373 protein-coding genes, 12 tRNA genes, 8 rRNA genes, 4 pseudogenes and 1 riboswitch (1 of these 398 only partly in view) are annotated in these 461,373 nt (G+C 56.7%); of the genes and pseudogenes, 177 read left to right on the top strand and 220 right to left on the bottom strand.

Annotation, left to right across the window (positions count from 1 at the left end):
• Both KUF54_RS01975 and KUF54_RS01970 read left to right on the top strand, forming a co-directional pair.
• On the top strand, positions 1 to 355 hold the final stretch of the coding sequence (locus KUF54_RS01975) for a YeeE/YedE family protein (RefSeq protein WP_219344768.1). Its footprint begins 863 nt before the window's first position; the window shows 355 of its 1,218 coding nt (coding positions 864-1,218); the start codon falls outside the window, past its left edge; it ends in the stop codon at positions 353 to 355.
• Entirely contained in the window at positions 356 to 589 is a 234-nt protein-coding gene (locus KUF54_RS01970) for a hypothetical protein (protein WP_219344766.1), read from the top strand.
• Positions 590 to 691: 102 nt separating this feature from the next.
• Here the strand turns inward: KUF54_RS01970 and pbpC are convergent, their stop codons facing one another.
• From pbpC to argH, 4 genes are all read right to left on the bottom strand, one after another.
• The gene (pbpC, locus tag KUF54_RS01965; protein ID WP_255576226.1) at positions 692 to 3,073 is read right to left on the bottom strand and encodes a penicillin-binding protein 1C; all 2,382 of its coding nucleotides are present in this window, start codon (positions 3,071 to 3,073) and stop codon (positions 692 to 694) included.
• A 380-nt stretch (positions 3,074 to 3,453) separates the two neighbouring features.
• Complete coding sequence (locus KUF54_RS01960; RefSeq protein ID WP_370627569.1) at positions 3,454 to 9,471, bottom strand: alpha-2-macroglobulin; 6,018 nt, start codon at positions 9,469 to 9,471, stop codon at positions 3,454 to 3,456.
• Positions 9,472 to 9,799: 328 nt separating this feature from the next.
• Complete coding sequence (locus tag KUF54_RS01955; RefSeq protein ID WP_219344760.1) at positions 9,800 to 10,789, bottom strand: Bug family tripartite tricarboxylate transporter substrate binding protein; 990 nt, start codon at positions 10,787 to 10,789, stop codon at positions 9,800 to 9,802.
• 99 nt (positions 10,790 to 10,888) lie between these two features.
• Positions 10,889 to 12,355 carry an argininosuccinate lyase gene (argH, locus tag KUF54_RS01950; RefSeq protein WP_219344758.1) on the bottom strand — a complete coding sequence of 489 codons (1,467 nt, stop codon included), beginning with the start codon at positions 12,353 to 12,355 and terminating at the stop codon, positions 10,889 to 10,891.
• A 339-nt stretch (positions 12,356 to 12,694) separates the two neighbouring features.
• On the opposite strand from argH, the gene KUF54_RS01945 reads away from it, so the two are divergent.
• Positions 12,695 to 13,735, top strand: a complete 1,041-nt coding sequence (locus KUF54_RS01945; RefSeq protein ID WP_219344757.1) for a sensor histidine kinase — start codon at positions 12,695 to 12,697, stop codon at positions 13,733 to 13,735.
• Between the two features lie 10 nt (positions 13,736 to 13,745).
• Positions 13,746 to 14,483, top strand: coding sequence for a LytTR family DNA-binding domain-containing protein (locus KUF54_RS01940; protein WP_219344755.1), 738 nt, complete (start codon positions 13,746 to 13,748; stop codon positions 14,481 to 14,483).
• A gap of 70 nt (positions 14,484 to 14,553) precedes the next feature.
• Here KUF54_RS01940 and KUF54_RS01935 read toward each other — a convergent pair whose 3' ends face one another.
• From KUF54_RS01935 to polA, 4 genes are all read right to left on the bottom strand, one after another.
• Positions 14,554 to 15,495: a ZIP family metal transporter gene (locus KUF54_RS01935; protein ID WP_219344753.1), complete on the bottom strand. Its 942-nt coding sequence runs from the start codon at positions 15,493 to 15,495 to the stop codon at positions 14,554 to 14,556.
• Between the two features lie 211 nt (positions 15,496 to 15,706).
• Positions 15,707 to 16,018, bottom strand: a complete 312-nt coding sequence (locus KUF54_RS01930; protein ID WP_219344751.1) for an AzlD domain-containing protein — start codon at positions 16,016 to 16,018, stop codon at positions 15,707 to 15,709.
• Positions 16,015 to 16,695 carry an AzlC family ABC transporter permease gene (locus KUF54_RS01925; protein ID WP_219344750.1) on the bottom strand — a complete coding sequence of 227 codons (681 nt, stop codon included), beginning with the start codon at positions 16,693 to 16,695 and terminating at the stop codon, positions 16,015 to 16,017. The genes KUF54_RS01930 and KUF54_RS01925 overlap by 4 nt, the downstream gene beginning before the upstream one ends.
• A gap of 134 nt (positions 16,696 to 16,829) precedes the next feature.
• Positions 16,830 to 19,661 (bottom strand): DNA polymerase I, encoded by a 2,832-nt coding sequence (gene polA, locus KUF54_RS01920; protein WP_219344749.1) that lies wholly within the window; start codon positions 19,659 to 19,661, stop codon positions 16,830 to 16,832.
• A gap of 101 nt (positions 19,662 to 19,762) precedes the next feature.
• Here polA and KUF54_RS01915 point away from each other — a divergent pair, with 101 nt between their 5' ends.
• From KUF54_RS01915 to KUF54_RS01900, 4 genes are all read left to right on the top strand, one after another.
• Complete coding sequence (locus KUF54_RS01915; protein WP_219344748.1) at positions 19,763 to 20,155, top strand: hypothetical protein; 393 nt, start codon at positions 19,763 to 19,765, stop codon at positions 20,153 to 20,155.
• A gap of 115 nt (positions 20,156 to 20,270) precedes the next feature.
• The gene (locus tag KUF54_RS01910; RefSeq protein WP_219344747.1) at positions 20,271 to 21,227 is read left to right on the top strand and encodes a homoserine kinase; all 957 of its coding nucleotides are present in this window, start codon (positions 20,271 to 20,273) and stop codon (positions 21,225 to 21,227) included.
• Between the two features lie 114 nt (positions 21,228 to 21,341).
• Positions 21,342 to 22,169 carry a BPSS1780 family membrane protein gene (locus KUF54_RS01905; protein WP_219344746.1) on the top strand — a complete coding sequence of 276 codons (828 nt, stop codon included), beginning with the start codon at positions 21,342 to 21,344 and terminating at the stop codon, positions 22,167 to 22,169.
• Between the two features lie 266 nt (positions 22,170 to 22,435).
• Positions 22,436 to 24,466: a PhoX family phosphatase gene (locus KUF54_RS01900; protein WP_219344744.1), complete on the top strand. Its 2,031-nt coding sequence runs from the start codon at positions 22,436 to 22,438 to the stop codon at positions 24,464 to 24,466.
• Positions 24,467 to 24,531: 65 nt separating this feature from the next.
• On the opposite strand, the gene KUF54_RS01895 is transcribed toward KUF54_RS01900, so the two are convergent.
• On the bottom strand, positions 24,532 to 27,027 hold the full coding sequence (locus tag KUF54_RS01895; RefSeq protein WP_219344742.1) for a UvrD-helicase domain-containing protein: 2,496 nt from the start codon (positions 27,025 to 27,027) through the stop codon (positions 24,532 to 24,534).
• 253 nt (positions 27,028 to 27,280) lie between these two features.
• Between KUF54_RS01895 and KUF54_RS01890 the strand changes: the two genes are divergently transcribed.
• The 7 genes from KUF54_RS01890 to KUF54_RS01860 all read left to right on the top strand — a co-directional run bounded on the left by KUF54_RS01890 (position 27,281) and on the right by KUF54_RS01860 (position 31,246).
• Positions 27,281 to 28,258: a GMP reductase gene (locus KUF54_RS01890; protein ID WP_219344740.1), complete on the top strand. Its 978-nt coding sequence runs from the start codon at positions 27,281 to 27,283 to the stop codon at positions 28,256 to 28,258.
• Between the two features lie 171 nt (positions 28,259 to 28,429).
• Entirely contained in the window at positions 28,430 to 29,308 is an 879-nt protein-coding gene (locus KUF54_RS01885; protein WP_219344738.1) for an NAD(P)-dependent oxidoreductase, read from the top strand.
• Positions 29,309 to 29,387: 79 nt separating this feature from the next.
• Positions 29,388 to 29,463: transfer RNA gene (locus KUF54_RS01880), tRNA-Lys, on the top strand.
• A 52-nt stretch (positions 29,464 to 29,515) separates the two neighbouring features.
• A tRNA-Lys gene (locus KUF54_RS01875) sits at positions 29,516 to 29,591 on the top strand.
• A gap of 51 nt (positions 29,592 to 29,642) precedes the next feature.
• A tRNA-Lys gene (locus tag KUF54_RS01870) sits at positions 29,643 to 29,718 on the top strand.
• A gap of 50 nt (positions 29,719 to 29,768) precedes the next feature.
• Positions 29,769 to 29,844: transfer RNA gene (locus KUF54_RS01865), tRNA-Lys, on the top strand.
• Positions 29,845 to 30,013: 169 nt separating this feature from the next.
• Complete coding sequence (locus tag KUF54_RS01860; RefSeq protein ID WP_219344736.1) at positions 30,014 to 31,246, top strand: multidrug effflux MFS transporter; 1,233 nt, start codon at positions 30,014 to 30,016, stop codon at positions 31,244 to 31,246.
• Positions 31,247 to 31,427: 181 nt separating this feature from the next.
• Here the strand turns inward: KUF54_RS01860 and KUF54_RS01855 are convergent, their stop codons facing one another.
• Positions 31,428 to 33,503: a DEAD/DEAH box helicase gene (locus tag KUF54_RS01855; protein ID WP_219344734.1), complete on the bottom strand. Its 2,076-nt coding sequence runs from the start codon at positions 33,501 to 33,503 to the stop codon at positions 31,428 to 31,430.
• Between the two features lie 306 nt (positions 33,504 to 33,809).
• A complete protein-coding gene (gene orn / locus KUF54_RS01850; RefSeq protein ID WP_370627598.1) occupies positions 33,810 to 34,412 on the bottom strand; it encodes an oligoribonuclease in 603 nt (200 codons plus the stop codon).
• Between the two features lie 48 nt (positions 34,413 to 34,460).
• On the opposite strand from orn, the gene KUF54_RS01845 reads away from it, so the two are divergent.
• From KUF54_RS01845 to rsgA, 3 genes are read left to right on the top strand one after another with little or no spacing between them, the layout of a single operon-like run.
• On the top strand, positions 34,461 to 35,762 hold the full coding sequence (locus KUF54_RS01845; protein WP_219344732.1) for a M48 family metallopeptidase: 1,302 nt from the start codon (positions 34,461 to 34,463) through the stop codon (positions 35,760 to 35,762).
• An 18-nt stretch (positions 35,763 to 35,780) separates the two neighbouring features.
• Positions 35,781 to 36,125, top strand: a complete 345-nt coding sequence (locus KUF54_RS01840; protein ID WP_219344730.1) for a 4a-hydroxytetrahydrobiopterin dehydratase — start codon at positions 35,781 to 35,783, stop codon at positions 36,123 to 36,125.
• Between the two features lie 5 nt (positions 36,126 to 36,130).
• Positions 36,131 to 37,114, top strand: coding sequence for a ribosome small subunit-dependent GTPase A (gene rsgA, locus KUF54_RS01835; protein WP_219344728.1), 984 nt, complete (start codon positions 36,131 to 36,133; stop codon positions 37,112 to 37,114).
• Between the two features lie 121 nt (positions 37,115 to 37,235).
• Here rsgA and KUF54_RS01830 read toward each other — a convergent pair whose 3' ends face one another.
• The 6 genes from KUF54_RS01830 to rpsP form a co-directional block, all read right to left on the bottom strand.
• The gene (locus tag KUF54_RS01830; RefSeq protein ID WP_219344726.1) at positions 37,236 to 38,222 is read right to left on the bottom strand and encodes a CobD/CbiB family protein; all 987 of its coding nucleotides are present in this window, start codon (positions 38,220 to 38,222) and stop codon (positions 37,236 to 37,238) included.
• 47 nt (positions 38,223 to 38,269) lie between these two features.
• Positions 38,270 to 38,968, bottom strand: coding sequence for a CoA pyrophosphatase (locus KUF54_RS01825; protein WP_219344724.1), 699 nt, complete (start codon positions 38,966 to 38,968; stop codon positions 38,270 to 38,272).
• Between the two features lie 125 nt (positions 38,969 to 39,093).
• Positions 39,094 to 39,480, bottom strand: a complete 387-nt coding sequence (gene rplS / locus KUF54_RS01820; protein ID WP_099738331.1) for a 50S ribosomal protein L19 — start codon at positions 39,478 to 39,480, stop codon at positions 39,094 to 39,096.
• 139 nt (positions 39,481 to 39,619) lie between these two features.
• Positions 39,620 to 40,399, bottom strand: coding sequence for a tRNA (guanosine(37)-N1)-methyltransferase TrmD (trmD, locus tag KUF54_RS01815; RefSeq protein WP_219344722.1), 780 nt, complete (start codon positions 40,397 to 40,399; stop codon positions 39,620 to 39,622).
• A 50-nt stretch (positions 40,400 to 40,449) separates the two neighbouring features.
• On the bottom strand, positions 40,450 to 41,019 hold the full coding sequence (gene rimM, locus KUF54_RS01810; protein WP_219344720.1) for a ribosome maturation factor RimM: 570 nt from the start codon (positions 41,017 to 41,019) through the stop codon (positions 40,450 to 40,452).
• A 107-nt stretch (positions 41,020 to 41,126) separates the two neighbouring features.
• Positions 41,127 to 41,381 carry a 30S ribosomal protein S16 gene (rpsP, locus tag KUF54_RS01805; RefSeq protein WP_219344718.1) on the bottom strand — a complete coding sequence of 85 codons (255 nt, stop codon included), beginning with the start codon at positions 41,379 to 41,381 and terminating at the stop codon, positions 41,127 to 41,129.
• Between the two features lie 274 nt (positions 41,382 to 41,655).
• On the opposite strand from rpsP, the gene KUF54_RS01800 reads away from it, so the two are divergent.
• Together KUF54_RS01800 and KUF54_RS01795 are read left to right on the top strand one after the other, a co-directional pair.
• A complete protein-coding gene (locus KUF54_RS01800) occupies positions 41,656 to 42,141 on the top strand; it encodes a TM2 domain-containing protein (RefSeq protein WP_219344716.1) in 486 nt (161 codons plus the stop codon).
• Positions 42,142 to 42,367: 226 nt separating this feature from the next.
• Positions 42,368 to 44,140, top strand: a complete 1,773-nt coding sequence (locus KUF54_RS01795) for a bifunctional diguanylate cyclase/phosphodiesterase (protein WP_219344714.1) — start codon at positions 42,368 to 42,370, stop codon at positions 44,138 to 44,140.
• A 109-nt stretch (positions 44,141 to 44,249) separates the two neighbouring features.
• Here KUF54_RS01795 and KUF54_RS01790 read toward each other — a convergent pair whose 3' ends face one another.
• The 7 genes from KUF54_RS01790 to KUF54_RS01760 all read right to left on the bottom strand — a co-directional run bounded on the left by KUF54_RS01790 (position 44,250) and on the right by KUF54_RS01760 (position 51,781).
• Positions 44,250 to 45,260: an inorganic phosphate transporter gene (locus KUF54_RS01790; RefSeq protein WP_219344712.1), complete on the bottom strand. Its 1,011-nt coding sequence runs from the start codon at positions 45,258 to 45,260 to the stop codon at positions 44,250 to 44,252.
• Between the two features lie 19 nt (positions 45,261 to 45,279).
• Entirely contained in the window at positions 45,280 to 45,927 is a 648-nt protein-coding gene (locus tag KUF54_RS01785; protein ID WP_219344710.1) for a DUF47 domain-containing protein, read from the bottom strand.
• Positions 45,928 to 46,454: 527 nt separating this feature from the next.
• Positions 46,455 to 47,213: an ABC transporter ATP-binding protein gene (locus tag KUF54_RS01780; RefSeq protein ID WP_219346225.1), complete on the bottom strand. Its 759-nt coding sequence runs from the start codon at positions 47,211 to 47,213 to the stop codon at positions 46,455 to 46,457.
• A 14-nt stretch (positions 47,214 to 47,227) separates the two neighbouring features.
• Positions 47,228 to 48,010 (bottom strand): ABC transporter ATP-binding protein, encoded by a 783-nt coding sequence (locus KUF54_RS01775; protein ID WP_219344708.1) that lies wholly within the window; start codon positions 48,008 to 48,010, stop codon positions 47,228 to 47,230.
• A gap of 30 nt (positions 48,011 to 48,040) precedes the next feature.
• Positions 48,041 to 49,120 (bottom strand): ABC transporter ATP-binding protein, encoded by a 1,080-nt coding sequence (locus KUF54_RS01770; RefSeq protein ID WP_219344706.1) that lies wholly within the window; start codon positions 49,118 to 49,120, stop codon positions 48,041 to 48,043.
• A gap of 9 nt (positions 49,121 to 49,129) precedes the next feature.
• Complete coding sequence (locus KUF54_RS01765) at positions 49,130 to 50,059, bottom strand: branched-chain amino acid ABC transporter permease (RefSeq protein WP_219344704.1); 930 nt, start codon at positions 50,057 to 50,059, stop codon at positions 49,130 to 49,132.
• A 387-nt stretch (positions 50,060 to 50,446) separates the two neighbouring features.
• On the bottom strand, positions 50,447 to 51,781 hold the full coding sequence (locus KUF54_RS01760; protein ID WP_219344702.1) for a replication-associated recombination protein A: 1,335 nt from the start codon (positions 51,779 to 51,781) through the stop codon (positions 50,447 to 50,449).
• Positions 51,782 to 52,182: 401 nt separating this feature from the next.
• Between KUF54_RS01760 and brnQ the strand changes: the two genes are divergently transcribed.
• Positions 52,183 to 53,514, top strand: a complete 1,332-nt coding sequence (gene brnQ, locus KUF54_RS01755) for a branched-chain amino acid transport system II carrier protein (protein ID WP_255576222.1) — start codon at positions 52,183 to 52,185, stop codon at positions 53,512 to 53,514.
• A gap of 116 nt (positions 53,515 to 53,630) precedes the next feature.
• On the opposite strand, the gene lolA is transcribed toward brnQ, so the two are convergent.
• Entirely contained in the window at positions 53,631 to 54,266 is a 636-nt protein-coding gene (gene lolA / locus KUF54_RS01750; protein WP_219344701.1) for an outer membrane lipoprotein chaperone LolA, read from the bottom strand.
• 126 nt (positions 54,267 to 54,392) lie between these two features.
• Positions 54,393 to 56,762 carry a DNA translocase FtsK gene (locus tag KUF54_RS01745; protein ID WP_219344699.1) on the bottom strand — a complete coding sequence of 790 codons (2,370 nt, stop codon included), beginning with the start codon at positions 56,760 to 56,762 and terminating at the stop codon, positions 54,393 to 54,395.
• 261 nt (positions 56,763 to 57,023) lie between these two features.
• On the opposite strand from KUF54_RS01745, the gene trxB reads away from it, so the two are divergent.
• From trxB to rpmG, 3 genes are all read left to right on the top strand, one after another.
• Positions 57,024 to 57,977: a thioredoxin-disulfide reductase gene (trxB, locus tag KUF54_RS01740; RefSeq protein ID WP_219344697.1), complete on the top strand. Its 954-nt coding sequence runs from the start codon at positions 57,024 to 57,026 to the stop codon at positions 57,975 to 57,977.
• A gap of 287 nt (positions 57,978 to 58,264) precedes the next feature.
• Positions 58,265 to 58,498, top strand: a complete 234-nt coding sequence (gene rpmB / locus KUF54_RS01735; protein WP_219344695.1) for a 50S ribosomal protein L28 — start codon at positions 58,265 to 58,267, stop codon at positions 58,496 to 58,498.
• A 21-nt stretch (positions 58,499 to 58,519) separates the two neighbouring features.
• Positions 58,520 to 58,690, top strand: coding sequence for a 50S ribosomal protein L33 (rpmG, locus tag KUF54_RS01730; RefSeq protein ID WP_054067538.1), 171 nt, complete (start codon positions 58,520 to 58,522; stop codon positions 58,688 to 58,690).
• A gap of 65 nt (positions 58,691 to 58,755) precedes the next feature.
• Here rpmG and KUF54_RS01725 read toward each other — a convergent pair whose 3' ends face one another.
• Positions 58,756 to 60,285, bottom strand: a complete 1,530-nt coding sequence (locus KUF54_RS01725; RefSeq protein WP_219344693.1) for a PLP-dependent aminotransferase family protein — start codon at positions 60,283 to 60,285, stop codon at positions 58,756 to 58,758.
• Between the two features lie 196 nt (positions 60,286 to 60,481).
• Here KUF54_RS01725 and KUF54_RS01720 point away from each other — a divergent pair, with 196 nt between their 5' ends.
• Positions 60,482 to 60,880 (top strand): hypothetical protein, encoded by a 399-nt coding sequence (locus tag KUF54_RS01720; RefSeq protein ID WP_219344691.1) that lies wholly within the window; start codon positions 60,482 to 60,484, stop codon positions 60,878 to 60,880.
• Here KUF54_RS01720 and KUF54_RS01715 read toward each other — a convergent pair.
• Positions 60,852 to 62,075, bottom strand: coding sequence for a fatty acid desaturase (locus KUF54_RS01715; protein WP_219344689.1), 1,224 nt, complete (start codon positions 62,073 to 62,075; stop codon positions 60,852 to 60,854). The genes KUF54_RS01720 and KUF54_RS01715 overlap by 29 nt on opposite strands.
• Positions 62,076 to 62,198: 123 nt before the next feature.
• Positions 62,199 to 63,530, bottom strand: coding sequence for an RsmB/NOP family class I SAM-dependent RNA methyltransferase (locus KUF54_RS01710; RefSeq protein WP_219344687.1), 1,332 nt, complete (start codon positions 63,528 to 63,530; stop codon positions 62,199 to 62,201).
• Positions 63,531 to 63,671: 141 nt separating this feature from the next.
• On the opposite strand from KUF54_RS01710, the gene KUF54_RS01705 reads away from it, so the two are divergent.
• Positions 63,672 to 63,911 (top strand): DUF1653 domain-containing protein, encoded by a 240-nt coding sequence (locus tag KUF54_RS01705; RefSeq protein ID WP_219344685.1) that lies wholly within the window; start codon positions 63,672 to 63,674, stop codon positions 63,909 to 63,911.
• An 81-nt stretch (positions 63,912 to 63,992) separates the two neighbouring features.
• Positions 63,993 to 64,550 carry a hypothetical protein gene (locus KUF54_RS01700; RefSeq protein ID WP_219344683.1) on the top strand — a complete coding sequence of 186 codons (558 nt, stop codon included), beginning with the start codon at positions 63,993 to 63,995 and terminating at the stop codon, positions 64,548 to 64,550.
• A 46-nt stretch (positions 64,551 to 64,596) separates the two neighbouring features.
• Here the strand turns inward: KUF54_RS01700 and purN are convergent, their stop codons facing one another.
• Entirely contained in the window at positions 64,597 to 65,175 is a 579-nt protein-coding gene (gene purN / locus KUF54_RS01695; RefSeq protein ID WP_219344681.1) for a phosphoribosylglycinamide formyltransferase, read from the bottom strand.
• Positions 65,176 to 65,264: 89 nt separating this feature from the next.
• Between purN and KUF54_RS01690 the strand changes: the two genes are divergently transcribed.
• From KUF54_RS01690 to KUF54_RS01670, 6 genes are all read left to right on the top strand, one after another.
• Positions 65,265 to 65,972 (top strand): YceH family protein, encoded by a 708-nt coding sequence (locus KUF54_RS01690; protein WP_219344680.1) that lies wholly within the window; start codon positions 65,265 to 65,267, stop codon positions 65,970 to 65,972.
• 264 nt (positions 65,973 to 66,236) lie between these two features.
• Entirely contained in the window at positions 66,237 to 67,418 is a 1,182-nt protein-coding gene (locus KUF54_RS01685) for an acyl-CoA dehydrogenase family protein (protein WP_219344678.1), read from the top strand.
• An 18-nt stretch (positions 67,419 to 67,436) separates the two neighbouring features.
• Positions 67,437 to 68,552 carry an acyl-CoA dehydrogenase family protein gene (locus tag KUF54_RS01680; protein WP_219344676.1) on the top strand — a complete coding sequence of 372 codons (1,116 nt, stop codon included), beginning with the start codon at positions 67,437 to 67,439 and terminating at the stop codon, positions 68,550 to 68,552.
• A 494-nt stretch (positions 68,553 to 69,046) separates the two neighbouring features.
• Positions 69,047 to 69,253 (top strand): hypothetical protein, encoded by a 207-nt coding sequence (locus tag KUF54_RS17515; RefSeq protein WP_370627568.1) that lies wholly within the window; start codon positions 69,047 to 69,049, stop codon positions 69,251 to 69,253.
• Between the two features lie 107 nt (positions 69,254 to 69,360).
• A complete protein-coding gene (locus KUF54_RS01675; RefSeq protein ID WP_219344674.1) occupies positions 69,361 to 69,708 on the top strand; it encodes an RNA-binding protein in 348 nt (115 codons plus the stop codon).
• A gap of 193 nt (positions 69,709 to 69,901) precedes the next feature.
• Positions 69,902 to 70,048, top strand: coding sequence for a hypothetical protein (locus KUF54_RS01670; RefSeq protein ID WP_219344672.1), 147 nt, complete (start codon positions 69,902 to 69,904; stop codon positions 70,046 to 70,048).
• Between the two features lie 115 nt (positions 70,049 to 70,163).
• Here KUF54_RS01670 and KUF54_RS01665 read toward each other — a convergent pair whose 3' ends face one another.
• Both KUF54_RS01665 and KUF54_RS01660 read right to left on the bottom strand, forming a co-directional pair.
• Entirely contained in the window at positions 70,164 to 71,111 is a 948-nt protein-coding gene (locus KUF54_RS01665) for a bestrophin family protein (protein ID WP_219344670.1), read from the bottom strand.
• A gap of 83 nt (positions 71,112 to 71,194) precedes the next feature.
• The gene (locus KUF54_RS01660; protein WP_219344668.1) at positions 71,195 to 71,752 is read right to left on the bottom strand and encodes an HNH endonuclease; all 558 of its coding nucleotides are present in this window, start codon (positions 71,750 to 71,752) and stop codon (positions 71,195 to 71,197) included.
• A gap of 170 nt (positions 71,753 to 71,922) precedes the next feature.
• On the opposite strand from KUF54_RS01660, the gene KUF54_RS01655 reads away from it, so the two are divergent.
• From KUF54_RS01655 to lspA, 3 genes are all read left to right on the top strand, one after another.
• The gene (locus KUF54_RS01655) at positions 71,923 to 72,984 is read left to right on the top strand and encodes a bifunctional riboflavin kinase/FAD synthetase (protein WP_219344666.1); all 1,062 of its coding nucleotides are present in this window, start codon (positions 71,923 to 71,925) and stop codon (positions 72,982 to 72,984) included.
• A gap of 105 nt (positions 72,985 to 73,089) precedes the next feature.
• Complete coding sequence (gene ileS / locus KUF54_RS01650) at positions 73,090 to 75,945, top strand: isoleucine--tRNA ligase (RefSeq protein ID WP_219344664.1); 2,856 nt, start codon at positions 73,090 to 73,092, stop codon at positions 75,943 to 75,945.
• Between the two features lie 127 nt (positions 75,946 to 76,072).
• Entirely contained in the window at positions 76,073 to 76,588 is a 516-nt protein-coding gene (gene lspA, locus KUF54_RS01645; RefSeq protein ID WP_219344662.1) for a signal peptidase II, read from the top strand.
• A 194-nt stretch (positions 76,589 to 76,782) separates the two neighbouring features.
• Here lspA and KUF54_RS01640 read toward each other — a convergent pair whose 3' ends face one another.
• The gene (locus tag KUF54_RS01640) at positions 76,783 to 77,502 is read right to left on the bottom strand and encodes a hypothetical protein (RefSeq protein WP_219344660.1); all 720 of its coding nucleotides are present in this window, start codon (positions 77,500 to 77,502) and stop codon (positions 76,783 to 76,785) included.
• Positions 77,503 to 77,619: 117 nt separating this feature from the next.
• Between KUF54_RS01640 and KUF54_RS01635 the strand changes: the two genes are divergently transcribed.
• Together KUF54_RS01635 and KUF54_RS01630 are read left to right on the top strand one after the other, a co-directional pair.
• Positions 77,620 to 79,284: a Na/Pi cotransporter family protein gene (locus KUF54_RS01635; RefSeq protein ID WP_219344658.1), complete on the top strand. Its 1,665-nt coding sequence runs from the start codon at positions 77,620 to 77,622 to the stop codon at positions 79,282 to 79,284.
• Between the two features lie 56 nt (positions 79,285 to 79,340).
• On the top strand, positions 79,341 to 79,970 hold the full coding sequence (locus KUF54_RS01630; RefSeq protein WP_219344656.1) for a class I SAM-dependent methyltransferase: 630 nt from the start codon (positions 79,341 to 79,343) through the stop codon (positions 79,968 to 79,970).
• Positions 79,971 to 80,003: 33 nt separating this feature from the next.
• On the opposite strand, the gene KUF54_RS01625 is transcribed toward KUF54_RS01630, so the two are convergent.
• Together KUF54_RS01625 and KUF54_RS01620 are read right to left on the bottom strand one after the other, a co-directional pair.
• On the bottom strand, positions 80,004 to 81,755 hold the full coding sequence (locus tag KUF54_RS01625) for a DUF5672 family protein (protein ID WP_219344654.1): 1,752 nt from the start codon (positions 81,753 to 81,755) through the stop codon (positions 80,004 to 80,006).
• A 109-nt stretch (positions 81,756 to 81,864) separates the two neighbouring features.
• Positions 81,865 to 82,668 (bottom strand): NUDIX domain-containing protein, encoded by an 804-nt coding sequence (locus tag KUF54_RS01620; protein WP_219344652.1) that lies wholly within the window; start codon positions 82,666 to 82,668, stop codon positions 81,865 to 81,867.
• 141 nt (positions 82,669 to 82,809) lie between these two features.
• On the opposite strand from KUF54_RS01620, the gene KUF54_RS01615 reads away from it, so the two are divergent.
• A complete protein-coding gene (locus KUF54_RS01615) occupies positions 82,810 to 83,709 on the top strand; it encodes a DMT family transporter (RefSeq protein ID WP_219344650.1) in 900 nt (299 codons plus the stop codon).
• 68 nt (positions 83,710 to 83,777) lie between these two features.
• Here KUF54_RS01615 and KUF54_RS01610 read toward each other — a convergent pair whose 3' ends face one another.
• From KUF54_RS01610 to KUF54_RS01565, 10 genes are all read right to left on the bottom strand, one after another.
• On the bottom strand, positions 83,778 to 84,575 hold the full coding sequence (locus KUF54_RS01610; protein ID WP_219344648.1) for an SDR family oxidoreductase: 798 nt from the start codon (positions 84,573 to 84,575) through the stop codon (positions 83,778 to 83,780).
• A gap of 97 nt (positions 84,576 to 84,672) precedes the next feature.
• Complete coding sequence (locus tag KUF54_RS01605) at positions 84,673 to 85,980, bottom strand: DUF3422 family protein (RefSeq protein ID WP_219344646.1); 1,308 nt, start codon at positions 85,978 to 85,980, stop codon at positions 84,673 to 84,675.
• Positions 85,981 to 86,104: 124 nt separating this feature from the next.
• Positions 86,105 to 87,616: a tripartite tricarboxylate transporter permease gene (locus tag KUF54_RS01600; protein WP_219344643.1), complete on the bottom strand. Its 1,512-nt coding sequence runs from the start codon at positions 87,614 to 87,616 to the stop codon at positions 86,105 to 86,107.
• A gap of 15 nt (positions 87,617 to 87,631) precedes the next feature.
• The gene (locus tag KUF54_RS01595; protein ID WP_219344641.1) at positions 87,632 to 88,120 is read right to left on the bottom strand and encodes a tripartite tricarboxylate transporter TctB family protein; all 489 of its coding nucleotides are present in this window, start codon (positions 88,118 to 88,120) and stop codon (positions 87,632 to 87,634) included.
• A 207-nt stretch (positions 88,121 to 88,327) separates the two neighbouring features.
• The gene (locus KUF54_RS01590; protein WP_219344639.1) at positions 88,328 to 90,130 is read right to left on the bottom strand and encodes a GspE/PulE family protein; all 1,803 of its coding nucleotides are present in this window, start codon (positions 90,128 to 90,130) and stop codon (positions 88,328 to 88,330) included.
• A 142-nt stretch (positions 90,131 to 90,272) separates the two neighbouring features.
• On the bottom strand, positions 90,273 to 91,136 hold the full coding sequence (locus KUF54_RS01585) for a spermidine synthase (RefSeq protein ID WP_219344637.1): 864 nt from the start codon (positions 91,134 to 91,136) through the stop codon (positions 90,273 to 90,275).
• 15 nt (positions 91,137 to 91,151) lie between these two features.
• The gene (locus KUF54_RS01580) at positions 91,152 to 91,682 is read right to left on the bottom strand and encodes a DNA-deoxyinosine glycosylase (protein ID WP_219344635.1); all 531 of its coding nucleotides are present in this window, start codon (positions 91,680 to 91,682) and stop codon (positions 91,152 to 91,154) included.
• A 100-nt stretch (positions 91,683 to 91,782) separates the two neighbouring features.
• Positions 91,783 to 92,613: a TatD family hydrolase gene (locus KUF54_RS01575; RefSeq protein WP_219344633.1), complete on the bottom strand. Its 831-nt coding sequence runs from the start codon at positions 92,611 to 92,613 to the stop codon at positions 91,783 to 91,785.
• Between the two features lie 113 nt (positions 92,614 to 92,726).
• The gene (gene lolD / locus KUF54_RS01570; RefSeq protein WP_219344631.1) at positions 92,727 to 93,416 is read right to left on the bottom strand and encodes a lipoprotein-releasing ABC transporter ATP-binding protein LolD; all 690 of its coding nucleotides are present in this window, start codon (positions 93,414 to 93,416) and stop codon (positions 92,727 to 92,729) included.
• On the bottom strand, positions 93,409 to 94,662 hold the full coding sequence (locus KUF54_RS01565; protein ID WP_219344629.1) for a lipoprotein-releasing ABC transporter permease subunit: 1,254 nt from the start codon (positions 94,660 to 94,662) through the stop codon (positions 93,409 to 93,411). Before KUF54_RS01565 ends, lolD begins: the two co-directional genes overlap by 8 nt.
• 112 nt (positions 94,663 to 94,774) lie before the next feature.
• Between KUF54_RS01565 and KUF54_RS01560 the strand changes: the two genes are divergently transcribed.
• A complete protein-coding gene (locus KUF54_RS01560) occupies positions 94,775 to 95,746 on the top strand; it encodes a phosphoglycerate mutase (protein ID WP_219344627.1) in 972 nt (323 codons plus the stop codon).
• Positions 95,743 to 97,482, top strand: a complete 1,740-nt coding sequence (gene recJ, locus KUF54_RS01555; protein ID WP_219344625.1) for a single-stranded-DNA-specific exonuclease RecJ — start codon at positions 95,743 to 95,745, stop codon at positions 97,480 to 97,482. Before KUF54_RS01560 ends, recJ begins: the two co-directional genes overlap by 4 nt.
• A 151-nt stretch (positions 97,483 to 97,633) precedes the next feature.
• On the opposite strand, the gene KUF54_RS01550 is transcribed toward recJ, so the two are convergent.
• Together KUF54_RS01550 and KUF54_RS01545 are read right to left on the bottom strand one after the other, a co-directional pair.
• Positions 97,634 to 99,388, bottom strand: coding sequence for a methyl-accepting chemotaxis protein (locus KUF54_RS01550; RefSeq protein ID WP_219344623.1), 1,755 nt, complete (start codon positions 99,386 to 99,388; stop codon positions 97,634 to 97,636).
• A 309-nt stretch (positions 99,389 to 99,697) separates the two neighbouring features.
• Positions 99,698 to 101,419 (bottom strand): methyl-accepting chemotaxis protein, encoded by a 1,722-nt coding sequence (locus KUF54_RS01545; protein ID WP_219344621.1) that lies wholly within the window; start codon positions 101,417 to 101,419, stop codon positions 99,698 to 99,700.
• Positions 101,420 to 101,603: 184 nt separating this feature from the next.
• Between KUF54_RS01545 and KUF54_RS01540 the strand changes: the two genes are divergently transcribed.
• From KUF54_RS01540 to KUF54_RS01530, 3 genes are read left to right on the top strand one after another with little or no spacing between them, the layout of a single operon-like run.
• Entirely contained in the window at positions 101,604 to 102,467 is an 864-nt protein-coding gene (locus KUF54_RS01540) for a 3',5'-nucleoside bisphosphate phosphatase (protein ID WP_219344619.1), read from the top strand.
• Between the two features lie 40 nt (positions 102,468 to 102,507).
• The gene (locus tag KUF54_RS01535; protein ID WP_219344617.1) at positions 102,508 to 103,152 is read left to right on the top strand and encodes an L-threonylcarbamoyladenylate synthase; all 645 of its coding nucleotides are present in this window, start codon (positions 102,508 to 102,510) and stop codon (positions 103,150 to 103,152) included.
• A gap of 7 nt (positions 103,153 to 103,159) precedes the next feature.
• Positions 103,160 to 103,477 (top strand): hypothetical protein, encoded by a 318-nt coding sequence (locus KUF54_RS01530; protein WP_219344615.1) that lies wholly within the window; start codon positions 103,160 to 103,162, stop codon positions 103,475 to 103,477.
• Here the strand turns inward: KUF54_RS01530 and KUF54_RS01525 are convergent.
• Positions 103,459 to 104,730: a methyl-accepting chemotaxis protein gene (locus tag KUF54_RS01525; RefSeq protein ID WP_219344613.1), complete on the bottom strand. Its 1,272-nt coding sequence runs from the start codon at positions 104,728 to 104,730 to the stop codon at positions 103,459 to 103,461. The genes KUF54_RS01530 and KUF54_RS01525 overlap by 19 nt on opposite strands.
• Positions 104,731 to 104,944: 214 nt before the next feature.
• Here KUF54_RS01525 and KUF54_RS01520 point away from each other — a divergent pair.
• From KUF54_RS01520 to KUF54_RS01500, 5 genes and pseudogenes are all read left to right on the top strand, one after another.
• Positions 104,945 to 105,612, top strand: a pseudogene (locus tag KUF54_RS01520) (site-2 protease family protein).
• Positions 105,613 to 105,654: 42 nt separating this feature from the next.
• A complete protein-coding gene (locus tag KUF54_RS01515) occupies positions 105,655 to 106,956 on the top strand; it encodes a tryptophan--tRNA ligase (protein ID WP_219344611.1) in 1,302 nt (433 codons plus the stop codon).
• 83 nt (positions 106,957 to 107,039) lie between these two features.
• Positions 107,040 to 107,753, top strand: coding sequence for a response regulator transcription factor (locus KUF54_RS01510; RefSeq protein ID WP_219344609.1), 714 nt, complete (start codon positions 107,040 to 107,042; stop codon positions 107,751 to 107,753).
• A 38-nt stretch (positions 107,754 to 107,791) separates the two neighbouring features.
• Entirely contained in the window at positions 107,792 to 109,555 is a 1,764-nt protein-coding gene (locus KUF54_RS01505; RefSeq protein WP_370627567.1) for a FecR domain-containing protein, read from the top strand.
• Positions 109,556 to 109,671: 116 nt separating this feature from the next.
• Positions 109,672 to 112,053, top strand: a complete 2,382-nt coding sequence (locus KUF54_RS01500; RefSeq protein WP_219344607.1) for a CHASE2 domain-containing protein — start codon at positions 109,672 to 109,674, stop codon at positions 112,051 to 112,053.
• 60 nt (positions 112,054 to 112,113) lie between these two features.
• Here the strand turns inward: KUF54_RS01500 and KUF54_RS01495 are convergent.
• The 6 genes and pseudogenes from KUF54_RS01495 to KUF54_RS17340 form a co-directional block, all read right to left on the bottom strand.
• Positions 112,114 to 112,190: transfer RNA gene (locus tag KUF54_RS01495), tRNA-Arg, on the bottom strand.
• A 160-nt stretch (positions 112,191 to 112,350) separates the two neighbouring features.
• Positions 112,351 to 113,501, bottom strand: a protein-coding gene (locus KUF54_RS01490) for an IS3 family transposase (protein WP_219342576.1) whose coding sequence is annotated in 2 segments (ribosomal slippage) — positions 112,351 to 113,252 and positions 113,252 to 113,501 — 1,152 coding nt in all. Because the reading frame shifts where the segments join, the coding sequence is not laid out codon by codon here.
• Positions 113,502 to 113,676: 175 nt separating this feature from the next.
• On the bottom strand, positions 113,677 to 114,975 hold the full coding sequence (locus KUF54_RS01485) for a Y-family DNA polymerase (RefSeq protein WP_219344605.1): 1,299 nt from the start codon (positions 114,973 to 114,975) through the stop codon (positions 113,677 to 113,679).
• Positions 114,976 to 114,981: 6 nt separating this feature from the next.
• A complete protein-coding gene (locus KUF54_RS01480; protein ID WP_219346222.1) occupies positions 114,982 to 115,395 on the bottom strand; it encodes a LexA family transcriptional regulator in 414 nt (137 codons plus the stop codon).
• Positions 115,396 to 115,583: 188 nt separating this feature from the next.
• Positions 115,584 to 119,231 (bottom strand): autotransporter outer membrane beta-barrel domain-containing protein, encoded by a 3,648-nt coding sequence (locus tag KUF54_RS01475; protein WP_219344603.1) that lies wholly within the window; start codon positions 119,229 to 119,231, stop codon positions 115,584 to 115,586.
• 233 nt (positions 119,232 to 119,464) lie between these two features.
• Positions 119,465 to 120,056: pseudogene (locus KUF54_RS17340) on the bottom strand (transposase); the annotation flags it as partial.
• Between the two features lie 359 nt (positions 120,057 to 120,415).
• On the opposite strand from KUF54_RS17340, the gene KUF54_RS01460 reads away from it, so the two are divergent.
• From KUF54_RS01460 to KUF54_RS01450, 3 genes are all read left to right on the top strand, one after another.
• Positions 120,416 to 121,762, top strand: coding sequence for an integrase family protein (locus KUF54_RS01460; RefSeq protein WP_219344597.1), 1,347 nt, complete (start codon positions 120,416 to 120,418; stop codon positions 121,760 to 121,762).
• Between the two features lie 602 nt (positions 121,763 to 122,364).
• Positions 122,365 to 122,721, top strand: coding sequence for a hypothetical protein (locus KUF54_RS01455; protein ID WP_219344595.1), 357 nt, complete (start codon positions 122,365 to 122,367; stop codon positions 122,719 to 122,721).
• A gap of 703 nt (positions 122,722 to 123,424) precedes the next feature.
• On the top strand, positions 123,425 to 125,041 hold the full coding sequence (locus KUF54_RS01450; RefSeq protein WP_219344592.1) for a primase-helicase family protein: 1,617 nt from the start codon (positions 123,425 to 123,427) through the stop codon (positions 125,039 to 125,041).
• 307 nt (positions 125,042 to 125,348) lie between these two features.
• On the opposite strand, the gene KUF54_RS01445 is transcribed toward KUF54_RS01450, so the two are convergent.
• The 3 genes from KUF54_RS01445 to hrcA all read right to left on the bottom strand — a co-directional run bounded on the left by KUF54_RS01445 (position 125,349) and on the right by hrcA (position 127,350).
• Entirely contained in the window at positions 125,349 to 125,861 is a 513-nt protein-coding gene (locus KUF54_RS01445) for a hypothetical protein (RefSeq protein ID WP_219344590.1), read from the bottom strand.
• A gap of 350 nt (positions 125,862 to 126,211) precedes the next feature.
• A tRNA-Ile gene (locus KUF54_RS01440) sits at positions 126,212 to 126,288 on the bottom strand.
• Positions 126,289 to 126,342: 54 nt separating this feature from the next.
• On the bottom strand, positions 126,343 to 127,350 hold the full coding sequence (gene hrcA / locus KUF54_RS01435; RefSeq protein ID WP_219344588.1) for a heat-inducible transcriptional repressor HrcA: 1,008 nt from the start codon (positions 127,348 to 127,350) through the stop codon (positions 126,343 to 126,345).
• A 29-nt stretch (positions 127,351 to 127,379) separates the two neighbouring features.
• On the opposite strand from hrcA, the gene KUF54_RS01430 reads away from it, so the two are divergent.
• The 7 genes from KUF54_RS01430 to KUF54_RS01400 all read left to right on the top strand — a co-directional run bounded on the left by KUF54_RS01430 (position 127,380) and on the right by KUF54_RS01400 (position 134,985).
• On the top strand, positions 127,380 to 128,279 hold the full coding sequence (locus KUF54_RS01430) for an NAD kinase (RefSeq protein ID WP_219344586.1): 900 nt from the start codon (positions 127,380 to 127,382) through the stop codon (positions 128,277 to 128,279).
• 2 nt (positions 128,280 to 128,281) lie between these two features.
• Positions 128,282 to 130,042 (top strand): DNA repair protein RecN, encoded by a 1,761-nt coding sequence (gene recN / locus KUF54_RS01425; RefSeq protein ID WP_219344584.1) that lies wholly within the window; start codon positions 128,282 to 128,284, stop codon positions 130,040 to 130,042.
• 4 nt (positions 130,043 to 130,046) lie between these two features.
• A complete protein-coding gene (rapZ, locus tag KUF54_RS01420; protein WP_219344582.1) occupies positions 130,047 to 130,970 on the top strand; it encodes an RNase adapter RapZ in 924 nt (307 codons plus the stop codon).
• A 9-nt stretch (positions 130,971 to 130,979) separates the two neighbouring features.
• A complete protein-coding gene (locus tag KUF54_RS01415) occupies positions 130,980 to 131,687 on the top strand; it encodes a winged helix-turn-helix domain-containing protein (protein ID WP_219344581.1) in 708 nt (235 codons plus the stop codon).
• A 5-nt stretch (positions 131,688 to 131,692) separates the two neighbouring features.
• Positions 131,693 to 133,165: a two-component system sensor histidine kinase CreC gene (gene creC, locus KUF54_RS01410; RefSeq protein ID WP_219344579.1), complete on the top strand. Its 1,473-nt coding sequence runs from the start codon at positions 131,693 to 131,695 to the stop codon at positions 133,163 to 133,165.
• A 117-nt stretch (positions 133,166 to 133,282) separates the two neighbouring features.
• Positions 133,283 to 134,716 (top strand): cell envelope integrity protein CreD, encoded by a 1,434-nt coding sequence (creD, locus tag KUF54_RS01405; protein ID WP_219344577.1) that lies wholly within the window; start codon positions 133,283 to 133,285, stop codon positions 134,714 to 134,716.
• Complete coding sequence (locus KUF54_RS01400; protein ID WP_219344575.1) at positions 134,713 to 134,985, top strand: hypothetical protein; 273 nt, start codon at positions 134,713 to 134,715, stop codon at positions 134,983 to 134,985. The genes creD and KUF54_RS01400 overlap by 4 nt, the downstream gene beginning before the upstream one ends.
• A gap of 89 nt (positions 134,986 to 135,074) precedes the next feature.
• On the opposite strand, the gene mutY is transcribed toward KUF54_RS01400, so the two are convergent.
• From mutY to mutM, 3 genes are all read right to left on the bottom strand, one after another.
• Positions 135,075 to 136,142, bottom strand: a complete 1,068-nt coding sequence (gene mutY / locus KUF54_RS01395; RefSeq protein WP_219344573.1) for an A/G-specific adenine glycosylase — start codon at positions 136,140 to 136,142, stop codon at positions 135,075 to 135,077.
• A 3-nt stretch (positions 136,143 to 136,145) separates the two neighbouring features.
• Positions 136,146 to 138,143 carry a dynamin family protein gene (locus KUF54_RS01390; RefSeq protein WP_219344571.1) on the bottom strand — a complete coding sequence of 666 codons (1,998 nt, stop codon included), beginning with the start codon at positions 138,141 to 138,143 and terminating at the stop codon, positions 136,146 to 136,148.
• A 247-nt stretch (positions 138,144 to 138,390) separates the two neighbouring features.
• On the bottom strand, positions 138,391 to 139,236 hold the full coding sequence (gene mutM / locus KUF54_RS01385) for a bifunctional DNA-formamidopyrimidine glycosylase/DNA-(apurinic or apyrimidinic site) lyase (protein ID WP_219344569.1): 846 nt from the start codon (positions 139,234 to 139,236) through the stop codon (positions 138,391 to 138,393).
• Positions 139,237 to 139,286: 50 nt separating this feature from the next.
• On the opposite strand from mutM, the gene KUF54_RS01380 reads away from it, so the two are divergent.
• The 7 genes from KUF54_RS01380 (at position 139,287) to pth (ending at position 145,190) form a co-directional block, all read left to right on the top strand.
• The gene (locus KUF54_RS01380) at positions 139,287 to 141,074 is read left to right on the top strand and encodes a tetratricopeptide repeat protein (RefSeq protein ID WP_219344567.1); all 1,788 of its coding nucleotides are present in this window, start codon (positions 139,287 to 139,289) and stop codon (positions 141,072 to 141,074) included.
• Complete coding sequence (locus KUF54_RS01375) at positions 141,071 to 141,610, top strand: lipoprotein insertase outer membrane protein LolB (protein ID WP_370627566.1); 540 nt, start codon at positions 141,071 to 141,073, stop codon at positions 141,608 to 141,610. The genes KUF54_RS01380 and KUF54_RS01375 overlap by 4 nt, the downstream gene beginning before the upstream one ends.
• 63 nt (positions 141,611 to 141,673) lie before the next feature.
• Positions 141,674 to 142,528 (top strand): 4-(cytidine 5'-diphospho)-2-C-methyl-D-erythritol kinase, encoded by an 855-nt coding sequence (gene ispE / locus KUF54_RS01370; RefSeq protein WP_219344565.1) that lies wholly within the window; start codon positions 141,674 to 141,676, stop codon positions 142,526 to 142,528.
• Positions 142,529 to 142,567: 39 nt separating this feature from the next.
• Positions 142,568 to 142,644 (top strand) — tRNA-Gln (locus KUF54_RS01365).
• A 44-nt stretch (positions 142,645 to 142,688) separates the two neighbouring features.
• Positions 142,689 to 143,648 carry a ribose-phosphate pyrophosphokinase gene (locus KUF54_RS01360; RefSeq protein ID WP_219344563.1) on the top strand — a complete coding sequence of 320 codons (960 nt, stop codon included), beginning with the start codon at positions 142,689 to 142,691 and terminating at the stop codon, positions 143,646 to 143,648.
• Positions 143,649 to 143,801: 153 nt separating this feature from the next.
• Positions 143,802 to 144,422, top strand: a complete 621-nt coding sequence (locus tag KUF54_RS01355) for a 50S ribosomal protein L25/general stress protein Ctc (RefSeq protein ID WP_219344561.1) — start codon at positions 143,802 to 143,804, stop codon at positions 144,420 to 144,422.
• Between the two features lie 129 nt (positions 144,423 to 144,551).
• Entirely contained in the window at positions 144,552 to 145,190 is a 639-nt protein-coding gene (gene pth, locus KUF54_RS01350) for an aminoacyl-tRNA hydrolase (RefSeq protein ID WP_219344559.1), read from the top strand.
• A gap of 89 nt (positions 145,191 to 145,279) precedes the next feature.
• Here the strand turns inward: pth and KUF54_RS01345 are convergent, their stop codons facing one another.
• Positions 145,280 to 145,540, bottom strand: a complete 261-nt coding sequence (locus KUF54_RS01345) for a YfhL family 4Fe-4S dicluster ferredoxin (protein ID WP_219344557.1) — start codon at positions 145,538 to 145,540, stop codon at positions 145,280 to 145,282.
• A gap of 173 nt (positions 145,541 to 145,713) precedes the next feature.
• Here KUF54_RS01345 and KUF54_RS01340 point away from each other — a divergent pair, with 173 nt between their 5' ends.
• The 5 genes from KUF54_RS01340 to KUF54_RS01320 all read left to right on the top strand — a co-directional run bounded on the left by KUF54_RS01340 (position 145,714) and on the right by KUF54_RS01320 (position 151,101).
• Positions 145,714 to 146,676, top strand: a complete 963-nt coding sequence (locus tag KUF54_RS01340; protein ID WP_219344556.1) for an ABC transporter permease — start codon at positions 145,714 to 145,716, stop codon at positions 146,674 to 146,676.
• Positions 146,673 to 147,560 (top strand): ABC transporter permease, encoded by an 888-nt coding sequence (locus KUF54_RS01335; protein ID WP_219344554.1) that lies wholly within the window; start codon positions 146,673 to 146,675, stop codon positions 147,558 to 147,560. Before KUF54_RS01340 ends, KUF54_RS01335 begins: the two co-directional genes overlap by 4 nt.
• Positions 147,561 to 147,578: 18 nt before the next feature.
• Entirely contained in the window at positions 147,579 to 148,604 is a 1,026-nt protein-coding gene (locus KUF54_RS01330; protein ID WP_219344552.1) for an ABC transporter ATP-binding protein, read from the top strand.
• Positions 148,601 to 149,425: an ATP-binding cassette domain-containing protein gene (locus tag KUF54_RS01325; RefSeq protein WP_219344550.1), complete on the top strand. Its 825-nt coding sequence runs from the start codon at positions 148,601 to 148,603 to the stop codon at positions 149,423 to 149,425. Before KUF54_RS01330 ends, KUF54_RS01325 begins: the two co-directional genes overlap by 4 nt.
• A 188-nt stretch (positions 149,426 to 149,613) precedes the next feature.
• On the top strand, positions 149,614 to 151,101 hold the full coding sequence (locus tag KUF54_RS01320; protein ID WP_219344548.1) for an ABC transporter substrate-binding protein: 1,488 nt from the start codon (positions 149,614 to 149,616) through the stop codon (positions 151,099 to 151,101).
• A gap of 120 nt (positions 151,102 to 151,221) precedes the next feature.
• On the opposite strand, the gene KUF54_RS01315 is transcribed toward KUF54_RS01320, so the two are convergent.
• From KUF54_RS01315 to KUF54_RS01240, 16 genes are all read right to left on the bottom strand, one after another.
• Positions 151,222 to 151,869 carry a LysE family translocator gene (locus KUF54_RS01315; RefSeq protein ID WP_219344546.1) on the bottom strand — a complete coding sequence of 216 codons (648 nt, stop codon included), beginning with the start codon at positions 151,867 to 151,869 and terminating at the stop codon, positions 151,222 to 151,224.
• 112 nt (positions 151,870 to 151,981) lie between these two features.
• Positions 151,982 to 152,872, bottom strand: coding sequence for an EamA family transporter (locus KUF54_RS01310; protein ID WP_219344544.1), 891 nt, complete (start codon positions 152,870 to 152,872; stop codon positions 151,982 to 151,984).
• Positions 152,873 to 152,964: 92 nt separating this feature from the next.
• The gene (folE, locus tag KUF54_RS01305; protein ID WP_219344542.1) at positions 152,965 to 153,687 is read right to left on the bottom strand and encodes a GTP cyclohydrolase I; all 723 of its coding nucleotides are present in this window, start codon (positions 153,685 to 153,687) and stop codon (positions 152,965 to 152,967) included.
• A gap of 98 nt (positions 153,688 to 153,785) precedes the next feature.
• Positions 153,786 to 154,550, bottom strand: a complete 765-nt coding sequence (locus KUF54_RS01300) for an endonuclease/exonuclease/phosphatase family protein (RefSeq protein WP_219344540.1) — start codon at positions 154,548 to 154,550, stop codon at positions 153,786 to 153,788.
• Positions 154,551 to 154,564: 14 nt separating this feature from the next.
• Positions 154,565 to 155,068: a dihydroneopterin triphosphate diphosphatase gene (gene nudB, locus KUF54_RS01295; RefSeq protein ID WP_219344538.1), complete on the bottom strand. Its 504-nt coding sequence runs from the start codon at positions 155,066 to 155,068 to the stop codon at positions 154,565 to 154,567.
• A gap of 257 nt (positions 155,069 to 155,325) precedes the next feature.
• Positions 155,326 to 157,131: an aspartate--tRNA ligase gene (gene aspS / locus KUF54_RS01290; protein ID WP_219344536.1), complete on the bottom strand. Its 1,806-nt coding sequence runs from the start codon at positions 157,129 to 157,131 to the stop codon at positions 155,326 to 155,328.
• Positions 157,132 to 157,149: 18 nt separating this feature from the next.
• Complete coding sequence (locus tag KUF54_RS01285) at positions 157,150 to 157,794, bottom strand: DUF502 domain-containing protein (protein ID WP_219344534.1); 645 nt, start codon at positions 157,792 to 157,794, stop codon at positions 157,150 to 157,152.
• Between the two features lie 14 nt (positions 157,795 to 157,808).
• Complete coding sequence (locus KUF54_RS01280; RefSeq protein WP_219344532.1) at positions 157,809 to 158,108, bottom strand: FmdB family zinc ribbon protein; 300 nt, start codon at positions 158,106 to 158,108, stop codon at positions 157,809 to 157,811.
• Positions 158,109 to 158,209: 101 nt separating this feature from the next.
• Entirely contained in the window at positions 158,210 to 159,661 is a 1,452-nt protein-coding gene (locus KUF54_RS01275) for a sodium:solute symporter family protein (protein ID WP_219344530.1), read from the bottom strand.
• Positions 159,662 to 159,696: 35 nt separating this feature from the next.
• Positions 159,697 to 161,265, bottom strand: coding sequence for a ubiquinone biosynthesis regulatory protein kinase UbiB (gene ubiB / locus KUF54_RS01270; protein WP_219344527.1), 1,569 nt, complete (start codon positions 161,263 to 161,265; stop codon positions 159,697 to 159,699).
• On the bottom strand, positions 161,262 to 161,873 hold the full coding sequence (locus KUF54_RS01265) for an SCP2 domain-containing protein (protein ID WP_219344525.1): 612 nt from the start codon (positions 161,871 to 161,873) through the stop codon (positions 161,262 to 161,264). Before KUF54_RS01265 ends, ubiB begins: the two co-directional genes overlap by 4 nt.
• A 134-nt stretch (positions 161,874 to 162,007) precedes the next feature.
• The gene (locus KUF54_RS01260) at positions 162,008 to 163,000 is read right to left on the bottom strand and encodes a Tim44 domain-containing protein (protein ID WP_219344523.1); all 993 of its coding nucleotides are present in this window, start codon (positions 162,998 to 163,000) and stop codon (positions 162,008 to 162,010) included.
• Positions 163,001 to 163,072: 72 nt separating this feature from the next.
• Complete coding sequence (gene ubiE / locus KUF54_RS01255; protein WP_219344521.1) at positions 163,073 to 163,804, bottom strand: bifunctional demethylmenaquinone methyltransferase/2-methoxy-6-polyprenyl-1,4-benzoquinol methylase UbiE; 732 nt, start codon at positions 163,802 to 163,804, stop codon at positions 163,073 to 163,075.
• Between the two features lie 243 nt (positions 163,805 to 164,047).
• The gene (locus KUF54_RS01250; protein WP_219344519.1) at positions 164,048 to 164,467 is read right to left on the bottom strand and encodes a gamma-butyrobetaine hydroxylase-like domain-containing protein; all 420 of its coding nucleotides are present in this window, start codon (positions 164,465 to 164,467) and stop codon (positions 164,048 to 164,050) included.
• 87 nt (positions 164,468 to 164,554) lie between these two features.
• Positions 164,555 to 164,995, bottom strand: a complete 441-nt coding sequence (locus KUF54_RS01245; RefSeq protein WP_219344518.1) for an HIT family protein — start codon at positions 164,993 to 164,995, stop codon at positions 164,555 to 164,557.
• A gap of 7 nt (positions 164,996 to 165,002) precedes the next feature.
• The gene (locus tag KUF54_RS01240) at positions 165,003 to 168,920 is read right to left on the bottom strand and encodes an FAD/FMN-binding oxidoreductase (protein ID WP_219344517.1); all 3,918 of its coding nucleotides are present in this window, start codon (positions 168,918 to 168,920) and stop codon (positions 165,003 to 165,005) included.
• Positions 168,921 to 169,451: 531 nt separating this feature from the next.
• Between KUF54_RS01240 and ugpB the strand changes: the two genes are divergently transcribed.
• The 5 genes from ugpB (at position 169,452) to ugpQ (ending at position 174,552) form a co-directional block, all read left to right on the top strand.
• The gene (gene ugpB, locus KUF54_RS01235) at positions 169,452 to 170,765 is read left to right on the top strand and encodes a sn-glycerol-3-phosphate ABC transporter substrate-binding protein UgpB (protein ID WP_219344515.1); all 1,314 of its coding nucleotides are present in this window, start codon (positions 169,452 to 169,454) and stop codon (positions 170,763 to 170,765) included.
• Positions 170,766 to 170,886: 121 nt separating this feature from the next.
• Positions 170,887 to 171,768: a sn-glycerol-3-phosphate ABC transporter permease UgpA gene (gene ugpA, locus KUF54_RS01230; RefSeq protein ID WP_219344513.1), complete on the top strand. Its 882-nt coding sequence runs from the start codon at positions 170,887 to 170,889 to the stop codon at positions 171,766 to 171,768.
• A 2-nt stretch (positions 171,769 to 171,770) separates the two neighbouring features.
• Positions 171,771 to 172,619: a sn-glycerol-3-phosphate ABC transporter permease UgpE gene (gene ugpE / locus KUF54_RS01225; protein ID WP_219344511.1), complete on the top strand. Its 849-nt coding sequence runs from the start codon at positions 171,771 to 171,773 to the stop codon at positions 172,617 to 172,619.
• A 65-nt stretch (positions 172,620 to 172,684) separates the two neighbouring features.
• The gene (locus KUF54_RS01220) at positions 172,685 to 173,692 is read left to right on the top strand and encodes a sn-glycerol-3-phosphate import ATP-binding protein UgpC (RefSeq protein ID WP_219344509.1); all 1,008 of its coding nucleotides are present in this window, start codon (positions 172,685 to 172,687) and stop codon (positions 173,690 to 173,692) included.
• Between the two features lie 101 nt (positions 173,693 to 173,793).
• Positions 173,794 to 174,552, top strand: coding sequence for a glycerophosphodiester phosphodiesterase (ugpQ, locus tag KUF54_RS01215; protein ID WP_219344507.1), 759 nt, complete (start codon positions 173,794 to 173,796; stop codon positions 174,550 to 174,552).
• A gap of 268 nt (positions 174,553 to 174,820) precedes the next feature.
• Here ugpQ and KUF54_RS01210 read toward each other — a convergent pair whose 3' ends face one another.
• Positions 174,821 to 176,455 (bottom strand): tetratricopeptide repeat protein, encoded by a 1,635-nt coding sequence (locus KUF54_RS01210; protein ID WP_219344505.1) that lies wholly within the window; start codon positions 176,453 to 176,455, stop codon positions 174,821 to 174,823.
• A 336-nt stretch (positions 176,456 to 176,791) separates the two neighbouring features.
• Positions 176,792 to 177,085: a hypothetical protein gene (locus tag KUF54_RS01205; RefSeq protein WP_255576216.1), complete on the bottom strand. Its 294-nt coding sequence runs from the start codon at positions 177,083 to 177,085 to the stop codon at positions 176,792 to 176,794.
• Positions 177,086 to 177,139: 54 nt separating this feature from the next.
• Here KUF54_RS01205 and hemA point away from each other — a divergent pair, with 54 nt between their 5' ends.
• The 6 genes from hemA to KUF54_RS01175 all read left to right on the top strand — a co-directional run bounded on the left by hemA (position 177,140) and on the right by KUF54_RS01175 (position 183,021).
• Positions 177,140 to 178,444 (top strand): glutamyl-tRNA reductase, encoded by a 1,305-nt coding sequence (gene hemA, locus KUF54_RS01200; protein ID WP_219344503.1) that lies wholly within the window; start codon positions 177,140 to 177,142, stop codon positions 178,442 to 178,444.
• 145 nt (positions 178,445 to 178,589) lie between these two features.
• Complete coding sequence (gene prfA, locus KUF54_RS01195; RefSeq protein ID WP_219344501.1) at positions 178,590 to 179,669, top strand: peptide chain release factor 1; 1,080 nt, start codon at positions 178,590 to 178,592, stop codon at positions 179,667 to 179,669.
• A gap of 10 nt (positions 179,670 to 179,679) precedes the next feature.
• Complete coding sequence (prmC, locus tag KUF54_RS01190; protein WP_219344499.1) at positions 179,680 to 180,585, top strand: peptide chain release factor N(5)-glutamine methyltransferase; 906 nt, start codon at positions 179,680 to 179,682, stop codon at positions 180,583 to 180,585.
• Positions 180,586 to 180,730: 145 nt separating this feature from the next.
• Positions 180,731 to 181,051 carry a Grx4 family monothiol glutaredoxin gene (gene grxD / locus KUF54_RS01185; protein ID WP_219344497.1) on the top strand — a complete coding sequence of 107 codons (321 nt, stop codon included), beginning with the start codon at positions 180,731 to 180,733 and terminating at the stop codon, positions 181,049 to 181,051.
• A 42-nt stretch (positions 181,052 to 181,093) separates the two neighbouring features.
• Positions 181,094 to 181,528, top strand: a complete 435-nt coding sequence (locus tag KUF54_RS01180) for a ribonuclease HI family protein (RefSeq protein WP_255576214.1) — start codon at positions 181,094 to 181,096, stop codon at positions 181,526 to 181,528.
• Between the two features lie 125 nt (positions 181,529 to 181,653).
• Complete coding sequence (locus KUF54_RS01175) at positions 181,654 to 183,021, top strand: hemolysin family protein (protein WP_219344493.1); 1,368 nt, start codon at positions 181,654 to 181,656, stop codon at positions 183,019 to 183,021.
• A 111-nt stretch (positions 183,022 to 183,132) separates the two neighbouring features.
• Here the strand turns inward: KUF54_RS01175 and KUF54_RS01170 are convergent, their stop codons facing one another.
• Together KUF54_RS01170 and KUF54_RS01165 are read right to left on the bottom strand one after the other, a co-directional pair.
• On the bottom strand, positions 183,133 to 183,786 hold the full coding sequence (locus tag KUF54_RS01170; protein WP_219344492.1) for a lytic transglycosylase domain-containing protein: 654 nt from the start codon (positions 183,784 to 183,786) through the stop codon (positions 183,133 to 183,135).
• 12 nt (positions 183,787 to 183,798) lie between these two features.
• Positions 183,799 to 185,541, bottom strand: coding sequence for a proline--tRNA ligase (locus tag KUF54_RS01165; protein WP_219344490.1), 1,743 nt, complete (start codon positions 185,539 to 185,541; stop codon positions 183,799 to 183,801).
• A 94-nt stretch (positions 185,542 to 185,635) separates the two neighbouring features.
• Between KUF54_RS01165 and KUF54_RS01160 the strand changes: the two genes are divergently transcribed.
• Entirely contained in the window at positions 185,636 to 186,334 is a 699-nt protein-coding gene (locus KUF54_RS01160) for an RNA pyrophosphohydrolase (RefSeq protein ID WP_219344488.1), read from the top strand.
• Between the two features lie 62 nt (positions 186,335 to 186,396).
• Here KUF54_RS01160 and proB read toward each other — a convergent pair whose 3' ends face one another.
• From proB to rplU, 4 genes are all read right to left on the bottom strand, one after another.
• A complete protein-coding gene (gene proB, locus KUF54_RS01155) occupies positions 186,397 to 187,536 on the bottom strand; it encodes a glutamate 5-kinase (protein ID WP_219344486.1) in 1,140 nt (379 codons plus the stop codon).
• 110 nt (positions 187,537 to 187,646) lie between these two features.
• A complete protein-coding gene (cgtA, locus tag KUF54_RS01150) occupies positions 187,647 to 188,762 on the bottom strand; it encodes an Obg family GTPase CgtA (RefSeq protein ID WP_219344484.1) in 1,116 nt (371 codons plus the stop codon).
• A 145-nt stretch (positions 188,763 to 188,907) separates the two neighbouring features.
• Positions 188,908 to 189,165, bottom strand: a complete 258-nt coding sequence (gene rpmA, locus KUF54_RS01145) for a 50S ribosomal protein L27 (protein ID WP_219344482.1) — start codon at positions 189,163 to 189,165, stop codon at positions 188,908 to 188,910.
• Between the two features lie 14 nt (positions 189,166 to 189,179).
• Complete coding sequence (gene rplU, locus KUF54_RS01140; protein ID WP_099738605.1) at positions 189,180 to 189,491, bottom strand: 50S ribosomal protein L21; 312 nt, start codon at positions 189,489 to 189,491, stop codon at positions 189,180 to 189,182.
• 232 nt (positions 189,492 to 189,723) lie between these two features.
• Between rplU and KUF54_RS01135 the strand changes: the two genes are divergently transcribed.
• The 7 genes from KUF54_RS01135 (at position 189,724) to KUF54_RS01105 (ending at position 196,518) form a co-directional block, all read left to right on the top strand.
• Entirely contained in the window at positions 189,724 to 190,653 is a 930-nt protein-coding gene (locus tag KUF54_RS01135; protein WP_219344480.1) for a polyprenyl synthetase family protein, read from the top strand.
• A gap of 200 nt (positions 190,654 to 190,853) precedes the next feature.
• The gene (gene pilB / locus KUF54_RS01130; RefSeq protein WP_219344478.1) at positions 190,854 to 192,593 is read left to right on the top strand and encodes a type IV-A pilus assembly ATPase PilB; all 1,740 of its coding nucleotides are present in this window, start codon (positions 190,854 to 190,856) and stop codon (positions 192,591 to 192,593) included.
• Between the two features lie 24 nt (positions 192,594 to 192,617).
• Positions 192,618 to 193,835 (top strand): type II secretion system F family protein, encoded by a 1,218-nt coding sequence (locus KUF54_RS01125; protein WP_219344476.1) that lies wholly within the window; start codon positions 192,618 to 192,620, stop codon positions 193,833 to 193,835.
• The gene (locus tag KUF54_RS01120; protein WP_219344474.1) at positions 193,835 to 194,704 is read left to right on the top strand and encodes an A24 family peptidase; all 870 of its coding nucleotides are present in this window, start codon (positions 193,835 to 193,837) and stop codon (positions 194,702 to 194,704) included. The genes KUF54_RS01125 and KUF54_RS01120 overlap by 1 nt, the downstream gene beginning before the upstream one ends.
• 5 nt (positions 194,705 to 194,709) lie before the next feature.
• Complete coding sequence (coaE, locus tag KUF54_RS01115) at positions 194,710 to 195,336, top strand: dephospho-CoA kinase (protein WP_219344473.1); 627 nt, start codon at positions 194,710 to 194,712, stop codon at positions 195,334 to 195,336.
• A 92-nt stretch (positions 195,337 to 195,428) separates the two neighbouring features.
• Positions 195,429 to 196,184, top strand: coding sequence for a cell division protein ZapD (zapD, locus tag KUF54_RS01110; protein WP_219344471.1), 756 nt, complete (start codon positions 195,429 to 195,431; stop codon positions 196,182 to 196,184).
• Between the two features lie 124 nt (positions 196,185 to 196,308).
• A complete protein-coding gene (locus KUF54_RS01105; RefSeq protein WP_219344469.1) occupies positions 196,309 to 196,518 on the top strand; it encodes a DNA gyrase inhibitor YacG in 210 nt (69 codons plus the stop codon).
• Positions 196,519 to 196,633: 115 nt separating this feature from the next.
• Here KUF54_RS01105 and KUF54_RS01100 read toward each other — a convergent pair whose 3' ends face one another.
• From KUF54_RS01100 to secA, 4 genes are all read right to left on the bottom strand, one after another.
• On the bottom strand, positions 196,634 to 197,098 hold the full coding sequence (locus KUF54_RS01100) for an NUDIX domain-containing protein (RefSeq protein WP_370627565.1): 465 nt from the start codon (positions 197,096 to 197,098) through the stop codon (positions 196,634 to 196,636).
• Between the two features lie 17 nt (positions 197,099 to 197,115).
• Positions 197,116 to 198,051, bottom strand: coding sequence for an ATP-binding protein (locus KUF54_RS01095; protein WP_219346218.1), 936 nt, complete (start codon positions 198,049 to 198,051; stop codon positions 197,116 to 197,118).
• Between the two features lie 192 nt (positions 198,052 to 198,243).
• Complete coding sequence (argJ, locus tag KUF54_RS01090) at positions 198,244 to 199,473, bottom strand: bifunctional glutamate N-acetyltransferase/amino-acid acetyltransferase ArgJ (RefSeq protein WP_219344467.1); 1,230 nt, start codon at positions 199,471 to 199,473, stop codon at positions 198,244 to 198,246.
• A gap of 359 nt (positions 199,474 to 199,832) precedes the next feature.
• Complete coding sequence (gene secA, locus KUF54_RS01085; RefSeq protein WP_219344465.1) at positions 199,833 to 202,580, bottom strand: preprotein translocase subunit SecA; 2,748 nt, start codon at positions 202,578 to 202,580, stop codon at positions 199,833 to 199,835.
• A 331-nt stretch (positions 202,581 to 202,911) separates the two neighbouring features.
• On the opposite strand from secA, the gene KUF54_RS01080 reads away from it, so the two are divergent.
• The 12 genes from KUF54_RS01080 to KUF54_RS01030 all read left to right on the top strand — a co-directional run bounded on the left by KUF54_RS01080 (position 202,912) and on the right by KUF54_RS01030 (position 210,429).
• Positions 202,912 to 203,217 (top strand): hypothetical protein, encoded by a 306-nt coding sequence (locus KUF54_RS01080; protein WP_219344463.1) that lies wholly within the window; start codon positions 202,912 to 202,914, stop codon positions 203,215 to 203,217.
• 104 nt (positions 203,218 to 203,321) lie between these two features.
• Entirely contained in the window at positions 203,322 to 203,597 is a 276-nt protein-coding gene (locus KUF54_RS17330; RefSeq protein ID WP_255576212.1) for a hypothetical protein, read from the top strand.
• A complete protein-coding gene (locus KUF54_RS17325) occupies positions 203,594 to 204,034 on the top strand; it encodes a PIN domain-containing protein (protein WP_255576211.1) in 441 nt (146 codons plus the stop codon). Before KUF54_RS17330 ends, KUF54_RS17325 begins: the two co-directional genes overlap by 4 nt.
• A 59-nt stretch (positions 204,035 to 204,093) precedes the next feature.
• On the top strand, positions 204,094 to 205,212 hold the full coding sequence (gene hisC, locus KUF54_RS01070) for a histidinol-phosphate transaminase (protein ID WP_219344461.1): 1,119 nt from the start codon (positions 204,094 to 204,096) through the stop codon (positions 205,210 to 205,212).
• A complete protein-coding gene (hisB, locus tag KUF54_RS01065) occupies positions 205,209 to 205,832 on the top strand; it encodes an imidazoleglycerol-phosphate dehydratase HisB (RefSeq protein ID WP_219344459.1) in 624 nt (207 codons plus the stop codon). The genes hisC and hisB overlap by 4 nt, the downstream gene beginning before the upstream one ends.
• A gap of 43 nt (positions 205,833 to 205,875) precedes the next feature.
• Positions 205,876 to 206,544 carry an imidazole glycerol phosphate synthase subunit HisH gene (gene hisH / locus KUF54_RS01060; RefSeq protein WP_219344457.1) on the top strand — a complete coding sequence of 223 codons (669 nt, stop codon included), beginning with the start codon at positions 205,876 to 205,878 and terminating at the stop codon, positions 206,542 to 206,544.
• A 110-nt stretch (positions 206,545 to 206,654) separates the two neighbouring features.
• The gene (gene hisA, locus KUF54_RS01055) at positions 206,655 to 207,398 is read left to right on the top strand and encodes a 1-(5-phosphoribosyl)-5-[(5-phosphoribosylamino)methylideneamino]imidazole-4-carboxamide isomerase (protein WP_219344455.1); all 744 of its coding nucleotides are present in this window, start codon (positions 206,655 to 206,657) and stop codon (positions 207,396 to 207,398) included.
• Positions 207,391 to 208,269: a D-hexose-6-phosphate mutarotase gene (locus KUF54_RS01050; protein WP_219346217.1), complete on the top strand. Its 879-nt coding sequence runs from the start codon at positions 207,391 to 207,393 to the stop codon at positions 208,267 to 208,269. The genes hisA and KUF54_RS01050 overlap by 8 nt, the downstream gene beginning before the upstream one ends.
• Positions 208,270 to 208,328: 59 nt before the next feature.
• Positions 208,329 to 209,129 carry an imidazole glycerol phosphate synthase subunit HisF gene (gene hisF / locus KUF54_RS01045; protein ID WP_219344453.1) on the top strand — a complete coding sequence of 267 codons (801 nt, stop codon included), beginning with the start codon at positions 208,329 to 208,331 and terminating at the stop codon, positions 209,127 to 209,129.
• A gap of 73 nt (positions 209,130 to 209,202) precedes the next feature.
• Positions 209,203 to 209,631: a phosphoribosyl-AMP cyclohydrolase gene (gene hisI, locus KUF54_RS01040; protein ID WP_255576409.1), complete on the top strand. Its 429-nt coding sequence runs from the start codon at positions 209,203 to 209,205 to the stop codon at positions 209,629 to 209,631.
• A gap of 4 nt (positions 209,632 to 209,635) precedes the next feature.
• A complete protein-coding gene (locus KUF54_RS01035; protein ID WP_219344449.1) occupies positions 209,636 to 210,031 on the top strand; it encodes a phosphoribosyl-ATP diphosphatase in 396 nt (131 codons plus the stop codon).
• On the top strand, positions 210,031 to 210,429 hold the full coding sequence (locus KUF54_RS01030) for a hypothetical protein (protein WP_219344448.1): 399 nt from the start codon (positions 210,031 to 210,033) through the stop codon (positions 210,427 to 210,429). The genes KUF54_RS01035 and KUF54_RS01030 overlap by 1 nt, the downstream gene beginning before the upstream one ends.
• Positions 210,430 to 210,503: 74 nt before the next feature.
• On the opposite strand, the gene hisD is transcribed toward KUF54_RS01030, so the two are convergent.
• The 19 genes from hisD to KUF54_RS00935 form a co-directional block, all read right to left on the bottom strand.
• On the bottom strand, positions 210,504 to 211,820 hold the full coding sequence (gene hisD / locus KUF54_RS01025) for a histidinol dehydrogenase (protein ID WP_219344447.1): 1,317 nt from the start codon (positions 211,818 to 211,820) through the stop codon (positions 210,504 to 210,506).
• A gap of 22 nt (positions 211,821 to 211,842) precedes the next feature.
• Positions 211,843 to 212,505 (bottom strand): ATP phosphoribosyltransferase, encoded by a 663-nt coding sequence (gene hisG / locus KUF54_RS01020; RefSeq protein WP_219344446.1) that lies wholly within the window; start codon positions 212,503 to 212,505, stop codon positions 211,843 to 211,845.
• Entirely contained in the window at positions 212,502 to 213,773 is a 1,272-nt protein-coding gene (murA, locus tag KUF54_RS01015; protein ID WP_219344445.1) for a UDP-N-acetylglucosamine 1-carboxyvinyltransferase, read from the bottom strand. Before murA ends, hisG begins: the two co-directional genes overlap by 4 nt.
• A 91-nt stretch (positions 213,774 to 213,864) precedes the next feature.
• Positions 213,865 to 214,110 carry a BolA family protein gene (locus KUF54_RS01010; protein WP_219344443.1) on the bottom strand — a complete coding sequence of 82 codons (246 nt, stop codon included), beginning with the start codon at positions 214,108 to 214,110 and terminating at the stop codon, positions 213,865 to 213,867.
• A 74-nt stretch (positions 214,111 to 214,184) separates the two neighbouring features.
• On the bottom strand, positions 214,185 to 214,940 hold the full coding sequence (locus KUF54_RS01005) for an ABC transporter permease (protein WP_219344441.1): 756 nt from the start codon (positions 214,938 to 214,940) through the stop codon (positions 214,185 to 214,187).
• Complete coding sequence (locus KUF54_RS01000; RefSeq protein WP_219344439.1) at positions 214,937 to 215,872, bottom strand: ABC transporter ATP-binding protein; 936 nt, start codon at positions 215,870 to 215,872, stop codon at positions 214,937 to 214,939. Before KUF54_RS01000 ends, KUF54_RS01005 begins: the two co-directional genes overlap by 4 nt.
• 106 nt (positions 215,873 to 215,978) lie before the next feature.
• On the bottom strand, positions 215,979 to 216,305 hold the full coding sequence (locus KUF54_RS00995; RefSeq protein WP_219344437.1) for a lipid asymmetry maintenance protein MlaB: 327 nt from the start codon (positions 216,303 to 216,305) through the stop codon (positions 215,979 to 215,981).
• 19 nt (positions 216,306 to 216,324) lie between these two features.
• Entirely contained in the window at positions 216,325 to 216,954 is a 630-nt protein-coding gene (locus tag KUF54_RS00990; protein ID WP_219344435.1) for a phospholipid-binding protein MlaC, read from the bottom strand.
• Positions 216,955 to 217,035: 81 nt separating this feature from the next.
• Complete coding sequence (locus KUF54_RS00985; RefSeq protein WP_219344433.1) at positions 217,036 to 217,833, bottom strand: VacJ family lipoprotein; 798 nt, start codon at positions 217,831 to 217,833, stop codon at positions 217,036 to 217,038.
• Positions 217,830 to 218,330 (bottom strand): outer membrane lipid asymmetry maintenance protein MlaD, encoded by a 501-nt coding sequence (mlaD, locus tag KUF54_RS00980; RefSeq protein ID WP_219344431.1) that lies wholly within the window; start codon positions 218,328 to 218,330, stop codon positions 217,830 to 217,832. The genes KUF54_RS00985 and mlaD overlap by 4 nt, the downstream gene beginning before the upstream one ends.
• Before the next feature lie 32 nt (positions 218,331 to 218,362).
• Entirely contained in the window at positions 218,363 to 219,139 is a 777-nt protein-coding gene (gene mlaE, locus KUF54_RS00975) for a lipid asymmetry maintenance ABC transporter permease subunit MlaE (protein WP_219344429.1), read from the bottom strand.
• Complete coding sequence (locus tag KUF54_RS00970) at positions 219,136 to 219,948, bottom strand: ABC transporter ATP-binding protein (RefSeq protein WP_219344427.1); 813 nt, start codon at positions 219,946 to 219,948, stop codon at positions 219,136 to 219,138. The genes mlaE and KUF54_RS00970 overlap by 4 nt, the downstream gene beginning before the upstream one ends.
• Positions 219,949 to 220,168: 220 nt before the next feature.
• Complete coding sequence (locus tag KUF54_RS00965; RefSeq protein WP_219346216.1) at positions 220,169 to 220,933, bottom strand: amino acid ABC transporter ATP-binding protein; 765 nt, start codon at positions 220,931 to 220,933, stop codon at positions 220,169 to 220,171.
• A 147-nt stretch (positions 220,934 to 221,080) separates the two neighbouring features.
• Positions 221,081 to 221,734: an amino acid ABC transporter permease gene (locus KUF54_RS00960; RefSeq protein ID WP_219344425.1), complete on the bottom strand. Its 654-nt coding sequence runs from the start codon at positions 221,732 to 221,734 to the stop codon at positions 221,081 to 221,083.
• 139 nt (positions 221,735 to 221,873) lie between these two features.
• Positions 221,874 to 222,686, bottom strand: coding sequence for an amino acid ABC transporter substrate-binding protein (locus KUF54_RS00955; RefSeq protein ID WP_219344423.1), 813 nt, complete (start codon positions 222,684 to 222,686; stop codon positions 221,874 to 221,876).
• Positions 222,687 to 223,010: 324 nt separating this feature from the next.
• Positions 223,011 to 224,486 carry a glutamate synthase subunit beta gene (locus KUF54_RS00950; protein ID WP_219344421.1) on the bottom strand — a complete coding sequence of 492 codons (1,476 nt, stop codon included), beginning with the start codon at positions 224,484 to 224,486 and terminating at the stop codon, positions 223,011 to 223,013.
• 74 nt (positions 224,487 to 224,560) lie between these two features.
• Positions 224,561 to 229,309, bottom strand: a complete 4,749-nt coding sequence (locus KUF54_RS00945) for a glutamate synthase-related protein (protein WP_219344419.1) — start codon at positions 229,307 to 229,309, stop codon at positions 224,561 to 224,563.
• A 177-nt stretch (positions 229,310 to 229,486) separates the two neighbouring features.
• Complete coding sequence (locus KUF54_RS00940) at positions 229,487 to 230,200, bottom strand: transposase (RefSeq protein ID WP_219344417.1); 714 nt, start codon at positions 230,198 to 230,200, stop codon at positions 229,487 to 229,489.
• Positions 230,201 to 230,253: 53 nt separating this feature from the next.
• A complete protein-coding gene (locus KUF54_RS00935) occupies positions 230,254 to 231,102 on the bottom strand; it encodes a MurR/RpiR family transcriptional regulator (RefSeq protein WP_219344414.1) in 849 nt (282 codons plus the stop codon).
• 245 nt (positions 231,103 to 231,347) lie between these two features.
• Between KUF54_RS00935 and tal the strand changes: the two genes are divergently transcribed.
• Together tal and pgi are read left to right on the top strand one after the other, a co-directional pair.
• On the top strand, positions 231,348 to 232,304 hold the full coding sequence (gene tal, locus KUF54_RS00930; RefSeq protein ID WP_219344412.1) for a transaldolase: 957 nt from the start codon (positions 231,348 to 231,350) through the stop codon (positions 232,302 to 232,304).
• Positions 232,305 to 232,320: 16 nt separating this feature from the next.
• Positions 232,321 to 233,928, top strand: coding sequence for a glucose-6-phosphate isomerase (pgi, locus tag KUF54_RS00925; RefSeq protein WP_219344410.1), 1,608 nt, complete (start codon positions 232,321 to 232,323; stop codon positions 233,926 to 233,928).
• Between the two features lie 29 nt (positions 233,929 to 233,957).
• On the opposite strand, the gene KUF54_RS00920 is transcribed toward pgi, so the two are convergent.
• The 10 genes from KUF54_RS00920 to KUF54_RS00875 all read right to left on the bottom strand — a co-directional run bounded on the left by KUF54_RS00920 (position 233,958) and on the right by KUF54_RS00875 (position 243,710).
• Entirely contained in the window at positions 233,958 to 234,866 is a 909-nt protein-coding gene (locus tag KUF54_RS00920) for an SAM-dependent methyltransferase (protein ID WP_219344408.1), read from the bottom strand.
• Positions 234,866 to 235,483 carry a DUF1415 domain-containing protein gene (locus tag KUF54_RS00915; protein WP_219344406.1) on the bottom strand — a complete coding sequence of 206 codons (618 nt, stop codon included), beginning with the start codon at positions 235,481 to 235,483 and terminating at the stop codon, positions 234,866 to 234,868. Before KUF54_RS00915 ends, KUF54_RS00920 begins: the two co-directional genes overlap by 1 nt.
• A 148-nt stretch (positions 235,484 to 235,631) precedes the next feature.
• Positions 235,632 to 236,807: a deoxyguanosinetriphosphate triphosphohydrolase gene (locus KUF54_RS00910; protein ID WP_219344404.1), complete on the bottom strand. Its 1,176-nt coding sequence runs from the start codon at positions 236,805 to 236,807 to the stop codon at positions 235,632 to 235,634.
• A gap of 52 nt (positions 236,808 to 236,859) precedes the next feature.
• The gene (gene aroB, locus KUF54_RS00905) at positions 236,860 to 237,951 is read right to left on the bottom strand and encodes a 3-dehydroquinate synthase (protein WP_219344402.1); all 1,092 of its coding nucleotides are present in this window, start codon (positions 237,949 to 237,951) and stop codon (positions 236,860 to 236,862) included.
• Between the two features lie 70 nt (positions 237,952 to 238,021).
• Complete coding sequence (locus KUF54_RS00900; RefSeq protein ID WP_219344400.1) at positions 238,022 to 238,558, bottom strand: shikimate kinase; 537 nt, start codon at positions 238,556 to 238,558, stop codon at positions 238,022 to 238,024.
• 122 nt (positions 238,559 to 238,680) lie between these two features.
• Positions 238,681 to 240,804, bottom strand: coding sequence for a type IV pilus secretin PilQ (gene pilQ, locus KUF54_RS00895; RefSeq protein ID WP_219344398.1), 2,124 nt, complete (start codon positions 240,802 to 240,804; stop codon positions 238,681 to 238,683).
• Positions 240,801 to 241,352 (bottom strand): pilus assembly protein PilP, encoded by a 552-nt coding sequence (locus KUF54_RS00890; RefSeq protein WP_219344396.1) that lies wholly within the window; start codon positions 241,350 to 241,352, stop codon positions 240,801 to 240,803. The genes pilQ and KUF54_RS00890 overlap by 4 nt, the downstream gene beginning before the upstream one ends.
• The gene (locus tag KUF54_RS00885; protein ID WP_219344395.1) at positions 241,349 to 242,023 is read right to left on the bottom strand and encodes a type 4a pilus biogenesis protein PilO; all 675 of its coding nucleotides are present in this window, start codon (positions 242,021 to 242,023) and stop codon (positions 241,349 to 241,351) included. The genes KUF54_RS00890 and KUF54_RS00885 overlap by 4 nt, the downstream gene beginning before the upstream one ends.
• A complete protein-coding gene (locus KUF54_RS00880) occupies positions 242,023 to 242,634 on the bottom strand; it encodes a PilN domain-containing protein (RefSeq protein WP_219344393.1) in 612 nt (203 codons plus the stop codon). Before KUF54_RS00880 ends, KUF54_RS00885 begins: the two co-directional genes overlap by 1 nt.
• Positions 242,631 to 243,710 (bottom strand): pilus assembly protein PilM, encoded by a 1,080-nt coding sequence (locus KUF54_RS00875; protein ID WP_219344391.1) that lies wholly within the window; start codon positions 243,708 to 243,710, stop codon positions 242,631 to 242,633. The genes KUF54_RS00880 and KUF54_RS00875 overlap by 4 nt, the downstream gene beginning before the upstream one ends.
• A 352-nt stretch (positions 243,711 to 244,062) precedes the next feature.
• On the opposite strand from KUF54_RS00875, the gene KUF54_RS00870 reads away from it, so the two are divergent.
• A complete protein-coding gene (locus tag KUF54_RS00870) occupies positions 244,063 to 246,393 on the top strand; it encodes a penicillin-binding protein 1A (protein WP_219344389.1) in 2,331 nt (776 codons plus the stop codon).
• A 56-nt stretch (positions 246,394 to 246,449) separates the two neighbouring features.
• On the opposite strand, the gene cyaY is transcribed toward KUF54_RS00870, so the two are convergent.
• Complete coding sequence (cyaY, locus tag KUF54_RS00865) at positions 246,450 to 246,791, bottom strand: iron donor protein CyaY (RefSeq protein ID WP_219344387.1); 342 nt, start codon at positions 246,789 to 246,791, stop codon at positions 246,450 to 246,452.
• A 12-nt stretch (positions 246,792 to 246,803) separates the two neighbouring features.
• Between cyaY and KUF54_RS00860 the strand changes: the two genes are divergently transcribed.
• On the top strand, positions 246,804 to 247,067 hold the full coding sequence (locus KUF54_RS00860; RefSeq protein ID WP_219344385.1) for a lipoprotein: 264 nt from the start codon (positions 246,804 to 246,806) through the stop codon (positions 247,065 to 247,067).
• 73 nt (positions 247,068 to 247,140) lie between these two features.
• Positions 247,141 to 247,965, top strand: a complete 825-nt coding sequence (locus tag KUF54_RS00855; protein ID WP_219344383.1) for an MBL fold metallo-hydrolase — start codon at positions 247,141 to 247,143, stop codon at positions 247,963 to 247,965.
• A 3-nt stretch (positions 247,966 to 247,968) separates the two neighbouring features.
• On the opposite strand, the gene KUF54_RS00850 is transcribed toward KUF54_RS00855, so the two are convergent.
• The 5 genes from KUF54_RS00850 to KUF54_RS00830 all read right to left on the bottom strand — a co-directional run bounded on the left by KUF54_RS00850 (position 247,969) and on the right by KUF54_RS00830 (position 254,033).
• Positions 247,969 to 248,565, bottom strand: coding sequence for a sulfite oxidase heme-binding subunit YedZ (locus tag KUF54_RS00850; RefSeq protein ID WP_219344381.1), 597 nt, complete (start codon positions 248,563 to 248,565; stop codon positions 247,969 to 247,971).
• Complete coding sequence (gene msrP, locus KUF54_RS00845) at positions 248,565 to 249,560, bottom strand: protein-methionine-sulfoxide reductase catalytic subunit MsrP (protein ID WP_219344378.1); 996 nt, start codon at positions 249,558 to 249,560, stop codon at positions 248,565 to 248,567. Before msrP ends, KUF54_RS00850 begins: the two co-directional genes overlap by 1 nt.
• 198 nt (positions 249,561 to 249,758) lie before the next feature.
• Positions 249,759 to 251,093, bottom strand: a complete 1,335-nt coding sequence (gene ccsB / locus KUF54_RS00840) for a c-type cytochrome biogenesis protein CcsB (protein WP_219344376.1) — start codon at positions 251,091 to 251,093, stop codon at positions 249,759 to 249,761.
• Positions 251,090 to 253,288: a cytochrome c biogenesis protein ResB gene (locus KUF54_RS00835; protein WP_219344374.1), complete on the bottom strand. Its 2,199-nt coding sequence runs from the start codon at positions 253,286 to 253,288 to the stop codon at positions 251,090 to 251,092. Before KUF54_RS00835 ends, ccsB begins: the two co-directional genes overlap by 4 nt.
• A gap of 121 nt (positions 253,289 to 253,409) precedes the next feature.
• Entirely contained in the window at positions 253,410 to 254,033 is a 624-nt protein-coding gene (locus KUF54_RS00830; RefSeq protein WP_219344372.1) for a cytochrome c, read from the bottom strand.
• Positions 254,034 to 254,110: 77 nt separating this feature from the next.
• Between KUF54_RS00830 and yihA the strand changes: the two genes are divergently transcribed.
• On the top strand, positions 254,111 to 254,854 hold the full coding sequence (yihA, locus tag KUF54_RS00825; RefSeq protein ID WP_255576207.1) for a ribosome biogenesis GTP-binding protein YihA/YsxC: 744 nt from the start codon (positions 254,111 to 254,113) through the stop codon (positions 254,852 to 254,854).
• Between the two features lie 44 nt (positions 254,855 to 254,898).
• Complete coding sequence (locus KUF54_RS00820) at positions 254,899 to 255,804, top strand: alpha/beta fold hydrolase (protein WP_219344370.1); 906 nt, start codon at positions 254,899 to 254,901, stop codon at positions 255,802 to 255,804.
• A 183-nt stretch (positions 255,805 to 255,987) separates the two neighbouring features.
• Here the strand turns inward: KUF54_RS00820 and KUF54_RS00815 are convergent, their stop codons facing one another.
• Together KUF54_RS00815 and KUF54_RS00810 are read right to left on the bottom strand one after the other, a co-directional pair.
• Entirely contained in the window at positions 255,988 to 256,869 is an 882-nt protein-coding gene (locus tag KUF54_RS00815; protein WP_219344368.1) for a lysophospholipid acyltransferase family protein, read from the bottom strand.
• A complete protein-coding gene (locus tag KUF54_RS00810; protein ID WP_219344366.1) occupies positions 256,866 to 257,738 on the bottom strand; it encodes a lysophospholipid acyltransferase family protein in 873 nt (290 codons plus the stop codon). The genes KUF54_RS00815 and KUF54_RS00810 overlap by 4 nt, the downstream gene beginning before the upstream one ends.
• A gap of 126 nt (positions 257,739 to 257,864) precedes the next feature.
• Between KUF54_RS00810 and metK the strand changes: the two genes are divergently transcribed.
• On the top strand, positions 257,865 to 259,052 hold the full coding sequence (gene metK / locus KUF54_RS00805) for a methionine adenosyltransferase (protein ID WP_219344364.1): 1,188 nt from the start codon (positions 257,865 to 257,867) through the stop codon (positions 259,050 to 259,052).
• Between the two features lie 60 nt (positions 259,053 to 259,112).
• Here the strand turns inward: metK and KUF54_RS00800 are convergent, their stop codons facing one another.
• Positions 259,113 to 259,796: an NUDIX domain-containing protein gene (locus KUF54_RS00800; protein WP_219344362.1), complete on the bottom strand. Its 684-nt coding sequence runs from the start codon at positions 259,794 to 259,796 to the stop codon at positions 259,113 to 259,115.
• Between the two features lie 123 nt (positions 259,797 to 259,919).
• On the opposite strand from KUF54_RS00800, the gene KUF54_RS00795 reads away from it, so the two are divergent.
• The 6 genes from KUF54_RS00795 (at position 259,920) to KUF54_RS00770 (ending at position 266,149) form a co-directional block, all read left to right on the top strand.
• Entirely contained in the window at positions 259,920 to 260,765 is an 846-nt protein-coding gene (locus KUF54_RS00795; protein WP_219344360.1) for a cysteine hydrolase, read from the top strand.
• An 81-nt stretch (positions 260,766 to 260,846) separates the two neighbouring features.
• On the top strand, positions 260,847 to 262,052 hold the full coding sequence (gene pncB / locus KUF54_RS00790) for a nicotinate phosphoribosyltransferase (RefSeq protein WP_219344358.1): 1,206 nt from the start codon (positions 260,847 to 260,849) through the stop codon (positions 262,050 to 262,052).
• A 25-nt stretch (positions 262,053 to 262,077) separates the two neighbouring features.
• The gene (locus KUF54_RS00785; RefSeq protein ID WP_219344356.1) at positions 262,078 to 263,781 is read left to right on the top strand and encodes an NAD+ synthase; all 1,704 of its coding nucleotides are present in this window, start codon (positions 262,078 to 262,080) and stop codon (positions 263,779 to 263,781) included.
• A gap of 105 nt (positions 263,782 to 263,886) precedes the next feature.
• Positions 263,887 to 265,050 (top strand): bifunctional nicotinamide-nucleotide adenylyltransferase/Nudix hydroxylase, encoded by a 1,164-nt coding sequence (locus tag KUF54_RS00780; RefSeq protein WP_219344354.1) that lies wholly within the window; start codon positions 263,887 to 263,889, stop codon positions 265,048 to 265,050.
• 78 nt (positions 265,051 to 265,128) lie between these two features.
• A complete protein-coding gene (locus tag KUF54_RS00775; RefSeq protein ID WP_219344352.1) occupies positions 265,129 to 265,635 on the top strand; it encodes a GNAT family N-acetyltransferase in 507 nt (168 codons plus the stop codon).
• A 172-nt stretch (positions 265,636 to 265,807) separates the two neighbouring features.
• On the top strand, positions 265,808 to 266,149 hold the full coding sequence (locus tag KUF54_RS00770) for an H-NS family nucleoid-associated regulatory protein (RefSeq protein ID WP_219344350.1): 342 nt from the start codon (positions 265,808 to 265,810) through the stop codon (positions 266,147 to 266,149).
• Here the strand turns inward: KUF54_RS00770 and KUF54_RS00765 are convergent.
• Positions 266,143 to 268,821, bottom strand: coding sequence for a chemotaxis protein CheW (locus tag KUF54_RS00765; protein ID WP_255576206.1), 2,679 nt, complete (start codon positions 268,819 to 268,821; stop codon positions 266,143 to 266,145). The two genes, KUF54_RS00770 and KUF54_RS00765, sit on opposite strands and share 7 nt — an antisense overlap.
• 241 nt (positions 268,822 to 269,062) lie before the next feature.
• Here KUF54_RS00765 and groES point away from each other — a divergent pair, with 241 nt between their 5' ends.
• Both groES and groL read left to right on the top strand, forming a co-directional pair.
• Entirely contained in the window at positions 269,063 to 269,353 is a 291-nt protein-coding gene (gene groES / locus KUF54_RS00760; protein ID WP_099738785.1) for a co-chaperone GroES, read from the top strand.
• A gap of 98 nt (positions 269,354 to 269,451) precedes the next feature.
• Positions 269,452 to 271,101, top strand: a complete 1,650-nt coding sequence (groL, locus tag KUF54_RS00755) for a chaperonin GroEL (RefSeq protein WP_219344348.1) — start codon at positions 269,452 to 269,454, stop codon at positions 271,099 to 271,101.
• A 157-nt stretch (positions 271,102 to 271,258) separates the two neighbouring features.
• Here groL and KUF54_RS00750 read toward each other — a convergent pair whose 3' ends face one another.
• Together KUF54_RS00750 and KUF54_RS00745 are read right to left on the bottom strand one after the other, a co-directional pair.
• On the bottom strand, positions 271,259 to 272,425 hold the full coding sequence (locus tag KUF54_RS00750) for a porin (RefSeq protein WP_219344346.1): 1,167 nt from the start codon (positions 272,423 to 272,425) through the stop codon (positions 271,259 to 271,261).
• Between the two features lie 220 nt (positions 272,426 to 272,645).
• A complete protein-coding gene (locus KUF54_RS00745; protein ID WP_219344344.1) occupies positions 272,646 to 273,716 on the bottom strand; it encodes a porin in 1,071 nt (356 codons plus the stop codon).
• Positions 273,717 to 274,041: 325 nt separating this feature from the next.
• Between KUF54_RS00745 and coq7 the strand changes: the two genes are divergently transcribed.
• Entirely contained in the window at positions 274,042 to 274,659 is a 618-nt protein-coding gene (coq7, locus tag KUF54_RS00740; protein ID WP_219344342.1) for a 2-polyprenyl-3-methyl-6-methoxy-1,4-benzoquinone monooxygenase, read from the top strand.
• Positions 274,660 to 274,732: 73 nt separating this feature from the next.
• On the opposite strand, the gene KUF54_RS00735 is transcribed toward coq7, so the two are convergent.
• On the bottom strand, positions 274,733 to 275,185 hold the full coding sequence (locus KUF54_RS00735; protein WP_219344340.1) for an OsmC family protein: 453 nt from the start codon (positions 275,183 to 275,185) through the stop codon (positions 274,733 to 274,735).
• A 381-nt stretch (positions 275,186 to 275,566) separates the two neighbouring features.
• Between KUF54_RS00735 and ilvA the strand changes: the two genes are divergently transcribed.
• The 3 genes from ilvA to KUF54_RS00720 are packed head-to-tail and all read left to right on the top strand — an operon-like array spanning position 275,567 to position 278,588.
• Complete coding sequence (gene ilvA, locus KUF54_RS00730) at positions 275,567 to 277,120, top strand: threonine ammonia-lyase, biosynthetic (protein ID WP_219344338.1); 1,554 nt, start codon at positions 275,567 to 275,569, stop codon at positions 277,118 to 277,120.
• A 54-nt stretch (positions 277,121 to 277,174) separates the two neighbouring features.
• A complete protein-coding gene (locus KUF54_RS00725; RefSeq protein WP_219344336.1) occupies positions 277,175 to 278,002 on the top strand; it encodes an adenosylcobinamide-GDP ribazoletransferase in 828 nt (275 codons plus the stop codon).
• 7 nt (positions 278,003 to 278,009) lie between these two features.
• Positions 278,010 to 278,588 (top strand): histidine phosphatase family protein, encoded by a 579-nt coding sequence (locus tag KUF54_RS00720; RefSeq protein WP_219346213.1) that lies wholly within the window; start codon positions 278,010 to 278,012, stop codon positions 278,586 to 278,588.
• Here the strand turns inward: KUF54_RS00720 and KUF54_RS00715 are convergent.
• Positions 278,581 to 279,051: a general secretion pathway protein C gene (locus KUF54_RS00715; protein ID WP_219344334.1), complete on the bottom strand. Its 471-nt coding sequence runs from the start codon at positions 279,049 to 279,051 to the stop codon at positions 278,581 to 278,583. The genes KUF54_RS00720 and KUF54_RS00715 overlap by 8 nt on opposite strands.
• A 46-nt stretch (positions 279,052 to 279,097) precedes the next feature.
• Between KUF54_RS00715 and gspG the strand changes: the two genes are divergently transcribed.
• The 15 genes from gspG (at position 279,098) to KUF54_RS00640 (ending at position 292,875) form a co-directional block, all read left to right on the top strand.
• Positions 279,098 to 279,550 (top strand): type II secretion system major pseudopilin GspG, encoded by a 453-nt coding sequence (gspG, locus tag KUF54_RS00710; RefSeq protein ID WP_219344332.1) that lies wholly within the window; start codon positions 279,098 to 279,100, stop codon positions 279,548 to 279,550.
• A gap of 99 nt (positions 279,551 to 279,649) precedes the next feature.
• Complete coding sequence (locus KUF54_RS00705) at positions 279,650 to 280,105, top strand: prepilin-type N-terminal cleavage/methylation domain-containing protein (protein ID WP_370627597.1); 456 nt, start codon at positions 279,650 to 279,652, stop codon at positions 280,103 to 280,105.
• Positions 280,102 to 280,455, top strand: a complete 354-nt coding sequence (gspI, locus tag KUF54_RS00700; protein ID WP_219344330.1) for a type II secretion system minor pseudopilin GspI — start codon at positions 280,102 to 280,104, stop codon at positions 280,453 to 280,455. The genes KUF54_RS00705 and gspI overlap by 4 nt, the downstream gene beginning before the upstream one ends.
• A 3-nt stretch (positions 280,456 to 280,458) precedes the next feature.
• Entirely contained in the window at positions 280,459 to 281,145 is a 687-nt protein-coding gene (locus KUF54_RS00695; protein ID WP_219344328.1) for a prepilin-type N-terminal cleavage/methylation domain-containing protein, read from the top strand.
• A complete protein-coding gene (gspK, locus tag KUF54_RS00690; protein ID WP_219344326.1) occupies positions 281,142 to 282,203 on the top strand; it encodes a type II secretion system minor pseudopilin GspK in 1,062 nt (353 codons plus the stop codon). Before KUF54_RS00695 ends, gspK begins: the two co-directional genes overlap by 4 nt.
• 42 nt (positions 282,204 to 282,245) lie before the next feature.
• On the top strand, positions 282,246 to 283,472 hold the full coding sequence (gspL, locus tag KUF54_RS00685; RefSeq protein WP_219344325.1) for a type II secretion system protein GspL: 1,227 nt from the start codon (positions 282,246 to 282,248) through the stop codon (positions 283,470 to 283,472).
• Entirely contained in the window at positions 283,469 to 284,008 is a 540-nt protein-coding gene (gene gspM / locus KUF54_RS00680; RefSeq protein WP_219344323.1) for a type II secretion system protein GspM, read from the top strand. The genes gspL and gspM overlap by 4 nt, the downstream gene beginning before the upstream one ends.
• Before the next feature lie 9 nt (positions 284,009 to 284,017).
• Entirely contained in the window at positions 284,018 to 284,857 is an 840-nt protein-coding gene (gspN, locus tag KUF54_RS00675) for a type II secretion system protein N (protein ID WP_219344321.1), read from the top strand.
• A gap of 3 nt (positions 284,858 to 284,860) precedes the next feature.
• Entirely contained in the window at positions 284,861 to 287,257 is a 2,397-nt protein-coding gene (gspD, locus tag KUF54_RS00670) for a type II secretion system secretin GspD (protein ID WP_219344319.1), read from the top strand.
• A 20-nt stretch (positions 287,258 to 287,277) separates the two neighbouring features.
• On the top strand, positions 287,278 to 288,639 hold the full coding sequence (locus KUF54_RS00665; RefSeq protein WP_219344316.1) for a GspE/PulE family protein: 1,362 nt from the start codon (positions 287,278 to 287,280) through the stop codon (positions 288,637 to 288,639).
• 82 nt (positions 288,640 to 288,721) lie between these two features.
• Complete coding sequence (locus tag KUF54_RS00660) at positions 288,722 to 289,006, top strand: hypothetical protein (RefSeq protein ID WP_219344314.1); 285 nt, start codon at positions 288,722 to 288,724, stop codon at positions 289,004 to 289,006.
• A 57-nt stretch (positions 289,007 to 289,063) separates the two neighbouring features.
• Positions 289,064 to 290,080, top strand: a complete 1,017-nt coding sequence (locus KUF54_RS00655; protein ID WP_219344312.1) for an LLM class flavin-dependent oxidoreductase — start codon at positions 289,064 to 289,066, stop codon at positions 290,078 to 290,080.
• Between the two features lie 24 nt (positions 290,081 to 290,104).
• On the top strand, positions 290,105 to 291,328 hold the full coding sequence (gene gspF / locus KUF54_RS00650) for a type II secretion system inner membrane protein GspF (protein WP_219344311.1): 1,224 nt from the start codon (positions 290,105 to 290,107) through the stop codon (positions 291,326 to 291,328).
• Positions 291,329 to 291,406: 78 nt separating this feature from the next.
• Positions 291,407 to 292,324 (top strand): 5'-nucleotidase, encoded by a 918-nt coding sequence (locus KUF54_RS00645; RefSeq protein ID WP_219344309.1) that lies wholly within the window; start codon positions 291,407 to 291,409, stop codon positions 292,322 to 292,324.
• Positions 292,325 to 292,395: 71 nt separating this feature from the next.
• Entirely contained in the window at positions 292,396 to 292,875 is a 480-nt protein-coding gene (locus KUF54_RS00640; RefSeq protein ID WP_219344307.1) for an EF-hand domain-containing protein, read from the top strand.
• A gap of 65 nt (positions 292,876 to 292,940) precedes the next feature.
• Here the strand turns inward: KUF54_RS00640 and KUF54_RS00635 are convergent, their stop codons facing one another.
• The 3 genes from KUF54_RS00635 to KUF54_RS00625 all read right to left on the bottom strand — a co-directional run bounded on the left by KUF54_RS00635 (position 292,941) and on the right by KUF54_RS00625 (position 296,417).
• Positions 292,941 to 293,378: a hypothetical protein gene (locus KUF54_RS00635; RefSeq protein ID WP_219344305.1), complete on the bottom strand. Its 438-nt coding sequence runs from the start codon at positions 293,376 to 293,378 to the stop codon at positions 292,941 to 292,943.
• 252 nt (positions 293,379 to 293,630) lie between these two features.
• A complete protein-coding gene (locus KUF54_RS00630) occupies positions 293,631 to 294,122 on the bottom strand; it encodes a DUF1854 domain-containing protein (RefSeq protein WP_219344300.1) in 492 nt (163 codons plus the stop codon).
• Positions 294,123 to 294,125: 3 nt separating this feature from the next.
• Positions 294,126 to 296,417 carry an ABC transporter ATP-binding protein gene (locus tag KUF54_RS00625; RefSeq protein ID WP_219344298.1) on the bottom strand — a complete coding sequence of 764 codons (2,292 nt, stop codon included), beginning with the start codon at positions 296,415 to 296,417 and terminating at the stop codon, positions 294,126 to 294,128.
• Between the two features lie 226 nt (positions 296,418 to 296,643).
• Here KUF54_RS00625 and cphA (KUF54_RS00620) point away from each other — a divergent pair, with 226 nt between their 5' ends.
• The 5 genes from cphA (KUF54_RS00620) to KUF54_RS00600 all read left to right on the top strand — a co-directional run bounded on the left by cphA (KUF54_RS00620) (position 296,644) and on the right by KUF54_RS00600 (position 305,652).
• Positions 296,644 to 298,824 (top strand): cyanophycin synthetase, encoded by a 2,181-nt coding sequence (gene cphA, locus KUF54_RS00620; RefSeq protein WP_219344296.1) that lies wholly within the window; start codon positions 296,644 to 296,646, stop codon positions 298,822 to 298,824.
• A gap of 95 nt (positions 298,825 to 298,919) precedes the next feature.
• Complete coding sequence (gene cphA, locus KUF54_RS00615) at positions 298,920 to 301,490, top strand: cyanophycin synthetase (RefSeq protein ID WP_219344294.1); 2,571 nt, start codon at positions 298,920 to 298,922, stop codon at positions 301,488 to 301,490.
• Positions 301,491 to 301,652: 162 nt separating this feature from the next.
• Positions 301,653 to 302,048, top strand: a complete 396-nt coding sequence (locus tag KUF54_RS00610; protein WP_219346211.1) for a DUF2946 family protein — start codon at positions 301,653 to 301,655, stop codon at positions 302,046 to 302,048.
• A gap of 84 nt (positions 302,049 to 302,132) precedes the next feature.
• Positions 302,133 to 304,460, top strand: a complete 2,328-nt coding sequence (locus tag KUF54_RS00605; RefSeq protein ID WP_219344292.1) for a TonB-dependent receptor — start codon at positions 302,133 to 302,135, stop codon at positions 304,458 to 304,460.
• A gap of 193 nt (positions 304,461 to 304,653) precedes the next feature.
• Positions 304,654 to 305,652, top strand: a complete 999-nt coding sequence (locus KUF54_RS00600; RefSeq protein ID WP_219344290.1) for a hypothetical protein — start codon at positions 304,654 to 304,656, stop codon at positions 305,650 to 305,652.
• Between the two features lie 20 nt (positions 305,653 to 305,672).
• On the opposite strand, the gene KUF54_RS00595 is transcribed toward KUF54_RS00600, so the two are convergent.
• The gene (locus KUF54_RS00595; protein WP_219346210.1) at positions 305,673 to 306,815 is read right to left on the bottom strand and encodes an MFS transporter; all 1,143 of its coding nucleotides are present in this window, start codon (positions 306,813 to 306,815) and stop codon (positions 305,673 to 305,675) included.
• A gap of 383 nt (positions 306,816 to 307,198) precedes the next feature.
• Between KUF54_RS00595 and KUF54_RS00590 the strand changes: the two genes are divergently transcribed.
• Together KUF54_RS00590 and KUF54_RS00585 are read left to right on the top strand one after the other, a co-directional pair.
• Positions 307,199 to 307,699, top strand: a complete 501-nt coding sequence (locus KUF54_RS00590) for a CreA family protein (RefSeq protein ID WP_219344288.1) — start codon at positions 307,199 to 307,201, stop codon at positions 307,697 to 307,699.
• A 67-nt stretch (positions 307,700 to 307,766) separates the two neighbouring features.
• A complete protein-coding gene (locus KUF54_RS00585; protein WP_255576203.1) occupies positions 307,767 to 309,419 on the top strand; it encodes a phosphoethanolamine transferase in 1,653 nt (550 codons plus the stop codon).
• 62 nt (positions 309,420 to 309,481) lie between these two features.
• Here the strand turns inward: KUF54_RS00585 and KUF54_RS00580 are convergent, their stop codons facing one another.
• Complete coding sequence (locus tag KUF54_RS00580) at positions 309,482 to 309,703, bottom strand: hypothetical protein (RefSeq protein WP_219344286.1); 222 nt, start codon at positions 309,701 to 309,703, stop codon at positions 309,482 to 309,484.
• A 240-nt stretch (positions 309,704 to 309,943) separates the two neighbouring features.
• On the bottom strand, positions 309,944 to 310,852 hold the full coding sequence (locus tag KUF54_RS00575) for a LysR family transcriptional regulator (protein ID WP_219344284.1): 909 nt from the start codon (positions 310,850 to 310,852) through the stop codon (positions 309,944 to 309,946).
• Positions 310,853 to 310,983: 131 nt separating this feature from the next.
• Here KUF54_RS00575 and KUF54_RS00570 point away from each other — a divergent pair, with 131 nt between their 5' ends.
• The 3 genes from KUF54_RS00570 to KUF54_RS00560 all read left to right on the top strand — a co-directional run bounded on the left by KUF54_RS00570 (position 310,984) and on the right by KUF54_RS00560 (position 314,674).
• Positions 310,984 to 312,072 (top strand): YeiH family protein, encoded by a 1,089-nt coding sequence (locus tag KUF54_RS00570; RefSeq protein WP_219344282.1) that lies wholly within the window; start codon positions 310,984 to 310,986, stop codon positions 312,070 to 312,072.
• 95 nt (positions 312,073 to 312,167) lie between these two features.
• A complete protein-coding gene (locus KUF54_RS00565) occupies positions 312,168 to 312,659 on the top strand; it encodes a MarR family winged helix-turn-helix transcriptional regulator (RefSeq protein WP_219344280.1) in 492 nt (163 codons plus the stop codon).
• Positions 312,656 to 314,674, top strand: a complete 2,019-nt coding sequence (locus tag KUF54_RS00560) for an FUSC family protein (RefSeq protein ID WP_219344278.1) — start codon at positions 312,656 to 312,658, stop codon at positions 314,672 to 314,674. The genes KUF54_RS00565 and KUF54_RS00560 overlap by 4 nt, the downstream gene beginning before the upstream one ends.
• A gap of 192 nt (positions 314,675 to 314,866) precedes the next feature.
• On the opposite strand, the gene KUF54_RS00555 is transcribed toward KUF54_RS00560, so the two are convergent.
• The 15 genes from KUF54_RS00555 to KUF54_RS00485 form a co-directional block, all read right to left on the bottom strand.
• Complete coding sequence (locus KUF54_RS00555) at positions 314,867 to 316,309, bottom strand: NAD-dependent succinate-semialdehyde dehydrogenase (protein WP_219344276.1); 1,443 nt, start codon at positions 316,307 to 316,309, stop codon at positions 314,867 to 314,869.
• Positions 316,310 to 316,486: 177 nt separating this feature from the next.
• Entirely contained in the window at positions 316,487 to 317,311 is an 825-nt protein-coding gene (cobA, locus tag KUF54_RS00550; protein WP_219344274.1) for a uroporphyrinogen-III C-methyltransferase, read from the bottom strand.
• 22 nt (positions 317,312 to 317,333) lie between these two features.
• Positions 317,334 to 320,180 (bottom strand): nitrate reductase, encoded by a 2,847-nt coding sequence (locus tag KUF54_RS00545; RefSeq protein WP_219344272.1) that lies wholly within the window; start codon positions 320,178 to 320,180, stop codon positions 317,334 to 317,336.
• Between the two features lie 78 nt (positions 320,181 to 320,258).
• A complete protein-coding gene (gene nirD, locus KUF54_RS00540) occupies positions 320,259 to 320,657 on the bottom strand; it encodes a nitrite reductase small subunit NirD (protein ID WP_219344270.1) in 399 nt (132 codons plus the stop codon).
• Positions 320,658 to 320,684: 27 nt separating this feature from the next.
• Entirely contained in the window at positions 320,685 to 323,147 is a 2,463-nt protein-coding gene (nirB, locus tag KUF54_RS00535; RefSeq protein WP_219344268.1) for a nitrite reductase large subunit NirB, read from the bottom strand.
• Positions 323,148 to 323,436: 289 nt separating this feature from the next.
• A complete protein-coding gene (locus tag KUF54_RS00530; protein ID WP_219344266.1) occupies positions 323,437 to 324,249 on the bottom strand; it encodes an ABC transporter ATP-binding protein in 813 nt (270 codons plus the stop codon).
• A complete protein-coding gene (ntrB, locus tag KUF54_RS00525; protein WP_219344265.1) occupies positions 324,246 to 325,238 on the bottom strand; it encodes a nitrate ABC transporter permease in 993 nt (330 codons plus the stop codon). The genes KUF54_RS00530 and ntrB overlap by 4 nt, the downstream gene beginning before the upstream one ends.
• A gap of 26 nt (positions 325,239 to 325,264) precedes the next feature.
• On the bottom strand, positions 325,265 to 326,524 hold the full coding sequence (locus KUF54_RS00520) for a CmpA/NrtA family ABC transporter substrate-binding protein (protein ID WP_219344263.1): 1,260 nt from the start codon (positions 326,522 to 326,524) through the stop codon (positions 325,265 to 325,267).
• 256 nt (positions 326,525 to 326,780) lie between these two features.
• A complete protein-coding gene (locus KUF54_RS00515; RefSeq protein ID WP_219344262.1) occupies positions 326,781 to 328,055 on the bottom strand; it encodes a nitrate regulatory protein in 1,275 nt (424 codons plus the stop codon).
• Between the two features lie 101 nt (positions 328,056 to 328,156).
• Positions 328,157 to 328,492 (bottom strand): hypothetical protein, encoded by a 336-nt coding sequence (locus KUF54_RS00510; protein WP_255576200.1) that lies wholly within the window; start codon positions 328,490 to 328,492, stop codon positions 328,157 to 328,159.
• 84 nt (positions 328,493 to 328,576) lie between these two features.
• Positions 328,577 to 329,086 (bottom strand): hypothetical protein, encoded by a 510-nt coding sequence (locus tag KUF54_RS00505; RefSeq protein WP_219344260.1) that lies wholly within the window; start codon positions 329,084 to 329,086, stop codon positions 328,577 to 328,579.
• A 4-nt stretch (positions 329,087 to 329,090) separates the two neighbouring features.
• Positions 329,091 to 329,417, bottom strand: a complete 327-nt coding sequence (locus KUF54_RS00500; RefSeq protein ID WP_219344258.1) for a hypothetical protein — start codon at positions 329,415 to 329,417, stop codon at positions 329,091 to 329,093.
• A gap of 99 nt (positions 329,418 to 329,516) precedes the next feature.
• A complete protein-coding gene (locus KUF54_RS00495; RefSeq protein WP_219344256.1) occupies positions 329,517 to 332,384 on the bottom strand; it encodes an Hsp70 family protein in 2,868 nt (955 codons plus the stop codon).
• Positions 332,385 to 332,653: 269 nt separating this feature from the next.
• Positions 332,654 to 334,633, bottom strand: coding sequence for an Hsp70 family protein (locus tag KUF54_RS00490; RefSeq protein WP_219344254.1), 1,980 nt, complete (start codon positions 334,631 to 334,633; stop codon positions 332,654 to 332,656).
• A 3-nt stretch (positions 334,634 to 334,636) separates the two neighbouring features.
• Complete coding sequence (locus tag KUF54_RS00485; RefSeq protein WP_219344252.1) at positions 334,637 to 335,314, bottom strand: DUF2760 domain-containing protein; 678 nt, start codon at positions 335,312 to 335,314, stop codon at positions 334,637 to 334,639.
• Between the two features lie 207 nt (positions 335,315 to 335,521).
• On the opposite strand from KUF54_RS00485, the gene KUF54_RS00480 reads away from it, so the two are divergent.
• From KUF54_RS00480 to KUF54_RS00470, 3 genes are all read left to right on the top strand, one after another.
• Positions 335,522 to 335,761, top strand: coding sequence for a hypothetical protein (locus tag KUF54_RS00480; RefSeq protein ID WP_255576199.1), 240 nt, complete (start codon positions 335,522 to 335,524; stop codon positions 335,759 to 335,761).
• Positions 335,762 to 335,917: 156 nt separating this feature from the next.
• Entirely contained in the window at positions 335,918 to 336,793 is an 876-nt protein-coding gene (locus KUF54_RS00475; protein ID WP_219344250.1) for a FapA family protein, read from the top strand.
• Positions 336,794 to 336,877: 84 nt separating this feature from the next.
• A complete protein-coding gene (locus KUF54_RS00470) occupies positions 336,878 to 337,582 on the top strand; it encodes a riboflavin synthase subunit alpha (protein ID WP_219344248.1) in 705 nt (234 codons plus the stop codon).
• A gap of 105 nt (positions 337,583 to 337,687) precedes the next feature.
• On the opposite strand, the gene KUF54_RS00465 is transcribed toward KUF54_RS00470, so the two are convergent.
• From KUF54_RS00465 to KUF54_RS00445, 5 genes are all read right to left on the bottom strand, one after another.
• Positions 337,688 to 339,511: a 7TM diverse intracellular signaling domain-containing protein gene (locus KUF54_RS00465; RefSeq protein ID WP_255576198.1), complete on the bottom strand. Its 1,824-nt coding sequence runs from the start codon at positions 339,509 to 339,511 to the stop codon at positions 337,688 to 337,690.
• A 216-nt stretch (positions 339,512 to 339,727) separates the two neighbouring features.
• Positions 339,728 to 342,211, bottom strand: a complete 2,484-nt coding sequence (locus KUF54_RS00460) for a heavy metal translocating P-type ATPase (protein ID WP_219344244.1) — start codon at positions 342,209 to 342,211, stop codon at positions 339,728 to 339,730.
• 103 nt (positions 342,212 to 342,314) lie between these two features.
• Positions 342,315 to 343,253 carry a 2-hydroxyacid dehydrogenase gene (locus KUF54_RS00455; RefSeq protein ID WP_219344242.1) on the bottom strand — a complete coding sequence of 313 codons (939 nt, stop codon included), beginning with the start codon at positions 343,251 to 343,253 and terminating at the stop codon, positions 342,315 to 342,317.
• Positions 343,254 to 343,325: 72 nt separating this feature from the next.
• Positions 343,326 to 344,096 (bottom strand): class II aldolase/adducin family protein, encoded by a 771-nt coding sequence (locus KUF54_RS00450; RefSeq protein WP_219344240.1) that lies wholly within the window; start codon positions 344,094 to 344,096, stop codon positions 343,326 to 343,328.
• Entirely contained in the window at positions 344,078 to 344,959 is an 882-nt protein-coding gene (locus KUF54_RS00445) for a TauD/TfdA family dioxygenase (protein WP_219344238.1), read from the bottom strand. The genes KUF54_RS00450 and KUF54_RS00445 overlap by 19 nt, the downstream gene beginning before the upstream one ends.
• A gap of 168 nt (positions 344,960 to 345,127) precedes the next feature.
• Here KUF54_RS00445 and KUF54_RS00440 point away from each other — a divergent pair, with 168 nt between their 5' ends.
• Entirely contained in the window at positions 345,128 to 345,787 is a 660-nt protein-coding gene (locus KUF54_RS00440; RefSeq protein ID WP_219344236.1) for a TetR/AcrR family transcriptional regulator, read from the top strand.
• A gap of 45 nt (positions 345,788 to 345,832) precedes the next feature.
• On the opposite strand, the gene KUF54_RS00435 is transcribed toward KUF54_RS00440, so the two are convergent.
• From KUF54_RS00435 to KUF54_RS00410, 6 genes are all read right to left on the bottom strand, one after another.
• Complete coding sequence (locus tag KUF54_RS00435; protein WP_219344234.1) at positions 345,833 to 347,554, bottom strand: biotin carboxylase N-terminal domain-containing protein; 1,722 nt, start codon at positions 347,552 to 347,554, stop codon at positions 345,833 to 345,835.
• Positions 347,555 to 347,693: 139 nt separating this feature from the next.
• Positions 347,694 to 349,337: an urea amidolyase family protein gene (locus tag KUF54_RS00430; RefSeq protein ID WP_219346207.1), complete on the bottom strand. Its 1,644-nt coding sequence runs from the start codon at positions 349,335 to 349,337 to the stop codon at positions 347,694 to 347,696.
• A gap of 5 nt (positions 349,338 to 349,342) precedes the next feature.
• Positions 349,343 to 350,101 carry a LamB/YcsF family protein gene (locus tag KUF54_RS00425; RefSeq protein WP_219344232.1) on the bottom strand — a complete coding sequence of 253 codons (759 nt, stop codon included), beginning with the start codon at positions 350,099 to 350,101 and terminating at the stop codon, positions 349,343 to 349,345.
• 19 nt (positions 350,102 to 350,120) lie between these two features.
• Complete coding sequence (pcp, locus tag KUF54_RS00420) at positions 350,121 to 350,783, bottom strand: pyroglutamyl-peptidase I (RefSeq protein ID WP_219344231.1); 663 nt, start codon at positions 350,781 to 350,783, stop codon at positions 350,121 to 350,123.
• A 12-nt stretch (positions 350,784 to 350,795) separates the two neighbouring features.
• Positions 350,796 to 351,749 (bottom strand): DUF979 domain-containing protein, encoded by a 954-nt coding sequence (locus KUF54_RS00415; protein WP_219344230.1) that lies wholly within the window; start codon positions 351,747 to 351,749, stop codon positions 350,796 to 350,798.
• Entirely contained in the window at positions 351,746 to 352,465 is a 720-nt protein-coding gene (locus KUF54_RS00410; protein WP_219344228.1) for a DUF969 domain-containing protein, read from the bottom strand. The genes KUF54_RS00415 and KUF54_RS00410 overlap by 4 nt, the downstream gene beginning before the upstream one ends.
• Before the next feature lie 299 nt (positions 352,466 to 352,764).
• Between KUF54_RS00410 and KUF54_RS00405 the strand changes: the two genes are divergently transcribed.
• A complete protein-coding gene (locus KUF54_RS00405; RefSeq protein WP_219344226.1) occupies positions 352,765 to 353,442 on the top strand; it encodes a GntR family transcriptional regulator in 678 nt (225 codons plus the stop codon).
• 76 nt (positions 353,443 to 353,518) lie between these two features.
• Here the strand turns inward: KUF54_RS00405 and glmS are convergent, their stop codons facing one another.
• Positions 353,519 to 355,435, bottom strand: a complete 1,917-nt coding sequence (glmS, locus tag KUF54_RS00400) for a glutamine--fructose-6-phosphate transaminase (isomerizing) (protein ID WP_219344224.1) — start codon at positions 355,433 to 355,435, stop codon at positions 353,519 to 353,521.
• A gap of 136 nt (positions 355,436 to 355,571) precedes the next feature.
• Here glmS and KUF54_RS00395 point away from each other — a divergent pair, with 136 nt between their 5' ends.
• Positions 355,572 to 356,072: an Lrp/AsnC family transcriptional regulator gene (locus KUF54_RS00395; RefSeq protein WP_219344222.1), complete on the top strand. Its 501-nt coding sequence runs from the start codon at positions 355,572 to 355,574 to the stop codon at positions 356,070 to 356,072.
• Between the two features lie 64 nt (positions 356,073 to 356,136).
• Positions 356,137 to 357,342 (top strand): sensor domain-containing diguanylate cyclase, encoded by a 1,206-nt coding sequence (locus tag KUF54_RS00390; protein WP_255576197.1) that lies wholly within the window; start codon positions 356,137 to 356,139, stop codon positions 357,340 to 357,342.
• 37 nt (positions 357,343 to 357,379) lie between these two features.
• On the opposite strand, the gene KUF54_RS00385 is transcribed toward KUF54_RS00390, so the two are convergent.
• Both KUF54_RS00385 and glmU read right to left on the bottom strand, forming a co-directional pair.
• Positions 357,380 to 358,171 carry an ATP-binding protein gene (locus KUF54_RS00385; protein ID WP_219344220.1) on the bottom strand — a complete coding sequence of 264 codons (792 nt, stop codon included), beginning with the start codon at positions 358,169 to 358,171 and terminating at the stop codon, positions 357,380 to 357,382.
• The gene (gene glmU / locus KUF54_RS00380) at positions 358,171 to 359,601 is read right to left on the bottom strand and encodes a bifunctional UDP-N-acetylglucosamine diphosphorylase/glucosamine-1-phosphate N-acetyltransferase GlmU (RefSeq protein WP_219344218.1); all 1,431 of its coding nucleotides are present in this window, start codon (positions 359,599 to 359,601) and stop codon (positions 358,171 to 358,173) included. The genes KUF54_RS00385 and glmU overlap by 1 nt, the downstream gene beginning before the upstream one ends.
• A 104-nt stretch (positions 359,602 to 359,705) precedes the next feature.
• Between glmU and KUF54_RS00375 the strand changes: the two genes are divergently transcribed.
• Positions 359,706 to 360,686 (top strand): LysR substrate-binding domain-containing protein, encoded by a 981-nt coding sequence (locus KUF54_RS00375; protein WP_219344216.1) that lies wholly within the window; start codon positions 359,706 to 359,708, stop codon positions 360,684 to 360,686.
• A gap of 185 nt (positions 360,687 to 360,871) precedes the next feature.
• Here KUF54_RS00375 and tyrS read toward each other — a convergent pair whose 3' ends face one another.
• Positions 360,872 to 362,104: a tyrosine--tRNA ligase gene (gene tyrS, locus KUF54_RS00370; protein ID WP_219344214.1), complete on the bottom strand. Its 1,233-nt coding sequence runs from the start codon at positions 362,102 to 362,104 to the stop codon at positions 360,872 to 360,874.
• A gap of 190 nt (positions 362,105 to 362,294) precedes the next feature.
• Between tyrS and KUF54_RS00365 the strand changes: the two genes are divergently transcribed.
• On the top strand, positions 362,295 to 363,653 hold the full coding sequence (locus KUF54_RS00365; protein WP_219346205.1) for a M23 family metallopeptidase: 1,359 nt from the start codon (positions 362,295 to 362,297) through the stop codon (positions 363,651 to 363,653).
• 148 nt (positions 363,654 to 363,801) lie between these two features.
• The gene (locus KUF54_RS00360) at positions 363,802 to 364,941 is read left to right on the top strand and encodes an anhydro-N-acetylmuramic acid kinase (RefSeq protein WP_219346204.1); all 1,140 of its coding nucleotides are present in this window, start codon (positions 363,802 to 363,804) and stop codon (positions 364,939 to 364,941) included.
• Between the two features lie 51 nt (positions 364,942 to 364,992).
• On the opposite strand, the gene KUF54_RS00355 is transcribed toward KUF54_RS00360, so the two are convergent.
• From KUF54_RS00355 to rplM, 7 genes are all read right to left on the bottom strand, one after another.
• Positions 364,993 to 366,294 carry an NCS2 family permease gene (locus KUF54_RS00355; protein ID WP_219344212.1) on the bottom strand — a complete coding sequence of 434 codons (1,302 nt, stop codon included), beginning with the start codon at positions 366,292 to 366,294 and terminating at the stop codon, positions 364,993 to 364,995.
• Between the two features lie 111 nt (positions 366,295 to 366,405).
• On the bottom strand, positions 366,406 to 368,832 hold the full coding sequence (xdhB, locus tag KUF54_RS00350; RefSeq protein WP_219344210.1) for a xanthine dehydrogenase molybdopterin binding subunit: 2,427 nt from the start codon (positions 368,830 to 368,832) through the stop codon (positions 366,406 to 366,408).
• Position 368,833: 1 nt separating this feature from the next.
• Positions 368,834 to 370,435, bottom strand: coding sequence for a xanthine dehydrogenase small subunit (gene xdhA / locus KUF54_RS00345; RefSeq protein WP_219344208.1), 1,602 nt, complete (start codon positions 370,433 to 370,435; stop codon positions 368,834 to 368,836).
• A 308-nt stretch (positions 370,436 to 370,743) separates the two neighbouring features.
• A complete protein-coding gene (gene mdtD / locus KUF54_RS00340) occupies positions 370,744 to 372,165 on the bottom strand; it encodes a multidrug transporter subunit MdtD (protein WP_219344206.1) in 1,422 nt (473 codons plus the stop codon).
• A gap of 109 nt (positions 372,166 to 372,274) precedes the next feature.
• Positions 372,275 to 372,640, bottom strand: coding sequence for an iron-sulfur cluster insertion protein ErpA (gene erpA, locus KUF54_RS00335; RefSeq protein ID WP_099738926.1), 366 nt, complete (start codon positions 372,638 to 372,640; stop codon positions 372,275 to 372,277).
• A gap of 234 nt (positions 372,641 to 372,874) precedes the next feature.
• The gene (gene rpsI / locus KUF54_RS00330; protein ID WP_219344204.1) at positions 372,875 to 373,267 is read right to left on the bottom strand and encodes a 30S ribosomal protein S9; all 393 of its coding nucleotides are present in this window, start codon (positions 373,265 to 373,267) and stop codon (positions 372,875 to 372,877) included.
• Between the two features lie 9 nt (positions 373,268 to 373,276).
• A complete protein-coding gene (gene rplM / locus KUF54_RS00325; protein WP_219344202.1) occupies positions 373,277 to 373,705 on the bottom strand; it encodes a 50S ribosomal protein L13 in 429 nt (142 codons plus the stop codon).
• A gap of 325 nt (positions 373,706 to 374,030) precedes the next feature.
• Between rplM and KUF54_RS00320 the strand changes: the two genes are divergently transcribed.
• Positions 374,031 to 374,900 (top strand): 23S rRNA (adenine(2030)-N(6))-methyltransferase RlmJ, encoded by an 870-nt coding sequence (locus KUF54_RS00320; protein WP_219344200.1) that lies wholly within the window; start codon positions 374,031 to 374,033, stop codon positions 374,898 to 374,900.
• 175 nt (positions 374,901 to 375,075) lie between these two features.
• On the opposite strand, the gene KUF54_RS00315 is transcribed toward KUF54_RS00320, so the two are convergent.
• The 4 genes from KUF54_RS00315 to ahcY form a co-directional block, all read right to left on the bottom strand.
• Positions 375,076 to 375,768: a septal ring lytic transglycosylase RlpA family protein gene (locus KUF54_RS00315; RefSeq protein WP_219346203.1), complete on the bottom strand. Its 693-nt coding sequence runs from the start codon at positions 375,766 to 375,768 to the stop codon at positions 375,076 to 375,078.
• A gap of 139 nt (positions 375,769 to 375,907) precedes the next feature.
• Entirely contained in the window at positions 375,908 to 376,735 is an 828-nt protein-coding gene (gene metF / locus KUF54_RS00310) for a methylenetetrahydrofolate reductase [NAD(P)H] (RefSeq protein WP_219344198.1), read from the bottom strand.
• Between the two features lie 207 nt (positions 376,736 to 376,942).
• On the bottom strand, positions 376,943 to 378,142 hold the full coding sequence (locus KUF54_RS00305) for a TlyA family RNA methyltransferase (RefSeq protein ID WP_219344196.1): 1,200 nt from the start codon (positions 378,140 to 378,142) through the stop codon (positions 376,943 to 376,945).
• A gap of 296 nt (positions 378,143 to 378,438) precedes the next feature.
• Positions 378,439 to 379,869, bottom strand: coding sequence for an adenosylhomocysteinase (gene ahcY, locus KUF54_RS00300; protein ID WP_219344194.1), 1,431 nt, complete (start codon positions 379,867 to 379,869; stop codon positions 378,439 to 378,441).
• 75 nt (positions 379,870 to 379,944) lie between these two features.
• Positions 379,945 to 380,041, bottom strand: a riboswitch (S-adenosyl-L-homocysteine riboswitch).
• Between the two features lie 252 nt (positions 380,042 to 380,293).
• Here ahcY and KUF54_RS00295 point away from each other — a divergent pair.
• The 7 genes from KUF54_RS00295 to KUF54_RS00265 all read left to right on the top strand — a co-directional run bounded on the left by KUF54_RS00295 (position 380,294) and on the right by KUF54_RS00265 (position 390,809).
• A complete protein-coding gene (locus KUF54_RS00295; RefSeq protein ID WP_219344192.1) occupies positions 380,294 to 381,922 on the top strand; it encodes a peptide chain release factor 3 in 1,629 nt (542 codons plus the stop codon).
• Between the two features lie 143 nt (positions 381,923 to 382,065).
• Positions 382,066 to 382,866 (top strand): HAD-IIB family hydrolase, encoded by an 801-nt coding sequence (locus KUF54_RS00290; protein ID WP_219344190.1) that lies wholly within the window; start codon positions 382,066 to 382,068, stop codon positions 382,864 to 382,866.
• Between the two features lie 389 nt (positions 382,867 to 383,255).
• Positions 383,256 to 386,807, top strand: a complete 3,552-nt coding sequence (locus tag KUF54_RS00285; RefSeq protein WP_219344188.1) for an autotransporter outer membrane beta-barrel domain-containing protein — start codon at positions 383,256 to 383,258, stop codon at positions 386,805 to 386,807.
• 186 nt (positions 386,808 to 386,993) lie between these two features.
• On the top strand, positions 386,994 to 387,980 hold the full coding sequence (locus tag KUF54_RS00280; RefSeq protein ID WP_219344186.1) for a TRAP transporter substrate-binding protein: 987 nt from the start codon (positions 386,994 to 386,996) through the stop codon (positions 387,978 to 387,980).
• Positions 387,981 to 388,196: 216 nt separating this feature from the next.
• Positions 388,197 to 388,712, top strand: coding sequence for a TRAP transporter small permease (locus KUF54_RS00275; protein ID WP_219344183.1), 516 nt, complete (start codon positions 388,197 to 388,199; stop codon positions 388,710 to 388,712).
• 161 nt (positions 388,713 to 388,873) lie between these two features.
• Positions 388,874 to 390,160 (top strand): TRAP transporter large permease, encoded by a 1,287-nt coding sequence (locus tag KUF54_RS00270; protein WP_219344181.1) that lies wholly within the window; start codon positions 388,874 to 388,876, stop codon positions 390,158 to 390,160.
• A 127-nt stretch (positions 390,161 to 390,287) separates the two neighbouring features.
• A complete protein-coding gene (locus KUF54_RS00265; RefSeq protein WP_219344179.1) occupies positions 390,288 to 390,809 on the top strand; it encodes a hypothetical protein in 522 nt (173 codons plus the stop codon).
• A gap of 38 nt (positions 390,810 to 390,847) precedes the next feature.
• Here KUF54_RS00265 and KUF54_RS00260 read toward each other — a convergent pair whose 3' ends face one another.
• The 6 genes from KUF54_RS00260 to KUF54_RS00235 form a co-directional block, all read right to left on the bottom strand.
• A complete protein-coding gene (locus KUF54_RS00260; protein ID WP_219344177.1) occupies positions 390,848 to 391,330 on the bottom strand; it encodes a 4'-phosphopantetheinyl transferase superfamily protein in 483 nt (160 codons plus the stop codon).
• Positions 391,331 to 391,469: 139 nt separating this feature from the next.
• Positions 391,470 to 395,555, bottom strand: a complete 4,086-nt coding sequence (locus tag KUF54_RS00255) for a Pls/PosA family non-ribosomal peptide synthetase (protein WP_219344175.1) — start codon at positions 395,553 to 395,555, stop codon at positions 391,470 to 391,472.
• Between the two features lie 133 nt (positions 395,556 to 395,688).
• A complete protein-coding gene (gene uvrA / locus KUF54_RS00250; RefSeq protein ID WP_219344173.1) occupies positions 395,689 to 401,649 on the bottom strand; it encodes an excinuclease ABC subunit UvrA in 5,961 nt (1,986 codons plus the stop codon).
• 161 nt (positions 401,650 to 401,810) lie between these two features.
• Positions 401,811 to 401,948: a hypothetical protein gene (locus KUF54_RS00245; protein ID WP_219344171.1), complete on the bottom strand. Its 138-nt coding sequence runs from the start codon at positions 401,946 to 401,948 to the stop codon at positions 401,811 to 401,813.
• A gap of 398 nt (positions 401,949 to 402,346) precedes the next feature.
• Positions 402,347 to 403,354: a porin gene (locus tag KUF54_RS00240; RefSeq protein WP_219344169.1), complete on the bottom strand. Its 1,008-nt coding sequence runs from the start codon at positions 403,352 to 403,354 to the stop codon at positions 402,347 to 402,349.
• Positions 403,355 to 403,610: 256 nt separating this feature from the next.
• Positions 403,611 to 405,293, bottom strand: coding sequence for an MFS transporter (locus KUF54_RS00235; RefSeq protein ID WP_219344167.1), 1,683 nt, complete (start codon positions 405,291 to 405,293; stop codon positions 403,611 to 403,613).
• A 455-nt stretch (positions 405,294 to 405,748) separates the two neighbouring features.
• On the opposite strand from KUF54_RS00235, the gene KUF54_RS00230 reads away from it, so the two are divergent.
• Positions 405,749 to 406,870: an NADH:flavin oxidoreductase/NADH oxidase gene (locus tag KUF54_RS00230; protein ID WP_219344165.1), complete on the top strand. Its 1,122-nt coding sequence runs from the start codon at positions 405,749 to 405,751 to the stop codon at positions 406,868 to 406,870.
• Positions 406,871 to 406,936: 66 nt separating this feature from the next.
• Here the strand turns inward: KUF54_RS00230 and KUF54_RS00225 are convergent, their stop codons facing one another.
• From KUF54_RS00225 to KUF54_RS00180, 10 genes are read right to left on the bottom strand one after another with little or no spacing between them, the layout of a single operon-like run.
• Entirely contained in the window at positions 406,937 to 407,572 is a 636-nt protein-coding gene (locus KUF54_RS00225; protein ID WP_219344163.1) for a 2-hydroxychromene-2-carboxylate isomerase, read from the bottom strand.
• A gap of 23 nt (positions 407,573 to 407,595) precedes the next feature.
• Entirely contained in the window at positions 407,596 to 407,886 is a 291-nt protein-coding gene (locus KUF54_RS00220; protein ID WP_219344161.1) for a DUF1289 domain-containing protein, read from the bottom strand.
• On the bottom strand, positions 407,883 to 408,380 hold the full coding sequence (locus KUF54_RS00215; RefSeq protein WP_219344159.1) for a YbaK/EbsC family protein: 498 nt from the start codon (positions 408,378 to 408,380) through the stop codon (positions 407,883 to 407,885). The genes KUF54_RS00220 and KUF54_RS00215 overlap by 4 nt, the downstream gene beginning before the upstream one ends.
• Before the next feature lie 49 nt (positions 408,381 to 408,429).
• Positions 408,430 to 408,990, bottom strand: coding sequence for a DUF2799 domain-containing protein (locus tag KUF54_RS00210; protein WP_219344157.1), 561 nt, complete (start codon positions 408,988 to 408,990; stop codon positions 408,430 to 408,432).
• Positions 408,991 to 409,008: 18 nt separating this feature from the next.
• Positions 409,009 to 409,917, bottom strand: coding sequence for a hydroxymethylglutaryl-CoA lyase (locus tag KUF54_RS00205; RefSeq protein WP_219344155.1), 909 nt, complete (start codon positions 409,915 to 409,917; stop codon positions 409,009 to 409,011).
• 14 nt (positions 409,918 to 409,931) lie between these two features.
• Positions 409,932 to 411,968, bottom strand: a complete 2,037-nt coding sequence (locus tag KUF54_RS00200) for an acetyl/propionyl/methylcrotonyl-CoA carboxylase subunit alpha (protein ID WP_219344152.1) — start codon at positions 411,966 to 411,968, stop codon at positions 409,932 to 409,934.
• Between the two features lie 60 nt (positions 411,969 to 412,028).
• Positions 412,029 to 412,781: a DUF4126 domain-containing protein gene (locus KUF54_RS00195; protein WP_219344150.1), complete on the bottom strand. Its 753-nt coding sequence runs from the start codon at positions 412,779 to 412,781 to the stop codon at positions 412,029 to 412,031.
• Between the two features lie 57 nt (positions 412,782 to 412,838).
• Positions 412,839 to 413,621, bottom strand: coding sequence for an enoyl-CoA hydratase/isomerase family protein (locus KUF54_RS00190; protein WP_219344148.1), 783 nt, complete (start codon positions 413,619 to 413,621; stop codon positions 412,839 to 412,841).
• The gene (locus KUF54_RS00185; RefSeq protein WP_219344146.1) at positions 413,618 to 414,544 is read right to left on the bottom strand and encodes a S9 family peptidase; all 927 of its coding nucleotides are present in this window, start codon (positions 414,542 to 414,544) and stop codon (positions 413,618 to 413,620) included. Before KUF54_RS00185 ends, KUF54_RS00190 begins: the two co-directional genes overlap by 4 nt.
• Before the next feature lie 20 nt (positions 414,545 to 414,564).
• The gene (locus KUF54_RS00180) at positions 414,565 to 416,172 is read right to left on the bottom strand and encodes a carboxyl transferase domain-containing protein (protein ID WP_219344144.1); all 1,608 of its coding nucleotides are present in this window, start codon (positions 416,170 to 416,172) and stop codon (positions 414,565 to 414,567) included.
• 92 nt (positions 416,173 to 416,264) lie between these two features.
• Between KUF54_RS00180 and KUF54_RS00175 the strand changes: the two genes are divergently transcribed.
• On the top strand, positions 416,265 to 417,998 hold the full coding sequence (locus tag KUF54_RS00175) for a Na+/H+ antiporter (protein ID WP_219344142.1): 1,734 nt from the start codon (positions 416,265 to 416,267) through the stop codon (positions 417,996 to 417,998).
• An 89-nt stretch (positions 417,999 to 418,087) separates the two neighbouring features.
• Here the strand turns inward: KUF54_RS00175 and KUF54_RS00170 are convergent, their stop codons facing one another.
• Positions 418,088 to 419,806: an AMP-binding protein gene (locus tag KUF54_RS00170; protein WP_219344140.1), complete on the bottom strand. Its 1,719-nt coding sequence runs from the start codon at positions 419,804 to 419,806 to the stop codon at positions 418,088 to 418,090.
• 85 nt (positions 419,807 to 419,891) lie between these two features.
• On the opposite strand from KUF54_RS00170, the gene KUF54_RS00165 reads away from it, so the two are divergent.
• Together KUF54_RS00165 and KUF54_RS00160 are read left to right on the top strand one after the other, a co-directional pair.
• Entirely contained in the window at positions 419,892 to 420,968 is a 1,077-nt protein-coding gene (locus KUF54_RS00165; protein ID WP_219344138.1) for an AraC family transcriptional regulator, read from the top strand.
• 15 nt (positions 420,969 to 420,983) lie between these two features.
• Positions 420,984 to 421,679: a DUF4336 domain-containing protein gene (locus KUF54_RS00160; RefSeq protein ID WP_219344136.1), complete on the top strand. Its 696-nt coding sequence runs from the start codon at positions 420,984 to 420,986 to the stop codon at positions 421,677 to 421,679.
• 13 nt (positions 421,680 to 421,692) lie between these two features.
• Here the strand turns inward: KUF54_RS00160 and KUF54_RS00155 are convergent, their stop codons facing one another.
• Together KUF54_RS00155 and KUF54_RS00150 are read right to left on the bottom strand one after the other, a co-directional pair.
• The gene (locus tag KUF54_RS00155) at positions 421,693 to 422,418 is read right to left on the bottom strand and encodes an HAD family phosphatase (protein WP_219344134.1); all 726 of its coding nucleotides are present in this window, start codon (positions 422,416 to 422,418) and stop codon (positions 421,693 to 421,695) included.
• Positions 422,419 to 422,575: 157 nt separating this feature from the next.
• Positions 422,576 to 422,989, bottom strand: coding sequence for a YchJ family protein (locus KUF54_RS00150; RefSeq protein ID WP_219344132.1), 414 nt, complete (start codon positions 422,987 to 422,989; stop codon positions 422,576 to 422,578).
• A gap of 133 nt (positions 422,990 to 423,122) precedes the next feature.
• Between KUF54_RS00150 and KUF54_RS00145 the strand changes: the two genes are divergently transcribed.
• On the top strand, positions 423,123 to 423,614 hold the full coding sequence (locus KUF54_RS00145) for a DUF421 domain-containing protein (protein ID WP_219344130.1): 492 nt from the start codon (positions 423,123 to 423,125) through the stop codon (positions 423,612 to 423,614).
• 19 nt (positions 423,615 to 423,633) lie between these two features.
• Here KUF54_RS00145 and KUF54_RS00140 read toward each other — a convergent pair whose 3' ends face one another.
• From KUF54_RS00140 to KUF54_RS00100, 9 genes are all read right to left on the bottom strand, one after another.
• A complete protein-coding gene (locus tag KUF54_RS00140; protein ID WP_219344128.1) occupies positions 423,634 to 424,425 on the bottom strand; it encodes an alpha/beta fold hydrolase in 792 nt (263 codons plus the stop codon).
• 200 nt (positions 424,426 to 424,625) lie between these two features.
• Positions 424,626 to 425,756 carry an acyl-CoA dehydrogenase family protein gene (locus KUF54_RS00135; RefSeq protein WP_219344126.1) on the bottom strand — a complete coding sequence of 377 codons (1,131 nt, stop codon included), beginning with the start codon at positions 425,754 to 425,756 and terminating at the stop codon, positions 424,626 to 424,628.
• A gap of 62 nt (positions 425,757 to 425,818) precedes the next feature.
• Positions 425,819 to 426,448: an MSMEG_1061 family FMN-dependent PPOX-type flavoprotein gene (locus tag KUF54_RS00130; protein ID WP_219344124.1), complete on the bottom strand. Its 630-nt coding sequence runs from the start codon at positions 426,446 to 426,448 to the stop codon at positions 425,819 to 425,821.
• Positions 426,445 to 427,590, bottom strand: coding sequence for a hypothetical protein (locus KUF54_RS00125; protein ID WP_219344122.1), 1,146 nt, complete (start codon positions 427,588 to 427,590; stop codon positions 426,445 to 426,447). Before KUF54_RS00125 ends, KUF54_RS00130 begins: the two co-directional genes overlap by 4 nt.
• Positions 427,591 to 427,721: 131 nt before the next feature.
• On the bottom strand, positions 427,722 to 428,906 hold the full coding sequence (locus KUF54_RS00120; RefSeq protein ID WP_219344120.1) for an acetyl-CoA C-acyltransferase: 1,185 nt from the start codon (positions 428,904 to 428,906) through the stop codon (positions 427,722 to 427,724).
• Between the two features lie 41 nt (positions 428,907 to 428,947).
• Positions 428,948 to 430,795, bottom strand: a complete 1,848-nt coding sequence (gene aceK / locus KUF54_RS00115) for a bifunctional isocitrate dehydrogenase kinase/phosphatase (RefSeq protein ID WP_219344118.1) — start codon at positions 430,793 to 430,795, stop codon at positions 428,948 to 428,950.
• A gap of 104 nt (positions 430,796 to 430,899) precedes the next feature.
• Positions 430,900 to 431,562: a carbonate dehydratase gene (gene can / locus KUF54_RS00110; RefSeq protein WP_219344117.1), complete on the bottom strand. Its 663-nt coding sequence runs from the start codon at positions 431,560 to 431,562 to the stop codon at positions 430,900 to 430,902.
• Between the two features lie 51 nt (positions 431,563 to 431,613).
• On the bottom strand, positions 431,614 to 432,801 hold the full coding sequence (locus KUF54_RS00105; protein WP_219344115.1) for an isovaleryl-CoA dehydrogenase: 1,188 nt from the start codon (positions 432,799 to 432,801) through the stop codon (positions 431,614 to 431,616).
• 187 nt (positions 432,802 to 432,988) lie between these two features.
• Positions 432,989 to 433,390 carry a MerR family DNA-binding transcriptional regulator gene (locus KUF54_RS00100; RefSeq protein WP_219344113.1) on the bottom strand — a complete coding sequence of 134 codons (402 nt, stop codon included), beginning with the start codon at positions 433,388 to 433,390 and terminating at the stop codon, positions 432,989 to 432,991.
• Between the two features lie 1,089 nt (positions 433,391 to 434,479).
• Between KUF54_RS00100 and KUF54_RS17510 the strand changes: the two are divergent.
• The 7 genes and pseudogenes from KUF54_RS17510 to KUF54_RS00070 all read left to right on the top strand — a co-directional run.
• A pseudogene (locus KUF54_RS17510) lies at positions 434,480 to 434,629 on the top strand (hypothetical protein); the annotation flags it as partial.
• A 90-nt stretch (positions 434,630 to 434,719) separates the two neighbouring features.
• Positions 434,720 to 439,099 carry an Ig-like domain-containing protein gene (locus tag KUF54_RS00095; protein ID WP_255576404.1) on the top strand — a complete coding sequence of 1,460 codons (4,380 nt, stop codon included), beginning with the start codon at positions 434,720 to 434,722 and terminating at the stop codon, positions 439,097 to 439,099.
• 255 nt (positions 439,100 to 439,354) lie between these two features.
• A complete protein-coding gene (locus KUF54_RS00090; RefSeq protein WP_219344109.1) occupies positions 439,355 to 440,593 on the top strand; it encodes a TolC family outer membrane protein in 1,239 nt (412 codons plus the stop codon).
• Between the two features lie 110 nt (positions 440,594 to 440,703).
• Positions 440,704 to 442,854: a type I secretion system permease/ATPase gene (locus KUF54_RS00085; protein ID WP_219346202.1), complete on the top strand. Its 2,151-nt coding sequence runs from the start codon at positions 440,704 to 440,706 to the stop codon at positions 442,852 to 442,854.
• Positions 442,851 to 444,086 (top strand): HlyD family efflux transporter periplasmic adaptor subunit, encoded by a 1,236-nt coding sequence (locus KUF54_RS00080; protein ID WP_219344107.1) that lies wholly within the window; start codon positions 442,851 to 442,853, stop codon positions 444,084 to 444,086. Before KUF54_RS00085 ends, KUF54_RS00080 begins: the two co-directional genes overlap by 4 nt.
• A gap of 58 nt (positions 444,087 to 444,144) precedes the next feature.
• Complete coding sequence (locus KUF54_RS00075) at positions 444,145 to 444,606, top strand: hypothetical protein (protein WP_219344105.1); 462 nt, start codon at positions 444,145 to 444,147, stop codon at positions 444,604 to 444,606.
• Between the two features lie 75 nt (positions 444,607 to 444,681).
• Positions 444,682 to 445,744, top strand: a pseudogene (locus KUF54_RS00070) (IS3 family transposase); the annotation flags it as partial.
• A gap of 204 nt (positions 445,745 to 445,948) precedes the next feature.
• Here KUF54_RS00070 and rrf (KUF54_RS00065) read toward each other — a convergent pair.
• The 13 genes from rrf (KUF54_RS00065) to KUF54_RS00005 all read right to left on the bottom strand — a co-directional run bounded on the left by rrf (KUF54_RS00065) (position 445,949) and on the right by KUF54_RS00005 (position 461,266).
• Positions 445,949 to 446,061, bottom strand: a 5S ribosomal RNA gene (rrf, locus tag KUF54_RS00065).
• Positions 446,062 to 446,243: 182 nt separating this feature from the next.
• A 23S ribosomal RNA gene (locus KUF54_RS00060) occupies positions 446,244 to 449,123 on the bottom strand.
• Between the two features lie 416 nt (positions 449,124 to 449,539).
• Positions 449,540 to 449,615 (bottom strand) — tRNA-Ala (locus tag KUF54_RS00055).
• 40 nt (positions 449,616 to 449,655) lie between these two features.
• Positions 449,656 to 449,732 (bottom strand) — tRNA-Ile (locus KUF54_RS00050).
• Positions 449,733 to 449,835: 103 nt separating this feature from the next.
• Positions 449,836 to 451,368: ribosomal RNA gene (locus KUF54_RS00045) — 16S ribosomal RNA — on the bottom strand.
• 352 nt (positions 451,369 to 451,720) lie between these two features.
• Positions 451,721 to 451,833 (bottom strand): 5S ribosomal RNA (gene rrf / locus KUF54_RS00040).
• 182 nt (positions 451,834 to 452,015) lie between these two features.
• A 23S ribosomal RNA gene (locus KUF54_RS00035) occupies positions 452,016 to 454,895 on the bottom strand.
• A gap of 416 nt (positions 454,896 to 455,311) precedes the next feature.
• A tRNA-Ala gene (locus KUF54_RS00030) sits at positions 455,312 to 455,387 on the bottom strand.
• A 40-nt stretch (positions 455,388 to 455,427) separates the two neighbouring features.
• A tRNA-Ile gene (locus tag KUF54_RS00025) sits at positions 455,428 to 455,504 on the bottom strand.
• 103 nt (positions 455,505 to 455,607) lie between these two features.
• A 16S ribosomal RNA gene (locus KUF54_RS00020) occupies positions 455,608 to 457,140 on the bottom strand.
• A 352-nt stretch (positions 457,141 to 457,492) separates the two neighbouring features.
• Positions 457,493 to 457,605 (bottom strand): 5S ribosomal RNA (gene rrf, locus KUF54_RS00015).
• Positions 457,606 to 457,787: 182 nt separating this feature from the next.
• Positions 457,788 to 460,660, bottom strand: a 23S ribosomal RNA gene (locus KUF54_RS00010).
• The 16S, 23S and 5S rRNA genes sit together here with 4 tRNA genes alongside, the layout of an rRNA operon.
• A 529-nt stretch (positions 460,661 to 461,189) precedes the next feature.
• Positions 461,190 to 461,266, bottom strand: a tRNA-Ile gene (locus KUF54_RS00005).
• Positions 461,267 to 461,373: the final 107 nt, after the last annotated feature.

Here is a 461,373-nt window from a genome sequence, read left to right as displayed (position 1 = left end):
GAGCAGCTGGGAATACTGGACATGGAGCATGCCCGCCCAAGCCCTGCAAGGGCCGGTGCTGGCCGAGTCCACATCCGTCACCAACTTTGGCTTAGTGCTGGGCGCTTTGCTCGCCGCCGGTTTGGCTGGGCGTTTTGCACCGGTCTCACGCATCCCTTTAGGCTCCGCATTAGCGGCGGCCGTAGGCGGCGTGCTGATGGGCTATGGCGCACGCTTGGCCTTTGGCTGCAACGTAGGCGCTCTGTTTAGCGGCTTGGCCTCGGGCAGCATGCACGGCTGGGTCTGGTTTGCGTTGGCTTTTATCGGCAGCTTGGCAGGCGTGCGCGCCCGCACTTGGTTTGGGCTGGAGAAATAAATGACAGCACCCCACTGCCTCCCCCCTGCACCCAAGTCTCCTGTTCGCTGGTTTCTACTGGCTGTATTGCTGGCCACTACTGTCGGCGTGGGTGTTGACCTGCGCAATTTTGCTGCAGGAGACAACCCCATTACCGCCCTGCGCACTCAACCCGCAGGTGCAGCCGAAGAAGCGGGCAGCGTGGACGCGTTTTGCGGTTTTGCCCCATGCGGCATGCCGCTGGAATGCAAATAAACGAGTCACTCTTTCACTCGGATTATTCAGCCCATTAAAGGCGGCCTTCTTTAGAAGTGCCGCCTTTTTACATGCTTCACGAATCGTCAAGCATCGCTACTGTTAGCGCCGCTTCTTTACCTCTTCAGGCCCTGCCACCAGCGCACCAGCGCCGCGCACTTCGATGGAGATGCTGTCGAGCAGCTTGCCGGAGGCATCTTGCAACTCCAGTTGATGCCGCCCCGGCCAAGGCAACCAGCCAATCTGGCTGCCGCGTCCCAGCTCTCGGCGCACTTCACGCATCACGGGCTTGGTGTTGGCAGGCGAGCCTGCAGGCGGAGCGGAATATTGCCGCGTCACCAGCAGCCAACGCAAGCCCGCGTCATGCCAAGCCAGCTCAGTCGCCATACCCGCTTGTCGCGCAACCAGTTGAACGCGTTGGCTGTCGGGCGGAATGTCCGGGTCTAACGCCAAAATCGTTCCATTCGTGGGGCGCGAAATTCTGGCGGCTTCTTTCGTTTGAATCGCACCGACTCCAGATTTCGAGCCTTTTTGGCCTCTAGTCATTGATTTATTTTGACTATCCGCTACCGATTCAATAGCAAAAAGAGACTGCTGAGTGCCCGGCAAAAACCATTCACTGCGCGCACTCTCAATCGCCATACTTCCTTGGCTTAAAGCGCCAAACTGCACGCTGTGCTGCACCAGCCCCGCTGGTGGCTTGGCAGGCCTGCTCGGCAAATTGCGGTGCAAAAACCCCATCACCTCCGCCCAGATGGGCGCCGCACCACTGGTGCCGCTAACAGAGTGCATGGCCTCGCCACCTGCATTGCCCACCCACACACCCACCGTAAAACGCTCAGACCAGCCCACAGCCCAGTTGTCACGCATGTCTTTGCTGGTGCCGGTTTTCACGGCCGACCAAAAGCGCGTGGCCAGAACACTGTCTGTTCCAAACGTGGGCGCGCGCGCCATGTTGTCCGAGAGAATGTCGCCTACGATAAAAGCCGCTTGAGCATCCAGCGCCTGCACGGGTTTGGAATCATCGGTGCGGCGGGCTGTTGAACTGTCCCACTTTACCGGTTGATAAACACCGCCATTACCCAGCGCACGGTAGGCGTTGGTCAGCTGCAGCAGCGGCACTTCGCTGCTACCCAGCGCCAGACTGAAGCCGTAATAACCACCGCTTTCGCGCAGCGGCAGACCCAGATTTTGGAGTTGGGTAAAAAAAGCATCGGGCGTGACCATGACCAGCGTGCGTACCGCTGGCACGTTCAGCGATGAGGCCAGCGCCGTACGGGCTGACACCCAGCCTTTAAAACGGCGGTCGTAGTTCTGCGGAATATAAAGGCCGTTTTGCGTATTGATTTGCGCGGAAGAATCCTCAATCAGCGATGCCGCTGTGATGCGCTTTTCGGCCATGGCCTGCGCATACAAAAACGGTTTGAGCGTAGAGCCGGGCTGGCGCATGGCAGTGACGCCATCGACTTCAGAGGCCTGACTCATTGAGCCCGATGAACCCACCCACGCCAGTATCTCGCCTGTGCGGTTATCCAGCACTACCAACGCGCCATCTTCTACATTGCGGCCCTGCAACTCACGCAGGTGCTGCTGCATGCTGCTTACCGCAAAGCGCTGCAAAGGTGCGCTCAAGGTAGACCGCACCTGCGCCTGCCCTTTGTTCTGTCCATTACTCTTCGTCAGTGCCAGCCAGCGGCGTGCAAAGTGTGGCGCGATGCCCTCGCTGGCCTGCCACTGGCGGCGCTGCAGCACGCTGGCCGTGTAGAGCTGCAAGGCAGAGCCTGTCTCAGTGCAATTGCGCGCCGACACATCATCAGGAATCATGATCTGCAGCACGCCGCAAGCACGCTGGGACACGCGCTCTACCGAGGCATTGGGCGCACGCACCAGAGCAGCAGCAATCGCTGACTCGCGGGCGTCAAGCCCATGCGCAGCCTTGCCATATAGGCTTTGCGACAGGGCATCAATACCCACAATTTCGCCTCTGAACGGCACCATGTTCAGGTAGGCCTCCAGAATTTGGTCTTTGCGCCAGCGCCTGTCCAGCACCTGCGCGGCCACAGCTTGCCCCACTTTTTGCACCACGCTGCGCCCGCCCGGGCCTTGGCGCCAGTCGCCACCGAGCAAACCGGCCAGTTGCATGGTGATGGTGCTTGCACCCCGGGTGCGCGTGTTCCACAAGTTACCCCAAGCGGCAGATGTGACAGCAGTCCAATCCACACCGCTGTGCTCATAAAAGCGCTTGTCTTCGCTGAGTACCAGCGCTGTGCGCAAAGCAGGGGACACATCGGCCAGCGCCACCCAGGGGCCACGTCGCACCGTGTTATCGGTGCGCTGGCGCTGCAGCACTTCACCTTCACGCGAGAGCAGCAGCGCCTCTGACGAGCGATGATCGCTGCGCACTTCTTCAAAATTAGGCACGGCATGACTTACGCCCACCAGTCCCAGCCATAGCAGGCAGCTCCACAGAATTTGCTTAGTCATCAAACCGGCCCGTCTGTTTTGCTGCATGTCTTGCTGCCTGTCTTTTCGCTTGTTCTTTGCATACACGTGATCTGCATGAAATCGCCTTTTGGTCCATTGTCACAAATGATGGAGCTTTCACATTCAGCGCAGCCTCTGCATCACAGGCCGATGATCGCTGGCGTTTTGATGCGGGCGTGACCCTGTCCATCGGCCAGTCACTTACCTCGTCATGCGCTGCATATTCCACATCGAAATAACCTGTAGTCCTTATCCATAAAGGACCTAAAGCTCTTATTTTTATAGCATCTAATTGAGGCCTACCGCTTATGGTTTGACTTGCATAAAAAAGCCCCGGCAAGCTGTCGCCAACCGGGGCCTGTACTGCGGACTTCCCGCTCTTACTTGGGCATCACCACCTTGAGCTTGGCATTAGGAATCTCACCAAACATCTCGGGCGCATACAACGCTTCAGCGCGTGTGGGCGGCAGGGCAAACTCACCCGCATTGTTCAGGCGCACGGTGTATTCGACCTTGGTCGAGCCTGCAGGCAGATACTGGTAGTAAGCGCGATAAGACTCGAAGCTACGCTCTTCATAGGCCAGCCAGCCTGCGCCTTCCTTTTCTTCGCCCTTGGTGGCAATTGCCGAGTCACGACCCAGACCGCCGCCCAAAATGGTGGCGCCCGTTGGCACAGGGTCGGTGATCGCAACCCAGGTCATATCGGTCTTGGCCTGCACTTCGAGTGTCACACGCAGCACATCGCCACGTGTGAACTGGCCACCACCAAATATGCCCTTATCAGCCTGCTCCACCGGCGTAATGGTCTTTTTGATGGTGTAGCCCGAGCTGAACGGCTCCTTGAGAGCCACGGCTGCCACGGACTGCACGGTCAGCCATGGTTTGCCTGTGCCTTGCTGCGTCACGCTGAGCTGGCCCTTACCTGCCTTAGCCCAGGGCATGAACATGCTGTTGTTCAGCAGGCCACCGGCGCGCACAGGCTCGCCAAACATGCTTGTCGCATGGGCTGCACCTTGCACATCCTCAGACGTTGCGCGCTTCACATCAGCCCAATTCACCTTGGCTTCATTGCCGTTCATGGTGGCAACCGTGGTGCCAGCCACCGCTTCAGACTCAAACTTCTGCGAGAAGCGGCGCAGCGCCAGTGCCCCCCAGAGGTTAGCCGTGGTCGTGCTCCAAGCACCGGCCTGCTGACGACCAATGAAGCCACTGACGAGGCGAGGCATATCCTCAGCCCATGCAGGATCGTTCATGGTCACCAGCATCAGGCGCGCCAAGTTCACATCGGGGCTTTGCATCAGCCACCACCAGCTATCGTCTTGCTCATTAGAAAAACCTGCGCGCGTGCCGTTGTAAGTCAGGCGGCTGCGCAGAATCTGCATGGCCTGTGCCAGACGCTCATCACGCTGCGGTGCATCGTTCATGCGCTGAAGCAGCATCACCAGGTCAATGACGGCATGGGTGGGCCACTGGTTGGGTGTGGCGTTGATGCTGTCGAGCATGCGCGGCGTGGCTTTGCCAGACTGCGCCAGCGCAGCAATGGCGGCCAGTTTGCGCATATCCAGATCCTTGCGTGGGCTCCAGAAGTTGCGCTGAATGCGGCCTTCTACAAAGGCGATCAGGCCATCTTCCATATGCGCACGCTCAGTGGCAGGCAGCACAAAGCGTTTGTCCACGCCCTGCGCCAAGGCAGACAGATTAATCAGATGCGCCGTCAGCGTATCGCTGCCGCGGTTGGCCCCGCCATCTTGCGGCGGGAAGTAGTTAGCCAAACCGTCGGTGTCCAGATAGTTTGGCAGCTGCGCCATGGTGCTGGCCCACAGCTCGGCGTTGTTCATGCCAACGGCCTTGCTGGTGGTTTGCTCCAAGCATGAGTAGGGGTAACGCGCCCACCAATCACGCACGCCGGGCAGACCTTCGGTCAGCTTTGGCACCAGCGACATTTGCAGGCCACCACGGCCGGGCAACGCATCGGCAGGCGGGTTCACGGGCACGGTGTAGGTGCCGTTGACCTGCACCAGCGTGGCTTGCTGCACCGTCAAAGGTACGGCAGGAACAATGCGCTGGCTGATTTTCAGGGCATCCTGCGCGGCATCGGCACCAGCATTAACACCACCGCTGATATCACGCGCAGCGATCTCCCAGATCAGCGCCTCAGCGCGCGTGCCGGAGAGCTGGGCCGGAGCCTTCACATCCCATGCCACTTCACGTGCTTCGCCTGCGGGGATTTCCACAGTCTGGGCTTTGAGTTCCAGCAGCGTGGCGCGTGGCGTCACTTCTACCTTCATAGCCTTGGCCGAGGTATTGCGCAGTGTGACCTGTGCGCGGAACTGATCGTCCTCACGCACCAGCGGCGGCAGGCCGCTGATGATTTGCAGGTCTTGCGTAGTGCGAATCGCCGTCTGCCCCCTGCCAAACAGGCTCGTTCCTGAATCAGCCACCGCCACTACCTGGAAGGTAGTCAGCGCATCGTTGAGCGGTACATCAATCACTGCCGAGCCATTGGCATCGAGAACCACATTGGGATTCCACAGCAGCAAGGTGTTGAGCAGCTCACGCGTTGGGCTGCGGCCACCGCCACCGCCCGCAGGTACGGCCTTTTTGCCGTAGTGGCGTCGGCCAATCACTTCCATCTGCGCCGTGGAGGTCTGCACGCCCCACTCGCGGCGCGTCAGCATGGCGTCCAGCAGGTTCCAGCTGGTGTTGGGCATCAGCTCCAGCAAGGCCTGATCAACCGCTGCCAGCGCCACCTGCGCACCGGACGCAGGCTTGCCATCAGGCAGCGTAGCCTTGATGGTGACCTTGGCCGTGCCGCGCACCTTGTAGCTGCTCTTGTCCGAAGTCACCTTCACATCAATTGTGTGGTTCTTCAGGCCCACGCGGATTTCAGACATGCCGAAACGGAAAGCAGGCTTGGAGAGATCAACCATCGATGTGGGCGCAATGAACTCCTTGCCATCGCTCCAAAAAGCTCGCCACCACTCCACCGGCGACTTGAAGCCCCAAGTAAAGAAGCTGTACCAAGGCACTTCCATCAAACGCCCGCGCAGCGCCAGCACGCTGACGTAAACGTTGGGGCCCCAGTTTTCTTCAATCTTCACGTCCACCGTCGGGTTGTCGCCCGTCAGCTCAACGACTTGCGTGTTCACAATGCCTTCGCGCTCTACTGCGACAAGCGCCATTGCGCGGCGGAAGGGCATGCGCACCTGAAAGCGTGCAGTCTCGCCGGGCTCATAGCTCTTGCGCTCAGCGAGTACATCCATGCGGTCATGGTCTTCGCCGCCGAACCAAATTTCACCTTGGCCCGTCACCCACACCGATGTGGCGGCTTGGCTGCTACGGCCATCCTTATCAGATGCCTTGACGATCAACTCCACCTCACCGGGCTGGGACAGTTGCGCCTCGCACTGCAGCAGGCCATGGCTATCGCTGGTGCCCGAGCAGATGGTGCCCAACGGCTTGAGCGTGGTCTGATTGTCATAGCTGTAAAAACCGCCCACCAGTCGCTTGCGGCTGGAGGTGGTGATGCGTGCAACGGCTTCAACCTTGACGGGCACACCGGCTTGCGCCTTGCCAGCCGTATCTAGCGTCAAGGCCTGAAAACGCAGCTTGCGGTCCACCGAAATCCAGTTTTCTGAACGTACGCCTGCCACTACAGCCGCTGGCCAAATGGTGCGTGTGCCGCTCAGGGTCTGCACTTCACCATTAGGGTCAGCGTAAGTGGCTTCCATCAACAAGTCACGCGGTTGGGTGGCCTTGGGCAAAGCGTCCACGTTGACTTTGCCCAGACCATTTTTGTCCAGCGTAATGGCTTTCTTGTCCAGCACTACCACGGTATCGCTGGCGGCAGTGCTTTCTTCATCGTCGCTATTGCCGACATCCTGAGCACTGCGCGGCGGGTTGAAGCTAAAGCCATCCCAGCCAGAAAAGTCTGGCGACTTGGAGCGCACCAGCGCCGAGACCTTGACGGGCAGGTTAGAAGCCGCACCGCCAGAGACATAGTTGATCTGCACTTCAGCCGGCACGCTGCTCACGCCATACAGAGGCTCTTTGCTAGCAGGGCCCACGCGGCCCTCCATCACCGGCAGGCGGAATTCTTCGACACGGAAGATACCCGTCGAAAAAGAGGTACGGCGGCCGTTGTTCGTGCCGCTGGCATAGCCCAGTTCCACCGAATACTCGCCCAGTTTGGCAGCCTTGGAGACAGCAAACTCGCTAACCGCACTGCCTTGGCCAGACCAGTTCAACGCCTGCGTAAAACGCTGGCCACTGCCCAAGTGAGTGATGGTCAAACGATCAGGTTTTTGTGCAGTTTGCTCAAAACCACTGGAGTTTTTACCCACGCCCGTCAGTGCGCGCAGGTAGTGCTTCATGGACACGGTTTCACCCGCGCGGAACAACATGCGGTCAAACACCGTGTGCGCCACCTCATCGCGCTTGCTGCTCAAACTGGTGGGTACGTTGAAACGCCAAGGCTCAATGCCCTTGTTCCAGTCGCTCCAGACAAAAGCCAGCTCATCGCCCGCACTGGTCTTAGCGCGCGCGCTCACAAAATAGCTAGCGCTGCGGTAATCGCCGTCATTGCGGCAGTCAGGCGCCGTGGGGTTCAGGCCGTTGAAAGTGACAACGCCCTGCTCATTACTCACGGCAGATGCAATCGCTTGACCGTTGCAACCCGACACCTGCACCGTGGCACCTGCCACAGGCTTGCCCTTGTCCAGCGTCGTCACCCAAGCCATGGAATTTTCACGGCCGAGTTTGAAGTGCACCGCCAGATTGGTGACCAGCACCGAGGTGCGCACATACATGGTGCGACCTGCGCCGTAGCCTTCATCGAGCAGCGACTGGCCCAGCATGGGCGAAGCGATTTCGACAACTTGAAAGCCGGGGTTCAAAGGAATGCCCACCACTTCAAACGGGCGCGGATCGTTCTTGGCGGCCTTGGGCAACTCCAGCGTCTGTGTCTGGCTCTGTCCATCGAGCAAAGACAACATGCGTGTTTGCACCCAATTCTTGTCATCGTTGATGACGGGGGGTAATACCTTCACATCGCCCGCAGCACGCGTGCGCTCGACGCTATAGCCGTCGTAGCGGTTGACTTTTTTCAGCCAAGCAATGATGTCCGCATCCGAGCCACCCTTTTTAGTACGCACCACGCTGGCATCCAAAGCCTTGCCAGTCAGATTCGGCTCCACATTGCGCAGCGTGACTGGCAGCAATGCCGGGCCGTTAGGGCCTTCGGCAAAGCGCTCGACGATACCGAAGGGCGAAGCCGCAAACTTCACCAGCGGAGGCATGCTGCCCGTGGCTGTGGCCAGCGGGAACATATTGGCATTCGTCAGCGAGCGGCCTGCCGCATCTTTGAACTGCGGGGGCAGCTCCACCACGTACTTGGTGCTAGCTGTCATGGTGGCGGGGAAGGTCACTCTGTCCACCAACGAGTCTTCGGCCAATTTGTCGCCGTTTTGCTCAATGATGGGAGCCACCGCCGAAGCACCACTCTTGAGGCGAATCGCCTCAATCAGCTTGCGCGGCACGGGTGCGCTAAACGACAGGCGCATGGGGCGAATGGGCAGGCAGGCGGCATTGGCGTTTTCACGCTCGCAGCTGAACTCTGCCGTGAACGGCTGACGCACACGGTATGAATAACGCTGCTCATCCTTGCTGGCCAGACCATTGGCCATAAGCACGCCCTTGCCGTACACCAGCGTCATCTTGCTGCCCGATGTCAGGCGGCGATTACAGGCCAGCACGGCATAGTTTTGCGGGCTCTTGGCGGCATCTTTATCCCAGTGCCGTTGTTTGAGCACGGCATCGCGCTCTTTGCCCTCAATCAACTGCACCGGAATGCGCTCGCCCACCCCTTCTGAGGTACACCAGACGCGCTGCTTAAGACTATCCACCGTAGCCGCGCCCGTCAGGCGCAGGGCAAAGTACTGCTGCTCGTCAACCTCTTCATAGGTGTCGGGCGTGATTTCGGAAACCTGCGGCCCACCCGTCTGAAATTGATAGCTGGCAGCACCCGTCAGTGCTTTACCATCGACGCTTTTGAACTGAGAATTAAGTGCAGCCGTGCAGCGCACGCCAGCAGGCAGATTCTGGGTAAAGTCAAACACCCATTCCTTTTCGCTGTTCCAACGGCCTTGCCCTTTGGCAGCTTGGGCATCGCTGCACTGCAAATTGACAGGTGCGGCGGCCTTGGGGTCACCAAAGCGCACTGCCGCTGCATCAAACTGCACGACGACTTGGCCGACCTGAGTGATATCACCTTGCGGGCTGAACTGGCGCACACCAGCTGCATGTGCAGTCACTGCGCTGACCGCAGCCACAGCGCCAAAGCTCCACAGCAAACTCGCATTCAGCAAAGTGCGCCAGCGCGGCGCAGTTTGCTCCCTCATTCCACCCGTCTTTGCGCACCGCTTGCTCATACAGTCATCCCCTTATAAGCAGGTACAAGGCCTGCTTGGCTGTTTTAATCTGGGGTTTTGCATCAGCCGCTATCGCAATGCAAGCACTAAGAGCTGCTAACACCACCCTTGATACGTCGTTTGCTTGACCTTGTCGTACTTTTGTACGACCTGCGGCTTCGCGCCTCGTCTCAAACGCAAACCTTCGGTTTGCTCGGTGGTGTTAATCGCTCTAGGAACGGCTCTGAAACAAAAAAGCCCTGCTTCACAAGTGAAGAAAGCTTTGAGCCTGTGCTGCACGCGCGAATGAAAATTTCAATTACTGCGGCTGGAACCCACTGCGTTGAATGATACCGGTCCAGACCTTGGTATAGGCAGCCTCGCGAGCGGCTAGTTGCGAGGGATTCATATAACCCACTGTAAGACCTAACGCCGTTAGCTGCGCATAGACGTCGCGCTGCTGCAGCACTTTGGCGATGGCCGCCGAGAAGCGATCCACAAAAGCCTGTGGCGTGCCCTTGGGGGCATAGATGCCGTAGTAAGGCAGGTCTTCAAAGCCCTTGATGCCTTGCTCCAGCATGGTGGGGACTTCAGGCATGGAGAGTTGGCGCTTTTCACCCAACACGCCAATCACGCGCAGCTTGCCTGCCTTGTGGTTTTCCATAAAGTCTTGCACCGAGCCAATGCCTGCTGGAATTTGGTTGCCCAACATATCCGCCAGCATGGGCGCACTGCCGCGGTACGGTGCTGCAACTAAATCCAACTTGGTTTGCTCAGCCAAAATTTTGACGAGGAACTCTGGCGTGGAAGCCGGGGCCGGAATGCCAATGGTGCCGCGCTTGGCGCCGCCCTTGAGCCACTGCACATACTCGGCCAGGTTCTTCGCTGGCGTTTGGCTTGAGACAGCCAAGGCATTCACAAAAGTGGCAAAACCAGCCACAGGCACAAAGTCCTGCTGCGGATCGAAACCGGGTTTTTTAACGACCTGCGGCAAGATCGAGATGGTGTGGTCATGCGTGAGGAACAGCGTGTGACCATCGGCAGGCGCAGCCTTAAGTTGCTGGGCCGCAATTTGCCCACCCGCGCCGGGACGGTTATCAACCAGCACGGTGACGCCGCCCAGCTCATCCTTGAGCTTTTCAGCCAACAGGCGCGCAATCGCATCCGAGCCGCCGCCGGGTGGAAAGCCCACCAAAATGCGAATGGGTTGGCCCGATGCCGCCCAAGCCACCGAACCTAGAGCCGATGCTGCTGCCACTGCCGCTGATGCCACACCTGCCTTGAGCAGTTGACGACGAGATTGCGCCATGAGATCTCTCCCTTTAATTTTTTGAGATTAAGCAAAACAAAAGCGCCCGGCAAGGGGCGCTTTGAAGGTGTGATGGTTAAGTCACAGCTGCGACTTTATTTAAGCCAGACGAGCGAGGTGCCTTGCCAGCTGGATACGCACCTGCGCAGGCGCTGTGCCGCCCAGCGTATTGCGGGCATTGAGCGAGCCTTCCAGGCTCAATGCTTCGAATACATCGGCTTCGATGTTGGGGTTGAAGGCTTGCAACTCAGCCAAAGGCAGCTCAGTCAAGTCAACACCCTTCATGGTGGCAAGCTTCACAGCATGGGCAACCGTCTCGTGTGCATCACGGAAGGGCAGGCCCTTCTTGACCAGATAGTCCGCCAGATCGGTGGCAGTGGCGTAGCCCTTCAAGGCCGCAGCACGCATATTGGCGGCGTTTACAGTGATGCCGCCTTCCTTAGCGCCCGTCGCAGGATTGAGCTGGCCGCCAATCATTTCAGCAAAGATACGCAGCGTGTCTTTGAGCGTGTCGACAGTGTCAAAAAGCGGCTCTTTGTCTTCTTGGTTGTCTTTGTTGTAGGCCAGAGGTTGTCCCTTCATCAAAGTGATCAAGCCCATCAGGTGACCGACCACACGACCGGTCTTGCCGCGTGCCAGCTCGGGCACATCGGGGTTCTTCTTCTGGGGCATGATCGACGAACCGGTGGTGAAGCGGTCGGCAATCTTGATGAAGCCAAAGTTTTGGCTCATCCAGATGATCAGCTCTTCCGACAGGCGCGAGATGTGAACCATGCACAGCGATGCGGCGGCGGTAAATTCGATGGCGAAGTCGCGGTCAGACACGCCGTCCAGCGAGTTTTGCGACACGCAGGCTTGGCCTTGCTCATCCACCATACCCAGGGTCTTGGCCACGCGTTCACGGTCCAGCGGGTAGGTGGTGCCAGCCAGTGCGGCAGAGCCCAGCGGCAGCACGTTCACGCGCTTGCGCACGTCCAGCATACGCTCGGCGTCACGCTTGAACATTTCCACATAGGCCAGCATGTGGTGGCCAAAGCTCACAGGCTGGGCCACTTGCAGGTGGGTGAAGCCGGGCAGGATCACTTCAACGTTCTTGGCAGCCACTTCCACCAGCGACAGTTGCAGCTCTTTGAGCAGGCCTTCAATCATGTCGATCTCGCCGCGCAGCCACAGGCGCACGTCGGTAGCCACTTGGTCATTGCGGCTGCGGCCGGTATGCAGGCGCTTGCCGGCATCACCCACCAGCGCTGTCAGGCGCGCTTCGATGTTCAGGTGCACGTCTTCCAGATCCAGCTTCCACTCGAAGCTGCCAGCTTCGATTTCGGAAGTGATCTGCGCCATGCCCTTTTGGATGGAGGCGAAGTCGTCAGCACCAATGATCTTCTGGGCCGAGAGCATTTCGGCGTGCGCCAAGCTGCCTTGAATGTCGGCTTGCCACATGCGCTTGTCAAAGAACACGCTGGAGGTGTAGCGCTTGACCAGGTCGCTCATGGGTTCGGAGAACAGGGCAGACCAGGCCTCGGCCTTGGTATCGAGCTGGTTATGCGAAGGAGCAGATGTAGACATGTAAGGACAGCAATCCCGTAAAACCACAGGCCGCCAATTCAGAGGATGAGCGTGGCGGCTGTGCGAAGCAGAAACAGGGATTTTATCGGCCTGACTCGCCCCAGAGCTTGAGAGCTGCCCAGAGCCATTGCCCGTGACTGCGGAAAAGCCGTCTGGTTTTAACGATTACTCATATTTCAATAGCTACAAGTCATTTAAATACAAGGGCTACAAGGCAGTTTCAATCAAAATCCGTAAACCTGAGGCTGATGCAACAAACCGACAGACTGAGGCGAGCACTGCATTGCCTGCGCTGCTATGGGCCAATAATCCCCCACATCACCCCGCTTGAATCAACCTGTGCCCAGCTCCCCAATCACTAACGCATCCTCCACTTCAGCCCCCAGCGCCTTGGTGTTTGATGCCTGCAATGCCGGCGTTGTGCTGCGCGCCGTATTGTTTGTGCAGCTGGTAGTGGCGACCGTGGCCATCTACGGTGCGGAGACGGTTTGGGATTGGTTTTCGACCACTGCCTTACTCACCGGCGCCTGCCTTCCCGGCACGCTGGTTTGGCTCATTACGGCCTGCAGCCTCAAGCACCAACTGCAACGCATAGGCAGACGCGGCCAGTATCTGGCCGGGGTATTTTTGGGCGCCTTGGCCGGCCTTTACGCCTGCGGCACATTGCAACTGGTGGGCATAGGCAAAGCGCCGTGGCTGGCCAGCGCCGTCAGCGGCGGGCTGCTGGCAGCCCTCTTGGTAACGGCCTTGGTGCTGCGCGCACGCGGCAATATGCCCGCACAGACTCAAGCCAGACTCACCGAGCTGCAGTCGCGCATACGCCCGCATTTTTTGTTCAACACCCTTAACAGCGCCATTGCGCTGGTGCGAGCCGAGCCCGCCAAGGCCGAGGCTTTGCTCGAAGACCTGAGCGACCTATTTCGCTACGCACTGACTGAGCACAATCTCACCACCACGCTGGCGCAAGAAATTGAGCTGGCCCAGCGCTACCTATCTATTGAGAAGGTTCGCTTTGGCGAGCGCCTGCAAATTCAGTGGCAGTTGGATGAAAGCGTACACGGCGCGCTGCTGCCGCCGCTGCTGCTGCAGCCACTGGTAGAAAACGCAATTCACCACGGCGTGGAGCCCAACGCGAGCGGCGGCAAGCTGCAAGTGCGCACTGAAAAGCGGGGCAGCGAGGCACTGATTCAAATCATCAACACCTTGCCAAGCACCCACTCAGGCCGCCCCAGCACAGGCAACGGCATTGCGCTAGATAACGTCAAGGCCAGACTGTCGCTTCTGCACGATTTGCAAGGCAGCTTCAACGCCCGCGAGCGCGATGGCTTGTATGTGGTTCGCATCAGCGTGCCTTTGCCCAAGCACCCATCAAACCCATGAAAATCTCGCCATGCACATTTTGATCGTTGATGACGAAATTCTGGCCCGGGCAAGGCTGCGCACGCTCTTGGGCGATTGCGCCCATGGCACGCCGCTGATTCAAGAAGCAGGCGATGTAGAGCAAGCCCTGCGCATTTTGCAAACGCCTCAAACCACACCTATCCAGCTGGTGCTGCTTGACATTCACATGCCCGGCCAAGACGGTCTGCAGCTCGCTCAAGCACTGGGCGGCATGGACAGCCCACCGGCAATTGTTTTTGTGACAGCCCACTCCAACCACGCTGTGCAAGCCTTTGAGCTTGATGCCGTGGACTACCTCACAAAACCAGTGCGGCTAGAGCGCCTGCAGCAGGCACTACAAAAAGTAGAGCGAACTTTCAGCTCCCGCAATGCAGTAGCAAGCGGTCCCGTATTACTTATTCAAGATCGCGGCGGCGCACTGCGGCTGCCGCTGTCTGAGGTTCGCTACCTCAAAGCCGAGCAGAAATACATCACCGTGCGCACCATGCAGCGCAACTACATTTTGGACGGTGCATTGGCCGACATCGAAGCACGCCACAGCGAGCAGTTGCTGCGCATTCACCGCAACGCACTGGTACTGCGCGCCGCCTTGCGCGGGCTGGAAAAATATGACGACCCGGAAGAAGGCGAAGGCTGGGGCCTGCGTCTGCAGGGCATTGCAGAGCTGCTACCCGTATCGCGCCGCCAGTTGGCTCTCGTCAAAGCTGAACTTAAAGACCCGACATAAGTCCACTCCACCACCTGCCAATAAAAAACCGGCCTATTGAAGCCGGTTTTTTATGGGAAATCACGCGCCATCAATGCTCGTGCTTTTTGTCTGCATCGTGTGAATGCTCTTGCTTGGCAGCAGGCGTGGATTGCTGCAAAGGCTCATGGTCATGCGCATGATCGTGTGCATGGTTGTGGGCCGCACCACTCATCACCGTTACGATCACAATGCCGGCTAGCAGCCAAAACACCTGAGCTACAGTCTCTTTCACACTCAAACGTTTTTGCAGTTGTGGAATCAAGTCAGCCAGCGCTACATAGATAAAGCTGCTCGATGCCACCACCAAAAAGTACGGCAAGAAATCATGCAGCTGAGCAATCAAGAAATAACCGGCTACACCGCCTAAGGTGGTGACTGCACCGGCCATAGACACCTTGATCAAGGCCACACGGCGGTTGCTGCTGGACTGGCGCAGCACCACGATGTCGCCCATGTGGTGAGGCACCTCGTGCGCCAGCACCGACAAAGCTGCGATCACACCCAGGCGCATATCAGCCATAAAGGCCGAGGCGATCAAGATGCCATCGCCAAAGCAATGCACGCTATCGCCGGTCAAAACAGCCCAGCCGCCTTTTCCGTGGCTATGCCCGTGCCCGTTCGATGGGTGCTCATCGTGGTGATGCTCACCATGCGCATGTGTATCTACATGAGCATGTGCATGCCCGTGGTCATGGCCATGAGAGTGTTCATGACCGTGGTGCCACAGCTCTGCCTTGGACAGCAGAAAGAAAAACACCAAGCCCACCAACAACACCACAAACAAATCGTGGGCCTTGCCGTGACTCTCAAACGCCTCAGGCAGCAAATGCATAAAGGCCGTGGCCAGCAAAGCACCTGCCGCAAGACTGAGCAAACGCTGGGGCATGACCCCGGCCGTGCGACCCCCTCCGAGGCTCATCAACAACGCGGCCACCCACACACTGCCGATACCAGCAGCCAGGGTGGCCAGAATAATTGCTACCAATGTCATAGCTTTATGTGGCTTAACCGCAGCCTTTACAGGCCGAACAAGGTGATTTTCGCAGAATATGACTGCCTGAGCAGCGCCATCTGACTATCTCCATAACTGTAGCCCCGGTTGCGCAGCTTGTCTTCAGCGCACACGGGGCTTCTTTCACCTTAGCAAAGCTGTCAAGCCCCCGCTCGCCAAACCAAGCCAGCACAGCCCAGCACAAGCCAGTTCAGGCCAGCCAACGCAGCAAGGCGCAAGCCGCCGCACCCAGCACGACCACCAACAAAAACGGCGCCTTCAGCCACAGCGCTACGGCCGCTACCAGCAAAGCGCCCAGTCGCGCATCCAGCACTAGCTGTGTGCCACTCGCCACCGTATTCATCACCACCAAGGCCGCTAGCAATGCTACCGTCAAGCTCGCAGCTATCTGCGCCATCTTGGGGCTGCGCATCCAGCGCTGCGGCAGGCTGTAGCCCAACAATTTGGTTAAAAACGACAGCGCGCAGGCCAGCAAAATCCATTGCCACAACGACAGGCTCATTGCACGGCCTCCGAAGGTCTGATCCAGCCCCAAAGCGCACCCACTGCGGCAGCCAGCAAGATTGGCACACCGGCCGCAACCATCGGTATGGCAATCGCAGTCACCAGCCCGCAAGCCAGCGCCAAAGCCACCGGCTCACGCGCATTCAGGCGCGGCCAAAGCAGGCCCAAAAAGGCAGCCACCGCCGCACCATCGAGCCCAAAGCGGCGTGTATCGCCCAGCGCATCACCCATCCAAGCGCCTAGCAAAGTGAACAGATTCCACAGCAAAAACACGCCAGCGCCCGCCACCCAAAAGCCGCGCCGCTGCTCAGTCGGCTCTTGCTGGCCCGATGCTGTGGCGGTGGACTCATCAATCGTCCAATGCGCAGCCAGCCAGCGCGGCAACCCCGTCACGCCGAGCAATCGGCTCATCTGCATGCCGTAGATGGCATTGCGCACACCCAGCAAAGTCGATGCACCCACCGCAGCCATACCGCTGCCGCCCCCTGCAATCACGCCGATAAAAGCGAACTGCGAGCCGCCGGTAAACATGAGCGCACTCAGCGCCATGGTCTGCCAAATCGTCAAACCTGCCGCCACCGACAGCGCGCCAAAAGAAATGCCGTACAGCCCTGTGGCCACCGAAATGGATAGCCCCATGCGCACGGCCGGTGTCACTACAACCCCTTTAAACACAACACACTCCCCATCAATTCAGTAGCTAATAGTCCATGAAAATAAAGCACTTCAGGCCCAGATTGACCGGAAGTGCTTTATTCATTGTGACTAGTAGCTATCTTTTTTATAGAACTGCTACAAAGATGAAAGGCTTAATGCGCCTTCTCCCAGTTCTCGCCAAAGCCAATTTCAGCCAGCAAGGGCACAGCCAAATCCGCCACGCCGGCCATGATGGCGGGAATCTCTGCCTTCACCCAATCTTTGGCAGACTCAGGTAGCTCAAACACCAGTTCATCGTGTACTTGCATGATGACTTTGACCTCGGGCATTTCAGCATCGAGCTTGGCCTGCACGGCCACCATGGCCTTTTTGATCAGGTCAGCAGCTGTGCCTTGCATGGGTGCATTAATCGCTGCACGCTCCGCGGCTTTTTTGCGCGGGCCGTTGCCGCCATTAATCTCAGGCAGCACCAAGCGGCGGCCAAACACGGTCTCGACATAGCCTTGCGCGTGGGCGAGCTCCACCGTCTGGTCCATATAGCGTTTCACGCCGGGATAGCGCTGAAAGTATTTGTCGATATAGGCCGCAGCCGCCTTGGTCTCAATGCCTAAGTTTTTGGCCAAACCAAAACTGCTCATGCCATAGATCAGGCCAAAGTTAATCACCTTGGCGTAGCGGCGCTGCTCGCTGGTGACTTCATCGACCGTCACGCCAAACACCTCGGCAGCGGTAGCACGGTGTACATCCAGACCGTTTTTAAAGGCGTTGAGCAAGGCCTCATCGCCACTCAAGTGCGCCATGATGCGCAGCTCGATTTGCGAGTAGTCAGCGCTGGCAATGAGCTTGCCCTCGGGCGCGACAAAGGCTTCGCGCACGCGGCGGCCTTCAGGGGTGCGCACGGGAATGTTCTGCAAGTTCGGGTCGTTGCTGGACAAGCGCCCGGTCACCGCCACGGCCTGTGCATAGTGCGTATGTACGCGGCCATCGGTCGGCAAGGCCATCTGCGCCAGCTTGTCGGTGTACGTGCCTTTGAGCTTGGAGAGGCTGCGGTGCTCCAGCAGTTTGGCGGGCAGCGGGTAATCTTCGGCCAACTTTTCCAGCACTTCTTCGTCGGTGCTGCGCGCGCCAGTGGCGGTCTTCTTCACAACGGGCATGCCCAGCTTGTCGAAGAAGATTTCACCCAGTTGCTTAGGTGAAGCCAGATTGAAGGGCTGACCCGCAATCTCATAAGCCTCTTCTTCGAGCTTCAAGATGCGCGCGCCCAAGTCGTTGCTCTGGCGCGCCAACTCACCGGCATCAATGCTCACACCATTGCGCTCAATGCGAAACAGCGCTTCGCTGGTCTGCATTTCTAGCTCATAAATATGCAGCAAACCGGCGTTGGCCTGAACCTGCGGCCACAGAACTTGGTGCACATTCAGCGTCTGGTCCGAGTCTTCGCAGCTATACGCTGCGGCCTTGTCGACAGGCACTTGCGCAAACGGGATCTGGCCCTTGCCCTTGCCGCACAGGTCTTCATACGTGATGCCGGTGCGGCCGGTGTGGCGCAGGGCAAGGCTTGTCAGGTTGTGCGGGCGATCCGCTTCGAGCACATAGCTTTGCAGCATGGTGTCGTGGGCATAGCCGCGCACAGTGATGCCGTGGTTGGCAAACACATGCTGGTCGTACTTGACGTTTTGGCCCAGCTTTTTCTTGGCTTCGTCCTCCAGCCAAGGCTTGAGCTTGGCCAGCACCATCGCCATATCCAGCTGCTCAGGCACTTCCATGCCTTCGTGGCGCAGCGGAATGTAAGCGGCTTCGCCAATGGCTACGCTAAAGCTGATGCCGACAATCTGGGCGCGCATTTCGTCCAGCGAATCGGTTTCAGTGTCGATGGCGGTCAGCTCTGCTGCATTGATCTTGGCCAGCCATTCGCCCAATTGCGCTTCCGTCAAGATGGTGGTGTAGACCACGTCGCGCTGCTGGGCGGCCACAGCCACTTCGGTGGTTTCGGCGTCATCCACATCAAACAGGCCGCCTTGGTTGGCGTCAACCTTCTTGGCCTTAGCGACTTTGGCGGCTTTGGTAGCTGGCACGGGGGCCGCTTCAGAAACCGTAGCACCCAGTGCACGCGCCAGCCCCTTGAAGCCGTATTTTTCATAAAAAGGCACCAGCGCTGCATTGTCTGGCTGGGCCAGCAGCACATCGTCCAGCTCTGGCAGGCCATTGATGTAGTCAGCCAAGTCGCAATCGGTCTTCATGGTCACCAACTGCCGGCTCAACGCCAGTTGGCCGCTGGCAATGGCATCACGCAGGTTTTGACCTGCAACGCCCTTGATACCTGCGGAGTTAGCTATCAAATTATCCAGCGTGCCATGCTCCTCTAGCCACTTGGCGGCGGTCTTGGGGCCGACCTTGGTGACGCCGGGTACGTTGTCCACCGTATCGCCCACCAGCGCCTGAAAGTCCACCATCAGCGATGGCGGTACGCCAAACTCACTGGTCACGCCAGCCACATCGCGCTTTTTGCCGTTCATGGTGTCGATGATGGTGACATGCTCGTTCACCAGCTGGCTCAAGTCCTTGTCGCCACTTGAGACGATGACGTAGATGCCCTGGCTTGCTGCCATTTGCGCCAGTGTGGCAATCACGTCGTCGGCTTCTACGTTGGGCACGGCCACAACTTTCCAGCCCAGCAGCTTCACCACCTCATGAATGGGCTCGATCTGGCTGCGCAAATCGTCAGGCATGGGTGAGCGCGTGGCTTTGTACTGGTCGTACATGGCATCACGGAAGGTGGGGCCAGAAGTATCAAACACGCACACCGCGTAGTCGCCCTGCACATCTTTGCGCAGCGCCTGCATCATGTTGACCATGCCGCGAATGGCTCCCGTGGCCGGACTGGCCGGGTCGCCGGGAATGGCCCGCAGGTCGGGCATGGCATGGTAGGCGCGGTAGAGGTAGCTGGAGCCGTCCACCAGCACCAATGTCTTGGAATTACTCATAGCCACCGATTGTGCACTTGTGCCCGCCCAAGCAGGGTGCGCCGCTAAAGTCGGGCAGAGCATAGTGGGAGAATTCGAAGTCGCCCTACAATCCAATCATCATGCGCGCTGCACCACTCCTCCTCGTTCTGAGCTTGGCTACCGGATCTGTTCTGGCCCAAACTCCCTCTTCTACACCTGCTGCAACTGTGGCGGCACCTGCTCCTGCTCCTGCTCCTGCGTCTGCACCCGCGCCTCAAGGCCAGCAGGACAACTCTGCTGCTGGTGGCAAGCACAACCAGCGGATTGAACAAATCCGCGTAGAAGACGGCGGCAGCCGTGTCGATGAGACCCGCGTAGGCGGTCAAACCCAAAGCATTACCGTGCAACCCAAGGTTGGCACCATGCCCGAGTACGAGGTGCAGTCCAATGACGGCGCCCGCGCTGCCCGCAACCGCGACACCAATAGCAGCGACACCACAGGCACCCGCGTCTGGAACTTCCTCAAATTCTGAAGCGCCGCGCGCTTTTTCGCTTCATGACAGGGCAGTGCTGCACAGCGCTGCCCTGTTGTATATAGAACCCATCACCCGTTAGTTCTGCCGACTGTCAAAGTCCGGCGTATTCACCATGGCTGTTTTCACCGAAGTTTCCGATAAAGATGCGCGCGAGCTGCTGCGCCGCCTGTCCCTTGGCTCATTCAAAGAGTTGCGCGGCATTCAAGGCGGTATTGAAAACACCAACTACTTTCTGACCACCGACCAAGGTGAGTACGTGTTGACGCTGTTCGAGCGCCTGAGCTTTGAACAGCTGCCGTTTTACCTGTACCTGATGAAGCATCTGGCGCAGGCCGGCATCCCCGTGCCAGACCCACAGGGCGAAACACGCAGCGGCGACATTTTGCTTAAGGTCTGCGGCAAGCCTGCAGCCATCGTCAATCGTTTGGCCGGAAAAAGCCAACTCAGCCCCCAGCCAGTGCACTGCGCCGCTGTGGGCGACATGCTGGCGCGCATGCACTTGGCCGGCCAGAACTACGAACGCAACCAGCCCAATCTGCGCGGCTTGGCTTGGTGGAATGAAACCACGCCCGTGGTCCTGCCTCACCTCGGTAAAGAAGCGGCTGCCATGCTGCGCGCTGAAATGGCTTACCAAAACCACATCGCCGCATCGCCCGCCTACGCCGCCCTGCCGCGCGGCCCGGTACATGCAGACCTGTTTCGCGACAACGTGATGTTTGAAGGCGACAAGCTGACCGGCTTTTTCGACTTTTACTTCGCCGGTGTGGACACTTGGCTTTTCGATCTGGCCGTGTGCCTGAACGACTGGTGTATCGATCACGCAACAGGTGCGCACAACGCCGACAAGGCCAAAGCCATGCTCGCGGCCTATCAAGCCGTGCGCCCTCTCACCAGCGCCGAGCGCGAATTGCTCAACGCACAGTTGCGCGCTGGCGCACTGCGCTTTTGGATCTCTCGCCTCTGGGACTTCTATTTGCCACGCGAAGCGGCCTTGCTGCAGCCGCATGACCCCACCCACTTCGAACGCGTACTCAGTCAGCGCATCGCTTACCCGCTAACGCTGGGCTAAGCGCCCAACTCATACCAAGGGCGGCGGGGCTATTGATAGCCCCGTATAGCCGTCTCAGGTACAGTTCAAGCAGCGACTTTTGCACTCTTTCGCAAAAGTATTCCTACCTTCTCCATGAAACTTCAAATCGTTCCCGCCCGCACTGGTCTTCAGTGGGTGCTACAAGGTCTGCGCACATTCAAAAGCCAGCCGCTGGCTTTGGCCGCCCTATTTTGTTTGGGCATGGCCAGCATGTCGCTGATCTCCGCGTTGCCAATCATCGGCCCCGTCATAGCGTTGGCCCTGCTGCCTTGCATCTCGCTGAGCATGATGGTTGCCGCCTCTGAAGCTGCCCACGGCCGCAAGCCCACACCAGCTTTGCTACTCGTTTCATTTCGCTCAGGCACGCAACATCTGCAATCCATGCTGATGCTGGGCGGCATGTATGCGGCTAGCTTTTTGCTCATCATCGGAGCTTCCAGCATCGTCGACGGCGGCAACTTCGCCAGCGTCTATCTGGGCCAAACCGAGATGACCCGCGAGTTGGCTGAGGAGCCTGAGTTCCAGTCCGCCATGTGGATGAGCATGCTGCTCTACATCCCTTTGTCGCTGGCTTTTTGGCATGCACCTGCATTGATTCATTGGCACGGCGTCAGCCCCATCAAAGCGCTTTTCTTCAGCTTTGTGGGCTGCATTCGCAATGTTGGCGCCTATCTTGTTTTTGGTATCAGCTGGGTAGGCGTGTTTATCGCCACCGGTATGGTGCTGGCCCTCGTCACCGGCCTTCTGGCCGCCATGATTGGCAGCATTGCTGGTGGGTTGATGGTGGCCTCGGCACTGGCTTTGGCTGCGGTCTTTTTCACATCCATCGTGTTTTCGTTTCGCGACAGCTTCAGCCCTCCTGATACTGAGCAGCCGCCCATCAGTGCAGAAGCGAACACCACTCCCCCAACAGACCTGTAAGTGACGGCTGCACGCAAGCGGCTACCTACAACAACAGCCCCGGCTACATGCCGGGGCTTTTTTATGGGCTCTATCTTTGCTTGCATCACCACATTGCCGCAGCACAAGCCATGCTGTCATCGATGTGTCATCGAGCTGCCATGCAGGCGTCATCTCCATTTTTTAGGATTCGCAGGACTGAGCCAAACATGCACCTTATGCCTTGGCATTCAGTCAATTGAGCGCGACGCAAAAGACTGCGCTTCACCCCACACTGCAAAACCCTCATGGCACACAACCTGCTCAGCCGTCGTAAAGCCCTGCAATTTTTTTCTGCAGCTCCTCTGCTCCCTCTGGGCTCTGTCGTTTCTGCCTCCAGCCTGCTGGCCGCATGTGGTGGTGGCGATGACAACTTAGCCGCTACGCCTGCTGCACCCCCTATTACACCGCCAGTCACACCGCCCATCACCAAAAACTACGTATCAGCGACCTTCTCCAGCATGGCCGCTCCAACGCTTAGCAGCCCTGACAGGATGGCCACCATGTATACGGCCTCGCAGCTCAAGGTGGCCTTTGACGACAAGAGCGAGCAGACATACGACCTCGGCTACCAGCCCTTTTTTGTGACCGGCGACATGGTGCCAGACGGTAAAGGCGGCACGATTCTCTCTGGCGGCTACTACGACATTGGCGACAACAAGATCATCGACAAAACGGTCGCCGGCAGCGAACGCCATTTCTTCTCGGACTCGCCCGATGGCACCTCTTTGCTCACCGTGCCCAATGCCAAGGTCGACGGCGTGAAAGGAATGCCTGTGTTTGCCGTGGTGCAGTTTGAATACACCACTTGGGCCCAAGACGGTAAAACCGACATGTACGGCAAGCTGCCATCGCCCATTGCTGTGCTGACACTGGACCAAGACCAAAGCACCGGCAAGCTGAGCTTGGTGAAGTACCACAACGTGGACACATCCAAAGTTCACGGCCTGTGGATCACTTGCGGTGCCAGCCTCTCGCCTTGGGGCACACACCTGTCCAGCGAAGAGTACGAGCCCGATGCTTTCAGCATCGCCAGCAACACCATGTTTCAGGCCTACAGCCAGAACCTCTATGGCAATGCGAGCAAGGCAAACCCCTACCACTATGGGCATATGCCGGAAGTGACTGTGAATGTCGATGGCACTGCCAGCATCCAAAAGCATTTCTGTATGGGCCGCATCTCGCACGAGCTTGTCCAAGTCATGCCCGACCAGCGCACCGCACTCATGGGTGATGACGCTACCAACAGCGCCTACTTCGTCTTTGTTGCCGACAAAGAAAAAGACTTGTCTGCGGGCACGCTGTACGCAGCCAAGGTCGGTGCGGGTTTCTCTATCGACCCCGCTGCCAAGAGCGCTGCTGCACTGACATGGATAAAGCTGGGCTCAGCCACCAGCGCCGAGATCGAGAACTTGGCCAACACCCTCAAGCCCGCAGACATCATGAGCGTGGTGAAAGCCGACCCCAGCGACGCTGCTTACACCAAGGTCGTGACCAACGGCAAGGCCGAGTGGATCAAGATCAACCCCGGCATGGAGAAAGCTGCAGCCTTCCTCGAAACCCACCGCTACGCCGCCTTCAAAGGCGCGAGCTTGGGCTTCACAAAAATGGAGGGAACCACCGTCAACGCCAAGGACAAGATTGCCTACTCTGCGCTGCAGAACATTCAAAGCTCCATGGTGGCAGGCAACGCTGCCAATGTGGCTGGTAACGGCATCTCTGTGCCCAAACAATTGGTCGCTGGGGCGGTGATGGCGCTGAACCTCAAAGGCGGCCAAAAGGACACGGATGGCACCACCATCAACAGCGAATGGATGCCTGTAGACACCGCTGCACTGCTGGCCGGCGAAGACTTGCTGGACACCGATGGCAAGACCCTCAAGGGCGATGCGCTGGGCAATACCGCCAACCCCAGCAAAATTGCCAACCCCGACAACCTCAAGTTCTCGGAAAAAATGCGCACCCTGTTCATCGGCGAAGACAGCGGCCAGCACGTCAACAATTTCCTGTGGGCCTACAACGTGGACACCCAGCAGCTGTCGCGTGTGCTGTCTGTGCCTGCCGGTGGCGAATCGACCGGTCTGCATGCGGTCGATGAGATCAACGGCTGGACTTACATCATGAGCAACTTCCAGCACGCTGGTGACTGGGGCGGCATTCACGCCAGCGTCAAAGCAACGCTGGATCCGCTCATCAAGGCCAACTACAAAGACAAGTTTGGCTCGGCCGTGGGTTACCTGACGGCATCGCCCGCACAGATGACGCTCAAGGCTCACTAAGCCACTTCATCAAAAACAAAGGCCGCCAGCGCAATGCAGGCGGCCTTTTTAAATGGCGTGCAGTCTTATTCGACGATCGTCAGCTTGGCAATCGACAGCGCAAGCCACTTGGTGCCGTGGCGGCCAAAGCTGACCTGCGCGCGGGCATCGTCGCCCGTGCCCTCTACCGCCAAAACTTTGCCCTCGCCAAACTTGTTGTGGAACACGGTGATACCAGCCTTCATGCCATGCGACGGCTCAGCTTTTTGCTTAGGCACGGGTGGGCTGGCAAAGACTTCCGTTTGCTTACTGCCCCAGCCGGAGTTAGAGCCAAATTGACCTCCACCCCTTGATCCATAAGCACTTCCAGCACCTGAATTAGGAGCAAAACTGCCAAAGCCACTTTGCTTGGGCGTAATCCACTTCAGCGCTTCCTCGGGCAGCTCGTCAAAGAAGCGGCTCTTGGTGTTGTAGCGCGTTTGGCCATGCAACATGCGGGTCTGCGAATGGCTCAGGTACAAGCGCTTGCGGGCGCGGGTGATGGCCACGTAAGCCAAGCGGCGCTCTTCTTCGATACCGCCGCGGTCCATCATGGCGTTCTCGTGCGGGAACAGGCCTTCTTCCACACCGCCGATGAACACGGCGTCAAACTCCAGCCCCTTGGATGCATGCACGGTCATCAACTGCACCGCATCTTGCCCAGCTTGGGCTTGGTTATCGCCAGCCTCTAGAGCGGCGTGAACTAGGAAGGCCTGCAGCGGCGAGAGCGTCTCGCCCGTGTCCATATTGACCATCGATGCCGCCGTGCCCGCAGGGCCCGTCAATGCTTCATCCAACAGCGGTGCATTCGGATCAAGCCCTTGGCTGACGGGTGATTGGGACAGCGCTTGAACTGCATTTCCATGCTCATCCACCGGCATCGCTACGGCATCGCGGCCAAAGCCTTCTTGGGTCACAAAACTCTCGGCAGCGGTCACCAACTCCTGCAAGTTTTCGATGCGGTCCGCGCCTTCTTTTTCATTGCGGTAATGCTCAATCAGGCCGCTTTGCTCTTGCACCGCTTCAATGATTTCGCGCAGCGTCTTGCCCTGCGTTTGCTCGCGCAGCACATCAATCTTGGCCACAAAGCCTTGCAGTTTGGTGCCGGCTGTGCCGCCCACCGCCGTCACCGCATCGCTCAAAGAGCAGCCGCTGCTGCGCGCCGTGTCTTGCAAAACCTCAATCGTGCGCGCACCAATGCCGCGTGCGGGAAAGTTCACCACGCGCAAGAAACTGGTTTCGTCGTGCGGGTTCTCCAGCAAGCGCAAATAAGCCAGTGCGTGCTTGATTTCAGCGCGCTCAAAAAAGCGCAAACCGCCGTACACGCGGTACGGAATTTTGGAGTTAAACAGCGCCGACTCAATTACCCGGCTTTGTGCATTGCTGCGGTACAAAACTGCAATTTCTTGGCGCGTAAAACCATCGTTTTTGACCAGCTGCTTGATCTCATCAACGATCCACGCAGCTTCTGCCAAATCCGATGGAGATTCATAAATGCGCACCGGCTCGCCCGGGCCTTGCGTGGTGCGCAGGTTCTTGCCCAAGCGGTTGCTGTTGTTGCTAATGAGGGCGTTAGCGCAGTCCAAAATATTGCTGAAAGAGCGGTAGTTTTGCTCCAGCTTGATCTGGTTTTTGACGTCAAACTCGCGAATGAAATCGGCCATATTGCCCACGCGCGCGCCGCGAAAGGCGTAGATGCTCTGGTCATCATCGCCCACGGCAATCACGCTCGACTGCGAGACATAACGCCCGCCATCGGCCTCACCCGCCAACTGCTTGAGCCACTGGTATTGCAGCTTGTTGGTGTCCTGAAACTCGTCCACCAAAATATGCCCAAAGCGGCGCTGGTAATGCTGGCGCAGGTGCACATCGTCACGCAGCAGCTCAAAGCTGCGCAGCATCAGCTCGCCAAAATCCACCACGCCTTCGCGCTGGCATTGCTCTTCGTAGAGTTGGTATAGCTCTACCTTTTTGCGCGTGTCGGGGTCCGTCGCCACCACATCGCCGGGGCGCTGGCCCTCTTCCTTGCAACCCGCAATGAAGTACATCAGTTGCTTGGGCGGAAAGCGCTCATCGTCCACATTGAACTGCTTGCACAGGCGCTTGACGGCCGATAGCTGATCTTGCATATCCAGAATCTGAAACGCCTGCGGCAGCTTGGCCGCCTGATAGTGGGCGCGCAGCAAACGGTTGCACAAACCATGAAACGTGCCAATCCACATACCACGCACGTTGTAGGGCAGCATGGTGGACAGGCGCGTCAGCATCTCTTTGGCCGCCTTGTTGGTAAAGGTCACAGCCAAGATAGAGCCCGGTGTGGCCTGCCCCGTTTGCAGCAGCCAGGCTATGCGTGTGGTCAGCACACGGGTCTTGCCCGAGCCAGCACCCGCCAAAATCAGCGCATGGCCTGCAGGCAAGGTCACGGCGGCCAGTTGCTCATCATTGAGCCCCGTGAGCAGCGGTGAGTGGAAGCCATGGTTGGCGGGGTTTACGCCAAAATTTTCATCTTTGGGCGCGGAGTCAAGCAGGTCAATCGGAAACATATCCCACCATTGTAGAAATGCTGGCGACTCCTTGCGGTTTGCTGCTGCATTGCAGCCCCCATATAACCATCAAAGTCATGGGGAAACCTCCGGCGCCCCTCTATGCCTATAGAATCAATCACCGGGCCCAAGTATCTTGTGGTCCGGTTTTTTTTGTCCGAAATTTCTTTTCTGACAAACAGCCGGCCTCCAAGCCAAGCGCCCCATCGCTGTGAAATTGTTTGCAGCGACCTCTTATGGAGCTTGGAATCAAATGGAAATTTTCGACTACGACAACATTCTTCTGCTGCCACGTATGTGCCGTGTGGAGAGTCGTTCGGAATGTGACACCAGCGTCGTGCTGGGCAACCGCAGCTTCAAGCTGCCCGTGGTGCCCGCCAACATGAAGACGGTGGTGGACGAAAATATCTGCGCCTATCTTGCGCAAAACGGTTTCTTCTACGTGATGCACCGTTTTGACATCGACAATGTGGACTTCACCAAGGACATGCAGTCCAAGGGTCTGTTCGCGTCGATCTCTCTGGGCGTCAAGCAACCCGACTACGACACCGTAGATCGCTTTGTTGCTGACGGCATCTGCCCTGAGTACATCACCATCGACATCGCCCACGGCCATGCCGAGAGCGTGAAGAACATGATCCAGTACATCAAGGCCAAGATCCCTGCGGCCTTTGTGATTGCGGGCAACGTGGCCACGCCCGAAGCTGTGATCGATCTGGAAAACTGGGGCGCTGATGCGACCAAGGTGGGCGTGGGCCCGGGCAAGGTGTGTATCACCAAGCTCAAAACGGGTTTTGGCACAGGCGGCTGGCAGTTGTCGGCGCTCAAGTGGTGCGCACGCGTGGCGACCAAGCCCATCATTGCTGACGGCGGTATTCGCAGCCACGGTGACATTGCCAAGAGCATCCGCTTTGGCGCCACGATGATCATGATTGGCTCGCTGTTTGCAGGCCATGAAGAGTCCCCCGGCAAGACCGTGGAAGTGGACGGCGAGCTGTTCAAGGAATACTACGGTTCGGCTTCTGACTTCAACAAGGGCGAGTACAAGCACGTCGAAGGCAAGCGCATTCTGGAGCCTGTTAAGGGCCCATTGATGAACACGCTGATCGAAATGCAGCAAGACGTTCAGTCCTCCATCAGCTACTCCGGCGGCACCAAGCTCATGGATGTGCGCAAGGTGAACTATGTCATCCTCGGCGGCGACAACGCTGGCGAACATCTGCTGATGTAAGCGCGCAAGCGCAGCTCACCAGCGCGAAGGTGAACCTCCAAAAAAAGCATCAAGGGCAGCTTAGCCTGCCTTTGTTGTTTCTGGGGATGTCGCTGACAAGCTTGCTGATGAACTTGCAGACAAGCTGACACGCTTTAGCATGGTGGTATTCAATCAATCCAAGCAAACAGCATGAGCACTTTGAAGATCGCCGTTTTAGGCACCGGAATGATGGGCCTGCCCATGGCCCGCCGCCTCGCTCAGGCCGGCCATGAAGTTCACGCATGGAATCGCACCCGCGCCAAGGCAGAGCCACTGTTAACGGACGGTGTCACCATCCACGACAACGCAGCTGACGCGGTGCGCGGCGTAGACTTTGCCATTAGCTTGCTGGAAAGCGGCGCAATCGTGGGCGAAGTACTCTTCAATCAGGGCGTGGCCCATGCCATGCCCAAGGGCACGCTCTTCATCGACATGGCCTCCATCCAGCCACGAGAAGCGCGCGAGCACGCAGACAAGCTCAAAGCCTTGGGCGTGCGGCACATTGATGCTCCCGTATCTGGCGGAACCTTGGGCGCACAAGCAGGCACACTCGCCATTATGGTTGGGGGTGATGCTATTGATTTTGATAGCGCTCTGCCCGTCTTTGCTGCACTGGGCCGCGCGACACATGTAGGGCCACACGGCGCAGGTCAGTTGGCAAAGTTAGCCAACCAGATGATTGTGGGCATCACCATAGGCGCCGTAGCCGAAGCCTTGCTGCTTGCCGAGCGCGGTGGAGCGGACCCTGCCAAAGTGCGTGAAGCCATCTCGGGCGGCTTTGCCGACAGCCGCATTTTGCAAGTGCATGGTGAGCGCATGGTCAAGCAAGACTTTGCAGCGCGTGGCCGTATGGCGGTTCAGCTCAAAGACATGCGCAACGCCACAGCAACGGCCGATGAACTTGGTTTTGACGCACCGATTACTGGCCTGCTAGAGCAGCTATATGCTGAGGGCGTGAAAAACGGCCTGGGTGATCTTGATCAGGCAGGCCTGTTCGTAGAATTTCAAAGGCGCAATTCGCTCGATTGAAAAAAACCGCGGGTTTTCCTGCAACCCCTGAAGAAATAGCGCATAATTGCGGTCTTGCTTGCAGCGCAGGCAATGTGTGGGGCTCTTAGCTCAGCTGGTAGAGCAGCGGACTCTTAATCCGTTGGTCGAGTGTTCGAATCACTCAGGGCCCACCAAAATTCTTCAGTCTGGTTTTTCATCAGATTGATCCTCCGGATTAACTCCGGCGGGCTCTTAGCTCAGTTGGTAGAGCAGCGGACTCTTAATCCGTTGGTCGAGTGTTCGAATCACTCAGGGCCCACCAAAAATTTAATCGATTTGCTTTTAGCAGATCAAACCTCCGGTTTATTCCGGCGGGCTCTTAGCTCAGTTGGTAGAGCAGCGGACTCTTAATCCGTTGGTCGAGTGTTCGAATCACTCAGGGCCCACCAAAATTTATCCGATCTGCTTTGAGCAGATCAAACCTCCGGTTCATTCCGGCGGGCTCTTAGCTCAGTTGGTAGAGCAGCGGACTCTTAATCCGTTGGTCGAGTGTTCGAATCACTCAGGGCCCACCAAATATTCAAAAGCCAAAGTTCTCACGAGCTTTGGCTTTTTTGTTTGCCCAACTCACATCACATCAGAGCGTGAGCGCTGTCAAAGCATTAGTGAACACCTCAGGCATCATGCAGGCATCGGCACTCCGCCCCATGCCACCAAGTACATGCACAGCCTTTAAGACTCACTATGCAAAACAACTTCTCTACCTTCTGGCGTGGGCCGCGCTGGGCGCTTGCCATGCTGCTTGCCATCCTCGGCATGCTGGGGCCGTTCGCAATAGACACTTATATTCCCGCATTCTCAGGAATCGCCAAGGCATTAGGCGCAACGCCTGTTGAGATGCAGCAAACCCTGTCAGCCTACCTCTTCGGCTTTGCCTTCATGAATTTATTTCATGGTGCATTGGCCGACAGCTTTGGCCGCCGCCCCGTCATTCTTTGGGGGCTTGTCATGTTTACGCTGGCCTCCGCAGGTTGCGCCATGTCTCAAAACATCACGCAACTGGTGCTGTTTCGCACACTGCAAGGCTTATCCACTGGCGCCGGCATTGTGGTGTCTCGCGCCATTGTCCGGGATATTTTTCCACCAAATCAGGCGCAAAGCTTGATGGCGCAAATCACCATCTTCTTTGGCATTGCTCCGGCGCTGGCACCCGTGATGGGTGGCTGGCTACTTATGCACCTGGGTTGGCAATCCATCTTTTGGTTTTTGACGCTGATTGGCGTTCTGCTTTGGGCCATTAACGTCAAGTTTTTGCCTGAGTCCCTGCCCATCGAAAAGCGCCAGCCTTTTCAATTCAAGCCGCTAATGCAAGGCTACCGCACGCTGTTGACTGACCCGCGCTTTGTACTGCTGGCACTGGCTAGCGGCATTCCATTCAACGGCATGTTTTTGTACCTGCTGTCCGCGCCCGCTTTTCTGGGCGACGTTCTGAAGCTGGAGCCCACGCAATTCTTCTGGTTTTTTATCGCCACCATTGGCGGCATCATGGCTGGCAGCTGGACCAGCGGAAAGCTGGCCGGGCGCATTGCACCCAAAAAACAGATTCGCCACGGTTTTGTGGTCATGTTCGCCACGTCCATCATCAACCTCGTCGCCAATCTAATTTGGCCCGCGCATGTGAGCTGGGCACTACTGCCCATCTGCCTGTTTGCTTACGGCTGGGCGCTGATGGTGCCCGTGGTCACACTGCTTGTATTAGATGTCCACCCCGAACGACGCGGCCTTGCCTCATCACTGCAAGCGGTCGTCGGCTCTGTCGCCAACGGCTTAGTTGCTGGAGTGATTGCACCGCTGGTCATGCATTCGGCTGTGTTGCTTGCCATTGGCTCTATTGTCATGATGCTGATTGGCTTGGCCGCCTGGATGTATTTGCATCGCCATTGGCCCGAAATTGGGCGCACCGCTTCAGAGCTTTGAAATAGCAAAAGGCAAAAAAAATGAGCTGTAAGTCCAATTGATACAAAGACTTCGAGCTAATTTATAGCTGAAGCCCATGTTAATTGAGGACAAGCAGCTCCTCTTTTTGATGAAGCAGATAACAAAAAGCCGGCTACAAGAGCCGGCTTTTTAGGATTCAAGCGAAAGCCTGAATCAGCGATTAACGCTCGTCACGACGAGGAGCGCGGGGCTTGCGGTCAAAGCCGCGATCGCCACGGTCACCGCTAGGCTGGTAAGGCTTACCAGCGCTTTGGCCAAAGGCTGGACGACGATCACCGCCACCACCGAAGCCACGCGATTCGCCACCGCGGAAGCCGCCTTCACGCGCGCCGCCACCTGCATGAGCGCCATCACGAGGACCGCCAAAGCTCTTGCGAGCTTCGCCGCCTTCGCTGCGACCCGCAAAACCACCACGATCACCACCGCGATCACCACCGCGATCGCCGCCGAAGCCGCCACGGTTAGGAGCGCGATCACCGCCGCCGAAGCCGCGCTGGTCATCACGAGGACGGTCACCACCAAAGTTAGGACGATCACCACCACGGTCAGCACCGCGATCGGCAAAACGGTCACCGCGAGGTGCGCCAAAGCCTGGACGATCGCCGCCACGGTCACCACCGCGGTCGTTGCCACGAGCACCGCCAGCGAAGCTGCCGAAGCCTGGCTTGCGGCCATAGCCGTCACCATCACGACGAGCGCCGCCGCCACCAAAGCTACGACCACCGCCACCGCCGCCACGACGGCCATCACGATCGCCGCCACCGCCAGCAGGAGCACGTTGCACTGGCTCCATACCTGGAATCACTTCAGCCTTGAATTGCTGACGTGTGTAAGCTTCGATGTCGAACACACGGCGACGATCACGGAATTCCGCAAACGTCACAGCAGTACCTTCACGACCCGCACGACCGGTACGACCGATACGGTGGGTGTAATCTTCAGCCTTCATGGGCAAGCCATAGTTGAAGACGTGAGTGATGGTGGGCACGTCGATACCACGTGCGGCCACATCGGTTGCCACCAAGATTTGCACTTGACCGTTACGCAAAGCCATCAGGCGGCGGTTACGCAGACCTTGACTCAGAGCACCGTGCAGAGCAACGGCGGAGAAGCCTTCTTGCTGCAGGTCGGTTGCCAGGCCGTCGCATTCCACTTGCGTAGAAGCAAACACAATGGCTTGGTTGATGGTGCTGTCACGCAACCAGTGGTCCAGCATCTTGCGCTTGTGCTGAGCGTTATCGGCCCAGAACAGCACTTGCTTGATGCTGGCGTGCTTTTCTTGAGGCGAATCAATCGTCAGCTTCTTCACGCCGGAGCCGTTGTCATGCATCACACGCATGGCCAGCTGTTGCACGCGAGGTGCGAACGTTGCGCTGAACATCATGGTTTGCTTGCGCTGGGCAGTCATCACGTTGACTTCGGCCAGATCGTCGGAGAAGCCCAGATCCAACATGCGGTCAGCTTCGTCAACCACCAAGAACTGAACCTTGTCCAGCTTGATTTGCATAGAGCGCTGCAGATCCAGCAGACGGCCAGGAGTGGCCACCACCAGGTCAGCGTTTTGCAGCTTGGCAATTTGCAGTTGGTAAGGAATACCACCCACCACGTTGGCAACACGAATGCCGCGGCAGTGCTTGACCAGCTCGATAGCGTCATGCGCAACTTGCTGAGCCAGCTCACGTGTGGGGCACAGAATCAAAGCGCCAGGAGTAGCAGCCTTGAAATTGCGGTTGTTGGTGGGATCCTTGCGCTTGGCACGCTTAGGAGCAGCTTCGCCATTGGCTTCAGCTTCAGCGCACATGCGCTCGAACTCAGCCTTGGCATCAACGTCAGCTTGAGCGCGTTGTTGGATCAAGGTGTGCAGCACGGGCAGCAGGAAGGCAGCAGTCTTGCCGGAGCCAGTCTGGCTGGACACCATCAGGTCGATGAAACCGTTGGCATCAGCGCCTTCACCCATGGCCAAAGGAATGGCCTTGATCTGCACTGCTGTAGGCTGGGTGTAGCCGAGGTCAGCCACAGCCTGAACCAGTTCAGGAGCCAGGCCCAGTTCTACGAAACCGTTAGGCTGAGCAGGAACTTCTTCAGCAGCAGCTTCTTCGGAGGTGATTTCTTCAGCACCAGTATCTTCTGCGTCCATGTCGGCCAGCATAGCGTCCAGACGGGAATCGATTTCAGGCGAAGACACGGCGATATCGGCAGCGGCCACTTGGCCCTGCTCTAGGGAGTTTTCTGTCATTAATAGCTTACGAAAAAACGACGCAGTCAGCGTGCTGCTCGCTTCTTTTGACGGTTGGTTATCAACATCCACCGTCAGACTTTGACTGGCCCGTTCGCAAAACGGGGCAGATGGGTGTTATGTCTTAGCGTGTCGGCTGTATGTAGGCCGTTGCACGAAAGTAAGTACCCGTGTGTGATGGAGATGCGCAAAAATTACCCATTGATCGGGTAAGAGGGATATTGTGGCACGCAACGGGTTTTCCCGCAAGTGATGAATTTGTATCCCCCTTCACAGGAATGTGCCTATCGAGAGCAAAACATGCTCTTAAGCACTCAGCAATTCTTTGCGGTAATGCTGCAGCTCGTCGATCGACTCATGCACATCGGCCATAGCGGTGTGGCGCTGCGCTTTCTTGAAAGAGGTATAGGCAGTGGGCTTCCAACGCTTGGCAAGCTCTTTCAATGTGCTCACATCGATATTTCGATAGTGAAAGAAGTCGTTGAGCTTGGGCATGTAGCGCTCCATAAAGCGCCTGTCCTGAGCAATGCTGTTGCCGCACAGCGGCACCTTGCCCTTAGGGACGTATTTTTTCAAAAAAGCAATCAACGCGGCTTCAGCTTCGGCTTCGGTAATGGCGGAGGCCTTTACCTTGTCGATCAGACCGCTTTTGCCATGCGTGCCCTTGTTCCAGGCATCCATACCGTTGAGTAGCTCATCGGATTGGTGAATCGCAAAAACAGGCCCTTCGACGCGCGTTTGCAGGTCGGAGCTGCTGACTACGACAGCAATTTCAATAATGCGGTCGTGATCGGGGTTCAAGCCCGTCATTTCGCAATCCAGCCACACCATATTGAGGTCGGATTTAAGCAGAACGACAGGAGCATCAACAGCAGACACAGCCACGGGTTCCGCGCTGGCGGAATTCATACAGGAAGCTTCAGACATGGCGCAAATTGTCGCCTACACTGCCAAGACATGGCTTCCAACCTAGATTTTTCTCTGACACTTTCACTGATTTTTGCAGCGGCAGTTGCGCTTCAATGGCTACTGCGCGCATGGCTAGTCTCGCGCCAAGTGCGCCATGTGGCCCAACACCGCAATGCAGTACCCGCAGCCTTTGCCCACCGCATCAGCCTAGCGGCACACCAAAAAGCTGCCGACTACACGCTGGCCAAGGCTAGGGCCTCACTCATCGACATCACCTTGTCGGCCGCCGTGCTGCTGTGCTGGACCTTGCTGGGCGGACTGGACTGGCTCAACCACTGGCTGCTTGAATTCATCAATCCCGGCCTGTGGCAACAACTGGCATTACTCGCCAGCTTTGTGGTGATCTCATCGCTCATTGAGCTACCGCTGTCGCTGTACCAAACCTTCAAGCTAGAGCAGCGCTTTGGCTTTAACCAAATGACACTGGGCCTATGGCTGGGCGACCTGCTCAAGTCCACCTTGGTCGGCGCCGTCATTGGCCTAACCTTGGCAGCACTGATTTTGTGGCTGATGGGCTCTACCGGCCCACTGTGGTGGCTGTGGGCCTGGGCAGCATGGACCGCATTCAATTTGCTGCTGATGTGGATCTTCCCCAGCTTCATTGCCCCGCTGTTCAACAAATTCGAGCCGCTGGCGGACGAAAACCTCAAATCCCGCGTTACCAGCCTGATGGAGCGCTGCGGCTTTGCCGCCAAGGGTTTGTTTGTGATGGATGGCAGCCGCCGCTCGGCCCATGCCAACGCCTATTTCACAGGTTTTGGCAATTCCAAGCGCGTGGTGTTTTTTGACACCCTGCTCAAGCAACTCAGCCCCAGCGAGGTTGAGGCCGTGTTGGCTCACGAGCTCGGCCACTTCAAGCATAAGCACATCACTAAGCGCATGGTGATGATGTTTGGTGTGTCTTTGCTTGGCTTTGCATTGCTGGGCTGGATCAGCCAGCAAGCGTGGTTTTACTCAGGGCTGGGCGTGTCGATTCTGGAGAGCAAGCACCTCGTCGTGCCTGCTGAAAACAATGCCATCGCCCTGCTGCTGTTCATGCTGGCCGTGCCTGTGTTCAGCTTCTTCATCACACCGCTGATGTCCGCCATGTCGCGCCGCGATGAGTTTGAAGCCGATGCCTATGCCATTGAACAGGCTGATGGTGCTCAACTAGCTTCAGCACTGCTCAAGCTTTACGAGGACAATGCCTCAACCCTCACGCCAGATCCTTGGTATGTGAGCTTTTACTACTCACACCCTCCCGCAGTGGATCGACTGGCGCGAATGCCAGCGCCCATCGGCAGTTTGTAACTCCACAAGAGTTTTCTCATGAGCACCTCAACCTTGCTACAAAAAGACTGGTCCCAGCTCAAGCGCAGCGCACTCAGCGCCGATCAGGCGCGTGCGCAACTGGCTGCTCTTGAAGGCTGGCAGCTAGCGGGCAACGACGCCAGCCCCGCCATCAGCAAGACTTACAGCTTTGCCAACTTTTACGAAACCATGGCCTTTGTGAACGCACTGGCCCTGATTGCCCACCAGCAAGACCACCACCCCGACCTAGAGGTGGGCTACAACCGCTGCAAAGTCAGCCTGAACACGCATGACGTGGGCGGAATCTCTGAAACCGATATCGACTGCGCGCGCCGCATCGAAGCACTATTGAAGCTAGCCTAATTTCTATGGCAAAACAAGGACAGCGCCCCCGCGGCCAAGCCATTTCAGGAACACAAGCAGGTCTGGTCGTTGCCAGTTATGGCCGTCACTGCGTCGTTGAGACGCCGGACGGCGAGCGCCGCATCTGTCACCCCCGCGGCAAAAAAAGTCAGGCCGTCGTGGGCGATCAGGTTCTGTGGCTGGCAGCGCCACCGGGTCAGGGCGATGAAGGCACGATTGAGAAAGTCGTCGAACGCCGCAATGTCTTCTACCGCCAAGATGACATTCGCACCAAAACGTTTGCCGCCAACCTCGACCAGCTTCTCATTTTGATAGCAGCCGAGCCAGTATTCAGCGAGGTGCAGCTAGTACGCGCCTTGATTGCCGCCGAGGCCGCGCACATCACGCCAATCATTGCGCTCAACAAGATGGATCTGGAAGAACCCTTCTTACGCGCTTGGGAGCGACTGGCACCCTACCGCACCATGCGCGACGCTGTGGATGACCCGCCGCATTACGTGGTGCTGCCGCTGTCGCTAGAAGATGCAGATGACGAGGACCGTGACGCCATCATTGGCCTGCTGCAAGGCAAAACGACGCTGGTTCTTGGTCCATCAGGCGTTGGTAAAAGCACCTTGATTAACCTGCTGCTGCCAGACGCCAAGGTTGCGACCAAAGAAATTTCGCAGGCGTTAAACACCGGCAAGCACACCACGACTAGCACCACTTTGTACTGGGTCGATGAGGCGCGCACCACGGCCATCATGGACTCGCCAGGCTTTCAAGAGTTTGGCCTCTATCACATCGCCCCTACGCAGTTGGCCGCTTGCATGCCTGACATTGGCGCCCACGCCAAAGCCTGCAAGTTCTACAACTGCACCCATTTGCATGAGCCAGGCTGCGGCGTGATTGATGCAGTCAAAAATGGCTCTGCTGAGCTACCCATCAGCGACAACCGCTATCGTATTTATAGAGAGCTGCACGAAGAGTTGGATGTTCATCATTTTTGATGGAGGGTAAGAAGGTGGATTCAACCGAATATCCAGCCTTCTTCACCGACCAAACAAGGACGAGGGGCTGTTTAGAAATCTCATTCGGCATGACTTCCAAACCGACCTAGCCCTGAGACCATCACCCCAGCAAACGGGCAAAGGTCAGCAAGGCCAGCAGCAGCAGCCAAACAGCCACCGAGCGCCAGACCAAGCCCACCACGCTGCGCAAATGTGCCATTTCTGGCTCACGCCCAGGGGTCGAATCGCTACCACCCTCCCACTGCGCATCCGCACCTTCTTCGCCATAACCAGCATCGCGGCGACGCAAAGCCTCTCCACCCAAGCGCACATTGATAGCGCCGGCAGTGGCGGCCAAGATTACGCCATCGTTGTCATTAGGGAAGCGCTGAGCATAAACACGCCAGTTATCAATCGCTTCTTCAAAACTGCCCACCATGGCAAAAGAAAGCGCCGTTAAGCGCGCTGGCAGCCAGTCAATCACATACCAAGCTTTGGCAGCAGCCTCTTGCAGTCGCTCGCTGACTGGCGCTTGCAAACCTTCCACGCCCTTGCGCGACCACGCCCGCGACAAATACTCAGCCATGCGATACAAAATGGCGCCCAGCGGGCCCAAGCCCAGCACCGAGAAAATCGAAAACCAGAACAGCACACCAAACACATGGCGGTGTGCAGCCAGTACGGAATATTCGATGACATGGCGCACTACTTCGCTGCGAGGCACCTCGCTGGCGTCAACCTGCTGCCAATCGGCCAATGCCTGACGAGCGGCGAATTCATCACCCGCATCCAAAGCATCACGAATATGCGTGAAGTGGTGGCTAAATTGACGAAACCCTAGCGTGACGTAGAGCACAGCCACGTTCCAGAGCATGGCTGCGGGCCAGCCAATCAGTTGCTGCAAGGCCCAGAAAATACCCAGTGCGATGGCGCAAGGCAGCAAAACCGCCATGACCCAAGCCAGCCAGCCATGGTGAGCTTTACCCGCGTCAAAGTTACGGCGTACGGTCACCGTCCAAGCGCGATAGCCCCCTTGCACCAGGTTAGACCGGGCCAACGGGCGCGCTTGCTCCAGCAACAAAGCGATCAAGATGGCGAAAAAACTCATGGCTTCATCATAGCGGCGCAGTTTGTCTGCTTGTTACAAGCGGCGCATCAAGCCGCCAAAAAACGATAAAGATTGCGCAACATGCCCGCTGTTGCACCCCAAATATAGCGCTGCTGCTCTCCGTCTTGATAGGGCATCGCAAACCATTCACGATCCACGCCTTGCCACTGCATGGCATGACGCTGGTGATGAGCAGGGTTGAGCAAAAAAGACAACGGCACCTCAAACAGATCGGCTACCTCGCCCGGATTGGGAAAGTAGCTTGGCTGCGGATGCACCAAGGCGACCACTGGGGTGATATGGAAAGCGGTTCCCGTCACATAGACAGGCAAACGCCCCAAAACCTCTACATTTTTTGGTGAAAGCCCCACCTCTTCATGAGCCTCGCGCAGAGCAGTCGCTTCAGCGGATACATCTTGTGGATCTCGTTTACCCCCAGGAAAAGCGACTTGCCCGGAGTGTGTAGATAGCTTGGCAGAGCGCACAGTCAGTAGCACCATGGGCTGCTCGCGCAGAACAATGGGAACAAGCACCGCCGCATCCATGGGTTGGCGGGCAGTGATGGGCTTTTCTAGCATCCGCTCAGGAGTCCACTCGGGTGGCTGCGCAAAACGCATGCGCAATGCCTGCGGCGTCTGAGCCCCCAATGGCACAGAGGGAAGCTGACTATCAATACCCAGCAATCGCGCCCAACTGGGGTCTACGATAGCGATAGAAGGAGTAGAAGATTGAGCAGATACAGACATGTACTCAGCCTAAACAAGTGTCCAAAGCAAGAAAAAAGCAAAAGCTACAAAAAAGACAGCGGCCATAAAAAAAGCCGCCACAGCGAACTGTAGCGGCTTTTATGGAATTACTTCCGACGCGCGTATTACTGAGCAGCAGCTGCAGTCTTAACGCGGCGCTGAGGCAGCTTTTCCTTGATACGAGCAGACTTGCCGCTACGTTCACGCAGGTAGTACAGCTTGGCGCGACGGACATCGCCGCGACGCTTGACTTCAATGCCAGCGATCAGAGGGGAGTAAGTTTGGAACGTACGTTCCACGCCTTCACCGCTGGAGATCTTACGCACTGTGAAGCCGCTGTTCAGGCCACGATTACGCTTAGCAATCACAACGCCTTCGTAAGCTTGAACGCGCTTACGAGCACCTTCAACCACGTTCACGCTCACGATGACGGTGTCACCAGGAGCGAATTCGGGGATAGTCTTGTTCAGGCGAGCAATTTCTTCTTGCTCAAGAGTCTGGATCAAATTCATGATGTAAGTCCACTTGGATCGTGTCCGCGCCAAAATTGGCAAGCACCGGGATTGGTGCTATGGCTGCATTACAAGAACTGCCCGAAAGCAGATCTGGTGTTCCTAGCAGCGGCCGGATATAGGATCAAAGAGCCTCAGATTATAGCTTGGGAGCTGTTTTTGCCAAAAACCCTTCGTCTTTGGCATTGAGCAGGCCCTGTTTTCGGGCTTGCTCGATCAGCTCCGGACGGTGCTGCGTCGTAATGCGCAGCCGCTGATCACGGCGCCAGCGTTCAATATTGGCGTGGTGACCAGACAACAGCTCAGGCGGAACGTCCTGGCCATTCCAGACTTCGGGGCGGGTGTAGTGCGGGCAGTCCAGCAAGCCATCAAGCGCAGGGTTGAAGCTATCTTGCTGAAAGCTGCCCTCGTCGTTGAGCACGCCAGGCTGCAGTCGCGCCAGAGAGTCCAGCAGCACCATGGCCGCCAGTTCGCCTCCCGAAAGCACAAAGTCACCCAAACTGAGCTGATGCGTGACATGGGCGTCAATAAAGCGCTGATCAATACCTTCGTAACGACCGCAAAGCAGCACCGCGCCACGGCTTTCGGCCCACTCGGCCACCACAGCATGTTTAAGCGTGGTGCCAATCGGGGAAAACAATACAACGGGAGCTGGCTCGGTTTGCTCTTGCGCATCTGCCTCGATACGGGCGGCGCGGATCGCATTCAGGCAAAGCTGCAAAGGCTCGGCCATCATCACCATGCCGGGGCCACCGCCAAAGGGGCGGTCATCAACCCGGCGATAGTTGCCTTCGGCCCAGTCACGCGGGTTCCACAGATGCACGGCCACTTGGCCGGAGCTGTAAGCGCGGCGGGTCACCCCGCTCTCCAAAAAAGGAGCAAACAGCTCAGGAAACAGGGTAATGATGTCGAAGCGCATGATCCACCAAGACAAGCAGCTATCGAATCAATAGTGCTTGCACATTAAATTCAATAATCAGGCTGCCAGTCGGCCACGATGGTCTTACTTGCAAGATCAACCGAGTCCACATAGGCATCCACAAAAGGAATCAGGCGCTCTTGCTCCTTGCCTTCCACTTCATAGCCCAGCACCAGAACGGTCTGCGGGCCAGTGGACATCAGATCTGTGACAACACCCAGAGCCACACCTTCGCGGTTGACTACGGACAAGCCCAGCAGGTCGACCCAGTAAAACTCGCCGTCATCGGTTTTGGGGAAATGTTCACGCGCTACAAAAATGCGAGCGCCGCGCAAAGCTTCAGCCGCATTGCGGTCTGCCACTTCGGGCGAAGTCGCAACGACGGTGTCTGAATGAAAGCGCGCTTGCTTGACAGGCAGGACTACGGCACCCGTAAAGTGCTTTGCACCTTTTTCGGAAGGCAGCAAAAACCAATCCTTGGCAGCAAAAAGCGCATCAGGAGCGCTGCTAAAGGCCTGGACCTTGAACCAGCCCTTGATTCCCCAGGCATCGGCAATGCGACCGACTTCAACGGCATCAGCAGGCAAGCTCGTAGCTTGAAGAAGAGGCATGTGGCTCATGGGGAATCAGCAAAGAGATTTCAAAAATTCAATAGAAAACGGGTTCCGTCAGGCAAACCAACGGAACCCGCTTTGATAACGCGCTTAAAAAGCGACCGCTTAATTAATTAAGCAGCAACCTTCTTGGCAGCGTTCTTGATCAGGCGTTCAGCCGTTTCAGAAGCTTGGGCACCAACGCTCTTCCAGTAAGCAACACGGTCCAGAGCCAAACGCAGGCCTTCTTCGGCGCCACGAGCGCTAGGGTTGTAGAAACCCAGGCGTTCGATGAACGAACCGTCACGACGCACGCGCTTGTCAGCGACAACGATGTTGTAGAAAGGACGAGCTTTAGAGCCGCCGCGGGAGAGACGAATAACAACCATGATATTTCCTTCGGGTGGTTACAGCCGGCGCTATTAAAAAATTGACCAGCTGCGCACGTTCTTACAGCGTTTGAGACACGCGACATGACCACCCGGCCAGCGACACGCTGTAAAGCCAGAAATTATATCGATTTCTGTTCAAGATGCCTACAGGCTAGCCAATGAATAGCAGCAATCCCAAGGTCTATCAACGAATAGACGGCAATTGCCCTGTGTCCGAAAAGCTGCATGACAGGAATAATCAACTGATCGCTTCTAGCATCTGCAGTCAATCATGAATCCCAGTGCAACTACCACTACAGCTCGCTCTCGCAGCAAAAATAAGACTCTGGCCGCTTGGCTGGCTTTTGTGGGTGGCCCACTTGGCTTACACCGTTTTTACCTGTACGGCATGGGTGACTGGCTTGGCTGGCTTTTGCCTATTCCCACAGCTTTGGGCATTTATGGCATTGAGCGCATCCAACAATTAGGTCAAGACGATCAATTGAGTTGGATTTTGATTCCTCTGTTTGGCTTCACCATCGCCGGCTGCGCACTGCGCGCCATTCTTTACGGGCTTATGGACAAGCCGGTCTGGAATGCACGTTTTAACCCCAGTGCCGCTGCTGATGCAACTGCAGGCCAGACCCAATGGACCACCATTTTCGCTATTGCACTGTCCCTGCTGTTTGGCGCTACCGTTTTAATGGCCAGCATTGCATACAGCTTTCAGCACTACTTTGAGTATCAGGTGCAAGAAGCACGAAAGATCTCTCAATAAACACAATTCAAGACCAAGAAACCTAGGGTTAAGCCTAGGTATTGGTTTATTCAGAATGAATCTTTTGTAAGCAAAAGTCTATTTAAAGACTTGAAACTGCCAAAATCAGCCTCTCATCGGCCTACAGAACCCACAATGCAAGTCTAAAGAACACATTGCAATGGATTTGCACTATGCAAATTTTGCGTCCTCCGGCGCTCTTGTTCCACCTGCCAGATGAGGTTTTATGTCTGTACCAGCCGACAAGTCAGTCAAGTCAGAAGCGCAGGGGCAAAGCCCCTTCCCTGCATCTACCAATTTAGTGGGCGTGTACGGCGAGCAGTTATTTCGCATCCTTGAGCAAAGCAGCAGCGGCTATGTGCTGCTGGATGCTCAAGACCGAGCTCAGCGCTGGAACGATGGTTATTTACGCCTCTTTCCTTGGCTTATACCGACACTTAAAGTCGGTGCATCTCTACGGACAGCTCTTGAGGCTGCGGTTGCGTCAGCACCGCCTTCAGCCTCAGCAGAGCTCCATAGCATTGCTGAAAAGCAATTGACATTGATAACGCGCCAGCAAGCGCATATTCAAATTCAGCAGCCCAGCGGACGCAAAATCAGCCTATCTGCGCATGCACTTTCGGCCAATTACACCGTGCTAACCTGCAAAGAACTGGTTGCTGACGAAGGGGATGGGGAAAGCCTCTCATTCTTTGATGCTCCGACCAACCTGCCTAATCGTCGCCTGCTACTGGATCGTTTATCACAATCCATGATTCAGTCAGAGCGAACCGGTTGGCGTGGCGCCTTGCTGACCATTGATATGGAGCCCGCCAAAGGCTTTAGCCACCTGGATACCGACGAGACTAATGCGCAATTAGCACCCGAGACTGCGCAGCGACTGCTCAGCTGTATGCGCGCCTGCGACACAGTGGCGCGCTTAGACTCCAAGCACTTTGTCATCATGGTTTCCGACCTGTCTCCAGATATTGAACTGGCAAACCTATTGGTCGAGCGGCTAGGAGAGAGACTTATTGAAAGCCTCAGCAGCAACTACCAGCTCAACACCCAAACCGTAAAGCTAGAAGCGAACATTGGCGCAACCCTGTTCGGCCCACACTCCCACTCTGCGACTGAATTGCTGCAGCAGGCGGAAACGGCCATGTATCGCCTTCGTGATGAAGAAGCCCCAGGCCTGCATTTTTTCAACCCCGAGCAGCACACCCAGCCCCTGCAACGCACCCACATGGAGCAAAGCCTGCGTGAAGCTCTGCGCTTAAGTCAGTTTGAGCTGCACTACCAGCCTCAATACTCTACCCGCGGCGACATTAGCGGGCTCGAAGCCTTGCTGCGCTGGCGCCACCCCTTGCGTGGCCTGGTACCGCCCAGCATTTTTCTGTCCGTTGCAGAAGAAACCGGCATCATTCTTCCCCTTGGTCTTTGGAGTATTCGAGCAGCCTGCGAGCAATTGGCGCAATGGAAAAGCGACCCTCAGCTGAACGCCCTGACCATCTGCGTCAACATCAGCGCCAAGCAACTGCAGCAGTCGAACTTAGCCGAGCAAATCGAACACATCATTGCGCAAACGGGAGTCAACCCCGCCCTGCTAGTGCTTGAGCTTGCAAGTAAAACACTCAACCCCATTGATGCTGACATCATTCGCGCGCTCAGCCGCCTAGGCGCTATAGGTGTGCGCTTATCTATGGATGGCTTTGGCAGCGGCTCCAACACATCAGAAATGCTGCGCCAACTGCCTCTTTGCCAACTCAAGCTCGCCCACTCACTGGTTCATCGTTTGGGGCCCAACAACGCCAGTGAGGCGGCCGTCCAATCAGCGATTGCACTCGCCAATCAACACCAAATTACCGTGGTCGGCGCAGGCATTGAGACCCTTGAGCAACGCGCTCTACTCGCTCAGCATGGCTGCAAACACTTCATGGGGCATTTATTTAGCGCCCCGGTGCCTGCCAGCAAAATCAAATCGCTGCTGCAAAACCCGGCCCTGCTCGGGCAAAAATAAACGCAGACTCAGTCCTGAGAGGGCATAAAAAAAGGCTTCGCAATGCGAAGCCTTTTTTGCCTCAAGTCATTATTTCATAAAGACTTCAAGCTATAGATAGAGTAGCGTTTTAGAACAACTGCAAGCTAATCCAGTAGGCAATCGAAGCAACAAAAGCGCTGGCAGGAATCGTCAAAACCCAAGCCCATACAATGCCGCCTGCTACGCCCCAGCGTACAGCACTGGCTCGCTGGGTTGAGCCCACACCGACAATCGCACCAGTAATAGTGTGAGTGGTCGAAACAGGAACGCCCAAGAAGGTTGCCAAGAACAACGTTAACGCGCCACCCGTTTCAGCACAGAAGCCGCCAACGGGCTTGAGCTTGGTGATCTTCTGACCCATGGTCTTCACGATACGCCAGCCGCCAAACATGGTGCCCAAGCCGATGGCTGCATAGCAGCTCACGATGACCCAAGTTGGAGGCGTGCTTTCGCCTGAACCCATATAACCCGTGGCAATCAACAGCAGCCAGATGATACCGATGGTCTTTTGAGCATCGTTACCGCCGTGACCCAAGCTGTAAGCACCTGCGGAAACCAGTTGCAAGCGACGGAACCACTTATCCACGCGATTCGGGCTTGCACGGCGGCATACCCAAGCCACCAGCACCATCATCAGCGAACCCAGCGTAAAGCCAAGCAGCGGTGAGACAAAGATAAAGGCCACGGTCTTCCAGATGCCAGAGGCAATCAGAGAACCTGCACCCGCCTTGGCAATCACAGCACCCACAATGCCGCCAATCAAGGCGTGCGAGGAGCTACTGGGAATGCCGTAGATCCAAGTGATGACGTTCCAGGTAATAGCGCCCACCAAGGCGCCGAACACGACATGCGTGTCCACAATACCGGGCTGAACAATACCCTTGCCCACGGTTGCTGCCACGCTCAGGTGGAAAACAAAGATCGCAATGACGTTGAAGAACGCTGCGAACATCACCGCGTGTGCGGGCTTTAGCACCCCCGTAGAGACTACGGTGGCGATGGAATTGGCAGCGTCGTGAAAACCGTTCATAAAGTCGAACAGCAACGCGAGCACTACCAGCATGATCACAACCCAAAGGGCTGCCTGTACCGGTTCCATGATTGGACTCCTGCGAGGATCAGGAATTCTCGAGGACGATGCCCTCGATCAGATTGGCCACGTCTTCGCAGCGATCTGTCACAGTTTCCAGCAGCTCATAGATAGCCTTGAGCTTGATGACTTCACGCACGTCCGGCTCTTCACGGAAGAGCTTGCTCATGGCGGCGCGCATCACGCGGTCCGCATCGCTTTCTAAGCGATCAATTTCATCGCAGGTCTTGCTGGTCGCCTCGACAACCGATGGATCCGACAGGCGGTCCAGCAGCTTGACTGCATCACGCACACGCTCGCAGCAACGCACGCACAGATCTGTCAGGCGTGTAATTTCGTCAGTCATGTGACGCACGTCGTACAAAGCCATGGTTTCGGCCGCGTCCTGAATCAGGTCAGCCACGTCATCCATGGTGTTGATCAGAGAGTGAATGTGCTCACGGTCCAAAGGCGTGATGAACGTCTTGTGCAGCATCTTGGACACATCGTGGGTGATGCGGTCAGCGGCGCGCTCGGCGTTATCTACGTCTGCGTTGTACTTTTCACGCAGATGCAAGTCGTTGTAATTGGCAACGAGTTGGGAGAAGGCGTGAGCTGCTTCAACAATGCGGTCCGCATGCTGATTGAACATCTCGAAAAAATTGCCTTCACGGGGCAATAGCTTGCTAAAAAGCATGAATGATCCTTACCGGGAAAAAGAAACCAGGCGACTCATTGCAAAAGAGCATGGTTCCCGGCTTAAACGGGGCGAAGTTTACTCTTGAGTTCTTGTGCGTTTGAGCGCGAACTCAAGACAGCCCTTCAAGCGCCACGAAAAATAAAACACACACTGTTCTTCTGTCGAAATCCTGCTACGGCAGCAGCTAAACATAGCGAGAAAGGGATTTGTTTAAATCTCAAGTACGCAAAGCAGCAAAAGCGGGGTCGTCATGCAAATAACGCGAACATGTTCCAACAATTTCTTTTTGTAATATACAAATTCCAAAAAACCCATAAATAGAATTTAAAAGAATCAAATCGAAAGAAAAAAACATTTCAAAGATCAAAAAAATGTCATTTATTTGTCATTTATTTGAAATCAAAGGGATTTGCGCAGGACGTTAGACCAGAAAACACGCACAAAACAAAGGTGCCACGAAGCGATTGCACCCATTCGTGCACCCTGATATTTGCTTAATTTCTCTGTGCCCTTATAGCCTCAGCCTACTCCCCCAGATAGGCAGCACGCACACGGGGATCATTAAGCAGCGTCTGCCCAGGCCCCGTCATGGTGATGATTCCAGACTCCATCACATAACCTCGGTCAGCCAGCGCCAGCGCTCGGCTAGCGTTTTGCTCTACCAGCATCATGGTCACGCCAAGAGCGTAAACATCGCCGACCACCTCAAAAATCTTATCTACCATGATGGGAGACAGACCCATAGATGGCTCATCGAGCAGCAGCACCTTAGGCTGACTCATCAAAGCCCGAGCCATGGCCAGCATTTGCTGCTCGCCACCGGACATGGTCCCGGCCAACTGATCTTTGCGCTCTTTCAAGCGCGGAAAGATGTTGAACATGCGCTCAATATCGGCCTGGATGCCGGCTTTGTCATTGCGCGTGTAAGCACCCATCAACAAATTTTCGGTAATAGTCATGCGGGCAAAGACACCGCGGCCTTCGGGCACCATGACTAGGCCTTCGGTCACCAAGTCCCAAGCGCCCTTGCCTTTAATGCTTTTGCCCAGATACAGAATATCGCCATCCGTTATCGGCAAACCGCAGGTGACGGCCTTCATGGTCGTGGTCTTGCCTGCGCCGTTAGAACCAATCAGGGAAACCAGCTCACCCTGATGCACCACAAAATCCACGCCTTTAACGGCTTGGATACCGCCATAACCCACCTTCAGGCCGCGCACTTCCAGCAGCACCGGCGCTGCGGACTTTGCCGCCTGAGCTTGTTCCAGCCCTTGTTTCAGCATTTGTTCCTGCATATTCAATGGCCTCCGGTGCCCAGATAGGCTTCAATCACTTTTTCGTTCTTTTGCACTTCGGCAGGCGTGCCTTCGGCAATGGGTTTGCCGTAGTCCAGCACCGTCACCCGGTCACACAGGCCCATGACCAGTTTGACATCGTGCTCGATCAGCAAGATGGTGCGGTTGTCGTTACGAATACGGTCAATCAGCTCGCGCAGCTGCACCTTTTCGGTGGCATTCATGCCCGCGGCGGGCTCGTCTAAGGCAATCAGTTGCGGATCGGTAGCCAGTGCGCGGGCAATCTCTAACCTGCGCTGATCGCCATACGACAAGGTGCGGGCTTTGAAATCGGCATATTTGCCAATACCCACATAGTCAAGCAACTCACGCGAACGTGCGCGAATCGCAGCTTCTTCCGCCTTGAAGCCCTTGGTGCGAAACACCGCCCCCAGCAAGCCAGAATGCGTGCGCACATGGCGGCCCACCATCACGTTCTCTAATGCCGTCATTTCGGCAAACAGGCGAATATTTTGAAAGGTGCGGGCGATACCTGCTCTAGCCACCTTGTGCACCGCTGTAGGCTCATAGGGCTTGCCCGCCAGCACAAACTTGCCGGTATCAGGCGTATACAAGCCGGTAATCACGTTGAAAAAAGTCGTCTTACCTGCGCCATTGGGGCCAATCAGGCCATAGACCTGCCCCCGCTCTATCTTCATATTGACGCCGGACAGCGCCTGCAAGCCGCCAAAGCGCTTGGAGATGTCCGAGACGTTGAGGACCGTGGAAGTCGTGCTCTCTGCCATATCAGTTCACATTCCTTGTCTGCTCTGTCATCAGGACGCATGGTCCAAGTTTTTGGCTCGATCTGGCGTGGGCCACAGACCACGCGGGCGCATCAGCATGATGATGATCATGGCCGACGCAATCAGCAACTGGCGCAGGATGGAAGCATCAAGCCGCCCGCCTGTCATTTCTTGCAGCGGGCCGGCCACATAGCGCAGCGCCTCGGGCAAGACCGACAGCAGCACGGCTCCCAAAATCACGCCGGGGATATGACCCAAGCCACCCAGCACGACCATGGCGACGATCATGACGGACTCCATCAAGCTAAACGACTCTGGCGAGACGAAGCCTTGAAAAGCGCCAAACATGGCCCCGGCCACACCGCCAAACGATGCGCCCATGCCAAAGGCTAGCAGCTTCATATTGCGCACATTGATGCCCATGGCCTTGGCGGCAATTTCGTCTTCACGAATGGCCATCCAAGCGCGGCCAATGCGCGAGTCTTGCAGGCGGTAGCAAATCAGCACCGTTAACAGCACCAGTACCAAAAACAGGTAGTAGTACATGGTGACGGAGGCCACATCAAAGCCAAAAAACTCGTGCCGCTTGGCGAGATCAAAACCAAAGACCTTGACCGAGTCAATCTGACCAATGCCTTTGGGTCCGTTGGTGATGTTGACGGGCTGGTCCAGGTTGTTCATCAAAATGCGGATGATTTCGCCAAAGCCCAGCGTCACGATGGCTAAATAGTCCCCTCGCAGCCGCAGCACAGGAAGCCCTAAAAGCACCCCCGCACAAGCTGCGATCAGCATCCCCAGCGGAATCACCAGCCAGATGGAGGTATGCAGCCCATCCGGGAACATGGCGGCAAAGCCCTCAAACGTCTCGGCCAAATGAGGCGACGCCATCAGCGCAAACATATAGGCGCCTACGGCATAGAAAGCCACATAGCCCAAGTCCAGCAGACCGGCGTAGCCCACCACGATGTTCAGACCCAGCGCCAGCATCACGTAAAGCAGGGCCAGATCCGCGATACGCACCCAAGCGTTGCCAAAATATTGCAGGATGAAAGGCAGCACCAGCAGGCCAATACCGCCCAGAACCCAGTGAAGAATTTTGTTGTTTTTCATGGGTAATCCTCAGGCTCTATCCGCCACACGCTCACCTAGCAGGCCCGAGGGGCGCAGCGTCAAGATGATGATGAGGACGATGAAGGCAAAGATGTCTGTGTACTGGCTACCCAGAACTCCGCCCGTCAGATCTCCGATGTAGCCCGAACCAATCGACTCGATCAAGCCCAGCAGCAAGCCGCCAACCACCGCGCCGGCCAAGTTACCAATGCCGCCAAACACCGCTGCAGTGAAGGCTTTCAAACCGGGCAAAAAGCCCATGGTGTGGTGTGCCGTGCCATAGTTCGATGCATACAAAATGCCCGCAATGGCCGCCAACACCGCACCGATGATGAAGGTTGCTGAGATCACCATGTCTGGCTTGACGCCCATCAGCGAAGCAACACGTGGGTTCTCGGCCGTGGCGCGCATGGCGCGGCCCAGCTTTGTGTAGTTGACCAAGTACATCAGGGTGGCCAGTGCCAAAGCCGTGACCACAAGCACCAAAATTTGCGTAGGCGTAATCACAGCCGAGCCAATTTCATAAGGTGTGGAAGGCATCAGTGTGGGATAAGCCTTGTAATTAGGCTTCCAGATGATCATGGCCAGCGTCTGCAGCAAGATCGAGACACCAATCGCCGTAATCAGCGGCGCAAGGCGCGGGCTGCTGCGCAGCGGCCGATAGGCGACTTTTTCGATCACAAAGTTCAGAGACGCAGCCACCACACAGGCAATGATGGCTGAGATTAAAAGCATGAGCCAGCCCGGCAGGTAGGGCATAGCCTCTTGCATCAAGCCTATACAGCTCCAACTCGTTAAAGCACCCACCATCAGCACTTCACCGTGGGCGAAGTTAATCAGCTGAATAATGCCGTACACCATGGTGTAGCCCAAGGCTATCAAGGCGTACATGCTGCCCAGAACCAGACCATTGATGATCTGCTGCAGCAAAATATCCATAAGCGCGCTCCCCTCTCTCGACCCAGACGGAGACATGCGTGTCTCTCATCCCAAACGACGGAGCCAGCGATGCCATGGTTCCTCTTTTACAGTCCGCCGCTTTGTGAGTGACTTGTCGCAAAAGAGTGCATGAATTCTAGGGAGCAGTTTTCATGCCAAAGGGTCGGGGTTTCCCGCGGCATCGCCTTTTTATGTTGCAGCGCAAAAAATTGATCGTTAAGTCAACTTCAATAAATACAAACACTTAGTCACTAAACCACGACAGAAATAGCGACAAACGCTAAAAATATCAGCAAGATCGCCGCATTCCACTAGTACCCATCTAGCAACACTAAGCAAATGTGCTGCGCACAGTGCTTGACTTAGTTACTGCCAAGGCATCGGTCCTTATTCCGGCTCCCGCGACTGCTTGGCGGCACGCGCCGCCTCATTGAGCTCGCGCAGCTGCTCCAGCTTTTGGCCGATCTTAATTTCCAATCCCCGCGCCACGGGCTGGTAAAAGCCGGGCTCTTCCATACCCTCTGGCAAATAACTCTCGCCCGCGGCAAAGCCGCCTTCTTCACTGTGCGCGTATCGGTAGTCTTTGCCATAGTCCAGCTGCTTCATCAGCTTGGTCGGTGCGTTGCGCAAATGCAGAGGCACAGCGCGCGTAGCGTCAGCCTTCACAAAGGCCTTGGCTTTGTTGTAAGCCATATAGCCCGCATTGCTCTTGGGGGCCACAGCCAAGTAAATAACGGCCTGCGCCAGCGCCAGCTCACCCTCGGGGCTGCCTAGCCGCTCATAGGTGGCGGCGGCATCGTTGCACATCTGCATGGCTCGGGGGTCGGCCAAACCAATGTCTTCCCAAGCCATGCGCACAATGCGGCGCGACAGATATTTGGGATCAGCACCACCATCGAGCATGCGAGTGAACCAATACAGTGCAGCATCCGGGTCAGAGCCGCGCACGGATTTATGCAGCGCGCTGATGGTGTCGTAGAACTGCTCGCCACCTTTGTCATAGCGGCGCATGCGCTCGCCCAACACTTTGAGCAGCCACTCATCGCTAATCATTGCCACCTTGGCCTGCTCAGCCGTAATGGCAAGGGTCTCCAGCGTGTTCAGCAAGCGGCGGGCATCGCCATCCGCGTAAGCAATCAATCGATCAATTGCTTCATTTTCGATAGCTGGTAGTGCTTGTATTGACTGGGCCTTGGCCACTATTTGCTTTAAATCTGCCTCAGTGAGCGACTGCAGCACATAGACGGCAGCGCGCGAGAGCAAGGCCGAATTGACCTCAAACGACGGGTTCTCCGTCGTCGCGCCGATGAAGGTGAACAGGCCGCTTTCCACATGGGGCAAAAACGCATCTTGCTGGCTTTTGTTGAAGCGGTGCACCTCGTCGACAAACACGATGGTGCGCTGCTGCATCAGCCCGTCGCGTGCGGATTGCGCCTGCTCCACCGCCTCGCGGATGTCTTTGACACCGCCCAACACGGCACTGATCGAGATGAACTGCGCATCAAACGAGTCGGCCATCAAACGGGCGATGGTAGTTTTACCCACGCCCGGCGGGCCCCACAGAATGCAGCTGTGCGGGCGACCCGACTCAAAAGCCAAGCGTAGCGGCATTCCCTCGCCCAGCACTTGCTGCTGGCCAACCACCTCGCCCAGCGTGCGCGGGCGCAAGCGCTCTGCCAAAGGCTGATGGGAAGCGGCTGAGGTGTGAGAGTTGTTGTGCATAACCCCTCAAGTATCCAACGCACAGGCCTAGCACGCAGCAAAAGGGGGCTGCTTGCTTGTTTACGTCAGCTCGTAGCCAGCACTTACCCACGTTAACCTTTATTTCTTATCAGACTTTACCTTAAGAGAAAATAGTGGTTTAACGGATTAATTTCTCTATTTAACGAGGCCACCCCTCGCACAAATGGAGGTACTGCCCCTGCTCTGCCTGCCAAAAGCCAGGCTCCTCAGATTCGGCAGCGCGTTTAGATTCATTGCCCGCCCCACCACCTTGGGAAGGCAATGCCTGAGACTGATACGGCTACCTGCCGCCAGCCAGCACTCAATCGACAGCATCCGCATCTTTCCTTGATTCAAACTGACTCTGGGCGCGCTGCTGTGAGCGGCGTGCACCGGTCCCTATGCGTATGACAAAACTCAAGACGTGGGATATTTTTGCCCTCGGCTTCATGACCTTTGCCCTGTTCCTGGGCGCAGGCAACATCATCTTCCCGCCCATGGTCGGCATGGCTGCAGGCGACAACTTGGTAGGCGCATCGGCTGGCTTTTTGCTCACTGGCGTGGGCTTGCCCTTGCTGGGCGTTATTGCCGTAGCCCGCGTGGGTGGCGGTCTGGACACCTTGACTAGCCCCATGGGCCGCATTGCCGGCTTGGTACTGGCAGTCGCCATCTACCTGACCATTGGCCCCCTGTTTGCTACACCCCGCACCGCCACCGTCTCGTTTGAGATGGGCTTGGCACCCTTTGTGGGTAACACCCCCGGCATGCTGCTGGCCTTCACCATTGCCTACTTTGTAGCCGTGGCACTGCTGTCACTATTTCCCGGCAAGCTGATGGACAACGTAGGCAAGATCATCACCCCCGTGCTGATCTTGGCTCTGACGGTGCTCGGCGGCTCTGCCGTGCTGGCCCCTGTGGGCGGCTACAGCGTCAGCACTGAGGCTTATGCCAGCAGCACTGCTGCATTTGCCGAAGGCTTTTTGCAGGGCTACCAGACTATGGACGCTCTGGCCTCGCTGATCTTTGGCATCGTCATCGTCAACGCCATCAAGGCCGCGGGCGTTACGGACAGCAAACTGCACACGCGCTACTGCATCTACGCCGGCATCATTGCCGCCATTTGCCTAGGCTTGGTCTATGCATCGCTGATGTATCTGGGCGCGACCCATAGCGACTTGGCAGCCAATGCCACCACCGGCGTGCAAATTTTGACCGCCTTTGTGCAAAAAACTTTTGGCCCCGCCGGTCTGTGGCTGCTGGCCATCGTCATCATGCTGGCCTGCCTGACCACTGGTATTGGCTTGATCACCGCCTGCAGCAGCTTCTTCAGCGACCTCACAGGCATCTCTTACCGCACCATGGTCATTGCCTTGTCGGTCTTCAGCACCGCCGTTGCCAACCAAGGCCTGGCCCAACTGATTGCTGTGGCCGTGCCGGTGCTGGTGGGTCTGTACCCGCTTGCCATCGCTTTGATTGCGCTGGGTCTGCTGTGCCGCTGGAACCAGCCTTCACGCGTTTACATCCCCGTCATGCTGGTGGCTCTGGTCTTTGGCCTGTTTGATGCAGCCAAGGCCGCCAACTTCAACTCCCTCGTCCCCGCATGGCTGGACCACTTGCCCGGCGCTGCCATGGGCATGGGCTGGGTTGTCCCAGTCGTCTGTGTGCTGGTGATTGCTGGTGTGCTGGACTTTATGTCTGGCAGCAAGCAAAGCGCTCACACTCAGCAGGCTTGATTGCTATAAAAGTAGAAGCTACGAGTCATTGATTTACAAGGACTTCAGTCCATTTAAGTCATAAAAAAGGCCTGCAAATATTATTCTGCAGGCCTTTTCTTATGGAGGGGCCAGGCTTACTGCTTGAGCACATCCGCGCCCTTGGGCGCGACGAACTGGAAGGTCGAAGTGGGCAAAGAAGCCTGCGCCTGCAAAGACTTGAACTTCATCAGCGAGTTTTGGCCAAAGCTGTCTTCAATGCTCAAAGCCGCCAATTGTCCTTCGGGCGTAAAGCCAATGCGCACGCTTTTGAGCTGACCGCCCTTTTGCTTAGGCGCCGCCGACACCCATTCCATGCCATCGTCATTGGGCTCGTTGCTCAGCTCAAAGTCTGCCTTCAGCGCCTTCAAGTCCGTCGCCGAAGTCAAAATTGCCGCTGGCGTGCTACCCAGAGCCTGCGCCTGTGCGCGCTCTGTGACTTGATTGAGATCGGCGTCATACAGCCACAGCGTCTTGCCATCGGCAACGATCAGCTGCTCGAACGGTTTCACGTAGTTAAAGCGAAACTTGCCGGGGCGCTGAAATTCAAAGCTGCCGCTAGACACCTTGGCGCGCACTTCCTGCCCCTGCTTGGGTGGAGAGGTCACAGTTTGCGTGAACTCGGCCTTGCCAGCACGGGTGTTTTTCATAAAAGATTCAAGGCTTTTCAAGCCGTCAGCCAAGGCAGCGCCTGCACTACCTGCTATCAAAATTGCAGTCAAAAGACGTTTCATCTTTTCTCCAAAAATTTCTGTCTATCAGCTATGCATCCCCATCAGAGGGGCACCAAGCAACAGCCGCCTCGCAGCGAAGGTATCGCCCCCAACTACGCCCCTGAGAAGGGGAAGCCGCAAAGCAGTTCAGGAGGCGTCCCGGTTCGGAACTAATACGTCACGCTGCCCGCTGGATGTTAGCGAGCTAACCAGCCCAGCTTGCTCCATCTGCTCGAGCAAATTGGCAGAGCGGTTGTAGCCAATGCGCAGTTTGCGCTGTACGTAAGAAATGCTGGCCTTGCGGTCTTTGAGCACAATTTCCACGGCTTGGTCATACAGCTCGTCTTTCTCGCCGCCACCGCCGCCGCCCTCACCGCTAGCATCCCCGTCGCCATCGACGGTTCCGCCTTCCAAAATGCCTTCGATATAGTCAGGCTCGCCCTGTTCTTTGAGGTAGTTCACCACGCGGTGTACTTCGTCGTCCGACACAAAAGCGCCGTGCACGCGAATAGGCTGGCCTGTGCCACTGGCCATGTAGAGCATGTCGCCCATGCCCAGCAAAGCTTCAGCACCCATCTGATCCAAAATCGTACGGCTGTCGATCTTGGAGCCCACGGAGAACGCAATACGCGTGGGAATGTTGGCCTTAATCAGGCCGGTGATCACATCCACGCTGGGGCGCTGGGTTGCCAAAATCAGGTGAATGCCAGCCGCACGCGCTTTTTGCGCCAAGCGAGCAATCAGCTCTTCAATTTTCTTGCCCACGACCATCATCAAGTCGGCCAGCTCGTCAATCACCACAACGATATGCGGCAGGCGCTGCAGCGGCTCGGGCTCCTCGGGCGTCAGGCTAAAGGGGTTGGGAATAGATTCCTCACGCGCCTTGGCATCATCAATTTTGGTGTTGTAGCCCGCCAGATTGCGCACGCCCATCTTGCTCATCAGCTTGTAGCGGCGCTCCATCTCGGCCACGCACCAGTTCAGGCCGTTAGCCGCCTGCTTCATATCCGTCACTACGGGGCACAGCAGGTGGGGAATGCCTTCGTAGACCGACATTTCCAGCATTTTGGGGTCGATCATCAGCAGGCGCACATCCCGTGCCTCAGCCTTGTAGAGCAGAGACAAAATCATGGCGTTGATACCGACCGACTTACCGGATCCAGTCGTACCCGCCACCAACACGTGAGGCATCTTGGCCAGATCGGCCACTACGGGGTTGCCCACAATGTCTTTGCCCAAGCCCATGGTCAGCATGCTCTTAGCATCGTGATAGACCTGCGAGCCCAGCACTTCAGACAGACGAATCGAGTGGCGCTTGGCGTTAGGCAACTCCAGCGCCATGAAGTTTTTGCCGGGAATTGTTTCGATCACGCGAATCGACACCAGGGACAGCGAACGCGCCAAATCCTTGGCCAGATTGACGATCTGCGAGCCCTTGACGCCCGTGGCAGGCTCAATTTCATACCGAGTGATGACTGGGCCGGGCATTGCTGCGACCACGCGCACATCCACACCAAAGTCTTTCAGGCGCTTTTCAATCAGGCGGCTGGTCATCTCCAGCGTTTCCGCAGAAACCGACTCCTGACGCTGCGGCGCTTCATCGAGCAAATCGACCTGCGGCAGCTTGCTGTCGGGGTGATCGGTGAACAGCGGCTTTTGGCGCTCCTTGACCACGCGGGCGCTGGGCTGGGCAGCTTCTTGCAGCACAGGCTCAATGATTTGCACCGGCTGATGCACAGGTATGCTGATTTCAGCGTCCATGCGGTCGAAGACGACTTCCTCGCGCTCACGGGCGGCTTTTTTACCGACCGAAACGTCCTTGGCAATCTCGCGGCGCTCGCGGCCAAACTGCACCAGTCCATCCAAACGAGAACCCAAAGCTTCGGCCAGCGAGCCCCATGAGAAGCCAAACACCATGGCCGCGCCCAGTACAAACAGGCAAATGCCAATCAGGCCCGAGCCTGCAAAGCCCAGCCATTTGAGGCTATTAAAGCCCACCATATAACCAAATACGCCGCCAGCCGGGCCGGGCAACATGTTCTCGAAGCGGTAAAGGCGCGTCCACTCCAAGGCGCAACTGGCCACCATCAAGATGGCCAAGCCGCCCCAGAACAAAAAGCGGCGACGCCACAGCGGCATCAGCGCCAAGGGCGAGCCATCTTTGTTCATACCGCCACGCATCCAGCGCACCAGCGATGTAATCCAAGTCTGTAAAGCCGCCAGCCCCAACCACCAGGTGGAGATACCAAAACCGAAATAGCAGGCATCAGCCAGCCAAGCGCCAACACGGCCCATCCAGTTTTCAACAAATGCTTTTTGCCCAGTTCCTGAAGTGGACCAGGCGGGATCCTGCGGCGAATAGGTCAGCATGGCAGTGAGCCAAAAAACCAAAGCCAGCAGGCCAATCAACAGCAAAACCTCCTGGCTAAAGCGAATCACGCCATAGCGCGGCGTACTCGCCCGGGATTTGGATTTACTGGAAGAAGACGCCTTCGAGGCGTTCAGTGTGTATGTCATACGCAGCCGTTAGCTTACCTTAGCACTCTATCTACGCAATTGATTCAGCTAAGGCGATTGAGTAGCCTAATGCAAGCACATGCAACAAAGCACTCTAATAGTGCACGCAAGCGGTTTTTAATTATCATTTTTAACAATTGCAGTGATTAAAAACCGCTGCACGCGCAGGCCTTGTGACGGAGCGATACTCCCACACATCCTATTAATTCTTCCATGACTGCGCGCCGGTTGTCGGCTTGCTTATTTTCAGAATCACGCTTCATGTCCATCACCAAACACGCTCAAGTTCTCATCCTAGGCTCCGGCCCTGCCGGCTACACAGCTGCCGTGTACGCGGCTCGCGCTAACCTCAACCCACTGCTGATCACCGGCATGGCCCAAGGTGGCCAGCTGATGACCACCACTGAAGTGGACAACTGGCCAGCCGATGTGATGGGCGTAGAAGGCCCAGCTTTGATGCAGCGTTTTCAAGAGCATGCAGAGCGCTTTAAGACTGAGATCGTGTTTGATCACATCAACAAGGTCGATTTCTCCAAGCGCCCCTTCACCTTGACAGGCGACAGCGGCACTTACACCTGCGACTCGCTGATCATCGCCACTGGCGCATCGGCCAAGTATCTGGGCCTGCCCTCTGAAGAAGCCTTCATGGGCCGCGGCGTCTCGGCCTGCGCCACTTGCGATGGTTTCTTCTACCGCGAGCAGCCCGTGTGCGTCATCGGCGGCGGCAACACCGCTGTAGAAGAGGCTCTGTACCTGTCCAACATCGCCAGCAAAGTCACCTTGGTGCACCGCCGCGACAAGTTCAAGGCCGAGCCCATCCTTGTGGACAAGCTGATGGCCAAGGTCAAAGAAGGCAAGATTGAACTCAAAACCTTCTTTACCCTTGATGAAGTTCTAGGCGATCAGTCTGGCGTGAATGGCATCCGCATCAAGAGCACCGAAGACGGCCATACAGAAGAGATTGCCCTGCAAGGCGCCTTTATCGCAATTGGCCACCACCCCAATACCGATATTTTCCAAGGTCAGTTGGAGCTGGAAAACGGCTACATCGTCACACAAGGCGGCCTCAAGGGCTTTGCCACGCAAACCAGTGTCCCCGGTGTATTTGCCGCTGGCGACTGTCAAGACCATGTGTACCGCCAAGCCATCACCAGTGCCGGCACAGGCTGCATGGCAGCACTGGATGCACAGCGCTTCTTGGAGCAAGAGTCCTAATTAGCAGCTAACGCTGCATTAGCAACTCTCGCAAAAGCCCTTGAGCTTGGCCTTCTTTGGCCAGCCTCAGGGGTTTTTTATTGAAAACGCTATAATCGAAGACTTTGCTGAATTCTCGGTAGTACAGATCAAGCGCTTCTTTGCGCTTTTTTATGTTTGTGCCATCAGGACTTCCGCAATCGGGCTACCGCCACCCATTACAAACTGGCGAGGTGAGGTTGTCGGCAACCTTCTGCGCAATGCAGAGTGGCAGCGCTGACAGCCGATTCAACTATCGGAGTGTCCAAATGGCACGCGTATGTGAAGTTACGGGCAAGAAGCCCATGGTGGGCAACAATGTTTCCCACGCAAACAACAAGACCAAGCGTCGTTTCCTGCCTAACCTGCAGCATCGTCGTTTCTGGGTCGAAACAGAAAACCGTTGGGTGCGCCTGCGCGTTTCCAGCGCTGCTCTGCGTTTGATCGACAAGAACGGCATCGACTCCGTGCTCGCAGATATGCGCGCCCGTGGCCAAGCTTAATTTCCACTAAGGAGAATCAACATGGCTTCCAAAGGCGGACGCGAAAAGATCAAGCTGGCTTCTACTGCTGGCACAGGTCACTTCTACACCACAACTAAGAACAAGAAGACGATGCCTGAAAAGATGTCGATCATCAAGTTCGACCCCAAGGCTCGCAAGCATGTCGAGTACAAGGAAACCAAGCTGAAGTAATTCAGCCGTTTCTTGAAAAAACCGCCTCACGCAAGTGCAGGCGGTTTTTTTATGCTCGGGCGCGTTCAAATGCGCGGGCTCTGCCCCAATTGCAGACAGGCCATGCGACCCAACCCCTGCATCGCCCGCTCCATCAAGGCGTCAACCTCATGCGTGCAAGCCAGCCGCATGCAATGTTCGTAACGCCCCGAGTTAGAGAACATGCTGCCCGGCGCAATTCGGATACCCTGCCTCAAAGCGGAAGTAAACAGGTCTGAAGTACGCATTTCGGCAGGAAACTCCAACCATAAACACAAGCCACCGGCAGGCAGACTCATGCGTGTGCCTATGGGAAAGTATCTGGCTACCAGTCTGGCCATAGCTTCACGCTGCCTTTTGAGTTGCTGCCTGAGCTTTTCCAGACTGCGCTGATGCGTCGGTGACCCCAGCACCTCAGCGACCACCAACTGCCCAAGGGTCTGGGTGTTGCGGCTTTGAGCGAATTTGAGCATCTGCACCCGGCCATGCCACTGACCGGCATTCATCCAGCCCTGACGCAGACCCGGGGCCAAGCTTTTGTTAAACGCCTGGCAATAAATCACATTACCCGAAGCGCTGTCCCAGGCCTTAAGCGGCCGCGGCAACTGACTGCCCTCCAGAAACAGCCCATAGGAGTCATCTTCAATCAGCGCCGCACCATGGGCTGCACACAGTGCAACCAATCTGGCTTTGTGTTCGTCGGGCATGCGTGCGCCCAGCGGCATCTGCAGCTCTGGCACCACCACTACAGCTTTGAGCCGCGGCTGGGTCTGAAAGGCCAGTTCCAGCGCCTCAATCGACATACCTGTTCGCGGGCTGCAGGGTATCTCCAGCGTTTTGAGCTGTAGCGACTCCACCACCTGCAGCAGCCCGTAATAGGTGGGCGACTCTACGGCCACCATGTCGCCAGGCGAAGCCACTGCCGCGAGCGCCAAACTCACCCCTTCAGAGTTACCCGTCGTCGCCAGCACATCAGCCGGCGCCACTCGAATGCCAGAGGCCAGAGCACGCCGAGCCATAGCCTGCTGAAACAAGGGGTGGTTGCCCTGATTGGCCAGCAAGGAGCGTCCTTGCGAGAGCAGAGTCGGATGCTCCCGCAGCAATTTGGTGACGGTCTTGTTCAGATAGTGGTGATCAAACAGGGCTGCAGGCGGCGTGCAGCCGCCTATATCCATATAGACCTCGGCCTGGCGTCCGCACTCCAGCAGCAGGGAAATATGCTCATTGATCCCCACGAAGTGCGCATGCGGATTGGGCGCCACAGGCTGGCTGAGATCTGGCTCGCTGGTCAAAGGAATGCGCGCAGCAGCAGACTCGCGCACAAAGTAGCCCACACGCGGCCTTGCCTCTAGGCAGCCCTGCGCTTCTAAAAATCGCAGCACCTGCAATGCAGTCGAAAGGCTGACGCCATGCAGCGCCATCAACTCGCGCACCGATGGCATGCGCTCGCCAGGGCATAAAGCCCCCATCTCTATGGCCGCGCTGTAGTGGGCTGCCAGCCGCTGATAAAGCGGCCCAGGCACCTCACTTGCTAGATCATCGACCGGTGGGGAATCAGGGTTGGAGGAAGTCAGCATGGGGCAAAAGCAAACGACTGGAAGGGAATCATGCCAGCAAGCCCTGTTCTGCAACAGATACAGACAATCGGAAAATATACCGAAACAGATGAACTGCAATCTGCACTGCTATGGCAATCCAACGCTTTGCTGTGTCTGTTCTGAAATACCGCTCTTATCTACGCTTGAAGGCCTGAATCACAGACCTCAAGCTACCATGCATCAACCCGACCTGACCCCAAAAATACACAGACTCTGCGGCGGACTAGCGCTGTCGCTGCAGCTTGAGCAAGGCTGCGAACTGTTCTGCCAACAGGGCCCGCTTCGCCTGGCCATTAGTCCGCTAGATTTCAGTGATCATCATTTCAGCCAGATCTTAGAGTTGCATACCGGGCAAAGTTGGCGCTGCCCTAGCAACACCTGGGTGCAACTAAGCGCAGTGGGCAAAACCGCTTCAGTTCAAAGCCTTCAAGTCCACAAAGAGCAAAGCCGCCTGCAAACCAACATGGATTCAGAACGGCTGCAAGGAACAAAAGCTGGTAGGCCAGCCGTGGCCAGAATCTGGCAACAGCTGTTCAAACTCCACCTCAGGCGTGGACAGCGCGAAGTTTCATAGAAAATTCTTTCAGCGCAGCAATACCACTGGCCTCGGCACGCTGACACCACGTCTGCAGCTGACTGGTTAACTGCTCACGACTGAGCGAAGTATTCAGCCACAGCTGACGTAACTCTTCACGCATGATCAGCATCTGGTCAATCACCGGATGAGCGGCACGCGCCTGCGCCAGCTGGCCCTGGGCACGCTCAGGCACCTTCTCTGCATCGCGATGCAGCCAGCGCTGAGCCCCCTTGAGCAAAGAGACTTCTGACTTTTGCGCCTGCTTTTGCTTGAGCAAGTCCAGTTCATGCTGAACCGCAGAGCGCACGCCACGCGCATAGCGAGCCATGACTTCGTAGCGGTTGGCAATGATGGCTTCCAGCGTCAACTCATCCGCCACCGGCTTGACCACCCCCATGCGCAGGCGCGGCGGTGTCTTCTTGACCTTGGCCCAGCCTAGCTTTTGCAGGATGCTGATATAGAGCCAGCCAATATCAAACTCATAGGGTTTGACAGAGAACTTGGCTGACGTTGGGTAGGTGTGGTGGTTGTTATGCAGCTCTTCGCCACCAATGATGATGCCCCAGGGCGACAGATTGGTGGAGGCATCGCTGGCCTCGTAATTGCGATAGCCCCAGAAGTGGCCAAGGCCATTGACCACGCCCGCCGCCCAAAACGGAATCCAGACCATTTGCACGGCCCAGATACTCAGGCCGATGACGCCAAACAGCGCCACGTTGAGAATCAGCATCAGCGTGGGGCCCCAAACTGAATGTTTGGAGTACAGATTGCGCTCCAGCCAGTCATCAGGAGTGCCGTGGCCAAACCTCTTGATGGTTTCTGCGTTACTAGCTTCGCTGCGGTACAGCTCGGCACCTTCGCGCATCACCTTGCCAAGGCCTCGCGTCTGGGGACTATGCGGATCATCGGTGGTCTCGCACTTGGCATGGTGCTTGCGGTGAATGGCAACCCATTCCTTGGTCACCATGCCCGTCCCCAGCCACAGCCAAAAACGAAAGAAGTGCGAAGGAACAGGCCCCAAGTCAAGCGAGCGGTGCGCCTGACTGCGGTGCAGAAAAATCGTGACGCCCGCAATCGTGAAGTGGGTGGTGATCAGCGCGTACAGCAGCAACTGCCACCAAGACAAATCCCACAGGCCATTGGCCATCCATTCCACGACAACTGACCAGAGCAAACCGATATCCAACGACATAAGTATCAAAGCCTTCGGCAAAAAACCATGCCCACATGGAAAGCACGGTCGTGCAATTTTAGGCGCGCAGCTTAGAAGCCTACTGCTGATACCCCGACAGCGGATACCGGATTTGCACTCAGCTTAGGCCTTCTTCACCCAGACGGCGGCAAAAAAGCCGTCTGTGTGGTGACGGTGTGGCCACAGGCGCAGGTAGCGCTTGCCGTCCTCACCACCGCTGCACAGTTTGTCGCCGTCAACCACCTTGATTTGCTCGAGCACATCAGCAGCATTGAGCAACTCAAACTCAGGGTGAGCAGCACTGAAGGCTTCGGCAATGGCTTCGTTTTCCTGCGGCAAGATGGAGCAAGTCGCGTAAATCAGGCGGCCGCCGGCCTTAACCAGACGAGCGCTGCTTTCCAAAATTGCGGCTTGCTTGACTGTCAGCTCTTCCACGGCCTTGGGGCTTTGACGCCACTTCAGATCGGGGTTGCGGCGCAAGGTGCCCAAGCCCGAGCAAGGCGCATCGACCAGCACGCGGTCAATCTTGCCAGCCAAGCGCTTGACGCGCTCATCGCGCTCATGAGCAATCGCTGCGGGATGCACATTAGACAGACCAGAGCGCGCCAGACGCGGCTTGAGCGCATCCAGACGGTGGCCCGACACGTCAAACGCGTAGAGGCGTCCGGTGTTGCGCATGGAAGCGCCAATGGCCAGCGTCTTGCCGCCAGCGCCGGCGCAAAAGTCCACCACCATCTCGCCGCGCTTGGCGTCCAGCATTAGCGCCAGCAGTTGCGAGCCTTCGTCTTGCACCTCAATGGCGCCTCGATTGAAGGCATCCACCTTGGCCAGCGCAGGCTTGCCATCGATACGCAGGCCCAAAGGCGAGAACGGTGTGGGTTTAGCCTTGATGCCGGCTTTTTCCAGTTCTTTGCGCACTTCAGCGGGCTTGTCGTTCAAAGCGTTGACGCGCAAGTCCAGCGGCGCCGCCTTTTCCATGCTCTCGGTCAAGGCCCAGAATTCGTCACCCACCTGCGCCTTAAGCGGCTCAACCATCCACTCTGGGAGGTTGTGGCGGTGCGACTCCATCAGCTCATCGGGCTTGATGTTGTCGCAGGCGTCCAGCCACTTGAGTTCTTGAGGCGTCAGCGCAGCCTTGATAAAGGTCTCACTGTCTAGGCCGTCCTTGTTCTTGACGTTGCCTTGCTTTTTGCCCTGCTCACGCAGCACAGCAGAAAATCCGAGAATGGCCAGACGGCGCTCACGCGGGCCGCTGCCGGAATGGGCCAAGCCTTCAAACAACAGCTTCTTGCGCAGAACGGTGTAAGTAGTTTCGGCCAAAGTGGCGCGTTCACGCGGACCGAGGTAACGGTTTTCGCGGAAAAAGTAAGACACCACGGAGTCAGCCGCGTGTTCAAAAGTCATGGCGCGCTTGACTAGTTCAGCGCAAGCGTCGAGAAGCTGTTTGGGATGCATAACCCCAATTGTCCCACTGTCCCCCTAGCCTTGGCTTGCGCTAGAAATCTATGACGCCCAAGCGGCAGCTCAGATTCATAGTAAAAACACGCTCTAGTCCTTTTGAGCAATGGACTTCTAGCTCATCTTTTTAAATCCATCATGTCCGATCACAATCTGCCGCCCCTCATCACCACACCGCCCGGCCTGTACGAGCATTACAAAGGTATGCCCTACGAGGTGATTGACACTGTGCGCCACAGCGAAACGTTAGAGCCTATGACGCTGTACCGCGCCCTGTATGGCGAGCGCGGCCTGTGGGTGCGCCCTGCCGCCATGTTCAATGAGACCGTGGTGATTGATGGCGTGGAGCGGCCGCGCTTTCGCCGCATTGTCGAATAAAGCACTGAGCTGAAGAACCAGGGTAGTGATTGCAAACTGCAATCACCTACAGTGGGCGCATGCACACTCAACAGGGATGCCATGTTTGAAATTTGGGAGCAAGGTATTGACTGGCTGCGCGGCAGCGCCCCGCTGCAGATGCAGGCCTACGCGCTGGTCGTGGGCACACTGTATTTCCTGAGCTTTTGGCTGATTGACCATTTAGGCTCCCACTTCATGGTGCGCTGGCTGCCCAACACCACGGCCTCTGCGCACTTTCGACCCAATATTCTGAGCCTGCTGCGACGCATGCTGCTGCTGTGCTCCACCATGGTGCTGATGGCGCTGGACTATGCGCCCATGTTGTTTCCCTACCTGCCCCCCGCTCTGCAGCAATTACCGCTGACGTTCTGGTCCGTGCCTATGGGGATGCTGGTGGTCGCCGTCTGGCTGGGGCTGGAGGTCTGGATTTTTGGTCGCTTGCTGCCCACCCACCTCTCGCCGTCCGTGGTTGATTTCGTGCGCATGTCGGCCCAGTCCAAGCAGACCTTGATCAGCACGCCTGCCTATGGCGCGCTCTCCGCCCGCGTCAACCATGTGCTCTATCTGCTGGCCTATGCGCACTTGATGATGTTGATTTATGGCTACCGCTCAGATTGAGCGCCAAAATAACTTCAAGTCACCGCCAAACAATGGCTTGCAGCTATCAGTTCTTGAGCAAATTCAGCACCGCACGGGGGTAAATGATGTGTTCCTGCACCAGCACCCGTGCCGCCAGCATGTCCGCCGTGTCACCAGGCAACACTGGCACCACGGCCTGATCGAGGATGGGGCCCACATCCAGCTCGGCCGTGACACGGTGCACCGTGACACCGGCAAACTTGCAGCCCGCATCAATAGCGCGCTGGTGCGTGTGCAGACCCGTGAAGGCCGGCAACAGCGAGGGGTGGATATTGATGAGACGGCTTTCGTAATGCGCCACAAAGCCGGGGGTGAGAATGCGCATAAAACCGGCCAGCACCACCAAATCTGGCGCATGGCGGTCAATCACCTGCATCAGCTCGGCATCAAAGGCATCCCGGCTGTCAAACTGCTTGTGATCCAGCACCTCGGTGGCGATGCCGTTGTCGCGTGCAAAACCTAAACCTTTGGCATCAGCCTTGTTGCTGACCACGGCTGCAACCCGGGCGTTGTACTGCTTTGCCCATTTTTGCTGCTGGGATGCACGCACAATGGCGGCCATATTCGAGCCGCCGCCCGAGATCAGGATCACGATGTTTTTCATGGGCGGCGATTGTCGCATTGACGGGCTTAGCCTTGGTAATTGCCCGCCGTACCCGTGCGCCGCTCTAAGACTTTGAAGGAGACAACCACATGGCTTTTGACCCACGCAATATCCCCCTCACCCCCATTGAAGCTCGCGTTTTAGCCACGCTGATGGAAAAAGCCCGCACCGTGCCGGACAGCTATCCGCTCACACTCAACAGCCTCATCACCGGCTGCAACCAAAAATCCAGCCGCGACCCGGTGATGGAAGTCAGCGAAGGCGAAGCCCAGGAAGCTCTAGACAGCCTGCGCCTGAAAACACTGAGTGTGCAGATCAGCGGCTCCCGCACCACCCGCTACGAGCACAACTTTCCCCGCGGCATCGGCGTGCCCGACCAATCTGCCGTGCTGCTGGCCTTGTTGACACTGCGCGGGCCACAGACTGCGGGCGAGCTGCGCATCAACTCCGAACGCTGGCACCGCTTTGCCGACATCTCCTCGGTCGAAGCGTTTCTGGATGAACTGCGCGAGCGCAGCGATGAAAAAGGCGGCCCGCTGGTCGTACAACTACCCCGTGCGCCCGGCGCTCGCGAGCAGCGCTGGGCTCATCTGCTCTGCGGCCCGGTCGATATCACAGCTCTGCAAAGCGCTCAAAGCACGGCTAGCGCCAGCACGGGCGGCAGCAACGCGTCCGCCCTGCAGCAACGCGTAGATACGCTGGAAGCCGAAGTGGCGCAGCTGCGCGCCACCGTGCAAATGCTGTGCGAATCGCTGGGCGTGGAGCCGCCAGCGACTCAGACAGTGCCAGCTGAATAAGCCGCAGAATTGAAATTGATAGCTGCTTGCGCTTACCAGATAAGCGCAATCGACCTGTTTCACTAAAAACGCTAGCCAGCAAGTGCTTAAAACTGGCGCGGTCATGAAAGAGACAGCCAGCAAGCGCCGCCTCGCAGCGAGGGCGTCGTCCCCCTTGGGGGAGGCGGCGCAGCCGCTCAGGGGGAACCCTTCCGTGTCACAGCCCGGACAGCCAGAAAAAGAACGTGCGTGCTACAAAACATCCAGAATTTCTGGAGACACCGCATGGACTTGGCATTCACCCCTGAAGAACAGGTATTTCGCGAGGAGGTCCGCACTTGGGTGCGAGCTAACTTGCCCGAAGACATTGCGCACAAGGTACGCAACGACCTAGAACTGACGCGTGACGACATGCAGCGCTGGGCCAAAATTCTGGGCAAAAAAGGCTGGCTGGGCTACGGCTGGCCCACCGAATTTGGCGGCCCCGGCTGGTCGGCCGTGCAAAAGCACTTGTTCGAGGAAGAATGCGCGATGGCCTGCACGCCGCGCATCGTGCCTTTTGGCCCGGTGATGGTGGCGCCCGTCATCATGGCCTATGGCTCGCCAGAGCAGCAAAAACGCTTTTTGCCCGGCATTGCCAGCGGCGAAGTCTGGTGGAGCCAAGGCTACTCTGAGCCAGGGTCTGGCTCGGACTTGGCCAGCGTCAAAACCCGTGCCGAGCGCGTGGGAGACCACTACATCGTCAACGGCCAAAAGACTTGGACGACGCTGGGCCAGTACGGCGAATGGATCTTTTGCTTGGTGCGCACCAGCAACGAAGGCAAACCGCAGACCGGCATCAGCTTCTTGCTGATCGACATGAAATCCCCCGGCGTGACCGTGCGCCCCATCAAGCTGCTGGACGGCTCTGTCGAAGTCAACGAAGTCTTCTTTGACAACGTGCAAGTGCCTGCCGACCAACTTATCGGTGAAGAAAACAAGGGCTGGACCTACGCCAAGCACCTGCTAAGCCACGAGCGCACCAATATTGCGGACGTCAACCGCGCCAAGCGCGAGCTGGAACGCGTCAAGCGTATTGCCAAGGCCGAGGGTGTGTGGGAAGAACCGAGATTTCGCGACCAGATCGCCCTGCTAGAGATTGATGTCATTGCGCTGGAGATGCTGGTGCTGCGCGTGCTCTCGGCCATGAAATCGGGCAAGAACCCACTCGATATTGCTGGTCTGCTCAAGATCAAGGGCAGCGAGATTCAGCAGCGCTATGCCGAGCTAATGATGCTGGCCGCCGGGCCCTACTCTCTGCCCTATGTGCAAGAGGCGATGGAGGCGGGCTATCAAGGCAACTTCCCCGGCGGCGCGCTCAGCAACGCTCCTCTGGCAGCGACTTATTTCAATATGCGTAAGACGACCATTTACGGCGGCTCGAACGAAGTTCAACGAAACATCGTCGCGCAGACAGTTCTTGGCTAAAGGCCGCAGGAGACAAATATGGACTTCGATTTTTCTGACGACCAGCAACAACTGCGTGACGCCGTGGCCCGCTGGGTCGACAAGGGCTACAGCTTCGAGCGCCGCCAGAGCATCGCCAAACAAGGCGGCTTCTCGCGCGAGGCCTGGAACGAATTGGCCGAGCTGGGCCTGACAGCTCTCACCGTGCCCGAGCAATACGGTGGTCTGGGTCAGGGTGCGGCTGATGTAATGGTGGTGATGGAAGAACTAGGCCGCGGCCTGGTGATGGAGCCACTGGCGCAGGCTTTTGTGGCATCCACCCTGCTTAGCCAATTTGGCAGCGAAGCCATCAAGCAACACTGGCTGCCCCAGATTGCTACGGGCGAGAAACTTGTCGTGCTCGCATCTCAGGAGCGCAAAGCGCGCTACCGTATTGATGTTTGCGATGCAAAAGCAAGCAAAACTGCCAGTGGTTACGCGGTAGATGCTACAAAAAACATAGTTCTTGCAGGTGACAAAGCCGATGCCTTCATCGTGCCAGCCCAGCTGGACGGCAAGATTGCACTCTTCCTCGTCGAAAACGGCGCAACTGGGGTCACTACCACCGGCTACGCCACGCAAGATGAGGCCCGCGCGGCCGATCTGGTCTGCAAGGCAGCGCCCGCCACACTGATCACCAGCAACGGCCTCGCCGCACTCACGCTGGCGCAGGACGTGGCCAATGCCGCCCTCTGCGCCGAAGGTGTGGGGGTGATGGAGCAGACACTCAAGCTCACCACCGAGTACATGAACCAGCGCAAGCAGTTCGGCGTGGCCATCTCCAGCTTTCAGGCCCTGCGCCACCGCGTGGCCGATATGAAAATGCAGCTGGAGATGGCCCGCTCCATGAGCTATTACAGCACCCTCAAGCTAAGCGCTCCGGCCGAAGAGCGCCATCTGGCCATTGCACGCGCCAAGGTTCAGCTGGGCCAGTCCATGCGCTACGTGGGTCAGCAGTCCGTGCAACTGCATGGAGGCATCGGCGTGACGGATGAATACATAGGTAGCCACTACTTCAAACGCCTCACGCAGATGGAGATGACGGGCGGCGACACCTTGCATCATCTGGGCACTGTTAGCACTCATATGCAAGAAAGCGCTGGAGTGTTCGCATAAACACCACCCAAAACTGCACAAGACGCTAGAAATAACGACTAAGCAACAGCGTAATTAAGCGATATTTATTTTTCGCCGCTTAAGAGCGAGGCCAAGAAAAAGCCCTGCGACCACGCTTCGCAGGGCTGGTTCGGCCTCAGCTTTGATGAAATGCTCAGGATTTACAATCCGCTAAATACAGACAACCGATCCATGGCAATTATTGAGGCTAAAACGGCAGCCCCTAAAAGCACAAAATAACAAATAAAAGAAAAGTAAAGCCAATAAAATTGGCACGATTTTCACAAAACACTTATAATGGTCGGCGTTGCAAAATAATTCCAACAAGTTTTACTGCAACGCCAGCTAGAAGATAAAAATCCTCCCGCTAAATTTTTCCGCGAAACCTATCGCGCCGTTGGCTGTCGAGCAGCAGCCAAACGAGTTATCGACAGCTCATGCAAGCTTTTCAAGCTGCGCTCTGATTGAATTAGATTCCACTCTCTCCTATTTCCATGGGCAAGTACTTCGTTACGCCCTCAGCACACAAGACACATTGCGGTCGCTTTCAAGCCTCCTTCGCACTTCAGCGCACACAGAAAAACAGCAGCTACTGCCGTGTTTTCCGCTTTGACAAAACATTTGCCACGACCGAAGCAGCAAAAATTTATGCTGTGACTCAAGGCTGGCTGCAGGCATCAATGCCGCCCTCAACATGTTGAGCCTCTAACAAGCGCTTAACTTCATCTGGTTGCTACGGACCACAATCCTCACAGCCAACTCCAAACGATGCGTCAATTTTTGACGCATCATTAAAAAGGCTTCTACCATGAGCACAAAAATCTACGTTGGCAACCTGCCTTATTCCGTGAACGACGCCATTCTGAAAAGCAATTTTTCTGAATTTGGAAGCGTTGCCTCCGCCAAGATCATGATGGATCGCGAGACCGGTCGCTCTAAAGGCTTTGCGTTTGTAGAAATGGGATCTGCAGAAGAGGCACAAGCTGCTATTACTGCATTGAACGGCATGTCCGTTGACGGACGCGCAATCGTCGTCAACCTTGCGAAACCTCGCGAAGAAGGCCGTAGCTCCGGCGGCGCTCGCGAATTCCGCTCCAGCTCGCGCTCCAATGTTGGCTATGGCAACGATGGCTATGGCGGCGGCTCCAGCTACTAATCTAGCGACGACCAATAGAGAAACGCCTCACAATGAGAGGCGTTTTTTTACGTCTAGAATTTTGCTCCAAAAAACAGGCTTTTCGTATGTTGGACGACTGCAATAGGTCAATCTTGAGCTGTATCCTCAAACAACATGAGAGCAGTACATCGGGTATGGTTAACGGTGTAAACCATAAAAAAGGAATTTAAAGATGCCAAAGCCAAATTACCAATTCGAAAAACGTCAACGCGAGTTAGAAAAAAAGAAAAAAAAGGCCGAGAAGGCAGAGCGAAAAATTACTGCTCCTGAAGGCGCTGCGCCAGAAGTAGCACCTGAAGCCCTGCAAGAAAATAAGTAACGCAGAGTAAGAGGTGATGCCGCCGTGGTGCAAGTAAACACGATGACAACGCGCTATAAAAAAATAAAGGCCTGAATTCATTATTCAGGCCTTTATTTTTTGCTTAAGAACCGTTTCAGGTCATCAAATAATCTGTTGGCTTGAGCGCTAGCGGCACCTGCGGGTCGCCCAGCGACTGGCTCACACTGATTTCGATGCCTCGGCACATGGCGTCCAGAGCCAAATCATTGCTCTCCATGCCAAAGGGCTCCTCGATTTCATCGCCCAAAGCATCCAGACCATAGAAGGTATAGGCCACGATGCCTACGACAAAGGGCGTCATAAAGCTTGTGAGATCCACCAAACCAAAAGGCAGCAAAAAACAGTACAGGTGAGCCGTGCGGTGCAGCAGCAAGGTATAGGAAAAAGGAATCGGCGTGTTATGTATACGCTCGCAAGAGGCAGCGGCAGATGTCATCCCGCTGAGAGTCTTATCCACCGCCACGACCAAACAAGGGTCAATCAACTTGTCCTTGAGACACTGGCCAAGGTCTTGACCTATGGCCAACACAATGGCTTCAGTGCGCTGACTCAAAGGCAATAGCTTGAGCTTCTGCCACTCTTCATCAGTCAGCCATTGCTGGGCGGCGGTATCGTCTTTCAGACCACGCAGCTGAGCGCGCAAAGCATGGGCAAAAGCGGCAGCGCGGTGCACCATTCGCACGCGCACATCGCTATCTCGCTGGCGTGGGTCAATGGGGGCATCGATTTGAATCAAGCTCTGGCATTGACGCGACAAGGTGCGCGCATAAATGACGACCTCGCCCCAGAGCTTGCGCCCTTCCCAGTAGCGGGAATAGGCAGTGTTATTACGAAAACCCAGAAAAATCGCCAAAGGCAGACCGATCAACGTAAACGGAATCGGCGTAATGGGGATTTTGGTGTGAAACAAGGTGCCATGGGCCACCGTCACGATGATGGCCAGCACAATGTTGACGGCCAACACACCCCGGATACGTTGTAAAACCGAGCCCCGGACAATCCAGAACAACCTGAAGCTCGATGGGCGATCTCTGACGATCATGAAAACCTAGACAGGTAGAAACCCCGATTCAATCACAAGCCGCCATCACTTTCAGCCTGCACTGCAAACTCCCACTATCTTGCTCAACTGCGCCAGCGCGATCCACGCGGTACATGCGCGACGAGAAACTCCATCTGGTCGGCCAGAATACGGCGGTTTCTCAGAATGAAGTCTTCCCACAACGTGGGGGTGTAAGGCGTGTAGAGCAACGGCATACGTGCTTGCTCTGGGGTTCTTGCACCTTTGCGGTGATTGCAAGAGCGGCAAGCGGTGACCAAATTCATCCACGTATTTTGGCCGCCAGCGCTGACGGGAAGAATATGCTCGCGCGTCAACTCACTTTCATGGAAGTGACGTCCGCAATAGGCGCAAACACAATGGTCACGTGAAAACAGCTTGCCATTGGTCAGCCCCGGCTGCAGAGCGTGCGGGTTGATGCTCGGCATGCCCTTGGTGCCGATGATGGAGTTGATGTGAATGACGGACTGCTTGCCGGTCACCGCATTGTGGCCACCGTGAAAACAGGCGATTTCGACACCGGCTTCCCAGCGCACATCTTCAGCTGCATAGTGCAGCGCCGCTTGCTCCAGCGTTACCCAGGACTGCGGCAGCCCCTGGGCTGTCAGCTTCAAGACTTTCACAACCAGCCTCCAGTCAGTCAACAAGACCACAGAAAACGGCAGAGCGTCTTGGCGCTCTTTTGCAGCCTTCTTGGCTGCATGTATGAAGGCAATATACTCTGAAACAATGTCAAATAGACGGCTTGCGCCGCATGCATAGGCGCTAGCTGCTACAAATAACAAAGCAGCCCATGAAGATTTTTCGCGGTTTCAATCATCCCGGCCTGGCCCCTGCCTGCGCCGTGACTATTGGCAATTTTGATGGCGTGCACCGGGGACATCAGGCCATGCTTGGTCTGCTCAAGGCAGAAGCGGCGCAGCGCGGTATACCTAGTTGCGCTATGACTTTTGAGCCGCACCCGCGCGACTATTTTGCGCAAAAGCTGGGCAAGCCCGAGCTGGCTCCAGCCCGCGTTGGCACGCTGCGCGACAAGCTCGACCAGCTTGAAGTCTGCGGCGTAGATCAAGTCATCATCTTGCCCTTCAACGCAAAGCTGGCCAACCAAAGCCCTGAAGACTTTATTCAAGATGTACTGATCTCCGGCCTAGGCGCCAAGTACGTGCTGGTGGGCGACGACTTTCGCTTTGGTGCCAAACGCGCTGGCGACTACACCATGCTGGACAACGCAGGCCAAGCGCTGGGCTTTGATGTAGCCCGCATGAATAGCTACGAAGTGCACGGCCTGCGCGTATCAAGCACTGCCGTGCGCGAAGCGCTGGCTGCTGGAGATATGCAGCAGGCCGCAAAGCTGCTGGGCCACCCCTACCGCATCTCAGGCCATGTGGTGCATGGCCGCAAGTTGGGCCGCAAGTTGGCAGAAACAAAAGACGGGGCCGATGACGGCTTTCGCACCCTGAACCTGCGCTTTGACCACTGGAAGCCCGCCGCCAGCGGCATCTTTGCCGTGCTGGTGCATGGCCTCAGTGACACACCGTTGCAAGGGGTGGCGAACCTGGGTGTGCGCCCCTCACTAGACCCTAATGACGTCAACGGCGGCCGGGTGCTGCTGGAGACCCACTGCTTCGATTGGCCTGCACAGCTAGGTGGAGAAGGTGCCTACGGTAAAATCATCCGCGTGGAACTTCTGCACAAACTGCACGACGAGTTGAAGTATGACAGTCTCGATGCCCTGACGGCCGGCATCGCCAAGGACTGCGATGACGCGCACGCGTTTTTTGCATCTGCCCACACGCCCTCTCATACTTCTGCACACACAGAAACTCGTCGCCAAACCACGCGCGACCGAATTTGACGCTCGCTGCTCGCCCGCCAAGGCGCAGCAGCGCATCTGGCGCTCACCTCATCATTCACGCCCAGGCAGCACTGCCCGGGCCCAGTATTGCTCTCAAGGTTTCCCATGTCTGATTCCAAGTCCAACAAGCCCGAAGCGTCCGTCTATCGCGCCACGCTGAACATGCCCGACACCCCCTTCCCCATGCGCGGCGACTTGCCCAAGCGCGAGCCGGCATGGGCCAAGGAATGGGACGAGCAAGGCACTTACCAAAAGCTGCGCGCAGCTCGCAAGGGCGCGCCCATGTTCATCTTGCATGACGGCCCTCCCTACGCCAACGGCAAGATCCACATCGGCCACGCTGTGAACAAGATCTTGAAAGACATGATCGTCAAAAGCCGCCAATTGGAAGGCTTTGACGCACGCTATGTGCCGGGCTGGGACTGCCACGGTCTGCCGATTGAGAACGCCATCGAAAAGCTGCACGGTCGCAACCTGCCGCGCGACGAGATGCAAGCCAAGAGCCGCGCCTTTGCCACCGAGCAAATCGCCCAGCAAATGGTGGACTTCAAGCGTCTGGGCGTGCTGGGCGACTGGGACAACCCCTACAAAACCATGAACTACGCCAACGAGGCCGCCGAGCTGCGCGCCTTGAAAAAGGTGATGGAGCGTGGTTTTGTGTACCGAGGTCTGAAGCCCGTGTACTGGTGCTTTGACTGTGCCTCGTCGCTGGCCGAGTTCGAGATCGAATACCAAGACAAGCAAAGCCAGACGCTGGACGTGATGTTCCCCGCTGCCGAGCCTGCCAAACTGGCCGCAGCCTTTGGCCTGCCCAAGCTAGATAAAGAAGCCTTTGTCGTCATCTGGACGACCACGGCTTGGACTATTCCCGCCAACCAAGCGCTCAACGTCAACCCCGATCTGGAATACAGCTTGGTGGACACCGAGCGCGGCCTGCTGATCGTCGCATCCGCTCTGGTTGAAAAATGCCTAGCTCGCTGGAAGCTGGAAGGTTCCGTGGTCGCTACCGCCCAAGGCAAGGCCCTCGACCACATGCCCTTCAAGCACCCGCTGGCCCATGTGGACAAGGGTTTCGATCGAATCTCGCCCGTGTACTTGGCCGAATACGCCACGGCCGATGACGGTACCGGTATCGTGCACTCGGCCCCCGCCTACGGCGTGGATGACTTCAACTCCTGCGTCAGCAATGGCATGGATTACAAGGACATCCTGAACCCCGTGCAGGGCAACGGCGTGTACGCGGCCGATCTGCCCATGTTCGGCGGCCAGTACATCTGGAAGGCCGTACCCGTCATTCTGGACGCGCTCAAAGTCGCCAACCGTTTGATGGACACCACCAACTTGGAGCACAGCTACCCCCATTGCTGGCGCCACAAGACGCCAGTCATCTACCGCGCAGCTGCGCAGTGGTTCATCCGCATGGATGAAGGTGAAGGCGTGTTCACCGACCCCGCCCAAAAGCCCGAGAAGACCCTGCGCCAGATCGCGCTGGAAGCCATCGAGCAAACCAGCTTCTACCCGCAAAACGGCCAAGATCGCCTGCGCTCCATGATTGCCGGGCGTCCCGACTGGTGCATCTCGCGCCAGCGTTCTTGGGGCGTGCCCATCCCGTTTTTCTTGCATGTGGACACGGGCGCACTGCACCCCCGCACCATGGAGATCATCGATCAAGCCGCAGCCATGATTGAGCAAGGCGGTATCGAGGCTTGGAGCCGCGTCACTACCGAAGACATCTTGGGCGCTGAAGAAGCCAAGAGCTACACCAAGAGCACCGACATTTTGGAAGTGTGGTTCGACTCAGGCTCGACCTTCTGGCACGTGATGCGCGGCACGCACGCCGATATGCACCACGACCAAGGCCCTGAAGCCGATCTGTACCTGGAAGGTCACGATCAGCACCGCGGCTGGTTCCACTCTTCGCTGCTGCTGGCATCCGCCATCTTTGGCCGCGCCCCGTACAAGGGTCTGCTGACCCACGGCTTCACCGTGGACGGTCAGGGCAAGAAGATGTCCAAGTCCGTGGGCAATACCGTGGCTCCGCAAGATGTGAGCGGCAAGATGGGCGCTGAAATCATCCGTCTGTGGGTGGCTGCAACCGATTACTCTGGCGATCTGGGTATCGACGACAAGATCTTGGCCCGCGTGGTGGACGGCTACCGCCGCATCCGCAACACGCTGCGCTTCTTGCTGGCCAACGTCAGCGACTTTGACGTGAGCACCGATGCCGTGGCCTATGGCGACATGCTGGAGATCGACCAGTACGCACTGGCCCGCGCTGCGCAACTGCAAAAAGAAATCATCGCCCACTATCAAGTCTATGAGTTCCACCCCGTGGTTGCCAAGATTCAGCTGTTCTGCTCGGAAGATCTGGGCGGCTTCTATCTGGACGTCTTAAAGGACCGCCTCTACACCAGCGCGCCCAAGAGTCTGGCCCGTCGCTCGGCCCAGACCGCGCTGCACCAGATCACCCACGCGCTGCTGCGCTGGATGGCACCATTCCTGTCCTTCACAGCCGAAGAAGCGTGGAAGATTTTTGGCAACGGCGACACCATCTTCTTGGAAAAGTTCACCGACTTGCCCGAAGGCGACAAGGCTCTGCTGGCTAAGTGGACGCGTCTGTGCGAGATCCGCAACGCGGTCAACAAGGACATCGAGAACGTGCGCGCCGACGGCAAGCTGGGCTCATCCCTGCAAGCCGAAATCACGTTGTCTGCACAGCCTGAAGACTTGGCACTGCTGCAGTCTCTGGCCGATGACCTGAAGTTTGTCTTCATCACTTCCGCTGCTAACGTAGTCGCTGGTGATGCCCTGCAAACCACGGTGAAGGTCAGCGAAAGCGCCAAGTGCGAGCGCTGCTGGCATTACCGCGACGACGTGGGCGTGAACCCCGAGCACCCCACTCTGTGCGGCCGTTGCGACAGCAATCTGCATGGTGCGGGTGAAGAGCGCAGCAAGGCTTAACGGTCAGCTAGCGCTTTAAAAAGTGAGCTATTAGTCCCGACTGATAGCTCACTTCAGCATTAAATACTGCTGAACCCTTTGTAAATCAGGCACTAGCTGCTATCAAAAAACCCAATAAAGAGCTGTCATGAGCAACACCCAGACTCCCTCCGCAGGCTTTGGCCGCATCTGGCCTTGGCTTTTGTGGGCGCTGGTCATCATCGGCATCGATCAGGTCACCAAACAGATCATTCTGGCCTACTACCAGTATGGGGACTGGACGCCCATCACGGGCTTCTTCAACATCGTGCGCGCGCACAACACGGGCGCAGCTTTCTCCTTTTTGGCCGATGGCGGTGGCTGGCAGCGCTGGTTTTTTGTAGGTATTGGTGTGGTTGCCACCGTGCTCATCGTTTGGCAGTTGCGCAAGAATCCCAACGAGAAAATGTTCTGCCTGTCACTTTCCAGCATTCTGGGCGGCGCCATTGGCAACGTGATTGACCGCCTGCAGCACGGCTACGTGGTGGACTTTTTGGACTTCTATTGGGGCACCAGCCACTTCCCCGCCTTTAACGTGGCGGATATGGCGATCTCGCTAGGTGCTGCGCTGTTGATTTTGGATGAGGTTTTGAGAGCTAAACGCGCTAAAGCCCAAGCGAAATAAACACTAACTGCTATCAAAATAGAAAACCGCTGACCTGATCTGGTAGCGGTTTTTTCTTTGAGGACCACCAACATGGCCCAGTCAATTGAAGACTTATCGAAGACTGACGGTTGAGATGAGACGCAAAGCCACAGGCACTACCGAGTGGATGACAAGGCAAAGCAAGGTCGCACCAAGGGTTGCGTTCACAAGTCTTAGTCCAGGCCGTAATCGGGTGGCTGCGCAAAGACCAGCTCGCTTGCCTTCCAATACCGCACCATGATGGCGCGCGCGTTAAAGCAGCTATCAAACTGCCAGTCAACCATACGCAGCGGCAGCGCTTCGTAGACCGAAAATGGAACCTCTTCTAGTAGCTTACGCTCTTTGAGAGCCTTGAACTGCACCGTATATCCGGCAGGGCAACTCTCTTGCGCGAAACGGTGTGGGCGGGCCAACTCCAGCAGCAACCAGTTGCCGTTGCTGCCCATGGCGTTAATGGACATATCGCCCAACGCAGTCGCCTGCATAAAGCGAATATCCGTCATGGTTTGCAAGTCCGATGCATCACCCTTGGCAGGCTTCAGCTTGTCAAGCAACTCACGCTGTACATGACTGCCAGCAGGCAACACAACGTCGCCCCAACTCACAGCCTGCGGCAGAGTGAAAAACTGCAGCCTATCCTGCTGCACCTGCTGGCGTTCGCGTAGATGGCCTCCAATCATCCACTCCACCCACATTAACGCAGTGAAGATGGGCAACACAGACATGAGTATGGCTGCAATCCACTGCCATACATGAAGCGGCGGGCGTGGCGTGCCCCTGCGCGCATTCCACAACCGCCATGCCCACCAAGCCAGCAATCCGACACCCAGCAAGATGGCCAGAAAAATCAACAGGACGCCTGCCGCGGCTGCGCCCCCTGCACCAGGAATCATGAATCACCTTTTTATCGCTGCCGCCCGTCGCGGTTGATATTTGTGAGCAAAGAGAGCGCTAGCTCCGCAGATGCTCCCCACTCAGGGGTATATTAGTCTGTAGATTCCTCCTCGTACATGACGCATTTACTCAATCTTTTAGCGGCCATCGCCCTGCTCATCTGGGGCTCGCAGTTGGTTCGCACCGGCGTTTTGCAAGTCTTTGGCGCAAACCTGCGCAACGTGCTGGCACGCAGCATGCGCAACCGTTTTTCGGCCGCGCTCTCAGGCATGGGCGTCACGGCCTTGGTTCAGTCCAGCACCGCCACGTCGCTGATGACCTCGTCCTTCGTGGGGCAGGGCCTGATTACCTTGCCCTCGGCACTGGCTGTGATGCGGGGCGCGGATGTGGGCACGGCCATGATGGCTGTTTTGTTCTCCACCGATTTGTCGTGGCTGTCGCCCCTGTTTATTTTTGCTGGCGTAGTGCTCTACACCTCACGCAAGGGCTCCAAGCCCGGCCGTATTGGCCACGTCATGATTGGCTTGGGCCTCATGCTGCTGGCCCTGCGTCTGGTGGTCGAGTCCACAGAGCCACTGCTGCAAGCGCCTGTTGTGCGTACCTTGCTGGCATCGGTCAGCAGCGATTTATTCATGGAGTTGCTGCTGGGCGCTGTGCTGGCTGTAGTGGCTTACTCCAGTCTGGCCGTGGTGCTGCTGATCGCCGCCATGGCAAGCTCGGGCGCTATCCCGCTGGACGTGGCTTTGGGCCTCACTTTGGGTGCCAATATAGGTAGCGGCTTGGTCGCGGTACTCACCACCGCCAAGTCTGCGGTGGAAGAGCGTCAAGTCACCATCGGCAACCTGCTGTTCAAAATCATGGGCGTTGCCATCGTTGCGCCCTTCATCGGTTTGTGGACGCAATACGTACAGGTCTACCTTCCCAACAGCGGCCAAAACGTGGTGATGTTTCACTTGGCTTTCAACATCTTCAACAGCCTGTGTTTTATTGGCTTGACACAAATCGTCGCCAGCTGGGTCACCACCATCCTGCCCAAGCCAGAAGACACAAGCACTTCCACGCTGCTACGACCCCGTCACCTTGATCCCTCAGCCATCTCTACGCCATCTCTGGCTATTTCTTGCGCTGTGCGTGAGTCGCTGCATCAGGCTGACGTCATCGAATCCATGCTGATCGGTCTGCAAAAAGTGGCCGAAACGGACGACCTCAAACTATCCAAAGAAGTGCGCAATCTTGAAAGCACGGTGGATAGTTTGTACTCCGCCATCAAGTACTACATGACCAAGATTTCCCGCTCCGAGCTCGATGAACGCGAAGGTCAGCGCTGGACGGAAATCATCAGTTTCACCATCAACATGGAGCAAATTGGCGACATCATTGAACGCGTTTTGCTTGAGTTAGAAGACAAAAAAATCAAGAAGGGTCTCAAGTTCTCTCAAGCTGGCATGCAGGAAATTCACGAGTTGACCCAGCACCTGCTGGACAACTTGAGCTTGGCCATGAGCGTCTTCCTCAACGGCAATGTGCGTGAAGCGCAAAAGCTGCTGGAAGAAAAAGCACGCTTTCGAGATCTGGAGCTGGCCTACTCCGCCACCCATTTGGAGCGCCTGTCGCAGCACACTGTCACTAGCATAGAGACCAGCTCGCTGCACATTGACATGATCAGCGACTTAAAGCGCATCAACTCCTTGCTGTGCTCGGTGGCTTATCCGATTCTCGAGCAGGCCGGGGCGCTGGCTCCGAACAGACTAAAACCTGTGGTGCAGGAAAATACGCGCTAACTACCCAAGCAGCGACAGATACGATATGCGCTCCTAATCAGATTTGAAGAATCCGCATGTCAGAGACGACTTATCAGTTCACCAACAACTGGTTTGACACCTATTCCAGACAAGTATGGCCTCCACTACTGGGACAGTTGCAGCCTCAAAAAGTATTGGAAATCGGCTCATATGAAGGCGCCGGCATCTGCTTCTTGATTGAAAACAGTAGTACGTTCTCCACCAGCGAAATTCACTGCGTAGATACTTGGGAAGGCGGTATTGAGCACCAAAGCGCAGGAATGGATATGGATATCGTTTACCAGCGATTTCAGAATAATGTTCGTAAGGCGATAGAGGTCACTAAAGCACGAACGCAGGTCTTCATACATAGAAATTTCTCAGACATGGCGCTTTCCGCCCTTCTCACGCATCATGGCAAGGGTTATTTCGATTTCATCTATGTCGATGGATCACACCAGGCACCAGACGTTCTCTGCGACGCAGTACTGGCATTTCGCTTGTTAAGGGTTGGCGGCGTTCTTGCCTTCGATGACTATCTTTGGGCAGAACAACTGGATGGAAAAAAGGACCTTTTGCACTGCCCCAAACCCGCCATCGATGCCTTCGTCAATCTGTACATCAACAAACTGGAGATTTTGCAAACCCCGATGTATCAGCTTTACGTGCAAAAAACCACTGATTAGCAACCTTGTGGCATACACCGCTTTCTTTAAGCGCTACGGCACAAAAAACAAACTGCTCAAAGCAGGAGACTCACTGAGTCGAGCCGGTGCCTCATCAGCGGCCACCAGAGCCCAGACATAGCCTTCCCGATCATATAAATCTTGTCCACTGGTCACCATGCTCTTCAAATCAATACGACTCAGAAACTCCGCATCGTTGTATTCCTGATGCGCGAAACCTGCAATTTTTTGACGTATCCGGGCTTCGCTCATGCCCAGATAGGACAAATGCCAGCCCGCGTCCTGCAAGCGCATCGCGGGCACCTGACCCGCGCGAACACCTAGCCGCAACTGATCAGGTGTTGCCTGCGTAAACCAATGCCGTGGTGCCGCCACACTCCACACCATGCGGGACTCTGCGCCTTCCACGTTTCGATAGTTGGCATAGAAGTAATAAAGCCACAGCAAAAGGCCAAACACCTGATTTTGGGGCTGCTGCAACATATAGCGCACAGCATCGGCACGCGGTATTTCGTCGGCATCAGAGATCAGAATCAGGTCATCGGGATGGGCATCACCAATGCCACGCATGATCTGATTACGCTGATATTTTTCTCTGCGCCAAAAACCGGTTTTGGGCGGGTCATTGAGCCAATCGCACTTAATGTCTTTAGCTTGAATACCCGGCGGATCATCCGGCATGTCATCCACCACCACATAACGAATACGGTCCGCTAACTCCGCCAGCTCCGGTGCAGCCAAGTCCAGCGTCAACAACTTTGCATCGCCCGCAAATGTGCGTGTGGCTTCCACAATCACAAAGACATCAACCACCTCGCGCAGTTCATGCAGCCGAATTTGCAATATCTCAAACTCGCCGTTATAGGTAAAACAGTCATACACACGTCGCCTTGCAGGGGAATCTGCATACTCGACGCGATAGCCGCGTTGCTCCAGCATTTGGGCCAACTCCGCTTCCCCAAAAATGCGCTGAGCCTCGACTCGCGAGATAGGGTAGCGTACGGTCAAAGGATGAAGCGCCGCGAGCTTGCGGGTTCTGCCGTGATGCCCAAAGATGGCCAAAGCGTTCATACCCCGGTGCTGAGGGCCCGCATATTCAATGGCAAAACGGCTGGCCACTTCCATGGGCGAAAACTGCAAGCCCAGAGCCTCCAGTTGCGAGCGTAAAACACCGGTGAGTTGCACATCCTCGTTCAGGATATCGCCGCTCCACCCGAAGTTCAGAGGACTCTCCACCACCTGATCGGGCGCGCAGACCATCACCTGTAATTGAGGATGGTCTGCAAAAACGCGCATCAGCCTGCGGCTTCGCAAACTGAAGCCGCCATTGAGCACTGGCACGGCTTGATGCCCTTCAGGCAAACCCTCCGCCCAGACAAAGCCGCGGCTCCAGTAATGCCCTTCAGGACTGCTGACCCGGGCCAGATGAACCGGCGCACCAATGTAGTCATAGCCCAAAAACGCGTCCTGCCACAAACTGCCATCCAGCACCCAGCCATCGTCTTGCACCAGCAGGGCGAACTCGGTATGCACCACGCGCCAAAGCATGAACAAGACAAACCAGCTGTAGCCCTGATAGTCCAGCGGCGCAATCTCCAAATGCTCCACGGAAGCCGTCAGGTCTGCAGGCCTGACAGGACTACACAACAATGCTCTGCAGCCGGGCATTTGCGCCTGACTCAGGGCCAGCGCCCAGCCAGCGGCTTTTGCATCGGGCAAGCCTGAAACAGAAACGAGCGTGATGCGACTGGCAGACGCTGAAGAGATATAAGTGGGCTCAGGCATCAAAACATTGTGCCGATTTATCCCTTCGGCGGAAATCACAAAACTTTGTTTGTGTCTGCTCCTGTGGCCGCTGCTATGGCTTCGGCGGTGGCTGCCGCTGCGGCTGAAACTACCAGCCCATATAGTCCGCCAGCACCAGCGCAGCCTCTGGCGTGAAACGCCCCTGCACCAGCCAGTCTTCAACAACGGCGGGTGCAAGTCGCTCAAAACGCTGCACTTCGCCATCTTGATTCACGGGCGTCAGTGCCTCGGGTACCAGTGCCGAGAACCAGTCGATGCGCTCCACCATATAGCCTTGGCCTTCGGCCTCATCGCTGGGCCTGGAAAATTCAACATAGCCGCCATGTGTGACCTGCGCTAACTCAGTCACATGCAGGCCCGCTTCTTCCCAAGTTTCACGCGCTAGCGCCTCGGGCAGGCTGTCTTGGGCTGAGACCATGCCGCCCATCAAGGTGTCCCACATGCCGGGGTTGTTGGCCTTGTCTTCTGAGCGCTGCTGCACCCAGATCGCGCCGTTATCGCACACTCCCACTAAGTGAACCGCCCGCGTCGCAATCCCCAGAGGCCGCACGGCGCCGCGCTCAATGGTCGCAACCTGCTTTGCAGCCGCATTGCAAACGAGTAGTTGCTCATCGCGCCAAGCACCAGAGAGCCCTTTGTTGCGCATGAGCTGAGCGAGTTGATTGAGTCTGAGTGTCAGATCAGCTGCTCCCCCTAACACCCAAGTACCACTGCGCCACTGTAGGCTCAAACCATGTTGATTGAGCGCTTCGATATTGAGTTGCTTGGCAAATGAATCCTCTATGCTGCCAATCAACTCGCCCTCTACATACAGGCCATGCCTTGGTCTCAGCGGCAGTTGATGAGCCTGCTTACGCTGCGCTTGCAGCCAGTTCGATGTTTCTTGCTTCATTGCCAACTCTCCATGCAAAGCATTGTCGTGAGCTTTCGCAAAGCGCTATGTCTTGCATCACTATTGATGACTGATATTTACGCACCGGCAAACCCGCTATCTGCGCCAATGCCCACGGCTGCAGCGTTACAGTGACACCCCATGAATGCTCCCCTTAAACCGTCCACTGCAGCCATGCTCAGCCTCGCTCCGGCGTTATGGGCCGGTAATGCGATTGTGGGCCGCCTGGCCCAAGACTTGATCTCGCCATTTGCGCTGAACTTCTTTCGCTGGGGCATCGCTTTTGTTTTATTGCTGCCGCTGGCTTGGCATGTGCTGCGCAAAGACAGCCCCATCTGGCCAATGTGGCGTCAGTTCATGTTGCTGGGTCTGCTGGGCATTGGCTGCTACAACGCCTTGCTGTACTTGGCACTCAAAACCTCTACGCCGCTTAACGTGACCTTGGTAGGTTCTAGCATGCCGGTGTGGATGCTGGCCATTGGCAGCCTATGCTGGGGAATTCCTGTCAACCGCAAGCAAATAGCCGGTGCTGTGCTATCTGTTTTGGGGGTGGTGGTCGTTCTGTCCCGTGGCGATTTGCAAACGCTGCTGAATCTTCACTTTGTCGCCGGCGACTTGTTCATGGTGCTGGCCACTATTGCTTGGGCTTTCTACACCTGGCTGCTGTCGCGCAGCACAGGGCCGCAAGAGGTGAAATCACACTGGGCCAGCTTTTTGATGGCACAAATGGTGTTTGGCCTGCTCTGGTCTGGACTGTTCATGGGTGGAGAGGCCGCGCTGGGCGGTTTTCGCTTTGTAATGGGCTGGCCGCTGCTCGCCACCTTGCTGTTTATTGCCATTGGCCCCGCCATTTTGGCCTACCGCTTTTGGGGCTTGGGCGTGCAGCGCTCCACCCCCGCTATTGCCGGCTTCTTTGGCAACCTCATCCCCATCTTTACTGCACTACTCTCCGTTGCCGTACTGGGCGAGTCGCCGCATATCTATCATGGCGTCGCCTTTGCGCTGATTGTGGCGGGCATCGTTGTCTCATCGCGCCGCTAACGCTGACAAGCAGCGTACCCACAAAAAAGCCTCGCAGTGCGAGGCTTTTTGACAAGATCCGTTAACGATCAGTAAGTACCGGGATACAGACCACCATCTGGCAAGATATTTTGGCCAGTCATATAGCCTGCTTGGCGGCTGCACAGGAAGGCGCAAATGGCACCAAACTCTTCAGGCGTTCCAAAACGCTTGGCAGGAATTTGCGCAGCCTGCGCCTGACGTACATCGTCCAAGGCCTTGCCCGTCTTTGCCGCCGCAGCTTGATGCGTCGCACCCAAGCGATCGGTATCAAACTTGCCGGGCAAGATGTTGTTAATGGTCACGCCCTTGGCGGCAATTTCCGAGCGGGCCAGACCTGCGACAAAGCCCGTCAGGCCGCTGCGTGCGCCGTTGGACAAGCCCAGAATGTCGATGGGCGCCTTCACCGCGCTAGAGGTGATGTTGACGATGCGACCAAAGCCGCGCGCAGCCATGCCATCCACCGTGGCCTTGATCAGCTCAATGGGGGTCAGCATATTGGCGTCCACCGCCTTAATCCACGCTTCGCGGTCCCAAGTGCGGAAGTCGCCTGTGGGCGGGCCGCCCGCATTGGTCACGACGATGTCGTAATTCGTACCCGGGCCACCCTCAGCGGCAAACACCGCAGCGCGACCTTCGGGTGTGGTGATATCCACCGCGACGCCAATCACCTTGATCTGCGGCGCAATGGCTTGGAGCTTTTGCACGGCGCTTTGCAATGCTTCAGGATTGCGGCCGTTGATGACCAGGTTCACACCCTCTTGCGCCAAAGCCTTGGCGCAGCCAAAACCCAAGCCCTTGCTAGCGCCGCAGACCAATGCCCAGCGGCCGGTAATTCCGAAATCCATACCCATCTCCTTCACAGTTATCACCCGAACGCGCAGCGTTGGGTTTATCAAAACTTATAGCTATCAGCGTATGTCTTTAAATGGCTTTAGCCACATTTCATGCATGACGTCCATGAAACAGCTTGTGGTGCAATCTGCGCAGCGACCACCAAACGCAAAAAGCCACGACAGGAATGGCGACAGCCGCTGTGGACTCTGGCGACCAAGGCCAGCCCAGCTTCTGCCCGCCCTTGGCAAGATAGCTCACCAAACCGGTGATGTAGTAGGTAATCGCGGCCACAGACAGGCCTTCCACCGTGGACTGCAGCTTGAGCTGCATGCCTTGGCGATCATTCATGGTGCCCAGCAGTTGCTGACTGCTTTGTTGCTGCTCAATTTCCACACGCGTGCGCAGCAAGCTGCTGACGCGAGAGACGCGCTCAGACAGCGCATTTTGACGGCGCGTAGCCCACTCGCACGTAGCGCGGGCAGGCGACAAGCGCCTGTCCATGAACTCGCGAATGGTTTGCATGCCTTCCAGCCGGGTTTCTTGAATTTCCTGAATGCGGCGATCCACCAGCTCAAAGTAAGCCGAGCTTGCCGAAAAGCGTGAGTGCGTGGCGGCATATTCGCTCTCGACCTGACCGGCCAAGCGGGTCAACCTGTCAAGCAATGCCGGCTCGGCATCGCGATCGGCGGCGCGAATGGCATGTGCCAGTTCAGCCAACTCACGCTCTGCTGTGGCCAGCACTGCTGCGGCCTTGCGCGCTGCAGGCAGGCCCAGCAGCGCAGCCATGCGATAGGTTTCAATCTCCAGCACGCGCTGCACCAGTCGCCCCAAACGGCGCGGCGTAAGACTGGCTCCCGCCAGCAGCAGCATGCGCGAGAAACCATCCGGGTGAATCGCAAAGTCGGTGTAGATCGAGCCTGCATCCCCCGACACGCGCGAGCCTACCAAGGTATCGGCATGCAGCATGTGGCGCAGCAAGTGCTCGGCATCCACATCCTTCTCATTCAAAGCCCATAGGTGCAAGCTGCTCAGACACTGGCCGGGCAAGGCGGCTACCCAGTCTTGCGGCACCGCATCAATGGCGGTTTCAGGCTCACGCACATCGGCCACTGCCGCTTGGGTCATGGCTGTGGTGAAAGTCCAAGCCACAAACTCGGTGTGCTGCTCCCAACGCAGGCGAAACGAGCCCAAATCAATCAGCACATGAGTGGTGGATGCATCGGGCAGCGGGCGGTGATGGTTGCGCAGCAAAGCCACCACATGCTCGCGGCTGGCCTCGCGCTGCGCGGCATCCGTCAACATCACGATGTGCGTGATGGCTAGCGGCGCCTGCATGATTTCAGCAGGGCGAGCGTGAATTTCGTTATGCAGCAAAACCCGCTCTGGGTGCTGCACGGGCAATAGGGACAGGGCCATTCAATCTTTCCAGTAGCTGCAACTATTTTGCAGCGCGAATCCGTATTTTCCCGAATAAACGTCACAAACTAAAAAAGCGGCCCTTTCGGGCCGCTTTACGCTTTAGTCAGCAATCCGGTAAGACTTAGTCTTCCACGAAAGCTTCTTCGCGCTTGTTCTTCACTGAAGGCATCAAAACGATGACCAGCAAAATCACAGCAGCAATCAGCAAGCAAGCTGAGATAGGACGTGTCACAAACACAGACCAGTCACCACGCGACAGCAGCAAAGCGCGGCGCAGATTTTCTTCCATCATTGGACCCAAGATGAAGCCCAGCAGCAAAGGAGCAGGTTCTGTACCCAGCTTGTGGAACACATAGCCCACGAAACCGAAGATACCAACCATCCACACATCCCATGCATTGTTGTTGGTACCGTACACGCCGATAGCGCAGAACAACACAATCGATGGGAACAACCAGCGGTAAGGCACAGTCAGCAGCTTGATCCAGACGCCAATCAGCGGCAGGTTCAAGATGATCAGCATCAGGTTACCAATCCACATGGAGGCGATCAGGCCCCAGAACAGTTCTGGGTTGCTGGTCATCACCTGAGGGCCGGGCTGGATGTTGTGAATCGTCATAGCACCCACCATCAGCGCCATCACAGCGTTAGGAGGGATACCCAGAGTCAGCAAAGGAATGAACGATGTCTGCGAACCGGCATTGTTAGCCGACTCAGGAGCGCACACACCGCGGATATTGCCTTGACCGAAAGGAACTTCGCCGGGTTGCAGCTTGGTCTTCTTTTCAATCGTGTAGGCAGCAAAAGCCGACAGCATGGCACCGCCACCAGGCAGGATGCCCAGAGCCGAACCCAGAGCCGTACCGCGCAGCATGGCTGGCAGCATGCGCTTGAAGTCTTCCTTCGTAGGCATCAGGCCTGTCACCTTAGCGGTGAACACTTCACGCTCGTCATCGGGCTTGGACAGGTTGGCAATAATTTCGCCATAACCGAAAACACCCATGGCGATCACGACAAAGTCGATGCCGTCGGTCAGTTCAGGAATGTCGAACGAGTAACGAGCCACGCCGGAGTTCACGTCTGTACCGACCATACCCAGCAGCAGACCCAGCACGATCATTGCGATCGCCTTGAGCAGCGAGCCAGAAGCCAGCACCACAGCGCCGATCAGACCCAGGGTCATCAGCGAGAAGTACTCTGCAGGGCCGAACTTGAAAGCCACTTCAGTCAAAGGAGGAGCAAAGGCAGCCAAGATGATGGTGCCCACGCAACCGGCGAAGAAGGAGCCGATACCGGCTGCTGCCAACGCAGGCCCCGCCCGGCCTTTTCGGGCCATCTGGTAACCGTCAATCACCGTCACCACAGACGAGGACTCACCGGGCAAGTTCACCAAAATCGCGGTGGTGGAGCCACCGTACTGTGCGCCGTAGTAAATACCGGCCAGCATGATCAGCGCCGCCACGGGTGGCAAAGCGTAGGTTGCAGGCAGCAACATGGCGATGGTCGCCACAGGGCCAATACCTGGCAGCACACCAATGAGGGTGCCGAGCAGACAGCCCACAAAGCAGTAGATCAGATTTTGGAACGTGAAAGCCACGCCAAAACCAATCGACAAGTTATTAATCAGATCCATGGACAAAGCTCCTAATTAACCAGCGATGAAGCTAGGCCACACGGGGAACTGCAAATTCAGTGCCCACACAAAAGCGAAATAGCTGCCTGCCGCCAAGATGGTTGCAAGGATCGCTGTTTCCTTGAGATTGAACTTCTGTCCCGCCAAGCTAGCGATAAAGACCAGCGCGTAAATCGCAATGATCAAACCGAACTGAGGGATACCCACAACAGGCACGCCCACCAACAAGATGCCAAAGGCAAAGTTGGCAGCCAGCACGAAGAACACAGGCTTCCAAGCCCACTTACCGATCTTGTCACCGTTGGCAGGGCCTTTGGTCAGGCCACTGATGCAGATGGCAGTGCCCAGAATGGACATCAACACACCCAGAATCAGCGGAAAGTAACCAGGCCCCATGCGAGCGCCGGTACCAATGGTGTAGTTGGTCGAGCCAATCGCAAAAGCGAGGCCAATGACCAAAAACATCAGACCGGAGAAAAAGTCTTTTTGGCTCTTAATATTCACAAAAATGTCCCCTTACGGAAATCACGACTTGGCGATTCTCGTTTCATAAAAATACAAAACTGATGTGGATTCCACCTACAGAGGGCATACCCTAGGACTGACACCTGACTCGAATAAGGTGCACGACCCATATTCAGGCGTCAAAAGCTGCGCTTGCTTTATCTGCGCTAGATAAACGCAGTCAACATGACAGGGGCCCTCAGCCCATCACATTTCACTCAGTAGCGGAGTGCAGGCCAGCACCTCGGGCAAGGTGGTAATGCCGTCCGCCACACGCAAAGCACCTGCCAGACGCAGCGGGCGCATTCCGTCTTGTACCGCTTGGCGGCGCAAAGCATCCATTGATGGCGCATCGTGAATCTGTTTTTTCAGCCCTTCACTCACAACCAATAATTCATACAAACCCATACGGCCACGAAAACCCGTCATGCGGCAGTCCTCGCAGCCCACTGGCTTGTAAGACTGGTAGCTTCCGGTCAACTTCCAGGGTTTGACGATTTCAGCCAACTCATCCGGAGCAGCTGCTTCGTCGCGTACCTTGCAGCTTGAGCACAGTGTGCGCACCAGCCGCTGAGCCAAAACACCCAGCAGCGTTGCATTGATCAAATAAGAAGGAACACCCAACTCCATCAAGCGGCTCACCGCGCTGGGTGCATCGTTGGTGTGCAGGGTGGAGAAGACTAAATGCCCTGTCAGGGCGGCCTGCACAGCCATCTCAGCCGTAGCGAGGTCTCGAATTTCGCCCACCATGATGATGTCCGGGTCCTGGCGCATCAGCGCACGCAGGCCTTCGGTAAAGGTGAAGTCGAGCTGGGGCTGAACCTGTGTCTGATTGAAGCTGGGCTCAATCATTTCGATGGGGTCTTCCACCGTGCTGACGTTGACCTCTTCCGTCGCCACGCGTTTGAGCGTGGAATACAGCGTGGTGGTCTTGCCCGAGCCCGTAGGCCCGGTCACCAAAATAATGCCGTGGGGTCGCTTGACCAAATCTTCCCAACGCTGCGCATCATGCGCACTAAAGCCCAGCGCATCGAGGTTTTTAACGGTGTTCTCAGGGTCAAAAATACGCATGACCATCTTTTCACCAAATGCCGTGGGCAGCGTGGAAAGACGCATCTCCACTTCTTCGCCCCGCGGGTTGCGGGTCTTGATACGGCCATCTAGCGGGCGGCGCTTTTCCACCACATCCATGCGGCCGAGCAACTTAATGCGAGCCACCATGGCGTTGAGCACGCCCATCGGCATTTGATAGACGGGGTGCAGCACCCCATCGATACGAAAGCGAATCACGCCCTGCTCGCGGCGCGGCTCCAAATGGATATCGCTGGCACGCTGGTCAAAAGCGTATTGCCACAGCCAATCGACCACTTTAACTACGCCTTGGTCATTCGCATCCAGCTGCTTGTTGACCTTGCCCAGCTCAACCAACTGCTCAAAGCTGGCGCCGCCACTCGCTCCGCCTGATTTTTCAGCGGCGCGCACAGACTTGGCCAGTGCAAAAAACTCGGCCGTATAGCGTTTGATCTCTAAAGGATTGGCCACCACGCAGCGCACGCTGCGACGGGCCTGACGCTCCACCTCGCCCACCCAGTCGGTAATAAAAGGCTCGGCCGTGGCAATCACCACCTCTTTGGCCGTCACCTGCACGGGTAGCACCTTGTGGCGCTCTGCATAGCTGGCGCTCATGGCCTCGCCCACGCGCCCCACATCGACCCGCAGTGGATCAATCCGCAAATAGGCCAAACCGCTGCGCTGGGCCAAGTACTGGGTCAGGGTTTCAAGGTCTAGGGGTTTGAGCGTTTTAGCGCTGACCACACCTACATTGGCCAGCCGCACCAGCGGCAGCTGTGCACTTTCAGCCGCAGAGCAGCGCGCAACCGTGCGCTCTGCCTCTTTAGCGGTGATGACGCCATCATCTTGCAGCCAGCGCACCAGCATGCGCCAGTCCAGCGGGCCTTCGTACTGGGCAGGCTTGATGGGCTGGGGAAAAATGGATTCAGTCAGTGACATGGCAGCAGCAGCAATAAAACTGCCTTCACTGTAACCGTCCTTAGTTGCCGCTTAAAACAACCCATGGATACATCGCGGCTTCGCTTTGTCGTACTTTTGTATTGCCTGCGGATTTGTACCTCGCCTTGGCTTGACTTGGCGACTACTCTGCCTTGGCTCGACTGATGCGGGTGGTCTTGGCCTTGGCCGTTTTAGTGCCGGCTTCGGCCTCGCGTGCGGGAACAAACATCTTGGCCCAGCGCGTGGTGTTTAAGTCCCAACGGGCCTGAACCTGATCGCAGGCAGCATCCAGCTCCTCGCCTTGCAGCACACGCGGTGTGCGCTGGGCCAGCACCACGGTATTGCCCTCGCGGGTGGGGCGAAAGGCCCAAAGCGCATCTTCACCAAAAGCCTGCGCCATTTGATCCAAGCTTTTATCAAAGCTAGATGAGCGGCCAAACAAGTTGACGGTCATGATACCGTCTTCAGTCAAGAGCTTACGGCAATCGGCATAGAACTCGGCGCTATCGAGCACGGGTGCAGCCGCTTCGTGATCGTATAAGTCCACCGCCAGCGCATCCACCGTGCCATGCCATTCGGTCTTTTGAATCTCAAGCGCCGCATCAGCCAGCACGACTTTGAGCGTGCTGCTATCGGGCGGCAGCTTGAACCAGCTGCGGCACACGGCCAGCACCTGCGGGTTCAACTCAACCGCCGTGGTCTTCATGCGCAGCTTTTTGTGGCAAAACTTGGTAATGGCCGCAGCACCAAGGCCAAGCTGCATGGCGTGCAGCTTGGGCACTTCAGCGGGCTGCGCAAACAGCAACCAACCCATCATGCGCTGCACATATTCCAGATCGATATCAAACGGATCGCGAATGCGCATAGAGCCCTGCACCCAAGGCGTTCCTAGGTGCAAATAGCGCACATCACCATCATCAGAGACGCTGACTTCAGGCAGCTCGGGCACGCTGGCAGCATTTTTATCTTGTGCGGGCTTGGCGCCGCCACGGGTTTTACGAATCACGTTTCTTACCAATCTTCAAAGAAGGCCGTGGGCCGCCAACGCGTCCCGCCAAGCCTGCAATTTTTTATCAAATGACCAGCTGGCGTGCGCCGGGCTGGTCGATGGCAGCTTGATTGCCGTCAGCCCCAACGCTTCGGTTTGGCGGGCGTGCTTGTAGCTCTCTGCGCCGTTGTGCAAAGCCAGTCGCAAATCAGGGCAGCGCTTGCGCAGCCCGGCAAAGTCGTTGACTTGAGCGGCGCGAATTGCGCTGTCTAAACTGCCTTCGCGCTCACAACTGGCGTACACGTCCCACAAGCCCAGCCCGCGTGCCAGCAGCCATTCACAGCGGCCCGCATAGTCATCACGCGGCGGCTGCGGGTGCTGCGGCCACAAGGCCTGCAGCAGCGGCCAAAGCTGATTTTGTGGGTGGGCGTAGTACTGCGTTTGCAGCAGCGATTTCACACCGGGAAAGCTTCCCAAAACCAAAGCACGCGTACGTGCATCAGCCACTGCAGCCAAGCCCTGCCAACGCGTGACGGTCTGGGGGGCAGATAAATCCTCAGTCATGGCTTATTGTCGCCCAGCTACGCATCAGCCTGCGCTGCACACAGCTATTCAAAATAAGGAGCTGCTAGTCCATTACTGATAAGGACTTGAGACTGTTTTACTAATTATTTAGAGTAAAGGCAGGTAGACCTCTGAGTGCTGCGCGTGCATTTTGCATAGTGGCCTGCGCCAGCTCGTCAAGGCTAATGCCGCGCAATTGCGCAACTTCTTGCGCAATGCGCGGCAGCTCGACAGAGCTGTTACGGCCCTGCGGCTGACCGGCTGCGCGTTGCTCTGCCGTGGTGTAGAGCCAATGCGGGGGGATGTCGGGCGCGTCGGTTTCCATCACCAAGGCGTCCAAGGGCAGGCTGGCAGCCATCTCGCGCAACTTGAGCGCTCTGTCATAAGTCACTGCACCGCCAAAACCTAGTTTGAAATCCAAGTCGATAAAAGCCTGCGCCTGCTGAGTGCTGCCATTAAAGGCATGAGCAATACCGCCCACTACCTTGTATTGACGCAATGTTTTGAGCAAACGGTCGCTGCTTTTGCGCACATGCAAGATGACGGGCAGCGCAAACTCGCGCGCCAGCTTGACTTGTTGCTCATAAAACCAGATTTGACGTTCCGCATCCAAACCCGGAACAAAAAAGTCCAAACCTATTTCACCCACGGCAACCAAGTGCGGGTCATCGCGCTGCTGCGCTAGCAACTCGCGAATCAGCGCAATATCTGACTCATCTGCGCCCGGTGTAAACAGCGGATGTATGCCCAACGCATAGCTGTCGCCATGGCGGTGCGCCAAATCAATGACGTCCTGCCAATGGCTGCGCTGCACTGCAGGAATGACTAGGTGGGTCACGCCCGCAGCAAAAGCGGCGGCGCGTACAGCATCACGGTCAAGCGCGAACTCCGCAGCATCTAGGTGGCAGTGGGTATCTATCCAAATAGGCATTGCCTCATCATGCCCCGACTCTGGCGCCTGCGTTGGATCTCAAACCTTAGTTTGAAACCTTTATTCATCAAAAAAGGCCCGAAAATTCGGGCCTTTTACTTATGCAACGGCCATTAGCCTAACTGACCAAGGCCCAGTCTCACCATGCGGTCGCAACGTGCAGCCAGCGCCTCGTCATGGGTCACCATCACAAAGGCCGTGCCGTTGCTGCGAGCTAACTCCAGCATCAGCGCAAACACGGTGTCTGCCGTGCCGCGGTCCAGATTGCCTGTGGGTTCATCGGCCAGCACACAAGCCGGGCGGGTCACCAGCGCACGCGCAATGGCAACGCGCTGGCGCTCACCGCCCGAGAGTTCTGCGGGGCGGTGCGTCAAACGGTCACCCAAGCCCACGGCGCGCAGCATCTCGGCGGCTCGCTGCATGCAGTCATCCTTGGCATCGCGTCGAATGCGCAGTGGCATGGCGACGTTTTCCTGCGCCGTAAATTCGGCCAGCAGATGGTGGAACTGGTAGATAAAGCCCAAATGCTTGTTACGCAGCGCGCCCTGCTTTTGCTGGCTCAGCTGGTGCAAAGGCTGATTCATCAGGCTGACGCTGCCCGTCGTCGGTGCATCCAGCCCTCCCAGCAAATGCAGCAAGGTGGATTTACCTGAACCTGAAGCGCCCACCACAGCCAGCGTCTCGCCCGCTTTGACTTCCAAATCCACACCCTGCAGCACGGTCACATCTAGCTTGCCTTCGGCAAAGCGCTTGATCAGCCCACGTGCTTGCAGCACGGTCTGGCCCATCACAACATTATTCATAGCGCAGTGCCTCCGCAGGGTTCACGCGGCTGGCGCGCCAGCTGGGGTAAATCGTTGCCACAAAAGAAAGAATCAAAGAGATCACAGCAATCGGCACGATGTCCGTGGACTGTGGCTCGCTAGGCATCTTGCTGATGAGGTAAATGTCCTTGGGCAAGAAGTTGGCGTGCAACGCTTGTTCAATGGCGGGCACGATTACGTCAATATTGAAGCCAATCGCCAAGCCCAGCGCCAGCCCCGCCAGCGTGCCAATCACACCCACCATGGCGCCTTGCACCATGAAAATGCCCATGATGGACGAGGGCGAAGCGCCCAGAGTGCGCAAAATGGCAATGTCAGCGCGCTTGTCCTGCACGCTCATTACCAGCGTAGACACCAGATTAAAAGCGGCCACAGCCACGATCAGTGTGAGGATGATGAACATCATTCGCTTTTCCAGCTGAACGGCGGCAAACCAGGTCTTGTTCTGCTGCGTCCAGTCACGAATAAACAAACGGTCGCTCAACGTATCGGCCAGCTCATGGGCCACACGCGGAGCTTCATGCAAATCCTTGAGCTTGAGGCGAATGCCGGTCGGGCCTTCAAGGCGGAAGATGCGCTGCGCATCTTCGTAATGCATCATCAACAGAGCCGAATCGTATTCGTAGTGGCCGGAGTCAAACGTGCCCGCAACCGTCATCTGTTTCATGCGCGGCACCACACCGGCAGGGGTGACTTGGCCACTGGGCGCAATCATGGTGATGACATCACCTTCTATGACCCCCAATGAACGCGCCAGTTCAATGCCCAGCACCACTTTGAACTCACCGGGGATTAAGCGTTTCAGCACCTCTGAGCTGGTCGCAGCCAGATCGGTTACTTCGCCTTCACGCGCCGGGTCGATCCCGCGCACCAAAGCACCCTTCATATCCTCGCCGCGCGCCAGCAATGCCTGAGCAGCTACAAAAGGTGCAGCACCCACCACATTCTGATTGGCACGTGCCTCGCGCATGGTGCGCTCCACATCGGGCAAGGGTGCGCCTTGCGGGGCGTAGATTTCCACGTGCGAGACAACGCTGAGCATGCGGTCGCGCACTTCCTTTTGGAAGCCGTTCATCACGCTCAGCACAATGATCAGCGCCGCCACACCCAGCGCAATGCCAAGCATGGAAACACCCGAGATAAAGGAGATAAAGCCATTGCGACGGGTCGCACGCCCTGCACGGGTATAGCGCCAGCCAACGGCCAGTTCGTAGGGAAATTGCATGTTGTCTGCATTGTGGCATTGCCAGCAATGACCTGTCTCTGTTCCAGTGTCACACGTCTGTTTCCTACCCTTGCCGGGGCAGGTGCAGCAGCCATGCACGACAATAGCCCACATGTCTTTGACCGCGCCTTTGCTACCTGCTGCCCACGCCTTGGGCGCAAGCTCCTCTGAAATCATTGTTGCCTACGCCAGCGGCCCCGCTGACATACCCAAAGCCTGGGATGGCCTTCAGCTCCCCCACCTTCAAGACCTGCTGGCAACGCTGACGCCCACTACCGTGGTGCAAGGCGATGAGATGGATTTCTCGCCCCCGCACGAGCTGGCGCTAGCCCGCGCCATGCAACTACCCGAGCAAGCGGGCCTGATTCCCTGGGCGGCTTTGGCTGCGGGCGATACCACCCAGCCTTGCGCCTTCATCACCCCCTGCCACTGGCATGTTGCGCCCGATCAAGTCCATCAAACAGACCCGGCCAGCGCCCCCATGAGCGAGGAAGAATCGCGCCAGTTGCTGGCGCTGGTTGCCCCTTGGTTTAGCGATGACGGCATTACGCTGGAATATCTGCGCCCAGACACTTGGCTGGCACGCGGCGCAGCCTTCAAAGACTTGGCAACCGCGTCGATGGACCGAGCCCTGGGCCGCGATGTGCGCCCGTGGATGCCCAACCCCATTCAAGGCGCCATCATTCAGCGCCTGCAGACCGAGCTGCAAATGCTGCTCTATACCAACAGCTTCAACGACCAGCGCGCCCAACGCCGCTTGCCACCCATTAACTCCTTTTGGGTACATGGCACGGGCAGCCTTGTCAAACTGCCGGCCCATCTCTCGCTAGCCGTTTGCGTTGACGATCTGCGCCAGCCCAGCTTGCACAGCGATGTGCAAAGCTGGCAAAAAGCCTGGCAAGCGCTAGACAACGGCCTGATTGCCCAGCTGCAGCAGCGCGCAGCCAGAGGCGAGCCCATCAAGCTCACGCTTTGCGGCGAGAGCAATGCTGTGCAGTGGCAAAGTCAGCCGCGCGGTTTTATGGACAAGATCATGAGTGTTTTTGGAGCGAAGCGCTTGCCGGATTTGCGAGAGATGCTATGAAAATTACGCCTCGCACCATTCCTAGCGACAGCGTATCCGCCCTGCTGCAAGCACAAGTTCACCCACTTCTAGCTCAGCTCTACGCCGCACGCGGCGTGTGCTCCGCAGCAGAGCTAGACGATGCACCCGCCCTGCTACTGGCACCTTCTGGCCTGCAAGGAATCGACAAGGCCGTGCAATTGCTGGCCGATGCGATTGAGCAGCAAAAGCGCATGTGCATCGTGGCGGACTATGACTGCGATGGCGCCACTGCCTGCGCCGTGGGCCTGCGCGGACTGCGCCTGCTGGGTGCGCAGCATGTGGAATATTTGGTGCCAGACCGCGTGATTGATGGCTACGGCCTCACCGCGCCCATCTCGCGCCGCGTCAAAGAAACCGGCGCCGACATGCTGATCACCGTGGACAACGGCATCGCCAGCGTGGAAGGCGTGGCCGTGGCCAAAGAGCTAGGTCTGTCCGTCGTCGTGACCGACCACCACCTGCCCGGCGACAGCCTTCCGCTGGCCGATGCCATCGTCAACCCCAACCAGCCCGGCTGCACGTTTGAGAGCAAGTCCATGGCAGGTGTGGGCGTCATGTTCTATGTGCTGCTGGCCCTGCGCACCGAGCTGCGCAGCCGTGGCCGCTTTGATCGCCACACCCAGCCGAGGCTGGAGCAACTGCTGCCGCTAGTCGCTCTTGGCACAGTAGCCGACGTGGTCAAGCTCGATGCCAACAACCGCCGACTGGTTGCGCTGGGTTTAAAGCAAATTCGCAGAGGGCAGATGCAGCCCGGCATTCGCGCCCTGTTTGAGGCGTCAGGCCGCCGTTTTGACACAGCCAGCACCATCGACTTTGGCTTTGCGCTAGGCCCGCGTATCAACGCTGCAGGCCGCTTGGCCGACATGACGATTGGCATTGAATGCCTGAGCACCGAAGACGCCAGCCGCGCTGACAATCTCGCCCGCATGCTCGACAGCATCAACCGCGAGCGCCGCGAGATTGAAGTGGGCATGCGCGAGCAGGCCCTGCTCATGGCAGAGAGCCTGTTCAAAGACGGCATGACGCCGCCGCCCGCCATCAGCGTGTTTGACCCCGACTTTCACGAAGGCGTGGTGGGCGTGGTGGCCTCACGCCTCAAAGACAAGCTGCACCGCCCCAGCTTTGTGTTCGCCGCCAGCGCAGCGCCCGGCAAAGAGCATGAACTCAAAGGCTCAGGCCGCTCCATCCCCGGCTTTCATCTGCGCGACGCGCTCGACTTGGTCAGCAAACGCCACCCCGGCATGGTCCTGCGCTTTGGCGGCCACGCCATGGCGGCTGGCTGCACGATTGACAGCACGCGCTTCAAAGATTTTGAGCAGGCGCTGGCGCAAGTCGCACAAGAATGGCTGGATGCCGCCACACTGATGCGCAAGCTGGAAACCGACGGCCCGCTCTCACCCCAGTGGCTGGACACCGCCCTCATCGAGCAAATGCAACTGGCCGTTTGGGGTCAGGGCTTTGCCGCCCCCACCTTCAGCGAAGAGCTGGAGATCACCTCCCAGCGCCTCGTTGGTGAAAAACACCTGAAGCTCGAGCTGCTGCACCACGGCTCCAAGGTCGATGCCATCTGGTTCAACCATACCACCCCACTGCCCGCCCGCACCATGCTGGCCTACCGACTGGACATCAACGAATGGCGCGGCGAACGCAAGGTGCAATTTCTCGTAGAAGCGGCGCAGGACTTTGAAGGCGGCGCAGGCAATATGGGGTTTTGAGAGCTCTCCCACACAAAAGCCGCTGCAAGGCGGCTGCTTTATTTCGACCTGCTGTATTGCGACCCGTGCGCAGCTACTTTTTCAGCGCTTAAAACTGCTCCCAGTCGTCTTCACTCGCTGTTGTGGCAAGCGACTGCGGCTTCTTCAGCGCTTAAAACTGCTCCCAGTCATCTTCACTAGCTGTCGTGGCAAGCGGCTGCGGCTTCTTCAGCGCAGGCACTAGCTTGGGCGCAGCGGCTGCCTGCAGGTTCGATGGTTGGGTCACCTTGGCTGCAGCCATGCGCGGCTCGGCGGTCCGTGCAGACATGCGGGCGGGAGCCAGCGCCGGTGCGCCAGCACCAGCACCAGCAGTTACCGCGCCCTTGCCTAGATTGAAAACAGAAACCACCTCAGCCAAACGCTGAGCCTGCGCCTGCATGGACATCGCAGCAGCACTGGACTCTTCTACCAGCGCCGCGTTCTGCTGCGTCATCTGATCGAGGTTGGTAACGGCCTGATTGACCTGATTGATACCATCACGCTGCTCGGTGGACGAGGCCGTGATCTCTCCAATCAGATCGCTAACGCGGCGCACGCTGGCCACGATCTCGTTCATGCTCTTGCCTGCCAGCTCCACCTGCTGGGAGCCCGACTGCACGTTGTCCACGCTGGTGGTGATGAGCTGCTTGATTTCCTTGGCCGCATCCGCACTGCGCTTGGCCAAGGCTCTCACTTCACTGGCCACTACGGCAAAGCCTCGGCCTTGCTCACCAGCGCGGGCCGCTTCAACAGCCGCGTTCAGCGCCAAGATATTGGTCTGAAAAGCGATAGAGTCAATCACACCAATGATGTCGGCAATCTTGCGGCTGCTGTCGGTGATCTGGCCCATGCTGTGCACCACTCGCTGCACCACTTGGCCGCCCTGCTCTGCTGCCTGCGCTGCTGTGGCAGCCAGTTGATTGGCTTGACGAGCGGTATCTGCAGACTGCGTAACCGTCGCGGTCAGCTCTTCCATGCTGGCTGCGGTTTCTTCCAGATTGGCGGCGGTTTGTTCGGTACGGGCTGACAAATCCTGGTTACCCGTGGCAATCTGGCCGGAGGCCGAAGACACGGATTCCACACCCGAGCGCACTTGCCCCACCACGGTACGCAAGCGCTCAGCCATGACGTTGAGCGAGCGGTGCAGATGACCCAATTCGTCATCGCGCTGATGATCGGTACTCACGCTCAAGTCAGCATCGGCAATGGCATCCGCCAGTTCAACCGCCTTCATCAACGGCTGGGTAATGGATCGCATGATGAGAACGCCGGTCACCAGCCCCAGCAGCATGATCAAACCGCAAGCTGCGGCAACGACCCAATAGGCTTTGGTGCGGCTGGCATCTCCATCCGCCAGCGCCTGCAAGCGATAGCGATCCTGCAGCTGCACATAGGCATCAAGGGCGGCGTAATATTTCTGACCAGCCGGGTTGAGCTGCTCTTCAATCAGTTTTTGAGAGCGCTCAAAATCACGCGCACGACGGGCTTGATCCACCTCTTTGTTTGCAGCAAACAAAGTTTCGCGGTGCTTGTTGACGTCAGCCATCAACTGCTTGGCTTCATCGGTATGTACCTGCGCTAGCACTTTTTCACGCAGCGCATTGATGCTGGCGATCAGGCCTCCCATCAGCTTGTACTGATGCTCCACCAGGTTTTCCTCAGTCGACATGGCTGCCGCCGTAAAGCGGTCCATGCTCATTTGCGTCAGGATGCGCCATTCTTTGGCCTGTTCAGCAGCAGTCTGTGCCTGCACTGCGGCCGAGAAAACGCTTTCATTGACACGGTTGGAATAGGCCAGACTTCCCGCCACCAGCAGCAACATGCTCGCCAAAAGACCGATCACCAGCACCCATAGCTTCTGAGCTACGGTGAATTGAAACAACTTCATGAACCAACCAATCCAGACAAGAAAATCCAAACACTGGTACGTCACGCATCGTGAACTCCGGGCTGGCTTATTCATGACTCTGGCGGTCAATTCCTGGCCCTTGACGTCCTCTCTCAAGCCAAGCGGAGTTAGCTCCTCGAGGCCACCCCGGAATATTAATAATTGTTACAACTGCTTTCCATCTTTGGCATAGCACTTGTTATTGGGACTTTCCCGCTTACCGCAACACGTCATTTCGTAGAGCAGGCATGAAAAAGCCCGCAGCTTCTTTTCAGACGCTGCGGGCTCTTAGGAAGCGGATGCTGCTACTTAAAAAGTTTCCCAGTCCCCGTCATCAGCCCTTGCAGCCAGTGCCGTGGGCGTAGCAGCAGTCTTGCTGGCGGGCTTATTCACCATCGCTGCAGCTCGTTGCTTGACGGGCGCCATGGATGGCACAGCACGATTTGCTGCGCGCTGGGGTGCAGCCACCTTGGCATAGCCGCCCTCATGGCCCAGCTTGAAGATGGAAACCACCTCGGCCAAACGCTCTGCCTGCTCTTGCATGGACAGCGCAGCCGCGCTCGACTCCTCCACCAGCGCCGCATTTTGCTGCGTCATCTGATCGAGGTTGGTAACGGCCTGATTTACCTGATTGATACCGTCACGCTGCTCGGTGGACGAGGCAGTGATCTCACCAATCAAGTCGCTGACACGGCGCACGCTGGCCACGATCTCGTTCATGCTCTTACCTGCCAGCTCCACCTGCTGGGAGCCCGACTGCACGTTGTCCACGCTGGTGGTGATGAGCTGCTTGATTTCCTTGGCCGCATCAGCACTGCGCTTGGCCAAAGCTCTCACCTCGCTGGCCACCACGGCAAAACCTCGACCTTGCTCACCAGCGCGGGCCGCTTCCACGGCCGCGTTCAGCGCCAAAATATTGGTCTGAAAAGCAATAGAGTCAATCACACCAATGATGTCGGCAATCTTGCGGCTGCTGTCCGTGATCTGGCCCATGCTCTGCACCACTTGCTGCACCACATGACCGCCCTGCTCAGCGGCTTGCGCTGCTGTGGCCGCCAGTTGATTGGCTTGACGGGCGGTATCAGCAGACTGCGTCACCGTCGCGGTCAACTCTTCCATGCTTGCGGCGGTCTCTTCCAAATTCGCAGCCGTCTGCTCAGTACGGGCGGAGAGGTCTTGATTACCCGTTGCGATTTGACCTGAGGCCGAAGACACGGACTCCACACCGACTCTGACCTGCCCCACCACGGAGCGCAAGCGCTCAGTCATGGTGTTCAAAGATTGAAGCAGGCGGCCCAACTCGTCGTGACGGTCATTACGAACCGAGGCGGTCAAATCCCCTGCAGCGATCGTATCGGCCAGACTCACTGCCTCATTCAAAGGCACCGTAATGGAACGAAGAATGAGTACAGCGGCCATGATGCTGAGCAACACAATCACAACGCTGGCCACTCCAATCATTACGTAGGCTCTGGACTGCTGCGCATGCGCCTGCTCCATCGCACTAAAGCGAAGACGGTCTTGCATCGCCACAAATTTCAGCTGCGATTCAATATAGTTTTTCGCATCAGGGCGCAGCTGCTTTTCAACAATCTCTAAAGCGCCCGCATAGTCGCTGTTATCCAAAGCAGCCTGAGCGGCTGCATTGCTACTCCTCGTCTTTTTTCGCTGCTCGCTCACAGCATCCAAAGCTTGCTGAGACGCCGCATCTTTAATGATGGCCTGAAGCTTTTCCTGAACTTGGGCAATCTGCACCTGAGTCTCGGCCAGCTGCTGACGCTGCTGCGTCATCAGCAACTGGTCCGTGGAAGAGGCGGCCACGATTGAATGATCCAAACTCTTTTGACTCAAATGCCGCCACTCGCTCGCCAATGTCACGGCATCTTGGGCTCGCGTTGCTTCAGTGGCAACGTTGACGTACACCCGATCTAGATACACAAGGCTTGCGCCCAACAGCAGCAGCAAGCCCGCCAGCAAACCTGCCACCAAAGCCCAAAGCTTTCCCGATACCGAAAACTGTTTCAATTTCATCCCCTGCCTCAAAAATAAAGCACTTACTCTGACGATAAGTACCACCAACGCTCAATGACTACTGCAAGCACTCGCTTTTCGGCAATCTAACTGGATAGTTTAGTTTTGTTACAAGACGCTTCTTTGCTTCAACCACGGGTCTGCCTCAAGCCCTTGCAAATAAACCCCCGCCTACAATCAAGCGGTGCCCAAAACCTATTTAAACGCCGACCTCCATTGCCACTCAGTGATCTCAGACGGCACGCTTACGCCTGAGCAATTAGCCCAGCGCGCCGCAGCGCGAGGGGTGGAACTATGGTCACTCACCGACCATGACGAGGTGGGCGGTCAGCACCGCGCAGCCGCTGCAGCCAAAGCTGCAGGCTTGGACTACCTCACGGGCACAGAAATTTCCGTCAGCTACGCGGGCAGTAGCGTGCATATCGTGGGTTTGGGCTTTGATGCCGACAACGCTGCCTTGACTCAAGGCCTGTACGACACCCGCAATGGCCGTGGCCCACGTGCCCGTGAAATGGGGCGACTACTTGAAGAGGCCGGTATTCCAGGTGCTTACGAGGGTGCTCTGCGCTACGCCGGCAACCCCGAGTTGATCTCGCGCACACACTTCGCACGATTTTTGGTGGAGGCCAAAGTTTGCAGCGATACCTATGACGTGTTTAGACGCTACCTGACCGAAGGCAAGCCCGGCTATGTCTCCCATGTCTGGGCCAATCTGGGCGATGCCGTCAATTGGATCATTGATGCTGGCGGCGTGGCTGTGATTGCCCACCCTGCACGTTATGACTTCAGCGCGATGGCGGAGTACGCGTTATTTTCCGAATTTAAAAAGCTGGGCGGCCAAGGTGTAGAAGTCATTACCGGCAGCCACCGCCCGCATGAATATGTGACCTATGCCGAGATCGCCAAAGAGTTCGGTCTGGCTGCATCGCGCGGCAGCGACTTTCACAGCCCACAAGAGTCTCAGATTGATCTGGGGCAACTGCCATATCTCCCCGGCCACCTTACCCCAGTGTGGGAGCTGCTGCAAGATCGCATTCAGCGTGCATGAACTTTCAAAAAGCTTTCAAAAATATTGAAGAAAGTCCGTAATGACCACCGTTTTTGAAGTCTATCCAGATAACCCGCAGCCGCGCATCATCAAGCAAGCTGCCGACATGCTGCGCAAAGGTGCCATCTTCGCCGTACCCACCGACTCCAGCTACGCACTGGTCTGCCACCTGGATGACAAAAATGCTGTGGACCGGCTGCGCCGCATTCGCCAGATCAACGACAAGCACCACCTCACGCTGCTGTGCCGGGATCTGTCCGAGCTGGCCAACTACGCGCGCGTGGATAACCGCCAGTACCGCCTACTGAAACTGGCCACACCCGGGCCGTACACGTTTATTCTCGAAGCCAGCAAAGAAGTGCCCAAACGCCTGAGCCACCCGTCCCGCAAGACGATTGGCCTGCGCGTGCCAGACCGCAAAGGGCTGCAACTGCTGCTGGAAGAACTAGGCGAGCCTTTACTGGCCACCACGCTGATCGCCCCCGGTGAGACTGAGCCACTGAACGATGCGGACGCCATTTTGGAGCGCTTCCCACACGAACTGGATGCGGTGGTGGACTCTGGCGCTTGCCCGCGTGAACCCACCACAGTGCTGGACCTGACCCCCATGTCCATGAACAACCCGCCCACCCTGGTGCGGCAAGGATTGGGCAGCTTGGAAAGCTTGGGGCTGCAGACAGCCTGACGCCTCCATGCCCTCAAAAGACAAAGACTTCATTCAGGCCCATTGGAAGCCTTTAGTGCTTGCATTCCTTATTGCACCAGCACTGATTGCTATGGTTTTTCTGCAGTCCTCGTATTTACTTCTGGTCTACGCCATTTCCAGCGTCTGGACTGCATGGAATATCCACGCCTATGCAGCCGGCAAACGATTCCATGTCTCAGCGGGGATATGGGCAGAGGACAGTGACGGCAGAAGCCGCCGCCGCAACATTCTGGCCATCTCCATCCTTGTCGAGCTGTTTTTTACAGGCTTCGTGATCTACAGCTTTTATCGCAGTGCATCGTGACTCAGTCGCTTACTGGCTAGCTTCTTATGTGCTGACAGCTGTGGCATCGCCGCAGGGCGCGGGGCCGCCATCACCGTAACAGGGGCCAAGGCTGGGGGCTCTGCGTCATCAAGCCTGAATGCTCCCACGGCATTCTGCAAATCCTGAGTACGCGCATTAAGCGCGGCAGCGGCCTGCGTGGCTTGCATGACCAGCGCAGCGTTTTCCTGATTGGTGCTATCCATGTGTGCCACAGCGGTGTTCACATGGGCAATCCCCTCGCTTTGCTCCTTGAGCGCGCCAGAGATTTCACCCAGCAAACCGGTAACTTGGCCGACCGACTGCATGATTTCTTGCATGGTGCTCCCGGCTTGCCCCACCAGACCGGCGCCGCTATTCACCTGCGTCACGCTCGCCGTAATTAGCTCCTTGATCTGCTTTGCAGCTTCCGCGCTGCGACCGGCTAAGGAGCGTACTTCGCTGGCAACAACCGCAAAACCCCGGCCTTGCTCGCCTGCGCGTGCCGCTTCCACGGCAGCGTTCAGCGCCAAAATATTGGTCTGAAAAGCGATGCCTTCAATCACCTGAATGATGTCCACAATCTTGCGTGAACTGCCGCTGATGGCATCCATGGTGTCCACCACCTGATTGACAACCTGACCGCCACGCCCAGCCGTGGCCGATGCGGTTACAGCCAGCGTACTTGCGGAATGCGCGCGCTCGGCATTTTGGCGCACCGTGATGGTGAGTTGTTCCATACTCGCAGCCGTCTCGGTCAGGGCGCTGACCTGCTGCTCAGTGCGGCTAGAGAGGTTGACGTTACCGGCATCAATTTCATAGGCTGATACAACCAGCGAATCAGTCGATTGCTGGATACGCCCCACCAGCTCAGTCAAGGTGTCTTCCATGGTGCTCAGCGCGGTTAGCAACCGGCCAAACTCTCCACTGGCATCAGACGAAAACTCTTGGCTCAAATCACCAGCGGCCACAGTTTCAGCAATCAAAATTGCCTTGCGCAAAGGCTCCACAATCCGGCGACGCAGAGTAAACAGCGACCATACGCAGGACACACATGCCAAAGCTCCCAGCGCCAGCAACCACCCACGCGAGTGCTGGACTTCAGCCACCAATTCTTGCGACTGCTTGGCAGTCAACGAGCCGGATTGCAGCACCGTCAACACATCCGTCATGACCACCCAAGAAATTCCCATTAGCGCCAGCACGAACACGCCGATGCTCAAAAACGCAACCACCAGTCGACTGCTTACCGTCATATTGCTCCCCTCGCTCAGCTGAGCCGAACTCTTTTTTATAGATTGATTTTTTTCCGCATACGGCCTGAGCTTTGGCATCACTCCAAATGCGGCGTAGCATTTTGCATGCATTCAAAACTTGCAGCCACGATGTGCAACCCGTATTTCATGTCCTAAAACTGATCTGTATCCGCACAAGACAACATCAATGCGCAGCGTCTGAGACAATCACACTGTGGAATTTACCCAACTCATACAAACCGTCCTGATCTACGCACTGCCCGTGCTGTTCGCCATCACCATCCATGAGGCGGCCCACGGCTATGCAGCGCGCCACTTTGGCGACAACACCGCTGCCATGATGGGACGCATCACGCTCAACCCCATCAAGCACATCGACCCCATCGGCACCATCTTGATGCCGCTAATGCTGTACTTCGCAACCTCAGGTGCTTTCCTGTTCGGCTACGCCAAGCCCGTTCCGGTGCGCTTTGACCAGCTGCGCAACCCCAAGCGCGACATGATTTGGGTGGCGCTGGCAGGCCCAGCCTCCAACTTTGTGCAGGCCGTTTTCTGGGGCTTCGTATTAATCGCACTGGTTGGCAGCGGCGTTCAAGAGCGCTTCTTTATAGAAATGTGCCGCGCCGGCATTTTGGTCAACTTGGTCATGTGGGCGTTTAACCTGTTCCCACTACCACCGCTGGATGGGGGCGCATTCTGGTCGGCCTGCTACCTTGGAAGCAGGCGCAATTCGTGGCCCGCATCGAGCCCTATGGCTTCTTCATCGTCCTGGCCCTTGTGCTTGCTGGCATCGTCGGCACTTACTGGCTGCGCCCTTTGATGAGCCTAGGCTACTCAGCCATCGACCTGATTCTTTACCCCTTTATGGCCCTGCTGCGCTGATTCCAGCGCCACAGCCTGCTATTGATTTTTGTTGTTGATCCTATGAGCACTACCCGTTTTCTGACCGGCATCACCCCCAGCGGCACCCCACACTTGGGCAACTACGCAGGCATGATGCGCCCAGCCATCGAAGCCAGCCGCGACAAAAAGGTAGAGAACTTCTACTTTCTGGCCGACTATCACGCCCTCATCAAGTGCCAGGACCCTGAGCGCGTGCAGCGCTCTACCATTGAGATCGCTGCCAGCTGGCTGGCGGCGGGTCTGGACCCTGAGCATGTCACTTTCTATCGCCAGTCGGACATCCCTGAAATTCCCGAACTGACATGGTTTCTGACCTGCGTGACTGGCAAGGGCATCTTGAACCGTGCCCATGCGTACAAGGCATCGGTAGACAAGAACCATGCCGCTGGCACCGAGCCAGATGACGGCGTGACCGCAGGTCTGTTCATGTACCCCGTGCTGATGGGCGCTGATATTTTGGTCTTCAACGCCAACAAAGTGCCCGTGGGCCGCGACCAAGTGCAGCACCTGGAGATGGCGCGCGATATGGCTTCGAGCTTTAACCACATCTACGGCGGCGAATACTTCGCCCTGCCCGAAGCGGTGGTGGAAGAAAGCGTTGCCACCCTGCCCGGGCTCGACGGCCGCAAGATGAGCAAAAGCTACAACAACACCATTCCGCTGTTCGCCACCCGCGAGCAGCTCAAGAAGCTCATCAACGGCATCACCACCGACTCGCGTGCTCCCGGCGAGCCCAAGGAAGTCGAAGGCTCGGCCCTGTTCCAGATCTATCAAGCCTTTGCCAGCGCCGAAGAAACCGAGGCCCTGCGCCAGCAGTACGCCGCAGGCATTGCCTGGGGCGATGCCAAGCAGGCCTTGTTCGATCGCATCGACCGCGAAATCGCCCCCATGCGCGAGCGTTATGAATACCTGATCGCCCACCCTGCTGAGCTGGAAGAAATTTTGCAAGCCGGCGCCATCAAGGCCCGCAAGCTGGCCACCCCTTTGTTGCAGCAACTGCGCAGCGCTGTGGGCATTCGCAACCTGGCGCAAACCAGCAAAGCCAAGATCAAGACCGCAAAGTCCGCCCTGCCCCAATTCAAGCAGTACCGCGAGGCCGATGGTCAGTTCTACTTCAAGCTAGTCGCGGCCGATGGCCAGTTGCTGCTGCAAAGCCAAGGCTTTAGTGCCCCCAAGGAAGCGGGCCAGAGCATTGCTCAGCTCCAGCGCGAAGGCGCAGCGGCACTGGCTGCGCTCAAACCGCGCCTGCAATCGCTGGACGGCATTAGTGACGAACAAGTGACTCAGGCACTGGAGCAGTTGCAAGAAGCCGCACAGCAGTAAACTGTTTTAAAGAGAGAGCTGCCCGGGCACATCACGAATGCTGGGCAGCAGAGATTTAATCCTTCGCACGAAAGGGATGAAAAATGCGTATTGCCGCCCTAGATGACGATCCTCTGCAACTTGAGCTGTTGCGCCAAGTGGCCACCGATGCAGGCCATAGCTGCCACACCTTTCTGAAAGGCTCAGCGCTTCAGCAAGAGCTGCGCCGCGAGAGCTTTGACCTGCTCATCGTTGACTGGGAACTACCCGACACCAGCGGCCCCGATGTGGTGCGCTGGGTGCGCGAGCAGGTCAGCAAAGAGATGCCCATCATCTTCATCACCCACCGCAGCGAAGAGGCCGACATTGTGGAAGGTCTGGCCAGCGGTGCAGATGACTTCATGATCAAGCCCGTGCGCGTGGGCGAGTTGCGCGCGCGCATCGCCTCCTTGCTGCGCCGTGCCTACCCTATGGCGGCGCAAAGCGTGCTGACTTTCGGCCCCTACCGCTTCATCACGGCCACCAATGGCATTGAGATGGACGGCAAGCCCCTGGAAGTCACGCACCGTGAATACACGCTGGCGCTGACACTGTTTCAAAACTGGGGCCGCCTGCTCTCGCGCGATCATTTGCGCGAAGTCGTCTGGGGGCATAACGCCGAGGTGCAATCGCGCTCGCTGGATACCCATGTCTCGCGCCTGCGCAACTTGCTCAATCTGCGCGCTGGCCAGCCTTATGCCATTTCCGCTATTTATGGCTATGGCTACCGCTTGGATGCACCAGAAACCGCTGAGGCGCAAGCGCCCAGCGCTGCTTAATTTTTAATAGCATTCCCTCCATACACTGCCTCGACAAAATGCCTATTTGCCCTCAGTCCCGCTTTGCCACCCTCGCTTCGCTGCATGGTCTTGGCTCAGGTGCGCTCTGGGTAACCTTGGCCGGGTTAGTGGCAGCGACTGCAAGCCACGCTCAAATCACACCCAAGCCGCGCGGCGGCGACGTTATTGCCCACCGCGTAGTGGCTGGCGATACGCTGGAAGTATTGGCCGCCCGCTATTTGGGTGACCGCACGCGCTGGACAGCGCTGCAAAGCCACAACCGCGTGGACAACCCTTTTCAGCTACGCCCCGGCTCAGTGCTTGAAATTCCCACCCGATTGCTGCGCGCAGCCACAGCATCGGTGGAGTTTGTGCAGGGTGATGTGCGCAGCTCACGCTCTTTGAGTCGCTTGGCTGATTCCGCCGATGCGGCAAGCGCCGCTTCACAGCCTGTACAAAAAGGCCAGCTGCTGCAAGAGGGGGACTCGCTCAAGGTTCCAGCCAACGCTTTTGTGTCGGTTCGCTTGGTAGATGGCTCGCTGGTACGCGTGCAATCTGAGTCCGATATTGAGCTGCGCCAAATGCGCCGCAAAGGCCGCGCAGGCAGTTTGCAATCCATCTTGGACCTGCACGAAGGTGCGATTGAAGCCTCCGTGCCCAAACAAACCAATGGCGAGCGCCGCTTTGAAGTGCGCACCTTGGCGGCATCCACCAGCGTGCGCGGCACCCAGTTTTTGGTGCTGACCGATAGCCAAGGCCAAACAGCATCGGCGGTTGATGAGGGCTCGGTCGCTGTTCAGGCAGGCCAACCCTCAGCATTACTCAAACATGGCCAAGGCCTTGCTGTATCGAGCAGCGGCCAGTTAAGCCAACCCACAGCCATGCTCGCTGCGCCAGATACGGCAGCGTGGCCCACGCTTGCCGAAGACGCTAACTGGGTGAGCCTGCCTTTGCCGGTAATGCCCGGTGCGGTGCGCTATCAGATTCAACTAGCCACAGATAAAGACCTCACCCAAACCGTGCGCGGTGGCGTGTTCACCCAATCCCCAGCTCGTCTGACCGGGGTGGATGACGGCAACTACATTGTCGCCATTCGCGCCATCGATGCCCATGGCATCCCCGGCGCACGCAAAGTACAAGCGCTACGCGTTAAAGCGCACCCCGTGCCGCCACTTTATGAATCTCCCGCGCCGGATGCCATCATCGGTTTGGGCCAGCATGGCTTGCGGTGTACACAAGTCACTGAAGCATCGGCCTACCGAATTCAGGTGACAGATGCTGCAGGCAACTTTGCCCAGCCTTTGCTGGATGCCGCTGACCTCAAAGACTGCAGCTTGCCCGCCAATGAACTGGCCAAGCTCCCCGTAGGCGATTACCAATGGCGAGTCGCCAGCATTCGCACGCTGAGCAATGGTCAGATCGATTTAGGCCCATTTGCTGCCCCTCAAAAAATGAAGCTGGCCAACGCGCCTAAGTCGCCCGATCTACAACTAGATGGAAGCGCAGGTGAAGGTAGCCGCAACATTCGCTGGGCTGGCGAAGAAGGCCAGCGCTTTCGCATCGTCGTGGCAAGCGAGCCCAGCTTCGAAAAACCAGCCATTGATACCTGGGTGACTCAGCCGCAATGGAGCACACAAGACTTGCCTGCTGGCTCTTACTACCTGCAAATGCAAGTGGAAGATAGCAACGGACTGCGCAGTAATTTCTCGGCTGCGCGTCAGTTTCAAACCGGTAATTCGGTGACCTCGGTCGAGGGGCAGACACTGACGTCCGGTGATGGATCACGTCTGATGCGCCAGTAAAAACAATAGCTACCAGTCCAATAATTCAATGGGACTTCATAGGTTTTATGCCTTAAACCGTGGAATTACAAAGACTACTAGCTATGGTTTTATAACTGCTTCAACGCACACTCTGCATGACTGAAGCATCGCTCAACCGTCCAAGTCGTCTGCAAAACCTGCGCCTGAGCTGGCTGCTGCTCAGCGCCTTTTTGCTGGGCCTGACCTATTGGTTCAGCGGCAGCAACCAATTGGTGCGCGTCAACGGTATCATTCAAGACACCTCAGCTTGGTTGCACCAGCGCCCCGCATCGGCCGATATCGTCATTGTCGCTATTGATGACGACAGCATTGACAGCATTGGCCGCTGGCCTTGGCGCCGCGCCTTGCACGCTGGCGCACTGGAGCGCATTCAACAAGGCCAGCCCCGTGCTATTGGTGTTGACATCGTCTTTAGCGAAGAGGACTTGGACTACCCCGGCGACGACTTGCTACTGCAACGCTCTTTGCAAAAAAGCGGCAACACCGTCTTACCCATCACCCGTGATGCTCAAGGCGATGCCACACCTTCTTTGCAAAGTTTTTCCAGTGTGGCTGCGGCCCTAGGTCACACACAAATGCCTGTGGATGCGGATGGCTTGGTGCGCCGCTTTTACACGCAAGAAGGCAAGCACAACCAGCTTTGGTGGCATATGGCGCTCAGCCTGCATTGCGTAGGCGAAACCGGCCAAGCCTGCAAGCCCAATCAATCGACCCTATCCCCTAATTACTCCACACCTATTGCGGGCTGGCAAAGCCTGCAACCCCAGTTAATCGCTTTTGCCAAAGCAGCGCAAGACAAGCAGCAAAGCCATTGGTCCCCTTTCACCACCTATTCCTATATTGACGTTCTGCGCGGCAGCATTCCACCCGCAGCATTTCGCGGCAAATACGTGTTGATTGGCACCACGGCCACCGGGTTGGGCGAAAAATTCACCGCCCCCATTGGCTTTGATGCGCGGCTGATCTCCAACGTGGAAATGCTGGGCCATGTGCTCAACGGCATCTTGCTCGATACGCATTTGCAAGCCGCGTCCACCACCCTCAACCGCGCGCTCAATCTGCTAGCCGTCTTGCTGGGCCTTCTGGCACTCGCCTGGTTTGGCCCCTCTGGTGGACTGATTGCAAGCGCATTGCTGGCGCTGCTCAGCCTCCTCATCGCTGGACTGGCCCCACGATGGGGGCATGTTCAAACGGCACCGGCTGCAGCCCTTCTCGGCCTTTCACTCGCATACCCCTTGTGGAGCTGGCTGCGCTTGCGCGCCGCCACACGCTTTCTAGTCCTTGAGTTGCAAGATCTTCAAGGCCAAGGCTTGCCAACGCTGAGCACCAACGCCCTCAAAGGCGATGCACTAGACCAGCGCATTGCAGCCGTGGAACAAGCCTCGCGCCAGTTGCGTGCTCTGCACCATTTTGTGAGCGAAAGCCTGCGCCAACTGCCATCGGCCACCTTTGTCTGCGACCGCGGCGGTCGCGTACTGTTAGCCAATACATCCGCCTATCGCTACGTCGAAAGTCTGGGAAGCAGCCTCAAGCAAGGCGATGACTTGATTGTTCTGCTTGCCGGCCTGCACAACGCCACCAGCCACGACTACCGTTCTGCCAGTGCGACTACCCTACCCTCAGGCAGCTCACCCTTACTCAGTCGCAATGCACTGCAGCAAGCCACGCTCCCCCGGCAAAGCGAAGGCCGTGATACGCAGGGGCGCTATCTCATGCTGCTCAGTCAAGCATTTGAAGCACCACCGACCTCAGGCTGGCTGCTGACCCTCATCGATATCAGCGACCTGCGCAGCGCGCAGGCCCAGCGAGATCAGGCCATGCAGTTCATCTCGCACGACATCCGCGCACCTGTCGGCTCCATCATTACGCTGCTAGAAATGCAGCGCACCCACAAGCGCATCGATTCTGAAGATGTCTTGTTTGCCCGCATTGAAAGCTATGCCCAGTCATCACTGAAGCTAGCCGATGACTTTGTGCATTTGGCAAGAGCTCAGGAACAAAACTACCGCAATGAACGGCTAGAGCTTGGTCTGCTTGCTGACCAAGCCATATCAGACTGCTGGACACAGGCCCAGCAGCAAAACGTACAGCTCATGTTTGAGCTGCCTGAGACTGAAGCCAACGTACTCGGCGACCCCGGCCTGCTGCACCGCGCCATCATCAATTTGCTAACCAATGCCATCAAATACGGCAAACCACAAGACAGCGCCCAAAGCGCTGCGGTCGAGTGCCGGATTGTGGAGGACGCTCAAAGCTGGGGGATTTCCGTGCGCGATCACGGCCCCGGCATGGATGAAGCATCACTGGCCAAGCTCAGCCAGCCATTCGAGCGTCTAAAGCAGCATGAAGGCATGGACGGCGTAGGGCTGGGCCTTGCCTTTACCCGCACCGTGGCGCAGCGCCATGGCGGCAGCCTGCAAATCAGCAGCCGCTTAGGTGATGGAAGTACTTTCACCCTGTACATCCCAAAAGCCTGAAGTAGAACTCTAGACACGAAAAAGCCTCAGAACTTTTCAGTTCTGAGGCTAAACGTTTTTTGGTGCGGCTGGCAGGAATTGAACCCACGACCCCTTGGTTCGTAGCCAAGTACTCTATCCAACTGAGCTACAGCCGCATCATGGATGAATTGTAGCAGCGGAAAAATGCCTCTCAGACCAAATCAGTAATTTTTTACCGATTCGGTAAAGAAAAAGGCTGCCACCGAAAAGATGACAGGCTTGATGCAGATTTGGCAGGGCATCACGGACTTGAACTGGTGAATCGACCAGCTTTTCTTAGATAGCTGCCAGCCTCACGGAATTACGTCTCTCAAACTCTATTGGAGACAGACCATCAGCAGACGAATGTCTGCGAATGGGGTTGTAGAACATTTCGATGTAGCTGAAGACATCGCTGTGCGCCTCTTGCCTCGTAGGATAGGTTTTTCTGCGGATGCGCTCCCGCTTAAGCAACTGAAAGAAGCTTTCAGCAACTGCGTTGTCGTGACAGTTTCCTCGCCTGCTCATACTCGATTGCAGGTTGTGGCTAGCAAGGAAGCGCTGCCATTCATGGCTTGTAAATTGGCAGCCTTGGTCAGAGTGCACGGTCACGGTATTGCATGGTCTTCTACGCCAGAGCGCCATATGCAATGCATCCAAGGGCAGCTGGGTATCAATGCGGCTACCTGTTGCCCAGCCAACAACTTGGCGTGAGAACAGGTCAATTACCGTTGCCAGGTACAGCCACCCCTCATGAGTGCTGATATAGGTTATATCAGTCACCCAGACTTTGTTCGGAGCATGCACGGTGAACTGCTGCGATAGTAAGTTGGGAGCCACGACTGCTGGAGCACCTCCTCGCACACGAGGGCGTCGTCCGTAGCCTCGCTGAGCCTTTAACCCCTCACAGCGCAGCTGTCTTGCTACCCGGTGCCTGCTGCAGGTCTCGCCTAAGTCACGCATGTCCAATGTCAACTTGCGATAGCCATATACGCCACCGCTTTCTAGCCATGCCTGCTTTAGAAGGCCCAATAGACGCTGGTCATCGGCCGCACGTTGACTGAGCGGCCGAACCCTCCAAGCGTAGTAACCACTGGGGTGCAATTGCAGCACCCGGCACATGCGCACAACGCTGTAAATCAACTGGTGCTTGGCAATGAAGGCGTACTTCAGTCGCACTGGCGAGCGAAGTACGCCGCCGCTTTTTTTAGGATGTCACGCTCCTCGGTGACCCTTTTGAGTTCTGATTTGATACGGCGTAATTCTTCGCTTTGACTGACTTGCTCCTGCCGCTGAGCTGCGGGGATTTGCTGCAGTCGAATCCACTTATACAGACTATGCGTGCTCACGCCTAAACGGCGTGAGACGTCGGCTGCGCTGTGGCCGTGTTCCAAGATTTGCTTGACGGCCTCAATCCTGAATTCTTCTGGGTAGCGTTGTGCGTTCATATGGACTCCTATTTGAACGGAAATAGGAGGCTGTGAACTATCTACAAAAAACTGGTCGATTCAGGTGTCGCAACGATCACCCGAATCTGCCAAGTCTGGGCATCTATGCTGATGTGCAGTTTGCGCCATTGGCGGCGGCACTAAGCGGCGATTTTTTGTTTAAAAGCAGCTCAACCTAAGCTCTAGCAATGGGGATCTCATCAATTTTGGTGGTGTAGCGCGGCGTCCTATGCTCCTGCTTCATGCGCCAGCCGCTTTCATCGTGCTCGGGCACACCTGTGCTGGCCACATGCACTGTGCCCTTGCCAAAGCGCTTATTTACGCGGTCCATCACTTCCATTAACTTGCTTTGATCTCGGCACGGTCCCTCAAAAAGCAATTCGCCTTGCTGCTCAGTCACGGGGCACAAGTCCAGCAGCATTACACCGGCCTTGGAGAGTTGGTAGCCCGGCTCATATATCTGTCGCAATCCGCGCACAGCTGCACTCACTAAAGCTTTGGTGTCGCAGGTGTGCGGATGTAGCTGAACTACTGCTGACTTGTTAAACCTGCGGCCAGCGCTGAAGGGTGACGTATGCGCGAAAACAAGTACACCACCTGTATGCATGCCGCTGGCGCGCAGTTTCTCAGTCGCTCTGGTTGCAAATTCGCTCACTGCCTCTGTGAGGTGAGGCAACGTGGTGATGGGACTGCCAAAGCTTCGAGTGCAAGCGATCTGTTTCTTGGGTGGAGGGGCAAGCTCCATCGGTATGCAGCTCAGGCCCTGCAGCTCGCGCACTGTGCGCTCCAGAACTATGCTCCAGCCTTCACGCGCGGCATGGGCCGGCATCCTGGCCAGATCCAGCGCGGTCAATATGCCTTGCTCAGCCAGTTGTATGGAAATACGCCGACCTACACCCCAGATCTCGCCAGCAGCAGTGCGACCGAGAATTTCTGTGCGCTGCTGGTCTGACAGATCGACCCAATTACAGACCCGCTGCAGCTCGGGCGGGTAACTGCCCGGTTTGCGCTCAGCGTCTTTGGCAACATGGTTGCAGAGCTTGGCCAAAGTTTTGGTGGGCGCTAGGCCCACACAGGCGGGAATCCCTGTCCAGTTCAAAATTCGTGATCGTATGGCAAAGGCGCGCCGGGTCAGATCGCGTACGCCATCCAGATCCCCGATAAATGATTCATCGATGCTGTAGATCTCCTGCATGGGCCCTAGGCCAGCAGCCAGCGACATCATGCGATCGCTGATGTCTCCGTAAAGCTCAAAATTCGCCGAGAGGCAGACTAGGCCCTTGTGCTCAACCAGATCGTGCAATTGAAAAAATGGCTGCCCCATCTTGACGCCCAAGGCCTTAGCCTCGTCGGAGCGTGAAATGGCGCACCCATCGTTATTGCTCAAAACGACAACAGGCATGCCCTGCAAGGAAGGCCTGAAAGCCCTTTCACAGCTGACGTAGAAGTTGTTTCCATCAATGAGCGCGAACATACAAACTCAAGCAAAGCGCTTGATGCAAGATTTGACTACGCCCCAAATTTGCAGCTCCTGATTTTCTTTGGGAACGATGTCAGGGTATGTGGGGTTGCCTGCCCTGAGCTTGAAAACACCATCGGCGTTGTGCAAAGCCTTTACCGTGAACTCACTATCGACAATAGCTACAACGATGCTGCCATGGCGAGCGCGTAATGCGCGATCGACAACAATCAGATCGCCATCATCAATACCGTACTCGCGCATTGATGGCCCGGCCACACGCAGCAGAAATGTGGCTTGTGGATGCTCAACAAGCAGCTCGCCTATATCCAGCCTCTTGCCTGAAAAATCCTCGGCGGGCGACGGGAACCCTGCACGCACGCTGCAATCTGCCAAAGCCAGCTCAAGAGGCAATGCACTAAGAGCGGCGGGCATGCCTGGAATCACAAAACAACTGTTCATCCATACAGTGTATGTGCAATCGATTTTCCGTACTATTTCTAGATGTGCGATGTCTACTGCCAAGCGGCTCTGTTGCAACGAAGTGGAGCCCGCATTAATGCCATTCAACCCAAGGTCACTCCACACAAATGAAGATCGCTCGCTTGACTGTCAGAGACCCATTACCAACTGAATTTGGCCCCCGCTTTCGCTGCCCACGCCCTAGCCTCACCGCCATTTATAGAGCGTTGATACATGGCATTGCCAAACAACGTCCAATGAACTGAGGGCCGTGCTTCCAAGCCTGCCGTCAAGGTCACATCACGGCCGCGCATACTGTTCTCAAACATCACACCATTGCGGCCGTTCAAACCCGCAGCTTCCATAGTGGTTCTACCCCGAAATTCTTGCCCCAGGTCCAACCGTATCCAACCAGACATACGCTCACCGTCATGACGCAATCTCACCCCCACACGGGAGCGCAGCGAATCATGCCTGTCGTAGGTAAATTGGCCTGCCAGATCGGTGGATCTGTCCAGCTTCCCGGTCATCCAGCGCAGCTGAACCTGCGGTTCAATCATCCAGCCGCGCTCCATCTCGAATGCATGTCCAGCCTCGACCGAGGCAGCCCAACTATTACCCTGCGTTTTAGCAGTCGGGACACGAGTAGATGTGGCTTTCACGCGGTCCTGCATGCCCTGCGCCACTACGTCAACGTAGCTGCCATTGTTGCTCTGCAGCGACCAATAGCCACCAAGCGCTAAAGATTGCACATTGACCGAGCCTGCGCGCCAGCCCTGCGCATGGACTACATCGCCTTCAGTGTTGGTACTTGTGACGTAAACACCGCCTTGTGTTTTTGAACCATCGGCAGACCACTGATCCATGAGATGGGCGCCGAGTTGCAACGCATAGCTCTGATAATCAACGTTCGGACCTCTGGAGCCATATATGCCTGCCGCACTGTAGCGATGGCCGTGACGGCCCAATACTCTCGCCCACATGCGCGATTGCGGCTTAAGGCCCGAGCTGCCTGTTCGCTCATGAAAGCTATCCATAGCTAAAGCGTGATGCTGAAGTAGTAAGGCTGGGACCGCTGCGTGTAGAGAAACTTCTTGCCGATAGTTTGGTGCCGGCTGAGGCTCCACTGGAACTGGACCCGGAGGTGGAGGTTGAGGTTGAGGTGGAGTTGGAGTTGGAGTTGGAGTTGGAGTTGGAGTTGGAGTTGGAGTTGGAGTTGGAGTTGGAGTTGGAGTTGGAGTTGGAGTTGGAGTTGGAGTTGGAGTTGGAGTTGGAGTTGGAGTTGGAGTTGGAGTTGGAGTTGGAGCAGGTAACCTTGACGTCAAGTACCAGCTTTCATTGCTATTACGAACCAAGCTGTAATCATAAGCACCAGCAAAAACAGGCCCTCCTAGCTGGAACGCGCTAGGCGCAGTGCTTGCCCCATTTTGTGCGTCGACCACCAAAATGCCTTTGCCCGTAGTAGCTGCGCCCGCACCTCCCGCATTCGTCACCATAATCGCATTGGTACCAGTGACTACTCCTTTATTTACCACCAACCGGTCGCTTGGGGAGCTGTCGTCATCCAGATGTGTGTTCATGGCCAGGCTGCCCCCCATCACTCCTGTGAAGCTATCCACCGTAATTTGCTTGAAGGCGTTAGCAGCCGGTGCCTCAAAAATCACGCGCCCTGCATTGCGCACATTACTGAGCAATGAGTCGCCGGTCACCAGCCACGTACCTGTATTGTTCAGATTCAGGGTTGCACCAGCATATGTATTTGCCCCCCCTTGCATATACCCGCTCAAGGTGTTGCTCACATCAGCCTGACCGGCCGTAGCTTGCAAAACAACAGGTGCCCGGAAGTCACCGGAATTTGTCATTTGCAAAACGCCAGGGCCCAGCTTATTCAGTCCGACAGACTGCGCAAGCAGCTTGCCATCATTGACCACATGCATCTGACTGGTGGCGGCTACTGCCCCAGCAATCCCGACACCATCGGACATTACCTGACCCAAGTTCTTCACATCGAAAGTGCCTGTGCCGCTGGCCTGCAGGTTCATGCCGGTGGTGTTAGCGGTGATGCTGCCAGTGTTTTCAACCTCGACAGCCCCGCTGCTTTGGCTTTCGACCTCAACCCCAACTGCCGCCTTCACACTGCCAGTGTTACTCAAATGCAAACCCTGAGTATTCGTTGCCACCAACGTGGTGACCATGCCACTTTGGGATGCAGTAATGAACCCTGCATTCTTCACTAATGATTGGAAGCCGTTGTTACCACTCAGTGCAAAGCGCATGCCATCTCCAGCTGCTGCATTCAACTGCCCTGTATGTTCCACATCCGCAGATGCCGCATTCAACAGCACACCATGGCTGCCAGCCCCGGTTACAGCTGTGTTGCCAGCTATCTTTAAATTCACCGCACCCGTTGGTGTGTTGACTTCCACACCCTGAGCATTCGTCCCTGTGGTGGCGATGGCACCGGCCAAATCCAGATTGACATTTCCTTTCTCGGCGGGGTCACTGCTTGTAGACAGATTGACATATACGCCCCGAGAACCGGTCCCTGTTGTCACTATTGAGCTGCCTGCCAGAGTGCTCCACTTGCTGACACTGCCACCCTCCAAGAACAGGCCATGGGAATTGGTGTTACTGGTGTTGATCGTGCTGCCAGCACGAATGACGACATCATTGGCCAGCTTTTCCTTTGCATGAATGCCTGCTGAACCCAACCCAGTGGTCGTCAAATTGACAGAACCATTCAGCTCCAAGGTGTTACTCAGTTTGGTGGTATTAGCGACATCGATGCCATTAGCGCCCGTACCTGAAGTGTTAACAACTACATTCGAGATTTTTAATGTATTGGCGAGATTGGCACCCGAAGTTCCATTGGCACGGACATCAACAGTGCGCACCAGCAAACCATGACTGCCTGTGCCCGTGGTTTTGACAGTGGTCTTTCCTTGAAGATCGACCAAAGTAGCAGCGGCTTGCACTTTGGAGCCAACTACAGCACCCAGATTCGGGCTATCAGAGACGACACCGTACGAATCTTGCCCACTGGTTGTAACAACAGTGTCCCGATTGACCGTCAAAATGCCACCTGAAGTTGCATACAGCCCCATGCCAGAATTACCGGTGGTTGTGATAATGGCACTGCCCACAGTTACGAACCCCTGCTCAACCTGTGAGTTACTGCCAGCCACAATGCCCAACCCAGTTGCGCCAGTTGTGTGCACTATGACTTCACCCGAAACAACAATCCTTCCCAAAGAACGCGTTTGCAACCCGTAGGAATTAGTTCCAATGGTAGTTGCGTTGACGGAATTCAAAACAATAGAGGCTCCGCGCTGCGCGAGGATGGCATTTCTATTAACATTATTTCTGATCACGACCACAGCATCTGTATTGCTGCCATCGATCCGGCTGCCTGCCCCCATTGCATAAAGAGCCAAGCCCGTACCGTTGCTCACCTTAACTGTCCCAGTGCGCATATTCAACGTGGCGCCTGCAGTCGCCTCCAGCATCCCGCCCCCAGCCTGCTCACCATTTAATAGTGGTGGCGGTATTGTTGCCTGAACGTCATAATTCCCGTTGTAGTCATTGAGAGTGGCTGTACATGTGGAACCGGCGTTTGCCCGCATGCCAGTCGTAGCATTCTCTGCTGAACACCCGGCCCATGCGACCGGTGAAAGGCACAACCATGACAACCCGGCCCATGACGCTGCGGCTGAAGCTACAGTTTTTTTGTGTGAACATTTGGCCGTCTCAGGCGCCGCCACCCAACATCCCACAGCAGCGTTCCAGACAGAGTGAAAAATCCGGTTCATAGTTATTGTCCTGATAACAAGTCAGCAAAAGCAGGTGCTCCAGCAAGTGCCTTACCCCTGAGTGACGACAGATAGCCAAAAATTTCAGCGCGGGTTGTTGATGAAAAAAAAGCGCCTTCGCAAAGCGAATGCGCATTCACCATCTCAGAGCTGATTGTTGACTAACGGTTTGTTACTTTCTGTAGGGTTAGACGCTCTTGTACAAATCCTGCTTAAGGTCAGCTACCTGAACCCTAGCCGTGGCTATGCCCGACTTCCGTCTGAGGACGGCCCAGTTCAGTGAATCGATTCAATATGGGTGGACGGATATGCAGCTCGTTGACTTGGCGCTCAACGGTTCGAGACATGGCGCGATCACCGAGTCGCTTGATGCAGTGCACCTTGGTTTGCACCAAACGTCCGCAGTGGTGCTGCTGCAGACTTTCCATATCGTTCGCCAAAATCGCCTGCATGCGGCTAAAGCCGCATTGCGAAACACAACGGCAGCACCTTAAAGCTAGGAATAACCGATACATCGCTCACATTGCGGGACGTCACAACCATCGCTCGAATCTGCAAGGTTTGGGCATTTATGCCGATGCGCAGTTAGCGCCATTGGCGGCGTTCAGATCCATATTTTTTGCACTTCCAGTCGTATTCGCCCAAGAAGTTGATGCCGGTAGAGTTCATCAGCAGATGCAGTCCTGCTTAACTGCATCTATAAGCGACTTGAACATCCAAACTCAACCGCCGCCTGTACAACGTGCTGAGGCTGAATACCGGCCAAGCATGCTCGTATAGTTCGAGCGCCGACTGAACAAGCCCAGTCATATTACGAAGCGCCAAACGCTAAATCATGAATCCGGCACTTCTATGAACGAGAAAGCGAGGCTACGCTCGGGTTAAATTGCAATTCAAAACTATGCACCACTGGATACGCAGTGGCTCCATGGAACAGAAACAGAAAAAGCCTGCTACGCAAAACATAGCAGGCTTTCCTTATGAATACTGGTAGGGCGTCACGGACTTGAACCGTGGACCAAAGGATTATGAGTCCCACCAATACAGCATTCAACACTATCGATATTTGTTGAATATCACTTAAAAATCAACAATCCACCATTTCAACTCAACGTTTCAATATTCATCTTTGTGCCGGAAAATGCCATAATTTAGTCTCCAAAAAGTCTCTAAATTCAAATCGAATGGCCCGCCCCGCACGACACTCATCTATCGACTACAGGGTAGCTCACAGCCTAACCAATGGCTTACTAGAGCGCGCAACTTGCCCGCCAGGCGAATCTGAGGTTTTGTTAAAAGATGCTGAAAAACCGGGGTTGCGCCTTCGGGTGACGCCAGTCGGAAAGCATTGGAGCTTCGAGTCCCGCATAAAAGGCAAACTTCTGAAACGCTCTTTAGGAGCATGGCCAGCCGTGTCATTAGGCGAGGCGCGCGAAGAAGCCCACCGACTGCGCGGCATGGCAGAACGCGGTATCGACCCACGCGATGCAGAGCGCGAACAAGCAGCAGCGAAAGCCTTGCAAGCTGCCGCCGCCGCCGTTCAATCCGCTACCGTGGGCGAGGTGTGGGCCGCTTACATTGCAGACCGTGCACCGCATTGGGGGGCTCTGCACACCAAAGACCATGAGCGCCTGACCCGAGCCGGTGGCAAGACTTCAAAGCGCGGCACCCGGGGCCGTGGCGTGACTATTGCCGGACCATTGCACCCGCTGCTGGGGCTGGCGCTTCGTGACCTGACTGCACCCGCTATCGAGGCATGGGCAGCACGTGAAGCACAGACCCGCCCTACCGCCGCCCGGTTGGCGTGGCGTCTGCTGAAAGCATTTTTAGGCTGGTGCGCAGAGAAGCCGCAATATGCGCTTGTGCTGCCCAGCACCAACCCAGCTAAAACAAGGAAGGCACGCGAGGCTCTGGGCAAAGCCAAAGCCAAGGACGACTCATTGCTAAAAGAGCAACTGTCCGTATGGTTTGCAGCCGTGCGCAACATCGGCAACCCAACCGTGGCCGCCTACCTGCAAACGCTGCTGCTGACTGGTGCAAGGCCGGGCGAAGTGCTGACAATGCGTTGGGATGACTTGAACACCCAATGGCGGGGCCTGACCATCCGGGACAAGGTAGAAGGCGAGCGCGTAATCCCCCTGACGCCTTACGTTCACCACCTGCTGGCCGCCCTGCCCCGCCGCAATGAATTTGTGTTTGCCAGTAGCCGCAATGAAAGCACGCCACTTACTGAGCCCAACCACGCACACGACAAGGCATGCAAGGTGGCCGCCATTGATCGCCTTACGCTGCATGGCCTGCGCCGGAGCTTTGGCACCTTGTCAGAGTGGCTGGAAGTACCCGCCGGGGTGGTGGCACAGATTCAAGGCCACAAGCCAAGCGCAACTGCTGAAAAGCATTACCGAGTGCGCCCGCTAGACCTGCTGCGCGTGCACCATGAGCGCATCGAAGCATGGATATTGGAGCAAGCTGGGATTGAATTTGACGCGAAGGCCGCGCCAGCTGCGCTGCGTGTGGCGCACGCCGCTTAAATCATCTTCACCCATAGCCATGCCCCGCACTGTCGGGGATTTCTTTTGTTTTTATGGCTATTTTTTGGAAATTTCTGCGGAATCGGGCCGCAGGCTTAGGCCATTTCTCATTGGGACGCCGCGCCCGGTCAAGAGTTTTTCACATCTGAGAAAACAGCAGAAACCTAGGCACCATGCGGGTTTGAGGGCTACTCATTTCAATGCGCAATTTACCCGCAGTGATCTTTCACCTGGTTCGGTACAGACTGGCACTGTTATCAACACAGAGCACTGCCCATGCACCCCACCGACCGTTTTCCACTCCTATCGAACACAAACCAACCCGCCGTTGGTACTGCGCAAGCTGCGTTCTACCTCGGACGCGAGCCACAGACTCTGCGCCACTGGGCTTCACGGGGTGAAGGCCCGATAAAGCCACTGAACGTTAACGGACGTCTGGCATGGCCAGTTGCTAAGTTACGCGAGGTGCTCGGCGTTTTCGAGTGAATTTCACGACGATGCCGCTGCCATCCAGGCACTTCAACGAGAGCAGGCCCCAGTGTAAACAACTGACCCGCAAAAAAAATACCCGCTTGCAGGCGGGCACCAAAGAAAGTTTACGCATGCATGATATTCCCAACTCTGCCATCCCGGCAAGCTTTGATGCTGCAGCGGAGTGTGCCGCAGCCATAACAAAACCGGCACTAGGCTTTCGCAGTGCTGCATACAACCACCATGCCGCCGTATTCGTGCGGTTCTCAACCGCACAGGCCGCGGGTGCACGCGCTCTAGGCATCATTGAATCAATTTCTCGCGCCAAGGACGGCACGTGGTTATATTCGGCCCGGTGCCCATATTGCCGCGGCACGCATCGCCACGGTGGAGGGAAGGCGGCTCAACCCAAGTTCGGCTCTCGTGTGGCAGATTGTCAAGATGGCGGCGAATACGCCTTAACGGCTGTGGCGGTGACCCATGGTTGATACTTTCTACACCATTGGGCGTATGCCATCGGCCCAAGCGCGAGGCGTCACAGAATCGCAGTCCCTGCATTGGTACCCTCTGGCTGAACTGCTGACATCGCACGAACCACGCGAGAAAAAAGACGGACCCGCTTGGTTGCCAGGCATCGTTGAGCCTGGCCCGCGCCGCACAGAACGCGCAGCGCCGTGGACATTACTCCCCCTGGACATTGAACAAAAAGGCGATGGCCCTCTACCCCCTTCGGTGCGGGAAGTGGCAGAGTCCGCTGCACTGTGGGGCCTGCGGTGTATAGCCGCAACTTCGCACAGTCACAAGCCCGAAACACCACGCTATCGGTTAGTGCTACCCCTCTCCCGCCCCGTGCAACCCAGTGAAGTAAAAATCCTAGCGCGCGAGGCTGCAGCGTTGCTGCGTTGCTCTGGGTGCCTTGATGAATCGGCTACAGACCCCGCGCGGATTTTCTATCTACCATCGTGCCCGCCTGATCGAATTTCGCAAGCGGAAAGCCGCATTATTGAAGGTGCGCCGCTTGATGTTGACGAATGCTTGCGAAATGCCAGCACCGCAGCACTGGGCGATAGTATCGACCCAAGAAAAAAGCAGAGCACGGAGTGCGAATGCACCGAGGCTGAACCTCTGAGCCTTACGCGGGACCTACTTATCGAGGCTGCGGGGCGCATAACGCTGGAGAGGTGTCGCACCGTGCTGGAACGCCTCGATGCAAGCGAGGGAGAGTGCTGGCGCGATTGCGTTCTTCTGCCACTTCGTAATACCGCTTTCTGGCACCCTAGCCGTGCAGAGGACCTACACGAGGCTTTCGAAATCGCCAGCGCGCAACTACCAGGAGACACGACCAACAACGCGGCGCAGTGGCAGGCCAGAACAAAACCCACGGGGCGTAACCCTCGAACCATCGGCACTTTCATAAATGCCTGCGGTGGCAAGGTATCAACAGCCGACGGCTTTGTGGATGCCCCCAACGTGCCGATTGATCGCAGCTCCTGCGATGCCTTTTTTTACTTCGCCCCTACCGGCCTATTTATCGACCGCACAACGCGGGACCAGTGGCCTGCAAAATCGGTTGACGCATCGGTGAAGTGGGCGACACGCAAGGTCCGCAGCGAGGACGGGACCGAAAAGGAAGCACGGACCCAGCCGTCCAAGTGGATCGAGAAACACCGCCCCGTGCATCAAATTTCCTGGTTACCCGGTGCCGGTGAAGTGGCTGATGGCGTGGTCATCATGGAGGCGGGGGAAGTACCCAGTCCCGGCAATCTGGTGTTCAACCTGTACCGCCCGCCCGCAGTCATTTATGGGAATGCAAGGCAGGCGAGCAAGTGGCTGGACCACCTGCACGCGATTTACCCCGATGATGCCGACCATCTGTGCAAATGGATGGCCTACCACGTCCAACAGCCTGCTGGTAAGTGCAATCATGCCCTGGTACTGATCGGATCGCCAGGCATTGGCAAGGACACGATGCTTGAGCCCCTGGTGCACGGTGTAGGTCCTTGGAATTTCGCAGACATCAAGCCTGGGCAGCTTGTCGCACGATTCAACGGCTACCGCCGCAACAAAGTGATTCGGGTTAACGAGGCGCACGACACTGGCGACGAAATCACCCGGCATGGCCTGTATGAGGCAGCAAAGGTTCTGATCGCCGCCCCACCCGAGGTGCTGATGGTCGATGAGAAACACCGTAAGGAGTACGCCATCCCAAATAAGTGCGGGGTCATCTTTACCAGCAATCACCCCACGGATGCCATATATCTACCTGCCGACGATAGGCGGCATTACGTGGCCGCCAGCAAAGCAAACAAAGAGATGTTCACTGGAGACTATTGGGCAGACCTGTGGGGCTGGTATGGGGCCGGGGGATTAGGTCACGCTGTGGCCTATCTCCAAGGGGTTGAACTTGCGACGTTCAACCCGAAAGCGCCGCCACCATTGACCCCGGCATTTTGGGCTCTGGTGTCTTCAGGCGAAGCGCCCGAGGACGGTGACTTACGCGACCTGATTGCCGCCGTGGGCTCCCCAATCGTCCTGACTCTTGACGACCTGATCGAAAAAGCAGATTGCAGGATGTTGGAAGAACTTCGCAGCCCCGCCAAGCGTCGGCAATGGCAGCACAGGCTAGGCCGGGCTGGTTATTTGCCGGTGCGAAACCCCGGCACCACGGATGGACGCTGGAAAATTGACGGGAAAAATCGCGCCGTGTACGGGCAACAGAGTGGCACCTACGCGCAGCACTGCGCGGCGATAGGAGCCATATCCGAAAAAGTCCGTGAAGTCCGCGATTCCCACCATCAAATTTTCTAAATACCTAGCCAGCAGTCCGTGTAGTCCTAGAAGTCCGAGATTTTCCACTCATCTCTTTTCACCTTTCTTTTTTCAATTGTTGGGTTTTCTTCCAATTGCTAAAAAATACTGAATTAGAGGGTAGGGGAGGTATGGAAGTAGAGAGAGAAAACCACGGACTTCTAGGACTTCACGAACTGCTGTCGCAACTCAATAACGCCAGCCACCACCGCAATGCCGATATCCAGCGCCAGCAGCATCGGACATGTTGACCCAGTAGCCTTGCAAGATAAAAAATTCCAAAAGATGCTTGGAGGAATTCAAGGCGCTACTCGTCTAATTTTCCTAGAGAAATCAGTTCGGCCTCGTCCACTGGCGCCGCCGGTTTTGGTTTAACGAAGAACATAGCAATGCCACAAAAGATGGCAAGCAATCCCACCACGCCGAAGAGCCCCCCACCCCAAAACCTAGTGCCTAGCAGGGTAAAGCCGACACCCAAAACCAATACCAAGGCGGCCAATCTCTTCGATGGCTTTTCGCCCGGGGTCGGCTGTGCTACAGCATTGCGCCCAATGGTGAAGGCGGGCATATGCTCTCCAATGATTTTTCGACCTGCGGCCGTTCGTGCAGCGACCAGATTTTTAGAACCGCAAGCGCCGCACAGCTGGACTTTATTTCGACGACGCCACGCTGAATAGATGATTCCCGGGACTAGGAAGCAAAGCCACAAGGCTAGTTCGATATAAGCATTCCCCGAGTCCTGTGTTCGCACGTCGCCAATTTCCTCACAGTTTCTGCATACCCCAACGTTACTCGGGATGGTGTTCTCACCTTGTTGCATGGTGCGTTCTCGCAGTTGTTACGACAGGTATCGTACATCCTGCCACTGCCACTGCCACTGCCACTGCCACTGCTGCTGGCGCTGCCTTGCTGGTGCAGCGCCTACCGCCAGCACACTCCACATTAAGCGGGGGCCCCTTAGCTAAATTTACGAACCACGGGGGGCTAAGACCCCGGGCTTCACCTAGCCTGATATTTTAGATTTTGGTATGTGAAATTTAACAAAATGCGCTACGCATCCCGTGCCGTCGCACTCCGCCCCTGGTTTGCCAAAGTCTCTAAAAAGTCTCCAAAGACCAAAAAAACAAAAAGCCTGCTACTTTTTAGATAGCAGGCTTTCTTTATGTGTATTGGTAGGGCGTCACGGACTTGAACCGTGGACCAAAGGATTATGAGTCCTCTGCTCTAACCAACTGAGCTAACGCCCCAACACACTGACAACAGCTGTAGCTGCCACCAGAAAAACTCTGCCATTGTAGGGCCTAACGCTTGTGACTCAGGGCATTACTCACCAATTTGGAAGTGATGTCGACAATCTGGATCATCTTGTCGTAATGCATGCGCGTGGGCCCGATCACCCCTAGGGTGCCTACGACCTTGCCGTCCAGTTCGTAGGGAGCGCTCACCACGGATAGATCCTCAAAGGGCACAGTCTGGCTTTCGCCACCGATATAAATTCGCACGCCATCGGCCTGATTGGAGAAATCTAGCAGCCTCAGGATTTGCGTTTTTTGCTCAAACAAATCAAACGCCCGGCGAAGGTTGCCCATATCGCCAGAGAAATCACTGACAGATAGTAAATTGCGCTCACCTGCAATCACCACGTCTTCGCGATCGTGGTGACTCATCACTTCAGAGCCCACATTCACCGCCGCTTGCATGAGACTCGCAACCTCGCCCTGCAATTGTTCGACTTCGGTTTGCAGCTTGGCTCTGACCTCTTCCATGGTCAAGCCCGCGTAATGGCGATTGAGAAAGTTCGAAGCTTCGATCAATTGCGAAGACTCGTAATCCACGTCGGTAAAGATCACGCGGTTCTGCACATCGCCTTCGGGCGAGACGATGATGACCAGAAAGCGGCGCTGCGACAGGCGTACAAATTCAATGTGTTTGAAGACGGAGCTGCGCCGCGGCACCATCACCACGCCCACAAACTGAGAGAGATTCGACAGCAGATTGGCTGCGTTCGCAATCACTTTTTGCGGCTGCTCATGGATCAGCCCCGGCGTGATGAGGTTGGAGCGGTCAACCGTCAGCATGGTGTCGACAAAGAGTCGGTACCCTCTGGCGGTTGGCACGCGACCTGCGGAGGTATGCGGGCTAATAATTAGCCCCATCTCCTCCAAATCGGACATTACATTGCGGATGGTGGCAGGCGACAATTCAAGCCCGGATGCACGCGAAAGAGTGCGCGAGCCAACTGGTTGACCATCAGCGATGTAACGCTCAATCAGCGCTTTCAGCAATAACTTGGCACGTTCGTCGAGCATGATTTCATTTTAATGATGTAATTTCCCAAATGACATCCACGTTCCGCCATATTGCCTTGATTGGCAAGTACCACACACCCAGCGCCGGCGCCCCATCCGACGCTGCTAGCGAGGCACTTTTGCGTATTGCGTCTTATGTGCGCAGCCTAGGCTGTGAGGTGATTCTGGATACGCAGTCTGCTATTTACGCAGGTCTGTCTGACTACCCAAGTATGGACGTAGACGGCCTAGGCAAGCATTGCGACCTTGGTTTAGTCGTGGGCGGCGACGGCACCATGCTCGGCGTTTGCCGACATCTAGCTCGCTACGGCACCCCGCTGGTGGGCATTAATCAGGGCCGCCTTGGCTTTGTGACCGATATCGCACTCGATGATTTTGAAGCCTCCATCACGCCCATTCTTCACGGCGAGTATGAGGAAGATGCGCGCCCCCTGATGCAGGCGCGCGTTATGCGCGATGGCCAATGTGTGTTTGAGGCACAGGCGATGAATGATGTGGTGGTCAACCGTGGCTCCACCTCTGGCATGGTTGAGTTGCGCGTTGAAGTGGGCGGGCATTTCGTCTCCAACCAGCGCGCCGATGGTCTGATTGTGGCCACGCCCACCGGCTCTACTGCTTATGCGCTGTCTGCCGGCGGCCCCATGCTGCATCCATCCATTCCTGCTTGGGTGATGGCTCCAATAGCACCACACAACCTCTCTAACCGTCCGATTGTTTTGTCCGATACACAAGAAGTCATGATCGAAGTGGTCGGCGGCCGAGGCGAGGTTAGCGCAAACTTTGACATGCAGTCGCTCGCATCTCTACAGCACGGCGACCGAATTTTGGTGAACCGCGCCGACCACAGCGTGCATTTTCTGCACCCCAAGGGCTGGAATTACTACTCCACCCTTCGCAAAAAACTGGGCTGGAACGAAGGGGGTTCCTGATCATGGCTTTGAAGCGCATTGCCCTGCAAGATTTTGTGATTGTTCAGTCTCTCGATTTGGACTGGCAAGCCGGGTTTACGGTACTTACCGGCGAAACAGGTGCCGGAAAATCCATCATGCTGGATGCCTTGCAACTGGTGTTAGGCGCCCGTGCTGACGCGCAAGTAGTGCGTGAAGGCTGCAACCAAGCCGATATTTGTGCTGAATTTGATTGCCCGCCCAGCCTACTGCCTTGGCTTGAAGAAGCGGGTTTTGCACAAGAGACTGATCTGCTGCTGCGCCGTGTGATCGACAGCCAAGGCCGCAGCCGCGCATGGATTAATGGCTCCCCGGCCACCGCTACACAGCTGCGCCACCTGGGCGATCAACTCATCGATATTCACGGCCAGCATGCTTGGCAAAGCCTGACCCGCCCCGACTCGGCCCGTGCCATGCTGGACACTTACGGCAGTATTGACACAGCCAAGCTCAAAATTCTGTGGCAAGACTGGCGCCAAACTAATCAGGCTTTGGAGCAAGCCCTGTCTGCGCAAGACAATTTGCAGCGCGAACGCGAACGCCTGCAATGGCAAATTTCAGAGATAGATAAGCTCTCGCCGCGCGCTGACGAGTGGGATGAACTCAACGCCCAGCACACCCGCTTGTCGCACGCCCAGACTTTGATGGACTGCGCCCAAACCAGCTTGCAACTGTTAGAGGATGATGATGCAGGTGCCGCCAGCCCTTTAAGCAAAGCCTACCACCTGCTACAAGATCAAGAGCAACTGGAGCCTGAGTTTCAGAACATTGCCGACGTGCTCGGCTCCTGCGTAGCCCAGTTGCACGATGCAAGGCACTCACTTCAAGTCTATCTACGTCGCGCTGATTTAGATCCGGAGCAATTGGCAAATTTGGACGAACGCCTTTCTCTATGGCTTCAATTGGCACGCCGCTACAAACGCACGCCCGAAGAGCTGCCCGCCTTGCTTGATGGCTGGAAGCAGGAGCTGCGCCAGCTCGATGCCGCTGTCGATGTCGATGGCCTACGCAGTGCCGAGCAAGCTGCGCATCACTTGTATCAAGCCGAGGCGCGCCAGGTCTCCCAGCAGCGCGCGTTGGCCGCACCGCGCCTGTCCCGCGCCATTACCCAGTCCATGCAAACGCTGGGCATGAAGGGCGGGCGCTTTGAGGTGCAACTAGAGCAAGCTCAATCAGCAGCGCCCGCAGGCACCGACAACGTCACCTTCCTCGTCGCCGGGCACACAGGCGCTACGCCCAAGCCTATTGCCAAGGTCGCATCAGGCGGTGAGTTGTCCCGTATATCGCTTGCGATTGCCGTAACTACCAGCGAGTTGGGCCAAGCCGGTACGCTGATTTTTGACGAGGTAGATTCAGGCGTGGGCGGCGCTGTCGCAGAGACGGTCGGCCGCCTCATGCGATCGCTCGGCCATTCGCGCCAAGTACTGGCCGTGACCCATTTACCGCAGGTGGCGGCATATGCCGATCAGCATTACCGCGTGACCAAATGGCCCAAATCCAACACCACTATTAGCAGCGTAGACCCGCTGAGTGGTGACGAGCGCGAGGTGGAAATGGCTCGCATGCTGGGAGGCGAACATTTGTCTGAAGCCACAATGGCCCATGCCCGCGAAATGCTAACCATGGCAAGATTGTCGGTAAGCGAGCTATTGGGCGACAAAAAATCGCCCGCATCAAACACCAAAAACACAACAAACAAGCCCGCCACCACGCGCAAGAACACCAGCAAAATCAGAGGAGAGTGAAATCATGTCTATGGAGATTGTTCTGATCAGTGGCATGTCCGGGTCGGGCAAATCTATTGCGCTACATGCATTGGAAGACGCAGGCTTTTACTGCGTAGACAATCTGCCGCCAGAGTTGCTCCAAGCCTTTGTGGAGCTCAAACTCGCACACAAAGATGAAAAAGTGGCCATCGCCATGGATGCGCGCAGCGCTCAAGGCCTGCCGCAATTGCCCGAGCAACTGGTGCGCCTTGAAAAGCAGGGCCTCATACCGCGCATGATTTTTCTGGATGCAGGCAACAGCACGCTGGTGCGCCGCTTTTCAGAAACGCGCAGGCGCCACCCACTCTCTCCTGGCTCCATCGCCACAGAACGCCAAGCACTAGAGCAGGACATCGAAAAAGAGCGCGAACTGCTGGACCCCCTGCGTGAGCGTTCCATCGTCATTGACACCAGCGACCTCAAATCGGCCCAGCTGCAAAGTTATATCAAGCAAGTCATTGAAGCGCCTGAGGGGCAGATGACTCTGATGTTTCAGTCCTTTGGCTTCAAGCACAACATGCCCGCAGACTCGGACTATGTTTTTGATGTGCGCATGTTACCCAACCCGCACTATGAAAAGGATTTGCGCCCCCTCACCGGAATGGATCAGCCTGTGGCGGACTACCTGCGCGACCTCCCCGAGGTTCAGCAGATGCAGCAAGATATTCAGCAGTTTTTGGAGCGTTGGTTGCCAATGATGGCCAAAGACCACCGCAGCTATGTCACCGTCGGGATTGGTTGCACGGGCGGTCAGCACCGTTCGGTCTTTTTGGTGGAAGCTCTGGCCAAGCATTTTGAGAAAACTTGGCCCACAGTGCGCCGCCACCGCTCACTAGATTTTCGCGGGAAATTTCTGCAAGTGTCGCAGCAGTTTTTGACCGCTGATTCTGCGCCCACGCCGCACTAATTGAGTCCTATGTTCAGCACCCAGCCTTCAAATCCTCGCGTGCTGCTTTTGGAAGATGACCCCGCCATTGCGCGCACCATCTGCTACTCGCTAGAGCGTGAAGGCATTGCCGTCACCCACTGCCTGCTGATTGCCGATGCGCGCCAGCAATGGGCATCCATCAATTTTGATGCCTTGCTCATGGATGTGGGCCTGCCCGATGGCAATGGTCTGGATTGGTGCCGAGAGCTGCGATCTGCAGGCGCCATCGCGCCCATACTGGTTCTCAGCGCCAGAGGCGAAGAGATGGATAAAGTGCTGGGGCTTGAGTTGGGCGCAGATGACTACCTGAGCAAGCCCTTTAGCCCGCGCGAGCTACTCGCTCGCACCCGCGCACTGCTGCGCCGATCAAGGCATTTTCAGCCGCAAGCCCATACAACATCTAGACAAGCACTTCAAATAGATGAGCAAGGCCAGCGAATTTTGATCAACGCACAAGCACTGGATTTAACGCGCCGAGAATATCAACTGCTGCAAAGTTTGCTGCAAAGCACGGGCCGCATCCTCAGTCGGGATGCACTGCTGGAGCAAATCTGGGGGTTAGGCAGCGAAAGCACCGACCGCACGGTAGACACCCACATTAAGACTCTGCGCGCCAAGCTGCGCGAGCGCCTGCCAGATCACGAAATCATCATCACCCATCGCGGCCAAGGCTATAGCCTGAACCAACCCGGATAAGCCAGATGCACCTAGGCCTGCGCCTGTTCTTTGCCTTCTTCCTCATCAACGGGCTAGCCGCATTTTTTGTGCTGCGCGTCTTTATGGTGGAGATCAAGCCCAGCGTGCGCAAGGTGACAGAAGACACGCTGGTTGAAACTGCCTATGCGCTGGCAGCGCTGGCCAGTGCTGATATGGCGAGCATGAGTAAAGGCCAATTTCAACCAGACAAGCCAGAACAAGCCGGCTTCTTCGCCACGCAATTAGCGAACTACACACAAAAGCCGATTCAAGCCTGGATATGGGACGCACGCAAAACCACACTAGACATGCGCATCACCGTGACCGACACCAAAGGCATGGTGCTTTTTGACTCTCAAGGCAAAGACCAAGGCGCAGACTACTCACGCTGGCGCGATGTCTATCTGACGCTGCGCGGCGAATACGGGGCGCGCACCACAAGGGCGGCCAAAGAAGACGAGTCCAGCAGCGTGATGTATGTCTCCGCACCCATCATCGTGGGCGGGAAAATTAGCGGTGTACTGACAGCGTCCAAACCCTCCAGCTCTGTACAGAAAATTGTGGATAGCGCCGAGCAAAAAATTCTGCGCGGCGGCCTGCTGTTTGTGCTGCTGTCTGCCGGCGTGGGCTGCGCCGTGACATGGTGGTTTGTGATGCATGTGCGCCGCCTGCGCAACTATGCGCAGCAAGTGCAGGCTCCCACCCTCAATGAATCGAGCCACCCAGCTCAGTTGCCCGAGCCTGTGGCCGTACCTAACATGCCTGGCGAACTGGGCGAACTGGCTCAAGCCATGGACACCATGCGCAAACGCCTTGAAGGGCGCGACTACATCGAAGGCTATGTGCGCGCCCTGACCCATGAACTCAAAAGCCCGGTCGCCGCCATACGCGGCGCGGGTGAGCTACTTCAAGAAGACTTGCCAGCGCAAGACCGCGCCATGTTTGCCAAGCAAGTCGTTGACCAAAGCCTGCGCCTGCAAAACCTGATTGACCAGCTGCTGCAACTGAGCCGCCTTGAGCAGCGCCAGCAACTCGACAAAACCCATAGCTGCAGCCTGATGGAATGCGCGCAGCAAGCCATCAATGCTTTGCACTACAGCGCTTTGCAACGCCGCATTCAATTGCAGCTCAAAGGCGCAGACAGCCGCGGCCCTTGGGAGGCGGGGCTGGTCACCCTCGCCATCAGCAACTTGCTGCAAAATGCGCTGGATTTTTCGCCGCAAGACCGGGTCATTGCGTTTGAGTTGGGCCCGCAGCGCATCACCATCAGCGATCAAGGCCCGGGCGTGCCCGACGCCATGCTTGGCCGCTTGGGCGAGCGCTTCTTCACTACCCCCAGACCCAATGGCGAGCGCAGCGGTACAGGGCTTGGCCTGTCCATCGTCGCCCGCATCATGCATTTGCACGGCGGCAGCATGTCGGTGCACAAGCTGCAGCCAGGGCTTGCTGTGACGCTGGACTTCGCTCCTAAAAGTTAAGCCCTCGCAAAATTCTCAAAATTAAAGCGAGGCTTCACACTCGCTTCACAGACTTCATTTCACCCACACAGTCGCCTAAGACACTGCCTCCTGAAACCTCATATATCAGGAGCAAGCATGAAGAACCGACTGCTGTTCAAAACAGTCTCACTGCTAATCGTTATGGCCCTGCTCATGCTGGGCTTGTCCATGATTCAAGACGTTGTGAAAGACCGCATTCGCAACCACGACTACGCCATGCAAAGCGTAGTGTCTAGCTTGGCTGGGTCGCAAACGCTGATCGGCCCAGCGCTGGTGCAAAGCTGCACAGAAACCACCAGCACCACCAACGGCAAAAAGGTGGAATACAACACCCGCGAATTTCAGCGTACTCTGCTACCCGACAGCGTGAACCATGATGCCAACGCCAAGATGCAAGAGCGATCACGCGGGCTGCACCACATCAACACCTATGTGCTGCATGACCAGATCAACGCCAGCTTCGCCAATGCCACGCACTATGCGCAGTTGCCCAAGCCTAGCGAGCCCAATGCCGTAGTGCGCTGCAAAAAGCTGTACATCGCCTTTGCCCTCAGCGACCCGCGCGGCATTCGCAGTGCCACGTTACAAGCCAATGGGCAAGAGCTTTCCGTCGAGTCCGGCACCTCGCTAGAGCGCTATAGCAAAGGCATTCAGGCTGAAGTTGATAGCAGCCTTCTCAACAAGCCTGATGGTTTAAACATCGCTCTCAAACTGCAATTGCTGGGCACCGAACAACTGGCCTTTACGCCCATTGCCACTGAAAACAAAGTCACGCTGACAGCTGACTGGCCTCACCCATCATTTGGCGGCAGCTTTCTGCCTAGCCGCCATGAAGTGACTGGCGACAGCGTTACTGCCCATTGGGAGATCTCTTCACTGGCCACATCCGCCAGCACCGCCTTTAACCGCCAGCAGGCGTTGTGCAATGCTGATTACGATGCGAGTGATTCGGCATATGTTGCCACTGCAACCGCTGCAGCCCGAGATCATGACAACAGCGGCCCTTGCCTTGAGACGATGAACACAGAGTTCGTGAACCCCGTCAACATTTACTCCTTGAGCGAGCGCTCTACCAAATACGGCATTCTTTTTGTCATCTTGACCTTTGTGGCCGTCGGTCTGTTTGAGGTCATGAAAAAGCTACGCGTTCACCCCGTGCAATACCTGCTGGTGGGCTCTGCGCTGTGCAGCTTCTTCCTGCTGCTGATCAGCCTGTCCGAGCATCTGGGCTTTGCCACCGCCTACGCCTTGGCAGCCAGCTCTTGCGTTGCATTACTGGCCTTTTATGCCAGTCATATTCTGGGAAGCATCAAGCGCGGCCTGCCGTTCGCCATCGCCATCTCCGCACTGTATGGCCTGCTCTATGTGCTGCTGCAACTGGAGCAAACCGCTCTAGTCGTTGGCTCCATTGCTTTGTTTGCGGTACTGGCCTTGGTCATGATCTGCACACGCCATGTGGACTGGTACGCCTTTGGCCGCAGCGACAGCGATGCACCCGCCACAGCAGCAGCCGAAAAGGAGCTGCCATGAGCACCGCCCAGTATTCGCCCGAGATTCAAGCCATGCTGGCCATCTCTGCACAGCACCTACTCAATGAAGGCAGGGTGCAGCAATACCAACAGCTGTGGATTGCAGCGCAAAGCAGCGGCAACCGTGCAGCGCAGCAGGCTGTGCGCCAGCATGTGGTGGCCGCTGGAAGGCAGTTGCAAGGGCAGCGCGCCAACCCACAAGCCAGAGCCCTGTGGCTGGCCTTAATGAGCCTGCGCTGCTCCATGCTGATGCCGCGTCTGCGTTTTTAAAGCGCTTTACTCATAATAGAAAAAGGTGACCTCATGTGTCACCTTTTTCTATTATGAGAAGTCGTGAGAAGTCCCGAAAAATCAGAAGATCACGCCAATTCAGAATCCAGCAGCTTGCGTATTGGCGCAGGAAAACCCAATTCAGCCCAGCCTGCAGCATCAACCCAGCAGGACGTATCTGCTTCTGAAACCATAGCTGCCTGTGCTTTATCCATACTGACCAGCACCGGATGAAGATGCAAATCCTTGTGCGTCAGCACATGCAAAAAGCCGGGCAACTCTTGCCAGCTGTGTTCAGCGCTATCTAGCCATCTTGTCTTTGCAAAGCTCTGCAAAGCCTCATAACTATCAAACACCGGCGGGCTGTAAAGCCCTGCCCAGATGCCGACTTGCGCTCGCTTTTGCAGCCATACGCGGCGCTGGCTATCCACGGCAATCAGCAGCCACCACGCTTCAGAGCTGCGCTTGACCTTGCGCGTGCGCACCGGGTAGGCCTCAGGGTTGCCCGCAAGTGCGGCGCGGCATTCCGCATGCAGCGGACAGACAAGGCAGCTGGGCTTGCGCGGGGTGCAGATGCTGGCACCTAAGTCCATCATGCCCTGCGTATAGCGCGGCATGGCTTCGTGCAAATTTTCTGTGGGGCACAGCGCCTGCGCATGCACCCACAGCTGCTTTTCATTTTTAGACTGAGCCAAGTCGCCATCAAAAGCCAGCACGCGTGTAAGCACCCGGCGCACATTGGCATCCAGAATCGGCACTTGCTCAGAAAAACAAAACGATGAGATTGCGCCAGCGGTTGAGCGACCAATGCCCGGCAGCGTCTGCAGCTCTGGGGCGGTTTGCGGAAAGGCCCCACCCCACTGCTCCATCACGGCTTGCGCGCATTTGTGCAGATTGCGGGCACGGCTGTAATAACCAAGCCCGCTCCACAGCGCCAGCACCGCATCTTGCGGGGCTGCAGCCAAACTGGCTACGTCAGGGAATGCATCTAAAAAACGCTGGTAATAGCCCAGAACAGTGGCGACCTGGGTCTGCTGCAGCATGATTTCAGACAGCCAGACGCGGTAAGGGTCACGGGTTTGCTGCCAAGGCAAATGATTGCGGCCATGGCTGGCCTGCCACTGCACGACGGCAGAGGCAATCGAAGGGAAAGTCAAAATTCAAACTACCAAGTTGATGTCTAGCGCAGCGCCAGCGCTCTTAGCTCGCTCAGCCTCGATGGGCGCCAGTAACTTGGCCGAGGCACTGGCCAGCTGGGTCTGCAACAAACCGAGCTGGTCCTGCGCGTTTTCCATGTCAGCAATGCGATCTTCAAGCTCCGTGGTGGCACCACTGATGCGATCTACCGCTTCCAAGCGGCGCGTGTAACTACGTTTACGTTCCCGCAATTGTGCATCGACAGGAGCCGTCAGTGATTTGCTCCACATCTCTACATCGCTAGATGCTGCTTCAAACACGGTGCGCAAACGCAGCGCCAGCGCCTTAATCAATCGCTGTGAAAAGTCTGCGTTGCTCAGTTTTAAGGTGCTGCTGAGGCCTATGTACTGGGTATAACTGCCCTCAATGCTGCGCAGGTCTTCGGTGAAGTCAGACAAAATCAAAGCCGGCGGCACTTGCAAAGAAAAGCTAAATTCAGCATTCAGCTCTTTAAACGTTGTGCTCATCAGCTTTTGCATTTCTTCAGCCTGCGCCAGTACGTTGACGGCCACGGCGTGCAGCCGCTCAAACGTCTGCTCATAAATCTTGCGCACACCCAGCTTTAGGCCGCGCTGATCGAGTGCCTGTTTGAGTTGGGCCAACTCACTTTTCAATGCCGCCGAGCTAAGGAGCTGAAAAATGTCTTTGAGCATGCGCATATGCTCGGCGCGCATGGCATTAATTTTGGCTGCGCTCAGATCAAACTCATTGCTCTCGCCCTCAATGCGCGAGCGCATGCCAGCAATCACATTCGTGTTTTTGCCGCGCAAGCCACACAGTTCAGCCAACTGATCATCAAGCTCGCTGCGACGCATATTGATGACACGCTCAACCTGCCACTGCAACTGCTGAACACTGGCATACACGGCAGCTTGCAGCACCTTCTGGCGCTGGCCCATGATGCCGTTGGCCAGCAAATCTTCAAATGCAGGCAAGCCGCTAGCCTGTAGCAAGGCTGCATTTCGGCTGACCTTGGCAACCAGTCCCTTTTGGGCCGAAACAGGCAGTACCTTATCCACCGATACGCCCAGCAAATTGGCCGAATCTTGCTGCTGCCTGCGCAGTTGCGCCTGCACCTGCGCGCCCGAGCTAAGGCTATCCCACAAGGTATCAACCTTATTAAGCACAACCAAGCGCGACGCGGCCTGCGCATCATTGGCGCCGGCCTTGCCAGTGCCTGCTGGCAAAACGTGATCACGCCAGATGGCGAGATCTGACTTAGTTACCCCCGTATCCGCCCCCAGCACAAAGACCACGGCATGGGCTTGAGGGATGAGATTAACGGTCAACTCAGGCTCAGCGCCCACAGCATTCAAGCCGGGAGTATCGAGAATCACCAAACCTTGCTTTAGTAGCGGATGCGGCATGTTGATGAGCGCATGGCGCCACATCGGCACCTCCACCCAGCCATCCGCGTCCACCATGGGGTTGTCTGCCTCCTCATCGTCATGCCAAAAGCCCAAGGCCCTTGCCTGATCGACAGAGACTTTACGCACTGCCGTTACCTTGGCTAGCGTGTCTACGATCTGCTGCGCATCGCCAATGTCTAAAGGGTACTGCGCCCAAGCATCGCTGCGCATGCGCCATTGACCCAGACTCTCATGCGACTCTCTCGTGTCAATGGGCAGCAGGCGCAGACTAGGTGCCAGCTGAGCCTCCCAACCTAGCTCTGCCGGGCACATCGTGGTGCGCCCTGCACTGGCGGGCATCAGGCGACGACCATAGTGGGCAAAGAAGATTGCGTTGATCAGCTCAGATTTACCGCGAGAGAACTCCGCGACAAAAGCGACCATCACTTTGTCACTGCGCATCTGATCTTCCAGTCGCTGCAAACGCTCCTGAACAGAGGCATCCAACAAATCTTGGGCCATCAGCCATTCGCGCAGCTCTTGCAGCTGCGAGGCAAAACCTCGTCGCCACGCGCCATATTGGCCAAACTGCTCATTGAATGATGCTGCCACGTCTACCCCTCTTTTATTTATGCATAACCAGCAAGCCTGCGAACACTGCCACCCTCATCAAAATATAGCATTGACGTCTCACAGGGCCAGTGTTCTATATAAAGAGCAGCAAGTATCCGGCCACACCAGTGCGTTTTAATTCAATTTCATACTCATCTGTGCTGCCCATCTGCTTCACATCAATCTAGGCCGGTGTTTTTAGAGCGAAAACAAGCTCAAGTCCTTACAGAAAAAGCAGCGGTCGCTATCAATTTAAAAGCCGCTTGCTCTCTTTTTGGCAGCGAGCGCAATAAAAGGTGCTGCGCTGGCCTTGCTTCATCAGCTTGATGGGCGCGCCGCAATGCGTACAAGGTAAGCCCGCTCGTCCATACACCTTGGCCTGCAGCTGAAAGTGCCCTTCCATGCCATTGGCTGCCGAAAAGTCACGCAGCGTAGTGCCGCCCTTTTCCACCGCCAGCGCCAATACGGATCGAACCGCCTCAAACAAAATCTTCACTTTGCGCGGCCCCACATCGCGTGCAGGTGTCGCCGGGTGAATACGCGAGAGAAACAGCACCTCAGAGGCATAGATATTGCCCACGCCCACCACCACACTGCCGCTTAGCAGCAACTGTTTGATAGGTGCGCGACTGGCAGCCAGGCCAGCCTTGAAGGCTTGCAGCGTAAAACTGCTGCCCAACGGCTCCATACCCAGATGGTCGAGCAGCTTGCGCGCCACAACGTCACTTTCGCTAGGCACATAAATCACCGCACCAAATCGGCGCGGGTCGTGCAAGCGCAAAAGGCCTCGAGAGGTTTGCAAATCAAAGTGATCGTGCGGCCCGGCTGCGCCTAGAGGCTCCTCATCAAGCCCCACAAAGCGCAGACTACCCGACATCCCTAAGTGCAGTAGCAGCAAGCCCTCGCTCAAGTCCACCAGCAAATATTTGCCGCGGCGTCGCACACCCAACACCTCGCGCCCCACAAGAGCCTGCGGCAGCAAGCCCAGTGGCCAGCGCAAGGGCTTACCCAAAGCTGCAGCCTCAACGTGCGAGCCAGCAATGCGATCCGCAAAAGAGCGACGTGTAACCTCAACTTCGGGCAACTCAGGCATGCAATCTCTTCTTTCCCAAGTGTTCAACAAGCTTGGATTATTATGGGCCGATGGTTCATCCTCTACGTATTCAAGGACTCGCCGTGGCCGCCGTTTTGGCCATGGGATCGGCAATCGCGTCCGCCCAACCTGCTGCTTCACCACCCCAAGTGAATGCGGCCAAGCAAGCGACTGATCTTGAGCAAAGCATGGATCGCGAAAGCGCTGAAGCAGCCCTCTCGGCCGAATTGTTCTATGAAATTTTGGTCGGTGAGCTAGCCGCCCAAGAGGGCGCTCTGAACGATGCTCAAGCCCTGATGATGGAAGCTGCACGCAGCAGCAACAACGAAAAACTCTATCGCCGCGCCACTGAACTGGCTGTTCAGTCCCGCTCTGCCGATCGCGCCTTGCGCAACGCCCGCGCATGGCTGGACGCCTATCCAGAATCACGCGATGCCAACCGCGCAGCGCTGCGCATCTTAGTGGCCATGAATCGAATATCCGACTCGGCCAGCTACCTGCGCCGCGAAGTGGAGTTGACGCCTGCGGCCAATCGCAGCGCCACATTTCTTGCCATTACCCAGCTGTATAGCAACGCATCAGACAAGTCTTTGGCCGGTGACGTGGTGGAGCAGGCCTTAGAAATCGACTTCAAAGACCCCAAAAACGGCCCTGTGGCTTGGGCTGCTGTCGGACATATGCGTTTGGTAGCCGGTCAAAAGCCTGCCGCACTTCAAGCCCTGCAAAACGGGGCCAAATTAAGCTCCGATTCTGGAGCTATTGCGCTGCTGGCCATGGAACTGCTTGAGTCAGGCACTACCGAGGTCGAGCCACTGGTAAAGAGCTACGTCGACAAAAATGCATCGCCACAGCTGCGCATGACCTATGCCCGCGTGCTGCTAGGCCAAAAGCGTAATGCTGATGCCAAAAGTCAATTGCAACTGATTACACGCGAAGCTCCTGAGTTCCCAGAGGCTTGGGCCATTTTGGCCAACATACAGCTGCAAGATAACGAACTAGATGCAGCCGAGACCTCGCTTGCGCAATTTGGCGCGCTGCTGCCCAAACTGCCCGATGGCGTGGGCCGCAATGCTGGACAAGCTCAGTTCTATCTGCTCAATGCCGATTTGGCCGAAAAGCGCAAACGCTATGACGAGGCCGACGGCTATCTGCAACGCATTCCTGATGCAGCCAATCTTCTGAGCGTACAAGCGCGCCGCGCCGATATACTGGCGCGTCAAGGCAAAGTCAAAGAAGCTCGCGCCCTCATTCAAGCCACGCCCACCACTGGCCCCAATCAAGCGCGCCTCAAGCAAGTTGCAGAAGTGCAATTGCTGCGCGACGCAGGTCTGAACCAAGAAGCCTACCAACTGCAAGCAGCGCTTTCAAGCCAAACCCCCGCTGATATGGAACTGGCCTATGACACTGCTTTGCTGGCTGAAAAAGTAGGCCAATTCGATGAAATGGAGCGCCTGCTACGCGATATCATTGAGCGCAAGCCCGACTTCAAGCACGCTTACAACGCTCTGGGCTACTCCTACGCAGATCGCAATATCAAGCTCGATGAAGCCCAAGCGCTCATCCAAAAAGCGCTGGACATGGAACCCGGAGACCCCTTTATTACCGACAGCTTGGCATGGGTGTACTTTCGCCGGGGCAACCTAGCGCAAGCCGAAAAGCTACTGGAGCAAGCCTATGCCACGCGCCAAGACGTAGAGATTGCAGCACATCTGGGCGAGGTTCTGTGGACTCAAGGCAAGCAAGACCGCGCCCTGCTCATCTGGCGCCAGGGCTTAAAGACAGACAGCAGCAATAGCACGCTGATTGAGACCATCAAGCGCCTGAACGTCAAGCCATGATGGAGAGCACTACAAGGCGTCGGACTTGGCGGGCAGTGCTCATCAGCTGCGCAATTGGCAGCACTTTGCTCACGGGCTGCGCCCTGCCACAGCGCCAGTTAAATACCGATACAAGCAGTGCAAGTACCCTCAACCAACACTGGTCTGGTCGTATGGCCTTGCAAGTTCAAGACTCGCAGCAGCAATCTTTCAGTGCCGGCTTTGAGCTGCAAGGCCAGCCTGAGCGTGGCACGCTGCTAGTCTTTAGCCCGCTAGGCTCCATCCTCGCCCGCCTGCAGTGGACGCCTTCAGGAGCCACTTTGCAGCAAGGCGAGAGCATCACCACCTCAGACTCGCTATCCGAACTCATCACCCGTCTCACCGGCAATGACATCCCGGTTGCTGCGCTCTTTGATTGGCTGCAAGGCAAAGACACCGCCGTCGCCGGCTGGTCAACCGACCTGTCGCGCATCAATGAAGGCCGCATGCGCGCTGACCGCAGCAGCCCAACGCCCGAGGCATCGCTGCGCATCGTGCTTGAGCAAGAATCGCGCTAAACCCAGTTTTCAATCTCTTTGCGGTGCTATCGTTGCGCCGTTTTTCTTCTATCACTATTCGCCATGCACTCGCTTTATGACGTGCCGGCCCCGGCCAAGCTCAACCTGTTTTTACACATCACAGGCCGCAGGCCGGACGGCTACCACCTGCTGGAATCCGTCTTCATGCTGATTGACTGGCACGATGTGCTGCACTTTGATCTCAGCAGCAGCAACCAAATCAGTCGCGAAGACCTCAACGGCGTGGCCTTGCCTGCAGATGATTTGATTACCCGCGCTGCCCGCGCACTTCAACAAGCCACAGGCTGCACGCAAGGCGTACATATCGGTATTCAGAAAAACCTGCCTGCCCAAGCCGGCATGGGCGGCGGCTCATCTGATGCAGCCAGTACCTTGCTTGCGCTCAATCGCTTGTGGAATCTGAACCTCTCGCGCCAAGAGCTGCAAAGCATTGGACTAAAGCTCGGTGCAGATGTGCCCTTTTTCCTCTGCGGTCACTCCGCCTGGGTCAGCGGAATTGGCGAAATCATTGATCCTCTGCTCGGCAAAAATGCTTTACCAGAGCAGCAGTTCATCATCGTCAAACCAGAGCAAGGGCTAGATACCGGTCAAATTTTTACCAGTGAATCACTAAAACGTGACACAAAGCCTGCTATAGTTGCGGACTTCGCTGCAGAGCACTACGGTTTTGGCCGAAACGACTTGCAGCCAGTCGCTGAAAGCTTACAGCCTGAAGTGATAAAAGTCAGAAATTGGCTTGAATCGCTGAAACTGCATGCTAGAATGACGGGCTCAGGAAGTGCAGTATTTGCACCGATAACGCAGACCATTGATTTGAATAATGCAGCAAGCACTTGGAAAATCAAAGTCTGTAAAAATCTCGAATCTCATCCACTTTTGAGTTGGGTTTCTGGATAAAAAGTTTTAGGCTTTTTGTTTTCGACAAAAAACCTGTGTAGGGGAGTCGCCAAGTTGGTTAAGGCACCGGATTTTGATTCCGGCATGCGAAGGTTCGAGTCCTTCTTCCCCTGCCAAATATCTTCTTGCGTCATAGCAACCCACAGCACTGGGACGCACAATGCACTCACATAATTCTGATTTCATGGTCTTCACAGGCAATGCCAATCCCGGCATGGCTGAAGAGATCGTTAAGCACCTTGGCACTACCCTTGGTGCTGCCGACGTTGGCAAATTCTCCGATGGAGAAGTTGCAGTCGAGATCAAGCAAAACGTTCGCGCTCGCGACGTGTTTGTGGTTCAGTCCACATGCGCCCCCACCAATGACAACCTGATGGAGTTGTTGGTGATGGTCGATGCCCTTAAGCGTGCATCTGCCGAGCGCATCTGCGCCGTGATCCCGTACTTCGGTTACGCCCGCCAAGACCGCCGCCCCCGCTCCAGCCGCGTGCCAATCACCGCCAAGGTGGTTGCCAACATGCTGCAAGCCGTTGGCGTTGAGCGCGTTTTGACCATGGATCTGCACTCAGACCAAATTCAAGGCTTCTTCGACATTCCCGTGGACAACATTTATGCAACTCCCGTGTTGCTCAATGACCTGCGCCAGAAGAACTACGAAGACTTGATCGTTGTGTCCCCTGACGTTGGCGGTGTGGTGCGTGCTCGCGCCCTGGCCAAGGAACTGGGTTGCGATCTGGCCATCATCGACAAGCGTCGCCCCAAGGCGAACGTGTCTGAAGTCATGCACGTGATCGGCGACATCGACGGCCGCAACTGCGTGATCATGGATGACATGATCGACACCGCAGGCACCCTGGTCAAGGCTGCCGAAGTGCTCAAGCAGCGCGGCGCCAAGAACGTGTACGCTTATTGCTCACACCCCATCTTCTCTGGCCCAGCCATTGAACGCATCGGCAATGGCTCGGCTCTGGATGAAGTGGTTGTCACCAACACTATTCCATTGAGCCCCGAAGCTCAGAAGTGCGGCAAGATTCGCCAACTGTCTGTAGCAGGCCTGTTTGCCGAGTCGATTCACCGGATATCTACCGGTGATTCGGTGAGCAGCTTGTTTAGCGCTTAAAATCTCTGGTTTTTCGGGCTTGAGCCAAACAAACCTCCTGCGGGAGGTTTGACTGTTTCGAGCCCACCGTAAGAATCCAAGGCTTTTTTAAAGCACAGGTTCTTTTATCAATAGGACGAGACTGGTCGCGGTCCGTCCATCTAGGAGTTAGTTATGCAATTCGTCGCAACTGAGCGCGCAAAGCAAGGTACGGGTGCGAGCCGCCGTCTGCGTCTGTCGGGTAAGACTCCCGGCATCGTTTACGGTGCTGGTGAAACCCAACTGATCGAAATCGATCACAACAACTTGTGGCACGCTGTGCACAAGGAAGCTTTCCACTCCAGCATTCTGGACATGGAAATCAACGGTCAAGTGACCAAGGTTGTTCTGCGCGACGTGCAGTTCCACCCCTTCAAGAAGCTGGTGCAACACATCGACTTCCAACGCGTTGATGCAAATACCAAGCTGCACACTAGCGTGCCTTTGCACTTTGAAGGTGCAGAAGAGTCCCCAGCTGTGAAGGCTGACAACTGCACTATCACTCACATCCTGACTGAAGTGCAAGTGATTTGCGAGCCAGCACTGCTGCCCGCATTCATCAAGGTTGACCTGAGCACTCTGACTTCCAAGTCCGCTCTGGGCGTGCAAGGTCTGAAGCTGCCTAAGGGCGTGACCGCTGTGGTGCGTGGCGCCAACAAGAACCCAGCCGTGATCTCCATCAAGCTGCCCGACGTGGCACCTGTGGAAGCCGCTGCTGCAGCTCCTGCCGCTCCTGCTAAGAAGGGCAAGAAGTAATTCTTGTGACTTCGGTACAGCGCTTGTCGCTGTACTCAAAGCAAAGGCCCACTTCGGTGGGCTTTTTCTTTGAGTGGCTGCACAAGCTCCTGCGCACATCAACCCTGCTAGCAAGAAGATAATCAAGTCATGATCAAACTGTTTGTTGGCCTCGGCAACCCCGGCCCTGAATACGAAAACACAAGACACAACGCCGGCTTCTGGTGGATTGATGCGCTGGCGCGCGAACTCAAGGTCACGCTGGTGCCTGAGCGCAGCTACTGGGGTTTGATGGCTCGCACCACGATCAACGGCCAGAATGTGTGGCTGCTAGAGCCGCAAACCTTCATGAACCTCTCCGGCAAATCTGTGGGCGCACTGGCGCGCTTTTTCAAGATTCAACCCGAAGAAGTGCTGGTCGTGCACGATGAGCTGGACTTTGAGCCCGGCACCGTCAAGCTCAAGCAAGGCGGCAGCCATGGCGGCCACAACGGCCTGCGCGATATTCACGCGCAACTAGGCTCGCACAACTACTGGCGATTGCGCGTGGGCATTGGCCACCCCGGCGACAAGAGTGAAGTCGCCAACTGGGTGCTCAAAAAGCCAGCCCCCGATCAGATGAAGTTGATCGAAGACTCCATCATTCACTCGCTTAAATCTTGGCCTGAGATCGTTGCCGGACAAATGGACAAGGCTACGCAGGCCATCCACACCAGCAAAGCGCCACGCCCCAAGCCACCGCGCAAGCCTGCACCCGATGCAGCGCCAACTACGCCAGAGAATGCTTGACGTAAAAATAGCTCCTAAAGTAGGAGCTATTGGTGCTTAACTATCAAGGACCAGAGGGATAAAACCCTCTTAAAAACGTCTTCGAAGACTTAATCCAGCTTCTTAGCCTCAATCAGCTGCTCGTACTTTTTGAACAGCACCTCGTGGCTTTCCACATACTCAGGGTTCACGGGAATACAGGCCACAGGGCAAATCTGCACGCATTGCGGCTCATCAAAGTGGCCCACACATTCTGTGCATTTGTGTGGGTGGATTTCGTAAAACTGCTCGCCCATGTAAATGGCGTCGTTCGGGCACTCAGGCTCGCACACATCGCAGTTGATGCATTCATCTGTAATCATCAATGCCATATGCCAGCTCCTGAGCAGTTCTTCGTATCGGTAGTTCGCATTATCCCCGGCTCATCAAGACATGGCAGCCGCTTGGGCAAAGTCAGCGGCATAACACCGGCACAATGCCGTTATGTCTCGCAGCTCCCCTCAGAACTCTGCGCTTTTTTCACAATGAAACTTCGCCCAAAGTCATGAGCATCTACTTGCTCAAACGCCTGCTCACGCTGATCGCCACTTTGCTGGGCGCATCCATCGTGGTGTTTGCCGTGCTTGAAATTTTGCCCGGCGATGCTGCGCAGATGCTCATGGGCCCCGATGCGGACCCAGAAGCCGTGCTAGCCATGGCGCAGCAACTCGGCCTTGATCAACCCGCCCTGACACGTTACTGGCAATGGATTAGTGGCCTGTTTCGTGGCGACATGGGCACCAGCTACGTCTATGGTTCGCCCGTGTCTGAGCTGGTGTGGGAGCGCCTTACAGTCACCGTGCCGCTGGCCATCATGGCCATGTGCATTACCGCCGTGCTGGCCATTGCTGCAGGTGTTTTTGCGGCTGCCAATCACAAGCGCTGGGGCGATGTGGGGGTGATGGGTCTGGCGCAAATCGGCATTGCCATCCCCAACTTCTGGTTTGCGATTCTTTTGATTCTGCTGTTTTCAATCAAGCTGCAATGGTTCTCGGCCGGTGGCTTTCCAGGCTGGAGTGAAGAAGCTGGCGGCGGCTTCTGGCTGGCTTTTCAAGCGCTGCTGCTGCCCGCTATCTCTCTGGCCGTGGTGCAGGCGGCCATTCTGGCGCGCATCACCCGCTCTGCCGTTTTAGAAGTGCTGCGCGAAGACTTTGTACGCACCGCCCGCGCCAAGGGTCTATCGCGCGGCGCGGCGCTCTGGGGGCATGTGCTGCGCAACGCCATGATTCCCGTCATCACTGTCATGGGCCTGCAGTTTGCCAACTTGCTGGCGGGCACCATCGTGGTGGAAAACGTGTTTTACCTGCCCGGCCTTGGTCGCCTGATCTTTCAGTCCATCTCTAACCGCGATGTGATTGTGGTGCGCAACTGCGTGCTGCTGCTGGCCGCCATGGTGGTAGTGGTGAATTTTGTGGTCGATGTGCTGTATGCCGCCATTGACCCACGCATCAAGGCCAGCGATATATGAGCGCGCCCTCCCCTGAATACCCCACCCGCGCCTTCACACGCACGCAGCCGCAAAGCTTTGCCCAACGTGCGCTGCAGCACCGCAGCTTTGTGCTGGGCGCGGCACTCACAGCCTTGCTGATTGCCGCGGCTCTGCTGTCTTTTGTCTGGACTCCCGGCTCAGCCTACGAGATGAACATGGAAGCCGCGCTGCAAACCAGCAGCAGCCAGCACTGGTTAGGCACCGATGCCTTTGGGCGCGATATTGCCTCGCAAGTTCTGGTCGGCGCACGCGCATCGATTGCCGTGGGGCTGATAGCCGTGGGCATCGGCTTAGCGATAGGCGTAGCGCTGGGGCTGATTGCTGCTGCTCGCCGGGGCTGGGTAGAAGAAATCATCATGCGGCTGGCGGACTTCACCTTTGCCTTCCCCGCCCTGCTCTCAGCCATCATGCTCACAGCCGTGTTTGGCGCGGGCATGGTCAACGCCATCATCGCCATCGGCATCTTCAACATCCCCACGTTTGCGCGTATTACCCGTGCATCGGCCAACGCCATCTGGGCGCGCGACTATGTGCTGGCTGCCCGCGCCTGCGGCAAAAGCCGCACTGCTATCACGCTGCAGCATGTGCTGCCCAATATTGCCTCGGTGCTTGTGGTGCAGGCCACCATTCAGTTTGCGCTGGCCATTCTGGCCGAGGCTGCACTGTCTTATCTAGGCCTTGGCACGCAGCCGCCACAGCCCTCATGGGGCCGAATGTTGAGCGACGCCCAGACCTTGATGTTCCAAGCGCCCCTGATGGCCGTGTGGCCCGGCGTCGCGATTGCTTTGTCCGTACTCGGCCTGAACCTGCTCGGTGATGGCCTGCGCGACCTTCTTGATCCCCGACTGACACGCGAGCGCTAATGCCCAGAGATACCAATCATGGCTTTGCTTGAAGTCTCCAACCTCTGCATCACCCTGCAAACCCATCGCGGGCGCGCTCAGGCCGTGCGCGATGTGAGCTTTACGCTGGAGCGCGGCGCCACGCTAGGCCTGATTGGCGAATCGGGCTGCGGAAAATCGCTCACCGCGCTGGCCCTGATGGGCCTGCTGCCTGACCATGCACAGGTCGAGGGCAGCATTCAACTGGGCGGCAAAGAATTGCTGGGCCTGAACGAGCGCCAGTTAAGCGTGCTGCGCGGCAACCGCATGGCCATGGTGTTTCAAGAACCCATGAGCGCCCTGAACCCCGTGCACAGCATTGGCCGCCAAGTGGCAGAGCCGCTGCGCATTCACCAAGGCCTCAGCCGCGCACAAGCGCGCGCCCGCGCTACCGAATTGCTAGAACGCGTAGGCATTGCACAAGCTGCCCAGCGGCTCGATGAGTACCCGCACCAGTTCTCTGGCGGGCAGCGCCAGCGCATCATGATTGCCATGGCGCTGGCCTGCGGCCCTGACTTATTGGTGGCCGATGAGCCCACTACAGCGCTGGATGTGACGGTGCAGCAGCGCATTCTGGATTTGCTCCAAGAGCTGGTGGCCGAGCATTCCATGGCCCTAGTCCTCATCAGCCACGACTTGGGCGTGATTGCCCAAAATGCGGAGCAGTTGCTGGTCATGTACGGCGGCACGGTGGCGGAGTCGGGAATGACAGAAACCGTCTTTGCCCAGCGCGCCCACCCTTACACACGCGGCCTGTTTGCGGCACGCCCCCAGCTTCAGGCCACAAGCCACAAAGAACACTTATCCACCATTGCCGGCGCGGTGCCAGAACTGGTGGATCTGCCAGCAGGCTGTCCGTTTGCAGGCCGCTGCAGCTACACCCAGAGCAACTGTTTTGTAGAGCACCCCCAGCCGCGCACGCTGCACCAGCCCATCGTTGCACCGGCATCACTCGCTTCTTGGCGCCAGCCCCATCTGGTGCGCTGCCTGCATGAGCAAGCGTTGTCTGCAGGGGTACAGGTATGAGTCACATCGCTATCAAAACAGAAGCTACAAGTCCAATACTATTAAGGATTATCGACTTAAAACACTCGTATTCACGCCCCCGCACATCCTTGTGGCGAGCCGCAGAACCTTTGCAGGCCCTGCGCGGTGTGAGCTTTGAATTGCACGCTGGGCAAAGCTTAGGTGTGGTGGGCGAATCGGGCTCTGGCAAGTCCACCCTCGCGCGTCTTGTCATGGCGCTCGATACGCCCACTGAAGGCTCGGTCGAGCTGCTGGGCCGCAACCTGCACCAACTTTCTGAAAAAGCCTTGCGCGCTGCAAGGCGTGATTTTCAGATGGTGTTTCAAGACCCCTACGGATCGCTGGACCCGCGCATGACGGTGCAGCGCATCATCAGCGAGCCACTGACCACGCTGACTGACAAACCCAGCCCCAGCGCACAGCGCCAGCAGGTGCTGGCCGTGCTCGAGCAAGTAGGCCTGCGCGCCCAAGATGCCGACAAATACCCGCATGAATTTTCGGGTGGCCAGCGCCAGCGCATTGCCATTGCCCGTGCGCTGATTACCCGGCCCCAACTCATCGTGGCCGATGAACCGGTCAGCGCGCTGGATGTATCAGTGCAAGCGCAGGTGCTCAACCTCATGCAGGATTTGCAGCGCGAGCTAGGCCTGTCCTACCTCTTCATCAGCCACGACTTGGCCGTGGTGCAGCATGTCTGCGATCAGGTCATCGTGCTTTATCAAGGCGAGATTGTGGAGCGCGGCACGCCGCAAAAACTGTTTTCTGCACCCGAGCACCCGTACACGCAAGCACTGGTCAAGGCTGCGCCACGCGTGATTTAACGCAGCAAAGCAATTGTTGCCCGTACTTGCAACAGTTATCTACAGTTATCTACAGTTCGATGGCTTAGCGAACTGCTTGCATAGTGTAAAAACGTACTTGAAACAAGTCTGCACTGTGCTTCATCACACCATGACTTGTAGCGTTTTTGCAGGCCCCTCGCGACTTGCCCCATTCGGAGATTTTGTAGATGTTCAATCGCCGCATCTTGCTGGCCAGCTCAGTTGCCAGCTTGCCTTTGTTGAGCGCCTGGCCGGCTTTGGCCCAGAACAAAAAAGACAGCCTCACGCTGGCCATGACGCTGGAGCCGCCGGGACTCGACCCCACAGCCGGTGCCGCTTCATCGATTGCCGAAGTCGTGCTCTACAACGTGTTTGAGACGCTCACCAAGATCAACTCCGACGGCAGCGTCTCACCCCTGCTGGCTGAAAGCTGGGATGTGTCTTCTGATCTGAAGACCTACACCTTTCGCCTGCGTAAAGATGTGAAGTTTCAAAACGGTGAGCCTTTCAACGCCCAAGCCGTAAAGTTCTCTTTTGACCGCGCCGCTGCTGACAAAAGCACCAACAAAGACAAACGCAGCTTCGCCAACCTCAGCACCAAGGTGGAGGATGCGCACACCGTCGTCATCACCAACAAAGACATTGACCCTGACTTTTTATTCATCATGGGTCAGGGTACATCCGTCATCGTTGAGCCCAAGAGCGCTGCCAGCAATGCCACCAAGCCCGTAGGTACTGGCCCATACAAGCTGACGGCATGGAGCAAGGGTGCATCCGTCACACTGAGCGCATGGCCGGGCTACCGCAGCGCGCAAAGTATTCGTATCAAACGCGCCGTGTTCCGCTTTATTCCAGACCCTGCTGCGCAGGTCGCATCTTTGCTGGCGGGTGATGTAGATGTATTCCCCCGCGTTACGCCGCGCAGCGTCCCCCAGTTCCAAGCCAACCCGCGCTTTCAGGTGGTGGTGAGCAACTCACGCGCCAAGACCATTTTGGCGATCAACAACGCACGCAAGCCCTTGAACGATGTTCGCGTGCGCCGTGCCATTTCTGCGGCCATTGACCGCAAAGCCGTCATCGCCGGTGCGGCCGATGGCTATGGCGTGCCCATTGGCAGCTATTACGTGCCCACGGCCTTTGGCTTTGTAGACACCACGGGCGTCAACCCTTTCGACTTGGATAAGGCCAAGGCGCTGATGGCGGAAGCGGGCATCAAGACCCCGCTGACGCTGACCATGACGCTGCCGCCAACACCCTACTCACGCCAAGGCGGCGAGCTGATTGCGGCCCAATTGGCCAAAATTGGCATCAAGGTCAAGCTGCAAAACGTGGAATGGGCGCAGTGGCTGTCTGGCACCTACACCAACAAGAACTACGACCTCTCCATCATTTCGCATGTGGAGCCGTTTGATCTGGGTAACTTTGCCAAGCCAGACTACTACTGGGGCTACCAGTCGCAAGAGTTCAATACGCTGTTTGACAAGATCAAGCACACGCCCCGCCCTGCCGACCGCGCCCGCCTTCTGGGCGATGCCCAGCGACTGCTAGCCAAGGATGCAGTGCATGGCTTTATCTACACCCCGCAATGGGTGAGTGTGGCCAACAAAAACCTTCGGGGGCTGTGGAAAGACATGCCGGTGTTTGTGAACGATCTTTCAGCGCTTTCCTGGGGATGACTTGAAGCTCCCCCTGAGCGGCTTTGCCGCTTCCCCCTCTCTCGCTTCGCGGGAGGGGGACGACACCCTCGGTACGCGGCGGCGCTTCCTCGGTGTCCCTTGATTGGGCCGCGCCAGTTTTTAGCGTTGCACCATGACTAGGCGCAGGGCTAGCGCACCAAACACGGTGGCGGCGATTCGGTTCAGCCAGCGCTGGGCGCGGGCAGATCGCTGCAGCAATTGCCCAAACAGCCCCGAAAAGCAAGCGATAGAGCCAAACACCAGCGAAGCCGAGATCATAAAAACGCAACCCAGCACCATGATTTGCACAGGCACACTGCCGCGCGCGGGGTCGGCAAACTGGGGCAAAAAGGCCAAAAAGAAGATCAACACCTTGGGATTGGTCAGGTTCATCACCACACCACGGCCCACCCAGCCCATGGCCGATCGCAGCGTCAATACATCGCGCTGCGCATGGGCTTGAGCGGTCTCGCTCACTTCTACCGGCGCGCGCCATGCACCCCACGCCATGTAGAGCAAATAGGCTGCGCCGCAAACCTTGAGTGCGGTAAACAGCATGGGCGATGCCGCCACGATGGCCGCCAGACCCAGCGCCACCGCTGCTGTGTGACCCACCACGCCAAGGCACAAGCCAAGAACCACACACAGGCCCACGCGCCAGCCGCGCTGTGCGGATTGAACGAGGACGAAAAGGTTGTCGGGGCCGGGGCTCAAGCCCAGCAACACAGATACACCAAAGAATGCAATCAGAACGTCCCAAGTCGGCATACAGATCCTTTTATTCTTAATTAACCAGATACCCCAGCAGACAGATAGCAAGTGATGCCGCAGCAAATGCTTCCTCTTTTGAGGGAAGACGCGAAGCGGCTCAGGGGGCCATTTAACCTAGACCCAAAGCAGTAACACCCAGCGCAATCATCACGGCACCGGCAATGCGAAGGCCACGATCGCCCTCACCCAGCAGCTTGCCACCAATTAACGCCGCAAACAGCATAGACACTTCACGCGCTGGCGCAACGTGTGAAATGGGGGCGCTTTGCACGGCATACAGCACCAGCACATAAGCAATGGGGCTAAAGAACGCCACGACAGCCGCATAGCGCCACTGCACACGCCACAGGCGTTTGGTTTCGGGCCAGTCCTTGAAGGCCAACGGCACCAAAATTACCAGTCGAATCAGATTACCCACATAGTCCACCAAAATCGGCGACATCAGCAGCACCTTCACGGCGTAGCTATCTACCACCGTATAGCTGGCGATGAACATTCCCGTCAGCAGGCCGTAGTACAAGCCAGCTAACACGCGCTGGCGCGCCTCGGCATCTTGCCCTTCGCGAATGGCTGCAATCATGCGCGGGCCGCCTGCAATCAAAAACACCCCCACCACCACCCCGGCAATGCCCGCAGCGCCCAACGAGGAAATGCTTTCACCCAGAAACAGCACGGCTACCAGTGATGACATCAGCGGCCCACTGCCCCGGGCCAGCGGGTAGACCACCGTCAAATCTGCCACGCGGTAACCACGCAGCAAAATCACAAAGTAAGCCACATGCAGCACGGCGCTCGCGGTGACGAAGGCCCACTCTACCCAGCCCCAGCCGGGAACCACGTCCTTGCCCAGCCACCACCCTAGCGGCGCCCAGATAAGGGCATTAAACACAGCGGTGTAGAGAGAGAAGCGGGCATCGCCGCCCGCCTTCTTGGCAACGATGTTCCAGCCCGCGTGAATTACACCGGCCAAGATAATTAAAGCGAAGGCTTGCAGAGTCATGAAAAACCAAAACGCCAAAAGCGTGGGAAGCGCCAAAAATGCAAAAGGCCACGCAATGCGCAGCCTTTCCAATGCGATGAATTAACGCACGCTTATTTGCGATGCATCAGCGCTAAAAATTCACGGCGCAGTTCAGGGTTGGTGAGGAAGGCTCCACGCATGACGGAGTTGAGCATCTTGGAGTCCATCTCGCGCACACCGCGCCAGGACATGCAAAAGTGCGAGGCTTCCATCACCACAGCCAGACCATCGGGACGGGTCTTATCCACAATCAGGTCGGCCAACTGAATAATGGCTTCTTCCTGAATTTGCGGGCGACCCATGATCCAGTCCACCAAACGGGCGTACTTGGACAGGCCAATCACATTGGTGTTCTTGTTGGGCAGCACGCCAATCCAGATCTTGCCAATCACGGGGCACAGATGATGGCTGCAAGCGCTTCGCACGGTGATGGGGCCGACGATCATCAGCTCGTTCAAGTGCTCAGCGTTGGGAAACTCGGTAATCGCGGGCTGCGTCACATAGCGGCCGCGGAACACCTCGTTCAAATACATCTTGGCCACGCGGCGGGCTGTGGCGCGAGTGTTGTGATCGTTGGTGGTGTCGATGACCATGGAGTCGAGCACGGTCTGCATCTTCTCCTCGACTTCATCCAGCATCCGCTCCAGCTCACCGGGCTCAATAAACTCGGCGATGTTGTCGTTGGCGTGAAAACGCTTGTTCGCCGCCTGCAGGCGCTCGCGGATCTTGACCGAAACGGGCGTACCCTCATCGGTCTGTTGGTCTTTATTCATGTCGGCGAGTTCTCTGAACATGGAAGAATGGTAACAGTGAATCAACGTCCCAAAGCCGCAAAGGATTTGCTATTGAGACCTAGGTTTATAGAGCACTAGAAGCTATGGTTTCAGTAGCATCAGAGCCTGAATTCAGCAATCAGTGGCAAATGATCGGACATCCGCCACCAAATTCTCCCCTTGGGCACTTGCAGGCCCAGCGGGGTCAGCCCACGTACATAGATATGGTCGAGCTGCGCAATCGGCAGCCGCGATGGGTAGGTGGAGATGCCTTTGGTTTCATCAAACTCAAACAAGCTAAAGCCTGCAAGCATGCGCTTAATCTGGTTACCCCAGTCATTGAAATCACCGGCCACGACCAGCGGTGCATTGGGCGGTACCTCTCGCTCAATAAAGCGCTGCAGCAACTCAATTTGGCGGATGCGGCTGCCGGGAATCAAACCCAGATGCACGACGATGGAATGCACGCGCTTGCCGTGAATGTCTAGCTCCACATGCAGCAGGCCGCGCTGCTCAAAGCGGTGGTCTGAGATGTCCTCGTGCTGGTAGCCAATTACCGGCCAGCGGCTGAGCAGTGCATTGCCGTGCTCTCCATCCTTGGTATAGGCATTGGTTTGATACACCGACTCATAACCGTCAGGTGCCAAATATTCAGCCTGCGGCACATTGGGCCAGTGCTTGAAGTACTGCTCTTCCTTGCGGTTCATCTTGCGCACTTCTTGCAAGCAGACGATGTCGGCATCGAGCTGCTCCACCGCAAGGCCCAGGTTATGAATCTCCAGCCGCCGCGCAGGACCTAAGCCCTGCACGCCTTTGTGAATGTTGTAGGTCGCCACACGCAAAATTTGCGGCTCAGCGGGCTGGGGCAACTCAATTTCAGACATAGGTACAAATATTCTCAAGGCTGCTGCTTGTGCAGGCTGGCCGCCAGCGCAGGCTCAAAGCGTGGCAGCAGCAAAATAGCTTCGGCATTGGATGAGGAAAAGCAGCGCTGGGCGGCGCCCCGCCAATCATGCCAAGCATGTGCGGTGTGCTCTCTCGGATTCAAGTGCACAGCCGTGTAGGACGGGACACGAAGCCCAAACACGCGCTCTTGGTTATGCCACACACCTGGAGCATAGCGGTGCTGCCATTGGGGGTAGATCGCGTAGATGTTCTCCAGCGCCCAGTCGATCAGCTCGCAGCCGGGCGCATCGACATCGATACCCGTTTCTTCTAGCACCTCGCGGGCTGCGGTTTCACGCCAGTCTTCCCCCTCGCTGTCTTTGCTACCGGTGACTGATTGCCAAAACGGCTCCCCATCCGGCGCGGCAATGGTGCGGCGCAGCAACAGAACCTGCCCATCTTCACGGTAGATCACCACCAGCGCAGACTGCGGAATCTTATAAGGCTTGACGTCCATCAGCCCATATTAGCGCGCTGGCAAGAGATGCAGTCAGAGTTGGCGTCAACATTGAGCACTATCAAGATTCATAGCTAACAGTCTCAACTCCACGTCGAAATGACTCATTAATCAAGCTAAACCTCTTTATTGATGAGGACTAGTCGCTCTCAAATAAAGAGCAATAAAAAAGCGCCAGTTGCACGCAAGCTCACGCTTTATGCAAACTGACGCTTTGTACAGGCTGCGGCAAGCGCAGTCTGTAAAAGGCTTAGAGATTAGGCCTCGGTGGTAGTCACCACGGTGTTGCGCAGCTTGATGTGCAGCTCGCGCAGTTGCTTCTCGTCCACGGGCGAAGGAGCCTGCGTCAGCAAGTCTTGAGCGCGCTGGGTCTTGGGGAAGGCAATCACGTCACGGATGGACTCGGAGCCGGTCATCAGCGTGATCAGACGGTCCAGACCAAAGGCCAGACCACCGTGAGGAGGCGCACCGTACTGCAGCGCATCCAGCAAGTAGCCGAACTTGGCGCGCTGGTCTTCTGGGGTGATGTTCAGGGCGGCAAACACCTTGGCCTGCACGTCTGCACGGTGGATACGCACAGAGCCACCACCCAGCTCCCAGCCGTTCAAGACCATATCGTAGGCCTTGGCGATGCACTTACCGGGGTCGGTCACCATCAACTCTTCATGGCCATCCTTTGGCGATGTGAAGGGGTGGTGCACAGCCGCCCAGCGGTTGTTTTCTTCGTCATGCTCGAACATGGGGAAGTCCACCACCCACAGCGGTGCCCACTTGTTCTCAAACAGGCCATTCTTCTTGCCAAACTCACTGTGACCAACCTTCAAACGCAGAGCGCCGATGGAGTCGTTGACGATCTTTTCCTTGTCAGCACCGAAGAACAACAAGTCGCCGTCTTGCGCGCCGGTACGCTTCAGGATTTCGGCAATCGCTTCATCGTGCAGGTTCTTGACGATAGGCGACTGCAGACCTTCGCGGCCCTTGGCCACTTCGTTGACCTTGATCCAGGCCAGACCCTTGGCGCCGTAGATCTTGACGAACTCGGTGTAGCCGTCGATTTCGCCACGCGAGATAGCTGCGCCGCCGGGCACGCGCAGGGCAACCACGCGGCCACCCTTGGTGGTAGCGGGGGTGGAGAAGACCTTGAAGTCCACATCGCCCATGCAATCGGTCAGCTCGGTGAACTCGAGCTTGACGCGCAAGTCAGGCTTGTCCGAACCGAAGCGGTGCGCCGCATCTTGGTAAGTCATCATGGCGAATTCACCCAGATCCACGCTCAGCTGCTGCTTGAACACTTCTGTGATCATTTGCTGGAAGATGGCGCGGATTTCTTCTTCGTTCAGGAACGAAGTTTCGCAGTCGATCTGCGTGAATTCTGGCTGGCGGTCAGCGCGCAAGTCTTCGTCGCGGAAGCACTTGGTGATTTGGTAATAGCGGTCGTAGCCGGCCACCATCAGCATTTGCTTGTACAGCTGGGGCGACTGGGGCAGAGCGAAGAATTCACCGTCATGCACGCGCGAGGGCACGAGATAGTCGCGTGCGCCTTCAGGTGTGGACTTGCCCAGCATGGGCGTTTCGATGTCGATAAAGCCCAGCTTGTCCAAGAAATTACGCACTTGGATGGAGGTCTTGTAACGCAGCATCATGTTGCGCTGCATCACGGGGCGGCGCAGGTCCATCACGCGGTTTGTCAGGCGCACGGTTTCCGACAGGTTCTCGTCGTCGAGCTGGAAGGGAGGCGTCACCGATGCGTTGAGCACGACCAATTCATGGCACAGCACTTCGATCTGGCCGCTCTTCATCTTGTCGTTGGTGGTGCCTGCGGGGCGTGCGCGCACGATGCCCTTGACCTGCACGCAGAACTCGTTGCGCACGTCTTCGGCCACCTTGAATGTCTCAGCGCGGTCAGGATCGCAGACCACCTGCACATAGCCTTCGCGGTCACGCAGGTCGATAAAGATCACACCACCGTGGTCACGGCGGCGATTCACCCAGCCGCACAGGGTCACGGTTTCGCCCATTTGGGCTTCGGTCACCAGACCGCAGTATTGAGTACGCATTGCCATGAAAATCTTCCTGCACCCTTAGGGGTGCGACAAGGTTGTTTGTTTGGGTTCTTCGATGGCAGTGAGATCCGGCGGAGTCACCACACCCATCGAAACAATATATTTGAGTGCAGCATCCACACTCATTTCCAGCTCAACGCATTCGCTTCTGCGCACCATCACAAAGTAACCGCCTGTGGGGTTAGGTGTGGTGGGCACGAACACGCTGACATACTCGTCGCGCAGCAAGGCAGCGACTTCACCGTTGGGCTGGCCTGTGACAAAGGCCACAGTCCAGACACCTTCACGCGGCCACTGCACCATGACGGCTGTGCGAAAGGCATTGCCGCTGTCTGAAAAAACGGTGTCAGAGACCTGCTTGACGCTGGAGTAGATGGAGCGCACCACAGGAATGCGGCGCACCAAGGCATCGCCCCAACCCATCAGCTTGCGGCCGATGAAGTTGCTAGTGATACCGCCAACCAGCAGCAAAATCAGCAAAGTCAAAATGACGCCAAAGCCGGGAATGTGCACGCCGAGCAGTTTGTCGGGCTGCCATGCCTCGGGAAGAATCGCCAAGGTCTGGTCTAACGTACCAATGATCCAATTGAGCACACCCAGCGTGATCACCAACGGGACGATGACCAACAAACCAGCAATCAGCCACTTGCGCAGTGCAAACATAGTCTCAAAGAGCCTTAGGAGTTGGAAGTGGCCGTGACCGCAGCCGCTGCAGGAGCAGATGCGGATTCTGCAGCAGCAGGTGCAGCAGCGTTATCACTGGCGGAAGACGTGCTTGCAGCCGGCTTGCTGCCGCTATTCTTGAAGTCCGTGGCATACCAGCCAGAACCCTTGAGCTGAAAGCCGGGTGCGGTGAGCTGCTTAGAAAAGGCCTCGGCCCCGCAAGCTGAGCATGCGCTCAGCGGCGCATCCGAGATTTTCTGCAGAACATCCTTGGCATGGCCACAAGAGCCACACTTGTATGCATAGATAGGCATAGCGCTTAAAAAGAGGGAAGTGCAAAAACCCTCAATTATAGGCGTCGGCCCTCGTTTTGCTGCACTGCACAGGCAAGACCCGGCAGCGCTTGATTGCACTCTCAAGCCTTGGCTTGGGTAAAGCTCTCAATTTCACGCTGATGGTTGCTAATCCACTGGGGCAACAAAGACCCAGCCAGCATCCCCACCACGGCAGCCAAGAGCCCCGCCAACTGCTGAGGGAAAGCTTCATGCAGCGCAGGCGTCACCATAAAAATCAGCCAAACGCCAATGCCCAGGGTCACTGCGCCAATAGCGCCTTGCGTTGTAGCGCGCTTCCAGAACATACCAAACACCAGCGGCACAAAAGCCCCCACCAACGGCACCTGATAGGCGCTAGCCACTAGCTCATAGATGGGCGTGCCTTGCATCGCGATGGAGTAGGCCAGCACACAGGCAGAAAACACCAGCACGCTGATGCGCATGGTTTTAAGGTTGTTCTTGTCTGTGGTGAACGGGCGGAACTGACGCCAGATGTTCTCAGTAAACGTCACACTAGGAGCCAGCAAAGTGGCCGAGGCGCAGGACTTGATCGCCGACAGCAACGCGCCAAAGAACAGCACTTGCATCACAAAAGGCATCTTGTCCATCACCAAGGTGGGCAGCACCTTTTGGGGGTCTTCAGCCAACAAAACCTTAGCCTCATTCGGCATGATGATGAGGGCACTGACCACGAGAAACATGGGCACAAAAGCAAAAATTACATAGCAAGCACCGCCAATGATGGTGCCGCGCACAGCCGATTTTTCACTGTCTGCCGACATCACACGCTGGAAGATGTCCTGCTGCGGAATCGAGCCAAGCATCATGGTCACAGCGGCACCGATGAAGAACACGATTTCATGAAACGAAGGCTCGGGGAAGAACTTGAAAAGGTCACGACTCGTGGCCAGATCAATCACCTTGCCAGCACCGCCCGCCATGTCACCGGCAAAAAATGCCAGCGTCAACAAGCCGCCCACCAAAATAATCATCTGCACAAAATCGGTCACCGCAATCGACCACATACCTCCGAACAGCGTGTAGATCAGCACAGAGAGCAGACCAATCGTCATACCCATAGGAATACTGATGGAGCCGCCCGATAGCAGGTTAAACACCAGCCCCAGCGCCGTGACCTGAGCCGAAACCCAACCCAAGTAACTGATCATGATGATGATGGAGCAGACCACCTCAATAAAGCGACCGTAACGCGCACGGTAGTAGTCGCTAATGGTCAGCAAATTCATACGGTACAGCTTGGCTGCAAAGAAGGCGCCCACCAGAATCAGGCACATTCCTGCGCCAAATGGGTCTTCCACCAACGCCTGCAGGCCGCCTTCAATGAACTTGGCCGGCACACCCAGCACCAACTCTGAACCGAACCAGGTCGCAAAGGTGGTGGTGATGATCATGTACAGGGGCAGGTGACGCCCGGCGATGGCGAAGTCCGCCGTGTTTTTGACACGCTTAGCTGCCCATAGGCCGATGCCGATGGTGAGCAATAAATAAACGATTACCAATGAGAGCAGCAAGCTCGCACTCCTCAGACTCAATAAAAAAGGAAAATTTAGAAGCGGATACGCAGCAAGATCTGCAGCACCACAAGCCCGATGACGAAACCAATGCCGCCGCTCAAGATGGCTTGCAGCAAGCGATTGGTAGTCTTTTGCTGCTGGAGCAACTCTTTGAGCAAGGCGTCGTTGTTATTGGCAGCGCCTTGCTTGGCCAGATACTGGTGCAGCACACGTGGAATATCCGGCAGGATCTTGGCGTAGCGCGGGGCTTGCGCCTGAATCTCGCTCCATAGACGCTGCGGGCCCATCTGGTCCAGCATCCATTTTTCAAGAAATGGTTTGGCCGTGCTCCAGAGGTCTAGATTGGGATCCAACTGGCGCCCCAGACCTTCGATGTTAAGCAGTGTCTTTTGCAGCAGCACCAGTTGCGGCTGAATTTCAACCTGAAAGCGGCGTGAGGTTTGAAACAGGCGCATCAGCACCATGCCCAAAGAAATCTCGGACAGCGGGCGGTCAAAATAAGGCTCGCACACGGCGCGAATAGCGGCTTCCAGCTCTTCAACCCGCGTGTTGGCAGGCACCCAGCCGCTTTCCACGTGCAAAGCGGCAACGCGCTTGTAGTCACGGCGGAAAAATGCCAAAAAGTTTTGAGCCAGATATTCTTTGTCGAACTCAGTGAGCGTGCCGACGATGCCAAAGTCCAGCGAGATATAGCGCCCAAAAGTATCGGGCTCTAGACTGACCATGATATTGCCCGGGTGCATATCAGCGTGGAAGAATCCATCGCGAAACACCTGGGTAAAGAAGATGGTCACGCCATCGCGTGCGAGCTTAGGGATATCAACGCCCGCTTCGCGCAGACGCTCCACCTGACTAATGGGCACGCCCTTCATGCGCTGCATCACCATCACATCGGTGTGGCAGTAATCCCAGTGAATCTCAGGGATTAGCACCAAATCCAGACCTTCCATATTGCGACGCAGCTGCGCGGCATTGGAGGCTTCACGAATCAGGTCCAGCTCATCGTGCAAGTAGTTATCGAACTCGGCAACCACCTCTTTAGGCTTTAGGCGCTTGCCGTCTTTAGATAGCCGCTCCATCAAGCCTGCCATCATGTGCATGAGCGCTAGATCTTTATCGATCACGGTCTTCATGCCGGGGCGCAGCACCTTGACAGCTACTTCGTGCTCAATGCCAGCTTTGTCGCGAATCACGGCAAAGTGAACCTGTGCAATCGAGGCGCTGGCAATTGGCTTGCGGTCAAAGCTCACAAAGATTTGATCGAGTGGCTTGCGAAACGAGCTCTCAATAGTGTCCACCGCGATTTGCGAATCGAACGGTGGTACGCGGTCTTGCAGCTTGGCCAATTCTTCCGCGACATCAGGCGGCATCAAGTCGCTGCGCGTAGACAGCACCTGACCGAACTTCACAAAAATGGGGCCCAACTCCTCAAGCGCCTCGCGCAGGCGTACGCCACGCGGCTTGTCTAGCTTGCGCCCAAAGGTAAGCACACTGCGCAGACTGCGCAAACCGGGATGAGGAATGCCGGAGAGCACCAGCTCATCCAGACCATAACGAAACACCACCCAAAGAATGGCCCAGCCGCGCAGGAACCGACTCATGGCTGTGTGTAATCGGAGCCGGGCATAGATGCCACAGGTGCGCTGCTTGCAGGAGTGACGACATCTGCATCAGCTGCTTTTTTGCCACCCATACGCGTACCCACAAACTGGCGCAGAGCTTGAGCCGCTGTGCGAGCGACCTTGCCGATCGTGTGAGCTGGTACATCGCCGATCAAGCGGGCAAGGTCTTCTTCCACATCCCACTTGACGTTATCGACCAGCCAATTGATCTCGGCGGCAAACTGCACATCGCCTTCGATACGGATGCTGGGCTTGCCGCCGCGCAATGCGGTCTGAGCCAGCGACAGAGGCGAAGTCTCAGTGACTTCCAGCATCAGGTCTGGCGCAGCATCTGCAGGCGCTACATCGAACAGACCTGCAGGCGTGACCAGCAGAGATACTGAGTACTGACGCCATTGCACGCGGGCAATACGGCCTCGCTGGCGCAGGAGGCGATCCATTGCCTCTTTTTCCTGCATGAGCACATGGTTGATGAAAAGCACCAGACGCTGGTGCATTTCACTCACCAACCATTCGGGAGCTTGAGGTCCAGCCATCACGCGTTCGACGAGACCGCTCAGAAAAGAAAAAGGGGACTGTGTTGCCATAGCCCCCGATTATTCATGAAATCAATCCCCCTGAGTCGCGATTCTCCTTCCCCGAGGGGAAGACATGTTCGCTACGGGAGCTGCTCTTGCTGGACGTCCCTGAGTTGGGACATGCCAGTTTAAGCTTTTGCTGCTTACTGCAGCGCTTGCACGCCGGCTACCAGCCAGCCGCTAGAGCCGCTCTTAGGCTTGGTCATGTTCCAGACTTCGCGGAAGGGGCTAGGACCTGCCGAAGCGTCTTCGCGGATCATGCCGGAGAACTCGACGCTGGCCATATAGCCATTGCCCAGATCTTCGACGCCCAGCAGCTGAGCTTCAATCATCATCACATCCGTGTGATTAGGCTCGCCCGGGCGCTGAGCTTCGCGCTCAGACAGCTGACTGCGGATTTCAGACAGCATTTCGTCCGTCATCATCGAGCGCAGAGAATTAATGTCGGAGCGATCCCATGCAGCTTGCAAAGTGACGAAATTACGCTTCGCAGCAGTCAAGAAGCCCGCTTGGTCAAAGCCTTCTGGCACGTCCCAGTTCTGCGAACCAGCCACAGCAGAACCAATCATGGATCCACCAGCAGCGGCTTGCGGCAAATGATCTTGCTCCCAAGGGCGGGCAGAGGCATCGTTGCCAATTTTTTCTGGGTTGTACTGACGCGCTTGAGGAGCATCAACATTGCCACCCAGATTACCGGCACCCTGAAAAGCGAAGGGGCTGTTGTTAACTTGCGCAGCAGGCGCGCCCTTGCGGCGGCGCATGATCATTCCGACCACTACCATGATGGCCATAGCCAACAAGCCAAACATCAGCATATTGCCAAAAGCCTCGCCCATGCCCAGCGAGTTCGCCAGCCATGCCAAGCCCAAACCTGCGGCCAAACCACCCAGCATTGCACCCCAAGGTTTTTTAGGCGCTGCAGCAGGAGTTGCAGGCGTAGCAGCACGGTTAGGCTGAGCAGCATTTTGCTGCTGAGCTTGCTGAGTATTCTGTGCGGGAGCACGAGAAGCTTCGCGTTGTGTGACGTTACCGGACTGCTTGCCCATAGACGAGCCACCGCCCATACGTTTGGCATCAGCCTCACCGTGAGCCACAACTAACATTGCCACCAAGGCAATTGACCAAAGTTTCTTCATTCCATCTCCCTTCTTATCGAAAGTCGCTACAAAACTGCACACTGGGCGCAAATAACACTTAGAACCTGACAATTAGCACTTAATCCCAACATGTAAGGCACAGATGCCTCCAGTCATGTTGTGATAGTCCACATGGCCAAAGCCGCATTGCTGCATCAAAGCCTTCAACTCTTTTTGGCCGGGGTGCATGCGGATGGACTCCGCCAGATAGCGGTAGCTTTCAGCGTCACCCGCAATCATCTGCCCCATAGCTGGCAAAATTTTGAACGAATAAAAGTCATAGGCTTTCTCAAGCGGCTTAGCCACCTTAGAGAACTCCAGCACCAGCAGCTTGCCGCCGGGGCGCAGAACGCGGTTCATTTCTTTGAGCGCTGCATCTTTGTGCGTCATATTGCGCAAGCCAAATGCAACACTGACCAAATCAAAGTGGCCATCTGGGAAAGGCAGCTTTTCTGCGTCACAAACCAGCGTGGGCAAAATTACGCCCTTATCCGTCAGGCGATCACGCCCCACTCGCAGCATGGCTTCATTGATGTCTGTGTGCACCACTTGGCCAGAAGTTCCCACCTTTTTCGAAAAAGCGAGAGCCAAGTCACCAGTGCCGCCTGCGATATCCAGCGCCTTATCGCCTTCTTTAAGGTTAGCCACCATCAAGGTGTAGGCCTTCCAAGCGCGATGCAAGCCGCCGGACATGACGTCATTCATCACGTCATATTTGGAGGCCACGGAGTCGAACACACCGCGTACACGCGATGCCTTTTCGCTTTCGTCAACCGTGTCGAATCCGAAATGTGTAGAACTCATAACAAAGAATGCTAAGCAAGCAGTGCTTGTGCGTACAGCGACAACCCCGTATGACTACAGGCTTTGAAGCACTATGGTTTTTAGAAAAATAGGCTTTAAGCGCTTATTTGATAAGCACTTAAAGCTATAGGAAATATAGCACCAGCACTAATAACCCTAAGCCTAGAGCTTGCCCAGTGTGGTGCGGGAAGAACGTTTGTACGGGCTTTTAGACCGATACAACACACCCCTCAAAGTCCAACCTCAATGCACGCTGCAGCCGTGACCGCCAGCGCCTTTTTCGGGCATCAGCGTGTCGCGGTTCAGGCCTGCATCTTCAAGGCGCTGCAGGTACTGCTTCCACAGCTCATCTTGCTGGCTCCCCAGTTGATAGAGGTATTCCCAGGTGTAGAGACCGCTTTCATGCCCATCACTAAAGAAAGGTTTGATGGCGTAGTTGCCCACCGGCTCAATGGTGTTGATGCTCACATCACGTTTGCCGGTTTGCAAAACTTCTTGCCCCGGGCCGTGGCCCTGCACTTCGGCCGAAGGCGAGTACACGCGCATCAACTCGAAGGGAATGCGAAAAGTTTTGCCATCCGTATAAGACACCTCCAGCACACGCGATGCGCCATGCACGGTTAATGCCTGAGGGGTGGGAGTGTTGGCTTGTAATCCGGCCATGGTTATCTCCTATTCAATGCGTCAAAGGGCAACCAGAAGCTGCCCTTTGACTTTCCGTTTTCAATCTCCAAATTGGAGATGCATATATCAGGCAGCCCAGAGGGTTAGGGCTTTTTGCAGTACGGCATCGACCGCTGGCAGTTGCTGCGTCACTGCCGCTTCACGGGCGTCATCGCGCTCACGCACAGCGCTTGCCCAGACCGATGCAGGGAAATGACTATCCCATTCATAGCGCGCAATCACGTGCCAATGCAGGTGCGCGACCATATTACCCAGCGCTGCCAAGTTAATCTTGATGGGCGAAAGCTGCTCGCGCAGCACGCGCTCCACCACGGCTACGGCATCCATGCACAAGGCGCGGTCTGCCGCATTCAGGTCCGAAAACTCGGCAGCATGATCCGTCCAGACCACACGATAGAAGGCTGGGAAGCCCTGTTCTACCGCGCGAATCACGCGCAACTTTTCGCCGCGCCAGATCAGCGCACCACCATCGGTAGTGCACAAAGGGCAGTCACTTTGCTTGCTCATCACGGGCTTAAACAAGGACACGTTCAATACCGCCAGCGTTGGCACGCTTGACGTACTCAGGCATCCAGTTCTCACCCAGAATGTCTTTTGCCATCTCGACCACGATGTAGTCGGCTTCCAGCAGGCCATTGTTCATGTCATTGCCGTAGCGCGACAGGCCTTGCAGGCAGCTTGGGCAGCTGGTCAGAATCTTGACGTTTTCCTTGGGTGCCAGAGCACCGCTTTCGCGCAGCTCGACTTCGCTCTTGCGCAACTCTTCCGTCTTGCGGAAACGAATCTGCGTAGAGATATCAGGACGCGTCACACCCAGAGTACCGGACTCACCACAGCAACGCTCGCTCTTGGTGACCTGGTCACCCATCAAGGCCTTGACGGTCTTCATAGGGTCTTGCAGCTTCATAGGCGTATGACAAGGGTCGTGGTACAGATAAGCGCCCTTGTTCTGCAGCGTTATGCCCTTTTCCAGCAGATATTCGTGGATGTCGATGATGCGGCAGCCGGGGAAAATCTTGTCGAACTGGTAACCCTGTAACTGGTCATAGCAAGTACCGCAGCTCACCACCACGGTCTTGATGTCCAGATAGTTCAGCGTAGTCGCCACGCGGTGGAAGAGCACACGGTTGTCCGTGATCATCTTCTCAGCCTTGTCGAACTGACCCGAGCCGCGCTGTGGGTAACCGCAGCACAGGTAGCCGGGCGGCAGCACGGTTTGAACACCGGCGTGCCACAGCATGGCCTGCGTAGCCAAGCCCACTTGACTGAACAGGCGCTCAGAACCACAACCGGGGAAGTAGAACACCGCTTCAGTGTCCGACTTGGTGGTCTTGGGGTCCCGAATAATCGGCACGTAATCCTTGTCTTCAATATCGAGCAAGGCGCGCGCCGTCTTGTTAGGCAAGCCACCGGGCAGCTTCTTATTGATGAAGTGAATCACCTGCTCTTTGATAGGTGCTGGGCCCACCGAAGCAGGCGGGCGAGCCGTCTGCTTCTTGGCAAAGCTTTGCAGCACATCAGCCGCCAGACGTTGAGCCTTAAAGCCCACGCCTACCATGGCCGAGCGCATGAACTTGATGGTGTCCGGGTTCGTGGCGTTGAGCATGGTCATAGCCAGCTTGTTGCCAGGGCGGAAGCTTTTTTTGTCCATCTTGCGCAGCAAATTGCGCATATTCATGCTGACATCGCCAAAGTCGATTTTGACCGGGCAAGGGTTCAAGCATTTATGGCACACAGTGCAGTGGTCGGCCACGTCTTCAAACTCTTGCCAATGCTTGAGCGACACACCGCGGCGGGTCTGTTCTTCATAGAGGAAGGCTTCAACCAGCAACGAAGTCGCCAAAATCTTGTTGCGGGGCGAATACAGCAAATTGGCGCGTGGCACGTGCGTCGCACACACGGGCTTGCACTTGCCGCAGCGCAGGCAATCTTTGACGGAGTTGGCAATAGCGCCAATGTCCGACTGCTGCATGATGATGGACTCATAGCCCATCAGACCAAATGACGGCGTGTAGGCGTTGGTCAGATCCGCAAACATCAGCGATTCGCGCGGCGAGCGGCCATCGTGACTTTGGTGCGCCGATGCGTCCCACTCTTCGTTGCGAATCAGCTTGCCCTTGTTGAAGCGGCCTTCAGGGTCCACGCGCTTTTTGTACGCGGCAAACGGCGCCAGCTCCTCATCGCTGAGGAATTCCAGCTTGGTAATGCCAATTCCGTGCTCACCCGAGATCACGCCATCCAGACTGCGCGCCAAGTCCATGATGCGGGCCACGGCGCCATGCGCGGTCTGCAGCATTTCATAGTCGTCAGAGTTGACGGGCAGATTGGTGTGCACATTGCCGTCACCGGCGTGCATGTGCAAAGCCACCCAAACGCGGCCCTTGAGCACCTTCTGGTGAACCTCGTTGACGGATTCACGCAGGGGCTGGAAGGCAGCACCGGCAAAAATCTGCGACAGCGGCTCTTTGATCTGGGCTCTCCAGCTAGCGCGCAGCGTGTGGTCTTGCAGCTGAGGGAACAGTACTTCCACGCCATCGAGCCAAGCTTGCCACTGGCCGCGCACATCAGCGACCAGCGCCAGCGCTTGCTGCACGCGGTCCTCCAGCAGCTCGGCGCTAGGAATTTCGCCGGCATCGTCGCTCTTGCCTAACGGCAGATCAGAGTTCTTGAAGAATTGGCTCAGTTCATCACAGAGCTTAAGCTTGTTGCGCAGGCTCAGTTCGATGTTGATGCGCTCGATACCGTCGGTGTATTCCGCCATGCGGGGCAGAGGAATCACCACGTCTTCATTGATCTTGAAGGCGTTGGTGTGGCGTGAAATAGCAGCTGTGCGTTTGCGGTCCAGCCAGAATTTCTTGCGCGCTTCGGCGCTGATGGCGATAAAGCCCTCGCCGTTGCGCGAGTTCGCAATACGCACCACTTCGCTAGTTACGCGCGCCACTTCATCGGCATCATCACCGGCAATATCGCCAATCAGCACCATCTTGGGCAGCTTGCCGTTACCCTTTTTGGACTTGGTCGCGTAACCCACTGCCTTGAGATAGCGGTCGTCCAGATGTTCGAGACCCGCCAGCAGCACGCCAGAGCGCTTTTGCTCGGCGAACATATAGTCCTTAATCTCGACGATGGACGGCACTGCATCCTTCGCATTGCCAAAGAACTCCATACACACCGTGCGGGTGTGTGCCGGCATACGGTGCACGACCCAGCGGGCGCTGGTGATCAAGCCGTCCGTACCTTCCTTCTGAATACCGGGCAGGCCAGAGAGGAACTTATCGGTCACGTCCTTGCCCAGACCTTCCTTGCGGAAAGTCTTGCCGGGAATGTCCAAACGTTCGGTGCGAATGTGGGTTTTGCCGTCTGCCTCGAAGTACTTCAGCTCGAAGCAGGCCATCTCGGCATCGTGAATTTTGCCCAGGTTGTGGTCCAGACGCGTGACTTCTAGCCACTGCGCATCGGGAGTCACCATCCGCCAGGACACCAGGTTGTCCAGCGCCGTACCCCACAGAACCGCCTTCTTGCCGCCTGCATTCATGGCCACGTTGCCGCCAATGCAAGACGCTTCGATGGAAGTGGGGTCCACCGCAAACACGAAGCCGCCGCGTTCAGCCGCATCGGCCACGCGCTGTGTCACCACACCGGCTTCAGAGTAAATCGTGGGTACTTCATGATCCACACCGGGGATCATGCGCATCTCAACTTCAGTCATGGCCTCCAGTTTTTCGGTGTTGATCACCACCGAACGCCATGTCAAAGGAATAGCACCACCTGTATAGCCTGTGCCGCCTCCACGCGGAATGATGGTCAGACCCAGCTCGATACAGCCCTTGACCAGACCGGCCATCTCGGCTTCGGTGTCGGGGGTCAAAACGACGAAGGGGTATTCCACACGCCAGTCGGTCGCGTCAGTCACGTGGGCCACACGCGAGAGGCCGTCAAACTTGATGTTGTCTTTAGCGGTATAGGGGCGCAGCGTCTTTTGCACGCGGCGGCGCAGTTGCTCGGCTTCTACAAAAGTGGCATTGAATTCATGCACAGCGCGGTGCGCTGCCTGCACTAACTGGCCGACCAATTGATCGCGCCCCGTGTCCACACTGGGCTCACGACGCTTGTCAATCTCAGACAAACGATGCGCCAACGCCTCAACCAGCGACTTGCGGCGGTCTGGGTTGTGAATCAAATCGTCCTGCAGATATGGATTGCGCTGAACAACCCAAATATCGCCCAGCACCTCGTAAAGCATGCGGGCAGATCGGCCTGTGCGGCGCTCTTGACGCAGCTGATTGAGCACATCCCACATGGATGAGCCCAATAGACGAATCACGATCTCACGGTCAGAGAACGATGTGTAGTTATAGGGAATCTCGCGCAGTCGTGCGGGCTCAGCAGCCTGTGCCTGCAAGGCAGCTGCCATCGCAATCGGTACATTCATGGGGTAGACCGTGTTGGGCGCCCGGTGGCGCCCCGAAGCCAGTGGGATGATGATTTTAAGCGAGCCGCGCCCAGTCTCGCTCAGTTATGGCTTCTGACTTGCCAGCGCTACTATCGCGAAAACAGCAAAGGCACCGATTCGAAGCATTTAACAACCTATGCAGAAATCCTATAGATTGCGCATGAGTAATAAGAAAAATTCGAGCTTTCTGTCACCATCTTTAGCACTGCAGCAAGAGAGCGCACACTACGAAGCTTCGCACTATGCGATTTACTCAAAAATCACACATTAGCGAATCAAAAACAAAGCAATACGAAAGACTACCAACAAAAAACGAAATGGCATTGACCTAGAATGGCGCAACTTCGCGCAACATTACAGGTCACATAAATTCGTCATAAGACGACCTGTGACTGCGGGTTCTGCCCATGGTGATGTGCAAAGTCCAAGCAAACAATGACATCGATATGTCATACGAATGACTTAGTGTGTACCTACACATTTTTCGTCAACGATCGTTAGAGGAGCCTCATGCAATTCAAGCAACTAGCCATGGCTGCAGCCGTCGCTGCAACCGCCTTCTCGGCACAAGCCACCACCGACATTCAATGGTGGCATTCGATGACTGCCGTGAATAACGAGTGGGTCAACGACTTGGCCAAGCAGTTCAACGAAAGCCAGAAGGAATACCGAATCGTCCCCACCTTCAAAGGTGTGTATGACGAATCGATGACGGCAGCCATTGCAGCGTTCCGCTCGGGCAATGCGCCTGACATTCTGCAAGTGTTTGAAGTGGGCACCGCAACCATGATGGCCTCCAAGGGTGCAACTGTGCCCGTGGGCAAGGTGATGCAAGACGCCGGCGTGTCTTTTGACCCCAAGGCTTATATCCCAGCCGTTGCCGGTTACTACACTGCCCCTAACGGTCAGATGCTGAGCTTCCCCTTCAATAGCTCGACAACGATCTTTTATTACAACAAGGACGCCTTCAAGAAGGCTGGCCTGAACGCTGACGTAGCCCCCAAGACTTGGCCCGAAGTATTTGACGCTGCCAAGAAGCTCAAGGCCAGCGGCCACAGCTGCCCTATGACACTGGCATGGCAGGGCTGGACTCAGCTTGAGTCCTTCTCCACATGGCATAACGTTGAGTTCGCGACCGAACAAAACGGCTTGAGCGCCAACGGCTACAAAGCCCGCCTGAAGACCAACTCGCCTTTGCACGTCAAGCACATCGATAACTTGGCTGCTGCTGCCAAGGCTGGTGAGTTTGTTTATAAGGGCCGCGCTTCTACAGCTCAAGCTGCGTTCACCTCGGGTGAGTGCGCCATGATCCAGACATCGTCTGGTTTCTACGGCGACGTGGCCAAGAACGCCAAGTTCAGCTATGCACTGGCTCCCCTGCCTTACTACCCCGATGCGAAGGGTGCTCCCCAGAACACCGTGATCGGTGGCGCATCGCTGTGGGTGATGGCTGGCAAATCGGCTGAGCGCTACAAGGGCGTAGCCAAGTTCTTCGAGTTCCTGTCACAGACCAAGGTTCAGGCCGCTTCTCACCAGCGCACCGGCTACCTGCCTGTGACGATGGCCGCCTATGAGCTGACTGAAAAGTCTGGCTTCTATGCCAAGAACCCTGGCACTGACACTGCTGTCACGCAGATGATCCGCAAGGTCACCAACAACTCACGCGGTATCCGCTTGGGTAACTATGTGCAGATCCGCACCATCGAGGACGAAGAACTCGAACAAGTCTGGTCTGGCAAGAAGACTGGCAAGCAAGCTCTCGACTCCATCGTGACCCGCGGCGATGAGCTGCTGGCACGCTTTGAAAAGTCGTACAAAAAGTAAACCCTCCAGCACCTACAAAGGTGCTGACAGGCCTGCTGTGCCTTCACACAAGGCACAGCACCCTTAAATACCCCGTTGACTGAAATTCAGGCACCGGCGGTTTTTTTATTTGTGACTCCTCATGGAAAAACGCGTACTTTTCCGATCCAGATGGCTTCCTTGGGCGCTTATTGCGCCTCAGCTGCTCATCATCGCCATCTTCTTTTTCTGGCCCGCTGGTCAGGCGGTGCTTCAGTCATTCCAGATGGAAGACGCGTTTGGCATGAACACCGAATGGGTAGGACTGGACAACTTCCGTCAGTTGTTCAGCGACTCCACCTATCTGAACTCTTTCAAACGCACAGCCCTCTTCTCCGTATTGGTGGCTGGCGTCGGTATTGCGGCATCGCTGGGGCTGGCTATTTTTGCCGACCGCATCGTGCGTTTTGCCATGCTCTACAAGACCTTGCTGATCGTGCCTTACGCCGTCGCGCCGGTGATTGCTGGCGTTTTATGGGTCTTTATGTTCTCGCCCTCGATTGGCGTAATCACCCATTACCTGGGTAAGCTGGGCTACGACTGGAACCATTTGATGAACGAAAACCAGGCCATGGCCCTGATCGTCATCACTTCGGTATGGAAGCAGATCTCCTACAATTTCTTGTTCTTCCTCGCAGGCTTGCAATCCATCCCCAAGGCGCTGATTGAAGCCGCCTCAATTGATGGTGCGGGCCCATGGCGCCGTTTCTGGAACATTCAGCTGCCCCTGCTGTCACCCACCACCTTTTTCTTGCTGGTGATCAACATCGTCTACGCCTTCTTTGATACCTTCGGCATCATTGACGCAGCGACGCAAGGCGGCCCCGGTCAATCGACGTCGATTCTGGTCTACAAGGTTTACCAAGACGGCTTCAAGGCATTGGATCTGGGCGGCTCTGCTGCACAGTCCGTCATCCTGATGCTGATCGTTGTCGTGCTGACCGTGATCCAGTTCCGCTATGTTGAAAAGAAAGTGCAGTACTGATCATGGTTGATCGCAATCCCTGGCTCACCTTCATCTCTCACGCCGTACTCGTCCTCGGCGTGGCCATTGTGGCCTTTCCGTTGTACCTGGCCTTAATCGCCTCGACGCACACGGCTGATGCCATCGTGCAATCCCCCATGCCGCTGCTTCCCGGCGCGCACATGTGGGAAAACTACAAAGAAGCGCTCGTTGGCTCCGGCAAGCTGGGCTCCAACACCAACGTCATTCAAATGATGTGGGTCAGCTTCGTGGTGGCCATGATCATCACCGTGGGCAAGATCGCCATCTCGCTGCTGTCAGCCTTTGCCATTGTCTACTTCCGCTTCCCCTTCAAGATGCTGTGCTTCTGGGCTATCTTCTTGACGCTGATGCTGCCCGTAGAAGTGCGCATTTTGCCCACCTACAAGGTTGTGGCGGAACTGGGCATGCTCAATAGCTACGCAGGCCTGACGCTGCCGCTGATCGCCTCCGCCACCGCCACCTTCTTGTTTCGCCAGTTCTTTTTGAGCGTGCCGGACGAGTTGGTCGAAGCCGCCCGCATTGACGGTGCCAGCGCCATGCGCTTTTTCAAGGACATCTTGGTGCCCTTGTCCAAGACATCCATCGCAGCCCTGTTCGTGATTCAGTTCATCTATGGCTGGAACCAGTACCTGTGGCCGCTGCTGATGACAACCTCGGAAGACATGTATCCCGTTGTGATTGGTATCAAGCGCATGCTCGCCGGTGGTGAAGCCGCTGTGGACTGGAACATTGTGATGGCGACCGCCATCTTGGCCATGCTGCCGCCTACGTCCGTGGTGATGCTGATGCAAAAGTGGTTTGTGAAAGGCTTGGTGGATACCGAGAAGTAATCCTCTCCACCACAAGCTCCAAACCCTTCTTTTGACCCAATAAACGAATACCTGGAAGACCTCTCATGGCATCCATCTCTTTAAAGAACATCGTCAAGCGTTACGGCACCGGCAAAGCTGCTGTACCCGTCATTCACGGCGTGAGCGCTGAAATCAAAGACGGCGAATTCGTCGTACTCGTTGGCCCCTCGGGCTGTGGCAAGTCCACCCTGCTGCGCATGATTGCCGGTCTGGAAGAAATCACCGGCGGCGACCTGATGATTGGCGACAAGGTCGTCAACGATCTGGAGCCTGCCAAGCGCGACATCGCTATGGTGTTCCAGAACTACGCGCTGTACCCGCACATGACGAACTACGAGAACATGGCCTATGGCCTGAAGATCGCCAAGGTTCCGGAAGCCGAAATCAAGCAGCGTGTGGACAAAGCCGCCAAAATTTTGGAGCTGACCCAACTGCTAGACCGCAAGCCCCGCCAGCTGTCTGGCGGCCAGCGCCAGCGCGTCGCCATGGGCCGTGCCATCGTTCGCCAGCCCAAGGTCTTCTTGTTTGACGAGCCCCTGTCCAATCTGGATGCCAAGCTGCGCGGCCAAACCCGCCTTGAAATCCAGAAGCTGCACGCTGAACTGGGCATTACCAGCCTGTTCGTAACCCACGATCAGGTTGAAGCCATGACGCTGGCTCAGCGCATGATCGTCATGAACGGCGGCTATGTTGAGCAGTTCGGCACCCCCGAAGAGGTCTACCACACCCCCGCCTCGGTGTTTGTGGCCGGCTTCATCGGTTCGCCCCCCATGAACCTGCTCAAGACCTCGTCCAACGGCAAACCCGGCATGATTTTGGGCATTCGTCCTGAGCATATCGACTTGGTCGATTCTGGCGGCGTCGAGTTCCAAGTGGAAACTGTAGAGCTGCTGGGTGCCGAGCGCCTGCTGTACGGCAAAGTGAACGGCGAAACCGTGACGGTGCGCATCGAAGAAGGCAAGTCCTTCCCCAAGTCCGGTGAAACCGCCCGCATTCAATTCCGCGAAGATCGTCTGCACTGGTTCAACGCCGAAACCGGCAAGCGTGCCTGACCCACGCTGAATCGATAGAGCATTTATCGATCTAACCCTTATCAAGAGCACCCCAGCCCTGAGCTTGTGGTGCTCTTGTCACATTTGCACTGACAACGACCATGACTACTGCTTTGAAACCTTGGCCCTACCCCCGCTGGGCCGCCCACCGCGGCGCTGGCAAGCTGGCCCCTGAAAACACCTTGAGCGCCTTTCGCCTTGGCGCACTGCACGGCTACCGCTTCTTTGAGTGCGATGCCAAGCTGAGCCAAGATGGCGTGCTGTTTTTGATGCACGACGCCACGCTAGAGCGTACCACCAACGGCCACGGCACGGGCAGCGAGCTGACTATGGGCGAGATTGCCCAGTTGGATGCTGGCAGCTGGCATTCTCGCGCCTACGCTGGCGAAGCTTTGCCTACGCTAGAGGCTCTAGCCCGCTGGTGCTTGGCCAACCACCTGCACCTGAACGTAGAAATCAAGCCCACGCCCGGCCAAGAAGAAGAAACCGGCCGTGCCTGTGGCGAGCTGATGAACCGTATTTGGCCCAAAGATGCCGTGCAGCCACTGTTCACCTCATTCAAAACAGAGTCGCTCAAAGCAGCGCTTGAGGTTGCACCCCATATTCCCCGCGGCCTGCTTGTGGACAAATTGGCCGACGGCACCGGTGATGCCGACTTAAAAACAGCACTCGATCTGGATTGCCACGCCTTGGTCCTCAACCACGCACTGTGGGATGAGGCTCTGGTCACCAAGGTGCATGGCGCAGGCCTGCGCTGCAGCAGCTACACCATCAACGACGAATGGGCCGCCAAGCGCCTAATGGATCTAGGTGTAGACGGCATCATCACAGACCGCGTGGATTTGTTTAGCCCGGCATAAAGCAACAATCACTTCTATATTGATAGCTGATAGTCCTTTAAACACATTGATTTCAGGTAATTAATGACCTGAAATCAATGGACTGCGACTGTGAGATGCATCAAGCAGAAAAGCGACTAGGCCGCCCTTTGTAGAAGAGCGGCTGAAGCAACCCAAGAAGCACACAGCGTCAAAAAGCTGAACATCCCAGTAAATCGCGAATCCCGAAAAACGTAAAAAACGCTTCTCGAAAGAAGCGTTTTTTACGTTCGGTCAAACCGCTAAACAGTCAAGATCCGCGCTTGGGCTGCCAAGTCAGTGCCTTGCTTTGCTGTTCGGCCACTTGGGCAATAGTCAGCTTGTTAGCAGTCTCATCGCGGCGTTTGGCGGCATCGCCACCCAGCTCCATCGCGGCCAAGTTGTACCAGAAGTAGGCCTTGGCATGGTCACGCGACACTCCCTGACCTTGTGCGTACACCATAGCCAGATTGAACTGAGCTGCAGCATCGCCTTGATCGGCGGCACGCTGGTACCACTGCACAGCCTTGCCGTAGTCGCGGGACATGCCCTGACCTTCGGCATACATCACACCCAAACGGTTTTGCGCGCCAGAGTGGCCTTGCTCAGCTGCTGCGGTGTACCACTTCAAAGCCATAGCGGGGCTGGCTGCGCCGCCTTGGCCATCGGCATACAAACGCGCCAAATTGAACTGAGCCGATGCATCCCCCTTGTCCGCTGCGCGGCGGAACCACTGCATGGCATTGGCATAGCTTTGCGGCACGCCACGACCTTCGGCATACAGCGTACCCACGTTATTTGTGGCGGCGGCATGACCTTGCTCAGCTGCCTTTTGATACCAAAGCAGGGCCGTTGCGTAGTTCTGGGGCGTACCCAGACCTTCGGCATACACAGTACCCAGGTTGTACTGAGCGTCTGCATGGTTCTGATCCGCAGCGCGCTGGAACCATTGAGCGGCATAGGCAGGGCTTTGTTCCACACCCAGACCATAGAGGTACAGACGGCCCAGATTGTTCTGGCCATCGGCATTCCACTGCTCAGCGCTCTTTTGGAACCACGATGCAGCCAGCTTGTAATCACGCTGCACACCCACGCCATCCATATACATGCGGCCTAAGCTGTTTTGCGCCCGGGCATCACCTTGCTCGGCAGCGCGTTGCAGCCACTGAGCGGCTTGCACCGGGTCTAGCTTCACGCCCATGCCGTCAGACAGCATAGAGCCCAGCTGGTTTTGCGCCTCGGCGTGACCTTGATCCGCCGCCTTTTTGAACCAATCGGCAGCCGTCATGTAGTTAACGGCCACGCCATTGCCCTTCAAAAAGCGCTGACCCAACTCAAACTGAGCCGTGACATGACCTTGAGCCGCAGACTTTTCCAGCCACTGCGCCGAAGTGCTAAAGCTTTGGGGCACACCCAAGCCATCTTGATAGAGGTGCGACAGGTTGTACTGCGCTACCGCATTGCCCTGCTGGGCTGCGCGGCCGTACCACTGTGCGGCCTCGCGGTAATTTTGGGGCACGCCTTGGCCATTGGCATACAGGGCGCCCAGACTGTTTTGCGCACCCGCATGATTTTGCGCTGCGGCCTTGCGAAACCACTGCGCAGCCATGGCTGCGTTCTGAGGCACGCCTTGGCCGTGCGCATACATCTCACCTAACTGGTTCTGCGCCTTGGCATCCCCGCGCTCGGCCGCTTGCAGCGGGCCAGCTGTAGAGGCAACGCGTGTGCCAGACACTGGCAGCGGGCCATATTGCAGGCGGCTGAACTCAAACTGCGGAGCAGAAGTAGCGGCTCGGGAATCGCGCAGAAAATTCATGCGGCCTTCCGCACCGGTTTGCGCGGTTGCGCTCTGGGCAAAAACCGCCAGACACGACATGACCAGCGCTGCGATGGGAGTGAACTTCATTCCGTTACGATTCCTAGATACGTGCCGTTACAGCAGATATACGATGACACCAACCTGCGAGCGTAACTGATTCTGATAGCAGCTTGGCTAAGGAATTCCTCAATCGCAGCATCCTCGCCACAGTTTTTTGACATTTAAAGCACGCATAAAAAAGCCCGGCAATACCGAGCTTGAGGTAAGTCGTTGGATGTCAGCTTTCACTCACTCACAACCAGCGAGTGTCTTTTTAAAGACTGAAAGGCTCGCAAAAGCTGGCGCGAATACAACAGCCAAATTGAGTCAGATCAAGTTTCACCGCAAAACCGCTTCGCTAAAAGCTGCAATTCGAGCCACAACTCAGCGCCAAGTACGTGAAAGAGCCCACTGACACAAGGCACTTGCGCCAATTAAAGCGGCGTAGCTGAGCATCTTTCCGTCGCGCGAAAACAGCCATAGGCCAGCCCATAAAACGACTGAACTCATTATGAAATTGATAGCTACCTGTGCAATAAAGGATTGGGCTCCAGCCTTGTTTAGCTGAAAAATCTGAGCACAAATCGCCAATCCAAGGGCTAGGGAAAAAGCAGGGGCCGCGAAGTTGGCTAAATGATTTACGCTAGCAACAAAATCCATGACAGCAATCGTTTCCAAGGCTTTGAGCTCAGGAGATGCCCGAGCCGGTACTAAATTTTATAATCGCACGTTATGGCAGTCTGGGCTTTAGGCATCAATCACCACACGGCTCCGCTCGATTTGCGGGGCCGGTTTGCGTTCGCGCTCGATCAGATCGAGCCGACACTGCAAGGCCTGCGCGCGTCCCTGGGCCAAGCAGGCAAAGCCCACAGCGCGGTGGAAACAGCCATTCTCTCTACCTGCAATCGCACCGAAATTTACTGCGCAGCCGATGCCCCAGCCATGGATCACACCATGCATTGGCTGGCCAACAGCGGCGGTGTGGCACCTGATTTGCTGCGCCAGCACTCTTACGTATTGCAAGATGGTTTGGTCGCACGTCACGCATTTCGCGTGGCTTCGGGCTTGGACTCCATGGTGCTGGGCGAGGCCCAAATCCTTGGTCAGATGAAAAACGCCGTGCGCGCTGCGGAAACGGCAGGCGCACTGGGCACCACGCTCAACCAATTGTTTCAGCGCAGCTTTGCGGTCGCCAAAGAAGTGCGCTCGTCTACCGAAATTGGCGCGCACAGCATCTCTATGGCAGCTGCCGCCGTGCGCTTAGCCGGTCAGTTGTTTGAAGACTTGGGCCAAATCAAGGTACTGTTTGTGGGCGCTGGCGAGATGATCGAGCTGGTCTCCACCCACTTTGCGGCCAAGAACCCTAAGCAAATCACCATCGCCAACCGCACGGTAGAGCGCGGCGAGAAGCTGGCAGCCCAGTTTGGCGCGAGCACTATGCGCTTGGCCGACCTTCCAGAGCATTTGCACGAGTACGACGCCATCATTAGCTGCACAGCCTCAACCCTGCCCATCATCGGCTTGGGTGCTGTGGAGTCTGCTCTCAAAAAGCGCAAACGCCGCCCCATGTTTATGGTGGACTTGGCGGTACCACGCGATATTGAAGCTCAGGTCAAAGACCTGAAAGACGTTTACCTCTACACCGTAGATGATCTGGCCACTGTGGTTCGCACAGGCCAAGCGCAGCGCCAGGCTGCGGTGCAGCAAGCCGAAGTCATCATCGACACGGGCGTGCAAAGCTTTATGCAGTGGATGGACCAGCGCAACCCCGTGGGCGGCGCAGTCTCGCTGATTCAGCAAGTCAACGCGCAGGCTGACGAATGGCGCGCCCTTGAAATTGCCCGCGCTAAAAAACTGATCGCCAAGGGCGAAGACATTGACACCGTGCTGGAAGCGCTTTCGCGCGGCCTGACACAAAAAATGCTGCACGGCACCATGGCCGAGCTCAACAAAGGCGATGCCGATGAGCGCGCTCAGACGGCAAACGCCGTCAGCCGCCTGTTTCTGCGCTCCACTCGCAACGCCAACAAGCTTTAGCGGCGCTCCCCCGCTTTCGCGCAGCGCCCCGGCTGCGTTAGGTCTCGGCTCGTACAAAGCCCACGGCCAAACTTACTCTCCTCCTGATACCCCACGGAATGCGCCCCTGCTGGGCGCCCCTCCGTATAAAGCCACGGCAAACACCATGCAAGACTTTTTGCGCAATCAGCTCGAACGCTATGCCCTACGTCTGCAAGAGCTGGACTTTCTGCTCTCGCGTGAAGACATCATGGGCGACATGAAGCAATACCGCAGCATCTCCCGCGAGCATGCTGACGTGACCGCCATTGCCAGCCGCTACACGCGCCACCAGCAAGCCAGCGCCGATATCGCGGCCGCACGCGAGATGCTCAGCGACCCTGATATGACTGAGATGGCGCAAGAAGAAATCACCAACGGCGAAGCTGAACTCATCAAGCTTGAAGACGATCTGCAGCGCATGCTGCTGCCCAAAGACCCCGACGACGCCCGCCCCGCCTTCATGGAAATTCGCGCCGGCACCGGTGGCGATGAGTCAGCCCTGTTTGCCGGCGATCTGGCTCGCATGTACACCCGCTACGCCACCACCGTGGGCTGGAAAGTCGAAGTCATGAGCGCCAATGAGGCGGAAATTGGCGGCTACAAAGAAGTAGTGCTGCGCATTGAAGGGGACAACGCCTATGGCGCGCTGCGCTTTGAGTCCGGTGGCCACCGCGTGCAGCGCGTGCCCGCCACCGAAACCCAGGGCCGCATCCACACCAGTGCCTGCACCGTGGCCGTGATGCCCGAGCCCGATGAAGCCGAGGCCATCACCCTCAACCCAGCCGACCTGCGCATTGACACCTACCGCGCCAGCGGCGCTGGTGGTCAGCACATCAACAAAACGGACTCTGCCGTGCGCGTGGTTCATTTGCCCACCGGTATCGTGGCCGAATGCCAAGACGGCCGCAGCCAGCACAGCAACAAGGCCAAGGCTTTGCAAGTGCTGCAAGCCCGCATTCAAGAAAAAGAACGCAGCGAACGCGCCGCCAAAGAGGCCGCCATGCGCAAGGGCTTGATTGGCTCGGGCGACCGCAGTGACCGCATCCGCACTTACAACTTCCCGCAGGGCCGAATGACGGACCACCGCATCAACCTCACGCTGTACAAGCTGCTGGCCATCATGGAGGGCGATATGGCCGATGTGATGCAAGCCCTACAGCACGCCCGCGAAGCCGAGTTGCTGGCCGAGCTGCAAGCCGACTAAGTGCTGCGACATGACTGCCTCTGCCTCTGCCTCTGCCTCTGCCTCTGCCTCTGCCCCGGCCCCGGCCCCTGCTGGCTCTTTAACCGTTGCCCAAGCCCTCATGCAAGCCGCCCAATTGGGCCTGCCGCGCGTAGATGCGCAAATGCTGTTGCTACATTTAATGCAGCAGCCAGCCCATGCCCGTGCTTGGCTCATCACGCATGACACCGATATTTTGAGCGCCCAACAGCAAGCGCACTGGAGCGATCTGTGCGCCCAGCGTTTGCAAGGCGCTCCGGTGGCTTACCTTACCGGGCACAAAGAGTTTTACGGGCTTGAGCTGGCTGTAGATGCCCGCGTGCTGGACCCTCGGCCCGATACCGAAACGCTGGTGGATTGGGCGCTGGAACTCATCCCGGCAGATGCACCCCACCGCGTGATTGACCTTGGCACCGGCAGCGGTGCTATTGCGTTGGCCCTGCAAAGCCAGCGCCCTTGCGCCCAAGTCATTGCCGTAGATGCCAGCGCCGATGCACTGACCGTGGCACAGGCCAATGCCAGGCGCCTGAACCTGCCGGTGCAATTTGCCCACGGCAGCTGGCTGGAACCCTTAACCGGCCAACCGCCAGCGGACCTGATTGTCAGCAACCCGCCCTATATTCGCGCCGATGATCCGCATTTAGCAGCGCTGACGCATGAGCCGCTTTCGGCTCTGGCCAGTGGCGCGGATGGTCTGGAAGATATTCACAGCATCATCGACCAAGCCCCTGCACAACTCAAAATAGGCGGCTGGCTGATCTTTGAACATGGCTGGGATCAGGCGCATGATGTGGCCCAGCTCTTGCAAGCCGCAGGCTTTGAGCAGGTGCAGCATCGAAGCGACCTCGCTGGTATTGCCCGCTGCACTGGCGGCAGTTGGCCTGCTAATGTCTCTTAATGCCTGATAAGGCTTGATTTTCAGAGCCACGACCCCAAGATATATACCTAACAAGATTTCCTCACAGCGCCCCATTCATTGCGGTCAGTGAAATAATTACAAACATCGCGGCTGTTACTGCCGTTTCTCGAATACGGAGCCCACTATGAGCAACCCACAACAACGCATCGACGACCTGGTTAAGAACAACGACATCCTGTTGTTCATGAAGGGCAACGCAAGCTTTCCTCAGTGCGGCTTCTCTGGCCGTGCCATCCAAATCCTGAAGGCCTGCGGTGTGGACGCCAAGTCCATCGCCACCGTGAACGTGCTGGAAGATCAAGAAATTCGCCAAGGCATCAAGGAATACAGCCAGTGGCCCACCATTCCGCAGCTCTACATCAAGGGCGAATTCGTGGGCGGCTCGGACATCATGATGGAGATGTACGAATCGGGCGAACTCAAGCAAATGCTGACTGGCGAATAAGCCTCAGCACACCATAAGCCACCCTTACCGGTGGCTTTTTTCATGCCAGCGCCAAAACCTGCCCCCTCCCACCACTGCTGTATCTACATTGACGGCAGCTCCCTACCCAACCCCGGCCCCATGAGTCTGGGTGTTGTGCTGCGCATGCCTGATGGTACGCAGCACACGCTATCCAAAGCACTGCACCAAAGTGGCTGCAACAACGAAGCGGAATTGCTAGCCCTAATGGCCGCGCTCAATTTGGCGCGTGAACTCAGTGCCACTTGCCTGACCATTCGCACCGACTCCAGCGTATTGCTTGAGCAACTAGGCCCGCCTACGGCCAAACCCGCCCGGCCCATCGCCAGACTGAGCTATTTGTTTGATGAGGCCCGCCAGCAAATGCAAGGCTTTGATGAGCTGGTGCTGCAATGGATACCCAGACACCGCAACACCGAAGCCGATGCGCTAGCCAGAGCTGCGCACACACAGCTTTGAGCATGCCCAAGCCCGGAGAAGCCCATAGGCCCAGGCCATTCCCGAGTCCATGTTTTATGTGGTCGAATGGAGCGTCTTTGATTTCAAGTTGCGAGCGCTTTTAAACAGCCGCAACTGCCTTGCCTATGAATTTGTCCGAAAGCCTTCTGGTGATAGCCCTGCTGATTTTGCTCAGCGCCTTCTTTTCCGTAGCGGAAATTTCTCTGGCCGCATCACGACGCTTGCGGCTGAGAAAAATGGCCGACGATGGAGATGAACGAGCAGAGCGTGCCTTGCGCGTGCAAGAGCACCCTGGTGAGTATTTCACCGTCGTGCAAGTGGGACAAAATGCAGTCGCCATCCTCGGCGGCATCGTGGGCGAAGGTGCATTCAGCCCTTCGATCACGCAGTTCTTCACCCTTTGGTTTTCAGCTGAGTCGTCTGCCACTCTAGGCTTTCTGCTCTCATTTTTGATTATTACTTCGGCCTTCATCTTACTGGCTGATTTGCTGCCGCGCCGCATCAGCATGAATGAGCCAGAGCGCTACATCGTGCGCGTGCTGGCCCCCATGCGCGGCTTTGTGGTGGTTTTCAAGCCCATCATCTGGTTTTACAACCTCGTTACCGACAGCTTGTTTCGCCTGCTCGGCCTGCCCAGCACGCGCGATGAGCGAATTACCAGCGACGATATTCTGGCCATGACCATGGCAGGCACCAAGACCGGTTTATTGGCGGTACGCGAGCAGCAAGTTATTGCCAATGTATTTGAGCTCGATTCGCGCATCGTGGCCTCCGCCATGACGCAGCGCGAGCGCATCGCTTTCTTCTTCAAAGATGACTCCGACGCCATCATTCGCGCCCGCATTGCCGAAGAGCCTTTCTCCACCTACCCTGTGTGCGATGGCGATATCGATCGCGTGATTGGCTATGTGGACGCCAAAGACCTGTTTCAGCGCGCCCTCAACAACCTCCCTATATCGCTACAAGACGAGTCGCTGGTTCACAAAGTACTCATCGTGCCCGACCGCCTGACACTTGCCGAAGTGCTGGAGCAATTTCGCCAAGTCCACGAAGACTTTGCGGTCATCGTCAACGAATACAGCCGCGTTGTGGGCGTCGTCACCCTCAACGATGTGATGAGCACCGTGATGGGCGATTTGGTCAGCCCCTCTGACGAAGAAGAGCAAATCATCCGCCGTGACGAAACCTCTTGGCTGATTGATGGCGTCACGCCTGTCGAAGACGTCATGCGCGCTCTGCACTTAGACGATATGCCGCATGACGATGAGTACGAGACGCTGGGCGGTTTCCTCATGGTCATGCTGCGCCGTGTGCCGCGACGCACGGATGCGGTGATCTGGGGTGGCTACAAATTTGAAGTACTGGATGTGGACAGTTACCGCATTGACCAAGTCATGGTCACTCAACTGCCCAAAAACACACCAGAGTCTGCGGCCGCATCTACCGACATTGCACAGAGCGCGGCACAGGCCACCAAACACAATAACTCCTAAATCAGGAGCTACTTGCGCCTTCCATAAAGCTGTATGCGTAGGTTTTTGGCTTGAAACCCATAAAAAAAGAGCGCCATGCGCTCTTTTTTTCATAGTCGAGCTCGAAGCTCATCAAGCAGACTTTGGCTGCTCAACCTGCCAACTGCGCTGCGCGCCATACACAGCATTCGGGTACTGGGGCTGACCGCGGCTGCCGTTGTAGCGGCCTAGCGCCATATAGGTATCGCCTTTTTCACGGTCTAGGTAATGGCGCAAGATCACGCAGCCAAAGCGCAGATTGGTCTGCATATGAAACAGCTTACCAATGTCGCCATCGCCAATTAATCGCATCCAAAACGGCATGATCTGCATATAACCACGCGCCCCGACGCTGGAGATGGCGAACTTGCGATAGCCGCTTTCCACCTGAATCAGCCCCATCACCATGGACACATCCAGCCCGGCGCGCTTGGATTCGTACCAGACGGTCTGCAAAAAATCGCGTCGCAACTGCGGATCAGCCTTGCGCTTGACCAGCTTGTCGCTACAAGCCACCAGCCAACGCAAATAGTCCATGCGCGCTTCGGTTGTGGTGAACTCTAGCTCCGGCGGTGCACCCGAGCCCCCCACCGCAGCCCTCAGCGCAGAGCGCACTGAATCGACCAACGGCTCTTCCAGCTGCCCACCTGCCCAAGCGGTTTGCGGCAGCAGCCAGCCTGCCCCTGGAAGGGCAAGCGAGGCGGCGGCAGTTAAGCAGGAGCGGCGGCTGAAAAAGCTCTCGGTCATAGATACAGTAGCTTACAAGCCCAAACGACTCTTGAGGTGAGTTAGTACCTCATCCGTCGCCAGCTTTGTCGCTTCTGTGTCACGGCGCTGCTGGTACTCAACCACGCCTTCCTTCAAACCACGATCACCCAGCACCACACGGTGGGGCACGCCAATCAGCTCCCAGTCGGCCAGCATGGCGCCCGGGCGCTCATCGCGGTCGTCCAAGATGACATCTACGCCCAGCGCCAGCAGCGCGTCGTACAGCTTGAAGGCCTCTTCCTTCACCGCTTCGCTGCGACCCATGCCGATGGGGCAAATCACCACGGTGAACGGCGCAATCGCATCCGGCCAGATAATGCCGCGCTCGTCATGGTTTTGCTCAATGGCGGCAGCCGGCAGGCGAGTTACGCCAATACCGTAGCAGCCCATTTCAAAGAACTGGGGCTTGCCGTTGTCGCCCAGGAAGGTCGCCTTCATGGCTTCGGAATACTTGGTGCCCAAATAGAACACGTGACCAATTTCAATGCCGCGCTCAATCGCCAGCTCGCCCGCACCGTCAGGCGACTTGTCGCCCGCCACCACGTTGCGCAAGTCGGCAATCACAGCTGGCTCGGGCAGGTCACGGCCAAAGTTCACGCCAGCGATGTGGAAGTCTTCTTCATTGGCACCGCACACCCAGTCGGCCATCACGGCCACATCGCGGTCCACCACGATATTCACGGGTTTCTTCAAGCCGATAGGGCCCAGATAGCCGGGCTTGCTGCCGAAGTGCTCTTCAATCTCGGGCACGGAGGCAAAGCGAAAGCCCGCCAAACCTTGGACCTTAGCGGCCTTGATCTCATTCATTTCATGGTCGCCACGCAACAGCAGCAACCAGACTTGGGTCTTAACGATCAAGCCCTTGTCGTCCAGCTCATCGGTAGCCAGCACCAGCGACTTGACGGTTTGGCTCAATGGCAGGCCCAGCTGAGCTGCCACAGCTTCACAGGTGCTGTTGCCGGGGGTAGCGACCTTTTCCATGGCCTTGCCAGCAGCAGGGCGGGCCTGCGTGGGCGCCAGAGACTCGGCTTTTTCGATGTTGGCGGCGTAATCGCTCTGTGGGCAATAGACGATGGCGTCTTCACCGGTAGAGGCGATCACTTGAAACTCTTCGCTCAGATCACCGCCAATGGCACCGGAGTCCGCACGCACAGCGCGGTACTGCAGACCAAAGCGATCAAAGATGCGCTTGTAGGCTTCGCGCATGGTCTGGTAGCTGATCTGGGCGGTATCGCGGTCTTTGTCGAAGGAGTAAGCGTCCTTCATGATGAATTCGCGGCCACGCATCAGGCCAAAGCGAGGACGGCGCTCGTCGCGGAACTTGGTCTGGATCTGGTACAGGTTCTTGGGCAGCTGTTTGTAGCTCTTGAACTCCTGGCGTGCGATATCGGTCACCACTTCTTCGGAAGTAGGCTGAATGATGAAATCGCGGCCGTGGCGGTCCTGGATACGCAGCAGCTCTGGGCCCATCTTCTCGAAGCGACCGGTTTCCTGCCACAGCTCAGCAGGCTGCACCACAGGCATCGTCGTTTCAATCGCACCGGCGCGGTTCATTTCTTCGCGCACGATGGCCTCGACCTTGCGAATCACGCGCAAGCCCATAGGCATGTAGTTGTAGATACCAGCACCCAGTTTTTTGATCATGCCAGCCCGCGTCATGAGCTTGTGGCTGACCACTTCGGCATCGGCCGGAGCTTCTTTCAGGGTGGAGATGAGAAATTGGGAGGCTTTCATGGGGCTGGCAATTCAGTGGAAATAGGCATGGCCCGCTTGTCGATCACAAGGGGCCATGCATAATGAACACAATTCAAAAATTTGGGGTTTGATTATGCTTGACCGGGACGGATTTCGCCCGAACGTCGGCATCATCCTGCTCAACCAAAGAAACCAGGTGTTCTGGGGAAAACGCATTCGCACCCACAGCTGGCAGTTTCCGCAAGGTGGCATTGATCGAGGGGAGACACCCGAGCAAGCCATGTTTCGTGAACTGCATGAGGAAGTGGGGCTGAGGCCCAATCACGTTCGCGTGGTTGCCCGCACTAGGGACTGGTTGCGCTACGAGGTGCCAGACAGGTATATCCGCCGAGACGCTCGCGGGCATTACAAGGGCCAAAAGCAAATATGGTTTTTGCTTCAATTGGTAGGGCATGACTGGGATTTAAACCTTCGTGCCACCGACCACCCTGAGTTTGATGCTTGGCGCTGGAACGACTACTGGGTTCCACTCGATGTAGTCGTAGAGTTCAAACGCGGTGTATATGAAATGGCTCTGACTGAGCTGGCCCGCTTTCTGCCGCGTAGCGAGCAGCAGCGCAACCGTTACCTACGCAGTGGCATGCGGCCACGCGAGCAGGACGCAAATCAGCCTGATGCTGAGCATCCTATGCACCATACGGCAGCGCTTTACCCGGCCAGAACGGGCAGTTTTCGGATCAATCCAGGCATAGAGCTACCGCCCGGTGCTAGTTTTGATCCAGACCCGCAGACAAGCCTCGATATGCTGCAAAGCAGCAAGCCTTTGCAATAAGAAAAGCCGTAATGCATCACCTGCATTACGGCTTTTTTCTTGATCCGGTCAGCGGTCAACGGTCAGTGACCAGACACCACCATATTGTCACGGTGCATCATCTCTGGGCCAGCCGAGTAGCCCAGCAAAGACTCAATCTCTGACGAGCTTTTGCGGCACAGCAAGCGAGCTTCGGCCGCGGCATAGCTGGCCAAGCCGCGTGCAATTTCAACGCCTTGCTCGTCGCGCACCGCAATCACCTCGCCACGCGAAAAGTCACCTTCAACAGCCATCATGCCAATCGGCAGCAGGCTCTTGCCTTCATCGCGCAGCTTGCTCACAGCGCCGGCATCCACGCTGACCGAGCCACGTAGCTTCAAATGGTCGGCAATCCACTGCTTGCGCGCTTGTGTCTTGTGGGTATTGGCCACCAACAAAGTGCCAATGGCTTCACCGCGCGTTAGGCGCAGCAGCACGTCTTTTTCACGCCCCCACGCAATCACTGTGGAGGCGCCCGAGCCTGCAGCACGCTTGGCCGCCAAAATTTTGGTAATCATGCCGCCCGTGCCAATGGACAGGCCCGCACCGCCGGCCATCGCCTCTAGCTCAGGGGCTCCGGCTTCGGCTACGTCGATGAACTTGGCATCAGGGTTCTTGCGCGGGTCAGCGCTGTAAAGGCCGCGTTGGTCGGTCAGAATCACTAGCGCATCGGCTTCGACCAGATTGGCCACCAGCGCGCCCAGCGTGTCGTTATCACCAAAGCGAATTTCATCGACCACCACAGTGTCGTTTTCATTGATGACGGGAACTACACCCAGTTGCAGCAGCGTGAGCAGCGTAGTTCGCGCATTCAAATATCGCTCACGATCAGCCAAATCGGCATGAGTCAGCAGCACCTGCGCGCTTGGCACGCCTTCTTCACGCAGCTTGGTTTCATACATCTGGGCCAAGCCCATTTGCCCCACAGCTGCCGCAGCCTGCAGCTCATGCACGACGGTTGGGCGCGTGGCCCAGCCCAAACGCTTCATGCCTTCAGCGATCGCACCGCTAGAGACCATGATGACTTCGCGTTTGATGCCATCTTTGCCCTGCACCAGAGCCGCCAGCTGACGACTCCACTCCTCAATGGCCGCCTCATCCAGTCCCCGACCTTCATTGGTCACCAGACTGGAGCCGACCTTGACCACGATGCGATGAGCATCACGCAACACATTGGAAGACATGAGGATTAACAGTGTTTTAGGCCTCTAGTCCGTATAAATAAAGGACTAGAAGCTATGAAATTAAAAGCAAAACAGCGCACCTTGTGCGCTGCTTGGGTACACCCTATAGCTTATTCCGGATCGTAAGAAGCGAAACGCGGATCGGTCATATCCAGCTCAGAATTCTCGCCTTCCACAAAACGAGGATCGACTTCCTTAGGAGCCTGCTCAGACAACTGCTGGTTGTGCACATGCTCGTAGATCTTACGAATCAGGGGCTCGCAGCCTTCACGGGTCAGAGCCGAAATCTCATAGACCGGGCCCTTCCACTTGAAGCGCTTAACAAAGTCCTTAACCTTGGCGGCGCGCTCTTCCACGGGAACCATGTCCAGTTTGTTGAGCACCACCCAGCGCGGCTTGTTGTAGAGGTCCATGTCGTACTTCTTCAACTCGCCCACAATGGCCTTGGCCTGCTCGACCGGGTCAACGCCCTCGTCAAACGGTGCAATGTCCACAACATGCAGCAGCAAACGCGTGCGCTGCAGATGGCGCAAGAACAGGTGACCCAGACCCGCGCCTTCAGAGGCGCCTTCGATCAGACCTGGAATATCGGCCACCACAAAGCTTTGCTCTGGCGCTACGCGTACCACACCCAGATTTGGGTGCAAAGTGGTGAAAGGGTAATCTGCAATTTTTGGGCGTGCGTTAGACACAGCCGTAATAAAAGTGGACTTGCCCGCGTTGGGCATACCCAGCAGACCCACATCGGCCAGCACCTTGAGTTCCAACTTCAGATTGCGACGCTCGCCCGGAAAGCCCGGCGTCTTTTGACGCGGGGCGCGGTTGATCGCGCTTTTGAAACGCAAGTTGCCAAAACCACCATCGCCACCCTTGGCAATCGTAATGATCTGACCGGCTTCCAGCAGCTCAAACAGTACTTCGCCTGTCTCAGCATCCGTAATGATAGTGCCCACAGGCATCTTCAGCGTGATGTCATCGCCCGCACAGCCAAACATGTCGGAGCCCATACCATGCTGACCACGCTTGGCATCATGGCGGCGCGAGTAGCGGTAATCCACCAAGGTATTGAGGTTTTCGTCCGCTAAGGCGTAAACATTACCGCCGCGGCCACCGTCGCCACCGTCAGGGCCGCCAAATTCTTTGTATTTTTCGTGTCGAAAAGACACGCAACCATTGCCGCCATCTCCAGCGGTAATGTCGATAAAAGCTTCGTCAACAAACTTCATGAGGCATCCAGTCTACAAAATTAGTGTGCACCAGAGGCCTCAGGTCACACTTTACGTAATCAATTCCGTGCCCCATCTGTCAATTGGAGCCTTTTCAAACAACAAAGCCCCGACAAGTCGGGGCTTTGTTGGAGTCAAATACGACTTATGCAGCCGAGATGTTGACTGTCTTCTTGGACAGAGCGCCCTTCACTGCGAACGACACGTGGCCATCAACGAGTGCAAACAGGGTGTGATCCTTGCCCACGCCAACGTTCTCACCGGGGTGGAACTTGGTGCCGCGCTGACGCACGATGATGGAACCAGCTGTCACCAGCTCGCCACCAAAGGCCTTCACGCCCAGCATTTTTGGCTTGGAATCACGTCCATTGCGCGTAGAGCCGCCGCCTTTTTTCTGTGCCATGACTCAGCTCCTATTTAAGCAGCAATTGCCACGATTTGCAGTTCAGTGAACTGCTGACGGTGGCCTTGACGTTTTTGATAGTGCTTACGACGGCGCATCTTGAAGATGTGCACTTTGTCGTGCTTACCGTGAGCAACAACAGTTGCCTTCACAGTTGCGCCGGACACCAGGGGAGCGCCGATCTTGATTTCAGAGCCGTTGCCGACTGCCAAAACTTGATCGATCACAATTTCCTGGCCTACGTCCGCAGCAATCTGTTCTACTTTAATTTTTTCGCCAGCAGCAACACGATATTGCTTGCCGCCGGTTTTTATGACCGCGTACATGTAAACCTCTTTACTTTGAGAGTTCTGTAGACGAATTTCCACAGAGCCTTCAATTCTAGCACCCATGTAAAATTCTTGCAGGTATACCCCTACGCAGTCTCTTAAATGGACTCTTTGCGCAACGCTTAAAACGTTGTTGCATCTTTCTATAATCCGCCCATCTACTTGGCGGTGCATTACCTTGACTACAGAATTCTCCACATCCAATCCGCTTGCCTTGATCGCTGATGACATGCGTGAAGTGGATCTTGTCATTGCACAGCGACTGACAACCAGCGTCCCACTCATTTCACAGATCTCTCAATACATCATCGCGGCAGGCGGTAAACGCCTGCGCCCTGCATTGCTGCTCTTGATCTGTGGTGCATTGGGCTACCAAGGCAAGAATAAGTACATTTTGGCAGGTGTAGTGGAGCTGATTCACACCGCCACACTGCTGCATGACGATGTTGTTGACGAGTCCACTTTGCGCCGTGGTCGCCCTACAGCCAATGAGACTTTTGGCAACCCCGCCAGCGTGTTGGTAGGCGATTTCCTGCATACCCGCTCCTTCCAAATGATGGTGGAAGTAGGCAGCATGCGAGTGTTGAAAATTCTGTCAGATGCCACAAATGTGATTGCTGAAGGCGAAGTTCAGCAACTTATCAACACCCATGACGCATCGCTGGATGAAGCAGGCTATCTGCACGTCATCCGCTCCAAGACTGCTCAGTTATTTGAAGCAAGCGCTCAACTGGCCGCAGTGCTGGCAGATGCACCTGCTGAAGTAGAACAAGCTTGTGCCACCTACGGTCAAGCCCTAGGCACCGCCTTCCAGATCATTGACGATGTGCTGGACTACACAGGCAACGCGCACGAAATGGGCAAGAACTTGGGCGACGATTTACGCGAAGGCAAATGCACCCTGCCCCTGATTGCCGCCATGCAGCGGGGCACTGCTGAGCAGGCTGCTATTGTTCGCAACGCGATTGAGCAAGGCTCAACCGAGCAGTTGGATGCCGTGATTGAAATCGTGCGCAACACAGGCGCTCTAGACATTGCCAAAGCCGCAGCTCACAGCGAAGCATTGCGCGCCATCAATGCTTTAGCAGCCTTACCAGACAATGCACACACTGCGAGCCTGCTCGATTTAGCTTCTCAACTCTTGGATCGCAGAACCTGATACAACCCAAAAGCGATTCACTTTGGTCATGAATCCGTCCATTGCTCTTTGACTTCAAGCGCGCAGAATTTTCTCACTGTTTTTTGAGGCACATACAAATGCATTACGTTGTCGCTTGTATGCGACTGCGCCTCGTATCTTGAGCAGTAACAAGAATGGTAGGATGAGTATCCTCTCCACCCCATCAGAATCTCGGATACATGGCTGCTGCTGATAATCTGCAAAAATCTTCTCCTGCGCCCATTGCCATCCCTGGCTTGGGCAGAGCTCTGATTTCAGCAGGAAAAGTTTCTCAGCAAGCAGCAGAAGCCGCTGTCAAGAAGGCTGCAACTAACCGCACGCCCTTCATCACTGAGCTCAGCCAGTCCGGCGAGATCAGCGCCTTAGAAATCGCGGAAACCATTTCCACCATGTTCAGCACACCGTTGCTGGATGTGAATGCGATCGATACTCTGAAACTCCCTCACGAGCTGCTGGACCCAAAGATCAGCAACACCTACCGTGTGCTGGCTCTGAGTAAGCGTGGAAACCGAATTACGGTCGCAACTGCAGACCCGACACAGCAAGAAGCTGCTGAGCAGATCAAGTTCAATACTCAGTTGCTGGTTGACTGGGTTGTCGTTGAGGCAGACAAGCTTCAAAAGCTGATCGATCAAACAAGCAAAAGCGTCAGCGAGTCACTAGACACCTACTCTAGCTCAGACGATTTCGACTTTGATGACGTCAAAATCGAAGATGCTCCCGAAGAAAAAGACAATATTGGTGCAGATGTTGAAGATGCCCCAGTCGTCAAGTTCTTGCACAAGATGCTGCTGGACGCCTTCAATATGCGAGCATCAGACTTGCACTTTGAGCCTTACGAGCACAACTACCGCGTGCGTTTTCGCGTAGACGGTGAGCTGCGCGAAATAGCATCCCCCCCTATCGCTATCAAAGACAAACTAGCTTCACGCATCAAGGTCATCTCGCGTCTGGATATTTCCGAAAAGCGCATTCCACAAGATGGCCGCATGAAACTCAAGGTCGGCCCCGATCGGGTGATCGACTTTCGTGTAAGCACACTGCCTACGCTGTTTGGCGAAAAGATAGTTATCCGTATTTTGGACCCTAGCTCCGCTCGAATGGGTATTGAGGCCTTGGGGTACGAACCCGAAGAAAAAGAGCGCTTACTCAAGGCCATTAAACGCCCTTACGGAATGATTTTGGTGACGGGCCCCACTGGCTCGGGCAAGACCGTATCGCTCTACACCTGCCTGAATCTATTGAATCAGCCCGGCGTAAACATTGCTACCGCTGAAGACCCTTCTGAAATTAACATGCCTGGCGTCAATCAGGTCAATGTGAACGAGAAGGCTGGGCTGACCTTTGCTGCAGCATTGAAGTCCTTTCTGCGCCAGGATCCTGACATCATCATGGTGGGTGAAATCCGTGACTTAGAAACAGCGGATATTTCCATCAAGGCCGCGCAAACCGGTCACTTGGTGCTATCAACCTTGCACACCAATGATGCGCCAACGACCCTGACTCGTATGCGCAACATGGGAATTGCGCCCTTCAATATTGCCTCCAGCGTTATTTTGATTACGGCACAGCGCTTAGCTCGTCGTCTTTGCCCTCAATGCAAAGAGCCGGCGGATATTCCCCACGAGACCTTGCTTGAAGCGGGCTTCGCAGAGAGTGAACTGGACGGCAGCTGGACCAGCTACAAACCCATTGGCTGCCCCGCCTGCAATAACGGCTACAAAGGCCGCGTCGGCATCTATCAAGTCATGCCCATCAGCGAAGAAATGCAACGCATTATTTTGCGCGATGGCAGCGCACTGGAAATTGCAGCCCAATCCAAAGCCGAAGGAGTGCGCTCCTTACGCGCCTCTGGCCTGCATAAAGTCAAATTAGGACAGACCTCACTCGAAGAAGTGCTGGCTGTTACCAACGAGTAAAACAAATACTAGTGAGGGAACGCCATGGCAATCGCAGCGTCCAAGGGAATTAAAGAGTTTCTTTTTGAGTGGGAAGGCAAGGACCGCAACGGGAAAATCGTTCGTGGCGAAACCCGTGCCGGTGGAGAAAACCAGATCCAGGCCATGCTCCGCCGTCAAGGTGTGACCGCAACCAAGATCAAAAAACGCCGAACCCGTGGCGGCAAAGCGATTAAGCCAAAGGATATTGCCCTGTTTACCCGACAGTTGGCGACCATGATGAAGGCTGGTGTTCCTCTGCTGCAGTCTTTTGACATTGTGGGCCGAGGCAATACCAACCCCAATGTTGCCAAACTGCTCAACGACATCCGCCTTGATGTAGAAACAGGCACTTCGCTGAGCACCGCGTTTCGCAAATTCCCGCTGTACTTCGACAACCTCTACTGCAATCTGGTTGAGGCAGGTGAAGCGGCCGGTATTTTGGAAGCCCTGCTGGACCGCCTTGCCGTTTACATGGAAAAGACGGAAGCCATCAAGTCGAAGATTAAATCGGCACTGATGTACCCCATTTCAGTGGTGATCGTGGCTTTTGTCGTGGTGGCCGTCATCATGATTTTCGTGATTCCCGCCTTCAAGGAGGTTTTCACCTCCTTTGGCGCCGATCTTCCAGCGCCAACACTGATCGTCATGGGTATCAGTGAATACTTTGTGTCGTACTGGTGGCTGATTTTTGGTGTGATCGGCGGCGGCGGTTACTTCTTCATGCAAGCGTGGAAGCGCAATGAGCGTGTTCAGCAGTTCATGGATAGAGCCACGCTCAAGCTCCCCATTTTCGGAGTTCTGATCGAGAAATCCTGCGTAGCTCGCTGGACCCGCACACTCTCCACCATGTTTGCCGCCGGCGTTCCGCTGGTCGAGGCACTGGACTCCGTGGGCGGCGCATCGGGCAACTACCTCTACCAAGTTGCCACGGACAAAATTCAGCAAGAAGTCTCCACCGGCACCAGCCTGACCGCAGCCATGGTCAATGCCAACATCTTCCCCTCTATGGTGCTGCAAATGTGCGCTATTGGCGAAGAATCTGGCTCTATTGATCACATGCTGGGCAAAGCCGCAGATTTTTATGAAGCTGAGGTCGATGAGATGGTTGCCGGTCTTTCCAGCCTGATGGAGCCCATCATCATCGTCTTCCTGGGTACGCTGATTGGCGGCATTGTGGTGTCCATGTATCTACCTATCTTCAAGCTGGGCCAAGTCGTCTAATGATTTCCGAAGTCGTATTAAATGCCGCAGCAGGCGGCGTCTTGGGTCTGCTGATTGGCAGCTTTTTAAACGTCGTGATTCACCGCATTCCCCGCATGATGGAGCAGGAGTGGCACGACGAATGCACGCAGTGGGCCCAAGAGCAAAAAGAAAAAGGCGCCAAAATTGAGCTGGCACCTGCTCAGCCCCCAATCTCGCTCAGCAAGCCGCGTTCACGCTGCCCGCATTGCGGTCATCAGATCGCTTGGTACGAGAACATTCCTGTCCTTAGCTACCTCTTCCTGCGTGGGCGCTGTGCGGAATGCAAAAAATCCATCAGCCTGCGCTACCCTGTCATTGAATTGGTTTGCGCCGCATTGTTTGCCTTTTGCCTCAGTCGTGACGGTTTAACCGCCACTGGCTTTGCTTGGTGTGGCTTCAGTGCGGTACTACTGGCTTTGGCAATGATTGACTGGGACACCACCTTTTTGCCAGACTCGATGACTCTGCCGCTACTCTGGGCAGGGTTGCTAGCATCTGCAATGCAATGGACATCAGTGCCGCTGCTTAACTCCTTTTGGGGAGCCGTTGCAGGTTATATGTCGCTATGGCTCATTTTCTGGGCCTTCAAGTTAGCTACAGGCAAAGAGGGTATGGGCTATGGGGACTTCAAGCTCTTTGCAGCCTTAGGCGCTTGGTTTGGCTGGCAGGCACTGATTCCTATTATCTTGATGGCTTCGGTCGTAGGCGCTGTTATCGGCATTGCCCTCAAGATCAACAGCAAGCTGCGTGAAGGAGGTTATGTGCCGTTTGGCCCCTTCCTCGCCGGCGGCGGCTTTTTCAGCCTGGTCTGGGGTCCTCAAGCCATTTTGAATTTTGTAGGCCTGTAATCCTCATGCCTGCGCTGCCCGCCACCTCTCCTTTTCGATTGGGCCTGACCGGCGGCATTGGTAGCGGAAAGAGCACAGTCGCCCTGCGATTGCAAGAGAGAGGCGCCACGCTGATTGATGCCGACCATATCTCGCGCAGCCTGACTGCCGTGGGTGGTACGGCTCTACCCAGCATCGCACAAGCCTTTGGCTCTGACATCATTGACACCCAAGGCGCACTCAACCGCGCCCGTATGCGTGAGTTGGTCTTTGCAGATCCACAAGCGCGCCAAAAGCTCGAAGGCATTATTCATCCGCTGATTGCCGAACAAACCCGCCTGCAGCATGAAGCAGCTATCACCGCTGGCAGCAAGCTGATTGTTCACGACATTCCACTGCTGGTTGAATCTAGCCATTGGCGCAGCAAGCTCGATGGAGTGCTCGTCGTAGACTGCCGCGAAAGCACACAAATAGAGCGCGTCATCGCCCGCAGCGGCCTGAGTGCAGATACCGTGCAAAACATCATTGCAGCGCAAGCCACGCGGGCGCAGCGACTGGCTGCGGCTGATTGGGTGCTCTACAACGATGAAGGCATCACAATCGATTCCCTCAGCGCATATACCGATCAAATCGCCACATGGTTCGGGCTATGATCAGCGCTATAGCTTGGCCTGTGCATGCGCTCCCCGCATTGACACGCCAGTCGCTCTGATACCTGTGCGCCCTGAAGAGCCGAGCAGCCAACGTGATCCTCTACGAATACCCTTTTAACGAGCGCCTGAGAACTTATTTGCGCCTTGAGCAGCTGTATCGCCGCCTTGGCGAATTGCTGACGCGCGCGCATTCTGTTGATCACCATTTCGCGCTGACCACCATCTTTGAGATCATGGATGTGGCATCGCGCAGCGATCTTCGTCTTGACGTTATCAAGGATCTAGAGCGTCAAAAGAACCTGCTTGACGTTCTGCGCGACAACCCAGACATCTCGCAGCACATGCTTCACCAAGTGACGCGCCAGGTCGAAAGTTGCGTCTCTGCGATCAATTCCCAGATTGGCAAGACCGGCCAAACCTTGGCGGAAAATGAATGGCTGATACCCATTCGTAGCCGCTTGGGCATTCCAGGCGGCACTTGCAGTTTTGACCTGCCGGCCTATCACGCTTGGCACAATCTAGACCCACGCTACCGTCAGCGTGATTTGGAAGACTGGGCCGCTGAGTTGACCCCTCTAGGCCAGTCACTTGATTTGATACTGCAGCTGCTACGCGAAACTGGTATCCCCCAGCGCGTTGTTGCTGAGCAAGGCCTTTTCCAGCAGGCCATGCCTGCTGGTCGCAACTTCCAATTGCTGCGCCTGCGCATCGATCGGCGCCTCAATCTAGCGCCTGAAATCAGCGGCAACCGCCTGATGCTGTCTGTACGCCTACTTCAACTGGCCAACGGCTGCAAACCCCAGCCCAGCAGTGAAGACGCTTCTTTTGAGTTGACGCTCTGCGCTTGAGCCACTTTGCGCTTTGTACTTTGAGCCGCTCATTGCGGCTCAATTAGTTTTGAATACTTTTTAGTACTTTCTGGCGTTATCTGGCAAACCAACCCATCTTTTCCAGCTGTGATACACATACGCCATGAGCACTGACAACCAATCCCCCACCATGGTGAAATGCCCCACCTGCGGCGGTCCCAGCGTTTTTATGCCGACCAACAAATTTCGCCCATTCTGTAGTGATCGCTGCCGCAACATCGATCTAGGCGCATGGGGTAATGAAGAATTCCGCGTACCTGCACAAACACCGCCTGAAGATGCGCCATTTGGCGATCCACGCACAGAGAACTAAACATCTGCTCCTAAAAAAAGCGCCTTGTCAGTGATAAACATCGTTTTCAGCCCTATTAGAGGCTGAAACAAAGATTTATCGCGGGCAAGGCGCTCTTATTTTAAAGAGATTGTCCTCAAGTCTTAGGCTGCTGGCTCTCGTAAAAAATCTGGTCAAAAAGCAAACCACGCTCCTCGCTCAGCCATTGCAGAACTGGGTAAGAGCCCGGCAAAACCGGCGCAACATCCAGCGGCAACTGTTGCCAAGCCATTTGCTGGCCTTCGCGCATTTCAAACTCGCCCGACCACTGCGTCACCTTGCACCAATGCAGTCGCACCAGCGCGTGGGGGTAGTCATGCTCGGTCACCTTCCAAGCGTGGGCTGTGCCAATGGTCACGCCCAGCTCTTCTATCAGCTCGCGGCGCAGGGCTTGCTCTACGGTTTCGCCCTCTTCAAGCTTACCGCCCGGAAACTCCCAAAACCCTGCATAGGGCTTGCCCGCCGGGCGACTGGTAATGAGCAGCGCACCATCAGAATCGCGCAGCAATACGCCCACTGCAACTTCGGTGTGCTTTCGCGGCACGATGTTTTCAACACTCACTTGAATCTTTCTTTCGCTTATTCCAGCTCGGCTTCATCCGGCAGTCCATCTACATCGGCGATGCGCTTAACAGCAGCCATGGGCCGCTCATTGCGCCCCGCATAGTCCCGCGCAAACTGGTGGGCTACCCGGCCGCTGCGCGAGCCGCGCTCCAGCGCCCATACCAAGGCTTCGGGCCGCGCAGCCTCGATCGTTGCCGCATCCATGCCCAGCGCCGACAGCCACTGCGCCACTACGCGCAGGTATTCGTCTTGACTGAAGGGATAGAAGCTGACCCACAGGCCAAAGCGCTCGGACAGGGAAATTTTCTCTTCCACCACTTCGCCCGGGTGAATTTCACCGTTGTCGCTTTTTTGCTGGCTCAGGTTATCCGTCATGTATTCAGGCAACAGATGGCGACGGTTGCTGGTGGCATAGACCAGCACATTGTCTGTAGCGGCGGAAACCGAACCGTCGAGCATCGACTTCATCGCCTTGTAGCCGGGCTCGCCTTCTTCAAAGCTCAGGTCATCGCAGTAGATGATGAACTTTTCGGGGCGGCTGGCCACCACGTCGACGATATCGGGTAGATCGGTCAGATCAGCCTTGTCCACTTCGATCAGACGCAGGCCTTGCTGTGCATAGCTGTGCAAGCAGGCACGAATCAGCGAAGACTTGCCTGTGCCGCGTGCGCCCGTCAGCAACACATTGTTAGCTGTGCGCCCTGCAACAAACTGCTCGGTATTGCGTGCAATCTTCTCTTTTTGCGCATCAATGTTCTGCAAATCAGACAGTTGCATGGCGCCCACATGGCGCACAGGCTCCAGCACACCGCAGCCGTTAGCCCGCTTGCGGTAGCGCCAGGCGATAGCATCGCTCCAGTCCGCAGGTGCTTGCAAGGGCTGGGGCAGCACGGATTCAATGCGCTGCATCAGCTGCTCAGCACGTTCAACCAAGCGCTCCAAAGGGTTCATCACATCTTGCACGACTGGATCTCCATCTATTTTTATAGCTGCTAGTGCCTAATACTTATTAATTTAGGACTCAAAAGCGATCCAAACCCAATAACTACAGGCGCAAGTAGCTTCTTAAATTGCAGCGAAGGTATCGTCCCCCTCCCGCAAAGCAAGAGAGGGGGAAGGCGCAAAGCGCCTCAGGAGGTGAAATCAAGACCGGTAGTCGGCGTTGATCGTCACATAGTCGTGGCTCAGATCGCAGGTCCACACGGTTTGCACCGCATCGCCGCGGCCCAGCGCGACTCGCACCACAATTTCTTGCTGCTTCATCACGCGCTGACCGTCCTCTTCTTTGTAAGAAGGGTTGCGGCCACCGTTGATGACCACATGCACATCGTCCAGATGCAGGTCAATTTGGGTTTGATCCAGATCGGCAATACCGGCGTAACCCACAGCGGCCAGAATGCGGCCCAAGTTAGGGTCAGAGGCAAAGAAAGCCGTCTTCACCAAGGGCGAGTGGGCAATGGAGTAAGCCACCAAACGGCACTCTTCTTCGCTCTTGCCGCCTTCCACCTTCACTGTAATGAATTTAGTAGCACCCTCTCCATCACGCACAATCGCTTGAGCCAGTTTTTGCGCTACATCCAGCAGTGCAGCTTTGAGCTGCTCGCCTTCAGCACTGGTCAGTGATGTGATCTGTGCATTACCCGCCTTGTGCGTAGCGATCAGCACAAACGAGTCGTTGGTAGAGGTATCGCCATCAATCGTCACGCGGTTGAAAGAGCCATCGGCCAACTGCTTGACCAAGGACTGCAGCAACTCGGGCGCAATGACCGCATCGGTCGCCAAAAAGCCCAGCATGGTGGCCATATTGGGGCGAATCATGCCTGCGCCCTTGCTGATACCGGTAATGGAGATGTTCTTGCCACCAATGCTCACACTGCGGCTATAGGCCTTGGGCAGCGTGTCTGTGGTCATGATGCCTTCAGCAGCCGTGCCCCAGTTATCCGCCTTGGCAGCAGCAATCGCCTTGGGCAGACCAGCAACGATGCGATCCACAGGCAACTCTTCCATGATGACGCCGGTGGAAAAAGGCAGGATTTGAGCCGTTTTCAGGTTCAGCTCCTTGGCCAGCGCATCACAAGTTGCGCGCGCATTGGCCAAGCCCGCAGCACCCGTGCCGGCATTGGCATTGCCAGTGTTAATCACCATGGCGCGAATCGCTGGGCCGCCAGCCAGATGCTCTTGGCAAATCTGCACGGGAGCCGCACAAAAGCGGTTTTGCGTGAACACACCAGCCACCGAAGCACCTTCGTCCAGCAGGAACACTGTCACGTCTTTGCGATTGGCTTTGCGCACACCGGCTTCGGTGATACCGATGCGAACACCATTGATCGCCAGCAGATCAGCAGCAACAGGGGCGGAGAGATTCACGGGCATTGCAATAGTCCTTGCGAGTGGAAAAGCCCCCTGCGCCGCAGCGCGGCCTCCCCCAAGGGGGACGACATCTTCGCCGCGAGGCGGCTCTTGCTCGATGTTTCACGACGGCAAAAGCACGCACCCTTCGTAACAGCTGAGAGGGCAAAAGTTAAAACGTTTGCCATTATCGGAACAATCTAGGCCATATCCGGCTTTATTGAGATTGCTTGTGCAAAAAGCCACTGCACAAATACAAACACGGGCCTGAGCCCGTGTTGTTTGATGAAGCATGCTCCAAGTCAGAGACGGCCAGCAAGAGCCGCCTCGCGGCTAAGGCCGTCGTTCCCCTTCAGGGGGAAGGCGCAAAGCGCCTCAGGGGGTCAAGACAACTTGCCGTGGCAGAGCTTGAACTTCTTGCCGCTACCGCAAGGGCAAGGGTCGTTACGGCCCACGTGCACGCCTTCTGGCAAGGTCAACGCCTCATCATCCTCAACGCCCATGCCTTCCGTCTCCGAAGGCGAGGCATAGCTCATATGCTCCAGGCTTTGTGCGCCGCGCTCGTTCATGGCCACAGCGGCTTCACCCAATTCTTCGGGGGAGCGCACCTGCACCGTCATCAACACACGGGTGACTTCGGTCTTGACCTGATCGATCAATTGACGGAACAACTCAAACGCTTCGCGCTTGTATTCCTGCTTAGGCTGCTTTTGGGCATAGCCGCGCAGGTGGATGCCTTGGCGCAGATAGTCCAGCGCAGCCAGGTGATCACGCCAGTTGGTGTCAAAGCTTTGCAGCAGCACTGCGCGCTGGAATTGCGTAAAGCTGTCTTGACCGATCAGTGCCACCTTGGCGTCGAACATATCGTGCGCAGCCTTGACGACCTTTTCCAGAATCTCTTCGTCGGTGATGGATTCAGAAGCGGCCACTTCTTGCTGCAGCGGCAAATGAATCTGCCACTCGCTGGCCAGCACTTGTTCAAGGCCAGGGATGTCCCACTGCTCTTCCATCGACTCAGCAGGGACATAGGTGTGTACCAGATCGGTAATGACGTCTTGGCGCATCGCAGCCACCATGCCCGTCAGATCGGTCGAGTCCAGAATGTCGTTGCGCTGCTGGTAGATCACCTTGCGCTGGTCGTTAGAGACATCGTCGTACTCCAGCAACTGCTTGCGCATATCGAAGTTACGCGCTTCCACCTTGCGCTGGGCCGACTCGATGGAGCGGGTCACAATGCCGGCCTCAATCGCTTCGCCTTCAGGCATCTTCAGGCGATCCATGATGGCCTTGACGCGGTCACCCGCGAAGATGCGCATCAACTGGTCATCCAAGCTCAGGTAAAAGCGCGAAGATCCGGGGTCACCTTGGCGGCCCGAACGGCCACGCAACTGGTTGTCGATACGGCGCGACTCATGGCGCTCGGTCGCAATAATGCGCAGACCGCCCAGAGCCACGACCTTGTCATGGGCAATGCGCCAGTCAGCGCGCAAGGCTTCGAGCTTGCTCTCTCGCTCAGACGCGCTCAGCGACTCGTCGTTTTCAATCTCCGCAACATCCTTGTCGATATTGCCGCCCAATACGATGTCCGTGCCTCGGCCCGCCATATTGGTCGCGATCGTGATCACGCTTTCGCTGCCGGCTTGGGCAATGATGTCCGCTTCGCGGTCATGCTGCTTGGCGTTGAGCACCTGATGAGGCAAGCCCTCGCGGGTCAGCATCTCGTCAATGATTTCCGAGTTCTCAATCGAGGTCGTACCCACCAGCACAGGCTGGCCGCGCTCGTAGCACTCGCGAATATCCATGATCGCAGCGGCGTACTTTTCCTTGGTAGTCTTGTACACGCGATCGAGCTGATCTTGGCGCTTGCTGATGCGGTTGGGCGGGATCACCATGGTCTCTAGACCATAGATTTCCTGGAACTCATAGGCTTCGGTATCGGCCGTACCGGTCATGCCCGACAGCTTTTTGTACAAGCGGAAGTAGTTCTGGAAGGTGATCGAGGCCATGGTCTGGTTCTCGGCCTGAATGACCACACCTTCCTTGGCTTCCACCGCTTGGTGCAGACCATCGCTCCAGCGACGACCCGCCATCAAGCGGCCCGTGAACTCATCCACAATCACGATTTCGTTGTTCTGCACCACATAGTGCTGATCACGGAAATACAGCTGATTGGCACGCAGCGCGGCGTACAGATGGTGCACCAAAGAGATGTTGGAAGGGTCGTACAGCGACGTGCCTTCGGCAATCATGCCTGCGTGGCTAAGCAGGCGCTCGGCTGCTTCGTAACCCTGATCGGTCAGGTGCACCTGATGCGACTTCTCGTCCACGGTGAAATCACCGGGCTTGGTCACGCCGTCGCCCGTACGGGGGTCGGCTTCGCCTTCTTGGCGCACCAAAGTCGGCACGATCTTGTTCATAGCCACATACATGGCTGTGTGATCTTCGGCTGGGCCGGAGATGATCAGCGGCGTACGCGCTTCGTCGATCAAAATCGAGTCCACCTCGTCAACAATCGCGTAGTTCAGCACACGCTGCACACGATCATTGGGCTCATAGACCATGTTGTCGCGCAAATAATCGAAGCCGTACTCGTTGTTCGTGCCGTAGGTGATGTCGGAGTTGTACGCCTGCTGCTTGTCATCACGCGACATATTGGGCAGGTTGATACCGACGGACAGACCCAAGAAGTTGTACAGACGCGCCATGCTTCGGGCATCGCGGCTGGCCAAGTAATCATTGACGGTCACCACGTGCACGCCTTCGCCAGACAAGGCGTTCAGGTACACCGACAGCGTGGCCGTCAGCGTCTTGCCTTCACCGGTGCGCATTTCGGCAACTTTGCCGTAATGCAAGGCCATGCCGCCCAGCATTTGCACGTCAAAGTGACGCATCTTCATGACGCGCTTGGAGCCCTCGCGCACCACGGCAAACGCCTCTGGCAGCAAATCATCCAGCGCTTCACCCTTGGCGACGCGGTCTTTGAACTCCTGCGTCTTGGCACGCAATGCCTCATCGCTGAGCTTTTCAAACTCAGGTTCCATCGCGTTGATGCGGGCGACTGTTTTACGGTATTGCTTGAGCAACCGGTCATTACGGCTGCCGAACAGTTTGGTGAGGAAATTGATGGCCATGCGTGCGTAGGCACATCACTATTTGCATTAACGCAATCAGCGATGTGTCCAGAATCCCTTGATTGTTGGTCTTCAGATGGGGCCGTCCCAGAGGCAGTCAAGGGCCACACTCAAAAGTGATGAAAAAACCGCTTGTCACGCCAAAAACAGGAACAGGACCAAAAAATGATTCTAACCGCGCAAACCTGCCTTGGTTTTTCGCTGTTTTAGTGTCTGTAATGGGATTGAGTCCAAACACTGAGATAGTCAGCCCAGCCGCATTCACCCAGAGCTGGGATAAGCTTGACTCCACCCGCCAGCCCAACCGTTAGCTTAAGAGCCAATCTTTCACATGTCTTTTGTCCGCCGCCATCACGCTGTTACAGCTATTAATGCCATGGAGTCTTCTCCCACACTGGCACGCTTGGCTGCGTTGACACAAGACTCCAGCAATAGGCTCAAGGCCGTACTGCCACTCATCCCCCCCATGCTGCGAGCGAGCTTGCAAGCCGGGCCTATCGATGGTGACTCTTGGTGCCTGATCGTAAAAAACAACGCTGCCGCCGCCAAAGTGCGCCAGTTGCTGCCGGCAATGTGCGCCCATTTGCGCACCAAGGGCTGGGATGTGAACATCATTCGTATCAAAGTCCAGTCCTAGCGCTTGTGTGAATGAGCCTAAAAAGGCTTTCGCAAGCCACTTAGAGATACTTCAGCGAATCACACGAATTTCGTGCAGCACGAATTTCGTGTAATACTCAAGCCATGAAGAACGTCACCATCACCGTCGAAGACAGCGTGCTTGACTGGGCCCGTATTGAAGCGGCGCGGCGCGGCAGCAGTGTCTCGCGCATGCTGGGTGACTTCATGGCCGAGATGATGCAGCGCGAAGACGCCTATGAGCGCGCCTATCTGGCGTGGCGCACGGATGAGCGCAGCTGGAAGCAAAGCGCTGCAGAATCCTCAAAAAACATAGCACGCAGCCCAATCAGCAAAAGGACTACAGCGCAAAAAAGCATTGAATCCGGGGTGACTGAATGAACCCCGTTTTTGTGGATACCTCCGTGCTGATCGCAGCAGAAGACGCTGCGGGCGGTGATTTGTACGCCGCCACACTGGACTGGCTGGACTTGCTGTGGCGCAGCCGAAGCGGCCGCACCAGCAATCAAGCGCTGGTGGAGTTTTATGACCAGACCACCACCGCTGCTGTGCCGCTGCCGCAAGGCGATGCGCGCGCCGCCATTCGCCGTTACCAAGCGTGGACGCCGTGGAGAACCGACGCCGCCACGCTGGAAACCGCTTGGGCCGTGCAAGCCCGCCATGCGCTTGACTTTGGCGACTGCCTGGCCGTGGCCTGTGCCCAGCACAGCGGCTGCAACTTAATGCTCAGCCTGCACCTGCCCCACGGCGCAGAGTTTGGCGGTGTGACTGTGGTGCACCCGCTGCAGCAAGCGGCCAACCCGAATCTTGAGGCTTGAGTGCCAGACCCTGCATGACTGCATTGGCCAACGCAAGCCCTGTGTGAAAGAGTGAAACCATGACTGCTCAAGACCTCTCATCCAAAGCCCTGCAACGCATTCGCGCTGATGTGCGCGCCATGCATGGCTACCACGTGCAAGCCTCGCAAGGCTTGCTGAAGATGGACACGATGGAGAACCCCTACCGCTTGCCTTCAGAGCTACAAAAGCTGCTGGGCGAGCGACTGGGCACGCTGGAGATCAACCGCTACCCCGGCGAGCGCCAAGAAGTGCTGAAAAACATGCTGGCCGATTACGCTGGCGCGCCCGAAGGCACATCGGTGCTGCTGGGCAATGGCTCTGACGAAATCATCACCTTGCTGGCATTGGCTACGGCCCAACCCACTGAGGGCGCTCGCGCCAAGATGCTCGCGCCCATGCCCGGCTTTGTGATGTATCCATTGAGCGCCAAGCTGCAAGGGCTGGATTTTGTGGGCGTGGATTTGAGCGCTGACTTTGATCTGGATGTGCCCGCCATGCAGGCCGCCATTGCCGAGCAGCAGCCCGCCATCACCTACATTGCCTACCCCAACAACCCCACGGCCACGCTGTGGGATGAGGACAAGGTGCAAGCCGTGATTGATGCCGTGGCTGACATTGGCGGCTTGGTGGTGATGGACGAGGCCTACCAGCCCTTCGCCAGCCGCAGCTGGATAAGCCGCATGAAGGCCGATCCTGCACGCAATCAGCATGTGTTGCTGATGCGTACGCTCAGCAAGTTCGGCTTGGCCGGTGCGCGCCTGGGTTATCTGATTGGCCCAACCGCCATCGTCAACGAGCTGGACAAGGTTCGCCCGCCTTACAACATCAGCGTGCTGAACTGCGAAACCGCTATTTTTGCGCTCGAGCATGAATCGCTGTACGCAAGCCAAGCCGCCGCCATCCGCGCTGAGCGCCAGCCGCTGGTCGATGCGCTGACCGCCCTGAATGGCGTGGAAAAAGTCTGGCCGTCTGAAGCCAATATGGTGCTGCTGCGTGTGCGTGATGCGGGCAAGGCACAGGCCGAGATGAAACAACGCGGCGTGCTGGTCAAAAACGTATCGGCCATGCACCCGCTGCTCAATAATTGCCTGCGCTTGACCGTAGGTACCCGCGAAGAAAACGCCCAGATGCTGGCGGCATTGAAGGAATCGTTATGAACAATTTGGTGACCACACCCGCAGCAGCGCTGCCCCGCACCGCTGAAGTGACCCGCAACACGGCAGAAACGCGTGTTGCAGTGCGCATCAACCTTGACGGCACGGGCAAGGCCAGCCTGAACTCGGGCATCGGTTTTCTCGATCACATGCTCGACCAGATTGCCCGCCACGGCTTGATTGATATGGACATCGAATGTGCGGGCGACCTGCATATCGACGGCCACCACACGGTGGAAGACATTGGCATCACGCTAGGCCAGGCCTTTGCCAAGGCCATTGGCGACAAAAAAGGCATTCGCCGCTACGGCCACGCCTATGTGCCACTGGATGAAGCGCTCTCTCGCGTGGTCATCGACTTCTCGGGCCGCCCCAGCTTGCACATGGATGTGAAGTTCACCTCCGGCAGCATTGGCCAGCTCGACACCCAACTGGTGTATGAGTTCTTCCAAGGCTTTGTGAACCACGCAGGCGTCACGCTGCACATCGACAACATCAAGGGCTTTAACGCCCATCACCAGTGCGAGACCATCTTCAAGGCCTTCGCCCGCGCTGTGCGTTTTGCGCTCGAGCATGACGAACGCATGGTTGGCGTGATTCCCTCGACCAAGGGCTCTTTGTAAGCCTTTTAGGCTTCAAGTCCTGTATCTATAAGCGGTAGCTGCTATGAGTTTGAAGAACAACACCGTGGCCGTGGTCGATTACGGCATGGGCAATCTGCGCTCGGTCTCGCAGGCCGTGCGCACGGCGGCGGCTGATACCGGCTGGGATGTAATCGTCACCGCCGACCCCGATGTGGTCTACGCCGCCAACCGCGTCGTGCTGCCCGGCCAAGGCGCCATGCCCGATTGCATGAGAGAGCTGCGTGAGTCTGGCTTGCAAGAAGCCGTGCTGGATGCCGCTGCCAACAAGCCGTTGTTTGGCGTGTGCGTGGGCATGCAAATGCTGCTGGACCATAGCGACGAGGGCGATGTGCCCGGTCTGGGTCTCATCCCCGGCAATGTGCGCAAGTTTGATCTGGCTGGCCGTATGCAAGCCGACGGCAGCCGCTTCAAAGTGCCGCAAATGGGCTGGAATCAAGTCCATCAAACGGCGCAAGGCGGCAAGCCCCATGCGCTGTGGGCCGGTATTGCAGACGGCAGCTTCTACTACTTTGTGCACAGCTTTTATGCGCAGGTGCAACAAGCCGAGCATTGCGCCGCCGAGGCTGATTACGGCGGCCGCTTTGCATGTGCCGTCGCACGCGATAATATTTTCGCAACCCAGTTCCACCCCGAGAAAAGCTCGGATCAGGGGCTGGCGCTGTTCCGCAACTTCCTGCGCTGGAAGCCCTAAGGGTCCCCACTGAACCAGTCTTTGCGCACATTGCAAGACTGATTCATTGGTAACCCGAGTTTTTTCAACTGGCCCCATCAGACGGCCACCTTTGCTAGCAGACCACCATCATGTTGCTCATCCCCGCTATCGACCTCAAAGACGGCCACTGCGTTCGCCTCATTCAGGGTGATATGGACCAGTCCACCACCTTCGGAGAAGACCCCGCTGCCATGGCCACCAAGTGGCTGCAAGCCGGCGCGCGTCGCCTGCATTTGGTGGACTTGAATGGCGCCTTTGCGGGCCAGCCCAAGAACTTGGGAGCCATCAAAAGCATCTTGAAGGCGGTGAACGGTCAGATCCCCGTGCAGCTGGGCGGCGGTATTCGCGATCTGGACACGATTGAGCGCTACATCGATCTGGGCATTGAATACCTCATCATCGGCACCGCCGCTGTGAAGAACCCCGGATTTTTGCAAGACGCTTGCGCCGCCTTCCCCGGCCACATCATCGTGGGTCTGGACGCCAAGGACGGCAAGGTCGCTATCGACGGCTGGAGCAAGCTCACGGGCCAAGATGTGATCGAAACCGCCAAGCGCTTTGAAGGCTGGGGCGTGGAATCCATCATCTACACCGACATTGGCCGCGACGGCATGCTGACTGGCATCAATGTGGACGCCACCGTCAAGCTGGCCCAGTCGCTGAAGATTCCGGTCATCGCTTCGGGCGGTCTGGCCGGCATGGCGGATATCGAAGCCCTGTGCGCTGTGGAGAGCGAAGGCGTTGAAGGCGTGATCTGCGGTCGTGCCATCTACACCGGCGATCTGGACTTTGCTGCAGGCCAAGCGCGTGCAGACGAGTTGGCGGGTGAATAACTCATCATTTCAGGTCCAAGCCATTGATTGGCAAGGACTTCCTGCTATTACTTTAAAGCTGGCGCAAGGTGATTCCATCTTGCTCAGCCTGCAAGGTGCGCAGGTGCTGTCATGGGTGAGCGGCGGCAAGGAGCGTTTGTTCCTCAGCCCCAAGGCCGCCCATGACGGAAAGAGCGCCATTCGCGGCGGCATTCCTGTCTGCTTTCCCCAGTTCAACCAGCGCGGGCCGCTGGTCAAACATGGTTTTGCACGACTCAGCCAATGGCTGGCCGATGCCGCCCAGCCTTTGGGCGAGGATGGCGCGCAAATCACTTTGCGACTGACGGACAGCGAAGATTCTCGCGCCGTCTGGCCGCATGCCTTTGACGCGCGACTGACGCTGCAGCTCAAGCCCGGCGCGCTGATCGTGCAGCTGGCAGTGCATAACCGGGGACAGCAAGATTTGCCGTTTACCGCAGCGCTGCACAGCTATCTGCGTGTGCCGCAGGTTGAGCAAGCCAGTTTGCATGGCCTTCAAGGCCTGACCTATTGGGATGCTGCAGCGGCCGTGCCCGATACCCACATTACGCAGCAAGGCGCTGTGCGCTTTGGCACCGAGACCGATCGCGTCTACCCGCGTGCGGCAGATGCCTTGCAACTACAAGTGCAAGGGAAAGACCAAGGCCAGCCTTGGCTGCAAATTGCGCAAGACGCACCGTGGAGCGAAACCGTGGTCTGGAACCCCGGCCCCGCCCTGTGCGCCACGCTCAACGACATGCAAGCTGATAGCTGGCAGCACATGCTGTGCGTGGAAGCTGCGGCCATTAATGCACCTGTGGTGGTCGCGCCCGGCCAGTGCTGGCAGGCGGCTCAGCATTTGACGGCGTTTTGATGCAAGCTCACCCGGCCCATCAAAACGCTGCCCTGTTTTAATCGTTCAGAGAGTTCATCATGCTTGCCAAACGCATCATTCCCTGCCTTGACGTGACCGGCGGCCGCGTGGTCAAAGGCGTCAACTTTATGGAGCTGCGCGATGCGGGCGACCCGGTAGAAATCGCCGCGCGCTACAACGCGCAAGGCGCGGACGAGCTGACGTTTTTGGACATCACCGCTACCAGCGACGGGCGCGATTTGATCTTGCCCATCATCGAAGCCGTGGCTTCGCAAGTCTTCATCCCGCTGACGGTGGGCGGCGGCGTGCGCACGGTGGACGATGTGCGCCGCCTGCTCAACGCAGGTGCCGACAAGACCAGCTTTAACTCCGCTGCAATTGCCAACCCAGACACCATCAACGCCTGCAGCGACAAGTACGGCGCGCAGTGCATTGTGGTGGCCATTGATGCCAAGCGCCGCAAGCCTGAAGACGAGCAGCGCATAGGCCCCGGCGGCACGCCCATGGGCCCCGGCTGGGATGTGTACAGCCACGGTGGCCGCAAGAATGTGGGCCTGGATGTGGTGCGCTGGGCCGCTGAAATGGCCCAACGCGGCGCGGGTGAGATTTTACTGACCAGCATGGACAAAGACGGCACCAAGAGCGGCTTTGACTTAAAGCTGACCCGCGCCGTGGCCGATGCGGTGGGCGTTCCGGTGATTGCATCAGGCGGTGTGGGTAACCTGGAAGACTTAGCTGATGGCGTAACCATTGGCGGCGCGGACGCGGTGCTCGCTGCCAGCATCTTCCATTACGGCGAGTACACGGTGCAGCAGGCCAAAGAATGCATGCGCGCACGCGGCATTCCTGTGCGCCTGTAATCGCTCGCATTTTGAGAGCAGCTTGTGCGGGTTCCTCGCTGGCTCTTGGGTATTTTTGGTTTGAAACGAACAGCTGGCCTGCACTGGCTGCTCACAAAAACAAAGGTCTGCAATGAGCTGGCTCGATCAAGTCAAATGGGATGCGCAAGGCCTTGTGCCCGTGATTGCGCAGGAACATGGCAGCGGCGATGTCGTCATGTTCGCGTGGATGAACCGCGAGGCGCTGGAAAAGACGGCTGAGCTCAACCGCGCTGTGTACTTCAGCCGCTCGCGCAACAAGCTGTGGTTCAAGGGTGAAGAGTCCGGCCATGTGCAGACCGTGCACGAGATTCGCATCGACTGCGACAACGACGTGGTGCTGCTCAAAATCACCCAAGAAGGCCACGAGCCCGGCATTGCCTGCCATACCGGGCGCCACTCTTGCTTTTACAGCGTTTTCAAGGACGGCCAGTGGATTTCTGTCGATCCGGTCTTGAAAGATCCTGCTTCCATCTACAAATAAAGCCATGTCCGAACAAAACACTGCCTCGCTTGAAGGCGCATTGGCCCGTCTGGCCGCCGTCATCGAAAGCCGCAAGGTTGCCAACGGGGGCGATCCCGAGAAAAGCTATGTCACGCGCCTGCTGCACAAAGGGCCCGATGCTTTTTTGAAGAAGATTGGCGAAGAAGCCACCGAAGTCGTCATGGCCGCCAAAGATGTGGATGCTGGCGCTGACAAGGCAAAAATCCTTTATGAAGTTGCGGACTTGTGGTTTCACTCCATGATCGCACTGTCGCACTATGGCTTGACGCCCGCCGACGTAGTGGCCGAGTTGGAGCGCCGTGAAGGCACCAGCGGCTTGGAAGAAAAAGCATTGCGCAAGGCGAAAGAACGCGCAGAGCAGGAAAAAGGAAATACCTAATGGCCGACGACCGCGACATCATTGACGTACACAGCAGCAACTCTGCCGAGATTCAAGGCCTTAAGGCTTGGGGTTGGGTCAGCTACTTGCTGCACTTGGTAGTAGCCGTAGCCGCTGTGTTGCCCGGCGCACAGGTGAGTGTGTTTTTGCTGATCGTGGCCGTCATCATTGATGTGGTCAAGCGCGGTGATGCGCGCGGGACTTGGCAAGAGAGCCATTTCTCTTGGCGCCTGCGCAGCGTAATTTGGGCCATCGTGCTCTACGCAGTGACGTTCCCATTCTTCTTGCTGGGCTTGTTCCTCTTCAATCCAGCTTGGGTGATTGTCTCCATCTGGTTCCTCTACCGCATTGTGACCGGCATGGTTGCGATGAACAAAAATCGCGCGATTCAGTCCTGATTTAGTCTGATTAATCCAAAATGAAAACGGGCTGGGTGCAAAGCATCCAGCCCGTTTTTTATTTCATTGCTGAATTACTTCAAGCGCATTTCAGCCGCACGGGCGTGGCCCTGCAAGCCTTCGCCATGCGCCAGCACCGAGGCGATTTGGCCGAGTACTTGGGCGCCCTGCTCGCTCACCTCAATGATGGAGCTGCGCTTTTGGAAGTCATACACGCCCAAAGGCGAGGAAAAGCGCGCTGTGCCGCTGGTGGGCAGCACGTGGTTGGGGCCTGCGCAGTAGTCGCCCAGTGATTCAGAGGTGTAAGCCCCCAAGAAGATGGCGCCGGCGTGCTTGAGCGAAGGCTCCCAGCGGTGCGGCTCGCTGCTGGAGACTTCCAGATGCTCCGGCGCAATGCGGTTGCTGATGGCGCAGGCTTCTTCCATGTCACGCGTCAAAATCAGCGCGCCGCGGTCGTTCAGGCTCTTAGCGATGATGGCTTTGCGCGGCATCTCGGGCAGCAGGCGATCGATAGACGCTTGCACTTTGTCGATGTAGTCCGCATCGGGGCACAGCAAGATGGACTGGGCCAGCTCGTCATGCTCGGCTTGGCTGAACAAATCCATCGCCACCCAGTCTGGGGGTGTGGTGCCGTCAGCCAGCACCAAAATTTCCGAAGGGCCGGCAATCATGTCGATGCCGACGATGCCGAACACGCGCTTTTTAGCGCTGGCTACGTAGGCATTGCCGGGGCCGGTGATCTTGTCCACCTTGGGGATGGTGGCCGTGCCGTAAGCCAAAGCCGCCACAGCCTGCGCGCCGCCCACGGTGAAGGCGCGGTGCACGCCAGCCACATAGGCAGCGGCCAGCACCAAAGCATTCTTCTCACCCTTGGGGGTGGGCACGACCATGATGATTTCTGGCACGCCGGCCACATGGGCAGGAATGGCGTTCATCAGCACGCTGCTTGGGTAAGCGGCCTTGCCGCCGGGCACATAGATGCCTACGCGATCCAGCGGGGTGACCTTCTGGCCCAGTAAAGTGCCGTCTTCGTCGCGGTAGCTCCAGCTTTCGCCGTTGGCCTTTTTCTGCGCCTCGTGATAGCTGCGCACGCGCTTAGCTGCTGATTCCAGTGCCTCGCGTTGCACGGAAGGCAGGCTGTCGAATGCGGCTTTCAGCTCGGCTTGCGTCAGCTCCAAAGAAGCCATGGAATCGGCTTGCAGGCTGTCAAAGCGGGCGGTGTACTCCAGCACGGCGGCATCGCCACGCTGCTGCACATCGGCCAAGATATCCGCCACGCGCTGCTCGATGGCTGCGTCCGTGTCAGCCGACCAATGCAGACGCTTTGCAAAATCATGCTCAAAAGTGGTGTCAGCGGTTGATAGACGGGCGGGAGCAGCTACGAATTCCATAGTATTTACCAGTGCGGAGAGATCAGTTGTTTTTGGCAGCTACAGCGGCTGCAAACGCATCAATGATGTGGCGCAGCGGTGCTTGCTTGAGCTTGAGCGAGGCTTGGTTAACCACCAGACGCGAGCTAATTTCCATGATGGGCTCGACCTCAACCAAGTCATTGGCCTTAAGGGTATTGCCGGTGGAGACCAAGTCGACGATGGCATCTGCCATGCCGGTCAGCGGGGCCAGCTCCATGGAGCCGTAGAGCTTTACCATGTCCACGTGCACGCCCTTCTTGGCAAAGAAGTTGCGGGCAATCTCGGGGTACTTGGTCGCAATACGCAGACGCGCACCTTGCTTGACTGCGTGCTGGTAGTCAAAACCATTGCGCACAGCGACGCTGACGCGGCACTTGGCGATTTGCAGGTCCAGCGGCTGGTACAGGCCTTGGCCGCCATGCTCGATCAAAGAGTCCAGACCCGACACACCCAAGTCGGCGCCGCCGTACTGCACGTACACCGGCACATCAGAGGCGCGCACCAGCACCACGCGCACGTCGGCTCGGTTGGTGTCAAAAATCAGCTTGCGCGACTTTTCCACGTCTTCCGTCACCTCGATGCCAGCAGCCGCCAGCAAAGGCACGGTTTCTTCAAAGATTCGGCCCTTGGAGAGGGCGATAGTCACCGAGCTTGCGATCGTCATTCTGAAACTCTCTCAATATCAGCGCCCAAGCCGCGCAGTTTCTCTTCCATGCGGTCGTAACCGCGGTCTAAGTGATAAATGCGGTCCACCAAGGTTTCGCCCTCAGCGACCAAACCGGCGATCACCAAGCTGGCAGAGGCACGCAGGTCTGTTGCCATGACAGTCGCACCCGACAAACGCTTGCCGCCTTCAATAGTGGCCACACGTCCGTCAGTGGCGATGCGTGCGCCTAAACGCACCATCTCGTTGACGTGCATGAAGCGGTTTTCAAAAATGGTCTCAGTCACCACGCTATTGCCTTCAGCCACCAAATTCAGGGCCATGAACTGGGCCTGCATATCGGTGGGAAAGCCAGGGTACTCGGTCGTGCGAAAGCTCTGCGCCTTCAACTTGCCGTCAGAGCTGACCTTCAGGCCGCCCTCTACAGATTCCACCTTCACGCCCGCTTCCGTCAGCTTGTCGATGACCGCGCCCAGATGGTCGGCACGCGCATGGCGCAGCAGCGCCTCGCCGCCTGTGGCCGCCACGGCGCACAAGAAAGTGCCCGCTTCAATGCGGTCAGCCACCACGGCATGCTCGCAGCCGTGCAGCTTGTCCACACCTTGAATCACGATACGGCTGGTGCCTTGACCGGTGATTTGGGCACCCATCTTGATCAGCATTTCGGCCAGATCGCTGATTTCGGGCTCCATGGCCGCGTTTTCCAGCACCGTCTCGCCATCGGCCAGCGCAGCCGCCATCAGAAAGTTCTCAGTACCGGTCACGGTCACCATGTCGGTGGTGATGCGTGCGCCTTTGAGCTTGGTCCAGCCTTCAGGCAAGCTGGCGTTCATGTAGCCGTTTTCCACCGTGATGATGGCACCCATGGACTGCAAACCCTTGATGTGCTGATCCACCGGGCGCGAACCAATCGCGCAGCCGCCGGGCAGCGACACCTTGGCGTGGCCAAAGCGAGCCAACAGCGGGCCCAGCGCCAGCACCGAGGCGCGCATGGTCTTGACCAGCTCGTAAGGGGCTTCAGGCGTCAGGCTGTCAGGGGCAACAAAGCTGATGCCGCCGCGCTCGCCATGGGTCTCAGTCGTCACACCCATGTTGTTAAGCAGCTTGCGCATGGTGGCCACGTCATGCAGGCGCGGCACGTTGAGCAGGTGAACGGGCTCGTTGGTGAGCAGTGCAGCGCACATCTCAGGCAGAGCGGCGTTTTTGGCGCCAGAAATCAGCACTTCGCCCTGAAGAGAGCGACCACCGTGGATCTTGAGTTTGTCCATGGCTACAGCCTTGATATGTGTATATATAAAAAGCGCTTCTAGTCCATATAAATAAAGGACTAGCAGCTATTAAATTTGCATTAACCCAGCCTTAGGCTTGAGCTGCAGCCCATTCAGCAGGCGTAAAAGTCTTCATCGAAAACGCATGGACTTCATTGGTGGCGATGCGGTTACCCAGCGTGCCATAGACCAAACGCTGACGACCCAGCAGACGCTGACCTTCAAACTTGGCAGAGACGATGGTTGCATACCAATGGGTGCCATCACCTTCCGGAATGTCAATGTGCTCGCAGGGCAGGCCGGCGGCAATCAGGTCTTTGAGTTGATCTGCAGTCATGAAAAAAACCTTTAAGCACAGGGCTGGCGAAACCATTCATTGTCTCGCAAGCAGCCATGCGTGAATTCTAAAAATCAGTTACGAATCTTGTAGCCAATGCGCAGCAGGTGCACCGCCAGCGCGCTCACGGCCAGCCAGACGCTGCCCACAATGGCCAAGCTCAGCCAAGGCGATGCATCGCTTTGACCGAAGAAGCCATAGCGAAAGCCGTCAATCATGTAGAAAAACGGGTTCAGATGGCTGACCGCCTGCCAAAAGCTTGGCAGCGAATGAACGGAATAGAACACGCCGGACAAAAAGGTCAGCGGCATGATCAAAAAGTTTTGAAACGCGGCCATCTGGTCAAATTTCTCAGACCACAGACCGGCGATAACGCCCAGCGTGCCCATGAGTGCGCAACCCAAGAAACCAAACACCAAGATCCACAGCGGTGCGGCAAAGTCTGGAATGGCAAAGAACAGAGTGACCACAAACACGCCCAAGCCCACCAACAGACCCCGCAAAATAGCGGCGCCCACATAGGCACTGAACCAAGCCCAGTGCGAAAGCGGCGTGAGCAGCACAAACACCAGCGAGCCCATGATCTTGCTCTGCACCAGACTGGAGGAGCTGTTGGCAAAGGAGTTTTGCAACATGCCCATCATCACCAAGCCAGGAATCAGAAACGCGGTGTAGGCAATGCCGTCATACACGGTGACACGGCCTTCGAGTACATGACCAAAGACCAGCAGGTACAGCACGGCCGTCAGCACAGGGGCGGCCACGGTTTGAAAGCTGACCTTCCAGAAGCGCAAAACTTCCTTCTTCAGCAGGGTTTGCCAACCGCTCATGCTGCATCTCCAGCAGTTGCTGCGCTCTTAGAGCCTTCATTCATGATGTGGATAAAGACATCTTCCAAATCAGCACGGCGGATTTCCACGTCTTCGGGCGTCACGCCACCTTGGCGCAAAGCAGCTAGCAACTGCTCCACATCGCCGGCATGCGCTGCGGGAATTTGCACAATTCGGCCTGTAATACGGGCGCGCTCAGCCAGCTCCTTGGGCAAGGTGCTATCTGTTTTGAACTGCAACACATTGCTAGATGCGGATTTGAGCAGCTCACTCATGGGCGAGAGCTTGATGATCTCGCCGCGCTTAAGCATGGCTACGCGGCTGCACAAGGCCTCGGCCTCTTCCAAATAATGGGTGGTCAGCAGCACCGTGTGGCCCTGCTTGTTGAGCTTGGCAATAAAGTGCCACAACGTCTGGCGCAGTTCCACATCCACGCCTGCCGTAGGTTCATCGAGCACGATGATGGGCGGCTTGTGTACCAGCGCCTGCGCGACCAACACTCGGCGCTTCATACCGCCTGAGAGTTGACGCATATTGCTGTGTGCCTTGTCCGTCAGACCCAGGCTTTCCAGCAGCTCATCAATCCAGTCATCATTGTTTTTTACGCCAAAGTAACCCGACTGGAACTTCAGCGCCTCGCGCACATTGAAGAAGGGGTCGAACACCAGCTCCTGCGGCACGATGCCCAGCTTGCGGCGCGCATCCGAGAAATTGGCCTGCACATCGCTGCCCTGAACCAGCACACGCCCGCTAGTGGCGCGCGCCAGTCCAGCCAGAATGCTGATCATGGTGGTCTTACCCGCGCCATTGGGGCCGAGCAGGCCGAAAAATTCGCCTTCCTCGATATCCAGGCTCACTGATTTGAGCGCCTGAAAATCCCCTTTAGGGGTTTGGAAGGTCTTGGAGACGGATTGGAATGAGACTGCAGGCATGGAGCCCATGATTCTAGAGCCTGAGTGCTGCTTGTGCCGCAGCGGGGCTTACAACGTCTAGCCCCTTCTGAGCGTTTTCTTGAAATCGCTTGCTTAGCAGCTGAAGCTAGCCTTGCTTGATAGCTGCATCAGCGCTGAGCATCAAAGGCGGTAGCAGCAAAACATCTACCCCGTATAGAGCAGCCATGGATTGCAAGCCCTTCGGCAGGCCTGTGACGATCAACTGCTTGCCCACTTCCTGGGCCGCACGGCGGCAGGCCAGCAATACGGCCAAAGCGGCAGAGTCAAACACCTTAACGGCACTGGCATCGACCACCACCTGAGCATCTGCATGGGCCGTGACCAAAGGGCGCAGGCGCAGCAGGCAATCACGCCCCTGACGGTAGGTCAGCTCTTTGGGCAATTGCAGAGGATGGGTCGCAGACTTGGCCATGGTGACTAAAGCTATACGCTTATTTGGAGACGTTGGCAGGCATGGAGCTGCGCGACGCCAGAGTCTTGATCAGGCCATCGATGCCGTTGGCATTGATTTCCTGAGAAAACTGGTTGCGATAGGTTTCAACCAGCCACACACCCAGCACATTCAGGTTGTAAATTTTCCAGCCGTCCGCTTGCTTTTCCAGACGGAAGTCCAATTGCACAGGCTCGCCGCGGCCGTTGACCTGCGTGCGCACCAAGACATCGATGTCGCCTGCAGCCATGCGCAGAGGTTTGACTGTAATAGTCTGGTCGCCAACTTGGGACAAAGCGCCCGAGTAAGTGCGGATCAGCAGCGCCTTGAATTCATCCTGCAGCTTTTGGCGCTGATCAGGCGTGGCTTGACGCCAAGTGGGGCCCACTGCCGCAGAAGTCATGCGGCGAAAGTCCACATAAGGCATGACTTTTTCATTGACCAGTGCGTTGACCTTGCCCGTGTTGCCAGTGCGCAGCGTGGCATCTTTCTTGATGGTCTCCAGCACATCAGAAGAGACGCGCTTGACCAAAGCATCAGGCGTTTCATCCGCGGCCTGCGCAGGCAGGGCCAGATTCAGAGCAAGCATGGCACCAGCGGCCATGCTCCAAACGCGACGAGTCATTTTCATTGCTTTTCCTTTTGAGCTTGCAAGTGTCACCGCACTTGCTGGGCCCATACATATTCTTTGTAACTAGCTGCTTGCAGCCGTTTATTGGCCTTCGGGGGGCAGTTTTCCAGCGTTGTCGTCATCATAATTTTCAAGACGACCATCTCCGCCAGACACCACGCCGCCAATGCGTGAGCGCAGATACACATCACGCATCAGGCTGTACTTGTCCAAAGCGACAGAATCGAGCACATCGCCCGCTTTAAGCAAGCCTGCGCGTGTATTGACAATGCGCAGGCCATACAGGCTGTTGCGCCAACCCACATCATGGGCCTGCTTCAATGGAGAGGCCATGGAATCAACCGCAAAGCCGCCGGTATCACGCACGGTGGATGGGCCTAAGAACGGCAGTACCAGATATGGTCCCGTAGGTACGCCCCAGCGGCCCAAAGTCTGACCGAAGTCCTGCTTTTTACGCTGAATACCCGCTTCGCTGGCAACGTCGAACAGACCGCCAATACCAAACACAGTATTGACGCTAAAGCGCACCATGGAGTTGTAAGCGCCCTCGCCTTGGCCTTGCAACACGTTGTTAACGAAGGACCAAGCATCCCCTAAGTTGCCGAAAAAGTTGGTCACGCCATCGCGGGCCACGCGAGGGGTTACCGCCTGATAAGCCGTAGCGACGGGCTTGAACACGGCGTCATCGAGTCCTTCGTTGAAGGAGTAAATGCTGCGATTCATAGACTCCAGCGGGTCCGCTGGATTCGCAGGGCCTTGCGTCGTAGCACAGCCTGTCAGCAGAGCTGCTACAGAAATGCTAGCTACCAGTCCAGTGCGCTTAAAGACTTGCGCCTTTTTTGACACAAAGTTAGTTTGTGGGCTTGTTGTAGTCATCATTCTTTCGCTTCCCCGTTAGTTGCAGATCCACCGGAGTCACCGCCTTGCTCAGCCTTGCCATAAAGGAACTGGCCAATCAAATTCTCCAACACCACAGCAGACTGGGTTGCTGTCACGCGATCACCTGCTTTCAAGTTCTCGTCGCTAGCGCCCGCCTCAATACCAATGTACTGATCACCCAGCAGGCCACTTGTCAGGATTTTCAGCGAGCTGTCTTTGGGAAAGACATAACGATTTTCCATGTTCATAGCCACATCGGCCTGAAAGGTCTGATCGTTGAAGGTAATGGATTCAATTCGCCCCACAACCACACCCGCGCTTTTGACTGCGGCCTTGGGCTTGAGCCCGCCAATGTTGTCAAAACGTGCGGTGATGGGATAGGTTTTTTCAAAATTCAGACTGAGCAGATTCGCCGACTGCAAACCGAGGAAGACCAGCGCCAGCGCGCCAATCAACACAAACAGACCCACCCAAATATCGCTTTTCTTTTGCTGCATGATTTTTATACCTTTGATTTGGCTGTGCAGCCTCAAATACTGAACATGGTTGCGGTGAGCAGGAAGTCCAAACCCAGCACGGCAAGCGAAGCGACGACCACGGTTCTGGTGGTCGCGCGTGAAACACCTTCAGGTGTGGGTTTGGCGGCATAACCTTGCAGCAGCGCCACAAAAGTCACCGCAATGCCGAAGATAAAGCTCTTGAGCACCCCGTTACCCAGGTCAACCCACCAGTCAACGCCTTGCTGCATCTGGCCCCAGAAAGCGCCGCTATCCACACCAATCATCACCACGCCAACCAGCCATCCGCCCAGCACGCCCACCGCACTAAACACGGCCGCCAGCAAAGGCATGGTGATAAGGCCCGCCCAAAAGCGCGGTGCCAAGATGCGTTTAACCGGGTCAACCGCCATCATTTCCATAGCAGACAGTTGTTCACCTGCCTTCATCAAGCCGATTTCAGCCGTTAACGCTGTGCCGGCACGACCGGCAAACAACAAAGCCGTCACCACAGGGCCAAGCTCGCGCAGCAAGCTCAGCGCCACCATCATGCCCAGCGCCTCGGCCGAGCCGTAGCGCTGCAAAATGTAGTAGCCCTGCAGACCCAACACAAAGCCCACGAACAAACCCGACACGCCAATGATGGCTAGCGAATAATTGCCCAAAAAGTGAATCTGGTCGCCAATCAAACGCGGGCGTTTGAGCGCCGGTCCCAGCAAGGTCAGCAGACGCCAAAACAGGCGCGCGCCTATGCCCATATTGATCAGCTGGCTGCGCACAGCCGCGCCAATGCGTGCGAGAAAGTTCATGCACGCCTCCGGCTGCCAAAGTCTTCATCGGCACTGACGCCGGGATAGTGAAACGGCACAGGCCCCACGGGTCTGGCGTTAATAAATTGCTGTACCAGCGGGTCAGTGCTGGCACGCACTTCAGCGGGCGTACCCTGAGCAGCCACACCGCCAGAGCCTAAGATCACCACATGATCGGCCACGCGGAAGGTTTCTTCCAAGTCGTGGGAGACCAGAATCGAAGTCAAGCCCATGGCATCGTTGAGCTGACGAATCAGCTGCGCCGAGGTGCCCAGAGAAATCGGGTCCAAGCCTGCAAAGGGCTCGTCATACATGATGAGTTCAGGGTCAAGTGCAATGGCGCGGGCCAGTGCAATGCGTCTGGCCATGCCGCCAGACACCTGCGAAGGCATCAAGTCCCGTGCTCCGCGCAGGCCCACGGCGTGTAACTTCATCAAAACAATGTCGCGAATCAGCTCTTCAGGCAGATCGGTGTGCTCACGCAGCGGAAAGGCCACGTTGTCAAACACGCTCATGTCGGTAAACAGCGCGCCGAACTGAAACAGCATGCCCATACGGCGGCGGGCTGCATAGAGCTGATCGGCATCCATGGTGGTCACGTCTTGACCATCCATCATCACCTGCCCTTGCTGGGCATGGTTTTGCCCGCCAATTAAGCGCAGCACTGTGGTCTTGCCACCGCCCGAGGCTCCCATCAGCGCCGTGACTTTGCCACGTGGCACTTGCAAGGAGAGATCGCGCAGGATGATGCGGTCACCATAGCCAAAGGTGACATTGCGCAATTCCACAAAGGGTGCGTTAGGTGACATGCGTGAGGAGCAACTAAATGAAAGCAATCGAGTATTGTGCCGCCTTGCCAAGCAAAACGCTCGGGTTAGCCCGTAGCAAACATTCATCAATGAATGTTCATACGGTCACTGGCATAGGAAACGGAGTGTTCACTCCTTTTTCAGGAGCTAAGAAACATTGATATAAAAGGGACAGCGGCCGATTTTGCGATATGAAATCAAATTGGCCGTTGCATCCTTTTTACAACATGTTGTACAAAAATGCCTTGGTGCGTTCGTGTTTTGGCGCAGCGAAAAAGGCTTCTGAAGGACCTTGCTCCACGATATGACCGCCATCCATGAAGATCACGCGGCCCGCCACTTCGCGGGCAAAACCCATTTCATGGGTCACCACCAGCATGGTCATATGCTCTTCGGCCAACTCGCGCATGGTGCGCAGCACTTCGCCGGTCAGCTCCGGGTCTAACGCGGATGTGGGCTCGTCAAACAGCAAAATGTCCGGTTCCATCGCCAGCGCACGGGCAATGGCCACGCGCTGCTTTTGACCGCCGGAGAGGTGATTGGGGTAAGCATCGCGCTTGGCAGCCAAGCCGACCTTGGCCAGCAAGGCTTCAGCCTTGGGGATGATCTCTGCGCGGGTCATACCCTTGACGATGACGGGCGCTTCAATGATGTTCTCCAGCACGGTGAGGTGAGGAAACAGATTGAAAGACTGAAACACCATGCCCATCTTGCGGCCAAGCTTGCGAATCTCGGCGTCGCTGACGTACTGAGCTTTGGTTTGGCTTTCACCGTCACCTTGAGACTGGGCCAGCACTTCACCTTCGATGGTGATGCTGCCGCGGTCAATGGTTTCAAGATGATTCAGGCAGCGCAAAAACGTACTCTTGCCCGAGCCGGAAGGGCCAATCACCGCGACAACCTCACCGCGTAGCAAATCCAGCGATACGCCGCGCAGCACTTCGTTGCTGCCAAAGGCCTTGTGAATGCCTTGCGCAGAAATCATTACGTCAGATGTAGACGTCATTACAAACTCTCCATAGCGCCCGGCGCTGAAAACTGAGCTCCCCCATGGGAAAGGCGCGGAGCAAGAGCCGCCTCGCGGCAAAGCATTCGCCCTGCTTCAGGGGAAGCAGCGTAGCCGCACTGGGGGCTATGCGTCATATTTTGAATACTTCTTCTCAAGGTGCTGGAAGCCCCATGTCAGGATCAGCGTCATGATGAGATAGAAGGCCGCCGCCACAATAAACGGGGTAAAGCTGAAATCACGCTGCACCACACCGCGCGCTACGCGCAGCAAATCGTTCAGCGCCAGCACGTAGATCAGCGATGTATCTTTGACCAGCGTAATGGTCTCGTTGCTGATGGGCGGCAAAATGCGGGCCCACATCTGGGGCAACACAATGCGGCGCATGGTCTGTGCATATGTCATGCCCAGCACCTTGGCACCTTCATACTGGCCGCGGTCCACGGACTTGATACCAGCGCGGAAGATTTCGGCAAAGTAGGCCGCGTAGTTCAGCGCAAAAGCCACCACAGCAGCCGTAAAGTCGGGCAGGCGCACGCCAATCACGGGCACAAAGGGCAACGCGAAATAAATAAACAGCAGCTGCAGCATCAGCGGCGTGCCACGCATCAGCCAGATATAAGCGCCCACGGCGCTGCTTAGCGGCTTGATGCTAGAGATACGCATCAGCGCCAGCGCCAAGCCCAAAGGAATGGACAGAGCTAGCGTGATGAAAAACAGCTTGAGAGTAACAAGGGCACCAGCCGACATGGGCCCCAAGAGCGAGATTACATATTCCATCGAATGGCCTTCAGTGTGGCACCACGGCTATCAAAAGCCTGCCACAGGCACGGGCGTGCATCAAAAATCTTTGCACGCATTGTCGTAGCAAAAAAAACCGGCAATGCCAAGCATTGCCGGTGCAGTACGCTAAAAAGGATTAGTGCTTGATAACGTCAGCGCCAAACCACTTTTGAGCGATTTCAGCGGCCTTGCCGTCCTTCTTCATTTCAGCGATCACGTCGTTGATCTTGTTGCGAGTCGCTTCGTCGTCCTTACGGAAACCAACGCCGTACTCTTCAGTACCAAAGTCATCGCTCAGCACGGAGTAGTTCTCAGGCTTCTTGTTCACCAAATAACGACCCACTACTTCGTCAACCACAACGACGTCCAGACGACCGGCTTCCAGGTCCATCAGGGCGGTGATGTTGTCACCGAACAGTTTGGTTTCCTTGAACTTGTCGGACAGTTCCTTGTCCTTGGTCATGGCAGTCACAGCGCTAGAGCCTTCTTGAGCGCCCACAACCTTACCGACCATGTCAGCCTTGCCCTTGATGTCCGAGCCAGCCTTCACAATGATGATTTGCTTGTTCATCATGTAGGCGTCAGAGAACAGAATCTTTTCCTTGCGCTCTTCCAGAATGGTCAGGCCATTCCACAGAGCGTCAACGCGCTTGCCCAGCAATTCAGCTTCCTTGGCGTTCCAGTCGATTGGCTTGAATTCCACTTCGATGTTGGCGCGCTTGGCGGCTTCACGGGCCATGTCGATGTCAAAACCAACCAACTCGTTCTTCTCGTCACGGAAGCCCATGGGCGGGAAGTTGTCGTCCAGACCCACGACTAGCTTGGTAGCAACCACGGCGGCAGGTCCGGCTGCGGGAGCTGCAGCATTGCTGGATGCGGGTTCGTTCTTGCCGCAGGCGGCCAAGATAGCAGTCAGGGCCACGGAGGCCAGCAGGGTACGTTTTTTCATGGCGTCGAAAAGAGTGAAGTGAAAAAAACCGGGGAGCATTGACTGCACCCACCCACCCCAACAACGCTGAAGCCGGACGGGCTGCCGCCAGCGCCGAATCCTCTATTGTCGCCGAGACGGAGCACCGCGTCACTCGCCGGTTGCAAAACCATGCGCCTGCTTCAAAAATTGCACACTATTTGACTCAATACCAGCATCTTTCGACGCTCACACCCTACTCAAAAGCGAGATAAAACGACAAAAATGCGATGCAATGATTGACTGGCGCTCCGGCTATGAAAAAAGGCATTCCGAAGAATGCCTTTTTGAGTGCAGCGCTACTGATTAACGGGGCAGCTCGCTTGCGCCCATCAAGAACTCATCGACCGAGCGTGCAGCCTGACGGCCTTCGCGAATGGCCCAGACCACCAGCGACTGACCGCGGCGAATGTCGCCCGCAGCAAACACCTTGCTGACATTGGTTGCGTAGCCACCGATGAAATCGGTGCTGGCCTTCACGTTCCCACGTGCGTCTTTTTCGAGGCCAAAGGCTTCGAGCACAGGCGACACAGGGTGAACAAAGCCCATGGCCAGCAGCACCAGATCAGCGGGCCAGACCTTTTCAGTGCCAGGCACTTCGCACAGCTTGCCGTCCTTGAATTCGACCTGCACCGTGGTCAGGCTCTTGACCTTGCCCTTGTCGCCTGTGAATTCCTTGGTGGAAATGGCGAACTCGCGCACCACACCTTCATCGTGGCTGGAGCTGGTGCGCAGCTTGATCGGCCAGTAAGGCCAGACCATAGGTTTGTTCTCCTGCTCGGGCGGCATTGGCATGACTTCAAACTGGGTCACGCTCTTGGCGCCGTGGCGGTTGGAGGTCCCCACGCAATCAGAGCCGGTGTCGCCACCGCCGATGACGATGACATGCTTGCCATCAGCGCGCAGCTGACCCTTGAGCTTGTCGCCACCGTTGACCTTGTTTTGCTGAGGCAGGAACTCCATGGCGTAGTGCACGCCATCGAGCTCACGGCCGGGCACGGGCAAGTCACGCGATTGCTCGGAGCCGCCAGTCAACAGCACGGCGTCAAATTCAGCCTTGAGTTGATCTGGGCTGATCGTTTCGTTGGCCCAGTTGGTGACCTTGGAGTCCTTACCCAAACCTTCAGGGCCAGCGATCAGCACGCCAGTGCGAATCTTAAGGCCTTCGGCTTGCATCTGTGCCACGCGGCGGTCGATCAAACCCTTGTCCAGCTTGAAGTCAGGGATGCCATAGCGCAGCAGGCCACCCACGTGATCGTTCTTTTCAAACAGCGTCACATCGTGACCCGCACGCACCAGTTGCTGGGCAGCAGCCATGCCAGCAGGGCCGGCGCCAACCACGGCAACCTTCTTGCCGGTTTGGTGCTTGGGCAGCAGGGGCTTGACCCAGCCTTCGTTCCAGGCGCGGTCAATGATGGAGTGCTCGATGGACTTGATGCCAATCGCGTCGCCATTGATGTTGGCCACGCAAGCCGCTTCACAAGGTGCGGGGCAGATCCGGCCCGTGAACTCAGGGAAGTTGTTGGTGCTGTGCAGCGTGGCGATGGCGTTCTTCCAGTCATCACGGTACACAAGGTCGTTGAAGTCCGGAATGATGTTGTTGACCGGGCAGCCGTTGTTGCAAAAAGGCGTGCCGCAATCCATGCAGCGCGCCGCTTGTACCTTGGCTTGGTCAGTCGTCAAACCAATGACGAATTCTTTGTAGTGCTTGAGGCGTTCCGCAACGGGGGCATAGCCCTCTTCGATGCGGTCGTATTCCATAAAGCCGGTGGTCTTTCCCATGATCTGTATTCCTTGAAATCTGTGTTCGCTTGCAGTGCGCGGTGGTAGCTCGGCCACCACCGCTTCAGGCCTTATTACTTGGCGGCTACTGCTTCTTTTTTAGTAGCTGTTAGCGCTTTCGCATCTTGCGATTTCGCTTGTTCAGCCTTCTGTTTGCGTTCAAAGATCTCGCCCAGAGCACGCTGGTACTCGGTCGGGAACACCTTGACGAACTTGGCACGTGCAACGGCCCAGTTGTCCAGCAGCTCACGGGCACGCTTGGAGCCCGTCCAACGGCTATGCGCTTCAAGCAAGTTGCGCAGTTGCTGGTCATCGCTTTGACCACGGTGCCAGATGGCAGGATCAATGCGCGAGACGAACTCGTCATGCGGCAGCACCTTCTCCAGCTTCACTGAAGCCGTGTTGCAACGCTGGTCAAACTTACCGTCTTCGTCGTAGACATAAGCCACACCGCCGCTCATACCGGCAGCGAAGTTGCGGCCAGTCTTACCCAGCACCACCACGGTACCGCCAGTCATGTATTCGCAGCCGTGATCACCCACGCCTTCGACCACAGCTGTAGCACCTGACAGACGCACCGCAAAACGCTCGCCAGCGACGCCACTGAAGAAGGCTTCACCGCTGGTCGCGCCAAACATCACGGTATTGCCCACGATGGTGTTGGTCACTGTGTTGCCACGGAATTCATGGCTGGGGTGCACCACCACACGACCGCCGGACAAGCCCTTGCCGGTGTAGTCATTGGCTTCACCAGACAGGTTCAGCGTAATGCCGTTGCACAAGAAGGCGCCAAACGATTGACCGCCTGTACCTTCAAAGTGGATACGGATGCTGTCGTCTGGCAAGCCTTCTGGGTGCAGCTTAGTGACTGCGCCAGAGAGCATGGCACCCACGGAGCGGTTGACGTTGCGCGCCACTTCCATGATGCGTACTTTTTCGCCGTTTTCGATGGCAGGCTTGCAGCGCTCGATGAGCTTGACGTCAAGCGCTTTGTCCAGCAAATGGTCTTGCGACTCCACATGAAAGCGCGGCACATCTGCAGGCACTTCAGGCTGATAGAACAGGCGGCTGAAATCCAGACCCTGAGCCTTCCAGTGCTCGATACCCTTGCGAGTGTCCAGCAGGTCAGAGCGGCCAATCAGGTCGTCAAATTTGGCAATACCCAGCTGGGCCATGATCTGGCGCACTTCTTCAGCGATGAAGAAGAAGTAGTTCACCACATGCTCAGGCTTGCCAGTGAACTTGGCGCGCAGCACGGGGTCTTGCGTGGCCACGCCCACAGGGCAGGTGTTCAGGTGGCACTTGCGCATCATGATGCAGCCTTCGACCACCAGAGGCGCGGTAGCAAAACCAAACTCGTCAGCACCCAGCAAAGCGCCAATGATCACATCGCGGCCGGTCTTCATCTGGCCATCAGCCTGCACGCGCACACGGCCACGCAGACGGTTGAGCACCAGAGTTTGCTGAGTTTCAGCCAGACCGATCTCCCAAGGGCCGCCCGCATGCTTGATGGAGGACCAAGGCGATGCGCCAGTGCCGCCGTCATGGCCGGCGATCACCAAGTGATCGCTCTTGCACTTGGTCACGCCTGCAGCAATCGTGCCCACACCCACTTCAGACACCAGCTTGGTGCTGATGCTGGCGTGCGGAGCCACGTTCTTCAGATCGTGAATCAGCTGAGCCAAATCTTCGATCGAGTAGATGTCGTGGTGAGGAGGAGGCGAAATCAGGCCCACACCCGGCACAGAGTGACGCAGTGCGCCGATGTACTCGGACACCTTGCCGCCGGGCAACTGACCACCTTCACCGGGCTTAGCGCCCTGAGCCATCTTGATCTGAATTTGATCGGAAGAAGACAGATATTCAGCAGTCACGCCAAAACGACCCGAAGCGACTTGCTTGATCCTGGATCGCAGGCTGTCACCGGCTTGCAACTCGATATCAGACTCAACCTTGTCCTTACCGATGATGGAGCCCAAAGTCTCGCCCTTGGTGATGGCGATGCCCTTCAACTCGTTGCGATAACGCTTGGGATCTTCACCACCTTCGCCAGTGTTGCTCTTGCCGCCAATGCGGTTCATAGCCACAGCCAGCGTTGCATGAGCTTCCGTGGAGATGGAGCCCAGCGACATAGCACCAGTTGCAAAGCGCTTGACGATTTCCTTGACAGACTCCACTTGGTCCACAGGAATGGCCTTGGCGGGATCGAACTTGAACTCGAACAGACCACGCAGCGTCATGTGGCGCTTGCTCTGATCGTTGATCAGCTGGGCGTATTCCTTGTAGGTGTTGAAGTTGTTGGAGCGGGTGGAGTGCTGCAGCTTGGCAATCACTTCAGGCGTCCACATATGCTCTTCACCACGGGCGCGCCAAGCGTACTCACCGCCTGCGTCCAGCGCGTCAGCCAACACCGGGTCGTCGCTGAAAGCGGCTTGGTGGTTGCGAATGGTTTCTTCAGCAATCTCAAAGATGCCGATACCTTCCACACGGCTAGCCGTGCCGGTGAAGTACTTGTCAACAGTCGCAGTATTGAGGCCCACAGCTTCAAAAAGCTGGGCACCGCAGTACGACATATAGGTAGACACGCCCATCTTGGACATGATCTTGGACAGACCCTTGCCGATGGCCTTCACATAATGATAGATGGCCTTGTCAGCAGTGATGGGCGCATCTTCACGACTGAAGATATCGACCAGCGTTTCCAGCGCCAGATAGGGGTGAACGGCTTCTGCGCCGTAACCGGCCAACACCGCAAAGTGGTGCACTTCACGGGCAGTACCGGTTTCCACCACCAGACCAGCTGTAGTGCGCAGGCCTTCTTTCACCAGATGCTGGTGGATGGCAGACAGCGCCAGCAGCGCAGGGATGGCCACTTGCGTAGCGCTCACATTGCGGTCGCTGATGATCAGAATATTAGCGCCGCCCTTGATTTCATCCACAGCATGGGCGCACAGCGATGCCAGCTTGGCTTCCACGCCTTCCTTGCCCCAGCTCAGAGGGTAAGTGATGTCGATGGTCGAGCTTTTGAACTTGCCGTTGGTGTGCTTTTCAATGTCACGCAGACGTGCCATGCCTTCGAAGTCGAGGACAGGCTGCTGCAGCTCCAGGCGCATCGGCGGGTTGACTTGGTTGATGTCCAGCAGGTTGGGCTTGGGTCCCACAAAGGACACCAGACTCATCACGATCGCTTCGCGGATCGGATCGATGGGCGGGTTCGTCACTTGGGCGAACATCTGGCGGAAGTAGTTGTACAGCGGCTTGTTCTTGTCCGACAGCACGGCCAGCGGGCTGTCGTTACCCATAGAGCCAATGCCTTCTTCGCCCTTTTCAGCCATGGGAGTCAGCAAGAACTTGATATCTTCTTGCGTGAAACCAAAGGCTTGCTGACGATCCAGCAGCGACAGATCGGACTTAGCTACAGGAGCCTTGAAATCCGCAGGAATTTCGACTTGGTCAAGCTTGATGCGCAGGTTTTCAATCCACTGCTTGTAGGGCTTGGTGTTGACGACGTTGGCTTTGAGCTCATCGTCTTCAATCATGCGGCCTTGCTCCAGATCGATCAGCAGCATCTTGCCGGGCTGCAGACGCCACTTGCGCACGATTTTGCTGTCGGGAACGGGCAATACGCCGGCTTCAGAAGCCAGAATCACCAGATCATCTTCAGTCACCACATAACGCGAAGGACGCAGGCCATTGCGGTCCAGCGTAGCGCCGATTTGGCGACCATCGGTGAACACGATGGATGCAGGGCCATCCCATGGCTCCATCATGGCTGCGTGGTACTCATAGAAGGCGCGGCGACGCTCGTCCATGGCTTCGTGCTGCTCCCAAGGCTCGGGAATCATCATCATCACAGCCTGGCTGATGGGGTAGCCAGCCATGGTCAGCAACTCAAGGCAGTTATCGAAAGTAGCAGTGTCAGACTGGCCGGCAAAGCTGATCGGGTACAGCTTTTGCAGGTCTTCACCCAGCACAGGAGAAGCCATCACACCTTCGCGCGCCAGCATCCAGTTGTAGTTGCCGCGCACGGTGTTGATTTCACCGTTGTGCGCCACATAGCGATAAGGGTGAGCCAGTGGCCACTCAGGGAAGGTATTGGTAGAGAAACGCTGGTGCACCAGACCGATGGCGGAGACGCAACGCTCATCCGACAAGTCCTTGTAGTACACGCCCACTTGGTCGGCCAGCAACAGGCCCTTGTAAACCACGGTGCGGCTGCTCATGGAAGGAACGTAGTATTCCTTGCTGTGCTTGAGGCCCAGACCTTGAATCGCACCGCTGGCAGTCTTGCGAATCACGTACAGCTTGCGCTCCAGCGCGTCTTGCACGATCACGTCTGCGCCGCGGCCAATGAAGACTTGGCGCAGGATAGGTTCTTTTTCCTGCACGGTGGGCGACATAGGCATGTCGCGGTTCACCGGTACATCGCGCCAGCCCAGCAGCACTTGGCCTTCGGCCTTGATGGCGCGTTCCATCTCTTGCTCGCAAGCTAGGCGGGATGCATGTTCTTTAGGCAAAAAGATCATGCCCACGCCGTATTCACCAGCCGGTGGCAGTGTCACACCTTGCTTGGCCATCTCTTCACGGTAGAGCTGGTCAGGAATCTGAATCAAGATACCTGCGCCATCACCCATCAACGGGTCTGCACCCACAGCACCGCGGTGGTCGATGTTTTCCAAAATTTTGAGCGCGCCCAAGACGATGTCATGACGTTTCTGGCCCTTGATGTGGGCAACAAAACCCAGACCACAAGCATCATGCTCGTTGCTCTTGGAGTACAGACCGTGGTCCTGGAGACGCTTAATCTCTGCAGCCGTCGTCATGGGGAATCCTCTTATATCAATCGCGGGGATTGCAAGATTACGACAGAGCATGAAGTTATGCAATAAAATTTAATTAGGGTCAGATACTAATTAAATCAACGTACTTGTATCTTTATTTAAATTAGGGACATATCAAAAATAAACAAGCCAATTCAATAAAAACAAAGAGATAGAAATTTACTCTTGAGCCTTACGCACCAAGACTGTGCGTGCCGCCGGCCTTCCAGCCTTCTGCCGCATCACCCGGCGCTCGGTTTTGTGTTGCAAATTTTCAATAAATTCAGGCTCACCCAGGGCCCAACCGAGCAAAGCAGCGTGGCTAATTTGCTCTTGAGCGTCTTGATCCAGACCTGCTTCCACCGCTTTGACATAGGCGACATCACGCGCAAACGGTGTATTGCCCAAAGCCCAAAAAAGAGCATGCGGGCTGATGAGGCCATCATGCTGAATGCCAGCGTTATGCGCATAACTAGACCATGGCCAGTCCAGCGCCCGCGGCACCAGCCCTGCGCGCACGGGGTTCAAGTCCATAGACACCATGGTGGCCAGCAACCACCGCTCAGCCTGCAGCAAAGTGCTCCGATAGCGCCCCTCCCATAAGGTGCCGGTGCGCCCATGTCGGTTGTTGAAGTAGCGCACATAGCTGCGGCCCAGCGCCTGCATAAATTGAGGGACACCCTGGTCAGTCTTGGGCGTAAGTAACAGATGAAAGTGATTGGGCATGAGCACATAGGCATGCACATCTACATCAAAACGCCTCGCCATCTCGCGCATCAGGTCCAGCATGGCAAGGCGATCCTGTGCATCCACAAAAATCTCGCTGCTGTTATTGCCGCGCTGAATGATGTGGTGCGGCGTATGTGCCAGCGTTAAACGAGGGAGACGAGCCATGGTGATGGGTCAGCTTGATGAGTAAAGGGAAGATGCTCTCTATTTAAGAGCAATCACTCTGTATAACGCTTAGCCCTGAGATTATTTTTCATCTGCTCCAGCGCAGGCTGCAGTGCCGGGCCAATACGCAAGGCTACGCAAGTAGCTAGAACATCGATGATGAGTAAGTGCAGCAATCGCGACACCATGGGGCTGTAACGGTCATAGCCCTCCGGGTGATCTGCCGCCAAATGAATCTGGCAGGCCGATGCCAAGGGCGAACCACTGGCCGTAATGGCAATCGTGGTGGCGCCGTTTTTACGCGCAATATCCGCAGCATCCATCAAATCACGCGTGCGACCGGAGTTAGAAATAATCACCACGCAATCACCGGGACCCAGCAAGGTAGCGCTCATCACCTGCATATGTCCATCACTGGTTGCAAGACTCGTCACGCCCAAGCGGAAAAACTTGTGCTGAGCATCCAATGCCACGATGCCGGAATTACCTGCCCCATAAAACTCAATGCGTTTGCCGGTTTGCCAAGTCGCCGCAATCGCAAGTGCCGCATGCTCTATAGCCACGGTGCTTGAGGCATTGCGGTATTGTAAAAAGGCCGCAACAGCGTTATCCACCACTTTGACCATCACATCACTGGTCTTGTCATCGCTATCAACGCTGCGATGGATAAAAGGTACACCCTCGCTGACACTTCCTGCCAGCTTGAGCTTGAAGTCAGCCAGTCCGTCATACCCCATGCTGCGGCAAAACCGCACCACCGTGGGCTTGCTGACATGAGAGCGCAAAGCCAACTCACGCACAGGCAAGTGAGCAAAGGCTCGTGGATCAGCCAATACCAAGCGCCCAACACGCTGCTCTGCTGGTGCCAGGGACGAAAGGGAGGCGGTAATCCGATCAAGCATATTGACGGCAGGTATGGTTAAAACCATTAATAAATACTAGAACGAGAAAGCATAAGACCGAAGGGCCTTACAACTCAGAAATTAGTGGAGAAACTTGGATATTTCAGCAAATAAATGCAGCGACTCGCCGTCTCCATAGAGATACGTTCAATCACTCTATGCTCCATGAGCGCTCAGCCTAATTCTCAGCACCCGATTCACGCTCTACACTTGCTAATTCATTTACAAAATATCAAAGGATGGTCATGAATCAGTTGGAGGCGCTCAAGCAATTCACAACCGTGGTCGCGGACACCGGTGATTTTCATCAATTGGCTCAGTTTCAGCCACGTGATGCCACCACCAATCCATCCCTGATTCTGAAAGCCGTCCAAAAACCCGAATACGCGCCGCTGATGCGCGCCACGGTTGCCCAGTTCAAGGATCGGTCTTTAGATGAAATCATGGACCGTATTTTGGTGCGCTTTGGCTGCGAGATTCTGAACACCGTCCCCGGCCGCGTATCCACCGAAGTTGATGCTCGCTTGTCATTTGATACAACGGCAACTGTCACCCGCGGCGAGCGACTGATCGAGCTTTATCAGGCAGCCGGCGTCCATACCGAGCGCGTGCTCATCAAAATTGCCGCCACTTGGGAAGGCATTGAAGCCGCGCGAATTCTCGAGCAGCGCGGCATTCATACAAACCTAACGCTGCTTTTCTCGTTTTGCCAAGCGGTTGCCTGCGGGCAAGCCAAGGTTCAACTGATTTCACCCTTTGTGGGCCGCATTTACGACTGGTATAAAAAACAAGCAGGCGCCCAGTGGAATGAAGCTGCCATGGCTGGCGCCAATGATCCCGGCGTGAGCTCAGTGCGCCAAATCTACAATTACTACAAGCACTTCGGCATTGCGACCGAAGTAATGGGTGCAAGCTTTCGTAATACCGGGCAAATTTTGGCATTAGCCGGCTGTGACCTGCTTACCATTGCACCTGAACTATTGGCGCAACTGTCAGCGCAGGACGGCTCGCAACTAACTCGCGCCATGGATGCCGACTCGGCGAAAACTCAAGAACTGAAACGTGTGATTTTTGACGAAGCTTCATTCCGATTCGCACTGAATGAAGACTCCATGGCCACCGAAAAGCTGGCAGAAGGCATTCGCGCATTTACCGCGGACACCTTGAAACTGGAAACACTGATGCAGCAAGCTGCTGCATGATTTACTGGAATTTCTTTTGACTCCACTCTGTCATGAACTACCTGCCTGGCAGGCTTTGCAAACGCATTACACATCGCAAATCCAGCATCTGGATTTGCGCAAAGCATTTGCACAGGACTCACAACGTCTTGCATCGCTGAGCCTGCAAGCACCTCATGTATTCGCAGACTTATCCAAAAGTTTTCTGAACACCGACACACAAGCGCTGCTGCTGCAACTTGCCCAAGAAAGCCAGCTTGTGGCAAAGCGCAATGCCATGTTGGCAGGCGAGGCCATCAACTCAACAGAGCAGCGCAGCGTCATGCACTGGCTTCTACGAACGCCTGCTGACCGGGGTGAAATCCAGCATGCTCCAACGGTTCAAGCTTGGCCTGCTGAAATGCACGCTGCTTTGCATGAAGTTCATAGCACTTTGGAGCAAATGCTTGCCTTGGCAGAGCAAATCAGAGACGATAAGCAGATTACCGACATCGTCAATATCGGCATCGGCGGCTCTCACCTCGGCCCCGAGGTCGTTGTCAATGCGCTTGAAGATTGGATAGACACGGGTAAGAACTTCCACTTTGTCTCTAACGTCGACGGCCATGAGCTTGGGCATGTGCTGCGCCGGGTCAAGCCAGAAAGCACACTGTTTCTCATCGCATCAAAATCATTCACGACTGCTGAGACTATGCTCAATGCACGCTCAGCCCGTCAATGGTTTCTGGATCATGGCGGCAGTGAAGATCCAGAAGCGTCTTGCTCGATTAACAAGCATTTTGTCGCGCTAACTACCAATACGCATGCTGCTGCTGAGTTCGGCATTCAACGCACACTAGGTTTTTGGGACTGGGTGGGTGGCCGTTTCTCACTCTGGTCTGCCATTGGCCTGCCGATTGCCATTGCCATTGGCTCAGTGCAATTTCGCGCTCTGCTTGACGGTGCGCATGCGATGGACGCTCACTTTTTCACTGCTCCATTGGAAGTGAATCTCCCCGTGCGCCTAGGCCTGCTAGATGTCTGGTATCGCGACTTCTGCCAGTTCTCTAGCCGCTGCATCGCCCCTTATAGCCACGGCTTACGCCGCTTGACTGCCTATCTCCAGCAGTTAGAGATGGAGAGCAATGGCAAGAGCGTGACCAATGATGGTGTAGAACTCTCAACGCCCACCGCCCCTGTCATCTGGGGCGAGCCTGGAACTAACGGTCAGCACGCCTTCTTTCAAATGCTGCATCAGGGTAAAGATGTCATCCCTGTGGAGTTCATTGCACTGCGCGATGGTGGGAAATATCTGGGTAAACACCATCAAAGCCTTGTCATCAACGCTATCGCACAAGCACAAGCTTTGATGGTTGGACGCTCTGGGGATGGCGTTGAGAAAGACTGCAGAGGTAATCGTCCCAGCAGCTTCTTATTACTCGAAAGACTGGACCCCGCTTCTCTTGGCGCATTAATTGCTTTGTATGAGCACCGAATCTTCGTCTCCGGCGCCATTTGGGATATCAACAGCTTCGATCAATGGGGTGTGGAGTTGGGCAAACAGCTAGCTAGGCAACTCCAAACTCGCCAAAGCAGCAATGACTGGGATGGAGTCGACTCATCCACACAAGCATTGATGAAGCGACTGATGCAAACCTCACCATAAAAGGGCTGGCCGACCAACGGCCTGCCCTTTTATGCAGCCATTTCTTCTTGAGGCAAATACGGATAACGAACCGCAGCTAAGTTGATCAAACCAAACTCAGCTAACAACTGGCGCAGGCGCTGACCAGAGTTACGCTTTTTCTGCCCCGTGTAACGCGCCACAATGAGCTCATTTTTCATGCTGTGCTCCCAGCCCACCAACTCGGTCACCGTAACTTGGTAGCCACAAGCTTCAAGGTACAGACAACGCAGCACATTGGTGATCTGGCTCCCCATTTCACGGGTATGAATGGGATGACGCCACAACTCAGCTAGCGGTGTACGCGTCAGGCTTATGGCTTTGGTCTGGCGAAGGCAGGCTGCAATCTCTGCCTGACAGCAGGGCACGAGAACCATGGCCTTAGCCTTTTTCTCCAGACCAAAAGCAATGGCGTCATCGGTAGCCGTATCACAGGCATGCAAGGCTGTGACCACATCAAACTGCGCAGGCATAAAGCCCACATGGGTGGACTCTGCCACCGACATATTCAAAAACTCCATGCGATCAAACGCCAGATCGGCAGCCAGTTTCTGAGATGCCTCTACCAGCGGCGCACGCGTCTCAATGCCGTAGATTTTGCCTTGACCCAGGGCCTTGAAATACAGGTCGTAAAGGATAAAACCGAGATAGGACTTGCCTGCCCCATGGTCAGCCAGAGTCACCGCATGACCATCCTTGGACAACTCATTAAGCAATGGCTCGATGAACTGATAGAGGTGATAGACCTGCTTGAGCTTGCGGCGCGAATCTTGATTGAGCTTGCCCTCACGCGTCAAAATATGCAGCGCTTTGAGCAGATCAATACTCTGACCAGGCTTGAGCCCCAGCTGCTCAAAAATATCTTGTCCCTTTGCCACCGCAGGCTTTTGCACGCCCTGCTTTTTATCCGTTTTCGCCATTATTTCTCTGCCTTTGCTGCGCCATGTTCTGTCGCAGGGCAACGCGCACCCACATCCAGATCCAGCCAGCCTTCAATACCAATTTTTTCCAGCGTCTCCATATTGCGCTCATAAATCGACTCGGCCTCAGGGAAAACTTCCACCGCCTTGTCGATACTGTCTTCACGCAATAAGTGCAAAATAGGATATGGCGCACGATTGGTGCAATTGGTCACGTCATCTACGTCCGTGCCCTCAAACTGAAACTGAGGGTGGAAAGATGCCACTTGCAACATACCACCCAAGTCTAGTTCTTCGACCATCACGTCTGCAACTTCAAGAAAGTCGTTGAAGTCCAAGAAGTCTTGCAAAGCAAGAGGCAAGATCAGCAAGGTCGTATCGCGCTTTTCTTCATTGGCTTCAGCCAACGCTTCAAGCTCGCGGTGCAAGTCTTGTGCCACCGCCTCGGCATCTGTCGCCTCGCTGACCACATAATGAATCTGGCCCTTAACATGCACACCCTTGGCAAAGGGGCAAAGGTTGAGCCCAATCACGGCATTTTCCAGCCAACGCACAGTATCTTCAATGACGAGATTCGGCGGAAAGCCCTGCTCGAGAGTGGTTGAGGTTTCGGTCATGGCAAGGCCCTCCAAAATGCAAACGGGGGCAATCGCCCCCAAAGATTGCGCACTGGGCGGGAAAAATTCCGGCTCTAGATACACAGATACTGTATTTTAGCGAGCCCTCTACAACGCTGCATGAGGTGCTGACCAAACCCGGCTGCACTCAGCGACTCAGCACATTCAAGCCCGTAATACGCTCATGCTCGCCAGCAGCGTAGCGGTCCGTCATACCCGCAATAAAGTCTGACACCACACGCGCACGATCATTCAAAGTATTGGCTGCCTGCGCTCGCTGCACAAATCTAGGCTTCATTCGTTCAGGCTCCACCATATAAGCGGCAAACAGATCTCTCACAACTTGCTGCGCACTATCCATGGTCTGTATGACTTGAGGGTGACGGTACAGCTGTTTAAACAAAAATTGTTTCAGCGCCAGAGACTCAATCTTCATGGCATCGCTAAAGCCAATCAACACCTTCCCATGAAGACGTACCTCCTCTACGGAGTGCACCTTGGAGGACTTTAGGCGCTCTCTAGAATGATTGATGACGTCATAGACTTGGTCACTTAGCATTCGACGAATGCTTTCGTAAAGCAGTTTTCGATGTGAGTTAGCAAGTGCAAGCTGCGGCCAATCAGACAGCGTGGCTTCGTAATAACGAGCAAACAAGGGAACTGCATCACGCAACTGAATCATGCTAATGACGCCTGAGCGAACGCCATCATCCACATCGTGCGCGTTATAGGCAATCGCATCGGCGAGGTTACAAAGCTGCGCCTCCAGCGACGGCTGCGAGCCATCTATAAATCGCTGCGCCACACCACCAGGCTCTCGTGCGTTCAAAAATTGAGCATTGCTTGACGAGCAATGTTTGAGAATGCCTTCGCGGGTCTCAAAAGTCAGATTGAGGCCGTCGAAGGAGGGATAACGCTCTTCCAACCTATCCACCACTCGTAGGCTTTGCAAATTGTGCTCAAAACCTCCATAGGGCCTCATGCATTCATTGAGCGCATCCTGGCCTGCATGACCAAACGGCGTATGCCCCAGATCATGGGCCAGGCAAATCGCCTCGACCAGATCTTCATCGAGCTGTAGCGAACAAGCGATGGAACGCCCCAACTGCGCAACCTCCAGCGAATGCGTGAGCCTTGTACGAAACAAGTCACCCTCGTGATTCACAAAGACTTGTGTCTTGTAAACCAGTCGCCTGAAGGCTGAAGAGTGAACGATTCGATCGCGATCGCGCTGAAAATCGCTACGCGTGGGAGCAACCGGCTCCGCAAAAAGACGTCCCTTGCTGTGTAAGGGATTGCAGGCGTAAGAAGCCAGAGTGTTCATGCAGGCTACCTCCACAACTGAATACAGTCACTCTAGCAGTTCATCCAAAATTTCAGCCACAGCAGCTGTCGATCACCTCACGCACCAATGCATCAGGGGCTGAGCACATGACAGCCTTGCCTGCTCCATCAATCAGAACAAAGCGAATTTCACCCGCCTCCGATTTTTTATCCACGCGCATCAGCTCAAGGTATCGACCAGCGTTGTCATTCGCATCAATCACTGCACCCAATACCGGTAATCCAGCGCGCTCGATCAGGATGCGCAGTCGGGTAACAAATGCCTCATCCACCATTCCGAGTCGTTTGGACAGCTCTGCTGCCATCACCATGCCTGCGGCTACGCCTTCACCATGCAGCCAGTTGCCATAGCCCATGCCCGCTTCTATCGCATGCCCGAAGGTGTGACCAAAGTTGAGAATGGCGCGCAAGCCCGCCTCTTTTTCATCTTGCCCCACCACCCATGCTTTGATTTCCACACTGCGCTTGACTGCATGAGCTAGCAGCTTGCGATCGCGGCGCAGCAAGCCATCCATGTTCAGTTCAAGCCAGTCAAAGAACTGCATGTCAGCAATCGGGCCGTACTTAATGATTTCACCCAAGCCTGCGCTTAGCTCACGCTGTGGCAAGGTGTCTAACGTAGCCAGATCACACACCACCAACTGTGGCTGATAGAAGGCTCCAATCATATTCTTGCCCAGCGGATGATTAATGGCAGTCTTCCCTCCAACCGAAGAGTCCACTTGCGATAGCAGCGTGGTCGGCACCTGCACAAATGGCACGCCGCGCATATAGCTGGCTGCCGCAAACCCCGTCATATCCCCAACCACACCGCCACCCAGCGCAAACAATACCGTCTTGCGGTCACAGCCATTTGCGAGCAGCGCATCAAAAATCAGGTTCAAGGTTTGCCAGTCTTTATGCGCCTCACCATCAGGCAGCACCACTGTGTGGACTTGCGCATATTTCCGACTCAACGCATGCTTCAGCATCGCCAAATAAAGTGGCTCCACCACATCATTCGTCACCACCAAAGCGGCCGTGGCTTTGGGCAAATCCTGCCAAGTGGCAAATTGAGTCAACACATTCTCAGCAATCACTATCGGATAGCTGCGCTCATCCAAATCAATATGCACCGTTTCCACGTCGGAACCCTTCAAAATAGATAGCAAATAGCGTCTTCAGCACTTTGGCTCAAAGGCTTTTGAGCCTGAATCAAGAATGTTGACCCAACTCCACCTGCATTGCCACCCGCTGTGCGACCTGAGTTGAAGACAAGCCGCCTCCAGCAACCATAAAGTCAGCGACCTCCTTATAGAAAGGATCTCTGACGGCATGCAAGTCTAGCAACCGTTGTAGCGGATTATCGACTTGCAGCAAGGGACGCTGGGTATCGCGCTGCAGTCGCTTAGCAATCTCATGAGGGGATGCGCTCAGGTAAACAACCTGAGCATGCGCTATCAGTTGCTGCCGATTCTCCGGCTTGAGCACCGCTCCACCACCCGTTGATATCACCATCTTTTTCGGTCTTGAAAGCAGTTGAGCCAAAACTTGCTGCTCAATTTCTCGAAATTTCGGCTCACCTTCCCTCGCGAAAAACTCACGGATCGTGCATCTGATGTGCTCTTCAATGGCTGCATCCACATCCACAAAAGGTAGCGCCCAGCGCTTAGCCAAATAACGCCCAATGGTAGATTTTCCACATCCAGGCAGCCCGACAAGAGCAATGTGAGAGTTTTTCAAAATAGTCATCGATCACAGCCATCCGCAATTTATTTTCTCGTATATCGGATATTTTCGCAGTCCACAGACATTCGGAAATCAAAAAGGCCCGCATTTTGTTCATGCGGGCCTTTGAGATACCGGAGTACCTGTTACTTACTAGTATTTCGCGCCTGACTCAGCATCTTGGGCGTAATAAATATCAGCATTTCACGTTTTTGTGATGCCTTAGCACTATTGCGAAACAAATGCCCCAAAACAGGTATATCACCCAACAAGGGTACTTTGTTAACCTGATTCGTTTCTTCCATTTCAAAAATACCACCGATCACAACCGTGCCACCATTTTCAACCAGCACCTGTGTTTTGATGTGCTTGGTATCAATAGCAACGCCTTGGGTTGTTGTCTCGCCTCGACTATCCTTGTTCACATCCAAGTCCAGAATGATGTCACCTTCAGGAGTAATCTGGGGTGTCACCTCTAACTTAAGAACCGCCTTCTTAAAGGAAATCGTGGTCGCGCCGTTGGGAGCAGTAACTGAATAAGGGTACTCCGTACCTTGTTCGATTAAGGCCTTGTTTTGATCTGCTGTAACCAAACGAGGATTAGAGATGATCTTGCCATCACCTTCAGCCTCAAGTGCAGACAATTCCAAAGACAAAAAGCGGGTCAATGAACTATTGAACACTGAAAAAGCAACTTGACCCGCCGCTGCGCCGCTGATTGCGCTCGCAGGTAAATTCACAAAATTCGAGTTTGATATAGCGCTAGTGCTAGTTGATGTAAGAGCTGCACCAGGAACTGAGCCCTGGTTAGTTCCGAAAGCACGGTTGCTGCCAATTGCTCCACCACCAAATTTCACACCCAAATTACGACCAAAAGTATCGCGTGCTTCAACGATTCTGGCCTCAATCATGACTTGGCGTACAGGCACATCTAGCGTTGCCAGCAAAGCTTTCATTTCATCGAGCTTGGTTGGCGTATCTGTCACAAACAATTGGTTGGTACGGGGCTCAGAAATAGCAGAGCCACGTGCAGACAGAAAACGAGCACTAGTTGCTGTGCCAGTACCACCGCCACCGCCAGTAGAGGTTGTGATCTGCGTCAAAATATCAGCCGCCTTGGCATAGTTCAGTTGGAAACCCTGAGTACGCAGAGGCTCCAGCTTCTGAATTTCCATCGCTGCTTCATAGTCGCGCTTGGTACGCGCATCAATTTCATCCTTGGGTGCAATCCAGAGCACGGAGCCTGACTTGCGCATGCCCAGACCCTTTGCATCCATGATGATTTGTAGCGCTTGATCCCAAGGTACATCCTTCAGACGCAGCGTCAGAGCACCTGTCACCGTATCCGAAGTCACGATATTGAAATTGGTGAAGTCGGCAATCACCTGCAGCAGCGAACGCACTTCGATATTTTGGAAGTTCAGCGACAGTTTTTCACCGCTATATCCAGGGCCTTGCGTCAGTTTGCTGGTGTCCACTTTTTTCTGGCGAACTTCCAAAACAAACTGGTTATCGCTTTGATAAGCGCTGTGCTCCCAATCCCCGATAGGATCAATGCGCATACGCACACGGTCACCTTGTTGAGTGGTCGAGATGGCTTGAACTGGAGTACCAAAATCAGCAACATCCAATTTTTTGCGCAGATTTTCTGGAAGGTCCGAGCGCAGAAAATCAACGGTCAAGCCCTTGCCTTCTTGGCGCAGGTCAACCCCGACCTGACTGCTTCCCAAGCTCACAATGACCCGGCCTGAGCCATCATTGCCACGGCGGAAATCAACGCCTTTGATTGATGCAGCATCAGTAGATGCCGATTTACTCTCAAAGACAGGAGCTACCGCAGCAGGAGTTCCCGCCACCGTTGCAGCGGCACCTGCGGGGTCCAGCATAATCAACAAAGACTTGCCTTGGCGCTGCAAGCGATAAGTCGTAGCAGCCTTGAGATTGAGCACCAGCCGTGAACGACCAGAGGCCTCAACAAGGTTAGCCGAGCGCAAATTACCTTGATTAAATTCAACTAAAGATTTTCCTGAGGCATTCGTCACACCGGGAAAATCAAGGGCAATCCGTGCAGGTGACTGCACTACGAACCCGGTCGGATCTGCTGCCAACGGCTCAGATAATTCGACACGAATCACTTCGGAGCCAGACTGAACAGCCCCTGTGACAGCCTCAATACGAGCTTGTGCCCAAGCTGCAGAGGAAAGCAAAAGACTGCCCAAAGTCAGTCCCCAACGGGCCTTCGCCAAAGTCCTGCGATTACTACCCATCATTTGCTAACCTCCTGCAACTCTAAAGTGCTTGTTCTCTCAATCCAGTCACCACCACCATCTTGAACAATTTCTCGTAACACGATGGAGTTTTCGGTGATCTTCGTAATTTTTCCGTAGTTCTGCCCCAGGTAGTTGCCAACACGTACCTGATAAAGCAAAGCACCCACTTTGACCAAGGCCGTCGGCTCGCTCTTTTTATCCAAACTGCCCACCATGCTCATAGCATCCAGCGGTTCAGATTCAAGAGGCTCCTTGCGCCGATTCAATTCAGGTGTCAGCAAAGCAGTACTGATATTGGACTGCGCAGACTCCTTACGCAGCACTTGAATCAGCTTGAGTGGGTTGAATGGATCCATCCCTTCAGCCCCGGTGTACACCTGGGGTTTAAAGGGCTTGGGCTCCTCCAAGGGCTTCACAAAGGGCTTGGCATTGGCTCGCTCTTGAGCCATCCACTCACGCAATTGATCCTCATCAGATCCAGTACAGCCCATTAAGAGAGCACTGCCAACAAATGCCAGCAAAAGGGGATTCAACGAAAACTTGCTCATTTCTTCCCCTTGGCTGCATCGCGCTGAGCATTCACTTCATCTGCATCCAGATAGCGGAAGGTACGCGCTGTGGCGTCCATGGTCAGTACATCGCCATCCTTGCCTGCTGGAGCAATGGACAAATTGTTCAAAGTCACGATTCGAGACAGAAAAGCAATATCTGAAGCAAACGAGCCAATATCGTGATAACGACCAGTCACCTTCAGCGTAATAGGTAACTCAGCGTAGTATTCCTTGGCCACCATCGCACCTGGGCGGAAGACCTCAAACTGAAGGCTACGGCCTAAACCTGCTTGATTGATATCAGACAGCAAGGCCGCCATTTCTGCCTTGCTAGGCAGTTGCTTTTCCAGCTGGGTCACATACTGCTGCACCTGCTCGCGCTGCTTTTTCAAGCCTTCAAGACTCGCAGCCTTGAGCATTTTTTTCGTAAAGTCAGCGCGTAGAGTCACCTCTGTGGCACGCTCAGTTTCCAGCTCAGTTTCGTAGTCCTTGAGCATGACAAACCACAACACTGCCGCAACGGCAATGGCCACAACGGTATACAGCAATGCCTTGGGCAACGCCGGCCAAACGGATGGGTCATTGGGATCAAGATTGCGAAATTGCCGCTGAATTTTTTCTTGCAGCGCAGCAAAATCAATATCTGAAGACTTCTTCTTTTTAGCCATTACTGCGCCTTCACAGAGGGAGCTTCAGCGGTCAGACTTTTCTCTGCATCGCTCGCTCTTGCCAGGTTGAAGCGCAATGTGAATGCAGCTGCTCGGCGCTTATCCTTTGCAGTCACATCAACAGTTTTGGCCACAATTTCCATCAACTCAGGCTTGGAGAACCATGCCGTACCTTCGGTCAAATTGCGCAGCATCTCAGAGATACGCTCGTTCGATTGAGCAGTGCCCTGCATAGTCACCAGCAAGCCTTCTTGCTTGATGCTGCTGATGTAGACCCCATCTGGCAATTGCTTGACCAGCTCATTGAGCATGTGCACTGGCAAGTTGCGGTCAGACTGCAAATCTTCTACGGCCTTTTGACGAGCACGCAACGCTGCGATTTCGCTCTCTAGGCCATCAATTTCCTTGATCTGGGTTTCCAGCACTTTGATTTCGGAGCGCAGCAGATTATTTTTATTCTGCTGGCCTTCAATCATGATCTGAAAGTACCAATAGATCAGACCAGCGATAAGCAGGCCAGCAATCGCAGCCATCACCATATTGACCTGGAACGCTTCTTTGCGGCGCTTCTTAGCGGCCTCTCGGTGCGGTAAAAGGTTAATCCGTATCACTCTTGAAACCTCCGCATGGCCAGACCACAAGAGGTCAAATAAGACGGAGCCTCGCGCGCCATTTTTTTCAATCGAATGCTGCTACCAATCTCCATTCCGTCAAACGGATTGGCAAGACTGCAAGCGCACCCAGTCTGCTGGCTCACAGCGTCAGCCAAACCCGGCAAAGAGGCCGAGCCGCCTGCCAACAACACATGATCTACCCGGTTGTAAGGCGTACTGGTAAAGAAGAATTGCAGTGCGCGAGCGACTTCTTGCGTCAGGCTTTGCACAAAGGGTTTGAGCACGCCGGTTGTGTAGTCTTCAGGCAGTTCACCACTGCGCTTTTTAGCCTCAGCTTCTTCAGGAGAGAAGCCGTATTGGCGCGCGATCAGCTGTGTCAGCTGTGCTCCGCCAAAAGCCTGATCGCGCTCATACAACACTTCGCCGTTGCGCAGCACCTGCATGCTGGTGGTCATAGCGCCCACTTCGAACAGCGCAACCACCGCATCTTGACCTGCATTGCTCAACCGCGAAACCAAGCGAGTAGCCGCCATTCGGGCTGCATAGGGCTCAATATCAATCACGATTGGCTTTAAGCCTGCAGCTTCTGCCAAGCCTTGGCGGTCTTGAACTTTTTCTTTGCGCGACGCTGCGATCAACACATCTACATCACCTGAAGAAACAGATGATGGGCCAATGACGCAAAAATCCAAGCTCACCTCATCCAGGGAAAACGGAATGTACTGATTGGCCTCAGACTCGACCTGAACTTCCATTTCCAACTCAGATAAACCAGCAGGTAAAGTGATTTTTTTGGTGATAACGGCAGCTGCAGGCAAAGCCATGGCTACGTTTTTGGTCCGCGTGCCGCTTTTCTTGACCAAACGACGAACAGCCTCGGCGACTTCGTCAAATTTTTCAATGTTGCCATCGCTAATCCAGCCTTTTTCAAGAGGCTCAATCGCGCAACGCTCCAACTGCCATTCACCTGACTTGCTTTTAGTCAGCTCAACCAACTTCACGCTGGAGGAGCTCACATCAATGCCAAGCAAAGGTGCAGGCTGACGGCTGAATAAAGAACTCAGAGCAATCAACGTGCCCCCCTAGATTGTAAAAATGGAAACAAAAACCAGCAATATGTGGGAATCCTAGCAGCAAGCTATAGCAACCTATGCTTTGCTGTAGCCATAAAGCGCCCTATTCGTGGCCAAAAAAATACAGTGTAGTCAGATATCGACTACAAACACAGCAACTGCTATTCAAACAACAGCGCCTCGTCAGTGCTTTAGGATTGACCCAACGCGTGATGTGCTCTTCGTCACAACAATGATTTCTCAAAGGGAATTCCTATAATTCCCCACCCTTTGCTCATACTGCGAAATGCCGTCATCAGAACATTCTGCTCATCAGGCCCCTGCACCTGGCTCTAAAGCACCTAAAAAACGCTTGCATTGGTTACCCCGTTCTATCTTCTGGCTCATAGGGCTTGCAGTTGCGGGCGCTCTTGGGGTTTTGTTGGCTGTCGCAGTGGCGCTCGCCATGGCCTACCCCAACCTGCCGGATGTCTCTGAATTGGCCGACTACCGGCCCAAGCTCCCACTACGCGTCTACTCCAGCGAGGGTGCTTTATTAGGTGAATTTGGAGAAGAACGCCGCACACTGACCCCCATCAGCGAAATCCCCAAGGTCATGACCGATGCAGTACTGGCTATTGAGGACACACGCTTTTTTGAGCATGGCGGCGTCGACTACAAGGGCATGCTGCGCGCTGCACTGGCCAACCTAGGCAAGGTCAAAAGCCAAGGTGCTTCAACCATCACCATGCAGGTGGCCCGTAATGTATACCTCTCGTCTGAGAAAACCTACACCCGTAAGATCTATGAGATTTTGCTCACCTTCAAGCTGGAGCATCTGCTGAGCAAAGAGCAAATTCTTGAGATCTACATGAACCAGATCTTTTTAGGCAACCGCGCCTACGGATTTGCGGCGGCCAGCGAAACGTATTTTGGCCACCCGCTAAAGGACATCACGGTGGCAGAAGCTGCCATGCTGGCCGGTTTGCCCAAAGCCCCATCGGCATACAACCCCATCAGCAACCCTAAGCGTGCACGCAGCCGCCAGCTCTACATCATTGAGCGCATGGAGGAGAACGGCTTCATCACCAGCGAGCAAGCCAAGCAAGCCAAAGAAGAACCCCTCAAGCTTCGCAACTCTTCAAGTTCTACGCGTGTACATGCTGAATATGTTGCAGAAATGGCTCGTCAGCTCATATTTGCACAGTACGGCAACGATGCCTACACACGCGGCCTGAATGTTTACACCACGCTCAATGCCGGCGAACAAGAAGCTGCGTACAAGGCCTTGCGCGAAGGCATCATGAGCTACGAGCGGCGCCAAAAATACCGCGGTCCCGAGAAATTCATCACTCTGCCTAGCGACACGCAAGAGCGTGAAGAAGCAATCGACGATGCTCTCGCCAACCACCCCGACAACGGCGATGTGGTTGCAGCCGTGGTACTTGAGGCCTCTGCTAGAAAACTCATTGCAGCACGAGCTGATGGCGCGCAAATTGAAATCACCGGTGACAACCTCAAGCCCGCCGAGTCGGGACTCAGCGCCAAAGCACCGCCAAACACCAAGATTCGCCCCGGAGCTGTAATCCGCGCCATCAAAACCGCGAAGGGTGCTTGGGAAATTACTCAGTTACCTGAAGTCGAGGGCGCATTTGTGGCGATGTCCACACACACAGGCGCTATCCGCGCTCTGGTGGGCGGTTTTGATTTTGAAAAAAACAAGTTCAACCACGTGACTCAGGCTTGGCGCCAGCCGGGCTCTAGCTTCAAGCCCATCATCTACTCGGCAGCGCTGGAGCATGGCTTCTCACCCGCCACCATGATTAACGATGCGCCGATCTTCTTCAGCGCAGCTACCACCGGCGGTCAGCCTTGGGAGCCCAAAAACTACGACGGCACTTATGCCGGCCCCATGACCATGCGCACGGGCTTAAATAAGTCCAAGAACATGATCTCCATCCGCCTGTTGCAAGCCATTGGCCCCAAGACCGGGCAGGAATGGGCCACGCGTTTTGGCTTTGAGGCCGCTAAACACCCCGCCTACCTAACCATGGCACTCGGCGCGGGCTCGGTCACTCCGCTGCAAATGGCTGGCGCCTACTCGGTCTTCGCCAATGGCGGCCACCAAGTCAATCCGTGGCTGATTGCCCGAGTAACTGATTACAAAGGCCGAGTGGTGTCTGAGTTCACACCTCCTGCAGTGAGCAGCCTGCCTCAAGCAATCCCTGAGCGCAACGCCTTCCTCACAGGCACCTTGCTCAACGATGTTGCACGAGTCGGCACCGCGGCCAAAGCACAAGCCACGCTCAAGCGATCTGACCTGTATGGCAAAACCGGCACTACCAATGATTCAGTGGATGCTTGGTTTGCCGGTTACCAGCCCAGCATCGCTGCCATCTCATGGATTGGTTACGACACACCACGCAATCTGGGCTCACGTGAAACCGGCGGCGGCCTGAGCCTGCCCATCTGGATCAGCTTTATGCAACACGCCCTCAAGGGCGTGCCTGTGGCTGAAGTGCAGACGCCACCCGGTGTCGTCAACATGGGAGGCGATTGGTTCTACGAAGAAAATGCCCGCAGCGGCGGTGTCTCCAGCCTAGGTATGGAAAGTCTCCCCGCCTCATCGAATGCAGACCCAGGCGGCACCCCAGCTCCTGCTGCAGAAGAGCGCAGCCAAATTCTGGATCTTTTCAGAAATTAAACGCAAAAAGCCTGTCTCGATGAGACAGGCTTTTTTATTTCAGCCGCTGATTCTTGTTAGGTCAACGCTTTGAAATCCAAGGCCATCGCCGATTGCTCGCTCGCATATTGCGTCAAGTTCGCAAAAAACTCGCCGGCACCCTTGGTGTCCATCCACACTTTTTTCTCTTCGTCAAAGCGATAGTGAAAACCGCCCGCTTTAGCTGCCAGCCAGATTTCATGCAGGGGCTTTTGCTGGTTGATCACAATCTGACTGCGGTTTTCAAAAACCAGAGTCACCAAGCCGCCTACGCGCTGCGCATCAAGGTCAGCATCGGTTTCATCGTTGATGCGGTCACAGCATTGCTCCACGGCCATCAGTAGTTGGTCAGCGCGGTCCAGATATTCAAGGTCAGTCATTACAATTTGCCCATGTTGAAAGCCACCCAAATTCTAGTCAGGAGCATTGCCCTTGCAGCTTGTGCGGCGTCCCTCGCCTCACTTTCTGCTTGTGGACAACAAGGCCCCCTCTTTTTGCCAACCGACGCAGCCGCCCAAGGCCGTGCCACTTTGCCTGAAGCATTAGGCATTCCTAAGCCTAAAACATCCGGCACAGCAACACCCTTGATTGAAACTGCCCCCTTAATCAGTACAGAAAACTCCGAAAGCTCCGAAGAGAGCGATGACAAGCCCTGAGGCTTGATAAACATCAACACCGGCTCCAGAGTTCAACCTTAGAGTAAGGCATCTTGTCCTTTGACAAATTGCCATGCCCATAGAGCTTTACCGCGACAAAACCCATGCCTGCCTGATGTTCTGCGACCTCATCGAAGAGGACGGTCAGGCTATTCAGGCCAATCAGTTCCTAATCGTAGATAACGGCACCGGCGCCATCATCGACCCCGGTGGCAATCTCGCGTTCAACGAATTGTTTATGGGCATGTCCCGTTACTTTCCGCCGCAAAAGCTGGCTTATGTGATTGCATCACATGCAGACCCAGACATCATCGCCTCGCTCGATCGCTGGATGACCAGCACTCGCGCACAACTGGTTATCTCGCGTATATGGGAACGTTTTGCACCCCACTTCACCAAAGTGGGCAAGACGGAAAACCGCGTCATCGGCGTGCCGGACGGCGGTGGCCGTCTGCCGCTGGGCAAAAGCGAGCTGGTTTTACTGCCTGCTCACTTTTTGCATGCAGAAGGCAACTTTCACTTCTACGACCCCATCAGCAAAATTCTGTTTACGGGCGACTTGGGTGTATCGCTCACCACCGGTGCTGAAGCGCAAACGCCAATAACCGATCTCGTACCCCATATCGCACGCATGGAAGGCTTTCACCGCCGCTACATGGTCTCGAACAAGATTTTGCGGCTGTGGGTACAGATGGCGCGACAGCTGCCCATCAGCATGATCGTTCCCCAACATGGCGCACCCATTAAGGGACAAAAGGCGATCACCGACTTGCTCAACTGGCTCGAAGGCCTGCAATGCGGCATTGATCTCTTCGATCAACGCGCCTATCAGTTGCCCAGTTCAGAGATTGATCCTGTCTCACGACAAACACGGCCAGCACTGCACGCTGTCGCCTGATAATCATTTTTTGATAGCACGCACTGCACGCCAGGTAAGCAGCAGGCCAAGAATCATTGCATATACAGCCACTTCGGCGAAATTATTCTTGCCTGCACGCATCCAAAAGAAATGCAGCAGCGCCAAGCCAGCTGCGGCATAAATCGTACGGTGCAGCCACTGCCAGCGCTTGCCGCCTAATGCCTTGAGCATGAACTTGGGCGAAGTCGCAGCTAGCGCCAGCAACACCAACCAAGTGGTGAAGCCGACCAAGATAAACGGGCGCTTGGGAATATCAGCCACGATGTCGCCCCATTGCAGCCCCATGTCAAACCAAGCGTAGCAAAGCAGGTGCAGGCAGGCGTAAAAGAAAACGTACAGGCCGAGCATGCGCCGGTAACGCACCAGTGGATTCCAGCCTGTGATCTGGCGCAGCGGCGTCACGGCCAACACGATGCAAAGAAAGCGCAGCGTCCAGTCGCCCGTGCTGCGCAGCAAAGCCTCCGCAGGGTTGGCGCCCAGCCCATCGGTAAAGGCCGCGTAGAAAAGCCATGCAAAGGGCAGCAAGCACAGCGTAAAGACCAGTGGTTTGGCCCAAGGTTTTAGCAGCCAAGCCTGCATCAGTAGAACTTCTTCAAGTCCATACCCGCATACAGCGATGCGACTTGATCTCCGTAACCGTTGAACATCAGTGTTTTGCGCTTTTTAGCGAATAGTCCGCCTTCACCAATGCGGCGCTCGGTAGCTTGGCTCCAGCGGGGGTGATCGACTTCGGGGTTTACGTTGGAATAAAAACCGTATTCATTGCGCGCTGCCTTGTTCCAAGCCGTGCCGGGCTCTTTATCCGTCAGGCGAATCGCGACTATGGACTTAGCGCTTTTGAAGCCATATTTCCACGGCACGACCAGTCGCACCGGCGCTCCATTTTGGTTGGGCATCACTTCGCCATACATGCCAAACGCCAGCAGCGTCAGCGGGTGCATGGCTTCATCCAGTCGCAAGCCTTCGGTGTAGGGCCAGTCCAGCACGCCGCTTTTGAGGCCGGGCATCTGAGCCTTATCAGCCAGGGTGACAAACTCCACATACTTGGCGCTAGAAAGCGGCTGCACTTTTTTAAGCAACTCAGACAGCGAGTAGCCAACCCACGGAATGACCATGGACCAGCCTTCTACGCAGCGCAGGCGGTAAATGCGCTCTTCTTGCGCGCTGAGTTTGAGCAGGCTGTCGATATCCAGCGTCTGCGGCTTTTGCACCAGACCTTCGATGCGCACTGTCCACGGCCGGGTCTTGAGCGTACCAGCGTTGCGGGCTGGCTCGCCTTTATCCAGCCCAAACTCGTAGTAGTTGTTGTAGCTCGTCGAGTCTTGGTAGCTGGTAAGCGCCTCCACCGTCATCGCGCCCGGCACTTTGCTGGGCAAGCCTTTTAATGCCGCAAGATGCGTCCGATCAGCCGCCGCTGCCAGTGCATCGCGACCAGCCCAGCTAGCCAATCCTGCGCCTGCAGCTCCTGCTGCCAAGGTCTGCATAAAGCTTCGCCGCTGCAGGTATTGCGCCTGCGAAGTGATTTCGCTGCTCAGTGAATGATCAAAACCTTGGTCATTGGTGCGTATCAGCATGAATTGCTCCTAGGTGCTCACGACAGAGTATCTAGGAGTTGAGAGCAGCGCCAGTCAGCAAAGTTCCTCGCCACAATTTTCATCAAAAAAGGAGCTACCAGTCCACGCTGTCTATTGATTCACAGACCTAAAGGCTTTGAAATCAATAAATTACTTGGACAGGTAGCTCCTATTTTAGATAGCACTTAAGTATGGAGCTTACAACTCACCGTAGCTGTGCAGACCGGACAAGAACATGTTCACCCCCAAGAAGGCGAAAGTGGTAATTGCCAAGCCTACCAGCGCCCACCAAGAAGAAATGGTGCCGCGCAGACCCTTCATCAGGCGCATGTGCATCCAAGCGGCGTAGTTAAGCCAGACAATCAGCGCCCAGGTTTCCTTGGGGTCCCAACTCCAGTAGCCGCCCCATGCTTCAGCCGCCCACAAGGCGCCCAGCACGGTGGCGATGGTGAAGAAGGCAAAGCCAACAGCAATGGCCTTGTACATCAAATCGTCCAAAATTTCGAACGAGGGCAGGCGTGCGGCGATACGTTTGCGGGCCAGCAAAATGCCCGCAACAATCAATGCGGAGATGCCGAAGTACACCATCCAGTAGCTGCCGCCGTTTTCAGTCGCACCCTTGCGAAAGACGATGGGCTCAAAGCACAGCACCACGCCCAGCAACCACAAGGGGGCCAGCTTGTACCACTTGGTCTCCGTCGCTTGCTGCTTGATGAGGTAGGCAAACGCCACCATGGCCGACAGCGCAAACGTGCCGTAGCCAATGAAGTTCGCTGGCACATGCAACTTCATCCACCAGCTTTTAAGAGCGGGCACCAGCGGCTGAATTTCATGCGCTTGGCGCACCAGCGTGTACCACAGCAAAAAGCCCACCGCCGCGCTCACAATTAGCATCACAAAACCACCCAAAGCGCGGGTGTCGTAATGCTGCTCGTAATACAGATAAAACAGCGCCGTCATCCAGCAAAACATGACGAACACTTCGTACAAGTTGCTGACCGGGATATGGCCAATATCTGGGCCCAGCAAATAACTCTCGTACCAGCGCACCATGGTGCCGACCAGCGCCAAAACCACCGCCAGCCACGCCAAGCGCGATCCCAGCAGCGACATAACGGACTGCTCGCTTTTGGCGAACACACCCACCCAGTAAAAGATGGTGCTGATAAAGAACACCATGCTCATCCACAGGATGGCCGATTGGCTAGAAAGGAAGTATTTAAGACCAAAAACGGTTTCTGAGCGCGCCAGATCACCGCCATCCGCACCTTGATACAGACCCACCGCCAAAAGCGCAAAGCCCGCTACCGTAAGCATCAGCCCCGCCAGTGGCCGCCAGAACCAGCCCAGCCAAATCATGGAGGGAATCGTGCCCAGCAAGATGCCCTTCTCATACACATCCATATGGTCAGCGTAGCGCTGCAGTGCCCAGCCCAGCCCCACGGTAACGATGACCGCAAACAACCAGTCAAACCAGTTGCGGCGGGCAAAGTAGCCTTCGTTCAGTGTCAATGTCGCGGTTGCGGTGTTCATTCAGAACCTCCGGGTGTCTTTTTTTGTACGGGCGTGGCCCCGATGAGCTTGTCAGCCAGCATGGTGAATTCGCGGTCGCCATCCATGGTCTTGCGATTGGTGGAGAGGGCCATATTGGCATGACTTGCGCCCGTGGATGAGCTGGATGGTGTCAGCCAGATCCAGATACGGCGGTCACGCACATACAGCATGGCAAAAATTCCAATGATGAGGAACAAGCAGCCGAGGTAAACAATGTTTTTGCCCGGCGCACGCGCCACCTGAAATACGCTGGCCTGTACCTGCGTAAAATCTTTCATCATGAAGACCACAGGCGCAGGGTAAAACTGTGCATCGCTGAGTGAGAAGACAGACTGGGTCATAAAGGCCTGCGTCTTCTCATCGTTGGCCAAGGGCTGAAGGCCTGCTTGCTGGCGCACTTGCTGGGCCAACTCAAACAGCACACCGTTCAAAATGCGCACCAGCACCTCACCGGCGCGCTCTCGCTCAGCCTCGGGTACGTTGCTTTCCATGAAGCTGGAGATGGCTTGCAGGCCACCCATAGGCTTGCCGTCAGGAGCTGTGAGCTTGCTGTCTTGGCCGGCAAACAACTCCAATGCCTTCAAAGCAGACTGGGCCAACGGCTCAGCCAATTCAGGACGAGAGGCATCCACCGCCTTTTTTACATAGGCGCGGGCAGCTTTTTCAGCCAGCTCCTTGTTTTGCATAGCTTGGCGCAGATTGAGAAAGGTGTCCATCGCGCCTTCGGGATCGGCGGGCACGCGCAGGTAGCGCAGCTCTTCAGTGGGGTTCTCGCGCACGCCCAGCAAAAAGACGGGCTGACCGTCGCCCGTATCAACGGGCAGCATGTAATTTTGAAACTCACGCGCCTGACCCGAGGCATCGCGCAGCTTGTAGCCCACGCTAGGGCCAATATTGCGCAGGTCTTTTTTGTCAGTCGTTTTGTGGGCTGCACCCAAACGCGAATCAATGGCCTGCTTCAAGTCCACCTTGCGCACATCGGTGCCTCCACCGCTCTTGCCGCTATTGTTTTGCGAGCCAAAATTTTCAACGTTGATGGTGCGCAGCGCCGTGTACTCCAGCGTGACTTTGTCTTGCGAGCCTTCAGCGAGCTTGCGCTCGAAGTTAGTCGAGTTACCAATCACGCCCTCCACATCAAAAGGCTGCGAGATGCCATCCATTGGCACTGCATGCAGCTTGACGGTAGAGCCGCCGTCATCAAAGCTGCTTTGATAAATTTCTATGCCTTTGTAGCTGGCCGGGTGGTTCACTTCCACGCGCTTTTCCAGCTTTTCGCCTGTTGCGCGGTCGTGAATCACGATCTCGCTGGCAAACAGTTTAGGCATACCAGTGGAGTAGTACTCCACGATGAATTTTTTGAGTTCTACGAAAAATGGCAGCTCTTGCAGCAAGATGCCGTCCGATTGATTCAAGATAGCCGTACCCGACTGCGTACCTTCAGACACCATCAGGTTGCCGCGAAAGGTCGGGTTCTTGACGGACAGCCGGTGCTCAGCAGCCACATCCGAAATCATGCCGCCACCTGTGTAAGGGGTCTTGCCGCCCAATAGCATCTGGGCGCGCACAACCAAATCGCCATCAAACAGGCCACCTATACAGATCAGCACAATGGCAGAGTGCGCAGCGATATAGCCCAGCTTGTTGGCAGAGCCAGCTTTGGCTGCCAGCATCCAACCTGTGCCGGGGCCTGCAGCCGTATCACGCTGCTGCAGCTTTACCTTCCAGCCACCCGTCACCAATTGCTGGCCAATGCGCTTGGCCGCATCTTCGGTGCTGCCGGGTACATCAGCCTCGGCACGGTGACCAAAGGCTTTCAGGCTTTGCTCGCGGATGTTTTCTTTGTAGTTGCGGATGTCTGACAAATACTTGGGCGCATGGCGACTCACACACAGCGAGGTACTGATGACCAAAAACGCCAAAATCAACAAAAACCACCAGGCGCTGTAAACCGCGTTGAGCTTGAGCGCCAAAAACAGTTGCGCCCAGAAAGGGCCGAACTGGTTGATGTAATTCACCAGTGGCTCATGCTGCTTGAGCACCGTACCAATGACCGATGCGATGCAAATTACCGACAGCAGTGAAATCGCAAAACGCATGGAGCCCAGCAACTCCGTGGCTGCACGTACAGCCTGCTGGCGAGGGGGGTCACGATCGGGAAGTGGAAGGTCAGACATGAACGATTGAAGTAGCCGAACGCAAATCAGGCAGGGCCATCCGCTGAACTAGCCGACGGCCCTGCCTGACTTGGGGGGGTGCAAAGAGCCTGAAAGTTCCAAGCACCAGATGAAAGAGTTTTTAGCGCAAGCCAGCAATGTAGTCTGCCACGGCCTTAATCTCACGGTCATTGAGCTTGGCTGCGACCTGCGTCATCTGAATGCTATTAGTGCGCTTTCCATCACGGAAATCGGTCAGCGACTTCACGGTGTAATCCGCATGCTGACCCGACAGGCGCGGGTACTGAGCAGGAATGCCTGCACCGTTAGGACTGTGGCAGCCTGCGCAGGCAGCAATTTGACGCTCTTGAATGCCGCCGCGGAAAATACGCTCCCCCATGGCAAGCGTATCTTTATCTTTAGAGAATCCATTTTTAGGCGTCTGCGTGTGCAGCCACGCGGAGATATTTTTCATATCAACGTCGCTAAGCGACATGGCAAAGCCCTTCATAACTGGATCATTACGCTTACCGTCTTTAAACTCGCGTAATTGTTTGACCAGATACTCTGGGTGTTGCCCTGCTAGCTTTGGCTGCAGAGGAATGGTTGAATTGCCATCAGCAGCATGGCAAGAGGCGCAGACCGCCCCATAACTGGCTTGCCCTTTGGCAGCATCTGCTTTAACAGGTGTTTCTCCCGCGGAAAATGCAGGAAAGGCAGGTGCTGCGAAAATGACAGCAGTCAGCAAAGAGGCAAGCAACTTCATATCGAGGGGCTGGTTCTATTGTTGAGTGTGCGAATCGTCCAAATTCTACAATGGGCCTCCCCGAATTAGTTACCGTCATGACCCATGCTTCCCCGGATACCAATGCCGGAAATACACATTCTTTGATCGACAGCAAGCTTGCGATGGGCTGGATGCACACTGCGCGCTTCTTTACCACCGCCGCCCAGCTCAACCAGTTGCCTCCGGTCGACGTACCTGAGATTGCCTTTGTGGGCCGCTCCAACGCTGGCAAGTCCACCGCGATCAACACGCTGACTCAGCAAAAGCAACTGGCCTTCGCCTCCAAGAAGCCCGGCCGCACCCAGCACATCAACTTGTTCTCCCTGGGCAGACAAGGCGTGACGGATGCGATCTTGGCCGACTTGCCCGGCTACGGCTACGCCGCTGTGTCTCGCGACGACAAGCAACGCTGGCAGCGCGTGATGCTGAACTATTTGGTCAGCCGCGAAAGCCTGACAGCCATCGTGCTGCTGTGCGACCCGCGCTTGGGCCTGACCGAGCTGGACGAAGCCTTGCTCGAAGGTATCCGCCCCCGCGTGGAAGCCGGCCTGAAGTTTTTGATCGTGCTGACCAAGGCCGACAAGCTGACCCGCTCCGAGCAGGCCAAGATTCTCTCCATCACCAAACTTAACGCTGGTGGTGGTGAGGTGCGCCTGTTCTCTGCCCTTAAAAAGCAGGGCGTGGACGATGTGGCCAAGCTGCTTTGGGAGTGGTGCCACCCCGAGGGTCTGCCTGCTACTGCCCCTGCCGTCACGCAAGCGACTGACTCTGGCGCCCCCTCTGGTAAAAACCAAGGCTAGGCGCTGACCCTGCAAGCGCCTGAAGCTACATACAGGAGAGCTTCATGGTCACGACTTGCATGCACACACTGGCAACAGGCATCACGCTGGAGTGCCGCACCAGCGGCCAGCCAGGCAAGCCCCTTCTGCTGTTTTTACACGGCTTTCCAGAAGGGGCTTTTATTTGGGATGAGCTGTTGGAGCATTTTGGCGCCCACTACCGGTGCGTCGCGCCCAATCTGCGCGGCTATGGTCGCTCCAGCCAGCCCAATGCCATTAGCGACTACCGCGCCAAGTATCTGGTGGATGATCTGGCCGCCTTAATCGCACTTGAAAGCCCAGAAAAGCAAGCGGCCTGCGTCATTGCCCATGATTGGGGTGGCGCCCTAGCCTGGGGCTTTGCCAACCGCTTCCCTAAGCAGCTGCAGCGGCTTCTCATCCTCAATGCCCCGCATCCCGGCAGCTTTTTACGCGAACTACAGAAAAATCCTGCGCAGCAAGCGGCCAGCCAGTACATGCACTTTCTACGCAGGCCAGATGCCCCTGCTCTACTGGCAGAAAATCACTGGCAGCGCCTACTGGCCTTTTTTCAGAACCCGGACGGCAACCTGCCCGCATGGCTAACGCCGGCACGCCAGCAGCAATACCGCGATCACTGGAACTTGGGCATGCATGGCGCCTGCATGTACTACGCAGCCAGCCCCTTGGTGCCGCCGCACCCCAACAGCAGCGCTGACGACTTGCATGACGTTCGCGGCTTAAACCTGCCCGATGAAATGCTGCACATCCGCGTGCCTGTACATATTCTCTGGGGCGATAGTGATATCGCGCTGCAGCCAACCTTGCTCATGGGGCTTGAGCAATGGATTGCCCAATTAAAGGTGGAGCACCTCAAAGGCACAGGCCACTGGGTTGTGCATGAGCAACCCGAAGCCGTGCTGCGTGCACTCACCGCATTTCTAAAACAATAAAGCTCCTAAATTAGGAGCTTAATGTCTATATAAATCAATGGATATAGGCCATTTTAGAGCGGCTAACACAACTCAGAAAATCGAAGATTTGCGATTGAGACGAGGCGCGAAGCCGCAGGCAGTACAAGCGTACGACAAGGCGAAGCAACGACGTATCAAGCGTTGTGTTAGCGGCTCTTAGTATTATTTTTCACGATAAAGCGACGCCTCACCATCTGGGCGCGACTTAAAGCGCTTATGCACCCAGTAGTACTGCGGCACCATGGTCATGATGGCGGCCTGCAGCTCGCGATTCATGCGAGCGGTGTCAGCCACGTGATCATCCGTAGGGAAGTTCTCCCAAGCCGGAGTCAGCTCGGCGACATAGCCTTCAGGCGTCATGCGGTTGTACAGCGCCACGACCTTAGCCTTACCCAACCGGGCAAAACGCGACAATGATGGAATCGTGGCCGTGTTCTGCACTGCAAAGAACGGCACAAACACCGAGTCGTTCTTGCCATAGTCCATATCAGGCAAAAGATATAGCAGTCCACCCTTGCGCACGCAAGAGATGATGGGTTTTACGCCATCAGCGCGGTTGAGCATTTTCACGTTACCAAAACGCTGGCGACCGGTCATAAACCAAGCGTCTAGATCGGGGTCAGGGTTGGTCGCAAAGATAGAAGTGAATTCGCGCTCGGTGTTCAGCGGCAGCGCCAAACCGCCCGCATCCATGCTGTAAAAGTGCGGCGCAAACACGATGGTCGGCGTATCACCTTCCAGCTCATGCGTGGCCCCCACCAGCTTGACGCGACTGCGCACCAACTCTTCAGAGCCAAACCACAGCCAGCTTCTGTCTAAGAACGTCTGGCAAAAGACTTCGAAAGACTCTTTCGCCCATGCTTTGCGCTGAGCAGCAGGCACATCCGGAAAGCACAACTCAAAATTGCGCAGCGCAATACGGCGGCGCTGGCCTGCCACGACAAACAGCAAGCGCCCCAAAAACTTACCCAAGCCGCGCAGCATGGGCAGGGGCAGCTTGGCCAGCACATGCATCAAACCAATGGCAATCTTGCTTCCGCTCATGCGTTGTCTCCCGATTTGGCCGGCGCTGCGGCCTCGCTGCGCTCTACACGCGGCTGCTTATAGCGGCCGTAACCCCACAGATACTGCTCAGGGCATTGGCGAATGGTTTTTTCCATGGCCAGATTAATTTGCTGCACGCCAGCATCCAGCGTGGTGACGTCTGTCATAGAGCACTCTTCAAAATACAAGGTATAACCGCGCCCGCCACTCAAGCGCTCACAACGCGCCAACACCACGGCCGCGCCGGTTTGCAGCACCAAACGGGCTGCCAGCGTCATCGTGTAAGCGTCACGGCCAAAGAAGGGGGCCCATGCGCCTTGCCCATCCGGTGGCACTTGGTCGGGCAGCAAGCCCACGGCCTCGCCCTTGCGCAAAGCCTTGATCATTTGCCGCACGCCAGACAATGTGGTCGGCACCGCCTGCACACCGGGGCGATTGCGCGCAGTTTCCAAAATCTCAGCCAACCAGCTTTGGCGTGCCGGGCGGTAAAGCACGGTAATGGGGCCATGCTGAGCCGACCAGCGCTGCGCGGCAGCCTGCACCGACATTTCGAAGCAGCCCAAATGAGGGGTCAAAAAGACAATGCCCTTACCTTGGGCATAGGCCTTTTCTACGCATTCGCCATTGACGATGTTGCAAGGCGGCAGTTGCTGGCCCAGCCAGATACGCGGCATCTCGAACACCATGCGACCGGCGTGACCAACCGCACCACGCACTTGCCCAAAGCGGTAACCCGCCTGCGCTGCGTTGGCAGAAAACCGGCGTCGGTAGGTTGGGGATAACAGCAAAATCAGCCAGCCCATGGCTGCACCTAGCATGTGCAATAGCCACAAAGGCAGCGCTGCAAAGAATCGAAACAGGGAAGGCATTAGAATAATGGGGTCGCTGAGTTAAAGAGCAACTTGCAGGGCGACGTTAAAACAAAACTGCTAAAGCGTTCGCCAGACTTCTGAGTTTAGGCAACGCAATTGCCCCAGCTACAAGGAGTTATATCAATGGCGAACAGCGATTTTCTGTTTACCTCGGAATCGGTTTCTGAAGGTCACCCCGACAAGGTCGCGGACCAGATCTCTGATGCGATTTTGGACGCTATTTTCACCCAAGACCCGCACAGCCGCGTGGCAGCCGAGACACTGACCAACACCGGTCTGGTGGTATTGGCAGGTGAAATCACCACCGGCGCGAATGTCGACTACATCCAAGTTGCGCGCGACACCATCAAACGCATTGGCTACGACAACACCGACTACGGCATCGACTACAAGGGTTGCGCCGTCCTCGTTGCTTACGACAAGCAAAGCCAAGACATTGCCCAAGGCGTGGACAAGGCCAGCGACGATGAGCTGAACACCGGCGCTGGCGACCAAGGCCTGATGTTTGGCTATGCCTGCGATGAAACGCCCGAGCTGATGCCCGCGCCTATCTATTACGCACACCGCCTGATGGAGCGCCAAGCCCAGCTGCGCAAGGATGGCCGTCTGCCCTTCCTGCGCCCTGACGCCAAGAGCCAAGTGACTTTGCGCTATGTGGATGGCAAGCCCCACAGCATTGACACCGTGGTGCTATCCACCCAGCACAGCCCCGATCAGTCGGAAACAGCGACCAAGATGAAGGCATCGTTTACCGAAGCCATCATTGAAGAGATCATCAAGCCCGTGCTGCCCAAAGAGTGGCTGCTGGACACCAAGTATCTGATCAACCCCACCGGCCGCTTCGTCGTGGGCGGCCCTCAGGGCGACTGCGGCCTGACCGGTCGCAAGATCATTGTCGATACCTACGGCGGTGCCTGCCCTCACGGCGGTGGTGCTTTCTCGGGTAAAGACCCAACCAAGGTGGACCGCTCGGCTGCTTACGCTGCCCGCTACGTGGCCAAGAACGTGGTCGCCGCCGGTCTGGCGCGCCAGTGCCAGGTTCAAGTGGCCTACGCCATTGGCGTGGCTCGCCCCATGAACATTACCGTGTACACCGAAGGCACAGGCGTGATTCCCGATGCGGAAATCGCCAAGCTGGTGGCTGCGCACTTCGACCTGCGCCCTAAGGGCATCATCCAGATGCTGGACCTGCTGCGCCCCATCTACAGCAAGACCGCCGCCTACGGCCACTTTGGCCGTGAAGAACCGGAATTTACGTGGGAACGTACGGACAAGGCTGCGCTGCTGCGCGCTGCTGCCGGCCTGAAGTAATTCAGCCATTCATACAAAAGGCCACCGATATTTCGGTGGCCTTTTTTTATTTCAACCTTCTCAAAGTCCTCTGGCACTCAGCGCCAGCGTCTGGCTATAGCCCGGTTTAGCCCGGTACAACTGCGCTGGGCGATGCGCGCCGCCTTGCTGCATGGCGCCGGGCACGGGTTCGAGCCAATCCATCTCGTCCATCTTGCGGCGAAAGCTCACCTTGTTCAGCGGCTCGCCCAAGATATTTTCATACACCTGCTGCAACTGCGGCAGCGTGAATGTCTCGCCGCACAAGTGCACAGGCAGCGAGGAATACAGGCTTTTACTGCGCACACGCGCCAGTGCCGCATCCAGAATGGCGCGGTGATCAAACGGCAGTTGCGGCAGGGCTGAGACGGGCACAACCAGCAAATCTGCACGATCAGGCGGCAGGTTTTGCACAGGCAATAAAGCGCAATAAGCCACCGCAACAGACCAACCCCGCGGATCACGCGCCGGGCCACTAAAGGTGGCAAGTTGCTCTAGGTATGCGCCTTCAATGCCCACCTTGGATTTGAGCACCCGCGCTGCACTGGCTTGGGCATCGGCATCTTCTGCGGTATGAACAAAGCCACCGGGCAAGGCCCATACTCCTGAAAATGGAGCAACAGCGCGGCGCAGCAGCACGGCGTGCAACTGCTGCTCAACCAAAGTGAGAAGCACGACATCGACGCTGACTTGAATGGCCTCTCTCAACCCGGCACTTTGATTCATTTCTTTACCAACTTCGTTTTCTTTTAATGGATTATTTCACAATCACTCAAGTTTACTTAGTTGCAAATATATTTTAAGTAATTTAGACTGCAGGCATTGCACATCATCCGGAAGGTCAAAACCATGAGCTACACAGACACCCAGTTACTCATCATCGACCCGCAAAATGACTTCTGCGACCTGCCTGCCGATTGGCAACCGCGCTCGCCCATCACAGGGCAGATCACTGCGCCAAGCCTGCCCGTGACAGGAGCTCACGCCGATATGCAGCGTCTCGCCAGCTGGATTACCAGCCAAGGCGCCAAGCTGGCACAAATCACCATCACCCTCGATTCGCACCAGAGCTACGACATTGCCCACCCCGTCTTCTGGCAACAACGGGACGGCAGTGCAGTTACACCCTTCACCCAGATCACGGCGGCGCAGGTCCGCGCTGGTGACTTTGCCCCGCGCAATACGCCAGAGCTGCCCCGCACCCTGCAGTATGTTGACCAGCTGGAAGCGCAGGGCAGCTACACGCTAATGGTCTGGCCGCTGCACTGCGAGATTGGCAGCTGGGGCCACGGCGTGCATGCCAGCGTGCTCAGCGTCTGCCTCCAGTGGCAAGAGGTGCAGCACCGCGCCGTGCGCCATGTCTTCAAGGGCATGCACCCCTGGACTGAGCATTACAGTGCCATTCGCGCCGAGGTGCCTAATGCGCAAGACCCAGAAACCGGGCTGAATACACCCTTGCTGGAGCGCCTGCGCCACAACCAAACGCTGGTGATTGCCGGTGAGGCCAGCAGCCACTGCGTGCGTGCCACGACCGAGCACATTGTGCAGAACTGGGGCAGCGGTGATCTCTCACGCATCGTGCTGCTCACCGACTGCATGAGCCCCGTCGCTGGGTTTGAAGCTGCGCACACCGACTTCCTGCAGCGCATGCGTGCAATCGGTGTACGCTGCGAAACCAGCGCCAGCTTTGGTTGATAGAAAAAACCAGAGAAAAATCGATTCCTAGTCCTTATTTAATAAGCACTAGCAGCTCACATTTTTGACAAGAAGAACAGCATGCAGCCAATCATCACCAACCTGCTGGACACCGACCTCTACAAGTTCACCATGTGGCAGGCCATGCTGCACCGCCACCCTCAAACCGAGGCGGTGTATGAGTTTGTCTGCCGCACGCCCACGGCCTTTCCGTTGACCGATTTGCTGCCCGAAGTAGAGCGAGAGTTGGATGCGCTTTGCAGCCTGCGCTTTGGCAAAGACGACTTAGATTACCTGGCTAGCCTGCGTTTCATCAAAAGCGACTTCATCGACTTTTTGCGCATCTTTCAGCTGCAGCGCTCCTTCATCAAAGCCTGGGCCGATGGCGACACCCTGCACATCGAGGCGCGCGGCCCGCAGGTCCACGTGATGGGCTTTGAGATTTACGTGCTGTCCATCGTCAACGAGCTGTATTTTCGCCGCTTTGATGAGCAAGCGGCCATCACCGAAGGCCGCAAGCGGCTGGCCCACAAAATCGAACAACTCAAGCACTTGGCCGAGGAAGCCACGCTGCGCAACCCCTTTGAGCTGTTTGACTTTGGCGTGCGCCGGCGCTTCTCCGGCGCTTGGCAGCGCGAGGTGGTGCAAGCCTTTGCGCAAGAGACTTCGCAGTGGTTCAGGGGCACATCCAATGTGCTGATGGCACGCGACATGAATTTGGTGCCCATTGGCACCATGGCGCACGAATATCTGCAAACCTACCAAGCACTGGGCGTGCGCCTGCGCGACTTCCAAGTCGCAGCGTTGGAAGACTGGGTGCAAGAGTACCGGGGCGACCTCGGTATCGCCCTGACCGATACCGTGGGCATGGACGCATTTCTGGCCGACTTCGACCTGTACTTTGCCAAGCTATTCGACGGCCTGCGCCACGACTCAGGGGACCCGTTTGAGTGGGGTGAAAAAGCCATCGCCCACTATGAAAAGCTGCGCATTCCACCCCAAAGCAAGCGCCTGGTCTTCTCAGACGGGCTGGACTTGGACATGGCTCTCGCCCTGTACCACCGCTTTGCCGATCGCATTCAGTGCGGCTTTGGTGTGGGCACGCGCCTGACCAACGATATGGGCCTGACCACCATCAACATCGTGATGAAGTTAACCCACGCCAACGGCCAGCCCGTGGCCAAAATTTCAGACTCGCCCGGCAAGACGCTGTGCAACGATGAGACCTATCTGGCCTATCTGCGCCAGGTTTTCAGCATTGCGGAACCCGCGGCCAAAAAGGCTTGAAACGTCTGACTTACAGGAGAAAGCCATGTTGAAAGTCACCCTCGCCCAGCTTAATTACACCGTAGGCGACATTCAGGGCAATATCCGCCGCATGAGCGAAGCTGCTGCCAAGGCGGCAGCCGATCAGGCTGATTTGGTAGTCTTCTCCGAGCTGTCGCTGTCGGGCTACTACCCCGGCGACATGCTGGACGAGCCCAGTTTTCTGCAGCGGCTGGATGCCGGTCTGCAGGACTTGCTGGCCGCCACGCGCCAGCACCCTGATCTGCACTGGGTGGTGGGTGCCCCCACGCGCCACCAAGGCCCCGGCAAGCCGCTGCACAACAGCCTGCTGGTGCTCAAAGACGGGCAGATTCGCCTGCAGTACGACAAGCAACTGCTGCCCACCTACAACATTTTTGACGAGCGCCGCCACTTTGAGCCAGGCGCCGACACCGCCAAGGTGCTGCGCGTGGGCAACTGCCAGGTAGGCTTTCTGGTCTGCGAAGACGGCTGGAACGACGAAGGCGCGGACTACGCTACCAACCCGTTTTCACGCATGGGAGACGCTGCGCCCGACATGGTGGTCAGCATCAACGCCAGCCCCAGCCACCTGGGAAAGCGCGAGCAGCGCCATGAGGTCTTCACCCAAGCAGCGGCGCGGCACAAGCTGTCAATTCTTTATGTGAACCAGATTGGCGGGCAGGACCAGATCGTGTTTGACGGTGCCTCCTTCGTGGTGGAGCCCGAAGCCGGTGTGGTGTTCGAGGCCAAGCGTTTTGAGGAAGACATTTACACACTGGAGCTGAGCGATGACGGCCACTTCAAGTCTCTGAATGGATCGGCCCTGCATGCCGTACCCACACAGGGTCTGCCCACCATGGAGTTCTACCGCCAGCAAATCGTACTGGGTCTGCGCGACTATGCGCGGCGCTGCGGCTTCAAGCAGGTGGTGGTGGGCAGCTCCGGCGGTATTGATTCGGCACTGACGCTGGCTTTGGCCGTGGATGCGCTGGGCGCTGACAACGTGGTCGGCATCACCATGCCGTCGAGCTATTCGTCGGCCGGCTCGGTGGATGACTCGGTGGATCTGTGTCGCAATCTGGGCATCAAGCTCTACGAGCACCCGATTAAAGAGTTGGTCACCACCTATGCCCGCCAGTTTGAGGCCAGCTTTGGCGAGCCGCTCAAGGGCCTGGCTCTGGAGAATCTGCAGGCCCGCACTCGCGGCACCACGCTGATGGAGTTCAGCAACGCCTTTGGCCACCTGCTGCTGACCACGGGCAACAAATCCGAAGTGTCTGTGGGCTACTGCACGCTGTATGGCGACACCAATGGCGGCCTGGGTCTGCTGGGCGATCTGTACAAGACCGAGGTCTTTGAGCTGTCGCGCCACATCAATGCACATGCGGGCCGTGAGCTGATTCCGCAGGTCATCATCGACAAACCGCCCTCGGCCGAACTGGCACCGGGCCAAAAGGACGAAGACAGCCTGCCGCCTTATGCCGTGCTGGACGAAATCCTCAAGTGGCATATCGAGGGCCAGCATCTGTCCAGCAAGGAGTACGCCCATGCCGCAGCCTTTGTGGAAAAACTGCGCACCCAGACCGGCGGGCCTGAGATCATTGCGCGCGTGCAAAAGCTAGTGTTTCGCAGCGAGTACAAGCGCAGGCAAGCCCCGCCCATGCTGCGCGTGCGCCCTCGCGCCTTTGGTACCGGCCGGCAAATGCCAATTGCGGCACACTACGAGTAAGAGTTACGTAAAAAGTGAGCATCCAGTCCATATATTCCGTGGACTGGAGTCTCTTTTGAGCAATATGCCCCACCGGGCGCTGATTTCTGTACGGGTTTCGCTCTCATGCCTCAAGCCAGTTCCTACACCGCCAGCAAGCACATTACTTCTGCCTCGCCAGAGACGCTACCCACATCGATGCCCCTGCACACCGCCGTGCTGATTGGTCGTTTTCAGCCCCTGCACAACGGCCATATGGCGCTGCTGCACGCCGCATTGCAGCGCGCACGCCAGGTGGTCGTGGTGCTGGGCAGCGCCTGGCAAGCTCCCAACCCCAAAAACCCCTTTAGCTGGCAAGAGCGTGCGCAGATGCTGCGCAACGCGCTATCAAAAGAGGACGCTGCACGCGTGCAGTGCGTGCCCGTGCGCGACTATTACAACGAGCCGCTGTGGGTCAACGCCGTGCGCAGCGCCGTGCAGGCGCATGTGCCAGAAGGCGCCAGCGTGGCGCTGGTGGGCCACTTCAAAGACTCCAGCAGTAGCTATCTGGCCCGCTTTCCCGGCTGGGAGCTGATCAGCCTGCCACGTCTGGGCCAGTTTGATGCCACGCCACTGCGCGACATTCTTTTTGGCGAAGACAGCGCGTCGGCAGAGGCCTTGAGCGCCACCCTAGGCAAGCTCTCTACCCAAATGCCTCAGAGCACGCTGAGATTTTTGCAGCACTGGGCACAAACGCCTGAATATGTGCGCCTGCAAAAAGAGTGGCACATGCTGAAAAGCTACAAAGAAGCTTGGGCCAAAGCGCCTTACCCGCCCATGTTTGTGACGGTAGATGCGCTGCTGCGCTGTCATGCCAAGGGCCAAGACCATGTGCTGCTCATTCAGCGCGGCCATGCGCCCGGTGTGGGCCAATGGGCCTTGCCCGGCGGCTTTTTAGAGCAGCGCGACAGCCTGTGGCAGTCTTGCCTGCGCGAGCTGCGCGAGGAGACTTGCTCCACCATCAGCGAAGCCGATCTGCTGGCCGCCTTGCAAGCCGTGCAAGTCTTTGATCACCCTGACCGCAGCCTGCGCGGGCGCACCATCACCCATGTGCATTATTTGGATTTAGGCATGCAGCCAGCCCTGCCGCCCGTGCAAGGCGCAGACGATGCAGCCCTTGCACGCTGGGTGCCGATTGCAAACTTGGCACAGATGGAGGCGAGCTTTTTTGAAGACCACTTCAAGATCCTCTGCCAGTTCCTTCCCATTTCGCTTTTGCACGGTGAGCAGCCGGCTCGGCAACTCGCTTAAAACGCTTAGAGCGAAAAATTCATAACTACAAGTCTTTACTCAATAAAGACTAGAGCCCTATTTTCTTTAAAAACAATCATGAGCACTTTGAACATCCGCCCCGCCACCGAGCAAGACATAGACCTCATCTTGTTCTTTGTGCGAGAGCTGGCCATTTACGAAAAAGCCGAAGACGAAGCCAAGGCCACGCCTGAGCATGTACGCCGCACCCTGTTTTGCGAGCACCCAGCCGTCTTTGGCCTGATCTGTGAAGTCGATGGCAAAGCGGTGGGCTTTGCTGTGTATTTCTTCAATTACTCCACTTGGCAAGGCCAGCACGGCTTGTATTTGGAAGACCTTTACATCACCCCCGACGCTCGTGGTCACGGTGCTGGCAAAGCGCTGTTGCAGCACTTGGCGCAAATCGCCATTGCCAAAGACTGTGGCCGCTTTGAATGGAGCTGTCTGGACTGGAACACGCCCTCGCTGAAGTTCTACGACAGCTTGGGCGCCCTGCCGCAAACGGAGTGGATTCGCTACCGCATGACAGGGGGTGCCCTGCAAGCCCTTGCAAGCGGCACAAAAACCGTCAACGAAGCCGCGTAAAAGCATGCACATTGATGCGCGCCACCCACCAACTGGCGTGCATTCCCTTGGCTGTTAAGGAGTACGCAACTTCACCAAGGTAAGAGGTAACAGCTTGCGTCAAAATATGGGGCTTTAATAAAAATAATTAGGCGGCAATAAAGCTGGCCTTCACACTCATCGGAATCTCTTGATGCCCAGCTACAAAGAACTCATCGCCCGCAAAAGCGAACTTGACAAACGTATTGAAGAAATGCGCGACATCGAAGCCAAAGAGGCTTTGGTCACCATCAAGCAATTAATTGAGACTTTCGGTTTCACTTCTCAGCAAGTCTTCCCGTGGAAGCCTGAAGAGAAAAAGAAGGTAGAAGCCAAGTACTACGACCCCGAAAGCGGCGCTAGCTGGACTGGCCGCGGCAAGCCGCCAAAGTGGATTGACGGCAAGGACCGCAGCCAGTACGAGATCAAGACGGAGTCAGCCATCCAGTACTACAGCGCACCGCTGGACGAAAACAATCCCTTTCCGGTTCAGTAAGTAACGCCCACCTGAGCGGGCGCCTTGAGCATCGCCACCAAGGCCGCCACGTTCAGGCACTGAATGAGCAAATCACCGTCGTTGGCTTGAATCAAGCTCTCCACCAGTGACTCACGCATGTGCGCCAATGCAGGCGCTCTGCGCATTTGCCCCGCTTGCAGTCTGACGACGCCTTCCAGATCGCTGACCAGCAAGCCCAGCCTCAGCCCTTGGTGCTCCAGCACAATCACTTGACTTTGCGCGCTTCTGAGCAGGGGTTTGCCATAAAGCAAAGTGCTCAGATCAAACACCCAGACATAGCCAGCCACCACACCTTGGCTACGCCTTGCAAGAGTGCCAACGCAGTGCGGCAAGCGACCGGCGGATACGGGGGCAATGTCGGCTGCGCTTTGTGCCTCCAGCACACAGGCTGCGTCTACGGCCAGCACGCTGTTGCCCACAAAGAACGTCGCCATTTCCATGTTTTCCCCCGTTGTTGGCATAGCCGACGGCAGGCTTTGCACACGGGTGCTGCGGCGCCAGACTGCAGCTTGGGCATCGTCCTGCACCGGCCCGAAGGCCTGCACGGAAAGGGCTAGCACCTCCTCCTCATAGCCATCGCTACGCTTGAATTCACGGTAGCCGCTGCCTGCCGTCACCGCCACCACGCAGTATTGGCCTTGATACGCCATGGCCCGCGCAAGACTCTGGCCGGCCGACAAAGTCAGCATATCGGCAGGCAAATCCAGCACCGAGCCCGGCAAGATTTGCGCTGACGATGAGGACATCACGACGCCTGAGCGATTGAAGAAGGCCACCTGCCGACTCGCTCCAGCACCGCCAGCAGGCAAATCGCTCGTATCCCTCTTATCAGCCTGCGTACCCAGCACACCTTGCAGCATGGCTTCAAACTCGCGCTGCGCATGGAAGATGAGTCCAATACCGCCCAGCACCTCGCCCGTACAAGAGCGAATGGCTGCGTGATAAACATAGGTCGGCTCGCCAGTCGCCTGCAAATCAGAAGGGCTCCACGGCGAGACGTAATAGGCCTGCGCTCCTTGCAAGGCTTGCACTTTGAGCAAAGTCTCTCGCTCGACAAAGTGGCCTATCAGATCATCTTGCGCACCGCCCGCTAAGCTTGCCGCCACAATTTTTCCGTGAGCGTCGTACACCACGATCTGCTGATAGACCGTGTAAAGCGCATGAATGGCGGTGAGTAACTCGCACGCCTCGGCGCTCATGCCTTCGGTGGCTTTGCCTAACTTCAAGGCTTGCAACAAGGCGGGCAATTGCGGCGTCAAGGCCCACCAGCGGCAATCATTGGCGCGCTCGTAGAGATTGCGGTCCAGCAAACCCACCAGCAGACGGGTCAGCAAGCTGTTATCGCGCAGCGCCGTCGCCAGCACCGTGCTGTAGAGGGAGCGAATGGACTGGGTAAACACCTCGTTGGTGCGAGCGCCTGTCTCGCCAATTTGCTCCAGCACGGCCTGTAGCCGGGTGTTGTCCGCTTGCTTGCCAGCAGACATGGCTTGCCCGTTCCAGACCACTCGCCTGATGGTGTCTGCCGCACTAGAAATGGCATGTAATGGTGGGCAAAATCGATGGGCATGGGCCAGCAAGCCTTGGGCCACCACAGCATCTACACCCTGCAAAGCGCTGCTCCCCTGTGTTCCAAAAGCCAACTCGATAGGCACCATCATTTGCGCACGCCAGCCCTGCGGGCCCATATAGCCTTGATAGCCGGCGGGCACCTCGGACTGCACCAAATAAGTGCGCCCCCCATGCGTCAAAAGCGGGTTTGCACCATTTTTGTGAGGCTTCAACTGCAGACCTACGCCAATCCAATGCCTATCGCTACTGGCCAGCACCTGACCCTGCGCATCCAGCAGCAGGGCAATACTGGTATCAGCCTCATCACCCCCGGCTGAGGCACGCTCATCCCACAGCCCCTGCATCTCGCCTTCAAAATCAAAACACAGGCACAGCACACCCACGGGCTGCTGGGTGACGGGATGCAGCATGCGGTGTGCATAAATCAGCCCGCTGGGCTGATTGGGCAGCAAATCAGTCGCACCAAATACCTGCACAAAGCTTTGGCTTTGCAGCGCCTGCGCAATCAGTGGATCGCGGCATAGCCTACTTGCTGCACTATTTTCTGCTCGCGTCCCCTGTGTGCTCGCCTGCACATGACCCTCGCAATCGAGCAGCAGCACCTCTTGATACACCGTGTACTTGCTGCGGTAGGCCCGCAGGCGCTGGGTGATCTGTTCTTTATCGGCAGGAGCATGTCCATCCAGCCCCGCCATAAAGCGACAAAGCAAAACATCCGTCGCTAAAAAGCCCACATCAGCGGTTCGCTCATACAGATTGCGTACCAGCGTATCCATCAGGTGCTGGGCTTGGCTGTGCAAGCCGCGGCTTACGCCCTCAACCGCCTGCGCCACCATGGACTGCACCAAGTCCTGCTCTAACTGTTCAAAGCCTGTGCGCGTCGCAGCCATCATGGGCAGCAAAGCCTGTGCCTCCTGCGGGCAATTCATCTTGGCGGATGACTCGATGAGCCGCCACATCAGGCTCAACTCTTGCAGCGAACTTTCACATCGCGCCACTTGGCGCATGTGGGCAATGAAGCTGTCTATCTGCAGCGTGTCTTGCGCGTACTGGGCCAATGAAATATGTTTTTTTTGAGGCATGCTGCAGCGCAGCAAGACTCGGGCCTATTTGTAAGTAAAGTTACATATCGCGGGTACTAACCCTTGACCAAGTGCATTTCCCTTTCAGCCATCAAGACAGGGCTTGAAAATGCGACGATTTGCCGTATTATTAGCACTCGAAGGGGTTGAGTGCTAACAACTTGCCCCTAACTATTCCGAATGTCAGCCATGAGGGCTGGCAAGTCTTGTTTCAACTTTGTTGATGTATTTAGGAGTTGCTATGAACCTGCGTCCCCTGCACGATCGTGTGATCGTCAAGCGCCTCGAAAACGAAACTAAGACAGCATCGGGCATCTATATCCCCGACAACGCTGCCGAGAAGCCTGACCAAGGCGAAGTGCTGGCAGTGGGTCCCGGCAAGCGTAACGACAAGGGCGAACAAATCGCTCTGAACGTGAAGGTCGGCGACCGCGTTCTGTTCGGCAAGTACTCTGGCCAAACCGTCAAGGTTGATGGCGACGAGCTGCTGGTGATGAAGGAAGACGACCTGTTCGCAGTCGTCGAGAAGTAATTCTCCCCCTTCGTCCAAAAAACCAAATTTCATAGCTGCAAGTCCTCATATTCATTGGACTTGAAAGCGATTTGATCTCAAATTTTTAGGAGCCAAAAATGGCAGCAAAAGACGTAGTTTTCGGTGGTGAAGCCCGCGCACGCATGGTTGAAGGCGTGAACATCTTGGCTAACGCAGTCAAGGTCACTCTGGGCCCTAAGGGTCGCAACGTGGTGCTGGAGCGCTCGTTCGGCGCCCCTACCGTGACCAAGGACGGTGTGTCCGTGGCCAAGGAAATCGAACTCAAGGACAAGCTGCAGAACATGGGCGCTCAGCTCGTGAAGGAAGTGGCCTCCAAGACCAACGACATCGCTGGTGACGGTACAACTACTGCTACCGTGCTGGCTCAAGCCATTGTGCGTGAAGGCTCCAAGTACGTTGCTGCTGGCCTGAACCCCATGGACCTGAAGCGCGGTATCGACAAGGCTGTCGCCGCACTGGTGGAAGAGCTGAAGAAGCAATCCAAGGCCACCACTACTTCCAAGGAAATCGCTCAAGTTGGCTCCATCTCCGCCAACTCCGACGAATCCATCGGCAAGATCATCGCTGACGCGATGGACAAGGTCGGCAAGGAAGGCGTGATCACCGTTGAAGAAGGCAAGTCCCTGGACAACGAACTCGACGTCGTTGAAGGCATGCAGTTCGACCGCGGCTACCTGTCGCCCTACTTCATCAACAACCCAGAAAAGCAAGCCGCTGTTCTGGACAACCCCTTCGTGCTGCTGTTCGACAAGAAGATCAGCAACATCCGTGACCTGCTGCCGACACTGGAGCAAGTTGCCAAGGCTGGCCGTCCCCTGCTGATCATTGCTGAAGATGTTGAAGGCGAAGCCCTGGCAACTTTGGTGGTGAACACCATCCGCGGCATCCTGAAGGTTGTGGCTGTGAAGGCTCCTGGCTTTGGCGATCGTCGCAAGGCCATGCTGGAAGACATCGCCATCCTGACTGGCGGCAAGGTCATCGCTGAAGAAGTGGGCCTGGCTCTGGACAAGGTCACTCTGGAAGATCTGGGCCAAGCTCAGCGCGTCGAAATCGGCAAGGAAAACACCACCATCATCGACGGTGCTGGCCAAGCTGCTGAAATCGAAGCCCGCGTCAAGCAAATCCGCGCTCAGATCGAAGAAGCTACTTCCGACTACGACCGTGAAAAGCTGCAAGAGCGCGTGGCCAAGCTGGCCGGCGGTGTTGCCGTGATCAAGGTTGGCGCTGCCACCGAAGTCGAAATGAAGGAAAAGAAGGCCCGCGTTGAAGACGCCCTGCACGCTACTCGCGCTGCTGTGGAAGAAGGCATCGTGGCCGGCGGCGGCGTGGCTCTGCTGCGCGCCAAGCAAGCTGTGGGCTCTTTGACCACTGGCAACGTCGAGCAAGACGCTGGTATCAAGCTGGTGCTGGCCGCTGTGGAAGCGCCTCTGCGCGAAATCGTGGCTAACGCCGGTGGCGAGCCATCGGTAGTGGTGAACGAAGTTCTGAAGGGCCAAGGCACTTTCGGCTTCAACGCTGCAAACGACACCTACGGCGACATGTTGGAAATGGGTATTCTGGACCCCACCAAGGTGACACGTACTGCTCTGCAGAACGCTGCATCCGTGGCCTCCCTGCTGCTGACTACAGAGTGCATGATTGCTGAAGCCCCTAAGGCTGACGGCGGCGGCGCTCCTGATATGGGCGGCATGGGCGGCATGGGCGGCATGGGCGGCATGGGCATGTAATTGCCAAGCTGCGATTGAGTGGCTTCAGCCACTCAGTTCCGCAAACAAAAAGGCCGCTTTTGCGGCCTTTTTTGCGCCTGTCTGATATGCACAGGTTTCTCGGGTCATAAAAAAGCCAGCCAAATTATTTGGCTGGCTTTTTTAGATGAATCGATGATTAGAAACGATGACGCAGCCCCACCGTGATACCTGTGCGTTTGGTAGCGCCATTGGTTCCATCCAGAACTACACCGGCTCCACCCTTGGTTTTAGTGTGATCAACGGCAAAATAGGCATCCGTACGTTTGGAGAATGCATAGTCTGCAACAGCGACAATGAAATCTGCCTTACCGTTGAAATTCCCGCCATTCGATCCACTTTGTTTGGCATGGTAGTAATGCAGGCCTGCATTAAACTGCGGTGTCACCTGATAGCCAAAACCAACCTTAATCATTTCGCGCTTATTAGCCGCATTCAGTGGCGAGCTTCCACCAACAAATCCGCCATTAGAGCTGCCGGTCCAGAAATTATTCAAAACAGCAATATCAGTACCTTGGTATAACGCAGGCGCACCACTGTTATCTTTTCGCTTATTCTGAGCATAGCCTGTCATCAAATACAGATCACCCATTCTGTAGGATCCGCCCAGAGTCCATGCATCCACTTTGGTCCCGCCAGGAAGGGTAGTACTTAAATAACCTACCCCTGCAGAGATACCACTTTGCGAATAGCGCAGGTAACCACCTGCCGTCTTGAGACCTGTACTCAGCCCGGGTGTAAATGCACCTCGCTTAGCGAATGTATCTCCCTCATCAAAAGAATATTGTAGGCTACCGCGGACTGGTCCAAATTCTGCCGTGTATTTCAGCATGTTATTGGAGCGAGCTCCCATGGCCATGCCAATTTCAGGCTTGTATGCGTCCATATATGGCGAGTATGGAAACGACGCATAAGTAGACGTCACCAAATCGAACAACATGTTGTACTGGCGACCCATGGTGATCTGGCCAAAGCTGCTGCTTCGCAAACCTACCCATGACTGTGCAAAATAAGGCTGAGCAGCGCTAGAGTTGCCAGAATCAGTTGCAAAGCGATTTTCTAAATTTGCGATGGCAGAAAGGCCACCGCCCAAATCTTCTTTGACATTAATACCCCAACGGCTTTCAGACATACCACCGCCAACCATCTTTGTCAGACCACTTTTATTCGCACCTTCGTTAGTAGTGTGTCGGACTGCCGCATCCACAATGCCATAAAGCTGCACGCTGCTCTGTGCATAAGCCCAGCTGCCCAGAGAACCCAGAACCGCCAAAGCCAATGTCTTTTTCACAAACGAAGTCGCCATTGTGTTGCCTCTCTTTTATTGAATACACGGTTGGAAGAAATTTCATTCTAAAAATTCTTCATCCAACTGCGCAGTCTTTGGCGCAAGAGCAACACAGGCCTTTCCCTGCGGTAAAAACCCCTCAGCAATTACCCTTCACCTTCAAAGCATAAAAAAAGAGCCTGTCTTTCGACAGGCTCTTTTGACTTTTAAACAGTTACTGGCTTACACCAGCAATTGATTAGAAAGCGTGGCGGATACCAACTTGAGTACCGACTTGGCTTTGGCCAGAAGCGATACCACCCAGAGTGTTGGACTGGCCGTAGGCGCCAGCTGCATCCAGAGTCATGGCAGAACCGTCCTTGTTCTTCAGGTAAGCCACGGTACCGTACAAAGCAGTGCGCTTAGACAGGTTGTGGACATAACCAACGGAGAACTGGTGAGCCTTGGTGTTGAAAGCCTTTTGGTCGTACAGAGCGTACTGAGCCTTCACTTCGCCAACGCCGCCCACAGGAGCAGACATACCGATCAGGTATGTGTTGATCTTCGAGGAAGAAGCGCCATCAGCCTTGTACTTGATCTGGTTAGCCATACCGGTGACCTTGGCAGCGCCGAAGTCGTAGGAAGCACCGATAGAGTAGGTGTCACGATCAACAGAAGCGCCCGACAGGCCAGTCTTCAGTGTTGCGTAAGCAGCAGTCACGCTCAGAGGACCGTTGTCATAGCCAACCATACCACCGGCGTAACGGCCAGCCTTAGGAGCGCCAGCAATGGTGCTTGCCTTTTCATCGAAAGCGTAAGCAACGCTAGCGTTGAAACCGCTGAAGTTAGGAGTAGCGTAAGTGATCATGTTGCTGGCACGAACAGCATTGCCGTCAGTTTGACCAGTAGCAGCCCAGTCTTGGAAGCCCAAGTAACGGCCAACGCCAGCAGCGTTAAACACGTCGTACTTGTTGATAGCGCGGAAAGTAGGAGTCAGTTCACGACCCAGACGCACTTCACCGAAACCGCCAGCCAGACCAACAGTGGATTCGCGCTTGAAGTCAAAGCCGCCGCCGACGTCATTGCCCAGGCCGCCTTCCAGCGTGAACTTAGCCTTCAGACCACCGCCGAGGTCTTCCACACCGCGGAAGCCCAGACGGCTAGTAGCGTTGCCGCTGTTGCCCAGGCCGTAAGCGCTGGAGTTGCTTGCGCCAGCGTGGTTCACATAACCAACGTTTGCGTCAACGATACCGTACAGGGTCACGGAAGATTGAGCCATTGCGGCGCCGGAAGCGGCCAGCACTGCCAAGGCAATCAGGGATTTTTTCATTACGAGTTACTCCAAGGTTTAGAAGGGCGCCGGTTCTATGTAAGAGAGACTTAAGCCTCGAGCTCCACCGGTTTCCCGCGCCAACCTCCTGGTGGGGAAGTTGGGTCTATTGCACCAGACCCCCGCAAGCAGCGCAAAGGAATTCCCCCAAAAAGCTCGGATTCGGGTTGTTTTCGTTGCGGTACTGCAACAAACCCTTGGCACACGCTATTGGGTACTCACTTAAGGGTTCGTGCTTGGTATTGCCCCAGCACAAGTAGCGGGAGAGCTACTCTGGTGTACCTTACGCACATTGGCGCCATCTAGCGCCGCACCGAGTCACCCAATGGATCAATTTCTGACTGCTGCAGATGCAGCGCTTCGCACCTTGTTTGCCGACCCCAGAGCGGCGCAATCGTCGCCAGCCACCGGCATTGCCGAAGCTAATTTGAGCGACGAGCAGCGCAAGCTGTCTGCCGCCTTGATGCGTGTCAACCATGTGGGCGAGGTCTGCGCGCAAGCGCTCTACAACGCGCAGGCCATGGTGACTAAGGATGCAAAGCTGCGCGAACACTTGCTGCATTCGGCACGCGAAGAGATGGATCACTTGGCTTGGACGCGCGAACGCTTGCATGCCCTTGGCGACCGCCCTTCTCTCTTAAACCCTCTATGGTTCGCTGGCGCATTTGCAATTGGCACGATTGCAGCCAAGATCAGCGATGCAACCAGTCTGGGCTTTGTGGTTGAGACAGAAAATCAAGTTGCAGCGCATCTGGAAAGTCATCTAGGCCGCTTACCCGAAGAAGATCTTGCATCTCGCACTGTGGTGGAGCGTATGAAGGACGATGAAGAGCGCCACGCGGCAGCGGCGATTGACGAAGGTGCCATGCAGCTACCGCCCGTGGCCCAAGGCCTGATGCGCGCTGCGGCCAAGGTAATGACCATCACTGCACACCGCATTTAAGCGGTTTAAAGCATAAAAAACGGGCCGCTGAGGCCCGTTTGTGTTTTCTGATCGCTGCTTTTCGAGGCGCCGTTCAAGCTTCAACCAGATCAAAGCCCGTCGTAATCACAGCCGTATGGCCTAGCATGATGGTTGCTGAGCAATATTTATCATGACTCATGGCAATCGCACGCTCAACCGCAGTCTCGGGCAGGTTTTTGCCACTGACGGTGAACTGCATATGAATTTTGGTGAACACCTTGGGGTCTGTGTCCGCGCGCTCAGATGTCAGTTGCACGCTGCAACCCTTCACGTCGTGGCGACCACGCTTGAGAATCAGCACCACGTCATAGGCTGAGCACCCCCCGGCCCCTGCCAGCAGCATCTCCATAGGGCGCGGCGCCTGATTGCGGCCGCCGTTGGCCGGATTCTTCTCATCCGGCGCGCCATCCATGTTGACTATATGACCGCTGCCGGTCTCCGCCACAAAACCCATTCCTGAGCGCATACCGGTGGTTGCGCCTGTCCAACTAACTGTGCATTCCATTAGTGCATCCTCTTGAAACTGTTGCAATTCTGCATCAAATCCAGAAAAACCCGAATTCTTTTGCACAACAAAAACAAATCTCATACAATACAAACAAGCGTTACCTGCTAGGTCTTACCCGCAGGCAGACTGCAGATTACTGGAAAGTCCTAATCTGCATCGCACCAGTTGTCTCCTCCACCTCCTCTAATGGTGGATTCAGCCCCTAGTTTCTGACTAGGGGCTTTTTTTCGTCTGGACTTTGCGCATGTACTCCAGGCGACAGGGCGCCCCTCTTGAGCGAATACTGCAGCGCAGCAAGCAAGCGCCTATCATGGTCGGCTTCTATGCACCCGGCAGGCTGATTGCCCTGACTTTGGTGCTCCGCCTTTGATTTGCACAATGACTCAAGCCCTCACCCCTGCCGATTACCTGACACGCATCATCAATGCTCGCGTCTACGACGTGGCCGTGGAATCAGACCTGGACATTGCCAAGAACCTCAGCCGCCGCCTGCACAACAAGGTGCTGCTCAAACGCGAGGATCAGCAGCCGGTCTTTAGCTTCAAGTTGCGCGGGGCCTATAACAAGATGGCTCACCTGACAACGGAGCAACTGCAAAAAGGCGTAATCTGCGCCAGCGCTGGCAACCACGCCCAAGGCGTGGCCATGAGCGCCAAAAAGCTCGGCTCCCGCGCTGTGATCGTGATGCCCACCACCACGCCCCAGGTGAAAGTGGACGCAGTGGCCGCACTCGGTGGTGAAGTGGTGTTAGCGGGTGAGAGCTATTCCGATGCGTACAAGCATTCGGTCAAGTTGCAAAAAACCGAGGGGCTGACCTTTGTCCACCCCTTTGACGACCCCGATGTGATTGCCGGCCAAGGCACCATCGCCATGGAAATGCTGCGCCAGTTGCAAAAGCTGGGCAGCCAGCGCCTGGATGCAGTGTTTGTGGCGATTGGCGGCGGCGGCCTGATCTCGGGCGTAGCCAACTACATCAAGGCCGTGCGACCGGACATCAAGGTGATTGGCGTGCACACCAAGGATTCGGACGCCATGCTGCAATCCGTGCGCGCAGGCGAACGGGTGGAGCTGGCTGATGTGGGCCTGTTTGCCGACGGCACCGCCGTGAAGCTGGTGGGCGAGGAAACCTTCCGCATCGCCAAAAACCTGGTGGATGACTACGTGGTGGTCGATACCGATGCCGTTTGCGCCGCCATCAAGGACATCTTTGTGGACACGCGCTCCATCGTCGAGCCTTCGGGCGCACTGGCAGTGGCGGCTATCAAGCAATATGTCGCCAAGCACAAAACCAAGGGCGAGACTTACGCCGCCATTCTGTGCGGCGCCAACATGAACTTCGACCGCCTGCGCTTTGTGGCTGAGCGCGCCGAAGTGGGCGAGGAGCGCGAAGCCCTGTTTGCCGTGACCATTCCCGAAGAGCGCGGCAGCTTCAAACATTTTTGCGAAGTGGTGGGAAAGCTGCCCGGCGGCCCGCGAAATGTGACCGAGTTCAACTACCGCATCAGCCACGACAGCCGCGCCCATGTGTTTGTGGGCCTGACGACCCCCACCAAGGGCGAGAGCGAGAAGATCTGCAAGAACTTTCAAAAGAATGGCTTTGACGCCATCGACCTGACCTTTGACGAAATGGCCAAAGAGCATTTGCGCCACATGGTGGGCGGCCATTCGCCGCTGGCACAAGAAGAGCGTTTGCTGCGCTTTGTCTTCCCAGAGCGGCCCGGTGCACTGTTCAAGTTCCTCAGCCTGATGGCCCCGACTTGGAACATCTCACTATTTCACTACCGCAACCAAGGCGCGGATTACGGCCGCATTTTGGTCGGTATGCAGGTCCCGGCAAAGGACAGCAAGAAGTTCGACACCTTCTTGAAGAATCTAGGCTACCCGTGGGTGGAAGAAACCAGTAATCCGGCCTACCAGTTGTTTTTGAAATAAATTGGCCTCTAGTCCTTTATATATAAGGACTAGCAGCTCACTTTTTTGATATTCATGCAGCCTCTGCGCCACTTTCTTCTGGCCATTCAGTTCTTCAGCCGCATCCCCGTCACCGGGCGGCTGGCGGCTTGGGTGGGCTGGAGCCCAGAGCTGCAGCGCGCCAGTGCCGCGCATCTGCCCGGCGTGGGCTGGCTGGTGGGTTTGTGTGCTGCAGCACTGCTGGCTTTGGCACTGTGGCTACTGCCCGGCTCGCCGTGGACGCCACTGCTGGCTGCACTCATCAGCACCGCAGGCACGCTGTGGCTCACAGGCGGCTTTCATGAAGATGGACTGGCCGACGTAGCTGACGGCCTAGGCGGCTTTGTAGCGCCTGAGCGAGCGCTGGAAATCATGAAGGACTCACGCCTTGGCGCCTATGGCGTGATGACGCTGATCATGGCTTTGCTCACCAAAGTAGCGCTAATCGCTTTACTCATCTCCGTCATGCAGCCCGTTTGGGGCATGGCGCCCATCCTCATGCTGGTGTGCTGCATTCATGTGTTGTCGCGCTATGCACCGCTAGTGCTAATGCACAAGCTGCCGCATATTGGACTTGCAGCCAGCAGCAAGACTTTGCACGTGGCGGGCAAGCCATTGGACTGGCAAGGTTTGCTGACGGGCGCTTTGTGGTGCCTGCCGGCACTAGGCCTGCTGGCTTGGTTTGCCCATTACTCCTTGGTACTGAGCCTTTTAGCAGCCATGCTGATAACGACATGGCTGCTGCAGCGCTGGCTACGTCAACGCCTTGGCGGCATTACGGGCGATTGCCTCGGTGCCTGCCAGCAACTCAATGAACTGGCGCTGCTACTGTGCAGCGCGATTTACCTGCGCCACTTACTCTGAGACGATGATGAAAACGCTATGGCTGGTGCGCCATGCTCGCCCCTTGATTGATACAGAGCGCTGCTACGGCAGGCTGGATGTGACCGCTGATGCTCAAGCCACCGAGCAAGCGGCGCAAGCACTTCATCAGGCATTGCTACCGCTCAAAGGCAATGTGCAAATTTGCCACTCACCACTACAAAGATGTGAGCAACTAGCCAATGATTTACAAAGGCTAGAGCCAGATTTCATTTCAAAACCTGACTCACGACTGCTGGAGATCAATTTCGGCCACTGGGAAGGCCAGCGCTGGGATGACATTGGCCAGGCTGCCATCAGCGTCTGGACGCATGACTTGGCACAGCATCGCCCAGGAGCTGGTGAGTCTCTGGCGCAAATGCTCGAGCGCGTGTCACAAGCCTTGCAAGATGCGCGCCGCAGCCCTAGCCCGCATGTGGTGTGGATTTGCCACGCCGGCGTAGCCCGCTGCGTGCAATGGCTGGTGCAGCATGGCTCACAAATACCGCAAAGCCATGAATGGGTGGCACCTGCCCCGGCTTACGGCAAGTGGATGCAAATTCAGATCAGTGAACCGCAGCTCAGTTAAATGCCGCAATGGGCGGCTTGGGCAATTGCAGCACAACGCTGGCAGGGCCGTTGGCCGGGCCAAGATGGGCTTCACGCACCGACAGAGATTGCAAGATGAGGCCCTCATCTACCACCTCGCCCACCCGCACTGCTTTGCTGCCCCGGCCTTCCACTTCAATCACGGCAGCGCCGCCGCCAGACTCATTTCCAGCCAAGACACCTAGCAGCGAATAACGACTGGCCACAGGCGCTGCAGTCACAGTTGCAGGCAAAGCAATAGCCCCTAAAGCCTTGGCCATGGCTTGGGCATTGACCTGCACCGGCTGAGCAGTGGAAACAAAAGGTAACGACTGACTCGCATTACCGGCGAACTTTAGACCCCAAAACACCACGACAGCTGCAGCAGCGCTCCACAACAGCAAGGTAGTTAGCTTGACTGGCATGGGAATGCGCTTAACAGATTTGAAAGATTTTGTTCGCATGCGCCGATTATGATGGCCTCGTATTGCGTTTCGAGGACAGAGCCACATGACACCTAACAACCACCACTCACTGTCTGCTATCCGCCACGCCGCGCACCGAGGTTTTACCTTGATAGAGCTGATGGTGGTGCTGGTCATCATTGGTGTGCTGGCTGCACTCATCGTGCCCAATGTGCTGGACCGCGCCGACGATGCTCGCGTGACGGCCGCCAAGACGGATATTGCCAATATCAATCAGGCACTCAAGCTTTACCGCTTAGACAACCAGCGCTACCCCACGGCCGAGCAAGGCCTGCGCGCACTGGTCGCCAAGCCCACCTCGGGCCCTACACCCCAGAACTGGAAGCCCTATCTGGAAAAGCTGCCCAATGACCCCTGGGGCAATCCATATCAATACCTCAACCCCGGCATTAAGGCCCCCATCGACATCATGTCTTTTGGCGGTGACGGCAAAGCCGGCGGCGAGGGCAAGGATGCGGATCTTGGTTCATGGCAATAGCCTGAACAGGCTTTTGTGCGCCCTGATACATCCCTCTTAAAACCGGCACACCTCGACTGCGGCGCAGTCAGCAAGGGCCGCCCTGCGGCTAAGGCTGCCGTGTGCCTTGGTAGAAGGCGCGCGGCCACTCAGGGTGGATTTACGATCCTTGAGCTGCTGCTGGTGATTTCCATCATGGCGTTTGCGACTGCCGGCGTAAGTCTTGCGATTCGCGACAGCGGCGATCAGCAACTCGAGCGCGAAGCCCAGCGACTCGCCACACTGCTCGAATCGGCCCGCGCTCAGGCCCGCACCAATGGCTCGCTCGTTGTGTGGCGCCCCATGCCCCAAGGCTTTCGGTTTGAAGGGCTGCCAGCCCACGTAACTATGCCCACGCAGTGGCTCAAGACCGCCGTGCAAGTGCAACCCACAACACCCGTGGTGCTAGGGCCTGAGCCACTGATTCCCCGTCAAACTATTACGCTGTCCGTGCCCGGCAGCAACACGCCTCCTTTGCAGTTATCCACAGATGGCCTGCGCCCCTTTGGCATTCAAAACATGCAGGCCGCGCAATGAAGCAGCGCGGCTTTACGCTCATTGAGGTGCTGGTAGCCGTCGGTATCGTTGGCATCACGCTGCTGGCAGGTCTTCAGGCCAGCAGCGCGCTGACACTCAATGCACAACGCCAATCCGATGTGATTCTTGGCCAGCTCTGCGCCCAAAATGAGTTGGTGCGGCTGCGCCTTTTCAACCAGATGCCAGCCGTGGGCGATACCACCGTAAACTGCCTTCAGGCAGGCAGGCAAATGCAGGTGCAAGTGAGCGTGCGGCCCACTCCCAACCCCAGCTTCAGACGGGTAGATGCACAGGTTTTCTCTGAAAACTCGGCCATCTTGCGCGTTTCTACGATTGTTGCTCGCTATTAAATAATGAGCAATAAAAGTATATTTATAAAAGGCTTCACGCTCATTGAGCTGCTAGTCGCACTGGCTGCCATGGCGCTTTTGTCCATCATGAGCTGGCGCGGTATTGAGGCCATGCTGCGGGCGCAGGAAGTCAGTCGCGCACAGGGCGATCAACACGTCACCATGCAAACCGTGCTGACCCAGTGGAATACCGACCTCAACTCCCTCATGCCGCTGCAAGGCAGGCAAGTGCTGGACTGGGATGGCCAAGTGCTGCGCCTGACCCGCAAGAGCAGCGCCGCCATTGATAACGGCGCACTGGTTGTGGCTTGGAGCCGCCGCAATGTCGATGGCCAGCCGCAGTGGGTGCGCTGGCAATCGCTGCCAGCTCGCACCATCAGTGAATGGAATGAGGCGTGGAGCCAAGCCGCTCAATGGGGCCGCAACCCATCCAGCGACCAAATGCGCCGCGAAACTGTGCTGCTGCCGCTGGATCTATGGCGCGTGTACTACTACCGCAGCAATGCGTGGACCAACCCTCTATCCAGTGATCAAAGCAGCGCCAGTGTTAGTAACCCCAGCGGAACCAGCACCATGCCCACCGTGCCCGATGGCATTCGCATCGAGCTCACCTTGCCTGCTGGCAGAGCCCTGAACGGCGTGATGACCATCGATTGGGTCAACCCGCTTCGCGCGAATAACCGATCATGATCCCCCCTGTGTCGCTTCGCTCCATCCCCCCGAGGGGGACGACGCCTTCGCCGCGAGGCGGCTCTAGCTCGGCGTCTCTCACCTGTGCTGCGCCCTACCAGCAGCGCCAGCGCGGTGCGGCGCTTTTGGCGGCGATGCTGACCGTGGTCATCGTGGCCACACTAGCGTCCGCTGCGCTGTGGCAGCAGTGGCGTGATGTGCAGATTGAAACCGCAGAGCGCAACCGGGTACAAGCCAATTGGCTGCTGCTGGGCGCGCTGGACTGGTCACGCGTGGTGCTGCAAGAAGACTCTCGCGCCAACCGCAGCAACCCGGTGGATCACTTGGGCGAGCCCTGGGCGGTGCCGCTGAAGGAAGCCCGCCTGTCTACCTTTTTGGCGGCCAAGAACAATGTGAGCCAAGTCGATGACGGCACGGCAGATATGCAAAATGCATTTCTCTCCGGTGAAATCATCGATTTGCAGTCGCGCCTGAATCTGCGCAATCTGAGTGACGTGGAAAGGGCTAATACTGGGCAAATGCTGCTGCCATTTACGCGCCTGTTTGAGCGGCTAGGCTTGCCCAGCAGCGCAGTCGCGCAAATGGCGAACGCTTTACAGCAAGCCTCTTTTAGCAATGCACCCACTACGCCACTAATGCCCCGAACTGTGGCGCAACTGGTCTGGCTTGGCGTTGACCCCCGCATCATTGCCCGCATCGAGCCTTATGTCACCCTGCTGCCGCAGCGCACTCTCATCAACCTCAACACGGCCAGCGCTGAGGTGATATGGGCAAGCACCCCAGATTTGGACTGGGCTCGCGCCAACCAGTTAGTGCAGTTACGCAACGATTCCCCTTTGAAATCTTTAAGTGCGGCCTCTGAGGCGATAGGCTTGGTCAACGCCTTCAGCTCCAGCTCGCACTCCGTTACAAGCGAATACTTTGAAGCCCGTGGGCGCCTGCGGCTTGGCGACAACTCGATCAGTCAGCGCTCACTTATTGAGCGCAAAGGGATGCTCGTCAAAACCCTTTGGCAAGAGCACGCAGACTGGGGTAAGCCCACACTCGCGCTGCGTTGACAACTGCATGTCACCTCGCCCCCATAGAATGCGACATCTCCCATGAGCACATTGCTAATAAAACTGCCGTCGAGCCGCGCAAGCTCGGCGACCAAATACCTCTACGCTGTCAGCGATGACGGCCAAAGTGCGCAAAACAGCGACAAGGTTCGCGCCTCTCAGCTACCCGCCTTGGGCCGAACAGGTCAAACCACAGCCGTCATTCCTGCCAGGCGCCTTTCTTGGCACTGCGTCGAGCTGCCTCCAGGCCTGAACGTGCAAAGCCGCCGCCAGCAGCCACGCGTGCGCGCTGCGCTGGAAGGCCTGCTGGAAGAAAAGCTGCTCGACGATGTCTCGACCCTGCACATCGCACTGGACTCATCGCCCGCAGACAACACTTACTGGATTGCCGTTTGTGACAAACAATGGCTGCAATCACACCTGCAGTGGCTAGAGCACAACGGCCACGCCGCGAACCGATTGGTGCCTGAGCAATGGCCGAGTGCCAATGCCCGGCTGCAACTGCTGGGCTACGGTGACAACACCCAGCTGAGCATGACCGGGCTGGATGAGGAAATCACGCTAATCACCCTGCCGCTGCCTGCGGGCTCCAGCCTGCTCGAGCCCTTGCTCGCACGCCTGCCCGATGATCTGCCTGTGCTGACTCCGCCACAGCTCGCACGCGCTGCCGAAGCCCTGCAGCGACCCATCAGCATCTTCACCTCTTCGGATCGCCTGCTGCACAGCGCAACTTACGCCGGAGACTTGGCGCAGTTTGATCTGGACTTGGGTGACAGCACCCGCGCCAAGCGCCACCTGCTCGATACATGGCAAAGCTTTGCCAAAGCCCCGCAGTGGCGCGCTGCGCGCTGGGCGACAGGCATTGCCATCGCCGCTCAACTCATAGGGCTGAACATCTGGGCCTTCAAAGAAGACCGCTCTATCGCGCAACGCCAGCAGCAAGCCACGCAAGTTCTGCAAACCACCTTCCCAAATGTGCCCGTCATTGTGGATGCACCCGTACAAATGCAGCGCGAGCTAGAGTTGCTGCGCAACAACTCCGGAGCTTTGTCGGCCAATGACCTTGAAGCGCTACTCACTGCCAGCGCAACGATCAGCAATATGTCCAATGCCAAAAGCCTGCAGTACCAAGATAAGCAGCTGCGCATCGCAGGCATAGAGCTGAACGCCGATGCCTTAAGCGACGCACAACAAAGCCTTGAGGCAAGCGGCTATCAACTCCATCGCGCTGGCCCTGAACTCGTCCTCAGCGTAAAGGCTCGCCCATGAAGCAAGACAACGCCTTAAACACCGCGCTGGCAGCCCTGCGCCAGCGCTGGGCCAGCCTTGCGCAGCGCGAGCAAAATTTAATGCTCATCGCAGGCACCATCCTGCTGCTAGCACTGACTTGGTCGATTGCACTGGCCCCCGCTCTCACAAGCCTTGAATCCGCCCCCGCCCGCCGCGCTGCGGCAGACCGTGACCTGCAAACCATGCTGCAACTGCAGTCGCAGGCCGAGCAGCTGCGCCAGCGGCCACAAGCCATTAATGCCGATATCAACACACAGCTTGAGCAATCCCTCAAAGCCGAGATGCCGACCACCGCGCAAATGCAGTGGCTGGGTAACCGCGTACAAATCACGCTCAACAGCGCCCCTGCAGCTGCGCTGGCTCGCTGGCTTAGCCAAGTGCGCGACAACAGCCATGCATCGGTGGTCGAGATGAAACTCAGCCGCGCACCTGCTGACACCACAGACGCAACCCTCATCCGCTGGAGCGGTAATCTGCTGCTTGACCTACCCGGTCAGGACGACGAAGCCCACTAAACTCCTGCCATGAGCCAACGCCCATCACCGCCATTGCGCCTTATCAGCAACACCTCGCGTCAATCACGCGGGTTGGGCGGGGCGCATTCGCTGCTGCGCTGGGCCATTGGCGGCGCGCTGTTGGGCGGCTTACTCACGGCCGCACTCTTCGCACCTGCGTCTTGGCTGGCCGCACGCGTGCATTCAGCGACCGCAGGCAAAGTGCAGCTGCAAGAAGCACGCGGCACGATCTGGAGTGGATCGGCCAGACTGGTATTCACCGGCGGCGAGGACAGCCGTGACGCCACCACGCTACCCACCCGCCTGAACTGGACTTTGCGCCCCGGTCTTGGCAGCGCCAGCGTCACTTTGCAAAGCGACTGCTGCACCACCACGCCCGTGCTGGCCCAGTTCGCACCGGGATGGAATGCCATGGCCCTGCGCATCAACGACAGCGCCATGCAACTGCCTGCCGACATGCTGACCGGGCTAGGCACGCCGTGGAACACCGTCGCTCTGCAAGGCCAGCTACGCCTGTACACCACAGGGCTAGCACTGCAATACAGCGCGGGTCGCGCCACCAGCCAAGGCTTGACGCGACTGGAGGCACTGGCCGTGTCTTCGCGCCTGTCTCCGCTCAAACCACTGGGCAGTTACCGGCTTGATATTCAAGGCGGCGACACAGCCCAACTCCATTTATCCACCCTCAATGGTGACCTGCAACTCAGCGGTCAGGGCCAGTGGGTGGGGTCTCGTCTACGCTTCAACGGCGAAGCTTCTGCCAGCCCCGAGCGCGAAGCCGCCTTGTCGAATTTGCTCAATATTTTGGGACGCCGCGAAGGCTCGCGTTCCATCATCACTTTTGGTTGATCTATGACTCAGCGTAGCACTCTTAAATCGATAGCTGCAGCCGCCATACTGGCGTGCGCTAGCGGCACTATTTATGCTCAAAATACGCCCAGTTTGCGCCCCGGCGAGCCGGTGACACTGAACTTCACCAACGCCGATATTGAAGCCGTATCGCGGGCCATGGCCGCCATCACCAACCGCAACGTGGTGGTGGACCCTCGCGTCAAAGGGCAGATCACACTGTTGACGGACAAAGCCGTGACTCCCGCCAGGGCCTACCAGCAGTATCTGGCGGCGCTGCGCATGCAGGGTTTCACTGTGGTGGAGTCCGCGGGTCTATTCAAGGTCATTCCCGAGGCCGATGCCAAGCTGCAAACCAACGAGGTGAGCATGGGACGCGGCGGTCAAGCCGGTGGCGGCATCGTCACGCAGATCTTCAAGCTCAACTACGAGAACGCCAGCAATCTGGTGCCTGTGTTGCGCCCGCTGATCAGCCCCAACAACACCATCAACGTCAACCCAGGCAATAACTCGCTGGTCATCACCGACTACGCGGACAACTTGCAGCGCATCTCCCGCATCATCGCCAGCACCGATGTATCTAACGCGACCGATATGGAAGTGATACCGCTGCGCCACGCTATGGCCAGCGACATGGTGGCACTGGTCAACCGCCTCATGGAAGGCGGCTCCGCCACCATGGGCGGTGCTGCTCAGTCCGGCGCAAGTACTGCGGGCCAGACCGATAACGGCTTTCGCACCTCCATCTTGGCCGAGCCGCGCAGCAACTCCGTGCTCATTCGCGCCGCCAATCCTGCCAAGCTGTCGCAAATTCGCTCGCTGATTTCACGCCTTGACCAGCCGGCAATGACAGGCAGCGGCGACGAAGGCAACATTAATGTGGTGTACCTGAAGAACGCCGATGCCGTGGCTCTTGCAGCCACGCTGCGCGCAGCAATCAGCGCACAAGGCAGCGCCAGCACCGCACTGGGCGGGCAGGTGGCCGGCGGCAACACCTCGACCACGGGTGGATCTTCATCGCAGCCCACTATTTCACGCGGCACCGATGGCAGCGCCACCGTGGGCTTGGGCAGCGGCAACACGGGCCCCAGCTCTCGTTTTGGCACGGCGCAGCAGCCTTCAACGGGCGGCATGATTCAGGCGGACCCGACCAGCAACTCGCTCATCATTACCGCACCGGGCCCGCTTTACAGGCAATTGCGCGCCGTCATCGACAAGCTCGACGGGCGCCGCGCGCAGGTGCTGATTGAGGCGCTAATCGTCGAAGTCTCGGCCGAAAAAGCCGCACAACTGGGCGTGCAGTGGAGCTCCCTGATTCGCAACAACGGCCGCATTTTGGGCGTGCTGGGCAATGGCACTGGGGTCAACGGCATCCCCAACATTTTTAGCGTTTCAGGTGCTGTCGCAAACCTCGCCAGTGGCACCGCGCTGACCGATGCGCAAGGCGCGAGCATTGCCGGCATGAAGGGCACCAACCTCGGCTTTACCCAAACCAATAACGGCAGCACCAGCTTGGGAGCGCTGATCAATTTGATGCAGGGCGATGGCGACACCAACATTCTCTCCACCCCCAATTTGATGACGCTGGACAACGAAGAAGCCAGCATCATGGTGGGTGAAAACGTCCCCTTTCCCACCGGCTCTTTCACCAACACCGGCAGCAGTGGCGGAACCATCAACCCGTTCACGACCTATGAGCGCAAGGATGTAGGTACGCTGCTCAAGATTCGCCCGCAGATCAACGAGAACGGCACAATCAAGATGTCCGTTTATCAGGAAAATTCTGCGGTTAAAGCGAACACTGCAGACTCGACCAAGGGCGCAACCACTACCAAGCGCGCCATTGAGTCAAACGTATTGGTCGAAGACGGCGCCATCGTGGTGCTGGGCGGCCTGATTGCTGATGAATACGGTCAAACCCAAGAGCGTGTGCCTTTGCTCGGTGATATTCCTGTGATTGGCAATCTGTTTCGCAATACGGCCCGCACCCGCAAAAAGACCAACCTCATGGTCTTTTTACGCCCCACGGTGCTGCGCGATGCCAACTCGACCAGCCAGCTCTCGCAAGATCGCTACGACTCTATTCGCGGTGTGCAGCAAAACAATCAGCCCGACCCGAACCTGATGATGCGCAACGTCAACTCAGCGCCCATCTTGCCGCCTTCGCTGCCAAGCCCGCAGCAACCCTTGCAGCCTCTGTTAGCGCCAACAATCTCGTCAGTGCTGCCGCCTGTCTCCACCCCCTCCTCCTCTATGGTGAATGTGCCCGGCGCCAAGCCTGAACTGGTGGACTTCAGCGATCCCTTAAGCCCCAAAGTTAACGGCTATCCTGCTCCGGCACCCTCCACGCTGTCCTCCATGCCTCAAGCCATGGAAAGTATCTTGCAGGGCAAGCAGTAAGCAAAAAAGTAAGGCCACGAATGCGCTACCCACTGCCCTATGGCTTTGCCCGCAGCAGCTTGCTGTTGATTGAAGACAATGGATTAGAACCTGTGCTCTGGCACAGCCCCGAGCCCGATTGGTCGGCCATCTCTGAAGTTCAGCGCAAGCACTCCGTGCAGCGCTGGCAGCTGCTCGACAGTGCAGCGTTAGCCCACCGCATCAGCGCCGCCTATTCGCACAACGACTCCAGCGCCGCCATGGTGGTCAGCGAAGTCGAGTCCGACGCCGACCTCGCTCGCATGATGCAAGAGCTTCCCGCCGTGGAAGACTTGCTGGAAACTGCAGACGATGCGCCCATCATCCGCATGCTTAACGCCCTGCTCACGCAAGCCGCGCGCGATGGGGCATCGGACATTCATATCGAGCCTTATGAGCGCCACTCCAGCGTGCGCTTTCGTGTCGATGGTGATCTGCGCGAAGTAGTGCAGCCCAACCGCGCCTTGCATGCTGCCTTGATCAGCCGCCTCAAAATCATGGCGGATCTGGACATTGCCGAAAAGCGCCTGCCGCAAGACGGGCGCATCAGCCTGCGCTTGGGCACCAGAGCCATCGACGTACGAGTCTCCACCCTGCCCAGTGCTCATGGCGAACGCGCCGTGCTGCGCTTGCTGGACAAGAGTGAAAGCAAGCTCAGCCTTGAAGCCGTTGGCATGGGCGGCCAGACGCTGGAGCGCTTCACCCACCTTACATCGCAGCCCCACGGCATCGTGCTCGTCACCGGGCCTACCGGCTCGGGCAAGACCACCACGCTGTACTCCGCGCTGCAGCGCATGGATGCCAGCCACAGCAACATCATGACGGTGGAAGACCCCATCGAATATGAGCTGGCCGGCGTAGGACAAACCCAAGTCAACGCCAAGATCGACCTGACCTTTGCCAAAGCATTGCGCGCCCTGCTGCGCCAAGACCCGGACGTCATCATGATTGGCGAAATTCGCGACTTTGAAACCGCGCAAATTGCTATTCAAGCCTCGCTCACCGGTCACTTGGTGCTGGCTACGCTGCACACCAACGATGCACCCAGCGCCGTGACGCGTTTGATCGACATGGGGGTTGAGCCCTTCTTGCTGTCCTCATCGCTGCTGGGCGTGCTGGCGCAGCGACTGGTTCGCAAGATTGATAGCAACGAGTCGAGTGGATACAAGGGCCGTACCGGTATTTTTGAAATACTGGTGGTGGACGACACCATACGCGCACAAATTCACCGCGGCGCCAGCGAAGCCGAGATTCGCGAAACCGCGATGGCCAATGGCATGCAACTCATGCGTGAAGACGGTGAGCGTCTGGTGCGTGAAGGCGTGACGACCCCTGCCGAAGTCATGCGCGTGACGCGCGACTGATGCGGCATGCATTCGTCAAAGGGGACAAAGCTTTCATAGCCTGAGCGTGCAAAGCTTTCTTCGCCTTTGCCACAATGAATCCATGCTTGAAAACCTACGCACCTCTGTCCAGCCCTATGGCGGCGATCTGTTTTTGTTGTTGATAGCGCTGGCTGTCATTAGCTTTGCCCTGCTATTCCAGCTCAAAAGCCGCTTTCCCGTGGCCCAGTTGCGCCGCATGATTCGCATGGCTGCGCTGGTTGCCTTGCTGGGCTCGGTCTTTGCCATGCAATCGGGCGCCACCTACTACGCAATGGCCGGCGTGATGCTGGTGTGGGGCGTATTGGTCGCCATTGTTTTTGGACGTGAGATTGGCCGCAAGCGCTGATTAATCCAAGACTAGTAGCTATCAAAATCATATAAAGCTCATCAAAGGCTCATCGCTATGAAATCCTTGAATACCGTCAAGCTGTCCATGCTGGACTTGGTCGCCGTGCGCGAAGGCGGCACGGTCGCGAATGCGCTGCAAGTGAGCGTGCGCACGGCGCAGCAGGCCGAAAAGCTGGGCTTTACCCGCTACTGGTTGGCCGAGCACCACAATATGCCCGGCATTGCCAGCTCAGCCACCGCCGTGTTGATTGGACATATTGCAAGTGCCACGCAAACCATTCGTGTGGGCTCTGGCGGCATCATGCTGCCCAACCACGCACCGCTGGTGGTAGCCGAGGCCTTTGGCACGCTGGCCGAGTTGTATCCCGGGCGCATCGACCTCGGCCTTGGCCGCGCACCCGGCACCGACGGCCCCACCATGCGCGCACTGCGCCGTGACAGGGTGGAGAGCGAAGACGACTTTCCCCGTGATGTGCAAGAGCTGCAGCATCTGCTGGGCGACGACCAAGAGGGCGCGCGCATCGTCGCCGTACCCGGCGCTGGCACCAATGTGCCGATTTGGCTGCTGGGCTCCAGCCTGTACTCGGCCCAGTTGGCTGCGCATCTGGGTCTGCCTTACGCATTTGCTTCGCACTTTGCACCGCGCATGCTGCATCAGGCTTTATCCATCTACCGCCAGATGTTCAAACCCAGCGCCACGCTGGCCAAGCCTTATGCCATCGTCGGCGTACCCGTGATTGCCGCGCCTACGGATGAAGAAGCCGAGTTTCTGGCCAGCAGCACCTACCAGCGCGTGCTGGGCATTCTGACCGGCAAGCGCACCCGCCTGCTGCCGCCTGTTGCCAACTACTGGCAGCAGCTGGATGGGCGCGAACAAGCGGCCATTCAAGATTTTCTGGCGATAGGTATCGTTGGCAGTCAAGACACCGTGCACCAAGGCCTGCAAAAACTGGCCAACGAAACGCAGGCCGATGAGTTCATCCTCGTCAGCGATGTGTATGACACCGACTTGCGCCTGCGCAGTCTGGAAATTACCGCGCAAGCCATTCAACAGTCGCTACCATCGCTGTAACAAGTTACCCAGTTACAGCAACGCATGCCCGCCTTTACCTTTGAAGCCTTAGATGCCCAAGGCCAGACCCGCAAGGGCATTCTTGAAGCCGACAACGCCCGCGCTGCCCGCAGCCAGCTGCGCAGCCAAGCGCTGGTGCCGTTGCAGGTAGAAGCCGTAGCGTCTGGCCAAGGCAAAGGCGGCTCGTCACTTTCTAGCTGGTTGACACGCCCCGTTTTCAACTCCACCGGCCTTGCCGTGTGGACGCGCCAAATTGCAGGGCTTGTCAGCTCAGGCCTGCCCATTGAACGCGCGCTGGCAGCATTAGCCGAAGAAGCCGAGGATGACCGTCAGCATCAGTTAGTTGCCGCCTTGCGAGCTGAGGTCAATGCAGGCTCGAGCTTTGCACGTGCGCTAGAGCAGCACCCGCGTGAGTTCTCCGACATCTTTTGCTCCGTCATTGGCGCGGGCGAATCCAGCGGCAGCCTAGGCTCTGTTCTTGAAAATCTGGCCGACGATCTGGAATCGCGCCAAGCGCTGCAATCCAAGCTCATCGGCGCGTCGCTCTACCCCGCCATCGTCACGCTGGTGGCTATCGTCATCGTCATCTTTTTGGTCAGCTATGTGGTGCCGCAAGTCGCTGGTGTGTTTGCGGGCTCCAAGCGGGCGCTGCCCTTTCTCACCGTGGTCATGCTCAACGTGAGCGACTTTGTGCGCCACTACGGCTGGCTGATGCTCGGCACTCTGGTGTTAGGCGCCATTGGTTTTCGTCTCGCACTCAAAAATGAGAGATTTCGTGAGAGCTTTGATGCCCAGTGGCTCAACTTGCCACTGGTCGGGCGCCTTTCGCGCAGCTATAACGCAGCCCGCTTTGCCGGCACGCTGGCCATGCTGGCCGGTGCGGGGGTGCCCATTCTCAAAGCACTACAAGCGGCTGCCGAGACACTCAACAACCGCGCCATGCGCGCTGACGCGATGGATGCACTGGTGCTGGTGCGCGAAGGCGCTCCGCTAGCATCAGCCCTAGCGCAGAAAAAACGCTTTCCGGGTCTGGTCTCCATGTTTGCCCGACTCGGTGAGCAAACCGGCCAATTGCCACTGATGCTGCAACGCGCCGCCACCCAGCTATCGACGGAAGTACAGCGCCGTGCCATGCATATGGCCACAATTTTGGAGCCGCTGCTCATCGTCGCCATGGGCTTGGTCGTCATGCTCATCGTGCTAGCGGTGCTCATGCCCATTATTCAGCTCAATCAGTTTGTCAAATGAAGTACGCCACCTGAGTCGCTTCGCGGCGTACCTGACTCGGGGTACGTCAGTTTTTAGCCCCTGCTCTGGACAACAAACATGCCCCCTTCTCTCAGTGACAAACTCGTCGTAGCCATCTCTTCGCGCGCGCTGTTCGACTTCGAGGAGGAAAACAACGTCTTTGAAGACCACGACCCCGCGACCTATCTGCGCCTGCAGCGCGAGCGGCTGGATGTGCCTGCAGCGCCCGGCGTGGCGCTCTCGCTGGTCAAAAAATTGCTGGCCTTCAACACCGAAGAGCAGCAGCGCGTTGAGGTAGTTCTGCTCTCGCGCAACGACCCGGTCAGCGGCATGCGCGTGTTTCGCTCCGCCAAAGCTCACGGTCTAGAATCCATTCAGCGCGGCGTGTTCACGCAGGGGCGTGACCCATTTGGCTATTTGCGGCCCTTGGGTGCGCAATTGTTCCTCTCCGCCAATGCAGACGACGTTACGCAGGCGCTGCAACTGGGCTACCCAGCCGCCCATGTCTTCACCGACTCCATGCGCGCTAGCTGCCGCCACCCGCAAGAAGTGCGCATTGCTTTTGACGGCGACGCCGTGCTGTTCAGCGATGAGTCGGAACGCGTTTTTCAGGCTGAAGGTCTGGCGGCCTTTCAAAAGCACGAGCAAGAAAAAGCCGAGCAGCCTTTGCCCGAAGGCCCGTTCAAGCCTCTGCTAGCTGCCCTGCACAATCTGCAGCAAGTTGAAGTGCCCGGCATGCGCATACGAACGGCCCTTGTCACCGCACGCAGCGCACCGGCCCATGAGCGCGCCTTGAACACACTGATGGACTGGAAGATTGATGTGGATGAAGCCATGTTCCTTGGCGGCTTAGCCAAGGGCGAGTTTCTGCGCGAGTTTGAGCCTGATTTTTTCTTCGACGACCAAACCAGCCATGTGCGCAATGCGGCCAGCCATGTTCCATCAGGTCATGTGCGCAGCGGTATCGCCCACGACAAAGCGCTGAAACATTCGTAAAGCTTGGCAAAGTCCGGAAAGCGAATGAAAAACTAGGGTGCTTTGGCGCTCTAGCAGTTGAGAATGCCTGCATGGCCCTCACCTGTAGTTCTATGCAACACATGAAGAAAAAACTCACCATTGCCCGCAGCACTACGCTGATGAAATCAGCTGTGAGTGTGCTGCTGACCAGCGCTGTGCTGCTGCTGCCTACGGCGCGAGCCGAAGACAGCGTTGAAGAATCAAGCAACAAGAACGGCGCCCAGCTCTCTAAAGGCGAGATCAAAGCCCAGCAGCAATTTAAGATGTTGGACTTCAATCAAGACGGCAAACTCAGCCGCAAAGAAGTCGCCATCATCCCCAAGCTGGCAGCCGCTTTTGATGAGACCGATACCAATAAAGACGGTTTTGTGAGCTATGAGGAAGTGCGCGCCTTCGCCGTCAAATACCGCGCCGAGCGTGAGAAGGCTAAGGCTGCACAAGAAACTGCCGCACAAGCCGCTGCCGCCACTGCAGCACCACAAAGTGCTAGCAAATCAGAAGCTGGCAGTCCTGAAGCTGAAATCAAATAAAGCATCAATCAAGCTGAAGTCATTTTGAATACACGACTTACACCTATTGATTCAATATCGTCGCTTTATTTCCCGCCACCCGTGCGTTTGATACGAGGCTCGGCATAGGTCAGCGGCTCGCTGCGTGCAGTCTGCTTGTTTTGCAGCAAGTCCTCTGACTTGCTCACGTCTTGCGCCTGCTCCACCGCCTGCGCGCTGGCCCGCCACATGGACTGGATGAACTCGATAAGCTGCTTGGAGATAGGCTCTTTGGGCGGCTCATCTACCTCTTGTTTTTGCTTGACCTCCTGGGCCAGCGTCCAGTCGCGGTTCTCGCTATCCACAACGGATGGTGTTTCAGGCGTGCGCACCGTGCGGCCCTCGCCAATCTTATCCACCGACTCGCTGGCGTTCACGGCATTCACAGGTCGCACCGGCGCGGCACCCGAAGCACCCGTGGAATACAAATCCGCACCCTGGGCACGCCAGGGCGTTTGTGTCCGGTCTAGAGGAGGAATTTGCATGATGGGGCCTTCGGTTGTGGAAAGAGTTCAGGCGGTAAAACAGGTTTCTCGCCTTGTTATCGACCACGCTTGAGAAAACTAAAGGATTATTTGCATATCTTTTTTGATAGCTAGCAGTCCTTTTATTTCGCTGACTTCAAGCCATTTAGACACAAAAAAGGCCTCAGCATTAACCAGCGTTAACGCGTGAGGCCTATGTCTTTATCTAAGGGCTGCTCAAGAGCAAGTCTCAACAAACCCTCAAGCGCCCGCTTACAAAAAGCGCTCCAACAGTTTGCGCGAATGGCGGTCTAGCTTGTTGCTGTCTGGAATGCGGTACTGCACACCGTCTTGACCGGTGATCTGCAGCTTGGTGCGCCCCGCCAGCTTGCGAATGTCTTCTTCGCCCTTGAGCACCATCTGCGTCGTGCCCCGGTCGGTGCGCAAATCCCAGGTGCTAGGGGTGGAAAAGCTGGAGACTTTGAGGATTTCCTCAATCGTCGGGACAAACTCGCGCACCGCAAGGTCTTGCTCGATAAGTTGCCGGTGTTCAGGTTGCAAATCCACCATGCGGGGCACCCACAGGGCTTCTTTGCCATCCGCCGCAATCAGCGACAGACCTTCTAAGGGCGCATCAATCGGAAAGGCGCGCACAGGCGTCACGGCTTCAAACACCGTACCGTTAGCCAGCGTCAGCACCAAGCGGCCATGGGCATTACGCAGCAGTTGCATGCCCACCAGATTGGATTGGGAAGCGTCAGTCATTGTTTATTCCTTGGTCAGCAGCGTCAGACCTGCGGCCTGCGCATCTTCTTCCGCACGACGGGCTTGGGCGTCATACAGACGGAAGTAGTGGCCCTTAAGTGCCATCAACTCGTCATGCGGGCCCACTTCCACAATCTCGCCGCGGTCCATCACCACCAAGCGATCCGCCTTGCGCAGCGTAGACAAACGGTGGGCAATCGCAATCGTGGTGCGGCCTTGAACCAAGTTGTCCAGCGCCTTCTGGATTTCTTTTTCGGTCTCGGTATCCACGGCCGATGTGGCCTCGTCCAAGATCAAAATACGCGGGTCAATCAGCAGCGCACGGGCAATCGAGATGCGCTGGCGCTCGCCACCTGACAGGCCCTGACCGCGCTCACCCACCAGCGAGTCATAACCGTGAGGCAGGCGCAAGATGAATTCATGGGCATGGGCAGCGCGGGCGGCCGCCACAATTTCTTCGCGGCTCGCACCGGGCTTGCCATAGGCCAGATTCTCGGCAATCGTGCCAAAGAACAAGAAGGGTTCTTGCAGCACCAGACCGATATTGCTGCGGTAGTCAGACACGGACATGCGGCGCACATCCACGCCATCGAGCTGGATAGAGCCTTCGCTCACATCGTAAAAACGGCAAATCAGATTAACCAGCGTGCTCTTACCCGAGCCACTGTGGCCCACCAGACCAATCATCTCGCCGGGCTTGATTTGCAGGTTCAGGTGCTTGATGACGGCACGGCTGCCGTAGCGAAAGCCCACGTTATCCATGGTGATGGCACCCTTGGCCTTGCCCGGCAGCTTGACGGGGTTGCTTGGCTCAGGGACGTTGCTCACATGGTCAAGGATGTCAAAAATGCGCTTGGCACCCGCAGCGGCCTTTTGCGTCACCGAGACAATGCGGCTCATCGAGTCCAGACGCGTATAAAAGCGCCCGATGTAGGCAATAAAAGCGGTCAACACGCCGACGGTGATGGAGCCGCCTGCTACCAAATAGATACCAAACGCCCAAACGATCAAGATGCCGATTTCGGTCAGCAAAGTCACCGTGGGGGTGAAGACTGACCAAGTCTTGTTGACTTTGTCATTGGCCTGCAAGTTGACCAAGTTGGCATCGGCAAAACGATCGGCTTCACGCTTTTCTTGGGCGAAAGCCTTCACCACGCGAATGCCGGGGATGGTGTCCGCCAGCACATTGGTCACTTCGGACCAAACGCGATCGATCTTTTCAAAGCCGGTACGCAGGCGGTCGCGCACGGTATGAATCATCCAAGCGATAAAAGGCAGCGGCACCAAAGTAACCAGCGCCAGCCAAGGATTGATGGAGAACAAAATGGCCGATGTCATGACGATCATCAGCACATCGGTCACAAAATCCAGCGCATTCAACGACAAGAAAAGGTTGATGCGGTCTGTTTCAGCGCCAATACGCGCCATCAAGTCACCCGTGCGCTTGCTGCCGTAAAAGTCCACCGACAAATTCAGCAAGTGGTTATAGGTGGTAGTGCGCAGGTTGGAGCCTATGCGCTCAGACACCTTGGCCAGCACAAATGTCCGCGCCCAGCCCAGTGCCCAAGCCACGATAGCTGACAAGAAAAGCATCCCTAGGTAGAAGATCACCAGATCACGGTCAATTTTTTCGCCGTTCTGGAAGGGAATCAGAATCTTGTCCATCAAGGGGATGGTCAGATACGGCGCCACCAGTTGCGCAGCCGTAGCGGCCAGCGTCAGCAAAAAGCCCAGCAGCAACTGGCCTTGGTAAGGCTTGGCAAAGCGCCACAGGCGCAGCAGCACCCAAGTGGAGGTCTGCGGCGCTTGCTGGCGGGCGCAGGCCGGGCATTCATCCGTATCCGGCGGCAAGGCCGTGTGGCAAACCGGGCAAAGCACGGTGTCCTCATCGGTCACGGCGGTATAGGTTTCTTGACGGGCAATGCGCTCGCGCTGGCGGTCGAACTGCTGCATCAGCTGCAGCATGGCTGACTGGTGGGTCAGCGTGATGTGCCAGTGCGCCAGTCGGGTGTCATGGTTGTGTAACTCCAAGTGACCGACACCGCCGTGATCTTGCAGGCGCAAAGACTGGTCTACGGCCAAAGGCCACTCTTGCCACTGATGGTTAAGGGGGTCGCAGGCCAGCAAACGCTCTTGTGTCAAGGCCAGCAAACCGCTGCCAAACTTCAAATCCGCACTCAGGTCAACCGAAACGACGGCTAAAACGTTCTCATATTCAATGAGCTTTGCTCGCAGATCGCCCCCCAGGGGGCCTGTAAAGACGGCCGAGGCGTCCACAGCATGGTGATGTTGCATATTGAGTTATTTTTCTCCGCAGATAGCGGCTCTAAGAGTCATACGGCTAACCGCTTCGGCATGGGAACGAGGCTCGTGCCAACGTTCGAGACATATCTGTTAACGCGCGAGCCCGCCATTAGGCTGACAAGCAATCACAATGCGTGATTCTGGCCGCACAATGCCCATCCATCAGGGGCAAGATTTTAAGAAATCCTGCCCTCCCCATTTTTATCCGCTGAGCAACATGGCGAAATTCAACGACATCCAACTCTTACGCACCACTTTCCTGCGCGGCCCCAGTGTCTGGACCTACCGCCCGGTACTGGAAGTCTGGCTGGATCTGGGAGAGCTGGAAAACTACCCGTCCAACAAAATCCCCGGCCTCAATGAGCGCCTCACCGCTTGGCTGCCAGCTCTAATCGAGCACACCTGCGGCGTCGGCGAGCGCGGTGGCTTTATCCAGCGCCTTGAAGGCGGCACCTGGATGGGCCACGTGATGGAGCACGTGATTATCGAGCTGCTGAACTTAGCCGGTATGCCTGCCGAGTTTGGTCAGACCCGTGAAATCTCCAAGCCCGGCGTGTACCGCATGGTGTTCCGCTGCCCTGAAGAGGCCGTGGCCCGCGTGGCGCTGGAGCATGGTCACAAGCTGCTCATGGCTGCGATCAACGACGAGTCGTTTGAGATGAAGCCGGCCATTCACGCCATCAAAAAGGCCATCAACGACAGCTACCTCGGCCCATCGACCGGCTGCATTGTGGACGCCGCTGGCGAGCGCCGCATTCCCCACATCCGCCTGAACGACGGCAACTTGGTGCAACTGGGCTACGGCGCAGCGCAGCGCCGCATTTGGACGGCTGAGTCTGACCAGACCAGCGCCATTGCCGAAGGCATTGCCCAAGACAAAGACTTCACCAAGCGCCTGCTGGCCGCCTGCGGTGTGCCCGTGCCTGAAGGCCAGATCGCCGCCACCGCCGATGAAGCGTGGGAGATTGCGCAAGACATTGGCTTTCCCGTCACCGTCAAGCCCTCCGACGGCAACCACGCCCGCGGCGTGACGCTGGAGTTGTACAACGAGGCCGACATCAAGACCGCTTTTGCACTGGCTGAGCCTGAAGGCTCAGACGTCATCGTCGAAAAATTCATCGACGGCACCGAGCACCGCCTGCTGGTTGTGGGCGGCAAGGTCGTCGCCGCCACCAAGGGCGAAACCGTGTCGGTCTACGGCAACGGTACAGCTACGCTGCGTGACTTGGTCGCCGTGCTGAACCTGGATCCCCGCCGCGGCCCCGAGCAGGAATACCCGCTGGACTGGATCAATATGGACGCCGGCGCCGTCAAGCTGGAGCTGAACCGCCAGCATGTGACGCCTGATAGCGTGATCCCCGCAGGCCAAGCCATTTTGTTGCAACGCAATGGCAACATGGCGATTGACTGCTTGGACGACGTGCACCCCGATGTGGCGTACTACGCCGTGCTGGCTGCAAAAATCGTCGGCCTCGACATCGCGGGCATGGACATGATCTTGAAGGATGTGTCCCAGCCCATGCAGGGCCAAGGCGCGATTTTGGAAGTCAACGCCGGCCCCGGCCTGTTGATGCACCTGAAACCCACCAGCGGCGCACCCCGCCCTGTGGGCATGGCGATTGCCGATCACCTCTTCCCACGTGAAGACGGTCTCGGCGCTGGTCGCATCCCCGTGGTTGGCATTGTCGGCACCCGCAACAACGCATTTATCTCGCGTTTGGTGGGCTGGCTGCTGCAGCTGTCAGGCAAGCTCACGGGCGTTGCCAGCAGCGAAGGTATGTATCTGGCCAACCGCCAGACACAAAAGACCAACACCGCCAACTGGGCTGGCGCGCACCGCCTGCTCACCAACCGTCTTGCACAGGCCGCCGTGATTCAAACCACAGCGCGCTCCATTTTGGAAGAAGGTCTGGCCTACGACCGCTGCCTGGTCGGTGTTGTGACCGATATGGATGGCTTCGAGCAACTGGCTGACCACGATGTGCAGGAAGCGGGCCAGATGCGCCGCGTGATGCGCACCCAAATCGATGTGGTGCTCGATGGCGGCGCTGGCGTGCTCAACGCTGACCTGCCCGAAGTGGCCGATCTAGCCGATCTGTGCGACGGCGAAGTGGTGCTGTACTCCACCGAAGCCACTAACGAATTCATCGCGGCCCACCGTTCCAACACCGAAGTGCAACACGAAGGCGGCCGCGCCGTCTTCGTCAAGGGCAGCAATGTGGTGCTGGCAACGGGCACGCAAGAGCGCGTGCTGGGCACGCTCGATGCACTGTCGCTGGCTGGCGGCAAGCGCCCTGACACCCCTGCACTGCTGGCCGCTATCGCCACGGCATGGGCTATGGATATCACGCCGGACCTGATCGGCGCGGGCATCAAGACTTTTGAATACCAGGCTTGAGAGCCTCTTAAACGCTTCAATAAAGATAGCTGCTAGCGCTTTCAGTGAAAGCGCTAGACTCAAAAAATAGCTTGATATTCAGCTGAAAGAACACTATGCAGATTCAACGCATCCGAGCCCTGCGCGGCCCCAACCTCTGGACCCGCAGCACCGCCTTCGAAGCCATCGTGCACTGCGAAGACAGCGAGTTGCGCTACACCGCCATGCCCGGCTTTGAAGAAAAGCTGCGCGCGCGCTTCCCCACCATTGGCACGCTGCAACCCCATGGCGCTGACCAACATCTGTCGCTGGCACATGTGATGGAAGTGGCGGCTCTGTCGCTGCAAGCCCAAGCGGGTTGCCCCGTATCTTTTAGCCGCACGCATGAGACGCTGGATCACGGCACCTTCCAGGTCGTGGTGGAGTACACCGAAGAAGCCGTGGGCCGACTGGCCATGGAAAAGGCCGAAGCCTTGATTTTGGCAGCGCTCAACAACACTGCGTTTGATGCGCAAGCCGCCATCGCCGAGCTACACGATTTGGATGAAGACGACCGCATTGGCCCATCAACCGGCGCCCTCGTGGACGCCGCCGTGGCCCGTGGCATTCCCTTTCGCCGCCTGACCACTGGCTCGCTGGTGCAACTGGGCTGGGGCTCTAAGGCTCGCCGTTTTCAGGCCGCTGAGCTGGACTCCACCAGCGCTGTGGCCGAATCCATTGCCCAAGACAAAGACCTAACTAAGCGCCTGCTGCACGCTGCTGGCGTGCCCGTACCCATGGGCCGCCCTGTGACCGATGTGGAAGATGCATGGCTTGTGGCCCAAGAAGTGGGCCTGCCCGTGGTGGTCAAGCCACAAGACGGCAACCAGGGCAAGGGCGTGGTGGTCAACATCACCACCCGCGAAGGTCTGGAAGCTGCCTACAAAGTGGCCAGCGAGTTTGGCGACGAAATTCTGGTCGAGCGCTTTTTGCCCGGTCATGACTTCCGCATGCTTGTCGTCGGCGGCCAGTTGGTGGCCGCTGCCCGCCGCGAGCCACCGCAAGTGCTGGGTGATGGCCAGCATTCCGTGCGCGAGCTGGTCAACATCGTCAATCAAGACCCCCGCCGCGGCTCTGGCCACGGCACGGCGCTGACCAAGATTCGTCTGGATGACATCGCCATCGCCCGCATCGCCAGCGAAGGCCTGACGCCTGAATCTGTGCCCGCACAGGGCCAGCGCGTGGTACTGCGCAACAACGCCAACCTGTCCACAGGCGGCAGCGCCACCGATGTGACGGACGATGTACACCCCGAAATTGCAGCCCGCGCCGTAGAAGCGGCCCAGACCATTGGCCTGCACATTTGCGGCGTGGACGTGGTGTGCGAGACCATGCTCAAGCCACTGGAAGAGCAAAGCGGCGGTATTGTGGAAGTGAACGCAGCCCCCGGCCTGCGCATGCACTTGGCACCATCTTTTGGTCGCCCCCGCAATGTGGGCGTGCCCATGGTGGACGAGCTGTACGCCCCCGGCGACGATGGCCGCATTCCTCTGGTTGCCGTCACCGGCACCAACGGCAAGACCACCACCACCCGCGTGATTGCCCATTTATTCACATCCCACGGCTGGCGCACCGCCATGACAAACACCGATGGCGTGTGGGTCAATGGCCGCCAAATCGACAGCGGCGATTGCTCTGGCCCCAAGAGCGCCCGCAACGCGCTGGCCCACCCTGAAACCGATGCTGCCGTGCTCGAATGCGCACGCGGCGGCATTTTGCGCGAAGGTCTGGGCTTTGACCGCTGCCAAGTAGCCGTGGTCACCAACGTGGGCGAAGGCGATCACCTGGGTCTGAACTTCATCACCACCAAGGAAGACGTGGGCGTTTTGAAACGCGTCATCGTGCAAAACGTAGCTCCTAACGGCTATGGCGTGCTCAATGCCGCTGATCCGCTGGTCGCCGCCATGGCGTCGGTGTGCCCCGGCAAGGTCATTTTCTTTGCGGCGGACCGCCACCACCCCGTCATGGCCACACACCGCGCCCAAGGCAACCGAGTGGTTTATGTCGATGGCGACTCCATCGTGGCCGCTGAAGGCTCGTGGCGTGAAAGCATTGCCCTGCGTGACATTCCCATTACCCGCAACGGCACCATCACCTTCCAGGTTGAAAACGTGATGGCATCCATTGGCGCAGCATGGGCTGTGGGCCTGCCTTGGCAGACCATTCGCCGTGGCTTGGCTGGTTTCTTGAATGACACTGGCAACGCCCCCGCACGCTTTAATGTGATGGATTACAAGGGTGCCACCATCATTGCCGACTACGGCCACAACCCAGACGCCATGCGTGCCTTGGTGCAAGCCGTGGAAGCCATGCCGGCCAAGCGCCGCAGCGTGGTCATCAGCGGTGCGGGTGACCGCCGCGATCAGGACATCATTGAGCAAACCCAGATTTTGGGCAAAGTGTTTGACGATGTGATCCTGTACCAAGACGCTGCCCAGCGCGGTCGCAAAGATGGTGAAGTGATGGCGCTGCTCAAGCAAGGCTTGGAGGGCGCAACTCGCACCACTTACAGCACCGAAATTCACGGCGAGTTCATCGCCATTGACCATGCTTTGAGCCGCCTACAACCCGGCGATCTGAGCCTGGTGCTGGTCGACCAAGTGGAAGAAGCGCTGGAGCATTTACGTCAACATGTTGCCGGCCAGTAAGCGCTGAGCTGCCCCACCCACAAAGCCCGGCCTTGCGCCGGGTTTTGTTATTAAAAACAGAGCATTGAACGCAGGCGGCAAAAGCACTATTGGCGGTTTTTACGCATACTCGCCACTGGCAAACGCCGTATGATCCGGGCAGCTGTCACCACCATTCGCTTCATGCCTTTGCACGCACTTCGCCGCATTGCCACCTGCTTTCTGGGCCGGTGTGTGCTGGCATGGTTTGCATTGTCCATAGGCGTGGCAAGCGCTGCACCGCTGATTCAGTCTCAAGGCTTTGAGCTGATCTGCACCAGCACCGGTGCAATGAAGATGGTTGCCGTTGGTGATACGGAAAGCGATAACGAAAGCAGTGATCACACAGCCTTAAGCGCCGGGCATCTTGACTGCCCCATGTGCCTACCTCACGCAGCGCCACCACCGCCCGTGCTGCGACTGCCTGTGCCTACAGAGTTGCCGCTGCACCATGCATTGCAACCGGTGCAGCGGGCTCGCCTTGCATCTATTACCGCAGCGCCTTTGCCTGCGCGTGGGCCTCCTGCGTCTTACCTTTGATTGATTTTCGCCTCTAGTCTTTATGCAACAAGGACTAGCTGCTATCAAATTCATAGGGACTGCTATGTCCCAAGGTAAGCATTCATGAAAAAGCATTTTTTGCCGCTCTTGATCAGTGGCATGGCATGGCCGTGCCTAGCGCAAACATCAGCGGGGCCTAGCGATCAGCCCGAACGCAGCAAAACGCTGGGGGTCGTCACCGTCAACGGCGGCCAACCCAGCTCACTGCCCAGGCAAATTCCCACCACTATTGAAGGCATCACCCGCCAAGAGATTGAGACCCGCATCAACGCGACCGACAGCGAAGACGCCCTCAAATACCTGCCCAGCCTGCTGGTGCGCAAGCGCTACATCGGCGATTACAACCACGCCATCCTCTCCACCCGCGCATCGGGCACGGGCAATAGCGCGCGCTCTGCCGTGTATGCGGATGGGATTTTGCTTTCCAACTTTCTGGGAAACGGCGTAGCCAACGGCAGCAACTACGCACCGCGCTGGGGTCTTGTGACACCTGAAGAAATCGAGCGCGTCGATGTCATGTACGGCCCGTTCTCAGCCGCCTACCCCGGCAATTCCGCAGGCGCCGTGGTGGACTATGTGACACGCATGCCGGACAAGCTGGAAGCCCATGTGAGCGCAGGCTATTCATCCCAGCCCAATCAGCTCTACGGCAGCAACAGCACCTTCAACAGCTGGAACAGCAGCGCCTCCATCGGCAGCAAAAGCGGCGACTGGTCGTTCTGGATCAATCTCAACCACACTGACAGCAACGGCCAACCGCTGACCTTCCCTACCGTGCTGCAATCCGCAGGCGTGGCGAGCAGTGCAGCCACCCCTGTCACCGGAGCGGTGGCAGGGCTCAACATCACCAACCAGCCCTGGCTCATTCTGGGCGCGGGCACGCAGTACCGCACGCAGCAGGATCACGCCAAGATCAAGCTGGCCTACGACATCACGCCCACGCTGCGCGCCAGTTACACGCTGGGTTGGTGGCAAAACGATGCCAAGGGCCGCTCTGAAAGCTATCTCAAAGGGCCGAGCGGCCAGCCCATCTACAGCGGAGCGGTGAATATCAGCGGCAAGACCTACAACCTCTCTCCCACGGCGTTTGGCCTGTCCAACGACAGCCAGACCCACACCATGCATGGGGTCTCCCTCAAAAGCCACACGCAAGCCAGCTTGGACTGGGAACTGAGCGCCAGCCTGTACGACTACGGCAAGGATCAGCAGCGCGTACCGACAATTGCCCTGCCAGCGGCCACCACCGGCGGTAACGGCACGCTGCAAGACCAGAACGGCACAGGCTGGAACACGCTGGCGGCCAAAGGCACATGGAGACAGAACAACATATTGGGCTTGCAGGGCGCGCATATCGTGGACTTCGGCCTGGGCCGCGATGCCTACCACTTAGACATCCGCAAATTCAACGTAGCGGGGGACTGGCAATCCGACCCTGCCAACGAGCAATCGCTGGTCAGCCAAGTCGGCGGGCGGACTGAAACGCGCTATGTCTGGGCACAGGACAGCTGGCAGTTAGCCAAAGACTGGAAAGCCGTTCTGGGCCTGCGCTGGGAAGACTGGATTGCCAGCCAGGGCCGCACAGCCACCGCCAGCAGCCAACTGAATTACACCCAGCGCAGCGACGCGCATTTCTCACCCAAGGCCGCGCTGGCGTACCAGCTGGCGCGCCACACCACGCTCAAAGCATCGCTGGGCCGCGCCGTGCGCTTTCCTACCGTGGGTGAGCTGTATGGGACGACATCGGGCGGCGTGCTCTCGTTCATCAACAACCCCAACCTGCATCCCGAAAAGTCCTGGACCAGCGAGTTGAGTGCCGAGCAAAACTTGGTGAGCTCTTTCGGTACAGGCCTGCTGCGCGCCACGCTGTTTCATGAAGCCACCAAAGACGCGCTCTACAGCCAGCTGATTCCCGGAACCACTACCTCGGCCGTGCAGAACGTAGACAAGGTTCGCACCACAGGGCTTGAGCTGGCCTACTCGGCGCAATCGGTGCTGGTGCGAGGACTTGATCTGGGGGCCAGCCTGACCTTTGCCAACTCGAAGATCGTGGCCAATGCCGCCAACCCGGCCAGCATCGGCAAATGGCAGCCCCGCGTGCCACGCTGGCGTGCCACGGCCTATGCCACTTATCAGCCCACAGACCGCTGGGCGCTGACGGTGGCTGCGCGCTATAGCGGCCGCCAGTACTCGAATCTGGACAACAGCGACGTCAACGCCGACACCTATTTCGGGGCCAGCAAGTACTTCAGCGTTGACCTGCGCGCCCGCTATCAAATCGACAAGCGGCTTTCAGCAGCATTGGGCGTGGACAACGCCAATAACGCCCAGTACTGGAACTTTCATCCCTATCCGCAGCGCACATACACGGCTTCGCTGCGCTGGGATCTCTAGGGTCGACTGAAATAACGCGCCGCCGCAAAGCGGGGCCATGGCCTGCTCTGCGGCTCAGTACCTGTGAATACACAAGCTGCACCGAATCAGCGCTCTCAATTGATTGAAGTAAATTTATATAGGAATTAATTATTTAATAGCCATTGGTTATTATCAAGGACACACGATCGCCATCTAGAACCGGAAAGCAAGCATGAGCACTGAAGCAATGCCCTGGCAAAACTACATTAGCGAGCTTCCCTTAACAACTCAGCAGCACGCACAAGCGCTGCGAAGTTTGGTGGATTCGCTTGCCACTTCGGCAGAGCCTGTTTTGAGCCACTCCATATTTCTGCCTGACCAGCAAAACCATGCTCAATACGAAGACGCGCCCGAAGTCTTCGAAAAAGCTTATGTGCAACTGCTATTACCCAAGCCCTTGGTCGGTGAAGAAGTGCCGCTTCTGTTTCTGGGTTACCACATAGCCACTCGTTTTACCGGCAACCGACTTTCACAAGGCTTTTTATTGACCGATCAGGCGGTCTATCTGCAAGATGACTTCAGCGTTCTGAGCCAAGCACCTCTACCACGAGCCTTCGCGCTACCTGGCTCTGCGCAAGATGTGCCCAGCTTTGTGCAGCAGTTGGGGAAACAGTTTCAGACTTGGAAAGACTGGGCCAAGCTGGAGAACTCCGATGTGGCCACTCAGCAGCAGCAGGTTCTGAGCTTTTTGCAAACCGTGATAGCCGCCGTTCTGAACTATCACCAGAGTCATGCTACTTTGCGACGCATTGAGGCCAAGCCCATAGATGTGGCCCAGTTTGTCAGCCAGCACGGAATCAGCGGCAATCTTCTGGCGGGGAATGTGGCTGGTGATGCCAAAAAGCTCGGCAAGGTCAGCGCCAAATTTCGCATTCCCGATGGTGAAACCCTGCATCTCGCGCTGGTGGACTTTCCCTTGTTCGGAGGCCCTTATGGCACGGCCCTGACGGGGAAAGCGATCTATAGCAAAGACTTGATGGAAGATCCGTTACGCATACCTCTGGCCGAGGCGGACGAACGTACGTTGGACTACAGCGAAGACGGCAAAGAAATGCGCATCAATGGCAGCACAGCGCTGTTCTTCCCCAATCACATCAAAGCCACCATTCGAGACGAGCTGCTGGACTTGCTCAAGCAGGAAATTCGCCGCGCCAAGGGCAACACTGAGTAAATCAAAGGGGCTGATGACTCTTAAGCGGCAATCAACATGTGAGTCTTGCGCATCTTGAAAGTGCACAGTCCCGCAAGCAACGCCAGCGCCATACCCAGTGCGCAAGCGCCCTGCCAGCCGTTGATGCTCCACGCCAACGAACCCAATGCTGAACCCGCAGCTGCGCCGATGAAGTAACCCGTCATGTAAACCGCATTCATGCGGCCACGAGCGATAGGAAGCAGTTGCGCCACGGTAGCTTGGTTGGTGATGTTCAAGCATTGCAGGCCCAGATCAATCACTACCATACCCAGCACAAACCAACCTAAGTTAGCTCCACCCACCCACAACATTGGCCATGCAAGCAAAAGCGCCAGCGCACCAATGGCGCAACTTACGCGGCCTAAGCCTTTATCCACCAAACGCCCTGCTTGCGTTGCCACCAATGCACCCGCAGCACCCGCTAAACCGATAAGCCCTATCTGCCCATCATTCAAACCCAGCGGCCCACTAGATAGTTGCAGCGCCATGGTGGAGAACAACACGCTGCATGATGCAAAAGCCAATGCGCTCACCAGCGTGCGCTGACGCAGGCCCGGCTGAGTTCGCAGCAAGCTCCACATGCTTCGAAGCACTTGTGGATAACTCACAGGACTGGGGTTGCGCGACGCGGGCAATGCCTTCCACAGCCACAGTGCCACCACCGCCATCACCACCGCAGCACCTTGGTATACGGCCTGCCAGCCCCAGGCATCCGAGACGATGCCCGCCACGCTGCGCGCCAACAAAATGCCCAGTAGCAGCCCGCTCATCACCCAGCCCACAGCACGCCCGCTTTGCCCGGGCAGTGCCAACATGGCAGCCATAGGCACCAGCACCTGCGCGGCTACAGAGAACAAGCCCGCCAGCAAAGTCCCCCATAAAAACATAGGCAGGCTGGAGGCAAAGCCGCACAACGCTTGGGCCACCGCTGCCAGCAACATTAGGGTGACGGCCAATCCCCGGCGCTGCAACTTGTCGCCCAATGGGGCCAGCAGCAGCAAACCGCAGGCATAGGCCACTTGCGCCAGCGTCACGCTGGTGGCGGCAGCAGATTCACTCACTTCAAAATGCTGAGCAATCGAGTGAAGCAAAGGCTGATTGAAGTAATTGCCGCCAGAGCACAGGCCGCAAGCCAGGGCCATCAGCAGCAAGGAAGAAGCGCTTAAACCTGTCGATGGCGCGGAAGCGGAAGCGGAAGCGGAAGCGGATGCAGAGGCAGAGGCAGAGGCAGAAGCTGGAATGGGAGCAGAAGCCGACATAAAAAACAGCCGCAGCCCATAAAGCTCGGCATGAACATAACAACGTGAAAAAAGCGGCTGCCGCAGTAGCAGTCTCAATCCAGCAAGGGATTGGCTCAGAGGCGAGGCGCAGACACCGGCTGTGAGCCAGTTGCGCTGTCTATGCCCAAAGACGGGGCTGCGTTTATGAGCCCTAACCGCAGACCTCCATTGTCGTCACCACACTTGCTCTACGATGCGCATAGGGCACAATGCCCAGCGATTTAACACGGGTTAACCCATACGCCATGCGAACTATTACGAAATTGCTCTCCGCTGCCCTTTTTACGGGCGCCGCTGCTATTGGCACCATGGCCTTTGTTGGCATGAGCCATGCCGAGCAAATTGGCGCTGTGGACACCGTCTTTAAATGGATTGGCCCAGATCACAAAATCGTGGTCGATGCCTATGATGACCCCAAGGTTCCGGGCGTGACTTGCTATGTCTCGCGTGCCAAGACTGGCGGCATCAAGGGAGGCTTGGGTCTGGCCGAAGACCGCTCTGAAGCCTCTATCGCCTGCCAGTCCACAGGCGATATTCAGTTCCCCACACCACTCAAGCAGCAAGAAGATGTGTTTACCGAACGCACCTCGCTGCTGTTCAAACGCCTGCGCGTGGTGCGCATGGTGGACACCAAGCGCAATGCGCTGGTCTATATGACGTATTCAGATCGCGTCATTGAAGGCTCGCCACAAAACAGCGTCGCCGCCGTACCCGTGCCGCGCAGCACACCTATCCCGGTAAAGTAAAAACCAGAGCAGGCTGTGCTGGTTTTGATTGAGAAATGCTTTCCTGAAAAAGCCGAACTTTAGGCTATTGAACACTTTGCAGCAAAAAACTTTCCGCAATGAGCCCCTCACAGCTTACAAAGTGCGCGCCTCTTGGCCAGCACTATTGGCTTTAGCAGCAATTGGTCTGTTTTTCATCATCCTGGGATACGACGGCCGGCGCATTGCTCAGTTGTTCACTCTCATGATGCCTGCGCTCATATGGCTGGCTTGGCCGATCAGCAGCCCTGTTCAACTGAAGTTACGGCGCTTGCTGGCTTGTTCATGGGTCATGCTTTTTGCATTGGATGGTGCCACTCGCTCTTACTTACTAGAGCTGTATCAGACACCACCAGACGGCATGATGGTTCTCTCAGCCATGGCCAATACGAACTGGCGTGAAAGCTCTGAATATCTATCAATGCACTGGCCCAGTTTTTTGCTTATCAGCGGTGTCTTGGTTTTAGCGGCGTTTCTTGTATGGCGTATTTCCGGCTTGAGCACGTCGACATCAAAGGTGCAAGAGCGAAGACTAGCGGTACTGTCTTTGATACTACTTTTGGTATGTGTCCTCGCATACTCAAGCAAGTCTTGGCGACGTTTTCATCCAGTCATCTTCTGGAATAAATGGACTGAAACTGTACAGAACTTAAACAGCCGCTTGGCTGACCAGCATAAAGAGCGCAGCCGATTGCTAGCCCGAGCAATGGATGCAAAACCTAGCCTCGATCATGACGGGCCATCCACTGTAGTGCTCATGCTCAGTGAAAGCATTAATCGAGACAACCTTTCCCTATACGGGTACCCAAGGCAAACAACGCCTCAGCTTCAAGCGCTTCAGCAGGCCTCGGGATCACAGATGACGGTGCTGCGCAATGCATGGTCTGTTGATGCAAGCACCCTCCCCGCGTTACGCAACTTCTTTAGTTTTGGAGCCCCTGACTCAAGGGACTCACATCACTTGATTGCACTGGCAAAAGCCTCAGGCTACAAAGTTTGGTGGATCAGTAATCACGATGACATAGCCATCGATCAGCAGCATGCGCAACTTGCAGACACGGTGCAAATGATCAATCGAATCCCGGGGCGCTCCAGCCTCTCGCTCGATGGGGAAATGCTAGACGAACTCAAAGAAGCACTTGAAACATCGACTGAACGCAAGTTCATCGTCGTTCACATGCAGGGTGCTCATCCCCACTACAAATTGCGCTATCCAAAGGAACAGATCTCTTTTGATGCGGCTGCGGACATCATCGATACCTCCATGAAGGAAAAAGGCATCTCCTCATGGATTCGCAGCCTACGCCAAGACTACGATTCTGCGCTGCTTTACAACGACCATGTCAGCGCGCAAGCGCTTCGCCTGACCCAATCCATCAATCGCCCCGGGCAAAGGCTTGCATGGATCTATTTGTCAGACCATGGACAAGAGGTCGGACATGTCAAAAATCATGCAGGGCACAGTAAAAGCACAGAGGCTGGCTACCGCATACCGGCAATCCTCTGGCAAGACTCAACCTCAAAGGCGCTACCTGAAGGGGTCACAGACAGGCCATTTCGCGCGGACTGGGCAGCGTGGACAGTGGCCGATTTACTCGGCATACATTGGAGCGAGCCTGCTTCAGAGCGCAATGTTTTGAGTGAGACATATCTATGGCAAGCACCTAGTTTGCCAATTCCTGTGACCTCATTCACACGGTGATTTTTATTCCTCAATCGCTCACAAAGCACACAGGCATGTGCCTGACTCAGAATTTTTACGCCTTATTGGCCGAGCGTTATTCCGTCAGCATCTAACGCAGGCGGGCGTTGCAAATCAGCATCCACGCCCATGGCCTGACTGGCGCGCTCAACCGCCTGCCACAGGGGCGCAGGCATTTGCAAAATAGCTTCTGGAGATGGTGCACCATCAATCCAATTGCTGATCTGCAGGTGCTGCTCTTGCGTTAGCAGGTCCAGGTGCAGCATTTCGTCGATGGTTTTCATAGTGTTCCTCCCTGCTTTCAGGGTCTAGCGCTGCATTGCCTGCAACAGACTTGTTGCATCCAATATAGGGGCAAAAATGCTACTCAAAAGCCAAAACCATCGCAATTAAATCGATGGCGGGCATAGTTTGCTTTGTGGCTTAGAGCAGTCAACACAACCCAGAAAACTGAAGGTTTTCGTTTGCATTGACGTTTAAAACGAGTCAAAGCAACAACCTATCAAAGGCTGTTTTCGTGGCTCTTAAGCGCTCAAAACTTGCGCATTGCAAGCATCTACAAAGGCTTGCAAGGCAGGAGAGCGCCTTTTACCCGCACGCTGCACCAGCGAAAAATTGCGCCACAGGCGCGGCAAGGTGGTGGGCAAAACCTCCAGCACTTGGGCTTGAAGCTGCGACTGCACCAGCACGCGTGACAAGCAGCTAACTCCCAAACCTTGCTCCACACAACGGGCGATGGCTTCAGAGCTACCCAGGGTGGCTGCTGCGGGCAATTGGTGCAGATGCGGTAGCAGTGCATGCTCCACCATCTCACGCGTGCCCGATCCCGGCTCGCGCAGCAGCCATTGGGCTTTGCGCAGTGCGGCTACGCCCAGTGGTTTGAGTTTGGCCTGCTGAGCCAGCGGATCTCTGGGCGATGCGACGATGACTAGTTCGTCGCGCAGCCACGGCTGCACATCCAGCCCAGCCCAATGGCTACTCCCTTCAATCAAGCCCATGTCCACATCCATGGCCAGCACGGCCTCACCCACTTCTTGCGTATTGGCAATTTGCAAATCCACCCGCACCAGCGGGTGAGATACCGCCAGCCGCGCCAACACTTGCGGCAGGGCGTAAGTGCCTATGGTGGTGCTAGCTGCAACACGCAGGCGAACCGGCATGTTGGCCGTTTTGGCAGAGAAGGCCTGCTCAATATCGCGCGCCTGATCGAGTACCGCCAGAGCCTGCGGCAACAGAGCTCGGCCCGCATCATTAAGTACCAAACGCTTGCCCACGCGCTCAAAAAGTAGCACGCCCAAACCCGCTTCAAGCTGCTGCAGTGCCGCACTGGTGGCGGACTGAGAAAGCGCTATAGCTTGTGCAGCAGCAACCGTCGTGCCGCTTTGGGCTACGGCACAAAAAATCTCAAACTGACGAAGGGTGAGGTGCAGCATTTTTTTGAACCATTACCTGTTTCATCGATTGATCTTACAAAAACTATTCGTTATACAAATATAAGCAACAAATCTAAAGTGAGCACAAGCTGACAGATGAAGCTGTTTTTCTCTTCCAGCCAAAGGTCACGATGAACACTGCAACACTCAAAAACCCCACCCCCTCACAAGACTGGCTCAGCAGAGCAGGCAGCTTGCTGCCCGGTCTATTGCTCGCTGGCGCGATTGCTATTGCGGCTACTTGGGCGGCGCAGTTGCCCTTCCTCAAAAACAACGGCTTGAGCGCGCTGACGCTGGCCATCCTCACCGGCCTGGTGATTGGCAACACCGTTTACCCCTTCATCGCCCAACCATGCGCCAGCGGAATTGCTTTTTCTAAAAACCGTCTGCTGCGCACTGGCATCGTGCTCTACGGCCTGCGCTTGACGTTTCAGGATATGGGGCAAGTCGGCATGGCAGCCGTGGTGATTGACGCGCTGGTGCTTGGCAGCACTTTTTTGCTAGCGCAGTGGGCCGGGCAGAAACTGCTAGGTATGGACCGGCGCACTACGCTGCTCGTCGGTGCAGGTGCATCGATCTGCGGCGCGGCGGCTGTCCTGGCCACTGAGCCTGTCGCCAAGGCTCGCGCCGAAGATGTAGCGGTGGCCGTCGCCACCGTGGTGGTGTTCGGCACTTTGGCGACCTTTATCTACCCTGCGCTTTTTCACTGGAATGCAGAGTACGGCTGGATCAACATCAGCGCCCAGCAATACGGCATGTTCGTTGGCTCTACAGTTCATGAAGTAGCGCAGGTTGTGGCTGCCGGTGAGGCGGTGGGGCGTGAAGCCGCTGATACCGCCGTCATCTCCAAGATGGTGCGCGTGATGATGCTGGCTCCTTTTCTACTACTGCTCTCAATCTGGCTTTCGCGCAGAGAACGCCGAGAAGCGGTCAGCGATGGCCAAGCACGCGGCAAGATCACCATCCCTTGGTTTGCTTTGGGCTTTGTAGCGATGACCGGCATCAATTCTTTGGGCGTATTGCCTCAAGCCGTTGTCAGTGTTGGCATTCAACTGGACAACGCGCTGCTGACAATGGCCATGGCCGCTTTAGGGCTCACAACCCACATTCACGCCGTTCGATCTGCGGGCGTCAAGCCCTTGATTTTGGCTCTGACCCTCTTCGCCTGGCTACTTGGCGCAGGTCTGTTTTTGAATCTATGGATTCCCACTTACTTTTAAGCATCAGCGCGGGAACCAAGGGAATACCCTATAAATAAATGCAGACTCAATTAGATTGAACTACAAATTAATTGAATAAGAAGCAAAATTCAGCCATGTCTTTTGCCAATGCCCCCGCCCGCGACCGTCTGGGTTTTTTGATGGTCACGTTGACTCGCCAATGGCGCCGCTTTGTCGAGGAGCAACTCGCCGCCAATGGCCTGACCGATGCCACTTGGACGCCGCTTTTGCACCTGCGAGCTTGGGGGGATGGCGTCACGCAAAAGGAGCTGGCCGAGCGCGTGGGTTTGGATGGCTCCACTCTGGTTCGTCTGCTGGACATTTTGGAAGGTAAGGGCTGGCTTGAGCGCAGAGCCGATGTGGCTGATCGTCGCAGCAAACGCATCTTTCTCACCGCGGATGGCAACGCGGCTGTGGATAACATTCGCGCCACCATGCTGGAAGCCGAACGCAGCTTGCTGCAGGACTTGAATGACTCCGAGATCGAGACGATGCTGGGCAGCGTCCAAAAGATTCAGTCTCGTATCGAAACCATGCACGCACAGCGCTGCGCGCAACTCCATCCTGAAGCGGGAGAGGGTGCATGAGCGTTGCTGCCTATGACCGCTTGTTAGAAAACGCCACCCGCTGGGGCTTTGATAGCGCTCGCCTGCGTCTGCATTTGCGCACGGCATTTGCCGTCTGTATTGCCGTGTTTTTGGCTTGGGTAGTGGGATTGCAACACCCGCAATGGGCAGGAATGACAGTTTGGGCTGCATCGCAACCATTGCGCGGGCAGTTGCTGGAAAAAAGTTTTTTCCGCCTTTTTGGAACCCTCATTGGCACAGCCGCCGGTGTCGTGCTGGTACTTGTGGCGAATGGCGACTTGCTCTGGCTCGTCACCGGGCTGGCTATATGGATTGGCGTTTGCGCCGGACTGGGCAATCTGCAACGCAGCTTTACCTCTTACGGCACCATGCTGGCGGGCTATTCAGCCTCTATGGTGGCCCTGCTAGACGGAGGCAATCCCACCTTTGTATATGAGCTGGGCTGGGACCGTTTGTTTACCGCGCTCACCGGCGTGGTAGTCGCACTCATCGTGGGCTGGTTGTTCACACCCGTGAGTGCTGAGATCCCCGGTGACGACAAAGTGCGTCGCCTCTGCGCTCGTTTGTTGCGTGACATTGCCACTGCGTCAATGGCTGCATTGAAAGCCGCATCGCAGGCCGCCGCGCATGGCAAAGGTGTGCTCGGCCCCAAGGATCTGGCTGAGCGCCTATCCGCCATGGCCGCCATTGAAGAAGGGCTAGACCTGCATGCCGCTGGCTCCACACGCTCGCGTCGGGCCGTGCGTGCGCTGCGTCGCCTGATCAATACGCAAATCTCGGCACTTCTCTGGCTGCGTGACTGCACGGGCAAAACCATCACCCCTGCATTCACTGCGGAGCAAGCCCAAACCATAGCACAGGCCCTGGAACAAGCCGCTCACCTGCTGGAGACCCAGCCCGCGCCACTTGCGGCGATTGATGCGCTTGCCAGCGCCCAAGAAGCGGCTGCTGGATGGGGTCATGCGCAAGAAATTCTGGGCAATCTTGGCATTGCCCTGCAAGCTCACTTTGTGGCTGCCAGCGACCTGCCCCTGCCAGCCAACCACCGCGCCCGCCAGTTTCCCGTGGTGCTACACAGCGACTGGGTAGGCGCCCGCCGCGCCATGCTGCGCGCTTTTAGTGCCATTTTTTTAGTGGGTTTGGTTTGGGCGTTGACAGGCTGGCAGGGCGGCGCTTTCATGCTGCTGGGCCTGTCCATCATGGTGACTGTGTTTTCATCCTTCGAAAACCCGGTCTTCACCATGCGCTTTGTCATTGCCGGTCAAGCCATGGGCGCTGGCGTTGCACTGGCCTGCCAATGGTTTTTTTGGCCGTTTGCCAGCAGCCAATTGCAGATGGTGCTGATGATGATGCCCTTCATCCTCATCGGCGCACTGCTGTTCAGCCACCACCGAACCGCTTTGTCTGGCTTTGACTGCAATATGGTGATATTGCTGGCGCTATGGCCGCACTTCCCTTATCAGCTGGACTACGGGAATTCGCTATCCATGGCTTTTGCCATCGTTACAGGCCCGCTGGCTGGCTGGTTCGCTTACCATTTTATCTTGCCAGTGACCGTGCAAGGAAAAATCGCAGGTCTGCGCGCCATGATGGTTCATGAGCTGCAAGACATGGCCGCTACGCCGCTGCACACCCTTAATGTGCGGGTGATGCGCGCCCGCCTCTATCACCGCCTGCTGCGACTTGTGCGCACCTCTGAAAAAATCAGCATCAGCGCCGCACAAGAGGCCGCTGACTGTGGCTTGGCCGCTCTGCGCGTAGGCAAGGCTGTGCTCATACTCCACGCTTTGGAGGAAGATAGATTGCTATCCGAAAGCACCTTACGCGGCGCGCGCAGTGCGCTACAAAGATTGCAGCAACTGCCAACCGCCCCCGCCAAGGCCATTCCTTTGCTGACAGGCGTCGCAGCACGCATAGAGCAACGCCAACCCGAGCAAGCCCTGCAACTGCAACTCGCCGCGCAGGACATTGGCGAGCATCAGCGCTTTTTTGCCAGCACCGCCAAGATTGCCTGACGAGCTGAGCACCATCGCCCATAAAAAAAGCCGCTGCAAACACAGCGGTTTTTTATGGGAGCACGAACTAAAATTAGGCATGCGCCAACTCAGAGATGCCAAGCAAGAGCCGCCTCGCGGCGATGGCGTCGTCCCCCTTCCATAGCGCGCAGCGCGTAGAGAAAAGGGGAAGGCGCAAAGCGCCTCAGGGGGTTACACGCAGCTAATAGCCACAGCCTTGGAAACCAGATAAGCCTCCAGCGCCTCAGGCCCACCTTCTGAGCCATAGCCTGAATCCTTGATGCCGCCAAACGGCAGTTCGGCCGATGGCAGCGCAGGCTGATTGATCCACAACATGCCTGCTTCCACATCCTGCGCCAGCTGGTGTGATGTCTTGAGCGAGCGCGTAAAGGCATAGGCAGCCAAGCCATACGACAGGCGATTGGCCTCTTGAATAGCGTCTTCAATCTTGTCAAAGCCGCGAATCGCCGCTACGGGACCAAAGGGCTCCTGATTGAAGATATCAGCCGTCAAAGGTACATCAGACAGCACCGTAGGGGCAAAGTAGTTACCGGCATCGCCAAACGATGCGCCGCCGGTCAGCAGCTTGGCACCACTATGCTCTGCGTTTTGAATCAACTGGGTCAGCGCTGTTACGCGGCGCGGGTTGGCCAATGGGCCCATCTGGATTCCTTGCTCCAGACCATTGCCCACCTTCAGCGCCTCGGCATGGGCCACCATGGCGCGGGTGAACTCCTCGCGCACGCTGTTGTGCACCAAAAAACGCGTGGGCGAGATGCAGACCTGCCCCGCGTTGCGGAACTTGGCAGCACCTGCGGCCTTGACGGCCAGCGCCACATCAGCATCCTCGGCCACGATCACGGGTGCATGTCCGCCCAGTTCCATGGTGCTGCGCTTCATGTGCTGGCCGGCCAGCGCCGCCAGCTGCTTGCCCACGGCGGTAGAGCCGGTGAACGTCACTTTACGGATTACCGGGCTGGCAATCAGATATGACGAGATCTGGGCCGGGTCGCCATAGACCAGACCCACCACACCGGCGGGAATGCCCGCATCCACAAAGCACTTGAGCAGCGCTGCGGGCGAGGCCGGCGTTTCTTCAGGTGCCTTGCACAAAAAGGAGCAGCCCGAGGCCAGCGCCGCGCCAATCTTGCGCACGATCTGGTTGACCGGGAAGTTCCAGGGAGTAAAAGCCGCTACCGGGCCCACAGGCTCCTTGATCACCAGTTGCTGCTGCTCAGGGCGGCGCGAGGGCACGATGCGGCCATAGATGCGCAGAGCCTCGTCCGCAAACCATTCAATGATGCCGGCACCGGCAATGATCTCGCCCTTTGCCTCGGCCAGCGGCTTGCCCTGCTCCTGCGTCAGCAGCGCCGCGATCTCGTCAGCACGCTCTTTGAGCAGCGCCGCCGCACGGCGCATGATGGCACCGCGCTCATGCGCAGACACCTTGCGCCATACCTGAAAGCCCTTGTCCGCAGCGGCGAGTGCGCGGTCCAAGTCAGGAATATCGGCATGCGCCACGCGACCGATGACTTCGCCCGATGCCGGGTTGCGCACATCAATCGCCTTGCCGCTGGCAGCTGCCTGCCACTGTCCATCAATCAAAAGCTGGGTATCGGGGTATGCAGTGCTCATCACTTATCTCGGTGTGCCGACCCTCATCCCCCTGCAGATGTGCGGGGCCGGGCGTGGTGAATGTTCAGGGCGTAAAAATTCTAGCTACACATGCTAGCGCCTCATGACAAGTGCGGGACGTTGGCAATTGCTTATTGCGTTCACGGGTTCTTGAAAATGCCAACGCTTTCCAGCCACTCACACCCCGACAGCGCGGCGCGGCTCCACCTCTCCTAGCCATGCTCCAAGCTCAAACTGACTCACTGCCGCCTGTTTGACGACTTGCCCAATCACAAAGACGCACGGGCTCCCCAAACCGCTGCTGACAAGCGCTGTGGACATATCCCCCAGCTGCGTGACGACCTGCTGCTGCGTAGGCAGGCTGGCACTTTGCACCAGCGCCACAGGCGTGCTGGCGGGCAGGCCACCGGCCAGTAGCTCGGCCTGAATATGCGGCACAGAACTCACGCCCATGTAGACCACCAGCGTCAAGCCCACTACGTGAGCAGTCTGAGCCAGCTGGCGCCAGTCGTTTTGCACACCACCGGGTTTGGGGTGACCCGTCACAAACACCACGCCATGCGCATGATCGCGGTGGGTGAGTGACACGCCCAGACTGGTGGCTGCCGCCAGCCCCGCTGTAATGCCATTGACCACTTCCACCTGCACACCTGTAGCGCGCAGATGTTCAACTTCTTCACCCCCTCGGCCAAAGATGAAGGGATCGCCGCCTTTGAGTCGCACCACAATCTCTCCCTGACGCGCGGCCATGATCATCAGCTTTTCAATGAACTCCTGCGATGTACTTTCGCGCCCACCGCGCTTGCCCACGGCAATCACGCGGGTCTTGGGACTGGCGAGCTTGACGATTTCAGCAGAAACCAGATCGTCAACCAGCAGCAGCGTAGCGCTCTGAATCAGCTTGAAAGCCTTGATGGTGAGCAATTCCGGGTCACCCGGCCCAGCACCCACCAGATAGCAGCGGCCCGAGGAAGACAGAGAGTGGGCGTGGCGGGAAGTCATGGCAGACCTTTCAGCTAAAAATTTATGCAGCAACCATCAGGGTGACAGGGGGCACCGCCTGCACCAGTTGTTTGATCGTAGGAATGCAGGAGCCGCAGCGCGTACCGCAACCCAGCGAAGACTTGAGTTGCGCCAGCCGCTCATCGGGTGAACCGCTGCACTGGCCCAGCTTGGCGGTAATGCTGGCCTCATCCACATTCATGCAGGCGCAAACCTGTGGCGAGCGCGCCGCCATAGCGGCTGGCGGTTTACTACCCGAGGACAGCAGCAGTCGGCCAAAACTTTTGGTGGATTGCTCATCGCGCAGCACGGGCGCCAGCCACTGCCCTGCGCTGGCATCACCACACAGCAAAAAGGCATTCAGCACAGGCTCGCCACCTTGCTGACCGATGGCCATGGCACGACTGCATTGGCGGCGGGCATCGACATAGCGCAGCGCCTGCGCTCCATCTAATTGCAGCAACTGGTGCAGTCGCTTCAAAACCTCGGCGCTCGGGGCCTCATACGCTGCGGCGCGAAACTGCACGCCGGTGCGGCCTTCGCTGGCCTTTTCCAGCGGTACAGAACGGCCAAACAGCACGCAGCTGGCAAAGTCGAACTCCGCCATCAGCTCTGTCAAAGCTGCGCGCGTGGCCAGAACCTGCGATTCATCCAGCCAGGCCATGCCCATGCAAGTCCAAGGCACCTCGGCCTTGAGCAGTCTCACGGCAACATGCTTGAGTTCTGGCTGCTTGGAGCGCGGGCAGAACTCAGGGGTAGTCAGCTCATTCACACCCGCTAAACGCTGGCCTTTGGAGCTGCGTCCACTCAGGTACATACCGCCCCAGTGCATGGGCAGATACAGCTGAGAGTGCTGCAGACCCGTATCGGCCTTTACGGGCAACACGATAGCGCCGTAGCGGTTGGAGACATGGACCAGATCGCCATCTTGCAGCTGCAGGCGCTGCATGTCTTGCGGGTGCACCTGCAACTGCGGCTCGCTCACATGGGCAAACAGTCGGCCTAGCTGGCCGGTACGCGTCATACCATGCCACTGGTCACGCAAACGGCCGGTGTTCAGGCTGAAAGGGTGGCGCGCATCGCGCTGCACGGCCACGGGCTTCCAGGGCTGCGCATCAAAGCGGGCACGGCCGTCATCGCTCACAAACTGGCCGTCGGTGTACAGGCGCTGCGTGCCTTGCGCTGCGCCGCTGGGCACAGGCCATTGCTGCGGGCCCTTGTCGTGAAGCATTTGCCAGCTCAGACCGGTGATGTCCAAATCTCGCCCACGCGTGCTTTCGCGGTGCTCGTTCCAGATGGCCTCGGCTGCTGCTTCGGCGCGGCTGATGTCATAGCCAAAAAGCGAAGGCTTGCCGGGGCGCACCAAGGGCTCCAGCCGCCGCGCCAGCTGCACGCCAATCTGCCAGTCGTGGCGCGCCAGACCGGGCGCAGCCACGGCAGCACGCACGCGGGAGATGCGGCGCTCGCTGTTGGTAACGGTGCCCAGCTTTTCGCCCCAGGTGGTGGCGGGCAGCAACCAGTCAGCGTAGGCCGTGGTTTCGGTCGCAGCAAAAGCTTCTTGCACCACCACAAGCTCGGCGCGCTCCAGCGCGCGGCGCACCATGGCTTGGTCGGGCATGCTTTGCGCGGGGTTGGTGCAGGCAATCCACAGCGCTTTGATCTGGCCATCGGCCGCCGCCTCAAACATCTCTATTGCAGACTTTCCGGGCCTAGATGGAATACTTTCTACGCCCCACAGCTGTGCCACTTCTTCGCGGTGCAGCGGGTTGGCCATGTCGCGGTGGGCGCTGAGCAAATTCGACAAGCCGCCCACCTCGCGCCCGCCCATGGCGTTGGGCTGACCGGTGAGAGACAACGGCCCCGCGCCGGGCTTGCCAATCTGGCCTGTCGCCAAGTGCAAATTGATGAGCGCCGCGTTGTTCGCCGTGCCGCTGGCGCTCTGGTTGAGCCCCTGACAGTACAGACTCAACGTGGGTTGACGTGGCACGCTGTCTGCACCCCCCAAAGCAATCCAGCGTGCGGCCTTGTACAAATCCTCTGTGGGCACGCCACAAATGGCAGATGCTCTCTCGGGCGTGGCTTCGCGCACCAGCTCTTTCAGTGCTGCAAAGCCGCTGGTGTGTACCTCGATGAAAGCGTTATCCATCCAGCCTTCCCACAGCATGATGTGCAGCAAGCTGTGAAACAGCATCACATCGCTGCCCGGTTGCAACGGCAGATAAAGATCAGCCAGCTCGGCAGTCTCAGTCTTGCGCGGGTCGGCCACAATGATTTTGAGCTGCGGGTTGCGCGCCTTGGCCTCTTCCACACGGCGAAACAGAATCGGGTGCGCCCAGGCCATATTGCTGCCCACGATGAACATGCAGCTGGCCAGGTCAATGTCTTCATAGCAGGCGGGCGGCGCATCAGCCCCCAGCGTGGCCTTGTAGCCCGCCACGGCGCTGCTCATGCACAAGCGGGAATTGGTGTCCAAGTTATTCGTGCCCAGCAGACCTTTGACCAGCTTGTTAAAGACGTAATAGTCCTCCGTCAGCAACTGGCCGCTGAGGTAAAAACCCAGCGCATCCGGGCCATGCTCCGCGCGGATTTGCGCCATGCGGCCAGCCACATCATCCAGCGCTGCATCCCAGCTCACCGGTTGCGGGGCCGATGCCCGGTCGAATCTGCGCAGAGGCTGCAGCAGGCGCGATTGCTGGGCGTGTACGGGCGCTGCAGTCAGGTGCAAAGTACTGCCCTTGGTGCACAAACGCCCCCGATTGGCAGGGTGATCGGGGTCGCCCCGCACGCCGGTGATTTGCACGCCATCCGACTCAATGATGACTCCACAGCCAACGCCGCAGTAGGGGCAGGTGGATCGGGTCTCAGGCATGGCAGGCTTTCAGTGTTTTGGGGCTATGGCGCTCATCCAATAAGCGCCAGTAGCTATTACATCTATAGCAAAAAAGATTCAGGCAGCAGTGCAGGCTGATTTGCCGCTGCAATGCGCAGGGCCCCCGTGGGGCCGCGTCTGCTCCAGTGCGCGGCTTGCAAGCTCATCGGCTCGCAGCTGCACCTCGCCATCCTCCACCCGCACGCTGAAGTACGGCGTGCAGCCTTCGTCAGGCGCAGCGGCTTCACCGCTGCTCAGCGCAATCGTCCAGTTGTGCAGCGGGCAGGCCACGCTGCGGCCAAACACAATGCCTTGAGACAGCGGGCCGCCCTTGTGCGGGCAGCGGTCAAGCAGGGCAAATACTTCGTTTTCGGCGTTGCGAAAGACTGCTACATCCATCCCTTGCGCACGCGCCACGCGGCGGGCGCCGAGCACGGGGATGTCGTCAATCGTGCAGATAGAAATCCATTCGCTCATTTCTGGCTCCTTGGCAATTTTTTTAAATCAGGCGCTTTCGGTTTGCGCAGCGGTCAGGGGCTGGAACTGGCGCGTATCCACCGCTGCCTTGTCGGTTTCAAACCAGGGATCGGGCTCGCCATCGAGCGCAAACTGCAGCTCTTCCCACAGCGCCTTGCGGCCTTGGGCATCGTCCAGAATGCGCTTTTTTACATAGTCCAGACCCACGCGGTTGATGTAGTGCACGGTGCGCTCCAGGTACCAGCCTTCCAGCCGGTACAGCTGCATGAAGGCACCCGTGTACTCCATGACTTCTTCTGCGGTTTTGAGCTTGGCAAAGAAGTGGGCCACCTCGGTTTTGATGCCGCCATTGCCGCCCACATACATCTCCCAGCCTGAATCGACGCCGATGATGCCCACGTCCTTGATGCCGGACTCCGCACAGTTGCGCGGGCAGCCGCTGACGGCAAACTTCACCTTGTGCGGGGCATACATACGCCACATGGCACGCTCCAGATCCTTGCCCATTTGGGTGCTGTCTTGCGTGCCCATGCGGCACCATTCGCTGCCCACACAGGTTTTGACGGTGCGCAGCGCCTTGGCGTAGGCGTGGCCGCAGGGCATGCCAATGTCGTTCCACACGCCTTGCAGGTCTTCCTTCTTTACGCCCAGCAAGTCGATGCGCTGACCGCCCGTGACCTTGACGGTGGGAATGTCGTACTTGTCCACCACATCGGCAATACGGCGCAGCTCACTCGCTGTTGTCTCGCCGCCCCACATGCGCGGGATGACGCTGTACGTTCCATCTTTCTGGATGTTGGCGTGGCTACGTTCGTTGATGAAGCGGCTTTGCGGATCATCCTTGGCATCTTTGGGCCAGGTGCTGATCAGGTAGTAATTGACGGCTGGGCGGCACGATGCACAACCGTTGGGCGTGCGCCATTCCATAAAGCGGAACACTGCATCGGTACTGAGCAGCTTGTTGGTGCGAATCACATCGCGCACTGTCTGGTGGCCATGGTCGGTGCAACCACACATGGCCTTGGTCTTGGGCGATGCGGAATAGTCGCCACCGGCGGTGAACATGATGATCTGCTCGACCAGCCCCGTGCATGAGCCGCAGCTGGCACTGGCTTTGGTGTGCTTGCGCACATCTTCCAGCGTGAACAGGCCCTTGTCCTTGATGGCTTTGCAGATTGCGCCCTTGGTCACGCCGTTGCAGCCGCAAACCTCATCGCTATCGGCCAGCGCCGCCGCCTTGTTCTGCCCTTGGTGGCCGGTATCGCCCAGATTAGATTCACCAAACATCAGCTTGTCGCGAATGTCGGCCACGCTGCGGCCTTCGCGCAGCAGCTTGAAGTACCAGCTGCCATCCACAGTGTCGCCATACAGGCAGGCGCCGACCAGTTTGTCGCCCTTGATAACCAGTTTTTTATAGACCCCGGCATAGGGATCACTCATCAAGATTTCTTCGGTATCACCGCCACCCTGAAAGTCACCGGCCGAGAACAAGTCAATGCCCGTGACTTTGAGCTTGGTGGACGTGAGCGAGCCCATGTAGCGGCCAATGCCAAACTCGGCCAGATGGTTGGCCAGTACCTTGCCTTGTTCAAACAGCGGAGCGACGAGCCCGTAGGCGATGCCACGGTGCACGGCGCATTCGCCCACGGCGTAAATGCGCGGGTCGGTGATGGTCTGCATGGTGTCGCTGACAACAATGCCGCGGTTCACATGCAGATGCATGGACTCGGCCAGTGTTGTATTGGGGCGAATACCCACGGCCATCACCACCAGATCGGCAGGTACTTCGCTGCCATCCTTAAAGCGCACTGCACTCACGCGGCCGGCGTCGTTACCCACCAGCTCTTGCGTCTGCGCTTTCATGCAGAACTGCATGCCACGCTCGGCCAGCGACTTTTGCAGCATGCGGCCGGCCTGATCGTCTAACTGGCGCTCCATCAGCCAGTCACCCACATGCACCACGGTGACCTGCATGCCGCGCTTCATCAGGCCGTTGGCGGCCTCCAGCCCCAAAAGGCCACCACCAATCACCACCGCGTGCTTGAGCGTTTTGGCCGCTTCAATCATGGCTTCGGTATCGGCGATGTCGCGGTAGGCCAGCACACCTGCCAGCTCCTTGCCGGGGATAGGCAGGATGAAAGGGTTGGAGCCCGTGGCCATGATGAGGCGGTCGTACTCGGCGCTGATGGTCTCGCCCTGCGCATTGGTGGCATGCACGACTCGGCGGGCACGATCCACCGCTGTGACCGTATAACCCGCATGCAGCAGGATATGGTTGTCCAGGTACCAGGCCCAGTCATTGAGCACGATGTCGGCAAGCGTCTGCTCACCGGCCAGCACAGGCGACAACAGAATGCGGTTGTAGTTCGGGTGTGGCTCGGCACCAAACACCGTGATGTCGTACAGGTCGGGGGCAATGGTCAGCAGCTCCTCCAGAGCGCGCACACCTGCCATTCCGTTGCCAATCATGACCAGTTTGGATTTTTTCATCTCAGTCCCCGTGGGCTTGCAAAGCAAAAAAAAGACGCCTCGCGCTTCATGACTCGCATGAGCGCGCAGACGTCTTTGTCTTTGGGATCTGGTCCAGCCTTGCACCATCACCCTGTGGCCCACCTTGGCCACAACAAGAGCTATGCAATTGCTGTGCCAGCTTCCCTGCCCTAAGAAATATCTAACGAGCCTGCCATCACGCACTGTTTCTGTGCAGTCACGCTTTATTGCAGTGCATCAAAACAAACATGGCGCCCGAAGGCGCCATGCAGCGGTAAATAAAGCAGACTCAGGCCGCCTTCTCCACATGCCCCTGGCGAGTGTAGAGAAAGTCGATCACGGCTTTGCGGTAGCTCTGGTACTGCATGTCTTCTGCCAGCACTACACGGCTGCGCGGGCGGGGCAGTTCTACGTGCAGCACCTCGCCAATGGTGGCGGCAGGCCCATTGGTCATCATCACGATTTTGTCGGACAGCAGCACGGCCTCGTCTACATCGTGCGTCACCATGACCACAGTGCTTTGCGTGCGGGCCACGATCTCCAGCAACTCATCTTGCAGCTTGGCGCGGGTCAATGCATCCAGCGCACCAAACGGCTCATCCATCAGCAGCACTTGCGGCTCCATCGACAGCGCACGGGCAATGCCCACGCGCTGCTTCATGCCGCCCGATATTTCGCCGGGGCGCTTTTGCGCGGCGTGCGTCAGGCCCACCATGGCCAGCGCGGCATCGGTGCGCTCGGCTAGCTGCGCCTTGGTTTCGCGCTTGGCAAAGACACGCTCCACCGCCAGATGCACATTGCCCCAGCAGGTCAGCCATGGCAGCAGCGAATGGTTCTGGAACACTACAGCGCGCTCGGGGCCCGGGCCCTTGATTTCCTTGTTGGCGCACAGCAGTGCACCACTGGTGGGCACCGTCAGCCCGGCAATCAGGTTAAGCAAGGTGGACTTGCCGCAGCCCGAGTGGCCAATGAGGCTGACAAACTCGCCCTTGGCGATATTGAGGTTGATGCCCTGCAGCGCAGGAAACAGGCCTTTGGCGGTCTTGAAGGTCTGATCGACATCCTGGATCTCGATGTACTTGGTGGACAGCGATGCGTTCATGATTTCACCTCTTCAAATGTAAAGGCCGAAGCCAGCTTGACCAGCGCCCATTCCAGCAGCAGGCCCACAATGCCAATCACAAAGATGGCGATGATGATGTTCTTGACGTTGAGGTTGTTCCACTCGTCCCAGACCCAGAAGCCAATGCCCACGCCACCGGTCAGCATCTCGGCGGCCACAATCACCAGCCAGGCCGTGCCCACGGCCAGTCGCACGCCCGTCAACATATAGGGCAGCACGGCAGGGAACAGAATGGTGGTGGCAATCTTCCATTCGCTGAGGTTCAGCACCCGCGCCACGTTCATGTAATCCTGCGGCACACGCTGCACACCGACGGCCGTGTTGATGACCATGGGCCAGATGGAGCAGATGAAGATAGTCCAGCTGGCGGCCGGATTAGCCCCCTTGAACACCAGCAGGCCAATCGGCAACCAAGCCAGCGGCGACACGGGGCGCAGCAGGCTGATGAGCGGGTTGAACATGCGCGAGAGAAAGTTAAAGCGCCCAATCAAAAAGCCTGCAGGAATGCCCACCAGCGCCGCCAACCCAAAGCCCAGCGCCACGCGCTGCAGCGACGACAGCACATTCCAGCCCACGCCCTGATCGTTGGGGCCGTTGGTATAGAACGGATCACGAAAAACCTCGACCGCCTGCGTCCAGGTATCCGCCGGGGTGGGAATGCTGTGACCCGTGGTGCTGGAGACGATGGACCACAAGCCCACCAGCAGCGCCAGCCCCAGCAGCGGCGGCAGCACCGTGCCGATCAGTCCTTCAGCACGCTGGCGCCAGCGGTTGGGCGGCGCGGCGAGGGCTGCGGCAGACGCCGCTTTGAGTTTTGAGTCTTTTTTCACTGTAGCCCTTGCAGGTTCTGCGCTATCAGCTATCACTTTGGAAGCATTCAAGCGTGCCTCATTGGCCGCTTGTATGGCCAGTTGCGGATCGTGGGGCGGATCTAATTCAAGACGGGATGGAAGTGCGGCACTGACCATGGTGAATCTCCGTTGGGGTATCGGCCTCAGGCCTTGATCTTGAAACTGTCGGCGTACTGGGCGGGGTTCTTGCCATCCCACACCACGCCATCCATCAGCTTGCTGCTGCGCAGTGACTCTTTGGGCACATTCACCTTGAGCTGGCTCGCGGCCTGCGTATACAGGTCAATGCGATTGATCTTCTTGGCCACGGCCAGGTAATCGGGGTGACTCTTGAGCAAGCCCCAGCGCTTGTGCTGAGTCAGGAACCACATGCCGTCAGACAGATAGGGGAAGTTCACCGCACCGTCGTTGAAGAACTTCATGTGGTTGGGGTCGTCCCAGGTTTTGCCCAGACCGTTCTGGTAGCGGCCCAGAATGCGCTGATTGATCGCGTCCACACTGGTGTTGATGTAGGACTTCTGGGCCACGGTCTCGGCCATCTTCATCTTGTTTTGCAAGCTGGCGTCAATCCAGCGGCTGGCCTCCAGAATCGCCATCATCACGGCGCGGCAGGTGTTGGGGTTCTTGCTGGCAAAGTCGCCCGTAGTGCCCAGCACTTTTTCGGGGTGATCCTTCCAGATGTCCTGCGTGGTATTGGCCGTGATTCCAATGCCATCCATGATGGCGCGGTGGTTCCACGGCTCGCCCACGCAAAAACCGTCCATATTGCCCACACGCATATTGGCCACCATCTGGGGCGGAGGCACGGTGATCAGCTTGGCATCCGTCACCGGATTGATGCCCGCCGCAGCCAGCCAGTAGTGCATCCACATGGCATGGGTGCCGGTGGGGAAGGTGCCCGCAAACGTGTATTCGCGCTTTTCTCTGGCCATGACCTTGGCGAGGCTTGCTCCATCCACAGCGCCCTTGTCGGCCAGCGCTTTGGATACGGTAATGGCCTGACCGTTGTTGTTCAGGTTCATCAGCACAGCCATGTCTTTTTTGGGGCCACCAATGCCCAGATGCAGGCCGTAGACCAAGCCGTACAGCACATGCGCAAAGTCCAGCTCGCCATTCACCATCTTGTCGCGCACGCTGGCCCAGCTCGCCTCTTTGCTGGGGATGATTTTGACGCCATATTTCTGGTCAAAACCCAGCACCGACGCCATGACCACGCTGGCGCAATCCGTCAACGGGATGAAGCCAATCTTGACTTCCTTCTTCTCGGGTGCATCCGAGCCCGCAGCCCAGACGCCGTGGTGACCTAATGCACCATAGAGTGCGGCACCGCCTGCAACGCGCAGAAAGTCTCTGCGGCCAGACTCCAGAGAAAGGACTGGGGATGGGAAAAGGCGCTTGCTCATGAGAAAACTCCAACAAGAATCGTGGTGAAAGCGATCCGGAAAACAAAAAGCGTCCTTCCCTCCTCGGGTGAGAGGAGAGAAGGACGCCGTTGTCCCAGGTCACTCGTAATAACGCTTTAAGCGCGACCGCCTTTGGTCTGCTTGACATCAACAGTCATGCACAAACCGTGCCAGACCTTTCGCACTAGGAAGAAGATGACTTACGCCCGATTTCAGCCCAGATTTGGTGCGTCGCAACAACTCATGCGATCCAGTGCTACGAATTGGTGCTGCACGGCAGCAGGTCCACCGTCGCCAGAATGGCCTCGGCCACATCCAGCATTCGCCGGTTCTGGTTCATAGCTGTCTGGCGGATCAGCTTATAGGCATCGCCCTCGCCAAGCTGGCGGTAATTCATCAACACGCCCTTGGCTCGTTCTATGGTCTTGCGCTCCTTGAGCGTGGAGCGCGCCTTGTCAATCTCGGTCTGCATATCCTGCAGCCGCGCAGCCTGCTCCTGCACCAGGCCAACAATGCTTTTACCCAGCTGCCGGCCATAAACACCTTCTGCCGGCAGCGCAGCGCCCTGTGCTGTCCCCAAAATAAAGGCTACGCCACTCTCTGCGCGAACCAACGGCTCAGGCAGAGTTTCAAGCAAGGCCTGCTGCTGAGACAGTGCTGCGCCGGACAGTTCAAGCTTGCACAAACACTGCGCCTGTAGCTCCTGCGCCAGAAATGCCTCAATCTGGTGCATGGCATCCAGTCGACTGGAGCAAGCTTCAAACCAGGGAGAGCTCAGCGCCTTATCCAGCGGTGCGCCATCAGCAGCCGTACAACCTATGCGCCGCAGCCGCTCAATCACGGTCATATCCGTGCAAGCTCCGCACTGCTGCTGCCAGCGCTCTACCCCCTGCGGGCTGGCGAAATCTGCAAAAACCTGAAAGCAGCCGTCCTGCGACTCAATCAAATGCAGCCAATGGCGCTGACGCTCAGCCTTGCTGATACCTTGAGTGAACGCAGCAACCCCTGTAGCCCTCTCTTGCCCCGCCAACTCTTTACCCTGCATGAAATGAAACAGAGCCACCAGCAGCTTCGCAATATCAGGATCGCAAGCGCTGTCTGCGGCCTCATACACGACGGTCAGGCAGGCTGCAATGATGCGAATCAGCGCCTGCATGCAATCCTCGGCACTCAGTTGCAGCGCATCTCGCTGATGGCGCAACTGCGGCAAAGCCTCAAAGCCCTGCAGCGCATTAGCAATCGAATTAAACAGCCGCGCGCCATGCGCACCGGGCGAGCGCTCACCCAGCTCTTCAAGCACCACGCAGACCCGGCCCATGACCTGATCCACATGCTGACCGTGGGCCAGCAAGGCCTGCTGGGCCAATGCTCCGCTGCTGACCAGAAAAATATTGGAAAGCCCGCGCTCCTTTTGCAATGCATGAACCAGCTCAGACATGCTGGCAACCAGCGTACTGGCGCGACTGATTTGCTCCAGCTCGGCAATTTCGCTTTGCCGGGCAGCGATCAGGTAGTGCAGTGGCGTTTTCATAAGAGGGCGATCGTGGTCGTGCATGTCACCCGATCACGCAGCAGGATTCATGCCACGTTCACCTCTCACCCTTCAAGGCAAGCACCTCTGAGGCCCAACCATCAATGCAGTGCAGGGTCCGGGAAAGGCAGCTTATCCTGCGACACGCTGGGCTGACCCACCCACTTCTTGCCTTGCTTGTAGAAGTCGATCTGGCTTTCCGTGGTCGCCGCCCGCAAGGTCACCGCCATCGTGCAGGCGACCTGACCGGGGTACGTTGCCTCTACCGCGGCAATACAGGTACCCAGCTTCAACTTGGAGGGTCGAGGCAGGCCAGAGCCTGCAAACATGGCCACCAGCGCATCAGTGGCTTCCGGAATACTGGGAAGCACCAGACTCTGGCCTGAATCTGACCGGCTGCGCTCAGCAGCCGTGTAGCGATGACCATGGATATCCAAGATTGACGCATGTACGTGCTCCCTCATTGACAGGAATCAGGCCAGCTTAAACACCAGAGGCCTCTTCTGTCTGTATCTCTGTGTTCACCAGACCTGCAAACGTCCTGCCGGGTATTTGCCGCCTTCCCAGCCGCAGGGGAAATGCCCCGCCCCATAGACCTTGCGCAAGCCGTGGAAAAACTGCGGCAGCGCAGGCTGGTGACGATAGGCATGTTCCATGCACAGCGCAAACAGGTCCCATTGCACACAGTGCATGAACTCCGACCCCAGCCCGGCCTTCTGCGCAAACGGTTCCCAGTGCTGCTCTTTCAAGGGCGTGATGATGCGCTCGCGCGCCTGGCGGGTCAGAATATTCCACTGCTGGTATTCGTCGCGCGCCTTGACGGCCAGAAAGCCTGTCAGCGCATTACGCGCCTCCAAGGTCACACTCTCCCATTGCGTGCTGGCACATTGGCGATAGGCATGTTTCTGAGAGACGACCTGCCGGGCGTCAAAAGGCAAGCCCTCCGCCAGCGCCTCGCCGCAGCGCGAGAACCAGGCGATGTCGTGCAGCGACTGCACGAATGCGGGATCGAACGACAGGTCGTGGTCCATGGCCTCAGTCTTCATCCTCTTGCGCATCTTCCCACGATGGAATCGGGCACCCCTGCTCCACCCATTGCGCCAGACTGGGTGCCAGTGGCTCACGGTCCTCCAGAAACAGCGCCCCCAAACCGCAGATCCAGAGGGCCCCCACGGGATCCACCAGAATGCCGCGCCCGCCGCTGTCGCCACCAATCATCCAATGCCCCGGCAAATACGCCGTGACCTCATAGGTTTCGTTGCGCTCTGCCAATTCTTCAGGGGCATAGATCATCAGTCCGTCATCACGTGGAATTCCTGTTTGAAGGGGCAGAAAGCTGGGGACAGAAACAATATCAAACATCGGGTGAATCTGTGCAGGTGTGGCGATAGCACATCGTAAACGGGAGCGCTGTGACCTAGCACCCCGTCTTGCAACCATGCACAACCCCTCCACCCCGCATCACAACAGCACCAACCCGGGCGGCAGGCTGTCGCCCAGACTGCGCTTGTGGTCCTCGGCCTGCATCTGCACCACCTGCTCGACCATGGCAATCCAGCGCTCGGGCGCTGCGCTGCTGCGCATCTTCTCCAGCACCTGCACGCGCACTTCGTCAGGCAGATCACGCGCTCGGTCACCTGTCATTCGCGCCATTTGCACGGCGGCGAACATGGCCGTCTCGTTCTTGCGCCAGTCCTGCGCCAGTGTGGCGCTCAAAAACTCCTGCGCGGCATCGGGCGGCATGACCAAGTGCGCGTTAGCGGCCAGCGATTGGCGGGCGGCCAGCCGACCTATGGCCCACCAGGTCTGCACGGTTTCACCTTCGCGCTTTAAGCGCTGCAGCATCCACTGCCCCATTTCCTGTCGGTACTGCCAGGGCACGGCCTCCATGGCAGCGAACAGGCGCAGCATGTCGTCGTAACTTCCGTGGCTGCTTTTGCCGCCTGATCTTGTGGTTTGCTGCACGGCCTTTTGCATCTGGCCGGCCACATCCTCCAGCAGCTCCATCTGCTGGGCCTCGTTCAAACCTGCGGCCACGCGGCGCCAGAAGACCCACCATTCCGTCCAATTAGCAGACTCTTTGGCGTGACCCAGCCCTGCGGCGTACAGCGCCCAGACCTGTGTGATGCGCCATGCATCCAGCTGGGCACCCACGCCGGGGCGCAGGCACCAGCCAGCCAAATTGAGCCACACGCGCTCATGGTCGGCGGTGCGGCGGCGGCGTTTGGCACGGGCCAGCAAGGCATCAAATAAGGCGCGCAACAGGCCCACATCCCAGCCATCGCGCGGGCCCAGAACCTTCTCCAGCGACGGGCGCAACTGGCGCACTTCCTTGCCCGTAACTTCTTGTGCCTGCGTGCCAAAAATACGGTCAATCAACGCCACCGCTTCGGGCAGTTTGGCGGCTAGAGAATTCAAGCCTTTTTGGTCTTCAGCGCTTGATGTATCTGCGCTGGTAGCTATGTTTTCTGTAGTTACAGCGCCGCGCACCGCAAAGGGCAGCAGCCATGACTGAGCGGCATCTTGCACTTCCACGCAGCGCACTTCCAGCGTTCCCACCTCGCTCATGCTGGCCTGCAACTGCACCTCGACCTGCGCAACGGCCTTGCCTTCAGGTGCGGGCAGCACGGTGGCCAGCGGCGGTAGTTCCACCCAACCATCTCCCGTCAAAGGCGCAATCTGCCCGGCCTGTACGGGAGCATGGCTCTGGCTGTTGGCCAGCAAATTAAAGCGCACGGCCTGCCCCAGCTTGAGCGCAAAGCGCCGCCCCGAAAGCACGATGCGCACGCCCTCCTCCGTGCCGCGCGGCAGCAGGCAAAGGCCTTGGGGGGCTTGGCCTTTTTTGCCAGGCAGCAGCAGCCAGTAGCTGCGCGCTGCGCCGCCGCCAATGCGGGGAATACTGTTTTTGATAGCTGCAGGCGCTTGCTCTACTTGCGCTGCAGGCTGATTAACTTCTATTTTTTCTTGCAATTCAGCCTGCGCCCGCGCCAGCCCATAAGCCGCCGCGCCACGTGCCACGGCCCAGTCCGGGTGCGGGTTGTGCAGCACCCGCACGGGGCTACCGCGCCAGGTGCTGAGCAAGTCGGTCAGCCGCTGCACCAGCGCATTGGCGTGAAATACGCCGCCATTGAGCAGCACGGTGTCTGGCAACTCTGCGCCAGCATGCTGAGCCAGAAACTGCGCCAGATGGCGGCTGATCGCCGCATCGGCCGGGTACGGCAAACCAAAGCCGCGTAGCGCGCCTTGGCGCTTGATGGGCACATCAGTGATCTGCGCCGGTGGCAAAAATCCTTCAACCACCTGCTGCTGCACTTGCGCCCGGGTCAGCGTGGCCGTCTGCGTTGCAGCCAGCAAACGGCTGCCGCTACCCAGCAAGGTGATGCTGAGCTGCTCGGGTGCATCAGCCGCCAGCAACTGCTCTTTGGCCATGCGGCAGCGCTGCACCAGTTGGGCAAAACGCTGAGCGGGCAGCTTGTTGCCTTCGCCTGCAAAAGCCGCCTCAAGCTGGTGGGCCAGCGCCAGATCCATGTTGTCGCCACCCAGCATCAAATGCTCGCCCACGGCGGTGCGAGTCAGCTCAGGCAAGCCACCATCGGCTGCTTTTTCGACACGAATCAAGGTCAGATCGGTCGTACCGCCGCCCACATCGACCACCAGCACCAGTCGGCTATTGGCCAGTTGCTGCGCTAATTGGTCGCCTTGCAGCACCAGCCAGTCATGAAATGCAGCTTTGGGTTCTTCCAGCAATTGCACGTTTGGCAGGCCTGCCAACTGCGCCGCCTGAAGCGTCAGCGCGCGGGCACCTTCGTCAAAGGATGCAGGCACCGTCAACACCACGCTTTGCTCGTGCAGCGGTGCTTCTGGGTGCGCCCTGTCCCACGCAGCTTTAACGTGGGCCAGATATGAGGCCGACGCCGCCAGTGGCGACACCTTGGCTACATCATCCCCCGCCCCCCACGGCAGTATGGGCGCAGTGCGATCCACACCGGTGTGCGAGAGCCAGCTTTTGGCGCTGGCCACCAGCCGACCCGGCACAGCCGTGCCCAAGTCACGCGCCCAGCGGCCTATGACGGCGGGGGCTTGCGCATCGGCGCCCTGCGGCGGCCACGGCTGCTGCCAGCTATCACCCAGCTCGCCGGGCGCGGCCTGGTAGCGCACCGAGGGCAGCAGAGGCTGGGCCAGCACCTCGCCCGCCGTGCTGCGCTGGGGAATATTGAGCAGCGCAATATCGCTCTCCGCCCCAGCCACCGCTACGCTGGCTGCCACAGTGTGACTTGTGCCGAGGTCGATGCCGACGATGTAGGTGGGTTGAGTAGAGGTGACAGTCATGAAAGCCAAAAAACGATGCGCTAGGGAGTTGGCTGATCGTAACAATTGGCAGCAAGGACTGCGGAGTGCAGTTCTTTTTGCCTGCGGCGGTTTTTGGTTGATTCTCCCGCCGTCATTCACCCAGATTTACCGGGAATACAGCGGCAGCAGCCCAAAAAACATAGCGACTTGCGCCTAGCTCATAAGCGCCAGAGCCATAAAACACTCATAAACAAAAAAGCCCACCAACCAATCGGTCAGCGGGCTTTTCGTGAAGCGACTAAACGGCTTTACTCAGCAGCTTCCGCCGAAGTCTCGGCGCGCACATCAAACTCCACCTTCCAGCGGTCAGTTCCACCCACAGGCACAGCATTCAGCTCCAGCGTACCGATATCGGTGACATGCGCTTCCAGCGTGACAGGCACGACTTCACCAGCCGCACGGCCAGATGCTGGCAGGTTCAGCTCAATTTCTTGCAGCTCGACCAGCTCTTCCGGGCCCCAGAAATCCAGCATGGTGCCGACGACATCGGCGCGGCGCACGCTGGAGCCAAAGAAACGCAGGCGCACAGGCTCACCGACGACTAAGCCCAGCTCCAGATCGCTCAGCGCGACTTCGGTGCCTTCTTCCATGCCGAACGGGGCCAGGCACAGGGCTGACATAGGCGGCTCCATGCCGGGGATGGCGGGCATATTGCTCTCCACACCCACGTAGTAGGACTGGGCGGTGCCGCCGCGAATGCGCACGCCACGGCCGGTGCTGGTGATATGGCCGTAGTAGGCTGCGCCACGGGCCACGGCCAGATCCAGGTTGGCACCATCAAGCAGGCGGGCAGGCTCGCTCGCTTCTTGGTCCAACCAGCCGTTGATGACCTCCACAATGCGTTGCTCAATTTGCGCAGCTTTGAGCACGCCGCCGTTGAACAAAATGGCCGTGGGGTGCAAGAAGGTGGCGCCTTCTTGTTGCGGCACGTTCAAGCCATCAATGGATTGCAGAGCATTGACTTGGCGGCTCAAAAAAGCGGCCAAGTGGCGGGTAACGGCAGCATCTTGCGCATAGGGCAAGCCCAGTTGCGTAAGAGCTGCGCGGGCGCGGGTCTGGGGCTTGTCGCTGACCGCCACCTTGGGGAAGAAGCCTTCGACCAGCATGGCCAGCACTTCATCACGCGTGACTTCGGTGCGAATGCTGCCGCCGATGAGCTTGCTGCCCCGGCTGGGCACCACCACGGGCACGGATTGCAGCGCAGCATCGGCCAGCAGTTGCTCCTTGGCAGCTCGGCAGCCGTGCGACAGGGCGCGGGTTTGCCAGGCGTCCAGTTGTTTGCCCTCTTGCGCCAACTTGCGGGCTACGCCGTAGGCCAAGGCCAAGTCCATGTTGTCGCCGCCCAGCAAGATGTGCTCGCCCACGGCAATGCGTTGCAGCTCCAAATTGCCTTCACGCTCCAGCACGGCGATCAAAGACAGGTCGGTGGTGCCACCGCCCACGTCCACCACAAGAATCACGTCACCGTGCTTGACTTGTTTACGCCAGTCGCCGCCGCTGGCCTGAATCCAGCTGTAGAGAGCCGCTTGCGGTTCTTCCAGCAGGGTAAGGTTGGCAAAGCCTGCGGCCTTGCACGCTTCGGCCGTCAGCTCGCGCGCAGCAGGGTCAAACGATGCGGGAATGGTGACGGTGATGTCTTGCTGGGCAAACGGTGCTTCAGGGTGGGCTTGCTCCCACGCCCAGCGCAGGTGCTCCAAGTAGCGAATGGAGGCCGTCAGCGGCGAGACGCGGCTGACTTCTTCAGGCGCATCGGCGGGCAGCAAGGGCGAGCGACGATCTACGCCGGGGTGGCACAGCCAGCTTTTAGCGCTGCTGACCAGACGGATAGGCGTGGCCGCGCCACGGCTGCGGGCGAATTCGCCGGTGATGAAGTCACTGGATGCGGCGCCGGGCAAAGTACGCTCGGCCTGAGTCAACTCACTGTCATGCGGCAGGTACAAAAACGAGGGCAGCAAAGGTTTGGACTCAACACTGGCCGGTGCTGTGAGCTGGGGAATATCCAGCACGCCTTGCACGACTTTTTCGCCGTCACTGGCAGTCTTGTTGACGAAAGACAGCGCGCTGTGCGTGGTGCCCAAGTCAATGCCAATGCTGTACTCAGCAGCACTTGAATTTGAAGCGTTTTGGCCTGTAGTGCTTACAGCTTGAGGACTAGCAGCTACAGAATCAGGAGTAGCTGCAGAATTTTGAGTGGCACCAGACGAAGCGATGGAAGCAAACATATTCATGGTTTACAGCTCCACTTCGGCTTGGGCAATGACCTTTGCGGCCTGAATGTCAGTCAGCTGCGGCAGCTTCACGTCGGTGACCTGCCAGCCACGGTGGCCCAGCGTGCCGGTGAACGGTGCTTGGCCGACAACATTGCCAGTCAGGCGCACGGCAGCGGCGTCAAAACCCGCTTGCAGGGTGATGCGAGAGCCTTCGGCTTCAGCACGCACCGGGGCAATGGCGAAATGATCGCGCAGCACCTTGCGGCAGCCTTCGTGCACAACACGGGCGGCGGCGCCAATTTCAGCATCGGTGTAGGGCGCCACGTCTTCTTGGATGAAATCCACAAAGCGCGCTTCGCGCTGCATGAGGCCCAGCAGTTGCAGGGCGGCGGTGTCCGTGGCCACCAGTTTTTCAACTTCAATGGTTTTTTCAACCAGCTTCTCGACGGGAACTTCAATGCGCTTTTCAACCGTCTTTTCGACGATTTTCTCCACGGGCACTTCTACGCGGACTTCGACAATCTTCTCGACCGGCACTTCGACGCGCACTTCCTTGGGGGCAACGTCAGCGGCAAAAGCCTCGCCAGCGCGCACACGGGTCACATCAGCGGCCAGACGGCCGTTGCCGAGGATGGCGAAAAAGCTGCCGATCGCAATGGCGATACGGCTTAAAAAAGATGGCGGGGTGTTTTGAGTCATGACTGGTCTCAACGCCCAGACCCGATCAAGGCGAGTCTGTGGCTGCAATTTCAGGGCAAGGCGCTGCGCATTTCAAGGCTGTGGCCTGATCCAGACCAGTAAGCCGTGCGCGCGCCCGCAAGGGGAGCTGATGTTACCCAAACGAGCGATGCCTTGCGCTGCACACGGGAACCAGCGTGCCAAGGCATTAACACGGCATCTATACCAGTGCACAAGACCGCAAAAAAGCCAGAAGGCATAATTGCGGCTCCAGTTTTCCCTCTATCCATGGCCTGCACCCACCTTTCCACCGCCGCCCGTTTGCGCCGCTTTGCATTGATTGCAGAGCTGCCTGCGCGTGCCTGCGCGCTGCGAAAGCTGCACACCCGCCGCCATGGCATTCCGACCGCGTTCGTGAGCCTCAGCGGTGTCACGGCCATGCTTTCCGCCGCCGTGCGGATGGCATAGAGCAACGCTCTTACATCCTCCGCACGGCCTGACCAAGCAGCACACCTACAGGTGCACGGGATAGGTACGTCTATGGCCGACACGGTCACGTCCTGCCACGCGCCGCACCTTGCTCAACGGACGAATCGGACAAGACGGATTGATTGGAGGTCAGCCATGGATATGGAACTCACACAGAATTTTTTGCGCGGCAAGAACCCTTGCGCCATGGGCTACCGCTGGTTTGTGCGCAACAACTTGAGCGGCGGCGACTATCAGGCCGCCATGGATACGCAAGTGGCCGCAGGTCGTGTGGAGGACGCCCGCTGGCTGCTGGAAAACTTTGGCGCAACCCATAGCGTGCTGGAGGTGGAACACCTTGAGGCCGATAACTTCGTCTATGCCGGCACGCTGATTGTGCGCGGCGATGTGCGCGTGCCCGGCCAGTTGCTGGTGGGCCGCGGCCTGCAGGTGGGCGGCGGCATACGCGCCGGCAAGCTGGAAGTGGGTGAAGACATCCAAAGCGGCGGCGCCATCTTCTGCGATGCGCTACTCAAGGCCGGCGGCAATATCAAGGCAGCCTGGAGCATCGAGGTGGACGGCAATATTCACGCTGAAGACCTGCGTGCGGGCTGGGAGCTGGTGTGCAACGGCGATGTGGAACTCAGCGGCCGAGCCCAGATCGACCGCGAAGTAAATGTGCAGGGCGCATTGCGCTGTGCCAAGGGGCTGCGCGCAACCGGCAGCATTCAGGTGCAGGGCCTGCTGGATGTAGGGCATGGCATTGCCTGCAACGACCATCTCGAGTGCGGCAACCATATTCAGGCGGGCTGGGGCATCAAGTCGCTGGGCGATATACGTGCGGCCTGCAGCATTCGCACAGGCGAGACGCTGCAAGCCGATGGCGTGATTGCCGCCGGCCCCGGCTACGGCGTGTTTGCGGGGATGAATGTACAGATGGATGCCTGGCCCGATTGCGCATGGGTGCGCGCGCTGAAAAAGCCCGAAGGCCTTGTTAGTGGATTCTGGGAAGGTCAGTCCGCCTTCGCCTGATGCGGCCCTGCAACGCAGGCAAAATAGCTGTTTTGAACCAAGGCCCGCGCCCTGCGCCCGCCTGTTGAGAAGAGAGACAGTCCCGTGTTCACCGGCATCATCCAAGCTGTGGCAAGCATTGCCGCGCTGCGCGACCAAGACGGTCTGCGCACCTTCACCATGGAATTCCCCGAAGGCTTTTGCGAAGACTTGGCCATTGGCGCCAGCGTCTCGCACGACGGCGTATGCCTGACGGTGACCGAGAACCTCTCGCCCACCCGCGCCACGTTTGATGTGATGCAGCAAAGCCTGAACATCACCACGCTGGGCCAGTACCAAGTGGGCCACACCATCAATGTGGAGCGCGCCGCCAAGGATGGCGCTGAGATTGGCGGCCACCCGCTGTCTGGCCATGTGGACTTCACCGCGCCGCTGCTGGAAATTGTGAAGACCGACACCAACCACAAGATTCGCTTTGGCATACCCGAAGCCTTTCGCCCCTATGTGTTTGCCAAAGGCTATATCGCCGCCAACGGCGCCAGTCTCACAGTCGCCGAAGTCAACCGCAAAGAAGGCTGGTTCGAGGTCTGGCTGATCCCCGAGACTCTGCGCATGACCGTGTTTGGCGGCAAAAAAGTGGGCGACTTGGTGAACATCGAGATTGAGCGCAGCACGCAAGTAATGGTCGATACCGTGCGCGAAACGGTTGAGGCTAGCTTGGGCCGTTTGAAGCCCGTACTCGAAGCCCTGCTGGCCGAAAAAGGCCTGAGCCTGGACGACTTTGTGGATGTGCCGCAGCGTAAAAACTGATTGAGTTCGCCTCAAAAAAAGGTGCTGTCTTCAGCACCTTTTTTCATTCAACCAGCCTGTAGTCATTACGAAATAAAGACATACCGCTCACAAATTAATAGTTCATCAAGAACTCACCAACGGCGAGGCTTTGATGGTGATGCGTGCCGTCAGCAGCGTGCAACCGGGTTGCGACTGCACTTGCACTGTGCCGCCAATGCGCGCAATGCGGGCCTGCATGCTGCGCATACCCACACTCATGCCGGCTTGCTGCACGGCATCCCAGTCAAACCCCACGCCATCGTCTTGCACGCTCAAAATCCATGTCTGCGCATCAGGCTGGGTGCAGACCACCTGCACGTGCTGCGCGCGTGAGTGTTTGATGATGTTGGCAAATGCCTCTTCCAGAAAACGCAGCATGCCCAGACATTGCAAGGCCGTGGGTGTGGCGCGCCACAGATCATCGACCTGCCACTGCGCCTGCATGTTCAGCTCATCCAGAATGTGCGTAAAACGGTGGCGCAGCGGTGCAATCCAGCGCTTAGGGGTTTCAGGCACCGTCACGCCGTTGCTGGAGCCCGAGTCAATCACCTGCCGCAAATCGTCACGCAAAGTTTTGAGCAAAGACATCACGCGGTCGTTCGACAGCTGATGCGGCGCCTGCTCCACCAGTGCCATAGATCGCACCAGACTACCGCCCAGCCCGTCGTGCAGGTCATGGGCCAGTTGCACGCGCTCTTGCAGCTTGGCGCTTTGCAGATCTTTGGCATGCTGCTGCGCCAGCACCTGCGCCAGCTCAGCACGGGCATGGGCCACATGATCTTTGAGTTCGATATTGAAGCGAACCACGCGGCGCATATGGCTGGCCACCTGCCAGCCCAGCAACGCGGCCAGCACCACAATATTGAGCGGCCAGCTGAAGTAAGACCAGGTCTGGTCGTTGTCCCAGCCGCGCAGGGCCACCACGATGTCATGCAAGGCCACCACAATCATCACAGCACAGGCAGCGGCCAGCAGCAGATGCTGCGGTTCACGGGATCGCAAGCCCCGATAGATGCCATACAGGCAGGCAGTACAGAACACCGCCACGCCCCAGATCAAAGAAAACCCATTGATATCCAGCAGCGCATTTTCACCCGGCAGTAGCAGTGCAACCCAGACAGCAAGAGCGCCCCACAGCACCCGCTCTGACCTGACCCACCGCTGGCGGTAAAAGCGCAGGATGAAGGTCAAAAAGCAGTGCGCATAAAGCATGAAACTGACCAGATTCAGCAGACTGAGGGTATCGCTGCTAAGCCATGGCCAAGGCTGGGTGCTGAGGACGACGCTGAGGTACAAAGTCCAGCAGACCTGCATCAACCCCATCCACAAATAAATCTTCTCGCTGCGCTGCCACAGCCACACCATCAGCGCAACGCAGGCAAGGGTGATGGACAGGCCCGCCGTCAACGTATAGCTGGTGCGCTGGCGCCAGTAGCGCGAGTCATAGGTTTCCTGAATGCTGGCCATATCGCCCAGTTGCACATAGCCCAGGCCATGAAACTTTGCCTGCGCGCCCACCACGCGCACCCATACGGTCTGCACATCACCACGGCCTTGCGTGGACACCGGCCACCATCGTGGCATGTTCCAGCTGCGCGAATAGGGCTCGACCAGCGAACGATCGCTCCACAGCAACTCATCGTTCCAGTACACCGTGCCCGCCATGCGGATGCCGGAAATAGCCAAGCCCAGATGCGGCGCGTTGGCATCAGGACCCGGTGAGCAGTTCAGCTGCCAATCCAGCCGGTACCAGACCGGGCCTTGCCACAGCGGCCAGTTGCTGGAGGTAATGTGAGGAATCTCCAGCGGCTCCCATCCTTCGGCTGGGCGCAGGCCTTCTATGGCTTCTTTCGCACCCCAGCTTCCCAATAGCTGCGGCGCACACTGTTTGGCACTCGTTTCAGCCATCCTCTCTTGATCTTGCGCATGCACAGCACCGCCCCAGCCAAGACATAGCAGCAAGCCAAGAGCTGCGCAAAAACGCGGCCACCATAAACGAGAAAAATCAAACAACATAAAGTGCAAAACGACAAAGAAAAAGGCACGCCTTTCACAGAGTGCCTTCTTACATTTTGACTCAGCCCCGTAAAGCAGGGCCAAGCCAGTGGCTATCGCTCAAGCCATTCACAGCGGTGCCTTGAAACGCTTGAGGCGCAGCGCATTCGTCAGCACAAACACGCTAGACAGCGCCATGGCCCCCGCCGCAAACACCGGTGACAGCAATGTGCCGTTGAATGGATACATCAGGCCTGCCGCCACCGGAATCAGTGCCACGTTGTACGCAAAGGCCCAGAACAGGTTTTCGCTAATGTTCTTCATCGTGGCCTTAGACAGCGCAATCGCATTGGGCACGCCCGACAGGTCGCCCGACATCAGCACCACATCAGCGGCCTCAATCGCGATATCGGTACCCGTACCAATGGCAATGCCCACATCGGCTTCTGCCAACGCCGGGGCATCATTGATGCCGTCGCCCACATAGGCCAGCGTGCCGTGCGCCTGCTTCAGGCGCTGCACCGCTTCCACCTTGCCGCCGGGCAAAACCTCGGCCACTACTTCATCAATCCCCAGTAGGCGCGCAATCGCTTCACCAGTGCGGCGGTTGTCGCCGGTAATCATCACCACCTTCAGGCCCAGCGCATGCAGTGCATCAATGGCAGGCTTGGTCGTGCCCTTGATCGGGTCGGCCACGGCAATCATGGCGGCTAGCTGGCCATTGATGGCGGCATACAGCGGCGTCTTGCCTTCATCTCCCAAACGACCCGACTCCGCCGCAAAGTCGTCCACATTCAGGCCCAGCTTGCGCATGAAGCGGTCGGCACCAATCTCTACCTTGATGCCTTCGACATCGGCCCGCACGCCAAAGCCGGTCACGGATTCAAAATCGCTGATAGCCGGAATCTGCAGACCCTCAGCCTTGGCCGCATCCACAATGGCGCGGGCAATCGGATGTTCGCTGCGGTCCTCCACCGCCGCCACCTGAGCCAGCACAGCGCTTCGTTCAAAGCCTGCGGCCAGCACCAGATCAGTCAGCTCGGGGCGGCCCTTGGTCAGGGTGCCGGTCTTGTCCACTGCCACCACCTTGGCGTCTTTCAATTGCTGCAGCGCTTCACCCTTGCGCAGCAGCACACCCATTTGCGCCGCTCGGCCGGTGCCAACCATGATGGAAGTGGGTGTGGCCAAACCCATGGCGCAAGGGCAGGCAATGATGAGCACGGCCACGGCATTGACCAAGGCAAAGCTCAAGGCAGGCGATGGGCCAAAAATCATCCACACCACAAATGTGAGCAGCGCAGCGCCCATGACGGCAGGCACAAACCACATGGTGATTTGGTCCACCAGCGCCTGAATCGGCAGCTTGCTGCCCTGCGCCTGCTCCACCATGCGGATGATCTGCGCCAGCAGCGTATCGGCACCCACTTTGGTGGCCTTAAAAGCCAGCGCACCGTTTTGGTTGACGGTGCCGCCCACCACTTCAGAACCTGCCATTTTTTCGACCGGCACGGGCTCGCCGCTGATCATGGATTCATCGATAAAACTCTGGCCTTCGATAACCTCGCCATCAACGGCAATGCGCTCACCGGGGCGCACCTCAATCACATCACCGGCATGCACCTGAGCAATGTCGATTTCCTGCACCAGGCCACCTCGGCGCACGCGGGCGGTCTTGGGCTGCAACTGCACCAGACTGCGAATGGCTTGCGAAGTATTTCCTTTGGCGCGCGCCTCCAGAAAGCGGCCCAGCAAAATCAGCGCGACGATAACGGCAGCGGCCTCAAAGTACACATTCACCGTTCCTGCGGGCAGCCACTGCGGCATGAAGGTCGCCACCACTGAATAGGCAAAAGCCGCCGAGGTGCCGACTGCGACCAGCGAATTCATATCGGGCGCGCCGCGCAGCAAGGCGGGAACGCCTTTTTCAAAGAAGCGGCGGCCGGGGCCTATGAGCACCAGCGCCGTCAGCACAAACTGAATGAGCCAGCTGGTCTGCGTGCCAACGGTGTGTGCAATCCAGTGGTGAAAGGCGGGCACCATGTGGCCGCCCATTTCCAGAATGAACACAGGCAGCGCCAACGCAGTGGCGAGTATCAGAGAACGCTTGAGCGATTCACGCTCTGCCGCTTGCCGCTGGGCCGTGGCATCTTCGCCTGTTGCACCGGCGTTCTGCGCCACCGGCTGGGCTTCGTAGCCTGCTTTGGCAATGGCCGCCATCAGCGCATTCACATCGGCGCCGCCCTGCCACTGCACGCTGGCGCGCTCGGTCGCCAGATTCACAATGGCGGTTTGCACGCCGGGCACTTTTTTCAGCGCACGCTCAACCCGGCCCACGCACGATGCACAGGTCATGCCTGCCACCTGTAAATCCACGTTTTGCGTGGGCACGGCGTAGCCCGCCTTTTCAAGCGCGGCCACCACCTGCGGCACCACCACTGCAGCCTGAGCGAGGTCGGCCACAGTGAGGCTGGCTTTCTCCGTCGCAAGATTGACCACCGCATCCTGCACGCCCGGCACTTTCTTGAGCACACGTTCCACCCGGCCTACGCAGGATGCGCAAGTCATTCCCTTCACCGTCAGCTCAAAATTGCCGTTTTTGGCCAGTGCATTCATCACGCTCTCCATTCGCTTTGAATGCAACTGTAAGGATTGACATCATGTAAAGGTCAAGCACCTGACTTAAACCTTGATTGGCATGGCAGAAACCTGACCTTGTTCAACCTGTTGCTTCAGTCATACCAAAGTGTTCAAGCAGATGCGTCTCGGCCTGCTCCAGCATGGCTTGCAGACCTTGCTGGGTAGAGCTGGCCATGTGCGGCGTGAGCACGATATTTGGCAACTCTCTCAAAGCGGGCGGAACTTCGGGCTCATTGGCAAAGACATCAAGTGCTGCTGCGGCAATCGTTCGGCTTTGCAGCGCCTGCACCAAGGCCCCCTCATCGACTATCGAGCCTCGGCCAATATTGACAAGTACACCTTGCGGACCAAGAGCCTGCAGCACTGCGGCATCAATCAAGCCTTGTGTTTGCGCCCCTCCGCTGGCGCAGACAACCAGAAAGTCCACCGCCACGGCCAGCCCTTTCACACTGTCATACCAGCGATATTTGATTTCCGGTTTGGGCGTTCTGCCTGTGTAAGCGATCGACATGTCAAAGGCCTGCGCCCGTCTGGCCACGGCACTGCCGATGCGCCCCAGACCAACGATGCCCATGCGTCGGCCTGAAAAACGCATGCCGGGCGGATAACGCCCCTGCAACCAGCGCCCCTGCTGCACAAACTGATGCGCCTGCACAATCTGCCGTGTGGCCTCTAGCAACAAAGCCAGCGTGTGATCGGCAATATCTTCGGTGGATACCTCGGGCGTATTGCGTACCGCGATGTCTTGCGCCGCAGCGGCCTCCAGGTCGATGCCGTCCATCCCCACACCGATGACGGAGATCATCTCAAGCGCAGGCCATTGCTGCATTTGCAATCGACTCACCACCGACTGCGCGTTGCAGAGGATGGCCCGCACCTTTGCGGCAAGCATCACGCGCTGTGCAGGCTCCAGCACCACATCGTCGTGCAGCACAAAATTCTGGCTCAGTCTCTCCCGTCGCATGGGCGGGACGGGCGTGACCAGCAAAAGATGAGGACGCAAGTCCGAGTCAGTCATGAAACAGCTTTCAGAAAAACAAAAGCGTTCATCACCTCCCGCCAAAGATGCGGCAGGAAGTGAAGAGGTGTCTTACCCAAGCACCGTGGGGTCGCGGCGGATTTCCTCGCGGCACATGGCCTCCCACAGGAAGGGAAAGCCATTGAGATCGGTGCGCCCGCCGGTGGCCTGCACGACCTCGGGCGACAGCGGATTGCCGCCGCCCAGCGCCTGCACGCGCCAGGCCAGGCGGCAGCGCCACTCCAGCGTGATGGCACGCAGGTGTGCTTGACGCACGCTGCTGCCCACCACCAGCGCACCATGGTTGGCCAGCAGCGCCCATTTGTTCTGACCCAGCGCATTGGCCGCCGCATTACCCAGCTCACGCTGCTCTACCGTGCCCCGGTATTCGTCATAGACCACAGGATCGGTATCAACCAGCGCCGAGGTCTGGTCATAAACAGGTGGCACCTTGCCAGTGGCCGACCAGACCGAAGCCCACTCTGGGTGATTGTGAATCACCACCCCCACATCGTGGCGCTGGTTGTGCACATCGATATGCAGCTGAATGGCGGGCGTGATATTCCATTCGCCTTCAATCACATTGCCTTGAGCATCGAGCCGCAGAATGTCGGAGGCTGTCAGCTCGCTCCAGGTAAGTTCCCAAGGATTGGCAAGGTAAGTGCCATCGTCAAGCCGCAGAGTGACATGGCCTGCGATGTGGTCGTTATAGCCCTCTCGCGACAGCACGCGGCACAGCAGTGCCACCTGCTGGCGCTCGTTCAAGGCTGGCAGCAAAGGCTTGCGGCCGGGGCGTGGGGCGTACTGGGCCAGCAGGGCCTGATTCAAACCGTCGTGGCGCATGCGGCCTCCTTATTATCTTGTTGGACTGTGGCTTCGGTCTGGCGTGCAAACACTGATGCACGGTGCATGCGGCGCTGGTGCGGCTTGTAGTCGAGGATGGCGTTATGAATCACGCTGCGGTTGTCCCAGATCACCATATCGCCCAGCGTCCAGCGGTGTTTGAAGAGAAACTCCACCTGCATGCAATGCGCATGCAGATAGGCCAGAATGGCGCGACTTTCGGCGATCGGCAGACCATCAATATGCGTGACATAGGTGGGGCTGACATACAGCGCTTTGCGGCCCGTGACCGGATGCACGCGCACCATGGGATGAAGATGACGGCGGTTTTGCGCCACCACCTGCACATAACGCTCATGCGTGACCACGCCGTGCTGCAGCGCAGCCGTCATGGGGGCATTCATGTCATGCCAGGCGCTGAGCCCATCCAGGTATTGCTTCATGCGATCAGACAGCGCGTCATACGCACTGGTCATGCTGATCCAGCAGGTATCACCACCCGTTGGCGGCAAGATCTGTGCATGGGTCATGGTGACGATGGGTGGGCTGGGCAAAAAGCTTTCATCGTGGTGCCACATATCGGCGCGATCACCGAGCTTGGAGTCGATTAGCGTGATCTGCTCATACCCTTGACCCAGATTGGGATAGAACGTGTGTACCTCGGCTTCGCCAAAATGATGGGCAATGCTCAAGTGCTGAGCGGGCGTCATATCGGGCACATGCAGCACCAGCGCCTCGTGCTGCACCAGCGCAGCTTCAAGCGCCTGCAAAGTCTGGGCAGACTGCAGCTGTGCCAGGTCAAGTTGCAAAGCTTCTGCACCAATGCGAGGCCCCAGTGGGCGAATCGTTAACGGGCTTGGCATGATTGGGTGGTCTCCTCTACCTTTTTGGTCTTGTGTGAAGAGCCAGTCTAGGCAGTGCACAGCGCTTTTTCCACTCGCATTCAGCCCCCGAAAAATGGCGCATAAGCCATTGATATAAAAAGAAAATCTAAGACATACAGCACCCTAACGCTACAGGACTTGCATTTCATGGAATCAACACCCGCGCATAACCCCAAAGACCTGCTGCCCCAGCCACGCAAACAGCCCGTACAGGCACGCTCCAGAGCGATGGTGGATGCAGTGGCCGAAGCTTGCCTGCGCATTCTCGAAAAAGAAGGCGAAGACGCGCTGACCGTGAACCGGATCGCCGAGGTATCAGGCGCCACTTCTGGCTCGATCTACCAGTACTTTCCCAACAAGGAGTCCATGATTGCGGCCGTGTATGAGCGCCTCCTCAATCAGGAGTCCGAGCAGCTCTACCGCATGCGCGAACAATTGCACGGCCTGCCGCTACAGGCCGTGCTGTGCCAGGTTTTTTCCAACATGATCCGGGTAGAGTTGCGCCTGCACAGCCTGAGCAGCGGCTTTCATGCGCGCTACCGCACAGCCCTGCACCTGGGTCAGTGGCATGCCCCGCAGTCCAGCCCTCAGGAATTCATCAACACCACCTGGCTGCCGCTGCTGGAAATCCATGCCAGCGAGGTCCAGACAGAGCATCGCGCACTGGCCGCCTACCTGATGGGAAAAGGCCTGCGCGAGATCATTCACAGCGCTGTGCAGGATGTCCCTGAGCAGGCACAGTCCGCAGAGTTTCTGGATGCCTTGGTTGCCATGGCCATGAGCTGCACCAAGGGCCGCCAGCCATAAAAAAGCGCGACACAGAGGTCGCGCTTTGCATGAATATGGTGACGCTCAGCGGATATGCGCAATCACCGCTCCCAGCGTTTGCGCCGCACCCGCCTGCGCGGCCATGGTGATACGACCCGAGCGATGTGCAGACACCTGCATTTCCATCTTCATGGCTTCCATCACGGCAATCACATCGCCCTCTTTGACTTCATCACCATCAGCCACTTTCCATGCATGAAGATTGCCGGCAATGGGTGAAGCCACGGCATCAGGGTCCACGCTTTGCTGCGCTGCTTGCGAAGCCACTGCAGCGGGTGCAGACAGGCCTTTCAGCAGCACAGCGGGCAGGCCCAGCGATACACGGCGACCGTCGATTTCGATGGCGGTGCGCAGCAAGCTGGTGTCTGCCATAGGCTCGGCACGCGCAGCAGCGGCCAGTGGTTCGGCAAACTCGGTTTCAATCCAGCGGGTGTGAACATGGAAACCATCCGCGCCCACAAAGTCAGGCTGATTGAGCACGGCCTTGTGGAACGGCAGCACCGATGCCACGCCTTCAATCTGGAACTCGGCCAGAGCGCGGCGGGCACGGGCCAGCGCCTGCTCGCGTGTCGCACCCGTCACGATGAGTTTGGCCATCATGGAGTCAAAAGTACCGGGAATGATGGAGCCCGTCTCTACGCCCGAATCGAGTCTTACGCCGGGACCCGAAGGCGGTGCAAAGCGAGTGATCAAGCCCGGCGTAGGCAGGAAACCGCGCCCCACATCTTCAGCATTGATGCGGAACTCGATGGAGTGCGCACGCGCAGCAGGCGTCTGCGTGATAGACAGCGGCAGGCCATCGGCCACGCGCAGCTGCTCCTGCACCAGATCAATGCCTGTGGTTTCCTCGGTCACCGTGTGCTCAACTTGCAGACGGGTGTTGACCTCCAGGAAAGAGATGGCGCCATTGCCACTCAAAAGGAACTCCACCGTTCCGGCGCTGACATAGCCGGCCTCCGCACAGATCGCTTTTGCTGCGCTATGAATGCGCTCGCGTTGTGCATCGCTGATAAAGGGCGCGGGTGCTTCTTCCACCAGTTTTTGGTTGCGGCGCTGCAGCGAACAGTCGCGCGTGCCCAGCACCACCACGTTGCCATGCGTGTCGGCAATGACCTGCGCCTCAATATGGCGGGGCTTGTCGAGGAATTGCTCCACAAAGCATTCGCCACGGCCAAAGGCAGTCACTGCTTCGCGCACTGCGGACTCATACAGCTCGGCCACCTCATCCATGCGCCACGCAATCTTCATGCCGCGCCCGCCGCCGCCAAACGCCGCCTTGATGATGATGGGCAGGCCATGCTGCTGAGCAAAGGCCAGCACGTCGTCAGCGCTGCTGACCGGGTCAGCCGTTCCTGCCACTAGCGGCGCACCCACCTTGAGCGCAATCTTGCGGGCCTCCACCTTGTCGCCCAGCTTGGCAATGGTGTCGGGCTTGGGGCCAATCCAGATCAGACCGGCATCGAGCACGGCACGTGCAAAGGCTTCGCTTTCCGACAGGAAACCATAGCCGGGGTGCACCGCATCAGCACCTGAGCGCTTGGCAATCGCAATCAGTTTTTCGATGTGGAGATAGGTCTCCGCAGGCTTGTCGCCATCGAGCCCATAGGCTTCATCAGCGCGGCGCACATGCAGGGCGTCGATATCAGCGTTGGCATAGACGGCGACGGATTTCACACCATAGTCGGCGCAGGCGCGGGCGATGCGGACGGCGATCTCGCCGCGGTTGGCAATCAGAATTTTGCGCATTATTTTTGCCACCTCAGGAAGCGAAAGACAGGGTTGCGAGATCGCCGCCTGCTTCGCAGGTACGGCAATTTGGTGAAACAACTGCTGCGCAGCTGTTTTCGCCACGGTTGGCATTCAACACTTTTTTCATACGACTTCCTCAATCCGCTGCTGCAGGAGTCAACTCTGCAAACGCACGAACAGGGTTAAAACGAATCCAGGCACCGACAGGAATCTGCCCCGCCAAATCCAGATGATGGGCAGCCACACAGCCGATGACGGGGTAGCCGCCAGTCAGTGGGTGGTCGGCCAGAAACAAAACGGGCTGGCCGCTGGCAGGCACCTGAATGGCGCCCAGCGGTGTACCTTCACTCGGCAGTTCGCTGGTGATGGAACGGGTCAAGGCCTGCTCGCCCGCAAGGCGCAAGCCCACGCGGTTGGACTGGGGTGTAACCTGCCAGCGCTGACTGGCCAGCAGGGCCACGGCCTTGGGCGTAAACCAGTCGGTGCGGGGGCCCAGTTCTACATCAAGCACCACTTCAGCATCGGCAGCGGGCAAGGCTTGCACAGGCAAAGCGGCATCAGCCACCACAGCATGCACTGCTGGCTGCACGCCCAGCCACTGGCCACACAGCAACGCAGGTGGGCCGACATGGGCCAGCGTATCGGTGGCAGCGCTGCCCAGCACGGGCTGCACCTGATAGCCACCGCGCACCGCCACATAGCAGCGCGCACCAGCGGTGGGCTGGCCAATGGTTACGGTGTCGCCATCGGCCAGCGCCAGCGCCGCGTAGCTAGGCATGGCCCAGCTTTGACCCGCTGCATTGGTGATGGTGATGGGAGCGATTGCACCCGCAATGGCGATGACTTGCTCGCCACGGCTTTGCAGTGACAGGCCGCCGCCCACAGTCTCCAGCGCAGGCAGATTGCTGGCATTGCCCACCAGACGGTTCGCGGTCTTGAGCGCCGCCTGATCCATGGCCCCGGAAGCCGATACGCCCTGCCCCGCCTGACCGTGGCGACCCAGATCTTGAAACAGCGTCAGCAGGCCCGTAGCGCGCACTTGCAGGGCTGGGGCATTATCTGTAGGCACTTGCATATTGCTAGCTGCCAGCGTCTGACCTATATTGATTTCAGCATTGTTTTGAGCTGTATTCGATGAATTGAAGGCACTAGCAGCTTCGTTTTCAATAGCAGCCACATCAACAAAGCGCACGCGATAGCCGGGTTGCAGCAGGGCTGGCAGATCGCGTGACAAGTCCCACATGGCTTCATCGGTCACGCCGATGATTTGCCAGCCGCCGGGACTGGCCTGTGGATAAACGGCGCTGAATGCACCTGCCAGCGCCACAGCACCCGCAGGCACCTTGGTGCGTGGCGTGGCACGGCGCGGAACGTTAAAGACGGTGTCACCGCCACTCAGATAGGCAAAGCCCGGCGCAAAGCCGGTAAAGGCCACCGACCATTCGCTGCCAGTGTGGCGGCTCACCACTTCTTCAGGGCTGATACCCAAAATCTGCGCCACCTCAGCCAGGTCTTCACCGTCGTAGCGAACGGGAATCTGCACCAGCACATCTGAGCGCTGCACTTCGCCATTCACATCGCAAGCTGCAATGCGGCTGACTAGCTGCGCTGCGCTGATGATGTGGGGGGCGAACTGCACCAAAATCGTTCGCGCAGCAGGAACTAACTCCTGCACGCCGTCAATGGGCTTGGCCTGCAGCGCGCCCAGCAGCACCAGCGTCTGTTGCAGGTCGGCCAACTCCACTAGAATGCTCTGGCGATTGACGGGTAAAAAGCGCATTGGACTCATGGCACGAAGGAGGCGATCTGCACGCCTTCCTGCTCAAAGCGCTGGCGAATCGTGCGCGCAATGGCCACTGCGCCGGGGCTGTCGCCATGCACGCAGATGGAGTCAGCCTCCACGCGCACCATGCTGCCGTCCACGGCTTCAATCACGCCTTCGCGCACCAAGCGCAGCATGCGCTCGGCAATAAGTGCTTCGTCGTGCAGCACGGCACCCGGCTCGCGGCGTGACACCAGTACGCCTTGGGGCGTGTAGCCACGGTCGGCAAAGGCTTCGGCTACCACGGTCAGGCCCGCATCACGTGCCCAGCCAATCAGGGGCGCGCCTGCCAGCGCCATCAGCACCAGAGACGAATCAATGGCCTTGATGGCATTGATCACATCAGTCGCTTGGCGCTTGTCTTGCGCAATGGTGTTGTAGAGCGCACCGTGGGGCTTGACGTACTTGACCGTCGTGCCCGCCGCCTGCGCCAAACCTTGCAATGCGCCGATTTGGTAGATCACATCAGCCACCAAGTCGCTGCTGGCCACATCCATGTTACGGCGACCAAAACCAGCCAGATCGCGGTAAGCCACATGCGCGCCAACCACCACATTGCGCGCCTTGGCGGCCTTGAGTGTAGACAGAATGCCTGCCGCATCACCGGCGTGAAAGCCGCAGGCCACGTTGGCGCTGCTGACGATGTCGAGCATGGCGGCATCGTCGCCCATGGTCCATGCGCCAAAGCTCTCGCCCAGGTCGCTGTTCAAATCCATTTTCATCATGCGTCTCCCTGCCAGCTCAATGCAGCTGGCCTGCGTTTTCCTGCAAATCCTGCTGCACCGTCATCGCCGTGTGAATGGCTATGCGTATTCCTTGCACCTGTGTCTCCAGCGCCATGCTGGCCATGCCGGGGTGCTGCGCCGCCTGCTGCGGCAGCGCGGGTATGTGAATAAAGCCGCCGCGCACGCCCGGCCCGGCTCTACGCGCCAATCGGTGCATGAGTGCGTAAAAAACATGGTTGCAGACAAAGGTGCCAGCGGTGTTGGACACCGAAGCGGGTATGCCTGCATCACGCAAATTTCGCACCATGGCCTTGATAGGCAAGCTGGAGAAATAAGCAGCCGGCGCATCGCGCACCACGGACTGGTCCACAGGCTGATTGCCTGCGTTGTCCGCAATGCGCGCGTCGTCAATATTGATAGCTACACGCTCTGGCGTGATGTCGCTGCGCCCACCCGCCAGCCCCAGGCTGATGATGAGCGCGGGCTGCAACTGCGCCAGACCTTCATCGAGCACCTGCATGGCCTCGCCAAACACGCAGGGCAGTTGCAATGCATGCACCACGCCACCGGAAATCGACTCGCCATCCAGCGAGCGCGCCACTTCCCACGAGGGGTTGACTCGGTCTTTATCAAAAGGCTCAAAGCCGGTGAGCAGAATGCGGCTTGCTGCAGCGGTCATGGCAACTCTCTCTTAACGGAACATCAGGAAGTTGAGCAGGAACACGTTGACTATCAGCAGCGTGATGGCGGTTGGCACCTGCGCACGGATCACAGCATTCTTGTCAATTTCCAAAAGCGCGGCGGGCACCAGATTGAAGTTGGCCGCCATGGGGGTGAGCAGCGTTCCGCAGTAGCCCGACAACATCCCCACAGCCGCCATTACGGCCGGGTCACCGTGATAGACGCCCACCAGCACGGGCACGCCCACGCCGCCCGTCATGACGGGGAAAGCCGCAAAGCCATTGCCCATGATGACGGTGAAGAGTGCCATGCCGATCACATACACAGCGACGGCGACAAAGCGCACATCCATGTTGATGTAGGTGGTGGTGACATAAGCCACAGCCTTGCCCACGCCGGCATCAGAGAAGACCAGTCCCAGCATGCCCAGCATTTGCGGCAGCACCAGCGCCCAGCCCAGCGCGTCGATCAGGCGGTGCGATTCACGCAGGCCTTGCATGGGCGTTTCGCGCGTCATCTTGCAGGCCAGAGCCAGCGCAATCACGCAACCAATGCCCAGGCTGACTAGCGTGCTGTTCTTGGGATCAATCAAAGGAATGCCACCGAACATCAGATGCTTGGCCGACAGCGTGCCAATCATGGTGATGAGCGGAATGGCCAGCGCAGGAACAAACAGCTTGTTGCCCTGACGCTTGGCGCTTTCCATGTACTGCGCATCTGTGCGAGGCTGGTGCTTGCCGCCTAGCACACCGCCAAAACCGGCGATCAAGGCCATGACGACGGCGATGGTGCCGACCCACTCGGGTGGCAGCCGGTCCCCGACCAGAAACACCAGCGCATACAACGCCCAGAACAGGCCTGCCGAAAAGCGGCGCGGGTTGCTGGCATCGCGCAGCGTCATGACGGCCGTGACCGCCAGCACCACGCCGACGAGGTAGTACAGGTATTGAATGGTGATGGTCATGCCTGTTCTCCCTGAGCGGCTTTCTGTTCTGCCGCAATTTCACGCGCCAGTTGCTTGTCCAGACGGTGCAAGCGGTAGGCATGAATCACAAAGGCCGCAATGGCTGTGGGAATACCCCACAGAGCCACGTGAATCGGCTCAACCTCAATGCCCGCTTCTTTAAGGAAGGTGGTCATCAGCACAATGGCACCAAAGGCCACGAAGATGTCTTCGCCAAAGAACAGTCCCACGTTATCTGTGGCAGCCGACATGGCGCGCAGCTTTTCACGCACCTTGGTGGACAGCTTTCCGTAACGGCTCTCCGTCGCGCCCTCGGCCATAGGGGCCAGCAGCGGGCGCACCATTTGCGGGTGGCCACCCAGACTGGTCAAGCCAATCGCAGCGGTGAGCTGGCGCGCTGCAAGATAGACGATGAGCAGACGGCCTGCAGTAGCTGACTTGATGGAGCTGATCCAGTTCTGTGCATGCTGGCGCAGACCATGGCGTTCCAGCAGGCCAATCACGGCCAGCGGCAGCAAGATGATGAGCGGCAGATTGCGCGTCTTGATAAAGCCGGTACCGATGGTGGCCAGCACCTTATCGAGCGGAAATCCCGCCGCAAAGGCCGTACCGATCGCGGTCACGATGACCACCAGCATGGGGTTAAAGCGCAGCGCAAAGCCCGCAATGATGATGAGCACGCCGATCAGCGGCCACAGGTTAACGTCAACAGGCATGGGAGCCTCCGGGAATCACGCCCATGTCCGCTGCGCGGTGGGCTGTGGGTGCTACTCCAAAGGCGGGAACACTTTCGGCAGCCCGCCCAGCTCTTTTGAAGAAGGCTGAGCACCCTTTTCAGCGCTGCTCAACCCTTCATATTGTTGAACAATCTATAAAGACTGATTCCACAAATAATATTTTTTGCAGAACAAACAATCAGATGTAATAGAGTAAACCCTAGACTCAGGCACTCTTCGCAATTTTTTGGTTCAACAAAACTGTGGCTACACTCTGACGTCAACCAGAAGGAAACGCCATGAAAGCCCCCGCAGAGGTCCAGAACCTGACCGAGCGCATCGCCGAAGAAATACGCAGTCAGCTGGTCAATGGCGCGCTCACTCCCGGTCAACGCCTGTCTGAAGCGGCACTCAGCGAATCACTGGAAATCTCGCGCAACACCTTGCGTGAGGTGTTCCGAATGCTGACCAAAGAAGGTCTGCTGGTGCATGAGCCCAACAAGGGCGTAACGGTGGCTGTGCCCAGCATGGCATCGATCATCGATATCTACCGCGTACGCCGCATGATCGAGTGCCAGGCGCTGGCGCAGGCCTACCCCATGCACCCCGCACTAGCGCAAATGCGTGAGGCGGTAGAGACCGCGAAAGTGCTGCGCGACGAAGAAAACTGGTCCGAAGTGGGCACCGCCAATATGGCGTTTCACAAAGCTATCGTGGCGCTGGCTGACAGCGAGCGTTTGAACGAAATGTTCTCCCACCTGCTGGCCGAGCTACGCCTGGCCTTCGGGCTGCTGCGCGACCCGCATTTTCTACATGCCCCTTATGTGGACATGAATCAGAAAATTTTGCAGCTCTTTGAAAACGGCAAACCAAAGGAAGCGGCAGAAGAGCTGAGCGCCTACTTGGTGCACTCAGAGCGAATTATTCTGGCCGCCTATGCGCGGCGACTGGCGGAGGCTGGAATCAAGGCCGCTTGATTCCAGGAGCGGTCGCAAGCCTTTGCTCCATGAAAAAGCGCTCCATTTCTGGAGCGCTTTTGATGGAGTACGACGCTTATTCCACGGTCACGGATTTAGCCAGATTGCGCGGCTTGTCCACATCGGTGCCACGCGCCAGAGCCGTGTGATAAGCCAGCAACTGCAGCGGCACCACATGCAAAATGGGGCTGAGCGCGCCGTAGTTTTCCGGCATGCGAATCACGTGTATACCTTCTGCACTTTCGATATTGCTCTTGGCATCAGCCAGCACATACAGCACGCCGCCGCGTGCGCGCACTTCTTGCATATTGCTCTTGAGCTTTTCCAGCAGTTCGTCGTTAGGTGCCACAGTGACCACGGGCATTTCGCTATCAACCAGCGCCAGCGGGCCATGCTTGAGTTCACCCGCAGGATAGGCTTCAGCGTGGATGTAGCTGATTTCCTTGAGCTTGAGCGCGCCTTCCAGCGCGATGGGGTAGTGAATGCCACGACCCAGGAACAGAGCGTTGTCCTTCTTCGCAAAATCTTCAGCCCAGCTAATGAGCTGTGGCTCCAATGCCAGCACAGATTGCAGAGCCACTGGCAGGTGACGCATGGCGGTCAGGTAATGCTGCTCTTTTTCTTCCGTCAAGCGGCCCTTGGACTGGGCCAGTGCCAGCGTCAGCAAGAACAAGCCCGCCAACTGTGTCGTAAACGCCTTGGTAGAAGCCACACCAATTTCCACACCAGCGCGGGTGATGTAGGCCAGCTCACATTCGCGCACCATCGCGCTGGTGGAGACATTGCAAACCGTCAGCGTGTGCTTCATGCCCAAGCTCTGGGCATGGCGCAAGGCTGCCAAGGTGTCAGCAGTCTCGCCGGACTGGCTGATGGTGACGATCAGCGTCTTGGGGTCGGGCACGCTGGTGCGGTAGCGGTATTCGCTGGCCACTTCCACGTTGCAAGGAATACCGGCAATCGCTTCAATCCAGTACTTGGCGGTGCAGCCGCTGTAGTAGCTGGTGCCGCAAGCCAGAATCAGCACGCGGTCGATTTCCTTGAACACACGCCATGCAGCTGCGCCGGTCTTGCCTTCAGGCGTGACGCCATCAAACAGCTCGGGGGCAATGTTATCCACACCTTCTAGCGTGTCGCCAAAGGCGCGGGGCTGCTCGAAGATTTCTTTTTGCATGTAGTGGCGGTAAGGGCCCAACTCAGCTGCGCCACTGTGCGCATGCACGGTTTTGACAGGGCGCTGCGCTTGGCTCAAACGTTCACCGCCCTTGCTCACAACCCAGTAACGTCCGGGCTGCAGGTCAATCAGGTCGCCCTCTTCCAGATAGACGATCTGATCAGTCACGCCAGCCAGTGCCATGGCATCGCTGGCCAAGAAGTGTTCAGAACCTTCCTTGCCAACACCCAGAATCAGTGGCGAGCCTGCACGGGCGCCCACAACGCGGTGAGGCTCATCCTTGTGCATCACGCCAATGGCAAATGCGCCATGCAGACGAGTCGTTGCAGCCTGCACTGCTTCAAATAGATCGCCGCTGTAGAGGCTGTCCACCAAATGGGCAATGACTTCAGTATCAGTCTGGCTCGCAAAGACATAGCCTTTGCCTTGCAGTTCGCTGCGCAGAGCTTCGTAGTTTTCGATGATCCCGTTGTGCACCAGTGCCACGCGGGCTGGCGCATCGGCATCAGCCACAGCAGAAATCCCGGGGCCATGGCTGAAGTGTGGGTGGGCGTTGCGCACAGCAGGTTCACCATGGGTAGCCCAACGAGTGTGAGCAATACCTGTCAGGCCATCCACATTCTCGGTCTTGACCTGCTCCATGAGCTCGGCCACGCGGGCTGTTGATCGGGCACGGGTCAAGCCGAGACTCAAACCCTTGGCATCCAATGCCTGCACGGCAACGCCACAGGAGTCATAGCCACGGTACTCCAGTCGCTGCAGACCCTGGACCAGAACCGGAACAATATCGCGATCAGAAACCGCAGCAACAATGCCACACATAGATGTACACCTCAGGTTGAATTGCTGGGCATACTACTTTCTGAAGTAAGAAATATTCATTCATATCAATTCAAATAGTGAATGAATATTTCACATAAATCACATATTGAATTTTTATTAAATAAAATTGTCTTTAATGAAAGAAAATTCTATCAATCTTGATGCTGTAGATCTGCAGCTACTAGAGCAACTACAGCGCGATGCCAGTCTCAGCAATCATGCTCTGGCCGAGTTGCTGCACCTGTCTGCCCCGACCTGCCTGCGCCGCGTCAAACGACTGCAAGAGCTGGGGTTGATTGAAAAGCAAGTCGCCATTCTGAACAGCGAACAATTGGCCAAGTTCACCGGACATGGCTTGCAGGTCATTGTCGAAGTCTCGCTAGACCGACAAGACAGCTCAGCCTTGATGCAATTCGAGCACAAAGCCGTGGCCGAGCCAAGAGTGCAGCAATGCTGGCGTGTGTCGCCAGGGCCAGATTTTATTTTGGTGATTGCGACAAGTGACATGCCTGCTTACCTCGCTTTAAGCCAAAAACTTTTTACCCAAGACGCCAATGTGCGCAATGTCAAAGCGTTTTTCAGCATCAAACGAGCAAAATTCAGCGTCGAATTGCCAATTAGTGAAAAGAATCATTAAGGAGGGCTAAAAGAGTTAATGCACCCTAAGCTGTGGCGGATTTGCAGCGCAATCGTTTCAATATTTGATACAAATTGTTAAATTACATTATTCTTACACTTTCACCTCAAGTGGGTTTCGCCAGATGTCTCTGCACCGAGATATTCACCGCCGCACCTACCCTTTACGGGCGTCCTATTTGACATTGGGCGGCATGGTTGTTGCCGCAAGCTTGGCGTATCACCCAACCAATCTTGCATGGTGGGCATTTACCGCTGTAAGTGCACTTGTATGGCCCCATATTGCTTTTCTGCATTCGCGCCATCACCAAGACCCGCACCATGCTGAATATGTCAATCAGCTGATCGATGCAGTCATCATCGGCTGCTGGGTTGCCCTGATGCACTGGAGTTTGCTGCCCTGTTTATCCATTTTGGCGATTGGCGCTGCCGATCGCTTCTACACCGGGTTGCATCGCCGCTGGCCCTCTACATTGCTTGCTTTATTAGGCGGAATGTTGCTCATGGCAATATCGATTCGCCCTGCGCCGCAGTGGGATGCACCACTCATCGTTCAGCTCAGCCTGCTGCCATTAATTGTGATGCACAGCATCTATGCCAGCTGGTCTACCAAGCGCATGCTCAAAAAACTGGCCAAGCAAAATTTTCAACTCAAATTACTGGGGAAAATTGATCCGCTGACCACCGTTTCCAGTCGTGAATATTGGTGGAAAAAAGCCCGCGCAGCATTAAAGCAACATCAAATCTCTCAAGAGCCATTCAGCCTGCTCGTCATTGACATCGACCATTTTAAAAAAGTCAACGACATCTACGGTCATATCGTGGGTGATGAGGTTCTAAAACAGATTGGTCTAGCCATTCGCAGCTCCCTGCGCAGCATGGATATTGCCGGACGATATGGTGGCGATGAATTCACCGTCTTGTGCAAGCACGCCAATGCAGAAGAAGCTTATTCAATGGCGCTGCGCATTCGCGACAGGATTTCAGAAATACGCCTTCGTGAATATCCAGAACTTCGTATCAGCGCGAGTATTGGCGTCGCCGCTGCAGATGCCAGCATTGGCACGGTTACCGAGTGGATCAAGGCTGCCGACATCGCGCTGTACAGCGCCAAAAAATCGGGTCGCGATCAGGTGTTTGATGCAACTGAGCGCATGTCTGTGAGCCCTCGTAATCCTCATAGCCCGGCCACCATGCCGATGCGATTGACATCCACTGCGCTGCCTATTGCCACCGAACAGCATCAGTCACCTGAGCGCAGCGCTGCCTAATCTAAGAGCCCTGCAAAGAGCAGTACTATCGCTCGCCTCAGGTTTTAGGCCAGTACATCTGCAGCAGGCAACCGGCGTTCGGGCTGCCTTCAATCTCCGCCTCACCACCGTGGCGGCGGCAAATATTGCGCACCAGCGCTAAGCCCACGCCCACCCCTTCAAACTCCGCCTCGCGGTGCATGCGCTGAAACACGCCAAACAACTTGCCAGCGCGAGATTGCTCAAAGCCCACTCCGTTATCGGCAACAGAGATAGAGCAGCCGCCTTGGGGGTTGACCTGCACATCCACCTGAATACGCGCCTGGGGCACAGACCGGGTGAACTTAATAGCATTGGACAAGGCTGCGGCCAGCGCCAGATCCAGCAAATGCGGATCAGCCTGCACCACGAGCGCCGTCTTCGGCAGGCACCATTCAATCTGGCGGCCCACCGTCACTGCCTGCAAACGCTGCTTCGCACGAGCAATTAGCTGGTACAGATCCACAGCCTGCAGTTGCAACACATGGCGATCAGCGAGCGACAGTTGTTGCAGTCCATCAAACATGGCTGCCATGCGCTGGGCGGATTGGTCCATGGTCTGCAAAAAGCTGCGCGCTTCTTCCAAATCATCAGCGCTCAGACTGGGGGTCTGCAGTAACTCGGCAATCAGCGGATTGAAGGCCAGCACATGGCGCAGCGGCGCTCGCAAGTCATGCGATACGGCGTGCACCCATTGCTGCTGCGCGCTGCGCAGAGCAGCCAATTCCGCATCGCGCCGGGCCAGCAACGCCAGCGCCTCATCAAGCGTCTGAGGCGCTATGTTTTCGAAAGCGTATTGCGCTTGTTCCATCAGGGCTTTGGCTGCTTTTCAGGGCGATTCCAGTTGCTGATGCTGATCTGCTTGCCGCGGCCCACAGTCAGCGCACCGGCTTCCGTGTTCTTGGTCACCGTGGAGCCGCCGCCGACGGTGCCACCCGCGCCAATCGTGACCGGAGCCACCAGCACGCAGTTGCTGCCAATGTGCACATCGGCTTCAATCACGGTGCGGTGCTTGTTCACGCCGTCATAGTTGGCGGTGATGCTGCCTGCGCCATAGTTCACGCGCTCGCCCACTGTGGCATCGCCCAAATAGGCCAGATGATTGGCCTTGGCGCCATCGGCCAGCGTGGAGTTTTTCACTTCCACAAAGTTGCCGATATGCACTTCGCGGCCCAGTTTGGCACCGGGGCGCAGGCGGGCAAACGGGCCAACCAAAGCGCACACGCCCACCTCAACACCCGCTTTTTCCCCATCGATGTGGGTGAAGGGGTGAATGACAGAATCTTCACCAATGCTCACATTGCTGATGTGGCAGTTGGCGCCAATCTTGGCTCCTGCGCCAATCGTGACTTCGCCAGTAAAGACGCAGTTCACATCAATTTCCACATCTTGGCCGCAGCTCAGGCTAGCCTTGGTGCCGCGCACATCGTCACGCAGGTCAAAGCGAGCGGGGTCTGCCATGCGCACGCCCTGCTCCATCAACTGGCGCGCTTGGCGCAACTGGTGCGCGCGCTCCAGCTCGGCCAGTTGCAGCGGGCTATTGATGCCTGCAACTTGCAGCACATCGGCAATACGGTGGCCAACTACAGGCACGCTATCTGCCACCGCCATGGCGACGATGTCGGTCAGGTAATACTCGCCTTGAGCGTTGTTGTTGGTCAGTTTGCCAAGCCAAGCCGTCAAATGCTTGGCGGGCACGGCCATGATGCCGCTGTAGATTTCGGTGATGGCGCGCTCGGCGTCATTCGCATCTTTTTGCTCCACGATGCGCTGCACCGTGCCTGCATCGTTGCGCACGATACGGCCATAGCCGGCGGGGTCAGGCATGGTTACCGTCAGCAAGGCCATCTTGTCGCTGCCTGCGGCATCGAGCAAACCTTGCAAAGTCTCAGCTGTGGTCAAAGGCACATCGCCAGACAGCACCACGACAACGCCATCATCCTTGAGCGCAGGCACAGCCTGCTGCACAGCGTGACCAGTGCCCAGTTGGGGTTCCTGGCGCACAAACTTCAGCTCCAAACTGCCATCAGCGCTGTTAGCTGCTGCGATAGCCGCTTCTACTTGTTCAGCGCCATGACCCGTCACCACCACTGCAGAGCGCGCCTTGAGCTGCGCTGCCGTATCCAGCACATGCTGCAGCAGGGCGCGACCGGCCAGCTTTTGCAGCACTTTAGGGTGGCGGCTTTTCATGCGGGTGCCTTTGCCGGCAGCCATGACGACGATGTCCAGAGGTGCAGTCATATTCTTCAAAAGATAAATAACGCCTCGATTATCGACGCTTAGCAGCAGTGAACATCGCCCAAACTGGGTAATCAAAGTATCAAACACTTTATGCTTGTGTAGATATGCCACACGCCACCACCAGCGCGACTCCACTGCTTCGCACCCGAGCCATTGGCGCAGGCCATCTGCGCGCCTTTTTGGCCGTGGCCCGACACCTAAACTTTCGCGCAGCCGCTGATGAGCTGGCCGTGACTCAGTCTGCCGTCAGCCGCCAGATTCAGTCGCTAGAAGACGAGGTCGGCATCCCCCTCTTTTTGCGCCACTCGCGCGCCGTAGAGCTAACCGGTGCCGGTGCTCAGTTGCTGCATGCCGCACAGCCTGCGCTCGAATCCATTGACGCCACCGTGCGCCAGATTCGTCAGACCGCTGGGCGCAAAAGCGTGGCCATCACCACTTGGGCCAGCTTTGCCGCGATGTGGCTGATTCCGCGTCTTGAGGCTTTTCAGCGCACACACCCGGATATCGACATACGCATTGACACGGGCGACGCCGTTGTGGACCTTGAAACCACTGACGTCGATCTGGCCATTCGATATAGCCAGATGCCAGCCACATCTAGCCAAGCTGCCCAGCCCTTGTTTGGCGAAGAGTTGGTACTGGTTGCCAGCCCGTCCTTATTAAAGGCAGGGCCCGCACTGCGCACCCCTGCGGACGCGGCGCACTACACACTGATTGAAACTGGTGATGTACATCGCATGCCCCAGCTAGAGTGGCTAAGCTGGCAGCGCTGGTTTGCCGCCAATGGCTGCGATCAGTTGCAGCCGCCGCGCTGGTTGTACTTCAACTACGCCCATCAAATCGTGCAAGCCGCCTTAGCGGGACAAGGTCTGGCCATTGCCCGCCTGCCGCTGGTGGCTGATGCACTGGCCGCCGGTGAGCTGATGGAGGTACTGCCCGCCCACAGACTGGCATCACCCTTGTCGTACTGGCTGCTGCAAGGCCCGCGCAGTGGTGTACGCCCGGAGGTGCAGGCGTTTTGCCAATGGTTGATCGCCGAGGCAGAGAAAACCAGTGCCCGCATGACAGCTGCGAGAAACACATAAAAAAGAGCTGCTAGTCCAATCAGTCATTGGACTAGCAGCTCTCTATTTAAAGGTCATCCACCCAAGCCAAGCATTCACCAGCCAAGGGACAGCAAGCAAGGGCAGCCCCGCAGAGAAGCTGTCGTCCTCCTTCCTTAGCGCGAAGCGCGTAGAGAAAGGGGGAAGGCGCAAAGCGCCTCAGGGGGTTAGCTCAAGGTCACTCGTGCAAACTTGCGCTTACCCACTTGCAGCACAAAGGTGCCAGCTTCCAGCTTCAAGCCTTTGTCGCTCACCACAGCGCCATCCACACGCACACCGCCGCCATCAATGAGGCGATTGGCTTCCCCGTTCGACGCAGCCAAATTGGCTTGCTTGACCAAAGATGCAATACCCATGGGCGCACCCGACAGACTCACTTCAGGAATGTCATCAGGAATGCCGCCCTTGGAGCGGTTGATGAAATCCTGCTCCGCAGCATCAGCGGCTTCAGCGCTGTGGAAGCGCGCAGTAATCTCCTTGGCCAGCGCCACCTTGGCATGCTTGGGGTTGCCGCCAGCGGCCACTTCTGCCTTCAGCGCCTCAATCTCGGCCAAGCTCTTAAAGGACAGCAGCGTGTACCAGTCCCACATCAGCGTGTCCGAGATCGACAACACCTTGGCAAACATGTTGTTGGCATCTTCGGTAATGCCGATGTAGTTGTTCTTGGACTTGGACATCTTGTCCACGCCGTCCAGACCCACAAGCAAAGGCATTGTGAGTACACACTGAGCCTCTTGCCCATATTCCACCTGCAAGTGGCGGCCCATCAACAGATTGAACTTCTGGTCCGTGCCACCGAGCTCCAAGTCAGCCTTGAGCGCCACTGAGTCGTAACCCTGCAGCAACGGGTACAAAAACTCGTGCAAGCTGATCGAGCTGCCTTCGGTAAAGCGGGTGTGGAAGTCGTTGCGCTCCATCATGCGCGCCACTGTGTATTTGGCCGACAACTCAATCATGCCGCGCGCACCCAGCTTGTCGCACCACTCGCTGTTGTAACGAACTTCGGTCTTGGCTGGGTCCAGCACCTTGGCGGCCTGGGTGTAATACGTCTCGGCGTTGATCTTGATTTGCTCGGCCGTCAGCGGCGGGCGAGTTGAGTTACGGCCCGAGGGGTCGCCAATCAAGGTGGTGAAGTCACCAATCAGGAAAATGACCGTATGGCCCAAATCCTGCAGCTGGCGCATCTTGTTGAGCACCACGGTGTGGCCCAAATGAATGTCAGGCGCCGTAGGATCCAGACCCAGCTTGATGCGCAAAGGCACGCCTGTGGCCTCTGACTTGGCCAATTTCTTGACCCATTCATCCTTGGGTAGTAATTCTTCGACCCCACGAAGAGTGACTTCCAGCGCCTGGTTCACTCTGTCGGTCACGGGAAAGCTTGTAACAGCAGATTGATTCATAAGGGTTTTTCGGCAGGCGCGGTAGGACGCTGCCGATATACTTGGGGGTTTGGTGTTACGGCCAATTCTAGACTGCTCCCTCATATAGACCTCAATTGATGGACTTATGGCACGGTTGAGCAGCTGAAGTCATGTCAGCCGTAACAAAGACCAATTCAACAGACATGATCTCCAAGGATTTGAAGTTTTGATTACTGGCTTGAAAAATGCCGGCGGCGCTTTGGTTGCGCAGCTGATATTGCTTTTGCAAACACACCCCAAGCGCGCAACCGCTGCGCTGGCGACTATTTTACTCACCGGTGGTAGTGGCGCTTTCGCGGTCGCCAACCTCGGCCCAGACCCTGCCGACTTGCCCGTTCGCACACTGACTGAGGCCGTCCCCTCTTTGGCCGCAGGTCAAGATTTGGCAGACCTCACGGATCTGCAGTCTTTCTCCCTATACCGCTCTGAAACCACTCGCGGTAACGACACGGCCGAATCGCTGCTGCAGCGCCTTGGCATTGCCGACCCACAAGCTGCTGCATTTTTGCGCAGCAATAATGCCGTTCGTCAGAACGTGCTGGGCCGTGCGGGTCGTCTGGTCTCCGCAGAAACCACACCCGAGCACCAACTGAGCAAGCTCGTTGTTCGCTGGACACCTAACGAAGACGGCACCTTCCTGCGCCTGACCGTGGAGCGTGTCGAAGGCAAGCTGCAATCCAAGATCGAAACTGGCCGACTGACCGCTGCGCCCCGCTTGGCCGGTGGCGTCATTCGCTCTTCCTTCTTTGCAGCTACCGATGCAGCAGACATCCCAGACAACGTCACCATGCAGATGTCTGACATCTTTGAAGGTGATGTGGACTTCCGCCGCGGCCTGCGCAAGGGCGACCGCTTTGCCGTGGTCTATGAATCGCTAGAAGCCGATGGCGAGCCACTGCGCGCCGGTCGCGTGCTCAGCACTGAGTTCAACAACAATGGCAAGACACATCAGGCCATGTGGTTCCAAGAGCCCGGTAAAAAAGGCGCTTACTACACGCTGGACGGCAAGAGCCTGCGCCAAGCCTACCTGAGCTACCCGGTAGAGTTCTCTCGCATCAGCAGCGGCTTTGCCATGCGCGTGCACCCCGTCCACAAAACATGGCGCGCCCACCTGGGCACCGACTTTGCAGCGCCTACCGGCACCAAGGTTCGTACCGTGGGTGACGGCATAGTGTCCTTTGCTGGCGTGCAAAATGGCTTTGGCAACGTCGTATTTATCGACCATGCCAACCAACAAACCACTGTGTACGCTCACTTGAGCCGCATTGACGTCAAGAAAGGCCAGCGCGTCGATCAAAGCGACATCATCGGCGCCGTAGGCTCCACAGGCTGGGCCACAGGCCCGCACCTGCACTTCGAGTTCCGCGAAAAAGGCGAGCAGCGCGACCCGATGACCATTACCAAGATTACCGATGGAGCACAACCCATCAGCAAAACTGCGCGAGCTGACTTTGACAAGCTAGCGGCCCAGATGCGCATCGAGTTGGATGCCGGCACACAATCGTATGCCATGGCCAGCGCACGTTGATCTGGCATGACGCCATCCCAAAGGGCTGCATTTGCAGCCCTTTTTTATGCCAAAAACCTGCTGTAACGCTTACGCTTTATAGACTACCCGCTACAGCTATGATAGTGATTACCGCGCCAACTCTGTGATCAGCACCATGCCCAACGCAATGCCCAAAGTGATAGAACAAGCAGCCCAAAGCTCTCTTTATATCGGGCTCATGTCTGGTACATCGCTGGATGGCGTAGATGGCGTGCTGGTCGATTTCAGCCAAGGCACCCAAGTGCTGCAGCACGCCACTTGCGGCTTTAGTGATGAACTACGCGCCGAGCTACTCGCATTAAATACAGCGGGTGGGCAGGACGAGCTGCACCGCGCAGCACTGGCCGCCAATGCACTGGCGCGCCATTACGCTCAGGTCGTGCAACAACTACTAGGCAATAGCGCAACAGCGGCCAATCAAGTTGCGGCAATAGGCGCGCACGGCCAAACCGTGCGCCACCGCCCGCAAATGTTTGATGGCACGGGCTACACGCTGCAGCTCAACAGCCCTGCCCTGCTGGCCGAGCTAACAGGCATTACCGTCGTCGCAGACCTGCGCAGCCGCGATGTGGCGGCTGGCGGCCAAGGCGCACCGCTGGTGCCCGCCTTCCACCAAGGCATATTTGGCTTACCCAACCAAACAGCGCTGGTGCTCAATATCGGCGGTATCGCCAACCTCAGCGTGCTGGGCGCCGATGGCAGCGTGCTTGGCTTTGACACTGGCACAGGCAATGCATTAATGGACGGCTGGTGCCTGCGCCACACCGGCAAGGCCTATGACGAAAGCGGCCAGTGGGCGGCAAGCGGCAAGGTCATCCCAGAGTTGCTGGCCGCCATGCTAAGCGACCCATATCTGGCGCAAGAGCCGCCCAAAAGCACGGGACGCGATCTGTTTCATGCCGACTGGCTGGCCCAGCACCTGCAGCGCCATGGAGCGCAGGCTGCTCCTACTGATGTGCAAGCCACCTTGACTGAATTCACCGCAGCCAGCTGCGCTGATGCCGTGCAGCGCTTTGGCAAGGGTGGCCAGCAACTGCTAGTTTGCGGCGGCGGGGCACTCAATACCTATCTTATGCAGCGCCTTGCAGCCCTGCTGCCTGACATAAAAGTCGGCACCACGGCAGAGCTTGGCCTGCCACCACTAGAAGTAGAGGCAGCCGCCTTTGCTTGGCTTGCGCGCCAATGCCTGCTGGGCCTGCCCGGCAATCTGCCAAGCGTGACAGGCGCACGCGGCCCACGCATTCTGGGCGCTATCTATCCGGCATGAAAAAAGGCGGCCCTTGCAAGGGCCGCCTTTTTTTTATTTAAGAGCGCTCATTCAGTGGCCGCCGATATAGGCAAACTTGAACAAGAACAGCCCTGCGATCACCCACATGATCCAATGCACTTCCTTGGCCTTGCCCGTGAACAGCTTGAGTACGGCGTAAGTGATAAAGCCAAAGGCCAAGCCGTTAGCAATTGAGTAGGTAAAAGGCATTGTCAAAGCTGTAACAACGGCAGGCACAGACTCTGTGGTGTCTTCCCAATTCAGATCGCCTAGGTCGCGCAGCATCAAGCAGGCCACAAACAGCAGCGCAGGAGCAGTGGCGTAGCCGGGCACTACACCCGCCAGCGGCGCGATGAACAAGCAAGCCAAAAACAGCACTGCGACCGTGAGCGCTGTCAGGCCAGTACGACCACCGGCCTGCACGCCAGCAGCGCTTTCCACATACGCCGTGGTGCTAGAGGTACCCAGCAAGGAGCCTGCAAAAATAGCACCAGAGTCCGCCAACAGCGAGCGGTTAAAGCGACCCATGCGCTCAGGCACTAACAGGCCAGCGCGGCGCGCAACGCCCATCAAGGTGCCTGTAGCATCTAGCAATTCAACCAAGAAGAACACCAGCACCACGTTGAGAAAGCCCGTGGTCAGCGCCGTCATGATGTCCAGCTTCAAAAAGGTGGGCTCAATCGACGGCGGCATCGAGAAGACGCCCTGGAAGGTGTTACCGCCAAAGAAGAACGAAGCCACCGTGATCGCCAAAATACCGATCAGCATGGCGCCCGGCACCTTGAGTCGATCCAGTACAACGATCAGCAAAAAGCCCGTAACGGCCATGATGGTCTCTGGCTTGTGCAGATCACCCATGGTCACATAAGTATTTGCATCAGGGGCTACCAAACCTGCCGTTTTCAGCGCAATCAGCGCCAAGAACAAACCTAAGCCCACGGTGATAGAGACGCGTATGGAATGCGGTATGCCCTTAATGATCAGCTCACGCAGGCCAAACAAGGTGCAAATCAAGAACAAACACCCTGAGACAAACACGGCGCCCAGCGCGGCCTCCCATGTGTAGCCCATCTTTAGCACCACCACATAGGCGAAGTACGCATTCAGGCCCATACCCGGCGCAAGCGCGATGGGGTAGTTGGCGTAAAACGCCATGATGGTCGAGCCTAGCGCCGCAATCAAGCAGGTGGCTACAAACACGGCCCCCTTGGGCATGCCCGCGTCACCCAAGATCGATGGGTTGACGAACATGATGTAGGCCATTGAAAGAAAAGTCGTCAGACCCGCTACCAATTCCGTTCGTACATTGGTTTGGTGCTCGTTGAGTTTGAAAGTCCGCTCTGTCCAGTTCATCGCTTAGTCTCCGTGTTGTTCCACAGGCAAGGCACAGCCCTTGCCCCGCAGCAAACAGCCATGAATCAGAACGGCTGCCGCCCCGCGGGCGACAACACCCATTGGGGAAAGTCAGCGAGTGTGCCCGTTAATGACTTCCAGTGCATTGAGAATGGCCTCTGCTGTGGCCGGAGCCTTCAACGGCGGGTTGGTTTGATGCCCACCCGCAGCAGACACCGCATCCCGAATCGCAAAGAACACCGAGAACGGCAGCAGCAGCGGCGGCTCGCCCACAGCCTTGCTGCGGTGAATGGAGTCCTCGCAGTTATCGCCCTCGAAAAGACGCACGTTAAACACGGGCGGGCAGTCATTAGCAGTGGGGATTTTGTAAGTGCTGGGCGCATGCGTCATCAGCTTGCCGCTTTGCGGGTGCCAGACCAACTCTTCCGTCGTGAGCCACCCCATGCCTTGTATAAAAGCGCCTTCCACCTGCCCCACATCGACCGCAGGGTTCAGAGAGCGGCCCACGTCATGCAGCACATCGGCGCGCAACAGCTTCCACTCGCCAGTCAGAGTGTCAATCACCACCTCACTGACGGCCGCGCCGTAAGCAAAGTAAAAGAAGGGGTGACCCTTCATGGCCTTGCCATCCCAGTGCAGGCCCGGCGTGGCGTAAAAGCCATCAGACCATAGCTGCACGCGCTGCAGATAGGCGCTGCGCACCAGCTCGGCAAACGGAATGCTCTGCCCGTTGACCTGCACTGCATCGTTGGCAAAGCGCACGTCTTTGGCATCACCGCCATGCAAGCGCGCGGCACACTCGGCCAAACGTAGGCGCAGCTTGCTGGCGGCATCTTGCGCGGCCTTGCCGTTCAAGTCTGCCCCGGTGGATGCGGCGGTGGCTGAGGTGTTAGCCACCTTTGTGGTGTCCGTTGCCGTCACGCGCACCTTCTCAAACGCCACGCCCAGCTCATGCGCTACCACCTGCGCCACCTTGGTGTTCAGGCCTTGACCCATTTCCGTGCCACCGTGGTTCACCAGAATCGAGCCATCGGTGTAGATATGCACCAGCGCACCTGCCTGATTGAAGTGAGCCACGTTGAAGGAGATGCCGAACTTCAGCGGCGTCAGCGCCAGCCCGCGCTTGAGCACCGGGCTTTGGGCGTTAAAGGCATTCACCGCTGTGCGCCTTGCGCGGTAGTCGCTGGTCTGCTCAAGCTGCGCCACCAGTTCGTGAATGACGTTATCCGTCACCGTTTGCTCATAAGGCGTGACGTTGTTCTCGGTCTTGCCGTAGAAATTGACGCGACGCACATCCAGCGGGTCGCGTCCCAAATTGCGGGCCACTGTATCCAGAATGCTTTCAATCGCAATCGCCCCTTGCGGGCCGCCAAAGCCACGAAAAGCCGTGTTGCTCTGCGTATTGGTCTTGCCCATATAGCCATGGGCGCTGACATTGGGCAGCCAGTAAGCATTGTCAAAGTGGCACAGCGCCCGCGTCATGACCGGCGCAGACAGATCCGCTGAGTGACCAGCGCGGGAGACCATGGAGATCTCAGCGCCCAGAATGCGGCCTGCGTCGTCATAGCCCACTTCGTACTCGTACCAAAAGCAGTGACGGCGACCGGTAATCATGAAGTCATCATCACGATCAAGTCGCAGCTTCACGGGCTTTTGCAAGCGCACGGCGGCCACCGCAGCCACACAGGCAAAAATGGCGGACTGTGATTCCTTGCCGCCAAAACCACCGCCCATGCGCCGGCATTCCACATGCACGCTGTGCGATGCCACGCCCAAAGCGTGCGCCACCAGATGCTGCATTTCGCTGGGGTGCTGGGTGGAGCAATGCAGGTGCACCGCGCCATCTTCCTTGGGTGTGGCGTAGCTGATCTGCCCTTCCAGATAAAACTGCTCCTGCCCGCCCACATCCCATGTGCCTTTAACGCGATGCGGCGCTGCATCAATGGCAGCGCGCGTGCCGCCAGCGTGCGTGCTGCGCTCCAAGTGCATGGGTGGCATCACGTACTGGCCCAGCTCGTGGGCTTGCTGCGGCGTCAGCACAGGCGACAGCTCGGTAATGGTGGCTGCGCCCTTGGCCAGCGCCGCTGCGCGCCTTGCGGCATCGCGGGTGCGGGCAAGCACAGCAAACAGGGGCTGACCTACGTAGCGAATCTCACCATCGCACAGAATCGGGTCGTCATGAATGATGGAGCCGCAGTCGTTGACGCCGGGAATATCTGCCGCGGTGATCACATCCACCACATCCGGCATGGCACGCACCGCATCAAGCGCCAGCGCAGTCAAACGACCATGCGCCACGGGCGATAGGCCCAAGGCGCAGTGCAGCGTGCCTTCCAGCTCGGGCAAGTCGTCGATATAAGCAGCTTCACCCGCCACATGCAGGTGGGCAGATTCATGCTTGCGGCTCACGCCCACGCGTGCGCCCTGGCTGTGCGCTGTGGCTTCAGCGCTCTCGTCTATGCGATTGACGAGGTTCTTGCGGTAATCAGCAAAGGCCTCGGCAGCCAGTTCATTGGTCAGCTCGTACGGATGGTTCATCTCAAACTCCTTGCACAGCAGCGGTGGGGATCACATGAGGCATCACGCTCCACACGCTGGTGGCATCCACATTCAAAGGCTGGTCGGTACGCGTTTCCAGCCACAGGCGTTCGATCAAGTTCTGCGCCACTTTCAAGCGGTAATCGGCACTGGCGCGCATATCGCTCATGGGCTTGAAGTCCTGCGCCAACGCAGCTTGCGCGGCTTTGACATTTTCAAGGCTCCACGCCTTTCCAGCCAAGGCTGCTTCTGCGCTGGCAGCTCTCTTTACCGTAGCAGCCATGCCGCCAAAAGCCAGTCTTACGGCCTTGACCGCATCGCCTTCCAGCTCCAGCGCAAAGCCCGCGCACAGCGCCGAGATGTCGCAGTCAAAACGCTTGCTGATCTTGTACGCCCGCACTTGGCGCTGCATGGCAGTCAGTGGCACAGCCAGCGCTTGCACAAACTCGCCGCTCTCCAGCTGGTTCTTCATGTAGTCGACATAGAAATCTTGCAGCGGCATGCGGCGCACGCGTTCGCCCTTGCGCAGCTCGATCTGCGCATCCAGTGCCATCAGCACAGGGGGCGAATCACCAATGGGCGAGCCATTGGCGACATTTCCCCCCATGGTTCCCGCGTGGCGAATGGGCTTGGAAGCAAAGCGCAGCCACACATCGGCAAGGCTTGGCCAGCGCTGCACCAGCGCGCTCCATGCAGCCTCAAGCGATGCCCCTGCGCCTATGTAGAGCTCGCTGCCCTCAGCGCCTTGTCGCACCTCAATGCGCTTCATTTCCGCAACATCGCCCACATAGATGATGTCGCCCAAGTCTTTGAACTGTTTGTTGACCCACAGCCCCACATCGGTAGAGCCCGCCACGATGCGCGCCTTGGGCTTGGCTTCGTAGAGGTTAGCCAGCACATCTAACGTTAGCGGCGCGTGAAAGTGATCGGTACGCTGCCCTTGGCTGCACACGTAGTTCAGCCCCTCGGCACTGCTCTGCAGGTTTTGCAACGCAGCCACCACGGGCGCTGTGTCAAGGCGTACCTGCGGCAGATCAAACATGCGCTGGCCCGCATCCAGAATAGGTCGGTAGCCCGTACAGCGGCAGAGGTTGCCAGACAAATCATCAGCCAGTTGCTGGCGCGTGGGCTGGGTATTGTTTTGCTGGTGATGCTCATAACTAGACCACAGCGACATGACGATGCCCGGCGTGCAAAAGCCGCATTGCGAGCCGTGGCAGTCCACCATGGCTTGCTGCACCGGGTGCAAAGCTTGCGCCGCAGGCTTGCCAGCACAGGTCGCTTTACCAGCGCATTGCTTTTTCAGGTCTTCCACCGTGAATAAGGCCTTGCCATGCAAGCTGGGCAGAAACTGAATGCAGGCGTTGACCGTGTGCAGCTTGAGTCCATTGATGGCCTGCGCATCACCAGCCTCGGCCAGCTCGCCAATCACCACGGTACAAGCGCCGCAGTCGCCCTCGTTACAGCCTTCCTTCGTGCCCGTGCAATGGGCATCCTCACGCAGCCACTGCAGCACCGATCGGGTGGGGTGCGGGCCTTGGACTTCGACCACCTCGCCGCGGTGATAAAAGCGTATGGGTTGAGAGTTGTGAGAATTGCTCATGATCGTGGGACAGAATTTGTTGAACTGCTTGCATGCAAGATGTATTCCAATGCGCAGCCTTTAGCAAGAGACTACGTGCGCATAAGCCTCTTCATATATAGCCCAGCTCATAGGGGCTATGCGGCAGGCGATATACACCTCCCCAAACCAAAGAAGAGGCCGCAAAAAAGCGCATCCCCTCGGCAATTGCCGAAAAGATGCGCTTAGTTAACTTCGGTATTGATAGCTAGTAGTCCTTAACAAACGATCACCTCATGGTGAAAACACTCTCAGCCGCATATTTCTAGGCGACTTGTAGCTATCTTTATTTAAGCATCGCCGCCGTCAGGCGCAGGGCGCACGGGCTCATCACTGTCGAGCTGGCTAAAGATCAAAGTCGCTGCCAACGTCATCAAAGCCACAGTTACAAATGTGGCGCGAATCGCCTGCATGCCGCCTGGCGCTTGTGCCGGCCACATATCGCTAAAGCCAGTGAGCAAGGCACCGGCCAGGGCAACGCCCATGCTCATGGCCAGCATTTGCACCATCGATAGCAGGCTGTTGCCGCTGCTAGCAAATTCACCCTCCATATCTTTGAGCGTGACCGAATTCATGGCCGAGAACTGCATGGAGTTAAAGCCGCCAAAGATGAACAACTGCACCAGCAGCAGCCAAGTCGGCGTGGCGGAAGTGACCAACCCAAACGATGCCAGCATGATGGCCAGCATGACCGAATTGACCTGCAGCACGCGCTTGTAGCCAAAGCGCTGCACGGTGCGTACCGTCATGCGCTTGACCAGCATGCTGCCGATCACGGTAGCCAGCATCATCAAGCCCGCGTGCATAGGCGACATTTGCAAACCGACCTGCAGCATCAAGGGGATGAGAAAAGGCATGGCACCGCTGCCAAAACGCGTGAACAAATTCCCCAACAGCCCCACGCGCAGCGAGCGCACTTTGAACAGTGCTGGCGGAAACAGTGGCTCCTCCACGCGCAGCGCATGCATCCAGTAACTGGACAAGCTAGCCAAGCCAAACACCATGAGGACCACGACCAAAGCCATGCCCAGCCCCATGCCCGACAAACCATCCAGCGCCACCGAAATCGCCACCATGCCAAAAGCCAGCATGGCGTAACCCTTGCTATCAAAACGATGAACAACCACTGGCGCACTCTGTGGGAACCAGCGCCAAGTAGCCCACAGCCCGATCAACCCCACAGGCACGTTGATCCAGAAAATCCAGTGCCAACTGGCGTACTCCACCATCCAGCCGCCCAGCGTGGGGCCTAACAACGGCCCCACCTGACCCGGAATGGCGATAAAGCTCATAGCGCGAATGAACTCGCCACGCGGATAGCTGCGCAGCACGGCCAAGCGCCCCACAGGCAGCATCATGGCGCCGCCCACGCCTTGCACGACCCGTGCCGCAATCAAAAACGGTAGGCTGGGCGACAGCGCGCACAACACCGAGCCAAGCACAAACAAACCAATCGCCAAGCCATAGATGCGCCGCGTGCCAAAACGATCTGCCATCCAGCCAGTTGCAGGAATCAACATAGCCGTGGTCAGCGCATAGGCCACGATGACGGACTGCATCCTCATGGGGCTCTCGCCCAGCTCCTTGGCCATGGAAGGCAGAGCTGTATTCAGAATCGTAGCGTCCAGCGTCTGCATGAAGAAACCGACGGCGACCAGCCACAGCAGTCTTTCCTTATGCGGGGCAGTGTTGGGGGCAGATAGCTCGCTCATGCGGATCTCCTGTTATTTTTATTTTGCCCACAAAAAAGCCGCTGGCAGTCAGCGGCTTGAGTGTGTAGCAACGCCTTGCATCAAATGCTGGCGTTGAAAGTGCATGGCTTTAAACCGAGAAGCTAGAACCGCAACCACAGGTAGTGGATGCATTAGGGTTCTTGATCACGAATTGAGCACCTTGCAGGTCTTCCTTGTAATCGATCTCGGCGCCCAGCAAGTACTGGTAGCTCATGGAGTCGATCAGCAGGGAGACGCCACGCTTGGTCATGGTGGTGTCATCGTCGTTGGTGATTTCATCGAACGTGAAACCGTACTGAAAGCCCGAGCAGCCGCCACCTTGCACAAACACGCGCAGCTTCAGATCAGGATTGCCTTCTTCGGCGATCAAATCCGCCACCTTGGCAGCAGCGCTGTCAGTGAAGACGATGGGGGAAGGCATTTCAGTTGTCGTGGTTTCAGCAACGGCGCTCATGGCAATACTCCGTAGGTTCTTGATTGAAGCAAATGGTACAGCAAGGCGCTCGGGAATTCAGACAGCAATTCTTTGCCTCCAAACCAAGTGGGGGCATTGCCTCGATGCTTACCAAGCCGCGCCAGCCAACCTGAAAGCACGAATGGAGCGGGCATAAAAAAACCGCCCTGAACTTGCGTTCGGAGCGGTTTTTCGCGGAAAGACTCCGAAGAGTCTTTCTGGCTGGGAAACGAATTAACGCTTCGAGAACTGCTTGGCGCGACGAGCACCACGCAGACCAACCTTCTTACGTTCGACTTCACGAGCGTCACGAGTCACGAAGCCGGCTTGGCTCAGGACAGGCTTCAAAGCTGCGTCATAGTCGATCAAAGCGCGAGTCACGCCGTGACGAACTGCACCGGCTTGACCGGATTCGCCGCCACCATGGACGTTCACTTGAATGTCGAAAGACTCCAGGTTCTCTGTGAGAGCCAGGGGTTGCTTTGCGATCATGATGGAGGTGCCGCGGCCGAAGTACTCTTGAATGTCTTTGCCATTCACAGTAATCTTGCCGGAGCCCTTCTTCAGGAACACGCGAGCGACGCTAGATTTACGACGGCCAGTGCCGTTATTCCAATCACCAATCATCTCGACTCCTTAGACTTCCAGCACTTTAGGCTGTTGAGCGGTGTGAGGATGCTCAGCACCACCGTAAACCTTCAGCTTCTTGATCATGGCGTAACCCAGAGGACCCTTAGGCAGCATGCCCTTAACGGCCTTCTCGATTGCACGGCCAGGAAACTTGGCTTGCAGGTCGCGGAAGTTGGTGGCAGTGATGCCGCCTGGATAACCGGAGTGACGGTAGTACACCTTGTCCAAGTTCTTGGTGCCAGTGACCTTGATCTTGGATGCATTGATGATGACGATGTAGTCACCGGTATCAACGTGAGGTGTGTAAATGGCTTTGTGCTTGCCGCGCAGACGGAGTGCCACTTCGCTGGCGACACGTCCGAGCACCTTATCGGTGGCGTCAATCACAAACCACTCGTGCACGACCTCAGCGGGCTTTGCGCTGAATGTAGACATGAGTTTTCTCTTTCTAGAGGGTTTGGCGGCCCCTTTTCCGCGGTCGGTGCTTCTTCTCGAAAAAGACGAATCTTTTAAAGGAAGCCTCTTAGGCGGGGTTACTCAGACCGAAGTTTGAGCCTTCGCCGCGGGGACCATAAAATCGCTGCGAAGCCCGCCATTATACAAAAACGACAGAACCTGCGTTTTTTCGTGCAGCAGCCTGTTGTGAAAGAGCCCATTTGGCCTTTTTCTCACTCTGCGCACTGGCATCAGCAGCCTTTAGAAACCACAGGGTAAAAAGTGCTGTTCCTCTTTTTTACCCTGCTGGTTACCATTCCTTTCTATGTTCAGTTATCGCCACGCCTTTCATGCCGGCAATCACGCTGATGTGCTCAAGCACACCATTCTGATTGCCACTGTGCAATACCTCACGCAAAAAGAGGCTGCGCTGACGGTGCTCGACACCCACGCAGGCGCAGGCCTGTACCGCCTCGACGGCGACTACGCCAACAAGAGCGGCGAAGCCGGAGACGGCATCCTGCGTATGCTCGCCGCTAAAGAGTCCGATCTGGCACCCATTTTGCAAAACTACATGCAAATGGTGCGCAGCTTCAATCAAGGCAATACTGTTCGCAATTACCCCGGCTCGCCCTTCATCACTCAAGCTCTGCTGCGCGCTCATGACCGCCTGAAGGCTTTTGAGTTGCACCCCACGGACATGCACTCGCTGCTGGGCAATATCGCTCAGCTGGAAGTGCCTCGTCAGGTCAATGTTCTGATGGAAGATGGCTTTGAGGGCGTGAAGAAATTCCTGCCTCCACCATCACGCCGCGGTTTGCTGCTGTGCGATCCTAGCTATGAGATCAAGACCGATTACGGCCGCGTGCTGGATATGGTCGAAGACGGCCTCAAGCGCTTTCCCACCGGCACTTATGCCGTTTGGTATCCCATCATTCCCCGCCCTGATGCGCATGACTTGCCCAAGCGCATCAAGACCATGGCCACTAAGGCTGGCAAGAGCTGGCTGCACGCCACGCTCACCGTGAAGAGCAACAAGACATCCGAGCGCGGCGGTCTGCCTGCCAGCGGCATGTTCATCGTTAACCCGCCCTTCAACCTGAAAGAGAATCTCAAACCCGCCATGCCTCAGCTCGTCAAACTGCTGGGCCAAGACGAAAATGCGGCATTCACACTCGAATCCGGCGGAAAGTAATTGGCTCACGGGCCTCAAGGCGCAGTCACCAGACTGCGCCTAAATTCTCGCCAGCGGTTAACTGTTTCCATTGAGTTTGAAATACGTATAACGACGCTGCGCTCTTCCGTTTGCCGGCGTCATTCTTCGAGACGGAGCTTGGCGGCTACGCTACTCACCCAGCGCAGTGCTTCACTCAGCGCTTTTGCTTAGCGGTCTCAGAAACTTTACGTACAGGCTTACTGGCCGATGCTGCGCGCACCTTGGTCGATTTGGAAGAGGCACTGGCAGCGCGCTTTTTATCTCCCATCCGCTTCTTTTCTGCAGATGAGATACGAGTCATAGGACATTCCTCTTCATCCACCTCGAGCTGCCACAGCTCCACAGGCTTGACCCCCAAACCCAGCATGCCCAGCTCTTGGGCGGCACCCTTGCTCAAGTCAATAATGCGCCCAGGAGTAAACGGGCCGCGGTCATTGATGCGCACCACCACGCTTTTACCGGTCACCGCACTGCGTACACAGACGCGCGTGCCAAAAGGCAGGGTCTTATGCGCAGCCGTCATGTCCATGCTGTCAAAGCGCTCGCCACTGGCAGTCTTGCGGCCATGGAACTGACCGCCATACCAAGAAGCCTTGCCCGACTGATCGCTTTCACGCGAGGGGCTCAGTTCATACTTAGTGCTGTCTTCCGGAAAATCTGCTGTCTCAGCGTCTAAAGGCTTATTCGCCTTCACGCCCAGCCCTCTATCGCGAAAGTTGCTGCGCGAGTAAGCATCGGGACGCAAAGGGTCAGAGGCGCTGGCTTGCGCCACTGGCTTTGAAGGTCGGCTTTGAAGGACCGGCTCTTGCTGTGCCATATTTTCAGGCAGAGGGGCACAGCCAGCCATGGTCACAGTGACCAAGGCAAGACTAATCCATCGATAACAGCGCAAGCGCGAAAATTTGGGTTGCACGGGCGCAATCTCCTTGATAGCTCAAGAGAGAGTCGCCCAAGACTGGCCGCCCAGCGGCCAGCAAGCTTATGGCTTACAGGCCCAGACGATCGCAGATCTCCAGAGTGGCGACGCTCTGGTTCATCGTATAGAAGTGCAACCCGGGAGCTCCCTGGCTGCGCAACTGTTCGCAAAGATGCGTCACCACATCCAATCCGAACGCACGAATGGAAGCGGTGTCATCTCCGTAAGCCTGCAGACGCAGGCGAATCCAGCGCGGGATCTCGGTGCCGCATGCATCCGAGAAGCGCATCAGCTGTGTAGAGCTGGTGATGGGCATGATTCCTGGCACGACAGGAATGTCGAGCCCCAAGGCCTTCACCTCATCTACAAAGCGCATGTATGCGTCGGCATTGTAGAAGTATTGCGTGATGGCAGAATCTGCACCGGCACGAACTTTAGCAACAAATGCGTCCAGATCACTACGTGGGGACTTTGCTTGAGGGTGAGTTTCGGGATAAGCGGCGATTTCGATGTAAAACCAGTCACCAAATTCTTGTCGCACAAATGCAACGAGATCGCTGGCGTAATGGAACTCGCCGCCCAGTCCATAACCGCTGGGCAAGTCACCCCGCAAGGCCACGATGCGCTTAACGCCCATGGCTTTGAGTTCAGTGAGTTCGGCGCGCACGGAGTCTTGCGTTGCACCAATGCATGAGAAGTGCGAAGCCGCGTTGACGCCTTCGCTCTGGATGTCTTTCACCATAGTGAAGGTGCCGGCCTGCGTAGAGCCGCCCGCACCATAGGTGACGGAGCAAAACTGAGGCTTGCGCGCATACAGCGCCTGACGCACACCCACATGCTTGGCCGCGCCCTCAGGCGTTTTGGTGGGAAAAAACTCGAAGCTGACGGGAAAGCTCATAGCAGTCTGGGTCTTTGAATCTTGAATCAGGAACGAGCGCTGAACACTCAACGCCCATGGCATTTTGCTAAGAGCCACTAACACCACCCTTGAGACGTCCTTGCTTTGGCTTGTCGTACTTTTGTACTGCCTACGGCTTCGCGCCTCGTCTCAAAAGCAAACCTTCGATTTGCTCGGTTGTGTTAGCCGCTCTTCAAAGCGCAGGTCTTAGCGCTCGTTGCGCTTTTTTTGCTTGCCGCGGCCAGGGCCGGGCTGACCAAAGCTGGCCGTCTCAGGGTCTTCATACAGCTCTTGCTTGGCACGATGCGCCTTAATGTCGGCACGCGATGGGCGCTTGGCTGTCGTTTTAACGGCTGGCTTGGCGCTGGCTTCTTCATCAACGGCGAGCTGAGGAGCAGGAGCCTTAATCTCAGCGCCTTGCTCGGCCCAGACGAAGAACTCGTGGTTACCGTCGCCGCCTTCGATAGGCGAGTCCATCCAACGCTTGACCGTCAGACCTAAACCGGTGAGGCATTCACGGATACGCTGCTCAACTTCCAAGTACAAAGCCTTGTCGCGCACAATGCCGCCCTTGCCAATCTGGCCGGGTTGAAGCTCAAACTGGGGCTTGACCAGCATCAGCAGCTGACCATGTGGCTTGAGCACTTGCACAACGGACGGCAGCACCAACGTCAGCGAGATAAAGGACACATCGCCGGTGACAAAGTCAAACGCGGGCGTGATGTCAATGTTCTCGGTGCCCGCCTTGCGGCGGCTCTCTACAGGCGCATTGCCTTCAAACTTGGCACGAGCCTTGGCCGCACGCTCAGCCTTGAAGGACTCAATGTCTTGCTCTTTAGCGTCATCAGTGTCGTCATAGTCCTCATCGACCTGACCACCGTTGCGCATCCAGGCGTAAGGAGCTTGTGGCTGGGTATCGTTGTCTTCTTCGACTTCGAGCACTTCGCTCAGCGCTTCATCGCAAGCTTCTTCCAGCGACTCAGGCGTCAGCGTGCGAGCGTTAAAGCTTTCCACGCAGATCACGCGCTCGTCATTGCGCAGACGCTCATGCAACTGGCTGTGACCCACATCCACGCCCACCACTTGGGCAGCGCCGGCCTGCAGCAAGCAGTCGGTAAAACCGCCGGTGCTTTGGCCTACGTCCAGGCAACGCAGATCTTTCACAGCAATGCCAGTAGCCGCCAGCGCACCTTCGAGCTTGAGACCGCCACGCGAGATGTACTTGGCTTCAGCCGCATCGAGCAAGTTCAGCTCAGCGCCTGCAGGAATATCGTCACCGTTCTTGGAAACCTTCTTCCAAGGAGCCAGCGGCGTCAGGCGCCACTCCACGCCCGAAGCAATCAGGCGTTGCGCCTGTGAGCGTGTCGAAGCATGACCTGCTTCCACCAAAAAAACATCTGCGCGCATAGCGTCGCTTCCTTTGAAATTAACCAAGCCGGGCACTGCACCGTAGTGCAGCGAGGCAAAAATCTGTTTTAGATAGCTTCTTGCGCTTGTATCTATTGAAATTCAGACACTTATAAACCTGAAACTCATACAGAACTCACGCTAGCAGCTATCAAATTAAATAACCACTCTTCAACACCGGCACGCCTCCACAAGGAGACACCGAGGAAGGGCCGCCCCGCACCGAAGGTGTCGTCCCCCTCCGGCGAAGCCAGAGAGGGGGAAGCCGCGCAGCGGCTTAGGGGGTGTCGCTATTTTTAATAACGGTAAGTTTCAGGCTTGTAAGGGCCTTCCTTCTTCACGCCAATATAAGCGGCTTGTACGTCGCTCAGCTCAGTCAGTTGTGCGCCCACCTTCTTCAGGTGCAGGCGTGCCACCTTTTCGTCCAGCACCTTGGGCAGCACGTAGACCTTGCCCACTTCGTAGGCTTCAGGGCGGGTAAACAGCTCGATCTGGGCGATGGTTTGGTTGGCAAACGATGCGCTCATCACGAACGAGGGGTGGCCGGTGGCGCAACCCAAATTCACCAAGCGACCCTTGGCCAGCAGGATGATCTTCTTGCCATCAGGGAACTTGATGTGGTCGACCTGGGGCTTGATTTCTTCCCACTCATACTTCTCGATCGAAGCGACGTCGATTTCGTTGTCGAAGTGACCGATGTTGCAGACGATGGCTTCATCCTTCATGGCAACCATGTGCTCGTGGCGAATGATGTCCTTGTTGCCGGTGGTGGTCACGAAGATGTCGCACTTGTCGGCGGCATATTCCATGGTTACGACCTTGTAGCCTTCCATGGCGGCTTGCAGGGCGTTGATGGGGTCAATCTCAGTCACCCACACTTGGGCGCGCAGAGCGGACAGGGCTTGGGCGCAGCCCTTGCCCACGTCACCGTAGCCAGCCACCACAGCCACCTTGCCGGCGATCATCACGTCAGTGGCGCGCTTGATGCCGTCCACCAGCGATTCGCGGCAGCCGTACAGGTTGTCGAACTTGCTCTTAGTGACCGAGTCATTCACATTGATCGCACGGAACAGCAGCGAGCCGTTGGCGGACATTTCGTTCAGGCGGTGCACACCGGTGGTCGTTTCTTCGGTCACGCCGCGGATTTCGGCCGACTTGCGGGTGTACCAGGTGGAATCAATCGCCAGCTTGGCCTTGATGGCCGCGAACATGATCTTTTCTTCTTCCGAACCGGGGTTGGCCAGCACGGAGATGTCTTTCTCAGCCTTTTGACCCAGATGCAGCAGCACGGTGGCATCGCCGCCGTCGTCCAAAATCATGTTGGGGCCTTCGCCTTCAGTGCCCTTGGCGCCGAATTCGAAGATGTTGTGGGTGTAGTCCCAGTAATCCTTCAGCGACTCGCCCTTGATAGCGAACACAGGCGTGCCAGTGGCGGCGATGGCCGCAGCAGCGTGGTCTTGGGTCGAGAAGATGTTGCAAGAAGCCCAGCGCACGGTAGCGCCCAGATCCTTCAGAGTCTCGATCAGCACGGCCGTCTGAATGGTCATGTGCAGCGAGCCAGTGATGCGCGCGCCCTTCAGGGGCTGAGTGGCCGCGAATTCTTCGCGAATGGCCATCAGGCCGGGCATCTCAGTTTCAGCGATTTGAATTTCCTTGCGGCCCCAGGCGGCAAGGGTAATGTCGGTAATAGCCGAATCAGCAGGGTTGAAGCGAACAGCAGCGTTCATGGTTTTCTCCAAAATTTGAATGAAAAACCACGTTCCGCGGAAGAAGGGGCGAATGCCATCTCACCGCACAGAAAGCGTGGGTGAGCGTCGTTGCGAGATGAAATCCGAGCCTCACGCCCCGCTGTGGCCGGCGCTAAGCCGACTGGGGAACGCTGCAACGCTCCTCGGATGGACGGCAATTATAAGGGAATCCCCTTCTCACCAGCCTTTACTCTATTTACTTCATACAGCGCTTCAACTTGCAGCGGCAAGCTCTCATTACCAGACAGCCTCCATGAATTGCCCCTACCGCTAAAATAAGCGCCCTCAAGCCTTATTCACAGGTCTGCCCCGTATAGGCGCAGGCCTTGTGCAGCTCACCCATCGCTGCACCTTTTTGTGGTCACAGCCGGTATCTCCGGCTGTATTTACAGCTCTCAATACCGTGTCATACGCCCCAGAAACTCAGCGCCGTCGTACGTTCGCCATCATTTCCCACCCGGATGCGGGTAAGACCACGCTGACCGAAAAGCTGCTGCTTTTCTCGGGCGCGATTCAGATCGCCGGAGCGGTCAAGGGCCGCAAGGCCAGCCGCCACGCCACGTCTGACTGGATGGAAATTGAAAAGCAGCGCGGGATCTCGGTCGCATCGTCGGTGATGCAAATGAGCTACCGCGACCACGTCATCAACCTGCTCGACACCCCCGGCCACAAGGACTTCTCGGAAGATACCTACCGCGTGCTGACGGCCGTGGACTCGGCCCTGATGGTGATTGACGCAGCCAACGGTGTGGAATCGCAAACCCGCCGACTGATTGAAGTTTGCCGCCAGCGCAACACGCCCATCATCACCTTCGTCAATAAGTTTGACCGTGAAGTGCGCGATCCGCTGGACATCATGGACGAAGTTGAGCGCGAGCTGGGCATGCCCTGCTGCCCTATCACCTGGCCTGTCGGTCAAGGCAAGAGCTTCGGCGGCATCATCAATCTGCGCACGAAGAGCATGACGGTGTTCACCCCCGGCAGCGATCGTGGCCCCAAAGACTTTGAAGTCATCCCCCTGACCGAGGCCGACAAGCTGCGTGCCCGTTTTGGTCAAGCGTTTGACGATGCTCTGGAATCCATGGAACTGGCTGTGGGCGCCTCCGCCGAGTGGAGCCATGAAGACTTCCTGGCCGGCAAGTTGACGCCTGTGTTCTTCGGCTCCGGTGTAAATAACTTCGGTGTAATGGAAGTGCTGGACGCCGTGGTCGACATGTCGCCCCCGCCCGGCCCGCGCATTGCATTCACAGAAGTGAACCGCAACCGCGAAGAAAAAACCATCAACCCCGAAGACAAAGGTTTTGCTGGCGTGGTCTTCAAGGTGCAAGCCAATATGGACAGCAACCACCGCGACCGCATCGCCTTTGTGCGCGTGGCCAGCGGCAAGTACACCCCCGGCATGAAGATGAAGGTGCAGCGCACCGGCAAGGAACTGCGCCCCACCAGCGTGGTGACATTCATGTCGCAGCGCCGCGAAGCGGTGGATGAAGCCTTTGCCGGCGACATCATCGGCTTCACCATCCACGGTGGCGTGCAACTGGGCGATTCGATCACTGATGGCCCAAGCCTGCAGTTCACCGGCCTGCCCTTCTTCGCGCCCGAAATGTTCATGACCGTGGTGCTGAAGAACCCGCTGCGCACCAAACAGTTGCAGCAAGGCCTGATGCAGCTGGGTGAAGAAGGTGCGATTCAAGTGTTCAAACCTGATATCGGTGGCAATATGCTGCTGGGCGCCGTAGGTCAGCTGCAGTTTGAAGTGGTGCAACACCGCCTTAAAGCCGAGTACGACTGCGATGTGCGCTTAGAAGGCTGCCAGTACACCGGCGCACGCTGGATTACGGCCGACAACGCCGCCGATCTGCGTGAGTTTGAAAACGCCTACCCCATGCGTTTAGCGCACGATGCGGCAGACACGCTGGCCTATCTGTGCACCAGCCCCTACGACGTGCGACTGGCTCAGGAACGATTCCCCAAGATTCATTTCCACCCGTTGCGCGAGCACGCAGGCTTGGCACTAGGCTCAGCAAACTGATCCCCCTAAGGCGCTTTGCGCCTTCCCCCTCTCTGCTTCGCGGAGGGGGACGACGCCCTCGCAGCGGGGCGGCCCTTGCTCGGCGTCTCGCCGATGGGTAGTGCCAGTTTCCAGCGTCACCTGCAATGCATTGAGAGTTTTTTGTGAGCCTAGAATTTCTGCGCCCCCTGTCTGAACTGCAAACACCCGCCAAGCTGCTGGGCGTGTTGACCGATATCGACGACACCTTGACCACCGATGGCGTGGTGCCAGACCACGTGGTGGCCGCTATTGCCCGCCTCAAGGAGGCGGGCTTGAAAGTGGTGCCTATCACCGGCCGCCCCGTGGGTTGGAGCGTGCCTTTTGCATCGGCCTGGCCCGTAGATGCCATCGTGGCTGAAAACGGTGCTGTGGCCCTGCGCCGTAACGCCGAAGGCAGCTTGGACAAGCTCTATCAACAAGACGCCCAAGAGCGCGCCAGCAACTTTTCCAAGATGCAGCAAGTGCTCGAGCAAATCGAAGCTACCGTGCCCGGCGCCACACGCGCTACAGACTCTGCAGGCCGCGAGTGCGATATCGCAGTGGACCACAGCGAGTTCACCCACCTGCCGCAGGCGCAAATCGATGCGTGCGTGCAAATCATGCGTGACGCAGACATGAACGCCACCGTCAGTTCCATCCACATCAATGGCTGGTTTGGTGAGCACAACAAGCTCGAAGGCGCGCGCTGGATTGTGCGTGAACTCTTCGATATCGATCTGGACGCCACACTGAATCAGTGGGTCTACATCGGTGACTCCACCAATGACCAGCTGATGTTCCAGCACATGCCTCACAGCGTCGGCGTGGCAAACATCGAGCGCTTTGTCCCCCAACTTAAGCACCTGCCCCGCTACGTAACTCCTGCTGAACGTGGTGATGGCTTTGTCCAACTGGTCGATCAGTTGCTAGGCACTCAAAATTAATAGCTACTTGTTCCTGTTTCTATTGCTGAATGAATTGATATCACACTGAAATTCAATCAACACCAGCGCTAAACGCTCATCTTTTTAAAGGCCTGTGACATGCTCGCAGGCCTTTTGCGTTTCTGTAGTTAGGGTACTTATTCGCTTTCTGAACCTACAGCCCAGATCAACCCCTTCAATGCGCGAAACAACTACAGCGTGAATTCGTCCGCGCCCTCTGAAATGTCAAGAATTTTGACATGTGTCTCAAACACTGAGTAAGCCTGGAAAGTAGGCTGGCACTTACAAATCAGAAAGCAAAACACTCTCCCTAATAACAACTTCTAACCTAAATAAACTTTTTCATAGAAAACATCTAATTCACCCAATCTACTGAGTTTGGTGAGTTAATGAATAAATCCTATCGGTCTATTTGGAATCCAGCACTGGGTGCTTGGGTAGCAACGTCAGAAATTTCACGTGCACGCGGCAAGAGCTGCAGCGTTCGTCTCATTGTTACATCCGCACTTCTACTCGTCGTTGTATTGACCGCCGGAGCCCAAGCCCATGCTGGCTGTGTCGACAACTCATTCACACCCAACTGGGCGGTAGGAGCCACTGATAGCTCCAACTGCACTGCTGCATCCCCCAAGTATTCCAGCGCAAACACGGTCTATGTTTACTCCGGTGGCGTGCTGACTTTTACTCAGCCAAATGTCACGATCGATGCCTACAACGGCGGGAGTATTCACGGGCTCAGCATCAATGGCAACGCTTCCCCCAATCCCAATACCAACGCAAATAAAAGCACCATCAACGCCCAGAATATTGATATCAGCAGTTCTGGACGGGGCTACACAAGAGCGGTCTACATCGCTGCCGGGGGCACCATGAATGTCAGTAGCAACATGTCTGCTCATCGGTGGGACTACACCAATCAAAGCCAAGGCGCAGCAGCACTTGAGCTGGCCAACGGCAATCTCCATGTAGCCGGCAATCTTGATGTGGGGTTCTTCAGTGACAAACCTTTTGGCGAAGCCCTGCGTATTGGAGGCGCCAACAACTTAACCGTTGGCGGGCTGCTTTCCAGCACTGCCGGTCAGTACCCTTGGGGCAGTACAGCAGCTGTTCAACAGCAGGTTCAACCCGGCGCAAGCAGCTACAACGCCAAGCTGGGCGCCAATACCAACGCAATAACCTCGGACAGCTACACCAAGGCCGACATTAATGAGCTGAAGGCCACCACCTTACAAGACACGCCTTACAACTGGCGGCATACCGCTAACGGTGGTTCGGGCCTGATTCAAGTTCATAACGCCGCGACTATCAGCACGTATGGAAGTGGCACCAACGCATTATTCACCTCTCTCCAAGGATCAAACGCCAACGAAAGTGGCGTGATCGCTTTGGGCACAACATCTGCGCCAGCAGCACAAACGGGGACATTCCAGCTTCGTGTGGGAGATAAAACCACATTCAATGCACTGGGCGCCAGCAACACAGCAGTCGGGCTGGCATCAACAGCAGCATCCACCGCCAATGCCAGCATTCAGATTGACTCAGGCGCAACCTTTAATCTTCAGCAAGCTAACAGCACAGGCATTGCCCTCAGCCACACAGGTGCTGGTCAGTTGACCCTGAACAACGCTGCCACTATCTCCACCACAGCGGCAGCCGTAAACCTATCAACCTCGGGCGCGGGCAATACCGCCATCGTCAACAGCGGAACGCTGACTTCTTCCAGCACCACGCTGGGTGCGCTGCAAATGGCAGATGCATCTGCCACCGCAGGTACGGCTCGCACCATCAGCATCGATAACACCGGCACGATTTCTGGCGCTCGGTCGGCCATTGCGGCAGCTTCTGGTGAAGCCACTACGCAGATCAGCCTAAGCAACAGCGGCCAGATTCAGAAAACAGTGGCTGACAACAATGCCGTCATTGACCTGTCTGCCACCCAAGGCAGCAATAGCTTTGCCATGAAGGGCGGCTCCGTCGGCACGCAGCCCCCTCATACACCCAGCACAAGCGCAGCCTATCTGGGCGGCAGCGGCGCAGACAGCATTACCCAGACTGGTGGCAACTTTCAGGGCGATGTTCTCACCATGGCTGGTGACGACAGCTTTACTGGCACCGCAGGCCGCCTGATCGGCACGCTGAACATGGGTGATGGTAACGACACGGCCTTGATCGCCTCAGGCTACGACCTGAGCCAAACACCCCGCCTTGATGGCGGGGCTGGCACCAACAACCTGACCTTGCAAGGCCAAAGCCTCAATATTTATAGCGCCGCGGCCGATACACCCGCGCAAGGCGTGAATGTGTTGAACTGGCAGACCCTAAATCTGCAAAATGCCAGTGCGGCGCGTTTGACCGGTGATCTGAATTTAGGTGGCCTTACAGGTCAGTTGAATATCGATTCGACCTCGTCTGTAGCCATTGCAGGTGCAGCATCCACTGCCCGCACCATTGCCGGTAGTGTGAACAATGCCGGCACGCTAGACCTGCGCAACAGCGCGGCAGGTGCTCTGAACACTTTGACCGTGCAAGGCAACTACGTGGGCAACAACGGAAAGTTGTTGATCAACACCCAGTTGGGTGACAGCAGCTCCCCCACCGACAAGCTGATCATTGATGGTGGCAAGGCCAGTGGCAACACTTCGGTCAGCGTCACCAACAAAGGTGGCTTGGGCGCACAGACCACTGGCAATGGCATTCAAGTCATCAACGCCATCAACGGCGCCACAACGGATGCAGGAGCTTTTGCACTCAATGGAGGCACCGTCTCCGCAGGTGCCTACAACTACAGTCTGGCGCGCAATACCGATGAGAGCTGGTATCTGAGCAGTGCTGCCGCGCCGCAACCTCCTGCCCCATCACCATCGCCTTCTCCTTCCTCGTCACCGTCGCCTTCCCCGTCACCCAGCCCTGCCCCAGCTCCTCAGCAAAATTACAGCCCTCAGACCGCCGTCATGGCAGCTACGCCCACCTTGGCACTGCTGCATGGCGCTGCCACGCTCGATAGCTGGCAAGAGCGCATGGGCGGCCGTGTGTATGGCTACGGCATGCAAAAGCAGCAAGACCAAGCCTCGCCAGGCTGGGTACGCATGATCGCCCAAGGCGGCAGCCGCGATGGCGGCAAGCGCTATGGCACAGGTACTGGCGATCAAAGCATGGCTCCCGGCATCGACTACAGCACCTACGTTGCGCAGCTGGGCATGGATTTTTACCGCAACCAATCTGGCAATGCGCGTCAAGCCGCAGGTGCCTTTGTGGCTTTGGGTCAGACCAGCGGTGATATCAGCTTCACAAACTACAGAACTCAACAATCGGGCGATGCTGGAAAATCACGTGTACAAGGCACAACACTGGGTCTGTACTGGAGCCGCATTGCCGAACAAGGCCAGTATCTGGATGCCGTGCTGCAATACACCGATTACGACATCAAAACCAGTGCACTGGGTGCTAACAGCACCAAGAGCGGCGGCAAAGGCTTTGGCGCATCGATTGAAGGCGGCGTGCCTTTTGCACTGAACTCCGATTGGACGCTGACACCTCAAGCCCAACTGCGCTGGCAACATGTCTCGCTCAATAGCGCCAATGTGGTTGAAAACGGCCAACGCATCGGAAGCTATGACTTTGGCAACGCCAACTCTCTGTGGGGCCGCCTTGGCGTGCAAGCCACTTATCAAACCAAGCAAGACTCCAAAATATGGGTGCGTGCTGATTTGATGCATGAGTTCAAGGGCGAAACCCAAGCTCGCTACATCGCAGCGCAGGGTGGCCCAGAGCCCGTCTTTAAGAATTCGCTCAAAGGCACGGCCGTGGGCCTGACCGGTGGTATTGATCAGCAGGTCAACAAGCAACTGGCCGTTTATGGCTCGCTGTCTTATTCCGCAGGTGTTGGCGGCAACAAGGGCGATGCTTGGGCTGCAAAGGCGGGGATGCGCTGGAGCTGGTGAGCAGCCTATCCAACCTACAAGCCCGCAGACCTTCCCTGTGGGCTTTTTTACATGCTTTCAACACCACCCATCTCCAAGCGCGATGAGATAGTGCGTGCAAGACGAGCACCTTTTAGGTGCAAACCACAGGTTGGCACTCACTACAATTTTTGATTCATTTCAAAACATTTCAGAGAGACCCAAACCATGCGCATGATTCGCCGTACTTTTGTTGCCACTGCCATTGCCAGCACCGCCGCACTGACCGCAGGCACCGCGTTTGCCCAAGGCAAAGAAGTCAAGATTGGCTATGCGCTGGCCATCAACTCTCACTACGGTGCAGCCGCAAACGCATGGGCTGAAGGCGTAGAAAAAGGCACCAACGGTGCCTACAAATTTAAGCAATTTCCTGCCTCTGCACTGGGTGGCGAGCGCGAGCTGATTGAAGGTCTGCAACTGGGCACCGTGGAAGCGGCCATCGTCTCCACCGGCGCACTGAGCAACTTTGTGCCTGACGTGGGCGTCATCGATATTCCCTTCCTGTTCCGTGACACACAACATGCCCGCGCAGTGATGGATGGTGCTTTTGGTCAAGAGCTGCTGGCCAAGTTTCAAAAGCGCGGTCTGGTTGCGCTGTCTTGGGGAGAGCAAGGCTTTCGCCACCTGAGCAACAACAAGCATGCCGTCAACGGCGTGGCTGATCTCAAGGGTCTGAAGATCCGTGTGACTGAGAACCCCGTTCACATCACGGCCTTCCGCACGCTAGGTGCATCACCCACCCCTATGTCTTGGCCCGAAGTGATCGGCGCTTTGCAGCAAGGCACGATTGATGGTCAAGAGAATCCTATCTCTGTGTTGAGCTCCGCCAAGCTGTGGCAAGTGCAAAAGCACCTGACACTGACTGCTCACGTTTACGCTCCTATGGCCTTGATCGTCTCGCCTTCGTTCTGGGGCTCGCTCAACGCAGCGCAAAAAGCAGCCTTCACTGAAGGCGCGAAGAAGGGTGCTATCGCCTCGCGCGGCTTTGTGGACGCTGTGGAAAAGAAGGGCGTCGAAGAAGCCAAGGCCAACGGCATGAAGGTTGTTGAAAAGGTGGACCAAGCCGCCTTCCGCACTGCGCTGGAGCCCGCATACAAGGAATACGCCAAGAAGTTTGGCCAGAAGACCTTGGACTCCATCACCAGCGTGAAGTAATTAACGTCTAAGTCCTTAGAGCGCGTTTACGCTTTGAAAGCCGGTGGCTTGCGTCACCGGCTTTATTGTCTGAAGCAAACTCGAAGCAACTGCTAAGGACGCTGACGACTACGGGCACCACGAATGGACAATCATGCCTACTGCGGCATGATGACCTCGAATTTTTTCTGCACCGCAGCAAGGCACTTACTTTGCTTTGTTACAGCCCCACCTCCTATGCTTGATCGTATTGAACGCACTCTTGTCGCCTGCAACCGCTGGCTGCTCATCGTGCTGCTGCTGGCCATGGCCTGCATTGTTTTTGCCAATGTCGTGTTGCGCTACACCACGGGGGACTCCATTGTCTGGGCCGAAGAAGTCGCCCGTCACATGATGATCTGGGTCACCTTCCTAGGTGCGGGTCTCGTGATGCGCTTTGGTGGTCATGTGGCGATTGATAACCTGCACCGCAGCGTCAGCACCCGCAACGCCCAGTACCTTCGCGGTATTGTTGTGGTCTGCCTTGCAGTGTTTTTTGCAGTGATGACCGTCGCGTCTTCACAGTACGTGTATGCCACGCGCTTTCAGACCACGGCTGCCACGGATATCCCCATTTCTTATATCTACGCAGCCATGCCCGTGGGCTTTGTGCTGATGCTGATTCACCTGCTGTTCATTGCACGTAACTACATCCGTACAGGCGATTTTGCGGAGTCCGACGAAATGGATGCCGACGCAGCCGCATCCATATGAATATGAAACACCCCCTGAGCAGCTACGCTGCTTCCCCCCTCTCTCGCTGCGCAGGATGGGGACGACACCTTCGGTGCGGGGCTGCCCTTACTTGGTGTCCTCGCTTAGGACACGCCAGTTTCATGCAACACGCCATGAGCTACTGATCGACTGAAAAAATCATGGGTATCACTTTATTTGTCGCCATCATCGTCCTGCTGGTGCTGGGCTTTCCGGTGGCTTTTGCGTTGGCCATCTCTGCGGCACTGGCAGTTTTTGTCAGTGGACGTTATCCACAGCTCATCGTCTTCAAAGAAATGTTCACGGGCATCGACAGCTTTCCGCTGATGGCTGTGCCCTTTTTTATTCTGGCGGCTGAGCTGATGTCAGGCGGTGCACTCACCGCCGTGCTGCTGCGCTTTGCGGCTCAGTTTGTCGGCCACCTGCGCGGCGGGCTGGGCTATGCCAATGTCATGTCGCTGACCCTGTTCTCGGGTATCTCTGGCTCGGCCTTGGCTGATGCCGCCGGCCCCGGCTCGATGATGGTCAAGATGATGGACAAGGCTGGCTACAGCCGTCCCTATGCTGCTGCGCTCACAGCCAGCACCGCCATCGTCGGCCCCATCATTCCGCCATCAGTCAGCATGATCATCTATGCGCTGCAAGATGAAAATGTGTCCGTGGGCGGCCTGTTTATGGCGGGCTTTATTCCCGGTATTTTGATTGCGCTGGCCATGGCGGCGGTCAACTGGTGGGTGTGTAAAAAGCGCGACTACCGCAGCACTGAACCACGTCCATCAGCGCGTGAAATGTGGATTACCAGCTTCAAGGCCATCCCTGCGCTGATGCTGATTGTGCTCATCGTCGTTGGCATTCGCTTTGGCATCTTCACGCCCACAGAAGCCTCTGTGGTAGCCGTTTTCTATGCACTGGTCTGCGGCAAGTGGGTATACCGCACGCTGCAATGGTCGGCCCTGCCCGGCATCTTGGCTCGCTCGGCCATGCTTACGGCCTCCGTGCTGCTGGTGATGGCAACTTCCGCCGCCTTTGCCTGGGTGCTGACGGTGGAAGGCATTCCGCAATACCTGTCCGAGCTGATCGTGAGCTGGGAGCTGTCCCCCGTGATGTTCCTGATCGCAGTGAACATTTTGCTGCTGGTCTTCGGCATCTTCATGGAGCCCCTGCCAGGCGTGATGATTCTGGTGCCCATTCTGGCGCCCATCGCTTTCAGCCTCGGCATCGATCCCACGCACTTCGCCATGGTGGTGATCGTCAACCTAACGCTAGGAATGATTACACCGCCCGTGGGTGGCCTGCTGTTTGTGACTTCGGTGGCAACACGTGTGTCCATCACCGACCTTACGCGTGAGATGCCGCTGTTCCTGCTGGCGCACTTTGTGGTGCTGTGCATGCTGACTTTTATCCCTGCGATATCGACATGGCTGCCACATATGCTGGGCTTCCAATAAAGCGCTAGTTCCTAACTAAATGGGCTGCCCAATCGCAAGATTGGCAGCCCTTTTTTACGGGGATTTCTGCAATATTTTTGCGGCAACCGTTAGACACAATAAGGTGATTGATTCACAAGAGCGCCTAATGAAAAAGCTTCCATTGCAACTAAGCTTGCTCGCCTTGTTGACCATCAGCCCCGCGGCTTTTGCCGTCATGAAATGCAGCAATGGCAATCAGACTTGGTATCAAGATGGGCCTTGCCAGTCAGGCATGCAGTCCACGCAGATTTATACGCCCCCCGCGCCCATGCTGTCGGCTCCGCTGGCCGGCAGCGGCCAGATCGTGACACTGCCGCAAGAACCCAGCGCAGCTTTGCCACCACCGCCAGCGCATATCCCAACCAGCGTCTATGAGCAAGAAGCCAAACTCTGCCTCAATTGGTATCGAAGGGAAATGCAGCTGCCGCTTGAGACGCAGTATCTGGACTTCACCAAAGACCAGCGCGTGCTGACCATCACCCTTCCAGTACGCTTTTCCTTCGCCAACCAGTTCGGAGTTGTTCAAGAGGGATCCGTCAACAAGCAGGCATCTTGCGAGATTCATGGCGGCCGGCTGGATGATGCATGGACTCGCATCCACGCTAAGCGCGGCGGTTGGATTCAATGACCTCAGGGGCCTGCGAGGTCGGACTGATCTGCTGAGCGCTATCTCCACGCTACGGCTGCGGCATAGCCATCCGGCACCATCAATGGCTGGCAGTGCATTCCCGCCAAAGAAGCTTGCAAGGCCTCATTGCATTCCACCAGTGCGATACCGGTGCATTTGAGGCGTGCTTCTTGCGCGGCCCACGCACGAGAGAATGCTTCAAAAAACAGAGCATCATGTGCAATCAATTCAATCACTTGAGCCGTATTTGATGCTAGAAATAGCTGCGCTACCGCTTGTAGTTCATGGCGCGGAGCATCACGGCTCACCGCTTGGATATCGACACCCACCGGCCCTGCGTGATGCCAGGCCAGCAGCGCCAGCCCCGGCGTATGACTGATGGAGCAAAAAGGCTGTTCAAGCTTCACGCCATGCAGCCAAAGTTGCGGCGCTTGGTTGCGCTGATTGCTGATACGCAAGGTTTGCTCAGGGCAAGCCAGCTCTTGCGCCAGGCAGCTGCGCAGTGCAGCGCGGGCCTGCAATCGCGCCTGCTCTCTGTCACGGCTTAGGCCATGCACCAGCCGTAAATGAGGGCCACTTTTTGGGCAACTCTTTGGGGCACTCTGCAGTGCCCCGCCCTCCATAGCGCAATGTTCAATCTGCACAAATTGATGCCGCCTCTTATGCCGCTTTATGTGATGCCTTACGCGGCACAGCTGTTGCAGGGGTTCCTTGCCAGTGCGTGGCCGCAGGCAAGCTTTCGCCCTTCATCACCAGAGTCATCGGCCCCAGTTGCACGCCGTCACCCACCGCGGCGCCATACAGCACCGTGCAGCGTGCGCCCATAGTCACGCGGCTGCCTATGCGTACATGGTCAACCTTCATTACCCGGTCTTCAAACAGATGCGTCTGCGGGCAGCACAGCGCGTTCAGCTCGCTGTGCGCGCCAATCTCCACGCAATCGTGCTCCGTAATGTCCGTGGTATCGAGCCACGCGCTGGGGGCAATGCGGCTACCCATCAGGTTCAAAGCCAGTGGCAGCCAGGGCGTGCCGCGCAAATAGCGCAAGAAGTTAGGAACCGCCAGCCCTTCGTACAGGTTGGTCACCGCTTCAGAGAGCCAGACAAACGGCGTCCACATGGGCACGGCGGTCTTGCTGTAGCGGCGCACAGCCAGCCATTTGAAGAGTGCTACCAGCACAAAGACCACCATGCCAAAGATCACCCCAGCAATAGCCAGATCCAGCACAACCGCGCCCCAGCGGTCAGCAGTAGCCAGCGGCATCGCATCCAGCACCACCGCGTAACCCACGGCAATCACCAGTGCATGCGGCACGGCGATGCGGAAGGCCTCTACCAGCCCGCGCCCCACGCGCCGCCACAGAGATGGTGCAAACGTCAGATGCTCTGGGTAACCTTGAACGTCCTCTCGTGCGGGCAAGTTGATAGCGGGTGAGCCCAGCCAAGTGTCGCCACTTTGCATATCGGCGTTGCGCGGCACGGCCGTCATCACGCCGACGAGCACGTTTTCAGGAATGGTCGACCCATCAGGCACATAGGCGCCATTGCCAATAAAGCTGCGGCGCGAAACTACGGTGGGCTTGACCGTCATCCAGCCGCCATCGATATGCTCGTCACCCAGCATCACAGCATCAGCCACAAAGCATTCATCGCCCAGCGTCAGCATGTCGGGCACCACGCCTAAAGCGGTAGATAACTCAGTTTGCTTGCCCACCTTAGCACCCAGCAAGCGATACCAAGTGGACGAGTACACCGTGGCATAAATGCCGTGCAGTGTGCTCAGGCTGGCCTCCTGAATCTGGTTGACCATCCATTTGCCCAGATAGCGGCGGCTGTGGATGGACCAAGTGCCCGCCCTGGTACGTGGCAAAAACAGATAGCGCACCAGTGCCGCTACCAGCACCGTGCAAGCCACCAGCACCGCACTGGCAGGCAGGGCAAGCACGAAGAACTTGATCAGGCGCAGTACAAAGGCCCCACCTGCGTCAACAATGCCTTGCTCCAGCAGTGGCCTGACGGAAATTTCTTCGATATCCAGAATGTCGATCAGCATGAAGGTCGGGAAAACCGGCATGAAAAATAGCGTGGCAACCAGCAAACCGCCCGTCAGATAAACCAGCATTTCAGCCGCCTTGCGCAAGCGGCCCACTGAGTGTCGCGGCTGCAGGCTGGCAGGGTTAAAGCTGCCCACTTCTCGCGCAGGCGATCCCGCCCACACGCTGCGCGCTGGCAGCACCGCGCCATCGGCCAGTGCGGACTGGCCTTCCAGATGCGCCCAGTCTTCCAGCCGCGTGTTGCCTTCAATCACCACATACGAGCTAATGCAAACCTCATTGCCAATATCAATGCGGCCCAGCACCAACTCGCCACCTTCAACGCGCGCATTTTCCAGACTGACGGCATTGCCTATGCTGGCGCCATCCCCGATGCGCAGCAAATCAGGAGCGCGCACCGTCATCGAGCCCAGGTTGCACTCATGCCCCACCTTCGCGCCCAGCATGCGCAGCCACATGGGGTGTAAGGACGAGCCTGTAATCATGGACAAAGGCACAGCCTCCACCAGTCTGTCAGCCAGCCACCAGCGGAAATACGTCAAGCCCCACAGCGGATAGCGGCCTGGCTTCAATCGCCCGGCGATCAGCCATTTCCCGGCGCCTGCAATCGCAAACTCGGCAAGTGTTGCAATGGCAAAGGCCAGCACCGACATGGCGACCGCAAACGGCACCGAATCCGCTTCATCGCCGGTGAAGAAGTGGTAGGTAAAAAATGGCGCCAGCCACTGCGACATTTTGATCAGCACCAGCAGCGGAATCATCATGGCCTGCGCCGCCCCGCAGCGCCAGCGCCGCCATGCGGAGTGGATGCGGAAAGGTCTCTCTTGCGCCGCCGCATCGCCCACAGACATGACGGCTTGCAAGGCCTCGGCAATCAAGCCAATTTTGCGCTGCTGATAAATCGTGCTCACGGTGGCTTGCGCAAAGCGCGGATCAGCGCGCAGCTGAGAAATCAGGCGCGCAGCAAACAGCGAATGCCCGCCTAGGTCGCTGAAAAAATCCAGCCCACGCCGCACCGGCTGCCCGGGGAAAAGCTGCGCCAGTGCGGCAAACAGCAACACCTCAGCCGGAGTCTCTGGCGTATCAGAATCAGACAAATCCACCACGGTGGATAGCTCCATCGCCTTGAGCGCCTTGCGGTCAATCTTTCCCGAGGTCAGCCGCGGCATCTCGCTCAAAACATCAAAGCGGGCGGGCACCATATAGGGTGGCAGACGCTCAGCCAGCGCACTGCGCAATGCAGACTGCGTGGGCGGCGCGTCTGTGGGCACGTAAAAGGCCACCAGTTGATCCATGCCACCATCTTTACGCAGCAGCACCGCCGTGGTGCCCACGCCCGGTTGCTGCGCCAGCACGGCCTCAATCTCGCCCAGTTCCACGCGAAAGCCGCGAATCTTGACCTGATCATCGGCACGGCCCAGACAGTGAATCTGCCCCTGCTCATCAATGCGCGCCAGATCACCCGTTCGGTACAGGCGTGCATCCTGCGGCCCATTGGCCCACGGGTTGTGCAAAAACTTCTCCGCCGTCAGCTCTGGCCGGCCCAGATAGCCTGCAGCCACACCGGGGCCGGTAATGCATAGCTCACCCACCTCGCCCTGCGGCAAGCCATGCAGCGCAGGAGCCGTGCCAGCGGCAAAGCTGTCCGCCTCAATCACCTGCACCACCACCATGGCGTAATTAGGCAGGGGGGAGCCTATGGTCACCGGCTCACCCGCCTTGAGTTCGGCCAGACTGGCCGACACCGTGGCCTCGGTTGGCCCATAGGTGTTGAACATCTGGCGCGATGGATTGGCCCAGCGTGCCACCAGCGTCTCTGGGCACATCTCGCCGCCCAGATTAATAAGCCGCAAATTGGGCACATCCTGTGCAAACAGTGCCAGCAGCGTGGGCACGGCATGCAGCACCGTGACCTGCTGCGCAATCAGTGCTGCGGGCAGCGCCTCAGGGTCGCCCGCAATCTCGCGCGGGGCCAGCCACAGGGTGGCGCCCACCAAATAGCTGATCCAGATTTCCTCGAAAGACATATCAAAGGCCACCGAGAAGCCTTGGTACACCTTGTCGCTCTGGCGCACACCAAGGCGCGCATTCTCACTGCGCAAAAAGTGGCAGATGCTGCCCTGCGTAATGGCGATGCCTTTGGGCTTGCCCGTGGAGCCGCTGGTATAGATCACATAGGCCGGGTGGCTGGGCAGTGCGCCTTCACGGCGGCGCAGATCAACGCCTTCAGGCAGCGCCGCCAGAAGATCTACTTCGTTGAATATCTGCGCCGTAATGCCCTGCTGCGCTTGTACTGCCTGCGTATGCTGCTGCGCAATCAATAGCGCCTTGGCCTGCGCATCTTCAAGACAGGTGGCAATGCGATCTAGCGGGGTTTCGGCATCAAAGGGCAGCCACGCGGCGCCGGTCTTGGCAATGGCTAGTTGCAGGGTCAGCAGCTCGATACCGCGCGGCAGCCACAGGCCCACCATATCGCCGGGGCGTATGCCCGCCTCGATCAGCCGGTGGGCCGCAAGACTAGCCTGTGCATCCAGCTGGGCATAGCTGCGTTGCCGCAGTTGATCGCCCTGCCCTTCAATCAGCGCAATCTGCTGGGGATAGGCAGCAGCCGTTGCTTCAAAAATATCTGCCAGCACCTCATGGCGTAGCAAGTCTGGCCGCTCTGGCCCGCGCAAGACAACCGTTTCAGACATGGGTTTAGCAGCAACCCCGGATGCAACCACACACCCGGACACCGTGGTGCCGCTCTTTTCTCAACACTGATTATTCGGAGCAGCGTGGAGTTTCTGTGTAGTGCTTCAACCCTTGCTCAATATTTTTATGGCATCACTGCCGCGCCAGAACCGGTGCCAATGCCTTGCCTGTATGGGTGCCGATCTTGACCAGTTCCTCGGGCGTGCCCGTGGCCACGATGCGGCCACCGTCATTGCCGCCTTCTGGACCCAAATCAATGATCCAGTCCGCCTCGGCAATTACGTCCAGATCGTGTTCGATGACGATGACGCTGTGGCCACCATTCACCAGCCGGTGCAGCACATGAATGAGCTTGTCCACATCGGCCATGTGCAGGCCCACTGTGGGCTCATCCAGCACATACAGCGTATGCGGCGCCTTCTGGCCCCGGCGGCCAATCTCGTCGCGCACCTTGGTCAGCTCGGTCACCAGCTTGATGCGCTGCGCCTCGCCGCCGCTGAGCGTGGGGGATGGCTGGCCCAGCGTGAGATAGCCCAGCCCCACATCTTTGAGCAGTTGCAGCGGGTGGCCAATGCTGGGCATGGCAGAAAAGAATTCCACCGCCTCATCTACCTCCATCTTCAGCACATCCCCAATGCTCTTGCCACGCCAAGTCACAGCCAGCGTTTCGGGGTTGAAACGTGCGCCGTGGCAAACCTCGCAAGGCACTTTCACATCGGGCAAAAAGCTCATCTCGATGGTGCGCACGCCCTGACCTTCGCAAGCCGGGCAGCGGCCTTCGCCGGTGTTAAAGCTAAAGCGCCCCGCCGCATAGCCCCGCGCCTTGGCCTCTAGCGTTTCGGCAAACAGCTTGCGAATCGTGTCCCAAAAACCGATATAGGTGGCAGGGCAAGAGCGCGGTGTTTTGCCAATCGGGGTTTGGTCGACTTCCAGCACCCGGTCCACCACTTCAAAGCCTTTAATCCCTTTACATCCCACCAGCTTGGGCGACTTGCCTTCATCCATGGCATCGCGCCCGGCCTTGGTGCTGCGCTGCTGCACCCAAGCGGCCACATTGGTCAGCAGCACATCGCGCGCCAATGTGGACTTGCCCGAGCCAGACACGCCCGTTACCGCCACCAGACGTTTGAGCGGTACGCGGGCATCCACGTTCTGCAAGTTGTGCAGATTCGCTCCCAGCACGCTGAGCCATTGCAGGGCATTGCTGTCTTCGGTCACTACAACTTCCGTAGCTGCTAGTGCCTTCTTTTTCTTGGCTTTGGATGGTTTTTGGTCTGAAACCAATACATCTTCAGCACTAGCTGCTTCTGCATTGATAGCAGGCTGCTCTGCAACAAGCGCTGCTGGCACTGCTGGTGGCTCACCCTCACCCACCCACAAACGTGGCTTAAAGGGGTGGCTCATGGCGTGCAGCAGGTAGCGACCGGTGACGGAATCCTCGGCGGCCATGATGTCGGCCACCGTGCCTTGCGCCACCAGTCGGCCACCACGAACACCGGCGCTGGGGCCGATATCGATGATGTGATCGGCGCGGCGAATCGTGTCTTCGTCATGCTCCACCACCACCAGCGTATTGCCCTTTTCACCCAGCTTGTGCAGGGCGTTCAGCAAGATCTGGTTGTCGCGTGCGTGCAGGCCAATCGTGGGCTCATCCAGCACATAGCACACACCCTGCAGATTGCTGCCCAGCTGGGCGGCGAGGCGAATACGCTGCGCCTCGCCACCGCTGAGCGTAGGTGCGCCCCGGTCCAGCGTCAGGTAGTTGAGGCCCACTTCTTCGAGGAACTCCAGACGGCTTTGAATCTCAGGAATCAGGTCGCGTGCAATATCGCTTTCGCGACCCGACAGCGCCAGTTGCTGCACCCAACGGCGCACATCGGTCACCGACAGTTGCGCCACATCGGTAATGCCTACGCCGTGGAACTTCACAGCCCGCGCCGTCGCGTTCAAGCGCGTGCCTTGGCACTTGGAGCAGGCCACTTCGGCCAAGTCTTCCACTTCTTGGCCTTCAAACTTCACCTCGCGGCCACGGTTGTCTTCGGCCAGCAGCGTGTCGTCATACACCTTGCGCTGGTCCTTGGTCAGCTTCACGCCCGTGCCCACACAGTCGGGGCACCAGCCATGCTTGCTGTTATAGCTAAACAGGCGCGGGTCCAGCTCGGCATAGCTGGTGGCACAAACCGGGCAGGCGCGCTGGGTGGAAAACACCTGCAGCGCACCAATGCCCGCCGTGCTCTGCCCGCCCTGCATGGCATCGGCCAGATTTTCTAGCCCGGACAGCACATGCAGCACGCCCTTGCCAATCTCCAACGCTTGGCGCAGATGGGCGCGCAGCTCTTTCTCGGTGGCAGCAGTCACCGTCACGCTGGCCACGGGCAGCTCAATCGTGTGCTCTTTGAAACGGTCAATGCGCGGAAAGCCCGTGGTCGGCAAAAACTCGCCATCGACGCGCAGATGCGTGTAACCCTTGGGCCGCGCCCAGTCGGCCAGCTCGGTGTAGATGCCCTTACGGTTGACCACCAAGGGCGCGAGCAAACCAATGGTCTGCCCACGGAAGTTCGTCAACAGCTGTGCGGCGATGCTTTCTTCGGTTTGCGGCTGCACGATGGCATCGTCATGAATGCAGTGCTGCGCACCCAGCTTGACGTAAAGCAGGCGCAGGAAATGCCAGACCTCCGTCGTTGTGCCCACCGTGGATTTGCGACCACCGCGCGACAGGCGCTGCTCAATCGCCACCGTCGGCGGAATGCCGTAGACCGCATCCACCTCGGGTCGACCCGCAGGCTGCACGATGGAGCGCGCATAGGCATTGAGCGATTCGAGATAGCGGCGCTGGCCTTCATTGAACAAAATATCGAACGCCAGCGTGGACTTGCCCGAGCCCGAAACCCCCGTCACCACGTTGAATTTGCCACGCGGAACATCCACGCTCAGCGACTTGAGGTTGTGCTCTTTGGCGTTGACGATTTCAATAGCATTTTTGGCCTGGAGTCCTTGTACTGACTTGGCTTTTCGCTCTGATTTGTAGAGCATGGGAGCGACTTCACGCACCGCCTCGCCGCCCACACCCATTGCCAAGTCATATTCGCGCAGCGCCTGCGCGGTGTGCGAAGTCGTCACATGGCGCACATCCTCAGGCGTTCCCTGGGCCACAATCAAACCGCCGCCATCACCGCCTTCAGGCCCCAGATCAATCAACCAGTCGCTGGCGCGAATCACATCCAGGTTGTGTTCGATGACGATGAGTGAATGCCCCGCTTCGAGCAGCTTTCGCAGCGCCCGCATGAGCTTGGCAATGTCTTCAAAATGCAAGCCCGTGGTGGGCTCGTCAAACAAGAACAGCGTGCCTTTTTTGGCCAGCGACTGTTTGGACTTGGACTGCGACTTGGCAGCCTCTGCCAGAAAGCCTGCCAGCTTCAAACGCTGAGCTTCCCCGCCCGACAAGGTGGGCACGGGCTGGCCTAGCTTCACATATTCCAGCCCCACATCCACGATGGGCTGCAGCGCACGAATCACATCGCGGTCTTGCGAGAAAAGCAGCGCCGCTTCGGCAACGGTTAAGTTCAGCACATCAGCCACATTCAAGAGCTGGCCGCTGCGCTCAATCTTCACTTCCAAAATTTCAGGGCGATAGCGCGTGCCATCGCAGTCCGGGCAACGCAGATACACGTCTGAGAGGAACTGCATCTCCACATGCTCAAAGCCCGAGCCGCCGCAGGTGGGACAACGCCCATCGCCGCTGTTAAAGCTGAACTTGGTCGCGGTGTAGCCGCGCTGGCGCGACAGCGGTGCCACGGCAAACAGCTCGCGCAAGGTATCCCATGCGCCCACATAGCTGACTGGGTTGGAGCGCGCTGTTTTGCCGATGGGTGATTGGTCAACAGACATCACATCGGCCAGATGATCGGCGCCCATCAGGCGCTCGAAGGCACCGGCAGAATCTGTAGGTTTGCCAAAGTGGCGCATCAGCGCAGGCACCAGTACATCTTGAATCAGCGTGGATTTGCCTGAGCCTGAAACACCGGTAATAGTGACGAGTCGCTGCAGCGGAAAGTCCACGCTGATGTCTTGCAGGTTGTGCTCGCGCGCGCCTTCCAAAATCAGGCGCGGCGTGGCTTCTGTGACCATGCGTTTAACGCCAAAGCCCACCTGCTTGCGCCCGCCCATATAAGCACCGGTCAAGGTGTCGGCATGGCGCAGCTCATCGGGCGTGCCATCAAACACAATCTGCCCGCCGCGCGCACCGGGGCCGGGGCCCATGTCAATCACGCGGTCAGCAGCAAACATGACGGCGGGGTCATGCTCCACCACTACCAGCGTGTTGCCCGCATCGCGCAGGCGCTGCATGGCTTCGGTGATGCGTGCCATATCACGCGGGTGCAGGCCAATCGATGGCTCATCAAGCACAAACAGCGTGTTGACCAGCGAGGTGCCCAAGGCCGTGGTCAAGTTGATGCGCTGCACCTCACCGCCGCTCAGCGTGCGGCTTTGACGATCCAGCGTGAGGTAGCCAATGCCCACATCACACAGGTACTGCAAACGCGTCATTATTTCTGCGTGCAGCATCTTTAAGGCCTGCGCTTCACCATCATTTTTTTGCGCCTCGGCGCTCAGCGGCAGTTGTGCAAAAAACTCACGCAGCTTGGTAATCGGCAAGCGCATCAGGTCGTGCAGACACAGGCCGGGCAATGCACTCAACTGCTCACGCGTCCAGCCCACGCCGTTGGGCATAAAGCGCTGATAGCGGCCCTTTTCATCCGCAGGGGGAAACACCGCATCTGCACTTTGCTTGCTGCCAATGCGCCACAGCAGGCTTTCAGTCTTGAGGCGCGCGCCACCGCAAGTGGGGCATTCGGTGTAGCTGCGGTACTTGGACAGCAGCACCCGAATATGCATCTTGTAGGCTTTGCTTTCCAGATACTCAAAGTAGCGACGAATGCCGTACCAGGTCTGGCTCCACTTGCCGTTCCAGTTGGGCGATCCTTCGATCACCCAGTCTTTTTGTTCTTGGGTCAGCTTGGCCCAGGCTGTATCGCGCGGAATGCCTTCGGCCTCGGAGTGGCGCATCAGGTCATCTTGAATTTCCTTCCACGCCGGCGTCTGAATCGGCTTGATAGCGCCGGTGCGCAGCGTGAGCTTATCATTGGGAATGACCAGCCCCCAGTCCACACCAATCACGCGCCCAAAGCCGCGGCAGGCATCGCATGCGCCCGCCGCAGAATTGAAGGAGAACAGCGAGGGGATGGGCTCCAGATAGCTCAAATTGCTTTCAGGGCAATGCAGGCCTTGCGAGAACTTCCAAAGTTCAGGCTCAACCTCCGCGCCACTTTCAGGCAGAACGTAAACCGTGAGATGACCAGTGCCGCGCTTGAGGCCGACTTCAATCGCCTCCATGACGCGAACGCGCTCGGCCTTGCTCAGGCGAAAGCGGTCAGCAATCACATCCAGAACCTTGATTTTTTCAGGCGAAGTCTTGGTTTTTTTCTTGCCCTTGGTAGGCACATCTTCACCAGCGGGCAAAGCACGCTCTACCTCACGCTCGGCCTGCACCTTCGTAAAGCCGCTGGCAGACAGCCATTGCTCGACTTCTTCAGCCGTTGTATTCGCAGGCAGCTCGACGGGGAAGGTGATGGCAATGCGCGGATCGCCCGCCGCTTCGCAGCGCTGCGCCAATGCGGCATAAATAGTGTCTGCCGTATCGCGCCTGACTATTTGAGCTGTCTCACGGTCAAACAGGCTGCCAGCACGCGCAAACAGCAGCTTGAGGTGATCGTTAATCTCCGTCATCGTGCCCACGGTAGAGCGCGAGTTGCGCACCGGGTTGGTCTGGTCAATCGCAATCGCTGGCGGCACGCCTTCGACCTTGTCCACCGCAGGCTTGTCCATGCGATCCAAGAACTGGCGCGCATAAGCCGAGAAGGTCTCGACATAGCGGCGCTGGCCTTCGGCATACAACGTATCGAACACAAGGCTGGACTTGCCCGAGCCGCTGGGGCCCGTGACAACGGTCAGCTCACCGGTGCGGATATCAATGTCCAGATTACGAAGATTGTGCTGGCGAGCACCACGGATACGAATCAGGCCCTGCGTCATGTTCTGCGGTCTTTTCAGTGGAGGCCAAACATTCTAGGCAGTCTCGACATGCACTGCCGCGCCGCACGTTCATTAGGGCTTTGCTGAAACCAAACAAACACGCTAAAGAAAAAGCCCCGCAGCGCAGGGCTTGGCGGGGCTTGAACTTCAGAAAGGAATTTTTATTTGGATTCAGCGGGTACGGTTACAGCATCAGCGCCGTGTTTTTCTCCGCTCATATCGACCTTGTCACCCGCTTTCATGATGACAAACAGCGACACCGCTGCAAACACAATAAATCCAACCACTAGCTTCCACATGCTTGTCTCCAGTTTGTTGATGTTGTCTCGCGCAAGGCTGCACTTCGAACGCCTTGATCACAGGGTCTGTTCAGATTTACTCGGAGTCGCGAAGGATGCAGGCCGGTTGCCAATCTAGGCGTACGACGCAGTGCGGGTGCTATCCCGCACAAGGAGTGCAACGACGAGTGGCGGCTGGCCTGCCTCCTTCCCTTCGGGTTGCGGCGGCAACGCGATCTTCGATCAAGTCTCAACAGACCCTCGTGCATTGAAGCCTGCCGAGGTTTCGCCGAACTTACTGCGAGCCAATCAGCGCATAAGAAAAAACCCCATGTCTTTCGACATGGGGCATCAACTTGGAGTAATGGTCTGCATTATCAGCTGCAGCTGCTGTAGACACCGCTTACGCGGTGCACCAATTAGAAGTTGTGGCGAACGCCCAGAGCGACGGAGCTAAAGTCAGCACCGCGAACACCGCCGTTGCTATACATGCCGTTAGCGCTGTTGTTAACACGGGTGTAGTAGCCGTAAACCTTGGTGCGCTTGCTCAGGTTGTAGTTGTAGCCCAGCGTGAACTGAGTTGCAGCAGACTTGTCAATTTGGCTCCAGCTGTTAGCGCGACCCACGTTAGCGTGGAATTCAGAAGCGCCCATGGCGTACATGGCAGACAGACGGAAGTTGTTACGAGTACCAGCCAAGGTCTCGTCGTTACGCTGGTAGTAACCACCCAGAGTCACAGCACCAAAGGTGTACAGGCCGCGCAAAGAAGCTTGCCAGTTGCTATTCCAGTTGCTGTAAGCAGCACCCAAGTGCAGAGGGCCAGTTGCGTAGTTAGCAGCCAGGTCGTAGCCATTCTTATTGGCAGTACCTACAGCCTTTTCATGCAAGGAAACCGAACCTTCAGCCCAGAAAGCGCCCATGCTAGGTGTGCGGTAAGCAACCTTATTGATGGTACCAATACCACCAACACCACCTTGACCACCTGCAGAAGCACCCATCCAGTTAGGATCTTGGTACAGAGCATCGCTAGAGGAGCCTGTATCGTGGTTATGCATGCTGACATAGTCAGCCGAGCCGAAATACGATTCAGGGAAGAAGTTGCCCAGACGCAGCATACCGAAGCCGCCCGACAGGTTCACTTCGCTTTGACGACCGAAGTAAGAGCTCGAAGTAGCAGCACCTGTGTCAGAGTTAAAACCAGACTCCAGAACGAAGCCTGCCTTCAAGCCGCCGCCCAGATCTTCGGTACCACGGATACCCCAACGCGAAGCATTGTTTTGCATGCCAGTGTTGGAGACATCGCCAACCTTTTGATGCTCAACAGTAGTATTCACGCGGCCATACAGCGTCACGCTGCTTTGAGCCATTGCGGTGGTTGCGCCCATCACAGCCAGTGCGGCCAGAGCAATACGAGTCATCTTGGTCATTCAGTACTCCTAAATTCTGAGGTAGTGTTTTTGCACCGCATTACTCGTGGTTGTTAACCATCTGGCGGCTCGTTCCGATTCTAGGTCTGCGACTTAAAAAAGCTCGCTTGAAGACTCAAAAAAGTAACGTTTTGATGCTTTGTTGCAACACCACTGTCACAGTGCTGTACTAAGTAGAAACGAGAATGCCCGCTAGGCCTGAGCCTTGCGGGCATTACATAGAGTGCTGCAATTTATGCAGCGCCCATCAAACGCATCAGTCTTCTGCGTAGATGTCGCGGTCCTTGGTTTCGGGCACGAACAAGATACCGATCACAGCGGTCACACCAGCGATGATGATGGGGTACCAGAGGCCGTTATACATATTGCCAGTCTGCGCCACGATGGCGAACGACATGGTGGGCAGCAGACCACCAAACCAGCCATTACCAATGTGATACGGCAGACTCATCGAGGTGTAGCGGATGCGCGTGGGGAACAGCTCCACCAGCATGGCAGCGATGGGGCCATAAACCATGGTCACCAGCAGCACCAGATAGGCCAAGATCACAATCATCATGATCTTGTTCATCTTGGCGGGATCTGCCTTGTCGGGGTAGCCGTCTTGCTTCAACGTGCTGGTCACTTCTTTGTTGAAGTCGGCAGCTTTGGCTTTGAGCTCGTCAGGGCTCAAACCTGCCATGGAATAGCTAGAAATCACATGCGATCCGATTTTGATGACCGCAGGTGTCCCGGCAGGAGCCACTTCACTTTCATAGCTGACAGAACGATTCGCCAGAGCTTGTTTGGCCACGTCGCAAGAGCTTGTGAACTTGGCCGTACCTGTGGGGTTGAACTGGAACGAGCATTCAGCTGGGTCAGCCACGATGACGACCTTGTTTGTAGCCTGTGCCGCTGCCAGATCGGGATTGGCCGCTACGGTCAAAGCCTTAAAGGCAGGGAAGTACGTCAGCACCGCCAAGATGCAGCCCAGCATGATGATGGGCTTGCGGCCGATTTTGTCGGACAGCGTACCGAAAATCACAAAGAAGGGCGTACCAATCAGCAGCGCTGCGGCAATCATCAAATTGGCTGTGACGGCGTCCACCTTGAGCTGCTGCGTCAAGAAGAACAGCGAGTAAAACTGGCCGGTGTACCAGACCACGGCCTGACCTGCAGTCAAACCCACCAACGCCAGAATCACGACCTTCAGGTTCTTCCATTGACCAAAAGATTCAGTCAGCGGGGCTTTGGAAACCTTGCCTTCAGCCTTCATTTTTTGGAAGGCAGGCGACTCGGACAGCGTCATGCGAATCCACACCGAAATGGCCAGCAGCAAGATGGAAACGAGGAATGGAATGCGCCAGCCCCAGTCGGCAAAAGCCTCTTCGCCCAGCGTTGTACGCACACCCAGAATCACCAGCAGCGACAGGAACAGACCCAGCGTTGCCGTGGTTTGAATCCAAGAGGTGTAAGCACCGCGCTTGCCGTGCGGCGCATGCTCAGCCACATAGGTGGCAGCACCGCCGTATTCGCCGCCCAGCGCCAAGCCTTGCAGCATGCGCAGAACAATCAAAATAATGGGAGCTGCCACGCCAATGCTGGCGTAGTTAGGCAAGATACCCACGATAAAGGTGGAGACACCCATGATCAAGATCGTCACCAAAAAGGTGTACTTGCGCCCAATCATGTCGCCCAAACGGCCAAATACCAGCGCACCAAACGGTCGCACGATAAAGCCCGCAGCAAAGGCCAGCAGCGCAAAGATAAAGGCCGAGCCTGAATCCAAACCGCTGAAAAATTGCTTTGCAATGATGGCTGCCAGCGAGCCGTATAGATAAAAGTCGTACCACTCGAAAACTGTGCCAAGTGATGAGGCAAAGATAACTTTGCGCTCTTCAGGGCTCATCGGCCTGTCCACCGACTTTCCACCCGCATGTGATGCCGTATTAGTGGCCATGTTGTCTCCTTGATTTTTGAAGTATCAGGCGCTACCCACACACCTGTTTTGCCAATATCAAAGGGCCAACTGACCGCCAACTTACAAAAATTCACTTTCAAAAAATTCAAGACAAGGCTTTACCCGACCCTCTCGGCACTTACCCGCAGCTCTTTTTTTTCAATGTGAAAAATGCTGAGGACACAGAGATATGCCTTAAGTAATGTGCACACAGACACTCTCTCAAAAGGCGGCTCCTGCAAGGTTATCGAGCAAGGCGGAACATTGCCGCCTCTGCTCCTCCTTGGCTAGCCGTTCGCCCAAGCAGCCCAAGCGAGATCAATTTTTGATAGCTTGCAGTCCTTTCAAATAAGTCAATTCGTCTTGTTTTTCACTCAAAAGCAATGAATTGAATGGACTATTAGCTATTGAACTCATTGCACCGTCTCATTATTTTCTTGGCGATACCCTTCGACATGTCTGCACTGTTTACCTCCTTCCCCCTTAAAAGCCTGACCCTGCGTAACCGTATCGCTATTCCGCCCATGTGCCAGTACCGCGCGGTGGATGGCATCACCAATGACTGGCACCAAGTGCATTACGCTTCTATGGCGCGCGGCGGCGCGGGTCTGGTGATTGTGGAAGCCACCGGCGTTTCGCCCGATGGCCGTATCACACCAGATTGCACAGGCCTGTGGAACGATGGCCAAATTGAAGGCATGTCACGCATTGCCGCGGGCATCAAAGCCGCAGGATCCGTGCCCGGCATTCAGATCGCTCATGCCGGTCGCAAAGCCAGCGCCAACAACCCTTGGGAAAATGACGAGCACATTGCCGAAGGCGATGCACGCGGCTGGCAGACCATTGCGCCTTCGGCCATTGCCTTTGGCGCAGGTCTGCCGCGCGTTCCCCGCGCCATGACACTCGACGATATTGCCCGCGTGCAAGCCGACTTTGTCGCCGCCGCACGCCGCGCACTTGAGGCCGGTTTTGAATGGCTGGAACTGCACTTTGCTCACGGTTATCTGGCGCAAAGCTTTTTCTCCGCGCACAGCAACCAGCGCACCGACGCCTACGGCGGTAGCTTTGATAACCGTGCCCGCTTTCTGCTAGAGACCTTGAGCAAGGTGCGCGAAGTCTGGCCCGATCACCTACCCCTGACAGCGCGTTTCGGCGTGATCGAATACGACGGACAAGACGAAAAAACGCTAGAAGATTCCATCGCCGTGACCCGCCAGATGCGCGAGCGCGGTTTGGACATGCTCAACGTCAGCGTCAACTTTGTCATCCCTGATGTCAATATTCCTTGGGGCACACCCGCCTTCCTAGCCCCCATCTCCCAGCGCGTGAGCCGCGAGGCAGGCATTCCCGTCGCATCGAGCTGGGGCATGGATGACCCGCAAGTGGCAGAGCGCATCGTCGCTGACGGCGAAGTCGATTTGGTCATGATTGGCCGCGCGCACTTGGCGAACCCACACTACACCTACCAACTGGCGCAGACACTTGGCATTCCTCGTGCCGACTGGACCTTGCCCACGCCCTACGCACACTGGCTAGAGCGCTACCGCGGCGCGGCCAAGCTGCCTGCAGCGAAGTAAATAGCAAGCCAGAAATCAAAAAGAGACCTGCCGCGGCAGGTCTCTTTTTTTTTAGCTATGACTATCTCAGCTCAGGCCTGACTCCACACCGGCCACCGCATCCCACTGCGCATCAAACCACGGCTCACCCTGCAAATAACTGCGCAGCATGGGCAGTGCATCGAGCCCCCAGAAGACATGGCCATCCACCTCCCATGCGGGCACGCCAAACACACCGGCCTTGCTCGCTTGCTCGGTATTGGCACGCAGCCATTGCTTTACCTCGTCACCGGCTTCATCTTGGCGCTTCTGTTCCTGTAGCAGGGTCCGCAGGCTCTGCAATCGCTGCGGGTCATTGGCATTTTCACCGCCCACCCAGACATGCTGCATTACCGCCTGCGCTACAAAGCGGTTGATGCAGCCATCGCGCCCATGGGCCAGCGCCAGCCGCAGCAAAGGTGTGGGCTTGAATGGGTGCTGCTCCGGCATCTGCAGCGGTATGCCCAACGACTGCCCCAGCCATGTCGCATGCCGGTAAGTCCACAGCCTCTTGGTCGGAATGCCTGCCGGGCCAGGGTTGGCATTGCCCTGCAGCAAGGCTCCCAGCAGCACCGGACGATATTCCGCGTGATAGCTGAGACCCTGCAAAGCCTTGGGCATCTGCTCCAGCGCCAGCCAGGCATAGGGGGAAACAAAGTCCAGATAACAGGTGATGTGCTTCATGTCTCAGCTCTCCTAGCTTGCGATCAGATTTCAGCTTCGCGTGGATCTTTGAGACCCGCGCGCTGCAGCAGCTTGCCCCAAATCTCCAGACGCAACGTGCTGTCGCCTTTGGACCAAGCACGAATTTCATCAATGGTTCTGAAGCAACCCTGGCAGTGGCTGCGATCTTCCGTCATGCGGCAGACATTGATGCAGGGCGATGCCACGGGTTGATCGGCCTCGGCCCAGACCAGCGCCACTTCGGCCTTGTTGGCCAGCTGCACCAGTTGCTGTGCTTGCTGCTCTTGTTGATCTTGAAAAATTTCTGTACTCATGCCTGCACCACCACGTCTGACCAGGGCGCATCCGTCAGTTGCTGCAACTGCTCAGGGGACGCGGGAAACACACCATAAGGGTGCCCAGCGGCAGCCCACACCGTATCAAAGCGCTTGAGCTCTGCATCCATCAAAGTAACAACCTTGGTGGCATGCGCCACGGGGCTGACGCCGCCAATCGAAAATCCGGTACTGGCTTTCACGAAGTCGGCATCGGCGCGGCCAATCTTTCCCACCAGTTCTTCCACTTTTTTCTCATCCACACGCTTGTCGCCCGATGTCACCACCAGCACGGCCACGCCATCAATCCTGCGCCTGAAGATGATGCACTTGGCCACCTGACCGACCAGAATACCGAGCTGATCGGCGGCCTCTTGTGCAGTTCGCGCAGCGCCATCCAGCATCTGCGGCGCATGAGGATGACCGGCATCCTGCAAAAAGCGGCTGAGGCGCTGCACACCTTCCGGCAGCGCATGAAGTTCTGACCCACACATTGTTTTGTTTTCCTGGAAATGGCGCCACACCCAAGCAGCGCCCTAGCCTCTACTGTGCCAGTTTGAACTTGAGCTGCACCAGCTCCAGCTGCAAATCACGCAGGTCTTTCTGGACATAGGCAATATGGCTGGCACTGTTCTTCGCATCCCGTGCTTCGCGTAATTCTTTTTTCTTGGCGCTGATGCGGCGCTCCAGCTCGCTCGCATGCTCCTTGGATTCAATGATTTCACGCACGGGGCTATAGCCTTGCAAAAAGGCCCCCTCGACTTGAGCAGGACAGTAGCCGTACTGATACTTGTTGCCCGCCTCGGCATAGGCCTTGCCGCTCTGTGGCGTGCAGAAGTCACGCAGGCCACGCATCCAGCCTTGCTGATAGGCGCGAGCGTCCATCTGCACACCCTTGTCCTTGCAGCTTCTGAAATGGCGCTTGGCGCGGGTGTTGATATCTTGCTTACCATCCATGGCATCGAGCTGCCCCAGATAGGCCCAGTCGGTGTCTTTGCACTCCTGTGCATCCATGGTGCTGCAACCCGACAGCACCAGAGCAAAACACAGTGCCAGAGAAAAACGAATTCTTGCTTGCATGGGCATGATGGTAACAACGACCATGCAGCTTACGTCACAACCTCAGCCTGCGCGTTTGGCGAGCAATGCCTTGGCGACGCGTGACTGCGTGGGGCGGCCCAGATGCTCGCTGATGAACTGGCCTGCGCCGATGAGCTTATCGAGGTCGATGCCAGTCTCAATGCCCATTCCTTGCAACAGATAGACCACATCCTCGGTTGCCACATTACCCGTCGCACCCTTGGCGTATGGGCAGCCGCCCAACCCGGCGACCGAGGATTGGAAGTTCCAGACCCCCAGCTCCAGCGCCGCCAGCGTGTTGGAGAGCGCCTGACCGTAGGTGTCGTGAAAGTGCCCTGATACGTGATCAATGCTGAAGTGCGCCAAAGTTGCTTGCAGCGCCTTTTGCACCTTGATGGGCGTGCCCACGCCAATGGTGTCGGCCACATCCACGCGCTGCACGCCAATACTCTTCATTAGGCCTGCCACATAGCCCACCTTGTCGGGCGCAATCTCGCCCTCATACGGGCAGCCCACGGTGCAGCTCATGGCACCGCGCACGGCAATGCCCGCATTCAGCGCAGCCTGCACCACAGGTGCGAAGCGCTCAATGCTTTCGGCAATCGAGCAGTTGATGTTTTTTTGGCTAAAGGCCTCGCTGGCTGCGCCGAAGACCACGATTTCATCAGGCTTGTCAACCAGCGCCGCCTCAAAGCCTTTGAGATTGGGCGTGAGCACCGAATAAAGCACTCCGCTGCTGCGCGCAATGCCCGCCATGAACTCTGCGTTGTCGGCCATCTGCGGCACCCATTTGGGCGACACATAACTGGTGACTTCGATCTCTTTGAGGCCCGCATCCTGCAAGAGCTGCACCAGCTCAATCTTCACAGCGGCTGGCACCGGCTGCTTTTCATTTTGCAGCCCATCGCGCGGGCCTACGTCTATGAGTTTGACGCGTGCGGGGTACTTCATGTCAGTCTCCTCAATCAAGCCGACAATTCAAGACGCAGCAGCTCCGCGCCTTCACTGACCTGGTCGCCGGGGGTGTAGAGCAACTCCAGCACCACGCCATCCCCAGGTGCCGCAATCGTGTGCTCCATCTTCATGGCCTCCATCACCGCCAGCGGCTGACCCTTGCTGACCTTGTCACCGGATTTGACGGTAAATGACACCACCTTGCCCGGCATGGGCGCCGTCAGGCGACCGCCTTCATGACCGGTGTCGCCGGCATGCGTCAATTGGTCCACCACGGTGATCTGGGCGCTGCCCGCCTCGGTGAAGATGGACAGTTGCTCACCCTGCGCATGGACCACGGCCACCGTGCGCTTGCCGCCAAGGTTCAGCTCCAGCCGCCCATCAGGCAGGGCACGCCACTGCAGAGCGGCCTCAGTACGGCTGTCACCCTCACCCAAACCGACTTGATAGGTCTGAGCATCACGGCCCTCTCGACCATAAGCCAGACCTGCGCTGAACTCATCGCCCCGGTACACAAAGCCGAACGGGCGCACATAACGGCCCGACATCCGCCAGCCGTCGCGGCGACTGAAAGGGTCGGTATCTTGCGCGGCCTTCTCTATCTGCAACTGATGAACCATGGCGGCAGCCACGGCCAGATCACGACCCACAAAGTCTTTGCCGAACAGGGCGTCGCGCTCGCGCTCAATCAGTGCGGTATCTAGCTGCGCATTAGCGAACGCCTGACTCTTCACCACCTGGCGCAGAAACTGCACATTCGTCGTCAGTCCCACGATATGGGTCTGAGCCAGCGCCGCATCGAGTCGAGCCAGCGCCTGTGCGCGGTCATCGCCATGAACGATGAGCTTGGCGATCATGCTGTCGTAAAACGGACTGATGGCATCGCCCTCGCGCACGCCGTCGTCCACGCGCACATCGCTGATCTCAAAGCTGGTGCAAGGCGGCTTGCGATACACGGCCAGATGACCGGTGGCGGGCAGAAAGTTGTTTTCGGGGTTCTCGGCACAAATACGCGCTTCAATCGCGTGGCCGATGATTTTCAGCTCGCTCTGCAGCTTAGGCAAAGGCTTTCCAGCCGCCACCTGCAGCTGCCACTGCACCAGGTCTTCGCCGGTAATGGCTTCCGTCACCGGGTGTTCCACCTGCAGGCGGGTATTCATTTCCATGAAGTAGAACTTCATGGCGCCTGGCTGGTCGTAACCGCCGGGCTGCTCGACGATGAACTCCACCGTGCCTGCACCCACATATTGAACGGCTTTGGTCGCGGCTACGGCGGCTTCGCCCATTTGCTTGCGCAAGGCTTCGGTCATGCCCGGCGCAGGTGCTTCTTCCAGCACCTTTTGGTGGCGGCGCTGCACCGAGCAGTCACGCTCGAACAGATACACGCAGTTGCCATGCGTGTCGCCAAACACCTGAATTTCGATATGGCGCGGGCGCAGCACGTATTTTTCGATCAGCACGGCATCGTTGCCAAAGCTATTGATGGCCTCGCGCTTACAGCTTTCCAGCAGCGCGGCAAAGTCTTCGGACTTTTCCACCAGACGCATGCCCTTGCCGCCGCCGCCCGCGCTGGCCTTGATGAGCACGGGGTAGCCGATGCGGTCGGCCTCTTTGTGCAGCATGGCCGCCTCTTGCCCTGCACCGTGGTAGCCTGGCACCAGCGGAACGCCAGCTTTCTCCATCAGCTGCTTGGATTCAGCCTTGAGGCCCATGGCGCGAATGGCGCTGGCGGGTGGACCGATAAAGACCAGGCCTGCTGCCTTACAGGCGTTGGCAAAGTCTTCGTTCTCAGACAGAAAGCCATAGCCGGGGTGAATGGCCTCTGCTTCCGTGGTCTTTGCGGCCTCCAGAATGCGCTCCCATCGCAGATAGCTGTCCTTGGGGGCGCTGCCGCCGATGTGCACGGCTTCATCGCAGGCCACCACATGCTTGGCCTGGGCATCGGCATCCGAATACACGGCCACGGTCTTGACACCCATTCGGCGGGCGGTAGCGGCTACACGGCAGGCGATTTCACCTCTATTCGCAATCAAAATTTTCTTGAACATATAGTCTCCAAATATTTATGCCAAATCGCCCACTAGCGCATATCAATCAAGCGCAAGCAGCTATGTTTTTTGTATTGCATCCTGCGCATCACCACCGCCACGCAGGCGGCGAAAAATCGCCTTGAGAAAACGCCACAGCGCCCAGATCACCAGCCACATCACGATGACCACCACCACTAGCACGCCGCCAAACACCAGCGGGTTGGCCAGTGCCAGCCAGATGGCGCCCATCGACACGGTGTCCTCCGCCAAGCTGGCGCCCACGTTGGAGAACGGTTCTGGCGATGTGTTGATGAGTGCGCGCGTTGTTGTCTTTGCTGCCTGACTCGTGGCTGCCAGCGTGCCGCCCATCAGCGCGGCGGCCATGGCCATGGTGGTGTTGTCCGCACCAAAGACCGAAGCCGCCAGCGCCGCACCGGCAGGGATACGCAGCACGCTCTGAAACATGTCCCAGACCGAATCGACCACGGGAATCTTGTCCGCGAAGAACTCCACAAACAGCAGCCCGCCGCTGATGACCAGCACTATGGGATGGGCCAGCACATGCAGACCGCCCGGCAGAGGCATCACGTTCGTAGCGCCCAGCATGCCCACCACAAACACCACGGCGTAGAGCCTGAAACCGCTGGCCCAGCCCAGTGCTGCGGCCAGCGCCAGCATGGCGCCCATGTCCATCTGGCCCACGGCCTGCCCTGCCTTGGCGGCTACGTCGCCCACCTGCGTGGCAGCATCGCCTACGGCTTGTGCCGTTTCGGGGTCAATATGCAGGCCTGAGCGGTGAAGCCAGCTGATGATGGTTTGCCAGATATCCATGGTGCTTTTTCCTTATGCAGAGTCCAAACTCTAAAGCGACTCTGGCATATGCGGTGTTTATCCGGGCAGCCAGCTGGGCTTGCTTTTGTTGAGAAAGGCCTGAATGCCTTCGCGCCCCTCGTTGCTGGCGCGAATATTGGCAATCGACTCCACGGTGGATGCAATCAGCTGCTCGTTAATCTCGCGCTCGGCTGCGTCCTGCACCAGCCGCTTGCAGGCGCGCACCGCCACCGGGCCTGCGCTGAGCAGGTGCTTAATCCAGCCGTCGACCACGGAATCCAGCCCATCCACATCGACCACCTCGTGCACATAGCCGATGCGGTGCGCCTCTTGCGCCGAAAAGCGCTCACCCGTCAGAAAATAACGGTGCGCCGCCCGCGCCCCCATGGCGCGCAGCACATAGGGGCTGATGGTGGCGGGGATGAGGCCGATCTTCACCTCGCTCAGGCAAAAGCCTGCGGTATCCACCACCACCGCCATGTCGCAGCAGGCCACCAGACCCATGCCGCCTGCATACACATCGCCCTGCACGCGCGCAATCGTGGGTTTGGGGCATTCGTAGATGGTGCGCAGCATCTCGGCCAGCAGGCCGGCATCCACGCGGTTTTCATCGCGGGAGTAATCGGCCATGCGGCGCATCCAGTTCAGATCGGCGCCCGCACAAAAGGCCGGGCCTTCGGCCGCCAGCACCACGGCGCGCACATCGGCACGCTCACCCACCTTGCGAAAGGCAGCGGTAATTTCGGCAATGCCAGCATCACTGAAGGCGTTGCGAATCTCGGGCTGGGCCAGCGTGATGCGGGCAATGCCACCGTCCACGGTCAAGGTCAAAGCGGTCATGGTTTGTCTCCCATCGAGTGATTGCTTTGCAGTGCAGCCGTCGCTGTGGGCGGCATTTGCTGCGCGAGGAATTCACGCACCTGTGCCAGCCACTGGTCTATGTTGGCTGGTAGGTCAAAAAAGCGGTGGCCTTCATGGCCGCTGGGCGGCACAAAAATCAGCTTCAGGGGCAGGCCGGCCTGTTGATAACTTTGAGCCATCTGCCGCACCAGTGGCGGGCGGAAGTAGCTATCGTTTTGCGCATAAATCCACAGCTGCGGCACGCGACTGGTGGCGGCAAAACTGGCCACGGTTTTCAGCAACTCAGGCTCGCCGCAAATGCGGCCTTTTTCACGCATCTGCGGCTGGGCACCACGCCCACCGGCAAAGCTGATGACGCCGCGCAAACCCGCAGGTTGCTGCGCGGCCAGCGCCAGCGAGGCAAAGCCCCCGGCAGACTTGCCCAGCAACACCACCTTGGCGGCATCCACATCGGGCAGCTTCTGGCCGTAGGCCATGATGGCCGCCACATCACGCGCCGCCTCTTGCGCTGCATGGGTGTAATCCGGAGCATCGCAGCGGCCATAGCGGTCGGCCAGCGGCCCGTCAGATACGCCATAGCCCCGGCGCAGGCCCGTCACCACCACATAGCCCAGCGCCGCAATGGCGCGGGCCTGCGGGGCATAGCGCTCGGTCAGTGCCTCGCGGGCCTCTTTGCCGCTGGGCGTGCCGTGGCTGAGCACCACCAGCCCCCAAGGCCCAGTGGCCTGCGGCCGGTAGACATGGCCCGCCAGCTCTGCGGTGCGCGCGGGCGACGATCCAGCAGCAGGCACGGCGACGGGAATGCGCACATCGGCTTGCTGCACAGCCAGCTGCGCCCTTGCCGCCATTGGCAAAGCCAGCAGCAGTGACGAGAGAGCAATGAAAAAACGGCGGTGCGGCATGATCTGTAGCTTGGCGTTTTTTACATGCGAAAGACGCCGAACCGGGTGTCTTCAATCGGTGCATTGCGCGATGCAGCCAGCCCCAGTGCCAGCACGCGGCGCGTATCCGCTGGGTCGATCACGCCGTCATCCCACAAGCGGGCCGTGGCGTAGTAAGGGTGACCCTGATCTTCATACTGCTGGCGAATCGGGGACTTGAAGCCCTCCTCTTCCTCCGCGCTCCAGCTACCACCCTTGGACTCAATACCGTCGCGTTTGACGGTGGCCAGCACGCTGGCAGCCTGCTCACCGCCCATCACGCTGATGCGTGCGTTAGGCCACATCCACAAAAAGCGCGGCGAGTAAGCGCGGCCGCACATGCCGTAATTGCCGGCGCCAAAGCTCCCCCCGATAATGATGGTGAACTTGGGCACCGCCGCCGTGGCCACGGCCGTCACCAGCTTGGCGCCGTGGCGGGCAATGCCTTCGTTCTCGTATTTGCGCCCCACCATGAAGCCAGTGATGTTCTGCAAAAACACTAGTGGCACCTTGCGCTGGCAGCACAGCTCGATGAAGTGCGCGCCCTTGACGGCAGATTCGCTGAACAGAATGCCGTTGTTGGCGATGATGCCGACCTGCATGCCTTCAATGCGCGCAAAGCCACACACCAGCGTGTTACCAAAGCGGGCCTTGAACTCATCGAACTGGCTGCTATCCACCACGCGGGCGATGATCTCGCGCACATCAAAAGGCTTGCGGGTATCGACGGGGATCACGCCATACAGCTCATCACTCTCAAAAAGAGGAGCGGCTGGCGCTTGATCTGCCTGGGCTTGCGGCTTGTTTTTATTCAAATTGGCCACGGCCTGCCGTGCCAGCGCCAGCGCGTGCAAATCGTTTTCGGCCAGATGATCTGCCACGCCCGACAAGCGCGTATGCACATCGCCGCCGCCCAGATCTTCGGCGCTCACTACCTCACCCGTGGCCGCCTTCACCAGCGGCGGACCACCCAGAAAAATCGTGCCCTGGTTCTTGACGATGATGGACTCATCACTCATGGCCGGTACATAAGCACCACCCGCCGTGCAACTGCCCATGACCACGGCGATCTGGGCAATGCCCTGCGCGCTCATATTGGCTTGGTTGAAGAAGATGCGGCCAAAGTGCTCACGGTCGGGGAAGACTTCATCCTGATTGGGCAGGTTGGCACCCCCCGAATCCACCAGATAAATGCAGGGCAGATGGTTCTGCGCCGCAATCTCTTGCGCACGCAAATGCTTTTTCACCGTCATGGGGTAGTAGGTGCCGCCCTTCACGGTGGCATCGTTGCACACAATCATGCAGTCGACCCCACTTACTCGGCCCACACCCGCGATCACGCCCGCGCCCGGCGCATCGTTGCCGTACATATTGAGCGCGGCCAGCGGCGATAACTCCAAAAACGGCGTGCCCGCATCCAGCAGGCGCTGCACACGCTCGCGGGGCAGCAGTTTGCCGCGTGCCACATGCTTGGCGCGGGCCGCTTCATTGCCGCCCAGCGCGTTCAGGTCGCAGCGCGCATGCAGGTCATTTACCAGCGTCTGCATGGCAGCAGCGTTGGCCAGAAAGTCTGCCGAACGCGAATTCAGTTGTGTCTCCAGGGTGCTCATTGTTGGTTCCTTGAATGCTTTGTCCGATACGAGAGCTTGGTTTTTGAGCTTGTCCGACACAGCGCTCTAGCCGCAGTTGAAGAAAATGCCTTATGCACGCTGTTGAAACTGTTTTGCTTGTCTTGCTTCTTGGAGCGCTGACAGGCATCGTGGCCCGCTATATCCGGGCCATCCCCTTGCCTCTGATTCAAATCGCTCTGGGCGCACTGATTGCATGGCCGCAGGCCGGCTTGCACATCGCATTCGACCCAGAACTGTTTCTTCTTCTTTTCATTCCGCCCTTGCTGTTTGCCGACGGCTGGCGCATTCCCAAGCGTGAATTTTTTGCACTGGCCAAACCCATCTTGCTGCTGGCTCTGGGCTTGGTGCTGTTCACGGTACTGGGGCTGGGCTATCTCATCAACTGGATGATTCCCGAGATTCCGCTCACCGTTGCCTTTGCGCTGGCCGCCGTAATCTCGCCCACCGATGCCGTGGCCGTCTCGGCCATCACACGTAACCTTGGTATGCCTGAAAAGACCATGCATGTGCTCGAAGGCGAGTCTCTGCTGAACGACGCATCGGGTCTGGTGGCCCTGAAATTTGCCATTGCCGCCACGCTGACCGGCGTTTTCTCTTGGGGTGAGGTCGCTAGGGACTTCACCTGGATGGCCGTGGGCGGCCTGGGTGTCGGTGCGTTGATTGGCTGGGGCTTCAGTCATGCCCGCGGCACCATCACACGCCGCTTGGGCGACGTGGCGGCCACGCAGATGGTGTTGCTGCTGGTGCTGCTGCCATTTGCAGCCTACATCGTGGGCGAAAAAATCGGCGTCTCGGGGATTCTGGCTGCTGTCGCTGCGGGTATCGCCACCAACTTTGCCGACCTTGAGCGCAGCAGCTATATCAGCGAACGCCTGCAGACCGAAGGCACCTGGAGCATGGTGGAAGCGGCCTTCAATGGCGCCATCTTCCTGCTGCTGGGCCTGCAACTTCCCTCCATCATTGGTGTGTCCCTGCACCAGGCCGGGCATGACTGGTGGATTCTGGTTGGCTATGTCGCGGCCATCTCGGTGGCCCTGCTGCTGATGCGCTGGATCTGGCTGGTGCTGGGCGTGCACGGCTCGCTGCTGCGTGCCCACAAGCAGGGCAAGATGAGCGAGCGCCCCTCGGCTCTGCTGAACCTTGCGACCACACTGGCTGGCATTCGCGGTGCCGTCACTCTGGCAGGTGCGCTGTCCGTACCCATGCTGCTGAACAATGGTCAGCCCTTCCCCGCTCGTGACATGCTGGTGTTTCTGGCCACAGGCACCATCTTGTTCACGATGATCATCGGCGCCGTGGGCCTGCCTATTGTGCTGCGCTACCTGCCCCCTCACGAAGAGTCGCCCACTGTGCGCGAAGAGCGCAGGGCGCGCGAGCAAGCCTGTCTGGCGGCCATCACCCAGCTGACACTGACGGAGGAAGAGATTCAACGTCGTGACCCCGAATGGGTGGCCATGCGCCAAGAAGTCAACGGCCATCTGGCCCAGGAATACCGCAACCGCATCCAGCTGCTGGACGACGGCAGTGGTGCGGCGCAAACCATAGAGTCGCTGCGCGAATCCCCCGAGGTCGTGCGCCAGCGCAAGCTGCGCTATGTGTTGGAGATTGAAACCCGCATCGAGTGCATTCACTCCGAGCGAGACTTCTACTACGCCGAGCGGCAGAGCCACCGCATCAACGACGATTCGCTGCGCAGCCTGGTCAGCGAGCTGGACATGCAGGAGATCGCCATGCGCAAACGCTTGGTGGCGGCGCGCCGTGCGGCTGGCCTGCCCGCGGCAAGCGACGCAAGCCCGCAGCACTGAGACCGCAGCGCCTTGCCCAAACCGCCCCGCCCCGGGGCGGTCGGCCCTCTGGGTTACAGGCATGAAGTAACTCAGGCAAGCGCTCATATTCAAGCCGTTTTGACAGTGCGCAGATCCAGCAACTCGATCATCTCGTCGCGAATCCTGAACTTCTGAATCTTGCCCGTCACCGTCATCGGAAAGCCCTGCACAAAGCGGATGTAGCGCGGCACCTTGTAGTGCGCAATCTGGCCCTTGCAGAACTCGCGCAGGTCGCCGTCTGTCAGTTCCTGTCCGGGCTTGGTGATGACCCAGGCACAAAGCTCCTCGCCATAGCGCACATCGGGCACGCCCACCACTTGCACGTCCTGCACCTTGGGGTGGCGGTAGAGAAACTCTTCAATCTCACGCGGATAGATGTTCTCGCCACCGCGAATCACCATGTCTTTAATACGACCCACGATGTTGACGTACCCCTGCTCATCCATAGTCGCCAGATCGCCGGTGTGCATCCACTGCTCGTCATCAATGGCTTCGCGGGTTTTCGTCTCATCACCCCAGTAACCATGCATGACGGAGTAACCTCGCGTACACAGCTCACCGGACACTCCGGGCAGCGTGGTCTCGCCCGTCACCGGGTCAATCATCTTCACCTCAAGGTGGGGCTGCACCTTGCCCACAGTAGATACGCGTTTTTCCAGCGGTGTATCGGCATCGCTCTGGCAGCTGACGGGGCTGGTCTCGGTCATGCCGTAGGCGATGGTGATCTCGCTCAGATGCATATCGCGCACCACGCGCTTCATCACCTCGGTCGGGCAAGGCGATCCGGCCATGATTCCGGTGCGCAAGGTGGACAGATCAAACTCCGCAAAACGCGGGTGATCCAGCTCGGCAATAAACATGGTGGGCACGCCATGCAGACCTGTGCATTTTTCGGCCTGCAAGGTCTCCAGCACCGTGATGGGGTCGAAGCCATCATTGGGGTAGACGATGGCCGAGCCATGCGTAAAGCAAGCCAGGTTGCCCAGCACCATGCCAAAGCAGTGGTACAGCGGAACGGGAATGCACAGCCTGTCTTCGGGCGTCAGCTTCATGCATTCACCGATGAAAAAACCGTTGTTCAGAATATTGCGATGCGTCAGCGTCGCCCCCTTGGGAAAGCCTGTGGTGCCGCTGGTGAACTGAATGTTGATGGGGTCGTTGTTGCTGAGCGTGGCAGCAATAGCATCAATGCGCTCATCACCTCTCTCACCTTGCGCCAGCAGCTCTGAAAAACGTAGCATTCCAGCCTGCTCATCACCCTGCCCTGCCACATCAATCCAGACCACGGTGCGCAGTTGCGGCAAGCGCTTGGCCTGCAACTGGCCTGGCTTGCTGTTCGCCAGCTCAGGCGCCAGTTCGCGCAGCATTCCAAGGTAGTCGCTGGTCTTGAACTGCGACATGGAAACCAGTGCCTTGCAACCGACCTTGTTGAGTGCGTATTCCACCTCCGTCGTGCGATACGCCGGGTTGATGTTGACCAAAATCAGTCCCACCTGCGCGGTAGCCAGTTGCAGCAACACCCACTCGGCATTGTTGTGGCTCCAGATACCAACGCGGTCGCCTTTGAGCAAGCCCAGATTCAGGAAGGCACTGGCCAGCTGGCGCGTGGCAGCGTGCAGTTGGGCATAGCTGTAACGCAGGCCTTGATGGCGACTGACGAGCGCATCGCGGCTGCCCTGGCGCTGCGCCATGTCGGCAAAAAAATCACCAATAGTCTGCTCAATCAACGGCGCATCTGTGCGCCCCTTGGCGTAGCTGGCGGTCAGCGCGTTCAATTGCGATGGCATCACGGGTCTCCTCGGCACCGAATTCACTCCAGAATAAGGGCAACTCCTGTTCAGATAAGGTCAGACAGGTTGCAATAATTGCCAAATGCTGACACCTTCACTGGTCAAGACTCCACTGCCACACCATGCCAGTTCGGTGCTCAAATCACACCCGGCAATTACCCCGATGGCATTTGTTCAGGCCATCATCCGGGCCTATGAGCAAAGGCAGATGTCACCGCTGGTCGCACTTGAAAAGGCACAAATCCCGCCAAGACTGGTAAACGATGCGAACGAGTGCATCACGGCCTTGCAGATGGAGGCGCTTTCAGACGCCGCCATGCGCGAGCTGGACGATGAAGGGCTGGGCTGGTTTGAGCGCCGCCTGCCCTGGGGCAGCTACGGCATGCTGGCCCGCGCCAGCATCAGCGCCCCCAATCTCGGCCTTGCACTGGCCCGCTGGTGCCGCCACCACGGGCTGATTACGGGCGATATACAGCTACAGCTCAGCGAACAGGCTGGCACGGCCACACTGACGCTGCATGAAAGCCGCACACTGGGTGCCATGCGAGAGTTCTGCATGGTGTCAGTGCTGCGCAATATTCATGGTTTTGCCAGCTGGCTCATCAACGAGCCCATCAGCCTGCTGCACGCCAGCTTTCCGTTTGCCACACCGGCCCATGCCAATGTCTACAAGGTGCTGTTTGCACCGGGCAGCATTGGGTTTGATGCGCCCGTCGCCAGCCTGCAGTTTGAGGCGCGCTGGCTGCAGGCCCCGCTAGCGCGCGATGAGGCCGCGCTCAACCACATGCTGCAGCGCGCCCTGCCCATACAGGTTCGCCCCTATCAGCGCGAAAAAACACTGGTGCAGCGCGTGCGTCAACTACTGGCCGCAAGCGGTGAGGAGCAGCAAACGGCCATGACCCTCTCACGCCAGCTACATCTGTCGCAGCGCAGCCTGCACCGCCAGCTCAAAGAAGAGGGTATTTCGCTGCAAGCGCTGAAGGACGATATTCGACGTGAACGTGCGATTGCTCTGCTGCTGCGCACCAGTCGCCCCATCAAGCGTGTGGCGCAGGCCTGCGGCTTTATGAATGACAAAAGCTTTATCCGCGCCTTTCGTCTGTGGACGGGCCTGTCGCCCTCGGAATTTCGCAAAACCGCCGGTCAGCGCGCCGCATAAACCAAGGAGCCAGCCATGCAAGATTCAACAGAGAAATGGCAAGCTATCGCAGATGGTGTATGGAGTCTCAGCTATCACTTTAGCAATGCAGGAATGCAGGTCAGCACGCGAATGACGGTGATACGGCTGGCTGATGGTGGCCTGTTCTCGCACTCCGCCGTGCCGCTGTCACCGGCACAAAAAGCGGCGCTTGATGCCATCGGTCCGCTGCGCCACATCGTCGCCCCCAGCGCCATGCACCATCTGTTTGTAGGCAAGCTGGCCAAACTTTATCCACAGGCCCGGCTTTACGGAACTGCGGGCGTGCTGCGCAAGCACCCCGACCAGCCACTGCTGGAGCCACTGCCCGCAGGCCATGAGGCGCCCTGGGTGGGTGAGTTGCAATGCATTCACCTGGATGGCATTCCCATGCTGGATGAAACGCTGTGGTTTCACCCCGCCAGCGGCAGCCTGATTGCCACCGACGTGCTGCAATGCTGGCAAGGGCCACTGAGCCTGCCGGTGCGCATGTATTTGGGTCTCGCAGGCGGGCATGAGCGCCTGACGGTGCCGCGCACCGTGCGCCTACTGGTCAGGGACAAAGCCGCCGTACGCGCATGGGTGCAGCAGGTCAAAAACCTGCCTGTGCAACGCGTGATACTGTTGCACAACAGTGTTATTGACGTTAAGTCAAAACAGCGCCTTGATGAGGCGCTATCAATTTGGGACTGATGGTAAATCCGTTTTACTGAATTTCGTGCTCGTAGCCATCTCCAGCGATAACACTAGTTGCGCTCTGGCGCACCGCGTCAAACATTGCTGGAAGGTCGCCCATATCGCCAAACACACAAGCCGCTCCAGCTTCTAGCAATTGCTCTGCCGTCGCGTGACCCTGATCAGCCGGAAAGTACGCCCAGACCGTTGCGCCCGCCGCCACACCCGCCTGCACGCCGGTGACGGTGTCTTCCACCACCAAGCATTTAGCAGGATCTGCATTCAGGGCGTCGGCTGCGGCCAGATACACATCAGGGAAGGGCTTGCTGCGCGGCATTTCATGACCGCTGTAAACATGGCCTTCAAAGTATGGAGCCATGCCGACCTTGGTCAGCTGCATCTCCACCTTGGCGCGGTCTGCACCCGAGGCGCAGGCAATGCGGCCATTGCACATGGCATGGACCTGTTTAACCGCTTCCAGCGCTCCATCAATAGCGACCAATTCGGCGTTCAGCGCGGCATTGCGGCGGTCGTAAAACTCGGCCATCCATGCATCGGTCAAAGGGTTGCCGGTATGGGCTTCGATCACTGCGGCTTGGCTGCGCACAGTCTTGCCAATGAAGTCGCGCGTGCATTGCTCTTGACTGATGGCCCAGCCCGATTCGTTGAGCATGGCGCACAGCACGCGGTTGGTAATGGATTCGCTGTCGACCAGCACGCCATCACAGTCAAAAAGCACAGCATCAAAAGCAGTCATGAAAACATCGCCAGCGCATCGTTGGATGCAAAAAAGGCGCCTCATGGCACCTTTGGTCAGAGAAAAAAGTTAAGCCCGATTATGAGGCCAAGAGACTTTTTTGATGTAGTAAATGGCAACCAAGGGCTGCATCGAAGGGCTGCAGAAACACTGCACCTCAGAACTGCTCTCCATCCACGTAATACCAGCGCCCAGCTTCTTGCACAAAGCGGCTGCGCTCATGCAGGCGCACGGCACGGCCAGAGATACGGTAACGAGCCACAAATTCGACCTCGGCCTTATCTTCGCCTGTGATCTTGAAATGCTTTACATCCAGACCCAACCATTTGGTTGCAGCGTCAAAATCAAGATCGGCCGGGCGCTGACTTTCATGCCATGTGGCTTGCAGATAGGCTGCATTTTCACGCACAAAAGCGCTGTAACGAGAGCGCATGAGGCTCTCTGCATCAGGCGCTGGCGCGGCCTCCCAATGATCGATATAACGACCGCAGCAATCGGCATAGGCCAGCAGCTTGGCTTTGGCATTTTTACATCCACATGGGCAGTCAAGCTTGTTGAATTCTTCTTTCACAAAACCTCGTTATCTGCTCTAAAAAGAGCGTGACCAGCAATGCGATATTGTCAGCCCAACGCTTGACTTGCAGGCCTTGCTTGTGCAGACCCGCAGGCAAGCGCAAAGTGATAGCAATTCAAAGGAGTTGTCTATGTGGGCTATGGCTGTTCCCTGGTGGGAATTTGTAATTCGCGGTGTCGTTGTTTATCTGTTTTTACTGGTGTTTTTGCGCATCACCGGCAGGCGCCAAACGGGACAGTACGCACCCTTCGATTTGGTACTGCTACTGATACTTTCCAACGCCGTTCAGAACTCCATGAACGCAGGCGATAACTCACTCATCGGCGGCCTTATCAGCGCCAGCACGCTGATCTCCTGCCATACCCTGCTCTCGCGCCTGACTTACCACTTTGTCCACCTGCGCAAGCTAGTAAATGGCAAGCCGAAGGTACTCATTCATGAAGGTGCGGTGCAACCTAGCTTGATGACGCAGGAGCAAATCACTGCGGAAGACTTGGCCGCAGCCTTGCGCGCCAATGGCTGCTTGAACGCCCATGATGTGGAGCGTGCCACGATTGAGACCAATGGCCAGATCACCGTGGTTTTGCGCAAGCGCAGCGCAGCTGATTTAGGTGAGTCTTAATAATCTCGTGCTGCAAAATTCAGTGCAGGGAATTTAGAAACTGCTCTATCGCAGCATTCACCGGTTCGGGATGCGTGAGGTTAGCGGCATGCCCTGCGCCCGCCACATCCACCCATTGCGCATTCGGCAAGCCTTTGAACATGGCGCGAGCACGCTCTACGCTAATGGCTGCATCTTTCTCGCCATGTATGACCAGCGCTGGCACCTTGATTTCTGCCAGACGCGGGCTGATGTCATCACGCAGCGCCAGCGCCACAAAGCTCTGGCCCAGGTTCGGGGGGGAGGCCTGCTTCCACTTGGCTCGCCACTCTGCCGCGCCCGCCCAGCCTTGGCCCAGAACAATATGCTCTACCGTGCTTGCCATATCGTCAGACAAGCCGTGCTCCATCCACGCTTTGAGCAAGGCCTCATGGTGCGGCAGCAGCTCTGGGTCTTCCAGCATGGCTTGCGTATCGATCAGCACCAGCGCGCCCACCACCTCGGGATGAATCAGCGCGCAGCGCAGAGATAAATAGCCGCCTTGCGACATGCCCACCAGCACGGCCTTCTCGACGCCCAGATGCTTGAGCAGCGCCGCCAAATCATCAGCTGAGTCGTAATAGGTGAAGGACTCGCAATGCTCTGGATCTGCCGTCTGCCCATGACCTCGCTCGTCCCAGCTGATGCAGCGATAGCGGCCCTGCAAGACCTGTATCTGCGGCTCAAACATGGAGCGATCCATGAGCAAGCCATGCGAGAACACGATCGCCGGGCCGCGCCCGCCTGTGTCTTCGTAGTAGATGTTCTGGCCATTGACCTGGGCAAAAGGCATGCGCTGGACTCCTGCTTTAAATACTAGAAACTCTTGGGGCGCACCTTAAAGTTTAACGATTCGTCCCCGCTTACTCCATCCTAGGCAGAGCTTGTGACATCGGCAACCTGCTTAGCCCTAGCCCACCACAAACTGCGCGTGCAGCGGTTGACAAGTGTGGGCATTTGCGCACAGCCCGGCACAAGCTGGGTCAGCAAAAATCACGCAAGTGCTCGCTGAATCAGGATTTTTTGCACGTCACTCGTGCCCTCATAAATCTGGCAGACGCGCACATCGCGGTAAATGCGCTCTACCGGGAAGTCGTTCACCACGCCATAGCCGCCCAATGTCTGGATAGCCGCGCTGCACACACGCTCGGCCATCTCGCTTGCAAACAGCTTGGCCATGGCCGCTTCTTTTAAACAAGGCCGCCCCGCATCACACAGGCTGGCTGCATGCCAGATGAGCTGGCGTGCTGCTTCGATTTGCGTAGCGCAATCTGCAAGCCTGAAGCCGACTGCCTGATGATTGAAGATGGGCTGACCAAAACTCTCGCGCTCTTTGCTGTATTGCAGCGCGCATTCAAACGCAGCACGCGCCATGCCCACGCTTTGCGCGGCAATGCCTATGCGCCCGCCTTCCAGCGCGGAGAGCGCAATTTTGTAGCCCTCGCCTTCTGTACCAATCAAGTTCGCTGCGGGAATGCGGCAGTCGTCAAAATTGATCTGCGCCGTATCGCTGCTGTGCTGGCCCAGTTTTTCCTCCAGCCGAGCAACTTGGTAGCCGGGGTTGCTGGTTGGCACGATGAAAGCACTCATGCCTTTCTTGCCCGCCGCTTTGTCCGTTACGGCAATGACAATGGCCACATCGCCACTCTTGCCACTGGTGATGAACTGCTTTACCCCGTTGATGGCGTACTCATCCCCTTCACGCACAGCCGTAGTGCGCAGCGCTGAAGCGTCAGAGCCCACATGCGGCTCCGTCAGGCAAAAGGCTCCCAGCATCTTGCCTTGCGCCAGTGGGCGCAGCCAAGATTCTTGCTGTTGGGCGTTGCCGTATTTCATCAAAATGGCGTTGACCGGACAGTTGGTCACGCTGATGACGGTACTGGTGCCGCCATCACCCACCGCAATTTCTTCCAACACCAGCGCCAAACTCAAATAGTCCATGCCCGCGCCGCCGAGTTCCTCAGGCACGCAGATGCCATAAGCGCCCAGCGCGGCCAACCCCTGATGAACCTCTTTGGGAAAGTGATGCTCTTTGTCCCAGCGCGCGGCGTGCGGCGTGATTTGCTCACTCACAAAATCACGCATGGCATCGCGGATCATTTCTTGGTCTTGACTGAGCAGCATGATCGTCTCCAATATTGATAGCTAGATGTCTATATCCCACATTGACTTGAGCGCAAAAACTATTATTTTTTCTTCATTTCCTCGGCCGCTATCACTGCTTTGTAGCGGGCCACCATCCGCTCCTGTGCTTCAGGCTCGGTGGTAATGCCCATCTGCGACTGAATGATCTGGTTGAGCGAAGGCATCACATTGCGCGACACCTGGGTCTCTGCGCTCCACAAGCGCGAACGCATCAGGGCTTTGGCGCAGTGCAAATAAGCCTCTTGCACGTTCACCTCAATCACCAACTTGGGGCGGAAATGGTCGCTGGCAAACAATGCCGTGTAATGCGCCTCATCGCGCAACTGAGCCGTTCCATTCACACGCAGGGTTTCATCAAAACCCGGCACCAAAAACAGCAAACCTAAACGCGGGTCATCCACCAAGTTGCACAGGCTGTCGAGCCGGTTATTGCCGCCCGCATCAGGGATGAGCAAGGTATTAGAGTCAGGTGCTTTGACGAAGCCCGGTTTGCCACCACGCGGTGAGGCGTCTAGCAAAGAGCCATTGCTGCCGCCCGTGGCCATCACAAAAAATGGCGATAAAGCGATAAAGCGCAAGCAGTAGCGATCAAGCTCCCACTGCTGCTTGAGCAGAGCTGACTCTTTGGGTGCGGCATAAAGCTGCTGCAATTGCTCACGCGACGTGATCATGAAGCCAAGACCTCTTCGCGGCGGTCATGACGGTGAATGGCGGTGTATAGCGACAGATATTCGTTCCACGATGGATCAAACATCACCATCATCTGCGGCTCATGCATGGGCGCATGCTGCTGACTTAATTGCTGCGCCAGGTGCATGACGAACTCCGGATCTTCCACGTAGTAAAGAGCAACACGGGAGCGCATTTCTTCGATGCGCGAAAACGCCAAAATGCCGCGCTGCTGGCTGCTGAGATGCCGATCCAAGGCATCGTGTGCATCACGCACCCCGTCAAGCTCTTGCTGACTTTCAAAGTTGATGCGCCACTCAAAAAAGTAAGGCAAGTCAGCGCGCGTAGCCACGGCATTGGCGCCGTCGTGAAAGATCAGGGTATCAGGCGGGCCATCCTCATCAGCGTCGGGAGCGCGAACCTCCAGAGAAAGCCAGCGGTCGCAATCCTCTTGTGGAAACTCATAAGTACGTCCCAACTGATTGCGAATAAAGGCATCAAAAATAGGCGGAAAGTCTGACAAAAGTGCTGTTCCATGCACGCCCTCTGGCACATCACCGGGTACATCGCCGCTCTCTTGAACCACAAACTCAATCGGGCCAACGCGCACTGAAAAGTCCCACTCCCCCAGCACATGATCAAGCATGATGAACGCCATGTGCTGCGCATGCTCAAGCATGTCTGGCGCAATACTTTTTTCAAATGAAAGCTTGAGCCCGGTGATGCCGCCAGCATTGAAGTAAGCCACGCGTATATCAGCGCAGGTCAGCTCAAAACCATCCATGCGCATGCCAAAATTGCCACCTTTATCCATCTGCGCACGACTGCGAAACGCCTGCACGCTGTAGTGATCAAAATGCGGCGCTTGGCGCACTATGGCTTGCGCACTTTCAAACTGATCGGTATTGCCACGCGCCGAGATCACCAGTTTGGTGCCTGCTTGCTTAAGTTTTCCCTCGACCTCCAAGCTCAAGCCCGGCGCGTATTTCTGCAGCACTTCATTGCCGCGCTCCACAAATTCATGCTCACCCAGCGCCTCCAACTCACCCAACTGATTGGAAAAATCGCGCCAAAAGGCGGCGATCTTTTGTAGCTCAAGAATCTCAGTGATTTGGCTGTCGCCCGGGTGAATGTCTTCGCTCATGGGTGGTTTCCGCAATGTGGGCTACATACACTCAGCGCAAATTTCAGCGCAAAGCCTGCAAGCCGTTGAACATGTCCTCAATGTAGAGCAAACCAGCGACGGTTCTGAGCAAAGAGCGCCAGATCAGCATGTCAAATCAGCTCAATGGCCATGGCCGTTGCCTCGCCGCCGCCAATGCACAGCGTGGCCAAGCCTTTTTTCTTGCCGCGCGCTTGCAGCGCATGAATCAGCGTGACCAAAATGCGTGCCCCGCTGGCACCAATGGGGTGACCCAGCGCGCAGGCACCGCCGTTGACGTTGACCTTGTCGTGCGGCACCTTCAACTCAGCCATCAGCGCCATGGGAACGACAGCAAAAGCCTCGTTAATTTCCCACAGGTCTACCTCAGCCACCGTCCAACCCGCCTTCTTCAGCGCTTTCTCAGTGGCGCCCACAGGGGCCGTGGTGAACCACTCAGGCGCCTGCGCAAACATGGCATGAGAGACGATGCGTGCCAACGGCTTGCAGCCCAGTTGCTTGGCCGTCGATTCACGCATCAGCACCATCGCTGCAGCACCATCATTGATACTGGAGCTCGACGCTGCAGTGATGGTGCCGTCTTTCTTGAAAGCAGGTTTGAGGCTGGTGATTTTGTCCAGCTTGGCCTTGGCCGGACCTTCGTCCACGCTCACTGTCACATCGCCCTTGCGGGTTTTAAGCGTGACGGGTGTGATCTCAGCATCAAACGCACCGCTTTGAGCTGCTGCCTGAGCGCGCTGCACGCTGGCGATAGCAAAGGCGTCTTGTGCCTCGCGGCTAAAGCTGTATTTGGCAGCGCAGTCTTCGCCAAAAGTACCCATGGATCGGCCCGCTTCATAGGCGTCCTCCAGACCATCGAGCATCATGTGGTCAAAAATCTTGTCGTGGCCCATGCGGTAGCCACCACGGCCTTTCTTCAGCAGGTAAGGGGCATTGGTCATGCTTTCCATACCACCGGCCACCATCACATCACGGCTGCCTGCGATGAGCTGGTCGTGGGCCAGCAGCGTCGCCTCCATGCCTGCGCCGCACATTTTGGAAAGCGTGACCGCCCCTGTGCTTTGCGGCAAGCCGCCTTTGAAGCCGGCTTGACGCGCCGGGGCCTGACCTTGACCCGCCATCAGGCAGTTGCCAAACAGCACTTCTTCTACCAGTTCAGGTTTGATGCCTGCGCGCTCAACTGCGGCCTTGATGGCGACGCCACCTAGATCGTGAGCCACTAAATCGGAAAAATCACCTTGAAATGCGCCCATGGGGGTGCGGGCTGCGCTGACGATCACTACGGGGTCTTGATGCACGGCTTGTCTCCTTCAAAGATGGATAGGTACGGTCTGCCCCTTCAGCTGAGGCTATTAGCGGGAGTATTTACAGAGTTCGTGTCCAGCCCTACATCGCCTTTATGCAAAAAGCGGCTGCGCTCATAGGGGAACACATCGACGAAGTGGCCATCACGAATACGGATTTGATGGCTGCACCAGAAGTCGGTTTCCAGCAAATCCGCGTGGTGACGCATGAAGATATCGCGCACTGCGGGGTGGCCCAACAGGAAAGGGCCAAAGGTTTCAGGAAACACATCCTTAGGCCCTACCGAATACCAAATGTCGCTAGACATTTCTTCTTCCTCATTGCGCGGCTGGGGCACGTTACGGAAGTTGCAGTCAGTCAGATATTCAATTTCGTCGTAGTCATAAAAAACGACTTTTCCGCCGCGCGTCACGCCAAAGTTTTTCCACAACATATCGCCCGGAAAAATATTGGTGGCCACTAAATCCTTAATGGCGTTGCCATACTCAAAAATGGCGCGTTCCATGGCAGCACGGCGCTCGGGTTTGGTATCGGCCTCAGCAAGGCACTCCATCAAAAACAGATTCAGCGGCACCAGGCGGCGTTCAATGTAGAGGTGGCTAATGATGACCTCTTCTTGACCATCACCATCGCGGTCGCTGATCTCGATTTGGTCGGGTGCCTGCGCCTGCAACTCGGTCAGCAGTTCTTCGCTAAAGCGGCTGCGGGGGAAGGACACCAGGCTGTAATCCATGGTGTCCGCCATACGGCCGCCGCGATCGTGCTGCTTGACCAGCTGATACTTGGCCTTGACCTGCTCACGCGTCACATCTTTGCTGCTAGCTATGCGGTCTTTGATAAGCTTGAAGACATAGGGAAAGCTGGGAAGATCAAACACCAGCATGACCAATCCCTTGATACCTGGGGCAATGCGCAACTGATCAGTAGAGTGGCGTAGGTGGTGCAAAAAGTCGCGGTAGAAAAGCGTCTTGCCCTGCTTGGCCAGCCCAAGTGCGTTGTAAATTTCAGCGCGCGGCTTGCGCGGCATAAGGCTGCGTAAAAAGCTCACATAGGCGCTAGGCACTTCCATGTGTACCATGAAATAAGCACGCGCAAAGCTAAACAGCGCATGCAGATCATCTTCACCAAACAAGGCGGCGTGCAAGATGAGCTGGCCTTTGTGCCCGTGCAAGATGGGAATAGCCAGTGGCAGCTCGGTGTAGCCGGTGATGATCTTGCCCACCAAATACGCGCCCTTGTTGCGGTAGAACAGGCTCGATAGCAGCTGAATTTGGAAGTTGGCTCGCAGCGTCAGCCCTGCCAGCTTGTCACGCACGCGCTCTGCCAGCAGGTGCACATCGCGAGGCAAATCCTCAAAGGAGCCGAGCAGCTGCAGTTGCTCTAATGCGGTTTGCAGCGCGCCTTCCAACTGCTCCAACGTGCCGGGGTAATAGGCCTGATACGTGGGAACCGCAACGGGATCAGGGTTCTCCAAATACTCGGTGCTAACAGCGGCGCGCACAAAGATGAAGTCGTTCTGAAAGTGCGTGCGGTGCAGAATTTTGGTGGTGACGGAGTTGAAAAAAGTCTCCGCCAGCTCAGGCTGCAGGTGATCAATCATCAAGCCTATGTAGTGCAGCTTGACCTGCTGCCACACTGCCATAGATTGCTGGCTAGTCGCAAACTTCGCCTCTAGCTGCTCAATACAGGCTCGCACCTGCTGCTCATAAAGCTCTATGCGCTCGCGCTGAGCTTGTTGCTGGCCTTGCCAGTCCATCGCCTCAAAGTGCTGCTTGGCATTGGCAGCCACCGCATTGAACATGCGGTAGTACAGGTTGAAGCCATGCATAAGAGCCTGAGCAATCGCATAGGCTTGAGGAGCATCCAGTCGTTGCGGAAACATGGCTAATCAGTCGTTCGACCCATCAGTGGTCAGATCCATCAATGCGGCTGGATTCGGCCTAGACCTCTATCCAGCTCTGCAACTCTATTTCCCGAATGTGGCAATCAGCCGCGCTTGCGGTTTGCGACTTTTTCAACCGCGCGTTTGTGAACTTCTTGCATACCGGCAACATCAGGCACCGTCATTTCAAGATTGGTGATGTGACCGTTGTTCAAGCCATAGCACCATCCGTGCAGCGTGACCTTCTGGCCACGCGCCCATGCGTCCTGCATTACCGTAGATTGGGCCACGTTGACGACCTGCTCAATGGCATTGAGCTCGCACAGCGCATCGTGACGGTACTGAGTAGAAATGCTTTCCAGCAAGTCGATGTGCTTGTCACGCACATCACGCACGTGGCGAGTCCAGTTATCCACCAGTCCCAGACGTAGATTGTTCAGCGCCGCATACACACCGCCGCAGCCATAGTGACCCACTACCATCAAGTGCTCGATCTTCAAATGATCTACCGAGTACTGAATGGTGGATAAGCAGTTCAGATCGCTGGGCACCACCACATTGGCCACGTTGCGGTGTACGAACACTTCACCGGGCTCCAGACCCGTAATCTGGTTCGCAGGGACTCGGCTGTCCGAACAACCAATCCACATGTACTTAGGCTTTTGCTGCGCCATTAGTCCGGTAAAGAAACCTGGACGATCACGTTCCATCTGGTCTGCCCACTCACGGTTATGGGCAAACAGATCGTCGATGGAGGTCGTTGACATAAAACTATCCTTGTTTTTAGTGGTTGAAAGAATGGCGCGGCGTCTGCTGTCTCAACAGGTTTCAGCGAACAATTCGCGCCCAATCAACATGCGGCGAATTTCGCTGGTGCCGGCACCAATCTCATAGAGTTTCGCATCTCGCCAGAGGCGCCCGAGTGGATACTCGTTGATATACCCATTGCCGCCATAGATTTGCACTCCCTCACCGGCCATCCAAGTCGCCTTCTCAGCACACCAGAGGATGACGCTGGCGCAATCTTTGCGAACCTGACGAACATGGTCAGTTCCCAGAAGATCGAGGTTTTTAGCGACCGTATAGGCAAACGAGCGGCCCGCTTGCAGCACGGTATACATATCTGCAACCTTGCCTTGAATGAGCTGAAACTCACCAATGCTCTGACCAAACTGCTTGCGATCATGGATGTAGGGAACGACGTTATCCATCACGCTTTGCATAATGCCAAGAGGGCCGCCCGTTAGCACTGCTCGCTCATAATCGAGCCCGCTCATCAAAACCTTGGCACCCATATTCAGGCCGCCCAAGATGTTTTCAGCCGGCACTTCCACGTTCTGAAACACCAACTCCCCGGTGTGACTGCCGCGCATGCCCAGCTTATCGAGCTTTTGCGCAATCGAAAAACCAGGCATGCCCTTCTCGATCAAGAACGCTGTGACCCCGCGTGCGCCCATTTCAGGCTCGCTCTTGGCATAGACCACTAGCGTGTCTGCGTCTGGCCCATTGGTAATCCACATCTTGCTGCCATTGAGCAGGTAGTAACCGCCCTTATCCTCAGCTTTAAGTTTCATGCTGATGACGTCAGAACCAGCGCCGGGTTCGCTCATAGCGAGAGCTCCCACATGTTCACCGCTGATCAGCTTGGGCAGGTAATTGGCCTTTTGTGACTCTGTGCCGTTGCGATTGATCTGATTCACACACAAATTGCTATGCGCGCCGTAAGACAGACCAACAGAGGCACTGGCACGGGAAATTTCTTCCATCGCAATCATGTGTGCGAGGTAACCCATGTTGGCGCCGCCGTATTGCTCAGAAACGGTGATACCCAACACCCCTAGCTCGCCAAACTTGCGCCAAACATCCATGGGAAACTGATCAGTGCGATCAATCTCAGCCGCACGCGGCGCAATCTCACTCTGCGCAAAATCACGAACTGCATCACGCAGCGCATCAATATCTTCACCGAGCTGAAAGTTCAGTCCTGGCAGATTGGCAAGGCTCATGGTTGTCTCCTGTAGGTATAGGTCTGGCGGATCTCAGTTTTTAATCTCTAATTTTTCTTACTCTCGCACTGCTGCACACACTTCATGGGGTTGCGTACTTCTGCTCCATAAACAAGTCAGCATTGCTAGCGCACATCAGTGGCTTTTCTTTGGCAAACAGATGAATTGACGTTTACGTAAACGTCAATTATGCAGCACTGTCTCTCTCACTTTCATCTAGGAGGGAGCGGGCCTCTTTCTCCTGCTCACGCACCTCATCCAAAGTTACCTGTAAGTCTGCCATCTGTCCTTCAAGCTGCTTACGGTGCAACGCGAGTACATCCAAGAATTTACGCAGCTGCACGCCTGTGTCGCGTGGGCTGTCATACATATCAATAATTTCCTTAGCCTCGGAAAGCGATAAACCCAACCGTTTGGCTCGCAACGTCAGCCGCAGACGTGTGCGGTCTCTGGGCGAATACACGCGATTTCGCCCTCCCGTGCCAGAGCGCTCTGGCTGCAACAAACCCATATCTTCATAAAAACGAATCGCTCGCGTCGTGAGGTCGAACTCTTTGGCAAGGTCGCTGATGGTGTAACTGATCATCATGTTTGAAGCTAGGTGAAGTCTGGCGGCATTTGGAGCTGCGAACACCACCCTTGATACGTCGCGGCTTCGCCTTGTCGTACTTATGTACGCCCTGCAGCTTCTCGCCTCTTCTCAAACGCAAACCTTCGCGGTTTGCTGGGTGGTACTAACCGCTCTTAGGTCACTAAAAGTAGTAGCTAGACCTCTAAAAAATTTTGACAAAAACGCCGAAAACACAGAAGAGGCAGTTTCTGGCATTTGAAAAGCCGAACTCAATTGCTCATCGAGCGCCTAGGTGCTACTGAGCCTCCATTTATACGAGGCAAGTCTCATCTGGAATACGTGGAGCATGAGCTTGATGGAGTCGCTCCATTGTAGAACTGCAAGCATTGAGCTAACCCACCGCTTGTCGCACGTACGTAGCAATTGCTTGAGAGAAATTTCTTCGCACTTGAGCATGCTCCGCCTAGTACGTACATGCACCAGCGAACTACGCAACGCTTTTAACAAGCGAAAGCCAGCATAGAGGGCCGAGCACAAACAAGAGACACAAGCTGCGCATGAGTTGAACTTGTGGCGGTCTCATGACTGAAATACATATGCCATTGGGTATGCACATAAGTTGAGCGTGGTGGCTCAGCGACAGACAGCCAAACGGGTTTTCATCAGCGGGTGCTGAGCAAAACCATCTAGCTCAGATCGAAACAAAAAATCACTAAATCTGGCTACCCAAATTTGTCGCTGATGCAACTTTCTTTGCGAGAGGAATTTTCACGAAAAGCTCATTGACTGCAATTGATATCAGACGAAATCACTTCTTCAAACAAAACCCGAAACTTCAAATTAAATGTCAATAGTGTAATAAAAGCACATCAAAACGTATCTTTAAAACTACTAATCCAATCCAAAAGGATTCAATCCACAATTGTTTATTTTTCAATTTTTAACATTGAAAATAACCACTCGGTTAACTTTAATTAATGGCGCAATGATCTAATGTTAGCGCTAACTATCACCAGACACGCCTATTTGAATTGATTCTTCATGGGCTACATCCCCCTCTACACAGAGAGGCATAGATTTAGTTAGTGGATTATTAATTCAATAGAAATGTCAATCATGTTATCCACCAGCATCGTTACAAAAGCGGACAATCAAGTACAGAAAAACGTATTTATTGAGAATCTTAAGCTCGATAAACCGTCGATCATCAAATTGGAAATTGCGCCTGAGAAAGTTGCGAAATTTGAGCGTCATGGCAACGACCTGACCTTGGTGCTAAAGAATGGGCAATCAGTCGTAATCCACGATTTTTTTGTGATTGATGCCAATGGTCTGCGTAGTGACTTGGTGTTGCTGGATGATTTCGGCGTACTCTGGTGGGGTCAATACACGTCACCTTGGTCATATTTCCATTTCACAGAGATTGAATGGACTGACAACCCGATTGTTCCGCTGCACGAATCAGGATTACTTGGTGGCGTTTTTGCCGGACTAGCTGCATTGGGTGTACTGGGCCTCTCCAGCAGCGGTGGCTCAAGCGGCGGCAGCCCTTCGCCAAAAGCTAATCAAGCCCCATCCGCGACAACTACCCCTCTCAGCCTGAATGAAGGTGGACGAGTTCCCGGAAAAATCACGGCCACAGACCCTGATGGAAATCCGTTGACTTACAAAGTCACCACACCACCGGCCCACGGAGAGGTCGTGATGAAGTCCGACGGTACTTTTGAATATGTACCAAAGCCTGGATACAGCGGTAGTGATTCGTTTGTGGTGACCGTCGATGACGGCCATGGCGGCACAACGACTGTGGAAGTTCCTGTCACGGTGAATCCTGTCAACGATGCCCCTGTCGCAGTCAATGACAGCGTGACAGCTACCGAAGACACGCCGTTTAACTCAACCGTGAGTTTGGTTGCCAACGATACGGATGCAGACGGAAACCCTCTGACCGCTGTTCCGGGTACTTTCACGACCACCGCAGGCGGCACGATCGTGATCGCTGCTGACGGCAGCTATACCTATACGCCTCCTGCAAACTTCAATGGCACAGATACGGTGGATTACACCGTGACCGATGGCACGCTCAGCGACATCGGTACGCTGACGATTACGGTCGATCCGGTCAATGATGCACCCGTCGCAGTAGATGACAGCGTCACGGCAACTGAAGACACGCCGTTTAACTCGACAGTGAGTTTGGTTGCCAACGATACAGATGCCGATGGCAACCCATTGACCGCTGTTCCGGGCACCTTCACGACCACTGCAGGTGGCACGATCGTGATCGCTGCAGACGGCAGCTATACCTATACGCCTCCAGCGAATTTCAATGGCACAGATACGGTGGATTACACCGTGACCGATGGCACGCTCAGCGACACCGGTACGCTGACGATAACGGTCGATCCGGTCAATGATGCACCCGTCGCAGTAGATGACAGCGTCACGGCAACTGAAGACACCCCGTTGAACTCGACCGTGAGTTTGGTTGCCAACGATACAGATGCGGATGGCAACCCATTGACCGCTGTGCCGGGCACTTTTACGACCACTGCAGGCGGCACGATTGTGATCGCTGCAGACGGCAGCTATACCTATACGCCTCCTGCAAACTTCAATGGCACAGATACGGTGGATTACACCGTGACCGACGGCACGCTGAGCGACATCGGTACGCTGACGATCACGGTGAATCCGGTTAATGATGCGCCCGTCGCATCAGCCCCTGCCGTGGTGACTAACGAAGATACACTCGCTACAGGTCAGATCACGGTTACTGACCCTGATGGCGGAACGCCCACCTTCTCGCTGACAACACCGCCAAGCAATGGCACGGTGAGCGTGAATCCTGATGGCTCGTTTAACTACACACCTAATGCCAACTACAACGGCTCAGACACTTTTACGGTGACCGTGGATGATGGAAAGGGTGGAGTCACGACGGTGGACATCCCTGTGACGGTAAATCCCGTCAATGATGCGCCTGTCGCAGTAGATGACAGCATCACGGCAACTGAAGACACGCCGTTTAACTCGACAGTGAGTTTGGTTGCCAACGATACAGATGCCGATGGCAACCCATTGACCGCTGTTCCGGGCACCTTCACGACCACTGCAGGTGGCACGATCGTGATTGCTGCAGACGGCAGCTACACCTATACGCCTCCAGCGAATTTCAATGGCACAGATACGGTGGATTACACCGTGACCGATGGCACGCTCAGCGACACCGGTACGCTGACGATAACGGTCGATCCGGTCAATGATGCACCCGTCGCAGTAGATGACAGCGTCACGGCAACTGAAGACACCCCGTTGAACTCGACCGTGAGTTTGGTTGCCAACGATACAGATGCGGATGGCAACCCATTGACCGCTGTGCCGGGCACTTTTACGACCACTGCAGGCGGCACGATTGTGATCGCTGCAGACGGCAGCTATACCTATACGCCTCCTGCAAACTTCAATGGCACAGATACGGTGGATTACACCGTGACCGACGGCACGCTGAGCGACATCGGTACGCTGACGATCACGGTGAATCCGGTTAATGATGCGCCCGTCGCATCAGCCCCTGCCGTGGTGACTAACGAAGATACACTCGCTACAGGTCAGATCACGGTTACTGACCCTGATGGCGGAACGCCCACCTTCTCGCTGACAACACCGCCAAGCAATGGCACGGTGAGCGTGAATCCTGATGGCTCGTTTAACTACACACCTAATGCCAACTACAACGGCTCAGACACTTTTACGGTGACCGTGGATGATGGAAAGGGTGGAGTCACGACGGTGGACATCCCTGTGACGGTAAATCCCGTCAATGATGCGCCTGTCGCAGTAGATGACAGCATCACGGCAACTGAAGACACGTCGTTTAACTCGACAGTGAGTTTGCTTGCCAACGATACAGATGCGGATGGCAACCCATTGACCGCTGTTCCGGGTACCTTCACGACCACTGCAGGTGGCACGATCGTGATTGCTGCAGACGGCAGCTACACCTATACGCCTCCAGCCAACTTCAATGGCACTGATACGGTGGATTACACCGTGACCGATGGCACGCTCAGCGATATCGGTACGCTGACGATTACCGTAGATCCCATCAACGATGCGCCTGTAGCTATAGATGACAGTATTACTACAAACGAGGGCATTGCATTTACCTCAACAACAAGCCTGTTAGCTAACGATACGGACCTTGATGGAGATAGTTTGTCTGCTCAGCCGGGTACTTTCAAAACGACTCAGGGTGGCACGATTGAGATCACTGCGGACGGCAACTATACCTATACACCACCCCCACAGTTCACTGGAGTTGACTCTGTTGACTACACCTTGACCGATGGGGTTTTGAGTGACGTAGGAACGTTGAACATCACTGTAGCGCCTGTGAACAATGCTCCCATGGTGGCTTTGGATTCATCATCGCTGCAGTTCGCGCTAGATGGCGCATCCGGCTTCGTTTACAACGACCCTGTTAAAGGCTCGATCACGGTAACCTCTGTTGACAGCGATCCTAATTACCGATTTCTCCTAACCAACACCTATGACAACGATTCGTCCGGCAATGGCACTGACACCTTCCCGTTACCTGACACTTCTGTTGATTTTTTGGCCATAAAGCCTTTAAGCAATGGGACTGCGACCTATACCATCAACTTGGGTGGCTATAACGATATTGCCCACTTAGGTTTAGTTTTGGGTGATTTGGGGGTGGGCGCCACATTGACTGTTCAGGCATACGATGCAAGTGGAACGTTGATTGATTTAAGCAATTATTTCGATATTCTTGGTCAATACACTACAGACGCAAAACCGAATTTTTTAGGTTTCAACGAGATTACGCACACAACACCTACCTCTGTTGTTGTAGCTAACAACGGCACTAGCCAAGGGCGTACCGTATTCTTGGATGATCTGCCTCTCAATGCTGCAACAATTACCATCACGCAGAACTCGCCGACCAATGAGCAAGTCGATATTGCGCTCTATGACATGTCTGGTAGCTATGAGACAGCTTTCACCGAAGGTGGCGGCAGTGTTTCTATCGCCTCATCTGCAGCCGCAGTGAGTGACGAAGACGACACAAATATCGAAAGTGCGTCCATTGTTCTGACCAATGCCAAGGCCGGTGACGTTCTTGCTGTAGATGCATCAAAAATCCCTACAGGCGTCACTTACACAATTGATACGTCAGATCCAAGCAAAGTTATCGTGACTTTGACAGGCTCGGCCACCAAGAGTGCTTACGCAGATGCGATCGAGGGCATTACGTTTGAGAACACATCGGTAAACCCCGATGCTTCCAATCGAATCATTGAAGTGACTGTTAATGATGGCGATATCGACTCAAACGTTGCGATCAGCACCATCACGGTTGCGCCTGCCAGTGTTACCCCCATAGCAGCGAATGACAGTGTGACATCGGATGACGACGGCACACCGCTGACACTTGATGACGCTAGCAGCCCTGGTGTATTCGGTAACCAGCCTGCCTCTACATTCATGGCAGCACCCCTTCTGAAACTGGACTCCTTGGATACTTTATCTGCTTCAGATGACGACTCCGAAGGTACTGACGAATTGCCAAAGCTATCTGATGTACTAGGTACTGCTAAGTCAGGTGAGCAAACTCAGGGAATTGATCTGTTGACAGATTCAGGGGGGGAGCATCCGGCTCCACGCCAAATGATAAGGCGATGGCAGACACGTCAATGCTGACAGCGACTACGCTGGAAGATGATTTGCTGTACTCCAATCCACCCATCTAAGGTTTAAAAAAGCTAGCAAGGCGCCACCGAAAGCTTTTAGCGTGGCCTTGCTGCAAGACTCTATTTGGAGTTGATGCTTATGCAGACGAATTTATCGTCATTTTTTGCCAGAAGTCCTGTATTGCTCGCGACGCTGTTTTTGTGTGCACTTACAGGGCTAAGCAATGCTGAAGAGCTTGCCAAAACTGAGGCAAAAAATAGCGGCATGAGCATGGCTGCGGCTGTTCAAGCCGCTGTTGCTTGGCATCCCTCTGTGCGCCTGGCACAAGGACAATTGCTAGGTGCGGATGAAGGTATTGCCGTGGCAAAAGCAGGCTACAAGCCACAAGTGAGTGGCGGCATTGGCTCTCAGACCAGCAATAACGTCATCGCTCCCTATAGCTCACGTCATATTTATGATGCCCGCATTTCGGTGTCCCAGATGATCTATGACTTCGGCAAAGTAGACAGCGCAGTTCAGCAGGCCGAAGCTACCGTCTCCACCGCACAAGCTCAGGTTCAACTGTCTTCTGAAGATGTGGCGCGCGAGACAGCCTTGGCATGGGTAGAAGTGCGTCGGCAGCAAGCTCTCGTCGAGGTGGCCAACGCTCAAGTAATTGGAGTCAAGGCTTTAGCCGATCTGGCGCTAGAGCGTCAGATCAAGGGAGCCAGTACCAAATCAGATTCTGTACAAGCCCAATCTCGCGTTGAATCTGCAGCGGCTACAGCTATTAATTACTCAGCTCAAGCCCAGCGCTGGCGCGTACGCTTGATGTATTTGATAGGGGCCAAAGAATTACCACTCGTCAGCAGTGAATTGCCTTCAGCATTACCTCTAGCTTGCTCAGCAAGCAATGGTCCAGATGCCTTGCTACCTGCGGCAGTGCTCAAAGCGATTGGACAGCGAGACCTAGCTAAGGCAGATCTGAAGGCTGCAGATGCCCAACTCAAGCCTACTTTGTCGCTTGATGGTTCTGTCGCGCGCGGATTGAGCAACGGATCTCGCCCTGTTGGCTACAGCGAGCTGGATACAAGAATCATGCTTAATTTGAGCGCACCTTTGTACGAAGGTGGTCGCAATCAGGCTCGTCAACGTGCTGCCGCGCATGCTTTAGATGCAGCCGACTCTGCGGTCGCATATGCCCAATTTCAGGCTCAACAAACACTGCAAGATGCATTCGCCCAGACAGTGGGTCAACAACAGCGTGCCCCGGTAATTGATGCACGAATTTCCAGTATTCGTACTACGCGCGATTTGTACCGCGAGCAGTACCTTCAACTAGGTACGCGCTCGTTGTTAGATCTGCTCAATGCCGAGCAGGAATACCACATCGCCAATCTGGATCGTGTCGAGAGCTTCTATGAAATACAGCGCTTGGCAGTCGAGTGCCTGTATCAAAGCGGTCGTATGCGCACGGTCTTTGAACTGCCTGAGCCTGTCGTCGCGCAAGGGGGCGTGCGATGAATACCAAGGACTTTATGGCCGATCAATCTCCGGATTCATCAGACAAGGCCACACCGCCCTTGCTAAAGCCAGCGGCAGATAAGCCGACCACAACCGAAGTTCGTACCCGTATGATCGCCCTTGATGGCTGGGTAGACGCCATACTGACGGTTGCTTCCCACTATCAAATTGACACTTCACGTGAACGTCTACGTGTATCAGCAAGCTGGCAAGGTACGGGAAAAGATACCTTTGACATGCAAGAAGCTGTACGCCAGATTTCACAGCAAGCGGGCATGACACTCCATGAGGTGGCCCCAAAGCTTGATGAATTGAGTCCTTGGCGCTTGCCGGTTGTGGTGCAACTTAAAGACGGCCAGGTTGCCGTCATTGCGGCCATTGCCCAATATGGTTTACGCATTATTTTCAGTGGCGACAAAGGCGCTGAAACCGTGCGTAGCGTTGCTCAATTGCAGCCCGAGTTACAGCTCATGGCAGTGCTACGGCCTATTCAGTCAGTTGCGGATTCTCGTGTGGATGACTACATTCGCCCCGTCAAGCAACACTGGCTGAGAGACATTGTGTTCTCTGATTTACGGCCGTACTTTCATATTTTGCTCGCCTCACTGGTAACCAATTTGATGGCCTTGGGCGGCATTTTGTTCTCCATGCAGATTTATGACCGTGTAGTACCGGCTCAATCTACGCCAACGCTATACGTTCTGTTTGGTGGTGTTTTGCTGTCCATTGTTTTTTCATGGGTCATGCGCAGTGCGCGTATGACGGTTACGGACTTACTGGGAAAACGCGCTGATCTACGTATTTCTGACAGAGTTTTCGGGCACGCATTGCGGGTACGAAACAGCGCTCGACCTCAAGCGACAGGGACTTTTGTTTCGCAGATTAGAGAGCTAGAGCCTGTTCGCGAAATGCTGACATCGACCACGGTTACTGCCGTAGCGGATGTACCCTTTTTTATTCTCTTTTGCGCTATTTTCTGGATGATAGCAGGCTGGCTTGTCTGGGTTCCTCTTGCTGCATTTGTTCTCCTTTTACTGCCCAGTTTGCTAGCGCAAAAACGCTTGCGCACTTTGGCACAGGCGAGCATGCGAGAGGCCGCACTGCGCAACGCCATGTTGGTAGAGGCCGTGCAGGGTATCGAAGACATAAAGTTGCTACAAGCGGAGCCACGCTTTCAGAATCAGTGGAATCATTACAACGCGGTGAATGCCGAATCAGGTTTGAAACTACGTGACCTGCTCAACAACCTCAATAACTGGATGCAAACAGTACAAGGTAGTGCATTTGCCTTTGTTGTATTTTTTGGCGCTCCGATGGTGATGTCTGGGGAGATGAGTACCGGTGTATTGGTTGCTGCCTCCATTTTGTCCAGCCGTATGCTGGCCCCACTATCCAGCGTTACAGGGGTTCTCAATCGCTGGCAACAAGCCAAAATCGCTGCCAATGGTCTAGACCAGCTCATGCAGCTCCCCTTGGACAACCCTAGCGATGGCAGCCGTATCCACCGCTCGCTCATTGATGGTCGTTATGAGCTAACTCAGGCAGTGTTCAGCTATGACGGAAAGATCCCTGCTTTAAATGTTAAGCAACTGCGAATCGAGCCAGGTGAACGCATCGCGATTTTGGGTCGTAATGGAGCGGGGAAATCAACACTTCTTCAAGCACTGTCTGGTTTACAAGAGCCACTGAGCGGCAAAGTCTCTCTTGATGATGTGACGTTGTGCCATATCGATCCAGCAGATGTACGCCGTGATGTAGCACTCCTCACTCAGAACGCTCGCCTGTTTTACGGCAGCCTGCGCGAGAACCTTTTGCTCGGTTCTCCTCATGCTACGGATACAGAGATCATCAAGGTGCTCAAAGCAACAGGAGCCTGGAATTTTGTCCGCAAGCTAGAAACTGGCTTGGATCACCGCGTTATGGAAGGTGGGGTTGGTTTATCAGGAGGTCAGCGCCAAAGTCTTCTACTGGCTAGGTTAATGTTGCGCAACCCTCGTGTGTTATTGCTGGATGAACCCACAGCATCACTTGATGAAGTCGCTGAGCAGGAAGTTATTGCTCAGCTGCGCCAATTTGCACCGCAATGTACCTTGGTTGTTGCAACTCACAGACCTGCCCTACTTCAGGCTGTAGATCGCATCGTCGTGGTGAACAATGGAGCCGTTGTCTTGGATGGCGCGCGCGACACCATACTTGAACGCTTACGCCAAGGGACAGAACCTGCTGCTACGCACAAAAAGGTTAGCGGGGAGTCTTTATGAAGCAGTTCAAACTACCCGTTAAAGGTTCGGAAAGCGAAGCACCTCACCTCAGCTCTAAAGCTGCCCTTGTGTCCTTGCATGATATGGATGAAGTCAGCGCCAGTCATTCTGGCCGTGTTGTCTGGATCCTTGCTATTTTTGTTCTATTGTTTCTGGCTTGGGCCATGTTTTTTGAAATCGATGAGGTTTCCAGTGGCTCTGGCCAGGTAATTCCTACATCAAGAGAACAGCGCATTCAATCGCTTGAGGGCGGTATTCTGGCCGAGTTACTTGTCCAAGAGGGGCAGACTGTAGAAAAGGGCCAAGTACTGGCTAAGCTGGACCCAACCCGCGGCGAGTCAAATGTCGAAGAAACTGCGGCACGCTATCGTGCGGCATTGGCAGCCAGCGCTCGTTTAAGGGCGGAGGTTGAGGGACGAGACACTCCTAATTTTCCTGCAGAGCTCAATGATTTTCCTCTACTCATTAGCTCTGAAACCGCATTGCTGCGTTCCCGCCGTAATGGCTTAAATGAAACTCTCTCAGGCCTTAACCAGGCCGTCGCATTGGTGCGCAAGGAGCTTGATATCACGAACTCTCTACTCGCCAGTGGTGCTGCTAGTAATGTCGAGTTCATTCGTTTACAGCGACAAAGAGCAGATTTAGATTTGAAGATTTCAGAGGCTCGCTCTAGTTACATGGTCAAGGCTCGAGAAGATCTAGCTAAGGCTGATGAGGAGGTCAAATCACTGCAGTCCGTTGTCCGTGGTCGAACAGATACGTTGGATAGAGCCACCTTGCAAGCGCCTGTGCGTGCAATTGTCAAAGCGCTTGATGTTACGACGATTGGAGGTGTTATACCTCCCAATGGCAATGTAATGACTCTGGTTCCTATTGGTGACCAATTACTGATCGAGGTGCGCATTTCTCCACGTGATATTGCATTTATTCATCCAGGTCAGGATGCTTTAATTAAAATAACCGCCTATGACTACTCCATTTACGGAGGCCTTAACGGTAAAGTTAGCACCATTGCACCAGACACTATGCGCGATGAGGTCAAGCCTGAAATCGTTTACTACCGGGTCATAGTCCGAACGGCTTCGGATGCTTTGGTTAACAGTGCTGGCCAGCGGCTCCCTATTGGACCCGGCATGGTGACTACCGCAGATATTCGCACAGGGCAAAAAACAATTTGGAATTATCTCACAAAGCCTTTAAATAAGGCCAGCGAGGCACTCCGTGAGCGTTGAGCAAGCTCAATATTTAATATATTCAAATACCGATTTATTTCACACGAAAGAATAGATTATGAAAATGAAATTCTCATTGAAAGCTTTTAAGCTTATAGCGTTGACAGCCTTCACTGGAGCAATGATAAGCAATGCCACCGCTGAGCTGGCTCATATGAACCCAGTGGATGAAGCCTCTAACCCTAATAAACTTGAGTATAAAGATGTAGAAGCTCGACGTCCCGATTTCTCCGAACCTTTTTTGAGAGACGGTATTATTACTCAACCACAACATTTGCAACAACTGAAAAAGGGCTTACCCCTTGAGCAAGCTTTAGCACTACTGGGACAACCAATAAAACGAAAAATTAGTAAAAATAGCGAAGAATTGGACTACAATCTTAAATTTAAAATGGCTAATTCAGAAAACTACATTGTTTGCCAATACAAGCTAGTTGTCGATGGAAATCAGAAAGTCATTGAAAATACTGTATGGCGTCGTAGACAATGCATGAATATGGTGAATGATGTTCAGCATTAAAAACTCTGAAAATGAAGCCTCCTCGAATCTTCGCGCCACTCAGAAGTAGAGAATCCACCCCATGGAGGTCTCTACATGAATAAGTCCAGATTCAGTGAAGCGCAAATCGTCGGCATCCTCAAGGATGTTGAACTCGGCGCCAAAGTCGGTGACACCTGCCGCAAACATGGCATCAGCGTTGCCACGTACTACAAGCGGAAGAGGCAGTATTCAGGGATGTCCGTGCCCCATCTGGGCCAGATGCGGCAGTTGCAAGAGAATGCCAAGCTCAAGCGCATGTATGCCGATTTGGCCCTCGTGCACCATGCCCTGAAGGATGTTGTCGAGCGAAAGCTCTGACCCTGGAGCGTCGGCAGTCCATCGTGCATGCGCTCATGAGTGAGCATCGCCTAAGTCAGCGCAGAGCTTGCCAAGCTGCGGGCCTGACTCGCTCAACGCTGCGATATGCACGTGTGGTCTGTGACGACTCCGGGGTAATCGACTTCATTCAAAGATACTGGCATTGAATCCTCGCCACGGGTTTGGGCTGCTTTACGCCAGCGCTCGTTATCAAGCGCAGCCCTGGAGCAAGACTGTGCTCTGGCGTGTGTATTGCCAGCTCAAACTGAACCTGCCCAAGCGAGGCAAGAAGCGTTTGCCTCAGCGCATCAAGCAGCCCTTGGACGCAGCCCCAACACCGAACCAGGGCTGGAGTTGCGACTTCATGTCCGATGCCCTGTAATCAGGACGGCGCTTCAGATCCTTCAATGTCATTGACTAATTCAACCGGGAATGCCTGCGTATCTAGATTGACACCAGCTTGCCCGCCGCTCGGGCGGTACGTGCCTTGGAGGAACTTGCTGAGGTCCGTGGGGCGCCGCAGTCCATTCGCCTGGACAACGGACCAGAGTTCATCGCCCAGGCTTTAAAGCAATGGGCACAGCGCAAAGGCGTAGAGCTGCGCCACATTCAGCCGGGAAAACCGATGCATAACGCTTATGTTGAACGTTTCAACAGAACTTACAGAACGGAGGTGCTCGACTGCTATGTCTTTGAATCGTTGCAGGAAGTGCGCTCGATGACCGAGGACTGGTGGCATCGCTATAACCACCATCGTCCACATGAATCGCTAGGCCGGATTCCGCCGGTTGCGTATCGTGTCAATCGTTTTCCTAACCTCTACTTTTACGTGGCACAGGAAAACGAGGAAGCTTCAAAAAAGAGAGCGCATAGCGCTCTCTTTTTATTTGATGTTTGTGTTTCAGACCCTAACGCTTTCAACGCTGGATCTTTCGCTATCACTTTTGAATCACCCAATAAAAAACCCCGTAATCTTTCGATTACGGGGTTTTTCTCTGTAAGAGCCTGACGATGACCTACTTTCACACGGGAACCCGCACTATCATCGGCGCTAAGTCGTTTCACGGTCCTGTTCGGGATGGGAAGGAGTGGTACCAACTTGCTATGGTCATCAGGCATAAACTTTTTGTCAGATCGATCGCTTATTTTCTCGATTAACTTCTTAATCGATTGCTTTCAATCCAACGAATTCATAGAGTCTTAATCAGCTTATTCGATTGCGCCTATTTGGCATAACTTGAATGATCGTTTTCACAATTCATTCTGTCTTTTATTTTCTGAGCTAAACCCAAAGTTATAGGGTCAAGCCTCTCGGGCAATTAGTACTGGTTAGCTTAACGCATTACTGCGCTTCCACACCCAGCCTATCAACGTCGTGGTCTACAACGACCCTTCAGGGGGCTCAAGGCCCCGGCAGATCTCATCTTGAAACGAGTTTCCCGCTTAGATGCTTTCAGCGGTTATCTCTTCCACACTTAGCTACCCTGCGATGCCACTGGCGTGACAACAGGTACACCAGAGGTGTGTCCACTCCGGTCCTCTCGTACTAGGAGCAGGCTTCCTCAAATCTGCAGCGCCCACGGAAGATAGGGACCAAACTGTCTCACGACGTTTTAAACCCAGCTCACGTACCTCTTTAAATGGCGAACAGCCATACCCTTGGGACCGACTACAGCCCCAGGATGAGATGAGCCGACATCGAGGTGCCAAACACCGCCGTCGATATGAACTCTTGGGCGGTATCAGCCTGTTATCCCCAGAGTACCTTTTATCCGTTGAGCGATGGCCCTTCCATACAGAACCACCGGATCACTATGTCCTGCTTTCGCATCTGCTCGACTTGTCAGTCTCGCAGTTAAGCACGCTTATGCCATTGCACTATCGTCACGATGTCCGACCGTAACTAGCGTACCTTCGAACTCCTCCGTTACGCTTTGGGAGGAGACCGCCCCAGTCAAACTGCCTACCATGCACTGTCCCCGATCCAGATAATGGACCAAGGTTAGAACCTCAAACGCACCAGGGTGGTATTTCAACGTTGGCTCCATGTGATCTAGCGACCACACTTCAAAGCCTCCCACCTATCCTACACAGATCCGTTCAAAGTCCAATACAAAGCTACAGTAAAGGTTCATGGGGTCTTTCCGTCTTTCCGCGGGGAGATTGCATCATCACAAACATTTCAACTTCGCTGAGTCTCAGGAGGAGACAGTGTGGCCATCGTTACGCCATTCGTGCAGGTCGGAACTTACCCGACAAGGAATTTCGCTACCTTAGGACCGTTATAGTTACGGCCGCCGTTTACTGGGACTTCAATCAAGAGCTTGCACCCCATCATTTAATCTTCCAGCACCGGGCAGGCGTCACACCCTATACGTCCACTTTCGTGTTTGCAGAGTGCTGTGTTTTTATTAAACAGTCGCAGCCACCAATTTTTTGCAGCCCTTTTTAGCTCCGTTTGTTCAACTTCACTGACTTAGGGCACACCTTCTCCCGAAGTTACGGTGTTAATTTGCCGAGTTCCTTCTCCTGAGTTCTCTCAAGCGCCTTAGAATACTCATCTCGCGCACCAGTGTCGGTTTGCGGTACGGTCGTCAATAGCTGAAGCTTAGTGGCTTTTCCTGGAAGCAGGGTATCACTCACTTCGTGTGCAAGCACACTCGTTATCACGCCTCATCTTAGCTCTCCGGATTTGCCTAAAGAGCACGACTACACGCTTGAACCAACATATCCAACAGTTGGCTGAGCTAACCTTCTCCGTCCCCACATCGCACTATTGATCGGTACAGGAATATTGACCTGTTTCCCATCAGCTACGCATCTCTGCCTCGCCTTAGGGGCCGACTCACCCTACGCCGATGAACGTTGCGTAGGAAACCTTGCGCTTACGGCGAGGGGGCTTTTCACCCCCTTTAACGCTACTCATGTCAGCATTCGCACTTCTGATACCTCCAGCATCCGTCTCCAGACACCTTCACAGGCTTACAGAACGCTCTCCTACCACGTGCAATAAATTGCACATCCGCAGCTTCGGTAACTGGCTTAGCCCCGTTACATCTTCCGCGCAGGACGACTCGATCAGTGAGCTATTACGCTTTCTTTAAATGATGGCTGCTTCTAAGCCAACATCCTGACTGTTTTAGCCTTCCCACTTCGTTTCCCACTTAGCCAATTTTAGGGACCTTAGCTGGCGGTCTGGGTTGTTTCCCTCTTGAGTCCGGACGTTAGCACCCGGTGCTCTGTCTCCCAAGCTGTACTCGTCGGTATTCGGAGTTTGCATAGGTTTGGTAAGTCGCCATGACCCCCTAGCCTAAACAGTGCTCTACCCCCGACGGTAATACTTGAGGCACTACCTAAATAGTTTTCGGAGAGAACCAGCTATTTCCAAGTTTGTTTAGCCTTTCACCCCTATCCACAGCTCATCCCCTAATTTTGCAACATTAGTGGGTTCGGACCTCCAGTACCTGTTACGGCACCTTCATCCTGGCCATGGATAGATCACTTGGTTTCGGGTCTACACCCAGCGACTGTTCGCCCTATTCGGACTCGATTTCTCTGCGCCTCCCCTATTCGGTTAAGCTTGCCACTGAATGTAAGTCGCTGACCCATTATACAAAAGGTACGCAGTCACCCCTTACGAGGCTCCTACTTTTTGTAAGCATACGGTTTCAGGATCTATTTCACTCCCCTCCCGGGGTTCTTTTCGCCTTTCCCTCACGGTACTGGTTCACTATCGGTCGATGATGAGTATTTAGCCTTAGAGGATGGTCCCCCTATATTCAGACAGGGTTTCTCGTGCCCCGCCCTACTTGTCTGCAGCCTAGTACCACCGATCGGTTTTCACATACGGGACTATCACCCACTATGGTTGGCCTTTCCATGCCATTTTGTTAACCGGTCGACTATCACTGCAAGGCTCTTCCGAATTCGCTCGCCACTACTATCGGAATCTCGGTTGATGTCTTTTCCTCTGGGTACTTAGATGTTTCAGTTCTCCAGGTTCGCTTCGCATACCTATGAATTCAGTATGCGATACCTATTGCTAGGTGGGTTCCCCCATTCAGAAATCTCCGGATCAAAGCTTATTTGCCAGCTCCCCGAAGCTTATCGCAGGCTATCACGTCTTTCGTCGCCTATCATCGCCAAGGCATCCACCATATGCTCTTAGTCACTTGACCCTATAACTTTGACGTCTCTTGCGAAACACAAAGCTCTAGAACTTCAAAGACTGGTGAGGTCTTACACCTCACGCGTTATGCCGTAATGTGAATATCTTTGGCTGTATCTTTCGACACAGCTTTGAGAATATTCGTCATTACTAAATATCTTTGCTTTCGCAAAATATTTGTTTTGACGCAATCAAAAAGTTGCTGATGGCACGGTGCATTAACCTTGGTTAATGCTTTCCACCAGCAACGCTGATTTCGACTCTATGAATTTTTAAAGAACAGCCTATTGATCAAAGATCAATATAAAAGCAGTCTGCTTCAGACTGCTTTTATATTGAATTTCTGTTTTCGCCTTCTCAACCCATGCTTTGTAGCACTTGCTGAGCCCACGATTATAGCATCACTGGACGCTATCATTTTTAACCTGGTGGAGGATGACGGGATCGAACCGACGACCCCCTGCTTGCAAAGCAGGTGCTCTCCCAGCTGAGCTAATCCCCCGGGATTGTCAATCCAGATGTTGGATTCAGTACCGAAGTACTGGTGGGTCTAGTTGGGCTCGAACCAACGACCCCTGCGTTATCAACACAGTGCTCTAACCAGCTGAGCTACAGACCCATTCCAATTTCTTGCTCGCATCGATTTCTCAATACAAACCCGTTTTGGCTTGTTCCAACAACCGATAAGTGTGGACGTTCAACTTAAAGCAGCATTTTTCCAGAAAGGAGGTGATCCAGCCGCACCTTCCGATACGGCTACCTTGTTACGACTTCACCCCAGTCACGAACCCCGCCGTGGTAAGCGCCCTCCTTGCGGTTAGGCTACCTACTTCTGGCGAGACCCGCTCCCATGGTGTGACGGGCGGTGTGTACAAGACCCGGGAACGTATTCACCGTGACATTCTGATCCACGATTACTAGCGATTCCGACTTCACGCAGTCGAGTTGCAGACTGCGATCCGGACTACGACTGGCTTTATGAGATTAGCTCCCCCTCGCGGGTTGGCAACTCTTTGTACCAGCCATTGTATGACGTGTGTAGCCCCACCTATAAGGGCCATGAGGACTTGACGTCATCCCCACCTTCCTCCGGTTTGTCACCGGCAGTCCCATTAGAGTGCTCAACTAAATGTAGCAACTAATGGCAAGGGTTGCGCTCGTTGCGGGACTTAACCCAACATCTCACGACACGAGCTGACGACAGCCATGCAGCACCTGTGTTACGGTTCTCTTTCGAGCACGAAACCATCTCTGGTAACTTCCGTACATGTCAAAGGTGGGTAAGGTTTTTCGCGTTGCATCGAATTAAACCACATCATCCACCGCTTGTGCGGGTCCCCGTCAATTCCTTTGAGTTTCAACCTTGCGGCCGTACTCCCCAGGCGGTCAACTTCACGCGTTAGCTTCGTTACTGAGTCAGTTAAGACCCAACAACCAGTTGACATCGTTTAGGGCGTGGACTACCAGGGTATCTAATCCTGTTTGCTCCCCACGCTTTCGTGCATGAGCGTCAGTACAGGTCCAGGGGATTGCCTTCGCCATCGGTGTTCCTCCGCATATCTACGCATTTCACTGCTACACGCGGAATTCCATCCCCCTCTACCGTACTCTAGCTTTGCAGTCACAATGGCAGTTCCCAGGTTGAGCCCGGGGATTTCACCACTGTCTTACAAAACCGCCTGCGCACGCTTTACGCCCAGTAATTCCGATTAACGCTTGCACCCTACGTATTACCGCGGCTGCTGGCACGTAGTTAGCCGGTGCTTATTCTTACGGTACCGTCATGACTCCGGGGTATTAGCCCAGAGCTTTTCGTTCCGTACAAAAGCAGTTTACAACCCGAAGGCCTTCATCCTGCACGCGGCATTGCTGGATCAGGCTTTCGCCCATTGTCCAAAATTCCCCACTGCTGCCTCCCGTAGGAGTCTGGACCGTGTCTCAGTTCCAGTGTGGCTGGTCGTCCTCTCAGACCAGCTACAGATCGCAGGCTTGGTGAGCCTTTACCCCACCAACTACCTAATCTGCCATCAGCCGCTCTAGTAGCACAAGGCCCGAAGGTCCCCTGCTTTCATCCGTAGATCTCATGCGGTATTAGCTACTCTTTCGAGTAGTTATCCCCCACTACTAGGCACGTTCCGATGTATTACTCACCCGTTCGCCACTCGTCAGCATCCGAAGACCTGTTACCGTTCGACTTGCATGTGTAAAGCATGCCGCCAGCGTTCAATCTGAGCCAGGATCAAACTCTATAGTTCGATCTTGAATTTAAAGTCTTTCGACTGCTCACTCACTTGACGGAATTAAGAAGAATAAATTCTTCCATAATTACTGTTTTCGTGAGCGCTTGATACTCCGAAGAGTTTTGTTCCGAAGAACTGGCTGCTTGCCATCAAACGCCCACACTTATCGGCTGTATTTTTTTAAGGATCTGAGAACTCAAACAGCTTTAAAACCACTTGAATTTCGTTGCTTGCTGTGATCAGCGAAGCCTTAGATTGTAGCACTGTTTTCACAGTACTTTTAAAACGTTTTTGCGTTTTCTTCTCACCCCTCTTGCGAAGAGAGAGAAGAAAACGCCTGGCGTGAGCCAGGCGTTTTGGCGTAAGAGCCTGACGATGACCTACTTTCACACGGGAACCCGCACTATCATCGGCGCTAAGTCGTTTCACGGTCCTGTTCGGGATGGGAAGGAGTGGTACCAACTTGCTATGGTCATCAGGCATAAACTTTTTGTCAGATCGATCGCTTATTTTCTCGATTAACTTCTTAATCGATTGCTTTCAATCCAACGAATTCATAGAGTCTTAATCAGCTTATTCGATTGCGCCTATTTGGCATAACTTGAATGATCGTTTTCACAATTCATTCTGTCTTTTATTTTCTGAGCTAAACCCAAAGTTATAGGGTCAAGCCTCTCGGGCAATTAGTACTGGTTAGCTTAACGCATTACTGCGCTTCCACACCCAGCCTATCAACGTCGTGGTCTACAACGACCCTTCAGGGGGCTCAAGGCCCCGGCAGATCTCATCTTGAAACGAGTTTCCCGCTTAGATGCTTTCAGCGGTTATCTCTTCCACACTTAGCTACCCTGCGATGCCACTGGCGTGACAACAGGTACACCAGAGGTGTGTCCACTCCGGTCCTCTCGTACTAGGAGCAGGCTTCCTCAAATCTGCAGCGCCCACGGAAGATAGGGACCAAACTGTCTCACGACGTTTTAAACCCAGCTCACGTACCTCTTTAAATGGCGAACAGCCATACCCTTGGGACCGACTACAGCCCCAGGATGAGATGAGCCGACATCGAGGTGCCAAACACCGCCGTCGATATGAACTCTTGGGCGGTATCAGCCTGTTATCCCCAGAGTACCTTTTATCCGTTGAGCGATGGCCCTTCCATACAGAACCACCGGATCACTATGTCCTGCTTTCGCATCTGCTCGACTTGTCAGTCTCGCAGTTAAGCACGCTTATGCCATTGCACTATCGTCACGATGTCCGACCGTAACTAGCGTACCTTCGAACTCCTCCGTTACGCTTTGGGAGGAGACCGCCCCAGTCAAACTGCCTACCATGCACTGTCCCCGATCCAGATAATGGACCAAGGTTAGAACCTCAAACGCACCAGGGTGGTATTTCAACGTTGGCTCCATGTGATCTAGCGACCACACTTCAAAGCCTCCCACCTATCCTACACAGATCCGTTCAAAGTCCAATACAAAGCTACAGTAAAGGTTCATGGGGTCTTTCCGTCTTTCCGCGGGGAGATTGCATCATCACAAACATTTCAACTTCGCTGAGTCTCAGGAGGAGACAGTGTGGCCATCGTTACGCCATTCGTGCAGGTCGGAACTTACCCGACAAGGAATTTCGCTACCTTAGGACCGTTATAGTTACGGCCGCCGTTTACTGGGACTTCAATCAAGAGCTTGCACCCCATCATTTAATCTTCCAGCACCGGGCAGGCGTCACACCCTATACGTCCACTTTCGTGTTTGCAGAGTGCTGTGTTTTTATTAAACAGTCGCAGCCACCAATTTTTTGCAGCCCTTTTTAGCTCCGTTTGTTCAACTTCACTGACTTAGGGCACACCTTCTCCCGAAGTTACGGTGTTAATTTGCCGAGTTCCTTCTCCTGAGTTCTCTCAAGCGCCTTAGAATACTCATCTCGCGCACCAGTGTCGGTTTGCGGTACGGTCGTCAATAGCTGAAGCTTAGTGGCTTTTCCTGGAAGCAGGGTATCACTCACTTCGTGTGCAAGCACACTCGTTATCACGCCTCATCTTAGCTCTCCGGATTTGCCTAAAGAGCACGACTACACGCTTGAACCAACATATCCAACAGTTGGCTGAGCTAACCTTCTCCGTCCCCACATCGCACTATTGATCGGTACAGGAATATTGACCTGTTTCCCATCAGCTACGCATCTCTGCCTCGCCTTAGGGGCCGACTCACCCTACGCCGATGAACGTTGCGTAGGAAACCTTGCGCTTACGGCGAGGGGGCTTTTCACCCCCTTTAACGCTACTCATGTCAGCATTCGCACTTCTGATACCTCCAGCATCCGTCTCCAGACACCTTCACAGGCTTACAGAACGCTCTCCTACCACGTGCAATAAATTGCACATCCGCAGCTTCGGTAACTGGCTTAGCCCCGTTACATCTTCCGCGCAGGACGACTCGATCAGTGAGCTATTACGCTTTCTTTAAATGATGGCTGCTTCTAAGCCAACATCCTGACTGTTTTAGCCTTCCCACTTCGTTTCCCACTTAGCCAATTTTAGGGACCTTAGCTGGCGGTCTGGGTTGTTTCCCTCTTGAGTCCGGACGTTAGCACCCGGTGCTCTGTCTCCCAAGCTGTACTCGTCGGTATTCGGAGTTTGCATAGGTTTGGTAAGTCGCCATGACCCCCTAGCCTAAACAGTGCTCTACCCCCGACGGTAATACTTGAGGCACTACCTAAATAGTTTTCGGAGAGAACCAGCTATTTCCAAGTTTGTTTAGCCTTTCACCCCTATCCACAGCTCATCCCCTAATTTTGCAACATTAGTGGGTTCGGACCTCCAGTACCTGTTACGGCACCTTCATCCTGGCCATGGATAGATCACTTGGTTTCGGGTCTACACCCAGCGACTGTTCGCCCTATTCGGACTCGATTTCTCTGCGCCTCCCCTATTCGGTTAAGCTTGCCACTGAATGTAAGTCGCTGACCCATTATACAAAAGGTACGCAGTCACCCCTTACGAGGCTCCTACTTTTTGTAAGCATACGGTTTCAGGATCTATTTCACTCCCCTCCCGGGGTTCTTTTCGCCTTTCCCTCACGGTACTGGTTCACTATCGGTCGATGATGAGTATTTAGCCTTAGAGGATGGTCCCCCTATATTCAGACAGGGTTTCTCGTGCCCCGCCCTACTTGTCTGCAGCCTAGTACCACCGATCGGTTTTCACATACGGGACTATCACCCACTATGGTTGGCCTTTCCATGCCATTTTGTTAACCGGTCGACTATCACTGCAAGGCTCTTCCGAATTCGCTCGCCACTACTATCGGAATCTCGGTTGATGTCTTTTCCTCTGGGTACTTAGATGTTTCAGTTCTCCAGGTTCGCTTCGCATACCTATGAATTCAGTATGCGATACCTATTGCTAGGTGGGTTCCCCCATTCAGAAATCTCCGGATCAAAGCTTATTTGCCAGCTCCCCGAAGCTTATCGCAGGCTATCACGTCTTTCGTCGCCTATCATCGCCAAGGCATCCACCATATGCTCTTAGTCACTTGACCCTATAACTTTGACGTCTCTTGCGAAACACAAAGCTCTAGAACTTCAAAGACTGGTGAGGTCTTACACCTCACGCGTTATGCCGTAATGTGAATATCTTTGGCTGTATCTTTCGACACAGCTTTGAGAATATTCGTCATTACTAAATATCTTTGCTTTCGCAAAATATTTGTTTTGACGCAATCAAAAAGTTGCTGATGGCACGGTGCATTAACCTTGGTTAATGCTTTCCACCAGCAACGCTGATTTCGACTCTATGAATTTTTAAAGAACAGCCTATTGATCAAAGATCAATATAAAAGCAGTCTGCTTCAGACTGCTTTTATATTGAATTTCTGTTTTCGCCTTCTCAACCCATGCTTTGTAGCACTTGCTGAGCCCACGATTATAGCATCACTGGATGCTATCATTTTTAACCTGGTGGAGGATGACGGGATCGAACCGACGACCCCCTGCTTGCAAAGCAGGTGCTCTCCCAGCTGAGCTAATCCCCCGGGATTGTCAATCCAGATGTTGGATTCAGTACCGAAGTACTGGTGGGTCTAGTTGGGCTCGAACCAACGACCCCTGCGTTATCAACACAGTGCTCTAACCAGCTGAGCTACAGACCCATTCCAATTTCTTGCTCGCATCGATTTCTCAATACAAACCCGTTTTGGCTTGTTCCAACAACCGATAAGTGTGGACGTTCAACTTAAAGCAGCATTTTTCCAGAAAGGAGGTGATCCAGCCGCACCTTCCGATACGGCTACCTTGTTACGACTTCACCCCAGTCACGAACCCCGCCGTGGTAAGCGCCCTCCTTGCGGTTAGGCTACCTACTTCTGGCGAGACCCGCTCCCATGGTGTGACGGGCGGTGTGTACAAGACCCGGGAACGTATTCACCGTGACATTCTGATCCACGATTACTAGCGATTCCGACTTCACGCAGTCGAGTTGCAGACTGCGATCCGGACTACGACTGGCTTTATGAGATTAGCTCCCCCTCGCGGGTTGGCAACTCTTTGTACCAGCCATTGTATGACGTGTGTAGCCCCACCTATAAGGGCCATGAGGACTTGACGTCATCCCCACCTTCCTCCGGTTTGTCACCGGCAGTCCCATTAGAGTGCTCAACTAAATGTAGCAACTAATGGCAAGGGTTGCGCTCGTTGCGGGACTTAACCCAACATCTCACGACACGAGCTGACGACAGCCATGCAGCACCTGTGTTACGGTTCTCTTTCGAGCACGAAACCATCTCTGGTAACTTCCGTACATGTCAAAGGTGGGTAAGGTTTTTCGCGTTGCATCGAATTAAACCACATCATCCACCGCTTGTGCGGGTCCCCGTCAATTCCTTTGAGTTTCAACCTTGCGGCCGTACTCCCCAGGCGGTCAACTTCACGCGTTAGCTTCGTTACTGAGTCAGTTAAGACCCAACAACCAGTTGACATCGTTTAGGGCGTGGACTACCAGGGTATCTAATCCTGTTTGCTCCCCACGCTTTCGTGCATGAGCGTCAGTACAGGTCCAGGGGATTGCCTTCGCCATCGGTGTTCCTCCGCATATCTACGCATTTCACTGCTACACGCGGAATTCCATCCCCCTCTACCGTACTCTAGCTTTGCAGTCACAATGGCAGTTCCCAGGTTGAGCCCGGGGATTTCACCACTGTCTTACAAAACCGCCTGCGCACGCTTTACGCCCAGTAATTCCGATTAACGCTTGCACCCTACGTATTACCGCGGCTGCTGGCACGTAGTTAGCCGGTGCTTATTCTTACGGTACCGTCATGACTCCGGGGTATTAGCCCAGAGCTTTTCGTTCCGTACAAAAGCAGTTTACAACCCGAAGGCCTTCATCCTGCACGCGGCATTGCTGGATCAGGCTTTCGCCCATTGTCCAAAATTCCCCACTGCTGCCTCCCGTAGGAGTCTGGACCGTGTCTCAGTTCCAGTGTGGCTGGTCGTCCTCTCAGACCAGCTACAGATCGCAGGCTTGGTGAGCCTTTACCCCACCAACTACCTAATCTGCCATCAGCCGCTCTAGTAGCACAAGGCCCGAAGGTCCCCTGCTTTCATCCGTAGATCTCATGCGGTATTAGCTACTCTTTCGAGTAGTTATCCCCCACTACTAGGCACGTTCCGATGTATTACTCACCCGTTCGCCACTCGTCAGCATCCGAAGACCTGTTACCGTTCGACTTGCATGTGTAAAGCATGCCGCCAGCGTTCAATCTGAGCCAGGATCAAACTCTATAGTTCGATCTTGAATTTAAAGTCTTTCGACTGCTCACTCACTTGACGGAATTAAGAAGAATAAATTCTTCCATAATTACTGTTTTCGTGAGCGCTTGATACTCCGAAGAGTTTTGTTCCGAAGAACTGTCTGCTTGCCATCAAACGCCCACACTTATCGGCTGTATTTTTTTAAGGATCTGAGAACTCAAACAGCTTTAAAACCACTTGAATTTCGTTGCTTACTGTGATCAGCGAAGCCTTAGATTGTAGCACTGTTTTCACAGTACTTTTAAAACGTTTTTGCGTTTTCTTCTCACCCCTCTTGCGAAGAGAGAGAAGAAAACGCCTGGCGTGAGCCAGGCGTTTTGGCGTAAGAGCCTGACGATGACCTACTTTCACACGGGAACCCGCACTATCATCGGCGCTAAGTCGTTTCACGGTCCTGTTCGGGATGGGAAGGAGTGGTACCAACTTGCTATGGTCATCAGGCATAAACTTTTTGTCAGATCGATCGCTTATTTTCTCGATTAACTTCTTAATCGATTGCTTTCAATCCAACGAATTCATAGAGTCTTAATCAGCTTATTCGATTGCGCCTATTTGGCATAACTTGAATGATCGTTTTCACAATTCATTCTGTCTTTTATTTTCTGAGCTAAACCCAAAGTTATAGGGTCAAGCCTCTCGGGCAATTAGTACTGGTTAGCTTAACGCATTACTGCGCTTCCACACCCAGCCTATCAACGTCGTGGTCTACAACGACCCTTCAGGGGGCTCAAGGCCCCGGCAGATCTCATCTTGAAACGAGTTTCCCGCTTAGATGCTTTCAGCGGTTATCTCTTCCACACTTAGCTACCCTGCGATGCCACTGGCGTGACAACAGGTACACCAGAGGTGTGTCCACTCCGGTCCTCTCGTACTAGGAGCAGGCTTCCTCAAATCTGCAGCGCCCACGGAAGATAGGGACCAAACTGTCTCACGACGTTTTAAACCCAGCTCACGTACCTCTTTAAATGGCGAACAGCCATACCCTTGGGACCGACTACAGCCCCAGGATGAGATGAGCCGACATCGAGGTGCCAAACACCGCCGTCGATATGAACTCTTGGGCGGTATCAGCCTGTTATCCCCAGAGTACCTTTTATCCGTTGAGCGATGGCCCTTCCATACAGAACCACCGGATCACTATGTCCTGCTTTCGCATCTGCTCGACTTGTCAGTCTCGCAGTTAAGCACGCTTATGCCATTGCACTATCGTCACGATGTCCGACCGTAACTAGCGTACCTTCGAACTCCTCCGTTACGCTTTTGGAGGAGACCGCCCCAGTCAAACTGCCTACCATGCACTGTCCCCGATCCAGATAATGGACCAAGGTTAGAACCTCAAACGCACCAGGGTGGTATTTCAACGTTGGCTCCATGTGATCTAGCGACCACACTTCAAAGCCTCCACCTATCCTACACAGATCCGTTCAAAGTCCATACAAAGCTACAGTAAAGGTTCATGGGGTCTTTCCGTCTTTCCGCGGGGAGATTGCATCATCACAAACATTTCAACTTCGCTGAGTCTCAGGAGGAGACAGTGTGGCCATCGTTACGCCATTCGTGCAGGTCGGAACTTACCCGACAAGGAATTTCGCTACCTTAGGACCGTTATAGTTACGGCCGCCGTTTACTGGGACTTCAATCAAGAGCTTGCACCCATCATTTAATCTTCCAGCACCGGGCAGGCGTCACACCCTATACGTCCACTTTCGTGTTTGCAGAGTGCTGTGTTTTTATTAAACAGTCGCAGCCACCAATTTTTGCAGCCCTTTTTAGCTCCGTTTGTTCAACTTCACTGACTTAGGGCACACCTTCTCCCGAAGTTACGGTGTTAATTTGCCGAGTTCCTTCTCCTGAGTTCTCTCAAGCGCCTTAGAATACTCATCTCGCGCACCAGTGTCGGTTTGCGGTACGGTCGTCAATAGCTGAAGCTTAGTGGCTTTTCCTGGAAGCAGGGTATCACTCACTTCGTGTGCAAGCACACTCGTTATCACGCCTCATCTTAGCTCTCCGGATTTGCCTAAAGAGCACGACTACACGCTTGAACCAACATATCCAACAGTTGGCTGAGCTAACCTTCTCCGTCCCCACATCGCACTATTGATCGGTACAGGAATATTGACCTGTTTCCCATCAGCTACGCATCTCTGCCTCGCCTTAGGGGCCGACTCACCCTACGCCGATGAACGTTGCGTAGGAAACCTTGCGCTTACGGCGAGGGGGCTTTTCACCCCCTTAACGCTACTCATGTCAGCATTCGCACTTCTGATACCTCCAGCATCCGTCTCCAGACACCTTCACAGGCTTACAGAACGCTCTCCTACCACGTGCAATAAATTGCACATCCGCAGCTTCGGTAACTGGCTTAGCCCCGTTACATCTTCCGCGCAGGACGACTCGATCAGTGAGCTATTACGCTTTCTTTAAATGATGGCTGCTTCTAAGCCAACATCCTGACTGTTTTAGCCTTCCCACTTCGTTTCCCACTTAGCCAATTTTAGGGACCTTAGCTGGCGGTCTGGGTTGTTTCCCTCTTGAGTCCGGACGTTAGCACCCGGTGCTCTGTCTCCCAAGCTGTACTCGTCGGTATTCGGAGTTTGCATAGGTTTGGTAAGTCGCCATGACCCCTAGCCTAAACAGTGCTCTACCCCCGACGGTAATACTTGAGGCACTACCTAAATAGTTTTCGGAGAGAACCAGCTATTTCCAAGTTTGTTTAGCCTTTCACCCCTATCCACAGCTCATCCCCTAATTTTGCAACATTAGTGGGTTCGGACCTCCAGTACCTGTTACGGCACCTTCATCCTGGCCATGGATAGATCACTTGGTTTCGGGTCTACACCCAGCGACTGTTCGCCTATTCGGACTCGATTTCTCTGCGCCTCCCCTATTCGGTTAAGCTTGCCACTGAATGTAAGTCGCTGACCCATTATACAAAAGGTACGCAGTCACCCCTTACGAGGCTCCTACTTTTTGTAAGCATACGGTTTCAGGATCTATTTCACTCCCCTCCCGGGGTTCTTTTCGCCTTTCCCTCACGGTACTGGTTCACTATCGGTCGATGATGAGTATTTAGCCTTAGAGGATGGTCCCCCTATATTCAGACAGGGTTTCTCGTGCCCCGCCCTACTTGTCTGCAGCCTAGTACCACCGATCGGTTTTCACATACGGGACTATCACCCACTATGGTTGGCCTTTCCATGCCATTTTGTTAACCGGTCGACTATCACTGCAAGGCTCTTCCGAATTCGCTCGCCACTACTATCGGAATCTCGGTTGATGTCTTTTCCTCTGGGTACTTAGATGTTTCAGTTCTCCAGGTTCGCTTCGCATACCTATGAATTCAGTATGCGATACCTATTGCTAGGTGGGTTCCCCCATTCAGAAATCTCCGGATCAAAGCTTATTTGCCAGCTCCCCGAAGCTTATCGCAGGCTATCACGTCTTTCGTCGCCTATCATCGCCAAGGCATCCACCATATGCTCTTAGTCACTTGACCCTATAACTTTGACGTCTCTTGCGAAACACAAAGCTCTAGAACTTCAAAGACTGGTGAGGTCTTACACCTCACGCGTTATGCCGTAATGTGAATATCTTTGGCTGTATCTTTCGACACAGCTTTGAGAATATTCGTCATTACTAAATATCTTTGCTTTCGCAAAATATTTGTTTTGACGCAATCAAAAAGTTGCTGATGGCACGGTGCATTAACCTTGGTTAATGCTTTCCACCAGCAACGCTGATTTCGACTCTATGAATTTTTAAAGAACAGCCTATTGATCAAAGATCAATATAAAAGCAGTCTGCTTCAGACTGCTTTTATATTGAATTTCTGTTTTCGCCTTCTCAACCCATGCTTTGTAGCACTTGCTGAGCCCACGATTATAGCATCACTGGACGCTATCATTTTTAACCTGGTGGAGGATGACGGGATCGAACCGACGACCCCCTGCTTGCAAAGCAGGTGCTCCCAGCTGAGCTAATCCCCGGGATTGTCAATCCAGATGTTGGATTCAGTACCGAAGTACTGGTGGGTCTAGTTGGGCTCGAACCAACGACCCCTGCGTTATCAACACAGTGCTCTAACCAGCTGAGCTACAGACCCATTCCAATTTCTTGCTCGCATCGATTTCTCAATACAAACCCGTTTTGGCTTGTTCCAACAACCGATAAGTGTGGACGTTCAACTTAAAGCAGCATTTTTCCAGAAAG

It is taken from the genome of Comamonas sp. Y33R10-2 (assembly GCF_019355935.1).
In the GTDB taxonomy this organism is placed as follows: domain Bacteria; phylum Pseudomonadota; class Gammaproteobacteria; order Burkholderiales; family Burkholderiaceae_C; genus Comamonas.
This window is presented reverse-complemented; position numbering and strand designations above follow the sequence as displayed.

Coding starts and splice junctions, on each gene's coding strand:
- KUF54_RS01970 (WP_219344766.1), top strand. CDS start 356: ATGACAGCACCCCACTGCCTCCCCCCTGCACCCAAGTCTCCTGTTCGC.
- pbpC (WP_255576226.1), bottom strand. CDS start 3,073: ATGACTAAGCAAATTCTGTGGAGCTGCCTGCTATGGCTGGGACTGGTG.
- KUF54_RS01960 (WP_370627569.1), bottom strand. CDS start 9,471: ATGAGGGAGCAAACTGCGCCGCGCTGGCGCACTTTGCTGAATGCGAGT.
- KUF54_RS01955 (WP_219344760.1), bottom strand. CDS start 10,789: ATGGCGCAATCTCGTCGTCAACTGCTCAAGGCAGGTGTGGCATCAGCG.
- argH (WP_219344758.1), bottom strand. CDS start 12,355: ATGTCTACATCTGCTCCTTCGCATAACCAGCTCGATACCAAGGCCGAG.
- KUF54_RS01940 (WP_219344755.1), top strand. CDS start 13,746: ATGCACATTTTGATCGTTGATGACGAAATTCTGGCCCGGGCAAGGCTG.
- KUF54_RS01935 (WP_219344753.1), bottom strand. CDS start 15,495: ATGACATTGGTAGCAATTATTCTGGCCACCCTGGCTGCTGGTATCGGC.
- KUF54_RS01930 (WP_219344751.1), bottom strand. CDS start 16,018: ATGAGCCTGTCGTTGTGGCAATGGATTTTGCTGGCCTGCGCGCTGTCG.
- polA (WP_219344749.1), bottom strand. CDS start 19,661: ATGAGTAATTCCAAGACATTGGTGCTGGTGGACGGCTCCAGCTACCTC.
- KUF54_RS01915 (WP_219344748.1), top strand. CDS start 19,763: ATGCGCGCTGCACCACTCCTCCTCGTTCTGAGCTTGGCTACCGGATCT.
- KUF54_RS01910 (WP_219344747.1), top strand. CDS start 20,271: ATGGCTGTTTTCACCGAAGTTTCCGATAAAGATGCGCGCGAGCTGCTG.
- KUF54_RS01905 (WP_219344746.1), top strand. CDS start 21,342: ATGAAACTTCAAATCGTTCCCGCCCGCACTGGTCTTCAGTGGGTGCTA.
- KUF54_RS01900 (WP_219344744.1), top strand. CDS start 22,436: ATGGCACACAACCTGCTCAGCCGTCGTAAAGCCCTGCAATTTTTTTCT.
- KUF54_RS01895 (WP_219344742.1), bottom strand. CDS start 27,027: ATGTTTCCGATTGACCTGCTTGACTCCGCGCCCAAAGATGAAAATTTT.
- KUF54_RS01890 (WP_219344740.1), top strand. CDS start 27,281: ATGGAAATTTTCGACTACGACAACATTCTTCTGCTGCCACGTATGTGC.
- KUF54_RS01885 (WP_219344738.1), top strand. CDS start 28,430: ATGAGCACTTTGAAGATCGCCGTTTTAGGCACCGGAATGATGGGCCTG.
- KUF54_RS01860 (WP_219344736.1), top strand. CDS start 30,014: ATGCAAAACAACTTCTCTACCTTCTGGCGTGGGCCGCGCTGGGCGCTT.
- KUF54_RS01855 (WP_219344734.1), bottom strand. CDS start 33,503: ATGACAGAAAACTCCCTAGAGCAGGGCCAAGTGGCCGCTGCCGATATC.
- orn (WP_370627598.1), bottom strand. CDS start 34,412: ATGAATTCCGCCAGCGCGGAACCCGTGGCTGTGTCTGCTGTTGATGCT.
- KUF54_RS01845 (WP_219344732.1), top strand. CDS start 34,461: ATGGCTTCCAACCTAGATTTTTCTCTGACACTTTCACTGATTTTTGCA.
- KUF54_RS01840 (WP_219344730.1), top strand. CDS start 35,781: ATGAGCACCTCAACCTTGCTACAAAAAGACTGGTCCCAGCTCAAGCGC.
- rsgA (WP_219344728.1), top strand. CDS start 36,131: ATGGCAAAACAAGGACAGCGCCCCCGCGGCCAAGCCATTTCAGGAACA.
- KUF54_RS01830 (WP_219344726.1), bottom strand. CDS start 38,222: ATGAGTTTTTTCGCCATCTTGATCGCTTTGTTGCTGGAGCAAGCGCGC.
- KUF54_RS01825 (WP_219344724.1), bottom strand. CDS start 38,968: ATGTCTGTATCTGCTCAATCTTCTACTCCTTCTATCGCTATCGTAGAC.
- rplS (WP_099738331.1), bottom strand. CDS start 39,480: ATGAATTTGATCCAGACTCTTGAGCAAGAAGAAATTGCTCGCCTGAAC.
- trmD (WP_219344722.1), bottom strand. CDS start 40,399: ATGCGCTTCGACATCATTACCCTGTTTCCTGAGCTGTTTGCTCCTTTT.
- rimM (WP_219344720.1), bottom strand. CDS start 41,019: ATGAGCCACATGCCTCTTCTTCAAGCTACGAGCTTGCCTGCTGATGCC.
- rpsP (WP_219344718.1), bottom strand. CDS start 41,381: ATGGTTGTTATTCGTCTCTCCCGCGGCGGCTCTAAAGCTCGTCCTTTC.
- KUF54_RS01800 (WP_219344716.1), top strand. CDS start 41,656: ATGAATCCCAGTGCAACTACCACTACAGCTCGCTCTCGCAGCAAAAAT.
- KUF54_RS01795 (WP_219344714.1), top strand. CDS start 42,368: ATGTCTGTACCAGCCGACAAGTCAGTCAAGTCAGAAGCGCAGGGGCAA.
- KUF54_RS01790 (WP_219344712.1), bottom strand. CDS start 45,260: ATGGAACCGGTACAGGCAGCCCTTTGGGTTGTGATCATGCTGGTAGTG.
- KUF54_RS01785 (WP_219344710.1), bottom strand. CDS start 45,927: ATGCTTTTTAGCAAGCTATTGCCCCGTGAAGGCAATTTTTTCGAGATG.
- KUF54_RS01780 (WP_219346225.1), bottom strand. CDS start 47,213: ATGCTGAAACAAGGGCTGGAACAAGCTCAGGCGGCAAAGTCCGCAGCG.
- KUF54_RS01775 (WP_219344708.1), bottom strand. CDS start 48,010: ATGGCAGAGAGCACGACTTCCACGGTCCTCAACGTCTCGGACATCTCC.
- KUF54_RS01770 (WP_219344706.1), bottom strand. CDS start 49,120: ATGAAAAACAACAAAATTCTTCACTGGGTTCTGGGCGGTATTGGCCTG.
- KUF54_RS01765 (WP_219344704.1), bottom strand. CDS start 50,059: ATGGATATTTTGCTGCAGCAGATCATCAATGGTCTGGTTCTGGGCAGC.
- KUF54_RS01760 (WP_219344702.1), bottom strand. CDS start 51,781: ATGCACAACAACTCTCACACCTCAGCCGCTTCCCATCAGCCTTTGGCA.
- brnQ (WP_255576222.1), top strand. CDS start 52,183: ATGCGTATGACAAAACTCAAGACGTGGGATATTTTTGCCCTCGGCTTC.
- lolA (WP_219344701.1), bottom strand. CDS start 54,266: ATGAAACGTCTTTTGACTGCAATTTTGATAGCAGGTAGTGCAGGCGCT.
- KUF54_RS01745 (WP_219344699.1), bottom strand. CDS start 56,762: ATGACATACACACTGAACGCCTCGAAGGCGTCTTCTTCCAGTAAATCC.
- trxB (WP_219344697.1), top strand. CDS start 57,024: ATGTCCATCACCAAACACGCTCAAGTTCTCATCCTAGGCTCCGGCCCT.
- rpmB (WP_219344695.1), top strand. CDS start 58,265: ATGGCACGCGTATGTGAAGTTACGGGCAAGAAGCCCATGGTGGGCAAC.
- rpmG (WP_054067538.1), top strand. CDS start 58,520: ATGGCTTCCAAAGGCGGACGCGAAAAGATCAAGCTGGCTTCTACTGCT.
- KUF54_RS01725 (WP_219344693.1), bottom strand. CDS start 60,285: ATGCTGACTTCCTCCAACCCTGATTCCCCACCGGTCGATGATCTAGCA.
- KUF54_RS01720 (WP_219344691.1), top strand. CDS start 60,482: ATGCATCAACCCGACCTGACCCCAAAAATACACAGACTCTGCGGCGGA.
- KUF54_RS01715 (WP_219344689.1), bottom strand. CDS start 62,075: ATGTCGTTGGATATCGGTTTGCTCTGGTCAGTTGTCGTGGAATGGATG.
- KUF54_RS01710 (WP_219344687.1), bottom strand. CDS start 63,530: ATGCATCCCAAACAGCTTCTCGACGCTTGCGCTGAACTAGTCAAGCGC.
- KUF54_RS01705 (WP_219344685.1), top strand. CDS start 63,672: ATGTCCGATCACAATCTGCCGCCCCTCATCACCACACCGCCCGGCCTG.
- KUF54_RS01700 (WP_219344683.1), top strand. CDS start 63,993: ATGTTTGAAATTTGGGAGCAAGGTATTGACTGGCTGCGCGGCAGCGCC.
- purN (WP_219344681.1), bottom strand. CDS start 65,175: ATGAAAAACATCGTGATCCTGATCTCGGGCGGCGGCTCGAATATGGCC.
- KUF54_RS01690 (WP_219344680.1), top strand. CDS start 65,265: ATGGCTTTTGACCCACGCAATATCCCCCTCACCCCCATTGAAGCTCGC.
- KUF54_RS01685 (WP_219344678.1), top strand. CDS start 66,237: ATGGACTTGGCATTCACCCCTGAAGAACAGGTATTTCGCGAGGAGGTC.
- KUF54_RS01680 (WP_219344676.1), top strand. CDS start 67,437: ATGGACTTCGATTTTTCTGACGACCAGCAACAACTGCGTGACGCCGTG.
- KUF54_RS17515 (WP_370627568.1), top strand. CDS start 69,047: ATGGGCAAGTACTTCGTTACGCCCTCAGCACACAAGACACATTGCGGT.
- KUF54_RS01675 (WP_219344674.1), top strand. CDS start 69,361: ATGAGCACAAAAATCTACGTTGGCAACCTGCCTTATTCCGTGAACGAC.
- KUF54_RS01670 (WP_219344672.1), top strand. CDS start 69,902: ATGCCAAAGCCAAATTACCAATTCGAAAAACGTCAACGCGAGTTAGAA.
- KUF54_RS01665 (WP_219344670.1), bottom strand. CDS start 71,111: ATGATCGTCAGAGATCGCCCATCGAGCTTCAGGTTGTTCTGGATTGTC.
- KUF54_RS01655 (WP_219344666.1), top strand. CDS start 71,923: ATGAAGATTTTTCGCGGTTTCAATCATCCCGGCCTGGCCCCTGCCTGC.
- ileS (WP_219344664.1), top strand. CDS start 73,090: ATGTCTGATTCCAAGTCCAACAAGCCCGAAGCGTCCGTCTATCGCGCC.
- lspA (WP_219344662.1), top strand. CDS start 76,073: ATGAGCAACACCCAGACTCCCTCCGCAGGCTTTGGCCGCATCTGGCCT.
- KUF54_RS01640 (WP_219344660.1), bottom strand. CDS start 77,502: ATGATTCCTGGTGCAGGGGGCGCAGCCGCGGCAGGCGTCCTGTTGATT.
- KUF54_RS01635 (WP_219344658.1), top strand. CDS start 77,620: ATGACGCATTTACTCAATCTTTTAGCGGCCATCGCCCTGCTCATCTGG.
- KUF54_RS01630 (WP_219344656.1), top strand. CDS start 79,341: ATGTCAGAGACGACTTATCAGTTCACCAACAACTGGTTTGACACCTAT.
- KUF54_RS01625 (WP_219344654.1), bottom strand. CDS start 81,755: ATGCCTGAGCCCACTTATATCTCTTCAGCGTCTGCCAGTCGCATCACG.
- KUF54_RS01620 (WP_219344652.1), bottom strand. CDS start 82,668: ATGAAGCAAGAAACATCGAACTGGCTGCAAGCGCAGCGTAAGCAGGCT.
- KUF54_RS01615 (WP_219344650.1), top strand. CDS start 82,810: ATGAATGCTCCCCTTAAACCGTCCACTGCAGCCATGCTCAGCCTCGCT.
- KUF54_RS01610 (WP_219344648.1), bottom strand. CDS start 84,575: ATGGATTTCGGAATTACCGGCCGCTGGGCATTGGTCTGCGGCGCTAGC.
- KUF54_RS01605 (WP_219344646.1), bottom strand. CDS start 85,980: ATGGCCCTGTCCCTATTGCCCGTGCAGCACCCAGAGCGGGTTTTGCTG.
- KUF54_RS01600 (WP_219344643.1), bottom strand. CDS start 87,616: ATGGATCTGATTAATAACTTGTCGATTGGTTTTGGCGTGGCTTTCACG.
- KUF54_RS01590 (WP_219344639.1), bottom strand. CDS start 90,130: ATGTCACTGACTGAATCCATTTTTCCCCAGCCCATCAAGCCTGCCCAG.
- KUF54_RS01580 (WP_219344635.1), bottom strand. CDS start 91,682: ATGACTGAGGATTTATCTGCCCCCCAGACCGTCACGCGTTGGCAGGGC.
- KUF54_RS01575 (WP_219344633.1), bottom strand. CDS start 92,613: ATGCCTATTTGGATAGATACCCACTGCCACCTAGATGCTGCGGAGTTC.
- lolD (WP_219344631.1), bottom strand. CDS start 93,416: ATGAATAATGTTGTGATGGGCCAGACCGTGCTGCAAGCACGTGGGCTG.
- KUF54_RS01565 (WP_219344629.1), bottom strand. CDS start 94,662: ATGCAATTTCCCTACGAACTGGCCGTTGGCTGGCGCTATACCCGTGCA.
- KUF54_RS01560 (WP_219344627.1), top strand. CDS start 94,775: ATGTCTTTGACCGCGCCTTTGCTACCTGCTGCCCACGCCTTGGGCGCA.
- recJ (WP_219344625.1), top strand. CDS start 95,743: ATGAAAATTACGCCTCGCACCATTCCTAGCGACAGCGTATCCGCCCTG.
- KUF54_RS01550 (WP_219344623.1), bottom strand. CDS start 99,388: ATGAAGTTGTTTCAATTCACCGTAGCTCAGAAGCTATGGGTGCTGGTG.
- KUF54_RS01545 (WP_219344621.1), bottom strand. CDS start 101,419: ATGAAATTGAAACAGTTTTCGGTATCGGGAAAGCTTTGGGCTTTGGTG.
- KUF54_RS01535 (WP_219344617.1), top strand. CDS start 102,508: ATGACCACCGTTTTTGAAGTCTATCCAGATAACCCGCAGCCGCGCATC.
- KUF54_RS01530 (WP_219344615.1), top strand. CDS start 103,160: ATGCCCTCAAAAGACAAAGACTTCATTCAGGCCCATTGGAAGCCTTTA.
- KUF54_RS01525 (WP_219344613.1), bottom strand. CDS start 104,730: ATGACGGTAAGCAGTCGACTGGTGGTTGCGTTTTTGAGCATCGGCGTG.
- KUF54_RS01515 (WP_219344611.1), top strand. CDS start 105,655: ATGAGCACTACCCGTTTTCTGACCGGCATCACCCCCAGCGGCACCCCA.
- KUF54_RS01510 (WP_219344609.1), top strand. CDS start 107,040: ATGCGTATTGCCGCCCTAGATGACGATCCTCTGCAACTTGAGCTGTTG.
- KUF54_RS01505 (WP_370627567.1), top strand. CDS start 107,792: ATGCCTATTTGCCCTCAGTCCCGCTTTGCCACCCTCGCTTCGCTGCAT.
- KUF54_RS01500 (WP_219344607.1), top strand. CDS start 109,672: ATGACTGAAGCATCGCTCAACCGTCCAAGTCGTCTGCAAAACCTGCGC.
- KUF54_RS01485 (WP_219344605.1), bottom strand. CDS start 114,975: ATGTTCGCGCTCATTGATGGAAACAACTTCTACGTCAGCTGTGAAAGG.
- KUF54_RS01480 (WP_219346222.1), bottom strand. CDS start 115,395: ATGCCCGCCGCTCTTAGTGCATTGCCTCTTGAGCTGGCTTTGGCAGAT.
- KUF54_RS01475 (WP_219344603.1), bottom strand. CDS start 119,231: ATGAACCGGATTTTTCACTCTGTCTGGAACGCTGCTGTGGGATGTTGG.
- KUF54_RS01460 (WP_219344597.1), top strand. CDS start 120,416: ATGGCCCGCCCCGCACGACACTCATCTATCGACTACAGGGTAGCTCAC.
- KUF54_RS01455 (WP_219344595.1), top strand. CDS start 122,365: ATGCATGATATTCCCAACTCTGCCATCCCGGCAAGCTTTGATGCTGCA.
- KUF54_RS01445 (WP_219344590.1), bottom strand. CDS start 125,861: ATGCAACAAGGTGAGAACACCATCCCGAGTAACGTTGGGGTATGCAGA.
- hrcA (WP_219344588.1), bottom strand. CDS start 127,350: ATGCTCGACGAACGTGCCAAGTTATTGCTGAAAGCGCTGATTGAGCGT.
- KUF54_RS01430 (WP_219344586.1), top strand. CDS start 127,380: ATGACATCCACGTTCCGCCATATTGCCTTGATTGGCAAGTACCACACA.
- recN (WP_219344584.1), top strand. CDS start 128,282: ATGGCTTTGAAGCGCATTGCCCTGCAAGATTTTGTGATTGTTCAGTCT.
- rapZ (WP_219344582.1), top strand. CDS start 130,047: ATGTCTATGGAGATTGTTCTGATCAGTGGCATGTCCGGGTCGGGCAAA.
- KUF54_RS01415 (WP_219344581.1), top strand. CDS start 130,980: ATGTTCAGCACCCAGCCTTCAAATCCTCGCGTGCTGCTTTTGGAAGAT.
- creC (WP_219344579.1), top strand. CDS start 131,693: ATGCACCTAGGCCTGCGCCTGTTCTTTGCCTTCTTCCTCATCAACGGG.
- creD (WP_219344577.1), top strand. CDS start 133,283: ATGAAGAACCGACTGCTGTTCAAAACAGTCTCACTGCTAATCGTTATG.
- KUF54_RS01400 (WP_219344575.1), top strand. CDS start 134,713: ATGAGCACCGCCCAGTATTCGCCCGAGATTCAAGCCATGCTGGCCATC.
- mutM (WP_219344569.1), bottom strand. CDS start 139,236: ATGCCTGAGTTGCCCGAAGTTGAGGTTACACGTCGCTCTTTTGCGGAT.
- KUF54_RS01380 (WP_219344567.1), top strand. CDS start 139,287: ATGGTTCATCCTCTACGTATTCAAGGACTCGCCGTGGCCGCCGTTTTG.
- KUF54_RS01375 (WP_370627566.1), top strand. CDS start 141,071: ATGATGGAGAGCACTACAAGGCGTCGGACTTGGCGGGCAGTGCTCATC.
- ispE (WP_219344565.1), top strand. CDS start 141,674: ATGCACTCGCTTTATGACGTGCCGGCCCCGGCCAAGCTCAACCTGTTT.
- KUF54_RS01360 (WP_219344563.1), top strand. CDS start 142,689: ATGCACTCACATAATTCTGATTTCATGGTCTTCACAGGCAATGCCAAT.
- KUF54_RS01355 (WP_219344561.1), top strand. CDS start 143,802: ATGCAATTCGTCGCAACTGAGCGCGCAAAGCAAGGTACGGGTGCGAGC.
- pth (WP_219344559.1), top strand. CDS start 144,552: ATGATCAAACTGTTTGTTGGCCTCGGCAACCCCGGCCCTGAATACGAA.
- KUF54_RS01345 (WP_219344557.1), bottom strand. CDS start 145,540: ATGGCATTGATGATTACAGATGAATGCATCAACTGCGATGTGTGCGAG.
- KUF54_RS01340 (WP_219344556.1), top strand. CDS start 145,714: ATGAGCATCTACTTGCTCAAACGCCTGCTCACGCTGATCGCCACTTTG.
- KUF54_RS01335 (WP_219344554.1), top strand. CDS start 146,673: ATGAGCGCGCCCTCCCCTGAATACCCCACCCGCGCCTTCACACGCACG.
- KUF54_RS01330 (WP_219344552.1), top strand. CDS start 147,579: ATGGCTTTGCTTGAAGTCTCCAACCTCTGCATCACCCTGCAAACCCAT.
- KUF54_RS01325 (WP_219344550.1), top strand. CDS start 148,601: ATGAGTCACATCGCTATCAAAACAGAAGCTACAAGTCCAATACTATTA.
- KUF54_RS01320 (WP_219344548.1), top strand. CDS start 149,614: ATGTTCAATCGCCGCATCTTGCTGGCCAGCTCAGTTGCCAGCTTGCCT.
- KUF54_RS01315 (WP_219344546.1), bottom strand. CDS start 151,869: ATGCCGACTTGGGACGTTCTGATTGCATTCTTTGGTGTATCTGTGTTG.
- KUF54_RS01310 (WP_219344544.1), bottom strand. CDS start 152,872: ATGACTCTGCAAGCCTTCGCTTTAATTATCTTGGCCGGTGTAATTCAC.
- folE (WP_219344542.1), bottom strand. CDS start 153,687: ATGTTCAGAGAACTCGCCGACATGAATAAAGACCAACAGACCGATGAG.
- KUF54_RS01300 (WP_219344540.1), bottom strand. CDS start 154,550: ATGTCTGAAATTGAGTTGCCCCAGCCCGCTGAGCCGCAAATTTTGCGT.
- nudB (WP_219344538.1), bottom strand. CDS start 155,068: ATGGACGTCAAGCCTTATAAGATTCCGCAGTCTGCGCTGGTGGTGATC.
- aspS (WP_219344536.1), bottom strand. CDS start 157,131: ATGGCAATGCGTACTCAATACTGCGGTCTGGTGACCGAAGCCCAAATG.
- KUF54_RS01285 (WP_219344534.1), bottom strand. CDS start 157,794: ATGTTTGCACTGCGCAAGTGGCTGATTGCTGGTTTGTTGGTCATCGTC.
- KUF54_RS01280 (WP_219344532.1), bottom strand. CDS start 158,108: ATGCCTATCTATGCATACAAGTGTGGCTCTTGTGGCCATGCCAAGGAT.
- ubiB (WP_219344527.1), bottom strand. CDS start 161,265: ATGAGTCGGTTCCTGCGCGGCTGGGCCATTCTTTGGGTGGTGTTTCGT.
- KUF54_RS01265 (WP_219344525.1), bottom strand. CDS start 161,873: ATGGCAACACAGTCCCCTTTTTCTTTTCTGAGCGGTCTCGTCGAACGC.
- KUF54_RS01260 (WP_219344523.1), bottom strand. CDS start 163,000: ATGAAGAAACTTTGGTCAATTGCCTTGGTGGCAATGTTAGTTGTGGCT.
- ubiE (WP_219344521.1), bottom strand. CDS start 163,804: ATGAGTTCTACACATTTCGGATTCGACACGGTTGACGAAAGCGAAAAG.
- KUF54_RS01250 (WP_219344519.1), bottom strand. CDS start 164,467: ATGGCCGGATTACAAGCCAACACTCCCACCCCTCAGGCATTAACCGTG.
- KUF54_RS01245 (WP_219344518.1), bottom strand. CDS start 164,995: ATGAGCAAGCAAAGTGACTGCCCTTTGTGCACTACCGATGGTGGTGCG.
- KUF54_RS01240 (WP_219344517.1), bottom strand. CDS start 168,920: ATGAATGTACCGATTGCGATGGCAGCTGCCTTGCAGGCACAGGCTGCT.
- ugpB (WP_219344515.1), top strand. CDS start 169,452: ATGCAATTCAAGCAACTAGCCATGGCTGCAGCCGTCGCTGCAACCGCC.
- ugpA (WP_219344513.1), top strand. CDS start 170,887: ATGGAAAAACGCGTACTTTTCCGATCCAGATGGCTTCCTTGGGCGCTT.
- ugpE (WP_219344511.1), top strand. CDS start 171,771: ATGGTTGATCGCAATCCCTGGCTCACCTTCATCTCTCACGCCGTACTC.
- KUF54_RS01220 (WP_219344509.1), top strand. CDS start 172,685: ATGGCATCCATCTCTTTAAAGAACATCGTCAAGCGTTACGGCACCGGC.
- ugpQ (WP_219344507.1), top strand. CDS start 173,794: ATGACTACTGCTTTGAAACCTTGGCCCTACCCCCGCTGGGCCGCCCAC.
- KUF54_RS01210 (WP_219344505.1), bottom strand. CDS start 176,455: ATGAAGTTCACTCCCATCGCAGCGCTGGTCATGTCGTGTCTGGCGGTT.
- hemA (WP_219344503.1), top strand. CDS start 177,140: ATGGCAGTCTGGGCTTTAGGCATCAATCACCACACGGCTCCGCTCGAT.
- prfA (WP_219344501.1), top strand. CDS start 178,590: ATGCAAGACTTTTTGCGCAATCAGCTCGAACGCTATGCCCTACGTCTG.
- prmC (WP_219344499.1), top strand. CDS start 179,680: ATGACTGCCTCTGCCTCTGCCTCTGCCTCTGCCTCTGCCTCTGCCCCG.
- grxD (WP_219344497.1), top strand. CDS start 180,731: ATGAGCAACCCACAACAACGCATCGACGACCTGGTTAAGAACAACGAC.
- KUF54_RS01180 (WP_255576214.1), top strand. CDS start 181,094: ATGCCAGCGCCAAAACCTGCCCCCTCCCACCACTGCTGTATCTACATT.
- KUF54_RS01175 (WP_219344493.1), top strand. CDS start 181,654: ATGAATTTGTCCGAAAGCCTTCTGGTGATAGCCCTGCTGATTTTGCTC.
- KUF54_RS01170 (WP_219344492.1), bottom strand. CDS start 183,786: ATGACCGAGAGCTTTTTCAGCCGCCGCTCCTGCTTAACTGCCGCCGCC.
- KUF54_RS01165 (WP_219344490.1), bottom strand. CDS start 185,541: ATGAAAGCCTCCCAATTTCTCATCTCCACCCTGAAAGAAGCTCCGGCC.
- KUF54_RS01160 (WP_219344488.1), top strand. CDS start 185,636: ATGCTTGACCGGGACGGATTTCGCCCGAACGTCGGCATCATCCTGCTC.
- proB (WP_219344486.1), bottom strand. CDS start 187,536: ATGTCTTCCAATGTGTTGCGTGATGCTCATCGCATCGTGGTCAAGGTC.
- cgtA (WP_219344484.1), bottom strand. CDS start 188,762: ATGAAGTTTGTTGACGAAGCTTTTATCGACATTACCGCTGGAGATGGC.
- rpmA (WP_219344482.1), bottom strand. CDS start 189,165: ATGGCACAGAAAAAAGGCGGCGGCTCTACGCGCAATGGACGTGATTCC.
- rplU (WP_099738605.1), bottom strand. CDS start 189,491: ATGTACGCGGTCATAAAAACCGGCGGCAAGCAATATCGTGTTGCTGCT.
- KUF54_RS01135 (WP_219344480.1), top strand. CDS start 189,724: ATGCGTGAAGTGGATCTTGTCATTGCACAGCGACTGACAACCAGCGTC.
- pilB (WP_219344478.1), top strand. CDS start 190,854: ATGGCTGCTGCTGATAATCTGCAAAAATCTTCTCCTGCGCCCATTGCC.
- KUF54_RS01125 (WP_219344476.1), top strand. CDS start 192,618: ATGGCAATCGCAGCGTCCAAGGGAATTAAAGAGTTTCTTTTTGAGTGG.
- KUF54_RS01120 (WP_219344474.1), top strand. CDS start 193,835: ATGATTTCCGAAGTCGTATTAAATGCCGCAGCAGGCGGCGTCTTGGGT.
- coaE (WP_219344473.1), top strand. CDS start 194,710: ATGCCTGCGCTGCCCGCCACCTCTCCTTTTCGATTGGGCCTGACCGGC.
- KUF54_RS01105 (WP_219344469.1), top strand. CDS start 196,309: ATGAGCACTGACAACCAATCCCCCACCATGGTGAAATGCCCCACCTGC.
- KUF54_RS01095 (WP_219346218.1), bottom strand. CDS start 198,051: ATGAACCCTTTGGAGCGCTTGGTTGAACGTGCTGAGCAGCTGATGCAG.
- argJ (WP_219344467.1), bottom strand. CDS start 199,473: ATGCCCGTGAATCTCTCCGCCCCTGTTGCTGCTGATCTGCTGGCGATC.
- secA (WP_219344465.1), bottom strand. CDS start 202,580: ATGGCCATCAATTTCCTCACCAAACTGTTCGGCAGCCGTAATGACCGG.
- KUF54_RS01080 (WP_219344463.1), top strand. CDS start 202,912: ATGTCTTTTGTCCGCCGCCATCACGCTGTTACAGCTATTAATGCCATG.
- KUF54_RS17330 (WP_255576212.1), top strand. CDS start 203,322: ATGAAGAACGTCACCATCACCGTCGAAGACAGCGTGCTTGACTGGGCC.
- KUF54_RS17325 (WP_255576211.1), top strand. CDS start 203,594: ATGAACCCCGTTTTTGTGGATACCTCCGTGCTGATCGCAGCAGAAGAC.
- hisC (WP_219344461.1), top strand. CDS start 204,094: ATGACTGCTCAAGACCTCTCATCCAAAGCCCTGCAACGCATTCGCGCT.
- hisB (WP_219344459.1), top strand. CDS start 205,209: ATGAACAATTTGGTGACCACACCCGCAGCAGCGCTGCCCCGCACCGCT.
- hisH (WP_219344457.1), top strand. CDS start 205,876: ATGAGTTTGAAGAACAACACCGTGGCCGTGGTCGATTACGGCATGGGC.
- hisA (WP_219344455.1), top strand. CDS start 206,655: ATGTTGCTCATCCCCGCTATCGACCTCAAAGACGGCCACTGCGTTCGC.
- hisF (WP_219344453.1), top strand. CDS start 208,329: ATGCTTGCCAAACGCATCATTCCCTGCCTTGACGTGACCGGCGGCCGC.
- KUF54_RS01035 (WP_219344449.1), top strand. CDS start 209,636: ATGTCCGAACAAAACACTGCCTCGCTTGAAGGCGCATTGGCCCGTCTG.
- KUF54_RS01030 (WP_219344448.1), top strand. CDS start 210,031: ATGGCCGACGACCGCGACATCATTGACGTACACAGCAGCAACTCTGCC.
- hisD (WP_219344447.1), bottom strand. CDS start 211,820: ATGGAATTCGTAGCTGCTCCCGCCCGTCTATCAACCGCTGACACCACT.
- hisG (WP_219344446.1), bottom strand. CDS start 212,505: ATGACGATCGCAAGCTCGGTGACTATCGCCCTCTCCAAGGGCCGAATC.
- murA (WP_219344445.1), bottom strand. CDS start 213,773: ATGGACAAACTCAAGATCCACGGTGGTCGCTCTCTTCAGGGCGAAGTG.
- KUF54_RS01010 (WP_219344443.1), bottom strand. CDS start 214,110: ATGACTGCAGATCAACTCAAAGACCTGATTGCCGCCGGCCTGCCCTGC.
- KUF54_RS01005 (WP_219344441.1), bottom strand. CDS start 214,940: ATGAGCGGTTGGCAAACCCTGCTGAAGAAGGAAGTTTTGCGCTTCTGG.
- KUF54_RS01000 (WP_219344439.1), bottom strand. CDS start 215,872: ATGCCTGCAGTCTCATTCCAATCCGTCTCCAAGACCTTCCAAACCCCT.
- KUF54_RS00995 (WP_219344437.1), bottom strand. CDS start 216,305: ATGGCCAAGTCTGCGACCCATCCTCTGCAATTGCCCAAAGAGCTGACC.
- KUF54_RS00990 (WP_219344435.1), bottom strand. CDS start 216,954: ATGAAAATGACTCGTCGCGTTTGGAGCATGGCCGCTGGTGCCATGCTT.
- KUF54_RS00985 (WP_219344433.1), bottom strand. CDS start 217,833: ATGATGACTACAACAAGCCCACAAACTAACTTTGTGTCAAAAAAGGCG.
- mlaD (WP_219344431.1), bottom strand. CDS start 218,330: ATGCAGCAAAAGAAAAGCGATATTTGGGTGGGTCTGTTTGTGTTGATT.
- mlaE (WP_219344429.1), bottom strand. CDS start 219,139: ATGAACTTTCTCGCACGCATTGGCGCGGCTGTGCGCAGCCAGCTGATC.
- KUF54_RS00970 (WP_219344427.1), bottom strand. CDS start 219,948: ATGTCACCTAACGCACCCTTTGTGGAATTGCGCAATGTCACCTTTGGC.
- KUF54_RS00965 (WP_219346216.1), bottom strand. CDS start 220,933: ATGATTTCTGCGCAAGGCATTCACAAGGCCTTTGGCAGCAACGAAGTG.
- KUF54_RS00960 (WP_219344425.1), bottom strand. CDS start 221,734: ATGGAATATGTAATCTCGCTCTTGGGGCCCATGTCGGCTGGTGCCCTT.
- KUF54_RS00955 (WP_219344423.1), bottom strand. CDS start 222,686: ATGAAAAAACGTACCCTGCTGGCCTCCGTGGCCCTGACTGCTATCTTG.
- KUF54_RS00950 (WP_219344421.1), bottom strand. CDS start 224,486: ATGGGAAAGACCACCGGCTTTATGGAATACGACCGCATCGAAGAGGGC.
- KUF54_RS00945 (WP_219344419.1), bottom strand. CDS start 229,309: ATGACGACGGCTGCAGAGATTAAGCGTCTCCAGGACCACGGTCTGTAC.
- KUF54_RS00940 (WP_219344417.1), bottom strand. CDS start 230,200: ATGGCTCGTCTCCCTCGTTTAACGCTGGCACATACGCCGCACCACATC.
- KUF54_RS00935 (WP_219344414.1), bottom strand. CDS start 231,102: ATGCTTGATCGGATTACCGCCTCCCTTTCGTCCCTGGCACCAGCAGAG.
- tal (WP_219344412.1), top strand. CDS start 231,348: ATGAATCAGTTGGAGGCGCTCAAGCAATTCACAACCGTGGTCGCGGAC.
- KUF54_RS00920 (WP_219344408.1), bottom strand. CDS start 234,866: ATGGCGAAAACGGATAAAAAGCAGGGCGTGCAAAAGCCTGCGGTGGCA.
- KUF54_RS00915 (WP_219344406.1), bottom strand. CDS start 235,483: ATGACCGAAACCTCAACCACTCTCGAGCAGGGCTTTCCGCCGAATCTC.
- KUF54_RS00910 (WP_219344404.1), bottom strand. CDS start 236,807: ATGAACACTCTGGCTTCTTACGCCTGCAATCCCTTACACAGCAAGGGA.
- KUF54_RS00900 (WP_219344400.1), bottom strand. CDS start 238,558: ATGACTATTTTGAAAAACTCTCACATTGCTCTTGTCGGGCTGCCTGGA.
- pilQ (WP_219344398.1), bottom strand. CDS start 240,804: ATGATGGGTAGTAATCGCAGGACTTTGGCGAAGGCCCGTTGGGGACTG.
- KUF54_RS00890 (WP_219344396.1), bottom strand. CDS start 241,352: ATGAGCAAGTTTTCGTTGAATCCCCTTTTGCTGGCATTTGTTGGCAGT.
- KUF54_RS00885 (WP_219344395.1), bottom strand. CDS start 242,023: ATGGCTAAAAAGAAGAAGTCTTCAGATATTGATTTTGCTGCGCTGCAA.
- cyaY (WP_219344387.1), bottom strand. CDS start 246,791: ATGACTGACCTTGAATATCTGGACCGCGCTGACCAACTACTGATGGCC.
- KUF54_RS00860 (WP_219344385.1), top strand. CDS start 246,804: ATGTTGAAAGCCACCCAAATTCTAGTCAGGAGCATTGCCCTTGCAGCT.
- KUF54_RS00855 (WP_219344383.1), top strand. CDS start 247,141: ATGCCCATAGAGCTTTACCGCGACAAAACCCATGCCTGCCTGATGTTC.
- KUF54_RS00850 (WP_219344381.1), bottom strand. CDS start 248,565: ATGCAGGCTTGGCTGCTAAAACCTTGGGCCAAACCACTGGTCTTTACG.
- msrP (WP_219344378.1), bottom strand. CDS start 249,560: ATGCTGATACGCACCAATGACCAAGGTTTTGATCATTCACTGAGCAGC.
- ccsB (WP_219344376.1), bottom strand. CDS start 251,093: ATGAACACCGCAACCGCGACATTGACACTGAACGAAGGCTACTTTGCC.
- KUF54_RS00835 (WP_219344374.1), bottom strand. CDS start 253,288: ATGTCTGACCTTCCACTTCCCGATCGTGACCCCCCTCGCCAGCAGGCT.
- KUF54_RS00830 (WP_219344372.1), bottom strand. CDS start 254,033: ATGAAGTTGCTTGCCTCTTTGCTGACTGCTGTCATTTTCGCAGCACCT.
- yihA (WP_255576207.1), top strand. CDS start 254,111: ATGACCCATGCTTCCCCGGATACCAATGCCGGAAATACACATTCTTTG.
- KUF54_RS00820 (WP_219344370.1), top strand. CDS start 254,899: ATGGTCACGACTTGCATGCACACACTGGCAACAGGCATCACGCTGGAG.
- KUF54_RS00815 (WP_219344368.1), bottom strand. CDS start 256,869: ATGAGCGGAAGCAAGATTGCCATTGGTTTGATGCATGTGCTGGCCAAG.
- KUF54_RS00810 (WP_219344366.1), bottom strand. CDS start 257,738: ATGCCTTCCCTGTTTCGATTCTTTGCAGCGCTGCCTTTGTGGCTATTG.
- metK (WP_219344364.1), top strand. CDS start 257,865: ATGGCGAACAGCGATTTTCTGTTTACCTCGGAATCGGTTTCTGAAGGT.
- KUF54_RS00800 (WP_219344362.1), bottom strand. CDS start 259,796: ATGAATCAAAGTGCCGGGTTGAGAGAGGCCATTCAAGTCAGCGTCGAT.
- KUF54_RS00795 (WP_219344360.1), top strand. CDS start 259,920: ATGAGCTACACAGACACCCAGTTACTCATCATCGACCCGCAAAATGAC.
- pncB (WP_219344358.1), top strand. CDS start 260,847: ATGCAGCCAATCATCACCAACCTGCTGGACACCGACCTCTACAAGTTC.
- KUF54_RS00785 (WP_219344356.1), top strand. CDS start 262,078: ATGTTGAAAGTCACCCTCGCCCAGCTTAATTACACCGTAGGCGACATT.
- KUF54_RS00780 (WP_219344354.1), top strand. CDS start 263,887: ATGCCTCAAGCCAGTTCCTACACCGCCAGCAAGCACATTACTTCTGCC.
- KUF54_RS00775 (WP_219344352.1), top strand. CDS start 265,129: ATGAGCACTTTGAACATCCGCCCCGCCACCGAGCAAGACATAGACCTC.
- KUF54_RS00770 (WP_219344350.1), top strand. CDS start 265,808: ATGCCCAGCTACAAAGAACTCATCGCCCGCAAAAGCGAACTTGACAAA.
- KUF54_RS00765 (WP_255576206.1), bottom strand. CDS start 268,821: ATGCCTCAAAAAAAACATATTTCATTGGCCCAGTACGCGCAAGACACG.
- groES (WP_099738785.1), top strand. CDS start 269,063: ATGAACCTGCGTCCCCTGCACGATCGTGTGATCGTCAAGCGCCTCGAA.
- groL (WP_219344348.1), top strand. CDS start 269,452: ATGGCAGCAAAAGACGTAGTTTTCGGTGGTGAAGCCCGCGCACGCATG.
- KUF54_RS00750 (WP_219344346.1), bottom strand. CDS start 272,425: ATGGCGACTTCGTTTGTGAAAAAGACATTGGCTTTGGCGGTTCTGGGT.
- KUF54_RS00745 (WP_219344344.1), bottom strand. CDS start 273,716: ATGAAAAAATCCCTGATTGCCTTGGCAGTGCTGGCCGCTTCCGGCGCC.
- coq7 (WP_219344342.1), top strand. CDS start 274,042: ATGGATCAATTTCTGACTGCTGCAGATGCAGCGCTTCGCACCTTGTTT.
- KUF54_RS00735 (WP_219344340.1), bottom strand. CDS start 275,185: ATGGAATGCACAGTTAGTTGGACAGGCGCAACCACCGGTATGCGCTCA.
- ilvA (WP_219344338.1), top strand. CDS start 275,567: ATGACTCAAGCCCTCACCCCTGCCGATTACCTGACACGCATCATCAAT.
- KUF54_RS00725 (WP_219344336.1), top strand. CDS start 277,175: ATGCAGCCTCTGCGCCACTTTCTTCTGGCCATTCAGTTCTTCAGCCGC.
- KUF54_RS00720 (WP_219346213.1), top strand. CDS start 278,010: ATGAAAACGCTATGGCTGGTGCGCCATGCTCGCCCCTTGATTGATACA.
- KUF54_RS00715 (WP_219344334.1), bottom strand. CDS start 279,051: ATGCGAACAAAATCTTTCAAATCTGTTAAGCGCATTCCCATGCCAGTC.
- gspG (WP_219344332.1), top strand. CDS start 279,098: ATGACACCTAACAACCACCACTCACTGTCTGCTATCCGCCACGCCGCG.
- gspI (WP_219344330.1), top strand. CDS start 280,102: ATGAAGCAGCGCGGCTTTACGCTCATTGAGGTGCTGGTAGCCGTCGGT.
- KUF54_RS00695 (WP_219344328.1), top strand. CDS start 280,459: ATGAGCAATAAAAGTATATTTATAAAAGGCTTCACGCTCATTGAGCTG.
- gspK (WP_219344326.1), top strand. CDS start 281,142: ATGATCCCCCCTGTGTCGCTTCGCTCCATCCCCCCGAGGGGGACGACG.
- gspL (WP_219344325.1), top strand. CDS start 282,246: ATGAGCACATTGCTAATAAAACTGCCGTCGAGCCGCGCAAGCTCGGCG.
- gspM (WP_219344323.1), top strand. CDS start 283,469: ATGAAGCAAGACAACGCCTTAAACACCGCGCTGGCAGCCCTGCGCCAG.
- gspN (WP_219344321.1), top strand. CDS start 284,018: ATGAGCCAACGCCCATCACCGCCATTGCGCCTTATCAGCAACACCTCG.
- gspD (WP_219344319.1), top strand. CDS start 284,861: ATGACTCAGCGTAGCACTCTTAAATCGATAGCTGCAGCCGCCATACTG.
- KUF54_RS00665 (WP_219344316.1), top strand. CDS start 287,278: ATGCGCTACCCACTGCCCTATGGCTTTGCCCGCAGCAGCTTGCTGTTG.
- KUF54_RS00660 (WP_219344314.1), top strand. CDS start 288,722: ATGCTTGAAAACCTACGCACCTCTGTCCAGCCCTATGGCGGCGATCTG.
- KUF54_RS00655 (WP_219344312.1), top strand. CDS start 289,064: ATGAAATCCTTGAATACCGTCAAGCTGTCCATGCTGGACTTGGTCGCC.
- gspF (WP_219344311.1), top strand. CDS start 290,105: ATGCCCGCCTTTACCTTTGAAGCCTTAGATGCCCAAGGCCAGACCCGC.
- KUF54_RS00645 (WP_219344309.1), top strand. CDS start 291,407: ATGCCCCCTTCTCTCAGTGACAAACTCGTCGTAGCCATCTCTTCGCGC.
- KUF54_RS00640 (WP_219344307.1), top strand. CDS start 292,396: ATGGCCCTCACCTGTAGTTCTATGCAACACATGAAGAAAAAACTCACC.
- KUF54_RS00635 (WP_219344305.1), bottom strand. CDS start 293,378: ATGCAAATTCCTCCTCTAGACCGGACACAAACGCCCTGGCGTGCCCAG.
- KUF54_RS00630 (WP_219344300.1), bottom strand. CDS start 294,122: ATGACTGACGCTTCCCAATCCAATCTGGTGGGCATGCAACTGCTGCGT.
- KUF54_RS00625 (WP_219344298.1), bottom strand. CDS start 296,417: ATGCAACATCACCATGCTGTGGACGCCTCGGCCGTCTTTACAGGCCCC.
- cphA (WP_219344296.1), top strand. CDS start 296,644: ATGGCGAAATTCAACGACATCCAACTCTTACGCACCACTTTCCTGCGC.
- cphA (WP_219344294.1), top strand. CDS start 298,920: ATGCAGATTCAACGCATCCGAGCCCTGCGCGGCCCCAACCTCTGGACC.
- KUF54_RS00610 (WP_219346211.1), top strand. CDS start 301,653: ATGCCTTTGCACGCACTTCGCCGCATTGCCACCTGCTTTCTGGGCCGG.
- KUF54_RS00605 (WP_219344292.1), top strand. CDS start 302,133: ATGAAAAAGCATTTTTTGCCGCTCTTGATCAGTGGCATGGCATGGCCG.
- KUF54_RS00600 (WP_219344290.1), top strand. CDS start 304,654: ATGAGCACTGAAGCAATGCCCTGGCAAAACTACATTAGCGAGCTTCCC.
- KUF54_RS00595 (WP_219346210.1), bottom strand. CDS start 306,815: ATGGCCCTGGCTTGCGGCCTGTGCTCTGGCGGCAATTACTTCAATCAG.
- KUF54_RS00590 (WP_219344288.1), top strand. CDS start 307,199: ATGCGAACTATTACGAAATTGCTCTCCGCTGCCCTTTTTACGGGCGCC.
- KUF54_RS00580 (WP_219344286.1), bottom strand. CDS start 309,703: ATGAAAACCATCGACGAAATGCTGCACCTGGACCTGCTAACGCAAGAG.
- KUF54_RS00575 (WP_219344284.1), bottom strand. CDS start 310,852: ATGCTGCACCTCACCCTTCGTCAGTTTGAGATTTTTTGTGCCGTAGCC.
- KUF54_RS00570 (WP_219344282.1), top strand. CDS start 310,984: ATGAACACTGCAACACTCAAAAACCCCACCCCCTCACAAGACTGGCTC.
- KUF54_RS00565 (WP_219344280.1), top strand. CDS start 312,168: ATGTCTTTTGCCAATGCCCCCGCCCGCGACCGTCTGGGTTTTTTGATG.
- KUF54_RS00560 (WP_219344278.1), top strand. CDS start 312,656: ATGAGCGTTGCTGCCTATGACCGCTTGTTAGAAAACGCCACCCGCTGG.
- KUF54_RS00555 (WP_219344276.1), bottom strand. CDS start 316,309: ATGAGCACTGCATACCCCGATACCCAGCTTTTGATTGATGGACAGTGG.
- cobA (WP_219344274.1), bottom strand. CDS start 317,311: ATGACTTCCCGCCACGCCCACTCTCTGTCTTCCTCGGGCCGCTGCTAT.
- KUF54_RS00545 (WP_219344272.1), bottom strand. CDS start 320,180: ATGCCTGAGACCCGATCCACCTGCCCCTACTGCGGCGTTGGCTGTGGA.
- nirD (WP_219344270.1), bottom strand. CDS start 320,657: ATGAGCGAATGGATTTCTATCTGCACGATTGACGACATCCCCGTGCTC.
- nirB (WP_219344268.1), bottom strand. CDS start 323,147: ATGAAAAAATCCAAACTGGTCATGATTGGCAACGGAATGGCAGGTGTG.
- KUF54_RS00530 (WP_219344266.1), bottom strand. CDS start 324,249: ATGAACGCATCGCTGTCCACCAAGTACATCGAGATCCAGGATGTCGAT.
- ntrB (WP_219344265.1), bottom strand. CDS start 325,238: ATGGTCAGTGCCGCACTTCCATCCCGTCTTGAATTAGATCCGCCCCAC.
- KUF54_RS00520 (WP_219344263.1), bottom strand. CDS start 326,524: ATGAGCAAGCGCCTTTTCCCATCCCCAGTCCTTTCTCTGGAGTCTGGC.
- KUF54_RS00515 (WP_219344262.1), bottom strand. CDS start 328,055: ATGAAAACGCCACTGCACTACCTGATCGCTGCCCGGCAAAGCGAAATT.
- KUF54_RS00505 (WP_219344260.1), bottom strand. CDS start 329,086: ATGGACCACGACCTGTCGTTCGATCCCGCATTCGTGCAGTCGCTGCAC.
- KUF54_RS00500 (WP_219344258.1), bottom strand. CDS start 329,417: ATGTTTGATATTGTTTCTGTCCCCAGCTTTCTGCCCCTTCAAACAGGA.
- KUF54_RS00495 (WP_219344256.1), bottom strand. CDS start 332,384: ATGACTGTCACCTCTACTCAACCCACCTACATCGTCGGCATCGACCTC.
- KUF54_RS00490 (WP_219344254.1), bottom strand. CDS start 334,633: ATGAATATGTTTGCTTCCATCGCTTCGTCTGGTGCCACTCAAAATTCT.
- KUF54_RS00485 (WP_219344252.1), bottom strand. CDS start 335,314: ATGACTCAAAACACCCCGCCATCTTTTTTAAGCCGTATCGCCATTGCG.
- KUF54_RS00475 (WP_219344250.1), top strand. CDS start 335,918: ATGGATATGGAACTCACACAGAATTTTTTGCGCGGCAAGAACCCTTGC.
- KUF54_RS00465 (WP_255576198.1), bottom strand. CDS start 339,511: ATGGCTGAAACGAGTGCCAAACAGTGTGCGCCGCAGCTATTGGGAAGC.
- KUF54_RS00460 (WP_219344244.1), bottom strand. CDS start 342,211: ATGAATGCACTGGCCAAAAACGGCAATTTTGAGCTGACGGTGAAGGGA.
- KUF54_RS00455 (WP_219344242.1), bottom strand. CDS start 343,253: ATGACTGACTCGGACTTGCGTCCTCATCTTTTGCTGGTCACGCCCGTC.
- KUF54_RS00450 (WP_219344240.1), bottom strand. CDS start 344,096: ATGCGCCACGACGGTTTGAATCAGGCCCTGCTGGCCCAGTACGCCCCA.
- KUF54_RS00445 (WP_219344238.1), bottom strand. CDS start 344,959: ATGCCAAGCCCGTTAACGATTCGCCCACTGGGGCCTCGCATTGGTGCA.
- KUF54_RS00440 (WP_219344236.1), top strand. CDS start 345,128: ATGGAATCAACACCCGCGCATAACCCCAAAGACCTGCTGCCCCAGCCA.
- KUF54_RS00435 (WP_219344234.1), bottom strand. CDS start 347,554: ATGCGCAAAATTCTGATTGCCAACCGCGGCGAGATCGCCGTCCGCATC.
- KUF54_RS00430 (WP_219346207.1), bottom strand. CDS start 349,337: ATGCGCTTTTTACCCGTCAATCGCCAGAGCATTCTAGTGGAGTTGGCC.
- KUF54_RS00425 (WP_219344232.1), bottom strand. CDS start 350,101: ATGAAAATGGATTTGAACAGCGACCTGGGCGAGAGCTTTGGCGCATGG.
- pcp (WP_219344231.1), bottom strand. CDS start 350,783: ATGACCGCTGCAGCAAGCCGCATTCTGCTCACCGGCTTTGAGCCTTTT.
- KUF54_RS00415 (WP_219344230.1), bottom strand. CDS start 351,749: ATGACCATCACCATTCAATACCTGTACTACCTCGTCGGCGTGGTGCTG.
- KUF54_RS00410 (WP_219344228.1), bottom strand. CDS start 352,465: ATGCCTGTTGACGTTAACCTGTGGCCGCTGATCGGCGTGCTCATCATC.
- KUF54_RS00405 (WP_219344226.1), top strand. CDS start 352,765: ATGAAAGCCCCCGCAGAGGTCCAGAACCTGACCGAGCGCATCGCCGAA.
- glmS (WP_219344224.1), bottom strand. CDS start 355,435: ATGTGTGGCATTGTTGCTGCGGTTTCTGATCGCGATATTGTTCCGGTT.
- KUF54_RS00395 (WP_219344222.1), top strand. CDS start 355,572: ATGAAAGAAAATTCTATCAATCTTGATGCTGTAGATCTGCAGCTACTA.
- KUF54_RS00385 (WP_219344220.1), bottom strand. CDS start 358,171: ATGGAACAAGCGCAATACGCTTTCGAAAACATAGCGCCTCAGACGCTT.
- glmU (WP_219344218.1), bottom strand. CDS start 359,601: ATGACTGCACCTCTGGACATCGTCGTCATGGCTGCCGGCAAAGGCACC.
- KUF54_RS00375 (WP_219344216.1), top strand. CDS start 359,706: ATGCCACACGCCACCACCAGCGCGACTCCACTGCTTCGCACCCGAGCC.
- tyrS (WP_219344214.1), bottom strand. CDS start 362,104: ATGAATCAATCTGCTGTTACAAGCTTTCCCGTGACCGACAGAGTGAAC.
- KUF54_RS00360 (WP_219346204.1), top strand. CDS start 363,802: ATGCCCAAAGTGATAGAACAAGCAGCCCAAAGCTCTCTTTATATCGGG.
- KUF54_RS00355 (WP_219344212.1), bottom strand. CDS start 366,294: ATGAACTGGACAGAGCGGACTTTCAAACTCAACGAGCACCAAACCAAT.
- xdhB (WP_219344210.1), bottom strand. CDS start 368,832: ATGAACCATCCGTACGAGCTGACCAATGAACTGGCTGCCGAGGCCTTT.
- xdhA (WP_219344208.1), bottom strand. CDS start 370,435: ATGAGCAATTCTCACAACTCTCAACCCATACGCTTTTATCACCGCGGC.
- mdtD (WP_219344206.1), bottom strand. CDS start 372,165: ATGAGCGAGCTATCTGCCCCCAACACTGCCCCGCATAAGGAAAGACTG.
- erpA (WP_099738926.1), bottom strand. CDS start 372,640: ATGAGCGCCGTTGCTGAAACCACGACAACTGAAATGCCTTCCCCCATC.
- rpsI (WP_219344204.1), bottom strand. CDS start 373,267: ATGATTGGTGATTGGAATAACGGCACTGGCCGTCGTAAATCTAGCGTC.
- rplM (WP_219344202.1), bottom strand. CDS start 373,705: ATGTCTACATTCAGCGCAAAGCCCGCTGAGGTCGTGCACGAGTGGTTT.
- KUF54_RS00320 (WP_219344200.1), top strand. CDS start 374,031: ATGTTCAGTTATCGCCACGCCTTTCATGCCGGCAATCACGCTGATGTG.
- KUF54_RS00315 (WP_219346203.1), bottom strand. CDS start 375,768: ATGGCTGGCTGTGCCCCTCTGCCTGAAAATATGGCACAGCAAGAGCCG.
- metF (WP_219344198.1), bottom strand. CDS start 376,735: ATGAGCTTTCCCGTCAGCTTCGAGTTTTTTCCCACCAAAACGCCTGAG.
- KUF54_RS00305 (WP_219344196.1), bottom strand. CDS start 378,142: ATGCGCGCAGATGTTTTTTTGGTGGAAGCAGGTCATGCTTCGACACGC.
- ahcY (WP_219344194.1), bottom strand. CDS start 379,869: ATGAACGCTGCTGTTCGCTTCAACCCTGCTGATTCGGCTATTACCGAC.
- KUF54_RS00285 (WP_219344188.1), top strand. CDS start 383,256: ATGAATAAATCCTATCGGTCTATTTGGAATCCAGCACTGGGTGCTTGG.
- KUF54_RS00280 (WP_219344186.1), top strand. CDS start 386,994: ATGCGCATGATTCGCCGTACTTTTGTTGCCACTGCCATTGCCAGCACC.
- KUF54_RS00275 (WP_219344183.1), top strand. CDS start 388,197: ATGCTTGATCGTATTGAACGCACTCTTGTCGCCTGCAACCGCTGGCTG.
- KUF54_RS00270 (WP_219344181.1), top strand. CDS start 388,874: ATGGGTATCACTTTATTTGTCGCCATCATCGTCCTGCTGGTGCTGGGC.
- KUF54_RS00265 (WP_219344179.1), top strand. CDS start 390,288: ATGAAAAAGCTTCCATTGCAACTAAGCTTGCTCGCCTTGTTGACCATC.
- KUF54_RS00255 (WP_219344175.1), bottom strand. CDS start 395,555: ATGTCTGAAACGGTTGTCTTGCGCGGGCCAGAGCGGCCAGACTTGCTA.
- uvrA (WP_219344173.1), bottom strand. CDS start 401,649: ATGACGCAGGGCCTGATTCGTATCCGTGGTGCTCGCCAGCACAATCTT.
- KUF54_RS00245 (WP_219344171.1), bottom strand. CDS start 401,948: ATGTGGAAGCTAGTGGTTGGATTTATTGTGTTTGCAGCGGTGTCGCTG.
- KUF54_RS00240 (WP_219344169.1), bottom strand. CDS start 403,354: ATGACCAAGATGACTCGTATTGCTCTGGCCGCACTGGCTGTGATGGGC.
- KUF54_RS00235 (WP_219344167.1), bottom strand. CDS start 405,293: ATGGCCACTAATACGGCATCACATGCGGGTGGAAAGTCGGTGGACAGG.
- KUF54_RS00230 (WP_219344165.1), top strand. CDS start 405,749: ATGTCTGCACTGTTTACCTCCTTCCCCCTTAAAAGCCTGACCCTGCGT.
- KUF54_RS00225 (WP_219344163.1), bottom strand. CDS start 407,572: ATGAAGCACATCACCTGTTATCTGGACTTTGTTTCCCCCTATGCCTGG.
- KUF54_RS00220 (WP_219344161.1), bottom strand. CDS start 407,886: ATGAGTACAGAAATTTTTCAAGATCAACAAGAGCAGCAAGCACAGCAA.
- KUF54_RS00215 (WP_219344159.1), bottom strand. CDS start 408,380: ATGTGTGGGTCAGAACTTCATGCGCTGCCGGAAGGTGTGCAGCGCCTC.
- KUF54_RS00210 (WP_219344157.1), bottom strand. CDS start 408,990: ATGGTCGTTGTTACCATCATGCCCATGCAAGCAAGAATTCGTTTTTCT.
- KUF54_RS00205 (WP_219344155.1), bottom strand. CDS start 409,917: ATGAAGTACCCCGCACGCGTCAAACTCATAGACGTAGGCCCGCGCGAT.
- KUF54_RS00200 (WP_219344152.1), bottom strand. CDS start 411,968: ATGTTCAAGAAAATTTTGATTGCGAATAGAGGTGAAATCGCCTGCCGT.
- KUF54_RS00195 (WP_219344150.1), bottom strand. CDS start 412,781: ATGGATATCTGGCAAACCATCATCAGCTGGCTTCACCGCTCAGGCCTG.
- KUF54_RS00190 (WP_219344148.1), bottom strand. CDS start 413,621: ATGACCGCTTTGACCTTGACCGTGGACGGTGGCATTGCCCGCATCACG.
- KUF54_RS00185 (WP_219344146.1), bottom strand. CDS start 414,544: ATGCCGCACCGCCGTTTTTTCATTGCTCTCTCGTCACTGCTGCTGGCT.
- KUF54_RS00180 (WP_219344144.1), bottom strand. CDS start 416,172: ATGAGCACCCTGGAGACACAACTGAATTCGCGTTCGGCAGACTTTCTG.
- KUF54_RS00175 (WP_219344142.1), top strand. CDS start 416,265: ATGCACGCTGTTGAAACTGTTTTGCTTGTCTTGCTTCTTGGAGCGCTG.
- KUF54_RS00170 (WP_219344140.1), bottom strand. CDS start 419,806: ATGCCATCGCAATTGAACGCGCTGACCGCCAGCTACGCCAAGGGGCGC.
- KUF54_RS00165 (WP_219344138.1), top strand. CDS start 419,892: ATGCTGACACCTTCACTGGTCAAGACTCCACTGCCACACCATGCCAGT.
- KUF54_RS00160 (WP_219344136.1), top strand. CDS start 420,984: ATGCAAGATTCAACAGAGAAATGGCAAGCTATCGCAGATGGTGTATGG.
- KUF54_RS00155 (WP_219344134.1), bottom strand. CDS start 422,418: ATGACTGCTTTTGATGCTGTGCTTTTTGACTGTGATGGCGTGCTGGTC.
- KUF54_RS00145 (WP_219344130.1), top strand. CDS start 423,123: ATGTGGGCTATGGCTGTTCCCTGGTGGGAATTTGTAATTCGCGGTGTC.
- KUF54_RS00140 (WP_219344128.1), bottom strand. CDS start 424,425: ATGCCTTTTGCCCAGGTCAATGGCCAGAACATCTACTACGAAGACACA.
- KUF54_RS00135 (WP_219344126.1), bottom strand. CDS start 425,756: ATGCTGCTCAGTCAAGACCAAGAAATGATCCGCGATGCCATGCGTGAT.
- KUF54_RS00130 (WP_219344124.1), bottom strand. CDS start 426,448: ATGATCACGTCGCGTGAGCAATTGCAGCAGCTTTATGCCGCACCCAAA.
- KUF54_RS00125 (WP_219344122.1), bottom strand. CDS start 427,590: ATGAGCGAAGACATTCACCCGGGCGACAGCCAAATCACTGAGATTCTT.
- aceK (WP_219344118.1), bottom strand. CDS start 430,795: ATGTTTCCGCAACGACTGGATGCTCCTCAAGCCTATGCGATTGCTCAG.
- can (WP_219344117.1), bottom strand. CDS start 431,562: ATGTCAACGACCTCCATCGACGATCTGTTTGCCCATAACCGTGAGTGG.
- KUF54_RS00105 (WP_219344115.1), bottom strand. CDS start 432,801: ATGAGCCTTGCCAATCTGCCAGGACTGAACTTTCAGCTCGGTGAAGAT.
- KUF54_RS00100 (WP_219344113.1), bottom strand. CDS start 433,390: ATGATGATCAGTTACACCATCAGCGACCTTGCCAAAGAGTTCGACCTC.
- KUF54_RS00090 (WP_219344109.1), top strand. CDS start 439,355: ATGAGCATGGCTGCGGCTGTTCAAGCCGCTGTTGCTTGGCATCCCTCT.
- KUF54_RS00085 (WP_219346202.1), top strand. CDS start 440,704: ATGATCGCCCTTGATGGCTGGGTAGACGCCATACTGACGGTTGCTTCC.
- KUF54_RS00080 (WP_219344107.1), top strand. CDS start 442,851: ATGAAGCAGTTCAAACTACCCGTTAAAGGTTCGGAAAGCGAAGCACCT.
- KUF54_RS00075 (WP_219344105.1), top strand. CDS start 444,145: ATGAAAATGAAATTCTCATTGAAAGCTTTTAAGCTTATAGCGTTGACA.